The organism is Arcobacter sp. L (assembly GCF_000284235.1).
Lineage (GTDB): Bacteria > Campylobacterota > Campylobacteria > Campylobacterales > Arcobacteraceae > Aliarcobacter > Aliarcobacter defluvii.
This window is the reverse complement of sequence record NC_017192.1, coordinates 807,401-1,268,773: the sequence shown is the minus strand read 5'-3', so window position 1 is coordinate 1,268,773 and position 461,373 is coordinate 807,401. Positions and strand designations below refer to the sequence as shown.

General features: G+C 26.5%; 447 protein-coding genes, 3 tRNA genes, 3 rRNA genes and 3 pseudogenes (2 of these 456 only partly in view). 188 read left to right on the top strand and 268 right to left on the bottom strand.

The window, feature by feature from the left end:
* Together ABLL_RS06340 and ABLL_RS06335 are read left to right on the top strand one after the other, a co-directional pair.
* Positions 1-1,455: the 3' portion of an efflux RND transporter permease subunit gene (locus tag ABLL_RS06340; RefSeq protein ID WP_014473954.1), read on the top strand. 105 nt of this gene lie to the left of the window's left edge; 1,455 of the gene's 1,560 nt are visible here — the last part of the coding sequence; its start codon lies off the left edge, out of view; its stop codon occupies positions 1,453-1,455.
* Between the two features lie 10 nt (positions 1,456-1,465).
* On the top strand, positions 1,466-3,121 hold the full coding sequence (locus tag ABLL_RS06335) for an efflux RND transporter permease subunit (RefSeq protein WP_014473953.1): 1,656 nt from the start codon (positions 1,466-1,468) through the stop codon (positions 3,119-3,121).
* 7 nt (positions 3,122-3,128) lie between these two features.
* Here ABLL_RS06335 and ABLL_RS06330 read toward each other — a convergent pair whose 3' ends face one another.
* Positions 3,129-3,728: a pyridoxamine 5'-phosphate oxidase family protein gene (locus ABLL_RS06330; protein WP_014473952.1), complete on the bottom strand. Its 600-nt coding sequence runs from the start codon at positions 3,726-3,728 to the stop codon at positions 3,129-3,131.
* 11 nt (positions 3,729-3,739) lie between these two features.
* Positions 3,740-4,105 (bottom strand): hypothetical protein, encoded by a 366-nt coding sequence (locus tag ABLL_RS06325; protein ID WP_014473951.1) that lies wholly within the window; start codon positions 4,103-4,105, stop codon positions 3,740-3,742.
* Between the two features lie 89 nt (positions 4,106-4,194).
* Here ABLL_RS06325 and ABLL_RS06320 point away from each other — a divergent pair, with 89 nt between their 5' ends.
* The 3 genes from ABLL_RS06320 (at position 4,195) to argC (ending at position 7,143) form a co-directional block, all read left to right on the top strand.
* A complete protein-coding gene (locus ABLL_RS06320) occupies positions 4,195-5,562 on the top strand; it encodes a PLP-dependent aminotransferase family protein (RefSeq protein ID WP_014473950.1) in 1,368 nt (455 codons plus the stop codon).
* Between the two features lie 28 nt (positions 5,563-5,590).
* Positions 5,591-6,112, top strand: coding sequence for a GrpB family protein (locus ABLL_RS06315; protein ID WP_014473949.1), 522 nt, complete (start codon positions 5,591-5,593; stop codon positions 6,110-6,112).
* Between the two features lie 77 nt (positions 6,113-6,189).
* Positions 6,190-7,143 (top strand): N-acetyl-gamma-glutamyl-phosphate reductase, encoded by a 954-nt coding sequence (argC, locus tag ABLL_RS06310; protein ID WP_014473948.1) that lies wholly within the window; start codon positions 6,190-6,192, stop codon positions 7,141-7,143.
* 27 nt (positions 7,144-7,170) lie between these two features.
* Here the strand turns inward: argC and ABLL_RS06305 are convergent, their stop codons facing one another.
* From ABLL_RS06305 to ABLL_RS06235, 15 genes are all read right to left on the bottom strand, one after another.
* Positions 7,171-8,022, bottom strand: a complete 852-nt coding sequence (locus ABLL_RS06305) for a transglutaminase family protein (protein ID WP_014473947.1) — start codon at positions 8,020-8,022, stop codon at positions 7,171-7,173.
* A gap of 62 nt (positions 8,023-8,084) precedes the next feature.
* Complete coding sequence (locus ABLL_RS06300; protein ID WP_014473946.1) at positions 8,085-8,546, bottom strand: N-acetyltransferase; 462 nt, start codon at positions 8,544-8,546, stop codon at positions 8,085-8,087.
* Positions 8,536-9,138 (bottom strand): ribosome biogenesis GTP-binding protein YihA/YsxC, encoded by a 603-nt coding sequence (gene yihA / locus ABLL_RS06295; protein ID WP_014473945.1) that lies wholly within the window; start codon positions 9,136-9,138, stop codon positions 8,536-8,538. The genes ABLL_RS06300 and yihA overlap by 11 nt, the downstream gene beginning before the upstream one ends.
* The gene (lptA, locus tag ABLL_RS06290; RefSeq protein WP_014473944.1) at positions 9,138-9,629 is read right to left on the bottom strand and encodes a lipopolysaccharide transport periplasmic protein LptA; all 492 of its coding nucleotides are present in this window, start codon (positions 9,627-9,629) and stop codon (positions 9,138-9,140) included. The genes yihA and lptA overlap by 1 nt, the downstream gene beginning before the upstream one ends.
* Before the next feature lie 11 nt (positions 9,630-9,640).
* Positions 9,641-10,171 (bottom strand): hypothetical protein, encoded by a 531-nt coding sequence (locus ABLL_RS06285; protein WP_014473943.1) that lies wholly within the window; start codon positions 10,169-10,171, stop codon positions 9,641-9,643.
* Positions 10,162-10,659 (bottom strand): HAD family hydrolase, encoded by a 498-nt coding sequence (locus tag ABLL_RS06280; RefSeq protein ID WP_014473942.1) that lies wholly within the window; start codon positions 10,657-10,659, stop codon positions 10,162-10,164. Before ABLL_RS06280 ends, ABLL_RS06285 begins: the two co-directional genes overlap by 10 nt.
* Positions 10,656-11,228 (bottom strand): imidazoleglycerol-phosphate dehydratase HisB, encoded by a 573-nt coding sequence (hisB, locus tag ABLL_RS06275; protein ID WP_014473941.1) that lies wholly within the window; start codon positions 11,226-11,228, stop codon positions 10,656-10,658. The genes ABLL_RS06280 and hisB overlap by 4 nt, the downstream gene beginning before the upstream one ends.
* A gap of 9 nt (positions 11,229-11,237) precedes the next feature.
* Positions 11,238-12,209, bottom strand: a complete 972-nt coding sequence (locus ABLL_RS06270) for a septal ring lytic transglycosylase RlpA family protein (protein WP_014473940.1) — start codon at positions 12,207-12,209, stop codon at positions 11,238-11,240.
* A complete protein-coding gene (locus ABLL_RS06265) occupies positions 12,193-13,422 on the bottom strand; it encodes a lytic transglycosylase domain-containing protein (protein ID WP_014473939.1) in 1,230 nt (409 codons plus the stop codon). Before ABLL_RS06265 ends, ABLL_RS06270 begins: the two co-directional genes overlap by 17 nt.
* Positions 13,423-13,457: 35 nt before the next feature.
* Positions 13,458-14,246: a TatD family hydrolase gene (locus ABLL_RS06260; protein ID WP_041654730.1), complete on the bottom strand. Its 789-nt coding sequence runs from the start codon at positions 14,244-14,246 to the stop codon at positions 13,458-13,460.
* A 14-nt stretch (positions 14,247-14,260) separates the two neighbouring features.
* Positions 14,261-14,566 carry a hypothetical protein gene (locus ABLL_RS06255; RefSeq protein ID WP_014473937.1) on the bottom strand — a complete coding sequence of 102 codons (306 nt, stop codon included), beginning with the start codon at positions 14,564-14,566 and terminating at the stop codon, positions 14,261-14,263.
* Positions 14,567-14,629: 63 nt separating this feature from the next.
* Positions 14,630-15,958, bottom strand: coding sequence for an ATP-dependent protease ATPase subunit HslU (gene hslU / locus ABLL_RS06250; RefSeq protein WP_014473936.1), 1,329 nt, complete (start codon positions 15,956-15,958; stop codon positions 14,630-14,632).
* A 6-nt stretch (positions 15,959-15,964) separates the two neighbouring features.
* Positions 15,965-16,501 (bottom strand): ATP-dependent protease subunit HslV, encoded by a 537-nt coding sequence (gene hslV / locus ABLL_RS06245; protein ID WP_014473935.1) that lies wholly within the window; start codon positions 16,499-16,501, stop codon positions 15,965-15,967.
* A gap of 3 nt (positions 16,502-16,504) precedes the next feature.
* Positions 16,505-16,951, bottom strand: a complete 447-nt coding sequence (gene rplI / locus ABLL_RS06240; RefSeq protein WP_014473934.1) for a 50S ribosomal protein L9 — start codon at positions 16,949-16,951, stop codon at positions 16,505-16,507.
* A gap of 70 nt (positions 16,952-17,021) precedes the next feature.
* Complete coding sequence (locus ABLL_RS06235) at positions 17,022-17,657, bottom strand: recombinase family protein (protein ID WP_014473933.1); 636 nt, start codon at positions 17,655-17,657, stop codon at positions 17,022-17,024.
* Between the two features lie 199 nt (positions 17,658-17,856).
* On the opposite strand from ABLL_RS06235, the gene ABLL_RS06230 reads away from it, so the two are divergent.
* Genes ABLL_RS06230 through ABLL_RS06200 form a run of 7 tightly spaced genes read left to right on the top strand, consistent with a single transcriptional unit; the run spans position 17,857 to position 23,997 of the window.
* Entirely contained in the window at positions 17,857-18,411 is a 555-nt protein-coding gene (locus tag ABLL_RS06230; protein ID WP_014473932.1) for a UbiX family flavin prenyltransferase, read from the top strand.
* 27 nt (positions 18,412-18,438) lie between these two features.
* Positions 18,439-18,915 carry a pantetheine-phosphate adenylyltransferase gene (gene coaD, locus ABLL_RS06225; RefSeq protein ID WP_014473931.1) on the top strand — a complete coding sequence of 159 codons (477 nt, stop codon included), beginning with the start codon at positions 18,439-18,441 and terminating at the stop codon, positions 18,913-18,915.
* Entirely contained in the window at positions 18,900-19,469 is a 570-nt protein-coding gene (tmk, locus tag ABLL_RS06220) for a dTMP kinase (RefSeq protein ID WP_014473930.1), read from the top strand. Before coaD ends, tmk begins: the two co-directional genes overlap by 16 nt.
* A complete protein-coding gene (hisS, locus tag ABLL_RS06215) occupies positions 19,459-20,700 on the top strand; it encodes a histidine--tRNA ligase (protein WP_014473929.1) in 1,242 nt (413 codons plus the stop codon). The genes tmk and hisS overlap by 11 nt, the downstream gene beginning before the upstream one ends.
* A gap of 2 nt (positions 20,701-20,702) precedes the next feature.
* Positions 20,703-22,514 carry a biosynthetic arginine decarboxylase gene (speA, locus tag ABLL_RS06210; protein ID WP_014473928.1) on the top strand — a complete coding sequence of 604 codons (1,812 nt, stop codon included), beginning with the start codon at positions 20,703-20,705 and terminating at the stop codon, positions 22,512-22,514.
* Positions 22,504-23,256 carry a serine O-acetyltransferase gene (gene cysE, locus ABLL_RS06205; RefSeq protein ID WP_014473927.1) on the top strand — a complete coding sequence of 251 codons (753 nt, stop codon included), beginning with the start codon at positions 22,504-22,506 and terminating at the stop codon, positions 23,254-23,256. The genes speA and cysE overlap by 11 nt, the downstream gene beginning before the upstream one ends.
* A 57-nt stretch (positions 23,257-23,313) precedes the next feature.
* Complete coding sequence (locus tag ABLL_RS06200) at positions 23,314-23,997, top strand: sulfite exporter TauE/SafE family protein (RefSeq protein ID WP_258239366.1); 684 nt, start codon at positions 23,314-23,316, stop codon at positions 23,995-23,997.
* Positions 23,998-24,026: 29 nt separating this feature from the next.
* Here ABLL_RS06200 and ABLL_RS06195 read toward each other — a convergent pair whose 3' ends face one another.
* The gene (locus tag ABLL_RS06195) at positions 24,027-24,287 is read right to left on the bottom strand and encodes a helix-turn-helix transcriptional regulator (RefSeq protein ID WP_014473925.1); all 261 of its coding nucleotides are present in this window, start codon (positions 24,285-24,287) and stop codon (positions 24,027-24,029) included.
* A 347-nt stretch (positions 24,288-24,634) separates the two neighbouring features.
* On the opposite strand from ABLL_RS06195, the gene ABLL_RS06190 reads away from it, so the two are divergent.
* The 3 genes from ABLL_RS06190 to ABLL_RS06180 are packed head-to-tail and all read left to right on the top strand — an operon-like array spanning position 24,635 to position 28,307.
* Positions 24,635-25,765, top strand: coding sequence for a methyl-accepting chemotaxis protein (locus ABLL_RS06190; protein ID WP_158310005.1), 1,131 nt, complete (start codon positions 24,635-24,637; stop codon positions 25,763-25,765).
* Between the two features lie 9 nt (positions 25,766-25,774).
* The gene (locus ABLL_RS06185; RefSeq protein ID WP_014473922.1) at positions 25,775-26,176 is read left to right on the top strand and encodes a PAS domain-containing protein; all 402 of its coding nucleotides are present in this window, start codon (positions 25,775-25,777) and stop codon (positions 26,174-26,176) included.
* A 46-nt stretch (positions 26,177-26,222) separates the two neighbouring features.
* Positions 26,223-28,307, top strand: a complete 2,085-nt coding sequence (locus tag ABLL_RS06180; RefSeq protein WP_014473921.1) for an EAL domain-containing protein — start codon at positions 26,223-26,225, stop codon at positions 28,305-28,307.
* 5 nt (positions 28,308-28,312) lie between these two features.
* Here the strand turns inward: ABLL_RS06180 and ABLL_RS06175 are convergent, their stop codons facing one another.
* The gene (locus tag ABLL_RS06175) at positions 28,313-29,539 is read right to left on the bottom strand and encodes a DEAD/DEAH box helicase (protein WP_014473920.1); all 1,227 of its coding nucleotides are present in this window, start codon (positions 29,537-29,539) and stop codon (positions 28,313-28,315) included.
* A 260-nt stretch (positions 29,540-29,799) separates the two neighbouring features.
* On the opposite strand from ABLL_RS06175, the gene ABLL_RS06170 reads away from it, so the two are divergent.
* Positions 29,800-30,834 carry a D-alanine--D-alanine ligase gene (locus tag ABLL_RS06170; RefSeq protein WP_014473919.1) on the top strand — a complete coding sequence of 345 codons (1,035 nt, stop codon included), beginning with the start codon at positions 29,800-29,802 and terminating at the stop codon, positions 30,832-30,834.
* A 24-nt stretch (positions 30,835-30,858) separates the two neighbouring features.
* Here the strand turns inward: ABLL_RS06170 and ABLL_RS06165 are convergent, their stop codons facing one another.
* The 5 genes from ABLL_RS06165 to ABLL_RS06145 form a co-directional block, all read right to left on the bottom strand.
* Positions 30,859-31,374 carry a pyridoxamine 5'-phosphate oxidase family protein gene (locus ABLL_RS06165; protein ID WP_014473918.1) on the bottom strand — a complete coding sequence of 172 codons (516 nt, stop codon included), beginning with the start codon at positions 31,372-31,374 and terminating at the stop codon, positions 30,859-30,861.
* Positions 31,375-31,383: 9 nt separating this feature from the next.
* The gene (locus ABLL_RS06160) at positions 31,384-31,893 is read right to left on the bottom strand and encodes an HPP family protein (RefSeq protein WP_014473917.1); all 510 of its coding nucleotides are present in this window, start codon (positions 31,891-31,893) and stop codon (positions 31,384-31,386) included.
* 67 nt (positions 31,894-31,960) lie between these two features.
* Positions 31,961-32,515, bottom strand: a complete 555-nt coding sequence (locus ABLL_RS06155; protein ID WP_014473916.1) for a TetR/AcrR family transcriptional regulator — start codon at positions 32,513-32,515, stop codon at positions 31,961-31,963.
* 68 nt (positions 32,516-32,583) lie between these two features.
* The gene (locus ABLL_RS06150) at positions 32,584-33,264 is read right to left on the bottom strand and encodes a hypothetical protein (RefSeq protein WP_014473915.1); all 681 of its coding nucleotides are present in this window, start codon (positions 33,262-33,264) and stop codon (positions 32,584-32,586) included.
* A 26-nt stretch (positions 33,265-33,290) separates the two neighbouring features.
* Positions 33,291-33,656 (bottom strand): hypothetical protein, encoded by a 366-nt coding sequence (locus ABLL_RS06145; protein ID WP_014473914.1) that lies wholly within the window; start codon positions 33,654-33,656, stop codon positions 33,291-33,293.
* Between the two features lie 297 nt (positions 33,657-33,953).
* Here ABLL_RS06145 and ABLL_RS06140 point away from each other — a divergent pair, with 297 nt between their 5' ends.
* Positions 33,954-34,358: a hypothetical protein gene (locus ABLL_RS06140; RefSeq protein ID WP_014473913.1), complete on the top strand. Its 405-nt coding sequence runs from the start codon at positions 33,954-33,956 to the stop codon at positions 34,356-34,358.
* Between the two features lie 24 nt (positions 34,359-34,382).
* On the opposite strand, the gene ABLL_RS06135 is transcribed toward ABLL_RS06140, so the two are convergent.
* Positions 34,383-34,940 carry an alpha/beta hydrolase gene (locus tag ABLL_RS06135; RefSeq protein ID WP_014473912.1) on the bottom strand — a complete coding sequence of 186 codons (558 nt, stop codon included), beginning with the start codon at positions 34,938-34,940 and terminating at the stop codon, positions 34,383-34,385.
* Positions 34,941-35,105: 165 nt separating this feature from the next.
* On the opposite strand from ABLL_RS06135, the gene uvrA reads away from it, so the two are divergent.
* Both uvrA and ABLL_RS06125 read left to right on the top strand, forming a co-directional pair.
* The gene (uvrA, locus tag ABLL_RS06130; RefSeq protein ID WP_014473911.1) at positions 35,106-37,922 is read left to right on the top strand and encodes an excinuclease ABC subunit UvrA; all 2,817 of its coding nucleotides are present in this window, start codon (positions 35,106-35,108) and stop codon (positions 37,920-37,922) included.
* The gene (locus tag ABLL_RS06125; RefSeq protein ID WP_014473910.1) at positions 37,919-38,263 is read left to right on the top strand and encodes a DUF309 domain-containing protein; all 345 of its coding nucleotides are present in this window, start codon (positions 37,919-37,921) and stop codon (positions 38,261-38,263) included. Before uvrA ends, ABLL_RS06125 begins: the two co-directional genes overlap by 4 nt.
* Positions 38,264-38,283: 20 nt before the next feature.
* Here ABLL_RS06125 and ABLL_RS06120 read toward each other — a convergent pair whose 3' ends face one another.
* Entirely contained in the window at positions 38,284-38,652 is a 369-nt protein-coding gene (locus ABLL_RS06120; protein WP_014473909.1) for a hypothetical protein, read from the bottom strand.
* A gap of 189 nt (positions 38,653-38,841) precedes the next feature.
* Between ABLL_RS06120 and ABLL_RS06115 the strand changes: the two genes are divergently transcribed.
* From ABLL_RS06115 to ABLL_RS06105, 3 genes are all read left to right on the top strand, one after another.
* Entirely contained in the window at positions 38,842-39,909 is a 1,068-nt protein-coding gene (locus ABLL_RS06115) for a CNNM domain-containing protein (RefSeq protein ID WP_014473908.1), read from the top strand.
* A gap of 94 nt (positions 39,910-40,003) precedes the next feature.
* Positions 40,004-42,367 carry an ATP-binding protein gene (locus ABLL_RS06110; RefSeq protein WP_014473907.1) on the top strand — a complete coding sequence of 788 codons (2,364 nt, stop codon included), beginning with the start codon at positions 40,004-40,006 and terminating at the stop codon, positions 42,365-42,367.
* Positions 42,364-42,861: a HugZ family protein gene (locus tag ABLL_RS06105; RefSeq protein ID WP_014473906.1), complete on the top strand. Its 498-nt coding sequence runs from the start codon at positions 42,364-42,366 to the stop codon at positions 42,859-42,861. The genes ABLL_RS06110 and ABLL_RS06105 overlap by 4 nt, the downstream gene beginning before the upstream one ends.
* A 9-nt stretch (positions 42,862-42,870) precedes the next feature.
* Here ABLL_RS06105 and ABLL_RS06100 read toward each other — a convergent pair whose 3' ends face one another.
* The gene (locus ABLL_RS06100; RefSeq protein WP_014473905.1) at positions 42,871-43,932 is read right to left on the bottom strand and encodes an AI-2E family transporter; all 1,062 of its coding nucleotides are present in this window, start codon (positions 43,930-43,932) and stop codon (positions 42,871-42,873) included.
* Between the two features lie 72 nt (positions 43,933-44,004).
* On the opposite strand from ABLL_RS06100, the gene ABLL_RS06095 reads away from it, so the two are divergent.
* Both ABLL_RS06095 and ABLL_RS14665 read left to right on the top strand, forming a co-directional pair.
* The gene (locus ABLL_RS06095; protein WP_014473904.1) at positions 44,005-44,673 is read left to right on the top strand and encodes a tRNA-uridine aminocarboxypropyltransferase; all 669 of its coding nucleotides are present in this window, start codon (positions 44,005-44,007) and stop codon (positions 44,671-44,673) included.
* Positions 44,674-44,786: 113 nt separating this feature from the next.
* Complete coding sequence (locus ABLL_RS14665; protein ID WP_014473903.1) at positions 44,787-46,559, top strand: murein L,D-transpeptidase; 1,773 nt, start codon at positions 44,787-44,789, stop codon at positions 46,557-46,559.
* A gap of 4 nt (positions 46,560-46,563) precedes the next feature.
* Here ABLL_RS14665 and ABLL_RS06085 read toward each other — a convergent pair whose 3' ends face one another.
* The 3 genes from ABLL_RS06085 to ABLL_RS06075 all read right to left on the bottom strand — a co-directional run bounded on the left by ABLL_RS06085 (position 46,564) and on the right by ABLL_RS06075 (position 49,427).
* Positions 46,564-47,652, bottom strand: a complete 1,089-nt coding sequence (locus tag ABLL_RS06085) for a CNNM domain-containing protein (protein ID WP_014473902.1) — start codon at positions 47,650-47,652, stop codon at positions 46,564-46,566.
* Between the two features lie 107 nt (positions 47,653-47,759).
* The gene (locus ABLL_RS06080; protein WP_014473901.1) at positions 47,760-48,890 is read right to left on the bottom strand and encodes a hypothetical protein; all 1,131 of its coding nucleotides are present in this window, start codon (positions 48,888-48,890) and stop codon (positions 47,760-47,762) included.
* A gap of 57 nt (positions 48,891-48,947) precedes the next feature.
* Complete coding sequence (locus ABLL_RS06075; protein ID WP_014473900.1) at positions 48,948-49,427, bottom strand: HD domain-containing protein; 480 nt, start codon at positions 49,425-49,427, stop codon at positions 48,948-48,950.
* Between the two features lie 144 nt (positions 49,428-49,571).
* On the opposite strand from ABLL_RS06075, the gene ABLL_RS06070 reads away from it, so the two are divergent.
* Both ABLL_RS06070 and ABLL_RS06065 read left to right on the top strand, forming a co-directional pair.
* Positions 49,572-50,738 carry a hypothetical protein gene (locus ABLL_RS06070; protein ID WP_014473899.1) on the top strand — a complete coding sequence of 389 codons (1,167 nt, stop codon included), beginning with the start codon at positions 49,572-49,574 and terminating at the stop codon, positions 50,736-50,738.
* A gap of 86 nt (positions 50,739-50,824) precedes the next feature.
* Positions 50,825-51,691: an ORF6N domain-containing protein gene (locus tag ABLL_RS06065; RefSeq protein ID WP_014473898.1), complete on the top strand. Its 867-nt coding sequence runs from the start codon at positions 50,825-50,827 to the stop codon at positions 51,689-51,691.
* A gap of 7 nt (positions 51,692-51,698) precedes the next feature.
* On the opposite strand, the gene ABLL_RS15100 is transcribed toward ABLL_RS06065, so the two are convergent.
* Entirely contained in the window at positions 51,699-51,851 is a 153-nt protein-coding gene (locus tag ABLL_RS15100) for a hypothetical protein (protein WP_014473897.1), read from the bottom strand.
* Positions 51,852-51,883: 32 nt separating this feature from the next.
* On the opposite strand from ABLL_RS15100, the gene ABLL_RS06060 reads away from it, so the two are divergent.
* Positions 51,884-52,705 (top strand): hypothetical protein, encoded by an 822-nt coding sequence (locus ABLL_RS06060; RefSeq protein WP_014473896.1) that lies wholly within the window; start codon positions 51,884-51,886, stop codon positions 52,703-52,705.
* Here the strand turns inward: ABLL_RS06060 and ABLL_RS06055 are convergent.
* Entirely contained in the window at positions 52,700-53,401 is a 702-nt protein-coding gene (locus tag ABLL_RS06055; RefSeq protein ID WP_014473895.1) for a glutamine amidotransferase, read from the bottom strand. The two genes, ABLL_RS06060 and ABLL_RS06055, sit on opposite strands and share 6 nt — an antisense overlap.
* 111 nt (positions 53,402-53,512) lie before the next feature.
* On the opposite strand from ABLL_RS06055, the gene ABLL_RS06050 reads away from it, so the two are divergent.
* From ABLL_RS06050 to ABLL_RS06040, 3 genes are all read left to right on the top strand, one after another.
* On the top strand, positions 53,513-54,211 hold the full coding sequence (locus ABLL_RS06050) for an SDR family NAD(P)-dependent oxidoreductase (RefSeq protein WP_014473894.1): 699 nt from the start codon (positions 53,513-53,515) through the stop codon (positions 54,209-54,211).
* Positions 54,212-54,285: 74 nt separating this feature from the next.
* Positions 54,286-55,932, top strand: a complete 1,647-nt coding sequence (locus ABLL_RS06045; protein WP_158310004.1) for an autotransporter assembly complex family protein — start codon at positions 54,286-54,288, stop codon at positions 55,930-55,932.
* A complete protein-coding gene (locus ABLL_RS06040; protein ID WP_014473892.1) occupies positions 55,929-58,820 on the top strand; it encodes a translocation/assembly module TamB domain-containing protein in 2,892 nt (963 codons plus the stop codon). The genes ABLL_RS06045 and ABLL_RS06040 overlap by 4 nt, the downstream gene beginning before the upstream one ends.
* A 9-nt stretch (positions 58,821-58,829) precedes the next feature.
* Here the strand turns inward: ABLL_RS06040 and ABLL_RS06035 are convergent, their stop codons facing one another.
* The 10 genes from ABLL_RS06035 to ABLL_RS05990 all read right to left on the bottom strand — a co-directional run bounded on the left by ABLL_RS06035 (position 58,830) and on the right by ABLL_RS05990 (position 67,157).
* Positions 58,830-60,014: an MFS transporter gene (locus tag ABLL_RS06035; protein WP_014473891.1), complete on the bottom strand. Its 1,185-nt coding sequence runs from the start codon at positions 60,012-60,014 to the stop codon at positions 58,830-58,832.
* A 12-nt stretch (positions 60,015-60,026) separates the two neighbouring features.
* A complete protein-coding gene (locus tag ABLL_RS06030) occupies positions 60,027-60,683 on the bottom strand; it encodes a FadR/GntR family transcriptional regulator (RefSeq protein ID WP_014473890.1) in 657 nt (218 codons plus the stop codon).
* A gap of 172 nt (positions 60,684-60,855) precedes the next feature.
* On the bottom strand, positions 60,856-62,106 hold the full coding sequence (locus tag ABLL_RS06025) for an OFA family MFS transporter (protein WP_014473889.1): 1,251 nt from the start codon (positions 62,104-62,106) through the stop codon (positions 60,856-60,858).
* 41 nt (positions 62,107-62,147) lie between these two features.
* Positions 62,148-63,062 carry a class I SAM-dependent methyltransferase gene (locus ABLL_RS06020; protein WP_041655110.1) on the bottom strand — a complete coding sequence of 305 codons (915 nt, stop codon included), beginning with the start codon at positions 63,060-63,062 and terminating at the stop codon, positions 62,148-62,150.
* Position 63,063: 1 nt separating this feature from the next.
* Entirely contained in the window at positions 63,064-63,543 is a 480-nt protein-coding gene (locus ABLL_RS06015) for a transcription elongation factor GreA (RefSeq protein ID WP_014473887.1), read from the bottom strand.
* A 12-nt stretch (positions 63,544-63,555) separates the two neighbouring features.
* Entirely contained in the window at positions 63,556-63,855 is a 300-nt protein-coding gene (locus ABLL_RS06010; RefSeq protein WP_041654727.1) for a hypothetical protein, read from the bottom strand.
* Positions 63,840-64,265, bottom strand: coding sequence for an arsenate reductase family protein (locus ABLL_RS06005; RefSeq protein ID WP_014473886.1), 426 nt, complete (start codon positions 64,263-64,265; stop codon positions 63,840-63,842). Before ABLL_RS06005 ends, ABLL_RS06010 begins: the two co-directional genes overlap by 16 nt.
* Positions 64,266-64,308: 43 nt before the next feature.
* On the bottom strand, positions 64,309-65,010 hold the full coding sequence (locus ABLL_RS06000) for a hypothetical protein (RefSeq protein WP_014473885.1): 702 nt from the start codon (positions 65,008-65,010) through the stop codon (positions 64,309-64,311).
* Positions 64,982-66,187, bottom strand: a complete 1,206-nt coding sequence (locus ABLL_RS05995) for a hypothetical protein (protein ID WP_041654726.1) — start codon at positions 66,185-66,187, stop codon at positions 64,982-64,984. Before ABLL_RS05995 ends, ABLL_RS06000 begins: the two co-directional genes overlap by 29 nt.
* Positions 66,150-67,157, bottom strand: a complete 1,008-nt coding sequence (locus ABLL_RS05990) for an ATP-binding protein (RefSeq protein WP_014473884.1) — start codon at positions 67,155-67,157, stop codon at positions 66,150-66,152. Before ABLL_RS05990 ends, ABLL_RS05995 begins: the two co-directional genes overlap by 38 nt.
* A gap of 97 nt (positions 67,158-67,254) precedes the next feature.
* On the opposite strand from ABLL_RS05990, the gene ABLL_RS05985 reads away from it, so the two are divergent.
* From ABLL_RS05985 to ABLL_RS05975, 3 genes are all read left to right on the top strand, one after another.
* On the top strand, positions 67,255-68,133 hold the full coding sequence (locus tag ABLL_RS05985) for an RluA family pseudouridine synthase (protein WP_014473883.1): 879 nt from the start codon (positions 67,255-67,257) through the stop codon (positions 68,131-68,133).
* A 68-nt stretch (positions 68,134-68,201) separates the two neighbouring features.
* Complete coding sequence (locus ABLL_RS05980) at positions 68,202-69,584, top strand: MBOAT family protein (RefSeq protein ID WP_014473882.1); 1,383 nt, start codon at positions 68,202-68,204, stop codon at positions 69,582-69,584.
* 9 nt (positions 69,585-69,593) lie between these two features.
* A complete protein-coding gene (locus ABLL_RS05975; protein WP_041654724.1) occupies positions 69,594-70,592 on the top strand; it encodes a hypothetical protein in 999 nt (332 codons plus the stop codon).
* 28 nt (positions 70,593-70,620) lie between these two features.
* Here ABLL_RS05975 and ABLL_RS05970 read toward each other — a convergent pair whose 3' ends face one another.
* The 3 genes from ABLL_RS05970 to ABLL_RS05960 all read right to left on the bottom strand — a co-directional run bounded on the left by ABLL_RS05970 (position 70,621) and on the right by ABLL_RS05960 (position 73,706).
* A complete protein-coding gene (locus ABLL_RS05970; RefSeq protein WP_014473880.1) occupies positions 70,621-71,766 on the bottom strand; it encodes an acyltransferase in 1,146 nt (381 codons plus the stop codon).
* A 163-nt stretch (positions 71,767-71,929) separates the two neighbouring features.
* On the bottom strand, positions 71,930-72,361 hold the full coding sequence (locus tag ABLL_RS05965) for a bacteriohemerythrin (RefSeq protein ID WP_014473879.1): 432 nt from the start codon (positions 72,359-72,361) through the stop codon (positions 71,930-71,932).
* 49 nt (positions 72,362-72,410) lie between these two features.
* Positions 72,411-73,706, bottom strand: a complete 1,296-nt coding sequence (locus ABLL_RS05960) for an APC family permease (RefSeq protein ID WP_014473878.1) — start codon at positions 73,704-73,706, stop codon at positions 72,411-72,413.
* 81 nt (positions 73,707-73,787) lie between these two features.
* Here ABLL_RS05960 and sfsA point away from each other — a divergent pair, with 81 nt between their 5' ends.
* Together sfsA and ABLL_RS05950 are read left to right on the top strand one after the other, a co-directional pair.
* The gene (sfsA, locus tag ABLL_RS05955; RefSeq protein WP_014473877.1) at positions 73,788-74,483 is read left to right on the top strand and encodes a DNA/RNA nuclease SfsA; all 696 of its coding nucleotides are present in this window, start codon (positions 73,788-73,790) and stop codon (positions 74,481-74,483) included.
* A gap of 30 nt (positions 74,484-74,513) precedes the next feature.
* Positions 74,514-75,197: a lysophospholipid acyltransferase family protein gene (locus ABLL_RS05950; protein WP_014473876.1), complete on the top strand. Its 684-nt coding sequence runs from the start codon at positions 74,514-74,516 to the stop codon at positions 75,195-75,197.
* Here the strand turns inward: ABLL_RS05950 and ABLL_RS05945 are convergent.
* Positions 75,190-75,888: an alpha/beta fold hydrolase gene (locus ABLL_RS05945; RefSeq protein ID WP_014473875.1), complete on the bottom strand. Its 699-nt coding sequence runs from the start codon at positions 75,886-75,888 to the stop codon at positions 75,190-75,192. The two genes, ABLL_RS05950 and ABLL_RS05945, sit on opposite strands and share 8 nt — an antisense overlap.
* Before the next feature lie 166 nt (positions 75,889-76,054).
* Here ABLL_RS05945 and ABLL_RS05940 point away from each other — a divergent pair, with 166 nt between their 5' ends.
* A complete protein-coding gene (locus ABLL_RS05940) occupies positions 76,055-76,249 on the top strand; it encodes a YgaP-like transmembrane domain (protein ID WP_014473874.1) in 195 nt (64 codons plus the stop codon).
* A 50-nt stretch (positions 76,250-76,299) separates the two neighbouring features.
* On the opposite strand, the gene ABLL_RS05935 is transcribed toward ABLL_RS05940, so the two are convergent.
* From ABLL_RS05935 to ABLL_RS05900, 8 genes are all read right to left on the bottom strand, one after another.
* On the bottom strand, positions 76,300-77,604 hold the full coding sequence (locus tag ABLL_RS05935; RefSeq protein ID WP_014473873.1) for a M99 family carboxypeptidase catalytic domain-containing protein: 1,305 nt from the start codon (positions 77,602-77,604) through the stop codon (positions 76,300-76,302).
* 98 nt (positions 77,605-77,702) lie between these two features.
* Complete coding sequence (locus ABLL_RS05930) at positions 77,703-78,269, bottom strand: pentapeptide repeat-containing protein (protein WP_014473872.1); 567 nt, start codon at positions 78,267-78,269, stop codon at positions 77,703-77,705.
* A gap of 18 nt (positions 78,270-78,287) precedes the next feature.
* Complete coding sequence (locus ABLL_RS05925) at positions 78,288-79,163, bottom strand: DMT family transporter (protein ID WP_041654722.1); 876 nt, start codon at positions 79,161-79,163, stop codon at positions 78,288-78,290.
* Positions 79,160-79,813, bottom strand: a complete 654-nt coding sequence (locus ABLL_RS05920) for a 3'-5' exonuclease (protein ID WP_258239370.1) — start codon at positions 79,811-79,813, stop codon at positions 79,160-79,162. Before ABLL_RS05920 ends, ABLL_RS05925 begins: the two co-directional genes overlap by 4 nt.
* Positions 79,814-80,070: 257 nt before the next feature.
* Positions 80,071-80,670: a trans-aconitate 2-methyltransferase gene (locus ABLL_RS05915; RefSeq protein ID WP_014473869.1), complete on the bottom strand. Its 600-nt coding sequence runs from the start codon at positions 80,668-80,670 to the stop codon at positions 80,071-80,073.
* A gap of 1 nt (position 80,671) precedes the next feature.
* Positions 80,672-81,034, bottom strand: coding sequence for a RidA family protein (locus ABLL_RS05910; RefSeq protein WP_014473868.1), 363 nt, complete (start codon positions 81,032-81,034; stop codon positions 80,672-80,674).
* 33 nt (positions 81,035-81,067) lie between these two features.
* Positions 81,068-81,415 carry a hypothetical protein gene (locus ABLL_RS05905; RefSeq protein ID WP_014473867.1) on the bottom strand — a complete coding sequence of 116 codons (348 nt, stop codon included), beginning with the start codon at positions 81,413-81,415 and terminating at the stop codon, positions 81,068-81,070.
* Between the two features lie 9 nt (positions 81,416-81,424).
* Positions 81,425-81,934, bottom strand: a complete 510-nt coding sequence (locus ABLL_RS05900) for a hypothetical protein (protein ID WP_014473866.1) — start codon at positions 81,932-81,934, stop codon at positions 81,425-81,427.
* A gap of 146 nt (positions 81,935-82,080) precedes the next feature.
* On the opposite strand from ABLL_RS05900, the gene ABLL_RS05895 reads away from it, so the two are divergent.
* The 3 genes from ABLL_RS05895 (at position 82,081) to ABLL_RS05885 (ending at position 86,574) form a co-directional block, all read left to right on the top strand.
* Positions 82,081-82,512, top strand: a complete 432-nt coding sequence (locus ABLL_RS05895; RefSeq protein ID WP_014473865.1) for a MarR family winged helix-turn-helix transcriptional regulator — start codon at positions 82,081-82,083, stop codon at positions 82,510-82,512.
* Positions 82,505-84,760 (top strand): excinuclease ABC subunit UvrA, encoded by a 2,256-nt coding sequence (locus ABLL_RS05890; RefSeq protein ID WP_014473864.1) that lies wholly within the window; start codon positions 82,505-82,507, stop codon positions 84,758-84,760. Before ABLL_RS05895 ends, ABLL_RS05890 begins: the two co-directional genes overlap by 8 nt.
* Before the next feature lie 110 nt (positions 84,761-84,870).
* Positions 84,871-86,574 (top strand): YdiU family protein, encoded by a 1,704-nt coding sequence (locus ABLL_RS05885; RefSeq protein WP_014473863.1) that lies wholly within the window; start codon positions 84,871-84,873, stop codon positions 86,572-86,574.
* Between the two features lie 49 nt (positions 86,575-86,623).
* On the opposite strand, the gene ABLL_RS05880 is transcribed toward ABLL_RS05885, so the two are convergent.
* The 4 genes from ABLL_RS05880 to nadB all read right to left on the bottom strand — a co-directional run bounded on the left by ABLL_RS05880 (position 86,624) and on the right by nadB (position 92,143).
* On the bottom strand, positions 86,624-87,466 hold the full coding sequence (locus ABLL_RS05880) for a DUF6602 domain-containing protein (protein ID WP_014473862.1): 843 nt from the start codon (positions 87,464-87,466) through the stop codon (positions 86,624-86,626).
* A gap of 143 nt (positions 87,467-87,609) precedes the next feature.
* On the bottom strand, positions 87,610-89,145 hold the full coding sequence (gene guaA / locus ABLL_RS05875; RefSeq protein ID WP_014473861.1) for a glutamine-hydrolyzing GMP synthase: 1,536 nt from the start codon (positions 89,143-89,145) through the stop codon (positions 87,610-87,612).
* 167 nt (positions 89,146-89,312) lie between these two features.
* Positions 89,313-90,692 (bottom strand): sodium:proton antiporter NhaD, encoded by a 1,380-nt coding sequence (nhaD, locus tag ABLL_RS05870; protein ID WP_014473860.1) that lies wholly within the window; start codon positions 90,690-90,692, stop codon positions 89,313-89,315.
* Positions 90,692-92,143: an L-aspartate oxidase gene (gene nadB / locus ABLL_RS05865; RefSeq protein WP_014473859.1), complete on the bottom strand. Its 1,452-nt coding sequence runs from the start codon at positions 92,141-92,143 to the stop codon at positions 90,692-90,694. The genes nhaD and nadB overlap by 1 nt, the downstream gene beginning before the upstream one ends.
* 113 nt (positions 92,144-92,256) lie before the next feature.
* Between nadB and ABLL_RS05860 the strand changes: the two genes are divergently transcribed.
* The gene (locus ABLL_RS05860) at positions 92,257-92,673 is read left to right on the top strand and encodes a DciA family protein (RefSeq protein WP_014473858.1); all 417 of its coding nucleotides are present in this window, start codon (positions 92,257-92,259) and stop codon (positions 92,671-92,673) included.
* Here ABLL_RS05860 and ABLL_RS05855 read toward each other — a convergent pair.
* Entirely contained in the window at positions 92,657-93,250 is a 594-nt protein-coding gene (locus ABLL_RS05855; RefSeq protein ID WP_014473857.1) for a M48 family metallopeptidase, read from the bottom strand. The genes ABLL_RS05860 and ABLL_RS05855 overlap by 17 nt on opposite strands.
* An 86-nt stretch (positions 93,251-93,336) precedes the next feature.
* Here ABLL_RS05855 and ABLL_RS05850 point away from each other — a divergent pair, with 86 nt between their 5' ends.
* The 5 genes from ABLL_RS05850 to ABLL_RS05830 all read left to right on the top strand — a co-directional run bounded on the left by ABLL_RS05850 (position 93,337) and on the right by ABLL_RS05830 (position 99,108).
* Positions 93,337-94,506, top strand: coding sequence for a pyridoxal phosphate-dependent aminotransferase (locus tag ABLL_RS05850; protein ID WP_014473856.1), 1,170 nt, complete (start codon positions 93,337-93,339; stop codon positions 94,504-94,506).
* Complete coding sequence (locus tag ABLL_RS05845; protein WP_014473855.1) at positions 94,506-95,393, top strand: cation diffusion facilitator family transporter; 888 nt, start codon at positions 94,506-94,508, stop codon at positions 95,391-95,393. Before ABLL_RS05850 ends, ABLL_RS05845 begins: the two co-directional genes overlap by 1 nt.
* 122 nt (positions 95,394-95,515) lie before the next feature.
* Complete coding sequence (abc-f, locus tag ABLL_RS05840) at positions 95,516-97,465, top strand: ribosomal protection-like ABC-F family protein (protein ID WP_014473854.1); 1,950 nt, start codon at positions 95,516-95,518, stop codon at positions 97,463-97,465.
* A gap of 46 nt (positions 97,466-97,511) precedes the next feature.
* Complete coding sequence (locus ABLL_RS05835; RefSeq protein WP_014473853.1) at positions 97,512-97,955, top strand: GatB/YqeY domain-containing protein; 444 nt, start codon at positions 97,512-97,514, stop codon at positions 97,953-97,955.
* A gap of 25 nt (positions 97,956-97,980) precedes the next feature.
* Positions 97,981-99,108: a GGDEF domain-containing protein gene (locus ABLL_RS05830; RefSeq protein ID WP_014473852.1), complete on the top strand. Its 1,128-nt coding sequence runs from the start codon at positions 97,981-97,983 to the stop codon at positions 99,106-99,108.
* A 12-nt stretch (positions 99,109-99,120) separates the two neighbouring features.
* Here ABLL_RS05830 and ABLL_RS05825 read toward each other — a convergent pair whose 3' ends face one another.
* The 7 genes from ABLL_RS05825 to ABLL_RS05795 form a co-directional block, all read right to left on the bottom strand.
* Positions 99,121-99,681: a hypothetical protein gene (locus ABLL_RS05825; RefSeq protein ID WP_014473851.1), complete on the bottom strand. Its 561-nt coding sequence runs from the start codon at positions 99,679-99,681 to the stop codon at positions 99,121-99,123.
* A gap of 76 nt (positions 99,682-99,757) precedes the next feature.
* Positions 99,758-100,897: a cell wall metabolism sensor histidine kinase WalK gene (locus ABLL_RS05820; protein WP_014473850.1), complete on the bottom strand. Its 1,140-nt coding sequence runs from the start codon at positions 100,895-100,897 to the stop codon at positions 99,758-99,760.
* Positions 100,884-101,546, bottom strand: coding sequence for a response regulator transcription factor (locus tag ABLL_RS05815; protein WP_014473849.1), 663 nt, complete (start codon positions 101,544-101,546; stop codon positions 100,884-100,886). The genes ABLL_RS05820 and ABLL_RS05815 overlap by 14 nt, the downstream gene beginning before the upstream one ends.
* Positions 101,543-102,478: a cache domain-containing protein gene (locus ABLL_RS05810; protein ID WP_041654719.1), complete on the bottom strand. Its 936-nt coding sequence runs from the start codon at positions 102,476-102,478 to the stop codon at positions 101,543-101,545. Before ABLL_RS05810 ends, ABLL_RS05815 begins: the two co-directional genes overlap by 4 nt.
* 51 nt (positions 102,479-102,529) lie before the next feature.
* Positions 102,530-103,522, bottom strand: coding sequence for a c-type cytochrome (locus tag ABLL_RS05805; protein ID WP_014473847.1), 993 nt, complete (start codon positions 103,520-103,522; stop codon positions 102,530-102,532).
* Between the two features lie 194 nt (positions 103,523-103,716).
* A complete protein-coding gene (locus tag ABLL_RS05800; RefSeq protein ID WP_041654713.1) occupies positions 103,717-104,580 on the bottom strand; it encodes a hypothetical protein in 864 nt (287 codons plus the stop codon).
* Positions 104,580-105,362, bottom strand: coding sequence for a TIGR02757 family protein (locus tag ABLL_RS05795; protein ID WP_014473845.1), 783 nt, complete (start codon positions 105,360-105,362; stop codon positions 104,580-104,582). The genes ABLL_RS05800 and ABLL_RS05795 overlap by 1 nt, the downstream gene beginning before the upstream one ends.
* 69 nt (positions 105,363-105,431) lie before the next feature.
* Between ABLL_RS05795 and ABLL_RS05790 the strand changes: the two genes are divergently transcribed.
* Complete coding sequence (locus ABLL_RS05790; RefSeq protein WP_014473844.1) at positions 105,432-106,253, top strand: SDR family NAD(P)-dependent oxidoreductase; 822 nt, start codon at positions 105,432-105,434, stop codon at positions 106,251-106,253.
* On the opposite strand, the gene ABLL_RS05785 is transcribed toward ABLL_RS05790, so the two are convergent.
* The 5 genes from ABLL_RS05785 to ABLL_RS05765 are packed head-to-tail and all read right to left on the bottom strand — an operon-like array spanning position 106,250 to position 110,426.
* The gene (locus tag ABLL_RS05785; protein ID WP_014473843.1) at positions 106,250-106,894 is read right to left on the bottom strand and encodes a hypothetical protein; all 645 of its coding nucleotides are present in this window, start codon (positions 106,892-106,894) and stop codon (positions 106,250-106,252) included. The two genes, ABLL_RS05790 and ABLL_RS05785, sit on opposite strands and share 4 nt — an antisense overlap.
* Before the next feature lie 12 nt (positions 106,895-106,906).
* Positions 106,907-107,707: an ABC transporter permease gene (locus ABLL_RS05780; RefSeq protein ID WP_014473842.1), complete on the bottom strand. Its 801-nt coding sequence runs from the start codon at positions 107,705-107,707 to the stop codon at positions 106,907-106,909.
* A gap of 5 nt (positions 107,708-107,712) precedes the next feature.
* The gene (gene rsmD, locus ABLL_RS05775; RefSeq protein WP_014473841.1) at positions 107,713-108,309 is read right to left on the bottom strand and encodes a 16S rRNA (guanine(966)-N(2))-methyltransferase RsmD; all 597 of its coding nucleotides are present in this window, start codon (positions 108,307-108,309) and stop codon (positions 107,713-107,715) included.
* A 21-nt stretch (positions 108,310-108,330) separates the two neighbouring features.
* Positions 108,331-109,875, bottom strand: a complete 1,545-nt coding sequence (gene rny / locus ABLL_RS05770) for a ribonuclease Y (RefSeq protein WP_014473840.1) — start codon at positions 109,873-109,875, stop codon at positions 108,331-108,333.
* 11 nt (positions 109,876-109,886) lie between these two features.
* Positions 109,887-110,426 carry a 5-formyltetrahydrofolate cyclo-ligase gene (locus ABLL_RS05765; protein ID WP_014473839.1) on the bottom strand — a complete coding sequence of 180 codons (540 nt, stop codon included), beginning with the start codon at positions 110,424-110,426 and terminating at the stop codon, positions 109,887-109,889.
* Between the two features lie 61 nt (positions 110,427-110,487).
* Here ABLL_RS05765 and ABLL_RS05760 point away from each other — a divergent pair, with 61 nt between their 5' ends.
* The 3 genes from ABLL_RS05760 to ABLL_RS05750 are packed head-to-tail and all read left to right on the top strand — an operon-like array spanning position 110,488 to position 112,845.
* Complete coding sequence (locus ABLL_RS05760) at positions 110,488-111,045, top strand: TlpA disulfide reductase family protein (RefSeq protein ID WP_014473838.1); 558 nt, start codon at positions 110,488-110,490, stop codon at positions 111,043-111,045.
* Between the two features lie 8 nt (positions 111,046-111,053).
* On the top strand, positions 111,054-112,106 hold the full coding sequence (ftsY, locus tag ABLL_RS05755; RefSeq protein ID WP_014473837.1) for a signal recognition particle-docking protein FtsY: 1,053 nt from the start codon (positions 111,054-111,056) through the stop codon (positions 112,104-112,106).
* A gap of 13 nt (positions 112,107-112,119) precedes the next feature.
* Positions 112,120-112,845, top strand: coding sequence for a hypothetical protein (locus ABLL_RS05750; RefSeq protein WP_014473836.1), 726 nt, complete (start codon positions 112,120-112,122; stop codon positions 112,843-112,845).
* A gap of 19 nt (positions 112,846-112,864) precedes the next feature.
* Here ABLL_RS05750 and ABLL_RS05745 read toward each other — a convergent pair whose 3' ends face one another.
* From ABLL_RS05745 to ABLL_RS05715, 7 genes are all read right to left on the bottom strand, one after another.
* Positions 112,865-115,357: an EAL domain-containing protein gene (locus ABLL_RS05745; RefSeq protein ID WP_014473835.1), complete on the bottom strand. Its 2,493-nt coding sequence runs from the start codon at positions 115,355-115,357 to the stop codon at positions 112,865-112,867.
* Positions 115,350-116,258, bottom strand: coding sequence for a cytochrome-c peroxidase (locus ABLL_RS05740; protein WP_041654710.1), 909 nt, complete (start codon positions 116,256-116,258; stop codon positions 115,350-115,352). Before ABLL_RS05740 ends, ABLL_RS05745 begins: the two co-directional genes overlap by 8 nt.
* Positions 116,259-116,407: 149 nt before the next feature.
* Positions 116,408-117,190, bottom strand: a complete 783-nt coding sequence (locus tag ABLL_RS05735; protein ID WP_014473833.1) for a hypothetical protein — start codon at positions 117,188-117,190, stop codon at positions 116,408-116,410.
* A gap of 70 nt (positions 117,191-117,260) precedes the next feature.
* Positions 117,261-118,082, bottom strand: a complete 822-nt coding sequence (locus tag ABLL_RS05730; protein WP_014473832.1) for an alpha/beta hydrolase — start codon at positions 118,080-118,082, stop codon at positions 117,261-117,263.
* A 3-nt stretch (positions 118,083-118,085) separates the two neighbouring features.
* The gene (locus tag ABLL_RS05725; protein WP_014473831.1) at positions 118,086-118,814 is read right to left on the bottom strand and encodes a peptidylprolyl isomerase; all 729 of its coding nucleotides are present in this window, start codon (positions 118,812-118,814) and stop codon (positions 118,086-118,088) included.
* 24 nt (positions 118,815-118,838) lie between these two features.
* Positions 118,839-125,606 carry an autotransporter domain-containing protein gene (locus ABLL_RS05720; RefSeq protein ID WP_014473830.1) on the bottom strand — a complete coding sequence of 2,256 codons (6,768 nt, stop codon included), beginning with the start codon at positions 125,604-125,606 and terminating at the stop codon, positions 118,839-118,841.
* Between the two features lie 95 nt (positions 125,607-125,701).
* Complete coding sequence (locus tag ABLL_RS05715; RefSeq protein ID WP_014473829.1) at positions 125,702-126,265, bottom strand: YqiA/YcfP family alpha/beta fold hydrolase; 564 nt, start codon at positions 126,263-126,265, stop codon at positions 125,702-125,704.
* A 61-nt stretch (positions 126,266-126,326) separates the two neighbouring features.
* Here ABLL_RS05715 and ABLL_RS05710 point away from each other — a divergent pair, with 61 nt between their 5' ends.
* On the top strand, positions 126,327-127,313 hold the full coding sequence (locus ABLL_RS05710; protein WP_014473828.1) for a lipid A deacylase LpxR family protein: 987 nt from the start codon (positions 126,327-126,329) through the stop codon (positions 127,311-127,313).
* 5 nt (positions 127,314-127,318) lie between these two features.
* Here ABLL_RS05710 and ABLL_RS05705 read toward each other — a convergent pair whose 3' ends face one another.
* The gene (locus tag ABLL_RS05705) at positions 127,319-127,795 is read right to left on the bottom strand and encodes a ribonuclease HI (RefSeq protein WP_014473827.1); all 477 of its coding nucleotides are present in this window, start codon (positions 127,793-127,795) and stop codon (positions 127,319-127,321) included.
* Positions 127,796-127,892: 97 nt separating this feature from the next.
* Here ABLL_RS05705 and radA point away from each other — a divergent pair, with 97 nt between their 5' ends.
* Complete coding sequence (gene radA, locus ABLL_RS05700) at positions 127,893-129,242, top strand: DNA repair protein RadA (protein ID WP_014473826.1); 1,350 nt, start codon at positions 127,893-127,895, stop codon at positions 129,240-129,242.
* Positions 129,243-129,284: 42 nt separating this feature from the next.
* On the top strand, positions 129,285-129,704 hold the full coding sequence (ybeY, locus tag ABLL_RS05695; protein ID WP_014473825.1) for an rRNA maturation RNase YbeY: 420 nt from the start codon (positions 129,285-129,287) through the stop codon (positions 129,702-129,704).
* A 24-nt stretch (positions 129,705-129,728) separates the two neighbouring features.
* On the opposite strand, the gene ABLL_RS05690 is transcribed toward ybeY, so the two are convergent.
* Positions 129,729-130,133, bottom strand: a complete 405-nt coding sequence (locus ABLL_RS05690) for a Fur family transcriptional regulator (RefSeq protein WP_014473824.1) — start codon at positions 130,131-130,133, stop codon at positions 129,729-129,731.
* A gap of 257 nt (positions 130,134-130,390) precedes the next feature.
* On the opposite strand from ABLL_RS05690, the gene ABLL_RS05685 reads away from it, so the two are divergent.
* From ABLL_RS05685 to ABLL_RS05620, 14 genes are all read left to right on the top strand, one after another.
* The gene (locus ABLL_RS05685) at positions 130,391-131,050 is read left to right on the top strand and encodes a ferritin family protein (RefSeq protein ID WP_014473823.1); all 660 of its coding nucleotides are present in this window, start codon (positions 130,391-130,393) and stop codon (positions 131,048-131,050) included.
* Between the two features lie 90 nt (positions 131,051-131,140).
* Positions 131,141-132,715, top strand: coding sequence for an endonuclease/exonuclease/phosphatase family protein (locus ABLL_RS05680; protein WP_014473822.1), 1,575 nt, complete (start codon positions 131,141-131,143; stop codon positions 132,713-132,715).
* Positions 132,715-134,016, top strand: a complete 1,302-nt coding sequence (murJ, locus tag ABLL_RS05675) for a murein biosynthesis integral membrane protein MurJ (protein ID WP_014473821.1) — start codon at positions 132,715-132,717, stop codon at positions 134,014-134,016. The genes ABLL_RS05680 and murJ overlap by 1 nt, the downstream gene beginning before the upstream one ends.
* A gap of 89 nt (positions 134,017-134,105) precedes the next feature.
* Entirely contained in the window at positions 134,106-135,815 is a 1,710-nt protein-coding gene (locus ABLL_RS05670; protein ID WP_014473820.1) for an ABC transporter ATP-binding protein, read from the top strand.
* Positions 135,816-135,859: 44 nt separating this feature from the next.
* Positions 135,860-136,918, top strand: a complete 1,059-nt coding sequence (locus ABLL_RS05665; protein WP_014473819.1) for a quinone-dependent dihydroorotate dehydrogenase — start codon at positions 135,860-135,862, stop codon at positions 136,916-136,918.
* Positions 136,919-136,930: 12 nt separating this feature from the next.
* Complete coding sequence (locus tag ABLL_RS05660) at positions 136,931-138,274, top strand: pitrilysin family protein (RefSeq protein WP_014473818.1); 1,344 nt, start codon at positions 136,931-136,933, stop codon at positions 138,272-138,274.
* Positions 138,274-138,741 (top strand): globin, encoded by a 468-nt coding sequence (locus tag ABLL_RS05655; protein ID WP_014473817.1) that lies wholly within the window; start codon positions 138,274-138,276, stop codon positions 138,739-138,741. The genes ABLL_RS05660 and ABLL_RS05655 overlap by 1 nt, the downstream gene beginning before the upstream one ends.
* Entirely contained in the window at positions 138,738-139,631 is an 894-nt protein-coding gene (dapA, locus tag ABLL_RS05650; RefSeq protein WP_258239369.1) for a 4-hydroxy-tetrahydrodipicolinate synthase, read from the top strand. Before ABLL_RS05655 ends, dapA begins: the two co-directional genes overlap by 4 nt.
* Entirely contained in the window at positions 139,631-140,410 is a 780-nt protein-coding gene (locus ABLL_RS05645) for an enoyl-ACP reductase (protein WP_014473815.1), read from the top strand. The genes dapA and ABLL_RS05645 overlap by 1 nt, the downstream gene beginning before the upstream one ends.
* Positions 140,410-140,952, top strand: coding sequence for a CDP-diacylglycerol--glycerol-3-phosphate 3-phosphatidyltransferase (gene pgsA / locus ABLL_RS05640; protein WP_014473814.1), 543 nt, complete (start codon positions 140,410-140,412; stop codon positions 140,950-140,952). Before ABLL_RS05645 ends, pgsA begins: the two co-directional genes overlap by 1 nt.
* A gap of 9 nt (positions 140,953-140,961) precedes the next feature.
* Positions 140,962-142,020 (top strand): RIP metalloprotease RseP, encoded by a 1,059-nt coding sequence (gene rseP / locus ABLL_RS05635; protein ID WP_014473813.1) that lies wholly within the window; start codon positions 140,962-140,964, stop codon positions 142,018-142,020.
* Between the two features lie 10 nt (positions 142,021-142,030).
* Positions 142,031-142,711, top strand: a complete 681-nt coding sequence (locus ABLL_RS05630; RefSeq protein WP_014473812.1) for a YggS family pyridoxal phosphate-dependent enzyme — start codon at positions 142,031-142,033, stop codon at positions 142,709-142,711.
* A gap of 132 nt (positions 142,712-142,843) precedes the next feature.
* A complete protein-coding gene (locus ABLL_RS05625; RefSeq protein WP_371325616.1) occupies positions 142,844-144,310 on the top strand; it encodes a methyl-accepting chemotaxis protein in 1,467 nt (488 codons plus the stop codon).
* Positions 144,311-144,321: 11 nt separating this feature from the next.
* The gene (locus ABLL_RS05620; protein WP_014473810.1) at positions 144,322-144,717 is read left to right on the top strand and encodes a PAS domain-containing protein; all 396 of its coding nucleotides are present in this window, start codon (positions 144,322-144,324) and stop codon (positions 144,715-144,717) included.
* A 27-nt stretch (positions 144,718-144,744) separates the two neighbouring features.
* Here ABLL_RS05620 and ABLL_RS05615 read toward each other — a convergent pair whose 3' ends face one another.
* Positions 144,745-144,963, bottom strand: a complete 219-nt coding sequence (locus ABLL_RS05615; RefSeq protein ID WP_014473809.1) for a 4-oxalocrotonate tautomerase family protein — start codon at positions 144,961-144,963, stop codon at positions 144,745-144,747.
* A 92-nt stretch (positions 144,964-145,055) separates the two neighbouring features.
* Here ABLL_RS05615 and ABLL_RS05610 point away from each other — a divergent pair, with 92 nt between their 5' ends.
* Positions 145,056-145,883, top strand: coding sequence for a LysR family transcriptional regulator (locus ABLL_RS05610; protein ID WP_014473808.1), 828 nt, complete (start codon positions 145,056-145,058; stop codon positions 145,881-145,883).
* A gap of 12 nt (positions 145,884-145,895) precedes the next feature.
* On the opposite strand, the gene trpC is transcribed toward ABLL_RS05610, so the two are convergent.
* From trpC to ABLL_RS05590, 4 genes are read right to left on the bottom strand one after another with little or no spacing between them, the layout of a single operon-like run.
* On the bottom strand, positions 145,896-146,687 hold the full coding sequence (trpC, locus tag ABLL_RS05605) for an indole-3-glycerol phosphate synthase TrpC (RefSeq protein ID WP_014473807.1): 792 nt from the start codon (positions 146,685-146,687) through the stop codon (positions 145,896-145,898).
* A complete protein-coding gene (locus tag ABLL_RS05600) occupies positions 146,684-148,000 on the bottom strand; it encodes a hypothetical protein (protein ID WP_014473806.1) in 1,317 nt (438 codons plus the stop codon). Before ABLL_RS05600 ends, trpC begins: the two co-directional genes overlap by 4 nt.
* On the bottom strand, positions 147,976-148,359 hold the full coding sequence (locus ABLL_RS05595; RefSeq protein ID WP_014473805.1) for a YkgJ family cysteine cluster protein: 384 nt from the start codon (positions 148,357-148,359) through the stop codon (positions 147,976-147,978). The genes ABLL_RS05600 and ABLL_RS05595 overlap by 25 nt, the downstream gene beginning before the upstream one ends.
* Positions 148,352-149,068, bottom strand: a complete 717-nt coding sequence (locus ABLL_RS05590) for a tRNA1(Val) (adenine(37)-N6)-methyltransferase (RefSeq protein WP_014473804.1) — start codon at positions 149,066-149,068, stop codon at positions 148,352-148,354. Before ABLL_RS05590 ends, ABLL_RS05595 begins: the two co-directional genes overlap by 8 nt.
* 296 nt (positions 149,069-149,364) lie before the next feature.
* Between ABLL_RS05590 and ABLL_RS05585 the strand changes: the two genes are divergently transcribed.
* The 4 genes from ABLL_RS05585 to ABLL_RS05570 are packed head-to-tail and all read left to right on the top strand — an operon-like array spanning position 149,365 to position 152,250.
* Complete coding sequence (locus ABLL_RS05585; protein ID WP_014473803.1) at positions 149,365-149,688, top strand: 4Fe-4S dicluster domain-containing protein; 324 nt, start codon at positions 149,365-149,367, stop codon at positions 149,686-149,688.
* A gap of 9 nt (positions 149,689-149,697) precedes the next feature.
* Positions 149,698-150,828 (top strand): 2-oxoglutarate synthase subunit alpha, encoded by a 1,131-nt coding sequence (locus ABLL_RS05580; RefSeq protein ID WP_014473802.1) that lies wholly within the window; start codon positions 149,698-149,700, stop codon positions 150,826-150,828.
* Between the two features lie 2 nt (positions 150,829-150,830).
* Complete coding sequence (locus tag ABLL_RS05575) at positions 150,831-151,664, top strand: 2-oxoglutarate ferredoxin oxidoreductase subunit beta (protein ID WP_014473801.1); 834 nt, start codon at positions 150,831-150,833, stop codon at positions 151,662-151,664.
* A gap of 13 nt (positions 151,665-151,677) precedes the next feature.
* Positions 151,678-152,250: a 2-oxoacid:acceptor oxidoreductase family protein gene (locus ABLL_RS05570; protein ID WP_014473800.1), complete on the top strand. Its 573-nt coding sequence runs from the start codon at positions 151,678-151,680 to the stop codon at positions 152,248-152,250.
* Between the two features lie 28 nt (positions 152,251-152,278).
* Here the strand turns inward: ABLL_RS05570 and ABLL_RS05565 are convergent, their stop codons facing one another.
* Genes ABLL_RS05565 through rpe form a run of 4 tightly spaced genes read right to left on the bottom strand, consistent with a single transcriptional unit; the run spans position 152,279 to position 154,875 of the window.
* Positions 152,279-152,827, bottom strand: a complete 549-nt coding sequence (locus tag ABLL_RS05565) for an HD domain-containing protein (protein WP_014473799.1) — start codon at positions 152,825-152,827, stop codon at positions 152,279-152,281.
* A 3-nt stretch (positions 152,828-152,830) separates the two neighbouring features.
* The gene (locus ABLL_RS05560) at positions 152,831-153,649 is read right to left on the bottom strand and encodes a 3'-5' exonuclease (RefSeq protein ID WP_014473798.1); all 819 of its coding nucleotides are present in this window, start codon (positions 153,647-153,649) and stop codon (positions 152,831-152,833) included.
* The gene (locus ABLL_RS05555) at positions 153,636-154,232 is read right to left on the bottom strand and encodes a phosphoribosylanthranilate isomerase (protein ID WP_014473797.1); all 597 of its coding nucleotides are present in this window, start codon (positions 154,230-154,232) and stop codon (positions 153,636-153,638) included. Before ABLL_RS05555 ends, ABLL_RS05560 begins: the two co-directional genes overlap by 14 nt.
* A gap of 1 nt (position 154,233) precedes the next feature.
* Positions 154,234-154,875: a ribulose-phosphate 3-epimerase gene (gene rpe / locus ABLL_RS05550; RefSeq protein ID WP_014473796.1), complete on the bottom strand. Its 642-nt coding sequence runs from the start codon at positions 154,873-154,875 to the stop codon at positions 154,234-154,236.
* 122 nt (positions 154,876-154,997) lie between these two features.
* On the opposite strand from rpe, the gene ABLL_RS05545 reads away from it, so the two are divergent.
* On the top strand, positions 154,998-156,011 hold the full coding sequence (locus ABLL_RS05545) for a phospholipase A (protein WP_014473795.1): 1,014 nt from the start codon (positions 154,998-155,000) through the stop codon (positions 156,009-156,011).
* A gap of 1 nt (position 156,012) precedes the next feature.
* Here the strand turns inward: ABLL_RS05545 and ABLL_RS05540 are convergent, their stop codons facing one another.
* The 7 genes from ABLL_RS05540 to ABLL_RS05510 form a co-directional block, all read right to left on the bottom strand.
* Positions 156,013-156,468, bottom strand: a complete 456-nt coding sequence (locus ABLL_RS05540) for a c-type cytochrome (protein ID WP_014473794.1) — start codon at positions 156,466-156,468, stop codon at positions 156,013-156,015.
* Complete coding sequence (locus ABLL_RS05535) at positions 156,469-157,050, bottom strand: NUDIX hydrolase (protein WP_014473793.1); 582 nt, start codon at positions 157,048-157,050, stop codon at positions 156,469-156,471.
* A 50-nt stretch (positions 157,051-157,100) separates the two neighbouring features.
* On the bottom strand, positions 157,101-158,285 hold the full coding sequence (locus ABLL_RS05530; protein ID WP_014473792.1) for a HAMP domain-containing sensor histidine kinase: 1,185 nt from the start codon (positions 158,283-158,285) through the stop codon (positions 157,101-157,103).
* Positions 158,278-158,937: a response regulator transcription factor gene (locus ABLL_RS05525; RefSeq protein ID WP_014473791.1), complete on the bottom strand. Its 660-nt coding sequence runs from the start codon at positions 158,935-158,937 to the stop codon at positions 158,278-158,280. The genes ABLL_RS05530 and ABLL_RS05525 overlap by 8 nt, the downstream gene beginning before the upstream one ends.
* Positions 158,938-158,998: 61 nt before the next feature.
* A complete protein-coding gene (locus ABLL_RS05520) occupies positions 158,999-159,655 on the bottom strand; it encodes a hypothetical protein (RefSeq protein WP_014473790.1) in 657 nt (218 codons plus the stop codon).
* 200 nt (positions 159,656-159,855) lie between these two features.
* On the bottom strand, positions 159,856-160,356 hold the full coding sequence (locus ABLL_RS05515; protein ID WP_014473789.1) for a YajQ family cyclic di-GMP-binding protein: 501 nt from the start codon (positions 160,354-160,356) through the stop codon (positions 159,856-159,858).
* A 41-nt stretch (positions 160,357-160,397) separates the two neighbouring features.
* Positions 160,398-161,633, bottom strand: coding sequence for a uracil-xanthine permease family protein (locus ABLL_RS05510; protein ID WP_371325617.1), 1,236 nt, complete (start codon positions 161,631-161,633; stop codon positions 160,398-160,400).
* A 117-nt stretch (positions 161,634-161,750) separates the two neighbouring features.
* Between ABLL_RS05510 and upp the strand changes: the two genes are divergently transcribed.
* Positions 161,751-162,371 carry a uracil phosphoribosyltransferase gene (gene upp / locus ABLL_RS05505; RefSeq protein WP_014473787.1) on the top strand — a complete coding sequence of 207 codons (621 nt, stop codon included), beginning with the start codon at positions 161,751-161,753 and terminating at the stop codon, positions 162,369-162,371.
* 25 nt (positions 162,372-162,396) lie between these two features.
* Here the strand turns inward: upp and ABLL_RS05500 are convergent, their stop codons facing one another.
* From ABLL_RS05500 to ABLL_RS05450, 11 genes are all read right to left on the bottom strand, one after another.
* Positions 162,397-163,158, bottom strand: coding sequence for a hypothetical protein (locus ABLL_RS05500; protein ID WP_014473786.1), 762 nt, complete (start codon positions 163,156-163,158; stop codon positions 162,397-162,399).
* Positions 163,159-163,545, bottom strand: a complete 387-nt coding sequence (locus ABLL_RS05495) for a DUF423 domain-containing protein (RefSeq protein ID WP_014473785.1) — start codon at positions 163,543-163,545, stop codon at positions 163,159-163,161. It abuts the gene before it with no gap.
* A gap of 15 nt (positions 163,546-163,560) precedes the next feature.
* Positions 163,561-163,839, bottom strand: a complete 279-nt coding sequence (locus ABLL_RS05490; RefSeq protein ID WP_014473784.1) for a hypothetical protein — start codon at positions 163,837-163,839, stop codon at positions 163,561-163,563.
* A gap of 12 nt (positions 163,840-163,851) precedes the next feature.
* Entirely contained in the window at positions 163,852-164,298 is a 447-nt protein-coding gene (locus ABLL_RS05485) for a phosphoribosyltransferase (protein ID WP_014473783.1), read from the bottom strand.
* Between the two features lie 13 nt (positions 164,299-164,311).
* Positions 164,312-165,604, bottom strand: coding sequence for an NCS2 family permease (locus tag ABLL_RS05480; protein ID WP_014473782.1), 1,293 nt, complete (start codon positions 165,602-165,604; stop codon positions 164,312-164,314).
* 63 nt (positions 165,605-165,667) lie between these two features.
* A tRNA-Thr gene (locus ABLL_RS05475) sits at positions 165,668-165,743 on the bottom strand.
* A gap of 157 nt (positions 165,744-165,900) precedes the next feature.
* A 5S ribosomal RNA gene (gene rrf, locus ABLL_RS05470) occupies positions 165,901-166,016 on the bottom strand.
* A 167-nt stretch (positions 166,017-166,183) separates the two neighbouring features.
* A 23S ribosomal RNA gene (locus tag ABLL_RS05465) occupies positions 166,184-169,096 on the bottom strand.
* 312 nt (positions 169,097-169,408) lie between these two features.
* A tRNA-Ala gene (locus tag ABLL_RS05460) sits at positions 169,409-169,484 on the bottom strand.
* A gap of 30 nt (positions 169,485-169,514) precedes the next feature.
* Positions 169,515-169,591: transfer RNA gene (locus ABLL_RS05455), tRNA-Ile, on the bottom strand.
* A gap of 96 nt (positions 169,592-169,687) precedes the next feature.
* Positions 169,688-171,205, bottom strand: a 16S ribosomal RNA gene (locus tag ABLL_RS05450).
* The 16S, 23S and 5S rRNA genes sit together here with 3 tRNA genes alongside, the layout of an rRNA operon.
* 611 nt (positions 171,206-171,816) lie before the next feature.
* On the opposite strand from ABLL_RS05450, the gene ABLL_RS05445 reads away from it, so the two are divergent.
* From ABLL_RS05445 to ABLL_RS05425, 5 genes are read left to right on the top strand one after another with little or no spacing between them, the layout of a single operon-like run.
* Positions 171,817-173,193 (top strand): phosphomannomutase/phosphoglucomutase, encoded by a 1,377-nt coding sequence (locus ABLL_RS05445; protein ID WP_014473781.1) that lies wholly within the window; start codon positions 171,817-171,819, stop codon positions 173,191-173,193.
* Positions 173,194-174,060, top strand: coding sequence for a UTP--glucose-1-phosphate uridylyltransferase GalU (gene galU / locus ABLL_RS05440; protein ID WP_014473780.1), 867 nt, complete (start codon positions 173,194-173,196; stop codon positions 174,058-174,060).
* Positions 174,061-175,293: a glucose-6-phosphate isomerase gene (locus tag ABLL_RS05435; RefSeq protein WP_014473779.1), complete on the top strand. Its 1,233-nt coding sequence runs from the start codon at positions 174,061-174,063 to the stop codon at positions 175,291-175,293. It begins immediately after the preceding gene.
* An 8-nt stretch (positions 175,294-175,301) separates the two neighbouring features.
* A complete protein-coding gene (locus tag ABLL_RS05430; RefSeq protein ID WP_014473778.1) occupies positions 175,302-175,790 on the top strand; it encodes a YhcH/YjgK/YiaL family protein in 489 nt (162 codons plus the stop codon).
* A gap of 2 nt (positions 175,791-175,792) precedes the next feature.
* Positions 175,793-176,704 carry an AEC family transporter gene (locus ABLL_RS05425; RefSeq protein WP_014473777.1) on the top strand — a complete coding sequence of 304 codons (912 nt, stop codon included), beginning with the start codon at positions 175,793-175,795 and terminating at the stop codon, positions 176,702-176,704.
* Here ABLL_RS05425 and ABLL_RS05420 read toward each other — a convergent pair.
* The 3 genes from ABLL_RS05420 to ABLL_RS05410 are packed head-to-tail and all read right to left on the bottom strand — an operon-like array spanning position 176,693 to position 179,038.
* Positions 176,693-177,142 (bottom strand): GNAT family N-acetyltransferase, encoded by a 450-nt coding sequence (locus ABLL_RS05420; protein WP_014473776.1) that lies wholly within the window; start codon positions 177,140-177,142, stop codon positions 176,693-176,695. The two genes, ABLL_RS05425 and ABLL_RS05420, sit on opposite strands and share 12 nt — an antisense overlap.
* Positions 177,132-178,328: an MFS transporter gene (locus tag ABLL_RS05415; RefSeq protein WP_014473775.1), complete on the bottom strand. Its 1,197-nt coding sequence runs from the start codon at positions 178,326-178,328 to the stop codon at positions 177,132-177,134. The genes ABLL_RS05420 and ABLL_RS05415 overlap by 11 nt, the downstream gene beginning before the upstream one ends.
* Positions 178,325-179,038 (bottom strand): TSUP family transporter, encoded by a 714-nt coding sequence (locus tag ABLL_RS05410; RefSeq protein WP_014473774.1) that lies wholly within the window; start codon positions 179,036-179,038, stop codon positions 178,325-178,327. The genes ABLL_RS05415 and ABLL_RS05410 overlap by 4 nt, the downstream gene beginning before the upstream one ends.
* A 96-nt stretch (positions 179,039-179,134) precedes the next feature.
* Here ABLL_RS05410 and ABLL_RS05405 point away from each other — a divergent pair, with 96 nt between their 5' ends.
* Both ABLL_RS05405 and ABLL_RS05400 read left to right on the top strand, forming a co-directional pair.
* Positions 179,135-179,386 (top strand): hypothetical protein, encoded by a 252-nt coding sequence (locus ABLL_RS05405; protein ID WP_014473773.1) that lies wholly within the window; start codon positions 179,135-179,137, stop codon positions 179,384-179,386.
* Positions 179,386-180,171 carry an exodeoxyribonuclease III gene (locus ABLL_RS05400; RefSeq protein WP_014473772.1) on the top strand — a complete coding sequence of 262 codons (786 nt, stop codon included), beginning with the start codon at positions 179,386-179,388 and terminating at the stop codon, positions 180,169-180,171. Before ABLL_RS05405 ends, ABLL_RS05400 begins: the two co-directional genes overlap by 1 nt.
* Here the strand turns inward: ABLL_RS05400 and ABLL_RS05395 are convergent.
* The gene (locus ABLL_RS05395; protein WP_014473771.1) at positions 180,168-181,823 is read right to left on the bottom strand and encodes a GGDEF domain-containing protein; all 1,656 of its coding nucleotides are present in this window, start codon (positions 181,821-181,823) and stop codon (positions 180,168-180,170) included. The two genes, ABLL_RS05400 and ABLL_RS05395, sit on opposite strands and share 4 nt — an antisense overlap.
* Before the next feature lie 116 nt (positions 181,824-181,939).
* Between ABLL_RS05395 and ABLL_RS05390 the strand changes: the two genes are divergently transcribed.
* A complete protein-coding gene (locus ABLL_RS05390) occupies positions 181,940-182,482 on the top strand; it encodes a hypothetical protein (protein ID WP_014473770.1) in 543 nt (180 codons plus the stop codon).
* Here ABLL_RS05390 and ABLL_RS05385 read toward each other — a convergent pair.
* Positions 182,479-182,955, bottom strand: coding sequence for a MarR family winged helix-turn-helix transcriptional regulator (locus ABLL_RS05385; protein WP_014473769.1), 477 nt, complete (start codon positions 182,953-182,955; stop codon positions 182,479-182,481). The genes ABLL_RS05390 and ABLL_RS05385 overlap by 4 nt on opposite strands.
* 102 nt (positions 182,956-183,057) lie before the next feature.
* Here ABLL_RS05385 and ABLL_RS05380 point away from each other — a divergent pair, with 102 nt between their 5' ends.
* From ABLL_RS05380 to ABLL_RS05370, 3 genes are read left to right on the top strand one after another with little or no spacing between them, the layout of a single operon-like run.
* Positions 183,058-184,290 (top strand): TolC family protein, encoded by a 1,233-nt coding sequence (locus tag ABLL_RS05380; protein WP_014473768.1) that lies wholly within the window; start codon positions 183,058-183,060, stop codon positions 184,288-184,290.
* A complete protein-coding gene (locus ABLL_RS05375; protein ID WP_014473767.1) occupies positions 184,287-185,345 on the top strand; it encodes an efflux RND transporter periplasmic adaptor subunit in 1,059 nt (352 codons plus the stop codon). Before ABLL_RS05380 ends, ABLL_RS05375 begins: the two co-directional genes overlap by 4 nt.
* Before the next feature lie 2 nt (positions 185,346-185,347).
* Entirely contained in the window at positions 185,348-188,476 is a 3,129-nt protein-coding gene (locus ABLL_RS05370) for an efflux RND transporter permease subunit (protein WP_014473766.1), read from the top strand.
* A gap of 10 nt (positions 188,477-188,486) precedes the next feature.
* Here the strand turns inward: ABLL_RS05370 and ABLL_RS05365 are convergent, their stop codons facing one another.
* Positions 188,487-189,080 carry a TetR/AcrR family transcriptional regulator gene (locus ABLL_RS05365; protein ID WP_014473765.1) on the bottom strand — a complete coding sequence of 198 codons (594 nt, stop codon included), beginning with the start codon at positions 189,078-189,080 and terminating at the stop codon, positions 188,487-188,489.
* A gap of 112 nt (positions 189,081-189,192) precedes the next feature.
* On the opposite strand from ABLL_RS05365, the gene ABLL_RS05360 reads away from it, so the two are divergent.
* Both ABLL_RS05360 and ABLL_RS05355 read left to right on the top strand, forming a co-directional pair.
* Complete coding sequence (locus tag ABLL_RS05360) at positions 189,193-189,756, top strand: hypothetical protein (RefSeq protein WP_014473764.1); 564 nt, start codon at positions 189,193-189,195, stop codon at positions 189,754-189,756.
* On the top strand, positions 189,753-189,956 hold the full coding sequence (locus tag ABLL_RS05355; RefSeq protein ID WP_041654701.1) for a hypothetical protein: 204 nt from the start codon (positions 189,753-189,755) through the stop codon (positions 189,954-189,956). Before ABLL_RS05360 ends, ABLL_RS05355 begins: the two co-directional genes overlap by 4 nt.
* On the opposite strand, the gene ureG is transcribed toward ABLL_RS05355, so the two are convergent.
* The 23 genes from ureG to ABLL_RS05240 form a co-directional block, all read right to left on the bottom strand.
* Positions 189,953-190,540 carry an urease accessory protein UreG gene (gene ureG, locus ABLL_RS05350; protein WP_014473763.1) on the bottom strand — a complete coding sequence of 196 codons (588 nt, stop codon included), beginning with the start codon at positions 190,538-190,540 and terminating at the stop codon, positions 189,953-189,955. The two genes, ABLL_RS05355 and ureG, sit on opposite strands and share 4 nt — an antisense overlap.
* Positions 190,541-190,549: 9 nt before the next feature.
* Positions 190,550-191,236 carry an urease accessory protein UreF gene (locus ABLL_RS05345; RefSeq protein WP_050989843.1) on the bottom strand — a complete coding sequence of 229 codons (687 nt, stop codon included), beginning with the start codon at positions 191,234-191,236 and terminating at the stop codon, positions 190,550-190,552.
* Position 191,237: 1 nt separating this feature from the next.
* Positions 191,238-191,672 (bottom strand): urease accessory protein UreE, encoded by a 435-nt coding sequence (locus ABLL_RS05340; protein WP_258239365.1) that lies wholly within the window; start codon positions 191,670-191,672, stop codon positions 191,238-191,240.
* A gap of 21 nt (positions 191,673-191,693) precedes the next feature.
* Entirely contained in the window at positions 191,694-193,394 is a 1,701-nt protein-coding gene (gene ureC / locus ABLL_RS05335; protein ID WP_014473760.1) for an urease subunit alpha, read from the bottom strand.
* A 1-nt stretch (position 193,395) separates the two neighbouring features.
* Positions 193,396-194,073 carry an urease subunit beta gene (locus ABLL_RS05330; RefSeq protein ID WP_014473759.1) on the bottom strand — a complete coding sequence of 226 codons (678 nt, stop codon included), beginning with the start codon at positions 194,071-194,073 and terminating at the stop codon, positions 193,396-193,398.
* Positions 194,074-194,158: 85 nt separating this feature from the next.
* Complete coding sequence (locus ABLL_RS05325) at positions 194,159-196,342, bottom strand: malate synthase G (protein ID WP_014473758.1); 2,184 nt, start codon at positions 196,340-196,342, stop codon at positions 194,159-194,161.
* 4 nt (positions 196,343-196,346) lie between these two features.
* Complete coding sequence (locus tag ABLL_RS05320; RefSeq protein ID WP_014473757.1) at positions 196,347-196,862, bottom strand: ureidoglycolate lyase; 516 nt, start codon at positions 196,860-196,862, stop codon at positions 196,347-196,349.
* A gap of 3 nt (positions 196,863-196,865) precedes the next feature.
* A complete protein-coding gene (gene alc, locus ABLL_RS05315) occupies positions 196,866-197,855 on the bottom strand; it encodes an allantoicase (RefSeq protein WP_014473756.1) in 990 nt (329 codons plus the stop codon).
* A complete protein-coding gene (puuE, locus tag ABLL_RS05310; RefSeq protein ID WP_014473755.1) occupies positions 197,855-198,781 on the bottom strand; it encodes an allantoinase PuuE in 927 nt (308 codons plus the stop codon). The genes alc and puuE overlap by 1 nt, the downstream gene beginning before the upstream one ends.
* A gap of 3 nt (positions 198,782-198,784) precedes the next feature.
* Positions 198,785-199,468 (bottom strand): GntR family transcriptional regulator, encoded by a 684-nt coding sequence (locus tag ABLL_RS05305; protein WP_014473754.1) that lies wholly within the window; start codon positions 199,466-199,468, stop codon positions 198,785-198,787.
* Positions 199,469-199,548: 80 nt separating this feature from the next.
* On the bottom strand, positions 199,549-200,247 hold the full coding sequence (locus ABLL_RS05300; protein WP_014473753.1) for an aspartate/glutamate racemase family protein: 699 nt from the start codon (positions 200,245-200,247) through the stop codon (positions 199,549-199,551).
* Entirely contained in the window at positions 200,247-200,966 is a 720-nt protein-coding gene (locus ABLL_RS05295; RefSeq protein WP_014473752.1) for an ABC transporter ATP-binding protein, read from the bottom strand. Before ABLL_RS05295 ends, ABLL_RS05300 begins: the two co-directional genes overlap by 1 nt.
* Before the next feature lies 1 nt (position 200,967).
* The gene (locus tag ABLL_RS05290) at positions 200,968-201,750 is read right to left on the bottom strand and encodes an ABC transporter ATP-binding protein (RefSeq protein ID WP_014473751.1); all 783 of its coding nucleotides are present in this window, start codon (positions 201,748-201,750) and stop codon (positions 200,968-200,970) included.
* Positions 201,747-202,712, bottom strand: coding sequence for a branched-chain amino acid ABC transporter permease (locus tag ABLL_RS05285; RefSeq protein ID WP_014473750.1), 966 nt, complete (start codon positions 202,710-202,712; stop codon positions 201,747-201,749). Before ABLL_RS05285 ends, ABLL_RS05290 begins: the two co-directional genes overlap by 4 nt.
* Positions 202,713-202,714: 2 nt before the next feature.
* Positions 202,715-203,587 (bottom strand): branched-chain amino acid ABC transporter permease, encoded by an 873-nt coding sequence (locus ABLL_RS05280; RefSeq protein WP_014473749.1) that lies wholly within the window; start codon positions 203,585-203,587, stop codon positions 202,715-202,717.
* Between the two features lie 56 nt (positions 203,588-203,643).
* A complete protein-coding gene (locus ABLL_RS05275; RefSeq protein WP_014473748.1) occupies positions 203,644-204,819 on the bottom strand; it encodes an ABC transporter substrate-binding protein in 1,176 nt (391 codons plus the stop codon).
* A gap of 200 nt (positions 204,820-205,019) precedes the next feature.
* Complete coding sequence (locus ABLL_RS05270; protein WP_014473747.1) at positions 205,020-205,766, bottom strand: urease accessory protein UreD; 747 nt, start codon at positions 205,764-205,766, stop codon at positions 205,020-205,022.
* Positions 205,767-205,773: 7 nt separating this feature from the next.
* Complete coding sequence (urtE, locus tag ABLL_RS05265) at positions 205,774-206,469, bottom strand: urea ABC transporter ATP-binding subunit UrtE (protein ID WP_014473746.1); 696 nt, start codon at positions 206,467-206,469, stop codon at positions 205,774-205,776.
* 2 nt (positions 206,470-206,471) lie between these two features.
* Positions 206,472-207,260: an urea ABC transporter ATP-binding protein UrtD gene (urtD, locus tag ABLL_RS05260; RefSeq protein ID WP_014473745.1), complete on the bottom strand. Its 789-nt coding sequence runs from the start codon at positions 207,258-207,260 to the stop codon at positions 206,472-206,474.
* A gap of 1 nt (position 207,261) precedes the next feature.
* Positions 207,262-208,371, bottom strand: coding sequence for an urea ABC transporter permease subunit UrtC (urtC, locus tag ABLL_RS05255; protein WP_014473744.1), 1,110 nt, complete (start codon positions 208,369-208,371; stop codon positions 207,262-207,264).
* 3 nt (positions 208,372-208,374) lie between these two features.
* Positions 208,375-209,979 carry an urea ABC transporter permease subunit UrtB gene (urtB, locus tag ABLL_RS05250; RefSeq protein ID WP_014473743.1) on the bottom strand — a complete coding sequence of 535 codons (1,605 nt, stop codon included), beginning with the start codon at positions 209,977-209,979 and terminating at the stop codon, positions 208,375-208,377.
* Between the two features lie 55 nt (positions 209,980-210,034).
* A complete protein-coding gene (gene urtA / locus ABLL_RS05245; RefSeq protein WP_014473742.1) occupies positions 210,035-211,309 on the bottom strand; it encodes an urea ABC transporter substrate-binding protein in 1,275 nt (424 codons plus the stop codon).
* Between the two features lie 158 nt (positions 211,310-211,467).
* Positions 211,468-211,986, bottom strand: a complete 519-nt coding sequence (locus tag ABLL_RS05240; protein ID WP_014473741.1) for an ureidoglycolate lyase — start codon at positions 211,984-211,986, stop codon at positions 211,468-211,470.
* A 459-nt stretch (positions 211,987-212,445) separates the two neighbouring features.
* Between ABLL_RS05240 and ABLL_RS05235 the strand changes: the two genes are divergently transcribed.
* The 7 genes from ABLL_RS05235 to ABLL_RS05205 all read left to right on the top strand — a co-directional run bounded on the left by ABLL_RS05235 (position 212,446) and on the right by ABLL_RS05205 (position 219,031).
* Positions 212,446-213,543 carry a TRAP transporter substrate-binding protein gene (locus ABLL_RS05235; protein ID WP_014473740.1) on the top strand — a complete coding sequence of 366 codons (1,098 nt, stop codon included), beginning with the start codon at positions 212,446-212,448 and terminating at the stop codon, positions 213,541-213,543.
* Positions 213,540-214,043 (top strand): TRAP transporter small permease subunit, encoded by a 504-nt coding sequence (locus ABLL_RS05230; RefSeq protein ID WP_014473739.1) that lies wholly within the window; start codon positions 213,540-213,542, stop codon positions 214,041-214,043. Before ABLL_RS05235 ends, ABLL_RS05230 begins: the two co-directional genes overlap by 4 nt.
* Before the next feature lie 3 nt (positions 214,044-214,046).
* On the top strand, positions 214,047-215,372 hold the full coding sequence (locus tag ABLL_RS05225) for a TRAP transporter large permease subunit (RefSeq protein ID WP_014473738.1): 1,326 nt from the start codon (positions 214,047-214,049) through the stop codon (positions 215,370-215,372).
* 1 nt (position 215,373) lies between these two features.
* On the top strand, positions 215,374-216,969 hold the full coding sequence (locus tag ABLL_RS05220) for a gamma-glutamyltransferase family protein (RefSeq protein ID WP_014473737.1): 1,596 nt from the start codon (positions 215,374-215,376) through the stop codon (positions 216,967-216,969).
* A 16-nt stretch (positions 216,970-216,985) separates the two neighbouring features.
* Complete coding sequence (locus tag ABLL_RS05215; protein ID WP_014473736.1) at positions 216,986-217,792, top strand: sulfite exporter TauE/SafE family protein; 807 nt, start codon at positions 216,986-216,988, stop codon at positions 217,790-217,792.
* A 134-nt stretch (positions 217,793-217,926) separates the two neighbouring features.
* Complete coding sequence (locus tag ABLL_RS05210; RefSeq protein ID WP_014473735.1) at positions 217,927-218,355, top strand: NUDIX hydrolase; 429 nt, start codon at positions 217,927-217,929, stop codon at positions 218,353-218,355.
* A gap of 1 nt (position 218,356) precedes the next feature.
* Positions 218,357-219,031 carry a hypothetical protein gene (locus ABLL_RS05205; protein WP_014473734.1) on the top strand — a complete coding sequence of 225 codons (675 nt, stop codon included), beginning with the start codon at positions 218,357-218,359 and terminating at the stop codon, positions 219,029-219,031.
* A gap of 20 nt (positions 219,032-219,051) precedes the next feature.
* Here the strand turns inward: ABLL_RS05205 and ABLL_RS05200 are convergent, their stop codons facing one another.
* Positions 219,052-219,450: a DUF2721 domain-containing protein gene (locus tag ABLL_RS05200; RefSeq protein WP_014473733.1), complete on the bottom strand. Its 399-nt coding sequence runs from the start codon at positions 219,448-219,450 to the stop codon at positions 219,052-219,054.
* 55 nt (positions 219,451-219,505) lie between these two features.
* Positions 219,506-221,782 carry a response regulator gene (locus ABLL_RS05195; protein ID WP_014473732.1) on the bottom strand — a complete coding sequence of 759 codons (2,277 nt, stop codon included), beginning with the start codon at positions 221,780-221,782 and terminating at the stop codon, positions 219,506-219,508.
* Positions 221,783-221,847: 65 nt separating this feature from the next.
* Here ABLL_RS05195 and ABLL_RS05190 point away from each other — a divergent pair, with 65 nt between their 5' ends.
* Positions 221,848-222,906 carry a hybrid sensor histidine kinase/response regulator gene (locus tag ABLL_RS05190; protein ID WP_014473731.1) on the top strand — a complete coding sequence of 353 codons (1,059 nt, stop codon included), beginning with the start codon at positions 221,848-221,850 and terminating at the stop codon, positions 222,904-222,906.
* 3 nt (positions 222,907-222,909) lie between these two features.
* Entirely contained in the window at positions 222,910-223,572 is a 663-nt protein-coding gene (locus tag ABLL_RS05185) for a response regulator transcription factor (protein WP_014473730.1), read from the top strand.
* Between the two features lie 12 nt (positions 223,573-223,584).
* Here the strand turns inward: ABLL_RS05185 and ABLL_RS05180 are convergent, their stop codons facing one another.
* The 5 genes from ABLL_RS05180 to ABLL_RS05160 form a co-directional block, all read right to left on the bottom strand.
* Positions 223,585-224,280, bottom strand: a complete 696-nt coding sequence (locus ABLL_RS05180; RefSeq protein ID WP_014473729.1) for a SapC family protein — start codon at positions 224,278-224,280, stop codon at positions 223,585-223,587.
* Between the two features lie 107 nt (positions 224,281-224,387).
* The gene (locus ABLL_RS05175) at positions 224,388-226,844 is read right to left on the bottom strand and encodes a methyl-accepting chemotaxis protein (protein WP_014473728.1); all 2,457 of its coding nucleotides are present in this window, start codon (positions 226,842-226,844) and stop codon (positions 224,388-224,390) included.
* Between the two features lie 211 nt (positions 226,845-227,055).
* Complete coding sequence (locus ABLL_RS05170) at positions 227,056-229,455, bottom strand: methyl-accepting chemotaxis protein (protein WP_014473727.1); 2,400 nt, start codon at positions 229,453-229,455, stop codon at positions 227,056-227,058.
* Between the two features lie 169 nt (positions 229,456-229,624).
* Positions 229,625-231,637: a methyl-accepting chemotaxis protein gene (locus ABLL_RS05165; RefSeq protein ID WP_014473726.1), complete on the bottom strand. Its 2,013-nt coding sequence runs from the start codon at positions 231,635-231,637 to the stop codon at positions 229,625-229,627.
* A 145-nt stretch (positions 231,638-231,782) separates the two neighbouring features.
* The gene (locus ABLL_RS05160) at positions 231,783-233,807 is read right to left on the bottom strand and encodes a methyl-accepting chemotaxis protein (protein WP_014473725.1); all 2,025 of its coding nucleotides are present in this window, start codon (positions 233,805-233,807) and stop codon (positions 231,783-231,785) included.
* Between the two features lie 297 nt (positions 233,808-234,104).
* Here ABLL_RS05160 and ABLL_RS05155 point away from each other — a divergent pair, with 297 nt between their 5' ends.
* The 4 genes from ABLL_RS05155 to ABLL_RS05140 all read left to right on the top strand — a co-directional run bounded on the left by ABLL_RS05155 (position 234,105) and on the right by ABLL_RS05140 (position 237,312).
* Entirely contained in the window at positions 234,105-234,581 is a 477-nt protein-coding gene (locus ABLL_RS05155) for a glutathione peroxidase (protein WP_014473724.1), read from the top strand.
* Between the two features lie 53 nt (positions 234,582-234,634).
* A complete protein-coding gene (pnuC, locus tag ABLL_RS05150; RefSeq protein WP_014473723.1) occupies positions 234,635-235,207 on the top strand; it encodes a nicotinamide riboside transporter PnuC in 573 nt (190 codons plus the stop codon).
* Complete coding sequence (locus ABLL_RS05145) at positions 235,197-235,943, top strand: choline/ethanolamine kinase family protein (protein ID WP_014473722.1); 747 nt, start codon at positions 235,197-235,199, stop codon at positions 235,941-235,943. Before pnuC ends, ABLL_RS05145 begins: the two co-directional genes overlap by 11 nt.
* A 73-nt stretch (positions 235,944-236,016) precedes the next feature.
* On the top strand, positions 236,017-237,312 hold the full coding sequence (locus tag ABLL_RS05140; protein WP_014473721.1) for a diguanylate cyclase: 1,296 nt from the start codon (positions 236,017-236,019) through the stop codon (positions 237,310-237,312).
* On the opposite strand, the gene ABLL_RS05135 is transcribed toward ABLL_RS05140, so the two are convergent.
* Positions 237,296-237,940, bottom strand: coding sequence for an N-acetyltransferase (locus ABLL_RS05135; protein WP_014473720.1), 645 nt, complete (start codon positions 237,938-237,940; stop codon positions 237,296-237,298). The genes ABLL_RS05140 and ABLL_RS05135 overlap by 17 nt on opposite strands.
* A 117-nt stretch (positions 237,941-238,057) precedes the next feature.
* Here ABLL_RS05135 and uvrC point away from each other — a divergent pair, with 117 nt between their 5' ends.
* The 3 genes from uvrC to ABLL_RS05120 are packed head-to-tail and all read left to right on the top strand — an operon-like array spanning position 238,058 to position 241,598.
* Positions 238,058-239,908 carry an excinuclease ABC subunit UvrC gene (uvrC, locus tag ABLL_RS05130; RefSeq protein ID WP_014473719.1) on the top strand — a complete coding sequence of 617 codons (1,851 nt, stop codon included), beginning with the start codon at positions 238,058-238,060 and terminating at the stop codon, positions 239,906-239,908.
* A gap of 2 nt (positions 239,909-239,910) precedes the next feature.
* On the top strand, positions 239,911-240,933 hold the full coding sequence (locus ABLL_RS05125) for an alanine racemase (protein WP_014473718.1): 1,023 nt from the start codon (positions 239,911-239,913) through the stop codon (positions 240,931-240,933).
* Positions 240,930-241,598, top strand: a complete 669-nt coding sequence (locus ABLL_RS05120; RefSeq protein ID WP_014473717.1) for a tetratricopeptide repeat protein — start codon at positions 240,930-240,932, stop codon at positions 241,596-241,598. Before ABLL_RS05125 ends, ABLL_RS05120 begins: the two co-directional genes overlap by 4 nt.
* Position 241,599: 1 nt before the next feature.
* Here ABLL_RS05120 and ABLL_RS05115 read toward each other — a convergent pair whose 3' ends face one another.
* Together ABLL_RS05115 and ABLL_RS05110 are read right to left on the bottom strand one after the other, a co-directional pair.
* Entirely contained in the window at positions 241,600-242,361 is a 762-nt protein-coding gene (locus ABLL_RS05115) for a molybdopterin-binding protein (RefSeq protein WP_014473716.1), read from the bottom strand.
* Positions 242,361-242,930: an adenylate kinase gene (locus tag ABLL_RS05110; protein ID WP_014473715.1), complete on the bottom strand. Its 570-nt coding sequence runs from the start codon at positions 242,928-242,930 to the stop codon at positions 242,361-242,363. The genes ABLL_RS05115 and ABLL_RS05110 overlap by 1 nt, the downstream gene beginning before the upstream one ends.
* Positions 242,931-243,061: 131 nt before the next feature.
* Here ABLL_RS05110 and ABLL_RS05105 point away from each other — a divergent pair, with 131 nt between their 5' ends.
* Positions 243,062-243,703, top strand: coding sequence for an adenylate kinase (locus ABLL_RS05105; RefSeq protein ID WP_014473714.1), 642 nt, complete (start codon positions 243,062-243,064; stop codon positions 243,701-243,703).
* Between the two features lie 74 nt (positions 243,704-243,777).
* On the opposite strand, the gene ABLL_RS05100 is transcribed toward ABLL_RS05105, so the two are convergent.
* The 6 genes from ABLL_RS05100 to ABLL_RS05075 all read right to left on the bottom strand — a co-directional run bounded on the left by ABLL_RS05100 (position 243,778) and on the right by ABLL_RS05075 (position 252,775).
* Entirely contained in the window at positions 243,778-245,544 is a 1,767-nt protein-coding gene (locus ABLL_RS05100) for a YgiQ family radical SAM protein (protein ID WP_014473713.1), read from the bottom strand.
* Between the two features lie 72 nt (positions 245,545-245,616).
* On the bottom strand, positions 245,617-248,205 hold the full coding sequence (locus ABLL_RS05095) for a chemotaxis protein CheW (RefSeq protein WP_014473712.1): 2,589 nt from the start codon (positions 248,203-248,205) through the stop codon (positions 245,617-245,619).
* A 108-nt stretch (positions 248,206-248,313) separates the two neighbouring features.
* Positions 248,314-249,096 (bottom strand): metal ABC transporter solute-binding protein, Zn/Mn family, encoded by a 783-nt coding sequence (locus ABLL_RS05090; protein WP_014473711.1) that lies wholly within the window; start codon positions 249,094-249,096, stop codon positions 248,314-248,316.
* A 19-nt stretch (positions 249,097-249,115) separates the two neighbouring features.
* Positions 249,116-250,885: an aspartate--tRNA ligase gene (gene aspS, locus ABLL_RS05085; RefSeq protein WP_014473710.1), complete on the bottom strand. Its 1,770-nt coding sequence runs from the start codon at positions 250,883-250,885 to the stop codon at positions 249,116-249,118.
* Positions 250,886-250,928: 43 nt separating this feature from the next.
* Positions 250,929-252,110, bottom strand: a complete 1,182-nt coding sequence (locus ABLL_RS05080) for a hypothetical protein (protein ID WP_014473709.1) — start codon at positions 252,108-252,110, stop codon at positions 250,929-250,931.
* Positions 252,107-252,775: a uracil-DNA glycosylase gene (locus ABLL_RS05075; RefSeq protein ID WP_014473708.1), complete on the bottom strand. Its 669-nt coding sequence runs from the start codon at positions 252,773-252,775 to the stop codon at positions 252,107-252,109. The genes ABLL_RS05080 and ABLL_RS05075 overlap by 4 nt, the downstream gene beginning before the upstream one ends.
* A 127-nt stretch (positions 252,776-252,902) precedes the next feature.
* Here ABLL_RS05075 and ABLL_RS05070 point away from each other — a divergent pair, with 127 nt between their 5' ends.
* Entirely contained in the window at positions 252,903-253,115 is a 213-nt protein-coding gene (locus ABLL_RS05070) for a hypothetical protein (protein ID WP_014473707.1), read from the top strand.
* A 166-nt stretch (positions 253,116-253,281) separates the two neighbouring features.
* Here ABLL_RS05070 and infA read toward each other — a convergent pair whose 3' ends face one another.
* Genes infA through rpsJ form a run of 23 tightly spaced genes read right to left on the bottom strand, consistent with a single transcriptional unit; the run spans position 253,282 to position 263,893 of the window.
* Positions 253,282-253,500, bottom strand: coding sequence for a translation initiation factor IF-1 (gene infA, locus ABLL_RS05065; protein ID WP_014473706.1), 219 nt, complete (start codon positions 253,498-253,500; stop codon positions 253,282-253,284).
* A 9-nt stretch (positions 253,501-253,509) separates the two neighbouring features.
* Positions 253,510-254,274, bottom strand: coding sequence for a type I methionyl aminopeptidase (gene map / locus ABLL_RS05060; protein ID WP_014473705.1), 765 nt, complete (start codon positions 254,272-254,274; stop codon positions 253,510-253,512).
* 1 nt (position 254,275) lies between these two features.
* Entirely contained in the window at positions 254,276-255,538 is a 1,263-nt protein-coding gene (secY, locus tag ABLL_RS05055; RefSeq protein ID WP_014473704.1) for a preprotein translocase subunit SecY, read from the bottom strand.
* 2 nt (positions 255,539-255,540) lie between these two features.
* Positions 255,541-255,939 (bottom strand): 50S ribosomal protein L15, encoded by a 399-nt coding sequence (gene rplO / locus ABLL_RS05050; RefSeq protein WP_014473703.1) that lies wholly within the window; start codon positions 255,937-255,939, stop codon positions 255,541-255,543.
* A gap of 4 nt (positions 255,940-255,943) precedes the next feature.
* A complete protein-coding gene (rpsE, locus tag ABLL_RS05045; RefSeq protein WP_014473702.1) occupies positions 255,944-256,384 on the bottom strand; it encodes a 30S ribosomal protein S5 in 441 nt (146 codons plus the stop codon).
* A gap of 9 nt (positions 256,385-256,393) precedes the next feature.
* Positions 256,394-256,753 carry a 50S ribosomal protein L18 gene (gene rplR / locus ABLL_RS05040; RefSeq protein ID WP_014473701.1) on the bottom strand — a complete coding sequence of 120 codons (360 nt, stop codon included), beginning with the start codon at positions 256,751-256,753 and terminating at the stop codon, positions 256,394-256,396.
* A 9-nt stretch (positions 256,754-256,762) separates the two neighbouring features.
* Positions 256,763-257,299 (bottom strand): 50S ribosomal protein L6, encoded by a 537-nt coding sequence (gene rplF, locus ABLL_RS05035; RefSeq protein ID WP_014473700.1) that lies wholly within the window; start codon positions 257,297-257,299, stop codon positions 256,763-256,765.
* 9 nt (positions 257,300-257,308) lie between these two features.
* Positions 257,309-257,707: a 30S ribosomal protein S8 gene (rpsH, locus tag ABLL_RS05030; protein ID WP_014473699.1), complete on the bottom strand. Its 399-nt coding sequence runs from the start codon at positions 257,705-257,707 to the stop codon at positions 257,309-257,311.
* A gap of 12 nt (positions 257,708-257,719) precedes the next feature.
* Complete coding sequence (locus tag ABLL_RS05025) at positions 257,720-257,905, bottom strand: type Z 30S ribosomal protein S14 (protein WP_004510833.1); 186 nt, start codon at positions 257,903-257,905, stop codon at positions 257,720-257,722.
* Entirely contained in the window at positions 257,905-258,453 is a 549-nt protein-coding gene (rplE, locus tag ABLL_RS05020; protein ID WP_014473698.1) for a 50S ribosomal protein L5, read from the bottom strand. The genes ABLL_RS05025 and rplE overlap by 1 nt, the downstream gene beginning before the upstream one ends.
* Position 258,454: 1 nt before the next feature.
* Positions 258,455-258,694 carry a 50S ribosomal protein L24 gene (gene rplX / locus ABLL_RS05015; RefSeq protein ID WP_014473697.1) on the bottom strand — a complete coding sequence of 80 codons (240 nt, stop codon included), beginning with the start codon at positions 258,692-258,694 and terminating at the stop codon, positions 258,455-258,457.
* 1 nt (position 258,695) lies between these two features.
* Positions 258,696-259,064 carry a 50S ribosomal protein L14 gene (gene rplN / locus ABLL_RS05010; RefSeq protein ID WP_014473696.1) on the bottom strand — a complete coding sequence of 123 codons (369 nt, stop codon included), beginning with the start codon at positions 259,062-259,064 and terminating at the stop codon, positions 258,696-258,698.
* Positions 259,064-259,315, bottom strand: coding sequence for a 30S ribosomal protein S17 (gene rpsQ / locus ABLL_RS05005; protein WP_014473695.1), 252 nt, complete (start codon positions 259,313-259,315; stop codon positions 259,064-259,066). The genes rplN and rpsQ overlap by 1 nt, the downstream gene beginning before the upstream one ends.
* Before the next feature lie 10 nt (positions 259,316-259,325).
* On the bottom strand, positions 259,326-259,517 hold the full coding sequence (rpmC, locus tag ABLL_RS05000; RefSeq protein WP_014473694.1) for a 50S ribosomal protein L29: 192 nt from the start codon (positions 259,515-259,517) through the stop codon (positions 259,326-259,328).
* Entirely contained in the window at positions 259,504-259,929 is a 426-nt protein-coding gene (gene rplP / locus ABLL_RS04995; protein ID WP_014473693.1) for a 50S ribosomal protein L16, read from the bottom strand. The genes rpmC and rplP overlap by 14 nt, the downstream gene beginning before the upstream one ends.
* A gap of 2 nt (positions 259,930-259,931) precedes the next feature.
* A complete protein-coding gene (rpsC, locus tag ABLL_RS04990) occupies positions 259,932-260,636 on the bottom strand; it encodes a 30S ribosomal protein S3 (protein ID WP_014473692.1) in 705 nt (234 codons plus the stop codon).
* Positions 260,636-260,968, bottom strand: coding sequence for a 50S ribosomal protein L22 (gene rplV, locus ABLL_RS04985; protein WP_014473691.1), 333 nt, complete (start codon positions 260,966-260,968; stop codon positions 260,636-260,638). The genes rpsC and rplV overlap by 1 nt, the downstream gene beginning before the upstream one ends.
* Positions 260,969-260,970: 2 nt before the next feature.
* Positions 260,971-261,246 (bottom strand): 30S ribosomal protein S19, encoded by a 276-nt coding sequence (gene rpsS / locus ABLL_RS04980; protein ID WP_014473690.1) that lies wholly within the window; start codon positions 261,244-261,246, stop codon positions 260,971-260,973.
* A 9-nt stretch (positions 261,247-261,255) separates the two neighbouring features.
* Positions 261,256-262,083 (bottom strand): 50S ribosomal protein L2, encoded by an 828-nt coding sequence (gene rplB / locus ABLL_RS04975; RefSeq protein ID WP_014473689.1) that lies wholly within the window; start codon positions 262,081-262,083, stop codon positions 261,256-261,258.
* A 10-nt stretch (positions 262,084-262,093) separates the two neighbouring features.
* Positions 262,094-262,375, bottom strand: a complete 282-nt coding sequence (locus tag ABLL_RS04970) for a 50S ribosomal protein L23 (protein WP_014473688.1) — start codon at positions 262,373-262,375, stop codon at positions 262,094-262,096.
* A 1-nt stretch (position 262,376) separates the two neighbouring features.
* The gene (gene rplD / locus ABLL_RS04965; protein ID WP_014473687.1) at positions 262,377-262,988 is read right to left on the bottom strand and encodes a 50S ribosomal protein L4; all 612 of its coding nucleotides are present in this window, start codon (positions 262,986-262,988) and stop codon (positions 262,377-262,379) included.
* Positions 262,985-263,560 carry a 50S ribosomal protein L3 gene (gene rplC, locus ABLL_RS04960; RefSeq protein ID WP_014473686.1) on the bottom strand — a complete coding sequence of 192 codons (576 nt, stop codon included), beginning with the start codon at positions 263,558-263,560 and terminating at the stop codon, positions 262,985-262,987. Before rplC ends, rplD begins: the two co-directional genes overlap by 4 nt.
* Before the next feature lie 18 nt (positions 263,561-263,578).
* Positions 263,579-263,893, bottom strand: a complete 315-nt coding sequence (rpsJ, locus tag ABLL_RS04955; protein ID WP_014473685.1) for a 30S ribosomal protein S10 — start codon at positions 263,891-263,893, stop codon at positions 263,579-263,581.
* Positions 263,894-264,222: 329 nt separating this feature from the next.
* On the opposite strand from rpsJ, the gene ABLL_RS04950 reads away from it, so the two are divergent.
* On the top strand, positions 264,223-265,473 hold the full coding sequence (locus tag ABLL_RS04950; protein WP_014473684.1) for an FAD-binding oxidoreductase: 1,251 nt from the start codon (positions 264,223-264,225) through the stop codon (positions 265,471-265,473).
* Between the two features lie 23 nt (positions 265,474-265,496).
* Here ABLL_RS04950 and ABLL_RS04945 read toward each other — a convergent pair whose 3' ends face one another.
* Together ABLL_RS04945 and ABLL_RS04940 are read right to left on the bottom strand one after the other, a co-directional pair.
* A complete protein-coding gene (locus tag ABLL_RS04945) occupies positions 265,497-266,714 on the bottom strand; it encodes a hypothetical protein (protein ID WP_014473683.1) in 1,218 nt (405 codons plus the stop codon).
* A gap of 169 nt (positions 266,715-266,883) precedes the next feature.
* The gene (locus ABLL_RS04940; protein ID WP_014473682.1) at positions 266,884-267,642 is read right to left on the bottom strand and encodes a nitroreductase family protein; all 759 of its coding nucleotides are present in this window, start codon (positions 267,640-267,642) and stop codon (positions 266,884-266,886) included.
* A 174-nt stretch (positions 267,643-267,816) separates the two neighbouring features.
* On the opposite strand from ABLL_RS04940, the gene ABLL_RS04935 reads away from it, so the two are divergent.
* Positions 267,817-268,161: a helix-turn-helix domain-containing protein gene (locus ABLL_RS04935; RefSeq protein WP_014473681.1), complete on the top strand. Its 345-nt coding sequence runs from the start codon at positions 267,817-267,819 to the stop codon at positions 268,159-268,161.
* Positions 268,162-268,189: 28 nt separating this feature from the next.
* Here the strand turns inward: ABLL_RS04935 and ABLL_RS04930 are convergent, their stop codons facing one another.
* From ABLL_RS04930 to ruvA, 5 genes are read right to left on the bottom strand one after another with little or no spacing between them, the layout of a single operon-like run.
* The gene (locus ABLL_RS04930; RefSeq protein ID WP_014473680.1) at positions 268,190-268,678 is read right to left on the bottom strand and encodes an HIT domain-containing protein; all 489 of its coding nucleotides are present in this window, start codon (positions 268,676-268,678) and stop codon (positions 268,190-268,192) included.
* Positions 268,679-268,696: 18 nt separating this feature from the next.
* On the bottom strand, positions 268,697-270,133 hold the full coding sequence (locus tag ABLL_RS04925) for a UDP-N-acetylmuramoyl-tripeptide--D-alanyl-D-alanine ligase (RefSeq protein ID WP_014473679.1): 1,437 nt from the start codon (positions 270,131-270,133) through the stop codon (positions 268,697-268,699).
* Positions 270,120-270,839: an alpha/beta fold hydrolase gene (locus tag ABLL_RS04920; RefSeq protein ID WP_014473678.1), complete on the bottom strand. Its 720-nt coding sequence runs from the start codon at positions 270,837-270,839 to the stop codon at positions 270,120-270,122. Before ABLL_RS04920 ends, ABLL_RS04925 begins: the two co-directional genes overlap by 14 nt.
* A 3-nt stretch (positions 270,840-270,842) precedes the next feature.
* Positions 270,843-271,883 carry a D-alanine--D-alanine ligase gene (locus tag ABLL_RS04915; protein ID WP_014473677.1) on the bottom strand — a complete coding sequence of 347 codons (1,041 nt, stop codon included), beginning with the start codon at positions 271,881-271,883 and terminating at the stop codon, positions 270,843-270,845.
* 28 nt (positions 271,884-271,911) lie between these two features.
* The gene (gene ruvA / locus ABLL_RS04910) at positions 271,912-272,475 is read right to left on the bottom strand and encodes a Holliday junction branch migration protein RuvA (RefSeq protein WP_014473676.1); all 564 of its coding nucleotides are present in this window, start codon (positions 272,473-272,475) and stop codon (positions 271,912-271,914) included.
* Positions 272,476-272,570: 95 nt separating this feature from the next.
* Here ruvA and ABLL_RS04905 point away from each other — a divergent pair, with 95 nt between their 5' ends.
* Both ABLL_RS04905 and ABLL_RS04900 read left to right on the top strand, forming a co-directional pair.
* Entirely contained in the window at positions 272,571-274,757 is a 2,187-nt protein-coding gene (locus ABLL_RS04905; RefSeq protein WP_014473675.1) for a methyl-accepting chemotaxis protein, read from the top strand.
* A 176-nt stretch (positions 274,758-274,933) separates the two neighbouring features.
* Entirely contained in the window at positions 274,934-277,039 is a 2,106-nt protein-coding gene (locus ABLL_RS04900; RefSeq protein WP_014473674.1) for a TonB-dependent siderophore receptor, read from the top strand.
* Positions 277,040-277,079: 40 nt separating this feature from the next.
* On the opposite strand, the gene ABLL_RS04895 is transcribed toward ABLL_RS04900, so the two are convergent.
* The 3 genes from ABLL_RS04895 to ABLL_RS04885 form a co-directional block, all read right to left on the bottom strand.
* Positions 277,080-277,433 carry a hypothetical protein gene (locus ABLL_RS04895; RefSeq protein ID WP_014473673.1) on the bottom strand — a complete coding sequence of 118 codons (354 nt, stop codon included), beginning with the start codon at positions 277,431-277,433 and terminating at the stop codon, positions 277,080-277,082.
* A gap of 76 nt (positions 277,434-277,509) precedes the next feature.
* Complete coding sequence (gene truD / locus ABLL_RS04890) at positions 277,510-278,574, bottom strand: tRNA pseudouridine(13) synthase TruD (RefSeq protein ID WP_014473672.1); 1,065 nt, start codon at positions 278,572-278,574, stop codon at positions 277,510-277,512.
* A gap of 21 nt (positions 278,575-278,595) precedes the next feature.
* Complete coding sequence (locus ABLL_RS04885; protein WP_014473671.1) at positions 278,596-279,417, bottom strand: thiamine-phosphate kinase; 822 nt, start codon at positions 279,415-279,417, stop codon at positions 278,596-278,598.
* Between the two features lie 145 nt (positions 279,418-279,562).
* On the opposite strand from ABLL_RS04885, the gene ABLL_RS04880 reads away from it, so the two are divergent.
* Positions 279,563-279,949, top strand: a complete 387-nt coding sequence (locus tag ABLL_RS04880) for a class II SORL domain-containing protein (RefSeq protein ID WP_014473670.1) — start codon at positions 279,563-279,565, stop codon at positions 279,947-279,949.
* 84 nt (positions 279,950-280,033) lie between these two features.
* On the opposite strand, the gene ABLL_RS04875 is transcribed toward ABLL_RS04880, so the two are convergent.
* Entirely contained in the window at positions 280,034-280,729 is a 696-nt protein-coding gene (locus tag ABLL_RS04875; RefSeq protein WP_014473669.1) for a hypothetical protein, read from the bottom strand.
* A 225-nt stretch (positions 280,730-280,954) separates the two neighbouring features.
* Here ABLL_RS04875 and ABLL_RS04870 point away from each other — a divergent pair, with 225 nt between their 5' ends.
* From ABLL_RS04870 to ABLL_RS04815, 12 genes are all read left to right on the top strand, one after another.
* A complete protein-coding gene (locus tag ABLL_RS04870; RefSeq protein WP_014473668.1) occupies positions 280,955-281,167 on the top strand; it encodes a helix-turn-helix domain-containing protein in 213 nt (70 codons plus the stop codon).
* Positions 281,157-281,396: a hypothetical protein gene (locus tag ABLL_RS04865; protein ID WP_041654693.1), complete on the top strand. Its 240-nt coding sequence runs from the start codon at positions 281,157-281,159 to the stop codon at positions 281,394-281,396. The genes ABLL_RS04870 and ABLL_RS04865 overlap by 11 nt, the downstream gene beginning before the upstream one ends.
* 139 nt (positions 281,397-281,535) lie before the next feature.
* On the top strand, positions 281,536-281,877 hold the full coding sequence (locus ABLL_RS04860) for a hypothetical protein (protein ID WP_014473666.1): 342 nt from the start codon (positions 281,536-281,538) through the stop codon (positions 281,875-281,877).
* Positions 281,878-281,994: 117 nt separating this feature from the next.
* Positions 281,995-282,348 (top strand): hypothetical protein, encoded by a 354-nt coding sequence (locus tag ABLL_RS04855; RefSeq protein ID WP_014473665.1) that lies wholly within the window; start codon positions 281,995-281,997, stop codon positions 282,346-282,348.
* Positions 282,349-282,477: 129 nt separating this feature from the next.
* Positions 282,478-283,191, top strand: a complete 714-nt coding sequence (locus tag ABLL_RS04850; RefSeq protein ID WP_014473664.1) for a hypothetical protein — start codon at positions 282,478-282,480, stop codon at positions 283,189-283,191.
* A gap of 10 nt (positions 283,192-283,201) precedes the next feature.
* Positions 283,202-284,005, top strand: a complete 804-nt coding sequence (locus ABLL_RS04845; RefSeq protein WP_014473663.1) for a hypothetical protein — start codon at positions 283,202-283,204, stop codon at positions 284,003-284,005.
* A 14-nt stretch (positions 284,006-284,019) separates the two neighbouring features.
* Entirely contained in the window at positions 284,020-284,649 is a 630-nt protein-coding gene (locus ABLL_RS04840) for a hypothetical protein (RefSeq protein WP_014473662.1), read from the top strand.
* A 10-nt stretch (positions 284,650-284,659) separates the two neighbouring features.
* A complete protein-coding gene (locus tag ABLL_RS04835) occupies positions 284,660-284,959 on the top strand; it encodes a hypothetical protein (protein WP_014473661.1) in 300 nt (99 codons plus the stop codon).
* Positions 284,956-285,576 (top strand): hypothetical protein, encoded by a 621-nt coding sequence (locus tag ABLL_RS04830; RefSeq protein ID WP_014473660.1) that lies wholly within the window; start codon positions 284,956-284,958, stop codon positions 285,574-285,576. The genes ABLL_RS04835 and ABLL_RS04830 overlap by 4 nt, the downstream gene beginning before the upstream one ends.
* A complete protein-coding gene (locus ABLL_RS04825; RefSeq protein WP_014473659.1) occupies positions 285,573-288,083 on the top strand; it encodes a hypothetical protein in 2,511 nt (836 codons plus the stop codon). The genes ABLL_RS04830 and ABLL_RS04825 overlap by 4 nt, the downstream gene beginning before the upstream one ends.
* A 172-nt stretch (positions 288,084-288,255) precedes the next feature.
* Positions 288,256-288,606 (top strand): SHOCT domain-containing protein, encoded by a 351-nt coding sequence (locus ABLL_RS04820; protein WP_014473658.1) that lies wholly within the window; start codon positions 288,256-288,258, stop codon positions 288,604-288,606.
* A gap of 11 nt (positions 288,607-288,617) precedes the next feature.
* On the top strand, positions 288,618-289,433 hold the full coding sequence (locus tag ABLL_RS04815; RefSeq protein ID WP_014473657.1) for a hypothetical protein: 816 nt from the start codon (positions 288,618-288,620) through the stop codon (positions 289,431-289,433).
* A gap of 15 nt (positions 289,434-289,448) precedes the next feature.
* Here the strand turns inward: ABLL_RS04815 and ABLL_RS04810 are convergent, their stop codons facing one another.
* The gene (locus tag ABLL_RS04810) at positions 289,449-289,892 is read right to left on the bottom strand and encodes a hypothetical protein (RefSeq protein WP_014473656.1); all 444 of its coding nucleotides are present in this window, start codon (positions 289,890-289,892) and stop codon (positions 289,449-289,451) included.
* An 89-nt stretch (positions 289,893-289,981) separates the two neighbouring features.
* Between ABLL_RS04810 and ABLL_RS04805 the strand changes: the two genes are divergently transcribed.
* Together ABLL_RS04805 and ABLL_RS14660 are read left to right on the top strand one after the other, a co-directional pair.
* On the top strand, positions 289,982-290,359 hold the full coding sequence (locus ABLL_RS04805) for a hypothetical protein (RefSeq protein WP_014473655.1): 378 nt from the start codon (positions 289,982-289,984) through the stop codon (positions 290,357-290,359).
* Positions 290,360-290,446: 87 nt separating this feature from the next.
* On the top strand, positions 290,447-291,400 hold the full coding sequence (locus ABLL_RS14660) for a nuclease-related domain-containing protein (RefSeq protein WP_014473654.1): 954 nt from the start codon (positions 290,447-290,449) through the stop codon (positions 291,398-291,400).
* An 88-nt stretch (positions 291,401-291,488) separates the two neighbouring features.
* Here the strand turns inward: ABLL_RS14660 and ABLL_RS04795 are convergent, their stop codons facing one another.
* From ABLL_RS04795 to ABLL_RS04775, 5 genes are all read right to left on the bottom strand, one after another.
* Positions 291,489-291,773 carry an addiction module antidote protein gene (locus ABLL_RS04795; RefSeq protein WP_014473653.1) on the bottom strand — a complete coding sequence of 95 codons (285 nt, stop codon included), beginning with the start codon at positions 291,771-291,773 and terminating at the stop codon, positions 291,489-291,491.
* Entirely contained in the window at positions 291,766-292,026 is a 261-nt protein-coding gene (locus ABLL_RS04790) for a type II toxin-antitoxin system RelE/ParE family toxin (RefSeq protein WP_083840902.1), read from the bottom strand. The genes ABLL_RS04795 and ABLL_RS04790 overlap by 8 nt, the downstream gene beginning before the upstream one ends.
* 89 nt (positions 292,027-292,115) lie before the next feature.
* On the bottom strand, positions 292,116-292,595 hold the full coding sequence (locus tag ABLL_RS04785) for a hypothetical protein (RefSeq protein WP_014473651.1): 480 nt from the start codon (positions 292,593-292,595) through the stop codon (positions 292,116-292,118).
* Between the two features lies 1 nt (position 292,596).
* Positions 292,597-293,421, bottom strand: a complete 825-nt coding sequence (locus ABLL_RS04780; RefSeq protein WP_014473650.1) for a metallophosphoesterase — start codon at positions 293,419-293,421, stop codon at positions 292,597-292,599.
* An 86-nt stretch (positions 293,422-293,507) separates the two neighbouring features.
* Positions 293,508-293,837 carry a hypothetical protein gene (locus tag ABLL_RS04775; protein ID WP_014473649.1) on the bottom strand — a complete coding sequence of 110 codons (330 nt, stop codon included), beginning with the start codon at positions 293,835-293,837 and terminating at the stop codon, positions 293,508-293,510.
* 653 nt (positions 293,838-294,490) lie between these two features.
* Here ABLL_RS04775 and ABLL_RS04770 point away from each other — a divergent pair.
* The 7 genes from ABLL_RS04770 to ABLL_RS04740 all read left to right on the top strand — a co-directional run bounded on the left by ABLL_RS04770 (position 294,491) and on the right by ABLL_RS04740 (position 305,359).
* Positions 294,491-295,549: a Card1-like endonuclease domain-containing protein gene (locus ABLL_RS04770; RefSeq protein WP_014473648.1), complete on the top strand. Its 1,059-nt coding sequence runs from the start codon at positions 294,491-294,493 to the stop codon at positions 295,547-295,549.
* Positions 295,549-297,621 carry a protein kinase gene (locus ABLL_RS04765; protein ID WP_014473647.1) on the top strand — a complete coding sequence of 691 codons (2,073 nt, stop codon included), beginning with the start codon at positions 295,549-295,551 and terminating at the stop codon, positions 297,619-297,621. Before ABLL_RS04770 ends, ABLL_RS04765 begins: the two co-directional genes overlap by 1 nt.
* Entirely contained in the window at positions 297,618-298,454 is an 837-nt protein-coding gene (locus ABLL_RS04760; RefSeq protein ID WP_041654687.1) for a protein kinase, read from the top strand. The genes ABLL_RS04765 and ABLL_RS04760 overlap by 4 nt, the downstream gene beginning before the upstream one ends.
* A complete protein-coding gene (locus ABLL_RS04755; protein ID WP_014473645.1) occupies positions 298,451-301,882 on the top strand; it encodes an AAA domain-containing protein in 3,432 nt (1,143 codons plus the stop codon). Before ABLL_RS04760 ends, ABLL_RS04755 begins: the two co-directional genes overlap by 4 nt.
* A complete protein-coding gene (locus ABLL_RS04750) occupies positions 301,879-303,141 on the top strand; it encodes a hypothetical protein (protein ID WP_014473644.1) in 1,263 nt (420 codons plus the stop codon). The genes ABLL_RS04755 and ABLL_RS04750 overlap by 4 nt, the downstream gene beginning before the upstream one ends.
* Entirely contained in the window at positions 303,138-304,580 is a 1,443-nt protein-coding gene (locus ABLL_RS04745; RefSeq protein WP_014473643.1) for a hypothetical protein, read from the top strand. Before ABLL_RS04750 ends, ABLL_RS04745 begins: the two co-directional genes overlap by 4 nt.
* 377 nt (positions 304,581-304,957) lie before the next feature.
* Complete coding sequence (locus tag ABLL_RS04740) at positions 304,958-305,359, top strand: hypothetical protein (RefSeq protein WP_014473642.1); 402 nt, start codon at positions 304,958-304,960, stop codon at positions 305,357-305,359.
* A gap of 460 nt (positions 305,360-305,819) precedes the next feature.
* Here the strand turns inward: ABLL_RS04740 and ABLL_RS04730 are convergent, their stop codons facing one another.
* Both ABLL_RS04730 and ABLL_RS04725 read right to left on the bottom strand, forming a co-directional pair.
* Positions 305,820-306,965, bottom strand: a complete 1,146-nt coding sequence (locus ABLL_RS04730) for a site-specific integrase (RefSeq protein ID WP_014473641.1) — start codon at positions 306,963-306,965, stop codon at positions 305,820-305,822.
* A gap of 306 nt (positions 306,966-307,271) precedes the next feature.
* Positions 307,272-311,564 carry an immunoglobulin-like domain-containing protein gene (locus ABLL_RS04725; RefSeq protein WP_014473640.1) on the bottom strand — a complete coding sequence of 1,431 codons (4,293 nt, stop codon included), beginning with the start codon at positions 311,562-311,564 and terminating at the stop codon, positions 307,272-307,274.
* Positions 311,565-311,733: 169 nt separating this feature from the next.
* Here ABLL_RS04725 and ABLL_RS04720 point away from each other — a divergent pair, with 169 nt between their 5' ends.
* Positions 311,734-312,831 carry a nitrous oxide reductase accessory protein NosL gene (locus tag ABLL_RS04720; protein WP_014473639.1) on the top strand — a complete coding sequence of 366 codons (1,098 nt, stop codon included), beginning with the start codon at positions 311,734-311,736 and terminating at the stop codon, positions 312,829-312,831.
* 51 nt (positions 312,832-312,882) lie between these two features.
* On the opposite strand, the gene ABLL_RS04715 is transcribed toward ABLL_RS04720, so the two are convergent.
* Positions 312,883-313,200 carry a pyrimidine/purine nucleoside phosphorylase gene (locus tag ABLL_RS04715; RefSeq protein WP_014473638.1) on the bottom strand — a complete coding sequence of 106 codons (318 nt, stop codon included), beginning with the start codon at positions 313,198-313,200 and terminating at the stop codon, positions 312,883-312,885.
* A gap of 117 nt (positions 313,201-313,317) precedes the next feature.
* Between ABLL_RS04715 and ABLL_RS04710 the strand changes: the two genes are divergently transcribed.
* Together ABLL_RS04710 and recO are read left to right on the top strand one after the other, a co-directional pair.
* A complete protein-coding gene (locus ABLL_RS04710) occupies positions 313,318-313,581 on the top strand; it encodes a hypothetical protein (protein ID WP_014473637.1) in 264 nt (87 codons plus the stop codon).
* Positions 313,582-313,589: 8 nt separating this feature from the next.
* Complete coding sequence (recO, locus tag ABLL_RS04705; protein ID WP_014473636.1) at positions 313,590-314,204, top strand: recombination protein RecO; 615 nt, start codon at positions 313,590-313,592, stop codon at positions 314,202-314,204.
* A 17-nt stretch (positions 314,205-314,221) separates the two neighbouring features.
* Here recO and ABLL_RS04700 read toward each other — a convergent pair whose 3' ends face one another.
* Together ABLL_RS04700 and ychF are read right to left on the bottom strand one after the other, a co-directional pair.
* The gene (locus ABLL_RS04700) at positions 314,222-315,040 is read right to left on the bottom strand and encodes an HDOD domain-containing protein (RefSeq protein ID WP_014473635.1); all 819 of its coding nucleotides are present in this window, start codon (positions 315,038-315,040) and stop codon (positions 314,222-314,224) included.
* Positions 315,041-315,112: 72 nt separating this feature from the next.
* Positions 315,113-316,216: a redox-regulated ATPase YchF gene (gene ychF / locus ABLL_RS04695; RefSeq protein ID WP_014473634.1), complete on the bottom strand. Its 1,104-nt coding sequence runs from the start codon at positions 316,214-316,216 to the stop codon at positions 315,113-315,115.
* A gap of 152 nt (positions 316,217-316,368) precedes the next feature.
* On the opposite strand from ychF, the gene ABLL_RS04690 reads away from it, so the two are divergent.
* From ABLL_RS04690 to ABLL_RS04665, 6 genes are all read left to right on the top strand, one after another.
* Complete coding sequence (locus ABLL_RS04690; protein ID WP_014473633.1) at positions 316,369-317,484, top strand: site-specific integrase; 1,116 nt, start codon at positions 316,369-316,371, stop codon at positions 317,482-317,484.
* Positions 317,481-318,566, top strand: a complete 1,086-nt coding sequence (locus ABLL_RS04685; protein WP_014473632.1) for a hypothetical protein — start codon at positions 317,481-317,483, stop codon at positions 318,564-318,566. Before ABLL_RS04690 ends, ABLL_RS04685 begins: the two co-directional genes overlap by 4 nt.
* 90 nt (positions 318,567-318,656) lie before the next feature.
* Complete coding sequence (locus tag ABLL_RS04680; protein WP_014473631.1) at positions 318,657-318,950, top strand: hypothetical protein; 294 nt, start codon at positions 318,657-318,659, stop codon at positions 318,948-318,950.
* 11 nt (positions 318,951-318,961) lie between these two features.
* Positions 318,962-319,585 (top strand): hypothetical protein, encoded by a 624-nt coding sequence (locus ABLL_RS04675; protein ID WP_014473630.1) that lies wholly within the window; start codon positions 318,962-318,964, stop codon positions 319,583-319,585.
* A gap of 7 nt (positions 319,586-319,592) precedes the next feature.
* Complete coding sequence (locus tag ABLL_RS04670) at positions 319,593-320,096, top strand: hypothetical protein (RefSeq protein ID WP_014473629.1); 504 nt, start codon at positions 319,593-319,595, stop codon at positions 320,094-320,096.
* A gap of 1 nt (position 320,097) precedes the next feature.
* A complete protein-coding gene (locus tag ABLL_RS04665; protein ID WP_014473628.1) occupies positions 320,098-320,490 on the top strand; it encodes a hypothetical protein in 393 nt (130 codons plus the stop codon).
* A 10-nt stretch (positions 320,491-320,500) separates the two neighbouring features.
* Here ABLL_RS04665 and ABLL_RS04660 read toward each other — a convergent pair whose 3' ends face one another.
* Both ABLL_RS04660 and ABLL_RS04655 read right to left on the bottom strand, forming a co-directional pair.
* Positions 320,501-321,715: an ATP-binding protein gene (locus ABLL_RS04660; RefSeq protein WP_014473627.1), complete on the bottom strand. Its 1,215-nt coding sequence runs from the start codon at positions 321,713-321,715 to the stop codon at positions 320,501-320,503.
* Between the two features lie 65 nt (positions 321,716-321,780).
* Positions 321,781-322,713, bottom strand: coding sequence for a hypothetical protein (locus tag ABLL_RS04655; protein WP_014473626.1), 933 nt, complete (start codon positions 322,711-322,713; stop codon positions 321,781-321,783).
* A 647-nt stretch (positions 322,714-323,360) separates the two neighbouring features.
* Between ABLL_RS04655 and ABLL_RS04650 the strand changes: the two genes are divergently transcribed.
* Positions 323,361-323,780, top strand: coding sequence for a hypothetical protein (locus tag ABLL_RS04650; RefSeq protein ID WP_014473625.1), 420 nt, complete (start codon positions 323,361-323,363; stop codon positions 323,778-323,780).
* 9 nt (positions 323,781-323,789) lie between these two features.
* On the opposite strand, the gene ABLL_RS04645 is transcribed toward ABLL_RS04650, so the two are convergent.
* A complete protein-coding gene (locus ABLL_RS04645) occupies positions 323,790-324,044 on the bottom strand; it encodes a helix-turn-helix domain-containing protein (RefSeq protein ID WP_014473624.1) in 255 nt (84 codons plus the stop codon).
* Positions 324,045-324,193: 149 nt separating this feature from the next.
* On the opposite strand from ABLL_RS04645, the gene ABLL_RS04640 reads away from it, so the two are divergent.
* Both ABLL_RS04640 and ABLL_RS04635 read left to right on the top strand, forming a co-directional pair.
* On the top strand, positions 324,194-324,865 hold the full coding sequence (locus tag ABLL_RS04640) for a hypothetical protein (RefSeq protein ID WP_014473623.1): 672 nt from the start codon (positions 324,194-324,196) through the stop codon (positions 324,863-324,865).
* Between the two features lie 61 nt (positions 324,866-324,926).
* Positions 324,927-325,238, top strand: a complete 312-nt coding sequence (locus ABLL_RS04635) for a hypothetical protein (RefSeq protein WP_014473622.1) — start codon at positions 324,927-324,929, stop codon at positions 325,236-325,238.
* A gap of 125 nt (positions 325,239-325,363) precedes the next feature.
* Here the strand turns inward: ABLL_RS04635 and ABLL_RS04630 are convergent, their stop codons facing one another.
* The 5 genes from ABLL_RS04630 to ABLL_RS04605 form a co-directional block, all read right to left on the bottom strand.
* Entirely contained in the window at positions 325,364-325,570 is a 207-nt protein-coding gene (locus tag ABLL_RS04630) for a hypothetical protein (protein WP_014473621.1), read from the bottom strand.
* A gap of 1 nt (position 325,571) precedes the next feature.
* Positions 325,572-325,772 carry a hypothetical protein gene (locus ABLL_RS04625; RefSeq protein ID WP_014473620.1) on the bottom strand — a complete coding sequence of 67 codons (201 nt, stop codon included), beginning with the start codon at positions 325,770-325,772 and terminating at the stop codon, positions 325,572-325,574.
* A 263-nt stretch (positions 325,773-326,035) separates the two neighbouring features.
* A complete protein-coding gene (locus ABLL_RS04615) occupies positions 326,036-326,326 on the bottom strand; it encodes a hypothetical protein (protein WP_014473619.1) in 291 nt (96 codons plus the stop codon).
* On the bottom strand, positions 326,323-326,586 hold the full coding sequence (locus ABLL_RS04610) for a hypothetical protein (protein ID WP_014473618.1): 264 nt from the start codon (positions 326,584-326,586) through the stop codon (positions 326,323-326,325). Before ABLL_RS04610 ends, ABLL_RS04615 begins: the two co-directional genes overlap by 4 nt.
* Before the next feature lie 16 nt (positions 326,587-326,602).
* Positions 326,603-326,893 carry a hypothetical protein gene (locus ABLL_RS04605; protein ID WP_014473617.1) on the bottom strand — a complete coding sequence of 97 codons (291 nt, stop codon included), beginning with the start codon at positions 326,891-326,893 and terminating at the stop codon, positions 326,603-326,605.
* Positions 326,894-327,245: 352 nt separating this feature from the next.
* Here ABLL_RS04605 and ABLL_RS04600 point away from each other — a divergent pair, with 352 nt between their 5' ends.
* A complete protein-coding gene (locus ABLL_RS04600) occupies positions 327,246-327,485 on the top strand; it encodes a helix-turn-helix transcriptional regulator (protein ID WP_014473616.1) in 240 nt (79 codons plus the stop codon).
* 577 nt (positions 327,486-328,062) lie between these two features.
* Here the strand turns inward: ABLL_RS04600 and ABLL_RS04595 are convergent.
* From ABLL_RS04595 to ABLL_RS04585, 3 genes are read right to left on the bottom strand one after another with little or no spacing between them, the layout of a single operon-like run.
* Positions 328,063-328,761 (bottom strand): hypothetical protein, encoded by a 699-nt coding sequence (locus tag ABLL_RS04595; protein WP_014473614.1) that lies wholly within the window; start codon positions 328,759-328,761, stop codon positions 328,063-328,065.
* A gap of 1 nt (position 328,762) precedes the next feature.
* Positions 328,763-329,266, bottom strand: coding sequence for a PIN domain-containing protein (locus ABLL_RS04590; protein ID WP_014473613.1), 504 nt, complete (start codon positions 329,264-329,266; stop codon positions 328,763-328,765).
* 1 nt (position 329,267) lies between these two features.
* Positions 329,268-330,323 (bottom strand): XRE family transcriptional regulator, encoded by a 1,056-nt coding sequence (locus ABLL_RS04585; RefSeq protein ID WP_014473612.1) that lies wholly within the window; start codon positions 330,321-330,323, stop codon positions 329,268-329,270.
* 223 nt (positions 330,324-330,546) lie between these two features.
* Here ABLL_RS04585 and ABLL_RS04580 point away from each other — a divergent pair.
* The 3 genes and pseudogenes from ABLL_RS04580 to ABLL_RS14655 form a co-directional block, all read left to right on the top strand.
* Positions 330,547-330,861: pseudogene (locus ABLL_RS04580) on the top strand (YegP family protein); the annotation flags it as partial.
* A 49-nt stretch (positions 330,862-330,910) separates the two neighbouring features.
* Positions 330,911-332,674 (top strand): ThiF family adenylyltransferase, encoded by a 1,764-nt coding sequence (locus tag ABLL_RS04575; protein ID WP_083840899.1) that lies wholly within the window; start codon positions 330,911-330,913, stop codon positions 332,672-332,674.
* Positions 332,671-333,153, top strand: coding sequence for a Mov34/MPN/PAD-1 family protein (locus ABLL_RS14655; RefSeq protein ID WP_014473609.1), 483 nt, complete (start codon positions 332,671-332,673; stop codon positions 333,151-333,153). Before ABLL_RS04575 ends, ABLL_RS14655 begins: the two co-directional genes overlap by 4 nt.
* Before the next feature lie 12 nt (positions 333,154-333,165).
* On the opposite strand, the gene ABLL_RS04565 is transcribed toward ABLL_RS14655, so the two are convergent.
* Positions 333,166-333,723 carry a recombinase family protein gene (locus tag ABLL_RS04565; RefSeq protein WP_014473608.1) on the bottom strand — a complete coding sequence of 186 codons (558 nt, stop codon included), beginning with the start codon at positions 333,721-333,723 and terminating at the stop codon, positions 333,166-333,168.
* Positions 333,724-333,964: 241 nt separating this feature from the next.
* Here ABLL_RS04565 and ABLL_RS04560 point away from each other — a divergent pair, with 241 nt between their 5' ends.
* From ABLL_RS04560 to ABLL_RS04505, 12 genes are read left to right on the top strand one after another with little or no spacing between them, the layout of a single operon-like run.
* Complete coding sequence (locus ABLL_RS04560; protein ID WP_014473607.1) at positions 333,965-335,158, top strand: exonuclease SbcCD subunit D C-terminal domain-containing protein; 1,194 nt, start codon at positions 333,965-333,967, stop codon at positions 335,156-335,158.
* Complete coding sequence (locus ABLL_RS04555) at positions 335,155-338,736, top strand: AAA family ATPase (protein ID WP_014473606.1); 3,582 nt, start codon at positions 335,155-335,157, stop codon at positions 338,734-338,736. Before ABLL_RS04560 ends, ABLL_RS04555 begins: the two co-directional genes overlap by 4 nt.
* A gap of 12 nt (positions 338,737-338,748) precedes the next feature.
* The gene (locus tag ABLL_RS04550; protein ID WP_014473605.1) at positions 338,749-339,042 is read left to right on the top strand and encodes a hypothetical protein; all 294 of its coding nucleotides are present in this window, start codon (positions 338,749-338,751) and stop codon (positions 339,040-339,042) included.
* A 10-nt stretch (positions 339,043-339,052) separates the two neighbouring features.
* On the top strand, positions 339,053-341,227 hold the full coding sequence (locus tag ABLL_RS04545) for an AAA family ATPase (RefSeq protein ID WP_014473604.1): 2,175 nt from the start codon (positions 339,053-339,055) through the stop codon (positions 341,225-341,227).
* A complete protein-coding gene (locus tag ABLL_RS04540; RefSeq protein WP_014473603.1) occupies positions 341,227-342,069 on the top strand; it encodes a hypothetical protein in 843 nt (280 codons plus the stop codon). The genes ABLL_RS04545 and ABLL_RS04540 overlap by 1 nt, the downstream gene beginning before the upstream one ends.
* Complete coding sequence (locus ABLL_RS04535; protein ID WP_041654678.1) at positions 342,056-343,003, top strand: hypothetical protein; 948 nt, start codon at positions 342,056-342,058, stop codon at positions 343,001-343,003. Before ABLL_RS04540 ends, ABLL_RS04535 begins: the two co-directional genes overlap by 14 nt.
* 41 nt (positions 343,004-343,044) lie before the next feature.
* Positions 343,045-345,279 carry a hypothetical protein gene (locus tag ABLL_RS04530; RefSeq protein ID WP_014473601.1) on the top strand — a complete coding sequence of 745 codons (2,235 nt, stop codon included), beginning with the start codon at positions 343,045-343,047 and terminating at the stop codon, positions 345,277-345,279.
* A complete protein-coding gene (locus ABLL_RS04525) occupies positions 345,266-346,753 on the top strand; it encodes a DUF2779 domain-containing protein (protein ID WP_014473600.1) in 1,488 nt (495 codons plus the stop codon). The genes ABLL_RS04530 and ABLL_RS04525 overlap by 14 nt, the downstream gene beginning before the upstream one ends.
* A gap of 1 nt (position 346,754) precedes the next feature.
* Positions 346,755-349,538, top strand: coding sequence for an AAA domain-containing protein (locus ABLL_RS04520; protein WP_014473599.1), 2,784 nt, complete (start codon positions 346,755-346,757; stop codon positions 349,536-349,538).
* A 1-nt stretch (position 349,539) separates the two neighbouring features.
* Positions 349,540-351,015, top strand: coding sequence for a hypothetical protein (locus tag ABLL_RS04515; protein WP_014473598.1), 1,476 nt, complete (start codon positions 349,540-349,542; stop codon positions 351,013-351,015).
* A gap of 25 nt (positions 351,016-351,040) precedes the next feature.
* Positions 351,041-352,486 carry a dGTPase gene (dgt, locus tag ABLL_RS04510; protein WP_014473597.1) on the top strand — a complete coding sequence of 482 codons (1,446 nt, stop codon included), beginning with the start codon at positions 351,041-351,043 and terminating at the stop codon, positions 352,484-352,486.
* A 7-nt stretch (positions 352,487-352,493) separates the two neighbouring features.
* A complete protein-coding gene (locus ABLL_RS04505; protein WP_014473596.1) occupies positions 352,494-357,302 on the top strand; it encodes a RecQ family ATP-dependent DNA helicase in 4,809 nt (1,602 codons plus the stop codon).
* Here ABLL_RS04505 and ABLL_RS04500 read toward each other — a convergent pair.
* The 6 genes from ABLL_RS04500 to ABLL_RS04480 all read right to left on the bottom strand — a co-directional run bounded on the left by ABLL_RS04500 (position 357,299) and on the right by ABLL_RS04480 (position 378,056).
* Complete coding sequence (locus ABLL_RS04500) at positions 357,299-358,279, bottom strand: nucleotidyl transferase AbiEii/AbiGii toxin family protein (protein WP_014473595.1); 981 nt, start codon at positions 358,277-358,279, stop codon at positions 357,299-357,301. The two genes, ABLL_RS04505 and ABLL_RS04500, sit on opposite strands and share 4 nt — an antisense overlap.
* Entirely contained in the window at positions 358,272-358,886 is a 615-nt protein-coding gene (locus tag ABLL_RS04495) for a DUF6088 family protein (protein ID WP_014473594.1), read from the bottom strand. Before ABLL_RS04495 ends, ABLL_RS04500 begins: the two co-directional genes overlap by 8 nt.
* Before the next feature lie 1,503 nt (positions 358,887-360,389).
* Positions 360,390-362,099, bottom strand: a complete 1,710-nt coding sequence (locus tag ABLL_RS04490) for a ShlB/FhaC/HecB family hemolysin secretion/activation protein (protein WP_014473593.1) — start codon at positions 362,097-362,099, stop codon at positions 360,390-360,392.
* Positions 362,099-363,352, bottom strand: coding sequence for a hypothetical protein (locus ABLL_RS04485; protein ID WP_014473592.1), 1,254 nt, complete (start codon positions 363,350-363,352; stop codon positions 362,099-362,101). Before ABLL_RS04485 ends, ABLL_RS04490 begins: the two co-directional genes overlap by 1 nt.
* Positions 363,339-364,622 carry a beta strand repeat-containing protein gene (locus tag ABLL_RS15245; RefSeq protein WP_371325623.1) on the bottom strand — a complete coding sequence of 428 codons (1,284 nt, stop codon included), beginning with the start codon at positions 364,620-364,622 and terminating at the stop codon, positions 363,339-363,341. Before ABLL_RS15245 ends, ABLL_RS04485 begins: the two co-directional genes overlap by 14 nt.
* Before the next feature lie 3 nt (positions 364,623-364,625).
* Complete coding sequence (locus ABLL_RS04480) at positions 364,626-378,056, bottom strand: filamentous hemagglutinin N-terminal domain-containing protein (protein WP_014473591.1); 13,431 nt, start codon at positions 378,054-378,056, stop codon at positions 364,626-364,628.
* Between the two features lie 143 nt (positions 378,057-378,199).
* Between ABLL_RS04480 and ABLL_RS04475 the strand changes: the two genes are divergently transcribed.
* Both ABLL_RS04475 and ABLL_RS04470 read left to right on the top strand, forming a co-directional pair.
* Positions 378,200-379,765 (top strand): transporter substrate-binding domain-containing protein, encoded by a 1,566-nt coding sequence (locus ABLL_RS04475; protein ID WP_014473590.1) that lies wholly within the window; start codon positions 378,200-378,202, stop codon positions 379,763-379,765.
* Between the two features lie 58 nt (positions 379,766-379,823).
* The gene (locus ABLL_RS04470) at positions 379,824-380,507 is read left to right on the top strand and encodes a response regulator transcription factor (protein WP_014473589.1); all 684 of its coding nucleotides are present in this window, start codon (positions 379,824-379,826) and stop codon (positions 380,505-380,507) included.
* Between the two features lie 123 nt (positions 380,508-380,630).
* On the opposite strand, the pseudogene ABLL_RS04465 reads toward ABLL_RS04470, so the two are convergent.
* From ABLL_RS04465 to ABLL_RS04455, 3 genes and pseudogenes are all read right to left on the bottom strand, one after another.
* Positions 380,631-381,098: pseudogene (locus tag ABLL_RS04465) on the bottom strand (IS3 family transposase); the annotation flags it as partial.
* Positions 381,065-381,352 (bottom strand): transposase, encoded by a 288-nt coding sequence (locus tag ABLL_RS04460; protein WP_258239378.1) that lies wholly within the window; start codon positions 381,350-381,352, stop codon positions 381,065-381,067. The gene ABLL_RS04460 and the pseudogene ABLL_RS04465, both read right to left, overlap by 34 nt.
* 407 nt (positions 381,353-381,759) lie before the next feature.
* Complete coding sequence (locus ABLL_RS04455; RefSeq protein WP_014473588.1) at positions 381,760-382,758, bottom strand: hypothetical protein; 999 nt, start codon at positions 382,756-382,758, stop codon at positions 381,760-381,762.
* 351 nt (positions 382,759-383,109) lie between these two features.
* Between ABLL_RS04455 and ABLL_RS04450 the strand changes: the two genes are divergently transcribed.
* A complete protein-coding gene (locus tag ABLL_RS04450) occupies positions 383,110-383,415 on the top strand; it encodes a transposase (protein ID WP_014473587.1) in 306 nt (101 codons plus the stop codon).
* Positions 383,382-383,849: pseudogene (locus tag ABLL_RS04445) on the top strand (IS3 family transposase); the annotation flags it as partial. The gene ABLL_RS04450 and the pseudogene ABLL_RS04445, both read left to right, overlap by 34 nt.
* Positions 383,850-383,974: 125 nt before the next feature.
* Here the strand turns inward: ABLL_RS04445 and ABLL_RS04440 are convergent.
* The 3 genes from ABLL_RS04440 to ABLL_RS04430 all read right to left on the bottom strand — a co-directional run bounded on the left by ABLL_RS04440 (position 383,975) and on the right by ABLL_RS04430 (position 388,283).
* Positions 383,975-385,225, bottom strand: a complete 1,251-nt coding sequence (locus tag ABLL_RS04440) for a PepSY domain-containing protein (protein WP_014473585.1) — start codon at positions 385,223-385,225, stop codon at positions 383,975-383,977.
* Positions 385,226-385,236: 11 nt separating this feature from the next.
* Positions 385,237-385,902 (bottom strand): hypothetical protein, encoded by a 666-nt coding sequence (locus ABLL_RS04435; RefSeq protein WP_014473584.1) that lies wholly within the window; start codon positions 385,900-385,902, stop codon positions 385,237-385,239.
* 158 nt (positions 385,903-386,060) lie between these two features.
* A complete protein-coding gene (locus tag ABLL_RS04430) occupies positions 386,061-388,283 on the bottom strand; it encodes a TonB-dependent receptor domain-containing protein (protein WP_014473583.1) in 2,223 nt (740 codons plus the stop codon).
* 195 nt (positions 388,284-388,478) lie between these two features.
* On the opposite strand from ABLL_RS04430, the gene ABLL_RS04425 reads away from it, so the two are divergent.
* The gene (locus ABLL_RS04425) at positions 388,479-389,213 is read left to right on the top strand and encodes a response regulator (RefSeq protein ID WP_014473582.1); all 735 of its coding nucleotides are present in this window, start codon (positions 388,479-388,481) and stop codon (positions 389,211-389,213) included.
* A gap of 67 nt (positions 389,214-389,280) precedes the next feature.
* Entirely contained in the window at positions 389,281-390,963 is a 1,683-nt protein-coding gene (locus tag ABLL_RS04420; RefSeq protein WP_014473581.1) for a sensor histidine kinase, read from the top strand.
* A 67-nt stretch (positions 390,964-391,030) separates the two neighbouring features.
* Here ABLL_RS04420 and ABLL_RS04415 read toward each other — a convergent pair whose 3' ends face one another.
* The gene (locus ABLL_RS04415) at positions 391,031-391,897 is read right to left on the bottom strand and encodes an alpha/beta hydrolase (RefSeq protein WP_014473580.1); all 867 of its coding nucleotides are present in this window, start codon (positions 391,895-391,897) and stop codon (positions 391,031-391,033) included.
* Positions 391,898-391,969: 72 nt separating this feature from the next.
* Complete coding sequence (locus ABLL_RS04410) at positions 391,970-394,015, bottom strand: TonB-dependent receptor domain-containing protein (protein WP_014473579.1); 2,046 nt, start codon at positions 394,013-394,015, stop codon at positions 391,970-391,972.
* A 279-nt stretch (positions 394,016-394,294) separates the two neighbouring features.
* On the opposite strand from ABLL_RS04410, the gene ABLL_RS14985 reads away from it, so the two are divergent.
* The 4 genes from ABLL_RS14985 to ABLL_RS04395 all read left to right on the top strand — a co-directional run bounded on the left by ABLL_RS14985 (position 394,295) and on the right by ABLL_RS04395 (position 397,534).
* A complete protein-coding gene (locus ABLL_RS14985; protein WP_102043401.1) occupies positions 394,295-394,414 on the top strand; it encodes a FeoB-associated Cys-rich membrane protein in 120 nt (39 codons plus the stop codon).
* 95 nt (positions 394,415-394,509) lie between these two features.
* Positions 394,510-394,734 (top strand): FeoA family protein, encoded by a 225-nt coding sequence (locus tag ABLL_RS04405; protein ID WP_014473578.1) that lies wholly within the window; start codon positions 394,510-394,512, stop codon positions 394,732-394,734.
* Positions 394,731-397,187, top strand: a complete 2,457-nt coding sequence (gene feoB, locus ABLL_RS04400; RefSeq protein WP_014473577.1) for a ferrous iron transport protein B — start codon at positions 394,731-394,733, stop codon at positions 397,185-397,187. The genes ABLL_RS04405 and feoB overlap by 4 nt, the downstream gene beginning before the upstream one ends.
* Positions 397,188-397,231: 44 nt before the next feature.
* Positions 397,232-397,534 (top strand): hypothetical protein, encoded by a 303-nt coding sequence (locus ABLL_RS04395; RefSeq protein WP_014473576.1) that lies wholly within the window; start codon positions 397,232-397,234, stop codon positions 397,532-397,534.
* 38 nt (positions 397,535-397,572) lie between these two features.
* Here the strand turns inward: ABLL_RS04395 and hemP are convergent, their stop codons facing one another.
* From hemP to ABLL_RS04370, 5 genes are all read right to left on the bottom strand, one after another.
* On the bottom strand, positions 397,573-397,707 hold the full coding sequence (gene hemP, locus ABLL_RS04390; protein WP_014473575.1) for a hemin uptake protein HemP: 135 nt from the start codon (positions 397,705-397,707) through the stop codon (positions 397,573-397,575).
* A 100-nt stretch (positions 397,708-397,807) separates the two neighbouring features.
* Positions 397,808-398,305 (bottom strand): hypothetical protein, encoded by a 498-nt coding sequence (locus tag ABLL_RS04385; protein ID WP_014473574.1) that lies wholly within the window; start codon positions 398,303-398,305, stop codon positions 397,808-397,810.
* Positions 398,306-398,318: 13 nt separating this feature from the next.
* Complete coding sequence (locus ABLL_RS04380; protein ID WP_014473573.1) at positions 398,319-399,899, bottom strand: PepSY domain-containing protein; 1,581 nt, start codon at positions 399,897-399,899, stop codon at positions 398,319-398,321.
* Positions 399,900-399,907: 8 nt separating this feature from the next.
* Entirely contained in the window at positions 399,908-400,213 is a 306-nt protein-coding gene (locus tag ABLL_RS04375) for a hypothetical protein (protein WP_014473572.1), read from the bottom strand.
* 42 nt (positions 400,214-400,255) lie between these two features.
* Positions 400,256-402,394 (bottom strand): TonB-dependent siderophore receptor, encoded by a 2,139-nt coding sequence (locus ABLL_RS04370; RefSeq protein WP_014473571.1) that lies wholly within the window; start codon positions 402,392-402,394, stop codon positions 400,256-400,258.
* A 211-nt stretch (positions 402,395-402,605) separates the two neighbouring features.
* Between ABLL_RS04370 and ABLL_RS04365 the strand changes: the two genes are divergently transcribed.
* From ABLL_RS04365 to ABLL_RS04350, 4 genes are read left to right on the top strand one after another with little or no spacing between them, the layout of a single operon-like run.
* Positions 402,606-403,151: a hypothetical protein gene (locus ABLL_RS04365; protein WP_014473570.1), complete on the top strand. Its 546-nt coding sequence runs from the start codon at positions 402,606-402,608 to the stop codon at positions 403,149-403,151.
* Positions 403,152-403,170: 19 nt separating this feature from the next.
* On the top strand, positions 403,171-406,251 hold the full coding sequence (locus ABLL_RS04360; protein ID WP_014473569.1) for an efflux RND transporter permease subunit: 3,081 nt from the start codon (positions 403,171-403,173) through the stop codon (positions 406,249-406,251).
* Positions 406,252-406,253: 2 nt separating this feature from the next.
* Positions 406,254-406,952 (top strand): hypothetical protein, encoded by a 699-nt coding sequence (locus ABLL_RS04355; RefSeq protein ID WP_014473568.1) that lies wholly within the window; start codon positions 406,254-406,256, stop codon positions 406,950-406,952.
* Positions 406,949-408,109 (top strand): TolC family protein, encoded by a 1,161-nt coding sequence (locus ABLL_RS04350; protein ID WP_014473567.1) that lies wholly within the window; start codon positions 406,949-406,951, stop codon positions 408,107-408,109. The genes ABLL_RS04355 and ABLL_RS04350 overlap by 4 nt, the downstream gene beginning before the upstream one ends.
* Here the strand turns inward: ABLL_RS04350 and ABLL_RS04345 are convergent.
* A complete protein-coding gene (locus tag ABLL_RS04345; RefSeq protein ID WP_014473566.1) occupies positions 408,106-408,792 on the bottom strand; it encodes a response regulator transcription factor in 687 nt (228 codons plus the stop codon). The two genes, ABLL_RS04350 and ABLL_RS04345, sit on opposite strands and share 4 nt — an antisense overlap.
* 77 nt (positions 408,793-408,869) lie before the next feature.
* On the opposite strand from ABLL_RS04345, the gene ABLL_RS04340 reads away from it, so the two are divergent.
* Positions 408,870-410,567 (top strand): sensor histidine kinase, encoded by a 1,698-nt coding sequence (locus ABLL_RS04340; protein ID WP_014473565.1) that lies wholly within the window; start codon positions 408,870-408,872, stop codon positions 410,565-410,567.
* A gap of 27 nt (positions 410,568-410,594) precedes the next feature.
* On the opposite strand, the gene ABLL_RS04335 is transcribed toward ABLL_RS04340, so the two are convergent.
* From ABLL_RS04335 to ABLL_RS04325, 3 genes are all read right to left on the bottom strand, one after another.
* Complete coding sequence (locus tag ABLL_RS04335; protein ID WP_014473564.1) at positions 410,595-410,840, bottom strand: hypothetical protein; 246 nt, start codon at positions 410,838-410,840, stop codon at positions 410,595-410,597.
* Between the two features lie 13 nt (positions 410,841-410,853).
* On the bottom strand, positions 410,854-412,251 hold the full coding sequence (gene fumC / locus ABLL_RS04330; protein WP_014473563.1) for a class II fumarate hydratase: 1,398 nt from the start codon (positions 412,249-412,251) through the stop codon (positions 410,854-410,856).
* Between the two features lie 67 nt (positions 412,252-412,318).
* A complete protein-coding gene (locus ABLL_RS04325) occupies positions 412,319-412,711 on the bottom strand; it encodes a hypothetical protein (RefSeq protein WP_014473562.1) in 393 nt (130 codons plus the stop codon).
* A 268-nt stretch (positions 412,712-412,979) separates the two neighbouring features.
* On the opposite strand from ABLL_RS04325, the gene ABLL_RS04320 reads away from it, so the two are divergent.
* From ABLL_RS04320 to ABLL_RS04280, 9 genes are all read left to right on the top strand, one after another.
* On the top strand, positions 412,980-413,429 hold the full coding sequence (locus ABLL_RS04320) for a Fur family transcriptional regulator (RefSeq protein WP_014473561.1): 450 nt from the start codon (positions 412,980-412,982) through the stop codon (positions 413,427-413,429).
* Between the two features lie 79 nt (positions 413,430-413,508).
* Entirely contained in the window at positions 413,509-413,823 is a 315-nt protein-coding gene (locus ABLL_RS04315; RefSeq protein ID WP_014473560.1) for an HMA2 domain-containing protein, read from the top strand.
* Positions 413,823-414,506, top strand: a complete 684-nt coding sequence (locus ABLL_RS04310) for a DUF2202 domain-containing protein (RefSeq protein WP_014473559.1) — start codon at positions 413,823-413,825, stop codon at positions 414,504-414,506. The genes ABLL_RS04315 and ABLL_RS04310 overlap by 1 nt, the downstream gene beginning before the upstream one ends.
* Positions 414,507-414,509: 3 nt before the next feature.
* Entirely contained in the window at positions 414,510-414,767 is a 258-nt protein-coding gene (locus ABLL_RS04305) for a hypothetical protein (protein ID WP_014473558.1), read from the top strand.
* Positions 414,764-415,126 (top strand): hypothetical protein, encoded by a 363-nt coding sequence (locus ABLL_RS04300; protein ID WP_014473557.1) that lies wholly within the window; start codon positions 414,764-414,766, stop codon positions 415,124-415,126. The genes ABLL_RS04305 and ABLL_RS04300 overlap by 4 nt, the downstream gene beginning before the upstream one ends.
* Entirely contained in the window at positions 415,119-415,481 is a 363-nt protein-coding gene (locus ABLL_RS04295; RefSeq protein WP_014473556.1) for a YtxH domain-containing protein, read from the top strand. The genes ABLL_RS04300 and ABLL_RS04295 overlap by 8 nt, the downstream gene beginning before the upstream one ends.
* 2 nt (positions 415,482-415,483) lie before the next feature.
* Complete coding sequence (locus tag ABLL_RS04290; protein ID WP_014473555.1) at positions 415,484-417,592, top strand: heavy metal translocating P-type ATPase; 2,109 nt, start codon at positions 415,484-415,486, stop codon at positions 417,590-417,592.
* A 185-nt stretch (positions 417,593-417,777) separates the two neighbouring features.
* Positions 417,778-418,008, top strand: a complete 231-nt coding sequence (locus ABLL_RS04285; RefSeq protein WP_014473554.1) for a hypothetical protein — start codon at positions 417,778-417,780, stop codon at positions 418,006-418,008.
* A gap of 66 nt (positions 418,009-418,074) precedes the next feature.
* Positions 418,075-418,590, top strand: a complete 516-nt coding sequence (locus ABLL_RS04280) for an ankyrin repeat domain-containing protein (protein ID WP_014473553.1) — start codon at positions 418,075-418,077, stop codon at positions 418,588-418,590.
* 30 nt (positions 418,591-418,620) lie between these two features.
* Here ABLL_RS04280 and ABLL_RS04275 read toward each other — a convergent pair whose 3' ends face one another.
* Genes ABLL_RS04275 through ABLL_RS04260 form a run of 4 tightly spaced genes read right to left on the bottom strand, consistent with a single transcriptional unit; the run spans position 418,621 to position 422,987 of the window.
* Positions 418,621-419,832 (bottom strand): ABC transporter permease, encoded by a 1,212-nt coding sequence (locus tag ABLL_RS04275; RefSeq protein WP_014473552.1) that lies wholly within the window; start codon positions 419,830-419,832, stop codon positions 418,621-418,623.
* The gene (locus tag ABLL_RS04270; RefSeq protein WP_014473551.1) at positions 419,832-420,536 is read right to left on the bottom strand and encodes an ABC transporter ATP-binding protein; all 705 of its coding nucleotides are present in this window, start codon (positions 420,534-420,536) and stop codon (positions 419,832-419,834) included. Before ABLL_RS04270 ends, ABLL_RS04275 begins: the two co-directional genes overlap by 1 nt.
* Positions 420,526-421,794 carry an efflux RND transporter periplasmic adaptor subunit gene (locus ABLL_RS04265; protein WP_014473550.1) on the bottom strand — a complete coding sequence of 423 codons (1,269 nt, stop codon included), beginning with the start codon at positions 421,792-421,794 and terminating at the stop codon, positions 420,526-420,528. Before ABLL_RS04265 ends, ABLL_RS04270 begins: the two co-directional genes overlap by 11 nt.
* A gap of 5 nt (positions 421,795-421,799) precedes the next feature.
* Positions 421,800-422,987, bottom strand: a complete 1,188-nt coding sequence (locus ABLL_RS04260) for a TolC family protein (RefSeq protein ID WP_014473549.1) — start codon at positions 422,985-422,987, stop codon at positions 421,800-421,802.
* Between the two features lie 125 nt (positions 422,988-423,112).
* Here ABLL_RS04260 and ABLL_RS04255 point away from each other — a divergent pair, with 125 nt between their 5' ends.
* The 3 genes from ABLL_RS04255 to ABLL_RS04245 are packed head-to-tail and all read left to right on the top strand — an operon-like array spanning position 423,113 to position 424,719.
* Positions 423,113-423,823, top strand: coding sequence for an energy transducer TonB (locus ABLL_RS04255; RefSeq protein WP_014473548.1), 711 nt, complete (start codon positions 423,113-423,115; stop codon positions 423,821-423,823).
* Between the two features lie 3 nt (positions 423,824-423,826).
* Positions 423,827-424,336 carry a MotA/TolQ/ExbB proton channel family protein gene (locus tag ABLL_RS04250; protein WP_014473547.1) on the top strand — a complete coding sequence of 170 codons (510 nt, stop codon included), beginning with the start codon at positions 423,827-423,829 and terminating at the stop codon, positions 424,334-424,336.
* Entirely contained in the window at positions 424,333-424,719 is a 387-nt protein-coding gene (locus ABLL_RS04245; protein WP_014473546.1) for a biopolymer transporter ExbD, read from the top strand. Before ABLL_RS04250 ends, ABLL_RS04245 begins: the two co-directional genes overlap by 4 nt.
* Positions 424,720-424,741: 22 nt before the next feature.
* On the opposite strand, the gene ABLL_RS04240 is transcribed toward ABLL_RS04245, so the two are convergent.
* The 4 genes from ABLL_RS04240 to ABLL_RS04225 are packed head-to-tail and all read right to left on the bottom strand — an operon-like array spanning position 424,742 to position 428,648.
* The gene (locus ABLL_RS04240) at positions 424,742-426,163 is read right to left on the bottom strand and encodes a leucyl aminopeptidase (protein WP_014473545.1); all 1,422 of its coding nucleotides are present in this window, start codon (positions 426,161-426,163) and stop codon (positions 424,742-424,744) included.
* Complete coding sequence (locus ABLL_RS04235; protein ID WP_014473544.1) at positions 426,153-426,854, bottom strand: DedA family protein; 702 nt, start codon at positions 426,852-426,854, stop codon at positions 426,153-426,155. Before ABLL_RS04235 ends, ABLL_RS04240 begins: the two co-directional genes overlap by 11 nt.
* A gap of 12 nt (positions 426,855-426,866) precedes the next feature.
* Positions 426,867-428,075 (bottom strand): tryptophan synthase subunit beta, encoded by a 1,209-nt coding sequence (gene trpB, locus ABLL_RS04230; protein WP_014473543.1) that lies wholly within the window; start codon positions 428,073-428,075, stop codon positions 426,867-426,869.
* Positions 428,076-428,090: 15 nt separating this feature from the next.
* A complete protein-coding gene (locus ABLL_RS04225; RefSeq protein WP_014473542.1) occupies positions 428,091-428,648 on the bottom strand; it encodes an adenine phosphoribosyltransferase in 558 nt (185 codons plus the stop codon).
* A gap of 135 nt (positions 428,649-428,783) precedes the next feature.
* Between ABLL_RS04225 and ABLL_RS04220 the strand changes: the two genes are divergently transcribed.
* Positions 428,784-429,587: a DNA ligase gene (locus ABLL_RS04220; RefSeq protein ID WP_014473541.1), complete on the top strand. Its 804-nt coding sequence runs from the start codon at positions 428,784-428,786 to the stop codon at positions 429,585-429,587.
* Between the two features lie 7 nt (positions 429,588-429,594).
* Here ABLL_RS04220 and ABLL_RS04215 read toward each other — a convergent pair whose 3' ends face one another.
* The 28 genes from ABLL_RS04215 to ispG all read right to left on the bottom strand — a co-directional run bounded on the left by ABLL_RS04215 (position 429,595) and on the right by ispG (position 458,452).
* Positions 429,595-429,993, bottom strand: a complete 399-nt coding sequence (locus ABLL_RS04215; RefSeq protein WP_014473540.1) for a type II secretion system protein — start codon at positions 429,991-429,993, stop codon at positions 429,595-429,597.
* A 62-nt stretch (positions 429,994-430,055) separates the two neighbouring features.
* The gene (gene pglF / locus ABLL_RS04210) at positions 430,056-431,798 is read right to left on the bottom strand and encodes a UDP-N-acetylglucosamine 4,6-dehydratase (configuration-retaining) (protein WP_014473539.1); all 1,743 of its coding nucleotides are present in this window, start codon (positions 431,796-431,798) and stop codon (positions 430,056-430,058) included.
* A gap of 9 nt (positions 431,799-431,807) precedes the next feature.
* Positions 431,808-432,380, bottom strand: a complete 573-nt coding sequence (gene rfbC / locus ABLL_RS04205; RefSeq protein WP_014473538.1) for a dTDP-4-dehydrorhamnose 3,5-epimerase — start codon at positions 432,378-432,380, stop codon at positions 431,808-431,810.
* Positions 432,380-433,342, bottom strand: a complete 963-nt coding sequence (locus ABLL_RS04200; RefSeq protein WP_041654670.1) for a glycosyltransferase family 4 protein — start codon at positions 433,340-433,342, stop codon at positions 432,380-432,382. The genes rfbC and ABLL_RS04200 overlap by 1 nt, the downstream gene beginning before the upstream one ends.
* A complete protein-coding gene (locus ABLL_RS04195) occupies positions 433,339-434,085 on the bottom strand; it encodes a glycosyltransferase family 2 protein (RefSeq protein ID WP_014473536.1) in 747 nt (248 codons plus the stop codon). Before ABLL_RS04195 ends, ABLL_RS04200 begins: the two co-directional genes overlap by 4 nt.
* Complete coding sequence (locus ABLL_RS04190; protein WP_014473535.1) at positions 434,078-435,298, bottom strand: O-antigen ligase family protein; 1,221 nt, start codon at positions 435,296-435,298, stop codon at positions 434,078-434,080. The genes ABLL_RS04195 and ABLL_RS04190 overlap by 8 nt, the downstream gene beginning before the upstream one ends.
* The gene (locus tag ABLL_RS14650) at positions 435,299-437,230 is read right to left on the bottom strand and encodes an acyltransferase family protein (RefSeq protein WP_014473534.1); all 1,932 of its coding nucleotides are present in this window, start codon (positions 437,228-437,230) and stop codon (positions 435,299-435,301) included.
* A gap of 21 nt (positions 437,231-437,251) precedes the next feature.
* A complete protein-coding gene (locus tag ABLL_RS04180; RefSeq protein ID WP_014473533.1) occupies positions 437,252-438,043 on the bottom strand; it encodes a phytanoyl-CoA dioxygenase family protein in 792 nt (263 codons plus the stop codon).
* A 10-nt stretch (positions 438,044-438,053) separates the two neighbouring features.
* Entirely contained in the window at positions 438,054-438,530 is a 477-nt protein-coding gene (locus ABLL_RS15240) for a DapH/DapD/GlmU-related protein (RefSeq protein WP_014473532.1), read from the bottom strand.
* Positions 438,527-439,768, bottom strand: coding sequence for an oligosaccharide flippase family protein (locus ABLL_RS04170; protein WP_014473531.1), 1,242 nt, complete (start codon positions 439,766-439,768; stop codon positions 438,527-438,529). Before ABLL_RS04170 ends, ABLL_RS15240 begins: the two co-directional genes overlap by 4 nt.
* Positions 439,765-440,778, bottom strand: coding sequence for a hypothetical protein (locus tag ABLL_RS04165; RefSeq protein WP_014473530.1), 1,014 nt, complete (start codon positions 440,776-440,778; stop codon positions 439,765-439,767). Before ABLL_RS04165 ends, ABLL_RS04170 begins: the two co-directional genes overlap by 4 nt.
* Positions 440,775-441,464, bottom strand: coding sequence for a cytidylyltransferase domain-containing protein (locus ABLL_RS04160; protein ID WP_014473529.1), 690 nt, complete (start codon positions 441,462-441,464; stop codon positions 440,775-440,777). Before ABLL_RS04160 ends, ABLL_RS04165 begins: the two co-directional genes overlap by 4 nt.
* A complete protein-coding gene (locus tag ABLL_RS04155) occupies positions 441,464-442,510 on the bottom strand; it encodes a nucleotidyltransferase family protein (protein ID WP_014473528.1) in 1,047 nt (348 codons plus the stop codon). The genes ABLL_RS04160 and ABLL_RS04155 overlap by 1 nt, the downstream gene beginning before the upstream one ends.
* On the bottom strand, positions 442,510-443,727 hold the full coding sequence (locus ABLL_RS04150; RefSeq protein ID WP_014473527.1) for an N-acetyl sugar amidotransferase: 1,218 nt from the start codon (positions 443,725-443,727) through the stop codon (positions 442,510-442,512). The genes ABLL_RS04155 and ABLL_RS04150 overlap by 1 nt, the downstream gene beginning before the upstream one ends.
* A 9-nt stretch (positions 443,728-443,736) precedes the next feature.
* Positions 443,737-444,339, bottom strand: a complete 603-nt coding sequence (gene hisH / locus ABLL_RS04145) for an imidazole glycerol phosphate synthase subunit HisH (RefSeq protein ID WP_014473526.1) — start codon at positions 444,337-444,339, stop codon at positions 443,737-443,739.
* Positions 444,336-445,091: an imidazole glycerol phosphate synthase subunit HisF gene (gene hisF, locus ABLL_RS04140; protein ID WP_014473525.1), complete on the bottom strand. Its 756-nt coding sequence runs from the start codon at positions 445,089-445,091 to the stop codon at positions 444,336-444,338. The genes hisH and hisF overlap by 4 nt, the downstream gene beginning before the upstream one ends.
* Positions 445,092-445,102: 11 nt before the next feature.
* Positions 445,103-446,260: a UDP-N-acetylglucosamine 2-epimerase gene (neuC, locus tag ABLL_RS04135; RefSeq protein WP_014473524.1), complete on the bottom strand. Its 1,158-nt coding sequence runs from the start codon at positions 446,258-446,260 to the stop codon at positions 445,103-445,105.
* Entirely contained in the window at positions 446,257-447,255 is a 999-nt protein-coding gene (gene neuB, locus ABLL_RS04130) for an N-acetylneuraminate synthase (RefSeq protein WP_014473523.1), read from the bottom strand. The genes neuC and neuB overlap by 4 nt, the downstream gene beginning before the upstream one ends.
* On the bottom strand, positions 447,252-447,827 hold the full coding sequence (locus ABLL_RS04125) for a NeuD/PglB/VioB family sugar acetyltransferase (protein WP_014473522.1): 576 nt from the start codon (positions 447,825-447,827) through the stop codon (positions 447,252-447,254). Before ABLL_RS04125 ends, neuB begins: the two co-directional genes overlap by 4 nt.
* The gene (locus tag ABLL_RS04120) at positions 447,827-448,963 is read right to left on the bottom strand and encodes a LegC family aminotransferase (RefSeq protein WP_014473521.1); all 1,137 of its coding nucleotides are present in this window, start codon (positions 448,961-448,963) and stop codon (positions 447,827-447,829) included. Before ABLL_RS04120 ends, ABLL_RS04125 begins: the two co-directional genes overlap by 1 nt.
* A complete protein-coding gene (locus ABLL_RS04115) occupies positions 448,963-450,153 on the bottom strand; it encodes a UDP-N-acetylglucosamine 4,6-dehydratase (RefSeq protein WP_014473520.1) in 1,191 nt (396 codons plus the stop codon). Before ABLL_RS04115 ends, ABLL_RS04120 begins: the two co-directional genes overlap by 1 nt.
* 10 nt (positions 450,154-450,163) lie before the next feature.
* Complete coding sequence (locus ABLL_RS04110) at positions 450,164-451,333, bottom strand: nucleotide sugar dehydrogenase (RefSeq protein ID WP_014473519.1); 1,170 nt, start codon at positions 451,331-451,333, stop codon at positions 450,164-450,166.
* 20 nt (positions 451,334-451,353) lie between these two features.
* Positions 451,354-452,379, bottom strand: coding sequence for a UDP-glucose 4-epimerase GalE (galE, locus tag ABLL_RS04105; RefSeq protein ID WP_014473518.1), 1,026 nt, complete (start codon positions 452,377-452,379; stop codon positions 451,354-451,356).
* 3 nt (positions 452,380-452,382) lie between these two features.
* Positions 452,383-453,333 carry a Wzz/FepE/Etk N-terminal domain-containing protein gene (locus tag ABLL_RS04100; protein WP_014473517.1) on the bottom strand — a complete coding sequence of 317 codons (951 nt, stop codon included), beginning with the start codon at positions 453,331-453,333 and terminating at the stop codon, positions 452,383-452,385.
* A 71-nt stretch (positions 453,334-453,404) separates the two neighbouring features.
* On the bottom strand, positions 453,405-454,415 hold the full coding sequence (locus ABLL_RS04095; RefSeq protein ID WP_014473516.1) for a Wzz/FepE/Etk N-terminal domain-containing protein: 1,011 nt from the start codon (positions 454,413-454,415) through the stop codon (positions 453,405-453,407).
* Positions 454,416-454,600: 185 nt separating this feature from the next.
* Positions 454,601-456,043, bottom strand: a complete 1,443-nt coding sequence (locus tag ABLL_RS04090) for a replicative DNA helicase (protein ID WP_014473515.1) — start codon at positions 456,041-456,043, stop codon at positions 454,601-454,603.
* A 52-nt stretch (positions 456,044-456,095) separates the two neighbouring features.
* Positions 456,096-457,391 (bottom strand): diguanylate cyclase, encoded by a 1,296-nt coding sequence (locus ABLL_RS04085; protein WP_014473514.1) that lies wholly within the window; start codon positions 457,389-457,391, stop codon positions 456,096-456,098.
* Complete coding sequence (ispG, locus tag ABLL_RS04080; protein ID WP_014473513.1) at positions 457,391-458,452, bottom strand: flavodoxin-dependent (E)-4-hydroxy-3-methylbut-2-enyl-diphosphate synthase; 1,062 nt, start codon at positions 458,450-458,452, stop codon at positions 457,391-457,393. Before ispG ends, ABLL_RS04085 begins: the two co-directional genes overlap by 1 nt.
* Before the next feature lie 115 nt (positions 458,453-458,567).
* On the opposite strand from ispG, the gene ABLL_RS14645 reads away from it, so the two are divergent.
* Positions 458,568-460,643: a sensor histidine kinase gene (locus ABLL_RS14645; RefSeq protein WP_014473512.1), complete on the top strand. Its 2,076-nt coding sequence runs from the start codon at positions 458,568-458,570 to the stop codon at positions 460,641-460,643.
* 56 nt (positions 460,644-460,699) lie between these two features.
* On the top strand, positions 460,700-461,373 hold the 5' portion of the coding sequence (locus ABLL_RS04070) for a CvpA family protein (protein WP_014473511.1). 61 nt of this gene lie beyond the right edge of the window; only the first 674 of its 735 coding nucleotides appear in the window; its start codon is at positions 460,700-460,702; its stop codon lies beyond the right edge, outside the window.

Genomic DNA, 461,373 nt, shown 5'->3' with positions numbered 1-461,373 from the left:
GGATATATTTCACTTCTAATAATGCCAAGAGAAGAAAATCCACAAATAAAAGTAAGTGGTGGAGTTGTTATAGTTGCACTTCCAGGAGCAAAACCTAGTGAAATTCAAAAAGTAGTTATTGAACCACTTGAAAAGAAAATTAGAGAGATTCAAGGTGTTGAAAATATCTACTCTTTTGCAAAAGATTCAGTGGGAATTGTACAAGTTCAATATTATATTGGAGAAAATAAAGAGATTTCAAATCTAAAACTTTATGATCAAGTTATGAGAAATATGGATTTAATGCCACAAAATACAATGCAACCAATAATAAAAACTATGGATATTGATACAGATATTCCAATAGCTACAATTGCATTTTATAGTGCAAAACAAGATGATAAAGATCTAGTTTCAAAAACTGAACTTTATAATGAAGTTAGTCGTATTTCAAAAGAGATAAATAAAATAAAAAATGTTGCTCTTGTTGATTTGAAAGGTGAACATAAAGACCAATTTAATGTTTTAGTTGATTCAAATAAACTTTCAAGCTATAACTTATCTTTAGGACAAGTTATGAAACAAATTCAAGCTTTATCATATCAAACACCAAATATTACAACAAATACAAATGATAAAAACATTGTTGTTTTTGGAATAAAACAAGCAATTGAAAATGTAAAAGATTTAGAAAACCTAATCATCTCTTACAATTTCCAAACACCAATTTATTTAAAAGATATAGCAACAATAGAAAAATCTTATGATATACAAAATAAAAAAGAAGCTTTGATTTATTTAAGAGATGTTATTGAAGATTTTGAAGAATCAAATCAAATTACTCTTAGTGCTTCAAAATTAAAAGGTTCAAATTCTGTTACAATTAATAAAGAAATCTTTTCTTATATGGATTCAATAAAAGATGAATTATTAGCAAAAAATATAAAATACACTATTACAAGAGATGATGGATATACTGCTAATAATGCTGTAAATGAACTTGTTATGAATCTATTAATTTCTATAATAATCATAGCTATATTACTTATTTTTACTTTAGGTTTAAAAGAAGCAATGATTGTTTCATTGATGGTTCCAATGATTTTATCATTAACTCTTTTTACAGGCTTCTTTTTAGGTGAAACTATCAATAGAATTACACTTTTTGCATTGATTGTATCACTGGGAATGTTAGTTGATGCGGCTATTATTGTAATTGAAAATATTCATCGACATAAAAAAGAGTCTCCAAATACAGATATAACTATTTTATCAATAAATGCAACAAATGAGATAGGAAATGCTACAAATATAGCTACGATTGCTATTATAATGACATTTATTCCTATGTTTTTTGTTGGTGGTATGATGGGTCAATTTATGCATCCACTTCCAGTGTTTGTGCCTATTTCTTTAGCTATGTCACTGTTTGTTGCTTATGCTTTTACTCCATATTTTGTAAAAAAATTTTTGTAAGGTATTTAAAATGAAATTAGAAAAATTTATATATAATATTTTACAAAGCAAAACAAAGTCATATTTAGTTTATTTAATAACTTTTATTTTATTTGTTTTAAGTGTTTTAACTTTTCCAACACACATAACAAAAGCAAAAATGCTTCCAAGCAAAGATTCAGATACTTTTTCAATCTATGTTGACTTAAAAGATGGTTCAAGTTTAAGTCAAACAAAAGAAGTAACACAATGTATAGTAAAAAATCTTCAAAAAGATGAAAATATTACAAATATTTCAGCTTTTTTAGGAGAAGGTCAACCTCTTGATTTTGCAGCATTAGTTAAACAAAGTGCTTTAAAAGATAAAGAATCTCAAGCTGAAATAATGGTAAATATTAAAAAAGCAAAAGATAGAGATATTACAAGTTACAATTTAGTAAGTCAATTAAGAAAAAATGTTCAAGAAAAATGTGCTTTATATAATGCAAATATTAAATTCATTGAACTTCCAGCTGGTCCTCCTGTACTTGCTTCCATAGTATCTGAAATTTATGGTGGAAATAGTTTCGAAAGTAGAAGAGATTTTGCGTTAAAAATAGCTCAAATTTTAAAACATCAAACAACTTTAGTTGATATTGATGTATTAGCTGATGATGATTTTATAATGTATGAGCTTGAAGTTGATAATAGCAAAGTTATCATGAGTAAAGTTGATTTAGACCAATTAAAAAATATCTTATATTTAGCATTTGAAGGTATGAATGTTGCTGTTGTAAATAATAAAAATGTGCAAAGTCAGATTCCAGTATTTTTAAGGCTTGATGATTCTAGAACTTTAAAAGATTCTTCAAAAGAGGCATTAATCGCTAAATTAGAAAATCTAAAACTTATGAATAAAGATGGAAATATGATAAATATTTCTGAATTAGTAAAAATAAATGAAATTATAAAAGAGCCAACAATTACATCAAAAAATCTAAATCTAATGATAAATGTTATTGCTGAAACTTCTAAAGATAGCCAAATTTATCCTCTATTAAATGCAAGAGATGAAATGTTAGATACTTTAAATAATGATTATGAAGTAATAAAAACAAATATGTTAAATCTTTCATTTATTGATAAAAAAACAAAAGAGAGATTTGATTTAGTATTTGATGGAGAATTAAAAGTTACAATTGATACATTTATTGATTTAGGTGGAGCTTTTATCATTGCACTTGTTTTAATATTTTTCTTAATGGTTATGTATTATAAAAGTTTTGCAATATCAGGTGGAATTGTATTATCTAGTTTTATTTCAATTATTGGAGTTATCTTTGCTCATGTAATTATGGATTTAATAACACCAGATACATTTTATTTAACAGCAACTTCACTTATAGGATTTATTGGGCTTATTGGAATAAATTCAAGAAATTCAACATTAATTATAGATTTTTCAAAACAACTTGTAATTGAAAAAAATCTTACAATAAATGAAGCAATAGCAAAAGCAACAGCTACAAGATCAAAACCTATTATTTTAACAGTTTTAACGATGGTATTTGCTAGTGCCTTGATTGCAAATGATGCAGTATTTGGAGGGCTTGGAGTTGCACTAATAGGAGGAACACTTATCTCTTATGTTGTTTCTATGTTTTTTGTGCCTGTTATTATAAAAAATCAGTTAAAAAAGATTTTATAAATCTTTTTTAACTATGTATTTTCATCTGTTTTATTGTTTCATCATCTATTTGTAAATTTCTATTTTTTAGTTTTTCCATAACTTTACTTTTTCTCTCTTCATTTAAGTTCTGCCCTACTTTTATCTTACAACTTTGAGTTTCAATTTTTAACTCAATAATTGCAGTTTTATCAAGCATCTTTGTATACATTGCTTTATTATAAGCAATTTCTTCAAAACTATCTTCTTTTTGAAACTTTTTCATCAAAGCATTTAAAACATCAGCTTTTTTATTTCCATCAATTATAAATTCCAACTTTCCTTCAAATAAAACTGAAGCAAAAAATTGTGTTGCTGGACAAGCAGCCATCGTATCACTAAAATATGAAGGTATAAAAGAGTATGGTTTTACTACTAAAAAAGCTGCGTTTGGGTTTGAGTTTATAGCTTCTATTTTTCTTCCTTCTTTTGCACCATGAAAAAAGATAGAATTTTCAAAAAATACAAAATTCAAAGCTACACAATATGGTTTTCCCTGGCTTATTAAACTTAAAGTGCCATATTCACAAATTTTTAATATCTCATTTATACTATTCTCATCTTTTACATCAAACTCTTCTCTTCTCATCTTTTTCCTTCTTATGTTGTTTGATAAGCTTCAAGTATTTCTATTTTCATAACTGCTCTTGCCCACTCAAATTTATTTTTCATCGCTTCATATTCTTCTATATCTTGAAATATTTCTGCTTTTCCTATTATTTTAACTCCGATACCCATTCCATGTAAACCTTCAAGCTCTCTTGTCCCAATAACAACAATTACTCTATCTTCATTTTCTAATATTTCTTCCATTATTTCCATTCCTCCAACTGGAATAAAAAGATTATTATCTTTAAAAATAACAAAAGAATTCCATGTATTTACAATATGAGGAAAATCTTCTCCTTTAGCAACTACACTAAACACACCTTCATGATTCAAAATATTTTCTATTTTTTCATTCATTTTTTTCCTTTTTAAGTAATTATTCGTATAATATCAATATTTTGTACCTAATAAAAGATACACTTTTCAGTTTTCTAATAAGGACAGTTATGTATAAATTTGATAACAATTCACCTCTTTATATTCAACTTTATGAACAGATGAAAAATGAAATAAAAAATGAGCTAAAAGCTGGAGTAAAACTTCCTTCCATAAGAAAAATAGCAAATGATTATAAACTTAGTAAAACGACTGTTCAAACTGCTTATAATCAACTTTGTTGCGAAGGATATATACAAAGTTTTGAAAAGAGTGGTTATTATGTTTGTGAAGAAATTTACCAAAAATTTAACTCTCAAATTGAAAATAAAAAAGATGAAATAAAAGAAGAGAAAAACTATAAAATAAACTTTTTTCCTGCAAGTCTTGATAAAAACTCTTTTCCAAAACAAACGTGGTTAAAACTTTATAATAAAGTTGTAAAAGAAGATGTTCATTATGGAGTATATTCAAATTTTCAAGGTGATTATGAGCTAAGAAAAGAGATAAAAAAATATCTTCTAAACTCAAGAGCAGTTTTGTGTAATACAGAACAAATTATCATCACAAATGGATTTTCTAATTCTATGTTTGTTTTAACAAATATTTTAAAAAAAATTTCAAATAAAGTTGCTATTGAATCTCCTGGATATAAAGTTGCAAGAAAAGTATTTGAGTTATCTTCTTTTGAAATAAATGACATTCCTGTAAATAAAGATGGTTTAGATTTGGATTTTTTAGAAAAAAGTGATTCAAAGATTTTATATACAACTCCTTCACATCAATTTCCAACTGGAATAACAATGCCAATTGCAAATAGAATAAAACTTATAAATTGGGCAAAAAAACATAATGCTTTTATCATTGAAGATGATTATGATAGTGAACTAAGCTATTATAATCGCCCTATTCCTTCTATGCAAAGTTTAGAAAATAGTGATAGAGTTATCTATTTAGGTACTTTTTCAAAAGCTCTTTCTCCTGCGTTAAGAGTATCTTATATTGTTTTGCCAAACTGTTTATTGGATATTTATCATAATGTTTTTGATTTTGTATTTTCACAAGTTTCAATAGATATTCAAAAAACATTGACACTTTTTTTAAAAGAAGGTTATTGGGAAAAACACCTTAGAAAAATCAGAAATTCAAATAGAAAAAAACATAATTTAATGAAAGAGTATTTAAAAAGTTATTTAAAAAATGAGATGAAAATCATAAGAGAAGGAAGTGGCTTGAATTTATTGATAAAACCACTTATTGATATTGATTATGAAAAGCTTGAAAAAACAGCTCAACAAAAAGATGTAAAAATCTATTTTAAAGAGTTTTTTAATCTTGAAAAAGTAATAGCTTTAGGATTTGGTGGTTTTGAAGAGTTTGAAATAGAAAATGCTATAAAAATTTTTAGTGAAATTTGGTTTGAAGTTAAAAAAGTTTAAAATAAATTTTTAGTAAAAAGGATATTTATTGGAAATTTTAAAATATGAAAAAATAGAAGCTTCTTTTAAACCTTGGAATGAGGATTATTTTGATGTTGCAAAAGCTTTAATTGAGTTTATATCTACAAAAGAGTTTGAAGTTATACATATTGGTTCAACTTCATTTATGGTTGGTGGAAAAGGAATAATTGATTTATCAATTTTATATAAAAACAATGATTTAAATAAAGCCATAAATCATATAAAATCTTTAGGTTTTCAAGACCAAATAAGCCAAAATCCTTTTCCAAAAGAACGTCCTAGAAAAGATGGAATAGTTATTTTTAATAATTCAAAATATATTATTCATCTACATGTTATAGAAAACAATTCAATAGAGCATATAAAACAATTAAAATACAAAGAATATATGCTTTCAAATCCAAGTGCAAGAAAAGAGTATGAAAACAAAAAATTAGAGATTTTGAAAAAAGGAATAATTGAACAAGAAGAATATGGAAAAGAGAAATCTCCTTTTGTAAAATCAATTATTACTAAAATCGATATTTAACTACACTTTTAAATCACAAAAAAGAACCTTTTAGATAAACTATCAAAAAATTAATTACTATAAATTTTGAGGAAAAAATGAAATATAAAATATTTGTAGATGGACAACACGGAACAACAGGATTAAAAATCCATGAAATGTTAGATGGACGTGATGAAATAGAACTTTTATCTATAAAAGAAGAAGAGAAAAAAGATTTAAATAAAAGAAAAGAGCTTTTAAATAGTGCTGATTTAGTATTTTTATGTCTTCCTGATGCTGCTTCTATTGAATCAGTTAGTTTAATCACAAATGAAAATGTAAAAGTAATTGATGCAAGCACAGCTTTTAGAACAAATCCTTCTTGGACTTATGGAATACCTGAAATAACTGCTACTCAAAGAGAAAAAATCAAAAATTCTAAAAGAGTTTGTGTTCCAGGATGTCATGCAAGTGGATTAATCATGGCTATGAAACCTTTGATTGTAAATGGGATATTAGCAAATTCTCAAAAATTAATTTGCCATTCAATTACTGGATTTAGTGGTGGTGGAAAAGCTATGATTGATGATTATGAAAAAGCAAAATTTGAAGATATTGGAGGTCAAAGACCTTATGCCCTAACACTTCACCATAAACATCTTCCTGAGATGAAATATGTTTTAGAATTAGATGAAGCTCCACTATTTACTCCAAGCGTTGGAAACTTCAAGCAAGGTATGCTTGTAATGAGTTATTTAGTAAAAAAAGATTTAAAAAAAGCAGTTTCAAGAGAAGAGATTTTAGATTTATATAAAGATTATTATAAAAATGAATTTTTTATAAATATAATAGAAGACAATGATTCATATCTTGATGCAGGTTTATTAAATCCAATGAAATGTAACAATACAAATACTTTAGAGATTTCTGTTTATGAAAATGATACTGATATGGTAGTTATTTCAAGACTTGATAATCTAGGAAAAGGTGCAAGTGGAGCTGCTGTTCAATGTATGAACATTATGTTAGGACTTGAAGAATCTAAAGGTTTAAATTCAAGAAAAAATTAAACAAAAAGTAATTTTCACTTTTTGTTTTTATATTTTTGTAACCCAAACACCAACATTTAAACTTGAACCTGATGAACCAACAAATGAACCTGATATAGGTGAAATATTATCAGGTAATCTTGATACAGCTACAGAAATATGATCTTTTCCTACAATTTCTCCAATTGTTGGGTCAAAACCTATCCATCCACCACCAGGAACATAAACTTCAGCCCATGCATGGGTTGAACCTACTTCGTGAGACATTAAAGGTGCATATAAATATCCACTTACAAATCTCGTAGCCAAGCCTAAACACTTGACAGCTTCCATAAATAAATATGCAAAATCTCTACAAGAACCTGAACCATAATAAAGTGTCTGTTTAGCTGTTTGAACTCCTGTTTCTTCCCTTACTTTATAGATAAAATTATTGAATATATAAGTTGTAAGTTTTTGTAAAAGAGTATATGTTTGAATTGTTTCACCATATTTATAGATATTATATATCCAATTATTTAAAAGAGTTCTTGTATCTTCATCTGGCAAAATCATATATGAAGATAAAATAAAATTGTCATTTGCTAAATATCTAAAAGGATAGTTTATTGCATAATCAGATACGATAAAATCAAGTGGTGTTTCATTATAATGCTGAATAACAACTTCACTTTCAATAAAAAGTTGTTTTGTAGAAATATCAAAAGTTGCTACTGCAACAGAGTTGTCTTCAACATCTCTATGCCAAAATATTTTGGATTTTGGCACGGTTTTTAAATTAAAAGATTCAATCCTTAACTCATGGCTTTCTCTTGGTCTCAAAAGTAAATAATGAGCTTCTAGATTTACATAATTAGAATAATTATAATAAGTTCTATGGATAATTTTGTAATGTTGCATATGTATCCTTAGATTACTTATTTTCTATTTATATCCAATAAAAATTTAAATTTTTTAACCTTTTAAAGGTCAATTACCATTGCTATTTCATCACAAATTGGGAAATGCTTACATCTAATGCAATCTGCCCAGATTTTATGCTCAGGGATCTCTTCTTTTGAAATTTCTCTAAAACCACAACTTTCAAAAAAACCTTTTTCATAAGTTAAAGATAAAAGTTGTTTTATTCCATACTCTTTTGCTTCATTGATACAGGCTTCTACAAGTTTTTTACCAAGTTTTAAACCTCGGAATTCTTTTCCAACAACTAAACTTCTTACTTCTGCTAATCTTGGAGAATGAATATGTGTTGCTGTAAAACCAGCTAATTTTCCATCAACTTCAACAACTGTATAAGAACGAATAGTTGTTGCCATTTCATCTTCTGTTCTAAGTAAGATTTTTCCTTTTTCAACCTCTTCTTTTACTAATGCTTGCATTAGAGGTATATCAGTTACAGTTGGTTTATAAAATCTAATTTCCAAATAAATATCCTGTTATTTTATTTTGAAGGTCAATTATACCTCTTTTTTTAAGATTTGATATAAAAATTCCATCAGGATAAACTCTCTTTAATTGAGCTAGTTCATTTTGTTTCAATTTATCTGTTTTTGTAAAAGCGTGAACTATTATCTGGTCACCTCTTTTTATATCTAATAAAAATTCATCTACATTTTTATCTATTTCAAGCTCAGGATGTCTTGAATCTATTAAATGTACAAATATTTGTAGATTTGGTCTTAATTCTAAATATCCAGTTAAATTTCTATTCCATTCAGCTTTTAAACTTTTTGCAACTTTTGCATAACCAAATCCTGGTAAATCCACAAATCTAGCAAATAAATATGGCATCTCTTCATTTTCAGTTTTAAATTTTATTTCAAAATAATTTATTAGCTGTGTTTTTCCAGGTGTTGAAGATGATTTTGCTAATCCTTTTCTATTAGTCAAAGTATTTAAAAGTGAAGATTTCCCCACATTTGAGCGTCCTAAAAAAGCAACTTCTGCTACATTTGGTGCAGGTGAATCATTTACACTTTGTGCAGATTGCAAAAATTTTGCATCAACTATTTTCATTATTTTGTTCCTTCATTACCACGTTCTACATTTATTATAAATCTAACTGGTTTATTTTCACTACCTTTTACTTTAGCTTCACCACTTAGTTGATTTACATAAATAGTATCTCCATAAATTTTTCTATCATCATTTTTTTCTTGTAAAAATCCATTTCCAATTATTGTATACTCTTGTTTTGCTGGAGTATATATAATTTTGTCACCATTTCCAATATAATGTTTGTCTGTTGTAACTATTTCAAAATCTGCTTTTCCAGTAGCTTCATATTTTAATGGTACTTTATTATTTGTTTTTTTATCTGTAGTAAAATAAACATCAACTCTATTTGCATTTAGTTTATCTTGTCCCATTTTAATTTTTACATTTCCTGTAAAAATAGAGATTCCTTTTTTATCATCTGCTTGAAAGTTTTGTGCATCAATTACCAAAGTTTCAGTTTGTGCAAATAAAATTGTAGAACAGATTAAAGAATAAATTAAATATCTCATTATTTTCCTTTTTAATTTTTTGTAAGATCTATTTCAAAATGTGTATTCTTAGCTGTGATATTATCATTATTAATATCTAAATATAAATTTGTACCTTTAAAGAGATGAGTATTATAAATACTTTCAAAAGGTTTACTATTTTTTGCTATTTTCTTAATATCATCATATATTAATTCATTTGTATTTAATTTTATAAAATCATCTCTTTTATACTTTACATTATTAGTTAAAGTATAAACATCAGCTCTTTTTATAATCAAATCAGCTTTTAGATTTTCATTTTTATAATCTTTTGTAGAATCTTGATTTTTTAATGTAATATTAGCATCAAACATCTCATCTCTTTTTTCATATTTTACTGCATGTTCTGCTATTATTATTCTATGTACACTTTTATCATCTAAAGTATACATAACTGGTTTTTCAAAGACAACTAAAGGTAAATCTTTTCCCATTACATTTTTTTCTAAATTTTTAACAGGAATAAAATAAGAAGCTACTGCAATAAGCAATAAAATAAATATAAAAGATTTTATGCCCATGCGTTTACAAAAGCCTCTTCTAATCCATCTTCTTTAAAAATATATTCAAGCATTTCTCTTACTGCTCCATCTCCACCTTTTCTTTCACATATCACATTTACAAAATCTTTTAAATAGCGTGTGCCATTTGCAGGAGTAAAAGAAAGACCTACTTTTTTTAACATATTATAATCATTTAAGTCATCACCAATTGCAGCAACTTGATTCCAAGACAAGCCTTCTTGCTTTAAAATATTTTCTAAAACCTCTTGTTTATTTTTTACACCTTGATGAAGATGTGTAATATTTAATTCTCTTGCTCTTTTTTCAACTAATGAAGAGTTTCGTCCAGTAATAATAGCAGCTTTTTTCCCAAAATTTTTCGTCCAAACAGCTATTGCTAAACCATCAGCTACATCAAAAGATTTTGTCTCTTCACCAGTCGAAGAATAAGTAATTCTTCCATCAGTTAAAGTACCATCAACATCTAAAACAATTAATTCAATCATAAAACACCTTTTGTACTTGGAATTCCTAACTTCTCATTTTTTACTAAAGCTCGTCTTAATGCAACTGCAAAAGCTTTAAATGAAGCTTCTAAAATATGATGTTTATTTCTTCCTCTATCTTGAATAATATGAACTGTTAATCCTGCATTTCCTGCAACTGCATGAAAAAATTCTTCAACCAATTCAACATCAAACTCACCTACTTTACCACTTACATTTACTTCATAAACCAAATAAGGTCTATTAGATAAATCTAATGCACAAGTTGTTGCTGCTTCATCCATAACAACAGTTGCATTTCCATATCTTTCTACTGCTTGAATTGGAAAAATTGCTTTTTTTAAAGCTTGCCCTAAAACTATTCCACAATCTTCAACTGTATGGTGTGCATCAATATGTAAATCACCTTCGCAAATTAAATCGATATCTATTCCACTATGTTTTGATAAAGCTTCTAACATATGGTCAAAAAAACCAACACCTGTTTTTATGTTGAATTTGCCACAACCATCTAAATTTATTTTACATTTAATATCAGTTTCTTTTGTTTTTCTATTAATTTCTACCATTTTTATATCCTATTTAATAACCATTGCATTAGTTAATCCATTTATATTTTTAAATCTTTGAGCTTCATCATAACTTCCAAAACCTTTTATAAAAACTTTATATAAAGTTTTTCCATTAACAAATACTTTTTCAGATTCAACTTTATTTGAACTAAATTTTCTTTGATAATCACTTTTTGTTTTTTGAGCACCTTCTATTTTACTAAATGCACCAACTTGAATACTATATATTCCATTTGAAACTGGAATTGACTTTGTTTTAGTAGTTACAACTGGTGCTTTGGTAGTGCTTTTTGTAACAACAGGTGTTCCAACTTTTGATGGAATAATAACATTTGTTGTTGTAATCTTATCCTCTTTTATATCCAAAGGTTCAAGAACATCAATATTTTCTGTTTGAACAGTTGGTTTTACCTCATTTTGAGCAAGTTCAGTATAAGGTGCATCTTTATTTTCTATTTCACCATTATATCCAAGAACTGTTATTTTTACATTTGCTGTTCCACGTCTTACCATATCAATTTCATTTGCAGCTTTATTTGATAAATCAATAATTCTTCCTTTTACAAAAGGTCCTCTATCATTAACTCTTACAACTATCGATTTTCCATTATCTAAATTTTCTACTTTTAAAACTGTATTCATAGGTAAAGTTTTATGAGCAGCTGTCATATCGTACATATTATAGACTTCACCATTTGAAGTTTTTTTTGTATGAAAATCTGGTCCATACCAAGATGCTATACCTTCAAATCTATCTCCAATATTAGCAATAAATGGATAGTATTTTATTCCAAATACACTATAAGGTCTCATTGTATATCTATGCATCTCTTTTGAATTATTAATTTTTGAATTTTTTGTATCTTTATAAAATTTCATATAATCATCACTATAATTTTTTTGTGAACAACCAGTAAATAAAAATAAACTCATAATTACTAAAAATAGACTAATCCTCATATTATTTATTAATTTCAATTTTTTCTCCTATTTTTATTAAATTTGATTTTTTATTATTATCAAGTTTTAATTTCTTTAAATTTACTTTATATTTCTTCGCAATTAACTCTAAAGAATCACCTTTTTTTACAATATATATTATTTGTTTTTTCTTGTTTTCTACCACTTTTTTTATAGGTTCTTTTACTTTTATTTCTTGTTTTATTGGTTTCACAAAAAGTATTTTTTGATTGTAAATTTCTACTTTATTATGTGGAATATATATATTATAAAGTTTTGAATCAGTTGGAAGTGTCTCTTTTTTAATATGTTTATTTATACTTTTAAATTCATTGTAATTCATTCCTACAATATTTGCTAAAGATTTTAGTTGTAATCCTTTATGTGCTTTAACTTTTTCTAATTGATATTTACTTTTGTTATTTATACTTTTAAATAAATCTCTATTTGCGATTATTGAAAATGCAACTATTTTTTGAATATAATTTAAACTTGAAGTAGGAAGATATAAATTTTTACTATTATTTTTTACTAAATAAGAAAAATCATAATATCCTTGTCTTTTTCCTATTTGATTATAAATTTCATATAAATTACTTAAACCACTTTTACTTTTTTTATAATCTTCTAAATAACTTTTATAAACTCTTATTGTTCCATCGTTATTTGAATCTGGATTTTCTTCTAAATATTTATCAAGAGAAGCTCTTGCAATACCTTCGATAACTCTTCCTTCTCCACAATTGTAAGCAAGAAGTGCTAAATACCATTTATTGAATTTATTATAATACCGTTTTATATAAGAACTCGCTGCATCTGTAGATTTTACTAAATCTAATCTCTCATCTATAAATTCATCATTTCTTAATTTAAGATTTATAGCTGTTTGAGGCATAATTTGCCATATACCAGCTGGATTTTTCTTGCCCTTTGCATGATTTACAAAACTTGATTCAAGCATTGGAATAAAAAATACTGCTTCTGGAAGATTTTCATTTTCAATTTCTTCTCTTACGATTTGAGCATTTAAAGAAGATTTTTTTAATATATTATTGTAATAATTTATATTTTTATTTGATGAGTATTGTTCAAAGATACTTTGAAAAGAAGATTCATTTACAAAAGAACTATCTAAATCCAAGTCTTTTAATATTTTTAAATCTGATTCATTTGAAATGTTAGCTAAAAGATTATTTACAAAAATAAGTAGTATGAAAAAAAATTTATTCAAAAAGTCCTCTCTTCTTAATATAGCCTAGATTATATCTAAGAAAGACTAGAAAACTCTTTAAATAATTTTTTTGCGTTATTTGTAGTTAGTAGTTGAATATCTTCATCACTAATATTTAATAATTCTGACATTTTTTGAGAAACAAATGTAGTATAAAAAGGTTCATTTCTTTCACCTCTATGAGGATGAGGAGTAAGATAAGGAGCATCTGTTTCAATCAATAATTTATCTTTAGGAATTTTTGGCAAAATCTCAACTAATTTTTTTGCATTTTTAAATGTTATTACTCCACCTATTCCAAAATAAAAATTATGTTCAGCTAAAGGAAGTAAATGTTCACTTGCATTAAAACAGTGTAGAACTCCACCAACCTCTTTTGCATTATTATCAATCAAAATCTGTCTTGAATCATTTGAAGCATCTCTAATATGTACGATTAGAGGTTTTTTAACTTTTTTTGCAAATTCTATTTGAGATATAAATACTTCTTTTTGTTTTTTTATATTTGCAATTTTTTCTTCTTCATTTTCAGGTAACCTAAAATAATCTAATCCACATTCACCAATAGCAATACATTTAGGATGATTTACATATTTTTCCATCATTTCTTCAGTATACATATCTATATCATAAGGATGTATTCCAACAGCAAAAAAAACTTCATCATATTTTTCAGCTAACTTTATAGCTTGTGGTAAATCATTAAAATCAGCTCCAGGGATTAAAAATCCCTTTACACCATGTTGAAGTGCGTTTGATATAACATTATCTATATCTTCATAATATTGTTTGTTGTCTAAATGACAATGGGTATCTATAATTATGATAAATCCTTAACTTATGATAAAAATCTTTTATTTACTAGGTTGATAATATTGTTTATTTGAGAAATATCTGAGGCTTTAATCCAAGCATCTATTCCAAAATTTTTAAAAGCTTCATAATCACTCTCATCATCAATTATAGCAATAGAAACAAATTTATCTTTACATATTTTTGATTTATTTTCTTCAAACTCAAATATTGAATCAATATTTAAAATCACAATATCTGCATCTCCACTTGTTCCTGTATGAAAATACTCAACTGTAAATTCAGGATTAAATAAAGATTCATCTATTTCACAAAATGTCACAATTTTCATAATATTATCTCCCCTTTTTTATTATATTAATTCTATCAAAAAAATTATTAATATCTCTGACTCTTATAAAATGTATCTTGCTGTATCTACATTATCAACAATGTCATCTAATTTATCAGATACAAGTTCTTTTGTAACAACAACTTTTGTACCTTTTTTTTCATCAGCTTCAAAAGATATATCTTCAATAACTTTTTCAATAACTGTATGAAGTCTTCTTGCACCTATATCTTCCGTTTTTTCATTAGCTGTTACAGAATATTTTGCAAATGCTCGAATTGCTTCATCGTCAAATTCTAAATCAACATCTTCAACTGCTAATAACGCTTTATATTGTCTAAGAAGTGAATTTTTTGTATTTGTTAAAATTTTATATAATGCTTCTTCATCCAAAGATTCTAATTCTACTCTTAAGGGAAATCTTCCTTGAAGTTCAGGAATTAAATCACTTGGTTTTGAAACATGAAATGCCCCAGCAGCTATAAATAAAATATGATCAGTTTTTATCTGACCAAATTTTGTTTGAACTGAACTACCTTCAACTATTGGAAGTAAATCTCTTTGAACTCCCTCTTTTGATGGATCTTGTCCATTATTTTTTTTACCTGATGCAATTTTATCAATTTCATCTAAGAAAATAATCCCACCATTTTCACATCTTTTTAATGCTTCAACTTTTATTGCTTCAGAATCAAGTAAACTTTCACTTGCAACACCTCTTAATAAAACTTTAGCATCTTTAATTGTTACTTCTTTTTTAATCGTATCTTTGTTTAATCCACCAAGCATTTTATTTAAGCTTTCTTGCATAGAACTCATATCAAAAGGCATTGATGAATCCAAAATTTCTATATGTGTTTTTTTAGGAATATCTATTTCTATTTTTTTATCGTCTAAAACACCTTCTAGAAGTTTTTTTTCCATAGTATTATATGTTTTAATAAAAGATTCTTTAGCACTCTCACTTGCACTTTCAGGAAGTGGTGGAACTAATTTTTCAATAATTTTTTTATTTACTTCATCATCAATTTTATCTTTTATTTTTTCTTCAAACTCACGTGTAACTAAATTTATTCCTTCATATACTAAATCTCTAATCATAGATTCAACATCTCGACCTACAAATCCAACTTCAGTATATTTACTTGCTTCAACTTTTACAAATGGTAAGCCCATCATTTTAGCTAATCTTCTTGCAATTTCAGTTTTACCAACTCCTGTGCTACCTATCATTAAAATATTTTTAGGCATTATTTCTTCTTGAAGTTTTGGCTCTACTTTCATTCTTCTATATCTATTTCTTAAAGCTAACGCAATTGTTTTTTTTGCATTATTTTGCCCAATAATATAATCATCTAAGTAGGCAACTATTTGCTTTGGCGTCATATCCATACTTTTTTAATCCTCTAACTTTAATATTTTTATATTTTGATTTGTATAAATACACAATTCACCTGCAATCATAAGTGATTCACGTACCAACTCTTCTTCATCTAAAGTTGAATGCTTAGCAAGTGCACGTGCAGCAGAAATAGCAAAATTTCCACCACTTCCTATTGAAGCAATTGATCCATCTTCAGGTTCAACAACATCACCATTTCCACTTAAAATAAAAATCTTTTCTTTATTTAAAACTATCATCATAGCTTCAAGACGTCTAAGAACCTTATCTTTTCTCCACTCTTTTGAAAATGCAATTACTGATTTTAACAAATCACCTTTACAAGCTTCTAAATGTCCTTCAAACATATCAAAAAGATTAAAAGCATCTGCTGTACTTCCTGCAAATCCTGCAAGTATTTGGTCTTTATAAAGTGTTCTTATTTTTGTAGCATTACCTTTTAAAACTGTATTTCCAAAAGTAACTTGACCATCTCCACCAATTACAGCTTTGTTTGCACCTTTATATGCAAGTATCGTTGTAGCATCAAACATTTATTATTCTCCAATTATGTCAACTTTTAAAGTTGCATGAATTGCATGTCCTAATTTACAATCAATCTCATAAATTCCTACAGATTTGATTTTTTTATCTAAAGAGATATTCTTTTTATCTATCATAATTGAAAATTGATTTTCTAATTCTTCACTTATTTCTTTATTTGTTACTGAACCAATTAATTGTCCATTTGCACCAACTTTGTGTTTTACAGTTAATTTTGTTGCATTTAATTTTTCTGCTAACTCTTTAGCATTTGCTATTTCTTGTTCTTCTTTTAAAGCTTGTTTTTTTTGTTCTGCTTTCCATCTATTTAGTACTTCTGTTGTTGCGTGTAGAGCTAAACCTTTTCCTATTAAAAAATTTTTTCCATATCCATCAGCTACTTCTTTAATCTCACCAGCTTTTCCTAAACTTTTTACATCTTTTGTTAATAATACTTTCACAATAACTCCATTCAATTTTAATTAATTTTATTTTACTATATTTTTTTTAAATCATTATAAAAAGCCTATTTTATATCTCTTTTGGCTTATTTAGATTGGCTTTTATTTTTCTTTTTTTAACATAATTATTTAATCCTATATGATTGTTATAACCTAATAATTTTGATATTTTTCTTACACTCAAACCAACAGCTAAAAGTTCTTCTATTTTATCTCGTTGTAAATCAAATTTTGATTTTTGTATAGTTCCTTTTGGTTTTCCTAAAGCCATACCATTTAGTTTTTTTGCTGTTAATGCTTCTTTTGTTCTTAAGCTCATTAACTCTTTTTCTAAACTAACTGTCATTGAAATAACACCTAATATCATTTGTGTCAACATATCTTTATCATCTAATAAATCAAGATTTTGTTCAACAACTAAAATTCTTATTTTATTTGATAATAAGAATTTTACTATTTCTAAAATAGTTTCTATTGTTCTGCCAAAAACATTCAAATTTGATACAATAATAGTAGAATTTTTTTCACAGTTTTGTAATAATTCTAAAATATTTTTTTCTTCATTTGGTGTACTAATATTTATTTCAATATTTTTAAATACTTGAATATTTTGTTTATCTATATATTTTTGTATAGACTCTTTTTGTTCTTGTGTATATTTGTCATTATTTTGATTTTTTCTTATATAAGTAAAAATTTTTGACATATAAAATCCTTTTACATAAAGTAAATTAAAATATTTTTTATTAAACATTATGTTTAATTTTTATATATATTATTTATACAAAATGTTATCACTCATAAGATTAATTTCAACTTAGAAATCATGTTAAAATAATATTAAAATAATTGAAAGTTTTTTTTTGATATTATCAGTTTTCGTATATAAAAATAAAAGGTTTTACTTGAGAATAACAGTAGCAATTTCAGGAGCTAGCGGTACTAATCTTGGTATCAATTTTATAAAAGAGTTACCAAAAGATTTTGAAATATTTGTGGTATTCTCAAAAAGCGCAAAAAAAGCTTTAAAGCTTGAAAATAATCTACAAATAGATGATTTATTTAAAGATTATAAAAATATCACTATTTTTAAAGATTCAAATATAGGTGCAAGTATTGCATCTGGTTCATTTAAAGTTGATAAAATGATTATTCTTCCTTGTTCTCAAAATACTCTTGCAAAATGTAGTGTTGGCATTGCAGATTCTTTAATCACAAGAGCTTTTTCTGTTATGTTAAAAGAAAAAAGAGATATTATAATCGCGCCAAGAGAGATGCCTCTTAATACAATAACTTTGAAAAATATGTTGAAATTATCTAAATTAGGAGTTATAATTGCTCCTCCAATTTTAGGCTATTACAGTAATCAACAAAGTTTGGAAGAGATGGAAAAATTTTTGATTGGTAAATGGTTTGATTTGTTAAAAATAGATAATAATTTATATAAAAGATGGAAATAAATATGTTAAAAAAAATGGGATATTACTATGAATTCATATAAAAAAGCAATATATAGTGGTACATTTGACCCAATTACAAATGGTCATTTGGATATTATAAAAAGAGCAGCAAATATATTTGATGAAGTGATTATTGCTGTTGCAAAAAGTGAACTAAAAAAGCCTATGTTTTCACATGAACAAAGAGTTGAATTTGTAAAAGCATCAACTCAAGAAATAAGTGGTGTTAGTGTTTTAGGATTTGATACTCTACTTGTAGATTTAGCAATAGAATTAGAAGTTCATACAATAATTAGAGGATTAAGGGCTGTTTCTGATTTTGAATTTGAACTACAAATGGGTTATGCTAACTCTTCAATAAATAAAAAAATAGAGACTTTATATCTTATGCCAACTCTACAAAATGCTTTTGTAAGTTCAACAATAGTAAGAGAAATTATAAGATTTAATGGAAAATTTGAACATTTAGTTCCAGCAAGAGTTGTTGAATGTATGCAGTTATAGAAGGAATTGATACAGCTGGAAAATCTACCCAATTAGAACTTCTTAAAAAGAAATTTCCAAAGGCAACTTTTACAAAAGAGCCAGGTGGAACAACTTTAGGTATAAAGTTAAGAACTATGGCTTTAAGTGGTGAAGCTAAATCAAAAATAGCAGAGATGTTTTTATTTTTGGCAGATCGTGCTGAACATATAGAAGAAATTATAAAAAATAGTGAAAATAAAATGATAATTTCTGATAGGTCAATGATTTCAGGGATTGCTTATGCGAGCCAACTTGATATTGATAAATTAATTAATTTGAATTTAATAGCAACAAATAATACTCTACCTAGCCATGTAATTTTATTAAAATTATCACCTGAAGAATTAAAATTTAGATTATCGCAAAAAGAGAATGATTCGATTGAATTAAGAGGAATTGATTATTTAATAAATATTCAAAACAGAATGGAAGAAACTATAAAAAAACTAAATATAAATTATATTTTTATAGATGCTAGTTTAAAAATAGAAGAGATAGAACAAAAGATTGAGGATTTTATAAATGCCAAATAATGAAATAAAAAATATCAAAACTATACAAAGTTTAAGAGGTATGAAAGATATTGTAAATGAAGAGAGTAGTTTATTTACATATTTTGTCGAAAATGCTTCTAGAATTGCAAGAAATTATGGATTTTCGTATATTGAAACACCCCTTTTAGAAGAAACAGCTTTGTTTAAAAGAAGTGTTGGAGAAAGTAGTGATATTGTAAATAAAGAGATGTATCAATTCATAGATAAAGGTGAAAATGACGTATGTTTAAGACCTGAAGGAACTGCTGGTGTGGTAAGACATTTTGTTGAAAAAAAGCTTGACCGTGCAGGTGGTAACTATAAATGGTATTATTATGGTCCAATGTTTAGATACGAAAGACCACAAAAAGGTAGACTTAGAGAGTTTCACCAATTTGGTTGTGAAGTTTTTGGAATTGATTCAGTCTATGAAGATGCAAATATTATTATTATGATAAAAGAAATACTTGAATTTTTTGGAATTGGATTTACTTTAAAACTCAACTCTTTAGGTTGCAAAGAGTGTATGCCTCCGTATAAGGAAAACCTTGTTAAGCATTTAACATCTTTTAAAGATGAACTTTGTGAAGATTGTAATAGAAGGATTTTAACTAATCCAATTAGAGTTTTAGATTGTAAAAATGAAAAATGTCAATTATTATTACACAATGCACCAAAAATCACTACAAGTTTATGTAATTCATGCGACACTGATTTTGAAAAATTAAAAGAAATTTTAGACTTCAATAACATCTCGTATGAAGTAGATTCTAACCTAGTTCGTGGATTAGATTATTACAATAAAACTGCATTTGAATTTGTAAGCAATGAAATTGGAGCTCAAAGTGCAATAGCTGGTGGTGGAAGATATGATAGACTAGTTGAGTTTTTAGGTGGTAAAAGTACAGCTGGAATTGGATTTGCAATAGGAATAGAAAGATTATTAGAGTTAATTAAGATGCCGCAATGTAATCAAGATGTGATATACATAGGAGCACTAGATGAAAATTCTTTAAATACTGTGCTAAAAGTTGCAAATCAAAAGAGAAAAACAACAAAAACTTTAGTAGAATACGCGCCACGAAGTTTTGGAAAACATTTTGGAATAGCTGAAAAATTAGGAGCAAATATTGTTGCTCTAATTGGAGAAAATGAGCTTAAAAATGGAACAATTTACGTAAAAGATTTAAAAACAAAAGAAGAAACAAATTTAAAATTAGAGGAATTTTAGCAGTGAACAACAATTATGGTATAGACATCTGGAGTGATGGTAATTTTATTATTGAAGACGGTGTTGCAAAAGTTAATTTTGATTGCAAACCTTCATTGATATCTATTGTTAAAGATATTAGAAAACAGGATTTTAAAGGTCCTTTATTATTGAGATTTCCACATATCACAGAAAAGCAGATAACTACATTATATACCACTTTTAATTCAAGTATTAAAGAGTACGATTATAAAGGAAAATTCAATGCTGTTTTCCCTTTAAAAGTAAATCAATTACCAAATTTTATTCATCCACTTGTAAGTGTAGGGAAAGAGTATAATTATGGATTAGAAGCTGGAAGTAAAGCTGAATTAATTATTGCTATGACATATAATAATATTGGTTCGCCTATCACTATAAATGGATTTAAAGATAAAGAGATGATTCATTTATGTTTTATTGCAAAAAGTATGGGACATAATATAACAATTATTATTGAAGGTTTAAATGAGCTTGAAATGATTGTTGAAGTATTTAAAGAATCAAAACTAGCTTGTCCAAATATAGGATTAAGAGTAAGACTGCATAGTGGTGGAAGTGGTTTATGGGCAAAAAGTGGAGGAATTAACTCTAAATTTGGATTAACTTCAACAGAAATACTTGAAGCTTATGAATTAATGGAAGAAAATGATTTAGTTAAATATTTAACAATGATTCATTTCCATATTGGTTCTGCTATGAATTCAATTAAACCACTAAAAAAAGCTTTAAGAGAATCAGGACATATATATGCTGAGCTTAAAAATTTAGGAGCAATAAATTTATCTTCTATCAATATTGGTGGTGGCTTAGCTGTTGAATACAGTGCTTATGAAAGAACAAGGTTTTATTCTCTTTCTGAGTTTTCAAATGATGTTGTCTTTACATTAAAAGAAATTGCAAAACAAAAAGGTGTTGATGAACCAAATATTTTTACAGAATCTGGAAGATTTATAAGTGCAGCATCTACAGTTTTAATAACTCCTGTACTTGAACTATTCTCAGCAGAATACGAATTAGATCATCTAAAATTAAAAGAAGAAAATCCTCCATTAATACAAGAATTACATGAATTATTTAATGATATGAGTAAAAAAACTGCATATGAATTTATGCACGATAGTATTGATCATATGGAATCACTTTTAACTTTATTTGATTTAGGATATATTGATTTACAAGATAGATCAAATGCTGAAATTTTAACTCATCAAATTATTAAAAAAGCTATATCTTTACTTCAAATAGATGATTATGAAGAATTAAAGAAACTTGATGAAAATATTCAAGAAAAATATTTATTAAACTTCTCTTTATTCCAATCTTTACCTGATTATTGGGGGATTGATCAAGAGTTCCCAATAATGCCAATAACTCACTTAGATAAAAATCCAACAAGAAGTGCTTGTTTATGGGATATTACTTGTGATAGTGATGGAGAATTGCCATTTGATTTAAAAAAACCTCTTTACTTACATGATGTAAACTTAAATCAAGAAGACTATTTTTTAGGATTTTTTAATGTTGGTGCTTATCAAGATACATTAGGAATGAAACATAATCTATTCTCTCACCCAACTGAAGTAAATATAGTATTTAAAGATGGGAAAGTAATACTTGAAAAAATACTTGAATCTCAAAAAATTATAGATATTCTAGAAGATATTGATTATGATACAAGTGAGATTAGATCTATTTTAGGAAAGCATTTATCTAAAGAAACTTATAATGTTTTAGAAAAATATCTAAATGAAAACAGTTACTTAAAAACTATATGGAGTTATTATGACGAATGATGAAATAAATGAAAATATAGAAAATATCTCTTTATGGCAACAAATAAAAGAAGATTTTTCTGTTCCAAAGTTAAATGACCCAGCACTTGATTCAAGTTTTGAATTATTTTTTAATTATCCAGGTGTTTGGGCTATTATCAATCATAGAATAGCAAATAGGCTTTATAATAATGGTTGGAAAAAATTAGCAAGAGCACTTGTAGGGATCTGCTCTCTTTTTACAAAAACTGATATACATCCAGCTGCAACTATTGGAAGAAGAGTTTTTATTGATCATGCAATTGGAGTTGTAATTGGTGCAACAACTATTGTTGAAGATGATGTTCTAATTTACCAAGGAGTAACTCTTGGAGGAGTTAGTTTAAACAAAGGTAAACGACATCCCACTATAAAATCGAATGTTGTTATAGGAAGTGGAGCAAAAGTTTTAGGAAATATCACTATTGGACAAAACTCAAAAATTGGAGCAAATTCAGTTGTAGTTTGTGATGTACCTGAAAATTCAACAGCTGTTGGAGTTCCTGCAAAAATAATAAAAAAAGATAATAAAAATTGTAAATTAGCTCATGGCGATTTACCTGATATCAATAAAGAGATGTTTAAATACTTACTAGAAAGAATACATGTTCTTGAAGTTGCATTAAAAGAAGAAGATGGTATTGATGTAAGTGAAAAAGATGAAAAACTTGAAACAGATTATAATAATTTTATTGAAGCAATGAATTCAATCAAAAAGGCTTAATTTTGATATTTGAGCTTTTCTCGTTTGGATTGATTGCGGGATTTATGTCTGGTTTTTTTGGAATTGGGGGGAGGAACGATACTTGTTCCTATACTTGTATTAGCTGGTTTTGTTATGAAAGAAGCTGTAGCTATATCTATTATGCAAATGGTTTTTTCTTCAATTTATGGCTCTTTTTTAAATGTAAAAAAAGCTAAAAATGTTTTAAAAGATGGACTTATTATAGGTCTAGGAGGCTTTGTAGGAGGTCTTCAAAGTGGATTTATAGTAAAAAATGTCACTAATGAATTTTTACAATATGTATTTATTGCTGTTTTAATTTTCTCAATAATCAGAATATTTTATTCTCCTGCTGAAAGAACAAATGAAGATACAAAAGAACAACATAGAATTGTTCTTTTTATTATAGGTTTCTTTATTGGTGCAATTGCTATGAGTATTGGTATTGGTGGTTCTATAATTTTAGCTCCAATTTTAGTTGGATTTTTAAGATATGATTTAAAAATAGCAACTTCTTTAGGTCTATTTTTTGTAATTTTTTCTTCAATAGCTGGTTTTATTTCTCAATCAATACAAGGATTAATGCTTTACCATGAAGGAACTATCATAGGTATTGCTTCACTTATTGGAGTATATTTTGGAATAAAAGCAAAACATCTCGTAAAAGCAACTTCATATAAAAAATATGTTTTACTTTTAAGTATTGGTGTTTTAATAATTATGATTTATAAAACAATTTAAATTTATAAAGTAAAACTTTTTTTATATTTTTATTTTATCTCTTTAAAAAACTCTTCAATTGACACTTCAAATAATTTTGATAACTTATATAAATGTACTAAATTAAAATGCTTATTGTGAGCATTATTTTCTGTATTAGCATAAAATCCTGAAGATTTCTGACCTATGGATAATGCAACTTCTAGTTGACTAAACTTTCTTTCTATACGTAATCTTTTTACATTTCTTGATATTTGTTCAAAAAAGATATTTATTTCTTCTTCAGTGGCTATTTCTGGCAAATTCAACATTATTATTCCTATAGAAATTATTTCTATAAGGATATTTTAAAAATAACTTAACTACAATTCTCTACAGAAATCATTCCTATAGGAGAATTATGAATTTAAAAAACAGACTTATAATAAATAATTTTATACTTGTTTTATTTTTTTTATTTAGTGTACTAAGCATATTTTTATCAGATATAGCTAATTTATATTTTGTTTCATTTCTTATCTTTTTATTTATAATAATAGTTTGTTTAGTAAACTTTATTTTTTGGAAAGAATTTTCTAGAAATATAAATTTTATAAATGATAATCTAAATAACTTTATTAATTTTATTTTTTTTAAAGAAAATAAAATCAATATAAAATTGAATACTAACAAAAATGAATTTTCAAAAAGCAACGAAGATCTATATAAGGCTATAAAAGATTTTGATACAAATTTAAAAATGGATATGAAAATTATTGGTGAAATGATTTTAGTATTTGACAAAATAAAAAAAGGTATTTTTAGATGTAGAGTTAAACAAAATACAAAAAATCCAATCATTTATACTTTAAAAAATAGCATTAATAAAACTTTAGATTCTTTAGAAAATACTTTTGCAGATATCCAAGATGTAACAAATGAATATACAAATGATAACTTTACAAAAAAGATTATCTTAAATAAAGATATTGAAGCTAGATTAAAAACTGTCGTAGATGGAATTAATATGTTAGGAACTGTATTAGCAAATAATGCAAAACAAAATTCTGAAAATGGAAAGGAACTAGAAAAAAATTCTGAAATTTTAAAAGAATCTATGAAGAACTTATCTATTAAAACAAATGAACAAGCTACTTCAATTGAGGAAACTTCTAGTTCAATAGAAAGTATTACTCAAATTAGTAAAAACAACGGTTTAGAATATGAAAAGATGACTTTATTAGGAAATGAAGTAAAAAATTCTGTTACAAAAGGTCAAAAACTAGCAAATCAAACTGTTTTATCAATGGACGAAATAAATCAAAAAGTTCATGCAATAAATGAAGCAATTATAGTTATTGACCAAATTGCATTTCAAACAAATATTCTTTCACTTAATGCAGCTGTTGAAGCAGCAACTGCTGGTGAAGCTGGAAAAGGATTTGCTGTTGTTGCTTCAGAAGTAAGAAATTTAGCTTCAAGAAGTGCTCAAGCAGCTAAAGAAATAAAAATACTTGTTGAAGATGCAACAACAAAAGCTAATAATGGGAAAAATATTTCAAATAATATGATAACTGATTATGAAAAGTTATATGAAAAGATTTCAGATACAATTGAGATAATTCATCAGGTTAATAATTCAAACAAAAAACAAATAAATGGTATAGAGCAAATTAATCAAGCAATTATCTCTATGGAAAAATTGACACAAGAAAATGCAAAAGAATCAGAAAATCTCTCAGAAATATCTATAAATGTAAATACATTAGCACAAAATTTAGTAAATCAAGCAAAAATAAAAAAATTTTAAAGGTCAAAAATGATTAATGAAAAAGAGACTATTTTAGATGATTATGCTTTTTTAGTTAGTGAAACTAATGAAAAAGGAATTATTCAATTTGCAAATGATGATTTTTGTAAAATCGCAGAATATGATATAAATGAATTAATAGGTAAACCTCATAATATGGTGAGACATAAAGATATGCCAAAAGTTGCTTTTAAAAATTTATGGGAAACTATAAAAAAAGGAGAAATTTGGACAGGGTATGTAAAAAACTCTACTAAAAAGGGGGGATACTATTGGGTATATGCAACTATTTATCCTTTTGAATCTTGTGATGGAGAAAAAGGTTATCTTTCTTGTAGAAGAAAAGCTACACAAGATGAAATAATAAAAACAATAGAAACATATAAAGAATTAAAAAAAGAAGAAAATTAAATCAATTAATTATATAATTAATACTTATAAAAAAATGGAGAAATTAATGTTTGAGAAGGATTATTTCTATAAAAATATCTTTGAATTTTGTGATGATCCAATAATTATCTTTGATAAAGATTATTTTATAGAATGTAATCAATCTGCTATTGAAACGCTTGGTTTATTATCAAAAAATGATATAAAATCTATGCATCATTCTCAAATTTCTCCTTTATATCAAGCAGATAATCAAGTTTCATCTATTAAATTTCAAAACCTTTTAAATGAGTGCCAAGAAAAAGATTTTATAAAATTTGAATGGTTGCATAAAACAATCAAAAATGAAAATTTTTATGTTGAAACATTTTTAAAAAAAATAATATTTCAAGGAAGGGAAGTTTTTTTTGCAAAATGGAAAAAACTAGATGAAATAAAAAGATTAGAAAAAGAGTTAGAAAAACAAAATATCTTAATATCTCAAAAAAGAGAATATATACATAAAATTAACGAAATTATTGAAAATAGTGATGTTGATAAAGAAAAACTTTTAGATACACTTTTTTTATTAAATGAATACAAAAATGCTATTGATGAGAGTTCTATTGTCTCAAAAGCAAATAATAAGGGAATTATTACTTTTGTAAATGATAGATTTTGTGAGATTTCTGGATATAAAAAAGAAGAACTTATAGGTAAAAGTCACAATATCATTCGTCATCCAAGTATGACAAAAGAGTTTTTCAAAGATATGTGGAATACTTTATTAAATAAAGAGATATTTAGAGGGATAATTACCAATAAAAGAAAAGATGGTGAACCTTATTATGTTGATACAACAATAATTCCAATTATGGATAATAACCATAATATTCTTGAATATATTGCAATTAGACATGATATAACTCAGCTTTTTGAAAAAGAAAAAATCATTCAAGAACAATTTTTAGATGAACTTACATCATTAGACAATAGACAAAAATTATTAAAAGATTTAAAGACCTTAATTAATCCTAAAATAGCAATAATTAACATAGATAGATTTAGAAATATAAATGATTTTTATGGCTTTGAAATAGGTGATTTACTCTTAAAAGAGTTTGCTAACAATTTACTAAAATATAAATCTACAAATTTAAATATTTATAGAATTTCAAATGATATTTTTGTATTTTTAGCTTTTGGAAATTTTTCTTTAAATGAATTAAAAAAAGTTTGTAATACTCTATTAAAGAATATAAATTTTGAACCAATACATGTAAATGAAAATAATTTTTATTTAACTATTTCAATTGGTGTTGCTTGTACATGTAGTAATGAACTTATTAGTGATAATTTATTAACAAGAGCAGAATTTGCACTTCGTGTTGCAAAAGAAAACAATAAAAATATCTTATTTTTAGATGAAAATATGAATATTTACGACAAACTAAAAGAAAATAGGCAACTAATCAAAAATCTAAGAAATGCTCTTTTAAAAGACAATCTTTTAGTATATGGACAAAAAATAGTAAATAACAAAACAAATGAAATAAAGTATGAAACATTGATGAGAATACAACTTGAAGATGGAACTATATTATCACCTTTTAGATTTTTAGAAGCATCGAAAAAAGCAAAACTTTATCTATCAATGACAAGAAAATTAGTAAAAAAAGCTTGTAATTATTTTAAAGATACAAATATTGAATTTACTCTAAACTTAACTTTAGAAGATTTAAAAGATAGTTATACAATGAACTCAATTTTTAATACTATTTCAAAAACAAAAACTGCAAAGCAAATCACCTTTGAAATTGTAGAATCAGAAGGTATTGAAGAGTTTCAAGAAGTAAATAATTTTATAATAAATGCAAGAAAAATAGGTTGTAAAATAGCAATTGATGATTTTGGTACTGGTTACTCAAACTTTGAATATACAATCAAACTTGATATTGATATTATTAAAATTGATGGTTCTTTAATAAAAAATATTCATTTAGATAAAAATTTAGAACTAACAGTTGAAACTATTGTAACTTTTGCAAAAGCTTTAAATATAAAAACAGTAGCTGAATTTGTACATAACAAAGAAGTATATGAATGTGTTAAAAAATTAGATATTAATTATTCACAAGGATATTATTTGCACGAGCCTGAGAAATTAATTTAAAAGAATTAATCTTTTAAATTCTGCTCTCTTAGTTTATCTTTTTTACTTTTTCTTTTCCCTTTTTTAGGTGCGGTAGATTCTATTTTTTGAGGTGTACCAATAAGTTCAAAACCTTCAATTTGTTCTTTTTCTAACTTAATATTACATCTTTTTTCAATTAATGCAAAATGCTCAAAATCTTTTAATCCTATAAAAGATATAGCCTCTCCACTTTTACCAGCACGCCCTGTTCTTCCTATTCTATGTATATAATCAGCTGTTGCTCTTGGTAAATCAAAATTTACAACACAACTTATATCATCTATATGCAGTCCTCGTGCTGCAATATCTGTGGCAAATAAAATCTTTATTTTTTTATTTTTGAAATCTTTTAAAGTTTCATTTCTTTCTTCTTGAGATAAATCACCGTGAAAAGAGAGAGCATCAAAATTATATTTTCTAAATTTAAAAGCAATATTATCGCAAGCTCTTTTATTTGCCATAAAAACTAAAATTTGTTCCCAGTTATTTGTTGATATAAGATACCTTAAAAGAGGACTTCTATTCTCAATATTCACAGCAATTGCTCTTTGATTTATTTTTTGTACAGTTGGCATTTCATCAATAGATACTTCAATAGCTTTTTTTGTAATTTTTGAAATAATATTCTGAATTTTTGTAGGATATGTTGCAGAAAAAAGAAGATTTTGTCTATTTGTTGGTATCATTTCCAAAAGAATTTCCAATTCCTTTTCAAAACCTAAATCAAGCATTTTATCAGCTTCATCTAAAATAAAAAACTCTAATTTTGATAAATCTAATTGTTTTTTATTTATAATATCAACCAATCTTCCAGTAGTTGCAACTACAATATCACAACCCTTTTGAATATCTAAAAGCTGTTGACCAAGATTTTCACCACCAATAACGCTAACAATTTTTGGTTTTTTTGCCAAATATTTTGAAAACATTTCAAAATTAGAAGAAATTTGTAAAGCTAATTCTCTTGTTGGAGCTAAAACCAAAGCTTTTATTTTTGCTTTTCCTTCATAATTTTCATTTGCCCAAAGTTGAAGAAGAGGTAAAACAAAACTTGCTGTTTTTCCACTTCCTGTTTGTGCTTTAGCTATGATGTCTTTTTTTTCTAAAATAAGAGGAATCACTTTTTCTTGAATCAAAGTAGGATTTATATAATCATTTTCAACTAAAGATTTATTTAATTGGGCTAAAAGATTTAGTTTTAAAAATGGCATATAGAAAGTCCTTTGATTATGTTATATTTGAATTGTGCTATTTTATGATTATTTGCCTTTATTCAAGCAATTTAAAAATTATCCAATTTTTTTGTATATATTAAATATTTAAAAGAAAAAAATACAAATATGTAATTAATACTATTTACGCTACCCTAGATAACTTTAGGTAGTTCTTTCAATCAAAAATAAACTACTTAATCATGAAAAACTACCTAACAAGGACAAAATATGCAAAAAAGATATTTTAATATATCGAAATGATAATACAAAATAATACTCTTAGTGATCAAGAAGTTTTTATTATCAAACCTTTTTCTAAAATCAATAAATATATAGAGATTGTAACAACTCCAAATTCTCTAAGAAAAACAGATATGAAAGATGATTTAAATGTAGAATTAATTTTGGAGATATTATCTAAAAACTATGAAAAAGTTTTAGTTACTACTATAAAAAATGAAGATGATTTAAAAACATTAATAACAAAAAAACCTGATTTGGTATTTTCTCGTATTAAATATTTTAATTTTAAAAAAGAAAAAATTTGGTTTTCAGATTATCTAAAAAAACATAATATTGATTATATTTCATCAAATAAAAATGCTTTTGAAAATGAATATGATAAAAATCTTGCAAAACAAATTGTACAAAAAGAGAACATAAACACAGCAAATTTTTTTACAACACAACCAAATGAACATGAAATAGAAAGTTTACTTCCTGTAACTTTTCCTTTGTTTTTAAAACCTGAAAAAAAGAATAATCCAGAAGATATAAATGCCCAATCAGTGGTTTTTGATTTTAAAAAATACCAAGCAAAGGTTTTGGATATTTATAATAATCAAAAATCTCGTACTTTAGTAGAAAATTATTTATCAGGGAAAGAATATAGCGTTTCTATTTTAGAAAATAAATCAAAAAATATTTTAATGATTTTACCTGTTGAAATCATTGCTTGCAAAAATAAAAATGGTCACAAGATTTTAGATTTTGATGCAAGAAAGAGTAATTTAGAAGAAATTATAGCTATAACTGATAAAAAAATCAGAAAAGAAGTATCTTCAATTGCAATAAACTCTTTTAGGGCTTTGGGTGGAAAGAGTATTGGTAAAATTGATATAAAAATGAGTTTCAATGGTATTTTTCATTTTTTAGCAGCTGATTTTATGCCAAGTCTTGAGGAAGGTTATTTTTATAAAGCATTTTTTATAAATGAAAATATGTCTTATGAAGAAATGATTTTAAAAATTGTTGATACAAATTTATCAACACCTAAAGAAATCGAATTTTAAATATCAAAGATATTGACATAAATGTCAATATCTTAAAATTGAATTTCTTACAACACTTAAATTTGCAGAACAATTTGGTATGATATATTCTATTTGCACTTCAATTAATCTTGAAAAATTAAAAGAATCAAAGATATCTAAATAGTTTATAATTTCATTTTTATCATCTATTATTTTAGCTTTACCATTTATTTTTATTCTAATATCATTCAAAAAATCAATTATCAATAATCCAACATGTGGATTTGATTCAATATCACCTACTGAATGTAAGATTCCATTACCATCAAAATCAGGGAAAATTAGCCTATTTTTATCTAAAAATTTTATCAAACTTTTTGATTTTGTACCTTTAAAATTTACATTAACTCTTCCATCTTTACTAGAAGTTGCTAGAAAAAAATAGTTCATATTTTCAATAAATTTTATCATCCTATCATTTGGAGTTCTTGTATCCATATTTTCAAGTATAAGCTCCGCTTGTTTTGTTGTTCCATATTTTTCTCTTGCTATTAGATGTTCTTGTGTAAAAATTTCCATAATAAACCTTTAAAACCAATATTGTGGATAAGCTCTATTTTTATGTAAATTATTATAAAAAAGAGCCACTATAACTAAAATAATAGCACCTATTAAACTAGGAAATACCAAATAATCCCAATTTGCACCCAATAAAAACACTATCAAAGGATTTGAACCTGCTGGTGGATGAACTGTATTTGTTGCAATCATAACTGCAATTGCAGTTGCCAAAGCTAAAGCCATACTCCAATATTCATTTCCTAAAATATGTAAAAAAACTAAACCAATAAATGTAGATAAAAAATGCCCTAAGATTACATTTCTTGGTTGTGAAAATGGACTTTTAGGAAATCCAAATAACAATACACATGAGGCTCCAAAAGAACCCATAACTAAAAGATTATCATAAGATTTTGTAAGATAACCAATAATAAATATAGAGATAAATCCACCAAACCAAGCAAAGGCAATTTCATATATAGATGATTTAGGTGGAAGTTCAACACCCTGCCCTTTAAATTTTTCAAGATAATTCATATTTTTCCTTTTTAATAAATTTAAACAACCAAACGATTGTTTGTCTAAATAAGATAAAAAAAAACCATTAGATTAAACTAATGATTTTTTCGCCTACTTTTAGATAATTTTGTGATGAATCATATAAATTCATCATCATTATGGCACCTTGAGTTAAAGCTACATACTCTTTTGCCAGATTTGAAGCTTCAATTTTTGAGTATTTATTTTCAAAGATTTTTATCAAAGCATTTTCCCAATCTGTAAAATAAAGCTTTATTTCTTCTTTAAAATCAAGATTCAAACTACTTGCTTCCAAAGCTAGATTTCCAAGTAAACAACCACCATCACTATGCAAAAAATAGTCATCAGTTTTTTTGACTATTAGCTCTATTTTTTGCTTATCACTTAAATCACTTCTGTAGGCAATAGAAAAAATAAACTCAGCAAAATAGTTATGAATATATTTCAAAGACTCTAAACCTATCTTTTCTTTACTTTTAAAGTGATGATAAATACTTCCTTTGATAAGCCCACAAGCCTCAGCTATATTTGCCATAGAAGTATTTGAATATCCTCGTATTTTAAAAAGTTTAATAGACTCTTTTAAAATCTCTTCTTTTGATGTTTTTTTGATTGCCATATTTCTATCCAAACGATTGTTTGGTAAAAGTTTAGCTTATGGTTGCTTAAAGAATTATTTATAGAATTTTATTTTAATTTATTTTCTAAATTCATCATTTTGAATATATGAGTATAAATATTAACATCTAAAGCATTTTCTACCATTTTGTATTTATTATCTTCCGACATTTCATTCCAACCTTTTAATTGTTTATAATCAATACCTTTATATGATAATAATTCTTCAAGTGTAATTTCTTGAATTTTTATTTTTAATCTTTTTATATCTTCATCTAAATTAATTGAAATTGGAGTTATAAAATTATTACTAATAATTTTCAACATTAAATTAAATAAAATATCTGAAAAATATTCATAAAATTTTGTACAAGTTGCATCTTCAGTTAAAGGGAATAGAAGTTTAGTATCTTCAAATAAAAATATAATATTGTATTTTGATAAATTTGAATGAGCCAATAAATTTCTTATTCTTCTAATTCCATATTCTTCATTGTTCAAAAAATTATATTCAATTTCACTAATATAATTTTTTTCTTTAAGTTTTTTAATAATATCTACAAAATTAATTTTATCAAATTTTCTTATTTGAGATTTAGCAATATTTTCTAAAATATTAAACAAATATATTAATGAAGCATGTCCACTAAAATTCTCAACTTTAATTATTTCTTCACAAGATATTAACAAATTTCCATAATATCGTGAATATTGCCAAATATAACCTATTACTTCTTGTTTTGTATACATAAAATATAAATTCCCTTATTTCATATTCATAATTTCTTCAACCCATTATGTCCAAACAAAAAAATCGAAGTCTCATTTACATAATATTTTATAGAATCTCTCGTGATTTTATCTAGTTTATATACTTTTTGTCCTCTTATAGTTTTTCCTTTTCCAAAAAGAAAGTTGTATTTATCATTTATATATCGACCTCTAAACCAGCCAATATGAATATAATTTTCTTTTACTTTTATATAACAAAATCCACCCTCTTTTGAATAAAGCGTAGTTATATTTTCATTATGTTTTTCTTTTGTATCATTTCCTATACAGATTTTTATGAAATCTCTTACATTTAGGAAAAGTTCTGCGTATTCCCCATTGCTATCTTTTTCATAAGAAGTTCTTTTCATTTGCTATTTTCCTTTTATTTATTTTATCATTTCTTTATTTCTTAAAATTCTTTTTTAATAAAAAATTATAAATGTCTTTAATTCAGAAATTTATTTTTTAGTCTCTATACTATATAATTCGAAAAAATCTAACCTAAAAAAGGTATTCAAATAAAAAATTCAAAAATAAAAATAAGCCTTATTATTCTTTTTTCACTGATAATAGGTATTATTGCTTTATTCTTTATTCCTCAAACTCATGAATATATAGTTGATTTATTAGCACTAATTTATACTGGTACTATTTGGAGTTATAATATGTTATTAACTTCATACACTCTTCCTATCTGGTTATTGTTAATTATTTCTGTTTTAGCACTTGTTAGTATAATAAAATTTTTATTATTACTTACAAGTAGTAAAAAAGCAGAATATACTAAATATTTAGAAGATTTTATCTATGATGCAAATTGGAGATGGAAATGGGAAAAAGATGAAATAATTGATATTCAATGTTATTGTCCTAAATGTGATTCAATATTAGTATATGATGAAAGTTCTTGTCATACAAGATATACAGAAGTTGTAAAAACTGATTTTATTTGTGAAAAATGTGACTCACAAATAGTAACAAGTATTCCAGGTGGAAATAAAAAATACGCTATTAATGCTGTAAAAAGAGAAATACAAAGACGAATTAGAACACAAGAATATAAAAAATAAAACTTTATTTAATATATTTTTATTCTATTCATTGAATTTTATTTTTTTAAATTCTGATAATAAAAGAGGAAAATTAGTATAACCATCTCTATCTAAAAAGTGTCCTCCTTTTTCAAGACAAATAAAATTTGCACTTAATAAAAAAGCAAGTCTTTGTGTCAATACAACTGGCACAATATAATCATCATTTGAGCCAATAACAATTTTATTATCTGTTATTTTTTCTAATTTTTTATAATCTAATCTTTTTTCTAAAAAATGATCTAATTGTTTTAAACTAGGTAAAGATTCATTAAAACCAGAAACTAGCATATATCCTGCAATTTTTTCTTCAATTTTGCTTTCTGATAAAAACTTGAGTAAACTAATGCAACCTAAACTATGAGCTATAAAAAATGAATTTTTATCAATGAATTTAATTTGTTCTTTTAAAGCGTCATTCCATTCTTTTGGATTTGGATTTTGAGGAGTTGGTAAGTCTATAATTGTAACTTCATTTTCTTCTTCTAATTTCTCTTTTAACCAAGAAAACCAATGTGCTTCAACGGATGCAGAATAGCCATGAATTATATAAATATGCATATTATCTCCTTTGTAATATAGTTATTTATGAAAACATCATATACCTTATATACTTATAATTATATTTTATATAGCATCTTTTTTCTTAATAAACTAAATGCCTTTAATAGACAATTATATATATCTATCCTATAATATCAGCTTCAAAATTTTAAAGGCAAAACTATGACAGATACTATAAAAATATTTAATGCTAAAGAAAATAATCTAAAAAATATAAATTTAGAAATACCAAAAAATAAGCTAATTGTATTTACAGGACTTAGTGGTTCAGGAAAATCAACTTTGGCTTTTGATACATTATATGCAGAAGGTCAAAGAAGATATATTGAGTCTCTTTCTTCATATGCTAGACAATTTTTGGATAAAGTTGGAAAACCTGATGTTGAAAGAATAGAAGGTTTAACTCCTGCGATTGCAATTGACCAAAAAACAACTTCAAAAAATCCTCGTTCAACTGTCGGAACAATTACAGAAGTTTATGATTACTTTAGACTTTTATATGCCAGAGTTGGAAAACAACATTGTCACCAATGTGGGCAACCTATTTCTCAAATGAGTGCAAGTGATGTAATAAATCAAGTTTTATCTCTTCCAAATGAATCAAAAATCGTAATACTTGCTCCTTTAGTAAATAGAAAAAAAGGAACTTTTGCAGATTTACTTGAAAGCCTTAAAAACAAAGGTTATGTAAGAGCTATGGTTGATGGAGTTATGGTAAGACTTGATGAAGATATAGAATTAGCTAAAACTCAAATGCATACTATCAAAGTTGTAATAGATAGACTTACAGTAAAAGAAGAAAATAAAGAAAGAATTGCTCAAGATGTTGAGAAAGGTTTAAAAGAGAGTTTTGGTGAACTTGAAATTGAAATTATGAACCATGAAGAAGTAGGAACTGAAAAGTTTATACATTATTCTGAACATATGGCTTGTTTTAATTGTAAAATCTCTTTTGAACCACTTGAACCTTTATCTTTTTCATTTAACTCACCAAAAGGTGCCTGTCCATCTTGTGATGGTTTAGGAATAAGATACGCATTAGATATGAAAAAAGTAATTGATGAAGATTTAGAAATAGAAAATGGTGCTATTAAAATCATCTATGGATTTAATAAAGGTTTTTATTTTAAAATGCTTTTAGCTTTTTGTGAACAAAACAATATAAATATTAAAATTCCTTTTGCATCTTTAGAAGAGCATCAAAAAAAAGCTATTTTGCATGGAACTGTTGATGAAGTGACTTTTTTTTGGAAAAAACATAAACTGGTACGAAAATGGGATGGGATAGTAAAATTAGCTTATGATATGATAAAAGATGAAAAAGAGATGAGCGAATACATGACAGAAAAAAAATGTGATGCTTGTAATGGAAATAGACTAAAACCTTCATCACAAAGTGTTTTTGTAGCAAATAGAACTATTCCTGATATTTTAAATATTCCTATTGAAGAAGCTCATGCTTTTTTCCAAGATGAAAAAAATTTCTCTTATTTAAATGAACAAAATAAAATGATTGCAGCACCTATTTTAAAAGAGATAAAAGAGAGAATTTATTTTTTATATGATGTTGGACTAGGATATATAACTTTAGGACGAGATGCAAGAACAATTTCAGGTGGAGAAGCTCAAAGAATAAGAGTTGCTTCGCAAATTGGTTCAGGACTTACAGGAGTTATGTATGTACTTGATGAACCATCTATTGGTTTACATGAAAGAGATACAAATAAACTAATCAAAACTTTAAGAGCCTTACAAGAAAAAGGAAATACTGTTATTGTAGTTGAACATGATAAAGAAACTATTCAAGCAGCCGATTATATAGTTGATATTGGACCAAATGCAGGTAAATTTGGTGGAGAAATAGTTTTTGCTGGAACTTTAAAAGAGATGAATAAAGCAAAAACTCTAACTGCAAAATATGTAACAGGAACAAAAAAGATTGATTATGTTCACAATCGTCCCCAAGAAGAGTTTATAGAAATAAAAAATGTAAATATAAATAATATAAAAAATCTTAATGTAAAAATTCCACTAAAAAACTTATGTGCTATTACAGGAGTTAGTGGAAGTGGTAAGTCTTCACTGATACTTCAAACTTTACTTCCTGTTGCAAAAGAACTTTTAAATAGAGCTAAAAAAGTAAAAAAAGTAGATGGTGTAGAAATTGAAGGTCTTGAAAAACTTGATAAAGTTATCTATCTTGACCAAAGTCCAATAGGTAGAACTCCACGAAGTAATCCAGCAACTTATACTGGACTTATGGATGATATAAGAGATTTATTTGCTAAAACAAAAGAAGCAATGCTTAGAGGTTATAAAATAGGAAGATTCTCTTTTAACGTAAAAGGTGGAAGATGTGAAAAATGTCAAGGTGAAGGTGAAATAAAAATAGAAATGCACTTCTTACCTGATATTATGGTGAAATGTGATGCTTGTCATGGGCATAGATATAATGCACAAACTTTAGAGATTATGTACAAAGGTAAAAATATTTCTGATGTTTTAAATATGAGTGTTGATGAAGCATTAGAGTTTTTTGCAAAAGTTCCAAAACTAAAAGCAAAACTTCAAACATTAAGTGATGTTGGACTTGGATATATAACTTTAGGACAAAATGCTGTAACACTTAGTGGTGGAGAAGCACAAAGAATTAAACTAAGTAAAGAATTAAGTAAAAAAGATACTGGAAATACGCTATATGTTTTAGATGAACCAACTACTGGTTTACACTTTGCTGATGTTGATAGATTAACAAAAGTTTTACATCACTTAGTAGAACTTGGAAATTCTGTGCTTGTAATTGAACATAATCTTGATGTTATCAAAAATTCTGATTGGGTTATAGATATTGGACCTGAAGGTGGAAACAAAGGTGGAAAAGTTGTAGATGAGGGAACTCCAGAATTTTTAGCACAAAATCATAAAAACTCAGGTTCTTATACAGGTTACTATCTTGACAAAGAGATAAATGAAAAATGAAAATAGATTATAATATTTTCAATCAAAAAACAGCAATTGATAGATTTATTTTTGCAATAGAAAATGGCTATTTTGTTGAAGCTCATGAATTACTTGAAGATGATTGGAATTTTTATAAAAAACAAGGCGAAATAAATAAATCACTTGTATTAAAAGGTTTAATAAATGGAGCAACTGCACTTGCTCTTTTTTATATCAAAAAAAGACCAGAAAGTCACAAAAAAGTTTGGATTGCTTTTGAAAAATATATTCCACTTTTAGATACAGTAGATTTTGAAGAAAAAGAAAAATACTTTAAAGCAAAAGAGATACTTTTAGAATTAAATAAAAAAATCAGGTAGTAAAACTCTACCTGATTTTTCTAAGCTGTAACAGCTTCCTCACTTAAACTCAGCATATATGCTTTCATCTTCATCATTTCTTCTGTAGGATATTGATTTTCAACACTACCACGAGATACTTTTACATAAAAATCTTTTGAAGAGACATTGTATCCAAAGTTTGTATTAGATAAAACAACTTCATATTTATTTGAAGAAGTTGTTGTTTCATTTTTTGCTTCTTTTACATCTGAAGCTTCTTTTGCTTTTACTATAGTTTCTTGTTGTATTTGCTTTAAATTCTCTTTATCTCTAATTTCAGATGAATTTGAAGAAGGTTGAACTTTTTGCATTTCTAAAGCTTTATTATCACTATACTGATCTATTTTTGGTATTAATCCATATTCCATGATAACCTCCTTATAATAAAAACTTGTTTATTAAGCTTATTATACTATAAAAAATCATTTTTTTTCAAAAAAAAATTTATTTATTAAGTTTATTTTGATATTATTAGTTACAAATTATATCGATTTAAAAAAGGAGTCCTGCTTGGAAGATAATTCCCCGAGGCAAAGTTTAGTTAAAAGTGAGAAAAAATGGAAATTTTAATCTTACTATTTATTGCTGTTATTGGTACATCATTTTTATGTTCTATTTTAGAATCTATTCTTTTATCCACAAATGTTTCTTATATTTCAGTTTTAGAAAAAAACAATCCTACTGCTGGAAAATTATTAAAAAAATTAAAAACAGATATTGATAAATCTATTGCTTCAATTCTTATTTTAAACACTATAGCAAATACTTTAGGAGCAACTGCAATTGGAGTTCAAGCTCAAAATGTTTTTGAAGGAAATAGTAGTTTAGTTATGATTGTCTCAATTGTTTTAACATTTATGATTCTATTTTTTGCTGAAATTATTCCAAAAACAATTGGAGCAGTTTATTGGAAGCAATTAGCTCCTTATGCACCAAGACTTATAAACTTTTTTATTTTTATTACTTATCCAATTATTATAATAACTCAATTTGTTACTAATAAAATTGGAAAAGAATCAAATGATTCTATTTCAAGAGAAGAGTTAATCCACTCTACACTTTTAAGTGAAGAAGAAGGAATTATTGGAGATTTAGAATCTCAAATAATAGAAAATACACTTACTTTAAATAGTATAAAGTTAAAAGATATTTTAACTCCTCGTTCTGTTGTTTATGCAATAGAAAAAAATAGTTTAATAAAAGATATTGTAGAAGATAAAAGAACATTTAAATTTTCAAGAGTTCCCGTATATGAAGGTAATATTGACAATATTGTAGGAATTGTTTTAACTAAAAAAATTTTTAAACAAGCTTTAACAGAAGGTGATAAAAATCTTGAAGATATTATGAAACCTGTTTTTTCACTTCATCAAAATATACATGTTGCAAAAGCTTTGAATATGTTCATTCAAAAAAAAGAGCATATGTTTATTGTTCATGATTCATACAATCAAACAGAAGGAATTGTAACTTTAGAAGATTGTATTGAGACTTTACTTGGTTTAGAAATTATGGATGAATTAGACACAACAGCTGATATGAGAAAGCTTGCACTTAATAAAATGAAAGCAAAGAGAAAAGAAAAAGAGAAAATTCAAGAAAATAGTCAAGAAAATAATAAATAGTATTTTTTATTTCTATTTTTTTAAGTGAATGTCAAATTGGCATTCACTTTTTTTTTGATATAATAAATGAACTTAATTTGAAAAAAGGTCTATTATGGATAGTACAATTGACTATGAAAAGTTAAAACTTTTTTATATAGGAAAACAAAAAGTTGAAAATAGTTTTGTTCCTTTAGTCTATAAAAACAAAGATTTATTAACACATGCTGCAATTATTGGTATGACAGGAAGTGGAAAAACTGGACTTGGTATTTCCTTATTAGAAGAAGCTGCTATTGATAATATTCCTTCAATTATTATTGACCCAAAAGGTGATATGACAAACTTACTTCTTACTTTTCCAAATCTACAAGGAAGTGATTTTGAACCTTGGATTGAAGAACAAGATGCTCAAAATAATGGACAAACGTTAAAAGAATTTGCAATAAACACTGCAAATCTTTGGAAAACTGGACTTGAAAATGATTTTCAAAACTCTTCAAGAATTGAAAAATTAAAAAATTCTGCTGATTTTACTATCTATACTCCAGGAAGCAATGCAGGTGTTCAAATATCAATTTTATCATCATTTAAAGCTCCTTCAAAAGAGGTTTTAGAAGATAATGATTTATTAATTTCACTTGTAAATTCAACTGTTTCATCTATTTTATCTTTAATTGCAGAACAAAATGATTCATCTTCAAAAGAATCAATATTAATTTCTTCAATTTTTATGAACTATTTTACTCAAAGTAAAGATTTAACTTTAGAAGAACTAATCACTTTGATAGTTACTCCACCATTTGCAAAAATTGGAATTTTTGATTTAGAGACATTTTTTGCTCAAAGTGAGAGATTAAAACTTGCACTGAAATTAAACACAATTATTGCAAATCCATCTTTTAAAACTTGGATAGAGGGCGAAACTTTAGATATTTCAAACCTACTTTATGATGAAAATGGAAAAGCTAAAGTTTCTATTTTTTCGATTGCGCATCTAAACGATAGCCAAAGAATGTTTTTTGTAAGTCTTCTTTTAAATCAAATGGTTTCTTGGATGAGAAGACAAGAAGGAACTACTTCACTTAAAGCCCTACTTTATATGGATGAAATTTTTGGATATTTCCCACCAAATGCAAATCCACCATCAAAACAACCAATGCTTACTCTACTAAAACAAGCAAGAAGTTTTGGTATTGGAATTATTTTATCTACTCAAAATCCTGTTGATATTGATTATAAAGGTCTAGCAAATATTGGAACTTGGTTTATAGGACGACTTCAAACAAAACAAGATAAAGAAAAAGTAATAGATGGATTAAGTAGTGCAAATGAAGGAAATTTAGATAAAGATGAGATAATGAATCTTATATCTAGTCTTGAAAAAAGAAATTTTATTCTTAAAAATATAAATGAAGATGGAATAAAAATCTTTCAAACTAGATGGGCTTTATCTTATCTAAAAGGTCCTATTCCAAAAGATGGAATAAAAAAACTAATGAGTAATAAAAGAACTAATTCATCTTCTAAAAAAGAAGAAAAAAATGAAGATACAATTACTCAAATAAATATAGAAAAAGGTATTGCTAAACCTATAATTACATCAAATCTAAATGAAAAATATCTTTATGGTTCTCAAAATAGTGCTTATTATTTACAACCTTATTTAATTTGTTCTTGTGATATTCATTATATAAATAGCACTAAAAATATAGATTTAGAAACAACAGAAACTTGCAAAATATATCTTGATGAAGAGATGAAAAATATAAACTTTGATGAAAAAGAAGAAGTAGAAAACTCTAATTTTGAAACAAAAGAGAGACCAAATTCACACTATTATGAATTACCAACTTTTATTCAAAGTGAAAAAGAGTTAAAAACTATTGAAAAAGATTTTGTTGATTATATATATAGAAATTCTAAACTTACACTTTATAAAAATGATGAGTTAAAACTTACTTCAAAACAAAATGAAAGTTTAGGTGATTTTAAAATTAGATTACAAGATAGATTAAATGAAAAAATTGATTTAGAAGTTGAAAAACTTCAAACAAAATTTCAAAAAGAGAATGATTCAATAGAAAATAAATTATCAAAACTTTATGAGAAACTTGAACGAGAAGAACAACAAGCAACATCAACAACAACTGATACAATAATTTCAATAGGAACTTCAATCTTAGGTGCATTTTTTGGAAAGAGTTCAACAGCAACAACTCTTGGAAAAGTAGCAACCAGTGCAAGAGGAGCTACAAAAATCTTAAAAGAAAAAAATGATGTTAAATATGTACAAAATGAAATAAATCAATTGGAAGAACAAAGAAACAGTTTAAAAACAATGCTCGAAAATGAAATTGAGAAAATCAACTCTACTAATTTAAGTTCAAATTTTCCAATCGAAGAGTTATTTATAAAACCAAAAAGAAGTGATATTTACAATGTTAAGTTAGAACTTTTATGGCAGGAACAATTATGATAAATAGTTTAGATGAATTTTTAGAACCAATAAAAAGTTTGACTATTAGCTCTTTAGATGATAAAGGAAATCCTTTTTCATCTTATGCTCCATTTGTTAAAATAAATCATAAATATTATGTTTATTTATCATTGATGGCAAAACACTCTTCAAACTTAACAAAAAATCCAAACTCTTCAATCTTTTTTTGTGAAGATGAACAAGATTGTAAAAATATCTTTGCAAAAAAAAGAGTATCAATTCAGTGTACAACTAAAAGATTAGAACAAAATACAAATGAAGAAAAAGAGATTTTAGAGCAATTTAGTAAAAAATTTGGAAATGAGATGATAACAATGCTTCATAAAATGGGAGATTTTTATCTTTTTGAATTTACTCCTTTTTATGGAGAAGCTGTTTTTGGTTTTGGAAAAGCTTATAATCTTGGTGGAAAAAACTTTGATGAATTTTTAGATAGAGCAAACTTTGGAAATACAGGTCACGGTAAAAAATAGAGATTAACTCTATTTCTTATCAAAAATTGTACCATCACCTGAAATTAAAATAGCTAAACTTCTTGTACTATCAAATTGAGATAAAATAATCAATAAAATCATCATCAAAGGAACTGATAAAAACATTCCAATAGTTCCCCACATAGCACCCCAAATAACCAAAGATAAAATTACAACAAACTGAGAAATATTTAATTTATTTCCCATAAGTTTTGGATAAATTATATTTCCAATTACAAATTGAACTACAACTAAAGATAAAGCTAAAAATAGAACATCTGATATTAAAGGAAATTGGATTAAAGCAAAAATTGTTGGAATTAAAACTGCAATAATACTTCCAATAGTTGGAATAAAATTTAAAACAAAAGCAATAAATCCCCATAAAACTGCACCTTGTAAAGAGAACATTTCACAAATCAAATAGGTTAAAAAACCTGTAATTAAACTAATAGAAGTTGTTATAAAAATATAAGTCCTTACTCCTTTTGAAATAGAAGTTAAAATATGTTCAACTCTTTCATTATTCTCTTTTTTAGGAAAAAGTGCATCCAATTTTGCCCTAAAAAATTGCTGATCTATCAATAAAAAAAGTACATATAAAAATATCTGTATAAGATTTGAAAAAATTGCACTAAAAGCAGCAATAACTTTATTTATTACACTAGAAAGACTAAATTCTTGGAAAAACTTTTGTAAAGGAGTCGTAAAATCAATAGATGTCATAAGCGTTAATTTTGCAATTAAAGCATTTACTTTTCCATCAAGCTGAGAAATACTTGAACTTAATTCCATCATACTTGAAGTTATAAAACTACCTATTTCTATCATAAAATAAACTATTAAAATCAAAGATAAAGGGATAGCAATAGTATTGGCTATTTTTGGGCTTAAAAAAGGTATCTTTTTGATTTGAGAAGCTAATGCATTAATTAAAAACCAAATCAAAATAGCTATTGCAATTGGTGTTAAAATTGAGCTTAAACTATTTAAAGCATAAACAACTAAAAATATAAATGCAAAAAAATAAAATGCTTTTGCAAAATTGGTATCTCTTTGTATTATTTCCAAAATCAGCCTTTAAAAATTTTAATAATATAATATCAAATTAAATAGAAAAAAGCCCATAAGAAAGTATAAATATTGCAAATTGAGAATCCTAGAGAAATCTGTTATAAATGTTATAGACCAAAATCTTCTTGCATTTGTGAACATCTAATAACTCCAATAAAAACAAATACAAAATTTGTCATTTTGATGCATCCAAAAGAGTTTAGAAAAACAAAAAATGGTACAGGACATATGACAAATAACTCCTTAGAAAATTGTGAGTTACATGTTGGAATTGATTTTACAAATCACAAGAGAGTAAATGAACTTTTAAAAAATGAAGATTATGAAGCTTATGTTTTATATCCTGATACAAATAGTATAAAATTAAATACACAAAAATTGCCAAGTGATAAAAAATCTTTGATATTTATTATTGATTCAACATGGCCTTGTTCAAAAAAGATACTAAGACTTAGCAAGAATCTACAAAATCTAAAAAAGATAAGTTTTGAACATGATAAATCATCACAATTTAAAATAAAAACTCAACCAAATCAATATTGTTTATCTACAATTGAATCGACTCTTTGTGTTTTAGAACAATTAAATAACCAAAAAATGGAAGAAATTTCAAATGATTTTTTAGGAAATTTTTTGAAGCCTTTTGAAGAAATGGTTGAATATCAAGTAAAATGTGCATATGATGAAAATAGAACAAGATATAAAATACCCTATAAAAAGATAGTACATTTGTCATAATTTTAGTATATTCTTAAATTCATAATAAAATATATTTTTTTATTGCAATTTTTAATGATTTTTTAGATATTTTACAAACTTTGAATTTACATATAAGAATTGGAGACTGTTTTATGAATAGGCTAAAGTTTATTATTGTTTCTATATTTTTAATAAATAATTTTATATTTTCAGACACTTTAGAAGAACAAAATAAAGATAAACAAGAAATTTCTTTTGAACAAAATATAAAAAGACTTTTAGATAAAGATTATTCAACTTTCTTAATCAATAAAAAAGTATTGAAAGATTATTACCAAATAAATCAATATAAACCATATTGGATAGATGAAAAAGCAAAGATAAAAGATATTGCATTAAATCTTTTAGAAAAAATCAAAAATGATCCTGTTTTACAAGCTCATATCTCAAAAATTTTTAAATTTAATGAAGTTATTAACAGTTTAAATTCTTTAGATAAATCAAATGAGAATTATATTGATAGTATGTTAAGAATTGAGTTTATGATGACTGAACTTTATGATAAATATGCTTTTTATTTATTAAATGGTTCTATAAATTGGAAGGCTTTTCAAGAAAAACTTACTGAACTTGAAAAAGATGATGAAATTAATGCTCAATGGGATAGATATGAAATCAAAAGAAATCCTAAAGAGTTATTAAAACTTGCCATTGAAAACAATGATTTATCATTGGCATTTAAAGAGTTAGATTTTACATATCCAAATGCACAAAAACTTATAAATGCAATTTCAGATTTAGAAACTATCATTCAAAATGGTGATTATATAAAATTACCAGAATTTAAAACTCTAAGAATTGGTGATCAATCTGAAATAGTAAAGATATTGAGGGAAAGATTAGCACAAAGTAAAGATTTAAATAAAACTTGCGAAAATGTTATAAATACTGAAAATATAGTTACAAATAGTATTGAAGAACAAGCCACAGAACAAATTGAAGAGAAAGAAAGTGTTCCTTGTGAAGAAATTTTTGATGAAGATTTAAAAAATGCTGTTATCTCTTTTCAAAAAACTCATGGGCTTTTCGCGGATGGAATTGTAGGGCTTCAAACTCAAAAATTTTTAAATAAAAGTGCAAAAGAAAAAATTGAACAAATCAGATTAAATTTAGAAAGAATGCGTTGGCTTCCTAGAAATTTTGGAGATAAATATATTCTTATTAATATCCCTGAATATAGATTAAGAATGATTGAAAATAATGATATAAAACTAAATATGGCAGTTGTTGTAGGAGAAAGAAAACATCCCACTCCAATTTTCTCAGATAAAATGTCATATATAGTTTTAAATCCAAATTGGAATATTCCTGAAAGTATTACAAAAAAAGAGATACTTCCAAAACTTCTTAAAGATCCAAATTATTTAGCATCAAAAGGTATTGATATTTATCAAGGTTGGCATAAAGATTCTGAAAAAGTTGAAACAACAGAAGTTTTAGATACTTTAATTTTACAAGATATTGATTCTGTTCCAAATTTTAGATTTACACAAGGACCAAGTGATGAAAATCCACTTGGAAGAATGAAATTTATGTTTCCAAATAAACATGCTGTTTATTTACATGATACACCTGCTAAATCTTTATTTAACAATGCAAGAAGAGCTTATTCTCATGGTTGTATAAGACTTTCTAAACCAGAAGAATTACTTTCAACAATTTTAAATGAAGATAAAACTATAAATTCAGAAAGAGTAAATCAAATATTAAGTGAAGAAACTGAAAAAGAAAAAGCTATAGGATTGAGTAAAAAAATTCCCGTTCACATCATATATTTAACTTCATTTGTAGATGAAAACGGGAAATTACAATTTAGAGAAGATATTTATAACTACGATAAGATTCAAGAGAAACTTATGTTCTAAAAAATTAGGCTTGTTTTTGCAAGTCTAATTTTTTTTCTATTCTTTTTTTGTCTATAAACATTTTATTTTGGATTTTACATCTATTTTTTGCTAAAACTTGCATATCTTCAACTTCATCCATTTCATCAACTATTTCAACTCCTAAAAGTGTTTCAATAGCATCTTCTAAAGTTACAACTCCACTTGTTTGTCCATAATTATCTTCAACAATAAAAAGATGTGTTTTTCTATTTATAAATTGATCAATTAGTGATGAAACAGGTACATTTTCAGATATTTTATGAACTGGAACCATAATATCTCTTAAAATAGTATCATCTCTTTCTTCAACACTCTCTTCCAAAATAGTTTGGTTAAATACTATTCCAACTATATCATCTATTGTTTCATCATAAACTGGTATTCTTGAATGAACATACATCTTATCATCTTCAATTGCATCTTCAACTTTTGTTGTTGATTTAAAAGCAAAAACCACACTTCTTGGAGTCATAATATCTTGTGTTTTTATGTTTTTAAGTTTAAAAAGATTTTCAATTAAAGCACTCTCTTTAGAAAGAATAGAACCCTCTTTTTCACCCATAGTAACTGCTGCCATAATCTCATCTCTTGAGAAATTTGACTCTTTCGTTTTTCCATTTGAAATAAGATGAGTAATAAACATAGAAACCCAAACTAATGGATAAGTTATTTTTATAAAGAAATTAATCAAATATGCTGATGGAATTAAAAGTTTTTTCCAATACACAGCACCTATTGTTTTTGGTATAATTTCTGAAAAATACAAAATTGCTAAAGTTAATAAAACAGCAATAATTGTTTCCATCTCTTGACCAAAAAGTATTTGAGCTTGTGCTCCAACACCAGCTGCTCCCATTGTATGAGCAAAGGTATTTAATATCAAAATAGATGATATTGGTTTATCAATATTTGATTTTAAATCTTTTAATAATTCAACAGCAGATGATGTATTATCTTTTTTTGATAAAGACTCTATATAAGATGAAGTGCTAGAAAGTAAAACAGCTTCTAGTATCGAACATAAAAAAGAAACAAATAATGCAATGATAAGATAGGTAAATAAAAGGGTCATTTTTTAGCCCCTAAAGAAGAAATAAATAAGCCACACCTACGATAGGAGTCGTTTAAGTTCATAAAGTTAATCCTTTTTAAATTTTTAAGGTAAATTATACCATATTTTTATTTTATTAGAGAGATATTATTTTGTATATGTTTTATATCATTTGGATTCAAATGATGTTTTTCTTCTAAAATCTTCATAAAAAATCTAACTTCTGCATTTGTAAAACCATCAAGTTCTTTATCTTTTATAGAAATATTATTTTCTTCAAGTCTTACTCTTTTTAATTTTCCATTTACTTCTTTTACATAATAAACAATATCTAGTTCACTTTGATTTACCTTTTCAATAGTAACTATGATTCTATTTGTTTTTACTTGTAAATTAAATTCTTTATAAAGATCTAAAAATTCTTCTGTTGTAATATATCCAATATAAAGTTTTGTATAAATATCAAAGAAAAGTCCTAATTTTGCAGATGAAAAGAATTTTAAATCAACTTTAAATTTTGGGTTTTGTCTTGAAGTATTTAAAATCCATTCTAAAGTTGGAAAATATTGGAACTTTTTATATTTTATTTTACAAGCTTCAATATATTTTTTATTTGTAGGAGCTTTTAGGGTTTGAACATCATTTTTTACTTTTTTTGCAAAAATTATCTTTTCTATCAAATCTTCATCATCTAAATCTTTTGTTATCCAAATTGTTGCATAAGAAGGAAAATTTTTAAGACCAACAGAACCTTCTGTCACAACTATCAAAGCTTTAATATTTAAAGTTGGAAAAATCATCTTTAAAAGTGCATATTTTTTTACTAATCTTTTATTTAAACTTGCCGTTTTTTTAGATGTACTCATCTCCACAAAATAAAGGCTATCTTTTGTAAAAAAAAGTGCATCAAATTCACTAATATCTTTGTAAGCTGATTTATAAACTATTTGAGAACTACTATCTATTAAAAGTCCACTTTTTATAAAAAGATTCTCTTTATCTTGATATGGACCTTTTAATACAAATCTTGTGATTTCTTCTTGTTCTAAAGTGTATTGAAGTAATAATTCATAGATTATATTTTCATAAATTTCACCTTTGAAACTACTATAAGCTGAAATGTATGAAATATCTTCTTTTGAGGTATTGTTTTTTACTAAAGCCTTTAAACTTTTGTTATCGTATGAATAATGAAAAAGATTCTCTTTTATATCTTCTATTTCTAATTTTTTTATTTTATCTGTTATTGTAAATTGCAAGTTTTCTCTTCTATTTCTATAATGGTTTTGATTATATCTAAAAAAATTTTAAATAGCTTAAATATTATCTTTAGTTTTGAAAAAACTTACTTTGCCCATATCATCAAACTTCATAAAAAGTTTTAAATCTTCAATAAAATTATCATCAAGTTTATCAAAACTTCTTTTCATCCTTTTATAAACGCCTAAAAGATTTCTTTCTTCTGCTTTTTGCATACCTCTTAGTAAATAATGATAACGTACCAGATTTTTTGTATAATCAGAAAGATTCCAGTTTTTAATAATATGATAACTTATCTCTTCGTGATTATGAAAAGAATACTCTTTTGTTTTTTTATCTTTTTCATTTTGATATGCAACATAAGGTTTTCCAATATCATGTAAAAATGCTGCTGGTATCATCTTATATTTTTTAGCTTTAAAAGTATGAATCGCAACAGCTAAAGTATGTAGTAAAACTCCATATTTGTGCCATTTGTTTTGCTTGATAAATAGTGTTATATAAAACTCTTTTTTTAATACTCTTTTTAATTTCATAAAGGGATTTTATCATCAACTTACTTTTTATCTCATTTTGATAGAATGATTATTAATAAGTTTATTTAAAATAATAAAAATGATTTTAAAAAACATTAAATTAAATATGATAAATTAAAAGATTAAAATTTATAAAGGTATTTAATGAACTCAGAAATAGATGAAACTAAAAAATGTAGTCATAGTAATTGTAATTTAGAAGTTTTTAATAATCAAAGTACTTGTATTCTTCATTGTAAAAAAGAAATTTGGGATGAAATAAACGATCCTTTATTTTGGAAAAAAATTCGATTATTAAATATATCAGCAAAAGATTTCTTTATGTTTATAGATATTATATTTCCACCATTTCCTATAAAACACCTTTTTTTTACTAAAGAATTTCAAAATAGTGATTATATACTGGAAGAAAATTATTTGTTTTGGGAAGCTGGTCAAACTAAAAGTTTTGGAGATCTTGCTCAATTTACAAACTGTACCTTTTATAATTTTTATTTTCACTATATTGAATCAAAAACTATTAATTTTAGTAACTGTGTAATAGAAAAGACATTAAATCTAAATTCATTATATATCGAAAATATTTATATTTGGGATAGTAAGAAAATTAATAACTTAGAAATAGCTACAAATCGTCTCAATACTTTAGAATTAAAAAATAGTAATATTGAAAAGCTAGAAATTAAAAATATACAAACTAATTCTATAAGTTTAATTTCATTAAATATACAAACTATAATTTTTAATAATTTTCGTATTAAAGAGGGGATATTTCAAGACTTAGATATTAAAAATATTGAAAATAATGCAACAATTTTTTTAGATGATATTAAAAAGTTTTTTTACCAAAATGTAACTGTAAAAAAAGCTGATAGAGAATATTTTAGATTTTTAAAGAAAATTTTTACTGAAAAAGATGATTTTATCAATATGAATGAAATGTATAAACAAGAAATGGATAGCTACTATAAAGAACTTTTACTAAATCTTAAAAAAAGAAAAAATAGAGTTTCTACTATTCAAAATTTTATAGTTGCTGGATTTGCAAAATTTACATCAAATTTTGGAGAAAGTTGGTTTAGACCACTAATTCTATTAATAATTACATCATTCTTTAATGTATTATGTACAAATGATTATTCATTATCTTATTTATTTTCAGGTGTAGGTGAATTATGGGATAAAATAGCTAAATCTATATACTTTTTTGATAAAGAAACATTCAGCATTGGTAAACTCTTATTTAATATAATGCAAGTTTTGTTAATTTATCAACTAATCTTTTCAATTAAAAGAAAATTAAAATATTGATTAGTACAAAATAACAAATTGTAATATTTTTAGTTATTAATCAAAAAAATATATATAATTCTTTCATAAATTCAAAAGGCTAAAATATGCAAGAACTTATAATAAATGAAAATAATATAAAAAACAAAATCTACAATATAAGAAACCATCAAGTTATGTTAGATAAAGATTTAGCAGAACTTTATGGAGTAAAATCAATAAGACTTAGAGAACAAGTAAAAAGAAATATTGATAGATTTCCTACTGATTTTATGTTTCAGCTTAATGAAAATGAAGTAGATTTTATGGTATCGCAAAATGCGATACCATCTAAACAACATTTAGGTGGAAGTTTGCCTTATGTTTTTACAGAACAAGGGGTATCTATGCTAAGTTCAATTTTAAGAAGTGAAACAGCTATAAATATAAGTATAAAAATTATAAGAACATTTGTTGAAATGAGAAAACTAATATCACAAAATATCTCTATGTTTGAACGATTTGAAAGAATAGAACAAAGATTAAATATCCATGATGAAAACTTTGATAAATTATTTAAAGCTTTAGAAGATAAAACTCTAAAACCAAAACAAGGAATATTTTATGATGGACAAATATTTGATGCTTATGTTTTTATAAATGATTTACTAAAAAGTGCAATTGATGAAGTAATTTTGATTGATAATTATATAGATGAAACTATTTTTACAATATTTTCAAAATATCCAAATATTAAAGTTCAAATTTACACATCAAATATTACAAAACAGCTAAAACTAGATTTTAAAAAATATCAAACTCAATACCAAAATATAGAACTTATACAGTTCAAAAGTTCTCATGATAGATTTTTAATTATTGATAAAAATGAAGTTTATCATTTAGGAGCAAGCATTAAAGATTTAGGTAAGAAATGGTTTGCATTTTCAAAGTTTGACATAAAAAGTTTAGAGATTTTGAAGAGATTAAATTAACAAAAAATCAATCAAACCTCTTAAAATCATCATCTTCACTTCCATCTTTTTTCCTATTTTTAAATTTCCACATAGTTACAAAATACTTCACACTAGCAAAACTCAGAATCAAAGCTAAGATAAAAAGAACAACATATATCAATATCATAATAGTTTGCATAATTTATCCTTTATTTTTGTATAATCCATTTTATGAAAACATTTATTTTAAACAACATAAACAAACTTATTTTACTATTTTTTACTTTGATTGCTTTAGCAGTTGCTACTTCATTTACTATTGATGAAAGTTCAAAAAAACTAATAAATGACTCATTTAAACAAGCTATTATTGTATTTGGAAGTGCAAAAGCGTTAAATGGTGTGATTTCACTAGCTCAAGGAACAGAGCTTGATTTACCTTTTGTCACTGTTGCAATTGGACAAATACTTGACCCAATAAATGATTTGGTTGAGCAATTTTCTTTTGTAATGTTAGCTAGTTTAGTATCACTTGGTATTCAAAAAATTTTACTAAATTTTGTAACAAATGAGATATTTAACTACATATTAATCGCTTTTATTATCATCTTCAATATTTGGTTATTCAAAAGATTTACAAATGATGAAAAAATAAGAAGTATCTTTTTTAGAATTACTTTTATTCTTCTATTTTTAAGATTTTCTATTCCAATGATTGGCTATGTAAATGAAATTTCTTACAACTATTTTGTAAAACCTCAATACAACATAGAAACTTTAAATGAAAATATTTTAAAAGTTACTGATGATGTAAGTAAAATAAATCAAGAAACTATAAAACAAAAACAAGAAGAGAGTTCATTTTTTGACAAAATCACTGAAAAATTCGATATAAATTTTTATGAAAAGAAAGTTGATGATTATAAAAATGCAGTTGATAATTCAAGCAATTATATGATTGATTTGATTATTGTTTTTGTATTTCAAACTATTTTATTGCCAATTATTTTTTTATATATTTTATATGTGTTATTAAGAAAGATTGTCCTATAAAAACAATCTTTCAAACTCTTTTAGTATTAAAGTTGAAGTTTTAGTATTTTCACTTTTTGAAATAAGTTCTTTTACATCTAAATCTTTGTTTTTTGATACTTCACTTATGTATAGATTCATAATATTTTCATCAAATTCAGGATGAAACTGAACTCCCCAAGCACAACTTCCAACTCTAAAACTATGATTTTTATCATGATTATTTGAAGCTAATCTAACTGCATTTTTTGGAAGTTCTAACACTGTTTGAGAGTGAATTGTATGAGCTTTGAAGTTATTTTCTAATTTAGAAAAAAGTTCATCTTCTTTTGCATTTTCATCTAAACTAATCTCAACCGTTCCTATTTCCATCCCAGTTTCATGATATCCTGAAACTCCACCTAAACTCTTTGCTAATAATTGATGACCATAACAAATAGCCAAAAGAGGAACTTCTTCATCTATCAATTTTGGAAGCCAACTTTCAAGTTTCAAACTCCAAGACTCTTCATTTGTCACCATACTATGAGAACCTGTTATTATAACTGCGTCATTTTTACCTAAATTTGGTAAAAAATCATCTTTTTGAACATCAAGTACAAAAATATCTCTATTTTTATCTTCTAATTTTTCTATTATCCAATCTTCAAAATCTCTAAAATCATCTTTTATTGAATCAAAAGTCGAACCACATTTTACAATATATAAATTTTTCATATTTTTCCTCAATTAAAAAATTAATTATATTTATTTTTTTAATTCTTTTGATTTCTAAACTGTCTAAAATCTAAGCTTTACTAAAATAAAAAAAATAAAAAAGGCAGAATTTTGCAAAAAAATATTTTAATCACTGGTTGCAGTTCAGGACTTGGACTTGCACTTACAAACTTCTATTTACAAAAAGGCTTTAAAGTTTTTGGGATAAGTCGAAACAGACCAGATATTGAAGATAAGAATTTCACTCATTTTTCTTTTGATTTATCAAAAATTTCAGAAATTAAGAAAAATTTAACAACAATTTTAAGTGATGTTCATAAGTTTGAAACTGTTTATTTAAATGCCGGAATGTTAGGAAAAATCAAACTATTAAAAGATTTAACTATCGAAGAACTAAATAAAGTTTATAGTTTAAATGTTTATGCAAACAAAGAACTTTTAGATATTTTTATGACTTTAGAAGTTAAAAATATAATCATAATATCTTCTGGTGCTTCAAAAAATGGCTATATTGGTTGGGGTGCTTACTCTTTATCAAAAGCCGGAGTTAATATACTTGTAAATTTATACTCAAATGAAATGAAAAATACAAAGATTTTAGCTGTTGCTCCAGGAGTTATAAAAACACCAATGACTGATTTTATAAGATTTGAACTTGATGAAACAATTTTTCCATCAGTAAAAAAATTAAATAATGGCATAATTCAAACTCCACAAGAAACAGCTGAAAAACTAGATAATTTAATATCAAAAATAGATCTCTTTACAACAGGAAGTTACGTGGATATACGAGAAATTGAGCTTAACTGATTTTAGTTTAGATATGTTAATATGATACGATGTTTATAAAAATTTTAATACTTATTATTTTTCCTATATTTATATTGGCAAATGAGATAAAAACTTTGGATTTTGAAGGTGATGTGGATTTAGTAATAAGCGATTTTTCAAAAAGCAATTTAGAAAAAGTTTGTAATATCTCATATCCTACATTTTATAAATTTTGGCAAAAAAATCCAACTTTTACAAAAGAAGATATTATTATCTGTAATGAATCTATAAATGAATATGCACAAAGTTTAGGTTTTTATAAAGCTGAAACTTCTTATGAAATCAAAGATGACAAAGCAGTAATTACTCTAAAAAAGAATGAACAAATAAAAATATCATCTATTGAAATAGAAAATGAATATAAAAATATTATTGATTTAAAAGTTGGTGATTTTTTCAAAGCTTCAAACTTTACAAACTCAAAAAAAGCTATTAAAAAATATCTTCATGAAAAAAGTTTTGCAAAGGCTTCACTTGATGCAAAAGCTTATGTTGATATGGAAGATTATAAAGTTGATATTATTTATAAAGTTACAAAAAATGCACCTCAATATTTTGGAAAAGTTAGCTTAGAAAACAATGCAAAAGTTGATGAAAATTATATAAAAGAAAAAATAGAGTTTAAAGAAGGAGAGTTATATAACTCTTTACTTGTTGATGAAACCTACGAAAATCTTTATAATTTTGGAATATATAAATATATTTCAATAGAACAAAATATAGATACACAAGATGATACTATTCCTGTAAATATCAAGCTTTTACTTGGTGATTATAGAGAAACTACTTATGGTATAGGTTATGATACAGATACAAAAGCTAGATTTAAAGCCCAATATAAAAATGATAATTTTTGGGGAAATCTAAAAAAGCTTACAATTGGTACAAAAATAAATGAAGATGGTTATGAATTTTATAACAATATAAATAATCCATATTTTTACTTTGATGGTTTATCTTTTAACAATGACATAAACTATGAAAATATGGATTATACAAGTTACGAGCAAGAAAAAATAGAAGAAAAAATTTCTTTATCTAAAGACTTTTTTGGTTTATCACATACAGTTGGATTTTTACTAGAACATAGTAATATAAATTCTCTTTTGGAAGAATACAAAAGTGGGAATTATCTTTTAAACTCTCTTTTTTATGAAGTTATTTTGGATAAAAGAGATGATATTTTAAATCCTAAAAATGGTTATTATCTCTCTTTTTATATTGAAAATGGTACAAAAATGATTTTAAGTGAAGAGGATTATATAAAAACTCTGACTCAATTAAGATATATAAAAACATTTGATAAATTAACAACCTCAATAAAAACAAAAATCGGAACACTTGATAAAGATTTACCGATATTTAAACACTTCTTTGCAGGAGGAGATTATAGTAATAGAGGTTATTCTTATGAAAAGTTAGGATTACTTGATAGTGATGATAATCCTTATGGAGGATTATCTATGATAGATAGCAGTTTAGAGTTTGAATACAATGTTTATAAAGATGTAGGAATTGCTACATTTTTTGATTCTACGATGTTAACTTTAGAACCTAAAAAATTCAATGATAACTTTTATAATTCTTATGGATTTGGATTAAGATATTATACTCCTATTGGTCCATTAAGAGCTGATATTGGATTTCCACTTGAAGATAGTGGATTTGTATTTCATATAGGAATAGGACAAGTATTTTGAAAATCTTAAAATTTTTATTTATTTCTATAATTACACTATTTTTAGTAGCTTTTTTATATTTAATAAACTCATCTTTTGTTGTTCAAAAGATATTTGATTATATTTCAAAAGAAGTTCCTCTAAAATATACAAGTTTGAAAGGAACTTTATATAGTGGTATTTCTATAAAAGATTTAAACTATGAAAATAATCTAGTAATAAAAGATTTTTATATAAAACCAGAACTTTTATCTTTATTAGTTCAAGAAATATATATAAAAGAGTTAAAAATAGATGGAATTACTTTAGATAACAAACTTTTTGAGACAACACAAAATCAAGAAGAAAAAACTACTTTTGATTTACCTTTTAAACTTATCATAAAAAAACTTGAAGCTTCAATATACAACTACTCTTATGAAGATTATAAAATAGAAGAACTATTTTTAAAATCAAAAAATATAACAAGTGATTTAAATAGTTATCTAAGTGGAGATTTTGAGATTAGTGCCAAATCAAATATAGCAAATTTAACAGCTTTTATAAATCTAAATAAAAATAACTACACTTTAAAATCAAATATAGAGTTTATCAAAGAATTTTTAGATAAAAATATCATAGAAAATCTAACAACAAATAATTTTAATCTTGAAGCAAATGGAAATTTAGAGAAAATAAATTTTCAAATAAATAGTGAAAAATTAACTTTAAAAGCAAATAAACCAATAGATTTAAAAAATATCAATACAACCGGAACTTATGACTTTTCAACATTTAATCTTGATATTACAAATCTAAATGCTATTTTAAATTATGATTTTATAAATTCAAATATAGAGGCAACTCTAAGTATAAAAAACAATGATATAAATAGTCTAGTTTTCAACTCAAACTTAAATACTTTAATAAAAAAAGATATTTTAAAAAATCTTCAAAAAGATTTGCTTATCAAAAGCCAAATATCAGGAAATCTAAAAGAGATAAAATTTACAAATAATTTTGAAGCAAATAGTTTAAAAATCAATGATGAAAATATCAAAATAGACTCTTTAAATTTAGAAGGAAATAGTAAATTTAATAATGATAACATTGATATTTTTGCAGATTTAAATCTAAAATCAAATATTTTAAGACAAAAATCAAAAATAGAATTAAAACTAAATAGTTCAAAAATAGAAGATTTCTTAATAAAAGCAAAAACTGTAATTAGTGAGATTTCATACCAAAATATAAAACCAAACTCTATTGGTAATGTAAATATAAATACTACTTACAAAAAAAATTCACTTGATATAAATCTTGAATCTAAACTTGCAGATTTATCAATATCTAGTAAAAATTTGAAAAAATATCTTTTTGATTTAAATATAAAAGAAATAAATCCAAATGACTTTTATAAACTTGATGAAAAGATAAAAATTTCAAATCTAAAAGGAAAAATAAGTGCAGAATATGAAGATGATTTAAATCTAAAAGGAAATCTAGTTTTAAATAATTCATTTGATATTAATACAAATTTATTTAAAAATAAAGAGCAAATAAAAGGAAAAGTTTCTTCAAAATCATTTGAAACAGATTTTTCTATAAAAGACGAAAAAACAACTATAAAAGCCCAAATAAAAGAGTTAAAAGATTTTGAAAAAGAATTAAATACCATCTTAGAAATGCCAAAATTAGACTTACAAGGTTTAGTAGATATAAAAGCTCAAATTGATAATTCTGAAATATCTTTTGAGCTAGATTCTTCTAAAATATCTTTTGAAAAAGAAGCAATCCAAAAAATAGATATAAAAGGAACTTATAAAGATAATTTTATTAGTTTTAATACTCTAAATTTTTATATCTCAAAAATTTATGATATAAATTTTGAAAAAAATTTCTCATTAAAAAATCAAGCAATTTTAAATATTGAATCATTAAGTGGAAATTTTGATTTTGATAATATTTTAATTTCAACATCAAAAGAAAATGAAGATTTTAATATCAAAATAGATACAAAAGATTTAGCTATTTCATATGATAACTATGGAAAAGGTTCCTTATCATCAAATCTTTTAGTTCAAATTAATCCTCTAAATAAAGTTTTAATTACAGGAGAAGTAAGAGCAAATAAACTTTATATAAATTATGAAACACCCTCTGTGAGTATCAATAAAGATAAAGATATAATCATCGTTTATAAAAATAAAAACAAGAAAGAAAAAGATACTTTTTTTGAAGATATTGCTTTGCAATTATCAATTTTTGCAGATAATTTAACTTATAAAGTTAAAAATATCGATTTAAAAGCTTCAAGTATTTTATTTTTGAAAAAAGATTTTTATCAAGATCTTAAGATTTTTGGTTCACTTCAAGATACTTCAGGAACATTTACAGAACTTGGAAAATCTTATACTATAAAAGATTCAAATATCTATTTTAGAGGATTAGAGCCAATTGATCCACTTTTAGATATTCACGCAACTTATAGTGTAAATGATATAGATATTTCAATCATAATAAGTGGAAGTTTAAATGAACCTAGAATAAATCTTACTTCAACACCAGTTATGAGTCAAAAAGATATTTTATCTTATTTGATTTTTGGTACAACTTTTTCTAGTAACGCACAAACAAATACACAAAGTAAACAATCTCAAGCTTCATTATTTTTACTAAATGAATTATCAAAAGATTACGCAAAAGAGTTAGGAATTGATATGTTGTATTTTCAATATGACCCAACAACTCAATATATAGAAACTTATGTAGGTAAAAATATATCTCAAAGAAGTAAAATAGTTTTAAAAAACAAATCAACTGGTGGTGAGCTTATTTTGATGAGAGAACTTACAAAACTTTGGAATATAGAACTAGGCTTTGAAGAAGATACTCAAAGCCTAGATTTAATTTATAGAAAAAGATATTAATTTTTCAAATCAATGGTGAGTAACTTCATCTCTTCCTGCTTTTAAACCAAAGAAAATTAATAATATTATCAATAAAATCAACATAAGAATTGGTATCGTCCATGATTTTGATAAATCATAAATAAAACCTATCAAAATAGGTCCAACTGCTGCAAGTAAATAACCTGCTGATTGTGACATTCCTGAAAGTTCTGCTGCTTTTTTTGCATGGGGAGTTCGTAATGAAATGAATCCAATAGCTAAACTAATAGTTCCTCCCATTCCAAGTCCTAAAAATATCATTGAAATAATTACACTTGATTTAGATATTGCAAATAAAAATATCACCATTCCAACAAGATATATCAATGTAATAATTGTTGCAATTAACTTTTGATGTCTAATTTTATCTGCAATTGCAGGAACTAAAAGAGTAGCTGGCAGACTTATCAATTGAAATAATAAAAGCATCATTCCTGCAAAATGAGCATCAAAATCTTTATATAAAAGAATTGAAGGAATCCAAGCAATTAAAGTATAAAATAACAATGATTGTGTTCCCATATATAAAGTAACCCACCAAGCAAGTGGCGATTTCCAAATAGATTTACTTTTCATTTTTTCTTCTATTTTTAAATCATCACTATTATTATATTCTCCACTTTTTTTAAGTTGTGGCAACCATATCAATAAAGTAAATACAGTTAAAATTGTCCAAATTGCTAAAGAAGTATTCCAACCCCAGATTTCTGTCATTGGGATACTTAATCCTGAACCTAAAGCTGCAAAAATACACATTGAAGTAATATAAATACTTAAAACATTTCCTACATTCTTTTTGAATTTATGTTTTATTACACTTGGGATTAATACATTTCCAATAGCAATACCAATTCCAATAAAAGCTGTTCCAATAAATAATCCATAAATATCTGTATAAGAACGAATTAATTCTCCTAAAATAATCAATAAAAGTCCAAAAAACATAGTTAGACCATGTCCAAACTTGTGATTTAATTTTGCAACAAAAGGAGAAATTATTGCAAAAGCCAATAAAGGAAGAGTTGTTATAAATCCAGCCATACTGCTATTTAAATTATATTTTATTTGTATCAAATCTATAACTGGACCAACAGAAGTTATTGGAGCTCGTAGATTAAAAGAGACAAAAACAATTCCTAGAAAAACTAGAAATAAATGAGAATTTAATTTCATATTTTACCTTTATTAAATTTCTAAAATTTTGTCTATAGTTTCTTGTGCTTTTTCAATATTTTGAGAATAAATCGCTTCATAAAGTTCTATATGTAATTGAGAAATCAGTTTTTCTTCAATAAGTGTTAATTCCAATCTTTTAGCTACAGAAAAACAAATATATTCAGAAATAGATTTATATAAATCATAAAAAATTGAATTATGAGAAGCTTTTGCAATTGCTAAGTGAAATTTTAAATCTACTTCACTATTTTCTTCAAAAGAACCATTTGTTGCATTTATTTCATCTAATGCTTTTTTTATTTCGATTAAATCATCTTTTGTTCTTCTTTGTGCAGCTAGTTTTACTATTTCTTTTTCTAAAGAGACACGAACTTCATGAACTTCTTGAATTTTAGAGTTACTCAAACGAGTAAAAATATTTGCTTCAAATCTATCATTTGTTAGGACATAAGTTCCATCACCTTGTCTTGATTCTAAAACTCCTGCTTGAATCAAAGATTGAATAGCTTCACGAATTGTATTTCTACTAACAGAAAACTCTTTTACTAAATCAGGTTCAGAAGGAATTTTTTCACCTACTTTAAAAATACCATTTTTAATAGCTTTTTCTATTTCTAGTGTTATTTGTTTTGGTAAAGATTGTTTAACTGGTTTTGTTATTTGCATTTATAATTCCTAATATTTTTCAAAATTCATCCAATCATTGGACAAGTTAAAATAATAATAGAAATTTATAAAATTGTCAAATAAATTTATAATGATATTTTTATTCTGTAGTTTTAGTAAAAGATATTAAATAAGCTCTAAACTTTGAATAATTCAAAGTTTAGATTTGTTTTTAATGATTGTGTTTTGCTTTTTTCTTTTGAATAGATTTTATATTTGAAATCATTGCAATAGATACAACTAAAGCTATTACAAAGAAACCTGCAAATACATAAAGTGTTTCAGAATATGAACCTGTTCTATCTTTTACAATAGAAATAATAAGTGGTCCAACAAGCCCAGCTGCTGCCCAAGCTGTTAGAATATATCCATGAATTGCTCCAAGTTCTTTTGTTCCAAAGATATCTCCAATATATGCAGGAATTGAAGCAAATCCTCCTCCATAACAAGTCATAATAAAATATAACACTACTTGAAATACTACAATTTCTGTAATCGAAGGTAACATATAAAAAGCAACTATTTGAGTAGCAAAGAAAATTACATATACAACAGGTCTTGTAATATAATCTGAAATTGAAGCCCACATAAGTCTTCCTGCACCATTAAAAATTCCCATTAAACCAACAGCTGCTGCTGCTGCGATTGCAGAAATTCCTAAAACTTCTTGAAGCAATGGAGATGCAACCCCAATAATAGCAATACCACAAGTGATATTTATAAATAACATTATCCAAAGACCATAAAATCTTGCTGTTTTAACAGCTTGTGCTAAAGTTAAAGTTTCTAAATCCTCTTTTAATTTCTTTTTACCCTCTTTGATTTTTTGTTCAAATTTTTTAGGTAAATATTCATCATGTGGTTTTTCTAAATAAAGAGCAGAAGCAAACATAACAACAAAATATATAGCTCCTAAAATAAAGAATGTTCCAGCAATTCCAACAGCTTCAATTAAAACCTTAATAGCAGGTCCCCAAATAGCTGATGCAAAACCAAATCCCATAATAGCAAGTCCAGTTGCCATACCTCTTTTATCAGGGAACCATTTTACAAGTGTTGATACAGGAGAAATATACCCTATTCCTAAACCACATCCACCTAAAACTCCATAAAAGAAGTATAGTAACATTTTTGATTCCATCATTATTGCAAGTCCAGAACCCATTGTTCCTAAACCAAAAAGTGAAGCTGCAATAATAGCTGAAACTCTTGGACCATTTTTTTCAACAAATTTTCCCATAAGTGCAGCAGATAATCCCAAAAAGAATATCGCAATACTAAAGGCAATTGTTACATCTGTCAAATCCCACTGCATTTGAGCTTGAATTGGTTTTACATAAACACTCCAAGCATATACAGAACCGATACAAATATGAACTCCTACAGCACTAAGTGCCATAAGCCAACGATTTTTTTCTACCATTTCTTTACTCCTAAAATAAAACTTGGGATAATATCTAAAAATCAATTAGAGTTTTGTTTTACAAATATAAGATTTTTTAATGACTTTTCTTCATTATTTGTAATAAACTCTTTTAAATTTTCCAATCTTTTTTCAAATTTGAAACTTGGTGCTAATTCTTTGAATTTTTCTTTTATAAAGTTACTATCAAGTTCTGGGGCATTCAAACAAGATAAAACAATACAATTATCACTTGCTAAATCATCTAATCTTTTTATGATTTTTTCATAATCCTTAGTTGCTGCAAAACTTCCTTTTTGAAAAGATGGTGGATCAATAATGATAATATCATAGGGAGCTTCTTTTTTGATTCTACTCCATGATTTTAAAATATCATAAGGCATAAATTTTACTTTTTTAGCATCAAGATTATTTAGATGATGATTTTCTCTTCCCGTTGTTAAAGCGCCTTTTGCCATATCTACATTTACAACTTGTTTTGCATTTGCATTTATTGCAGCAACAGAAAATGCACAAGTATAAGAAAATAGATTTAAAACATTTTTATCTTTACAAATAGAGCTAATATACTCACGCCCTATTTTCATATCTAAAAAAATTCCAATGTTTTTATTGTAAAAGTTAATTTTATATTTTAAACAATTTTCTATAACTATATAAAATGGTGGAATTTCTCCTTTTATTGCTTCATTATGATTTTCGTTTTTATATTTTCTTTGAACAATAAAAGTATCAATTTTTTTTATATTTGTTACCTCATCAAGAAGTTTGATAATCTCTTTTTCTTTTTCATTTTCTTCAAAAAAAGTAACAAATAAAATCTCATCTAAACTATCAACAGTTAAATAATTAAAATCATCATAAAAGTTTCCTCGTCCATGAAAAACTCTTTTTATCTCTTTTGTTTTATCTTCTAGATTTTTTAAAATAATCTCTTTTAGTTTTTCTAAATCTATTTTATTCAAAGTTATACTCTTTTATTGAGATTATTTTGTATTCATAAATATCACCATTGATTTCAAATTCAAACTCTTGATTTAAACTTTTACCCAATAATGCTCTTCCAAAAGGTGATTTATTTGAGATTTTATTTTCATTTATATTAACTTCAAAAGTTCCAACGATTATAAAAGTTTTCAATTCATCTGTATCTAAATCTTCTATAACTACATGTGAACCAAAATTTACTTTTGTGTGAGGAATTTGTGTGATATCTATTACTTCACTATTATTTATAATTCTATCAAGAAATCTAAGTCTTTTATCGCAGTTTCTTATTTGTTCTTTTGCAGCAATATACTCAGCATTTTCACTTCTATCGCCAAGTTGAGCTGCTATTTCTTTCTCTTTTACCCAAAAAGATTTCTCTTTTAGTAGAGCTTTAAACTCTTCAACTATTTTTTCATAACCATTTTTTGTAATTAAATCTTTATTCATAAAAGAATTATATTAATTTTTTATATATTTCTTCGTTAATCTGGCATAATCATAAAAATCACTTAACATCAAATATCGCATTTGAATATCTTGAAATTTTCTAACAACCATAAAATTACCTTCATTAAAAAGTCTTACATCATCTATAAACTCTTTTGGATAATGAAGCTTTTCTTCTTTTAAAGAACTAAAACACTCCATAAAATCCAAAAACAAGGATTCAATAAACTCCTCTTTTTCTGTTGAAGGCTGTGTTAAAAAATCATGAACCGTTTCAAACTCTTTACAAATTTCTATTAAACATTTGTGCATGAGTCACTACTTGAACAGCTATTTATTTTCTTATCTGTATCTATTTTTAGATTTAAAATTTTATTGATTTTTTCAACATCAAAACCACAAATTTTATTTCCATTTATTTCCATCAAGGGTCTTTTTATCAGAATTGGTGTTTTTATCATAAGATTTATAACTTCATCTTTTGATAGATTTTTTATATCTATTTCATTGTTTTTTATTTGAGGCGCAAAAGGATTTACCATATCTTTAACTTCTAAATTTTCAAAAAATTTACTTAACTCATCATAAGTCCATTTTGTATCAAGTAAACTTTTTACATCAAAAGATATATCATAACTTTTTAATAACTCTTTTTGTCTAGCATTACCACTACATCCTGTTTTTTCATAGAATGTGAATTTATAAAAAGCAAAATTTCCCATAAAATCCCTTTTTATAAGAGTATATGCAATTTTTATACCACTTTTAGATTAGCTTTTCTGCTAACTTTTTTATTGTCATTTTTTGAAGAAGATGTAAATTTGATTTTTCTATCCATTTATCCACCTCATTTTTATAATGTTTTAATATCAAAGTATGGATTTTTTCTTTTTTTTCTATTATTTCTTCTAAATGTTCTTTTAACTCTTCTTGGTCAAGTTCTCTTAAATCTTTTAGTTTGAAAAAAAGTGCTTCTTTAAAACTATCATCTATAAACTCTTCAGCTTTTTGCATAAAAATAGTTGCTTCTATTTCATCTGCAAATATATCATTCCATTTTCTTCCATTTTTAAGTTGGTCAACTGCAACTTCTAAAAAAACTGGAACAATATCCAAAACCTTATTTAACTCTTTGAAATCATCATCAACAAGCGAACGAAATAACATTCTAGTTCTATTTTTTATTTTTACTCGCAAAGATGAATTTTCTATAACTTCTTTATGCAAAAGAGTAAATCTTTTTAAAGCATTTAATTTTGAGTGATTAAAAGCCATTATTGAAACAAGAGGGTCAATATCTTTTATTTGAGCTTCACAAGAACCATTTGGTCTACAAAATGCCCAATAAAGTCTGGCTTCCATATCTGGATGATTTAGATATTTTTCATCACCTAAGGCTTCAAAATCATCTTCATCTTTTAGTATTTCAACCTCATCTTTATATGTTAAATTGAATAACTCTTCCATCTTTTTCAAACTTTCTTAGATTTTTTTTATTACTGATTATAAAAAGTGTATTACATAAAAGAGATTCTGTTAATTCAAATTCTCCATCACTTAAAACAATCAATAAACTATCATTTCTTACTTCACTTGATTTTTTTAAATATCTCAAACACTCATCAAAATTTGTGCCACCATTTGATTTTGGAATTAATAATTCATCACTTGAAAGAGGATTAAAACTATCAAACTTTATGATATATTCACTTCGCACTTTTAAATCAAAAGGTAAAATTTCTACATTATATTCATAAAAACTATCTGCGATTTCTCCTATAATTCCCAAAAACTTTTTATATTCATCAAGGGTTACACTAGAAGAACTATCAAGAGCTATATAGATATTTAGATTGTCGTTTAGCTTTTTTGTTCCAGGCATATATATGCCATTACTTATGAACCTTTTATTTGGTCTTTCATAAGAGAGTTGTTTTTCAAAAAAAGAGCTTATTAAATACTCTTTTAACTCATCACTTAGATTTATTTCTGGTTTTATCAAAGTATCTATTTCAATACTCATTCCCTCATATAAATTTGAAGCTTTTTTTGCAATACTCAAAGCTTGAATAATAATCCCATCAAGTTTTTCTTGATCTATTTTTTCATTTTTCACATACACCTCATCTAAATCTAGTTTTGATTTGTCATATTCATTTGAATCTAAAGTTCCATCTTTATCAGGATTTGTTTTTCCTATCTCTTCTTTTTTCTTTTTATAAAGTATTTCATATACCTCTTCAACACACTTATCTTTTAATGTTAAATCAAAAATCTCATCAGCTGGTCTTGAACCAATATTTGTAAAAGTCGAAAGAATATTGTTTATTACAATATCACAAGCTTTATTCCAAATATAACTGTCTCTTGTTTTTTGTCTATATGGATGTTTTAAAACTATATGAAGTAATGTGTGTGCGTAAAGGTAAGTTATCTCTTCTTTTGTATATTTTTCTAACTTATTTGTATCAATAGTGATTTTAAAACCATTTGTTAAAAAAGCACTATTTTTATTTTCATCATAAGAAGTTTCTATACTCAAAGCTAAAACAGATAAAAAAGGATGATTAAATAAGAAATTAACTCTTATTTTTTCAAATACATCTTTATATGATGTAGTCTGCATATTTTTCAATCCACTCATCAAATTCACCTAATGTTGTAATCTCTTCATCTTTTACAATTAAATCTTTAATAAGCATTACTGCAAACTCAACTGGAAGCTTTTTACTATAAGCAAATATATTTACAGCTTGATTACAATCTTTATATTTTTCAATAACTGCTGAACATAAAGCATATAAAGCACTAGGTTCGTTTGGAACTACGTCACAAGTTCCTTCTAATATCTCATCTATATTTGGTAAAGTCTCATAAACTTTAATAAATGAAATAAACTCAATAGCAGCTGCATATCCAACTGTTCCATAAATAATTGGTGAGATAACTGATACATCACTCTCATTTTTTAAAATAGTTGATAACATACTCCAAGCTCTTGGCGTACAAAAAGCAGGATTTGTTTCAGTTGAGTTTGGAACTTCACTACTTAATAAATCAGGTCTAAATCCTAAAAAACCTAAAATATATGAATGAATGCCATTTAAAATTGCCCAATTTTTAAAATCATCATATTTTGCTTCAAGTAATAAATGAACCATTCTATTTACAAGTGGACTTGGAAGTTTAAAAACAATTCCTTTATCATTTATTTTATTTCCAGCACAAACTATCTTCCAATTTTTTGGAAGAGAATACTCCCCTATTTTTCTATCAAGAACTAATTGATAAATAGCAGCTTGTACAGAAAGAGAAGCTGAGTTTAACTCATCTAAAAATAATATTCCACTAGAGTTTTCATCTTTTGGTAAAAAAATTGGACTCATCCAAACTGTTTGATTATCTAAAATTGCAGGAATTCCTCGTAAATCAACAGCATCTAGTTGAGAAAGCCTAACATCAATCAACTCCAAATTATTCTTTTTTGCAATATCATTTACTATATATGATTTTCCAATTCCTGGACTTCCATGTATAAATACAGGAATATCACTTTTTAATAATATTTGTAATTGTTTGTATAATTCTTGTGTTCCAATTGCAGGAGTTACCATATTTCAACCTATTTTTTCTTTACAAATATGCAATTTTTATACCCTTTCTTTCAAAGTTCAGTTGAGATATACTTTGATTTTAAAACGAGGAGTTAATTTGCCATATATAAAAAAAGAGTTTGAAATAATAAAAGGTAAAAAGATTGAAGATTTTTTGCAAACTTTAAATCTTGATTTAAAACTAACTCTATCTTTACTTGAAAAAGGCAAAATAAGTGACGAAAATAACAATCGTTTACAAAAAAATCAAATCTTAAAATCAAACTATATTTATATAACTATTTTTGAACCTCTCTCATATGGTTTAAAACCAATATTTGAAACTTTTCATTTTGCTATTTTTGATAAACCAAGTGGGGTAACTGTTCATCCTTTAACTCATCAACTAAACCTATATACTCTTTTAGATGAGATTAGATTTTATTTAGGAGAAAAAGCTTCTTTAGTTCATAGAATTGATACAGAAACATCAGGATTAGTATTAGTTGCTAAAAATGCTTTTAGTGATATGTTTTTAAAAGCTATGTTTGAAGAAAAAGAGTACATAAAAAAATATAAAGCTATTGTTTTTGGAAAAATAGATAAACCTATAAAAATAGACACACCAATCACAAATGATACTGGCTTAATAAAACTAAAAATGAAAACTGATATAAACGGCAAAAACTCAACAACTTTGATAACTCCTATATCTTATGATGAAAATAAAAATCAAACTCTAGTTGAAGCTATTCCAATAACTGGAAGACAACATCAAATAAGAGTTCATTTAGACTCTATTGGTCACTCTATAATTGGAGATACACTTTATGGAGTAGATATAGATTTTGCAAATGATTTTTTAAATAAAAAGATTTCAAATGAAAAAAGAGAAGAAGTTACAAAAGCAAAAAGATTGATGTTACAAGCAGATTATTTAGAGTTTAAATTTTTGGATATTATTTATAAATTCTCTTCCAAACAAGTAATTAAATAATTTAGCAATTATTTCACAATTTTCAATTAAATTTCCACAATTTTTTCACATCACTAAAAGGGTATCTTTTGTTATTTAACTCATATGAATTTGTTTTTTTATTTTTACCTATTACATTTTTCATATATTTTTATTTAAACTCCAAAAGACTTGTTACTCTTAGTAAAATCTTTTTAGTTGTTGCTTCTTTAGTTTTTTATTCTTGGTGGAATGCAATATATCTTCCTTTGATTTTAGGAAGTATGGTTTTTAACTTTTTAGTAGGACAAAAATTAGGTAAAAAGAACTCAAAATTTATGCTAACTTTTGGGATAGTTGGAAATGTAGCACTTTTAGGATATTTTAAATATGCTGATTTTTTTATAGAAAATTTTAACTGGGTTTTAAATAAAGATATAAATTTACTACATTTAGCTCTTCCTTTAGCTATTAGTTATTTTACTTTCCAACAAATAGCTTTTTTAGTTGATAGTTATAGAGGTGAAACAAAAGAGTATAACTTTTTAAATTATTCACTATTTATTACTTTTTTCCCACAATTACTAATGGGACCAATTATGCACCATAAAGAGATTATTCCACAATTTCAAACGCACTGGAAGTCTTTTATAAAATGGGAAAATGTCTCTTTAGGATTATTTATCTTTGCTATTGGTTTAGCTAAAAAAACTTTGATTGGTGATCCACTAACTGATTATGCACAATATGCTTTTGATAATGCACAAAAACTATCAATGATTGAAGCTTGGTATGCTTCAACATCTTATGTTTTATCTTACTATTTTGACCTTTCTGGATATGCTGATATGGCTATTGGACTTGGAAAAATGTTTAATATAGATATTCCTAAAAACTTCAATAGCCCATATAAAGCAAGAAATTTTGCTGATTATTGGAAAAGATGGCATATTACACTTTCAAGATTTTTAGGAGATTATATTTACAAAAGTTTAGGTGGAAATAAAACAATAGTTTGGGTTATGTACTTAAATATTATGATTACATTTTTTGTATCTGGTTTTTGGCATGGAGCTGGTTGGACTTTTATAGTTTGGGGATTATTAAATGGTATTTTTGTAGTTATGGCTCATATGATGAAAAGAGCAAATTTACAAATGAACTATTATGTTGCATGGAGTTTGATGTTTTTTGGACTTATATTAACAAGAATTTTATTCGTATCAAATGATTTTGGTGATGCTTGGTATGTAACTACAACTCTATTTGATATTTCAAATCTTAGATTTTCAAATTTATTTTATATAGATGCTTATTTACAAAGTTTTTATATAGTTTTAGCACTATTTTTAGCACTTGCTTGTAAAAATAGTATGGAAATTTCTGAAAATTTCAAACCAAATTTCAAATATCTTTTTTATACAGTAATTCTTTTAACAGCTTCATTGTTTACTTTTTCAAGTTCTAAAGAATTTTTATATTTCCAATTTTAAGGCTAAAAAATGAAAAAACAATATAAAATTTATTTACTATTATCTATCATTTTAACACTTTTTCTTTTTTCACTTGGAATAGCAATAAGATATATAATTGATCCCGTGGGAGTAAATAATAAGTTCAATCTAGGTCTGTACAAAGATGTTGCTCTTGCATATAGAACACAAAAATTTGTTGAACTTAATAAAATAAAACCTAATACTATAATGCTTGGAGGAAGTAGAGTTCACTACTTAAATCCAAAAGATTTAGAAAAATATACTCATGATAAAGTTTATAATTTAGGACTTAGTTATTCAACTTTAGAAGAACAATATTATTTTTTAAAATACTCTTTAGAAAATTTTGACATAAAAAATGTAATTATTGGAATAAATCTTTATACTTTTAGTGAAGTTTTAGAAGACAATTCAAATAGTGATTTTGATAAAGATATTTTTACTAATAAATTCAATTTTTATCAACAAATAAAACACTATTTGGAAGTTCCTCTTTTCAAATATTTAAAATTTGCTTATAACAATACATTTACAGAACCTTTTTATGTAGATGGAGCAATAACAAAATATCATCAAGATATTGTATTAAAAGGAAAATCTTGGGAACAAAGAAAAAACAACTCTTATAATGGATACATTGAAAAATATCGAGATTATTTAGAATGGGGAGAAACTAATCTAGAATATTTCAAAAAAATGATTCAGTTATGCAAAGATTACAACGTTAATCTAAAAGTTTTTACAACAGCTATTCATACTTCACAATTAGATATATTAAAAGATTTAAATAAAATGGATATTTATTATAAATGGAAAGATGAAATTGCAAAAATCACACCTTATTGGGATTTTATGTATGATAATAGTGTTACAAGAAATGATGATAATTTTATTGATACTTCTCATATAAAACAAGAATTTGGGAAATTGTATTTTGCTAAACTTTTTGATGATACATCTGTAGATGTTCCAAAAGATTTTGGAGTTTATGTAGATAAAAAATAATTCCAATCTAAAAAGATTGGAATTATCTCTATTTTGCTATTTTATCAACCCAAGCACTAACAGGAGTTACAAGTTTTTGTAAAACCCAACTAAGAATGATAAATACTACTAACCAAGCTGTTACAGCTGCCCAAGAAGGTAAATAATCAAAGAATATATCATATCTTCCTATTAATGGCCAGTGAATTAAATAAACTTCAAATGAATAAACTCCATAAATTGCCAAAAATTTATTATCAAGTTTTTTAAGAGAAAAGATTACTATAAATGCCAACATTATTACTAAAGAAGTAAATTGTTCAACATAAAAACCTTTTCCTAAAATTGAAGTTAAAATTGGCCAATGATTTGCTGTTGTGTGTAAAGACATATAAACAACAATTGCAAACATCAAAGCAATAACTAAATATCTCATAATCCCTGTTGAGCTATTTCTAAACTCTTTAATATATTTTACAAGTTTATTTTCTTTGTCTTTTGTTTCCATCAATAACCAAGCTGCAACAATTCCCATAGGAAACGCTAAAGTATGTAATCTATGAAGCCAATTGTCTCCTAAGTTAAAAGGATTATATGTACCAATTAAAGTAGCAATAACTGCTAATATTAAAGCACTTAACCAAGGTCTTTTTACACTAAATACTATTGGAAAAAGTGCATAAAACATAATCATCCAAGTAATATACCAAAATGGTGAGTTTACATCTCCAAAACCTAAAGCAGTTGGAAACCATCCTAAAAATGATTGAACCATATAAGGAAGAGGATAATAGATTTTTAAGAAAATAGCATCAGCTGCAAAAATAATAATCAAAGTAATCCAAAATGGAATAAAAACTTTGATTAATCTTCTTTTATAAAAATCTAAAACAGGCATTGGTCTTTTTAACATTCCAACACTTAAACCATAACCTGACATAAAAAGAAATAAATCTACTCCAACTCCTGCAATAATTGAAAGTGGAAAAAGAAATTCTGGATTCGTAACTTTCATATAAGCAAAATGTGCAAATACAACCGTTAAAATTCCTAATCCTTTTAATTCTTGTGTAACAGAAATAGGAAAAACATCCGTATGTTGAGACTTCTTAAATGTAAGAAATAAAACCGTTAATAAAACAGCAATAACTATATTTGTTGATAATGCAACATTATCAGTAAGCGTAATAGGCATTAAACCTCCAGATTTCTAAGATAATTTCTTAAAAAATAACTTAATTTCCTTGTGAGGATAATCAAATTTAATTCTTCAATTGGGCGACATAATACCTTAAAATCCATTATTAAGCACTTATATAAAAGTCATTTATTTAATTATATGCTTGTTTTATCTATTTCTAATTTACTTCTAATTTTTTTTTGTGAAAAGAAGTTTTTGATGTTCTTAAAAAAGCTACTAAATCACTATCCATACTTAATAAATGATAATTAAACCAATAAGGAAGTTTTTCTAAATAGTATGATTTTAAAATATTCATACCAAATATACTTGAAGATTTATCAATAAAAAATTCCAACTCTGCAATAACTTTGTTATGTTCATTTTTATGTTCTGTACTTCTTGGATATTTGTATCTATTCATTAAAGTTTCTTCTTTTCTGAAATGATTTCTTGTATGCACAAGTAATGCAATTGCTTTTGATTTTATACTCTCATTTGAATTAATATCTACACTATTATAAATATCAATAAACTCCATATGTAAAGTATCAATTAACTCATTGTTTAGAAGATGATTCTCTTTTTTTAATAACTTTAATACTCTCATTAGTTCCTCCTACTTTGGAAACTAATAATGCAATTTGTATTCCTTAAAGTTATTTTCTCTTTGAATAAATCCAAGATAAAAAAGTTAAAACTACATAAAGAAACACTATAAAAAACATTTGTTCCATTTCAACTTGAAACTCGTAGAAAATTATTAATATTGTACTTGCCAACAATAAAACAATTGCTAAAATTGTAATAAAAAAAGAAGAATCTGTTTTATCTCTTATTTTGAAATTTGCAATTGCCATAAGCAAAGATACAATCAAAAAGGTAACACTTCCAAACTCTAATATCAATTTTAATGAACCACTTAAAATCAAACAAAAAGCTAAAAAACTCATCATCAAAATAGAGTTTGTTGGAATATTATATATATTTCTTTTTTCTAAAAATTTTGGGAAGAATCCATCTTTTGCAACAATTGACATTTGTCTTGAAGCACCAAAGAGAGTACCACTTATTGCACTACTTGTAGCAAGTAAAGCTCCAATAATTACCAAATCATTTCCCCAATGTCCTAAAACTTTATTAGCTCCTGAAGCTAAAGCATACTCTTTATTTGCAATAATATCATCAAATGATATTGCTAAAATTGCCCCAAAAGAAATAACTACATAAAGTAAAATGGCTAATGCAATTGCACTATAAATAGCAATTGGAATGTTTTTTTGTGGATTATCCATCTCATTTACAGCATTTATAACTAATTGAAAACCTTCATATGCCACAAAAGTAATTGAAGCAACGATTAAAATAGCTGAAAATTCTACATCTTTACTTTCATTTAATAAATTTGGAATAGTTGTATTACTATGGTTAATTAATACAAAAGATATGATAATCAAAATAACCAATTTTGTATAAACCATCAAATCTTCAATTTTTCCCATACCTTTTACACTCCAAAGATTTATAAGTGTAAAAACAAAGATTACAACTCCTGCAACTAATTTTCTAATAATCTCATCATTTGCATAAGAAAAACTACTAAGAGCATAAGAAGAAAAAGTATATGCATATAAAGAAAGTGTACTTATATATCCAAAAATAACCCACCAACCAATCAATGAAGCGGCAAAAGCTGAATTTGGAAAGGTTCTTTTAAAAAAAGAGTATGTTGCTCCTTCATCTTGATAATAAACTCCTAATTTTATATATGAATATGCAGCTAATGCGGCAACTATTCCTCCTAAAATAATAGCAAACGGAGTATATGCTCCAATCATAGAGACAGAAATTCCTAAAATTGTAAAAATTCCTCCACCTACCATTCCACCTAATGCAATTGCAATTAATTCTGGAATTCCTAAGGTTTTATCTCTTTTTCTATGAATGTCATCCATCACTTTTCCTTATAAAAACAAAATCGAAGTTCAGATAGTATAATAATTCTGATTTAAAAGATTATAAAAAAAGGTAATTTAGTGAAATTTGAAAAACTCATACATGGAAAATTAATAAAAAGATACAAAAGATTTTTAGCTGATATTATTTTAGAAAATGGTGAAATGATAACTGCTCATGTACCAAATAGTGGAGCAATGACTAGCTGTATAGAAGATAATTGTGATGTTTGGGTAAGTTTTCACGATGACCCAAAAAGAAAATTAAAATATACATTGGAACTCACAAAAATAAATGAAAATATAATTTGTACAAATACAGGTGTTGCAAATAAAATAGCAATTGAAGCTGTAAAAGAAGGAACAATAAAAGAACTTCAAGGATATAACTCTTTAAAACCTGAACAAAAATATGGTCAAAATAGTAGAATTGATATTTTGCTTGAAAATGAAAAACAAAAATGTTATGTTGAAATCAAAAGTGTAAGTTTAAAAATAGATAACTATTTAGCCTTTCCAGATGCTGTAACTTCAAGAGGAACTAAACATCTAAAAGAACTTGAAGATATGGTAAAACTTGGTCATCGAGCTGTAATGTTATACATCATTCAAAGAGATGATGAATTACCTTTTAGATTAGCTTGCGAAATTGATAAAAAATATTGTGAAACTTTTAAAGAAGTGACCCAAAACGGTGTTGAAGTTTTAGTCTATCAATCAGCAATAAATCTTGATGAAATTTTTGTAAAAAAAGCTTCAAATATATCTTCATTTTGATACAATTGCAAAAATATTATTAGGATTATATTGAACTTAAAACAAATAAGCATTGCAATATATGCAACATACTTAACAAACAAATTTGGTTTTAAATTAAAAAGAGCCAAAACATCACAAGAAAAGAGAAAATTAAGATTAGAATATTCTCAAATACTTCTATCAAAACTAAATATTAATATAAAAGTTTTAAATGAAGAAAATCTTCCTAAAGAAGGTCAATATTTGTTAGTAGCAAATCATAGAAGTATAATTGACCCACTTATTATTGAAATTGCACTAAAAGATTCTCCAATTCATGGTTTTTGGGTTTCTAAAAAAGAGTTATATAACTCTTTTTTCTTTGGCTCTTTTACTAAAAATGCAGATTCAATCCTATTAGATAGAGAATCAGCAAATATGTCATCTTTTTTTAAAGATACAAAAAAAGTTATTCAAGAAGGTAATTCTATATTTATTTTTCCAGAAGGAACAAGAAATAAAACAGATAATCAAATCAGTAGTTTTAAAGAAGGAGCAAAATTAATTGCTTTAAAAAATAAAATTAATATTTTACCAGTTTATATAAAAACTCATGCAAATGAAGTTTTAAAAGAGGCAATAAATAAAAGAAGTAAAAATTTAAATATAGAGATAGAAATTGGAGAAATTATTGATTATAAAGATAAAACTTCATTAGAAGAATCATATAAAAAACAATTTCATATCAATTAATTTCCATCCATTTTTTTATATTTATAGCAAATTCAAAGGGAACTTCTAAAGGTATATTATGACTTGTTCCCTCTCGTGAAATTACAGTTATATTATGTTTTGTTTTCAGAATTTTTTCTATTGCTTGTTTATTTAAAAGCCTATCATTTAGACTATAAAACATCCAAATTGGAATATCTAAATGAGTTAAATCTTCAAATAAATCTTTTCTATAAAAAGTTGAAGTTAATTGAGAAATAAATTTTTCTTTTCCCAAATCATGAAACATATCCATAATAGTTTGAATTAAATCTTTATCATTTTTATTTTGTTCTTCAACTAAAGATAAAGCTTTTTCATAAGTCAAACCAAAACCTTCTTTTTCAATGATTGTAAATTTTTCTTTTCTTCTTTCAATTTCAGCTTCATTTGTAGCACCAGGAGTTGAAGCAACCATAAAAAGTTTTTTTACTCTATTTGGATAAGTTATTGTAAAATATGAAGCAATATATCCACCTAAAGAAAATCCTAAAAGATTTATTTTTTCTTCTACAAAAGTACCATATAAAATATCTATTATTTCATCAAAATCTGAACTCTCAGGTATTGGAATATGTATTATTTCGTACTCTTTTTCTAAAAAAGGAATAACTCTTTTCCATAATCTTTCATCTGTCATAAGCCCTGGAATAAAATATATTTTCTCTTTCATTACTTACCAATATCAATTAAATTTATAAAAATTGTACAAAAAAATCACTTAATCAGAATATGTAACTTATTCTGATTTTTTAATAAAAATAAGTTTTTCTTATTTATAGTAAATTAAGTTTACTTATATAATAATCTCAAATAAAAAATATTATAGGAAATTAATTATGAATAAATTTGATAAAATTAGAGCTTTTTGTAGACCATTTAGAATAGTTTTAGGTATTGTATTAATTGCAATTGGATACTTTACAGGGATTGCTTGGTTCTATTTAGGAATTATTCCTTTAGTTGTAGGAATTATTGACTTTTGTCCTGTTTGTATTATTTCTAAAAAATGTACACCAAAAACAAAATCATAAAAAAAGGGAAGATTTAAAATCTTCCCTTTTTCATTTTAGTTTTAAAATAATTATATATCATCTTTAAGGAAATTCAAAATAATCATTCCATAAAATTTACCATCTTTATAAAATTCAACTCTATATTTTGTTTTCCCATTATCAACTGAATAATTATCTAAAATATCAGATTTTTTAACTAAAATATCATCTTCACTTTCAACACCAGTTTTACTAAATCCAATAATATTAACCCTAAAATCTGTTTTTAAAATTTTAAAATTTTCTTTAATATTTACTTCTTCAGCAAATTTTGTATTTATAATTTTTCCATCAACTTCTATTTTTATATCTTTTTTATACTCTGCAATAGGAAAAATTTGAGGATAAAAATCAGATACTTTTAAATTTCCAATATAGATTTCATATCGATTATCTATAAATTTAGTATCTGCTAAAATATGTTCAAACTTAAAATCATTTTTATCATTTTTTAAAGGTACAAATCTTGTCGTTTTCTTAATATCACTTAAATCAAAAATCATATTATTATTAATTCTTACTTTTCCAAAATCAAAAAGTTTTTTACTTACCTCTTCATAGTTATTTACATCAAAATCTCTTTCAAATTCAATGTTCATTACTTTCATAAATTCTTCAATTGATTTTAATTGATATATAACTTTATGAGCTAAATCTGTAATATTTTTACTTGTTTCTATAGCAAATGCTGGTTTATTGTGAGTAACAGCAAAAAAAGTTAAAGATAATTGCATTTGTTCATCTTTAAACTTTGTTTCTGTATTTTTAACTCCAAAAGAATGAAAATCTTGAAACAATTTATCATTATTTAAAGCATTATTCACTTTTGTGGCAATTTCATCAAGATTTCCAAACTTTTCAAGACCATTTATTTTTTCTTGGTCTATTATAGTTGCTTGTCCCCAAGCATTTGGATTAAAAATTGCATTCTCATAATTTTTTCTAAAAAAACCATGACCATCATGCAAATTTAAAACTAAATCAACTTTTTTATCTAAAATAATTTTTTTTATCTTGTTTACAACTAAATAATCAGGATCATCTTTTTCTATAATACTAAACTTTCTATTCATATCATTGTAAAGACCTCTTTTATTAGCAATGATACTATCTGCATTTATATTTGGAACTATCCAAACATTACCTTTTTTTATTTTGTAATGTTTCTCCAAAAAAGCAGGTGCAAAATATCCTCCTGGTTCATCGCCGTGAATCCCTCCAATAATTAAAAGTGTATTACCTTTTATATTCCCTTCTTTTTTGTATAGAGTAAAATCCTTATTTGCAGCAAAAAGTGGAATAAAAAAAATAACACATATAACAATAAATCTCATGATTCTCCTAATTTTTAATTGATTTTTCTTAAATAAAAGTGGTCGCTAATCATATCATACAGCTATTTAGAATAGCGTTAAAAGTATAAAAACACTTGTTATTTTATTTCAATAGGAAGTAAAGAAAGAAAATTCAAAGCCTCAGGAAGAGAAAATGAAGCTTTTGTCAAATCATTTTGTTTTGGGTCAATTAAATAGTTTTTTGATGTTACAAAATTTGCTTTTTTTAGATTGTTTTTTATAAAAGATGATAATTGTAAATCACAATTATCAAAAAGAGATTTTTCCATATTACACTCTTCAAAACCACTATCTTTTATAAGAGAATCTATAAATTTTATTTGTCTTAAATCCATAAGATGAAATGAGTTTTGAGAAAGATTGCAAGAGCTGAAAGTAACATCAAATGGTTCATCACAACTACTCCATGAAATACCAATTAATTTACAGTTTTCAAATGAAACATCGTTGAAAGTAGAAGCTTTTAAAACAGCAAGTGATAAATCACAATTTACAAATCTACACTCTGTAAATTTGCATTTATAAATAACTGCTTTTGAAAAATTACACTTTACAAAAGTGCAATTATCAAAATATATAGAGTCTAACTCTTTTTCTTCTAAATCTATAAACTCTTCTTCCCAATAATCATTTGTTTTAAACATTTTTCTCTTTTTATATATTTACTTTGATGATTTTTTGCTAACTAAAATGCCACCAATAACTATAAGAACAATACCTAAAAAAGTATATAAATCAGGTAATGAATCTCCAAGAATCACTCCAAATCCAATAGCAAAAGGAATATTAGAATAACTAACAACTCCGATGATACTAGCACGACTAATACTATAAGCTCTTGTTAAAAACCATTGAGAAGCAGTTGAAATAATCGCCATAAAAACTATCAAAGCCCAAATAAAAATATCTGTATGTATTTTAAAATGTACATATGGTGTAAATAAAAACAATCCTAAAGGAATGAGAACTCCAACTGTCATAAATGAAAGCATAATAACTCTTGCATCATAAATATCTTTTATCTTTTTAATAGTGGCATAAGCACAAGCTGCAAAAAAACCACCCAAGACTCCAAAAATATGTTCAATAGATATTTCAACTCCAAACGGTTTCATAATAAAAATAATTCCAATAAACCCAATAATAAGAGCAAAAAATATACGTAGAGTTATACTTTCTTTCATCAAATAGTATGCAAGAATAGTTACAAAAAAAGGTGATGTTTTATTTAATACAACTGCCTCTCCCAATGGAATAGTTGCTATTGTATAAAAAAATAAAACCATAGCAAGTGCGCCAAAAACTCCCCTTAGAAAAAGTAGATGAAGTTTTGATGTATCAATTGAAACAGAAAATTTTTTAAAACTATAAAGTACAATTAAAACACCTATTAAGTTTCTGTAAAAAACTATCTCTATTGCATCCATACTTTGAGATAAATATTTAGCAACAGCACCATTAAGTGCACCAATTAGTGCACTCAAAAGCATAAATAAAACACCTTTATCTATGGTGTTTAGTTTTAATAAATTTTTCATTTTTGCAAATAGTGTAGTTGAAAAAATTCAGGCATCATTTTCATTACAAAAGGGTATTGTTCTAAAATTTTATCCATTACATCATATACCACTGTTGCATCTTCAGAAGCATATTTAATCTGTCCAGAACTTAACTCTTTATTTTCCCAATTTGATCTTGACATATTTTTTGATTTCTGTAATTTTTTATTCAAAATTATTGAAGCAGCTTTTTTAGCCCCGATTTGATTTTTTGATGATAATTTTTTAAATATATCTTCTAAATCAATCATTGATTTTACTCTTAGATTAAATTGTTTAAAAAGTGCTTCATTATCACCTTTTAATCCCGTTCCAATTTTTATTATTTTATCATCTTCCAAAAAATTTATAAGTGGTTTTAGATTTTTGATTTGTTTAATTTGAATAAGAAAACACTTATCTTTTGTAGCTAATTGAATAAGACAAACACCATTATCTGCTTGACCCTTTTTAAAAGTTGGTTTTTGTTCACTGTCAAAACCAATAAAAGGAGTTAATTGGATTGAGTTCATTACATTTTCTAATTGTTCAGAAGTATTAACAACCTCTATTGTTCTATTACCTATTGTATAAGAAACTTGTAAATCACTATCAAGTGAATTATCCATTAAATTAAAAAGTTTTATCATTGATTTCAAAGAAGTAGAACCATTTTCTAAAATATTTTTTAAAACATTTTCTACTTTATTTTCTAAATCATCTTCACAATAATTTCGAATTAGATTTAATCTATTTTCATTAGAGATTACATTTATTATTTTGATTTTAAGCTCCTAATTAATACAAGCATTTTTAAAAAAGTATTGTAACATAAAGAGCTTAGACACTTATATTGCTTCTAACTTTTAATTTAAAACTAACTCGAAGAGTTAAATAAAAGCCAATATCAAGCTTTTTCTACAATTAAGTATGTATGTAATTCTGGATATTGGTCAAATTCTAAATGTCTTATAATACAACCTAAATCTAAAAAACATTTTAGAAAACCATTTATTCCAAGGGAAGAATAATAAACTTCGGGGCCCATATAATCATCTATATGTTCACCAGAATCAATTGTACCACCAAAAGAGAATATAAAAATACCACCAACATTTAAGCTATCAATTATTTTTGCGATTACTTTTTCTTGTTTTGATAAAGGAATATGCCAAATACTATCCCACGCTGTAATAAAATCATACTTCTCAGACAATTCATATTCACAAATATCTCCATAATAAAAATCAATAGAAGGATCACGTTTTTTTGCTAATTCTATCATCTTTGTAGAAATATCTATCCCACTTGGAGTAAAACCTTCATCTATTAGTAAATCTATAAATCTTCCTGTACAACCACAACCAATATCTAGTGCTTTCCCTCGATTTTTGGCAAAATTTATTGCTTTTTTATGTTGTATAATTCCATTTGTTTTATCAAATTTTTCATTTTCCCATATATGGGTAATTTGATTGTAAGAATTACCTATATCCAAAGGCTTCATATTATTGAAACTTCTCACCAGCTGCTGCTGTAAATGTCATCTCAACCAATAAATTTGGATCAACCAATTCAGCTTTTACACAAGCCCTACTTGGCGCACAATTTTCAGGGAACCACTCATCCCAAATCTCATTTAAGCCATCAAAGTTTGCAAAATCTGTGATATAAATTGTAACTGCTAAAATTCTTGATTTATCACTATCTATTAAAGCAAGTGAAGCTTGGGCTTGGTCAAATATTTGTTTTACTTGTCCTTTTATATCTGCACTTGTATCTGTATCTGCAATTTCTGTAAAAGTTGCAATTCCATTAAAAACTGTCACATCTGACCATCTTTTGCATGGATTTATTCTATGAATTTTCATTGTTATACTCCTTAAAATTTGTTTTAAATATATCTAATCACCATTTAAAACTGACATTATAGTTGCCCTACTTGTTTTAAGTTCATCCATAATCTTTGAGATATTTAGTTCACCTTTTTCAGTATAGTACTCTTCATCATCTAACATTTTTAGTATTAAGTCTTTTTTCTCAATTATTTGCTCTGATGTTTGTCTTGTTTGAAATGTGAAATCTTCTTCATCCATAATTTTAATAGCTTCCAAATCCCTTTTTATAGTAGGAACTGTGACTTTTAACTCTTTTGCTAAATCATTAGGATTTTCTATACCTCTTAAAATCAAATCTCTTAGTGCAATTCTTCTCGTTTTTATTTTTCGTCTACGATGATAAGAGATTTTCATTTACTTCCTTTAAAGAATGTTTTTTACATCTTCTTTTAGTTTTTGCGAGCTTTCATCTAAAGTGATATTAGAATTTTTTGATATAAATTCTTCTAAACCTGAAGTTTTAATTGGAAATTGTTTTGAGAACTTTATAATCTCTTCATCAAGTGTAGAAACTCCTGCTTTTGTTTGGACTAAAGAGATAGTAAAAATATCATCTTTTATAATAAATTTCACATGATTAAAATAAACCTTTGCCTCTTTAAAAATCTCATCTAAACTCAAAGTATCTTTTCTAAAAAATGGAAAAGCTTGTTTTGCATCTCCTAAAACTTCAGTTATGAGATAATATCCAAGGATATCAGCTGTAACTTTTTCATCATAAATTCTTTTTTGTTTATTGAAAAATTCATCAAGTAATCTAACAAAAAAATTTGATGACATCACACCAATATCTTTTAATATTTCTTTATTGATATACTCAAATATCAAAGGTGAATTTTCTTTTATATAAGCTTTTAGTTCATTTTCTTGCATTTTATATTTCCTATAAAATAATAACTAAAGCAGATTATAATAAGTTTTGTTAAAATTTTGATAAATAAAAAAATTTAAGTTTTTTTTAGATAATTTCCAATACAATATAATTTCTATATAGAAATTATATTGTATTGGAAATTATAATGGAAAAATTAAAAATTGCTTTAGTAGATTTACAGTGTGAAATGGTTGCCCAAAGGAATATTGTCAATCCAGATAATATCTCTTGGTTACAATATGATATCTTATATCAGCTAAATAAACTAAAAGAGATATTACCATCTGATTTAAGTAATATCCTAGGAACATCTCGTACAAAATTATCAAAGGCGTTAAAAGAACTAAAAACTTTAGAATATATTCAACAATACCCAAATAAACAAGATGGTAGAGAATTATATACTTCGATTAGCAAAAAAGGTAAAAGTTTATTAAATAATATTTCAGAAAAACATAACTCTTTATATGAAACAACACTTCAATCTTTAACACGAGAAGAACAAAATGAGTTTGAAAAAATTGCTATTAAACTTTCAACTGCTTTAAAAGAAAAAAGAGTTAATAACTATGAATAAAAATATAGTTATTAAAAATGCTACAACTAATAATCTTAAAAATATATCTATAAATATTCCTAAAAATCAAATAATAGCTGTCACAGGAGTATCTGGTTCTGGAAAGTCTTCTTTTGTATTTGATACAATTGCAAGCGAATCTCAACGCTTATTAAATGAAACATATTCAAGCTATATTCAAGATTTATTACCAAAATATAAAAAACCTACTTTTGATTCTATTTCTAATCTTTCAGTATCTTTAGTAATAAATCAAAAAAGAATTGAAGGAAATTCTAGATCTACAGTTGGAACAATTACTGATATTTACACAAACCTTAGATTACTTTTTTCTAGAATAGCAGTGCCCTTTATTGGATATTCGATGAATTATTCATTTAATAATACAGAAGGAATGTGTCCATTTTGTAAAGGTTTAGGAGAGATAAAAGAGATAAATATTAAAAGATTGATTGATTTTGATAAGTCATTAAATCAAGGAGCAATATTATTTCCAACCTTTCAAAATAATGGCTGGAGATTATCAAGATATACTGAATCTGGTTTTTTCAACAATGATAAAAAAATATCTCAATATTCAAAAGAAGAACTTGATTTACTTTTATATTCAAAAGAGATAAAACCTGTAAATCCAACTACAAAATGGCATAAAACTGCCACATACCTTGGTGTAGTTCCAAGAATAGAAAATGTATTTATTAACTCTGAGACTACTCAATACAAAAAAGAATTAAATAATATTTTAGATATAAATGTATGTCCTCAATGTAAAGGAACAAGATTAAACAACAAAGCTTTAAGTGCAAAGATTATGAATAAATCTATTGCAGATTGTTCTTCTATGTCTATTAATGAACTATTTGATTTTATAAATAAAATAGATGATGAAAAAGTAATTATTATTACAAATGATTTAAAAAAGAAAATAAAAAGTTTGCAGATTGTGGGACTTGATTACTTATCTTTAGACAGAAATACAAATACCTTATCAGGAGGAGAATCACAACGTATAAAAATGACAAAATATCTTAATAGTTCATTATCAGATCTATTATATATTTTTGATGAACCAACTATAGGTTTACATCCCCATGATATAAAAGGAATTGCCAATATATTTAAAGAGATTAAAAATAGAGGAAATTCTATCTTATTTGTTGATCATGATAAGGATATTATTTCAATTTGTGATAAAGTAATAAATTTTGGAGAAAAAGCTGGAATAAATGGCGGAAATATTACTTTTTATGGTACATATAAAGAGTTACTAAACTCAAATACAATAACAGCTAAAGCTTTTTTAAAAAAGCATAGTATCAATGATAAAGAAAAAGAGTTTTCATCTTTTTATACACTTGATAATGTCTCAAAAAATAATATTAAAAATATTTCAGTAAAGATACCTAAAAATGCACTAACTTTAGTAACAGGAGTTGCTGGTTCTGGTAAAAGTACATTAATTAGGTATCTTTTTAAAAATAAATATCCAAAAGCTACAATTTTAGATCAAAGTTTACCCCACACAAGTAGCCGTTCAAATATAACAACATACTTAAATATATATAATGAGATAAAAAAACTATTTTCAAAAGTAAACTCTGTAAATTCAAGTATGTTTTCTGCTACTGGTGAAGGAGCATGTACTATTTGTAAAGGTAAAGGATTTATAAAACTTGATTTGGCTTATTTGGGAGATTCTACACAAGTATGTGAGAAATGTAAAGGCAAAAGATTTAATGATACAGCTCTTTCGTATTATTATAAAAATAAAAATATAAGTGATATCTTTGATTTAACAGTAGAAGAAGCAATTGAACTATTTTTTGATAATACACTTATCAAAAATAAATTAGAATCTATGGTTAATGCAAATTTAGATTATATTAAATTAGGACAAACCCTTGATACTTTTTCTGGTGGAGAATTACAAAGATTAAAAATAGCCAAAATGTTAAGTGAAAACACAGATGAAATAATAATCTTAGATGAACCAAGCACAGGCTTACATGAAGCAGATATAGAAAACTTGATAAAACTATTTAATGATTTGATAAATCAAGGGCATACTTTAATTGTATTAGAACATAATTTATCAATAATAAGCCAAGCCAATTGGATTATAGATCTTGGACCCAAAGGTGGAAGTCTTGGCGGGGAACTATTATTTCAAGGCTATTTAAAAAACTTTTTAAATATAAAAAATTCATTTACTGCTAAATATTTAAAAGATTTTTCTGATTGTAATTAAAAATTCTATCGATATTCTTATACTTGAATAGAGATGTTTAAATTTATAATATATATTTAACTACAAAGTTAATATACTTAATTTTAATAAAAAAATTTATGGAAAATATTATGATAAATGAAAATAATAAAAATAATATAAAAACTTTTGAAGAACTTATCAATCTAAGTGATTACTCTTTTACAAATAAGCTAAATGCTGACCCAGACGCAAAATATAGTGGAGATAATAAATTTCCAAGAGAGGTTTTTACTGGACATTATGTGCCAGTAAGTCCAACTGCTATCAAAGACCCAATATATATTTCTCATAGTGAAAATTTTTTTAAAGAGTTAGGTTTTAGTGAGAACTTACTAAAATCAAATGATTTTATCAAACTATTTTCAGGTGATATGTCTAATATCTCTAATCTTTCACAAAATAAAGGTTGGGCAACTGGATATGCACTTTCTATTTATGGAACTGAATATTATGCACAATGTCCTTTTCAAACTGGAAATGGGTATGGAGATGGTAGAGCAATCTCTGTTTTAGAAGCAGTGATAAATGATACAAGATGGGAATTTCAACTAAAAGGTGGTGGAAGAACGCCATATTGTAGAGGCGCAGATGGACGTGCAGTTTTACGGTCAAGTGTAAGAGAGTTTTTAGCACAAGAGCATATGCACGCTCTTGGAATTGCTACTTCTAGATCTTTAACTTTATTTACTTCTAAAAAAGAGCAAGTAACTAGACCTTGGTTTAAAGAAAACTCTTATTCAAAAGACCCTGAAGTTATGATAGAAGAAGATGTTGCAATTACTACAAGAGTTGCCTCTTCATTTTTAAGAGTTGGACAAATTGAACTTTTTGGAAGACGAGCTAGAAAAAATGAACATAAAGATGCTTTAAAAGAGTTGGAAATGATTGTTTTACATTTGATAGATAGGGAATATAGTGAAGTAATCAAAGAAGATTTGAGTTTAGAAGAAAAGATAATACAACTAGCAAAAGAGTTTCAAAATCGTCTTACATCGCTAGTAGCCAACTGGATAAGAGTTGGATATTGCCAAGGTAACTTCAACAGTGATAACTGTGCAGCAGGAGGTTTTACACTTGATTATGGACCGTTTGGATTTATAGAGATGTTCGAGCCTAAATATCAATCTTGGACTGGTGGAGGAAATCACTTTTCATTTTTCAATCAACCAACGGCAGCTTTTAAAAACTTCAAATCGTTTTGTAGTGCTTTAAAACCATTGCTTACTTCAAATCCTAAGGCTTTAGAAGAACTTGAAAAAATCGAAAATAACTTTAGCAAAGTTATGCAAGAAAAGATGGAAAATATGTGGGCTAAAAAACTTGGACTTAATAAGTTTGATATTGAGTTGTTCGAAGAACTAATCAATCTTATGATAGATACAAAAGTTGACTATACTATATTTTTTAGAGAATTATCAAATATCCAAAATGATATGAGTAGTATAGAAAAAAGTTTTTATGGAAAAACACAAAATGAAAATATCAAGTTAAGATGGAACAGTTGGCTTGAAAACTGGAAATTACTTCTAAATGTAAATGATGAAGAATCTAAAGAAAAACTATCAAAGCAAATGAAACTTACCAATCCAAAATACACTTTAAGAGAATGGCATTTAGTTTGGGCTTATCAAGAAGCTGAAAATGGAAACTATCAACCAGTTCATGAGTTACAAAAAATCATGACAAATCCATACGAAGAACAAACAAAAGAGATAGAAGAAAAATATTATATTAAAAAACCTTCAGATTTTTTTGGAATAGCTGGAATATCGCATGTTAGTTGTTCGTCGTAGAGAGAAATTAAATATGCATTCCCAAGTTTGGAACTTGGGAATGAAAGAACTACTCTTTATATAAATCATTCCATGAAGCTGTTGACCAAGACATATAATCCATAATATGTCTTCCTATTTGATTAAAAGAATAATTTCTTTCACCTAAAATATAATATGAATTTTGCACCAAAGAATAATAAAAATCTGATAATGGTGTATAGCACGGTCTAGTTCCAAATAAAAAACCATTATTTACTTTTAATTCTTTTAGCTCTTCTTCTGAAAAATCTTTTTCAAATATTGGTTCATAATGTAATTCGCATCCAAATTTTATTTTTTTAAATTCTTTTTCTTCTATACTCAAAATCATTAAATCAAAATGAAATAAATCTGGTTTACAATAATTCTGAAAATGTAATTCAATCGTTTCAAGTTTATTTTTAATACGATATGCAAAAGCACTATTAATAGGAGACATAAAACTTCCAATATCATTAAATTCTTCAACTTCATTTATTAACATTCTAATTTTACTAATATCACTTGATATTTTTTTTATATCGCTAGAAATAAGATTTGTTTTTAATTCTATTGTATGAATAACTGAATGGAGCATAGCTAATACAGAACCATCTAAATTTACAGAAAGAAAAGGGTATCTTGTATCAATAATCATTACATCAATTTGAGGAGAAATATTGCCATTTGGAGTCAGGAAATGACCACTTACTGCTTTTAAAGTAGGAGGTAAATACTTATTTAAAAAATCAATTAAAGGAAGTTCTCCATTTCTACCTATCGTTTGAGAATTTGAAGAAGAAGATAATGCACGGTCAACTGCTAATAATATAGATTTTTCTTCTTGTTCTATAATTTCATTATTAGTTCCATGATTATGTTTAAACTTCATATGTCTACTCCATTTTTATATTACATAAAAAAATTCTGAAATTTTTAACAAGTTTTATGTAGATTTTACAAAAGTTTGGCGAAGGTGTACTACAAGTACATCGAGCCAAACTTTGGTGAAAGATGCGTGAAAATTGTTAGAAATTATTCCCACTCGATAGTTGCTGGTGGTTTTGATGATATATCATACACTACTCTATTAATTCCATCAACTTCGTTAATAATTCTTCTAGAGATTGTTTCAAGTATTTCATGTGGAATATGTGCAAAAGTTGCTGTCATTCCATCTGTTGCTTCTACTATTCTTACACAAACAGTGTTATCATAAGTTCTATTATCACCCATAACACCTACAGATTTTACGTTTAATAATACTGTAAATGCTTGCCAAGTTTTATCATAATAACCAGTTGCATGTAATACATCAAGCATAATAACATCAGCTTTTCTTAATAACTCTAAATCAGGTTTATTTACATCTCCCATGATTCTAATAGCAAGTCCTGGTCCTGGGAATGGATGTCTACCAATCATAGATGCGGGAAGTCCAAGTTCTAATCCTAAAGCTCTAACCTCATCTTTGAAGATTTCTCTTAAAGGCTCAACAAGTTCAAATTTCATCCAATCAGGAAGTCCACCTACATTGTGATGAGATTTGATAGTTTTTGAAGGACCTTTTACAGAAACTGATTCAATAACGTCTGTATATAAAGTCCCTTGTGCTAAGAACTCAATACCTTGGTGTTTTTTTGCTTCTTTATCAAATACTTCGATAAATGTTTCACCAATGATTTTTCTTTTTCTCTCAGGGTCTGTAACACCTGCAAGTTTAGTTAAAAATTCTTCACTTGCATCAACAGTAATAAGTTTTACACCACGTGCTTTGAACATTGATTCAACTTGTTCTCTTTCATTTGCTCTTAATAATCCATTATCAACAAATACTGGAATTACATTTTCACCAATTGCTTCAGCTAAAAGTGTTGCCACAACAGAAGAATCAACTCCTCCTGAAACACCACAAAGAACTTTTTTATTTCCAACTTGTTCTTGAATTCTTTTTATTTGCTCTTTAGCAAATGAACCCATATTCCAAGTAGATTCACAACCACAAATATATTTTGCAAAGTTTTTTAATAATTTACTTCCCTCAACTGAGTGGTAAACTTCTGGATGAAATTGGAAAGCATAGATATTTCTTTCAGTATTTGCAATAGCTGCAAAAGGCGAATTTTCACTTGTTGCGATTTTTTCAAATCCTGATGGAATATTTTCTACTCTATCTCCATGACTCATCCAAACTATTTGACCGTCTTGTGTATCTTTAAAAATTGGATTTTCAACTTCAAATTTAAGTTTAGCTTTTCCATATTCATGATGACTTGCAGGAATTACGCTTCCACCAAAGTGTTGAGAAATTAACTGCATTCCATAACAAATACCTAAAATTGGAAGACCAAGTTCAAATATTGTAGTATCAGGATGATAAGCATCATCAGCATAAACAGAAGCAGGTCCTCCTGAAAGAATAATTCCTTTTGGAGTTCTAGCCATAATATCTTCGATAGATTCACTATAAGGAACTATTTCAGAGTAAACACCTGCCTCTCTTAATTTTCTAGCAATGATTTGAGTATATTGACTACCAAAATCTAATACTACTATTGGTACATGTTTCATATATTGTTTCCTTCGTATTTTACACTTAAGTGCTTGAATATTACAAATTTAAGTCAGATATTTTATCTAAAGAGTTGTAAAAAATTGGTTAAGTAAAAAAATAGCTAAAAAAAAAGGCTATTAGAAAAAATCTTCTAATAGCCTTTCAAATATTTAATAATAATTTATTAGTGACTAATTCCCAAAATGTGATATTGGAAATACCAAATACTAACAGAAACTATATAACCAATAAGAACTGTCCATGCAAATTTCATATGAGAACCAAAAGTATAAATTCCGTGTAATTTACCCATTACTCCAACACCAGCAGCCGATCCAAAAGAGATTAATGAACCACCAACTCCTGCTGTTAATGTAACTAACATCCATTGGTCAAGTCCCATTTCTGGATTTGCTTTTAATATTGCACTCATTACTGGAACATTATCAACAATAGCAGATAAGAATCCAACACCAATATTTGCCCAAGTTGCACCTAATACTGACGGATCATATACTATTGCTGCTAAAGCTAACCATCCAACAAAATATAATGCACCAACAGCAGCTAAAATACCAAAGAAAAACATTAAAGTATTATTTTCAATTTTTGCCATTGAATGAAAAATATTAAAATGTTCTTTCCCATATTTTTTACTTAATCCATAAGAATAAACTTTTAATAAAGCTAAACCAAACATCATACCCCACATTGCAGGTAAATGTAATACTTGATGAGACATAACCGCACAGAAGATTGTAAATATTCCAAGAATCATAACAACTTTAGCACCTTCAACCATTTCAGGTTTTTTCTCTTTTGTTGCATCAAATTCTGGTACTACTTTTGGAACAAATCTTGATAATAAAAATGCTGTAACTCCATAACCTATAATAGCTGATGGGAATAAATATAAAAAGTCTGTAAATACACCTTTTCCAGCAGTCCATGCCATAAGTGTTGTAATATCTCCAAAAGGTGACCATGCACCTCCTGCATTTGCAGCTACAACAATATTTATTGCACCTGGAACTAGGAAATCTTTTCTAGTTTTTTCAATAGTGATTAAAACAGTTGATAAAATAAGTGCTGTTGTTAAATTATCTGCAATTGGAGAGATAAAAAATGCTAAAAATCCAGTTACCCAAAATAGTTTTCTATATGTATAACCTTTTGAGATTAGATTATATTTTAATCTATCAAATACACCCATATGTAATAATGATTCAATATAAGTCATGGCAACAAATAAGAAGAAGAAAATTTCAGCAATTTCTAAAATCAAATGTTGAGCTTGAGTGTGAACTAAATTCATATCTAAGCCATTTAATGAATAATAAATAGCTACTAGAATAAACATAAATGTACCTATAAATAAAGCAGGTTTTGCTTTATCAATTGCATATTTTTCTTCCGCAGCTACAAAATAATAACCAATTACAAATATAATTAAAGTTGCGAACCCAACCCAAGTCATAGTTAAATTAGGAATTTCACTTTCACTTGCTGAACTAGCAAATAAAGATAAAGTTCCTAAGAGCAAAGTCATTATAACTTTTAACATCAATTCTCCTTAATATAGTGTGCACCAAGCGATTCTTTACGCTTTAATGCAGATTTTAGAATAGATTTTGCCGTAAGTAGCCTTAAAAAAAGTAATCTACCTACATCTTTTTTTAGATACTCTTCAATGGTTTCTAGGGATTTTTCCAAACTTTTTGGCTCTCTTACTATTGATGCATAAGTCCACATAATCTCTCTTAAATTATCTTTTATATCTTTATCAATATCTTTATTTCTTACATAATTAATAATTGGTTTATCATAACTTTCTGGATTAATTTTAAAATTTTCTTTTAATGAAGTTTCAACAGCTATTTGGGAAAATACTAAACCTTCAAGCAAAGAATTTGAAGCCAATCTATTTGCTCCATGAACTCCTGTACAAGCTACTTCACCTATTGCATAAAGATTTTTCATTCCTTTTACTTTTCCGTTTAAATTAACTTCTATTCCTCCCATTGAATAATGAAATGCAGGTGAAATAGGAACTCTTTCAAAAGGTAATTCATATCCTAATTCTTTCAAATTAGAATAAATATTTGGAAATCGTTTTTTAAAAGCTTTTTTTTCAAAAGTTTCAAAAGATAAATAAACTCCCAAACCTGTTTTTTTATTGTAATCAAAAATAGAACGACTAACTACATCTCTTGGTGCTAATTCACCATCTTTATGATAATCAAATAAAAATCTATATCCGTTTTCATCAACAATATATGCCCCTTCACCTCTTAAAGCTTCACTTAAAAGAGGTTTTCTAGCAAAGTTTGTACCTCTTACAACTGTTGGGTGAAACTGCATCATCTCCATATCTTTTAATGGAAGATTTTTTTCTGCAATAATTCCTTGCACTTCTCCTGCATTTGCAGTTGAATTTGTATGGTATCTATAGATTGAACCTACTCCCCCACTTGCAATTATTGTATTGTGAGCATAAACTATTTTTTGATTTGTTTCATTAGTAAAATATTGAACTCCATAACAGATATCATTTTCAATAAGTAAATCACAAACAACTGCTTGTGTTACAATCTCATGAGGACAATTTTCTAGTAAAAAGATATGCATCATTCTACCTGTTGCATCACCATCAGCATGTAAAATTCTATTTCTGCTATGAGCTGCTTCTTTTGTATAAGCTAATTCACCCTTGTCATTTAAATCAAATTTCATACCTGCATCAATAAGATTTTTTATTGTTGAAATTGATTTTTTACTTAAAAGTTCAACTGCTTCTTTATCGTTGTAATTAACTCCAGCTGTTAAAGTATCTTTTATATGAGTGGGAATATCACTTTCATCAACAGCACTTGCTATTCCTCCTTGAGCCCAAAAAGTATTACAATTCCAAGTAGACATTTTACATAAGATTAAAACTCTTTTATCTTTTGGGATCAATCTAGCTGCATTTAATCCTGCAACACCTGTACCTATTATTACATAATCATATATCATTGTTGTTCAACTTTATTATTTTGAGCAACTTTTGAATCAGATTGGATATATGTTGGATCATCTTTATATCCACAACCACTTAATGATAATATAAAACTTGCTATAATTAGCACATGAAAAAAATTAATGAAATACTTAGTCATCTTAAAAATAATCCTGAATTTAGAAAGATTAATACTTCTTCTTTAATAAGTAAGTTTATAGAAGCACTTCCGTTAAAACTTAAAAAAGGTGTAAAATTTGGCTATGTTAAGAACCAAACTTTATATTTTGTATTAACTCATCCTGTTTATAAAATGGAATTTGAGTATAACAAAGCAGATATAAAATCATTATTAAAAAATTTCAAGATTGCAAATGTTGAAGATATAGGATTTTTTGTGACCAATGTAATTGAAAAAAAAGAGATAATAGAAGAAGAAAAACCACTTTATAAAGAGCGTTCTTATGGTATTTTTGAAAATAAAGCGAAAGATGAAAAAATCTTCAAGAAATTTGAAAAGATAAGAGAAATTATAAAAAATTCTTAAATCTTTTTTCTATCTCTTTATAGTTTGGACAATAAACAGCTACTAAATTCCAAAAATCTTTAGAATGATTTTTATGTTTTATATGAGCTAATTCATGCACGATTACATATTCCATAACTTCAATGGGGAATTTCATAAGTAAAATATTAAAATTTAATCCATTTTTATAATTGCAAGAACCCCAAGTTCTTTTATTTTTTCTGTAACTTATTGAAGTTGGGAAAAGACTCATTTTTCTTGAATACTCTTCTAATTTTGCTGGTAATATTTTTTGAATTTCTTTTTTGTAAAAAAGATCCAAATTTTTTATTCTAAAATCTTCTATCTTTTTTCTTTCACCTAAATATAAAAATTCATCTTCATTTATTATATTTTTTGATAATTTAGCTATTGAAGTTTCTATCCATTCTCTTTTCTTTTCTACCAAACTTTTGGCATCATAAATAGTAAAATAAAAATTTGCTCGAATATGTATCAAATCATCTTTTATTACTCTCATATAACAATGTTTTATATTTTTTTTATTTTCCAATTTTACAGTTACAATTTTTTTATTTATTTCAATTTGAAAACTCAAACTATTTATTCCTTAAGTATTTATTTGTTAAAATCCCGAACTATTATATCAAAAGTATAATGTTAATTTTATTGAGGAAAATGCTAATGAAAATTGCAAACAGAATGGAGAACTTATCTCCATCAGTTACTATGGCAATAACTGCCCTAGCAAGAGAGCTTAAAGCTCAAGGTAAAGATATACTAAGTTTTAGTGCAGGAGAACCTGACTTTGATACACCTGAATTAATTAAACAAGCTGCAATAAAAGCTATTAATGAAGGACAAACTAAATATACAGCCGTAGAAGGTATTATCAAAACCAAACAAGCAATTATTAACAAACTAAAAAAAGACCACAATTTAGATTATAAGTTAGATGGTATCGTAATTAGCAACGGTGCAAAACACTCATTATTTAACCTATTCCAAGTACTTGTTGAAGATGGTGATGAAGTAATTATTCCAGCACCTTATTGGGTAACTTATCCAGAACAAGTAAAATTTTCAGGTGGTGTTCCTGTATTTATTGATACAGATGATTCAACAGAATTTAAAATTACACCAGCTCAATTAAAAGCTGTTATCACACCAAAAACAAAAATTTTACTTTTAAATACACCTTCAAACCCAACTGGTTCAGTATATTCAAAAGAAGAATTAACTGCACTTGGAGAAGTTTTAAAAGGAACAGATATTATCGTTTTATCAGATGAAATGTATGAAAAAATCATTTACAATGGTAAAAAATTTACTGCTTGTGCTGAAGTATCTGAAGATATGTTTAAAAGAACAGTAACTATCAATGGTTTAAGTAAAGCTGTTGCTATGACTGGATGGAGATTTGGATATATTGCAACTTGCGATACTGCACTTGCAAAAGCTTTAACTAAACTTCAAGGACAAGTAACTTCAAATATCAATACAATGACTCAATATGCTGCTATTCCTGCACTTGAAGGTGATGCTGATAAAGATATTGAGATGATGAGAGTTGAATTTGAAAAAAGAAAAGATTATGCTGTTAAAGCATTCAATGATATCAAAGGTTTATCTTGTATTGAACCTGATGGTGCATTTTATCTTTTTGTAAATATCAAAGAAGTTTCAAATGATTCTATGAAATTCTGCGCAGATTTATTAGAGGAAAAAGGTGTTGCTTTAGTACCTGGACTTGCCTTTGGTACAGAAGGATATATAAGATTCTCTTTTGCTACAGATTTAGATACTATTAAAGAAGGTATCAAAAGAATCAAAGAGTTTGTAGAAAGTAAATAATGACTTCTCAAAAAAAAGCTACCGTTGTTTCATCAAGTGTTGCAGCGGTACTTACTCTTTTAAAACTTATAATTGGATTTGCAAGTGGTTCTGTAGCTGTTTTAGCATCTGCTGTTGATTCTATTTTAGATATGTTTGTATCTATATTTAACTATTTTGCAATTTCAAAATCTGAAAAACCAGCTGATAAAAATTTTAATTATGGTAGAGGAAAGATTGAAGCCTTAGCTTCTGTTATTGAAGGTACTATTATTACCTTATCTGGATTTTTTTTACTTTATCAAGCAATAAAAAAAGCAATTGTTGGTGAAACATCTCAATATCTTGATATTTCTATATATGTTATGATTATTTCTTTAATCATCACTATCTCATTAGTAACTTATTTAAATTTTGTCGCTAAAAAAACAAATTCTATGGTTATTAAAGCTGATGCATTACACTATAAAACTGACGTTTTTAGTAATCTTGCTGTTCTAATTTCACTTTTACTTGTAACTTTCACTGGATATGAAATCATTGATGTTTTTGTTGGTGGAGGAATTGCAATTTATATTATTTATTCTGCTTATGAATTAATTCATGAAGGGATTTTAGTTTTATTAGATAGAGCTGTTGATGAAGAAGTTGTATCAAAAATTGAAGAAATTATAAAAGAAAATAATAAAGTTAATACTTACCATTTATTAAAAACAAGAGAAGCTGCAAATCAAACATTTGTTGAAGTTCATCTTGTATTTGATTGTTTAATTACTTTGATGGATGCACATAGAGCAAGTGATTCAATAGAAAATAAAATAAAAAAATTAGATACCTCTAGAGATTGGATTATAAATATTCATATGGATCCATATGATGATTTCAAAATAAATGATTTACATCATTAAAAAAAGATGATTATTCTTTTTTTAATGAACTTATAACTTCCTTTTTTTTATCTACAAAAAGCAAATATTAACGCTAAAAATGCTACATTACGCAACAAAAAACTAGGAAATACTAAACAAATATGGCACTAATAGACTTACAAAACATTTCAAAACAATACGACACAAAAGTTATTTTAAAAGATGCTAACTTTACATTAAACCAAGGACAAAGAATTGCTGTTATTGGTCAAAATGGACAAGGAAAATCAACACTTTTTAAAATAATTATGAGACAAGTAGAAGCAGATAGCGGAGAAATGGCTATTGATAAATCTTTAAAAATTGAAATGCTTGACCAACAACCAAAGTTTAAAGCAAATCTAAATGTTAGAGATGCAATTGAAAATCAATTAACAGAATTAAAAACTGCAAAAAATGAATATGAAAAAATCACTAATCAATTAATGACAGATTATGAAAATGAAGAGCTTATTAGAAGACAAAGTGAACTTGCTTCTTTTTTAGAGTTTCATAATGCTTGGGATTTAGACAATATGATTGAGCGAGTTTTAGTTGAATTTCAATTAAAACAATATGAATACAAAGATGTAAACCTTTTAAGTGGAGGAGAACAAAGAAGAGTTAGCCTTGCTGGACTAATTTTGAAAAAACCTGATGTTTTACTTTTAGATGAGCCTACAAACCACCTTGATGTTTATATGGTTGAGTTTCTAGAACAACTTTTACTAAAAAACAATTTCACACTACTTTTTATCTCTCACGATAGATATTTTATTGATAATATTGCAACAAGTGTTGTTGAAGTTGATGGTGGAGTTTTAAGAAGATTTAATGGTGGATATTCTTCATATTTAGAACAAAAATCTCAAATATTAGAAAATATGCAAAAAGAGCATGAAAATTTACTTCGAATGGTAAAACGTGAAGCTCACTGGATGCAACATGGAATTACTGCAAGAAGAAAAAGAAATGAAAGAAGAAAATCTGAATATTTTGATTTAAAACAAAAAGCACGTTCAAATCCTGCTGCAATTAGAAAAATGTCTTTAGAGTTACAAAGAGAACAAAAAGCTTTTAATACAGAAGAGAAACAACAAAATAAAAGAAAAATGCTTTATGAATTAGATGATGTTTGTAAAACTCTTGGTGACAAACAACTAATCAAAAACTTTACTACTAGAATTTTACAAAAAGATACAATCGCAATAGTTGGACCAAATGGAAGTGGAAAATCAACACTACTAAAAATCTTTATGGAAAAAATGAAAATAGATAGTGGTAATTTCAAAAAAGGTGATTTTAATATTGGATATTTTGACCAACAAAGAGATAGTTTAGATGATAATAAAAACTTGATGGAAACTTTCTGTCCAAATGGTGGAGATAGAGTTATCTTAGATGATGGAAGAAATATGCATGTTTATGGTTATCTAAAAAACTTTTTATTTCCAAGAGAATATCTTGATAAAAAAGTTGGTGTTTTAAGTGGTGGAGAAAAAAACAGAGTGGCATTAGCTTTACTTTTTACTAGAAAAGTTGATTGTTTAATTCTTGATGAGCCTACAAATGATTTAGATATTCCTACAATTAATATTTTAGAAGAGTATTTACAAAATTTTCAAGGTGCATTAATCTTTGTATCTCATGATAGATATTTTGTAGATAAAATTGCTAAAAAACTTTTCGTATTCCAAGGAAATGGAAATATCATGGAAAGTTTCCAACCTTATACTGAATATCTTGAAATTGAAAAAGAGTTAAAAGATCTTAGTTCACTTGAAAGTGAAATTTCAAAAGAAGATAACACACCAAAAGTTACACAAACTGCAAAAAAGCAAACTAAACTTTCATATAAAGACCAAAGGGAATATGACTTGCTTCCTAAAGAGATTGAAGATTTAGAGCAAAAACTAGAAAGTATAAATGCATGTTTAATGGATCCAAAATGTTACGAACAAAAAGGAATCGTTGCCATGTCAAAAGAGCTTGAAGAGACAAAAGAAATTTATGAACAAAAAGTAGAAAGATTTTTAGAACTTGAAGAGTTAATTGAAAGCTTTAATTCATAAAAAGATATAATATTTAAATATATTAATAACAATTAGAAGGATTCAAATGAGCCTAAAAGAGCAATTAAACGAAGATTTAAAAACTGCAATGAGAAACAAAGAAGTTGTAAAAAGAGATTCAATTAGAGCTATTAATACAATGATTAAACAAATTGAAGTTGATGAAAGAAAAGAGTTAAATGATGAAGATATTATTAAACTAATTCAAAAAGGAATCAAACAAAGAGAAGAAGCTATTTCTCAATATAAAGCTGCTTCAAGAGATGATTTAGTTCAAAAAGAACAAGAGCAAGTTGATGTATTTATGTTATATCTTCCAAAACAACTAAGTGATGAAGAATTAGAAGCTGGAATGAAAGAAATTATTACAGAAACTGGTGCAACATCAGTTAAAGATATGGGTAAAGTTATGGGAGCTGCAACTAAAAAATTTGCAGGTGTTGCAGATGGAAAAAGAATAAATGAAATGGTAAAAAAACTATTAGCTTAAATAAAAAAATCTAGGGAATGTTTATATGAATATAGAATTTGAAAATATTTTAAATCAATTAGATGAAAAAGAAAAGATTGAAGTAGAATCAAATCAAATAGATTCTGCAATAAAATTAATCCCTCTTTTATTAAAAAGAGTTCATCCACAAAATGTACATGTTTTAGCGGCAATTATAAAACAATCTTTATTACCTTCTATTTGCATAGAAACAAATGAAGAAATAGATAAACTTTTTACACAAATTGATAAAGAACCAAATCTCTTATTTGATAGAAATGTTCAACATAAAATTGAAGAATTTACTGCAAAAAGATTTCAAAGAGATAAACAAGTTGTTATAGAAAGAGCTTCTGATATTTCAAAACTTGTTTTACTTATGGAAGAATACTTAAATGAAGCTATTTCAAGTAATGGTTCAGGAACAAAAAATGTTTTTAATATTAGAGAAAGAATTGCAGCTATTGATGTAAATGAGAATGGAATAGAATCTCTAACTAAACTTCAAAATGAACTTGTGAATGCAGCAGCATCTATTGAAAAAGAGATGCATACAGTAACAAGTAAACTAGAAACAGGGAAATCAAAAGTTCAAGAACTTGAAGAAAAAGTAAAAACTTTAGAAGAAGAGTTAAATAGGACAAAATCTGAGAATATGAGAGATCATCTAACAGGTCTTCTTACAAGAAAAGCTTTTAGTGAAGAAATAAAAAGAATAGAGAGTTCATTTAAAAGAATAAATACACAATATGCTGTAGTTTTTTTTGATTTAGATCACTTCAAAAATTTAAATGATTCATATGGTCATGAATGTGGAGATGTTGTACTTTCTACATTTGGAAAAATTTTAAATAAAAGTGTAAGAGATCATGATATCGTAGGAAGATATGGAGGTGAAGAGTTTATTGCTATTATTCACTTCAATTTAAATAGAGAATTATTACAATTTTTAAAAAGAATAAAAACAATAGTAACTGAAAATAGTTTTTTATACAAAGATAAAAAGATAAAAGTTACATTTTCAGCTGGAGTTGCAATAAGAAGTAGTTATCCATCTTATGAAAATACTTTACAAAAAGCTGATATGCTTTTATATCAAGCAAAAGAAGCAGGAAGAAATAAAATAATTTTAGAAAACGGGATGGAAATCTAATCCCGTTAAAATTTATGCCCTGTAAGCTAAATTTGCATAAGAAAAATCTATTTTATTTATATATTTTGTAGTTGATTTTCTAAGAGAGCTTTTTTCTAACTCTTTTCTATTTTTACAAATATATTCTAATACGAAAATATCTTGTTTTTGTATTAAGTTTAGTAAAGCTAATTTCATCGAAGTAATAATCTCAAAATTTTTATTTGAATCACTTTTTTCAAATAACTCTCTATCAGATTTATAAATAGCTTCTGCAATTTTTTCAATAACAACACTATTATTGTTTTGTTCATAACTTCTTTCTAATAAATATAATAAATTTTTTGCAATTTTGAAATTTGTTATATGTCTTGAAGTTTTATAAAATCTAATAGCCAACTCAAAAAGTTGAGCTTGATTTCCTAACTCTTCAATCTTATTTATTTTTCCTGTTTTTATAAACTCTTCTAATTCATTGTTTGTAAATGCATAATTTAACAAATCAAAAATCTTTCTTTTATCTTGTTTTGTCCATTTATAATATGTTGGAGATGAGAACTCAAAAAGTTCAGTCATAATCTTTTCTCGTGTCATTACCTTATTCCTTCAAAAACTTATTTTAAAAATATCATTATATACATAAATATATAACGATAAGCTAAAAAAAAGACTAAAATATATACATAAAAGAACTTCCTTCATTTACTTGAGAATTTACTTCTATTTTTATACCATTTTTATCACAAATATTTTTCACTATACTAAGCCCTATTCCAAAGCCTCCAGTGATTTTATCACCTCTAAAATATCTTTGAAAGATTTTTGAAGTATCTTTTATACCAACTCCTTCATCTTGAAAAATAAGTTTCACTAAATTTTCTTCTTTTTTCAAAGATACAGTAATATTTGAGCTATCTTTTGAATATTTTATTGCATTTGAAAGATTATTATCTATTATTCTATAAAGTTCTATTTCATTAAAATTTATACTAATATTTTTTTCAATATATTTGTAAAAAGTGATATTTTTTGAGATTGCTAAATCATTGAAGAATTCCACTCTTTTTGCCAAAAAAGATGAAAAATCAATATCTCTTTTTTCATCTTTTACAGCGTTTTGTTGCATATAATATTCTAAATCTTCATAAATAACTGTCATATTTTTTAGTGCAGATTTTATTCTTAGAATATTTTTATCATTTTTAAGTCTTAATTGCAACATATCAACATTTATTCTAGCAACACCAATAGGAGTTTTTAGTTCATGCATTGCATCTTTTAAAAAATCATCTAAATATTGATTTAGTTTTCTATATGGTTCAATACTTTGTTTTATAATGAAAAAAGAAGATAAAAAGATGAAAAAACTAATAGTTAAAAGTAAAATAATCGCATTGTAAATAACTAATGAATTATCAATCTCTTTACAAACTATTAGAGTTTTTCCTTGTAAAATATTTTCAAGAAGATACTCTTTATAACAAAGTTGATTTTTAGTTTTTTTAAATTCTTCATCAAAATTAAGGTTTTTAGTTTTTAGCAATGAAAAAATTTCACTATTATTTTTATCAAATACAGCAGAAGTAAAAATATTTGAACGTGGATAATAAAAAATCTCGCTATTTTCTTTTTCAAAATTTTCTATTTTTAAAATAATAGAAGTTGCATAATTTTTCAAATCCATTTTATCTTTTATAGATTGATTTTCAAAAGAGGCATCTAAATAAAAATATATAGGGATAAAAGCAATAAACAAAGTTAAAATAACTTGTATAAGTATATACTTTATTTCATATTTATTGTTTATCAATTTTATATCCTACAAATCTCTTTGTTTTTATAAAATCTTTATCTGTCTTTTCTCTAATTCTTTTTATGCACATTCGAATATCTGAATATGAGATTTCTTTACTTTCCCATATTTTTTCATGTAATGTTTCAATTGATACAAAAAAACCTCTATTTAAAACTAATAGAGCTACTAATTCACTCTCTTTTTGAGTTAAATCAATTATCTTATCATTTTTATATAAAATAGATTTTTTTACATCAAATTTAAAAGAATTTGTTAAAACTATCAAATCTTCATTTGTTTTGAAACAGTTTTTTATAAGTTGTTCAATTCTAAATTTTAACTCTATCATATCAAAGGGTTTTCTTATATAATCATTGCAACCAAGTTCATAACCTTTACTTAAATCAGCTATATCAGTTAAGGAAGTTAAAATAATAATAGGAACATCAAGTTTCTCTTTTCTTACATATTCGACTAATGAAAAGCCATCCATTCCAGGAACTCTAATATCTAATAAAAGTAAATCATAAGAGTTTTCAAAAATAGCATCAAGAGCTTCATCACCATTTTCAAAATCATCAACATAAAAGTCTAACTCTTCTAAAAACTCTTTGATTGAGATTTTATATAAATAATCGTCTTCTAATAATAAAATTTTAATCATTTTATAATAATCTCTTTTCTATCTTTTTCTTCAATATTTTTAAGATTTGATTTTGTATTTATATCACCTAAATATTCATATTTTGGTAGATAGTTAAAGTTTTGCTCATTTTTATCAAAACAAATCACCATAACTCCAACACTTTGATTATCAATATTTCCAAGAGGTATTTGTGTAATTATTCGATTTTTATTCTCATAATAAAAACTTTCATTCGATAAATACTCTTTATGTTGTAATAAAAAATCATATAACTTTTTATCATATTCTTGTTGAATTACAACATAATCTGCCAAAGTTATATTATCTTTATAATATTCTGCTATTTGTAAATATTTTTTTTCTAAAAGAGGAATTATCTCTATTCCCATATATTTTAATCGATTTTTTAAATCACTATAATCCATGATAACTTCAATCGTTCCGATGTATTCATCATTTTTATTAAAAATCGGAGAGATTGCTTTTATATTAAATCTTTTTCCTAATTCATTTGAAACAAAAGGCTCTTTTGTCTCTTTTACTTTTACTAATCCTTTTCTAAAACTCTCTAAATTTAATCCAACATCTTTATCTTCCCAACTTCGTACGAAGACCTTTAAATCTTTTGTATGAATTTGTACCTGTATATTATTTTGATTTGTATATGTTTTTATGTTATTAAGTAGCTTTAAAAGTTCTTTTTTTAATTCTTTTGGATTATTTTGTTCTAAATTATTTATTATATTTTGATTTTTTGAAAATAAAATTGCCAATGACAAGGCTTGATTTTTTTGATTTGTTAGCTCATTTTGTACCATTTCAACTCTATTTGAAACAAGTATATCTATTTGATTTTTATGAATAATATTATTGTATTTATTTAAAAAGTAAAGTAATGTAATAACTACTAAAATGAATAGTAAGATAAAGTTTTTGTATGTTTTACTCATAAGTAATTCTAACTAAATAAAAAAGAGAATATCCTAAGATATTCCTCTTTTTTATTTTATAATTTTTCCAAAAGGACCAACTTGATGTTCTTTTGATTCAATTGATGGTCTATAAACATCTGGTGCTTTTACAACATCATCAGGGAAATCATTTACTCTATTTATTTTTTCAGGTCTATAATGAGAATCCATATTTATATACGCAGCAACATTATAAGCTTCTTCATCAGTTAAAATTGGAGCTTCTTTTGTAGCACCTAAAGGCATATTAGATTTTATAAAATCTGCTGCTTTAAGAACTCTATACATTCCTGCACCTTTGTTATAAGTATCATCTGTACCCCAAAGTGCTGGATACATATATCCATTTGCTTTTCCTTCGTTTTTGATACCTTCACCATTCATACCATGACAGGCTGCACATTGTTGTTCATAAACAATTTTTCCTTTTTCTGGGTCAGCTGCTTGTTTTTTTATCATTTTTCTATCAATTTTTGCTAATCCTCTTCCTTCTAAAGCATTAGCACCACCAACAGGAACTCCTTGACTCAACCAGAACATATAAGCTTCCATAGCTTTCATCTCTTTACTATCAACAGGTAATTTATAACCATTCATACTTCTTTCCATACAACCGTTGATTCTATCAGCTAAAGTACCAATTGTATTCTCTCTTGGTCTATATTGTGGAAATGCAGCAAATACTCCAACAAATGGAGCTGAATATGCTTTTGTTCCTGCATCTAAGTGACAGTTTTGACATTGGTTGTTATTTCCAGCAAATCTCATTTTTGGGTCATCAACTTCTGGACCTATATATTTTGAAGTATGAACTATAAGTTCTCTTCCATATTTTACTAAATCACCAAATTGATTATTTGGTATTGTATTTACATCTGGAACTTTATATTCTAATTTTGCATCAGTTTTATATCCATTATTTGAACGTTCTTTTAATACTTTCGCATCAAATTGAACTTCATTAGCTGATAAAAAACTTGCACATAAAGCAGATAATGTTGCTATAACTATAACTTTTTTCATAAATAATTTCCCCCTACTATTTTGATAGAAGAATTATAACATTTATATATAACTTGAAAGTAACAACTAATCTTTTACTTGTTATTTTTATTCTTTTTTTATATTTCATAAATCACCTTTTAATTAATTTATGAAACTATAAAATAAAAATTGGATTTTTATGTGGTAAAAAAAGGCTTCAAAAATTTACCAATTTAACTATTTTTAACACCTGTTATAAGTTCTTTGTATCCTAAATCATCGATAAAATATCTCATTTTATCTCTAATCTTTCTTATCATATCTTCTTTATAGGGAACATTATTTTCAACTTCTAAAGCTACAAAAATATCTTTATCAGTTTTGCCTTGAGTTTTTTCATACTTCCAATAATCATAAATATAAAACCAATCAGCATAAACACAAGCTTTTGGCTTTTTGGGAGTTTTTTTATTGTCACTTTTTTCTAATGTTTCACCTAATAACTCTAAAGGTGTTTTAATAATAGAATTATCTTTATCAAAATCATCTTTTATTTTTGAGATGTAGGCTATTAGTTCTTCTTTGGATAAATTTAAATTTAAATCTATTAAAAATAAACTTGTTTCATTTATCTTGATTTTAGGTCTTGAATGTTTCATATTCAATTTTGGGGGATTAATTAATTTATTTAAAATTTCTTTTTTACTTTTTTTATTTAATATTTTTAAACATTCAACTTTCCCATATTTATTTAATCTATCTTCAAAATTCATTGTTTCATTCATCATTGATTTTATTTGCTCGTCCATTTGTAAAAATTCTATAAAATTTAACTTATTTGATTTATTATTTGAAAAAATTTTTATATAATCTGATAACTCAATAACATCTAATAAATAATTTTTATCAGAATCAGAAATATTAGTATTATTTAAATCTATCCCACTCATTACATCTGGATTAATTAATTCAAGACTATATGTACAATCCTGACTTCGAATAGCCATCTCATAAGCAATACAATTAGTAAGTTCATAATCTTGAAACTCTTCAATCTCTTTATATATTAAATCATCTCTTTGTGGTAATTTATCCATCAAAATTCCATTTTCTCCTGACCAATTCTATACAAACTAAAGTCATATTTTATTGGGTCAAACTTATCAAACTCTTTTAGTTTGTCCGTTATCATCAAGGCTGATTTTAAATCATAATTTTTTCTATCTAATAACCCAAGTTTTTGACTCACTTTAAAAGTATGTGTATCAAGTGGAAGTATCAAATCTTTTTTATCTATATTTTTCCAAAGTCCTAAATCAAGATTATCATCTCGTACCATCCAACGAAGATACATATTCCATCTTTTATATGGAGCATTTCCATTTTCTTTTATAAGTCCAACTTTGTCTCTTTTAAAAGGGCTAGAAACTAAAAAAGTAAAACCTTGAGAATTGTAGTTTGATAGATTATGAATCTTTTGAATTAAAGCATCAATTCCTTCTAAGATAGAATTCTCTTTTTTATAAGCTTCATAAAATAAGTTTTCTAAACTATTTTCTTGTTTCATTCGTCTAAAAGTTTTAAATATATTTATCACATCTAAACTATTTTGAAATCTATAATAATGATTTTTAAGCTCTTTTTCTATTATTTCTTCACTCTGATTTAACAATGAAAAATCCAAACTATCCAAAAATTTCACTATCAACTTTGCATTTCCATAAGCAAACAATGCACATAAAAGTATGATAAACTCATCATCATATCTTCTTGCAACCATCAAAGGGTCAGGTTTATCGTAACTTATTTCATCATTTTTATTTCTATTTTCTACTTCAATATCTAAAAGTTGTTTAATCTGTTTATCTTTTTTTGTCATTTTTATCCAAAGTGCTTTTATATTTATAAAGTTATAATACCATTTCAAAAATTTATATGGATTAAAAATATGCAAAATATACTAATAACTGGATGTTCAAGTGGAATTGGACTTGAAACTGCACTTATATTGAAAAAAAATGGAATAAAAGTTTATGCAAGTGCAAGAAAAGATAAAGATGTTGAAATGTTAAAAGATTTAGGTTTTGAAACTTTTAAAATAGATGTACGAAATAAAGATGAGATAGATTATGCATTAAAAACTATTTTAAGAAATGATTCAAAACTTGATGCAGTTTTTAACAATGCAGGTTTTGGACAACCAGGAGCTGTTGAAGATTTGAGTGTAGAAGTTTTAAAAGAGCAGTTTGATACAAACTTTTTTGGACTTCATGAAGTAACAATTCAAGCTATGAAAATATTTAGAGCTCAAGGATATGGAAAAATTATCCAACACAGTTCCATTCTTGGAATAATATCTTTAAAATTTAGAGGTGCATATAATGCTAGTAAATATGCAATTGAAGGAATAAATGACACATTAAGACAAGAAGTTCTTGGAAGTCAAATATATATTAGTACCATAAACACAGGACCAGTAACTTCAAAGTTTAGAGAAAATGCCCTAAAAAAATTCAATAAAAATATCACAGTTGAAGGAAGTTTTTGGGAAGAAACTTATAAAAAAGAGTTAAAAGTTAGACTTGAAACAACTGAAGATAAAGCGCCTTTTAATCTTCCAGCTTCGAGTGTTGCAAATGTTGTATTAAAAATCATGAAAAGTAAAAAACCAAAACCTAGATATTATGTCACATTTGCTACACATATCTTAGGCTTTTTCAAAAGAGTTTTATCAACTTCACTTTTAGATAAACTATTAAATAAAATCTAATTCTTTTTCATCTGTAAAATCAATCTTGTAACTACTTGTCTAATTGCAAGATTTGAGGCTTTTAATAAAGCCTCTTTTGAATAAAAAATTTCACTTTCATTAAAAATATAATTATCAGAAAATAAAATATTATCTTTTTTATCTTCATAAATTATCTTATTGTTTTTATCAATAATTTTCAACTCTATTGTGATTTTAACTTGAACTTTTGAGGAAAAAGTTGCTTGTTCTAAACTATATTTTGGAACAAAAAGATAAATCATATAATCACTTCCAAAAGGAGTAAATCGATTTTTAAAAACTTCATCATTTTTCATTTGAAATTCAAACTCATTTTCTATCATTGAAGCTATTGATATATTATTTCTATAAAAAGCATCTTGCATTCTTAAATCTTCATTATTTGAAAATTCAGGAGTAAAAAAAGTATTAACACCAATTCCCACATGTCGAGAAACTAATCCACCAACACCTAAACCTACAGAAACAGGGCTTCTATAAGTCTGAGGAACTCCTGCAACAATAATATTGTTATTTAACGATATTGAATTTATTTCGTTGAGATTTAAATTTTGTTTTGAACTACACGCAGAAAAAAAAGCCATTAAAAAAATCAAAAAAACTTGATTTAAATATTTCATAAAAGACTCCTTTTAGTTTTTTATTATCTCTTTTTTATTTGCCAAACCTTGTAAATAATCACTTATTTGTATTAAACAAAATGTAATTATAAATATCATAAATCCAGGGAAGAAGCTAACCCACCAAGCTATATCAATCACAGCTTTTCCATCACTAAGTAAACTTCCCCAAGACATTTGTGGAGGATTTATACCAAGTCCTAAAAATGATAAACCAGATTCTGCTAAAATAGCTCCACCAACTCCAAAAGTAAAAGAAATTAAAAAAATAGGTGCAAGAAGTGGTGCAAAATATTTAAATATAATTTTAAATGTTGAAACATTTGAAATTTTTAAAATTTTAATATATGGTTTATTACTTATTGCAAAACTTTCACTTCTTATCATTCTTGACATTCCCATCCATCCAGTTATTGATATTACTATAATTAAAATAATTGAAGATGCTTGGATATAAGAAACTAAAGCTAAAAGTAAAAAAAATGTAGGAAAAGTTAAAAATAAATCAATTACAATTGTAATTGTTTTATCAATATTTCCTTTGAAGTAACCAGCAGTTATTCCTATAAATAATCCAACTATAGATGATATAGAAGCTGCCAAAAATCCAATGATTAAAGATGTTTGTCCACCTTCCAAAATTCTAGCTAAAACATCACGTCCTAACCTATCAGTACCAAATAAATGCTGCAAAGATGGAGCTTCTAAAATTCTCAATGGATTTAACTCATATGGCGAAACTGTATAAAAAAAAGGAAGAAAAAAAATAGCTAAAATTACAGCTATCAAAAGATATAATGCAACTTTAAACATCTAACTTATTCTTTTGTATAAGTATAATAAGAAAGTGAACTCTTACCAAATTTTCTAGTCTTATCTAAGGAAAACTTTCCTAAAACTTTTGGCACTTCTAAACTTGAAACATGCTCTATAATAATCATATAAATATTATCAACTTCAATATTTTCAATCATATGAAAAGATTTATTATATATTTCTTCCATTCCTTCTCTATAATCAAAAGGTGGATCTACATACAAAATAATTTCATCTTTTGAATTTCTCATAAAATCTATGATTAAAGGTGTTTGAACAAAAGTATTTCCTTGGATTGTTTGACATTTTTCTATATCAACTAATTTACAGTTTTTTAATAAAATTTGATAAGATTGTTTATCAAGTTCAATAAAATAAGCTCTTTTTGCACCTCTACTTATCGCTTCAAGACCAATAGAACCACTTCCTGCAAAAGATTCAATAAATATTTTATCAATTATGTCAAATTGTAAAACATTAAATAAAGATTCTTTTAAAACAGATTTTGAACTTCTTGTCACATCCAAAGAAGGAAGTTCCAAAACTTTACCTCTATACGCCCCTGCAATTATTTTTGTAGTTGGTTTATCCGTTTTCATATGCTTTGCCTTGTAAAAGATTTATCTTGCGTAACTTTCTGCTCTTAATTCTCTAATAACGTTAACTTTTATTTCACCAGGATATTGTACCTTTTCTTCTATCTCTTTTGCAATCTCTGTTGCTAATAAAACTGCTTCATCATCATTTACAAGTTCAGCTTTTACTATAACTCTAACTTCACGCCCTGCATTTATCGCATAAGCATTTAAAACACCTAGCTTACTTGTTGAAATATTTTCAACTTCTTCTACTCTTTTTAGGAAACTTTCAAGAACTTCTCTTCTAGCACCTGGTCTTGCAGCACTTAAAGCATCAGCTGCACAAACAGAAGCTGATTCAACATTTATTGGTTCTTCATGACCATGATGAGCATAAATTGCATTAATTACTGTATCACATTCATCATATCTTTTACAGATTTCAGCACCTAAGTGTACATGTGAACCTGCTGCTTCATGTGTTAAAGCTTTACCAATATCATGTAATAATCCAGCTCGTCGTGCAAGAATTGCATCTCCACCCATTTGAGCTGCTAATAATCCAGATAAATGTGCAACTTCAAGTGTATGCGCTAATGCATTTTGACCATAACTTGCTCTATATCTTAATCTTCCAACAAGTTTGATAAGTTCAGGATGCATAGATTTTATTCCAAGTTCCATAACTACATCTTCACCCTCTTTTTGAATATTTTTATCAAATTCGGATTTTACTTTTTTATAAATTTCTTCTATTCTAGCTGGTTGGATTCTTCCATCTTCTAATAATTCTTGAATAGTTTTTGTAGCAACTGCTCGTCTATATAAATTGAAAGATGAAATAGTGATAGTATTAGGGGTATCATCAATGATAATATCAACACCTAAAAGCATCTCTAATGCTTTTATATTTCTTCCTTCTTTTCCTATAATCTTACCTTTTGTCTCTTCATCACTTAAAGGAATATTATTGATTAATCTCTCAGCAGCAAACTCACCAGCATATCTTGTAACAGCCATAGAAAACATATTATTTATTTCATTCTTAGAATTTTGTTCTGCAAGTTTATATTTTTTTCTAAAAATTGATGATATTTCAGCTCTTGAATCTTCTTTCACTTTTTTAATCATTAACTCTTTTGCTTCACTTTGAGTTAATCCAGAAGCATTTTCTAAAATTTTAATAGCTTCTAGTGTTTTTTCTTCATATGTTTTTTTCTGTTGTTCTAATCCCTCTTTTAAAGTAGTAATTTGTCTATTTTTTTCTACAATTTGTTCTTTTTCAACTTTTATAGTTTTTAATTCAGATTCTAAATGTTCGTTTAAATCTCTCTCTTTTTTTTCTATCTTTGAAAGCATTATTTCATACTCTCTACGAGCATTTTTAAACTCTCTATCGCATTCCATTTTAGCTTTTAATTGAGCATCTTTTAAAGCAACTTCTGCCTCGTGTTCAATAACCTTGGCTTTGGCCTTTGCTTGTTCTATAAAAATTTGAAATTTTGCTTTATCTAATTTCTTTATCACAAATATACTAATTGCCGAACTTAAAACTCCGACAAAGACTGTTACTATCATATATTCCATATTCAAAAACCTTAACTTGTAATTATATAATCAGCTTGAATATCGTAATTATCGGATAGAATTTCTTTACTTTTACAAAGTATTAATTGGGTGAAAATTATTGTTGGTTTGTAATCTAATCTATCAAAAAATCTATCATACATACCTTTTCCATAACCTATTCTTTTATTTACAGCATCTATTCCAACTACTGGAACTATAGCTATATCTATTTTATTAGGTTTCAAAAAAGAGTTGTTTGGCTCTTTTATAGCAAATTTTTTTTTATACAAAGGCAATCTAAATTTTACAATTTTAAAACTATCCCCTTGCATAAATGGAACATAGACATTTTTGCTTTTCATCTTTCTTAAAGTTACAATCAAAGGTTTTATATCTACTTCTATGCCTAAAGGTATGTATAATAAAATATTTTTTGATTCACTTTTTTTTATAAATTTTTCTAATTTTTTTACAATAATTTTGTTTTTATAATACTTTGAAAAAAGGCTAATAAATTCTAATTTCTTTATACACGATTTTCTAAAATCACTCTTGTGATTATTTTTCATATTTAAGCCTCACTTGGGTAAAATTTCTACCCAACAAATAATTTTACCCAAAGGACTTAAAATGCAGTTTAAAAGTTTAGCATTTTTATCAATTTTATTTATTTTATTCTTTACAGGGTGCGATTCTAAAGATAAAAATGAAAACAATAATGAAACAAAAATTGAAAAAGTTGATAGAAAAACAGATTTTCAACTAAAAACCACGGATAACACGATAATTGATTTAAAACTTGAAAATGATAAAATCATTTTAAAAGATTATCCAAATAAAATAGTATTATTAAACTTTTTTGCTACATGGTGTCCACCTTGTAAAGCAGAGATCCCAAATCTAGTAAAACTACAAGAAAATTACAAGAATGATTTTGTAGTAATTTCTGTATTACTTGAAGAGATGAAAACAAACGAAGAAATTTTAGATTTTATTAAAAGCTTTGATATAAATTATACAGTTGTAAATACTCCTGATAGTTTTGATTTAGCCAAAAGTTTAGGAGGAATAAAATCAATTCCAACTATGTTTCTAGTAGATAAAAATTCAAAAATTTTCCAAAAATATGTAGGTTTAGTTCCAGCTGAAATGATGGAAATAGATATTAAAAAAGTATTAGAAAAATAAGGGTAAAAATGTTTAGTTTTTTTAAAAAGAAAAAAGAAGAAAATGTTGAACAAACAGAAGTAACTAAAGAGATAGAAACTTTAGAAAATTCAACACTAAATGATGAAGCATATGCAAATCCAGTTGAAATAAAAGAAGAAGAAAATCAAAATTTAGAAAAACAAGAAATTCTAGAAGAGAAAAAAAGTTTTTTATCAAGAGCATTAGAAAAAACTTTTGCAAGCATTAAAAATGTAGTTCCTCAAAAAAAGGAAAAAATCTCTTTTGATGATATTGAAGAACTTTTAATTGAAGCAGATATGGAATATGAAATCATAGAAAAAGCTATGAATGGTCTTCCTGATGAAATTACAAGAAAACAATTAAGACATAGACTTGTAATGCTTTTTGAACATGCTCCAAAAGTTGATTTATCAAATCTTCCAAAACCATTTGTAAGATTGATTATTGGAGTAAATGGTGCAGGAAAAACTACGACTATTGCAAAACTTGCAAATAAATGTAAAAAAGAAGGTAAATCTGTAATATTGGGTGCTGGTGATACTTTTAGAGCTGCTGCTATTGAGCAACTTTCTACTTGGGCAAATAAGCTAGATGTTCCTATTATTAAAACTAAACAAGGACATGATTCAAGTGCCGTTGCATTTGATACAATAAGTGCTGCAATTGCTAGAAATATTGATAATGTTATTATTGATACAGCAGGACGGTTACAAACACAAACAAACCTAAATAATGAGCTAAAAAAAATAGTAAAAGTTTGTTCTAAAGCAATGAACGATGCGCCACATCAAAAACTAATGATTTTAGATGGTACACAAGGAAATACAGCAATTGCACAAGCCAAAGCTTTTAATGAAATGATAGGAATTGATGGAATAATTGTTACAAAATTAGATGGAACTGCAAAAGGTGGTGCTTTATTTTCTATCTCAAATCAACTTGAACTTCCAATTTTTTATGTTGGAATTGGTGAAAAACAAGATGATTTAATAGAATTTTCTCCTGAAAATTTTGTTGATAGTTTACTTGATGAAATTTATACGCCTGAAGAAAAATAAAAAGGAATAGACCTTGACAACAAAAACTAAAACTTTTTTTGAAGATTTATTTGTACTTTTAGTACTTGGAATAATCATTTATGCAATTTATAGTTTCATTTTTTCTGATGAAGAAAAAGATGAATTTGTTGAAAATAAACCTGTTATAGAAAAAAGTGTTGAAAATGACAATTTTTCAAAACCAATTGTTGATGAAATAAAAGATGAAGAGTTAGAGAAAAAAGTTGAAGAGACTATTACAGAAACGCAAAAAGAACCTTCTACTACTTTAATTGAACCAACACCTACTGATAATGATAAAACTACAAATGATGTAGAAAGAACAGAAAATAAACCTATTATTGATGAGATAAAAAAAGAAGAACCAATAATAACTACTGAAAAAATAATAGAAAATAAACCTAATGTAGATGAGTTATCAGAAAAACCTTTGCAAAAAGAAGAACAAATACTTGATGAAAAAGCAAAAATTGAAGCCTTTTATCAAACAATAAGAGAAAAAATTTATTCAAATATAGAAAAGAATATTGATAAAACATCTTTGAAAAATAAAGAATCTGTAAATATAAGAGTAACTATTTTAAAAGATGGTAGATATGAACAATTAACTTTTATGGGTGGAAATAAAGAGAATTATGAATTAATTAAAAATTCAATTTATAATTCATTCCCTGTTATCATGGATGAATCAATCAAAAACAATTTCCCAAGATATTTTAGAATGAAAATTGAATTTTAAATTATACTATTTAGCTTTTTTAAGCTAAATAGTTAATGAGTTTTTGTAATGTTTTTGGTTTAGAGAAAAAATATCCTTGACCTAAATCTACTCCTAATTTCAATAAATTCTCTTCTTGCTCTTTTAACTCAATTCCTTTTGCAACAGTCATATAACCAAAACTTTTTGAAATAGCTACTATTGCTTTTATAATTTCTTGATTATTAGAAGATAAATCATCAATAAATGATTTATCAATTTTAATTACATCTATTGGAAGTTTTTGTAAATATTGCATAGAAGAATAACCTGTTCCAAAATCATCTATTATGATTTTAAACCCTATTTTTCTCAATTCATTTAATGTTTCTAAAATTTCTTCCATATTTTTAATTATAAAAGTTTCTGTAACTTCAATTCCAATATTTGAAGCATTTAGTTTTGTTTCAAACAAAATATCTTTAAGATTTTTAATAAATTCAGAATCCATCAATTGCACAGTTGATACATTTATAGAAATCATTTCTAAGTTTGTCTCTTTTTGTAAATATTTAAAATCTTCACAAGCTTTTTTGAATACAAAAAGACCCAATTGATTAATAAATCCTGTTTCTTCTGCAATTGAAATAAAGTTCATTGGTTCTATATTTCCTAAGATAGAACTTTTCCATCTTAATAAAGCTTCAACACTAAATATTTTTCTTGTTTGAAGATTATACTTTGGTTGATAAACAAGATAAAATTCACCATTTTTTAAACCTTTAGACATTGATTGTTCTATATTTAATCTTGTATGTACACTATTTGATAAATCTTCTGTATAAAATTCAAATCTATTTTTTCCATTTTGTTTTGCTTTATACATAGCTGTATCTGAATGTTTTAATAAATTTGTTAGATTTTCTCCATCTTCTGGAAACTTTGCTATTCCTATACTACAACCAACTTGTAAAGAGTTATTTTTAATAACTATATTTTTATTAATATTTTTTATAATATTTTTTGCAATATCTTTGATTATTTCATTACTATTATCATTCGTATATTCAATTATAATTGCAAATTCATCTCCACCTACTCTAAAAACATAATTATCACTATGTAAAGATTCTTGAAATCTTTTTGCAATTTCTTTTAATAATAAATCTCCAATATCATGACCTAAACTATCATTTATGATTTTAAAACCATCTAAATCTAGAAATAAAACTGCTAATTTATCATTTTTAGTAGCTTTAGATATTAGTTCATTTAACTTTTTTTCTAAACTTCTTCTATTTGGCAATAGAGTTAAATTATCATGATAAGCTAAAAATTCAACTTTTTCTTGCTGTCTTACATAATCAGTTATATTTAGTTTTATTGCAAGATAACCAGTAATTTCATCATCACTTATAATTGGAGTAATAGAAGCCGTTTCATAATATATTTCATGATATTTATTTACATTAATAAACTCTCCTGTCCATTTTTCTCCTCGATTAAGTATTTCATTCATATTGTTATAAAATTCACTTGATAATCTACCAGATTTTAATATACTTGGATCTTTTCCTAAAGCTTCCTCTCTTTTATATCCTGTTACTTTTTCAAAAGATTCATTTACATAGATAATTCTTCTATTTTTATCTGTCATTACGATTGAATTATCACTATTTTCAACTGCATATTTAAATGCTATTAACTCTTTTTTTGTTTTTATTGATTTAATATAAATGATAATTAACGTAATTAGAAGAGATAAGGAAATAAAAAATAAAACCCAAGCAGTCTTTTGTTGACTCTTTATATTGCTATTGTATTCTTTTATCAAAGTTGATTCTATAAAATCTATTATTTTTTTCATATCAATAGAAATATATTCTTGTTTTATGTCATTTAATCTAGTTAAATTATCAACTGTTGAATTAACTGTTTTATTTAAAAAATTAAAATCTTGGTTATTATATTTTTTTGCTAAAAAAGAGAGATTTTTTAGGCTTTCTTCTATAGCTTCCTTTTCAAGTTCAATATTATTTACAAATAGTTTGATTAAAGTAATTAAGCTGTTATCAAAAGTTAAAATATCAGCTGAATTATCTACTATGTAAGTTGTTTTGATTTTTTTACTCAACTCTATTATATAACTTAAAGAACCAATTATTGCAGAATTATTAGATTTAAAACGTTCAATATTTTCATATTTTTCATTCCATTTTTCTTCTAAAAGCTCAATACTTGTACTTAATTTACTTCCAAATTTTTTATAAAATTTTTCATTTTTAAATTCATCTATTAAATTATTCATCTCTTGTGTTTTTTTAACTATCTTATCATAATTTATAAAAGTAGCTTTATTATCAAAAAGAGATTCGAATTCATTATGTAATATTTTTATATTACTTAAAGTATTTAAATAATAATTGAAATTTTTAATTTTACTATTAAGTAAAGTAAGATTGTAAATAAAAAGTGTTGATACAATTATGAATAAAAATAAAAATATCAAAACTGGATCAAGATATTTAAAAAGAAATTTCTGAATTTTATTCATGATTATATAATTGTCCTGTTAGAGATTTTAGAAATAGAACTATCTTTTGAACTTCATCTTCATTCAATGATTTGCCCAATTGATAATGAGCCATAAACTTGACAGTATCTTCTAAATTATCTATTCGCCCATCGTGTAAATAAGGTGCTGTTAATTCAATATTTCTTAAAGTTGGAACTTTAAAATAATATTCATCTAACTCATTTTTTGTTACTTCATATCTACCTTTTGATTTACTTTTAAGTTCAGATACAATTCCAAATTTCGCATATAGATTTCCGCCTATATTTATTCCATGATGACAAGCAATACAACCTTGAGTTTTAAATAAAATATATCCTTGTTTTACTTCATCACTAATTGCATTTTTATCTCCTCTTAAATATCTGTCAAAAGGAGCATTTGGTGTAATTAATGTTTTTTCATATTCTGCTATTGCATCTGCAATATTATTTTTTGTAATTCCATCTTTATAAATAGATTCAAATTTATTTTTATAATCAGTTTTATTTAACTTTGTTATTAAATTTTCAAAGTTATTATCCATCTCAACAGGGTTAGTTACTGGACCAAATACTTGTTGATGAAGATTTTTAGCTCTTCCATCCCAAAATTGTACAAAGTTAAAAATAGAGTTTAAAACGGTAGGTGCATTTATATTTCCTAATTTTCCATCAATGCCAACAGAAAACTGTAGATTATCAACTCCACCTTGATTTAATAAATGACAAGTATGGCAAGAAATTGTATTATTTTTAGACAAAATAGTATCAAAAAAAAGTTCTTTTCCTAAATCTGCTTTTTCTATATTTACCTTTATATTTAAAGGAATTGGAGATATTGGTTCTTTAGCAAATAGATAAATTACCAAGGGAAATATATAACAAATTATTTTCAACAAAATAACACCTAAATTAGAATTATTATATTATATAATATTAATAATTAATTTATAAGATTTTGCTATTAAACTATATATGATTAATTAGTATTATTTATATAATTTACAAAATTCTATACATAAAAATAATATTTTTATGTATAGATAAATTATTCTTCTATTTGCTCTATATTTCTCAAACTTTCTTCTTTCAAATATTTATATGTTACAGATAAACAACTAATTACAAAAGCCGTAATAAACATATTCAATAAAGAATAAAGTAATTCAAAATAATTTGAAACAACTACTGTCAAAAAATTTATAATTAAACCATATACAAAAAAAACTAATACAGAAATAATTGTAGGGAAAATTCCTACCATGTAAAAAGATAAAAATTTATAATTTTTTGTAATTGAGAAAGCTTCATAAAAGTCCAGCTCTTCATCTGTTGCAATTGCTGGTAATACAATAGAAATTCTGCTAATTACTATTAGAGTAAATATTAAAGATAAAAGTAAAGAGACTGGAAATGTAAAATTTGCAATAAAGATTTTTAATAAGGCTGTTGAAAAGAAAAAAATCAATAAAAAAGTTAAAGCTCCAAAAAGAAAAATCAAAAAAGATTTAAAGAAAAATTTCCATTCTCTTTTTGTTGTTTTAACACTTTGCCATGGCGAAATATCTTCATTTATTAGAAGTATTCTATGTACAGATACTGCAATTGAGATATTAATCAAGAAAGTTAAAAATAAAAGAAAATATACTAAATATTTTTCTTCTTCATTAGCAAATACTAATCTCCCTTGTACTTCATCATAAATCATAAAATTATCAAAAATCATATTTATCATTGTTAATAAAATAAATGGGATTATTAAAGCTTTAAAAAGTGCAACGCGGTGAATTATTAAATTTTTCAATGATTCGTTCATTAAAAATGAATACATACTTTTCCTTAAAATTTTTTTTAATTATATATTACAAATTACTCTCAAATGACTTTTTTTTATCTAAAATTTATTTTAATTCTTCTAATATTTTTTTATATGGATTTTCCCAACAACAATTATGTTCAGCATCAAAATATTTATACTTTATATTATCTTTTTTTGAAAATTTTGAATAATAAGATAAAAATATATCTTTAGGAATAATTTTATCTTTTGTTCCAATTAAATGATATTGTTTAATATTTTCTAAATTTTTTGAAAAATCTGCTGGATTTAAAGAACCTTCCAATTTAGAAATTTTATGCATTGTAGTCCATTTTTCTATATCTAAATTTCCAGCTATTGTAATAAGTAAATCTACATCATTTCTTTTTGAAGCCAATATAGTTGCAACAGCACCTCCTCCTGAATGACCTATTAAAGTGAAATTTTTATTTTTATATTTTGTTTTTAATATATTTAAGCTTTCATCAAAACTCTTTATTACTTCATCTGAAAATCTTTTATTAGTCCAAAAACTATTATTACATATATTTGAATCTATATATTGACAAGGTCGGGCAAGATAGACTTTACATTCACTATTATCATCAAATATTAGTTTTATAATTGTTGAATCTAGTGGTGTAGGATTTTTTGAAATTATGGTTCTTGATAACCAAGCTAAACCATCACCTTCAATGTAGACTTTTAGATTTTTATTTTGACAGTTGATATTTGGTTTTTGTAAAGAAAATAAAGAAAAAGTTGAAGTAGAAATATCAATTTCATCAAAATTTTTCGTTGTTGCAAGAGATAAAACACTATTTTTTCTTTCAGTTGGTGTTGGAATATCTTTTATACAACCTGTTAAAAGAAAAATTACTAATAAAAAATTTATATATTTCATTTTTTATTTTGATAATAATTCAATCTCTCTCAATAAAGCTTTTTTCTTTGCTAAATTTATTAAAGCATCTTTTGATTCTTCAAATGTTGCAACTTTTTCTGGAATAAATTTTTCTATATATAAAATTTGTGTTCCTAAATCTTTTAAAGTTACTTTTACTATCTCACCCTCTTTTTTCCCTTTTAAAGACTCTTTTATTTGAGGATTTAATTTATTTTCATCAACTAATGCCGTTAAACCATTGTTTTGCTTTGAAGCAACATCATTTGAAACTGATCTTACATATTTGATAAATGAATCTTTTTTTTCTTGTTTGTTTTTTATTTCATTTAGCATTTCAATAATTCTATCGGCATTTTTTTCATAAGAAACCAAAATATTTCTTAATTCATATTTTGCAACTGTTCTTGGTTTTTCTAATTTATAAAGTTCTTCTAACTCTTTTTGAGTTGGCTTATAACTTTGTATAAATTTATTCGACCAAATATCAACAATTGCTAAATTCTTTGCAACTTCTACATCAACATCATTTTTCATAACCGTAGCTTCTAAAGTTTTTGCTAAATTTCTAACTTTTGAATATTCTTTTGCTAAAGATTCTTTCATTTTAGGATTTTGTTTTTCATAATCAGCATGATATTTTATAGCTGAATATGAAGCTATTTCATTTGCATATATATTAATACTAAAAAAAGCTAAAAATATATATAGAGATATTTTCTTTACTATCATCATTTATCCTTAAATTAAATCTTTTTAGAAACTAATACCAAATGTTACTGTTCCTGAATATCCTTGGAATTTACCATCTTTACTTCTATCATAATCCATATCAAAAATTAAACTTGTAGAATCAGAAATTTTTGTTTCAACACCCAATCCAACGTTATACATAGTTTTATTAAGTTCACTTGTAGGAGTAACAAACTCTTTTCCTCCACCAATATATTGTGCTTTTATATCTGCGCTATTATCACCAAATGAGTTATACACACTTGCAGATAACTGAGGAATAATCAAAGTATCTTCTAACTCTATATTCGAAGTAAGTTTTGCTCCAACTTCAACTGTTCCTCTATTTAATTTTAAACTATCAACTTTTAAAGCATCATTTTGATAAGCTGTACCTTTTTCGGTATAACCTTTTTGATTTAATAAACTATACTCTAAAGAGGCAAATGGTGTTACTGAAATCCCATCATTAACAGGAATTGAATATCCTGTTTCTACTTTAGCTGAAATTTGATCAGCATCAACACTTGAAGTTAATTTTCCTGAATTTGCAGTTCTTGTCCCATCGGTTTTATGTTTTGCATAAGATAAATAACTATCAATATAAGCATTTTCAAAAGCTAAAGAAGAATAAAGTGTTGCTTGAATACTTGTTGTATCTGAACTATCAGAAGCAAGATTATCTTGATTTGTTTTTGTTGTAGAATATGCAACTGCTGCACCAAAAATTGTTCCTTCATTTGTAATTTTATCCATTCCGCCAACAAAACCATAAGTAGTTGTATCAAAACCATCGTATTCATTTACTTTATCTTGAGTTGCTTTTCCACCCATTGCTTTTAACCAAAATGATGTATCAAAACTATAATAATCTCCTGATGATAATCCCATTTTATAAATATTAGGAGTGAAATTATTCATTTCTGTTGTTCTAATATCTGATAATCTTCCTCTTATTGTTGTTATTGCTAAATTTGAAGCAGTTATAGAAGTTTGCATATTTGAATTATTTGCTGTTGGAGCAAGTAATCTTTGAGTATTTATCATCTCTTGTTTTTTCTCTGCTGATAATTGTGTTCCACCATCATATTTTTCCATATTTCTAACAATATCTGCTAAAGCTCCTGCTCTATCAGCTTCATTTGCATATCCAGCAAGTGATTGTGAAGCACCATTTGAATAATCTTTTCCTATTTCAGATTTTACAATATATAAATCTTCTGGATTAAATGAGCCTCCACTTGTTCTATCTGCATATAAAGTAAGATTTGTTCCATTTACTGTAACGATTGAATCTATAATACTATTATCCGTAACCAAACCATTATCTTCTGTTCCATAATAGTTTGAAATTAAATAATTTGATGTTGTAATAAGATTATATTGCCCTGCACCTTCCCAACTTCCTTCATAATCAATATTAATTTTTGAACTATTATCTATTGTTAAAGAAGAAGCTGTAATACTTCCAGAAGCACCATTTTCTACAGCTTGTCCCGCACTTAAATCTGTTGTATAAACTTTAAAATTTAAAGTTGAATCCTTACCTATATTTAATTCATCAGCTATTGAAATATCATTATTACTAACATTTAATGTTGAATTATCATTTAAAGTTAAATTTCCACCAAATGCTATATCATCTTTTATATTCACAGTTGTTTTATTTAAATTATTCCCAATTGTTGTATCTAAAGAATAAATATTATATCCAAGGTCTTGTGTATAAGTATCAGCTGATGTCCCATTTGAAGCAAAATAAACGCTATTAAGTTTAGAAGAAGATTCACCTATATCAGTGTATAAAGTCGTTGTTCCTTCAAAATTTACTGTTCCTTTTCCATCATTTTTTGTTCTTATTGATGTTGGTACACTTGAAACAATTATGGATTTTGAATCATCTACATTTACTATTCCATCTGCATCAAAGATTAAATCCCCATATAAATCACCTTCAAAATTTACAACTCCATTACCACTCACATGAAATGTAGTATCATTACTTTCTTCAACATACACATCATTTTTAAAAGTAACTATTTCGTTATTTGCTCCTGCATAAATTCTTTCAAAAGTTGAATTTCCAGTTGTATTTCCACCTAAAACACCATAAACAGTTGAAGTTCCATTAAAAGTTAAAGTTGCATCATTTGCATTTGTAAACTCTATTCCTGAACTTCCTGTTGTAAGATTTACATTATCTGCAATTTCTAAAGTTCCAGCATTTGAATTAAAATCTACATTTCCTATAAAACCTTCATTATTTGTATCATTATTACCTTTTAAGATAACTGTTCCATCAGAAGCATACTTTAAATTACTTGCATAAACCATATTATTAAATGTTACAGTTTCACCACTTGCTCCAGCAACTATACTTTCTAAATTTTTACTACTACTTCCCACAGTTCCAGTTACACTTGAACTTCCTTCAAATACTAAATTTCCAGTATTTGCATTATCCGTTGATATGATTAAACTATTTAATCCTGTATTTGTAATATTTGCATTATCTGCTAATGTTAAAGTTGCATTATTTCTTAAATTTATAATATCTGCAAAAATTTCTTTTCTTGCTAATAATCCATTTGAAGTTACTGTTCCATTACTATCTTTATCTTGTTCATCATTTGTATTAATATTTAACTCATTAATACCATAAAGTGCACTTCCAATAAGATCATCAACAACACCATCTCCACTAAAATTTAAAATTCCTGTATTATTTGCTAATGTTTCAACTGAACCTAAAATTCCTTTTCCATCAGCAATATTTACAACTGCATCATTTCCAGCAAAGTTTATATTTCCATCTAAATATCCATTTAAATTTGCTTTTCCATCTCCTGAAAATACTATATTTGAAGTTGTATTTCCAGAAATTGTATTAAAGTTAGTAATTCCTGAACCAAGATTTATAGTTATTGCATATACATCTTTTTCAAATGTTACAGTTTCCCCATCTGTTGCTGCGTTTATCTCTTTCAATTTATTCGCATCTGTTCCTACTGTTCCACTTACTGTTGAACTTCCTTCTAAAGTTAATGTTCCTATTGGAGTTGTACTATTTGTTACTATTGAAGAGTTTATATTTTTATTATCTGCTAAAACTACTGTTCCATCTGCGTTATATCTTATTGACGTCCCTTTATAATTCCCATCTAAATTTACTGTCCCTGTTCCTTCTACATCTAGGTTTGTTGCGTACACATCATCACTAAATGTTGAGTTTGAACTATTCGCTCCTGCGTTTATCTCTTTCAATTTATTCGCATCTGTTCCTACTGTTCCACTTACTGTTGAACTTCCTTCTAAAGTAAGTATTCCCATATTTGCATCTGCTGTTGTAATTGTCGATATAATATTACTTCCATCAGCTAAAACTAATGTTGAGCTATTTGTTGTTCCATTATTATTTAAAACTGTACTGTTTGCATATATATTTCCAGTTATTGTTGTAGTTGAATAGTTTGTTGAATTTCCACTTTCTCCAATATTTAAAGTTGAAATAAATGATCCAAAACTTCCTATATTTCCAGTAACAATTTGTGATTTTCCACTATTATCACCTATAAAACTTACAACGCCTTCATCACTCATATTTGCAACTATATTACTTGTTAAATCCGATTCAAATTTTATTTCTAAAGAATTAATATTTGTAGTTATTGCATATACATCTTTTTCAAATGTTACAGTTTTTCCAGTAATTCCATTAGCGTTTATCTCTTTCAATTTATTCGCATCTGTTCCTACTGTTCCACTTACTGTTGAACTTCCTTCTAAAGTTAATGTTCCTGTTGGAGTTGTACTACTATTATTTATTATTGACGAATTTATATTTTTATTATCTGCTAAAACTACTGTTCCATCTGCGTTATATCTTATTGATGTCCCTTTGTAATTCCCATCTAAATTTACTGTCCCTGTTCCTTCTACATCTAGGTTTGTTGCGTACACATCATCACTAAATGTTGAATTTGAACCATTCGCTCCTGCGTTTATCTCTTTCAATTTATTCGCATCTGTTCCTACTGTTCCACTTACTGTTGAACTTCCTTCTAAAGTTAATGTTCCTGTTGGAGTTGTACTACTATTATTTATTATTGACGAATTTATATTTTTATTATCTGCTAAAACTACTGTTCCATCTGCGTTATATCTTATTGATGTCCCTTTATAATTCCCATCTAAATTTACTGTCCCTGTTCCTTCTACATCTAGGTTTGTTGCGTACACATCATCACTAAATGTTGAATTTGAACCATTCGCTCCTGCGTTTATCTCTTTCAATTTATTCGCATCTGTTCCTACTGTTCCACTTACTGTTGAACTTCCTTCTAAAGTTAATGTTCCTGTTGGAGTTGTACTACTATTATTTATTATTGACGAATTTATATTTTTATTATCTGCTAAAACTACTGTTCCATCTGCGTTATATCTTATTGACGTCCCTTTATAATTCCCATCTAAATTTACTGTCCCTGTCCCTTCTACATCTAGGTTTGTTGCGTACACATCATCACTAAATGTTGAATTTGAACTATTCGCTCCTGCGTTTATCTCTTTCAATTTATTCGCATCTGTTCCTACTGTTCCACTTACTGTTGAACTTCCTTCTAAAGTTAATGTTCCTGTTGGAGTTGTACTACTATTATTTATTATTGACGAATTTATATTTTTATTATCTGCTAAAACTACTGTTCCATCTGCGTTATATCTTATTGATGTCCCTTTATAATTCCCATCTAAATTTACTGTCCCTGTTCCTTCTACATCTAGGTTTGTTGCGTACACATCATCACTAAATGTTGAGTTTGAACCATTCGCTCCTGCATTTATCTCTTTCAATTTATTTGCATCTGTTCCTACTGTTCCACTTACTGTTGAACTTCCTTCTAAAGTTAATGTTCCTGTTGGAGTTGTACTATTTGTTACTATTGAAGAGTTTATATTTTTATTATCTGCTAAAACTACTGTTCCATCTGCGTTATATCTTATTGATGTCCCTTTATAATTCCCATCTAAATTTACTGTCCCTGTTCCTTCTACATCTAGGTTTGTTGCGTACACATCATCACTAAATGTTGAGTTTGAACCATTCGCTCCTGCATTTATCTCTTTCAATTTATTTGCATCTGTTCCTACTGTTCCACTTACTGTTGAACTTCCTTCTAAAGTTAATGTTCCTGTTGGAGTTGTACTACTATTATTTATTATTGACGAATTTATATTTTTATTATCTGCTAAAACTACTGTTCCATCTGCGTTATATCTTATTGATGTCCCTTTATAATTCCCATCTAAATTTACTGTCCCTGTTCCTTCTACATCTAGGTTTGTTGCGTACACATCATCACTAAATGTTGAGTTTGAACCATTCGCTCCTGCATTTATCTCTTTCAATTTATTTGCATCTGTTCCTACTGTTCCACTTACTGTTGAACTTCCTTCTAAAGTTAATGTTCCTGTTGGAGTTGTACTACTATTATTTATTATTGACGAATTTATATTTTTATTATCTGCTAAAACTACTGTTCCATCTGCGTTATATCTTATTGATGTCCCTTTATAATTCCCATCTAAATTTACTGTCCCTGTTCCTTCTACATCTAGGTTTGTTGCGTACACATCATCACTAAATGTTGAGTTTGAACTATTCGCTCCTGCATTTATCTCTTTCAATTTATTTGCATCTGTTCCTACTTGTCCTGTTACAGTTTGTGTTCCACCAGATAATGTTAAAATACCCTTATTATCATGTGATGTTGTTATTGTTGAAGTTATGTTTTTATCATTTGAAAGTATCAAAGTTGAACTATTTGTTGTTGTATTATTTAAAATTGTACTATTTACAAATATATCTCCATTAACAGTTGTTGTTGAAATTGTAGTTAAATTACCAATACTTAAAGTATTTAAAAAATTTAAATTATTTCCTATATTTCCATTAATATTATTTATTCCTATTGTTGTTATATTTCCATCACCTGAATCAGTATTAGTAATATTTCCAGAAAAATTTGAATTTAAAATAATATCTCCATCTTGACTAAAATTCAAATTTCCTGTTCCTGAAGATAAAGAAACATCTCCAGCAAAAGTTGCTGTATTTGTAGTATCCATATCAATAGAACCTGCTGTAACTGCTCCATTAAAATTTACTGTTCCATTTATTTTTATGTTTCCATCTTCAATATTTGTTGAACCTGAAACGGTATTTGAACCATCAAAAATTAAATTTGCTGTATAACTATTTGATGAGATTGAACTTAAAGTTTGAGTAGGAATACCAGGAACATCAGTTATATAACTAGAAGGTATTATATTTGTACTATAAAAAGTTGTACTATTTTTTGAAATACTTCCTGAAGTAGCTCCAGTTGTAAAAGTTAAATTTAATTCCAAAGGAGAAAAGTCTTCTTTTCCTAAAAGGTATCTAGCGGGATAAGAAGGATTTGTTTCAGCAGCAGCAAATGATGGATCAGTATAAGAACTATTTGCCCAAGAAGTAGGTTTAAAAACTACTGGATTTGTATCATTTTCTGTTCTTGTACTAGATAAAACTCCACTATTTACAGCTTTTTCTACTGTAATTGGATTTGTTCCTCCAGATGGAGTTGTCGTAGAATCAGAAATAGTAGATTGTACATCAGTAAAATAATCAGTTGCATAACCACTTGTATTACCAAAAATCAAAGCACTACCTATTAAAGAAATAGATAGACTTAATCCTATTTTACCACCCTTTAAAATACGAAATCTCGTATCTATAACTCTAAATGATTTCATTTTATTAGAGTTCTCCCTTAAATATATTTATACAGCTTAATAATGGTATATATAATATCTAATTTTTTTAAAATATTTGATAAATATATTATTTCTTAGTTATAAAAAAAACTATTTATTTTTCTAAAATATCTCTCTATTCCATCAAAAGAGTGACTTCCTCCCTCTTCTATTATCAAATCTGTCTCTTCTAGTTTTAAAGCTGCTTCACTAAAATCTAAAACCTCATCCTCTTCTTGTAATAAAGTGATAAAATTTTGAGGATTTTTTATAAATTGTACTTCATAATTTTTTAATGATTTTATATGATTTGATGTGAATTCAAATCGTGAATTATCATAATAATTTGTAACAAATTCCACTCCTTCATATCTATGCAAAGTTCCCCAAGGATTAACTGCTGGATTTATTAAAACAGCTTTCAAATCATACTTATTTGCTAAATAAAGGGCATAAAATCCACCAAGAGAAGAACCTACTAGATAAACTGGCTCTTCTTTATTTAAAGAAAATTCTATTATTTGTTCTAATGTGTCAATTGCTAAATTTGGAATAGTAGGAAGAGAAATTGTTATTATTTCTTCTTCAAAATACTCTTTAAATTTTTGTGGTTTTGAACCAAAGCCCGAACTTGCAAATCCATGAATGTATATTATCATTTTATTTTCTTCCAATTTTTTTATTATATAATTATGCAATTTTACAATAAAAGGCTTGATAATGAAATTATTTTCAAAAATTATTTTCACTTCATCTTTTCTAGTTTTAAATCTGAATGCACAAGTTTTTTCAGTTTTTTTGGAAAATGATGTAATAAATGGAGACGACAAACACTATACAAATGGAACTTATTTGAGTTATTTAACAAACAAAGATACAAATAATTCTTCTAAATATAATAATAGTTTTTTTGACTTAATCTCTAAAATTCCAACTTTCAATAATGATACAAAATATCAAACTTTAGGTATGACTTATTCACATTATGCCTTTACACCAAGTGATATAGATAAAAAAGAAAAAATTATAGGTGATTTACCTTATGCAGGAGTTGCTACTCTTGATTTTATTTTATTCAAATGGGAAGAAGATTTTTTTCATGAATATACTATTACTTTAGGGGCAGTTGGACCTAGTACAAAAACTGACTCTTTTCAAAAATCTTTTCATAATACAATTGGTAGTACTGAACCACAAGGATGGGACAATCAATTAAAAGATGATTTTTTATATAACTTTTCCTACTCTTATGGTTATAGAGCATTAAAACATGAGTTTTCTTATGGAAAAATGGATTTAGTTAATACATTTAGAGCAAATGTTGGAAATTATAATAGATCTTTAATGGCTGGGACAATGATTAGATATGGTAATAACTTTCCAAATAATTTTAATAGTGTAGGAAAATTTATAGGTGTAAATGAAAATAAACTTTTAAATCTTGACTCTAAAACAAATAAAAATTTAGGTTGGTCACTATCTTATGGTTTAGGTTACTCTTATACAGATTATTTTTATGTGAATAATCATGACAAATCTTATGAACTAGATGAATTAAAAGATAGCTTAGTTCAAGTTATTTCATTGGATACTTATCTTGATAAATTTGTTTTATCATTTAGCTTTAAAACTTCAAAAATTAATTTATCAAAAGAGTACAACCAAAATGAAAATTGGGGAGGAATAAATATAGCTTATCTATTTTAGATAAGTTATATTTGATTTCTTAAAGCACTTCTTGATGCTTTATCAACAAGATTAAAAATAGTATCAATTTCATCTTTTAAACTATTTTTTTTATGTCCTTTTACTTTTATAAAAACTAAATCTAACTTATCAGATTTTTCAAAAAATAGTTTATATAATTCGTGATTATTTATTAATTTACCTTGAGATGATTTGTATTCATTTTTTTCTAATTTTTCTCTTCTATCTTTTAAGTTTATGATATTTTGGCAATCAGTATAAATTTCTATTAAAGAGTTTTTATTTTTTATTTCATCTAAAGCCCAAAGTAGAGTTTGTAGTTCAAGTTTTGTGGAACTTGTATTTTCAAATTTTTTTGTTTTGATAGTTTTTTTCAAATTCTCCAAAGATAAATTTTCATCTTCAATAATCAAAAAACTTCCAAAACCAATTTTTTCTTGTGGATTTACACTTGAATCAGTAAATAATTTTATATTTTTCATAAAAGATAATACAATCTTTTATATTACAAAGTGTCATATTTTATAAAGCACATAAAAAATTTGATTATAATTGCGCTTATGTTTAGAAGGATAAAAAATGGCTAAGAAAAAAATAACACTTTTTGAATGTCAACATTGTGGAGAACAATCTACAAAATGGCTTGGAAAATGTCCAAATTGTGGCTCATGGGACAGTTTTATTGAATTAAACCAAGAACAACAAGAAGTTTTAAAACACTCTTCAAAAATTATAAATACAACATCAAAAGCAAAACCAATAACCCAAATAGAACAAGATGATGTTACAAGATTTTCTTCTTTTAACTATGAATTTGACTTAGTTTTAGGAGGAGGAATAGTTCCAGGAAGTTTAACTTTAATTGGTGGAAGCCCAGGAGTTGGAAAATCAACACTATTACTAAAAGTTGCTGGAAGTATCGCAAAATCTGGGAAAAAAGTTCTTTATGTATCAGGAGAAGAGAGTGCTGGTCAAATAAAACTACGAGCAAATAGACTTGAAGCAAATCATGATGAACTCTTTTTATTAAGCGAAATAAAACTTGAAGAGATACAAGATGAACTTTTAAGAGAAAATTATGAAGTTTGTATTATAGATTCTATTCAAACTATCTATTCTTCAAATCTAACAAGCGCACCAGGAAGTGTTTCACAAGTTCGAGAAATAACATTTGAACTAATGAGAAAAGCAAAAGAATCAAATATTGCTATGTTTATTATTGGTCATATTACAAAAGATGGAAGTATTGCAGGTCCTAGAGTTTTAGAACATATGGTTGATACTGTTTTATACTTTGAAGGAGAAGCTAGTAGAGAATTGCGAATGCTTCGAGGTTTTAAAAATCGTTTTGGAAGTACTAGCGAAATTGGTATTTTTGAAATGACAGCAGAAGGACTTATTAGTGCAAAAGATATAGCTTCAAAATTTTTTGATAAGAATAAATCCCAAAGTGGTTCAGCTTTAACTGTAACAATGGAAGGAAGTCGTGCAATTATCCTTGAAGTTCAAGCACTTGTGACAGAAAGTACTTATCCAAATCCAAAAAGAAGTGCAACTGGTTTTGATGCAAATAGACTTACTATGCTTCTTGCACTTTTAGAGAAAAAAATAGATTTACCACTAAATAATTATGATGTATTTATAAACATAAGTGGTGGAATAAAAATCAAAGAGAGTTCAGCTGACTTAGCTGTAATTGCTGCTATTATTTCATCATTTAGGGATAGACCTATTTCAAAAGAGTCTGCTTTTATCGGGGAAGTTTCACTTACAGGTGAAATAAAAGATGTTTATTCTATTGATTTAAGATTAAAAGAAGCACAAGCTCAAGGTATAAAAAAAGCTGTTATTGCTCAAAAAACAAATTTAAAACTTGATATTAAGACTTTTGCAGTTGATGAAGTCTCTAAAATGATAGAATTATTTTAGAATTTATGTCTCAAAAATGATAAAACTATTTTAAGGAATAAAATGATTGATTTAGATAATGGAACAGAATTTGAAATAGATATTTTAAGTTTAGAAAATATCGCAAAAACACTAACAAAAAAAGATATTGAACTTCTTGTTGTAAAAAATGATGAAATTAAAGAATTAAATAAAGAACATAGAAATATAGATAAAGCAACTGATGTTTTAAGTTTTCCTATGGATTTTGAAATGCCAAATATGCCTTTAGGTTCTATTGTAATTTCAACAGATTTTGTAGAAGAAAAATCAAAAGAGTATGGACATAGTTTTAATGAAGAATTATCACTTTTATTTATTCATGGAATATTGCATCTTTTAGGTTATGACCATGAAGTTGATCAAGGTGAACATAGAGCAAAAGAAGAAGAGTTAATAAAAGAGTTTAATTTACCTGACAGTTTAATAGTAAGAAATTCTTAATAAAATAGCCTAGTTACAACTAGACTATTTTGAACAATGAGGACAAAGTCCACTTAAAACAATACTTGTTGAGTCAATTTTGAACGAACTCAATTTATTTGCTTGTTCTTGAATACTTGATGCATCAAGCATAATATCTTCGATATAACCACAAGAAGAACAAACTAAATGTGCATGTTCAGTTTTTACCAATTCATAAACAGATTTTGAATTTGGCAACTTAACTTCTGATAGAAAAACTTTTTCAACCATTGCATTAATATTTTTATAAATAGTTGCTAATGATACTGAAGGGAACTTAGATAATAGTTTTTTGTATAAATCATCAATGTTCATATGACCATTTTTATAAAGTTCTTCAACGATTGCTACTCTTTGAGGAGTAACTTTTAAATCATATTCTTTTAATAAATTCGTATAATTTGTCATAAATTCTTCCTTTCGCGGAATCATACTACTTTAATATTTATTTCCACATAAATTATATAGCTTTTTAGAGATATTTTTTCAAAGATTCTCTATGCTGTTATTATAGCATAAATTTTACTATTGGAAAATAATTTTCTTTTAAGTTTTAATATTTTATAATTCTCAAATAATAAATATTATCCTTTAATAAAATTAATTATTAAAGTTTTATTTATATAATGTTATAATAAAAAGACTAAAAAAATAAAGGGAAAAAAATGAAACAATACGAAACTTATAAATGTAATAAATGTGGCAATGAAGTAGAAGTGCAAAATGTTGGTGGAGGAACTTTACACTGCTGTGGTCAAGAAATGGAAATGATTACAACAAATTTAACAGCTGTTAATTTGATGAAAGCATTTGCAGGTGAATCAATGGCAAGAAATAAATATGATTTATATGGTGATATTGCTTACGAACAAGGGTATCATAGAATTGCAAAGTTTTTCCATGAAGCTGCAGTTAATGAAAAATATCATGCACGTGCAGAATACAAAGCTTACAATAAATTGGTAAACGATTATGAACTTGATTCAACTGCTAAAAATATCATAACAGCAGCAGATGGAGAACAATATGAGCATGAAGAAATGTATCCAAATTTTGAAGCAATAGCAAAAGAAGAAGGATTAAAAGAGATTGCAAGATTATTTAAAGCTATTGGAAAAGTTGAAGTTGAACACGAAAAAGAGTATAGAGAACTTTTACAAGCTTTAGAAGATGAAGGTTTCTTTGAATCAGAAGAGGAAGAAGAGTGGGTTTGTGAAGTATGTGGACATGTTCATAGAGGTAAAAAACCACCAAAAGAGTGTCCTTTATGTAGAGTTGAAAAAGAGTACTTCAAGAAAAAATCTAAAGATGTAACTGTTGGATAAAATCTAAATTAGGTAAAACTTCTTAAAGTTTTACCTCTTAAAAATAATATCTTCGATAAGATTACATACAAAATTATCGGAGTTTGTTTCTTGCTTAAATTTTTTATTTTTTTTATTTTTCTTATCTCTTTAAATGCTGATAATTTAAAAATTGCAACTTACAATGTAGAAAATTTATTTGATTTAAAAAATGATAATGATGAATATACTGAGTTTATCCCCAATGGAAAATCCCAATGGAATCAAAGAAATTTCAATATAAAACTTAATAATCTTATACAAGTGTTAGAAGATTTAGATGCAGATATCATTGCACTTCAAGAAGTTGAAAATAGAGATTTAATGATTCTTTTACAAAAAAAACTTCCAAAATATAAATATTACTCTTTTGTAAAATATTCTAATTCAGCAATAGGATTGGGATTTTTATCAAAAGTCAAAATAGAAAACACAAAACATATTGATGTAAAATTTAGAACAAGAGTTTTTAGACCAATACTTGAAACAACTTTTGTTTATGAAAATATTGAATTTAAAGTTTTTAATAATCATTGGCCTTCAAAAGCTGTTGGAGAAAGTTATAGAGTTAAATATGCTAAAACTTTACAAGATAGAGTAAAAGATATAGAAAAAGATTATGATTACATTTTATTAGGTGATTTTAACTCTGATTATGATGAATTTGAAACTTTTAAAAGAAGTCAAAAATTAAATAATACTTCAGGAATAACAGGAATAAATCAAGTATTAAATACAACCTTAGATGATAAATTTATTACATATTCTAATATTTTAAAAGAAGAGAAAAGAGTTCATTATAATTTATGGTTAGATTTAAATCCAAGTGAAAGATTTTCAACAAAATTTAAAAATCAAAATAACACTCCTGATAGTATACTTGTTCCTCCTGCTTTATTTGATAATAAAAAACTTTCATATATACCAAAATCTTTTTATGTTTTTAAACCAACTTATTTATATGAAAATGGTCAAATAAACAGATGGAAAATGAGTGATGATAGATTTCTAAAAATTCACAAAGGAAAAGGTTATTCAGACCATCTTCCTATTATTGCCCAATTTTCTATAAAAAAAGATGATAGAAATATTATAAAGAAAATAGAAAAGAATAAAGAAGAAATAAAAACCATAGAAGATTTATATAAAGAAGAAAAATTAACTAAGCCAATTTTTTTAGATAATGTTGTTGTTATTTATCAAGATGAAGATAAGGCTATAGTAAAAAGAGAAAATGATAGAGCAATTTATATCTATAAAAACGCTCAAAATCTAAAAGTTGGTTTTTCATACAATATTCAAGTAAATCAAATAAATACATATTTTGGCTTAAAAGAGATAAAAGATTTTATTGTTGAAGAAGAAAAAAATTTCATTGATTATAAATCACTATTTTTAGATACTTCTAATATAAATATTTTTGATTTTAAGTATGAAAATGAAATTATAAAAAATCTAAAAGGTACTGTTAAAAATTCAAGGCTTTATTTAGATGAAAACAAATATATAAAACTTTATGCAAAAAATAGAGATTTACTTCCTAAAAATGGAGATAAAATCACTATTTTAAATGCTCATCTAGCTTCATACAGAGGAAATATGCAAATTATAATTCATAAAAAAACTGATTACAAAGTAGGAAATTAATGTTAATTAAATCAATTTTTACAAATAGTTCAGGTATTTTAGTTTCAAGGATTTTAGGTTTTGTAAGAGATTTACTAACTGCTTCCATTTTAGGAGCAAATATCTATTCTGATATCTTTTTTATTGCTTTTAAATTACCAAATTTATTTAGAAGTATTTTTGCTGACGGAGCTTTTACTCAAGCTTTTATTCCTTCTTATGCAAAATCAAAACATAAAATCAGATTTTCATCAGTTGTTTTTTTACAATTATTTGGATTCTTAATCATATTATCTTTGATTGTAACTATGTTTTCTCATATTGTTGCAAAAGCCTTTGCGATTGGTTTTTCAAAAGAAACAGTTGATTTAGCTGCTCCACTATTTGCAATAAACTTTTACTATTTGCCAATTATTTTCACAGTTACATTTATGGCTGCGCTTTTACAATACAAACACCATTTTGCAACAAGTGCATATTCAACTGCGCTTTTAAATCTTGGAATGATTGCTGCACTATTAATTTCTAAAAATATGGATAAATATGAAATTACTTTTTATTTATCTTATGGGGTTATCATTGGAGGAATTTTACAAATTATTGTTCATTTGATTGCAGTTAAAAGAGCAAACTTATGTAAAATCTTTCACTTTAAAAAGCATAAGAAAAAAGAAGAAACAAAATTTTATAAAAACTTTTTTTCTGCAACATTAGGTTCATCAACTATGCATCTTTCAGCTTTTATTGATACTTGGTTAGCCTCTTTTTTAATAAGTGGTTCTATTTCATACCTTTATTATGCAAATAGAGTTTTCCAGCTTCCTTTAGCTATTTTTGCAATTGCAACTTCAATTGCCCTATTTCCAATGGTAGCACGTGCAATAAAAAATAAAGATGAAAATAGAGCTTTACATCTAATGAAAAAATCATCTATTATTTTATTTGCCGTTTTATTCTTTTCTATGTTAATTGGAATTGTATTTAATGAATTTATTATTAAACTTCTTTTTGAAAGAGGAGCATTTACAGCAAATGACACACAAAATACAGCGTTAATATTAACTATGTATCTTATTGGTCTTTTACCTTTTGGTTTAGCAAAAATTTTCTCACTTTGGTTATATTCAAACGAACAACAATTTTTAAGTGCAAAAATATCAATGAAAAGTTTAGCTTGGAATATTATTTTTTCTTTAATATTAATCAAACCATTTGGAGCTGCTGGTCTTGCCTTTGCAAGTACATTAAGTGGATTTATTTTATTTTTTCTAACTATTAAAGCTTTTGGTTTTGATAAATTTATAAAAATGTTCAAAAAATAGATTACTATTTTTTAACATTCTAAATTTAGTTATATTTAGCAAGATTAAGCTATAATAAAAGCTTTACATACAATTATACTAGGATTTCTATGAAAGACTTTTTCAAACAATATATTCCATATTACAAAAATTATAAATTAGAATTTTTTTATTCATTAATAGGGATAATTTTAGTTGCAAGTTCAACAGCAGGAACTGCTTATGCAATTCAACCTTTATTAGATGAAATTTTTATTAATAAAGATGAAAAAATGCTTTATATGATGCCTTTATTTGTTGTTATATTATACACAGCTAAAGGGTTTGGACGATATATTCAAGCTTATTATATTTCATATATTGGTCAAGATATTACTAGAATTGTAAGAGATAAACTATTTTCACACGTTTTGACTTTAGATATGGATTTTTTTCAAAAAATTCATGGAGGAGAACTTGTAAGTAGAATTACAAATGATATAAATAGAATTCAAAGAGCCGTATCAAATAGTATTGCAGAATTTATCAGAGAAAGTTTAACTGTTGTTGGATTAATTGGACTTGTAATTTATCACTCTCCTGAATTGGCATTTTACGGTTTAGTTGTTTTACCACTTGCCATTTATCCATTATCAATTCTTGCAAAAAAAATGAAAAAACTATCTTTCAAATCTCAAGAAAGTAACTCAGATATTACTACAAGTCTAAACGAATCTTTTAATAATATTGAAATAATTAAAGCAAATTCAACTGAAAAAATAGAGATGACAAAGTTTTCAGTTCATAATATGATATTTTTTAAATACAATATGAAATCAGTTAGAACAAATGAACTAACTTCACCTGTAATGGAAATTATTGGAGCATTTGCATTTGCAGCAGTAATTTTAGTGGGTGGTTCAAAAGTAATTTCAGGAGAATTAACAACTGGAACATTTAGTTCATTTATAGCTGCTTTATTTATGTTATACACTCCCATTAAAAAAATATCAAGTCTTTATAATAGTATGCAAGATGCAATTGCAGCAAATGAAAGAATCAATGATATGTTCTCAAAAAAACCAACAATTATATCAGGAACTATCAAAGCACCAAAAGATATCAATGAGATTAAATTTGAAAATGTAGAACTAAAATATGAAGATTTTACTGCTTTAAAAAATATAAATCTAAATGCAACAAAAGGTGAAATTGTTGCACTTGTAGGAGATAGTGGTGGTGGAAAATCATCACTTATAAATTTAATAATTAGATTTTATGATGTAACTAAAGGAAATTTACTGATAAATGGAATTTCAATTAAAGATTTTGATACCAAATCTTTAAGGGAAAATATTTCAATTGTTACACAAAGAGTATATATTTTTAATGATACAATAGCAGCTAATATCGCTTATGGTCATGAAATTGATGAAGTTAGAGTTATTGAAGTTTTAAAACAAGCTCATGCTTACGATTTTGTTATGGCAATGAAAAAAGGTATTCACACAATTTTAGATGAGTTTGGAACAAATCTAAGTGGAGGACAAAGACAAAGAATTGCAATAGCAAGAGCTTTATATAAAAATCCAAAAATTTTAATTTTGGATGAAGCAACTTCAGCACTTGATAATAAAAGTGAATCAATTATTAGTGAAGTAATTCACGAAGTAAGTCAAAATAAAATAACATTTATAATAGCACATAGATTAAGTACAATAAAAAATGCAAATAAAATTGCTGTATTTAAAAATGGTGAAATTGTTTCTATTGGAACAGAAAATGAACTATTAAATTCTTCTAATGAGTATCAAAGATTGTATAATTCAGCTAATATTTGATGATTTTTGGATAAAATGCCTCAATTTTAAAAAAGGGATTAAATTTGTTTAGCTATGAAACACTAAAAAAAATCTTGTTCAAATTTGAGCCAGAAACTGCCCATCACATTGCAGAATTTGGACTTAAAGCCTTAGGAAAATGTAGAATTGCAAAAGCATATATGGAAAAGAAAAATTATATTTCTAATCCAAAATTAACTCAAGAAGTTTTTGGTGTAACATTTGCTAATCCAGTTGGACTTGCTGCTGGTTTTGACAAAAATGCAACTATGATAAAAGCTATGAAATCTCTAGGTTTTGGTTTTACTGAAATTGGAACAATGACACCTCGTCCACAAGATGGTAATCCAAAACCTAGAATGTTTAGATATCCTGAACAAAAATCAGTTCAAAATGCCATGGGATTTAATAATTTAGGAGCGCATACTGTTTTAAAAAACTTAAAAAAAGTTTATCCTTTTTCTATACCAATTGGTGTAAATATAGGTAAAAATAAAACTACCCCAGAAGAGTTTGCATTAAGTGATTATAAAACTTTAATTAAAAAATTTGAAACAACAAATGATTATTTAGTTATAAATATTTCAAGTCCAAATACGCCAAACTTAAGAGATTTACAAAATGAAAAGTTTATTACTGAACTTTTTGTTATGGCAAAAGAGATGACAAATAAACCTATTTTGTTAAAAATTGCTCCGGATATGGAAGCATCTGTTGCTATTGATTTATGTAAATGTGCAGTAAATGCAGGTGCAGATGGAATCATAGCTACAAATACAACTATTGATTATAGTTTAGTTCCAAATTGTCAAAATTTTGGTGGTTTAAGTGGTGCTTGTTTAACACAAAAATCTGCTAATTTATTTAAAGAATTAGCACGTGAACTATTTGGAAAAACTATTTTAATCTCTGTTGGTGGTATTTCAAATGGTGCTCAAGCTTATGAAAGAATAAAAAATGGAGCAACACTTGTTCAAGCATATTCTGGGTTAATTTTTGAAGGTCCTTCAATGGTTAGAAAGATAAATGAAGAAATTTTAGAACTTCTTGCAAAAGATGGTTTTGAAAATATCAAAGATGCTATTGGAGCAAATTTAAAATAAAAAGGAAAAATAATGAATAGTACAAAAATCAATAACTTATTTAAACTATTTGCTATTCAATTTTCACTATTAATAATGATTTCGGGAGAATCTATGGGAAGTAATTTACCAAAATATTATACAAAAACATTAGAAAATGGATTAGAAATTGTCGCAATTCCTATGAAAAATAGTTCAAATGTAATATCAACAGATATTTTTTACAAAGTTGGAAGTAGAAATGAAAAAATGGGTAAAAGTGGAATTGCTCATATGTTAGAGCATCTAAATTTTAAATCTACAAAAAATTTAAAAGCTGGAGAATTTGATGAAATAGTAAAAGGTTTTGGAGGAGTAAATAATGCCTCTACATCTTTTGATTATACACATTATTTTATCAAATCAAGTTCTAAAAATATGGATAAATCATTAGAACTTTTTTCAGATTTAATGGAAAATCTTACACTTAAAGATGAAGAATTTCAACCAGAACGTGACGTAGTTGCAGAAGAAAGACGTTGGAGAACAGACAATAATCCAATGGGATATTTGCAATTTAGATTGTTTAATAATGCTTATATCTATCATCCATATCATTGGACACCAATTGGATTTATGAGTGATATTCAGAATTGGTCAATCGAAGATATTAGAGATTTTCATAGTACGTATTATCAACCAAAAAATGCAATTGTTGTAGTTGCAGGTGATATAGATGAAAATGAAGTTTTTAAATCAGTTGAAAAACATTTTAAAAATATTAAAAATACAAAAGAGATTCCTTCAAAACTTCATACAGTTGAGCCAAAACAAGATGGAGAAAAAAGAGTAACTGTACATAAAGATTCTGCTGTACAGATGATAGCAATTACTTATCATATTCCAAATTTTGAAGATAAAGATCAAGTTGCATTAAGTGCATTAAGTGAACTTTTAAGTAGTGGAAAAAGTTCTATTTTACAAAAAAGACTAATAGATGAAAAAAGATTAGTAAACACAATTTATGCTTATAATATGGAATTAAAAGACCCTGGATTGTTTATGTTTATAGCAGTTGCAAATGAAGGAATTTCTGCTTTAGAAATTGAAAAAGAAATTTTAGATACAATTGCGCGAATCAAAAAAGGTGAAATTTCTCAAAAAGATATAGATAAAATAAAAATCAATACAAAAGCTGATTTTATTTTTTCATTAGAAAGCTCAAGTGAAGTAGCTTCTTTATATGGTTCTTTTTTAGTTAGAGATAATATTCAACCTCTTTTAGATTATGAAAAGAATGTAGAAAAACTATCAAAAGAAGATTTGATTAATGTTGCAAATAAATATTTAAATAAAAACAATTCTACAACAGTTATTTTAAAGGACGAAAAAAAATAATGGACTATTCTATTAGTAAAACAAATTTTGGAGAAAAACCTGAGTTTGAATATCCTAAACCTCTCTTCTTAGAAGAAATGGGAGAAGATGGATTAAAAAAACTATTTAGTGATTTTTATGATTTAATAATTGATAGTGACATTGGAAATTTTTTTCCTCAAGATGAAAAAGAGTTAGAAAAAGTAAAAGCGCATAATGTTAAATTTTTTATTGAGGCTTGTGGTGGAGAAAAACATTATTCAAATGCTGTAGGACATTTTGATATGTTAAAAACTCATAAACAATTTTCAATAACTGAAAAAGCAAGACGTGAATGGCTTGGTTGTATGGAAGAAGTTTTAAAAAAGATTGATATTTCTGATGAAGCAAAACAAAGTTTTTGGAATTTTTTAGAAACATTCTCAAAACATACTGTAAATGTTGATGAAAGACAAGAATTAGAAGATTTAGTAGTAAAAAAAGGATAAATATGGATATTATTACCGGTGCAATGACCGCACTAATCACACCATTTAAAAATGGAAAAGTAGATTTACAAAAATATGAGTCTTTAATAAAAAGACAAATAGCGCAAGGAATAGATGCAGTTGTTCCAGTAGGAACTACAGGAGAAAGTGCAACTTTATCACATAGTGAACATAAAGAATGTATAGAAGTAGCTGTTGCGGTTTGTAAAGGAAGTGGTGTAAAGGTAATTGCAGGAGCTGGTTCAAATGCTACACATGAAGCATGTGATATAGCAAAACATGCACAAGATGTTGGTGCAGATGGACTTTTATCAGTAACTCCATACTACAATAAACCAACTCAAGAAGGTTTATATAAACATTATAAAGCAATAGCTAACTCAGTTGAAATTCCTGTTATGCTTTATAATGTACCTGGAAGAACAAGTGTTGATTTATCTGCTGATACAGCAATAAGATTATTTGATGATGTAAAAAACATCTATGCCATAAAAGAAGCAACAGGTTCATTAGAAAGAGCAATATCTTTATTATCTCAAAGAAAAGATTTTGTTGTAATTTCTGGTGATGATTCAGTTGATTTTCCTATGCTTGTAACTGGAGCTAAAGGAATCATTTCAGTAACAGCAAATTTATTACCTAACTTAAAATCTCAATTAGTTAAAGATGTATTTGAAGGTAATTTAGATAGTGCAAGAAAATTGAGTGAAGATTTATATGAACTAAATAATGTATTATTTTGTGAAAGTAATCCTATTCCTATTAAAGCTGCAATGTATATAGCAGGATTACTTGATACATTAGAGTATAGACTTCCACTAACAAGTCCAAGTAATGAAACGATGAAAAGATTAGAAAAAACTTTAGTAAAATATGAGGTAATTAAATAATGAGTAACAATATGAAGGGGAAGACTTTAGTAATTTCTGGAGGAACAAAAGGAATTGGTAAAGAGTGTGTTTATAAGTTTGCAAGTAATGGAGTAAATATTGCATTTACATATAATTCAAATGGTGAAATTGCACAAGAAATTTGTAGAGATGTTGAGACTAAATTTGGTGTTAAATGTAGAGCTTATCCTTTTAATATCTTAGAGCCTGAAAAATATAGTGAATTATTTGAAGAGATTGATAAAGATTTTGATAGAATTGATTTCTTTATTTCAAATGCAATGATTTATGGAAGAGCTGTTGTTGGTGGTTATGGTAAATTTATGAAATTAAAACCAAGAGGACTAAACAACATTTATACTGCAACTGTAAATGCATTTGTATGTGGTGCTCAACAAGCTGCAAAAAGAATGCAAAAAATTGGAGGTGGAGCGATTGTTTCTCTATCATCAACAGGAAATCTAGTTTATATTGAAAACTATGCAGGTCATGGTACAAATAAAGCTGCTGTTGAAGCTATGGTTAGATATGCAGCAACTGAACTTGGTGAATTTAATATCAGAGTAAATGCTGTTTCAGGTGGTCCTATTGATACAGATGCACTTAAAGCATTCACAAATTATGAAGAAGTAAAAGCAAAAACTGCTGAATATTCACCATTAAATAGAATTGGTCAACCAGAAGATTTAGCTCAATCTTGTTATTTTTTATGTACAAATGATGCTTCATGGATTACAGGACATACTTTAATTGTTGATGGTGGGACAACATTTAAATAATGTCAAAAGCACTAAATTTACCAAATATATTAGCACTTTTTAGAATAGCATTAGCTCCGCTAATGCTATGGTTTTTTGTGGATAGAAATAATCCAATTTTTTCTTCTTGGCATCCATCTTGGTTTGATTATTTTGCAGGTTTAATTTTTGTAATTGCCTCTGTTACTGATTTCTTTGATGGTTTTATAGCTAGAAACTGGAATCAAATGACAAAATTAGGTGGAATATTAGATCCACTTGCAGATAAAATGTTAGTTTTAGCTGGTTTTCTAGGATTAATGGTAATAGACAGAGCCAGTGCTTGGGCAGTATTTTTAATTCTTTCAAGAGAATTTTTTATAACTGGACTTAGAGTTGTTGCAGTTAGTGAAGGTAAAGACGTAGCCTCAACAATGGCAGGAAAAATAAAAACTGTTGTTCAAATGATTGCTATTGGTTTTTTAACAATGAATTGGCCTTTTGCTACTGAATTTTTATGGCTAGCTGTTATTTTGACAATCTATTCTGGATATGAATATACTAGAGACTATTTTAAATATTAAAGGTTTTTTTTGGGTACTATAACATTTTTACTTGTTTTATCATTTTTAGTTTTTTTTCATGAATTAGGGCATTTTATTGCTGCTCGTTTTTTTGGGGTTAAAGTTCATGTATTTTCAATTGGATTTGGGAAACAACTTTATGCAAAAGAATGGATGGGAACGACTTGGCAATTTGCATTAATTCCTCTTGGTGGATATGTAAAAATGAAAGGTCAAGATGATTCAAATCCAGCATTAAAAGAAGATGGTGATGATTCATATAATACAAAAAAACCTTGGCAGAGAATTATAATTTTATTTGCTGGACCTTTTGCAAATTTTATACTTGCTGCTGTTTTATATTTTATTATTGCATTAATGGGAGCTACAACTTGGGCTGCACAAGTTGGAACAGTTCAAGAAAACTCACCTGCATATCAAGCTGGAATCCTTCCAAATGATGAAATTCTTAGAATTAATGATACTGAAATTACTTCTTGGGATGAAATTGGTAAGACTATTATCAATACAGAGGGAGCTTTAAAATTCTTCATAAAAAGAGATGGTCAAATTATTGCAAAAACTATAAGTCCTCAAATCTCTGATAGTGAAAATATGTTTAAAGAAAAAATTAAAAAAAGAATGATTGGGATATCACCGTCTGGAAAAATCATAACTCTTGAATTAACATTTCCTCAAGCTTTAGTTTATGCTTATGAAAAAACAATTTTTGCATCAACTATGATTTTTCAAGGTGTTCAAAAACTAATTCAAGGTGTAATCCCAAGTAGTGAAGTGGGAGGAGTAATTAGTATTGGAAAAGTGATTTCAGATGCAAGTGAAAGTTCTATTATTGCACTATTTGCAATAACAGCATTAATATCTGTAAATCTTGGTGTTTTAAATCTTCTTCCAATTCCAGCCCTTGATGGTGGACATATTATGTTTAATTTATATGAAATGATAACTAGAAAAAAACCAAGTGATCAAGTATTTTTATTTTTGACTATTTTTGGATGGGTAATTTTAGGAAGTCTAATGCTTCTTGGAATTTATAATGACATAAATAGAATATTTTTAAATAATTAAAAGAGATAAAATGGATAAAAAAACTGCAACAAAAAATTTAGATGATGTTATAACAAAAGTTGAAGGTGCAAGACTGAGAATTTCAGAGCATCATATTGTAAAAATTATTGGTATTTCGAAATACTCATCTATAGAAGATATAAAAATCCTTTATGAGGCAGGTCAACGAGCTTTTGGAGAGAATAAAGTACAAGATTTAAAAACAAAAAGTGAAGAACTAAAAGATTTGCCAATTGAATGGCACTTTGTAGGAACTTTACAAAAAAATAAAATTAATAATTTAATTGATTTAAACCCAACTTTAATTCACTCTTTGGATTCTTTAGATTTAGCTATAGAACTAAATAAAAAGTTAGAGATTAAAAACAAAAAACTTTCTGCCCTACTACAAATTAACTCAGCTTATGAAGAGACAAAATCAGGAGTATCACCTAAAGTAGCTATTGAAACTTATAAACAAATAATTGAACAATGCCCAAATATCATACTAAAAGGTGTGATGAGTATTGGTGCACATACTGAAGATGAAAAAATCATAAAAGAATCTTTTAAAACAACTAAAAAAATCTATGATGAATTAGTTCCTCTTGGAGCAAAATATTGTTCAATGGGAATGAGTAGCGATTTTGAATTAGCAATTGCATGTGGTTCAAATATGATACGTGTTGGTTCAACTTTATTTAAAGATTAATTTCTTTAAATAATCATTCATCTTCTCTCTCCCCTTTTTTATATTATTTGATTGTAAAATAAATTATTTTTTCTTTTTCTATAACTTTATTTTTAATTAATTTAACTAAATATACATAATTATATATGAATTATGACAAAATTATTTTATAATAACACTCAACATTTTATTGTTAAAAAACAAAAAAAGGGAAATTTAATGTTTTTACACTTGCATACGAAAAAAAGAATATTACTTAATATGCTTCTTAGTCAATTAGGATTTGCAATAATTAGTACTGTTGCTATATTAAGTGATTATAAGATTGCTGCAATAATTAGCATAAATATTGTTTTTACAATTATTATTGCATATATCAGCTACAACTCGATGAAAAGAATAGTAGGAGGAATTGAAAGACTTAAAAAATATCTTGATGATTTAATGGATTTTGTTTTTTTTAGAACAAACCATATTAGAAAAGCTCAATATATTAAAAATGATGATATAGGATATATCTTAAAAGAATTAAATCTTTATGTAGATAAATTTGATGAAATGAGAAAAAATGATATGCACGTATTAGGAGAAATTGTAATTGCTCTTAATAAAGTTTCTCAAGGTATATATACATCAAAAATACACTCTGATTCTAGTAATTTTATGATTCATGCTTTAAAAAAAGTAGTCAATGATATGTTATCAAAATCAAATGATAACATGGAAGAATTAGTTTCAATTGTAGAAAAATATACTCAACAAGATTATCGTTCTCAAATGAAAATAAATCCTATTTTAAAAGGAAAAATGCTCATTACAATGCAAAGAATTAATCAATTAGGAAAAGAATTAAATGAAAATGCTAAACAAAATTTACAAAATGGAAATTTATTAGAAAAGAATTCTACAATGATGAATAAGTCTGTTGAAAATCTGGCTTCAAAAGCAAATGAACAAGCTGCATCATTAGAAGAAACTGCTGCATCATTAGAAGAAATAACATCTATTACAAAAAACAATACGCAAAATGCTTCAAAAATGGCAAATCTAAGTAAAGATGTAAAAGATTCTGTAATTTTAGGTGAAAAACTTGCATATAAAACGGCATCATCTATGGATGAAATAAATGAAAAAGTTGAAGCAATAAATGAAGCAATAAATATAATTGATCAAATAGCATTTCAAACAAATATTCTATCACTTAATGCAGCAGTTGAAGCAGCAACAGCAGGAGAAGCTGGAAAAGGATTTGCTGTTGTTGCACAAGAAGTAAGAAACCTTGCAAGTAGAAGTGCAGAAGCAGCACGTGAAATCAAAGATTTAGTTGAAAATGCTACATCAAAAACAAGTGAAGGTAAAAAAATATCTGATGAGATGAGTAAAGGATATGATAATTTAAATCAACTAATCTCACAAACTATTAATATTATTCAAGATGTAAGCACAGCTTCAAATGAACAATTAACAGGAATAGAACAAATTAATCATGCGATTTCTATGTTAGATAAAGTAACACAAGAAAATGCAAATGAAGCTAATATTGTGGCTAATATTGCAAATGAAACACTTGTAATGGCTCAATTATTAGTTAAAGATGCAAAAAGTAAAAAAGTAAGTTAAGAGGAAAAACAATGAATCAAGAAATTATATTAGATGACTTTGCTTTTTTAGTAAGTGAAACAGATGAAAAAGGAAATATTATATTTGCAAATGATGATTTTTGTACTCTTGCTGAATACAGTGTAGATGAGCTTATTGGAAAACCACATAATGTTGTAAGACATAAAGATATGCCAAAAGCAGCATTTAAAGATCTATGGGCAACTATACAAAAAGGTAATGTGTGGACAGGTTATGTAAAAAACTCAACAAAATCAGGAAACTATTATTGGGTTTATGCAACTATTTTTCCAACTATAACATCAGAAGGTACAAAAGGATTCATTTCTTGCAGAAGAAAAGCTACACAAGAAGAGATAAATGAAGCTAGTGAACTTTATGAAAAACTAAATAAAAATGAAAAATAACTATTTAAAATTGTTCCTAAATTTATATTAGGAACAATTTTTCTCACTTCTTATTTTAGTGATAGTTTTTCCACCTATTGCATAATTATCTGCACTAACTTCTTCTATAATTACAACAGCCGTTGAAGCTCCTCTTCCATTAAATACTTTTGCAAAAAGTTCAGTAATACCTTTTGACAATTCTTCTTTTTGCTCTTTTGTTGCGCCACCATCTTCATGTGTCATTTTTATATTTATTACTGGCATTGTAATCCTTTAATTAAATTTTTATATAATATCAATAAAAGTGATGCTAAGTCAAATATAAAATAATGATTACTGATATAAGGAAAAGTGATATGGATTCGAATTTATTAAAAGTTTTTGTTGAAGTTGCAAATGAAAAAAGCATTTCAAAAGCTGCAATTAACTTAGAATTTGCACAATCAAATGTAACTTCAAGAATAAAGCAATTAGAAAAATCTTTAGAAACAACTCTTTTTTATAGAGTTCCCAAAGGAGTAATTTTAAGTAAAGAAGGAGAAAAGCTCTACCCATATGCACTTGAAATTGTAAAAAAAATTGAACTTGCAAATTATGAAATGAAAAATATAAATCAACAAAAACATCTTATAATTGGTTCAACAGAATCAAATGCAAGTACAAGAATAATTCCTTTTTTATTACAACTTCATGAAGATTTTTCAAATATGAGTTTAGAATTAATTACAAATACTACAAAAGAAATCACAAAAAAAGTTTTGGATTATAAAGTTGATATTGCATTTATAAGTGGTTTTCCCAAAAATGACGAATTAATGATATTAAATAAAATTGAAGAAAATATAGTTTTAGTTGAATCAAAAGAAGAAAATACATCAAATACTTTTTTATCATTTAAAAATGGTTGTGCATATAATGACTTTGGACAAGAATATCTAAAAAAGATTTCTGAAAAAGAGTTGAAAAATCTTGAATTTGGAAACTATGAAACTATCTTAGGTTGTATAAAAGCTGGTATGGGAAAAAGTATTTTGCCACTTAGTATAATAAAAAAGCTAAACTATGAAAAAGATTTAAAAATTACAGAACTATCAAAAGATATTGTAAATCTTCCAACTTGTATGGTTTGTAGAAAAGATAATCTTCCTAGAATAAAAAACTATTTAGAAAATTTCAAATTCTAGGATTTTTATCTTTTAATTTAAAGCGTTTTTGAATTTTTTTAATTCTTCTTCAATTGATGGAACTCTCATAAAATGTTCACCAATTAAAAATGCATCAGCTCCAATAGAGTTCAATCTTTTGATAACTTCTACATCTGAAACTCCAGATTCTGCAACAATTATTTTTCCATTTGGAATTAATGGAATTAATTTATCGCATAAACTCATATCCATTTCAAAAGTATCAAGATTTCTATGATTTATTCCAATTATTGTAGCTCCACATTTGATAGCTTTTGTTAAATCTTCTTTATCATGAATTTCAACTAAAACTTCAAGTCCTAAGTGAATTGCATAATCATAAAGCTCTTTTAACTCTTTTGTTTCTAAAGCTTTAGCGATTAATAAAATAAAATCTGCTCCATAAACTAAAGCTTCAACAATTTGATATTTATCAACAATAAAATCTTTTCTTAAAAGTGGAGTTGGTACATATCTTCTAATTTGAGTTAAATACTCTAAATTACCTTTAAAATAATGAGGTTCAGTTAAAACTGAAATTGCATTTGCTCCACTATTACTATAAGCTTGGGCAATAACTAAAGGATCAAAATCCTCTTTTATAATCCCTTTACTTGGACTTGCTTTTTTAACTTCGGCAATTATCCTAATTGGTTCATCTTTTGTTGAAGTTAAAAATGGTTTTACATCTCTTGGAGTATATGGATTTGAAGATAATGTTCTTCCTAATAAATCTAAACTTATCTCTTTTTTTCTAATTTCTAAATCTTGTTTTGTTTTTTCTATAATCTCATCTAAAATCACTCTTTACACTCCTTAATTTTTTCCCAATGTAATTTTATCTCTTCATCATCTAAACCTACTTCATCAACAACTTGTTTCATATATTTATAGGCTTCTTTACAATTTTTTACTTTATATTCACCCCAAGCTAATGTATCAAGATAAGCTACATTTGTAGGATCTTTTTCAAGAGCTTTTTTTACTAATAAAAGCCCTTTTTGTATATCAATATCAAAATCAATAAGAATGTATGCTAAATAGTTTTGATATATATGATTATCTTCTGTTTGTAATACTTTATCAAATTTTGAGATAACATCAAATAATATACTTTTTTTATCTTTTGCCATTTCAAATTCTAAAATTGCTTGTTGAGCTAAAAAATCCATATTATTAGAATTTTTATATAATTTATTTAATAAATTATAAGCTTTTTGTGATTGATTTGTCATTCTATATAAATTTAACAAAATTTCATCTTCTTCACCATTTTGTTCCCAAAAATCAATAATAGTTTTTACATCATTGTTTATTACATATTTTAGAAAAAGTGCTTTTGTTTTATTTACTAATAATTGATTATCATTTTTTTTGTAATAAAAATACATCTCTTTTAGAAATTTAACCAATCTATCTTGAGCTTTTAAATTTTCATAAAAACTCAATAATTGAATGGATAAATTAAAATCATAATCATTTTTATGTGCATAATTTTCAAGCTGTTTTATTGCGTCTTCTTTTTGATTTAAATTAAAAAATTGAATATTAGTTAATGTTAATAATGTACTAATTGAATTATTTAAAAAATAAGCATTTCTTAAAGCATCATAAGCTTTTAAATATTGTTTATCTTCAAGATATATACTTCCTAATAATTCATAATTAATACTGTTTTTATATAAAAAAATTAATTTTTCTGCATTAAAAATAGCTTCTTGCTTTTCTTGTAATTTAAATAAAGAAAAAGCATATAATCTTAAAATTATCTCTTCTTCTTTAATATTATCTTTCATATATTTAGAAGCATTCTCTTTAACTAAATAATACTCTTTTAATTGTGTTGCCAATGTAAGATATTTAACTAAATATTCATAATTATTTGTATTTTCAAATAATTTTAAATAAATATCCCTTGCATTTAAATACATTCTTTGATTTTCTGATTCTAAAGCATAAATAATATAGAAATCTTCTAAATCAAAAGGTTTTGTTTCAACCTTTACAAAATTTGTTTTTTTAACTTCTTTATTCTCTAAATTAATATCTTTTGTACTACATCCACTAAAAATTAATAGTAATGAATAAAAAATTAAAGATTTTTTATAGCTGGACACTCTTTATAAACCTCTTCTTCATTTTCTTTAAAATAATCCCAAAAAGGGAAAGTTCTACATTGCATCGGTCTTACGGGATAAATTGAACACTGTTTTTTTTCTAAATTAAAAAAACAGCAAGCAAAATTATTTGAACCTAATTTTACCTCTTTTATGCTATATTTATAACCTATTTTATTTAAATATCTAATTTTTAATTCTTCAACTGGTAAATTTAGATAAAAAGCTAAAGCTTGAATCTCTTGAGCATTAATCCAAATATATCCACTTTCTCCTATACAACAATTTCCCTTACAAGAGTCACAGCCCTTTGGATCAAATGCAAAATTAAATCCTTCTTTTTTTAATAATTCACTCAAAATCTGCCTTTATGCTATATGTAGAAGATTTTTCATATATTGATTCTACTTCTTTTGTAAAACTATTATTCTCATCAAAAACAACTAAAGGATTCATAATTTTGGTTAATGTTTTTGAATTCTTTTTTGCATAAATCAAAACTAAAGTTGCATCTTTTGAAACTTTTGAATGTACAAATTGTAAAGCTTCAAGATTAAATTTATATTTATTTAATAACAATAATATTTCATTTATTTGTTTAGAATCATAACAAAAAAAGAATTTTCCATCTTCTTTTAAAATCTCATAACTTCTTTTAATTAATTTTTCTAAAGGTAAAGAGTCATTGTATCTTGCAATTTTTAAAGATTTATTTTCACTTTTAATTACATCACAGTGATAAAAAGGTGGGTTTGAAACACAGATTTCAAACTTTTTTTCAAAACTTATCTGATCATATGAACCAATATACATTTTTGTATTAATTTGATTAATCTGTGCATTTTTTGTTGAGAAAAATTGAAACATTTCTTGAATTTCACACTGATTTAAATTCAATTTTCTATATTCATTGGAAACTAATAAACCTAAAATTCCACTACCACTACCAATATCTAAAAGCTCACCTTTTATATTTTTATATTTTTTAAAATTTTCACAAATAAAATAAAACAAAAAATGAGTATCACTGTTATAGCAATAACCATTTTTAGGCTGATATAAAACCAAAAATCTTCCTTTTCTAATTTATTATAATTATATCTAAGTTTTACAAATTTATATTTTAATTATATTATTAATTAACTCTTCCAATATTAAATTAGATTAATTTTTTAAGCTTATTTATATATTGAAGTGGCTTTTTTTCAGATACTTTTTTTTGTTGTAGCAAAATGTAACAAGACTTAAATTCACTTAAGAAAATCATAAATTTTATTTATCTTTGGAATGTTTATTGCTATTATTCAAAGATAATATATTGAGTTTGTTCAAGTATTGATTTTAAAATAATTTAAGGAGAGATTATGTCTAATATGGAAGCTCCTGCAAATACTCCTGTATGGGTAAATGAAGCTAGATGTAAGGCATGTGATAAGTGCGTTTCAGTTTGTCCAGCCGGTGTACTTGCGATGAGACAAGAAGTTCATTCTACTTTAGGTTCAATGATAAAAGTTGTTCATCCAGAATCATGTATTGGTTGTATGGACTGTGAATTAACATGTCCAGATTTTGCAATTTACGTTGCTGATAAAAAAGAGTTCAAATTTGCAAAATTATCAAGTGATGCAAAAGAAAGAAAAGAAAAAATAGTTAAAAATAACTATAGAATATTAGATGAAGATTTGTAAGGAGAATTGATGTCAAGAGAAGTAATTTCAACAGGAAATGAACTTGCAGCAAAAGCTGCAATTGATTCAGGTTGTGAGTTTTTTGGTGGTTATCCAATTACTCCTTCAAGTGAAATAATGCATGTACTTTCTTCTGCGTTACCTGCGCGAGGTGGAGTTTCTATTCAAATGGAAGATGAGATTTCTGGTATTTGTACAGCTTTAGGTGCTGCAATGTCAGGGAAAAGAGCAATGACTGCAACTTCAGGACCTGGTATCTCTTTAAAAGCAGAGAATTTAGGTGTTGGATATATTTCAGAAGTTCCTTTAGTTGTTGTAAACGTTATGAGAGGTGGTCCATCAACTGGTCTTCCTACAAGAGTTGCTCAAGGTGATATTTTACAAGCTAAAAATCCAACTCATGGTGATGTTAAATCTATTACTTTAGTTCCAGGAAATTTAAGTGAATGCTATACAGAAACTGTAAGAGCATTTAATTTAGCTGATAGATTTATGCAACCTGTTTTTGTTTTATTAGATGAAACTATTGGACATATGAGTGGAAAAGCTATAATTCCAGAATTAGAAGAAATTGAAAAAAGTAAAATTGTAAGAAAAAGATTTGATGGTGATAAAAAAGATTATAAACCTTATGGTGTTGAGTCAGATGAACCAGCAGTTTTAAATCCAATGTTTGAAGGTTATAGATATCACTTTACAGGACTTCATCATGGACCTACAGGTCATCCAACTGAAGATGCTGAAGTTTGTGATGCATTAATGAAAAGATTATTCAAAAAAGTTGATGCACATTTAGATGAATTAGAATTAAATGAAGAATATATGTTAGATGATGCTGATATTATGATTATTGCTTATGGTTCAGTTTCATTAGGTGTTACAGAAGCTATTAATAGATTAAGAAAAGAAGGTATCAAAGTTGGTATGTTTAGACCATTAACTATTTGGCCAAGCCCAGCAAAAAGAATCAATGAATTAATGAAAAAATTTGACAAAGTATTAGTTGCTGAGTTAAATATGGGTCAATTTGTAGAAGAAGTACAAAGAGTATCTGGAAGATCTGATTTTGATACTTTATTCAAAGCAAATGGAAGACCTTTATCTCCACTAGAAATTATTGAAAAAGTGAAAGGAATGTAATCATGGCTTTTAATTACGATGAATATTTAAGAACAGACAAAATGCCAACATTATGGTGTTGGGGATGTGGTGATGGAGTTATTTTAAAAGCTGTTATTAGAGCCATTGAAAAACTTGAATGGAATATGGATGATGTTTGTGTTGTTTCAGGAATTGGATGTTCTGGAAGATTTTCTTCATACATTAACTGTAATACTGTTCACACAACTCACGGAAGAACTTTAGCTTATGCAACTGGAATTAAACTAGCAAATCCAGACAAAAAAGTTATTGTTGTTGGTGGAGATGGTGATGGTCTTGCAATTGGTGGAAATCATACAATTCATGCTTCAAGAAGAAATATTGACTTAAATTATATTATTATTAATAACTTTATTTATGGATTAACAAACTCTCAAACAAGTCCAACAACTCCTCAAGGAATGTGGACTGTAACAATGAGTAGAGGAAATATTGATCCAACTTTTGATGCTTGTAAATTAGTTGAGGCAGCAGGTGCTTCATTTGTTGCAAGAGAGACAATGATTGATCCTAAAAAACTTGAAAAAACTTTAGTTAAAGCTTTTGAACACAAAGGATTCTCATTTATTGAAGTATTCTCTAACTGTCACGTTAACTTAGGAAGAAAAAATAAAATGGCAACAGCTATGGCAAACTTAGAATGGATTGATTCTATTTCTATGTCAAAAACTAAATTTGATAAATTAGAGCCAGAAGAGCAAAAAGGAATTTTCCCTACTGGTATTTTAAAACAAGATACAGAAGCTATGGAATATTGTGAAGCTTATGAAAAAGTAAAAGAAGCTCAAAAAAATAAAACTATGGTTCAATTATAAGAAGGAGTTACACATGGCAGCAAATAGAACATTAATGAGATTTACAGGTGTTGGTGGACAAGGTGTACTTCTTGCAGGTGCGATTTTCGCAGCTGCAAAAATCAATAACGGTGGATATGGATTAAAAACTGCTACTTATACTTCTCAAGTAAGAGGTGGTCCAACTGTTGTTGATATTACTTTACAAGATGAAGAGATTTTATATCCTTATGCAAATGATGGAGAAATTGATTTTATGTTATCAGTTGCACAAGTTTCATATAATCAATTTAAAAAAGGTGTAAAAGAAGGTGGAGTTATAGTTGTTGAACCAAATCTAGTAACACCAACTGAAGAAGATAGAAAAAAATGGAAAATCTATGAGATTCCAATTATTACTATTGCAAAAGAAGAAGTTGGAAATGTTATTACTCAATCAGTTTTAGCACTTGCAATGGCTAATTATTTTACTGGTGAAACTGTACCAAATGAAATATTAAGAAAAACTATGCTTTCAAAAGTACCTGAAAAAGTACATGAAATCAATAATAAAGCTTTTGATTTAGGTTTAAAATACGCTAAAGAAGCAGCTGAGAAATCTGCATAAAACAAAGCCAAAAGGCTTTGTTTTAGCATTAATCATTTTTTATATACTTTTTATACTCTTCAATTTTTTTTTCTAATCTTTTTGCTAAATAGATATTTGAATTTCCTAAACATGATAAAATAAAACTTGCTTCTTTTTGATAATCTTTAATTTTTTCATTACTCCAATGTTTTGGAGGAATAGCTAAATTTACTATTCTATCAGCAAGTTTAACCATTTGAATTTCATAAGGTTGAGTAAGTAATCGCTCAATACTATCTCTCATTTGTTCTTGTTTTGACGTTAATGTTTTATTTTTAGTTAATGCTTCAACACCATCTGCAATCAAAGGACCAAACTTCACATATAATTCATCATAAGTAATCTTTGTATCTTCAATAATATCATGCAATAATGCACAACTTATTGCTAAATCTGCTTTTTTCTCATCTAACTTTGATTTTTCACAAGCATTAATAACTTCCATTGCAACACATGTTATATGAAAAAGATAAGGTAATTCTTTTGGCGTTTTTTGTTCACCATGTGCCAAAGCAGCAAACTCTAAAATTTCAGTATAATTATCTTGTGAAAACACTATCTAATCCTTTTTTTGCTGATTATTAATTATATTATCACTTTTTGAAAAATTAATTAACTCTTCTACAATTTTTATTTTATTTTTATCTATATTCTCTAAACTTTTTTGGAAAACAATTGCTGTAGTTAAAGCATCATAATAAGCTCTATGATGATTATCAACATTAATATTTAAAACTTCTTTTAAAGAACTTAATCCATATTTTTCAGATTGAATAGTTCTTTTTGTTAAATCAATAGTACAAAGTTTTCTATTCAATAATTTTCCTAAATTATATTTTTCAAAAGAATCAGAAATAAATGTATAATCAAATTTAATATCATGTGCAACAAAAACATCATCTCCTAAAAAAATCTTAAAATCTTGTAAAACTTTTTCTAATCGTGGAGCATTTTCTAACATATTTGGAGTAATTTTTGTAACTTCTTGAACATAAGGAGGAATCTCTTTTGCATAAACTAAAGAATCAAATTTATCAATAATTTCTCCATTTTTATATTTCACAGCTCCCAATTCAATAATTTGATAACCTTTTTTTGCACTCCCACCATTTGTTTCTATATCAACTATACAAAAAACTTGTTCATTTATAAGAGTTTTTGTTGTTCTTAGAAATACATATTTATCATCAAAATCTAATGGTAAACCATTTGATATAAGTAATTCAAATTCTAATTCAGGATTTTCATATATTGTATCACTAGCTTTTTCTAACAATTCAAAAAACTCAGTATACAAAATAGGTTCTTTTAATAATCTTTGTAAAATATTTTGTAATTTTATTTGAGATTTAGGAATAATCCTTTTATTTGATTTCATTTGCCTCTTTTACAAAATCAATCATTTTTTGTCTATCTTTTATTCCTTTAACTTCTGATTCTACACCAGAACTAACATCAACACCATAAAAACCAAAACCATTTATCTCTTTTAAATTTTTAGTTGTTAATCCACCAGCAAGTATAAACCTAGAACAATCAATATTTTCAAACCAATCAAGGGCTATTCTTTTACCTTCTCCACCAAAACTATCAACAAAAGCATCAACTAAATAATATTCTTTATTTAAATTCAATAAATCTTTTTTCTCTTTAGCTCTGATTACTTTTATATATTTGGGAGCAATTTTTTCATAATTTAAAACATCAAAATCATCAATTATTTGAGCTAATTGCATTTTTGCATCAGTACAAACTTCATTGATAAATTCTTCTGTTTCATTTACAAATAGACCAACTGTTTGAACAAAAGGAGGAAGCTTTTCAGCAATCTCTTTTGCTTTTAATGGTTCAATATATCTTGGTGATTTTTTATAAAATACAAAACCTAATGCACTTGCACCAGCATTTATTGCTTCTAGTGCATCTTGCAGATTTGTTATTCCACAAATTTTTACTCTCATTTTACACCTGCAAACTTTTTATAGCTTTACTATAATCATCATTCCCAAATACATAGGATCCAGCAACAACAACGTCAACTCCGGCTTCTTTTAAATCATAAATATTTTTATCATTAACTCCACCATCAACTTCAATTAGACAGTTTGGATTTCTTTTGTTTATTAACTCTTTTAGTTTTTTTGCTTTTTCAATAACTGAAGGAATAAATTTTTGTCCTCCAAAACCTGGATTTACAGACATTAATAAAACCATATCTAAATCTTCTAACAAATACTCTATTGATTCAGGTGTTGAATGTGGATTTAAAACAATAGCCGGTTTTATTCCATAATCTCTTATTTTTTGTATAAGTCTATGAGGGTGTTTTTCACTCTCAATATGGAAAGATATATATTCTGGTTTGCAAAGTGCAAAAAGTTCTACAAAAAATGTATTATCTTCAACCATTAAATGTATATCCAGTGGTTTTGTCGCTACTTTAGCAACAGGATTTACTACAACTGGACCAATTGTCATATTAGGAACAAAATGTCCATCCATTACATCAACGTGAATTAAATCACATCCACCATCACAAATAGCTTTTATTTCATTTGCTAAATTTCCAAAATCTGCAGATAATATAGAAGGTGCAACAAGCATTGAAAATAACCTTTTTTTCTAATTTTTGCCGATTATATCATTAAAACTCTTTTATAAAGTATAAAAATTTGTATATAATATCTTTTGGTGTACAATAAAATAAAAAAATAAAATGGTAATTTATGAAAAAATTTTTATCCTTATTGATATGTAGTTTTTGTTTAGCAGAAGATATAAATAATATCTATGAAGAAGCAAAAAAGCAAGAAGAGTTAGGAAATTATAAAGAAGCTATGCTTTTATACAAAAAAGCTGCAACATTAAACATTTCAAAAGAAGATACATATCTATTTAATCTAAAAAAAAATCATGAAAATGAAGAAGATAGAACTTATACTACAATGAAAAAAGAGTTTTACCTAAAACAAATAGATAGATTAGATGATGAAGAGACTGAAAAAAGTTTAGAACAACTTATAACTAAAGATTTTAATTTATATCCTTATAAAAAGAACTATTTATTGCCAGTAAATTATAGCTTCAATGATATTGAAGGTAGAAAAAATACAGAAACAACTTTTCAAATAAGTCTTGAGAAACCTATTTCTTACAATTTTTTTGGTTTAGATGAATCAATTAGTGCAGCTTATACACAAAAATCTTTTTGGCAAACAACAAAAGATTCTTCCCCTTTTAGAGAAACTAACTACGAACCAGAGATTTTTGTAACATTACCATATAAAGAAACTTCTATTTTAAAAGCTTATAAATTTTCTTTATTACATGCTTCAAATGGTAAAAATGAAGAAGAATCAAGATCTTGGAATAGATTATATCTTGAAGGATATTTTCAATTTTCTAATTTATTCTTAATTCCAAGAGTTTGGTATAGAATTCCAGAAGAAAAAGGAAGTGATGATAATTCAGATATAGAGGATTATTATGGATATGGAGATTTGACTTTATTATATGCTTATAAAAAACATACATTTGAACTTTTATTAAGAAATAATTTAAAATTAAATGACTCAAATAAAGGTGCTGTTGAGCTAAATTGGACATTCCCTCTTCCTGAATTTTTATCAACAAAAAACACTTATGGTCTTTTACAACTATTTTCAGGTTATGGGAATAATCTAATTGATTATGATAGAGAAATAAATAAAATTGGAATAGGAATAGTTTTTTCTAGATAATTTATTTTTTTAAATTTTTTATATAGTAATAAATTGCTTCTATTTCTTCTTCAACTAAAAAATATGTAGGCATTACATTTGCATAATAAATTAGTTTATCGCAAACTTGTTCTTTATCAAATTTAAAATTTGGATTTTTTTTAGAGTTAACTTTTGTAGAAAAAGTTTCATAATCTATATCTTTTATATCAGGTGCAACTAAACTACAATTATAAACTTTTTTTTCATATTCTGGTTGATGTTTAAATTCTACAATTTTTTTACCTCTTGCATCATCTCCATGACAACTATTACACCCTATTCCTCTAGGATTATTATAAAGCATTTTTCCATATTCATATTTTGTAATAAATGAATTATTAATATCCAAATTTGGTATAGATTCATTTGTTGTTACAGTTTCTTGTGCTATTACATTTAGAATTGATAAAAAAAATAAAAAAACAATTTTTGACATTTAAAATCCTAACTTTTCTTTATTTTTTAAAAACCAGTAAAAACTAAACATCAATCCTGGAGTTTTTGCTTTTTTTTCATCAAAAATAAAATCATCACATTCATTTAAAGGAAGAAAAAACAATTCAATCTCTTCATCATTTATTCCACCACCTTGATGAATTTTCATTGACTCATCAATTGTTGCAAAATATAAATACTGTTTTGCTCCACTAATTCCAACATTCGTATGAAATGATGTAATTTTTGAAATATCATTTATATGAACTTTATATCCACACTCTTCATCTATTTCTTCAATAACTATCTCTTCAATTGATTTTTCTTTATCAATTAATCCTGCACATAATTCATATGTAAAAGTAATCGAATTATCATTTAAATAAACAGGTGCACGAAATTGTTTTACTAATAAAAAAGACTCTTTTTCTTTATGATATAAAAGTATTGATACACTATCATGACTTTTTACAGCTTCCCAAGTTTTTTCTTTTCCATTTTGAGAAAATGTAACTTTTATTGGATTAATATATTTTGTGTTTTTTAATTCTGAAATTTTAAAATTGTCAATAATATTTATCATAAATAATCTTTTATAAATTTTTTCGTATTCTAACAAAAAAAATATTCATTTTACTTTTGTAAAATATCTTTAATGACAATTGATGAAAAATCTATACTAAAAGTGCTTTCTTTATCAACAAAAGATTTTAATTCAAGAGATAAATTATATTCATCACAAACTCTTTTTACTATATCTAATCCTATTCCAAATCCACCTTCTGTGTTATTCCCTCTTTTATATCTTTTAAAAATCTCTTTTTGATCTTCTTTACTAATTCCTATTCCAAAATCTTTTACTTTTAAAATATTTTTTTCTAAAGAAACTTCTATAACAGAATCCTTTTTACTGTATTTTATAGCATTAGAAAGAAGATTATTTACAATTTTTTGAGTTTTTGTTCTATCCATTTTTATAAAACAATCCTCTAAATCTGAATTTATTGTAATATCTTTTGTTATTGAAATATCATTAAAAAACTCTATACTTTCACCAACTAAATCTTTGAGATTGAACTCTTCAAAAACATCTTCATTTAATTCATTAAAAGCTGAAAAATGAATATCATTATAAATTTGAGAAATCTGTTTTGAACTACTTAAAATATATTTCATCATTTTTTGAGGATTCTTTCCATTTTTCAACATAGAAACAGAAGTCATCAAAACTGAAATTGGTGTATTTAACTCATGGGCTGAATCTTTTATAAATTTATCCAATGCTTCAACTCTTTGTCTAACAGGATTTAATAAAATTTTAGATAATAAATAACCAATAAAACCAATAAAAATAGCACTCAAAAATAAAATTACTAAAATAAAAATTTGTAGTTTATTTTTATTTTGAACCTCTTGACAAGTTTCTAAAACAATATATTTTATTGGAATATTTTCTTCATCTAAAGTTGTAATAAAATAGTTATAAAACTCATTTACATAACTATCTTTTGAAAAATCAACTTCAAAATTTTTATCTAAATATGAAAAAATTACTTTTTTATCTTTATTAAAAAGTCCATATTTTATATTTATATTTTCCAATTTATTTGGATTAAACTTTTGATTTTTCATATATTTATTTATAATTTCATTTTTTATGTGCATTGAAGCGTTATGTAATTCCATCGTACAACTCTCTTCAAGCATTTTTGTTTCATTTTTATAATAAATATACAAAATTACACCTATTAATAAAATTGCTGAAACTACATAAATTGTTAAAAAACTAATAAGTGCTTTTTTTTCATTTCTATTCAAATCTATATCCTACTGCTCTTATTGTTGTAATTTTTTCTTTTCCAATAATTTCTCTTAAATTTTTTATATAAACTCTAATTGTTGCATCTGTAGGCATTTCATCATAAACCCAAATATTTTGTAATAACTCTTCATTTGAAATTATTCTATTTTTATGAGTACAAAAATATTTTAATATATCTCTTTCTTTTTGAGCTAAATTGATTGTTTCATTATTTTTAAAAATTTGGCAAGAAAGAGGCTCAAAAAATATATTTTCATCAATCTTTATTTTATTATTTTGCTCTATTAAAAATTGTCTGCAAAGCTTCAAAATACGTTGGTCTAATTCTTCTAAATCAAAAGGTTTTTTTATATAATCATCTACACCATTTTCAAAAGATTCTTTTAAATGTTTTGTATCTTGATAAGCTGTTAAAATAATAATAGGAGTATTATTTTTATACTCATTTCGTACACGTTTTAAAACCTCAATTCCTGAAATTATAGGAGTATTAATATCAAGTAATGCAATATCAAATTTTTTATCAATTAAAGATTCCAAAGCATCTTGTCCATTTGCACACAAAGTTACTTCATAACCTTTATCCACTAAATGTTCATTGAGTAAATCACTTAAGGCAACATCATCTTCTAATAACAAAACTTTCATATAAAATCCTAATATATAATTTTTATTATATTAAACTTTTGTTTATTTAGTGTGTATGCAACTATTTAATTAATTTAAAAAATCTTAAAACTTTTCCTTGAATAACTACATATAAAACTGAACAAATAAGCGCTATTATTGTTCCAAAAACAATACCTATTTTTGCATAAGCAAAATATACAACTAAAGAATAAATAACAACTGAACTTAATCCATAAGGAGTGTTTTTTATTACTGTTCTTGCTTGAAATCTACTGTGTCTAAAATGAATAATTAACATTAAAGGTAAAAGAATAGTAGGAAAAGATGAAAAAATTCCTGCGATATTTGATGGTACATATTTTGGTAAACTAGAAATTATCAAAAATATAGATATAGTTAAAAGTGACCTAAAAAATATATCACTTATTGAAGTTTTTATTTTTTTATCAATAGCAAAATTCTCTTTTTTTGCAAAATATATAGTTGCAATTAACATTAAAGTAATAACAATAACAGGGGTTAAAACCACATGAGGTGGAACATTTGCTAAGATAAATGCAATAATTAAATATGAAATAAAAGAGATGAGTAAAGATAAAAATATCTCTAACTTTCCTTTATAAAAAGTACTTGCGTAATAACCAATAGAAAAGGCTAAAGCCGCAAAAAGTCCATGAATATTATATAAAGCAACATTTGTTACATAATCAACACCATTTTCTATTGCAAAAAACAAAAGTGTAATTGCACTTCCAACAGGAAGCCCAGATAAAATCCCAGAAATTCTAGGACTTACTTTTTCAGCAATAAAACTTAAACTTAAAACAAGTGATACAACTGCGATTGATTTTATTATTAATAGTTCTATAATTCATCCTTTAAAATAAAGAATGAATTATATATCAATTACACATAAATTATATATAAGTAAGATTTTTATCTGAAGTTATCAAATACTAAAGGAGCTTTTAGTTCTAAACTTCTTAGGTGTTTCATGATTGTTTGTAAATCATCAATATTTTTTCCAGTAACTCTTATTTCATCACCTTGATTTACAGCTGTAACTTTTAATTTTAAATTTTTTATTTCTGTTTGAATTTTTTTAGCTTCATCTTTTTCAATACTATCAACTATTTTAAAAGTATATTTTCTATTTCCACCACTAGAATCTTCTTTTTTTATCTCTTCTAAAGAGTTAATAGAAATTTCTCTTTTATTCATTTTTGAGATTAAAATATCCATCATTGCATCGATTTTATTATCACTTGAAGATACTAATATTAAAGTTTTTGCTCCAATATTTAAATCTATTTCTTTACTTATTCCTTTAAAATCATATCTATTATCAATCTCTTTTTGAGCTTGAATTACTGCATTTTTCATCTCTTGCATATCTAATTTTGCTGAAATATCAAATTGATGTTCTTTTGCTGCCATTATTATCCTTTTCAATTATTTCATTAAATTCTAACATTATTTTATAAAGCTTTTGGTAAAACAAGATTCAAGAATATTCCAATCATTGCTCCAAGACCAATTCCAGCAAAAGGAACTCCACCAAAATTAAAAGTCATTCCACCAATAGAAAATACTAAAATCATAGAGACAATTGCCATGTTTCTAGGACATGAAAAATCAATATTAGCTCTTGATAATGTACTAATTCCTAAAGTTGCAATAATTCCAAAAAGTAACAACATAATTCCTCCCATAACTGGAACTGGAATAGTTGCAAGTATTGCTCCTAGTTTTCCAACAAATGCTAATAAAATTGCACAAATAGCTGCCCAAGTCATAATTGCTGGATTATAAGCTTTTGTAACTGTAACAGCTCCTGTTACTTCTGAATATGTAGTATTTGGTGGTCCACCAAAAAGTGAAGCAACTGAAGTTGCTAATCCATCACCTAAAAGTGTGTTTTTTAGACCTGGTTTTTTTAAATAATCTTGTTTTGTTACACTTGAAATTGCTAACATATCTCCAATGTGTTCAATAGCAGGAGCAATTGCAATTGGTAAGATATAAACAATTGCTTGCCAATTAAATTCAGGAGCAACAAAATTTGGCATTGCAAACCAAGCAGCTGTTGAAACTTTTGAAAAATCAATCAATCCAAAATATAAAGAAACAATATATCCTCCAATAATTCCCATTAAAATTGGAATTAATTTAAAAATACCTTTTCCTAATAGTGATACTAAAATAGTAATTGTTAAAGCAATCATTGATATAATAATTGCTTGATCAAATGGTACTAATTGAACTGCTCCATCACCAGTTTTTCCCATAGCCATATTAACTGCAACTGGAGATAAAATAAGACCAATAGAGATAATTACAGGTCCAACTACAACAGAAGGAAGAAGTTTGTGTAAAAACTCATCTCCTTTTAATCTAATCAAAAAACTAAGTACAACATATAAAAATCCAGCAGCAACTAATCCACTTAAAGTAGCAGGAATTCCCCAAGTTGCCACACCATAAGAAATTGGTGCAATAAATGCAAATGAAGAAGCCAAAAATATTGGTGGGACACAACTTCTATTTACAAATTGGAATAATAAAGTTCCAATCCCAGCAGTAAAAAGTGCAACATTTGGGTCAAGCCCAGTTAAAATAGGCACTAAAACAAGTGCACCAAAAGCTACAAATAAAAATTGTAAGCCTAAAATTGAATCTTTAACTCTAAAGTTATAGTCTGTAGGTTTCATTATTACCTCTAATTTTTTTATAAATTTTATAGTATCCAATTTTGCGTATTACAAACTTTAAATTTATGTATAACTTATAAGCAATTTTTTTGTAATATTAATCTTTTAAAAGGACTTAAAATGTATAAAGAAAGTACAAATGTAGTAGTAAAACACTTAGTTAATAGATTAAGAGATGTGAGAACTACTTCAAACGAATTTAGATTAACAATTGAAGAGATTTCAAGAATTTTAGTTTCAGAAGCATTAAATGATTTTCCAACTATTACACAAAATATAAACACTTGGCAAGGCCCTTTAGATGTTGAAGTAATTGAAGTTCAAAAACTTGTTCTTGTTCCAATTTTAAGAGCGGGAGAACCTATGCTTACAGGAGTTTTAAGAACATTACCTTATGCAAAAAGTGGTTTTTTAGCAATGAAAAGAGATGAAGAAACATCTTTAAGTAAACTTTTTTATGAAAATATTCCTAATTTAGAAAATAAAACTGTTATTTTACTTGACCCAATGGTTGCAACTGGTGGTTCATTGATTGATGGTATTGCATATCTAAAAACAAAAAAAGCAAAAAAAATCATCTGTTTAAATATTATTGGTTCACCATTTGGTGTAAAAAAAGTAACAGAAGCTCATCCTGATATTGATATGTTTATAGCTCAAATTGATGAAAGATTAGATGAAAACAACTATATAAGACCCGGGCTTGGAGATGCTGGAGATAGAGCATTTAATACGCACTAAAAGATTAGTTTAAAACTAATCTTTTTTAAAATTCAAAAGGATTATTGTATTTGTATATAAATCCTTCTTTTTCTATTTTTTCCCCACTTATTAATCTGTTTAAAAATTCTTTCGATTCTAAAAATATTGGTTTTTCAAAATTATACTTTTTTGAGTTAAAACTATATATTTCCTCTTTTGTTGGATGAGTTTTTGAACATAAATTAAAAATTCCACAAATATTTTTATCAATTACAAATTTAGTTGCATTTATAACATCATTTCTGTGAACAAAATTTATTGGTGTTTTTGGAAATTCTATAACTTTATTTGCACTTCTTTTTCCAAAATACCTATTTGCACCAACAAGTCCAGCAACTCTAAAAATCACATCACTTTTATCTTTTATCAAATTTTCTGCATCAAATACAATCTTTGAACTAGGTTCTGTTATTTCAAATTCTTCATCAAAATTAGCTTCAATATTTGGATAAATTGATGTTGAACTAATAAATATGATTTTTTCTATATTTTGTATTTTTTCGTGAGAATAAATTTTGTTCAAAAAAGATAGATAATCTTCAAATTTTGAAGGAGGATAATTTATAAATAAATAGTTAGTTTCTAATAATTCATCAAGATTACTAAGATTTTCTTCATTTAAAATATATGAAGAAAGACCTTCATCTTCATACATATTTTGTGTTTCTTTACTTCTAGAACTCACTTTTATTTTAAAATGATTTTTTAAAACAATACCTAGTTCAAATCCTAACCAACCTGCTCCTAAAATAGTTAAAGTTTTCATTTAATCTTTTAAAATTCCATAACAAAGTGTTAACCAAGCAATAATTAGTAAACTTCCACCAATTGGTGTAATTGCCCCAAGTATAGGCATATTTAAAATTGTTAAAAAATATAAAGAAAATGAAAAAATAATCATTCCAATTAAAATAAGCCATAAAGCAACATAAATTTTTTTAGATTCAGGTTTTAATGAATAAATAAATATTCCAGCAAATAATCCTAAAGTATTATAAAATTGATACTCTACTCCTGTATGATAAATATTCATCATATGTTCATCTAAAATTGATTTTAAACCATGAGCACCAAAAGCTCCCAAAGCTATTCCTAAAGCCATTAAAAAAGAAGCTATTGCTAAAAAATTTTTTATTCTATTATTAAGTATCATATTTAATCCATATATTTATTTTTTTATTTTTTCTTTTAGCGATTTCTTTTTTGAAAAACCCGCACCTTTTTTCTCTTTTTTTTCTAATTCTAAATCATTTATCAATGTTTTAAAATCCATCTCTTCTTTATTCATTTTTGCAAAACAAGTTGCAATAACTGCAATTGTATTTGGTACACGTTTTTTCTTTTTATATGCTTGAATATTTTTTTCACTAACTTTAATAAGTTCTGTAAATTTTGGAATACTCATTTCTGCATCTAAAAGTAATTTCTTAAAATCAATAAAAGTCATAATAATTCCTATTTATTTAACATCAACTTCCCAAAAGAAATCAATCCACTCATTTGCTTCTCTAACACAATAATCAGGTTGTAAAACTGCAGTTTTTTTATAAAATAAAGTTGCCAATTTAAACTCAACATTTGGAAACTTTTCTTTTAATACTTTCAAAATCTCTCTCATAGTTTCACCAGAATCAACAATATCATCAACAATTAAAACTCTTTTTGCATGAGAAACATCTGGAATATTAAAAATATTAAAAGAATCTAGTTTTAATTCACCTTCATAATGAATAGAGTTTAATGTATATAAATTTCTCATGTTAAGTGCTTGAGCCATCAAATGTGAAAGTGTTAAACCACCCCTTGCAACAGCAAGTAAAATATCTGGTTCATAATCTCTACATTTATCAACTAAAATTTGTGTGTCTTTTTTAAATAACTCATAACTATAATATAATTTTTTCAAATAAAAATCCTTTTTAAAAAATAAATGCTAATGCACTAATAAATGTAATAACTAAAATACCAATATTTAAATCTTTGTACTCTTTTTTTACAAGCTTAATAATTGTAAAAATCAAGAATCCAGCTGCAATTCCATTTGTAATTGAAAATGTTAAAGGCATTAAGATAACTATTAAAAATGCTGCTGCACTTGTAGCTAAATCTGTCTCTTCAAAATTTATTTTTCCAAGTTCAGTAAACATTAAAACGCCAACTACAACTAATACTGGATAAATTGCATTTGATGGAATTGATTTGAATAAAGGTAACATAAAAAGTGTACTTATAAATAATAAAGCTGTAAAAACTGCTGTTAATCCTGTTCTTCCACCCTCTTCAACTCCACTTGCACTTTCTATAAATGCAGTTGTTGTAGAAACACCAAGTAAACTTCCACTTACTGTTGCAATTGCATCAGCTTCTAGTGTTTTTTGTAATGATTTATCATTTTTATTATTTTCTTGGAATAAATTTGCTCTTGTTCCAACACCTGTTAATGTTCCTAATGTATCAAACATATCAGTAATTAAAAATGTAATAATTACAGGTAATAACGATAATGATAATGCACTTAAAATATCTAATTTAAGAAAAATTGGTGAAATAGATGAAGGAGTTGAGAAAAAGTCTGTTGGAGTACTATTTAAAGAAAAACTCCAAGCAACAATAGATGTAATAGCAATAGATAAAATAAATGCTCCTCTGATTTTATAAGCATAAAAACTAAAAGATAAAATTAAACCTAAAACTCCTAATAATACATTTGAATTTGAAAAATCTCCAAGAGTAACTAACGTTGCATCATTTGAAACAATCATTCCCATTTGTTTTAAACCAATAAACGCTATAAATGAACCAATACCAGCACTAATTGCACGTCTAAGACTCATAGGAATTGAAGTCATAATCCAAACTCTAAAATTAGTTAAAGATAATAATACAAATAAAATACCAGATAAAAAAACAATACCTAAAGCAGTTTCCCAAGGTATTTTCATACCAAGTACAAGTCCATAAGAAAAATAAGCATTTAATCCCATTCCAACACTCATGGCAATTGGTGTATTTGACCATAAAGCTGAAAATAAAGTTGCAAGTATTGTTATCAAAGCTGTTGCAGTTATAACTGCATCAATTGGAAGTCCTGCATCTGATAAAATAAAACCATTAACAGGAACAATATATAACATTGTTAAAAATGTTGTAAATCCTGCATAAAATTCTTTAGAAATAGAAGTATTATGTTCTTTTAATTTAAAAAAATCCATAAAAATCCCTTTAATAAAATTTTTACATAAAAATATTCTGAAATATATTTAGAAAATATGAAATGGTGCTCACAATCGGAGTTGAACCGATAACCTCTTCCTTACCATGGAATTGCTCTACCTTTGGAGCTATGCAAGCAAAAAAGAAAGAATAATATCAAAACAAACCAAATAAAAGGATAAAGGGGAAAAACCAAGAAAGGATGAGAGGATAGAGGGGTAAAAAAAAAGCTTTTGCTAAGAGGAACTGTAAAGAAGTTCAAATTAGTAAAAGCTTGGTAAATAAAAAACTCAAGAGCTGGCAGCGGCCTACGTTTCCACCAGGGGACCCGGCAGTATTATCGGCGATGAAGTGCTTGACTTCCAGGTTCGGAATGGGACTGGGTATTTCCACTTCTCTATAGCCACCAGCAAAGTTGAGTGAAAAAAGTAAGAAGAAACATAAAGAAAGATTCAATATGTAAATACTCTTTACACTCAACTCGTTTAGGAGTTAAGAAAAATAATGTTAAAGTCTTTTCACAATATATATTAAATATAAGAAATATATTTAATAAGATAGTAAACCAAAGAATTGTTTAAAATAAGCCAAACGTTCTATTAGTACTGGTCAGCTAAACGCCTTACAACGCTTACACATCCAGCCTATCAACCAGCTAGTCTTGCTGGGAACTTCAGGGAAAGTTAATCTTAGAGTTGGCTTCGAGCTTAGATGCTTTCAGCTCTTATCACATCCGTACGTAGCTACCCAACGATGCTCTTGGCAGAACAATTGGTACACCAGTGGTACGTTCATCCCGGTCCTCTCGTACTAGGGACAAATCTCTTCAACTTTCCTACGCCCACGGAAGATAGGGACCGAACTGTCTCACGACGTTCTGAACCCAGCTCGCGTACCGCTTTAAATGGCGAACAGCCATACCCTTGGGACCTACTTCAGCCCCAGGATGCGATGAGCCGACATCGAGGTGCCAAACCTCCCCGTCGATGTGAGCTCTTGGGGGAGATCAGCCTGTTATCCCCGGCGTACCTTTTATCCTTTGAGCGATGGCCCTTCCACACAGAACCACCGGATCACTATGACCGACTTTCGTCTCTGTTCGACTTGTATGTCTCACAGTCAAGCTAGTTTATGCCATTATACTCAACTGGCGATTTCCATCCGCCATGAACTAACCTTTGTAAGCCTCCGTTACTTTTTAGGAGGCGACCGCCCCAGTCAAACTACCCACCAGACATTGTCCTGATACAAGATAATTGTACGCAGTTAGTAACTCAAATATTCAAGGGTGGTATCTCAAGGATGGCTCCATATGTACTTGCGTCCATATATCATAGCCTCCCACCTATCCTGCACATGAATATCCAAGCTACAGTGTCAAGCTGTAGTAAAGGTGCACGGGGTCTTTCCGTCTTTCCGCGGGTAGGAGGAATTTTCACCTCCACTACAATTTCACTGGATCCCTGGTTGAGACAGCTCCCATCTCGTTACGCCATTCATGCAGGTCGGTATTTAACCGACAAGGAATTTCGCTACCTTAGGACCGTTATAGTTACGGCCGCCGTTTACTCGGGCTTCAATCAAATGCTTCGCTTGCGCTGACATCATCAGTTAACCTTCGAGCACCGGGCAGGCGTCACACCTTATACATCCACTTACGTGTTAGCAAAGTGCTGTGTTTTTGGTAAACAGTCGGGAGGGACTCTTTGTTGCAACCTCTATCGCTTTTTGGAGCAAGTCCATATACAATAGTAGGCACACCTTATACCGAAGATACGGTGCTAGTTTGCAGAGTTCCTTAACCAGGGTTCTTCCACGCGCCTTAGAATACTCATCCCACCCACCTGTGTCGGTTTACGGTACGGGCAACATATAATATACTTAGTGGCTTTTCTTGGCACGACAGTATCATCGATTCTCCATCTCCTCCGAAGAGTGTCAAGAGCCTGTAAGATCTCGGCCTAACGTTACCCGGATTTGCCTAAGTAACAGCCTACGTCCTTCGAGCCACTATTCCATCAGTGACCTCGATTAACTCTATGCGTCCCCACATCGCGCTTATATGTTGGTATTGAAATATTAATCAATTTGCCATCGTCTACCCCTTTCGGACTCGACTTAGGTCCCGACTAACCCTACGATGACGAGCATCGCGTAGGAAACCTTGGGTTTTCGGCGTTGAGGATTCTCACCTCAATTATCGCTACTCATGCCTGCATGCTCACTTCTATCCGCTCCAACGCTCCTTACCGGTACATCTTCTACGCTGAATAGAACGCTCTCCTACCACTCAATTAAAATTGAATCTAAAGCTTCGGTGTACATCTTAGCCCCGTTATATTTTCCGCGCAGAATCACTAGACCAGTGAGCTGTTACGCTTTCTTTAAAGGATGGCTGCTTCTAAGCCAACCTCCTGGTTGTCACAGTAACTCCACATCGTTTTCCACTTAGATGTAACTTAGGGACCTTAGCTGTTAGTCTGGGTTGTTCCCCTCTCGACGATTGATTTTATCACCCACCGCCTGACTCCTGTGATTCCACATATGGTATTCATAGTTTGATAGGGTTTGGTACCGCGGTAAGCAGCCCTAGCCCATTCAGTGCTCTACCCCCATATGCTACAACACAAGGCTATACCTAAATATATTTCGGAGAGAACCAGCTATCACGAAGTTTGATTGGCCTTTCACCCCTATCCACAAGTCATCCGGAGACTTTTCAACGCCTATCGGTTCGGTCCTCCACTGGCTCTTACACCAGCTTCAACCTGCTCATGGATAGATCACTTCGTTTCGGGTCTGCAGCATCTGACTAATTCGCCCTATTAAGACTCGCTTTCGCTACGGCTTCGTACTTGACTTAACCTTGCCAGATACCACAACTCGCAGGCTCATTATGCAAAAGGCAGTCCATCACCCTGATAAATCATAGGGCTCTGAATGATTGTAAGCTAATGGTTTCAGGTTCTATTTCACTCTCCTCGCTGGAGTACTTTTCACCTTTCCCTCACGGTACTTGTTCACTATCGATCTGTAAGTAGTATTTAGGATTGGAGGGTGGTCCCCCCAGTTTCAGTCAAAATATCACGTGTTCCGACCTACTCAGGATACCATTAGAGCTATTGAGAATTTAAATTACAGGAGTTTCACCTTCTATGCTACACTTTTCCAAGTATTTCATCTATCCTCTTTAGTCTCACATTATGGTCCTACAACCCCCAATGCAAGCATTGGGTTTGTCCTAATCCGCTTTCGCTCGCCGCTACTGACGGAATCTCGTTTGATTTCTCTTCCTCTGGCTACTGAGATGTTTCACTTCACCAGGTTAGCTCCCCGTAGGGTAATATATATCTCTATATACTGGGTTGCCCCATTCAGAAATCCCCGGATCAAAGCTCTTTGGCAGCTCCCCGAGGCTTATCGCAGCCTAATACGTCTTTCATCGCCTCTTACAGTCTAGGCATCCACCATTAGCCCTTAATAGCTTATTAATAAATAGAGTTAAACTCTATCGCTTTTTGATAATATTCTTTGGCTACTATCTTATTAAACATATTATTTAAAATATATCCAATAAAATAATGTTGTGTTCTATCTAATTTCTTAGATATGAAATTTTTTTTGTTTTAAATTATTTAACATTTCTGTTATCTAATTCTTACGAAAAAATTAAAGACTTTAACATTATATTTTTAAATATCATTTTGATTCGAAAATCAAATATAAATTCAATATCCTTTGAACTTATATTTAACTTCTTTATCACTCTATAAATTAATTATTACGCATTTACTCTTAATAGGTGGTGGAGAATAGCGGGATCGAACCGCTGACCTCCTGCGTGCAAAGCAGGCGCTCTCCCAGCTGAGCTAATTCCCCAACCTAAATTAATCTTTCTAGATTATTTAATGGTGGGCCTATCAGGACTTGAACCTGAGACCTCACGATTATCAGTCGAGCGCTCTAGCCAGCTGAGCTATAGGCCCCTTTTACTACCTATTTAAATAATCTTTATAAACCGAATATAAAAACTCTTTCTTTTTAGTTTTAAGTTAAGAATCGAATCTTAACTTAATTCTCTGAAAGGAGGTGATCCAACCGCAGGTTCTCCTACGGTTACCTTGTTACGACTTCACCCCAGTCGCTGAATCCACTGTGGAAGGTAGCTACTTTAGCATCCCCGCTTCGAATGAGTTCAACTCCCATGGTGTGACGGGCGGTGAGTACAAGACCCGGGAACGTATTCACCGTAGCATAGCTGATCTACGATTACTAGCGATTCCAACTTCATGTAGTCGAGTTGCAGACTACAATCCGAACTGGGAGATATTTTTGAGATTTGCTCCACATCACTGTATTGCTGCTCTTTGTATACCCCATTGTAGCACGTGTGTAGCCCTGGACGTAAGGGCCATGATGACTTGACGTCGTCCTCACCTTCCTCCTACTTGCGTAGGCAGTCTCATTAGAGTTCTCAGCCGAACTGTTAGCAACTAATGACGAGGGTTGCGCTCGTTGCGGGACTTAACCCAACATCTCACGACACGAGCTGACGACAGCCGTGCAGCACCTGTATATAAGTTTCTGCAAGCAGACACCAATCTATCTCTAGAAAGTTCTTACTATGTCAAGTCCAGGTAAGGTTCTTCGTGTATCGTCGAATTAAACCACATGCTCCACCGCTTGTGCGGGTCCCCGTCTATTCCTTTGAGTTTTAATCTTGCGACCGTACTCCCCAGGCGGTACACTTAATGTGTTAACTGCATTACTGCAAGGTCGAGCCTCACAACAACTAGTGTACATCGTTTAGGGCGTGGACTACCAGGGTATCTAATCCTGTTTGCTCCCCACGCTTTCGCGTCTCAGCGTCAATAATGTTCCAGTAGATCGCCTTCGCAATCGGTATTCCTTCTGATCTCTACGGATTTTACCCCTACACCAGAAATTCCATCTACCTCTCCCACATTCTAGGTATACAGTTTCAAAAGCAGTTCAATAGTTAAGCTATTGGATTTCACTTCTGACTTATATACCCGCCTACACGCTCTTTACGCCCAGTGATTCCGAGTAACGCTTGCACCCTCCGTATTACCGCGGCTGCTGGCACGGAGTTAGCCGGTGCTTATTCATATAGTACCGTCATTATCTTCCTATATAAAAGGAGTTTACGCACCGAAATGTGTCATCCTCCACGCGGCGTTGCTGCATCAGACTTTCGTCCATTGTGCAATATTCCCCACTGCTGCCTCCCGTAGGAGTCTGGACCGTGTCTCAGTTCCAGTGTGACTGATCATCCTCTCAAACCAGTTAGGCGTCATTGCCTTGGTGAGCCATTACCTCACCAACAAGCTGATACCATACAGACCCATCCTCTAGCACTAAAGCGTTTCCCTTGCATACTTATGTATTAAAGGCATATAGGGCATTAGCAGACGTTTCCATCTGTTATTCCTTTCTAGAGGGCAGGTTATCTATACATTACTCACCCGTGCGCCACTTAGCTGACAATTATAGCAAGCTATAATCCGTTCTCGTTCGACTTGCATGTGTTAAGCACGCCGCCAGCGTTCACTCTGAGCCAGGATCAAACTCTCCATAAATTATAGAGCTTTTGAAACTGACAAATTTTATAACTCTTCAATTACAAAATTATCACTCAAATTTTATAGACAAGTATTTGTTTTACCAAATTCTCTTGTTTTTATATTTTTATTTAACATTTATTCTTATTTTTAATCTAAACAAACATAGATTTTTATAAGAGTCTCATATTCGGTTTATAAAGATTACTTTACAAACGTTTATAATTATTTTTAAAGATCATTCCCTCTCGATTGAAGCGTCTCTCTTCTCACTTTTCGTTTGAAGCGTTCCAGTCAAATTGGACGGGAATTATAATAGATTTTTATTAGCTTGTCAATACCTTAACGCTGAAATGTAGCTTAAATTTTTAAATTTATCCTCTTTTTATCACTTTTTCTTGTTTTTTGTGATTTTTACTTTGTTTTACTTGGGTTTTCATTATTTTATGTTATTTATTTGTTTTAATTACTTTAATAATTGTAAATTTATAATATGCAAGTTTAAAATATACACCTTTATTTAACAATTATTTGATAAAATTTCATTTATGTTTTTATAATACGGGGAAATTAAAAATAACAGTAGAATAATTTCATATAGTTATTTTATTATAGGAGATATACATATAATGAGTGCATCTATTTTTAGAGAATATGACATAAGAGGAATATTCAAAAAAGAATTGAATGAAGATATAGTAAAAAAAATTGGTTTTTATTTAGCAAAAGCTTTACAAAAGAAAGTTCCAACTGCAAAATATATGGCTGTTGGTTATGATGCAAGACTTCATTCTCCTACTTTGAAAAATTGGTTAACTTCAGGAATAAATAAAGCTGGATTAAAAGTTTTAGATATGGGATTAGTACCAACACCTGTAAACTACTTTGCAAACTTCACTGACTTTGATGGTTTAAAATGTGATGGTTCAGTAATGATTACAGGAAGTCATAATCCACCTGAATATAATGGATTCAAGATAACATTAGATAAAGATCCATTCTTTGGTGAAGATATTTATTCACTTGGAAGAGAAATTCTAGCGGACAATACAATAATAGAAGATAATGAAGAAACAATAGTAATTGATTCTAAAAATAGATATATAGCTTATATAGTAAAAAGTTTTTCACACTTAAAACTTGAAAATAAAAAATTTGTTTTTGATTGTGGGAATGGTGTTGCTGGCGTTGTATTAAGAGAAATTCTTGATAAATTAAATATTAAGTATAAAATTTTATTTGAAGAACCAGATGGAAATTTCCCAAATCATCATCCAGATCCAAGTGATGAGCATACTTTAGAAGATATAAAAAAAGAGTTAGCAACTGGTGAATTTGATTTTGGATTTGCTTATGATGGTGATGCAGATAGAATTGCTTTACTTTCACCAAAATATAACTTTAAAGGAGATATTTTAGCAATATTCTTCTCTAAATTTATAAAAAATCCTACTGTTATTGGTGAAGTTAAATGTACACAAGTTATGTATGATACTATTAATTCTTATGGAAAAGCTATCATGTATAAAACAGGTCATTCAAATCTAAAAGTAAAAATTAAAGAGACTAATGCTGATTTTGCAGCAGAAGTTTCAGGTCATTTATTTTTCAATGATAGATATTTTGGATATGACGATGCAATTTATGCTACATTTAGAGCTTTAGAATTAATCGATCAAAATTTTGATTTTGATAAAGAGTATGAAGCTTTACCAAAAGTTTATTCAACTCCAGAAATTAATATCACTGTTACTGAAGAAACAAAATTTAAAATTATTGAAGATTTAAAAAATGCTTTGACAAATCCACCTGAATATTTTCCTAAAATCAAAGATATTATAACTGTAGATGGAATAAGAGTTATCTTTGAAAAGGGTTGGGGATTAGTAAGAGCTAGTAACACTACACCAAAATTAGTAACTAGATTTGAAGCAGATACACAAGAAAATGCTAAAATATATGAAAATGTTTTAATTAAATTATTTGAAGAAATAAAAGGAAAATAAATGAGTAAAGAAAATCCAATCAAAAAATGTCTATTCCCAGCTGCAGGTTATGGAACAAGATTTTTACCTGCAACAAAAGCAACGCCAAAAGAGATGTTACCAGTTTTAACAAAACCACTTATTCAATATGGAGTGGAAGAAGCATTAGCGGCAGGTATGGATACAATGGCAATTGTAACAGGTAGAGGGAAAAGAGCTATTGAAGATCATTTTGATATTTCTTATGAATTAGAGCATCAAATTAAAGGAACAAATAAAGAACATTTATTGACTGAAATTAGATCAGTTATTACAAAATGTACTTTTTCATATACTAGACAAATTGAAATGAAAGGTTTAGGTCATGCTATTTTATGTGGTGAAACTTTAATTGGAGATCAACCATTTGCAGTTTTATTGGCAGATGATTTATGTGACGCTCCAACTCAAGGTGTTTTATCTCAAATGATTGAACTATATAAAAAATATCATTGTTCAATTGTTGCTATTGAAGAAGTTCCAAAAGAAGAAACAAATAAATATGGAGTAATTTCTGGAAATGAAATTGAACCAGGAATTTATATGATTAAAGATATGGTTGAAAAACCTGAACCTGAAGTTGCTCCTTCAAATTTAGCAATTATAGGAAGATATATTTTAACTCCAGATATTTTTGATATTTTAAAAGAAACAAAACCAGGGAAAGGTGGAGAAATTCAAATCACTGATGCTCTTTTAACTCAAGCAAAAAAAGGAATGGTTTTAGCTTATAAATTCAATGGACAAAGATTTGACTGTGGAAGTATCGATGGATTTGTGAAAGCTACAAACTATTTTTATGATAAAGAAACAAAAAAAGAGAAAAAAAAAGAGACTGGAGCAAAATAAGTGAAAAATAACCTATATTATCCGCAAGTATCATTAAGTGATGAAGAAATCTTTGCAGAAATAAAAAAAGAAAGAGAGAATATAGGTTACTACTCTCTTCCTTATGAAGATACAACTTTTTTAAAAGCTAAATTAGATAGTTTAAATTTTACTCAAAAACAAATTGCTATCATTGGAATTGGAGGAAGTACTTTAGGGACTTATGCAATTTACAATTTTATGAAGTATAACAAACAACATAATAAAACTTTAAAAAAAGAACTTTTTTTCTTTGAAAGTACAGATCCAGTTAATTTAAATGGAACATTAAGTCAAATTGATTTGGAAGATACTTTATTTATAGTAATTTCAAAATCTGGAACTACAATAGAGACTATTTCTATTTTTAAATATTTAATGTCAATTACAAAAATTGATAAGTCAAATTTATTAGTAATTACAGAAGATGATAGTAAGTTAAATACTTTTGCAAAAGCAAATGATATTAACTCTTTTGATATTCCTAAAAATGTTGGTGGAAGATTTTCTGTATTATCTAATGTTGGGTTGGTTCCTTTATATCTAGCAGGATTTAATATTGATGAATTATTAAAAGGTGCAAAAAAAATATCAACATCATTTTTTGAGCAAAATGATTTATATGACCATTTAATCAAAAAAGCAAGAACATATTATGAATTCAAAGATGTTTACAATGTAAATGCAATTTTTTCTTATTCTCAATTACTTGAAGGCTTTAATAAATGGTATATCCAACTTTGGGGAGAGAGTCTTGGGAAAATTGATGTAAATCATACAAACCAAGGTTTAACTCCAATTGGACTTTTAGGGCCAGTTGATCAACACTCTTTCTTACAACTTATTGTTGAAGGGAAAAGAGATAAAACTGTAACATTTATAAAAATCAAAGATTTTAAAGATGATACTAAAATAGCTCCAACAACACTTCAAGGTTTAGAAGAATTAGATTACATCAATAATCTTAATTTTAAAGAACTTATCAATCTTCAAGCAGATGCAACAATTGCATCAGTTAAAGAATATAAAAAAGATATTCCAATAGATTTAATTGAAATTGAAGAGATCAGTGAATATGAAATTGGAAAACTTTTATTTTATTATGAATTATTAACTTCAATCGTTGGAAAATTCTTAAGAATAAATACTTATGACCAACCAGGTGTTGAAGGTGGAAAAATCATCTTAAAAGAGATGTTAAAAAATAAAAATTAGGAAAATAAATGGCAATTTTTGGTGATATTGAAACTGTTAAAGGACAATTAAATAATCCTAAATTTGATAAAGCCTTTTTATATTTGGAAAAATTGCAAGATATTAATTCAAATGAATATCAAAGTTTAATAAATATTAAACTTGATAACTGTAACAAAATAGTTCTTGATGAGAACTGTTTTGTTCTTGAACAAGCTTATATTTCAAAAGATAAAAAAGATTGTTTCTTTGAATCTCACAAAAAATATATAGATATTCAATATATTTTTGATGGAACAGAGATAATGGAAGTTGAAAATATAAATAATTTAAAAACAACAAAAGAGTATGATGAAACTTTAGATTATGCAAAATATGCCCAATCTCCTAACTCTTCATCTTTAGTTATTAGAAAAAATGAACTAGCGATTTTTTATCCAAACGATGCCCATATGCCTTGTATTAAAGTGGATAAAAATGAAAAAGTTATAAAAGCTGTTTTTAAAATAGCAGTATAATTATGGAATATTTATTTTCTAGTTTAGTTCCTGTTTTTGGACTGATATTAATAGGATATTTTTTTAAAAGAATTAGTTTTCCATCTCATGAATTTTGGCCAATGGCTGATAAACTTACATACTTTGTTTTAATGCCTGCTCTTTTGATATTTAAACTTTCAAATGCAAAGTTTGAACCTAATAGTATAAATTTTGTTTTAGTTTCACTTATAGCAATATTTTTAACAATGATTGTTTTAATAATCTTTAATAAAATAAGCCCTACAAAAAACAACTCTTTTACTTCAATAATTCAAGGTGGGATAAGATTTAATACTTATGTATTCTTAGCTTTAAGTGGTTCTATTTTTGGAGATGAAGGTTTAGTTTTAAGTGCTATTATTTTAACTTTTGCAATTCCATTTATAAATATTTTATGTGTAACAATTTTTGCTCTTTATTCAGATAATAATAAACTAGATTTTATATATTTAGTAAAATCTATAATAAAAAATCCTTTGATTATTGGTTGTGCAATTGGTGCTTCAATCAATTTTTTATCAATTCCAGTTCCAGTAAGTATTGAAAATTTAATAGAAATTTTAAGTAAAGCAGCTCTTCCTTTAGGACTTTTATCTATTGGCTATGCTTTAGTATTAAAAGAGTTAAATAGTGCGAAAAAAGATTTGATTATTAGCTGTATTGGAAAGTTTATAATCTTGCCTTTATTTATTTATAGTTTTGGAATGATGTTTGGATTAAATGAAATAATGATTTCAATTTTAGTTTTATTTTCTGTTTTACCAACAGCTCCAAGTTCATTTATACTTGCAAGGCAACTTGGTGGAGACATAACACTTATGACAAGTATCATAACAGTGCAAACTTTAGCTTCTGCACTGTTTATAATACTATTTTTAAAACTATTCGTTTAAAAAAGTTCTAAAAACTATCATAGATGATTTTCTAAAGCCATTTTTTTCATAAAAATTATGAGCTTTAAAATTATCATTATCTGTTAAAAGAGTAATTCTTTTTATACCTTGAGACTTTGCAAACTCTTTTGCAAAGTCTAATAGTTTTGAACCTATATTTTTATCTCTACATTTAGATGAAACTATCATATCTTCTAGAATCACAACCCTATTTCCAAGTGCTGTTGAAATTGAATATAAAAGGTTTACCATGGCTACTATTTCATTTTCTATTTCACAAACTATTATATGCCCTACTTTTTCATCTTTTATTATAGTTTCTAACGCTTTTATTTGTAAAGCTTCATTTGGAACAAACTCTTTTTCTAAACTAAAAAGTTCATTTAAAAGTTTTGATAAAGATTTTATATCCTCATCTTTTGCAACTCTAAATCTCATTTTCTCTCTTTTTTAATGTTGTTTCATATCCCATTTGAGGTTCATTTGGAACTAAAAATGATAAACTAAAAGAACAAAATGCAATAACTGCTCCAATAATAAATACTAAAGAATTAGAATATAACCAAACCATACCTAAAAATGCTGGTAAAAAAACTGCTGCAATATGATTTATAGTAAAACTTACAGCACTTGCACTTGAAATATCACTTGGATTTGCTATTTTTTGGAAATATGTTTTTAAAGCAATTGCCATAGAAAATAGTAAATGGTCAATAATATATAAAGCAAAAGCAAAATATACATTATCTACAAAAGCATAAGATGTAAATACTAATATAAGACCAATGTATTCAATTTTTAAAGTAACTTTCTCTCCAAATGCAACTATAAATTTACCAATTTTTGGAGCTAAATACATATTTAAAATTGAGTTCACAAATAACAATAAAATCATATTGTGAATATCAACACCAAATTTTTCTACAAGTAAAAATCCTGCAAATACTACAAATATCTGTCTTCTTGCACCTGAGAGAAAAGTAAGTAAATAAAAAAGCCAATACTCTTTTTTTACTCTAATTTTTTTATCTTGAATAACTGTCTCTTTAAAATGAGTAAATAAATACCAAGAAAAAATACCTAATAAAAAAGTAAAACCACCAAATATTAAATAAACATATTTATACTCCATAGCTAAATAGTTCATAAAAAGATAAATCAAAATAAATACTAAAAGTCCAGTGAAAGATTTTGCTGCACTTAATTTTCCTAAAACAATAGGAGCTTTATTTTTATCTATCCACTGTAAAGATAAAGACTGATTTAAAGTCTCTAAATAGTGAAATCCAACTGACATAATAATTGTTGTGATATAAAGTCCAATTGCTGTTGGGAAATATCCAGTTGATGCTGTTCCTAATCCTAAAAGCATAATAGATAAATAAACTAATCTTTGTTGAGCAATAAAAGCTAAAACTAATAAAACAGTAAATGCAAGAAATCCTGGAATTTCTCTTAAACTTTGTAAAATTCCTATTTGGCTACCATCAAAAGATGCTACTTCTATAGTAAAGTTATTTAATAAACTTGTCCACGCACTAAAAGAGACAACCATTGAAATAGTCATTATATAAAGTAAAGCCTCTTTTGAAGTAAAAATTCTTGTGATAAATGTTTTTTTCAAATAAATACTCCAATGATTACATTGATTGCTAGTGCACTTAAAAGCACTTTTAAAATGATGACAAATTTTTTACCATCAATTTTATCTCTTAATTGTGTTCCTGTCCAGCTTCCAGCAACTGCTCCAATTATCATGGCAACAATAACTCCAATATAATCAAAAAATACAAAACCAAAATACATAAATACAAATACTTTCAAAATATGACTGATACTCATAAGTGCAGCACCTGTTGCTACAACTACATTTTTATCTTTATAATCTTTAAGTAAAAGTGTCATTGTAAGTGGTCCAGTTGCTCCTACAACCATTGAAAGTCCTGTTTGGAAAAAACCTGCTAAATAATAGTTTTCATATCTTTTGATTTTCTCATTAAATTTTGCTGACCATAAAGAAAGAAGTATATAAATACCAATAAATAAAGGCACATATTCTAAAGAGATAAAACTCAAAATTCCCATAAAAAAACCAATTCCTAGTAAAGAACCTAATAAAAATTTTGGGATTACTTCAACTTTTACATCTTTATATCCAAAAATTGCACGGCTTAGATTACTTGAAACTTGTGTTAACCCATGAATTGGAATAAGAGCATTTAAAGGTAAAAATGAAGGTAAAATAACTATAAGCATCATCCCTCCACCAATTCCAACTACTCCAGCAATTGTTGAAGTTAGAAAAGTAATCACTCCAAGAATTAATTCTGTCATATAAAAATCCTATTAAAAAGATTAACGTAAAATACCCAATAAAGCCTTTATTATCAAAAAAGGGTTATAATCAATTTTTAAAAAATAGGAGATTTTATGAAAATATTACTAATAGTTACTATCTTTTTAACAAATATCTTATTTGCAAATTATGCTTTTACTAACCAAAATAGTGGAAAAATCGATATGCACGGTGGTAAAAGTGAAAATCTTTTAAATCAAAAGAATAGTTTGTCAAATACAAATTTTAATGATATTGGAATTACAAAACCAATAGCTCCAAAAGCACCTAATGCTTTAATAAAAGAGAATGAAAAAAAAGAAGAAAAAAAGGAAATTACTAAATAATGGCAAGATATAAATTTATATCATGGAATGTAAATGGTATTAGAGCAGTTGATAAAAAAGATGCTTTAAAATGGGTTGATGAAGCAAATATAGATTTGCTTGGTGTTCAAGAAACAAAATCTATGAAAGAACAAATTCCAAAAACAATTTTTACTAAAGAGTACAAAACACTATTTGCAAGCGCATCAGCAATAAAAGGAAGAAGTGGAACGGCACTTTTTACAGATATAGAAACTTCATTTGAATGTAACTGTCCAAGTGTTGATATTCTTGATGAAGGAAGAATAAACGAAGTTCATTTTTCTTTAGGAGATAAAAATATAGCATTTTTTAATGTATATTTTCCAAATGGACAAAGTAGTAAAGAAAGACTTGATTATAAAATGGAGTTTTATGATAGATTTTTAAATCATTGTGAAAACTTAAAAAAAGATGGGAAATCTATCATTGTTTGTGGTGATGTAAATACAGCACACACTGAAATTGATATTGCTAGACCAAAAGCAAATGAAAATACAAGTGGATTTTTACCAATGGAAAGAGATTGGATAACAAAATTTTTAGATTTTGGATACATTGATACTTTTAGATTGATAAATGGTGATATAAAAGACAAATACTCTTGGTGGAGCTATAGAGCAAATGCAAGAGCAAATAATGTAGGCTGGAGAATAGACTACTTTTATGTAAGTGAAGACTTAAAAGATTTTGTAAAAGATGCTTATATTTTAGATAATATTGAAGGAAGTGATCACTGTCCTATTGGCTTAGAAATGGAGTTTTAAGACTCCATTTCTACTCTATTTTTTCCTTTTGATTTAGCAAGATACATAGCATTATCTGCTCTTAAGATAAAATCTGTGATTGTATCATTTTCTTTAAAACTAGATACGCCAAAACTTGCAGTTTTATATCCTACTTTTTCAAATTTATGTTGTGATATTTTTTCTCTTAAATTTTCTGCTAATTTTGCAGTATCATCTAAGTTTGTTTTTGGACAAATGATTATAAATTCTTCACCACCCCATCTTCCTACTGTATCAGTTTGCCTTGTAAAAGTTGTCAAAATTTCAGAAATTTTTATCAAAACTTTATCTCCAACTAAATGACCAAATTTATCATTTACTTTTTTAAAATCGTCAAGATCTAATAAAATTATTGAAAAATCATCTTTATACCTTTTATAAAAACTTTCATATATTTGTAAAGTTGAATCTATCTCTTTTCTATTTTTTAATTTTGTTAAATAATCAGTTGAAGATAGGATCATTAGTTCTTCTTTTGCCTCTTCAAGCTCTTTTGTATAATTTAATTTATTAACAATTGAATATGATAATAATAACAAACAAATAAAAATTGCAATATCGCTTGGATACTCTTCCCAAGGGACAAGTCCCGCTGCAATTAAAGAAGAATAAAGCCAATAAAGTGAAATTATAAAAAAACTAAATGTAATAATCTTTGTTTCTTTATCACCTTTAAAAAAGAAATAAATCATAAAAATAGTTAAAATTGGTAATGTAACAAAATTATAAACGATATCAAAACACTCATAAGTTGAAGGAAGAGTAAAGATTCCTAAAAGTGAACCAATAATTGCTACTAAAAGATATATTAAATGAAATTGCCATATTCTTTTAATTATATCAAATGGTGTTTTTTGATTTATTACTTTATCCATAAAAAGTGCCATTCCAACTGGAAAAAAGAAAAAAGCAATAGCCAACAAATATTGATTTAATAATGGAAAATATAAATATAATTCAATAATTTTTGCAGAACAAAATACATTTAAACCTTGGGTTAAAAATAATAAACCTAAAATTAAAAGTTCAATTCTTTTAAATTTTGATAAAAATGTCAATAAAAAAAGTATTGATACAAAAAGAGAAATAGAACCTACTATAATCTTTGGTATATCATAATTTAACATTTTTTCTAAAATATCACTTTTTGAAGCGATTATTATTTCGCCCCACAATCCGATATCTTCATAGTTTGAATATATTCTAAAATAAAGATATTTGCCAGCACTATCAACGTAAAGAGGTATTAAATGCCAAGGCCATCCTATATATTCACCTTTTCCTTCTTTATCAAATTCTCCAAAATGATATATTTGTTTATTTTCATAATATACTTGCGTAATTAAATCTATACTTACAATATATAAATGAGGATTTGTTGGTAAATTATCAGGAAGTTTTACCCTAAACCAAACATTTGTTTGATTATTTCTATTTGGTGGATTACTTGGAAATTTGATCTCTTTCCAAGAATTTTGATTATCTTTTTCAATGGTCCACAAAGGTAAATTATTTTCAAAAGGTGAATCTCCAAATCTATATTCCCATTTTACTTTTGATAAATCTATCTCTTTTATCTCATTTGCAGATAAAAAAATTGTTAAAAATAAGAAAATTATAATTTTTTTCATTAAAATACTTTATATAAATTTATTAGATTTTCTATATTAAATCATAATTTCTTATAATACTTGATAAAATAAAAAATAAAATCTTTTACCATAAAATTTATACATAAAGGTTAAATATGAAAAATAATATTATTGATAGATATGATAAAAATCAAGATGGTGAAATTATCATAAAGATATATACTTCAAAGATTGAAGATTTATATGAAAATTATGATAAAAAATCAACTTTCATAAAAAAAGATTTAAAAGATGATTTAGAAAATTATTTAATTGAAAGTGTTGAAGAAATTGGTAATCATCCTTTTACTATTGATTTTTATTTTGATGAAAAAAGTGATTTTACATCAGATGAAAGATTAAAAAATAGTATAAAAGAGTATTTTGAATATTTACAATTTTTAGAACATAAAAATATGAAAGAAGAATTAAAAAATTCTCTAATATTTTTAATAATTGGCTTTGTTTTTGTATCAATTTCATTTAATCTAACAGAACATGAAAACTTTTTTTATAAACTTATTTCTGAAGGTGCTATGGTAGGAGGTTGGGTTTCACTTTGGGAAGCACTAGCTACAATCTTAATAAAATGGCTTCCATTAAGAAAGAACATAAAAATTTTTAAAAAAATTACAAATGCAAAAGTACATTGTTTTTAAATCATAGAATATATAATTTTTGCTAGGATTTTTTTAAAATCTTCTCTCTCTTCTTTACTTAAAACAGAAAAAATCTTTTCTGTTGATTCCGCAACACAAGACATACACTCTTGAATTAATTCTTTTCCATCATCTGTTAAATTAATTAGCATACTTCGCTTATCATTTAATGAAGGAACTTTTTCAATCAATTTTCTATCTTCAAGTTTTTTCAAAACTTTTGTCATTCCTCCTGAAGAAAAAAGTGTCGCATCATATAACTCAGTTGGAGATAAAGCACTTTTATTAAAATAAAGAGATGCTAAAACTGAAATATGTGAATGTAATAAATCATATTTTATTTTAAAAAATTGCTCATTTTCAGCATACATTTGTTTATGCAACATTGTTATTGGTAGAGTGAAAGCAAAAACTTCATACTCTTTTAACTTAACAGTAGAATTATAAAAGTTATCTATATATTTTTTATCCATGAAGTAATTTTAACTAAATTAATATTAAATATATCTTTCTAGCAAGATATATTTAAGCAAAATTTTGTTATCTTTCAAACCTAAATATAAAAAGGAGTTATTTTGAAAAAGATATATTTTATTTTTTTAACACCACTTTTTTTATATAGCCAAAATTTGGAAGAATTAGTTAATTTATCTATACAAAATAGATTGGTTAATGCTTCACAACAAAGTTTGGATTCTATAAAAGATGAATACAAAAGTGTAAAAAGTGGATATTTACCAAAACTAGATGTTGGAGGAAAATATGCAATAACAGATGAAGAAACGGCAAGTTTGGCAAAAAAATCTGGAAATGTATATGGAAGCTTAAATTATTTACTTTATGATGGTGGAAAAAAATCAGATGTTTATGATAGTTATAAATCTACTATCAAAAGTACAGAAGAATCTGTTGAAGCTTTAAAAAATGATATTTCATTAACAGTGATAAACTACTATTTTGATTATTTATCTCTTATCTCTCAAAAAGATGCAAAGTTAAAAGAGATAGAACAGCTTGATTCACAAATGGAAAGATTAAGTAGATTTTTAAAAGCTGGTACAACAACTGAAGATGAAGTACAAAAAATCATCTCAAGAGTTGAAAATGCTAAAGTTAATCTTCAAGAGATTGAACTTCAAATCATCACTATATTACATAATTTAGAATATATAACTGGAACTAAAATTGATATTACAGCTGGTTCTAATATAAAAGAATCAGAAAAAGTTTCACAAAATAGTGAAAGATTTGATATTAAATCTTTGGAATTTGATTTACAAACAAAGTTAAGTAATTCAAGAGCTGAGAAAAGTGGATACTTACCAACAGTAACACTTGATAATACTTATACATATTATGATTCAAATTTTGATGATAAAGCTTATGAAAATAATGCTATTGATCATCAAAATATTTTATCTGCAAATTTAAAATGGAATATTTTTTCATTTGGAGAGACTAAATATAAATATGAATCAAAATACAAAGAGTATTTAGCTTCAAAATTAAAATATGAATATGAAAAAAACAAAGCAAATGTTGACTTACAACTTGCACTTAAAGCTTATGATATTGCAAAAGCAAAAATAAAATCAGCTGAAGCAAATCTAAAAGCTGCGGAAAGTGCATATGAAGTTATAAAATCAAAATATGAAAATGGTTTAATTGATAATGTAGCATATCTAGAAAGTTTAACTGAGAAATTTGATGCCATCAGTCAATTAAAAACATCTATTAATGATTTAGAAATTAAAAAAGCAAATATAATTTACCATAATGGTGAAAAATTAGAGGAGTATATAAAATGATAAAAAAATCATTAGTTGCAATTTCTTTCCTTTTCTTAGGATACAACGGTTTAATTGCAGAAGAAACAAAAGTAGCAACTGAAGCACCTGCTTTACCTGTTCAAACTTTTAAAATTGTAAAAGAAAATAATACTACAAGTAAAACTTATCCAACTATTTTAAAAGCTTATGAACAAGTTGATGTAATTGCAAGAGTTTCAGGAACACTAAAAGAAAAATATTTTAAAGAAGGTGATTTAGTAAAAAAGGGAACTCTTTTATATAAAATCGAACCTGATTTATATCAAGCAAATTTTAATATGAAAAAAGCAAATTTCACAAAAGCAAAAAAAGATTATGAAAGAGCTAAATCATTAGTTGCTTCTAAATCTATTAGTCCACAATCTTTTGATGATTATACTTATCAATATGACAGCACAAAAGCTGCATTAGACGAAGCGCAAATAAATTTAAATTATACAAAAGTAACTGCACCAATAGATGGAATTATTGGTATAAAAAATCATGATATTGGTGATTTAGTTGGTACGAATGAAGATAATTCATTACTTTTAACTATTACTAATACAGATCCTATTCATGCAGAGTTTTCTTTACCTAAAGATGATATGAATAACTTTTTATCTCAAATAAAAAGTAAAAATATAAAAATTAGTCTAATTGCAAATGGCACAACTTATGAAAATGGTCAAATAGATTATATTGCACCAACAATAGATACAAATACTGATACTTTACTTTTAAGAGCAAAATTTGACAATCCTAATCATGAGTTAATTGCAGGGAATTTTACAAAAATAGTTATTTCTAACTTATCTTTAGGAGATGTATTTATTGTTCCTGAAAATGCTGTATTAAAAACTTCACAAGCAACTATTGTTTATGTAATAGATGAAAATAATATAGCAAAAGTTAGACCTGTTACTACAGGGGATTTAGTAAAAAATGGAATGGTTATAAAAGATGGGTTAAAACCTAATGAACAAATTGTAACAAGTAATCTTGCAAAACTTAGACCTGATACAAAAGTTCAAATTATAAGTGAAGAGAAATAGTTATGATTTCCGCATTTTTCATAAAAAAACCAGTTTTTGCTGGTGTTTTATCAATTATAATATTTTTGACAGGAATAATTGCAATGTTCAATTTACCAATTGAACAATATCCAAGAGTTTTACCGCCTCAAATTATTGTAAGTACTTCATATCCAGGAGCTAGTGCAGATACTATTGCAAAAACTGTTGCTGCTCCACTTGAAGAACAAATAAATGGTGCAAAAAATATGCTTTATATGAATTCTGTTGCCGAAGATAGTGGTAGATTAAATATAAATATATTTTTTGAAATTGGAACAGATCCAGATAGTGCAAAAATAGATGTAAATAATAGAGTTCAAGCAGCTTTAGCAAAAATGCCAGAACAAGTACAAAGACAAGGTGTTGTTGTAGGTGAAAGAAGTCCAAGTATTTTAATGTTTGCAATGCTTCAATCTCCAAATAATACTTATGATTCAATATATTTATCAAATTATGCTTTATTAAACTTAGTTGAGTCATTAAAAAGAGTTAAAGGTGTTGGGGATGCGATGATTTTTGGAGCTAAAGATTATTCTATTAGAGTATGGATAGATCCTTTAAAATTATCAAAATATTCTCTTGCTACAACTGATGTTATAAATGCAATTAAAGAGCAAAACAATCAATATGCGGCTGGAAAAATTGCTTCTGAGCCAATTGCACAAAAACAGATGTATACATATACGATTAGAACTCCACAAAGGTTTGAAAATCCAGCACAATTTGGAAATATTGTAATTAGAGCTAATGAAGATGGTAGTACTTTAAAATTAAAAGATATTACAACTATTGAACTTGGAGCTAGTGATTATAGCGTTCAAACAAGATTAAATGGTGCTCCATCTATTCCTATTGGAGTATTTTTACAAAGTGGTGCAAACTCTTTAGAAACTGCTGATGCAATAAAAAAAGCTTTAGAAGATGCGAGTAAAAGCTTCCCTGATGATATAACATATAGTATTCCTTATGATAGTACAGATTTTATTTCAGCTTCTATTCATGATGTTATTAAAACTTTTATTGAAGCATTATTACTTGTAATTTTAATTATTTTCATTTTCCTACAAAGCTGGAGAGCAACTATTATTCCATTTATTGCTGTTCCTGTATCAATTGTGGGAGCATTTGCTGGAATGTATGCTTTAGGATTTAGTATTAACTTACTGACTCTTTTTGGTTTAGTTCTTGCTATTGGTATCGTTGTTGATGATGCTATTATTGTTATTGAAAACATTGAACGACATATGGAAGAAGGAAAAACTCCTAAAGAAGCTGCATTTATTGCTATGAAAGAAGTAACGGGAGCATTAATTGCTATTATTCTAGTTTTAGGTGCGGTATTTATTCCTGTTGCATTTATGGGTGGATTAAGTGGAGAGATGTATAGACAATTTGCTATTACTATTGTTATCTCTGTTATTATTTCTGGATTTGTTGCTTTAACATTAACTCCATCACTTTGTGTAAGAATTTTAAAAAATAAAAAACATGAACCTAAAGGTTTTTTCAAATGGTTTAATAATATGTTTGAAAAAGCAACAAAAGGTTATTCTGTATTAGTTAAAAAAAGTATTAGATTTTCATTAATTTCTATTTTATTATATGGTGGATTATTATTTGTATCTTATGATATGTTTAAATCTATGAAAACTGGACTTCTTCCTGATGAAGACCAAGGAACAATCTTCGTATTTGGATTTAACCCTCCAGGTTACTCTATGTCTAAATCGTTAGAATTAAGTGAAGAGATAAATAAAATCATTGCAAATGATCCTAGTGTAAAAAATATCATTACACTTGCTGGATATGACTTTACAACTTCTGCTCAAAGAAGCCATACTGTTGCAACAATTATTAAATTAAAAGATTGGAGTCAAAGACCAAATCCAGAACAAGAAGCACAAGCACTTTTAGCTAAATTTAGTAAGCAACTTATGGGTACGAGTGAAGGATTCTCATTTGCCGTTGTACCACCTCCTATTATGGGGATGAGTGTTACTGGTGGATTTGATATGTATGTTCAAGATAGAAAAGGTGGAACTATTGAAGATTTAGGAAATATTGTAAATCAAATAATAGAAAAAGCTAAAACTAGACCTGAATTAATGGGAGTTAGAACAGCACTTGCAGCTAATATTCCTCAATTTAAAATTGATGTTGATACTGAAAAAGCAAAAGCAAAAGGTGTAAGTATAAGTGACATTTATAGTACAATAAATGCAACTTTTGGAAGTTTTTATGTAAATGATTTTTCACTTTATGGAAGAACTTATAAAGTTAACTTACAAGCAAAAGATGAATTTAGAAATAATGTAGATGATTTTCAATATGTTTATGTAAGATCAGACAAAGGTGAACTTTTACCAATTAATTCATTTATAACTTACAAAAAAGTAGTTGGAGCTGATATAGTAGAAAGATTTAACCTTTTCCAAGCTGCAAAAGTATCAGGACAACCAGCTCCTGGATATAGTTCAGGAGATTCTTTAAAAGCTATAGAAGAAGTTGCAAATGAAGTTTTACCTGAAGGTTATACGATTAGCTGGACTGGAACTGCTTATCAAGAAAAACAAGTTGGAGGAAGTTCTGCGCAAGCATTTATTTTTGGTATTGTTTTCTTATTCTTAATTCTTTGTGCACTTTATGAAAGATGGTTATTACCAATTTCGGTTGTTTTAGCTGTACCATTTGCAATTTTTGGAGCAATACTTGCTACAAATTTAAGACACTTAGATAACAATATTTATTTCCAAATTGGTTTATTAGTTCTGGCAGGACTTGCGGCTAAAAATGCAATTTTAATTGTAGAATTTGCTTTACAAAAACAAAAAGAAGGATTAAAACTAATTGATGCTGCTATTGAAGCTGCTAAAGTAAGACTTAGACCGATTGTTATGACTTCATTAGCATTTACAGTTGGAGTTATGCCTCTTGCTATTAGTAGTGGAGCTGGAGCTGCTAGTAAACACTCTATTGGAACAGGAGTTGTGGGAGGAATGTTAACTGCTACATTTATAGCAATTTTATTTATTCCACTATTCTTTGTTTTAATCTCAAGACTTAGTGGTCATAAAGATGACGAAGTTCTAACAGATAAAGAAGAGGAATAAATCCTCTTCTTTATTTTAAAAAAGGATTTATATTTATTTTAAATATAACATCCTTTGCCTCTTTAAAAGATTCCTTTGTAATTACCTCATTAATAGAAATAAAATTTTGCCAATAAGTTGAGATAAACCAATTTAATTTAGCAGAAAGTAAAATCTCATCTTCACTCATTTTTCTAAAAATCTCTTTTGAAATAAAATACTCAATTAGCATTTTTATTTGCTCAATTCTAAGATTTTGTCTTTGAATAAAAATCTCTTTAAATTTAGGTAATGTAGAGAGTAAAACAGATGAATCTCTCATAATAAACCTATAATCCCAAAAAATATCTAAATATAAATCATACATTATAGATAACTCTTCTAAAGGATTTTGGCTATTTAATATCTTATCAAAGCTATTTAAACTCTCAAATTCTTCAATCATATCTTCATAAATATCAATAATAATATCTTCTTTATTTTTGTAATGATAATACAAATTTCCTGTAGAAATTTTTGCACTTATTGCAATATGATTTGTAGTAATTGAAAATGTATCATTTTCATTAAACAAATCTAAGGCATGTTTTTTTATCTTTTTTTTACTTACTGACTCTTTTTTCATACTTGATTATACTTATTTTTAACTTTTTAAATAATTATTAGAGTATTTACTCTAATTTTAAGTTGTAATTAATTTATATAAATATAAAATTTTCTATCACAAAGGAGTTAATATGAAACTAGCACCTCCTAGTTCAGGTTTACCAAATCTTGAAAAACTTTTTATAAAAAACGTTTTAGTTCCATCAGTAAGAATTTTAATAACTTGGGATATTGCTCTATTTTTATTACGAAGGGAACTAAAAATTATTGATAAATTATTAAAACCTATTGATAAAACCTTACTAACACAAAAAACACTTATAGATAGAACTTTTGCCATTGAAGATGATACAAGACAATTTTCAATAAATATGGTTTTAGAACATTTAGAAATTGCAGGAAATAAAATCAAAAATGTAATTGAAACACTAAGTTTAGAAAAAGAGTTTATTGAAGATATAAAAATAGAAAATGTAAAACCAAAACAAAATGCTAATAATCAATATGAAAGCTTTAAAAAATTTTATCAAGAATATATTTCATTTATAAAATCTTTAGATAAAAAACAATCAATAAAAAAGAAAAGACACCCTTGGTTTGTAGAATTTAACAACTATGATTGGAGCGTATTTATGTATATGCATACTTTTATACATAGAAGACAAATAGAAGCTATAATAAAGGAGATTAAATGAGTAAAAATTCAATAGGAACAATATTTAGAATTTTCTTAATATTTTTATCATTAGTAAGTTTTTGGCTTGTAACTCTTGCTATATTTTATCTTGTGATTTCATTAATATTTAGTATAGAGTTTAGTTTTAAAACATACTTTATTCTGTTTTCTTGTTTTATAATTTTTAGGATGTTTTATCCTAAAAATGTTTTTATTTAAATTAGTGCTTCAATCCAAGAAATCACTTGATTTAAAGTTTCGGGCTCTTTTTTTGAAATAAACACATAAGGTTTATTTTTTCTGTTTTCTTTTACATCGATTTGCATATCAACTAAATCAATATCAACATATGGAGCTAAATCTATTTTATTTACAATTAAAAGGTCGGAAAACAATAATCCTGCCCCTTTTTTTCTTGGAATATCAGCACCTTGTGCAACATCAATTACATAAACATAATAATCAATTAATTCATAAGAAAAAGTAGCACTAAGATTGTCTCCTCCACTTTCAACAAATACAATATCAGGATTATATTTTTCTTCAAGTTCAACAACTGCTTTTTGATTCATTGAAATATCATCTCTTATTGCAGTATGAGGACAACCACCTGTTTCAACTCCAATAATTCTATCACTATCTAAATCAAGAGTTTTTTTTAGATAATTCGCATCTTCCGTTGTATATATATCATTTGTCACAATTCCTAAAGAGTATTTATCTTTTAGTAAATTTGTTAAAGTTTCAATAAGTGAAGTTTTCCCACTTCCAACTGGTCCTGCTATTCCTATTTTCAATGCCATTTTTTTCCTTTATGTTGTGAACATTTTTGGTTCTAAATTTTTATGACTAAATATAATCTCTTCAAAAAGTGGATTAAAATTTGTGATTTTATTTTCTATATTTTTATAATCAAATTTTTCTAAAATCTCATCTATTTCAAAAAGCATCTTTTGTATTTCACTTGGTTTTATTCTTGAAATCTTTAGAGTTGTAACTGCAATGTTTATAAGATTTTTTTTAGTCCACATTACTATAAAATCTTCCAAACAAATATCCATATCAAAAGCCATAGCACTTAATACAATTATCTCATTTCCAACACAAGATTTATTTCCAATAAATGAAAAATACTCTTTTACTATATTCTTTGTTGCTAAATTTTTTATCTGTACGAAATAATTTTGTCCAATATCACGTGAAGCCTTTGCAAACTCAAAAGTTAAATAAGCTCCAAGTTCATTATCTAATTTATTTAAAATAGTTAATTTCTCTTTTTCTAAAGCTTCATAAACTTTTTTAACATAAACAAACTCTATTTTAGAATATTGGTCAATTATTAGATTTTCTAAATAGATTTTTAAACTATTTATATCTTTTACTTTTTCTTTTAAAACATGAGGTTCAAGTCCAAAAGAGTGCACAAATACACCTGAAGGGAAACTCCCATCAAGTATTTGCATAAATCTACTAAGGCTTTTTAGATTTGTTTTTTGCATATTAATGGCTATGGTGTGCTTTTCCATTTGGTTTGAAATAACCTTTTGTTTTTTCACACTTTATTTTTTCATTTGTATAACAATCTTTGATAATATCACTTAAAGAGATATCATCTAAAACTATGATTTTAAACTCTTCAATCATTACTGGTTGATGACGATTTCCTATTTCATAAGCAATTTTTGCAAAAGTTAATGCATCACTAAACTCTAAAGTAAAAATCTCATCTTCACTTCTACTCACTTTTATTCCAACACCATCTTCACAAACTAAAATATCATTTTCATGAAGATGAGTAAATTTAGCTTTTACTACTAGATTTACTCCTTTTTTAGTAACAGCTGTTAAATTTGGCTTTTGCATATCAAACCAAGATAACTCAACCTCATCACTATAATGTATATCTTTTTTAATCTCAACTACTTTTTTTATCACACTAAATTGCAAAATCTTTTCCTAAAACATAAAATATCGTCTTGCCATTGGCACTTTTTCAACATAATTTGACGCTATTAGTTCTCCATTGATTTTTACATCATATGTTTCACTATCTATTTCAATATCACCTATAAAATCATTTAATTTCATATCTGCTTTTCCAATATTTCTTACATTTTTTACTGGTAATACTTCTTTTGAAATTCCTAATTTATCTTTTAGATTTGAACTAGCTACTTTTGAAGTAAAGATAACACTTGTAGCACTACTTGCCTTTCCAAGACTTCCAAACATAGGTCTATACATATTTGGTTCTGGTGTTGGAATTGAAGCGTTACTATCACCCATCATAGCAAGTGCAATAAATCCACCTTTTATGATAATTTCTGGTTTTACTCCAAAAAATGCCCTATTCCATAAAACTAAATCGGCCATTTTTCCAACTTCAACACTTCCAATATATTCATCTATTCCAGAAGCAATTGCAGGATTTATAGTATATTTTGCGATATATCTTTTGATTCTATTGTTATCAGATTTTTCATCATCACCTTCAAGTGTTCCTCTTTGTTGTTTCATAGAGTCTGCAACTTGCCAAGTTCGTATGATTACTTCTCCCACTCTTCCCATAGCTTGAGAATCGCTACTTGTGATTGAAATAGCTCCTAAATCATGTAACACATCTTCAGCAGCTATTGTTTTTCCTCTAATTCTTGATTCTGCAAAACTAACATCTTCAGGAATTTTTGGACTCAAATGATGACAAACCATAAGCATATCAAGATGCTCTTCAATAGTGTTTTTTGTATAAGGTAAAGTTGGATTTGTACTTGATGGAAGTACGTTTGCAAGTCCAGCCACTTTCATAATATCAGGTGCATGACCTCCGCCTGCACCTTCACTATGAAAAGTATGAATTGTTCTATTTTTAAATGCTCCAACTGTTGCTTCAACAAATCCTGATTCATTTAAAGTATCTGTATGAATTGCAACTTGTACATCAAAATCATCAGCAACACTTAAACAAGTATCAATAGCATTTGGCGTACTTCCCCAATCTTCATGAAGTTTTAATCCCATTGCTCCTGCTTCTATTTGCACTTTTAAAGCTTCATAACTTGAACTATTTCCTTTTCCCATAAATCCAAAGTTTAAAGGTAAATCATCAACACTTTGTATCATCTTACTTATATTCCACTCTCCAGGGGTACAAGTTGTGGCATTTGTTCCAGTATTTGGACCAGTTCCTCCACCAATCATAGTTGTAACTCCACTTGAAAGTGCTTCATCAATTTGACCTGGACTTATAAAGTGAATATGAGTATCTATTCCACCAGCAGTTATAATTTTTCCCTCAGCTGAAAGAATTTCAGTATTTGCTCCAATTTCTAAACCCTCTGTTATTCCATCACAAAGATTTGGATTTCCTGATTTTCCAATAGCACTTATTTTCCCATCTTTGATTCCAATATCTGCTTTATAAATTCCTGTATAATCAATAATTATTGCATTTGTAATAATCAAATCAGCAACATCAACAGCAGTTGGACTTTGAGCCATACCATCACGTACAGTTTTTCCACCACCAAACTTACTTTCTTCACCATAAGTTGTGTAATCTTTTTCTATTTTAGCTATTAATGAAGTATCAGCTAGTCTGAATCTATCACCAACAGTTGGTCCATACATAGAAGCATATTTTTCTTTACTAATCTTCATGTTACTCTCCTAAAAACTTTGAAAGATTTTGCATAGCTTTTGCTTTTACATTCTCATCATCTAAAAAGCCTTCAACTAAACCATTAAATCCACTAACATATCTTTTACCACTAAAATCAATTAAGTTTACACTTTTTTTACTTCCTGGTTCAAATCTTACAGATGTTCCTGCTGGAATATCAAGTCTTTTCCCATAAGCTTTAATTCTTTCAAAACTAAGCTCTTTATTTACTTCAAAGAAGTGATAGTGAGAACCCACTTGAACTGGTCTGTCACCTTTGTTTTCTATCTCTATTGTAATAATTTCTTTTGAAGAGTTTAGTTCTATTTCACCTTCATCTACAAGATATTCTCCAGGGATTAATTTGTTTTTATCATAAGAAATTGGGTTATGAACTGTAACTAATTTTGTTCCATCTTCAAAAGTTGCTTCAACTTGAACCATGTACATCATAGATGCAACACCTTCAAGTACATCATCCTCTTTTAAAACTTTTGTAGCATCAACCATAAGTTGTGCAACACTTTTTCCATCTCTTGCACCCTCAATAATATATGAACTAATTATTGCTACTGCTTCTGGATAGTTTAGTTTTAAACCTCTTTCTTTTCTTTCCATTGCAAGCTTTGAAGCTGTATAAATCAATAATTTCTCTTGCTCACGATTTGTAAGGAACATATATTCTCCTTTTAGATTTTATATTCACTTTAATTTATATAGATTTTATCCAATTAAAACCGATTATTATTTTTTCACTTGTATATTAATTAGTCATTAAAATTCTTCTATTTTTCAATTCTCTTCTATATTTATGCAATAATGGTTCAGTATAACCTGATGGTTGAGAAATCCCTTCAAAAATCAAATCGCAAGCTGCTTTAAAAGCATATCCATCAAAAGATGGAGCCATATTTATATATGACAAATCAGAAGTATTTTGAACATCAACAACTTTTGCCATAGCTTTTAAAGAGTCCATTACATCATCTTTTGTACAAACTTTATGTTCAATCCAATTTGCTAAATGTTGAGAAGAGATTCTTAAAGTTGCTCTATCTTCCATAAGTGCTACATTATTTATATCTAAAACTTTTGAACATCCAATTCCAGAATCAATCCATCTAACAACATAACCTAAAATTGTTTGAGCATTATTATCAAGCTCTTTTTTTATCTCTTCTTTACTTAAAATCGATATATCTTTCATAAGTGGAAGAGTTAAAAGTTCATCTAAAGATGCTCTTTTATCCCCTTTTAAATTATTTTGAACTTCAAATACATCTACTTTATGATAATGAATTGAGTGTAAAACTGCTGCTGTTGGAGAAGGAACCCAAGCTGTGTTTGCTCCTGATTTTGGATGATTGATTTTTTCAACCATCATTTTTGCCATCTCATCAGGCATCGCCCACATACCTTTTCCTATTTGAGCAAATCCTTGTAAACCACACTCTAAACCTATATCAACATTTGAATTTTCATAAGCTTTAATCCAAACTTGCTCTTTCATTTTTGATTTTTGAACAAATGCACCAGCAAACATAGAAGTATGAATCTCATCACCAGTTCTATCTAAAAATCCAGTATTTATAAATACAACTCTACTTTTAGCAGCTCTTATGCACTCTTTTAGATTTAAAGTTGTTCGTCTTTCTTCATCCATTATTCCTATTTTGATTGTATTTCGAGGAAGTTTTAGAGCATCTTCAACCATTTCAAAAGTTTTTACTGTAAATTCTACCTCTTTTGGTCCGTGCATTTTTGGTTTAACTATATAAACACTTTTTTGTCTTGAGTTCGATTTACTATTTGCTCCTTTTATATCTACAATCGAGCATAAAACAGTAATCATACAATCCATAATTCCTTCAAAAACTTCTTCATCATTTTCATCTAAAATTGCAGGATTTGTCATAAGATGACCTACATTTCTAACAAAAAGCAGACTTCTTCCATGTAAAGTTTTACTATTTCCATCTATTGTTTTATAAGTTATATCTTCGTTTAGAGTTCTTGTCATAATTTTTCCATTTTTTGAAAAACTATCTTCTAAATCACCTTTCATAAGCCCAAACCAATTTTTATAAACTTCTGCTTTATCAATTGCATCAACTGCTGCAACTGAATCTTCACAATCCATAATAGTAGTAACTGCTGCTTCTAAAATAACATCTTTTATAAAGGCTTTATCTAAACATCCTATAAAACTATTTTTATCTATTTGTATTTGAATATGTAGATTATTATTTTTAAAAATAAGTGTTTGAGGATTTTCAATTTCTCCAATAAAACCTAAGAATTTTTCCTTATCTTTTAATGTTGTTGTTTCACCATTTTCTAAAGTTATAATAAGTTCATTATTTACTATTTTAAACTCAATTACATCTTTATAAGAGCCTTTTTGCAAAGTAATTGATTCATCTAAAAACTCTTTTGCATAAGTTACAACTGCTTCACCTCTTTTTTTGTTATACTCTTTTGTAATAGCTAAATCACCCTCTTTTGATATAACATCTGTTCCATATAAAGCATCATATAAACTTCCCCATCTTGCATTTGCAGCATTTAGAGCAAATCTTGCATTTTTAACAGGAACAACAAGTTGAGGGCCAGCTTGTAAAGTTATCTCATCATCTATATTTTTTGTATCTATTTTAAAATCTTCTTTTTGTTCAACTAAGTATCCAATTTCTTTTAAAAAATTTTTATATTTATCTAAATTAGTTGAATCATATTTATTTGTTTTATACCAATTATCAATCTTTTTTTGTAAATCATCTCTTGTTTTTAGCAACTCTTTATTTATAGGAGTTAGAGTTTCTATAATATTTTCAAAACTTTTCCAAAACTCATTTTCTGAAATTTCTGTTTTTGGTAATATTTCATTATTTATTAAATCAAAAATTCCTCTTTCTATTTTTAAATTACCTTGTTTTATTCTTTGCATAACCTCAATCCCTTAAAACTTCTATCTCTTCATCTATATCAACTTCGATACAATCAATAACTTTGTTTTCTTTTTTTCCTAAATCATTTCTATCTATTACAATAAATTGTTCTTCATTTTCACAAGCAATCAAAGGAAAATGCCAAATTCCTTTATTGTAATGAACCCCTTGATTTCCATCTGTTTTAAAAACTTTTAGTGTTCTTAAATCAGGTTTTTCATCACCTAATGCAACAACAACTAAAAAAGAATTATTACTTCTTGGAATAAAAGTTTGGGAAAAAAATGGATGTTTTTCCATCATATTTATCTTCAATGGAAACTCTCTTTTTTTCCCAATATATAAATGAACAGTTGCAACTCCACCATTTTCATTTGCATCAATGTTGCAAAGGTTATAGTGTTTTTGTGCAAAACCATTATTTATAACTACTGATTTACTATTTTGTGTACTTAAAACTTCTCCATAAGCTTTGAAAACCTCAATATTTAAATCAATAGGTTTTAAAATTTTTTTCATTTTTTATTTCTCAACTTTTACAAATTTTCCAAATAGTTTTAGTCTTGAAACTCCACCATCAGGGAAAATATTGATTCTAATATGAGTTATTGGTTTATCGTGAAGTAAAAAACTCTTATCAAAATAGTGTTTATTATGCATTGATAATTTTTGTTTAGGAATTAACTCTTCCCAAAAAATACTTTGAGTTATTACTGAACTATCTGTTGTATTTTCTAAATATGCACTACAAATAGAAAAACTATCAGCAAAATTTCCTTTGAAGAAATTTGTATCAATCATAATATTATCTATGATTGCTGGCTTTGCTAGTTCTATAATTCCCCAGTCAAATCCAGGTTCCCTTCTTCGTCTAGTTTCCCAACCATCACCCATATTTAAAGCATCATTTTCTTTTAAAATATTTTTTAAAGGACCAAAAAACTCATTGTTTGTATAAACAGCTCTTGCACCATTTAACATAGAAAGTACATTTATATTATCTTCATCATAAAGTTTTTCATCAAAACAGATTTCACCAAAAGCTTTAAATCTTGCAATTCCACCATCAGGATAAATGTCAACTCTTAAATGTGTTAACTCTTTTACATAACTTGAATCAAAATACTGTTTTTTATCTCCTTCTAAATCACTTTGAGTTAATAATTCAAATGCTTCTAATGTCTCATATTTAGATACAAACTCTTCATCACTCATATCTTTTGCTTTGAAACCTTTGATTGAAATAGCTTTTGGATAATTCCCTCTAAAAAAAGATGTATCAACTAAAAAAGAGTTGATTTTTGATATTTTTCCTAGTTTTATAATACAATGGTCATTTCCACCATTTCTTCTTCGTCTAGTTTCCCAACCATCCATCCAATGTCCATTTTCATCAAATTCATCTTTAAATACTGCCTCTGTTTCTAAAAGCATTCTATTTGCACTTGCAAAAAACTCATCTGTTGTAAAAATAATTTTTGAATTTAATTCACAACTTGTTACATTTATCATTATTTATCCTTATTTTTTTCAAAATTATTTATCCAATGATTCGCTATATCCACTCTTTTACAAAACCAAACATCATCAAATTTTCTTACATATTCTAAAAATCTTCTCATAGCCATAATTCTTCCAGGATGCCCTAATACTCTACAATGCATACCAATTGACATCATTTTAGGTTGAGTTTTCCCTTCTAAATATAAAACATCAAAACTATCTTTTAAGTAGTTAAAAAATTGATCTCCATAAGAAAATCCATGTGGCAAAAATCTCATATCATTGTTATCCATTGTGTATGGAATTACAAGATGTTGTTTTGTAGTTATTTCAGGAGCAAAATATGGTAAATCATCATTATAAGCATCGCTGTCATATAAAAATCCACCCTCTTCTACAACTATTTTTCGTGTATTTTCACTATCGCGACCTGTATACCAGCCAAGTGGACGTTTTCCTATCATTTTTGTTAAAATTTCTATACTTTTATAAAGATGTTCCCTTTCTATTGATTCTTCAATTTTTTGATAATTAATCCATCTATATCCATGAGAGCAGATGTCATAATCATTTAAAGCTAAATATTCTGCTAGTTTTGGATTTCTAGCAACTGCCATTGCAACTGCAAAAATAGTTACAGGAATATCAAACTCTTTAAAAAGTTCTAATACTCTCCAAACACCAACCCTTGAACCATATTCATAAAGTGATTCTATTGATTTATGTCTTTGTCCTATAAAAGCTTCTGGATTTATCATATCAGATAAAAAAGTTTCTGATGCTTTATCTCCATGAAGTATGCAATTTTCTGCACCTTCTTCATAATTTAGAACAAATTGCAAAGCAATTTTTGCTTTATTTGGCCACTTTGGATTAATTGGTTCATTTGCATAACCAATTAAATCTCGTGGATAATCTTCTATTTCAATTTGCATTTTTTAATTTCCAAACATAAATTTATTTTTCTTTGATGGTGTAATTCCAAAATTTAATGCTTCTACACAATGATCTAAATGCTGAGACATAATATTTTTAGCATGTAAAACATCATTACTTTTTATTGCTTCAATTAATACTCTATGTTCATCATATGAACAAAATGAAGTGCTACTATCATCATAAATAAGCCCAGCTAAGATACTTAAAGGAATTAATGGTTTTAAAGCATTGATTAAAAAATCATTCTCACTTATAATTGCTAATTTTAAGTGAAAATCACAAGATGTTTTTACATATTCGCCATTTCTAAATGATATTTTTAAATACTCTTCAGTTTCAACTTTTTCATTTAAAACTGACAAATCAAGCTCTTTTTTCTTATTCATATTTGTAACTATTTCTACAATACCTGCTTCGATTACTTTTCTTGCAGTATAAATATCTTTTGCATTATCTTCAGTTAGCCAAACAACATGGAAACCTTGATTTTTTTTATATGTTAAAATTCCCATTGTCACAAGTTTACTAAAAGCTTTTCTTACTACATCTCTACTTGTATTTAAATCTTTTGCTATTACACTTTCTGATAGTTTTATACCTGGATGTAATTTCTTTGTAAATATTGCATCAAAGATGAAATTTACAATATTATCTTCTAAAGTAAAAATATCATTTTGTTCCATTTTTTGCCTTTTATTTATAATGTTTCATAATTGTATACAATAAGTGTAGACAATTTTTCAAAATTATACACCATAAATTTTTATTTTTCTAAAGGTGCAGCATAAGAATTAACTTTACTCGTTAATAATTTTGCACCAACAAGTGACTCTGCCATTTTAACTGCACATAAAACTCCATCAATTACCGGGATATTACATCTTTGAGATAATTTGATAGTTAAGTCTGCCATTCCTGCACATCCTAAAATAATTGCTTCACAATTATCCTCTTTTATTGCCGTTAAAATTTCTTTTTCTATTTTATCTATCGCTTCGTTTTCACAATCTTCTAAAGAAAGAACTGGAATATTTGCTGCTCTTACTTTTCTACAAAATTTATTCATTCCATATTTATGACTTAACTCTTCAATTATTGGAACTGAACGATTTAACGTAGTTACAACTGAAAAACTTGAAGCTACAACTGTTGTCATATGCATTGCAGCTTCACAAATACCAATAACAGGACCTGATACTAACTCCCTTGCAGCTTCAATTCCTGGGTCATCAAAACAAGCTATTATGTATGCATCAGCACCCCATATTTCAGCTCTTTTTATCTCTTGCATTAAACCCATCAAACTTTGAACTTCATCATAATGCCCTTCAATACTCTTTGGAGAATTTGTTGGATTTGAAGCCCAAATTTCAGTATCACTATTTTTAAATTTTAACGCAACTTCTTTACATTTTAATGTCATTGATTCTGTTGAATTTGGATTAATAATTGCCAATTTCATTAATGACTTCCTCCTAAATATAATTCTATAATTCTTTCATCATGTATCAAATCTTTTGATTTTCCACTCAATAGTACTTCACCTAGTTGCATAGCATAAGCACGTTGTGAAATTTTCAATGCCATTCTTGAATTTTGTTCAACTAAAATTACTGAAATTTTATCTTCTTGATTTATTTGAACAATAGATCTTGCAATATCTTGAACTAATTTTGGAGCAATTCCAAGACTAGGTTCATCCATCAATAAAACTTTTGGTCGTGACATTAAAGCTCGTCCAATTACCATCATTTGTTGTTCACCACCACTCATAGTGCTTGCTTGTTGTTTATATCTCTCTTTTAATCTTGGGAATTTTGTCAAAATTTTTTCTAAGTCTTCTTCTATTCCATCTTTGTCTTTTCTTGTAAAAGCTCCCATTAAAAGATTATCTTTTACACTCATATAAGGAAAAACTCTTCTTCCCTCCGGTGTCATAGCAATTCCTTTTTCAACAATTGTTGAGGGTAATTTACCATCAATTCTTTCTCCATTAAAAATAATTTCACCACTATTTAGACCTTTAAGTCCTGTAATGGCTTTTAATATTGAAGATTTTCCTGCACCATTTGCACCAATTAAAGTGATTGTTTCACCCTCTTCTAAAACTAAAGAAACATCTTTAACTGCTCTTATTTGTTCATAATTAATACTAATATTTTTACACTCTAATAAAGCCATTTTACATTCCTATTTCTTCATCTTCAACACCTAAATAAGCCTCAATTACTTTTGGATTTTTTTGAATATCAGTAGGTTTCCCTTCTGCAATTTTTTCTCCAAAACTAATAACAACTATTCGGTCTGAGATTTCCATAACTGCTGGCATATCATGTTCTACTAAAAGTACTGTAACACCAGAATTTTTAATCTGTTTTACCATTTCCATACATTTTCTAGTTTCATCATGGTTCATACCTGCAAATGGTTCATCAAGCAATAAAACTTTTGGTTTACAAGCTAGTGCATTTGCAATTCCTAAAGCTCTTAATAATCCATGAGGTAAATTACTAGCTATTTCATTTTTTACATGAGATAAACCTAGAAACTCAATAATTTCATCCGCAGATTTTGCAAAATTTTCATTATCAACTTGAGCAATTTTTGTATTAAAGAAAAAATCAATCAATGTTGATTTTGCTTGTAGTTGATGAGCAATGATAATATTATCTCTAACTGACATATCTTTAAAAACTGTTGTCTCTTGAAAAGTTCGAACTACACCTTTTCGTGCAGTAATATGAGGTTTTAAACCTGATATTTTTTCTTTATTAAAAATTACATTTCCAGATGTTGGTTTTAAAAATGAAGAAATCAATTTAAACATTGTTGATTTTCCTGCACCATTTGGACCAATAACTGATAATATTTCATTTTCATAAACTTCAAATGTCACATTGTTTATAGCAACTAATGAACCAAATTTTTTTGTTAAATTATTAATTTCTAAAATAATCTTTTTCATTTTTTTAACCTTAAACTTAATATTCCATTTGGTAAAAACAACATCAATAAAATCATAATACTTGAATATATCAATAATTGATACTCTTTGAAAATAAACAACATATCCCAACTAAAATACAGAACAAAAGCACCTAAAATTGGACCAAATACATAAGCTAATCCACCTAAAAATGTATAAAGCATATAGTTTATTGAATCTGCAACTTGAAAAGTTGTAGGATAAACTGATTGTGTTAAATTGATAAAAATAGCTCCACCAATACCACCTAAAAATGAAGATATTGCATAAGATATAACTCTTAAATAAGCTATATTAACTCCAAATGATGAGGCTAATTCTTCATTTTGTTGTAAAGATTTTAATAATATTCCCATTCTTGAATTTACTAATCTATGAACAACTGCAAAAGATATAATCATAACCACAACTGCTAAATAATAAAAAGCAATTTTACTGTTTTGTAAAGTTGCAAAATCAGGAATTATTGTAATTCCAAACAGACTTAATTCACCAGGAAGAGGAATATTTGTTATACCACTTGGTCCATTTGTTAAAGGAACAAGGGCAATAGCTATTAATCTTACAACTTCTGTTAAAGTTAAAGTAACCATTGAAAAATAAACACCTCTCAGTCTTAAGATTGGCAAACCAATCAAAATACTAAAAAAAGCTGCAACAAAACCAGATACAAATAAAGCTATCCAAAAAGATATATCATATTGGACAACTAAAACAGCTGTTGTATATGCTCCAATTAAAGCATAAGCTCCTTGTCCCATATTTATTCGTCCCATATAAAAAGACAACCAAACTCCTGCACTAATTGTTGCTAAAATTGCAACAGAAGTTATTCCATATAAAAAATCATTTCTTTGTATAACCAATAAAATAACAGGAATAATCACAAGTAGAAAAACTATTGCAATTATCACTCTTAATATAAATTCTCTTTTTTCCATAATCAACCCCAAGGTTTACCCATAAGTCCCTGAGGACGTAAAGTAAGAAATATCATTAAACCTGCAAATATCGTCAAATAAGTTATATCACCTGGTAAATAATAAAGACCGAAAGCCTCAACAAGACCTAAAATAAAACCACCTAAAATAGCTCCTGATATAACTCCTGCTCCACCAATCATAATCATTGTAAAAGCTTGAATTGAAATACTTCCACCAATTCCTGAATTAACTCCTGTTACAGTTACAAGCAAACTTCCAGCAATTCCAGCTAACATAGCTCCTAATGCAAAACCTATTAATCTATATTTATCTAAATTAACACCCATTAATTGTGCTGCTGTTTTATCTTGAGCTAAAGCTCTCATTGCACGACCTGTTTTTGAATATTGCATAAATAATATAAAAAATACAATCATCGTAGCTGCAATTAATCCAATCACTATTTTGTTATATGGAATAATGATATCTAAACCATAATCTTCACCAAAAAATACACCATCAACTAAACTAGGTACACTTCTTTGTTTTTCACCAAAAAGTATCAAGATTAAAGAATCTAAAAAGAATGCCGTTCCAGCTGCTAAAAGCATCGTACTCTCTTCTCTAACGGATCTTTTTAAAACTGTACTAAAAAGATATTTTTCAAAAATTGCCCCTATCACGGCTAAAGTCAATCCCGATAAAAGCATTGCAACAATAAAAGGTAATCCCAATTTTCCATAAATATAATAAGTTATAAATGCACCTAAAACATACATTTGTCCATGTGCAAAATTTAAAATATTCATTAAAGAAAATATCAATGTTAGACCCAATGCAATTAACGCATATTGGGCACCTGTAATTAAACCATTAAGTAATATTTGTTCCATTTTTATGTTCCTCTAAACATATTTTAGAGACATTTAAAAAATGTCTCTTATTTAAATTAGTCAGCTGAACCAACAAATAGTGTTTTAAATTCTCCATTTTCATAAACTTTAGGAGTAAGAGGAACACCTAATTGTCTATTTTGACCGAATGTAGTTTTTCCAACAAATTTAAATTTGCTTGTATCATCTTTTATAAAGATATTTGGTGCAGTCCAGTCTGAATCAACAGTTTTTAAAAACTCATCAGCATCATTTATAGCTTTTGGATTTGATTTAAGAACTTCTAAAATATACTCTAAAGCAAATATTTTTGTATTTGATTCATCATTATATTCACCATATTTTTTTGTATATAAATCAACCCATTTTTTCATAACATCTGATTGTAACTGAGCATCTACTCCACCTTGACAAATAAATCCATTTGCAGCATCTCCAGCACCCTCTTTTAAAATACTTGCATCAAGAGCAGTTCCTGCTGCCATGTAACCTTTGAATCCTAACTCTCTTGCTGTTTTAATAATAAGAGGAGCAGTTGCTGGTGAAACACCTGAAAGAACTAATAAATCTGGTTTTTTCTTAACAATTGGTGTAATAACTGAATAAAAATCTCTTGTATCAGCTTTGTATGTTGCTTTCGCTTCAATAACATCTAAACCCAAATCTTGAGCGATTTTTATACCATTATCTCTTTGATTTAGTGGGTCAGCTGCATTTGCTGCAATAAAAGCAACAGTTTTTACATTTTTATTATCTTTTAGCCATTTGTAAACTGATGGTTCCCATTGATAAGAAGCAATCATTCCAAATACTGCATAATTAGCAGGTTTTATATATAAACTTTTGTCAAATGCATATGGGAAATAAACTATTTTATTTCTTTCTGCTATTGGTTTTACAGCAATTGCTTGTGCATCATCATTTGGACCAACAACATATTTTATTCCTTGTTGAGCCATTTTTTCCATCCCTGCAACTGCAATTTTTGGATCAAAAGCATCATCAAAAGGAACAATTTCTACTTTATATTTTTTCCCATCAATTTCAATACCACCTTGTTGATTATAAATATCAGCTGATGTTTCCATCGAACGAACATTTGAAGTTCCCCAAGCTGCATTCTGCCCTGATAAAGTACCAACAAAACCTATTTTTATGCTATCTTGAGCAAAAGCTAATGTGCAAGTTAATGCACTTAATAATATACCTTTCTTTATTATTCTTTTCATCATCTAACTCCTAATTAAATTCATCTATTTAAAATGTTAAAATAATTCTATCAGATTGTCTACAATTATTGTGTACAATTATTGTCTACAAAATAAACATTTTATAAGATTTTTTTCTTAATTTTTTTAACTAATGAAAATATTAAGTATTTTTGTTTAGTAAATATACAATATATGTACATTTATATGAAGGAGGAAGAGATTTATTGTTTCCCTAAAATAAATCTCTTTTTATTTATATTTTTTCTGTATAATTCCCAGATATTAGATATTTTTTCTTTTAAATCAAACATATTATTTGAACTAAGCACACCTAAAATCAGCTTTTTATTTGAAGAAAAGGCAAAACTTTCAAAACTATCATGTATTTTACTTAGAAATTCTTCACTGTTTTTTACTTTTAAATATATCTTTGCAAAGATAAAATTTGAACTATCTTTTCTATTTATATAATCTTTTAGTTCATCACCTTGAACATCAAATTTTTCTATATATTCTAAATTATTTTCTTGCTTAAATGTATTTTTTATAAGCATATTTGAAAAATCAAAATTTTCAAAACTTCTACCACGACTTAAAATATCTACATAAAAGAATGTTGAACTTTCATCAAAATTTAGTTTAAAAAGTTGAATATACTTTGAGTCTTTAAATAAAATTAATTCATCATTTATAAACTCTAAATTTGAATTTTTTAACTCTATATTTATACTATTTATTCCAAACTCTTTTTTTGATGGATATATTTTTGTGGCTGATTCTGTAGTTATAACTAAAGATGAATTTTCTAAAGAAAAAGTTGTTTTTATTTTATCTTTTGGGAAAATTCCTTCCCCAATATTTAGAAGTTTTATGTAGTTCTCACTCTCATTAAAATGATAGTGACGAGATGGTAAATTGAGTTTGTTTAAACTAAATTTATCATCAATAAAAGCAAAATTTATACTCATATTTTTCCTATACTGATAAATGTTGTTTTATTATATCATCACTTAACTCTTTTATCTCACCACTAGCAACAACACTTCCTCTATCTATTACATAAAAATCATCTCCATGACGTCTAGCAAATGGAAGTTTTTGTTCAACCAACATAACAGTTATTTGCTCTTCTTTTGTAAGATAATCAATAACCTCGCCAATTTGAGCTACGATATTTGGTTGTATTCCTTCACTTGGTTCATCAAGTATTAAAAAATCTGGGTCAATACATAAAGCTCTTGCGATTGCAAGTTGTTGTTGCTGACCTCCACTTAAATCTCCACCTTTTCTTTTTTGCATATCTTTTAAAACTGGGAATAAATCATAGATTTTATCTGGAACTTTTTTTATTTTATGTCTATTTGACATAACTCCTATTTGAAGATTTTCCAAAACTGTTAGTTGAGAAAATATTTCTCTTCCTTGTGGTACATAACCTATTGCAATACTTGCACGTTTATGGTCAGGAAGTTTTGAAATATCAGTATCATTATAGATTAGTCCTCCATCTTTTATTGGAAGTAAACCCATGATAACTTTACTCAAAGTTGTTTTTCCAACTCCATTTCTTCCCATAACACAAGTACATCTACCTTTTTTAAACTCTAAGTTTAAATCCCATAGAGTGTGACTTTGTCCATAAAATTGATTTACATTTTCTATTTTTAACATCACTATTCTCCTAGATATACTTTTCGTACTTTTTCATTGTTTTGTATTGCATCCATACTTCCTTCTGCAAGTACAGCCCCTTCATGTAGAACTGTTACTTTTTTTGCAATACTTCTAATAAACTCCATATCATGTTCTACTACAACTACAGCATTTTCTTTTGATAAACTTGTCAAAATCTCTGCTGTTTTTTCTACTTCTTGAGGTGTCATTCCTGCAACTGGTTCATCTACAAGTAAAAGTTTTGGCTCTTGCATGATTAACATACCGATTTCTAACCACTGTTTTTGACCATGAGATAAGATTCCAGCTTGTTGATTGTATAACTCTTTTAAACCTATTAGTTTCATAGTTTCTTCAATTTTATCTTTTTGTTCGCTACTTAGTCTTGAAAAAAGTGTTTTAAAAAATCTTTTATCATCTTTCATTGCAAGTTCAAGATTTTCAAAAACTGTATGATTTGCAAAAACAGTTGGTTTTTGAAATTTTCTTCCAATTCCTATTTGAGCAATACTTGGTTCATCCATTGAAAGTAAATCAACTGCTTCACCAAAAACAACTTGTCCCGTATGCGGTTTTGTTTTACCTGTAACTACATCCATCATAGTTGATTTTCCAGCTCCGTTTGCACCAATTATACATCTTAGTTCCCCATAATTTATAGAAAAACTAAGATTATTTAAGGCTTTAAAACCATCAAAACTAACACTAACACCATCAACTAATAGGATTCTATCTCCTATTTTTAAATCACCTATTCTTTGTTCATTTTCATGTTTTAATAGTCTCATCTTAAGCCTTTTTTACTTTTGAATTAAACATTGTAAATATTCCAACTACACCTTTTGGAAGATATAGAGTAACTACAACAAAAAGCGCACCTAAAGCATATAACCAAACTTCTGGAAGAGCAGATGTAAAATATGTACTTGCAAAACTTACAACTATTGCACCTATAATTGCTCCATAAAGTGTACCTCGTCCTCCAATTGCAACCCAAATAACAAGCTCAATAGAAAATAAAGGTGAAAAAACTCCAGGATTTATGATTCCTACTTGTGGCACATAAAGTGCTCCTGCAATTGCAGCTAATATTGCAGATACAACAAAAATAAAAAGTTTATATTGTTCTACTTTATATCCTAAAAATCTCACCCTACTTTCAGCATCTCTAATAGAAATAACAACTCGTCCAAGACGTGAATTTATAATAAATCTACAAAGTAAATATCCTAAAGTTAAAGCTATAAAAGTGATAATTAATAGTGATACTCTTGTAGTATCAGCTGATAAATCAAAACCTAAAATATCTTTAAAATCTGTTAGACCATTATTTCCACCAAATCCCATATCATTTCTAAAGAAAGCTAGCATAAGTGCATAAGTTAAAGCTTGTGTTATGATTGAAAGATAAACTCCAGTTACCCTACTTTTAAATGCTAACCATCCAAAAATAAAAGCTAAAAGTGCTGGAACAAACATCACCATCAAAAAGGCAAATAAAGGATTATCAAATCCATACCAAAACCAAGGTAACTCTTTTAGATTCATAAACACCATAAAGTCTGGTAAATCTGGATTTCCATAAACTCCTCTTTCTCCAATTTGACGCATAAGATACATAGCCCAAGCATAACCCCCAAGAGCAAAAAATGCTCCATGACCAAGGCTTAAAACTCCTAAATATCCCCACACTAAATCAAGAGCAAGAGCAAGTAATGCAAATGCTAAATATTTTCCTAAAATCGTAACTGTAAAAGTCGAAATATAAAAAATCGAATCATTTGGAACAAATAAATTACAAAATGAAACTACAAATACTACAACAGCAAGAGATGATAAAACTATTTTTCCACCTTTATCATTTTGCATAATTTTTAAAATTAATGGTTGCTTTTTCATATCTTAATCCTCAACATCTCTTCCCTTTTGTGGGAAAAGCCCTCTTGGTTTTTTCTGAATAAATAGTATTATGAATACTAAAATAATAACTTTTGCTAAAACTGCCCCAGCAACTGGTTCAATAAATTTATTTATTTCTCCAAGTGAAAATGCTGCTATTAAAGTTCCCCATAAATTTCCAACTCCACCAAACACAACAACCATAAAACTATCTACGATATATGCTTGTCCAAGATTTGGTCCAACATTTGTTAGTTGAGATAAAGCAACTCCTGCAACTCCTGCAATTCCTGAACCTATTCCAAATGTTATTGCATCAATGTAACTTGATTTTATTCCCATTGCACGTGCAATTGGTCTGTTTTGAGAAACAGCTCTAACTTTTAATCCTAAACTTGTTTTTTTCATCACATATAAAATTGCTAAAAATACAATGATTGAAAAAATCACAATATAAAGTCTATTATATGTAAGTGATAAGGCACTATTTATTTCTAACGCTCCACTCATCCATGATGGAGTTTTTACCTCTTGGTTAAGTGGTGAGAATATTGTTCTAACAACTTGTTGTAAAATCAAACTAATCCCAAAAGTTGCTAGTAATGTTTCAAGTGGTCTTCCATATAAATGTCTGATAACTAATCTTTCTATTAAAATCCCAACTAAAGCACTCACTATAAAAGCACAAGGAATTGCTATGATAATCGAATATTCGATTAAATTTGGCATTAATTGTTGGATTGTATATGTAGTATATGCTCCAATCATGATTAGTTCACCATGAGCCATATTTATTACTTTCATAACCCCAAAAGTAATAGCAAGTCCAATTGCAGCTAAAAGTAAAACTGAACCTTGAGAAAGTCCAAAAAATGCTGTTTCTATAAACGAATAAAAACTTCTAGAACTCTCTATTGAAGATATTGATTTATTTGCTTCTTCTTTTAATTCAAGTGATGAATCACTTGATTCACTTATAGTTTTCAAAGTTGCTAATGAGTTTGAAGAGATATAATCACCTAAAGTACGAACAGCTTCTAACTGTTTTTCTCCAGTGTAATACTTAGCAAAAATGATATTTTTAGCTTCAAGTAAAAGCTCTTTAACCTCATCATTTTTCTCTTTTTCCAAAGCTTTTAAGATAACTGTTTCATCATCTTTTGTAACATTTTGTAAAATATTTTTAGCTGATGTCTCTCTTTTTTTTACATCTTTAGAGAAAAGATTTATTTGAGCAAGTAAGCTTTTTATAACACTTCTTAATTTATTGTTAGTTTTAACTTTTTCAAATCCTGATTCATCAAGTTTTTCTAAATCATTTCCACTAATCAAAGATTTAGTGTATAAACTATTTTCTTCTTTTTTAACTAATACAACAACATCTTTATCATCATTTTTGATGAATAAATCTCCATCAAGCATTTTAGATAAAACTAAAGTTAATCTATCATCTTCTATATAATTATTTGCAAGTTGAGTTACAATATTTTCTTTTTCATTAAAATTTTTTCCGTCTATTGCTTTTAAATCTTCTTCAAATGTTGAAGAAAAAAGAGATGATAGGATTAATAAATTAAGAAAGATTATTTTAAAAATTGAAAATTTCATTTTTTAGTCCTATGTAGATTTAATAAAGAAGAGAAAACTCTTCTTTATATTTTTATTAGTAGTTTTGTCCTGAACATTTTTTTGTTACAGTGTTATAGTTACCACAATTAATTGGAGCTGTCCAATCAGAGATTACATCTTTTGATGAAGGTAAGAAATCAGACCAAGCATCACCTGCTACTTCTTTTGTAGAGAATACAGTTTCAAATTGACCATCTTCTTGAATTTCACCAATTAATACAGGTTTTGTAATATGGTGATTTTTTAACATAGTTGCTGTTCCACCAGTTAAATTTGGAACAGATAATCCAACGATTGCTTCATTTACTTTATCAACATTAGTTGTACCTGCTTTTTCAACAGCTTTTACCCAAAGGTTAAATCCAATATATGTAGCTTCCATCGGGTCATTTGTAACTCTTTTTTCATCTTTGATGAATTTATGCCAAGTTGAAATGAATTTATCATTTTCAGGAGTTTTTACACTTTCAAAATAATTCCAAGCTGCTAAATGCCCAACAAGTGGTTTTGTATCAATTCCTGAAAGTTCTTCTTCACCAACACTAAATGCAACAACTGGAATATCTTCAGATTTAATACCTTGATTTCCTAACTCTTTATAAAATGGAACATTTGCATCACCATTGATAGTTGAAACAACAGCTGTTTTAACACCAGTTGAACCAAATTTTTTGATATCACTTACAATTGATTGCCAATCAGAGTGACCAAATGGCGTATAATTAATCATAATATCTTCTTTTTTAACACCTTTTGATAATAAATATGCTTCTAAGATTTTATTTGTAGTTCTAGGATAAACATAATCTGTTCCAGCTAAAACAAATCTTTTTACTCCCATTTCATTCATCAAATAATCAACTGCTGGAATTGCTTGTTGGTTTGGCGCAGCACCTGTATAAAATACATTTTTAGAAGACTCTTCACCTTCATATTGAACTGGATAGAATAATAATCCATTTAACTCTTCAACAACAGGAAGAACAGATTTTCTTGAAACTGATGTCCAACAACCAAAAGTTACATCAACTTTATCTTTAGTTAATAAACTTCTCATTTTTTCAGCAAATAAAGGCCAATTTGAAGCTGGGTCAACAACAACTGGTTCAAGTTTTTTTCCTAAAACTCCACCTTTTTTGTTTTGCTCATCAATTAGCATTAAAACTGTGTCTTTAAGTGTTGTTTCACTAATAGCCATAGTTCCTGAAAGAGAGTGTAAAACTCCAACTTTGATAGTATCAGCAGCATGAACTAACATGCCACCTAATAATGCAGAAGTTACAATTGCTTTTGCAAATAATCTTTTCATCTAAGTCTCCTTTTTTATTTCTAAACGAAGTATAAAAAAGAAGTGTTGTTTTAGTGTTGTTTTTGATAGTAATTTAAAAAGTTGTTGTATATATTTTAAACATTAACCATAATAAAATATTTAATAATAACAAGCACTAAACAACAAATAAAATTTATTTAATCTTTTATTAAAAATATCTCTTTATCTTGCATATTATATTCTACACATTCGATTACTTTTTTTTCATCAAGATTAATACCTACACCATCCAAAACGATGAACTCTTGTTTATCTTCTATACAAATTAAAGGGAAATGCCAAGTTCCTCTATTTAAATGAACACCTTGATCTCCATTTGTTTTAAATATTTCTAAAGTTGATAAATCTGGTTCTCTACCACCCAAAGCAACAACACAATAAAAAGGTTCTTTACTTCTTGGCACAAAAGTTTGAGAAAAGTATGGATGTTTTTCTAACATATTTATATGTAGAGGAAATTCTCTACCTTTTCCTATATAAATATGTAAAATCGATTTTACTCCTTTTTCATTTGCATCCATATTACATACTTCATAAAATTTTTCAGCAGATCCTCTATTTATAATCATAGATTCTCTGCCCTCTTTTTCTATAACTTCACCGAATTTTTTAAAAGCTTCTCTTGTTAGAGGTTTTGGTTTTATTTCTATTCTCATATTATATTTTCAACTCATCTTCTCTTATATATTTTATATACTAAACCTTACTATTTTAATAAAATTATTTATACTAAATAATGCAAACTAATTACTCTATATAACGGTTTAATCGTGACATTTTATCATAAATTCAATTACATATATGATATTTTTTTATATTTAAATAGATGTATAAAATTTATTATTCTACTGTATAAAATATATGCATAGTTTATGTACACATATTATTAAAAAATATCTTTACAAAAAATCATGCAAGGTATAGAATAGCAGCAGAAAACATATTAGAGATACAACGTCTTACAAAAATTTAATTTTAATTATTGTGTAGATTTATGAAAGAGATAATTATCTAAAAATATAAGTAACTCTTTAATGTTTTAAATATATTAGCTCTTAAAAGAGTTGTCATTAGGTGGATTCATCATGAATCTAATTTTTGAAAAAAGGAATAACATGACTAATAATAGAAGAGAATTTATTAAAAAAACAGGTCTAGCAGGAATTGGTGCAGCAATTGTAATACCTTCAATTGCAAGTGCGGAATCAACTAAAACTTTTAGATGGAAAATGACAAATTGTTATGGTGCAGGAGCACCTTTTTATTCAACAGGTCCAGGAAGTGCAACTTATTTTTGTCAAAGAGTTGAAGAGTTATCAGGAGGTAGATTAAAAATTAAACATTATCCAGCTGGGGAACTTATTCCTGCTATGGAAGGTTTTGATTCAGTCTCAAAAGGTACTATTCAAATGAACTGGGGTAACTCATTTTTTTGGGCAGGTAAAACATTTGCAGCTCAATACTTTACAGCAGTTCCTTTTGGAATGAACTTCCAAGGAACTAATGCTTGGCTTCAATTTGGTGGAGGTCAAGAATTATGGGATGAAGTTTATAAACCATTCAATGTAATAGGACTTGCTGCTGGTAATACGGGAGTTCAAATGACAGGTTGGTTTAAAAAAGAGATTAACTCGGTAGAAGATTTAAATGGTTTAAGAATGAGAGTTCCTGGACTTGCTGGAAAAGTATTAGAACAACTAGGAGTTAGTGTTAAATTACTTCCTGGTGGAGAGATTTTCCCTGCATTAGAAAGAGGTGTTATTGATGCTGCTGAGTTTGTTGGACCTTATCAAGATAGAAAAATGGGATTTCAAAAAGCAGCTAAATATTACTATACAACTGGTTGGGGAGAACCAAGTAACACAACAGAATGTTTAATCAATAAAGATGCTTGGGATTCATTACCAAAAGATTTACAAGCAATTGTAAAATCAGTTGCAGCTGAATGTAATCTTATGGGATTATCTTGGTCTGAAGCAAATAATTCAGAAGCTTTAGAAGATTTAGTTAAAAATGAAGGGGTACAAGCAAAAACTTTACCTGATTCTGTTATTGAAAAACTAAGAGAAATTACTTTTGCTACATATGATAAATTAACAGCAGAAAATCCTTTGGTAAAAAAAGTTCACGATAGTTACTTTACTTTTAAAGCAATGCATGATGAGTGGCAAAATAAAAGTGAAGAAGTTGTAATGACTAAGTTGTCATCATGATTTTAATTATTTCAAATCGACTTGATGCGTTCATAGAACGCACTGGTCAAATAACTTCTTGGTTGATTTTTATTTTGGTTTTAATGGTTTCAGGTGATGTTCTTTTTAGATATTTTTTTCATATTAGTTCAATTGCTGAACAAGAGTTACAATGGCATATATTAGCTGCAATTGCAATGTTTGGTTCTGCATATACTTTTCAACAAGGAGAACATGTAAGAGTTGACCTTTTTTATAATCATTATAGTAAAAAAGTAAAATTATATATGGATATATTAATTCCAATATTAATCATTATTCCTTTTTCACTATTTATAATATATTTATCAAGTGAATATGTGATGCAATCATACAATACAGGGGAAATTTCTCCAGACCCAGGAGGTTTACCTTATAGATATTTAGTTAAATCTTTAATACCAATTGGATTTATACTTATTTTAATACAAGGGTTAGCAGTTTTATTAAAAGCTGTATCTAAACTAAAAGAGGAAAATTAATCAATGGATCCGCAAATATTAGCAATTATGATGGTTGTATCTCTTTTTGCACTTATTTTATTGGGTGTTCCTGTTGCTTTTGCAATCGCAGGAGCTGGTTTATTTTTTGGAGTTATTGGAGTAGATTCAAATTTATTTAATCTTTTACCTTCAAGAATATTTGGTGTTTTAACAAACTATACTTTATTAGCTGTTCCTCTTTTTGTTTTTATGGGTATTCTATTGGAAAAATCCCGTTTAGCAGAAAAAATGCTTGATGTATTAGGATTGTTGTCTGGGAAAAAACCTGGTGGTATGGCTATAGCTATTATTGTAGTTGGTATTTTAATGGGTGCTTCAACAGGTATTGTAGGAGCTACTGTTGTAACTTTAACTATGATAGCTCTTCCAACATTATTAAAAAGAAATTATAGTCATAGTGTATCTTGTGGTACTATTTGTGCTTCTGGAACATTAGGACAAATTTTACCTCCTAGTTTAGTTTTAATTTTATTAGCTGATATTAGTGGAGAAGCTATTGGTCCTTTATTTGCAGCTGCACTTATGCCTGGATTACTTTTAGCTGCTTGTTATATTGTTTATATTGTTTTATTAAGTAAATTTGCACCACATCATGTACCACCAATTGATGAAGAAGAAAGATCTCAATATTCTAAAAAAGAGTTATGGATAGAGTTTTTTAAATCTGTTGCTCCACCTTTTTTACTAATTTTTGCAGTATTAGGTTCAATCATAGGTGGACTTGCAGCTCCAACAGAAGCTGCATCAATGGGAGCAATTGGTGCTTTAGTAATAGTTTTTATAAGTAAAAGATTAAGTTTAGAAATTTTAAAAGAAACTATATATGAAACTATGAAAGTAACTGGAATGATTATGTTCGTTTTAATTGCTTCTCAAGTTTTTGGATTAAGTTTTAGAGGATTAGATGGAGATTATTTAGTTGAAGATTTATTTGCTTCAATACCTGGTGGTATGTGGGGTGCAATAATATTTATGATGATTGTTTTATTCTTTTTAGGTTTTTTCTTAGAATGGATAGAAATTTCATATATAGTGCTTCCTCTTGTATTACCGATTTTTCACGCATTAAATGTAGATATGATATGGCTTGGAATTTTAGTTGCACTAAATTTACAATCTTCATTTTTAACCCCACCTTTTGGTTGGTCACTATTCTTCTTAAAAGGAGTAGCTCCAAAAGAAATTAAAACAATGGATATATATAAAGGGGTATTACCATTTATTGCAATTCAAATTATTGTAATTGTACTTGTTATGGTATTCCCAGAAATAGCACTTTGGTTACCCAAAGCAATAGGATGGATGTAATATGAATAATTTACCTTTAACACAAATTTCAAACAACGGTATGGTAGTTTCACCACACCATAAAGCATCTGATGCTGGACTTGAAATCTTAAAACAAGGAGGAAATGCAATTGAAGCTACAATTGCAGTTGCCTCATCGTTGGCAGTTCACTACCCACATATGACTGGGATTGGTGGAGATGCCTTTTGGCTAATTTATGACCCTAAAGAGGGCGTAAGTTTTATTGAAGCATCAGGTTATTCAGGTTTTGATGTTAATATGAATCAATATAAAGGTTTAAAAGACATTCCTTTTAGAGGAAGATTAGCTGCAAATAGTGTAGCTGGTGCAGTTTCAGCTTGGAATTTAGCTTATGAAAAAAGTAAAAAAGAGTGGAATGGAAAACTTTCAACGTCAAAACTTGTTGAAGAAGCAGTTGATTCAGCTATAAATGGAATAGTTGTAACACAATCTTTATCTCAAACTTTAGAAGAGAAAAAAGATGAGTTAATAGTAGATTCATATTTTGCAGATATCTATTATCCAAAAGGGGAAGTACCACAAAAAGGCGAAAATCTAATACAAGAAAAACTTGGAAATACTTTAAAAACTCTTGGAATTAATGGATTTGATGATTTTTATAGAGGAACTTTAGCCCAAAATATCTCAAAAGATTTAGAAGATAGAGATTCTTTATTATCAAAAAAAGATTTACAAGAGCACCATGCTTCTTGGAATACACCTTTAGAAATGAAAACGAGTAATGCAAAATTATTTAATGCTTCAGCTCCAACACAAGGAGTTGCATCACTGATGATTTTAGGTTTATTTGATAGATGGCTTGAAAAATTGCCACAAAAGGATTCATCTAACCATGTTCATTTATTGGTTGAAGCAACAAAAATTGCTTTTAAACATAGAGATAAAATGAATACAGCTGCAACTCCCGAAGAACTTCAAGCTTGGCTTGAACCTGAATATTTAGATAAATTAAGTCAAGAAATTGATTTAGAAAAAGCTATGCCTTGGGGTGAGAATGCAGCACCAGGCGATACTACTTGGTTTGCAGTTTCAGATAATGAAGGAAGAGTTGTAAGTGCGATTCAAAGTATTTATCATGAGTTTGGAAGTGGATTAACACTTCCTAAAACTGGTATTGTTTGGCAAAATAGAGGTTGTAGCTTTAAACTTGATTCAACACATATTCAAGCTTTAAAGCCACATAAAAAACCTTTTCATACATTAAATCCTGCGATTGCTCTTTTTGATGATGGAAGAGTTATGGCTTATGGAACAATGGGTGGAGATGGACAACCTCAAACACAAGCAGCAATATTTTCTAGATATGCTTATTACGATGAAGATTTACAAACTTGTATAAATAATCCAAGATGGCTTTTAGGAAGAACATGGGGTAATTCATCTCAAAGTTTAAAACTTGAATCAAGATTTGATAAAAAATTAATTGAAGAATTAAAAGCAAAAGGGCATGATGTTGAAATCTTAGGAGAATTTGATTCAGCTGTTGGACATGCTGGAGCTTTAGTTTATGATAAATCAAAAACAATAAAAGGGGCATTTGACCCAAGAAGTGATGGAAAAGCTTCAGGCTTTTAAATAAGGACAAATTTTTATGAATGAATTATTAATTTTAGTACCAATTTTGTTAGCAAGTGGAGTAGTTGCTGGTTTACTAGCAGGATTACTTGGTGTTGGAGGAGGAATTGTAATTGTTCCTATGCTTTATCATATATTTATCTATATGAATATTGATATCTCAATTGCTATGCCTTTATCAATTGGTACATCTTTATCAACTATTGTTGTAACTTCAATTATATCTGCACGTTCTCACCATAAAAAAGGTGGAATTGATTGGGATTTATCTAAAAGATGGATTCCTTTTGTAATTCTTGGGGTTTTAATAAGTTCTTTCACATCAAAATATATAGATGGAGCGAACTTAAAATTTATGTTTGGTATCTTACTTTTAGTAGTATCAATAAATATGATTATTAGTAGTTTTAAAAATCTAGTAATAGCAGATTCTTTACCAGGAAGATTTTTACAATCTATTTTTGCTGTACTTGTTGGAGGATTTGCTTCATTACTTGGAATTGGAGGAGGAACTATTATGGTTCCTTTACTAACACTATTTTCTTTTCCTATTCATAGAGCAGTTAGTACAGCATCTTTGTTTGGTTTGATTATTAGCGTTCCTGCAACAATTGGTTATATAATTGTTGGATGGAATGTAGAAAATTTACCTTTAGCTTCAACTGGATATGTAAATTGGCTAGCATTTGCAGTACTAGTTCCTATGACAATGTTCTTTGCACCATATGGTGTAAAATTAGCATATAGCTTAAATGTAAAACAACTTAAAGTTGCTTTTGCAGTATTTTTAGCTTGTGTTGGATTGAAAATGGTTTTAGTTTAAATTATTTAACTAATACTATTTATTTTTTATAAAACTTCATCTTCATAGATGAAGTTTTGAAATCTCTCTTAAAAACAAAACTTAGAAAAATATGATAAACTCCTTTCAATAAAACACTTAAATAAGAGATAACTATGATAAAAACACCCTTTTTAGCCGTTGATGGAATAATAAAACTTTATGATGAAAATGAAAATTTTAAAGGAATTGTTTTGATTGAAAGATTAAATAGACCTTTAGGTATTGCCATTCCTGGTGGATTTGTTGATATTGGTGAAACAGTTGAAAATGCAGTTGTACGAGAGATGAAAGAAGAGACTTCTTTGGATGTTACGATTGAAAAACTTCTTGGAGTTTATTCAGATCCCGCAAGAGATGAAAGATTTCATACAGCATCTATTGTTTATATTTGTAAAGCTTATGGAGAACCTATTGCACAAGATGATGCAAAAGAAGTTTATGTCTATAAGTTAGATGAAATACCCCTTGAAAAACTTGTTTTTGACCATAAACAAATTATTTTAGATTTTTTGGAAATAAAAAATTTTACAAGAGGGAACTAAAATGTATGAAATTATTTTTTTACTATTAATAATACTTGTTACTATAAAATATAGCATTCAAATATCAAATAAATATTTACAAAAATTAAATAATGAAAATACTTTTTTTATTTATGTAAAAATATTCATTACACTAGCAATATTTTTAGGTATTTTTCTATTTATTTTATTATTACTAAATATCTTAAATATTGATATTAAAATTAATATTACCAACATATCATCTATCGGGATAATTACTGCTGTATTATTAACTATATCTCATAATTTTTATCTAAAAAATGAAGAAGAAGTTAATAATAAACAAAAATCTAAACTTATTATTTCATATACCATTGAGAAAATGTTTCGTAATTGCCAAAATGAATTAATAAGAATTAGAGAACAAGAGGTTTATTTAAATAAATTATTAACAGAAAAAGATAGTGATTTCAATAACTTTTATCTTGATTCTATAAAAAAATATTTAGAAGATAATTTAAAAATACTATTAGATAATATTAAATATTTGGATAATATTACAATATTAACTGAAATTGAACTCGAATTACTAAAAATTCAACCATCAAAGTTTAAAGAACAAAGAAGACTCATAGAACAATATCATAACAATAATACGGCATTGACTAGTATAAAGAATAAATTAAATCAACTACTTGAAGTAAATAAAGAATAAAAGACTTAAATAAAAGTCTTTTATTTACACTTCTCATATAAATCTTTCAACTCCAAATTCAAAGCATTTGAAGAGATATAAACTTCCCATAAAGAGATAAACAAAGACAAACACATAGTTACTAAACTCAATCCAAATATCGCTTTTCCAAAATTATGAAATTCTAAAAAAAGAGAAAACATTGACATCGTGCATAAAAGAATCGATACTACTCCAAAAAATTGCATCCATTTTGTAAGTTCGAGTCTTTTTTTTAGATTTTCTATTTGTCCAGCCAATTCTTGTCCACCGTGTTCTCTTGCTTGATGAGAGATTGAACGAATAAGTTGTCCTGTTGTTAAAAATCTATTTGTATATGCTAAAAGAAGTAACGAAATAGCTGGGAATAATAAAGCAGGTGTTGAAATTTCTATTTCCATTATAAATAACCTTTTGTATTTTTGTGTATTGTAACAAAAAGATAAAAAAAGGAAATTAAACTAGATTTACTAACTCTTGATACTTAAATTCGTCAACTAAACTTTTGATATAAATTTTTAAATCATTTGATAATTCACACTCTTTTAGTAGTTCAAAAATTCCATCATTATCCATTAGAAGTGCTTTTTCTTTTAATTTTTCTACAAACTCTTTTGGTAAAATCTCTAATTCTTTTTTCACATCAATTCTTTTTTCTTTATTTTCATACTCTAATTCTATATGCAAATATTTTTCTAAAATCAATAAAATCTCTTTTTCTTCCACAGGTTTTGCTAAAAAGTCATTTGCACCATTTTTTATAGCTTCCTTTTTATCTTCTTCAAAAACATTGGCTGAAAGTGCAATGATTGGGATATCCTTACCATTTTTTGAAACTCTGATATTTTGCATAGTTTCTAAACCATCCATTCCTTCCATCAAAATATCCATAAAAATCAAATCAAGTTTTTCATTTTCAAAAACATCTAAAGCTTCTTTCCCACTTGTTGCTTCTAAAGTTTTAAAACCATAAGAGTTTAAAAGTAAAATCATCAAATCTCTATTTTCTTTTATATCATCTACAACTAAAATAGTTTTAGTGAAATTTTCATTTTTAATTCCAATTATATTTTTTGCATTATTCTCTTTTGAAAGTTCTTCTTCATTTGCTTTTTCATAATTGATACTAAAATAAAATTCACTTCCAACTCCAACTTGACTTTTTAAATAGATATTTCCACCCATCAAAGAAACTAACTCTTTTGTAATAGATAACCCTAATCCTGTACCTTGTTGTGTATAATTATCTTGTTTTACTTGTTCAAAAGGTTTAAAAACTTTTTCAAGATTTGATTTATCTATTCCAATTCCACTATCTTTTACTTCAAAAAATAGTTTTTTATTTAATTCATAAATATACAAAAAAATTTCACCTTCATTTGTAAACTTCAAAGAATTTCCTAAAAGATTAATCAAAATTTGTCTTAATCTTTGTTCATCAGCTTTTATATATTTTGGAAGATTCAAAGTCTCTATTTTAAATTTTAAGCCTTTATTTTCACATCTAAAAGCAAAAATATCTTCTATCTCTTTTATTAACTCAAATAAATTAAAATTTTTAAGACTCAACTCCATTTTTCCAGCTTCTATTTTTGATAATTCTAAAATTTCATTTATAATATTTAGAAGATGGTCAGCACTTCTTTTTATGACATTTAAGTTCTCTTTTTCAACTGTAGTTGCATTCATTGATTTTTGTAAAATATTTGTAAAACCTAATATGGCATTTAGTGGAGTTCGTAGTTCATGACTCATTCGAGCAAGAAAGATTGATTTTGCTTTATTTGCAGTTGTTGCTTCTTGCATTGCTTGTTTTATTTGATGTTCACTTGTAAGAAGTTTTTGAGTATTTTCTTTAAAAATCTCAACAGCCCCTATCATATCCCCTACTTCATCATCAAATTTATTTTTATCTATTTCTACACTCATATCATTTTTTGAAAGTTTTAACATCACTCGTCTTAATAAATCAATTGGGTAAACAATTCTAAATAAAATTATAAAAAATGACATCAAAAAGAAAACTATAGAAAATAAAACTATAACATTTACATAAAACTCCAACTCTTTTACTGTTGCTCTTGCTTCATCAACTTTTTGTTTTGTTCTATTTTCAAAAGCTCTGTAAAATCTATCTAAAGGCTCCATAATTCTAATTTTTGCTTCGTGATACTCTTTTGAATGCATAAGTTCTCTTGCAAGTGCAAAATCTGGTTTACCTTTTATAGTGTAATTTCCATCTTTATCTAAAAATATACCTTTAATCGCATTCATAGCTTTATGTTCAAGTTTTGTTAAATCATCTGATTCATTTTGAGAAGTAAAAAGCATATTTAGTTCTGATTCTGGGAAATTTGCATTTTTCATCAACTCTCGAAGAGGTATTTTTTCTCCATCTAGTTTTGGAATACTTCCATCAATTGATAAAAAATCCCAAAAAATTCCATTGTATCTTTTTGGTCTTGGTAACTCTCCATTTCGTATAGCCAAAACTGTTTTATACTGCTCTTCATACATAGAATTTCCAGTTATTACATATGTTCGTGCCATTCTTGTCAAGTCATCACTACTTTGTCGTAACTCATCTGCTAAAATCAAAGATTTGTATTGCATATTATAAGCATCTTCAAGATTTATAGTTGATTTTTGGTATTTATTTATCACAACTGCAACACTTATAAAAGAGACTGTATTTAAAATAAACAGCAACATAAAAAGTTTTTTTAATTTCAAACAAAATCCTAAAGAGTTTTTTCCTATAATCTTAACAAATATGAATTTGTAAAAAGAATAACTAAATGGATAAAAACTATACAATACTGATAATAGATGACAAATCAGAAAACTTACACTACTTAAATACTATTTTAAAAGAAGAAAATTTTTTAATACGAGCAACAACTGACGCTAACTTTGCTATAAATTCTTCAAAGTTAAATCCACCAGATTTAATACTTTTAGATATAAAAATGCCTAATATCAGTGGCTTTGAAGTTTGTAAAATATTAAAAGAAGACGAAGTTTTAAAAGAGATTCCTATTATATTTATAAGTGCTTTAGATGACACACAAAGTAAAGTAAAAGCTCTAAATGAAGGTGGTGTTGATTATATAACTAAACCTTTTGAAAAAGAAGAAGTAATTGCTAGAGTTAAAACTCAACTTAAAATATTTGAAAGTAAAAATACTATTTCAAAACTACTTGAACAACAAGATTTTTTCTTAAAAAAAATAATCCATGAGATGAATACACCTTTGAGTATCATTGGTTTAAATATTGACAATTTAGAATCAACTTTAGGATATAAAGAACAATTTGAAGCTATAAAAGCTTCTTCAAAATCCCTTTCTTCTATTTACAATGATTTATATTACTTAACAAAAAAAGAGAAAAGAACAATTGAAGAAAAAAGTATAAATTTAGTGCGATTTTTATCTTCAAGGGTTGCTTTTTTTGATGAAATGGCAAATATAAAAAATATTGATATAGCTTTGGATATTCATAAAGAGTTTGACGTTTTTATGGATTCTTATGAACTTGAAAGAGTTATTGATAACACAATTTCAAATGCTATTAAATACTCTTTTGAAGACTCAACAATAGAGATAACTTTAGATAAAGAAGATGAAAACTATATCCTTTCAATAAAAGATGAAGGAATAGGAATAGCTGATACAAAAGCTGTATTTCAAGCCTACTATCAACAAAAAGATAAAAATATTGGTTTAGGATTAGGACTTAGTATTGTAAAAGAGATTTGTGACAAAAATGAGATAAAAATAGAACTAAGTTCAGAAAAAAACAACACTGTTTTTAAATATATTTTTCCACAAAATAGAGTTATAAAAGGAGATTAATTTATGAAAATATTTTTACTAGAAGATGATTTTGCTTTAAATAAAATTATAAAACAATCTTTACAAAATCGAGGTTTTTATGTGGATAGTTTTACAGATGGTTATAAAGCAATAGAATTTATCTCAAATAGTAAATATGATTTGTATATCTTAGATTTAAATGTTTTAGGATTTGATGGTCATAAGGTTTTAGAATTTATTAGAAATGATGATTTAAATGTTCCAATTATTATGATAAGTGCAGAAATTGATATAGAAAATATCAAAAAATCTTACACTTTAGGTTGTAATGATTATATAAAAAAACCTTTTGATTTTGAAGAACTATTTTTACGAATACAATATCATTTAAGTCACATAAAAAAAGATGAAAATAGCGATTTTATAATTGATTTAGGATATGACTTTTCATTTAATCTAATGGAGCAAACTTTACATAAATCAAAATTTGAAATAGAACTAACAAACAAAGAAAAACTTCTTTTAACTCTTTTAGTAAAAAATATAAATAACACTGTAACAAATGAAATGATTCACGAATATGTTTGGGATAGTAAAGAAATGGAAACTGTAAGTATGAGAACTATTGTTCATAAACTCAAAAAAAAGCTAAAAAATGGAATGATTTTAAACTTACGAGGAGTTGGCTATAAACTTATAAAATAGCCAACATTTCTTTTATTTAATTGCACCTAATTTTTGAAGATTTGAAAGCGAAATCAAATGAGCTGTGATTAATGAATAGGCATTTTTTGCACAAATATCATCTTTTTTCTTTTTACTTAAATGTTTTAATTTCTCTTCATTCACTACAAAAAAACCATTTAAACTAAATTTTTCACCTTTTGTATTTACAACTGTTGCAATTTTTTCTTCTAAAAGTTCCCAATCTTCAAGTTGTTTTATAAATTGAGTAGTTGAAAGAGAATCAGCATAATATTGATTTAAAAAGTTTAAAGCACTATTTAAAAACTCACTATTATTCCCTTCTTCATCAAATAGTTTTTTGGCATCTTCTTTATCACTTAAATATTCACCTTCAATAGCAATTACTAAATCTTTTTGATTTTCTTTATTTACTAAAATAAATGGATAACTTCTTACAAATGCTGGAATATAGTGTAATTCTTTCCAGTTTCCTTTTTTATCTATAAAAAGATTTTCACCTTGTTTGTAACCAAGTAAAACAGATGCAAACCAATTATTGTCTTTATCTTTAGCAAAAAATATAGGATAATTTTTACAAGCTTCAAAAAATTCTGATATTGCAACAGGAGCATTAATCAGTTCTTTTGAATAAGAAAAATTTGTTACTTCTTCTATTCCTTTATTTTTATGTTGAGTTTTATTTAATACTTCTAACTTCTTAAACACTTTTTTCCCTTTTTTTGTTTTGGTTTTATTCTATCTAATTATTTGAAAAAGTTTCTAAAGAAGATGTATAAAAATATCTAAAATATTTTAAGAAAAGTGAAGAAAGCTTAGAAGCTTTCCCACTCATCTATCTCATTTTTATTAGTTGTTTTATCTATTTTTGAAGTAGATTTTTTTGCTTTGATTATATTATTCTCATTTTTTGAACTATCTAAATTTATCTCTTTAGCTTTTACTTCATTTTTACCTATAAACTCTTTTGCATTTGCATCATTTACTATTAGTTTTGCTATTTCATCTGTTAATGTTGCAACATTTTGAGTTTGAGAAGCTATCATCGCATTTTGTTGTGTTTGTTGGTCTAATTGATTTACTGCATCATTTATTTGTTCTATTCCACTTAATTGTTCTTTACTTGACATTTCTATATCTTGTATTAAGTTTATTGTTTGTGTAATATTTTCATTTAATTGTTTATAACCAACTATCATATTATTTGAAATCTCTTTTCCTTGATTTGCCTTTGAAGTTGCATTTTCAACTATTGTTTTTATTTCACGTGCTGCTTCTGCACTTCTGCTAGCAAGATTTCTTACTTCTGCTGCTACTACTGCAAATCCTTTCCCTGCTTCACCAGCTGTTGCAGCTTCAACGGCTGCATTAAGTGAAAGAATATTTGTTTGAAAAGCAATTTGATCAATTACACTTATTGCTTCATTGATTAGTTTAACTTCATTATTTATTTCATCCATAGCACTTGTTGTTTGGTTTGCAAGTTTTTCACCATCATTTGCTGATTTTGTTACACTATTTGAGTAACTAGCCATTTTTGCTATATTTTGTGTATTATTTCTTATATTTGAAGTTATTTGTTCTAAGGCTGCTGCAGTTTCTTCTAAAGATGCTGCTGCTTCGTTTGAACTCATATTTAACTTATCTACATTTGATAAAAGTATATGTGAACTTTCATTTAATGTTAATCCATTTGTTTTATTCTCTACTAACATATGATTTATTGTTTCAGCTAAAGAGTTTATAGCTTTTGCGACTTCTCCATGAGGATTTTCTATTCTATAAGTAAAATTCATATTTTTATATTTAGCTAAAACATCATCAATGATTTTTAAATCATCATTTATTTTACTTGAAATTAAAACTAACATTTCATTTAAAATATTTTTTAAATCTTCTAAACTTTGATTATCAGTTTGTCCTTCAATTTTATTTTTTAATTTACCCTTATTTATTTCAGAAACAACTGCTTTAACATTTGATATTAATTTTTCATCTTGTTCAATTAATTGATTTGTTTTTTCAATATTTTTATTTACAATTTCAGTCATTAAACCTATTTCATCATTTGATTTAATTGAAATTTTTTCTACTGTTTTTGTCTCTTTATTTAAGTATTTAAAGAAATCTAAAAGACCTATTTGAAATCTATTTAAAGGCACAATTATCTCTTTATTTATAAAGAATGTTACAAATAAAATGATAATTATAGAAACAATAATTGCTATTAAAATTATTCCAAATATTATTGAACTGATTTTATCTTGTGAATTTTGTTTTAATATCTCTATATTTTTTTCTATTTCATCATTATATGAACCTGTTCCAATCATCCATTGCCATTGGTTAAAACCTACAGCATAACCTATTTTTTCATATAGTTTATCATCACCTGGTTTTTCAAAATCAAAATTTACTATTCCACCATCTTTTTTTGCAACTTCAATTAAATCTTTTATATAGTAAACACCTTTTTTACTTTTTAAGTCTATTAAATTTTTTCCTACAAGTTCAGGTTTTATAGGATGCATTAAATTTACACCATTATAATCATAAACATAAAAATAACCATCTTTACCAAATCTAAGTTGAGAAATCTCTTCTAAAGCTTTTTTTTGCAAATCTTCTGTTACATTATCTATATATGTTCCTGTTCCAATTACCCAATCAAATGGTTTAAATAATTTAACAAAAGATACTTTTTTTCTAGGAGCTTTATTTGGAATAACTTGGTCATAAGGAACTAATCCTTCACCTTTATTAAATGCAGTATCAATAAATTCTAAAATATGTTTCCCTGTATTTTTTGTTCCTTCTCTTTGAGGAGTTAATGGTAATTTTAAAATAGTTGAATTTTTATCATAAACAAAGAAGTAATCATTATTTTTACCATATCTTACAGCTCCAATAGTATCTAAAAGCATTTTTTTTAGTTCAGCTTCTGAAACTTTATCTTTTTCTTCATCATATAATTTTGTAAGCATTGTAAATAAAAAATCTGTTTGAGCTTTCAAATCTTCCTTTACATTCTCTTTTACATTTTCTGGAAGTGATTGTTTATAAAGATTCTCAACAATATTTTTTGCAAAACTTGTATAAACTTTCAACTCTTCTTGAGTTGTTGCATAAGTATTTTCTTTATACTCTTCAATATTTTTATTTGTTAGATTATTAATCTCATAAATTGACTTCAATGCAATCATTGTAGCAACAAGAACTATCGTCACAATCACTATTATGAGTAATTTATTCTTTATAGAAAAATTTTTCATACTTTCCCTTTTTTTAATTTTAATATGTATGATAATTAATATATAATTAATAATTTATTAATACATAATTTATACATAATTAAATAATTATAAAAAATCAGGAAAAGTCTTTTAAAAGCAGATATTTATTTGTTTATAAAATCATAAAATAACTAATATTTAAAATTAAATTAGCTTAAAAATAATAATATTTAGGGAAAGTGAGAAAAGCCTAAAAGCTTTCCCACTCGTCGTTGTTTGTTTTGTTAGATACTACTTTTGTATCTTTTTTTGTTTGTGTATCTTTTTGTTTTGAATTTGATTTTATTGGATTTGAATTATCCTTTTTATTTATTTTTATATCTTTTGCTTTTACTTCATTCTTTCCTTCAAACTCTTTTGCATTTGCATCATTTACTATTAATTTTGCTATTTCATCTGTTATTATTGCTACATCATGTGTTTGACTCGCTACTGCTGCATTTTGTTGTGTTTGTTGGTCTAATTGATTCACTGCATCATTTATTTGTTCTATTCCACTTAATTGTTCTTTACTTGACATCTCTATATCTTGTATTAAGTTTATTGTTTGTGATATATTTTGATTTAATTCTTTATATCCACTTATCATATTTGATGCTATCTCTTTTCCATCATTCGCTTTTTTTGTTGCATTTTCTACTATGATTTTTATCTCACGTGCAGCTTCTGCTGAACGAGATGCTAGATTTCTTACTTCTTGTGCTACTACTGCAAATCCTTTCCCTGCTTCACCTGCTGTTGCTGCTTCTACTGCTGCATTAAGTGAAAGTATATTTGTTTGGAATGCTATTTGATCAATTACAGTTATTGCTTCATTGATTAGATTTACTTGATTATTTATTTCATCCATTGACTGAGTTGTTTGATTTGCAAGTTTTTCACCATCACTTGCTGACTTTGTTACACTATTTGAGTAACTAGCCATTTTTGCTATATTTTGTGTATTATTTCTGATATTTGAAGTTATTTGTTCTAAGGCTGCTGCTGTTTCTTCTAAACTTGCTGCTGCTTCATTTGAGCTTATATTTAATTTATCTACATTTGCCAATAATATATCCGAGCTTTCATCCAACGTCAATCCATTTGTTTTATTCTCTTTTAGCATTGTATTAATTATTTGAGCTAAGTTATTTATTCCAACAGAAATATTACCTTTATCATCAATTCTTCCTCTAAAATCAAGTTTTGCAAAATTATCTAAAACTTTTATTACGTTGTTTACATCTTCGCATACAGAATTTTTAGTTGTTTCAAGCATTTCATTAAATGTGTTTTTTAACTCTTCAAGATTTTCATTTTCAGTTGATTTTTCTATTCGTTTATTGAATTTTCCATTTTTTACTTCATTAACAACTCTTTTTACATCTTCTATCAAATCATTATCTTGAATAATTAATTTTTCCGTTTTCTTGATATTTTCATTTATCATTTTTGCCATTTGTCCAAATTCATCTAACGAATCTATTTGTATTGATTTTGCAACTTTACTCTCTTTATTTAAATATGAGAAGAAATCTAATAATCCATTTTTTATTGTTGTTAAATTTTTATTTAAAATTCTCATACTATAAATCAATACAAGAACAATAACTACTAATACTATTAAACCTGAAACTATCGAAAAATTTCTAATAAAATTTGATTGTTTTAAATACTCTTTTTCTGGAACAGTAGCTATAAATGTCCAATAATTTTTTGTTTCACCAAATTCAAATGGATAAGCATAAGAGTAAGAATCTTCACCACTTTTTAGATTTTTTGCAAGATATGAATAATCTTCACCTTTTTTAGACATTTCTAGCGATTTTAAAATATTTTCATTTTTTGTTAAATCTTTTAAACTTTTTCCTAAGTTTTCAGGATTTGCATGACTAATTATTTTTCCATAAGCATCAACAACTGTTCCATATCCTGTATCAAATAATTTAATTTCATTAACTTTTTTATTAAATGAATCTAAAGAAAAATCAACTCCAACTGCACCTATAAATTTACCTTGAAAATACACAGGAGAAGAAACTGTAGTTAAAAGTACTTTTTTCCCATTTATATCATAATCATATGGTTGTGTTATAGAAACTTGTTTATTTTTATAAGGAAGATTTATCCATTCAGAGTTTATGTTAAAATCAGAAGAAGGCTCTATATTGAAAGAACCATCACTATTTCTTACAACATAAGGTTGAAATGCACCTTTTTTTGTATAGTAATTTTCTTTATCTGTACCATCATTTTTTTCATATACTAATGTTCCATCTTCAAAAGTAAACCATACGCCTAAAATAAACTTATTTTGTTCTAAAAGAGATTTAAAATATTTTATTGTTCCCTCTTTTGACAATTTTTCATGATGTTCAATAGCACTTCCGTATTTATTCGATATTGTATTTGAAATAACTATTGCTTTATCAAGAGTATTTCTAATATCTAAAGCATTCTTTTTAGCTAATTCATTTATATAATGTTGAGCATCATTTCTTGAATTTTCATAAGAATATGAAGATACAATATATATCATTAAACTAAGAGAAACTATACTTGTTGAAACTAAAATTAGTAATAATTTTGTCCCAAAATTCAACTTATTCATTCTTACTCCTCGAGTAGTTGGTATAGAATTATTATTTAGAAATATAATTCTTTTTAATAACATTATAATATCATTTTTATTGAAAAATAAAACTTCTAAATATATTATTTTTTAAACAGTTGTAAATATTTTTTTGGGATGAATAGTTTTTTTGAAAAAGTAGAAAAGCCTAAAAGCTTTCCCACTCGTCGTTGTTTGTTTTGTTAGATACTACTTTTGTATCTTTTTTTGTTTGTGTATCTTTTTGTTTTGAATTTGATTTTATTGGATTTGAATTATCCTTTTTATTTATTTTTATATCTTTTGCTTTTACTTCATTCTTTCCTTCAAACTCTTTTGCATTTGCATCATTTACTATTAATTTTGCTATTTCATCTGTTATTATTGCTACATCATGTGTTTGACTCGCTACTGCTGCATTTTGTTGTGTTTGTTGGTCTAATTGATTTACTGCATCATTTATTTGTTCTATTCCACTTAATTGTTCTTTACTTGACATCTCTATATCTTGTATTAAGTTTATTGTTTGTGATATATTTTGATTTAATTCTTTATATCCACTTATCATATTTGATGCTATCTCTTTTCCATCATTCGCTTTTTTTGTTGCATTTTCTACTATGATTTTTATCTCTTTTGCAGCTTCTGCTGAACGAGATGCTAGATTTCTTACTTCTTGTGCTACTACTGCAAATCCTTTCCCTGCTTCACCTGCTGTTGCTGCTTCTACTGCTGCATTAAGTGAAAGTATATTTGTTTGGAATGCTATTTGATCAATTACAGTTATTGCTTCATTGATTAGATTTACTTGATTATTTATTTCATCCATTGACTGAGTTGTTTGATTTGCAAGTTTTTCACCATCACTTGCTGACTTTGTTACACTATTTGAGTAACTAGCCATTTTTGCTATATTTTGTGTATTATTTCTGATATTTGAAGTTATTTGTTCTAAGGCTGCTGCTGTTTCTTCTAAACTTGCTGCTGCTTCATTTGAGCTTATATTTAATTTATCTACATTTGCCAATAATATATCCGAGCTTTCATCCAACGTCAATCCATTTGTTTTATTCTCTTTTAGCATGTGTGTTAATGTTTCTTGTAATGTATTTAAACCATTTACTAAAGTCTCAAACACTCCACCTTTTTCATCATCTTTTTCCATTTTGAACTTAGGTCTGAAATCATTATGAGAATAAGAATTTAAAACTTCATTTACATGCTCGAATCTTGTTCTTGTATTTTCAATCATTTTATTTACGTTATTTTTAAACTCTTCTAATGATGTATTTGAAGTTTTTTTCTCAATAAATTGTGAATACCAACCATTATTAACTCTTGTCATTACTATTTTTGCTTCATCTATTAAGAAATTATCTTCTTGAATTAATTTTTGAGTTTTAATTATATTTTCATTAATTACATCAGCCATTTCACCAAATTCATCTTTTGATTTAATTTCTAAAAGAGTTACATCTGAAGTCTCTTTATTTAAAAAAGAGAAGAAATTTAATAACTCTTTTTTAAAGCTATTTAGTTTTCCTGTAATATCAGTAATAATCGTATATGATAAAAATAAAATTATTAAAAAAGAACCTAAAATCGTCATTATAATCACTGTTATACTTGTGCTATAAATATTTTCTGCAATTTGAGTTTCACTTTTTGCAACATCTAGTTGAAGTGTAATTAATGCTGAAATTTTTTCACCAATTGGATCTATATTTGGATAAAGTTCTTCAATAGTTATTTTTGAGATTAAATCAAGATTTTTATCTTCACAGGCTTGTTTTATTTTATTTACTTCACTATTACCTATATCCATTAAATGATTTACATCTTTTACTAATGTTTCTTCTTCTTTAGTTAAAGATGTTGATAAATATTTATTCCAATTATTTTTTATCTTTTCTTGAGCACTATTGATATTTGATATACATTTTTCAAATTCAAAATTACCATTTCTTGTTTGATGTGTCGTATCAACAATATTTACAGCATATTCATCTGCAATTATTTTTAATTGTTCTAATGGAACAACTCTATCATTATAAACTCTTTCTAAACCATTGTTTACCTCTTTTAGTTGAATTATTCCTAAAGCACCTAAAATGATAATTCCAACCAAAGCAACAAAAGAAAGTATTGATAACTTTAGTTTGGTTTTTAAATTCTGCAACATTAATAAACTCCTGATTATTTTTTAACTATTTGTATAATTTTTCGCAATTATAGCGAAAAATAGTATTACAACAATATCTTTTTAGAAGAATTACAAACAAATAACAAAACAAAAAAAAGATTAATCTTTTAAATAAAAGGAAAGCCTAAAAGCTTTCCCACTCATCGTTATTTATTTTTGTAGATACTATTTTTGTATCTTTTTTTGCTGAAGTTGTTGAAGAAGGTTTTAATGTAGTTTTTTTCACAGGTATTGTATGAGTATCTTTTTTAGAAGTTAAATTCATATCTTTTGCTTTTACTTCGTTTTTACCATTAAACTCTTTTTCATTTGCATTTGCAACAATTAATTTTGCAATTTCATCTGTAACAACAGCTACATCATGAGTTTGATTTGCTACCATAGCATTTTGTTGTGTTTGTTGGTCTAATTGATTCACTGCATCATTTATTTGTTCTATTCCACTTAATTGTTCTTTACTAGACATATCTATATCTTGAATTAAATTAATAGTTTGAGATATATTTTCATTTAGTTGTTTATATCCATCAATCATATTTGAAGCTATTTCTTTTCCTTGATTTGCTTTACTTGTTGCATTTTCAACAATTGCTTTTATCTCTTTTGCTGCTTCAGCACTTCGTGATGCTAGATTTCTTACTTCTTGTGCAACAACTGCAAATCCTCGCCCTGCTTCACCAGCAGTTGCTGCTTCTACTGCTGCATTAAGTGAAAGTATATTTGTTTGAAAAGCAATTTGGTCAATTACACTTATAGCTTCATTGATTAGATTTACTTGATTATTTATTTCATCCATTGCATTTGTTGTTTGATTTGCTAGTTTTTCACCTTGATTTGCTGAAGACGTAACTTCATTAGATAATTTTGCCATTTTTGCTATATTTTGTGTATTATTTCTAATATTTGAAGTTATCTCCTCAAGTGCTGCTGCTGTTTCTTCTAAAGATGCTGCTGCTTCATTTGAACTTAAATTTAATTTATCTACATTTGATAACAATATATCAGAACTTGCGTTTAATGTTAATCCATTTGTTTTATTATCTATTAACATTTGAGTTAAAGTTTGTTGCAAAGAATTTAACCCATTTACTAAGTTTTCAAAAACTCCACCTTTTTCATCATTTTCTTCCATTTGAAGAACTTTTCTAAAATCATTATTTGAATATTGAGTTAAAACTTCATTTACATGAGTAAATCTATTTCTAGTGTCTTGAATCATTTTATTTACATTATTTTTAAACTCTTCTAATGATGTATTTGAAGTTTTTTTCTCAATAAATTGTCCATACCATCCATTATTTACTCTGCTCATTACTACTTTTGCATCTTCAATTAAAGCATTATCTTCTTCAATTACTTTTCTTGTTTTTTCAATGTTTTCATTTACTACAAGAGACATTTCTCCAAATTCATCTTTTGAATCAACTTTAATTAATTCTACTTTTGATGATTCTTTATTCAAATATGCAAAGAAACTAAATAAACCTTCTTGTAAATATTTAAGAGAATTTGTAATTGAATTTGTAATAAAAAATGCAATTGCTATAGATATAAAAATAGCAATAACAATAATACTTATAAGTAATATTTTTGCATTTGAGTATATAACATCACCCTCAGAACTTGAGTCTTGTCCACCTTTGATATTTAAATCAACTAAACTGATTAATATTGAAGAAAACTCATTATATACCTTATTACTTTCTCTAACCAATTTAAGTGCATCTTCAGTTCTATTTTCTCTTGAAGCAGCAATAAGTTTTTCATGTAAGTTTAAATATTCATTGAACTTTTCAGTAAATTTCCCAAATGTAGCTCTTTCTTCATCTGAAGATATTAATTTTTCATATATTTGAAAATCTTTTCTCATAACTGCTAAAATTTCTTTCATCTGAACTTCATTATTTGCCATCTCTTCATCACTTTTTGATAAGATATGGTCATATTCAAATATTCTAAAATCCGATGTTTCTGTATTAATTTTATTTGTTATTACAATACTTGGCATCCAATTTTCTGCCATTTCAGTTGATTGTTCATTAACTATTTCCATTTTTAATATTGAAACTATTCCTAAAACAATAATCAATACTGATACAATTCCAAAACCTAAAATAAGTTTTTTTGCAACTTTTAAATTTTTAAGCATTTTTTTTCCTATTATAAATTTATATTAAAAGCTTAGAAGCTCTTATATATACAAACCTTCCCATTATTTTATGACTCAATTCTAAATTATAATAATACTAAACGATAATACTATAAAAGTATCATTTTTAAATTAATCTTTAATATCAAACAAATATAGCGTAAATATATCCTTATATTAAATAAAGATAAATAGGATAAAATTTCTCTTAGATTAAATTAAGGAATAACAATGATAAAAAAGATATTACTTTTAATTTTACTGATTTTTAGTTCATTATTTTCAAAGGAGAACAATATGAGTATTTATGATTTTAATGTAAAAACAATTGACGGCAAAGAGATTTCAATGTCAAAATATAAAGGAAAAGTTCTTTTGATTGTAAATGTTGCAAGTAAATGTGGATTTACAGGTCAATATGAAGGATTAGAAACTCTTTTTGAGAAATATAAAAATAAAGATTTTATGATTTTAGGATTTCCATCAAATCAATTTGCAAATCAAGAACCTGAATCAAATGAAAAAATCAAAGAGTTTTGTAGTTTAACTTATGATGTAAAATTTGATATGTTTGCCAAAATAGATGTAAATGGAAAAAATGAATCTCCTTTATATACTTTTTTAAAAAATGAACAAAAAGGTATTTTAGGAACAAAAGATATAAAATGGAACTTTACAAAATTTTTAGTTGATAAAGATGGAAATATTGTAAATAGATACGGAAGTTCTACAACTCCAGAATCAATAGAAAAAGATATATTAAATCTTTTATAAAAGTATAAAAAATAGAAAATTTTTTAAATAATATCCAAGAAGCAATTTCATATATGACTTCTTGGGAAATGTTAGCAGTTTTTTTATCAATTACATATCTAATACTTGCTATAAAACAAAATCTTTGGTGTTGGGCTGCTGCATTTTTTAGTACATTAATTTATAGTATTTTGTTTTTTGATGCTTCACTTTTGATGGATAGTTTTTTAAATATTTTTTATCTAATAATGGCTCTTTATGGTTGGTATTCTTGGAAATTTGGAAATATAACCCAAATAGAAAAAGAACTTGAAATAAGTAGTTATAGTTTTTCTAAAAATATAAAAATCATCCTTTCTTTGACTATTATCTCTTTATGTTTGGGATATTATATGGCAAATTATACAAGAGCAGATTATGCATATTTAGATACATTTACAACTGTTTTTGCTGTTTTTGCTACTTATATGCTTACAAAAAAAGTATTAGAAAACTGGCTTTATTGGGTTGTTATAGATGCTGTTTCGATTTATATTTATATACATAAAGGTTTTTATTTAACAGCTGTTTTATTTTCAATATATACTATTCTTGCAATAATTGCATTTAAACAATGGAAAAAAGAGTATTTAAGTTTTGACTATTGAAGAATTAGAAACATATAATATTTTTAAAGAAAAATTATTAAGCCTTGAATTACTAAAAAATCAAGGGTTTAATAATATAAGTTATCTTTTAAAAACATCAATTAACTCTTATGTAATCAGAGTTTTCAAATCAAATAGTAGTGTAAATATTAGTAGAGAATTTGAATTTAAAATCCAAAAACTTGCATACAAAAAAGATATTTGTTCAAAACCTATTTTTTTAAATAATAAATTTATGGTTTATGAATATCAAAAGGGATTTCATAAAACAAAATTGAAAACTCATGAACTTAAAACTCTTGTTTTAAAAATAAAAAAACTACATCAAATAAAAATAAAAACTATATCTTATAATATAAAAAAAGATTTACTTTCATATAAAAAAATTCTAAAAGATGAAAAAAGTCAAAAACTTTTACAAAACTCTTTTAAAAATCTCAATACATTAAAAAAGTACAAAAAAGAGTTAGTTTTAACGCATCATGATCTAAATCCCAAAAATATAATTTTTAGAAATAATAAAATAAAAATAATTGATTGGGAATATGTTGGAACAAATGATAAATTTTTTGATTTAGCTTCTGTTTGTATAGAGTTTTCATTAAATAATATAGAAGAAAAAATATTATTAAAAACATATTTAAAAAAAATTAAAAAAAATGATATTAAAAAATTAGAACTTTATAAAAAAATATATAAAAATCTTTGTACTTTATGGTTTATAAATTATGAATAACAATATTATATTTTACTAGCATAAAAAATTATTTTTATGTTATAATTATTATAAAATAATTAAAAAGATGTCTATGAAAAATAAAAATTTACTTATTTATTTTACAGTTACAATGATATTTTGTTTTACACTTTTTATAATAAAGTATATAAGTGATACAAAAGATGATTATCAAAAGATTTCTGAAAAAATATTATTTCAACAAGCATCAACACTATTTAATAACATAGTAAATACCAGAAAATGGAGTTCTGATCATGGTGCAGTTTATATAAAAGCACATGATGGAATAAAACCAAATCCTTATTTACAAGATAATCATGAATATACTAAAAATGGTGAATTACTTATAAAAATGAATCCTGCTTGGATGACAAGACAAATATCAGAAATGTCTAACAAAAAAGAAAATTATTTTTTTAAAATTACCAGTTTGAACCCTCTGAATCCAATAAATGCTCCTGATGATTTTGAGAAACTTGCATTAAAGAGTTTGAAAAATAGTAATGAAGAATTTTATACAAGTATAGGAAAATATAAATATGATTTTGTTGCACCTTTAAAAGTTGAAGTATCTTGTCTGGAGTGTCATAATACAAATAACTATAAAGTTGGAGATATAATTGGAGGAATAAGAGTTAGTATTCCAACTGAACATTATACAGAAAATATAGAGATTATAAACTCAAAAACCAATTTACTTTATCTTGTTACATTTTTTACTTCGATTATATTCATAATAATTATTACATTTACAATTCATTCTATTTATACAAGAGAATTAAATATCATGAAACTAAATAAGACTCTTGAAAGTAAAGTTAATCAAAGAACAAAAGAGTTAAGAAGAGCAAATAAAAAATTACTAGAAATTTCAACTATTGATTATTTAACAAATTTATCAAATCGACGACATTTTTTTGATATAGGAATAAAAGCTTTTCATTTAGCAAAAAGAGAAAAAAATGATTTATCAATAATTTGTATTGATATTGATTTTTTTAAACAAATAAATGATACTTATGGTCATCATATTGGAGATGAAATTTTAAAACTTATTGCAAATAAAATGTCAAAATGTGTAAGAAAGTCAGATATTCTTGCAAGAACTGGTGGAGAAGAATTTACTATTTTATTAAATAATACTAATGAAAATAGCGCATTTATTCTTGCAGAAAAACTAAGAAATATAGTTGAAACTTCAAGTTATAAAAATGATGAAATTGATGTAAAAATTACTATTAGCTTAGGAATTAGCCAACTAAAAGATGATGATGAAGATTTAGATTCTATTATATTAAGAGCAGATCGAGCGCTTTATATTGCAAAAAAAGATTCAAGAAATAAAACTGTCATATATCATTTTTAACTTTTATAGCTCTTTTTAGAAGTAAATCAAAATGATATTTTCCTTTTAGTTTTTCTTTAGAATCTTCAAATTTTTCTTTCATCTTATCATCCAATGTTGTTCCGTTGTTTTTTAATGATTCAAATATTTGTAAAACTCTTTCATCACTTAATTCACTTAATTTTGAATCTTTTACTATTTGAGGAATTTCACTAATATCTAAATTTGGCATTTTGAAATCACAATAATATTGAGATAAATCATTTATTCCCCAATATTCCAATCCTAATTTATTATAAAAATCTAAAGATGAACTCACACAATTCATCTTAAATCTTTTAATATCTTGATTTGATAAATGATTAAAAAGATATTTTAATAATTTGTAAGCATATCCATTATGTCTATGTATATTTGGTGTTAATAAATTATGAATAGTTAAATATTCATTATCTTTTGAAATAGAATAAAATAAATAACATAAATGTTTGTTTTTATCATTAATTAAACAAATTGGTGGAAATTTTTCCCAACTATAATAATTATCCCACCATTCAAGAGCATTTTTTGAAAATGATAAACTTTTAAAATCAGCAATTTTTTTTACTGAGATAAGATACTCTTCTCTGTTTAATTCAATAACTTTCATTTTTTATCCTTCTTTTCATTCTAGTCTTATTTTATAAAGATTAGAGATATTAATTGTTTATATTATATACATGAATTTTTTTTACATATTTAAAACTCTTTAGGGTATTATTCTAAAATGAATTTACATGAGAAACTAAAACAACTTCCTAATGATTCGGGAGTTTATCAATACTTTGATAAAGATGGTCATTTACTTTATATTGGAAAAGCAAAAGTTCTAAAAAATAGAGTTAAGTCATATTTTAAATTTGTGCCAAAACTACAACCAGCAGATAAATTAAGTCCAAGAATTTATAAAATGATTAGCGAAGTTGAAGCTCTTGAGTGGATTGTTGTACCAAATGAACATGATGCACTTATTTTAGAAAATTCATTAATCAAGCAATTAAAACCAAAATATAATATTTTACTTCGTGATGATAAAACATATCCATATATTTTTATTGATTACAATGAAGATTTTCCAAGACTTGAAATCACAAGAAAAATACATAAAAGCAAAAATATAAAATATTTTGGACCTTATTCAACAGGTGCAAAAGATATGCTTGATAGCATTTATGAGATTGTTCCATTAGTTCAAAAAAAATCTTGTGTAAAAGGTAAAAAAGCTTGTCTATTTCATCAAATACAAAAATGTTATGCTCCGTGCGAAAATAAGATTTCAAAAGATGATTATGCAAAAATAGTAGAAAATGCCTTAGAATTTATCTATAATAAAACAAAACTCATTTCTAAACTAAATGAAAAAATGCTTCAATATTCAAATGATTTTAGATTTGAAGAGGCAATGACTTTAAGAGATAGAATCAAAACTATTGAAAAATCACAAATAAAAACTGGAATTGATTTAGCTACAAATGAAGATATTGATATCTTCGTAATAACTACAAACAATAAAAAAGCAGTAATTGTACGAATGTTTTTAAGAGATGGAAAATTAACTTCATCAAGTCATGACTTTTTAAAAATTGATAATTTTACACAAGAATTTGATTTTGATTATGAAGAGGCCTATAAAAGAGCTATTATAAACTATTATGACAATGAAATTCCTCTTTTACCAAAAGAGATTTTAGTTGGATGTGAATTAGAAGAAACAAAAGAGATTGAAGAATTTTTATATACAAGATTTAATAAAAAGATAAAAATTATAAATCCTAAAAAAGATAAGAAAAAAGATATTGTTCAAATTGCCTTTAATAACTGTGATGAACTTTTAAGACTAGAATCATCAAAAAATCAAACTTCTATTTATGAGGATTTAAAAGAGTTATTTACTCTTCAAACTCTTCCATATATAATTGAAAGTTTCGATAACTCTCATATGATGGGACAAGCAACTGTTGGAGCTATGATAGTTTGGAATGAAACTTTAAATTCTTTTGATAAAAAAGCTTTTAGACACTATAATCTTGAATCAAAAGACGAATACTCTCAAATGAGAGAAATGTTAATAAGAAGAGTTGAAAGTTTTGAAAAAAATCCGGCACCTGATTTATGGATAATAGATGGTGGAGAAACTCTTTTGAAACTGGCATATGACATAGTACAATCTGTTGGAGTTAATCTTGATATTATTGCAATTGCAAAAGAAAAACTTGATGCAAAAGCTCACAGAGCAAAAGGTGCAGCAAAAGATATAATTCATTATAAAAATAAAAATGGTGAATTTAAAAGTTTTAACTTATTAACAAGTGATAAAAGATTACAATTCGTTCAAAGACAAAGGGATGAAGCTCACAGATTTGCTATAACATTCCATAAAAAACAAAAAAGAGCCCAAGATAAACAAATTTCTTTATTACAAATCAAAGGAATTGGTGAAGCAAAAATCAAAAAGCTTCTTTTATATTTTGGAGAATTTGAAAAAATAAAAAATGCATCTTTAGAAGAATTAAAAAATGTATTAAATGAAAAAGATGCAAATACAATTTTAAATTATTTTATAGCCTCAAAGGATTAATTTTGGCAAAAATCTTATTAAGTAAAGAAAATCTATTTTACAATCTAGATATTATTTCAAAAAAAGCTGGCTCAATTGAAAAGGTTGCAGTTGTTTTAAAAGATAATGCTTATGGACATGGACTTATTGAAATAGGAAAACTTGCAAGTGAATATGGAATTAAAAAAGCAGTCGTTAGAACAATAGATGATGCACTTAAAATTGAAAAATTCTTTGATTATATTGTAATACTTGCAGAAAAATCTTTTCACACTTATTCACATACTTTTCACATAGCACTCAACACATGTGAAGACATTGAAAGACTACCCATAAATTCAAATGTCCATATCAAAATTGATACAGGAATGCACAGAAGTGGAATAAAACCTTCTGAGCTAGAAAAGGCTATTTTAGGGCTTTCTAAGAGAAATATACACATTACAGGAGTATTCACACATCATAAAGGTGCTGATGAATTATCAACAAACTTTTTCTGGCAAAAAGCCGTTTTTTCTAGTATTAAAGAGAATGTGAAAAAAATATGTGAACAACTTTCTTTACCTATTCCGGCTTTCCATTCTTGTAACTCAGCAGCACTTTTTAGAACGGCAAATTTTGACGAAGATTTTGCAAGAGTTGGAATAGCAACTTATGGATACATAGATAATGCAGATGTATTTAAATTTCCAAAATTAAAACCTGTTATGTCACTTTGGGCAAATAGAATTTCAACTAGAACTTTAAAAAAAGGTCAAAGTGTAGGTTATGGTGGTAAATTTTCAGCAACTGAAGATATGATTGTTTCAAATTATGATGTTGGTTATGGAGATGGTTTTTTAAGATTAAATGAAAGAAAAACTTATACTACTCCAAAAGGTTATAAAGTTTTAGGTCGAGTATCAATGGATAATTTATCTTTAAATACAGATGATGAAAAAGTTTGTATTTTTGATGATGTAAATACTTTAGCAAAAGTTCATGATACAATTACTTATGAAATCACAACAACACTAAATCCAAATATAGAAAAAGAAATAGTATGAAAAAATTTGTTCTTTCACTTTTTGTTTTAGTAACTCTTTCAAATGCAATGACATTTGAAGAAGTTTATACTATTCATAAAGTGCAAGGAACAATGAAAGCGTTGGGTTATTATAAAGAGTTAGAGAAAGATAATAATCCAAAAGCTATCCATGAATTAGGTATTATTTATCTAACTGGTGATGGAATAGCTAAAAATGTAAATAAAGCATATGAATATTTCACAAAAGCTTCAAATTTAGGATTTTTAGAATCGACTTATGTTCTTGGAAAAATTCATCTATCAAAATCAACTCAATATTATAATTTAATAAAAGCCTATAATTTTTTTGTTGATGCAGCAAATAAAGGTCATGCAAAATCTCAAATGATGATAGGAAGATTTCTTTTGATGGGAGAAATAGTAGATAAAGATTATGAAAAAGCTTTACACTACTTCAAACTAGCTTCAAAACAAAAAGAGTACGAAGCAAACTGCTATATTGCATATATGTATGCAGCAGGAATGGGAGTTTTTCCAAATTTTGGAAGAGCTCATGTTTTTGCAAATGATGAGTACCAAAAAGGAAACAAACTTTGTGTAAAAGTTTGGAATGATTATAATTTAGGAAAATATCCAAAAGATGATGGTTGGAAAATTGGTGATTATAATGAGCCTGTTAAATAAACTATAAACTTATATCTTCTAAGATAAACTCTTTTTCATTTTTTTCACAAAATTCTATAAAATATTGAAAATATTTATCAACTTCATCTTTATCATATCCAGCAAGACTAATCACAACTTTTCTTTTATCTGCTATTATTTTAGGTAATGATGAAAAATCAAGATGTGAAGGAATTTTTTTCATAGTATCAATCAAATCATTTTCACTTGTTTCTATAGTCATTGTATTTCTATATTTTTCAATATTTGATTTTGGATATAATTTATCTAATGCTTCCATTACCATAGCTTGACTCATAGATGGAAAACCTGGAGTGAAAAAAAATCTATCTTCAAGATAAAATCCAGCTACATTATTTACTACATTTGTAAGAAGTTTTGCATTTATTGGCAGATATGCCATATTTATTCTGTGAGGATAAGCTTCTTCTTTAAATTGATTTATAATTCTATTTTTTGCCTCTTCATGAAATTCCATTTTTCCATTTGTAAATGCCTTTGCAGCTACAACTCTAGTATAATCGTCAGGAGTTGCTCCAATTCCACCAAAACAAAACATAACAGAATTTGGATCAGATTTTATAAGATTAAAAATATCAAACATAAGTTTTTGGTCATCTTCTATTACAAAAGAGCCTTTTTGTTCCCAACCTCTTTTTAAAAGTTGTTCATTTAAGAAAGAAAAATGGGCATCTTTACGACGTCCATTTAGTAATTCAGTACCAATAATTACTGAATAAAAATTGATTTTTTGAGTACTCATTAAATTCTCGATTGGATAAATTTTTCCATTTCATCTACAATTTCTTTAATAGTTCCTTCCCCATTTATTACTTTTAATAAATCTTTTTTTGAATAAAATGCTCTAATTTCTTCTAATGGTTCAGCAAAAACTTTCATTCTATTGTTAAATACTTCAACATTGTCATCAGTTCCCCTTGCACGTCCTAAAACTCTATCTCTTGCAACTTGTTCACTAACTTCAACTTCTATACAGTTTACTAACTCTACTTCATCTTCATTTGCTAAATATTTATCTAATTCAACCATTTGTTCTATACTTCTTGGATATCCATCGATAATCACAATATCTGTTGATGCTTTTTTTATAGCTCCAATAATTGTTTCAATAGCTATATCAATTGGTACAATATTTCCTGCACTTATATATTTTTCAATTATTTGACCTCTTTGAGATCCACTTGATACTTCTGTCCTAAACATATCACCAGTTGAATAATGAGTTATATTATTGTGATTTACTGCAATTAATTCTGCATCAGTAGTTTTGCCACTGCCAGGTGCCCCAATAATTAAAAATAATTTTTTCATTTATAACCTTAGTTGAATTTTGAGGGAATAATTGTATCAAAAATCATTTAAATTCTTGATGTAGTATTTAGAGCTTATGTATTATTAAAAGCTTTTTTTATACAATACACGAAAAATTAAGGAAACGAAATATGAATTTAATGCTATTTGGAGCACCTGGTGCTGGTAAAGGGACACAAGCAAAATTTTTAATCGAAAAATATAACATTCCACAAATCTCAACAGGCGATATTTTAAGAGCAGCTATTGCAGATAAAACTGATATGGGAATGGAAGCAAAAAAATTTATGGACGCTGGACAGTTAGTTCCAGATTCTACTATTATTGGTATTATTAAAGATAGATTAGCTGAGTCTGACTGTAAAGATGGTTTTATTCTTGATGGTTTTCCAAGAACTTTAGCTCAAGCTGAGGCTTTAAATGAACTAATGAAAAATATGGGAATCTCTTTAGATAAAGTTATCTCATTAAATGTTCCTGATGAATTAATCGTTGGAAGAATTACAGGAAGAAGAGTATGTTCAAAATGTGGAGCATCTTTCCATGTAGAATTTAATCCATCTAAAAAAGAAAATGATTGTGACTACTGTGGTGGTGAATTAATCATCAGAAAAGATGACAATGCCCAAACTGTTATTAGTAGACTTGATGCATACCACACACAAACTGCACCATTAATTGAATTCTATACAAAAATGGGTGTATTTATGGAACTTGATGGAACAAAAGATGTTTCAGAAGTTACAGCAGATATGTTCAACGCTTTAGCGTAAACTCTTTTTTCAAAAAGTAAAAAGGGGCAACTAATTTTAGTTGCCCCTTTTTTTATCTAAAATTATTAAAAATACTAACCTTGCATTCCAGAAGTAAATGGCTTTTTATTGTTTGTTGCAAATTTATTTTTTGCAACAACAATCTCTTTTTGTTTCTCTTTTCTTCTTTGGTCTTTTTCAACAAATATTTTTTTCTTAGTAAATGGATCCATTTCAGTGTAATACATAACAGCTGAGTAAGTTCCTGGTGTTGGAGTGAATACCTGAGCTTGTTCTGGATTCATTTTTAACTCATGTGTTGTAAACTGCTTTAACTCATGCATATGTTTTTCTTCACAACCTGGATGTGCAGCAATTAAATAATATGTTAAAAACTGTTTTTTACCTGATTCTTTATTTAAATCATCATACATCTTTTTAAAATCAATTAAAGTTTGTTTTCCAGGTTTTCCCATATGATGTAAAACCTCATCATTTGTATGTTCTGGTGCTACTTTCATTTGCCCTGAGATATGATGGTCTATCATCTCTTTTAAATACTCTTTTCCATGTTTTTTATCAGCAGTAATTAAATCATATCGAACGCCTGAAGCCACAAATGCTTTTTTAATTCCAGGAACAGCTCTAATATCTTTTAGTAGTTGTATGTTTCTACTATGGTCAACTTTCATCGTTCGACAAAGTCTGTGAGCATCTACACATCTTTTATTATCAACACAAGTTCCAAGATTTATTTTTTTCTTACACTCATATCCATACATATTAGCAGTTGGTCCTCCAACATCTGAAATAATTCCTTTAAAATCTTTCATTGTTGTAAAGTGTTTTGCTTCAGCTAAAATATTTTTTTCGCTTCTAGTTCGTATAGTTCTTCCTTGATGAGCAGCAATTGCACAGAAGTTACACTCTCCCCAACATCCATGGTGAGTCATAATAGAAAACTTAATAGTTTCAAGACATTTTACTTTTCCCTCTTTTGCATGATATGGATGTAAATCTCTTTGATATGGAAAAGATGCAATATGATCCATTTCTTCTTCTTCCAAATGCCTGCTTGGTGGATTTTGGATTAAATATCGTCCATCAATCTCTTGGCATAAACCTTTTGAATAAACTGGGTCATTATTGTCATAAAAAGTTTTAAAAAGGTCAATATATTTTTCTTTAAAATCTAAACACTCTTGATGTGATGGAATTTGTAGATAATCATTTACTGGTTCTTTTGAGATATAACAAAGTCCTTTTATAGTTCTTGGGTCTTTTCCTTCTTTTAGATAATTACCCAAATCCATTATTGCTTGTTCAGCCATACCATAAACCATATAATCAGCTTTGGTATCAAATAATATTGGTTTTCTAAGTTTATTTGTCCAGTAGTCATAATGAGTAAGTCTTCTAAGACTTGCTTCAATTCCACCAAGAACAATAGGAACAGTATTTTTAAAATATCTTCTGATTAGATTTGTATATACTAAAGTAGCTCTATCTGGTCTTTTATTGTTTTTTCCACCAGGAGTATAGTCATCATCATTTCTAAATTTTTTAGTTGCAGTATAGTTTGAAACCATTGAATCGATGCTTCCACCACTAACTCCCCAAAACAGTTTTGGCTCGCCTAATCTTTTAATATCAATATCACTATTTACATCAGGCTGACCTATAATTCCAACACGAAGTCCTATATCTTCAAGCAGTCTTCCAACAACTGCAATTCCCATAAATGGAGAATCTATATAGGCATCACCTGTGATTAGGATGACATCAAGTTCATCCCAACCACGTTCATTCATCTCTTTTTTTGTAGTAGGTAAAAATTTATTTAATTTTTCTGAATTATTCATTTTTCTTCTTTATAAAATATATTAGTTTTTTCGTATTGTGCCTGAATATATTTTAACCCCTACTATAAAAAATTAAACTCTTTTTGTTAAATTTGTATCAAGTTTTTTAATATCTAACATCATTGCTATTTTTGAATCTTCTAACTCTTTAATCTCAACTAAACTTTCTATTAAAGTTCCTGCTCCTAAGAAATGATTTTGAATATGTTGAATAGTTTTTTCTTCAACAACACAAACTGTTTCTAAAGAAGAAACCATAATTCCAACACAATGTTGAATATTATCTTTATCATATTCAACTAAAATTATATTTGTTAGTTTTTCATTTGTAATTTCTTCATTTACAAAATCTCTTATATCTAAAACTGAAACTAATTTATCTTTATATAAAACCATACCTTTAAAATGGTTCTTTTTGTCCATATCTATTGATTCTTGTAACTCTTCAATTCCAATTGATTCTATTACATTTTTTGCATTTACAGCTAAAAATTTTTTTCCTAAATAAAAAGTTGCTAACTCCATACTTGAAGGAGTAAATTTTGTTTTTACTGAAGATAAAAATTTAGATTTTGTATTTTCAAGAAATGTATAACAATTTATACTTCCAATATAAACAAAAACAAAACATATTACATCATTTTTATAATCATCAACTCTACTTTTATACTCCCTATATCCTGTTGAACATTTTGCACCTACAGCATAATATGAGCCATTAAATTCAATAATTTTACTCATATTTTGTGCATTTTTTAAAGTAAAAAACATATCATCAATATTTAAATAAGAATCAACTTCTAAATCATCATTTGTTGAAGAAATTATCTGTTTATTTTTATCTGTAAATATAGCAAATACACCAGGAACTTTTTCTCCATTTGCATCTTTAGGCATTGTCTCTTCTAACATAGAATAAAACTGTGGAGTAGAATCAAAAACAACAGCAATTCCACCTGTAATTTGTTTTTCATCTTTTAAAGATCTAATTGCACTGCTATAAATGTATGTTGATTCATTGTTATAGAGATTTGTTTTTTCAAATTTTGATACTGTATATTTTGATGTATCTTTCAAATTTAAAGTTTTTTCTACCCATTCTTGAGTTAAAATTTTTCCTACTAAATGGTCTTCTTTTTCATTTGAAACAGCTATTATTTTTCCTGATTTGTCAAAAATAATAAGATTTGTATAAACGGTATATAGTTCATTTATATATTTTAGAATTGATGTAATTTCACTTTTTTTATTATGTAAAATTGAATAATTATCAAATGTTTCTCTAAAATATGAGTTTAATGCCCACCATCTACAATCATTAGCTCTTTCATATAAATTTCTATCCATTATATCAATTGCTAAAGATGATAAAAATTCACTATCTTTTAATATTGCAGATATGATTGTTTGATTTAAATTTTCCAATGAAGAGTTTGCTTTATTTCCAGTAATTCCTATCTCATTTAATAAAGATTTTGAAAATTCTCTATTTACAGAATTTAATTTACTTTGAACAATATTTCCATTCCAGATAACTCTTGTCAAATTATCTTGAATAGTTCTACTTTTATTAAAAACTTCTTTTAACTCTTTTGAAAAATGTTGTTCATTTTCCATCATTGCATTTATGATTTTATTATCAACTTTTATAGAATTTAATTCATCACTTAAAAAAGCATATTCAAGTGGAATCATAATATGTCCGTACCATTTTAAACCATAAAAACCTTGATAACCATTTGTTTCACATGTTTTTGCTATATAATCACGTCCTGCATAAGAGATGATTTTATAGTTTTCATTTAAAATAATTGGAAGTTTTGCGCCTAAACCAATATGTTCTTTATCGCTACTTGCTATTACATATCCATCTTCATCTAATATTACTAAACACTCTTTATTTTTTTCATCAATTAAATTATTGAAAATTCCATTCATTTCATCTGAGAATTTAAAACAAAGTGCTAATACTCCTAAATTTTCTGAATTTGAATCATTTGATTTTGTAACTTTGTATGAATAAACTAAAGACTTTTTATATTGAGGAATAAAATCATGATATTTATATGTTTCAACATAATCTTCATTTGAATTTAAAACTTTTTGAACAAATGAAGTATCAACTTTTTCTACTTTAATATCATCATTTAATCTTACAACTATTTTTCCATGAGTATCTAATAAAACAATATCAAAATATACTGAATATTTTGATACATATTCTTTAAATCTTTTTTGTATATTTTGTCTTAAAACTAAACTTTCATCATTATATTTTGAAACATAATTTTGAATAAATATTCTTATATCATCATCAGTTGCTAAAAATCCAATATCTGCTGTTCTTTCAAAAAGATTTCTAATAAGTACATCTATTGCAACTTGTGCCTTAAATTTCATTTCTTGTGCAACTCTTTTTACTTGTTGTTCACTTAAATGATTTAATAAAGTTGAAGTTAAATTTAAAAAATTTTCTTTTGTTTTACCTATATCAATATTTATATCACCTAATTGTCCTAACAGGGCTAACATATCCCAAGAAGAGCTCAATCTTCCTAATTCATCTTTGTATTTATCAACATCTTCTATATGTTTTATTATTGGATACAAATCAGCTTTTATATTAATTCCTTTGTAATTAATAATATTATTATTTGACATCTGTTATTTCCTATTTTTTTCTATAATAAGATTATATTGCAATTAAAATTTTTTTTAAATATACAGCTGTATATAAAATAACATATTATGAAAAATAATTTTTTTTGCTTATTTTGAAAGTTTATCTGTCAGTTCTAATAAATTTATTTGCCAGTTTGAATTAAATATATCTTCTTGGACAATTTGAATATTTAAATTTGTACCAAGAGAAAGGGCAAGATTGTAATCATAATTATCAAGAAATAATATTTTTTTTACATCTTTTTTTTGAGTAAATTTAATTAATTCTGGTACATCTTGTATACTTATATATTTTTTTTCTCTTCTAATAGCTTTAATTCTAAATCTTCTTGTAAAATATTCCCAATAGTCATCAAAAACATAAATCACATTTGTTTCACTACTTCTAAATTTTTGTTTGATTCTTAAAAATGTATCATCAATTTCATTTAAAAAAATTTCATAATTTTTTTTATAAAAGTCTTTTTTATCTTTGTTTATGATTACTAATGTTTCATATATATTTTTTGCTACTTCACGTAAAAGTAAAGGATCTGTCCAAATATAAGGATTATCATCAATTTTAAAAATATTAGAAGAAAGATCAACAAGAATTATTTCTGGATTTTTTTCTTTTAATATTTTTGCATATTTATTTTCTACATCTAAAGAAAAATGAAAATAAGCTTTTGCATTTGAAAGTTTTGAAATCTCAGAATAAGGTAATTCTTGATATTCAGAAATATATCTATTGGAAATTTCTCTTATTTTTACCTCTTCATGTGCTATTTTTCTAACTAAATAAGATTCTAAAGGGAAATAAGTAATAACTTGGTATTTTGAGAATAAAAAGACTGGAAAGAAGAATAAAATAAATAAAAAATTTTTCATACTCTTCTTTCCAAAAAAATTAAATATCAGCTACTGTTTTTCTTAATCTAATATTTAGTTCTTTCAATTGTTCTTCATCAACAGTTGATGGAGCTTGAGTTAATAAACATTGAGCTTTTTGAGTTTTAGGGAATGCAATTACATCTCTGATTGAATCAGTTCCAGCTAAAAGCATAATCATTCTATCAAGACCCATTGCAAATCCACCATGGCTTGGTGCACCATAAGCTAAAGCATCAAGTAAGAATCCAAATTTATCTTTAGCTTCTTCATCACTAATTCCCATTAATTTGAATACTTTTGATTGAATTTCTTCTTTGTGGATTCTTATACTTCCTCCACCAAGTTCTGTTCCATTTAAAACAATATCATAAGCAATTGATTCAATTTCTTCTAAATCTTCGATATTATCTAAATCATATTTTTCAACATTTGGCATTGTAAATGGATGGTGTAAAGCTTTTGTTCTTCCATCTTCAACTTCAAACATAGGGAAGTCTACAACCCATAAAAATTCATAAGCATCTTCAGGAACTATATTCATCTCTTGAGCTAGGAATAATCTAAATCTTCCCATATAATCCCAAACTACTTTTTTAGCTCCAGCTCCAAAGAATACAACATCACCAACTTCAAGTTCAGTTACTTTTACAATTTCTTCTAAATCAGCATCACTAAAGAATTTAGTTAATGGACCTTTTAATCCATCTTCTTTCATTTGGAAGTAACCTAAACCTTTAGCTCCAAATTTTCTAACATAATCTTCAAAACCTTTCATTTGTCTTTTAGAGAAAATATTATCTCCGTTTTTACATTTTAAAGCTTTGATTCTATTATTCTTTTTATCTTTTGCAATATCAGCAAAAATTTCATTTGTTGAGTTTGCAAAAATATCAATAACATCAACAAGTGGCATGTCAATTCTTAAATCAGGTTTATCAGAACCATATTTTTCCATAGCTTCAGAATATTTCATTCTTCTAAAAGTTGAAGGAACATTTTTACCACATTTTGTGAATACATCGTAAATTAATCTTTCAGCAACTGCGATAACATCTTCTTGTGTACAAAAAGACATTTCTACGTCAATTTGAGTAAATTCAGGTTGTCTATCAGCTCTTAAATCTTCATCTCTAAAACATTTTGCAATTTGGAAATATTTATCAAAACCTGCAACCATTAATAATTGTTTAAATAATTGTGGAGATTGAGGAAGTGCATAAAATTCACCTGGATGAACTCGTGAAGGAACTAAATAATCTCTTGCACCTTCTGGAGTCGATTTAGTAAGAATTGGTGTTTCAACATCTAAGAATCCTAATTCATCAAGTGTATTTCTTACTTGAATAGTTGCTTTAGATCTTAATTGGAAAATTTCAAATGATTTTCTACTTCTTAATTCTAAAAATCTATTTCTTAATTTGATCTCATCATTTACTTTTTCATCATTAATATCAAATGGCATAGGTTTTGATTTATTTTCAATTACTAACTTTTCTAAAATGATTTCAATTTTTCCAGTAACTAAATTTGGATTTTCTAATCCCTCACCTCTTGCTCTTACTTTTCCTGTTGCAATTAATACATATTCATCTCTTACATTTTCAGCAACAGCCAAAGCATCTTTACAATCTTGTGGGTCTGCTACAAGTTGAACTAATCCACTTTTATCTCTTAAATCAATAAATATAATTCCACCATGGTCACGTCTACTGTTTACCCAACCAGCAACAGTTACAGTTTCACCTATAATATTTTCAGTTACATCTGTACAATAATGTGTTCTCAAGTCTAACTCCATTTCTATAAATATTCGCGATTTTATCTAATTTTTACTTAATTTCTAAAAAGCCTACTTCAGTACTTTTAAACAATCTAGGAGTGTAAATAACTTCATTGTCTACTATTTGTGTTGGGATTGAAGATGAATTACCATCATTATACAAATAATTAATTCCAACTAAAGTTGAATAGTCAACCCATTCATAAGTTATATTTCCTCCAAAAGTTGTTATTTCATCTTTAAGTTTTGCATCAACACTATCAATTGAATTTGCAATTACAAGCTTTTCTCTATCTTTATCTTGTGTTAATATCATAAGCATAGGATCATAATTTAATTGAGTTGAAAAAATAATCTTAGGATAAACATCATAAGCTCTTAATTGAGATAAAATTAAAGATGTTTTTACTAAGTCAGTATTTAAAAAAAGTGATGAATTTTTTAACCTATAATCATTTACTATATTTTTAAAATTTGTTTCATTTTTTTTTATCTCTTTTCTAACTGTTGTATTAGTAACAACATTATCGTAACTTCTTTTTAGTTTAGAACCTAAATATGTGTCTTGATAAAACATCGCATTATTTCCAGTTGAATAATAACTTAATTTTTTAAGTTGCTCATCATACGAAATAGAACCAAAAATTAAATTATCATTATTTTCTAAAGAATCTTTTTTTTCAATTAAAGGAAGATACACTTTTAAATCATTTGAAACAACTTTGTTTAGAGTATTTATTGCATTAGGAGTAAATAATGCGATAACCTTAGTAATGCCTTCTTCTTCAATTTTTGAGAAGGCAGAACTAATTTTATCGTAACTTTCATTTTCACAATCTATTACTACTAAATTATAATCAGCTTTTTTATAAGATAAATAACCTGAAATAGTGTTCATAGAATTTTTTGCATATTTTGAAACTAAAGATGATGGATAAATAAATGCAATTTGGATTTTTGCTTTTGTTTCATCGATTTGAATATTTATATTTTCTTCATCTATTGTATTCATACTGCCATTTGGAATAGTTTCTTCTTTAATATCACTTTCTTTTATATCAATAGGAGTAAATTCTTCCACGACTGTAACTGAATCTTCTTCAACTTTTTTTTCTTTTTGAACTTGTTTTTCTATTTTGTTTTTATTTGGTAATTTCAACTCTACAACTTGTTTTTGTGTACACCCAAAGAAAACGAATACAAATAAAATTAATGCTAATATTTGTTTCAATTTAAAGCCTCCATAAAATTTTTTATTTTTAACATATCATAGTATGCATCTTTTTTAAAAGATGGATTTCTCAACAAAAAAGTTGGTGAAAATGTTGGAAGTAAACTAATTCCATTAAAACTAAGCTCTTTACCTCTTATTTGTGAAAAATTATCACTATTTTTGAACAAATAAGTGTATGTTTTTTCACCTAAAGCCACTATTAATTTAGGTTTAATAAGCTCTATTTGTTTTAATAAATAATCATTACAAACATCCATATTAGAGTTTGTAGCACCATTTAAACTTTTGCATTTTACCAAAGTTGTTATATAAATCTCTTCTTTTTTAATATTTAATACATTTTCTATCATTTTAGCCAAAAGTTCACCAGTTTTTCCAACATAATAAGAAGCTAACTCATCTTCTGTTTTAGTTGGTTCATCACTTATGAACATAACTTTTGAATTAAAATTACCATAACCAAAAAGAACATTTTTACGACATTTTGAAAGTTCACATAAATAACAGTGATCAACACTATTTTTTAATTCTATTAAATTATTGGGCAATTTAATATTTTTTAATTCTGTTGAAAAAAAATCTAAAGGTTCGTGATACTCAAAGCCAAATGATTTTAAATTGTATAAATACTTTAATAATTGATTTTTAACTAATTTTGTCATATGGAATTGTACAAAAAAACTTCTTGAACAATTATTTGTTCCAATATATAAAACAAAAATATAATTTTACTTGACTTTTGTTCCAATATTTTATAAAATAATAAATGTTTTAATAATAGGAATAAAAATGAGTATGCCTAGTTTAAGAAAACTAGAATTTGATTTAGAAGTAAATAAGACAACTTTACACAATTGGAAAAGAAATAGACCAAAATTATTTGAATTTATTATGGAATCTTATAAAAATAGAGAAATTCTAAAAAAGCATTTAGAATTATTAATGGAACAAAAAGAAATTATTGAAAAAGAGATTGACATTACAAAGAATAGAATAGTTTAGTATGAAAAGTTATGGAGCTAACATAATAATATAACTTTTTTAAAGTGTGCGAAGTATTATTTATTTTGGCTTCATAGTTTTTTGTATTTAAAATAAATTTTAATAAGAATTTTATATTAGACATAAATAAGGAAAATCTTTCCTTATTTAATATTGTTATAGATATTTATTTATATCTATGAGTGATTCTACCTTTATCTAGTGAATAAGGTGTGATTTCTACTTTTACAGTATCATTAGGTAATATTTTGATATAGTGCATTCTCATTTTTCCTGAGATATGACATAAAACTACATGTCCATTATCTAATTCAACTCTAAACATAGCATTTGGTAGAGCTTCAATTACTTTACCATCAATTACAATTACATCATCTTTTGCCACATTTTCCCCTTAATCTTCCGAATTACTTAAAATAACTGCTTTACCATTAATAACAGCAACTGTATGTTCATAATGACTACCTCTTAATCCATCAGCTGAGACAACATCCCAACCATTTTTTAGAATAACAGGATTTCTATCTTTACAACAAATCATTGGTTCTATACAAAATACCATTCCATTTTTGATCTTTGGTCCAGATTTTGTATTTCCATTTTCTAAATAATTAGGAATCTCTGGTTCTTCATGTGGTCTTTTACCAATTCCATGCCCACAAAATCTCACAAGCGGTTGATAACCTCTTGCAACAATAAAATCTTCGATTAATTTAGATAACTCTTTAAATCTAAGACCTTCTTGCACTTGTTCGATAGCATAATACAAAGAATCTTTTGCACAAGCAATCAAATCTTCATCTTCTTTTGAAATTTTTCCTATTGGCATTGTTATTGCGGAATCACCATACCATCCCTCAATTTCAGTACCAATGTCAAGACCAAGAATATCACCTTCTTTAAGAATAACATCACTAGGAATTCCGTGTATTATAACTTCATTTAACGAAGTACAAATTGCATTTGGGAAACCGTATAAACCTTTAAATGAGGGTCTAGCTCCTAGATTTCTCATGAACTTTTCCCCCATAGCATCAACTTCTTTTAAAGTCATACCAGCTTTTACATTTTCTCTTAAGAAATTTAAAGTTTTTGCAACTGCAATATTTGCAACACGAAGTTTTTCTATTTCATTTGGTTTTCTTAATGGAATTGCCATTTTACAGTCCAACCGCACTTAATGTTTGATATTTATTCATATATTGTTGAGCTTCGATTTTTCTCATTGTATCAATTGCAACCTGAACAACAATTAATACTGCAACTCCTCCAAAATAGAAAGGTACCCCCATAGCTTTTACAATAAGCCAAGGTAAAGTTGATATTAATCCCATATAAATTGCACCCCAAAAAGTCAATCTACTTGCTACTTCATTTAAAAATTCAGCTGTACTTGCTCCTGGTCTAACACCGGGGATAAATCCACCTTGTTTTTTTAAATTTTCTGAAATATCTTTTGCATTAAAAGTAATTGATGCATAAAAAAATGCAAAGAAAACTACAAATAAAAACATAAATAAATTAAAAGTATATGAACTAGGACTTAGATAATCAGCTATTGCAACTAAATATTTATTTTGACTTCCTTGTAACACAGTTGCAGGAAACATTAAAATAGCACTTGCAAAAATTGCTGGAATTACTCCACTTAAATTAACTTTAATTGGAATATAATTCATAACTCTTTTTTTCTGATTTTGCATCATAACTTTTCTAGAATATGATACAGGAACTCTTCTCTCACCTAACTCAACATATATAATTGCACCTACTGTTGCAAGAATTACAATTAAAATTCCAATAACTGTTAGGAAATTCATTTGACCATTATTTACTAACTCAATAGTTCCACCAATTGCACTTGGAATTGCTGAAACGATACCTGCAAAAATAATCAATGAAATACCATTACCAATACCTTTTTGTGTGATTTGTTCACCAATCCACATTAAAAGCATAGTACCAGTTAACATTGAAATTGCAGAAACTGCAATAAATGTATTCATATCAATTGAGATTGCACCTTGTCCACTTTGACCAGTTAATGAATTAAGACCAACTGAAACACCAATTGATTGTATTAATGTAATAACAATAGTTGTATATCTGATGATTTGCATGTATTTTTGCATACCATCTCTTTCTTTTTTCATTTTACCAAGTGCTGGGAAAGTTGCTGCTAGAAGTTCCATAATAATAGAAGCAGTAATGTAAGGCATAATTCCTAGTGAAATAATACTTAGTCTTTCAACTGCATTACCACTAAACATATTAACAAGACCTAATGCATTATTTGCATTTGAGTCGAAAAATTCTTTAACTACGTCTATATTAACTCCAGGTACTGGCACGTATGCCAATAACCTGTAAAGGAAAATAAAGCCTAATGTAATAAGAATCTTATTTATTAGATCTTTACTCATGGCTATTTTCCAGTAGTTGTAACGTTTTCGTCTTTAATCTTAGCTACTAAATCTTTTGCAGTTGAACCAATTAATTTAACTTTTTCAACTGATTTTGATAATTTATACACTGATTTAATAGAATCTAATGTAATTTCATCAAGTTTTGCAATTTGAGATACTTTATCAACATTGATAGAATAAGGTTTAACTACTCTTGAAAAGAAACCAACTTTTGGAAGTCTTTTATAAAGTGGTTGTTGACCACCTTCAAATCCTCTTTTCATTTTATAACCAGATCTTGCTTTTTGACCTTTGTTACCTTTTCCAGCAGTTTTACCTGTACCACTACCTTGACCTCTACCAATTCTTTTTACATTTTTTGTACTACCAGCTGCTGGTTGTAAATTTTCTAATGCCATATTCTTATCCTTTTATCTTAGCTAATGCTTCAACAGTAGCTTGTACAAGGTTGTTTGGATTATTTGAACCTAAAGATTTAGCAATAATATCTTTAACCCCTGAAAGCTCAAGAACAGGTCTTGCAGCTCCCCCAGCGATTAGTCCAGTACCCTCAGATGCTGGTTTTAATAATATTTTACTTGCATTATATTTATGTTCAATATCATGTGCTATTGTAGTTCCTTTAATAGAAACAGTAACTAAGCTTTTGAATGCATCATCTAATGCTTTTTTAATTGCATCAGGAACCTCTTTAGCTTTACCAGTTCCAAATCCTACTGTACCGTTTTTATCACCAACAACAACTAAAGCTGTAAATCTGAATCTTCTACCACCTTTTACAACTTTTGTTACTCTTCCGATTTTAACGATTGCTTCTTGAAAGTCTTCTCTATTTACTGCCATCATTAACCCTTATAATTTGATACCGTTTTCTCTTAATGCGTCAGCAAATGCTGCTACAACACCATGATAAAGATAACCATTTCTATCGTAAACTACTGCTTCGATTCCAGCTGCTTTTAAATTTTCAGCAAGTTGTGCTGCAACTTTAATTGCATTTTCTTTATTCACATTTAAACCCATAGCTTTTGAGCTAACTGCTGCTAAAGTTACACCTTCAACATCATTGATAGCTTGTGCACTAACGTATTTGTTAGATTTAAAAATTGATACTCTTGGCTTTTCAGCTGTACCAAAGATTGAACTTCTAACTCTTTTTTTTCTTTTGATTCTTAAAGCATTTTTTTTAGCTAAATCTTTTTCTCTACTCATAGTTACACCTTACTTCTTAGAAGTTTTTCCGGCTTTTCTGATGATTTTCTCATCAGTATATTTAACACCTTTACCTTTATACGGTTCTGGTTTTCTAAAGCCTCTAATAATTGCAGCAGCTTGACCAACTTGTTGTTTGTCAGCACCTTTTACATTAATAATGTTTTTTTCAACAGTAACTTCTAATCCTTTTGGGATTTCATAGTTAATTGGGTGAGAATAACCTAATAATAGTTCTAATACATTACCTTTTACAGCAGCTCTATAACCAACTCCATTGATTTCTAAAGATTTTGTAAATCCTACATTAAGACCATTGATAGCATTAGCTGTTAAAGCTCTATAAGTTCCCCAAAATGCTGAAGACTCTTTTGATTCACCATTTCTAGTTAATACAACTTGAGAGTTAGCAATTTCAATACCAACTCTTCCATGAGTTTCAACTGTAGAAACATTGTTTCCTTTTTTTACACTAATTACTGTACCACTTACTGTAACTTCAATTCCTGAAGGAATTGCGATAGGTTTTTTACCAATTCTTGACATTACACTCTCCTACCATACAGTACAAAGTACTTCACCACCAACATTAGCTGCATATGCTTCATCATTAGCAATTACACCTTTGTTAGTTGAAACGATAATAGTACCGTACCCATTTTTAAAGTTTTTAATTTCAGAAGCGTTTTTATAAACTCTTCTTCCTGGTTTAGAAACTCTTGTAATTTCATTAATTACTGATTTCTCATTATCATCATATTTCAATTCAACTTGAATTGTTTTTTTGTTGTTTTGTCCATCAATAACTTTGAATCCAGTAATATACTCTTTTTGTAATAAAACGTTTAAAACACCTACTACTGTATTTGAGTGTAATAATGTTGCAACTTCTAATTTTCTCATTGCAGCATTTCTAATTCTAGTTAAAGCATCTGCGATTATATCATTCATCATAGCTTTTTTCTCCTACCAACTAGCTTTTCTAACACCAGGTAATAAACCTTCGTTAGCCATTTTTCTTAAACAAACTCTACATAAACCAAAATCTCTATAAACAGAGTGAGGTCTTCCACAAACAGAACATCTTGTGTATGCTCTTACAGCAAACTTAGGTGTTCTTTGTTGTTTAGCGATCATAGATTTTTTTGCCATTACGCTCTTCCTTTTGTAAATGGAATTCCTACTAATTCTAATAATCTGAATGCTTCAGCATCATTAGAAGAACTTGTAGAAATTGAAATATTCATACCGTGTGTTTTGATAATATTATCATATACAACTTCTGGGAACATTAATTGCTCGTCTAAACCAAAATTGAAATTCCCTCTACCATCAAAACCATTTTTGTTAAGACCTCTAAAGTCTTTTACTCTTGGTAATGCAACGTTACATAATTTATCTAAGAAATGATACATTTGTTCACCTCTTAAAGTAACTTTAACACCAACTGGCATACCTTCTCTAACTTTAAATCCAGCTACTGATTTTTTAGCAATTACTTTAACTGCTCTTTGACCAGCAATTAAAGAGATTGTATCTTCAATATTTTGAATTAATTTAGAATCTTTCATTGCTTCACCAGCACCAACAGAAATAACAACTTTTTCTAATTTAGCTGTTAAACATTTGTTTTTTGGAAATTCAGCTTCTAATGCTGGTTTGATTTCTGATTTATATTTTTCAAATAATCTTGATGCCATATTAGTTACCCTCTACTTTTGCTACATTTGAAATGTCAATTGGCATTTCTTTGTTTACAAATCCACCTTCTGGATTTTTTTCTTGATCAGGTTTAACTGTTTTTTTAGCAACTTTGCAATCTTTTACAATTACTTTTCTTTCTTTTGGTAATACAGCTAAAACTTCACCAGTTTTACCTTTATCATCACCAGCGATGATTTTTACAGTATCACCTTTTTTGATTTTTAATTTAATTGCCATATTATAATACCTCCGGTGCAAGTGAAACGATTTTCATGAAACCTGAATATCTTACTTCCCTAGCAACTGGTCCAAAGATTCTTGTTCCAACTGGCTCTCTTTTTGCATCTAGAATAACCGCTGCATTATCATCAAATCTAATTAATGAACCATTTTCTCTATGAACTTCTTTATGAGTTCTAACAACAACAGCTTTTACAACTTGACCTTTTTTAATTTTTCCAGTTGGTAAAGCTTTTTTAACTGAAGCAACAATAACATCACCAACAGTTGCATATCTTCTTTTAGACCCACCTAAAACTTTGATACACATAATCTCTTTAGCACCTGTGTTGTCAGCTACGTTTAATCTTGTAAAACTTTGAATCATTATTTAACTCCTGTAGCTACTATCGTCTTTAATCTAAAAGATTTAGTCTTTGACAATGGTCTACACTCAACAGCGATAACACTATCACCAACATTTAATTCATTTTTTTCATCGTGAACTAAATATTTTTTAAATCTCTTTACAGTTTTGTGATATTTTGGATGTAAAACTGATCTTGTAACTAAAATAGAAGCAGTTTTATCACCTGATTTTTTTACCACTACACCTTGAATCTCTCTTTTATGTGTCATACTTAGATCCTTAGTTAGCTTTTGCAGCAGTTATAGCTGTTTGAATTTTAGCGATGTCTTTTTTAGCAACTCTTAATTCAGAAGTATTTGTTAACTGCATTGTTTTTAGCTTAGCTTTTAATTCAAAAAGAAGCACCTTTTTCTCTTTTAATAATACTTGAAGTTCATTCAAGTTTTTGTCTTTTAAATCAGTATAGTTCATTTTCGCTATCTCTTGTTACAATTTTAGTTTTAAATGGTAGCTTATGCATTGCTAAAGTTAAAGCTTCTCTCGCTAATTCTTCAGATACTCCAGCCATTTCAAAACAAATTCTTCCAGGCTTAATGTTCATAACCCATTTATCAACAGAACCTTTACCTTTACCCATTCTTGTTTCTAATGGTTTAGCAGTAAGTGGTTTATCAGGGAATACCATAATCCAAACTTTTGCTTGTCTTTTTACTTTTCTTGTCATTGCAATTCTTGACGCTTCAATTTGTCTTGAATCGATTCTACCGTGTTCAACTGCTTTGATACCGATATCTCCGTATGCTAAAGAGTTTCCTCTATGAGCCATACCTCTATTTCGGCCTTTCATCATTTTTCTGAACTTAGTTCTTTTAGGCATTAACATAATTATTTACCTCTTTTCTTAGTTGGTCTTCTTTTAGGTTTAGAAGTTGATTCTTCAGCTTTTTCAGTTGGAATACCTTTAGCTAATACTTCACCTTTGAAAATCCAAACTTTAATACCGATACAACCATAAGTTGTATGAGCTTCAGCAAAACCATAATCGATTCTTGCTCTTAAAGTATGTAATGGAACTCTACCTTCTAAATACCACTCAGTTCTTGCCATTTCAGCTCCACCAAGTCTTCCAGAAACAGATACTTTAATACCTTTTGCTCCACCTTTTAATGCATTTTGCATAACTCTTTTCATAGCTCTTCTGAATGCAACTCTTCTTTCTAATTGTTGAGCAACGTTCTCAGCAGATAATTGAGCAGAGATTTGTGGTTTTCTTTCTTCTTTGATGTTAACAGCAATTTCTTTACCAACTAATTTTGAAAGTGCATTTTTTAGTTTTTCAACATCTGCACCTTTTTTACCAATGATAATACCAGGTCTTGCTGCAACAACTGTAACTCTAACTTTTTTCGCTGTTCTTTCAACAATAGTTTGAGCAATTCCAGCATAGTATAATTCTTTTTTAACATACTTTCTGATTTTGTCATCTTCTGCAACATTTGCTGGCATAGTTTCAAATTTAGGAAACCATCTTGATTCCCAATTTCTATTAATACCTAATCTTAGTCCAATTGGATTAACTTTTTGACCCATTACTTATCTCCTTTAGTTGCAGCAGCTACTTCAATCATAATATGTGCAGTTGGTTTATGCTTTGGTGAAGCTGAACCTCTTGCTCTTGGAGTAAATCTCTTAAGAACTGGACCTTTATCAACTCTAGCTGATGTGATAACTGCATCAACTGGATCTAAACCTGCATTTGCAACAGCAGATGCTATAACTTTAGAAATAATTCCAGCAGCTTTATTTGGAGTAAATTGTAAAGATGCAATTGCATACTCTGCATTCATTCCTTGAACTTCTCTTGCAATTAATCTTGCTTTGATTGGAGAAAGTCTAATAAATTTTAATATTGCTTTAGCCATTCTTATGCCTTTCTTTGAACAGAACCTTTATGGCCCTTAAATGTTCTAGTTGGTGCAAATTCACCTAATTTATATCCAACGTGGTTCTCTGTAATATTTACAGGAACGAAATTTCTTCCATTGTGCACATTGAAAGTTAATCCAATCATATCTGGTAATACAGTTGATCTTCTTGACCAAGTTTTGATTGGTTTTTTATCATTAGCACTATTTGCACTAATAACTTTTTTCATTAGGTGTGCGTCTACGAATGGACCTTTTTTTATCGATCTTGCCATCTTAAACCCTTACTTCTTTCTTTTTGAAATGATTAGTTTGTCACTAGCTTTTTTCTTTCTAGTTTTATAACCTTTAGTTGGCATACCCCATGGAGTAACAGGATGTCTACCAGAGTTAGTTTTACCTTCCCCTCCACCGTGTGGGTGATCAATAGGGTTCATTGCAGATCCTCTAGTTTGAGGTCTAATACCAAGGTATCTACTTCTACCAGCTTTACCAACAACCATATTTGTGAAATCTTCATTTCCAACTACACCAATTGTAGCCATACAAACACCAAGAATTTTTCTCATTTCACCAGATGGTAATCTCATGATTACATATTTATCTTCTCTACCCATAATTTGAGCATATCCACCAGCAGATCTAGCGATTTGACCACCTTTTCCTGGTTTCATTTCGATATTATGAACCATTGTTCCAACAGGAATATTAATTAAATTCATTGCGTTACCTGGTAAAATATCAAGACCTGATTCAGAAGCTTGAACTTTATCACCAACTTTTAATCCAGAAGGTTGAATAATATATCTTTTATCCCCATCCAAATATGTAACTAAACAAATTCTACAGTTTCTATATGGATCGTATTCTATAGTAGATACTGTACCCTCAACACCGAATTTATTTCTTTTGAAATCAATAATTCTATATAATTTTTTAGCACCTGCTTCTTTGTGTCTAGATGTAATTCTACCGTTATTATTTCTACCAGCTGCTGCTTTTACTCTTACAAGTAAAGATTTAACTGTTGGTTTAGAAGTAATATCAGAACTATCCATAACAGACATGAATCTTCTTGCAGGAGTTATTGGTCTAAATTTTTTAATTGCCATTTTCTACTCCTTAAGCTGATAGGTTCGCAATAGCTGCGCCCTCTGGTAATGTTACATAGAATTTTTTGAAATCAGGTCTTTTACCTAATTTTCCTTTAAATCTTTTTACTTTACCATCTTGTCTTAAAGAATTAACTTTTGATGGAGTAACACCAAAATATTCTTTAAATACTTCTTTTAAACCGCTTTTAGTCATTCTTGGACTAGTTTGAACAACGATTACACCATTTTCTTGAAGCTCAATTGTTTTTTCTGTATATAATATTGCTTTAATATCTGTAATATCTGCCATCTTAAGCCTCTTTTGTTAATGCATCAAGCACTGATTTTTCAATTAATACTGAATGGTATGTAGCAATTATATAAGCGTTAACTTCTTGCTTTTCAACCATATAACAGTTTTTAATATTTCTAAATGCTAAATATGTTTTTTCATCAATAACATCGCATACTATTAATGTATCTCTTTTATTTAGTTTATTTAAAACTGCAACTGCCTCTTTTGTTTTACCTGACTCAATTTTTAAAGAATCAACAACAAATAACGAACCATTGTTAGCTTGTGCATTAATAGCATATTTTAATGCTAAAGCTTTTTGTTTTTTATTAACTTTTTGGTTATAGTTTCTTTTAGTAGGTCCAAATGCTTGTCCCCCACCAACGAATAAAGGAGATCTTTTTGAACCCCATCTAGCTGCACCAGAACCTTTTTGAGCTTTAGGTTTTTTACCACCACCGCTTACTTCTGCTCTTGTTTTAGCTCTTGCTGTATTTGATCTTAATGCTGCTAAATATGATTTTACATATAAATATAAGTTGTGAGAGTTAATCTCTTCATAACTTGCTGGTAAAACTACTTCACCATTATTTTCAAATTTTTCGTTTAATACTATAGCTTTGCTCATTTAGCAACCTTTACTTTTCCTAATGAACCATTTGCACCAGATACTGAACCTTTAAGAACTAAAATTCCTGTCTCAGCATCAAATGAAATAACTTCATTTTTTACAGATACATTTGTATTTCCGTATTGCCCTGGCATTTTTTTACCTGGCTGAACTCTACCTGGCCATTCGCAGTTACCGATTGAACCAACTCTTTTACCCATTCTGTGACCATGAGATGCTCTACCACCAGCAAAATTCCATCTTTTAACTGCACCAGAGAAACCTCTACCTTTAGTTTTAAAAGTTGATTTTACTAATTTAGCTTCACCTAATCCAGAAACATCTAAATCACCAGCTTCACCATTTGCTACAGTAATTGTTGCAAATCTGTTAAACTCTTTAGATAAGTTGAACTTTTTTTGTTGACCTTCAATAGCTTTGTTAAATTTTTTACCATTGCTATAAGAAACTAGTGCTACACCTTCAGATACTTCACATACTTTAGTATCAAGAACTTTTAAAAGTGTAACAGCTGTACTAGGAACAGAAACTGTTCTACTCATACCGATTTTTTGAACTATAAATTCCATCTTGTATTACCCTTTCTTTTATTCTTGACCCATAGATCTAACTTCAACATCAACTTCAGGAGCTAAGTCAAGTTTCATTAGCGAATCTACAGTATCAGGAGTTGCAGCAATAATATCAATAATTCTTGAATGAACTCTGATTTCAAATTGCTCTCTTGAATCCTTATTTACGTGAGGACCTTTAATAACTGTATATCTTCTGATTTTTGTAGGAAGAGGGATTGGACCTCTCAAATCAGCACCAGTTCTTTTAACAGCTTCAACAATTGAAGCAACACTTCTGTCTAAAACTCTATGATCATAAGCTTTAAGCTTTAATCTGATTTTTTCCATTAATTTTCCTTTAAAGAACTCGTTAGATGTGTAAAAAAACACCCTAACCACATTTAGTGGACGCGGATTATAACTTAATTGTAGTTAAATGTCAAGTATTACGGGGCTTTATAAATAATTTTACTAATTTTATTTCCTTTTAAAAAGGATAATATTACTATTAATCGTACTATAGTAAGTTTTCTTTAAGAAATTGTTTTTCTACTAATTTTTCTTTTACTTTTATTAACAAATATAGAATACTATTTTTTTTAAACTCAAATACTATTGTTTTTAGGAATAAATATTGTATATTATTTTTTAGTTTTTCTTCAATAAGGAGTTGATAAATGAAACGAGATATTATAATAATTGGTGCAGGGATTATGGGTTTAACAACTGCATACGAACTTCTTAAAGCAGGTAGAAAAGTTACAATTATAGATGAAAGTGATATAACAGATTCAACCTCTTTTGGAAATGCTGGTTTATTATCTGCATTTGATAAAGGACCACTTGCAAATCCAGGGATTGTTTTTAATACATTAAAACTTATGATAAAAGGTGAATCACCTGTAAATATACATCCTACTTTAGATACAAAAATATATAAATGGTTATGGAAATTTGTAAACAGTGCTAATAAAGATAGATTAAAACGAACTTTAGCTTTATTTGAAAAATATGGGCATATATCAAATGATGCTTATGAAAAGATGCAAAATATTGATGGTTTAGATTTAGATTTTCATAGAAAGGGTATGTTATCTGTTTTTACGGAACAAAAAAGTTATGATAAAAAATTACTTGATTATGCAATAAAAAATGATGATGTTTTTGAAATTATTGAAAAAAACAAAATAAAAGAATTTATACCTTGTATTACAAATGATGCGAAAGGTGCTATTCATTTTAAAAGAAATACTCACTTTGACCCAAAAAGAACAATGTTAGAATTAAAAAGATATTTAAAAGAAAACGGTGCTGAATTTATTTTAAATGAAAGAATTTCACATATCAAATATTCTGATTCAAAAATTGAATCTATTAGTTCAGCTCTAAATACTTATGAAGCAGATACATATATAATGTCAATAGGTCATCAGACACATTTAGCAGATAAAGTAAATCAAAATCTTATGATGACGCCTGCAAAAGGATATAGTATCACTTTTAAAATGCCTAAAGAATTGCAACCAGTTACCTCTACACTATTTTCTGATTTATTTATTGTTATGACACCAAGACGTGATGATGTAAGAATTACATCAAAATTAGAGATTGGTTCAACAAATCATCAAATAGTAAAAAAACAAATTGAGAGTATAAAAGAAAATTTCAAAAAATATACTGTTCCTTTTATCATGGAAGATATTATTGAGTGGACTGGATTTAGACCTTTAACACCTAATGATATGCCACTTATTGGAAGAGATGAAAAATATAAAAACTTGATTTATGGTATGGGATTAGGTTGGCTAGGAATGACTTTTGGTCCAGCACTAGCTTCTATATTAAAAGATTTGATTGTAAATGATTTAGAGAATAAAAATAGTGATGATATTCTTTTATTTTCTGGTTTTTATCAAGGAAAATATTAATAAATGTAGGTTATTTCCTACATTTATTCTTCTATATTTGAACCGCAATTAGAGCAATAATCCAAACCTTTTATAGTATTTGTATGACAACTTTTGCACTCTATTTTTAGTTGATTTTGACAACAAGGACAGTAATTCATAATAGTAAAATCTACCCTATTTCCACATTTTATACAAATATTCTTATTATAGGCATCTATTATTGATATATTGTTATTTTTTAATTTTTCATTATCTTCTTTAAATTTTTTTTGTATTTTTATTATTATAAAAATAAATATCAAAACAGCAATTGCAATAGCTAAATAATAAACTATAAAAGGTATTTCTAAACTATAAAAAAACATCAATACTTTTTCAAGAAATATTTTAGGAATAAAAATATTTATCAAACTAAAAAATGAGATAAAAGTTGGTATTAAAGTTACTATTAAAATATTTTTAAAAATAATATACAAAATATATTTATCTTTATGAAGATATCTTTTCATTAAATAAAAGAAAATAGCTACTAAAGGAATTAAAAATAATAATATTACTAATTCATATTTTATAGAATAAAACTTTTGTGCTTTTTCAATATCAATTAAAATTGTATCTTTATTTAAAGCTAAATAACTTATCAAATCTTTTACTAAATTTTCTTCTTTAAATTCATTTGATAATTTTTCTTTTTCTTTATCAATTGATTCTAACTCTTTTGTTAGTAATTCATATTTTTCTTTTATATTTTCTGCTGAGACTTCACCTTTTATGATTGATTTATTGATCTCTTGTTCACTCATTTTTTCAAATAAAATAGTATTGTAGTTATCTTTTAGATATGATATTTGATTATTTAATTCATAAGATTTATTTGATAACTCTTCATTTTTCTTTTTTAAACTTTTAATATCTATATTATTTTTAATTAAACTTATTTTTTCAAATATTAAGCTACATCTACTATCTAATTCCAAATCTTTAATATTTTGATACTTTGAATTATAATTTTGAGCATTGTAAATATAGTTGTTAAAGTCATCTACATTTAAATTGTAAGTAAAAATATCTCTACAATCGTATGGGAATTTTGTCATTGGATTATTTAAAACTCTTGTTTGAAAGTCTATTCCTTTATCAAGAATAAATAAAACTAAAATATTTAAAATAATTAAAGACAAAATAGTGAGCTTAGAGAGTTTTTCTTTTCCTTTATAAACAAAATTGTTTGAAAAGAAATTTTTAATTTGATTTTTCAAAATAGTTCCTTAATTGTTTTTCTTATTTTATCTCTTTTTATTCTAAAAGTAAAACTCTATTAAATGGTCATTCAAGTTCTTTTTTTATCGAAATGTGAACCTTTTCAAAATAATTTTCTTTTAAAAGTTTTATATTGCTCTTTTGGAGTTATTAAATACATTTTACAAATTATATTTCTTTATCTTCAAATCTAAAACCTTGTTTTTCAAAAGATTTTTTTACTTCAGGCATATAATATTTTTCATAAAAAGAACAAACTGTTCCTTTATACGATGTCATATAATCCATTTCATTATTTACTCTAAAATTCTTTAAATCATATTCATATTGTTCAACACCTTCTTTAATTTTTATATCATCATAAAAATCTTCAAATACAAATGAATCTATAGGTACTCTTGGTTTTAGAGGAGAAGCAATTACATTTTGTTTTACTACACCAATTGTAGTTCCAACGATTGGATAAGTTTTTGAAGGTAGTTTTAAAATTTCAATAAATTCATAAGGAGCACATCTTACGTCTCCTATAGCAGTAGTTCCATATCCTAAAGATTCAGCTGCTGTTTGTAAAGAACTTAACATAATACCAGCATCAAGAGTTCCAACTATAATTCCTTCTGCAGATTTCTCAATTACTTGTTTTTTCCCTAAAGATTCAATAGCATAAGATGTTCTATTAAAATCAATAACAATAGTAACAAATACATCGGCTATTTCAACTTGTTTTTGGTTACTACAAAGTTTTGAAATTTGTTTAATTTTATTTTTATCTCTGGTATAAACTAATGAAACTTGTTGTCCATTTATTGAATTGGGGCATCTTTGAGCAGCTTCAAAAATAAATTTTAAATCTTCATTTTTTACATTTTCTCCTGTGAAATTTCGAACTGATTTTCTATTTAACAACTGCTTTAATGTTGCATTCATCTATAAACTCCTATTTATTTATAATTTTATATATTTTGTTATAATTGTAAAACTTTAACATATAACAAGAAGCTTGTAAATAAGGCACTTTATAGTTCTTTGGTTACTTCTAAGTTTCCTATAGCAATTTATAAGTTTTTAATAAAAAAATAAATTTTAGAATTTAGGATTGAAATGTATATATTTAATAAAAAAGAGTATGAATGTTCTCTTGAAGCAGCAATGGATGTTTTAGGAGGTAAGTGGCGTTCAATTATTTTATGGCACTTAATTGAGAAAAAATTAAGATTCTCTGAAATTCAAAAAATTGTTCCAAACATTAGTAAAAAAGTCTTATCAGAACACCTTAGAGTTCTTGAAAAAAACAACCTAATTATTAGAACTGTTTATCCTACCATTCCACCTAGTGTTGAATATGAAATTAGTCCAAAAGGAGAAACCCTTGAATATGTACTAAAGCAATTAGAAGAATGGGCAAGAAATAATCTATCTAAAGATAATAATTTATTTTATTCTTAGAATATTACTATAACTCTTATCTAAAGATTTATACAAAATATTTAGAAACGTTATCTTTTAGTTTTTTAAATATTTCATCAAAAGAAGCAGGATAAACTCTCGTTCCACCAATCGTACTTATAAAATTTGTATCACCAAGCCATCTTGGTAACATATGATAATGAACATGTTGTTCGATTCCAGCACCTGCTGCTTTTCCTAAATTCATCCCAATATTTACACCTTCACATGGCATAATTTCTTTTAAAAGTTTAACACCTTGTCTTACTCTTTTACTCATAGCTTGCCAAGTATTTTCATCTAATTCTTCTATTTTATCAGTATGAAAAAAAGGAATAACCATCATATGCCCTGGACTATATGGAAATTTATTCATTACAACGTAACAATATTCATCACTAAATAAAACTTGTAATTTTTCATCTTCTAAATTTTTTCCTATATGACAAAAAACACAACCTTCAATTTTTTCTTCACTTACATAATCATATCGCCAAGGTGCATATAAATGTTCCATATAATTTCCTATTTTTATCTATATAAAATTTGGTGCATCATTTGCAAATAAAATCAAATCACCAACTCTTGTAGTTTTAGCTAATGTTACTTCCATTTGAGCTTTATCTTTTAAAATATGAACTTTTTCTTTATCAATATTTGCTATAAATAAATGTGTATTTAAACTTCCTGTTAAAATAACAAAATCAAAAGTATCATTTATTGCTTTTGCCAAAAGAATATTTGCTTCATCTGTAGATTCTACAAGTCCTGGAGTTATTATTACTTTTCTTCCTTTATGATTTGAACAAATATTTATGGCTTCAAGCATTCCTTCTAAATTTCCATTAAATGAATCATCTATTATTACTTTTCCATTTGCTTCAATCTTTTGAAGTCTATGCTCAACTTGAGGTAAAGTTGTAAGTGCAACTTTAATTTCTGGAATTGTCATTCCTAAATAATGAGATACCAAAATCACTGCTGTTAAATTTATTGCATTAAAACTTCCTAAAATTGGAGCATGAAAATGTTCAATATTTCCAGCAACTTCAACATCAAACCATATTCCATCTAAATTACTTTTTGTAATATGCAAATTATTTGGGAATTTTGTAATAGTTGGGTAATCTTTTATTGGAACAGATTCATGAACAAATCCTCTTTTCATTTTTGGAGATTTTAAAAGTTCCATTTTTGTATGTATTATATTATCCAAGGTTTTAAAATACTCAATATGCTGTTCTCCAACACTTCCAATAACACAGATTTGAGGTTCTAAAAACATTGTAATTTCTTCAATATCACCTTTTACTCTAGCTCCTGCTTCTGCTATATATATTTGTGTATCAAGTGGAACATCTCTATTTACATCAAGAACTATTCCAGCTATTGTATTTACGCTTCTTGGAGTTTTGTAAACCTTAAATTTATTTTTTAAAATATGGTATAAATAATTTTTAATTGATGTTTTTCCAAATGAAGCTGTTATAGCTATTGTTCGTAAACCCGCTATACTTTGAAGTCTTTGTTTCCCTTTGTGTTTAAATGAAATAAAGAATATTTTTTCCATAATAGTTGAAATTGCATAAGTCAAAATTAGTGGAGTAAAAATAAACATATTTGTACAATTTTCATTTGATAAACAAAGTGCTGTTATTGCAAAAGTTGAAAAAAGTAAAATAGCTAAAAATCTTTTTACACGAGCTGTTAAAACTACTGGTCTATCTAGTTTTTTATTCCACAAAACAAAACTTGTCATGTAAACAATAAAAAAGTAAATTGCAAAATAAGGCTCAGGAATAATATAAAATAAAACTATTGGTGATAAAAAATATGTTATGTGCCATTGCCATTTATGATGTTTAAAAACAACTCTTTCTAACTTATAGTTATACCATTGCAAATTAGTAATTAAATACCAACCTAATGCCATAATCAATATTATGTGTGTAATTATATTAACATATTCCATTTTCGATTCTCGTTGTAATATCTTTTGCATTTTTAGCAAAGAAGAAGTGATCACCATCATATGATATAAATGTTGATTTTTTTATTAAATTTGCTATTTTTTTACCTGATTCCAATGAAGTAGCACTATCTTTTTCACCCCAAAAAATCAAAGCATTATTTGAAAAATTTGAAAAACTTGATGATAAATCTTCGTTTACAACATTTTTAAATGTGGCATACATATTTTCACTCATTGTATTTACATCTTTGCTTCGAAATCTTTTTGTTAAATTTTTTAATCCTAAAAAATTTAACACTTTTGCAAAAAATATTTTAATTTTCACATCAAATGGTTTTTCTTCTAAAATCCCTGCACTACTTAAAAGTACAAGATTCTTTGGATTAAGTAATGTAGCAATTTTCCCACCATAAGAATGACCAACTATCACATCTTTTGATGAGTTTAAAAGTTTTAAAAACTCATTTGTAATATTTGCATAATCATTTGTATTTAAAACATATTCATTTTTACTTTTTCCAAAACCTGGAAAATCTATATAAATATGTCTAAAATTTTTCAAATAAGGAGAAAATACATTTTTCATAATATCTTTATTTGAACCCCAACCGTGTAAAAAAACCATATCTTTAGTTGCAGTTGGATTTACAATTTCATATGAAATTTCAAAAAATTTGTTATTAATAGTTAAACTTTTTGTTGCCAAAGTTTATTTTCCCTTACTTGCGTGTATTTTATTTACATATTCATAAGTTATTGGAATGTGCTTTTTCTGAGGTAAATTATTTGCAACTTCTTCAAATAAATTTGCAAAATCTTCAAATAAATAATTTGCCATAGATCCAGGTATAGAATTTATTTCATTTAAATATACTTTATCATCTACAACAAAAAAATCACATCTGATAATTGAACCTTCAAATAATGTATTATAAAGTCTTTTAAATGATTCTTTTATCTGTGTATTTAATTTTTCACCTAAATTAACCTCTTTTGCTTTTGAAGTTCTTGAAAAATCTAAATATTTCTTATCAAAATCTAAAAACTCAGCTTTTTGTGGTTCTTCAATAATTGAAAATCTAAATTCCCCATTTACTTTTGTTCCAGCTAAGTTATATTCTTTTACACCACTAATAAATGGTTCAATTATAACTGCATTATCAAATTCATAAGCCACATCAAGTGCGTATTCTAACTCTTCTTGCGATTTAACAATAGAAACACCTATTGAACTTCCTAATTTAACTGGCTTTAATATTACAGGAAAAGAATCTACACAAACAATTTCACCTTTTGTATAATATTTGTAATCTAAAGTATTTACTTCTACACTTGAAGCATAACCTTTTGTTAAAAATTTATTTGAACTTATAACACAAGCTTCTGTTCTTGGAGCGATAAAAGGAATATCATAAAAATCTAAAACTGATGATAAAATACCATCTTCACCATCTCCACCGTGAGAAAGGTTTAAAACGACATCAAAATCAACTTCTTTATCTTTTGAAAGAAATCCACCTTTTTTATAAAATCCACCTTTTTGAAAATAAACTTTTTCAAATTTTTTATAATCACCTGAACTAAATAGCTTTGATTTTATAATATTAGTGGGGATATGATACATATTTCTTGAAGGATCTAAAAAAAGATAAATTAATTCTTCTTTTAAAACATCTTTCATTGCAATTGCACTTACAATTGAAATTTCATGTTCGAAACTAACACCACCAAAAACTATAGCTACTTTCATTATATTCCTTTTTTATAAATATATTTTTTTATTTTTGTAATTTTTTTAATGCTTCTTTTACTAAATCACTCGTATTTGAGCTAACACAAGTTTTTAAAATTTTAGTTACAATATCTTTTTTAAATCCTAGAGATTCTAAAGCAAGAGCCGCTTCAAATGATGAAGATAAACTAGAACTGTCATCACTGTCATTAGAATCTACAATAAATCCAGATAATTCTACTAAAATTCGACTAGCACCTTTAGGTCCAATTCCAGGAACTCTTTTCAACATTGAGACATCATTTTCATTTACGATTTGAGCAAATGATGTTGGTGTGAAAGTGGAGCAAATTGCAAGTGCAACTTTTGGACCAACTCCATTTATTTTAATAACTGTATCAAAAAGTTTTTTTTCATTTGAATCTAAAAAACCATATAAAGACTGAGAATCTTCTCTTATTATGTGAGTTATTTCTAATTTCACATCATCTGAAATAATTTTTGAACTACAATTAATTGATACAAATACTTCATAAATAATTCCATTTACATTAATGTTTAATAACGTCGGTTCTTTCTTTGTTATTTTTCCTACAAGCCCTACAATCATTATTTTTACTCTTTGTTTAATAAAATTTTCCATTTAATATTTAATAAATAAATTTCATTATATAATAATTACACTTAAACAAAAAGGCAAGAGAGATGTTAGAAATAATAACAAAAAAGATAAGTAATAAAATTATCGTAGCATTATTTATATTAATGTCTTTAAGTAGCTTAACAATTATATTTGTTACTACCTCAAAAGTAACAGAAGATTCTATAGTAAAAACGAAAGAAAACTTGGAAATGCTAAATGCAGCAATGTTTCAAAGTCTAAGAAATGCTATGAATACAGGAGATCCTGTTCAAATTGCAAAAGCTGAAGAAGATGCAAGACAAATAAAAGGTGTACGAAATTTAACTGTTGCTAAAAGTAAATCTTTAATGGAACTTTATCCTTCAAATGAAGCTTATACAACAGATGAAACAATACTTAGTACTTTTGAATCAAAAAAACCTTTATTATTACAAACGGATGACAAAAATGGACATACATTAAGAATGGTAAAACCAATGATTGCAACAAGTGAATGTTTAATGTGTCATGCAAATCAAAATGAAGGTGATGTAATAGGAGTAATGGATTTAACTTTTTCTTTAGATGAGGCAGATAAAAAAATTAAAAGTTTAGTTACTGGGATAGCATTTATTTCTATTCTTCTTGCAATTATAACAATAGCATTGATATTTTTTATAGTAAAAAAAGCGACAAATCCAATAGGAAAATTAAAAGATGGATTTGAAAATTTATTAAATTCAAACGATACAAACATTACTTTAAATGTAGAATCAAAAGATGAAATAGGTGAAGTTGCTAATTTATTTAATGCTTACATGGATAAAGTGCGAGCTGGCTTAAAACAAGATGAAAAAGTAATTGAAGAAGCGAGTGATGTATTAGAAAAAACGGCAAATGGATTCTTCGTTTATAAAGTTAATGGGAAAGCTTCTAACCCTCATGTTGAAGATTTAAAAAATAAATTAAATTCAATGATTTTAAAAACAAATGAAACAGTTGGTAAAATAAATGAAGCTTTGAGATATTATTCTGAATCAAAATATGATTTTGTAATAAATGATGATGGAATTTATGGTAATTTAGGTTCACTAACTTCTGGGATTAAACTTGTAGGGAATAATACTTCAGAAATTTTAGCAATGGTTATGAATACAGGAAATTCATTAAATGAAAATACAAAAATATTATCTGGTGCATCAAATAATTTATCAACATCTTCAAATCAACAAGCAGCATCTTTGGAAGAAACAGCTGCAGCGTTAGAAGAAATAACAGCAACAATTCAAGCAAATACTCAAGCAACAACAGATATGTCAAAACTTGCACAAAATGTTACACATTCTGCAAAAAATGGTCAAGAATTAGCTAATTTAACAGCAAAATCAATGGATGACATAAATGTAGAAGTAAGTTCAATAAATGAAGCAATAGAAGTAATTGATCAAATTGCATTCCAAACAAATATTCTTTCACTTAATGCAGCAGTTGAAGCAGCAACTGCTGGCGAAGCAGGAAAAGGATTTGCAGTTGTTGCACAAGAAGTACGAAATCTTGCAAATAGAAGTGCAGAAGCCGCTCGTGAAATAAAAAATATAGTAGAACTTGCAAGTAAAAAAGCAAAAGAAGGGAAAGAAATTTCTGATAATATGATAAATGGTTATAAAGAATTAAATGAAAATATTTCAAATACAATTGTAACTATTGATAAAGTAGCAAACGCTTCAAAAGAGCAAGAAAGAGGAATTGTTCAAATAAATGATGCAATAAATATGTTAGATCAAGCAACACAAAAAAATGCACAAGTTGCAGATCAAATATCGACAATGGCATCAAATATAGCATTAATGTCAAATTCTCTTGTTACAGCTGCTGCAAGAGCTAATTTCTTAAAAGATTCATTAGATAAAGTTTGTGATGTAGATCTAGTTTATGATACAGCTTTACTAAAAGTAGATTTACTAAATACAAAAGATAGTGTTTATGGGAAGTTAGGTGATTATAAAGCCTTTAAAATAGAAGAAAATCAAAGCTTAAAAGATTGGTGTGAAAAGCATGTAAATTCAGGAAAAAGAATTGATATGGAAATAATGAAAAATATAGAAGAATTAAATATAAAATTCCATAAAAATCTTCAAGAACTTGTAGATGCAAACTCAAATAAAGAAAAAAATGAAGAACTAAATAAAAAAGCTAAAGATGTTGAAATGGATGCATTGCGAATCTTTGGTAATTTAAATAATGTAAAAAGAGAAGCTTGTAAAAAATAAAAGAAGTTAACTTCTTTTATTTTACCTATATTCCTAACTTAACACTTAATTAACAGTTAAAAAATAATATTTCATCTTACAAAAAAAACTTACAATTGCTTGATTTAATTTTGATTACTATAATTTCTACATTATGTTCACTTATTCATTATTAATTCAATTCATTTAGGAATAATATGAAAAGAAATATAAAAAATCCTCTTTTGCTCTCATTATGCACAATAATGACTTTAAATAACAATCTTCATTCAGAAGAAAAATTAGAACAAATATTTATTTACGAAAATAAATTATTTAATACAACAGAAGAAACAAACTCTTATACAACTGGTTCTATGAATACATCAACAAAACTTGATTTATCAATAAAAGATACTCCACAATCTGTAAGTGTTGTGACAACACAAGAATTAAAAGATAAGAATATTACTACAAATCAAAAATTATTAGAAGAGATTCCTGGAATTACACTTAATAGAGTTGATGAAAGTATTAGTCCAACATCAAGAGGTTTTGCAATAGATTATTTCAAAATTGATGGTATGACTCAATATGGTTTTTCATCTTCAAGTGATTTAGATTTAGCAATGTTTGACCGTATTGAAATAGTAAGAGGTGCAAATGGCTTAACAACTGGTTCTGGTAATCCTGCAATTAGTTTAAACTATATTAGAAAACATGCAAATACTAAAGAATTTAAAGGTGATTTAACTTTAAGTGCAGGTTCTTGGGATAATTATTTATCAATGATTGATGTTTCATCTGCATTAAATGAAAAAGGAAATATAAGAGGAAGAATTATCGTAAAACATCAAGAAGAAGACTCTTTTATGAATAAATATGAAAAAGAAAAAAATTTATTATATGGAATAATTGATGTTGATTTAACAGATACAACATATTTTTCAGTTGGTGGGTCTTTTGAAAAATTAGATAAAAATGGTGTAGCTTGGGGAGGACTTCCTGCATTTGATATAAATAATAATAGAATAGATTTTAATCGTTCTCAATCTGTTACAGAAGATTGGACTTATACAAATACTCAAACTACATCTTTTTTCACAAATGTAGAACAATATATTACAGATAAAATTTCATTAAATGCAAATTATAGTTTTGCTAATAAAGAAAAAGAGTCTAAATTGTTATGGTTTATGGGACAATTAGATACTACTGATGGAAGTGGAATGTCTGCAAAAGCTTATGAAGGAGAATCAAGAGTAAGTGATGAAAGTTTTGATTTAAATTCAAAAATTCCATTTACTATTGCTAATTTGGATCAAGAATTTGTTTTAGGATATTCATACAATAAATATGCAACTTTAAAAAACAAAGTAGCATATTTAAATGATTGGGATGAAATTAGTATTCCAAATTTTTATAATTATTACATTGAAGAAATATACCCAAAAAATTCAGAGATAATATATAGACCACTAAATCATACAACTCAAACAGCCTTTTATATAAATCAGAAAATCTCACTGCTAGAAGATTTAAAGCTGATATTAGGTGCAAGATTATCAAAATATACTCTAATAAATGAAGATCCAAGATATAAATCAAGAACATTTAGAAATGAACTAACTCCATATGCTGGTATTGTTTATAATATAAATGAACAACATTCTATTTATGTAAGTTATACTGATATTTTTCAACCTCAATCCCAAAGAGATATTAATGATAACTATTTAGATCCTATTGTAGGTAAAAACTATGAAACGGGAATTAAAGGAGAATATTTTGATGGAAAATTAAATTCTTCATTTTCTTTATTTAAAATTCTACAAGATAATGTTGCAGAATCAATAGATGGAGTTTATATCCCTGGAACTTCTACCCAAGCTTATAGAGCAGCAAAAGGTGTTGAGAGTAAAGGTTTTGATTTTATTTTAGCAGGGAATATTACTGATAAATTAAATATAAAATATGGTATCTCAAATTTTTCAGCTGAAAATGCACAAGGTGAAAAATATTCTACGAAGTCATCAAGAACTACATCCAATTTATTTACTACTTATAAAATAGGAGATTTTAAAATAGGTGCTGGATTAAATTATAAAAGTAGATTTTACACAGGAGAAGGGAAAAGCCTAATAGAACAAAAAAGTTACATTCTAACAAATGCCTTATTAGCTTATGACGTAGATAAAAATTCAAAAATTCAATTAAATGTAAATAATATATTTGATAAAAAATATTACGAAGGTATTGGAAGTGATGGAATGATTTATGGTGCACCAAGAAATGGATTTTTAACATATAAATACATTTTCTAAACTTAGTATATTGTTTTTGACAATATACTAAAAATTGGGTTTACGCTTGCATTTGTTTTATCAATAGCTCTAATTCTTCTGAAGATAATACATCTTCTGATGCTATGTTTTTAGCACTTGGAGCTAGATTATATTGGCTCTTATCAATATTATTTTTTTCACAAACAAAGTTTACAACTCTTTCTATCTTTTGTCTATGTAAATCTTGATTTTGCAATAAACCGTATATATCTGAAATAAGATCATTTATTTTATTTTTTTTATGTAAAGGAACTTCTACTAAATCATTAACTATATTATCAAGCATTTCAGCATTATCATAAATCAATTGTGCATTATTTTCTGACTCTTTTATTACTTCACATAACTGGGCAATCAACTCTTCATATTTCATAAAATTCCTTTTTAGACTAATTATATATGAAGAGTTTAGCTTATTTTTACTTAATAATTTTTACTAAATTTTATTATTAATGAATTATTTCTGCTATTACTTCTGTTGCATAAGAACCTTTTGGAAGATAAAATTGTAATTCCATCCAATTTTTTTCTTCTTTATAATTACTTTCTAAATCTTCAGGAAAAATCCAAGCAAATCTTCTTGCTCCATCTTCGCCTGTTTTTTCTTCAAACTCTTTTTCAATATCATATGCTAAATCAATTGAATTTTTAACTCTATTACCACTTAAAAGTCCTGTTGGAACTCTATCTCTCTCATAAAATTTTTCAGATTCAGTTTCTAAATCTTCAATTGTAAAGATTTTCCCAAAAGGATAATGAGATAACAAATCACCTGTTATTAATTTAAAAGGATGTTTTTGTTTTTTCATTCTTTTTACAATTTCAAGTGGTAAATTTAATTTTTGGTAAATCTCTTTTGGTTCAAAAGCATCAATCAATTTTGAAATTTCAATTCTTTTTGAAAGCCAATTATTAAAAAGATAACTTTGATAAGCATTGATATACATCTGTTTTAAGTTTCTTCTTTTTTCTTTTAGTTTTCCATCAATTATATCTTTACCTTTTTTATAATTGTCACCTTCTATTCCAAATCTTTGGAATCCAAAATAGTTTGGAATTCCATAAGTTGCAATTTGTCCAAAAGCTTCTTCTATTTTTCTTTTTTCAACAAGACCAACTCTTTTTAATCTTATAAAAAATTTATTACCTTTTAAATGCCCTACTTTTATCTTATTATTATGATAAGTTGTTTCAAGTATTTTTATATTTTCATGTTGAAAAGATTTTAATTGCTCTTCAAATTTTCTATGAATTGAAATAGATTGAATTGTCATCGCATTTTTATCTTTTAATCCTGCATATCCAAACTCTCTAGTGCTACAACCTAAATAATTAGCTAAAATTTCTATTGCATCCCAAGTTGCTAAATCTTTTTTTCTTATTTTTAGAACTAAATGCTCACCCTCACCTGAAAATTCATAAAGTGGTATTTCTGTAACCACAAAATCATCTTTATTTTGTTTAAATACTACATCAATTCTTGAGTGATTTAAGTATCTTTGTAATTGTTCCAATATTTTTTTCCTTCTTATATTTTAAAAATGGTGATTTTTACAATCTGTTCTATATTTGCCTTTTACTGCTTTTGCAAATAAATTTAATTTTATTTTATGTTTTAAGGCAATTTTTTTTATTTTTTCTAAATTTTTTTCATTAAATGAAAAAAGTATTTCATATTCTTCTCCTGAAGTTCCTATCTCATCATCAATATCATAAAAAAATTCAAATCCTATTTTACTTGCTTTTGATAATCTTTCTAATTCAAAAAATAATCCATCAGAAATATCCATTGATGCAGTTATATAAGGAGAAATCTCATAAAAAAAATCTGGATTTAAAACAGGTTTAATAAATTTTGATTTTTTAGAAATCTCTTTATTTTTTAAAAGTTTTTCTAAATCAGCTTTTGATAATCCCAAAGTTCCAGTATAACAAAGTAAATCGCCTTTTTTTACTCCATTTCTATAAATAGGATTTGATGTTTTAGAAATAATAGTCACACTTATATCAAGTTTTTCATTTGATATTGTATCTCCGCCAATTATCTCTATTCCAAACTCTTTTGCAGCTTTTTTAAAACCTTTTGATAAATCTATTAAATCTTTTTCAGAATATGTTTTAGGAATAGCTACACTCAAAAGTGCATAAATTGGTTTTGCATTCATTACTATGGCATCTGAAATATTTACAATCATTGATTTATAAGCGATTTGTTTTAAATTCATCCATTCTTTTTTGAAATGTACATTTTCAAAAAAAGCATCCATTGAATAAACAAATCCATCAATAAAAGCACCATCATCACCAATAATTTTTTTATTTGAAAATTGATTTATAAAATACTCTTCTTTATTCATACGCAATTATATCAAAGATGTGTAAAATATACTTGATAAAAATAAATTTTTATCAAATTTAACAAAGAGGATAAATTCTATCCTCTTTATTTTATAAAATTTATAGTATAATGCCCTTTTTAAAATAATTTTATTAGGAGATACTATGCCAAAAATTAACAAATATGTTGATATTGATACTGTTGAAAGAGAAGCAAAAAAAGATTTAATTGATAGACACAGTCCATTTATTCACTGTGCTTCAACTGCAAAAAAAGGTGAACCATTTGAAGTTACTGTTAAAATGGGTAACGAATACACTCATCCAGATGATTTTGATCACTACATCGAATCTGTTTCTTTATTTAATGGTGAAACATTATTAGCAAAAGCTACTTATGTACCAGGAACATTAGGAAATGTAAAAGCACATAATACAACTACATTTACAATCATCCCAACTGGTTCAAAATTAAATTTAGTTGCTCACGGTTACTGTACAAAACATGGTATATGGGAAGGTACACCTGTAGAAGTAGCTGTAGCTGAATAAGCTATAAACCCTATTCTACAGTAAAGGCAAGAGATTTTTATTTCTTGCCTTTTTTTATATTTGACACCTATTTGACACCTAGATTTATTTTCCTTCTAAATCTTTTATACATTTTAATTTGTATTCTGATATTAAATCTTCTAAGTTTCCTTTTCTATTTAGCTCTTTCTCAAAATAATCTAACATGCGATGTTCAAAGTTTCTAATATATCCATCAGCATTGAGATAATTTATATTTTTAGAATCTAAAAGTGTCTTAAAATTATCATTTATATTCATGTTTAAAAATATTAAATCAGATTCATTAAAATTATCAATAAAATTAATATAATATTTTAAATCATCTAATTCTCCAAATATAATATTTGAATTTAAATTATTCATTACAAATTTTATAAACAAATTTTGAAATAATCTTAATTCTTCATTTTTTTCATATATTTTTAAATTACTATTTTTGAAATAAAAAGAATCTTCACCTTGTCCAATTTTAAGTTTAATATAATAAGCAATAAAAGAAACGAATCTTGAAGTTCCATCAAAATCATTTTTATTTAACAAAAGCTTCAATTTAATTATAAAACCTACAGAAGATGAAAAAGAATATGAATTTAAATTTTCTAGTTTATTTATCTTTTCCGTGCTTAAAAACTCTTCAAGTTCTTCTTTAGAAAAATATTTGTCCAAAAGCTTAATTATAGGACGTTCCTCTTTTTTCCATTTGTAATATGTCCCTTCTGCTGTACTAAATAATGCTGCCATAGTTTCTTTAAATGTCATAATTCTCCTTATTTAGTATTCAAATAATACTTGTATTTGTATAAATTTTATAAAAGTTCATATTAAATACTTATTAAGCTCTACATAAGTATTTAATAGATACTATTTTACTAATAATTACTATATAAGTATCTATTAAATACTAAATTGAGATTATTAAGATATTTAAAAGCTTATTGTTAATTTTAAAACCTATTTATTTAAAAAATTGATAAAGGAGTATATATGTCTGAAATAGACGATAAATTTTATACAAATAAAGAATTAGAAAAAGGTATAGATGGAATTCCACCTATAACAAATACAACATTAAGAAATCTAAGACAACATAAAAAAATAAGATATTCAAAAATTGGTCGAGATTGTGTATATAAAAGAAGTTGGATTTTAGATTACTTAAAAAAAAATGAAGTAGGAGCAGGAACAAATGATGAATGAATATGAAGTTTTATCAAAACTATTGTTTGAAAAATTCGGGAAAATTACTCTTGATGAAAAGGAAACAGCTCAAGTCGTTGGATGTAGCGAAAAAGTTTTACAAAAAGACAGAGCTGAAGCAAGAGGAATATCATACTCAAGAAGAAATGGAAAATCGCGAGGACAAATTATGTACTCAATTACTGCCATTGCAAAACATTTAATTGAGAATCAAATTAAAACAATATAACACTCTCTCTTAAAAGACTTTGGCGAGTATAAAGAGAGAGCTGTTAAAACGAATTATGGCTTTAACTAAATGAATACTACAACATAGTAACTTAGTTTTTTACAATTACACACATGTAAGGATATGTAAGGATAAATATATGAGTGAAAAAGATAAGAAAACAGGATTAGCAGACTACACAACAATAAAACATCATCCAAGAGTTAAATATGAGCTTTCAAACAATGATTATTGCATTGCAAATGCAATATATCATCTATCAAATAATCCTGATTCAATTTTTAAAGGTTGGTATCACGGTAAAGTTGAAACTTTAGGAAAAATGTTTGATTTAAGTCGAGCATCTGCTTATAACAGCATCACAAAACTTATTGATAAAAAATTAGTAGAAAAAAATGCAGAAAGTGGATTTTTAAAGACAACCAAATTATGGTGGGATGAATTCGTAAATTTTGAAATTGGACATCCGTCTAAAATTTAGACGAGAATCTAAAAGATAGATTGTAAGCGTCTAAAAATTAGACAAAAGCCGTCTAAAATTTAGACACATATAATTATATATATAACAATATCCATAAAGAAGAAGAGGAAGAAGAAAATGATTGATGAAAATCAAAAAATTGAACTTTTTGATAAATTTTATGATTGGTTAAAAGCAGATGGATTGAAGCCTAAAACAAGTGAAAGATTACATCGCAAAACAATATTCAGTTCACTACTAAATAATAATCAAATGACATTAGATAATTTTAAAGACTTTTTAGAAGATATAAAAATACAAAATATCAAAAACTTACAAAGTCAAACAATCAATTATCAAAATCAATTATTTACCATTGATGAAGTAGTAGTAAATAAAACTTTTGAAGAATTCACACTTAAAGCTTTAAATGCCAACATCAAATGTAAATTTAATCAATTAGCTCAAATACAAAGTTTAGTTCATAAGTAAGATAGTTAGCCAATATTTCTGAGTTTAGGGAATGGTTAATTTTGTTAAGCCTACCCTCTATCTCCCTACGGCTTAATCAAAGACAAGCAAAATTAACACGATAAAAACGACAACAAAAGAAGGTAAAAAATGTCACAAAAACAAAACAGTAATACGTATGTGGTTTGCAGTCTAAAGGGTGGCGTTGGAACTACAACATTATCTAAAATATTAGCCACATTATTGTACAGAGAAGACAGAACAATAACTCTTTATCATCCAGATAATTTCAATGTTATTGGTGATGATGAGCCTAAAAATTTTAAGTTGATTAATACAAGTACAAAGCCGATTCAACTCCAAAATATCGGCAAAAGAATTAATGCAGATTGTACTGATTTTCTTTTCAAAAAATCAAAAAATATAAACATTATTGATTTAAGTAAAGACGGTTTTGAGTTACTCCAGGAACTAGGTATGGGAGTTATCTACTATATTCCAATAACTAGTAATCCAATTGAAGTAGATCTTGCAATCAAAATGATAGAAATAATTCAAGAATTTAGTATTAATCCAAAAATACATTTAGTCTTAAATAAATGCAATTCATTGGATAAAAATGAAATAGAAAAACAATTTATAGGCTTATTTGGAGACAAAAAGATAGGAATAAAATCAAGAATTGATGAATTAACTGTTGATAATATCTACTATATCCCCTATTCCAAAATATTTGGTGAATTCTCACTAACAAAAACAAATTTACTTGATTATTTGAGTTTAAATAATCAAAAAAATGAAGTATTTAATCAAGAGGTTGAACATTTTGTTCAAAAAATACAAGATTTAAAAAAATCGTTTTAAAGGAAAATAAATGAAAAAAACAAATGAAACTAAAATACCAGTTTACGTTATTGCTTCAGATAAAGGTGGTACTGGAAAATCTACTATTGGAGGACACGCCCTTCCTGTAATTTTAAATTTAAAATACCCCGATAAAAAAATAAATGTGTATGAATTAGATAACAACAACACTACTAATTATATTAATTCAACATTGGTTAACTTTAAAAGTTTAAAAAATAAAAATGAAGAATCAAAACAAGCTATTTACAACATTGATTTTGATGCTTTTTCTAGTCCTGATACTATATCTATTGTTGATATTGCTGGAGGAGATGAAACTTACGAAGTTCTTCAAAAATTACAAGCTGTTGGATTAAGCCAATTAACATATTTTGTTGTTATGTGCAAAGATTATGAACACATATTTAATACAATCAATACAATTAAAGGCATTAAAAAATATGATCCAACTGCTAATATTAATTTGATTCTAAATAAATGTACATCTTTGGATCAAAATACAATTAAAAAAGACTTTATATCTATTTTTGGGGATGAAAGTATTGGTATTCCTCCTGCTAATGATTTGGAATATGACAATTTATTTTTTATTAAAGATTGTAATGACTATTCAATCCTAAAATCATTTCATCAGTTAACTTTATTAGATGCATACGTTTATGGTAAAGATTTACTTGATAATTTAGTTAAATATAAAGCCGAGTGGCAAAAAGACAGAGATTTATACATTAAAAATCTTCAAAAAGTTGAATTTGCAAGAAGGATTGTTGCAACAGTGGAGGAATTAAAACCCTTAAGTAAAGTTTTATAGTTTGAGGATTAAAAATGGAAAATTTTCAAATTGTAGAAAGAAAAACTATTGAACAATTGGTAAATGAGCTTGATTTTTTAAATTCTCAAGTTCTGGCAAAAATTAAAAATCCTAATGATGGTAGTGGTTTAATTAACGAACTTTTAGACATAAATAAAAAAATAGCAAATCTTACTAATTTAACCAATGTACTTAATTACTTAAGTTCTAAAACAGAAGTAGCATTAAAGAATTTTACAAATTTTGAAAAAACTAATGAAAAAATACTTCAAGAACAAACTCAAAAAGTGGAAAATTTTAGAAACGCTTTAGAATTAACAGTATCAATTTTAGGAAATCATTTTAAAGATGATATTTCTAATGATATTAATAACTTTAAAAATTCATTTAAAGATTCACTTATTGCAGATATTGAAACTAAAGTTGATGAAATAAAAAACGAAATCAATAAAAAATTAAAAAACATTGATTTAAAAAGATTTGAAGATGCAAATCAAAATGTAACTACTGCAATAGAAAACCTTAATAATTTTCATTCAAAAGTAGAAAAAATTTATTTCAAAAACAATTTATTAACAGGTTTTTTAAGCTTTTTAGGTGGTGGTACTGTAATTGGTTCACTTGTTTATTTCTTTTTAAGATAAAGGATAAAAAATGGTAATGTGTCAAAAATCAAAAATAGATATAGCTGCACAACTTGCTATATCTGATGAAATCGAAACAATAAATGAAAATATTGAAATTGTCGCATCTTTATTAAAAGATGTGAATATTCCTTTTCTTGCAGGTAAAAATGGTCAAGAATTACTTGCCATGTTTATCCAAATTAAAAATATTTTCAAAAATAAAAACGAAAAAATAGAAAAAAAGATGATAATTCTTCAAAAATTACCACTTTTATATTTACAAATTAGTTTCATAAAACAACAAATAAAATCAGGAGTAAGTGCATGAAAAATATAGGTACAACTCTTGGTTTATGGTGGCTTTCAACTTTTGATAAGTCTCAATTTTTATTTAAAAGTTTGAGAACTCTTCCTGTTTATTTGCGATATTTGTTTTATGTATCTTTAATTACAGCTCTATATTTTACTATCGTAAAACTAGGAACAATGATTGATATAAGATCATATACATCTATTCCTGTATTTATTCAAAGCCTTTTAATCTTAATTGGCTTTGGTATAAAAATACTCTCTATTCTTTTTACAATTGGGATTGTAAATTATGAGAGCTTATATGGTAGCAATTTTGATGTTGATAAACACCTGGAACAACAAAAACAAAAGAAACAATATATCAAAGAAATGAAACTCCAGAAATGGAGATTAAGAAATATACATGGATTTATTAGGATTTTATTATATATTGGAATTTACTGCTTTCTATATCTTCTCTTGGAAGATATTTTGGTTAGTGCATTTTTTAACGTTTATCCTAATCCATCAAAAGAGATTTACATTAAATTTCTTTACGACTATGATTTTGTTATCAAATGTTTTACAGGTATATATTTCATCTTCACTTTGGTTTTAGACTATTTCGTAAGAAAAAATAGGAGCTTAAAATGAAAACATTTTTAATCTTCCTATTTAGTTTTATATTTGCTCTCAAATCTTTTGCATATACAGAAATTAGCACATCAAATGTAATGGAAGATTACAGAAAAGGAGATATGTCTAAATATAAAAATGATGATTTATTGCCAATTTCTAAAGAAGCACTTATAAGTAGAGGAATTATCTCTAATGAGAGCCAATTAACTAGAGATATATCAACTCCAAGTAATAGTGCTAATATAAGATCAAGTATAACTTGTTCTTTTGTAGGTAATGATTGGACTGCAACTGTTTATTCTATTAATGCTCAAAGTGGAATAGTTACTTGTATGGTTGCAAAAAAAGGAGATTTATATAATCCAATAGGATTATTTGATACAAGTTATCCAAATTTAAAAGAAGCCTTTGCGTTAGATTTAAAAAAAGCAGAAGAAAAAAATAAAAATTTAATTGATAATGCAGATAATCAATTTAAACCTTTACAAGATTCAGTAAGTTCTATTCAAAGTTCAATATTAAATCAAACAGGAAACTATTTAACTATTCCTAGACTATTAACTGCTGCAATTTTAAGTGATACTGATATTGTTGATGTTGATGCAACTAAAACAGCGGGAAAACTACAATTAAAAGATAATTTTGTATCTAGTTACTTTGATTCAGGTTCTAATGAATTTGTTGACAATAAAGAGTACATCTTAACAGATGCAGAAACTATTTTTAGTGTTTATACAGGACTTTCTGATGTTGGTATGATTTATCTTATTTTACTAATAGCATTTTTTGGAATCTGGGGATTAGGTAGTAAAACTTTATCTCATCTTTCTTCAAAAGTAGAAGAAAAACAAAATCATGAAAAAGTATCTCCATATGTTACAGGTATTGTATTAGGTATCTTGCTATTTTTTCCAACTGGATTTAAGGAACAAGTTTCAAACAATGGCCAAGTAGTTGCAGAATATGACATTATGAAAACAAAATACCAGGACTTTGAAAAATCTGGATATTACTTATTTAGTGATTGGGCTGATGCAGCTGCTAAAGTAATTATTGATGCTGAAATAAATGCAATCATTAAAAAAAGTGGAGTTGGGACAAAAGAACAAATTATTCAAACAAGTGCAAGTAAAACTCAAGCAGAAGAATTAAAAAACTTTACAAGAATAGTGACAGAAATTTGTGAAAATAATATCTATAACTATGATGGATTAATTGATAGTGATGGTAATCATCAATATTCAATAGATCCAAATGTTGCATATCCTACAAGTGAAAAATGGGCTTATGCAAACAGTAAAATTAGAAGTAATACTTCAAACTTATACTATTCAGTTGTTGATGGAGAAGTAAAAAGTAGTGGTGCTTATAATCAAAATGTTTTAAACAAAGTAAATGGAAATAATCCTTTAGATAACTATTATCCTGAATATAGTTTAAGTTCATGTGGCAAAAACTATTATGCTAATAAAGAAAATGATACTAAATATAGAAACAGTAGTGATTCTTTAGATAGTTTAGCAAATTCAGGAAATAAAATCCCAATGTTGCAAGGTCTTATAAAATTTCAATATGAGTTATATAGAGACTTTGGATATTTAGCTGTTCTTGGATTACCCGTTACAAAACTTCAAACAGAGTATATTGGTGGATTATATAAAACAAAAAGAAGTGAAGTTTTAGAAAAACTAAATGCTGAAGTAAAAGAAGATTCAATGGGAACTCACATGATTATGAGTTCAATTCCATATATGTTTGTTCCAGGAGCAGGAACAATTTTTAATATTGTTACTGAAAACTCTGGAAAGATTGGTGGAGCAATTGGAGGAGCTGGAGGTGCAGCTGCTGGTGGTGGAATATTAAGTTGGTTAAGTGGAACAGTTGGTACTGTTGCAGGTGCAGCAATAGGATCACTTGGTGGAGGTATGCTAGGAATGTGGTTTGCTTATGAGACAGCAAAAACAGTTTTAGAATTAACCCCAATAGTTGGATTAGTTGTAATTGGATTACTTAGATTCATAGTTATTATAATTAAAATCTTTACCTTTCACTTTGCTAGTTTATTCATGATGCCTATTATGTTTGCAAGACAAAATATAGAAGCGATATCAAGATTTACAATGAAAATATTTGCAACTATGTTAGAACTTCCAATATTTGTTTTAGCTGTTTGGTTAGCAATGACTGCAAGTTCATTAATTCATTCAATTGGTGATATTTTTGGTAAAAAAATCATTATTGGAATGTTAGAAAACAACTCTTTACAATATAAAGGAGTTGATGGTACTCCATGGTCCTTTGGAACTGTTAATGGAGAGTGGATAAGTAAATTAAAAATTTATGTATTTGATGGATTTATAGAAATTGCAATTGCTGTGTTTAGTATTGTGATTATTTATAAAATAATTGTTTCTCTACACAGTACTTTATTTGAAGTAATTGAAGTTCAGGGAAGTAAAGAACTTGATAATGCAATTGAATCAATGAAAAATGAAGCAACTGGTTGGGGAAATAGAATATAAGGAAAGAGTAATATTAAATCATATTACTCTTTTTAGAAATAAATATAAAAATAAAATTTAAAGGTTTAACATGAACACACATTACAATCGCAATGGATTATTTGCAGCACATTTTTTTATAAGAATGATATTTTACTTTTTTAGTTTTTCATTCTTTTACATAGTTATCATTATGGCTTTAACAGTAAACCCAAAAACAAAACCACCTTTTACAAGTGGTAATGTAATTATTGATGGAACTCTTTTTTTACTTGCTGTTGCAAGTCCATTTATTTTTACTGAATATAGAATCAGAAAAAATAGAAGAAAACTTGGTTTACCAATTTATAAAAATATTTCATTAGAACTTCTACAAATGGAAGCTAATAAAAATGCTCAAATGGAATATGAAGCAAATCAACATATTAAAAATATATATGGCTTTGAAGAAACAAAAGATTTGAGCTATTGGTTTGAATTAAAAGAAAAAGGTGCTATTACTCAAGAAGAGTATGAAGCAAAAAAGAAAGAATTTTTAAAATAAAGGAAAATAAAATGAATACAAATTTAATAGCTAAAATATCAAAAAGACTTAGTGAAATTATAAAAAACATCAAAGATTGTAACAAAAACTATGAAGAAACAAAAGATCAGTCATGGAGAGATGTAAAAAGAAAATATATGCTTGAACTTGCATTAAATTTTGCTAATTTAGAGCATGAATTTGACCATAGAATTCTTTATCGTTTTAAAAAAGAAAATTTACAAGTATTGAATAATATATGTCATAAATGTATGACTTTACATAAAATTGAAAGTACAGAAGAAAGTAATATAAAAGCTTTCGATATAAAAAATGAGAATCTAACTTTAGATATGATTAATAATGTTGATAATTCTTTACCCGATTTAGAAAATGGTATTAATAAAGTTTTAGAAGATTATCCTATAACAACCGATAAAGTAAAATCTGTACTTGATAAAGATAAAAAAGAGACAAAAAATCCACCTGTAGGAAATTTGGTAAAACAGATTTATGATATTACAAACCGAATTGAGTATTATGAAAATAAATATGCACAAACACAAGATGAATTTTTCAAAGAGATGGAAAAAAATTCTGTATATGAATTAGCATTAGAATTAAAAAAATTTGAAGATATAAGAAATTCAGATGTTGCAAAAACTCTTAGTAAGGAAAATTTAGAAAAACTTGATGAATATATTCATTTTTCAAATAAGTTAATTAATCTAAGAAATGAAATTGACCAAACAAAAACAGATGAAGATTTTAATCAAAAAGATGCTGCAAATAATTTAAGAAGTATGATTGAAACGGAAACTAAAAATCAAAGTTTAGAACTAGAATAAATCTATTAAGAGAGATTATGAAATCTCTCTTAGGGTTTCAATAGTATCTCTTAAAACTTTAATTTGAAGAGCTTTATCTGTAGTTGATAAATTTGAGTTTTCAACTTCAGCTATTTTTTCATTTACAAATTTTAAATCATCTTCAACTGATGAAAAGAAAGCAAATTCTTTTAGCATAGTTGAAACTCTTTGAATATCAAGTTTATATTTTTCAAGATCATCATTTTTAAATTGTTCAGAATCTAATGACATTTCAAAACCTCTATCACTTTGAAATTCACCTAAATATTCAACTACAAAATCATAATTATTAGTTGGATATTGATTTTCAAAATGTTTGATACCTTGAGATAATGCAGTAGATTTATCATCACTATAAGTGTAATAACTATCTATAAAATGATGATTATTTTTTTCAAAAACTTGGATTTCATAATTAGGTTCTAATTCTTCATACATAATAAAGCCTTTATTTTTTTAAAATTATACAATGTTATTTTTGTTTAATTTTAAAATATTACATATTGAAATAAAAAAAGGAGTACAAATTGAGTAGAAAAAGAAAAACAAAAAATGATATCTTACTTTCGAATATTGAAGTAATAAAAACTCTTTTAATAAATCTATATACTATTCCTAAACAACTAGCTTATATTAGTCAAAATAATAAAAGCAATTTTAGTGTATCAGATACTACATATATGAAATTTTTAAATGACTATTTACAAAAAGAGTATGAGCAGTATAAAAAGAATCTATATTTTAAAACAAGAATTTCAAAAATAAAAGAAGTAGCCAAAATATATACAATTATAGAGTTCCAATTTCAAGAATTAAATTTTACTGGTTATATAAATGGAAATACTAAATTAGATTTAACAATAGAAGATTATAAGCATTTTATGATTAGATATTTTAAAAATTAAATTATTTCTATAAAAATAATCATTGTATTATTTATTTATAACTATAATTAATACGTAATAAATTTTTTTGAATAAAAGGTATATTGAATGATATTAAAGAATATTGATGAACATAAAGAAAAACAAATAACTATTTTAAAGAATTTATTAAATCTCTCTCAAAATGAAAATCAAAAAATTTTAATAAAAAAAGAACTTTCAAAACTAGAAACTGGTTTAAAGGGAGAAAAAGATACAGCTTATTTTATAGATTTTAAATTGAATGATAGTGATAACTATGTAGTACTTCATGATTTAAGATTTGAAACTGAAAAATTTTCAGCTCAAATAGATCATTTATTAATTAATAAAGCAATTGGTATCATCTTAGTTGAAACAAAACATACAAAAGCAAAAGTTACAATAAATGATGATGGAACAATGCTTTATGATTATGGTAAGGGAAAATCATACAATCAAGCTAATCCATTAGAACAGTCAAAAAGACATGAACAAATTTTACATGAGATTTTAGAAAAATATAATATGAAAATGCATATTGAATCTTATGTTGTATTTCTTCCTGATGTTGTTATAACAAATAAAGAGTTGCCAAAATATTTTCATAGAGCAGATTCATTTTATGATTCAATAGTTACTAATTTTCAAAGAAGTCCTATGAAAATTTTAGGAGCAATTTCTAAACTTATAACAAATAAAATTCCTACAACTAGAGAAATGGAAAATATAGGAAATATTTTAATCAAAGAACATAAACCAGTAAATATTGATTATGAAAAAAAATATCCTATTTCAAACTCTAAAAATGATTTAGAAAACGAAAAGATCATTGCTATTCAAAATGAAGAACTTAATGATATAGAAATATTATGTAAGAAAAATAATATTGATATTTCAACTTTTAAAGAGATAAAACATGCAGATAAATATATGGGTAAACCAATGGTAAGTTTTATTTGTAAAAAATGTGAAACTACTCAAAAAAAAGGTTTTAAAACATTTACTCAAACAAAAGTTTTATGTAAAGTTTGTGAGTGTTAATTAAAAGAATTAGTAAGTTTTAGAACCTTGTCAATCTGATAAAATAATATCAAGAATTGACAAGAAGAATAATCATACTCTTTAAAATTTAAGCAGTAACTTGAACTTTAACACCAAGTGAACCAAGTATTTTCATAATAGTGTCAAATTTAGGTTTTGTACCTTTATGAAAAGTTTTATATAAACTTTCTCTACCTAATCCTGTTTCACTTGCTATTTGGCTCATACCTTTTGCTTTTGCAATATTTCCAAGAGCTTCTAGTAATTCATCCATATCCCCATCTGCTAAGATTTGAGATAGGTATTCTGCTATTACTTCTTTATTATCAAGATATTGTGCTATATCAAAGTTTGTAAGTTCTACATTACTCATTTTCAAGCTCCTTTAAAATCTCATTTGCTTTTTTAATATCATCACTTTGTGATGATTTATCACCACCAACTAATAAAACAATAATTTCATCATCTTTTTGAGTATAGTAAACTCTATATCCTGGACCCGTTGGAATTCTAAGTTCACTTATATTATTACCAACTGATTTATGGTCTCCAAAGTTTCCTAATTTCATTATCTCAACTCTTCGTAATACTGCAACTTTACCTTGAGTATCTTTGAGCTTTAACAACTATTTTGAAAAAATATTTGTTTTATTAAATACATAAGTTATTGTATCTTAGAAGATACATAATGTCAAGAAGATAAAAATTTTATTCACTAAAAACTTCCTGTATTTTTAAACTGGTTAAATCTCATATTATCCAAACCATTTTTTAATCCAAACATTCTTGCATAACCATCACCATCTTCAGATTTATTTCCATGATAAAAAGAAAACTGATTTCTAAATTCTTCAATATCAAAATTTAATTTTAGAGGATTTTTTGATAAATAAACATATAAATATGCACTTCTAAGTCTTGCTTGGTTTGAAAGAGTTTTATCATTTGCTAATTTTTTCCAAATAGCAGTATCTCTATCTAATAAAAGAGGATAAAGTTCATTTTCAAAATCTAATTGAGAAGTAAAATATTTTTCATTTTCTAATATTCTTAAAAAAGTTTGTTTATTAGCTTTTTGAATTAAATATTTTGCTCTGTCTGGGCATAGATTATCAAGTAAGTTTTTTAGATTTTTATTAGTTTTTAAAAACTCTAAATCTTCTCCAAAAAGTTCTATCATATCTTTTTTAGTCATTTTAAATCTCTATTTGTTTAATTTTAACCCAAGAGCCATTACCACTCTCATTTGAGTATCCTAAGGGATTGCAGATACATTTAACATTATATTCTTCATATTCTAGTTCTTCATGAGTATGACCGAATATCCAATATTTCATATTTCCATTTTTTAAATATTTTTCACCATCAAAAGTAAAAAAAGTATTTGATGGACTATTTTGAAATCTAACATTTACATTTTCATTTTTAGCAGATGGATTTACATGAGTAATCATTACATCACAATCTTTATAGATTGATTCTATTTTTGGTTTTTCAATTTCAAAGATATCATTAAAATTTTCAATACCTACAATAAATTTAGAATCAGGAGTACAGTTAAACCACATTTGATTAGTTGATTTGATAGAAAACTCCTCATTTGGATAATTTACTTTTAAATATCCATCATCATACCAAGAATCAGCTCCACCAAACTTAAGACCATCTATTTCAATAATATTTCCATTTAAGCAATACATACTATCTTTAGAGTTAATTAAATTTCTCATATTTTCAACTCTTTCAAAAGAGTTTGAAAATAGTTTTTTATTTGTTTTTCCCATTAAATAATAATCATGATTTCCAAGAACACAGATTATATTTTTATAATACTCTTTTAGAATCTTTAATATTTTTATATTTTGTTCATTATCATGACCTAAATCACCTGCAATTAGTAAAACATCACCATAGTTATTAAAATCAATAATTTGGCTATAAAATTTGATTACATCATCACTTTTATATTTATTGTAAAAGTAGTTATCAAAGTGAACATCACTTAATATATCTATTTTCATTTTATTAATCCTCTAGTGCAAATTAGTGTAAAATTGAAGCTATTTAAGTTTTGGTTAAACTAAACAAATATTTATAAATATATTTACTATTGTTTTAAATTAGCAAATATATCATGAACTTTTTTTTCTTTATTAATTTTATTCTCAATAACTATATCTTCATTAGTAGTATTTTCTTTTTTGATATTATTCGATACATCTTTATTTGAAAATCTTCTTTTACAAAAACCTTGTAAATTAGAATAAGAAACTTTACAATTACAATCTTCTTCTAAAAAACTTTGTACTTGTTTTAAACTAAAATTTGCTTCATATAACAAATATTCAATTGCTTTTAAATGATCATCTAATTTTGATTTTCGTCCTAAGCCTTGCTCTTTTTGAGCTCTTTTTTTTGCCAATGATAAAGAATCCATATTATCGCCTTATATTTAATAAATTATCTATTAATATCTTATTAAATAGTATTATAATAAAAATATCTTACATCTTACCTTATAATATCGTATTAAAACTTCTAAATAATATTTATACCTAATTTAATATCTTATATTTGCAATTTAAAATAATCAAAAAAGAAACTAAGCGAGTATGCCAAATGTGGTCACAAATTTCTAACGCAATTTATTCCCAATTTGACCTCTCGTTGTTCACCAAAGGTGACAATTTAAATTAACATCTGCTTTTGAGATTGTTAATACACTTCTTAGTCTTGCTCCAGTTGATATACTTAGTGCTAAAAATACTTTTATATTTTCAGTTACTTCATCTTTAATTTGATTATCAAAATATTCTTGTCTATGTAGAAATATCTTATAAAAAATGTACTAATTCATGAAATAATATTCTGTCAATATTTTTTTCTTTATTAATTTTAACTAAAAAGAATGAAGGAAAATAAATTCTTTCATTACAATTATGAAGCTTATAGATCACGCAGATATAAGTCAAACTATTAGATATGCAAAATTAAGTCCGGATAATAGATTTAGAAATATTGCAACTTTACCATTTAGAAAGATATAAGCAAAAAAATAATAATATAATTTAAAATAATTAGGATTAATATTTGGTACTTATTTCTATTCTTGGGGATTTTCATTCATCTATACTCCCAATTTTTTATGAATTTAAAGAAGAAATAACTAAGCATATTTTGATATATGATGATAGTGAACATGATACTAAGCAATTAAAAAAGATTTTAAAAGGTCAAGAATTTTTTCTTTCAAATTACGAAACTCAAGATGAAAAAAAACTTGACTTTAAACTTATTCCTATTAAAGTAAAAGAAGATAGTTTTGAAAGTATTCAGCAATGCTATAAAGAAATTATTAAACATTCACAAAATCCAAAAGAGATTTTTTTAAATAGTACAGATGGATTAACTTCAATTACACTAGTTTTAACAAATCAACTTCTTGAATTAGGCTCAAATATAATAGTCTATGATAGATATTCAAACACTTACAATCTACATTCAAAAAACAGTATGACAAAACATAAAGTGGAAAAAATAATAGATATTAAAAATCATCTAAGACTAAAAGGATATGACTTAGTTGGTTTTACAAACAGATTTACTTTAGAGAGAAGAAAGCCTTGCATAAAAGAGATTACTCAAAATCTTTCACAATTCAAGAATTTTGCAAATACATACACTAGAACAGATTCATCAAAAGATTTTTACAAAGGTTTAATTCAACAAATGGGTGAAAACAAAGAACAATTTGTAAAAGGTGGAATTTTTGAGGAATATATTTATTGGCTTATTAAAGATAATTTTGATGTTGATGATATTATGACAGGTGTTACTGTTCAGTTTGATAAAGATGTCAATAATGAAATTGATATTTTGATTATGAAAGATAATCATCTTCACACTATTGAGTGCAAATTTACTGATAATTTTAAAACATCTGAGTATCTCTATAAAACAGATTCAATTATAGACTACATTGATGATGACGGTAAGGGAATGATTTTAACTGTAGGAAATAAAAATATAGGTCATCAAGATTTAGCTCGTGCAAAAAATGACAATATAAATTTTTATGCGGTTAAAAAATTTGATGAGCACCATTTTCTTGATGAATGTAGAAGATGGTTTTGCATAAAGGGTAAATAGTGTTTTTTAAAAGCTTTGTTTCAAAAAATCAAATTAAAAATGGAGATGCAATTTGGATTAGTATGTGCGGAAATATTTGCATAATTATTGATGCTGTATCAATTTCTAAAAATCCTGAATATACAAAAAAATCCATTGAAGAGTTTTTAAATGAAGAGGAAAATGAATTATTGACTTATTCAAATCAAAAGATAATTGAAAAGACAAATGATTATTTAATAGAAAAAAATGATGATATGCTTGCAAGTGTATGCATTTTAAAAAAATTAGACAATACAATCTACTACAGCTCTGTAGGTAATACTCAAATATTAAAAGTAACTGCCACCCAAACAACTCCTCTAATAGCTTTTTCAAATCAACCAGAAAGTGTTTTAGGCATGATTAATATTGAAATCATTTCAGGTAGTTTTTCTATTGATAATGCTGCAACATATATTGCAGCTACTGATGGACTTGATTTTAAAGAATTTAAGCTTAGTGACTTAGATAATCTAAAAAATAACAATGATTGGTACTCTTTTGCAAATAAAATTAAAAAAGAAAACGATTGGTCATTTTGTCTTTTCCCTTTTGAAAAAACTCTTAGTTATGAAAACTATGAATGGCCATATTTTCCTTTCATTGGTCCACAAGAAGAGTATGAGCATGAAAAAGACGGCTTAGCAAAAATAGCAAATACACTTTTTAGTGATCTAGATTTTAACGGATTTAAAATACTTGGTGGTGCTGAAATAGCAGTAAAAAATAGTTTTAGAAAATTAGATGGAATACTTATTTCGCCTTTTGGTGTAGTTTTGTTAGAGTTAAAAGATTGGTATGGTGATATAGAAGTACCTATTGAAGGTAGAGGTCGTCCAATGAAAGCAAATTTTGAGGGAAGTATTCACACTGATACTTCACCGATAGTTAAAATTAATGAAGCTATGGATGACTTTACATCATGGAGTATTTTTAAAGATATAGAACTTCAAGAAAAACGAATTGGTGCAATAATTTTTACACACAATAACTCTAAGATACAATGTATAGATGGGATAGGAAATCCGCTTGATGGTATTTATAAAAGTGGCAATATTCTTATTTCTAATGTAGCAAGTTTTCCTAAAATTTTAAAGCAATATTGGAAAAATGATATATCTAAAGGAAAAAAATACAGACTCTCGCTTGAGCAAATAGAATCAATTTGCAATAGCTATTTATCGAATGAATCAAGCCAAAGTATAGATAAATCCAGTATATCTATTAAAAATGGGAAATATTCTTTCAATCTAAACGATAAAGATGAAAACTTATTCACAGAATACTATACGCTATACCAAGGAATTGATACCAGAAAAAATAAGCTTGTTTGGATTAAAGAGTATGAGCTAACAACTATTTCAAAAGGCTCTCTTGAAGAGGAAGCTAATCGCATAAAACGAGAAGCAGATGCTCTTCAAGATTTGAATAAATCACATAATGTACAAGATTTTAAAGATGAAGATCAAATAGGGACAAAACTTTATATAGTGTTGGAGTATATTGATGGTCTTACTCTGCAAGAATTTCTCACTAGTAATAATGCCTCTCACCTTCAAAAACTTCAAATTATCTACAAAATGGCATTAACACTGAAAGAGTTAGAAGATGAATCAGTTATCCATAGAGCATTGAACCCTAAGAACATTATTATTACACCTGATAACAAACCTATACTTATAAACTTTGAACTTTGTAAGCTAGATTTTTTACCTACTTTACCTCCAAGGGGGCGAAGATTATTTGATAGTGCTTATGAGGCACGAGAGGTTAATGCAAATGCGAGTAGTGATATTTCAATTGCTGCGGATATTTATAGTCTAGGGCAAATTATTTGTGAAATGTTAAGAGGTAGTTTGCTTTTTTCAAATCAAAAAGAGAGAATGTTAGTAGCTAAAAAAGACAAAAATTGGCATATCACACTTTGCAATGAGTGTAATTTACCTAATATTGCAGCAAATCATTTAAAAAGTATTTTAAGTAATGATCCATCTTCAAGACCAACTGTTGATGAATTGATAGAATACATAAAATCTTGGATTGGAGAATGAAATTGATAGCTAAAAATGAAAGGTTAAATATTGATTTACAGATAAGTTTTCATGTTTTAGAGGAACTTTACTACTCAAATATCACCAAAAGAGGTCTTTATAAAATCTATAATCAAGAGATAGGTTCTTATTATGCTTTAAAAGTCTATGATGTAAAAATGAATGACATTCAAGACATAGAAAAAGAGATAATTTCTTATAATAAAAATGCCAATAAAATCAATTTCCCAAAAATACATCATAAATTTCAAAAAGATAATTTGGTTTGTGTTGTGATGGACTGGATTGATGGCAAAACCGCTACCAATACTTTTAAAACGCCACCTCGAGATGGTTTTGAAATCAAACAAAGAATAAATTACTGTATTGAGATTTGCACTATTATGCAAAAAGTTCATCAAAATCGTATTATACATAGAGATTTAAAGCCTGATAATATTCTTATAACTAACCCTAAAGGTGCTAGAGGTGGAGTAAGTATTATTGACTTTGGATTATCCGCATTAAAACGAAATCTACAAGGAGAAGGTACACCTATTTTTCAATCACCAGAGCAAGAACTAGGTATTGGAACTATTGGAACTTGGAGTGATATTTATGCATTAGGACATGTATTTTATTATATCTTACATTCAAGTAATCTATCACTTATACCTAATGATGATTTTAATGAATGGTTTGATTTTCAATTAGATGAACTAAGTTGTCAATGTGATACAACAATTTACCAAAAAACTTTTAAAGGGATGTTGGAGTTTAACAGTAAGAATAGAACAAACAATTTAAGTGCAATTATAAATGATTTAAAAACTCTACAAAGAAGCATTAGATGAGCATATGGAATAATAAAACAATACCGTTTTGGCAAGAGACATTAGTTTTTGCAAATAGCTTTTCAATTTTAATATCAGAGGGTAAAGACTATAGAGCTGGATGGCCAGAATCATTTCAACCCTCGATGAGTGAAATACTTAATGAACTAACAAAAAGTAGAACCTCATATATAAGGCTTGATAATAAAGGCGATAGAGTCTTTATTAATATATTATCAGGGAAAATAATTGTTTCTTGTACACTCAATTTAGAAAAAAACAAAGTTTTTTTAAATGGTAATAATGGACTTACATTTGCTACAAATATTAAAAAAACTGACTTTATAAAATACGGTATCAGAATTAATCATAGTGGAATTTTTATATTATCCGGAAGAGACTATAATCAAAAATATACAGAGAGTGATGATGTAAGACTAGCTAATGATATAAAAAATTTAGCTACTAAAATAGATACTATTAATACAAAAATTATCAAATCAAATGAACAGCAAGTTAATGATGAAGATGAATTTAGTGAGAGTGAATCATCAAAAATTGAAGAGATTTTAGAAACACTTGAAGCTTATGTAAACAAAGAGTATGAAATTGAAGATGCTAAAGCAAGAGCAGAAAAGCCTTTTGTATATACTGATTTTAAAGCTGAAAATATTGCAAGTACCTATAAATACTATTTCAGAATAACACTTTTAAAAGAGGATATAAAAAGATTAAGAGAACTTAGTCCATCGATGATTCAGATTAAAAAAACAGATGAAACATTTATGGATTTAGAGGTTTTCAACATCAAACCTGATAATTCTCCTCATGATATTATAGTTACTACATCTCGTCAAAATGATATAAGTACAATAGATAGCACAAATGAAATTTATTTAGCAGCTATTCCGACACTTCAAAAAGTAAGACAACGAGTTATTGATGATTTAAGAGGAAAAGTTAGTCCAAATAAGTGGTTAGTTCCACTTGCTGCTGGGGTATATAAGTTTAAAAAAACTATTAAGCAGAGTGTTCCTGAGTATAACAAAGAAAGACCGCTCCTTCCTGCACAAAAAGATGGTGTTGATAAGGGAGCTGGGAGTGAAGATATAACTTTAGTTCTTGGACCTCCAGGAACAGGTAAAACAACAGTAATCTTGAGTTGGGTGAAATATTTTGTGGCTCAAGGCAAAAAAGTACTTGTTACTTCTCAAAGCAATATGGCTGTTGATAATGTTCTTATAAGACTTGATGAAGAGAAAGAGTTTGAGTGCTTACGAGTTGGAAACGAATCAAAAGTTATGAGAGAAGCACATGGACTTTTACTTGAAAACTATGCTCTTAATGCTCAATCAAAATTAGTTGTGAGTTTATATGATGTAATGAAGTCACTACATAGCAGTAAAACTTATTTAAGTACACTAAATTCTATACTAAGAGAGCTACTGCAATACAATATAAAAAATACAGAATTCAATACTGAGATTAATGGTTACAAAAGAAATATAAATGACCAAAATAATAAATTAAAGACTATTACATCCAATATAAGTAATTTAAAGACAGATAATAACTTCTTAGAAGAGTTGATTAATGCTTTGCAATATCATCAATCTATAACAACTATTCAAAACAAGTTATCTTTAAAAAAAGAGGAACTAGACTCAAATGAAAAAAGAGAAAATTCACTCAAAGAACAATTAAATAAAGATTCATCAAAGTTTGATACTTTAAAAAAAGAGCTTGTTGAAGTTAAACAAAAAGTGGATAGTTATCCATCTCGTTCAGCTATTGCAAAAGTTTTTATGTATCTTCCAAACAAAAAAAACATTTATAAAATTGAGAGTTTAACTCATGATATAGCATCACTTGAAAAATCAATAATTACATCAAAACAAGAGATAGAAAATATCATCACTTTAAAACTAACTATAACTGAAGCTATAGAAGAGATAAGTGCCAAATTTGATTCAGCAAAATCAAATGTACCGACATTTGGACATAATCTATCAATGCAAAATTGTGAAGCCAAATATGAAGAGTTTTTCAAAAAGCAGACAATTTTTAATAAGATAGGTTTAGTTGCGGGAGAAAATCTTGAATTAAAAATAGAACATAGTCAAAAAATACTAGTAGAGAACACGAATACAATAAGTGAACTAAATGAACTATTAAATAAGGATTATGAACAACTAAATAAATTCAACACTGAACTTGAAGATATTAATAAAAGATACCTAGATTTTACAAAGTCAAAACCTCAAATTCCAGAGTTTGTATCATGTCAGTACATTGACGACAAAATTTACAAAAGCTTTTATCCAAGTGATGATATGTGTAATAGACTCATTTCTCAAACATCTACTGATTTAAACTTTTATACTTCTCTTATTGAAATAGTCTCAGTTTGGGAAAGAAGTATGCACAGCGAGAGACAAAGTTCATTATATGAAACGATTTTAGAGTATGTGGATGTTGTTGGAGCTACATGTATAGGAATTAACTCTAACAAGCTTTTTGCAAATATCCCTTTTGATGTGGTTATTGTAGATGAGAGTGGTCAAATTCAGCTTCATAATCTTATGGTGCCTCTATCTCGTGCATCTAAAGCAATTTTAGTTGGAGATCATAAACAACTACCTCCTGTAGTAGATGATGAACTAGCAGCTGAACTTGAAGAACAAGGGTTTGACCCAATCTTTTTACAAAAAAGTTGGTTTGAAATTTTATGGGATCCAATGCCAGAAGATCATAAAACTATGCTTGATACTCAATTTAGATGTCCTGCTATTATTAGTGATTTTGTATCGAAAGCATTTTATGAAAGTAAATATTTTGCAGGAAGTGGTATGGAGAAAAAACAACCTATTCTGCCTTATTTTAACTCTACAATGACATTTATAGATACATCAAAAGTATTTCCAAGTTTTGAGCAATCAAGAATAACTGATGGAAGAACGGAAGTTTTAGGGAATGAAGTTGAAACAACAATAATTATAAAGACATTAATGAATTTTATAAAAGAGCTTCCTTATTTAGCTGAGAAAAATGAGATTGGAATTATTGTTCCATACAAAAACCATGTACTTGAAGTAAAAAGAACGATAAAGAAATTAAAACTTGATATTGGTAATTTGAATGTCGAGGATTTAGTAGCATCTGTTGATAGTTATCAAGGACAAGAGAGAGATGTAATAATATTTGCCTTTAGTAGGTCAAATAAAGGTGGAAATGTTGGTTTCTTAGCTGATTGGCGAAGATTAAATGTTGCAATGACTAGAACTAAAAAACAGTTGATTATGGTTGGAAGTCTAAAAACTCTAACAATGGACAATCAAAAAAAGCATGAAGCAGAGTTTAAACAAGCAATGAGAATATTAGAATCTGAGCTAAGAGCAAAAGACTCAATTATAGATGGTAGAAAATTTGTAAATGGAGCCAAAAAATGAAACAAAAAAGAAAATTCATAGATTATTTCGACTCCGTTTTCGAAAAAAATAAAAATAATGAACTGATAGTTTATAAAAAAAGCTCATTTTATCCTTGTGTTCAAATTGAAGTTATTACTGTTGAAAAATCAAGAGAAGATATGGGCATTTTGGAGATGACTATATTAAAGCTTATCAAATTAGGTATATCTGATATTGAACAAATTGCAAAACTTACTGGATTTAATAAGCCTGATAAACTCCATGCACTTATTGATGAGATGATTGGGTATGGGATGATAGAACTTAAAAATAATAAGCTTTTTATCTCCGAAATAGGAAAAGAGAGTATCTCTTGTGGTCATCAGATGATAGCCACTCGTACTTCTTTACTTCTGTGTGGTATTACAGGAAAACTTCTTCAAAAAGCTATGTATGGTGCTAAAAGAGTTGAAGTAGATGAGCTTTCATCTTGTATAGGCTTTAAATATCTAATTGATGAAAAGCCAACCATTTCATTAGAGAGCTTGAATTTAAAAGGTATTGACAAAAGAAAATACAATATTAAAGATGAAGTTGATTATATCTCTGAGTACTTAGACTATACTCAAGTGTTTTTAGAAGCTGATATTACAATCTATAAAACAACAGCAAAGAATTATCTACCTGAAATTTCAATCAACAAAGAAAAAGTTGATTGGGCTATAGATTCTAAACAATTACTGAGTGAAATTAGTATAGATACTACAAAACTTAGCGATTTAGCATTTAATTTTAAAACCTATTTTAGTGAATTTGGATTTAACGATATACAAGTAAAAGACAAAGAATTTAATTGCGTAGAGATAGAGTGTTCATCAATATTATCAAAAACTATCAAATCTGATTTTAATGGGCATCCATTACTAGCTTATATTGGTTCATTTTCTAATTCATCTAATCAGTTTGAATATATGCCTATTCCAATTAACAAACTTCCTTTTCCCCAAAAAAAAGATACAAGAGATAAAAAACTTGCATTTTTAATTCAAGGACAAATGATGTATCTTACCACTACATCAAAAGAGATTCTTACTAAGGCATTAATCTACAGAAAACTATATGAAATAAGATATGACTTTTTCAAAATACCTTACGATGAACGAGATAAAAAATTCAATGAATATTTTAATGAAAAAGTGTCATTTCTTGAGTTTGATGAGCAAATAATCCAAGATATAATCGATAACTATTTATCTCAAAGGTATAAAAAGATGATCCATAAAGGAGATGATGAATGATAGAAAAAATAGAACAATACGAAAAACTTAGATCATCTTGGGATGACGCTACTAAACAGCTTGGGAATATGAGAGTATCTAATGGTGGGCATACATCGGTATTTATGTATCCATACAATTATAAATTTCACAATAACTCTAAATCGACGATAAAGTCTTTAAAAAAAAGTGGATGGACACACCATAAAAATAATTCAGAAGATTTTCGTAAAGTTTCCAAGCTTACTGATTATGTTGGTGAAGCACTTTTTAGCAAAAACTATATTTTTTCAAAAGAACTAAATAAAGAGTATGAGCTTTGGGTTGATGGTATAAAAAAGTCATCATGTTTTATCTCAAAAATTGAAGTAGTTTTTTTTGAAAAAGATATAGCAATAATATCTATTTTTACATCATCAACTGATACGATTCAAAATATTTCATCGGTATTAAATAGGGAACTTAGGAATCCAAGTTGTTTGTATTTAGATGAGAAAAATTCAAGAATAATGAGCTTTGATAACTATTTACCAAATGTTGAAGAGTTAAAAAAAATATATATTGATGAAGGTAATGCAATAAGAGGATTTAATGAGTTCCTCTTTTCACTAATCGGTAGTGATGAAGCAATTAAGTTAGAAGAACTTAAATCTGGAAAGTCTAAATATGCGAAATATATAACTGCCATTCATACATATATTGAAAAGGATTTGGAGACAAATCTTTTATTTGCTTATCCAGAACTACAACACGAAACAGATGTAGCTATGAATCTATTGCAAATATGTTCTAATCATCTTTCAACAGCTAATGATTTCATCGTGAATAGTAGAAAATTTGAACAAGATTTAGATTATGTAAGAAGCAATATAAAAAGCTATGGAATAAGATTATGGAGCCTGTGGTCAGGGATAGCAAGTCTTAATTCTTTAGCATTTATATCTATAAATGATGGTGGAAGATCTATAGTGCATCAAAGTAATAATGAAATATATCTCATATTTTTAATAGATTTTTATATAAAACTACGGTTACAGCATTTAGATAAATTGATAATTGATGATAGTTTTATGCAACAAAACAAATCAAGAGAAAATTTAGAAAATCTCTTTATTTTAAAAGCCAAATATTTTTCAGAAGAAGTCGCAGATTCATTTCAACCTGTTGTAATAGATAAAAAAATTAAAGCTGCACTTGGAATTGATTCTTTGATGAAAACAATAGAAGAGAATATAGTTAAAACAAATGAGATTATTAAAGATAATAATTCGGCTGTAATAGCAATTATAGCTGCAATATATGTGGCACTTAATGAACTTGTACCATATTTTACAGATTCTATTATTGTTAAGATTGCAGTTATAGGTATTACAAGTATTATTGCATTTTTATTATGGAAAAAACGAAATATGATCGGGCAAAAAATAGATTATATATTGAGAAAAATTGGTGTGATATGAGATTAATAACAATTTATGATTTCTTTAGATCTTTTATAACCATTTTCATTTAACATTTCTTCTATTGCATCTACTACAGTAATATCTTCGGATGCTTGTGTTACATAAGCATTCATTGCTTATCTTTATCATTAACTTTATTAAATGGATTAGAAATTAAATTGTAACATTGTTCAATTCTATTAGAAGATATAAACTGACTTAAATATATTTTAAATAAATGGCATTCATTGAAATCCTATTTAGTGAGAAACATAATAAAATTAAAATATAGGTCTTTAAGGGCTTTTCTATTCCTTTTGAATAACTAATTTAAAGAGGCTCAAAAACATTTTTTCGATATACTTTCAAAAATTAAATTATTAGGAAATTTTTTATTGACATTAGAAGAACAAATAAAATTACTTGTAGAGAAATCACTGGATAATAAACATTATGTTGATAGCATTTTTTTTGATTTACCTATGAGAGCTCAACAAGAATTAAAAAAAATATTATTTAAAGATTTTTCTGGATATATTTGCGAAATAAATAGTCATGACATTAGACATACAAATAAAAATCACGCAAAAGATATACCCTACATTTCAAAAATTCCAGATATTATTGAAAACTTTACTAAAGTTAAAAAAAGTTTTGTAGAAGATGAAATTACAGGAAAAACTATTCATGCTGTTGAATTTTATAAAAAATATGAAAACAATACAATTAAAGTTATAAAAATCCATCTACGAAAAGATAAAAAATTGAGATTAAAAACTATATTTATTCCAACTTGAGTGAAAGACCACCTACTTTCACTCTAATTTTACGGTTGTTTGCCAAATGCCTAATATTTTAAAATTATCCCTGGCTTAACGTCCAAAACGAAGTCCGTTGGCTTTGTAGAGATTGGGATCTCAATCAAACTAAATAAATTTAACTTTTTTCAAACCCTTCTCTATTGAAAGTATCGCATTAATTTAATTAAATTAAAATTAAACATAATTATAAACTAATTTCCAAGCAGGAAAATTTACTATTCTTCAATATCAGGATAATCACACTTTAACTTTTAAAGAGTTTCTCTATATAAATTTAGTGTTGTCATAAGCTTTTCTATAGCAATTCCAAGAGCTACTTGATCATTCATGATTTGAATAATAACTTCAAAAGTTCTGTGTTTCAAACAAAATATAAATTTATCAAAAATACAATATTTTGAAACTTTATGAAAAATTAGATATTTAAATTCACAGATCAAAGTTTTAATTCAAACACAGCATCTTTTCCATTATTAGAATTTAATTTTGCATATCTAATAGTTTGACTAATATCAGCATGATCCATTAATCTCATTATTGTATATATTGGTATCCCTTGTATTGCGAGAAGTGAAGCGAAAGTATGTCTAAGAGTATGTATTACTACTCTTCTTTTACTATCTTCAACTTTTAATCCCTGGTTAAATAATTTATCAAAGATTGGTTGCAAAACTTTATTTATTGAAACTCTATTTAATTCATGGGGAGAACTATTTACAAGATAATCAATTGGACTAAGTTTTTCCATTCTTTTAGCAATTAATTCTTTATATGCAGGATGAATATATCCGTTATATGTTCTATTTGATTTATGGTTTTTAATGATTACTGTATTTGTATTTAAATTAACATCTGCTTTTGAAATTGTTAATACACTTCTTAACCTTGCTCCAGTTGATATACTTAATGCTAAAAATACTTTTATATTTTCAGTTACTTCATCTTTAATTTGATTATCAAAGTATTCTTGTCTATTATCTAATGCATCCCAAATCTTTTTAATTTCATCTAATTCTAAATATCTTTCTCTATCATTATCAACTTTTTCTCTTTCTACTTTAGTTGCAATTGCTGGATTTTTTATATTCATATCTTTTTTTGAAATCATATAATTAAAAACTGTTCCAATTATATTAATCCAATCATTAATAGTTTTAGGAGCATATTCTCTTCCAGTTTTAAGACTTCTTAACTTCTTAGCTTTTAATTTAAAATCATCTACCATTTGAGTTGTAATATCATCTATTTTTAAATGTCCAAAAGTTGATTTTACATGTAGTTCATATCTTCTTTTGGTATTTAGACTGTCACTTTTATTTTCTATTGAGTTATAGTATAAATTAAAACATTCATCAAAAGTTGGTAATTTTTGATTTAAAAGCATAGGTGCATCTTCTTTTAATCTATCTATTGATGTTCTTTTAGCTCTTATTTTATTTGCATAAGCTGCATTTATACCCTCTTTTTCACTTCCAACTTTTTCTCTAATTGGTTTACCATTTAACTTATATCTTATATAAAATACTTTACCATTATTTATTGTTTCGTTATAAAAAACACCTGTAAATTTTGTTTTTTTCAATGGATTTTCCTATTGATATTTTTGACACCTATTTGACACCTAATAATAGAATTTAATAGGTTAAGATAGGATAAAAGAGTTATTTTATATTTTAAAATAGTTTTTATAATGCCTATAAATAGGATATTGTAGTATTGATTAGTATAATATAGGATAAAATCAGGTATAATACAATTAGAGAAGGTACACCTGTAACTGTTGAAGTTACTGAGTAATTAGAATAATGTTTTTATTAAAAAGGTAAGAGATTTCTATCTTTTACCTTTTTTTCTTTATAAGAAAGTAGAAAATCTACTTTTCTTATTTTTATGAATTTGTAATTGTATCTTGAACGTTTTGTTGAATCAAAACTTTATAACTTGAATCTTCATTATTTGAAAATACATCATATACTATACTATCTACATCTGTATATGTAGAAGATGCTTTTGTCCAACTCTCTGTTGTATTCAATAAACTTACACTATCTTCTCCATCTCCTGTAATTTTTAATAAGTGGTCACTTGATGAAATATTTGTAGCTGTATCTGTAATACCTGATATATTAGGAACTAAATCTACTACATCTGATAATGTCAATTTACTAACTGATTGTGCTCCATCTGCTGTTAAATCAATATGTTCTATACTTACAATTGAATTATCTGGGATTGAAGAAAAATCAATTGATTCATTACCGCTTAGAACAAGAGTATCTATTCCATCTCCTCCATCAATTGATGTTACATCTGTATAATCAATAACTTCACTTTCAGATGTACCAACTATTGCTCCATCTCCATCAAATGTAATTTGCATTACACCACTAGAATGTTCTGTACCATTAATATATGTGTCTATACCTACATTTATTACTTGATTTTCAGGAGGAATACTTTCAGTATTTGATGCACTCATAGAAGATAAACTATAATCCCCAGATCCAGCTGTAAACTGAATTTCATTAAATGCATTAAAATTAAAACTTTCACCTGCATCTAATGTAATAGTCGTACTTAATGACGTCGTTCCTTCATTAATCGTATAACTTACATCAGCTGTTTGTGCACTGCCACTATCATTAGTTAATACATTGTCATACATACTCCAAGTAATTCCACTTGTTGTGATATTTATATTAGAAACTTCTGATGAAACAGCCAATGTTGAATCATTTGCTACATAATCTTTTGTTCCTTCTGCAATTAATACTGTACCATTAAATGCTTGCCATATAGCTTGATCTCCACTTTGCCATTTTTGTAATGAAAAAATAGCATTTGTCAAATATTGTTCATTATTTTGAGCATAAGTTCTATTATCTACAGAATCTGTTATTGTATTATCATTACCATCTGTATCATTACCATTTCCACCCAATAATAGATTACTACTCATTGTACTATTCGTAAAATTTAAATATAATTTTTCATCTGTACCTATTGTTCCAGCATCATCAACACCTAATCCATTACCTGTAGAATAATTTACTTGATACGCATTATTTCCACTTCCAGCAACACCTGTATCACTTGTAGCAGATGCTAAAACATACAAATCATTAACATTAAATAATAAACTTAATTCATTTCCTCCATTATATGAAGTTGATGATGATTCAAAAATATTTTGCATTGTATACGCTGCACCATCTAAAGGATATGTACCTAAAGTTATTGAATAGTTTTCATTTGTTGTATCAGAAGAAATTGTAAATACAACTTGAGAAGTATATTCTGTACCTGAGGAACTAACTCTATATGCAGTTATATTATCTGGATTTGAATTATCATATTTTATATAATATGTTGTTTCTTGTGATGTACCAATATTATCTGTTGATGTTATTCTATCTCCATTAATATTTATTGCATATCCATTTACATCCACTTGTGGCGTTAATTTTATAGAAGAAAGTGCAATTTCAGTATTTATAGTATCTGAATCAAAATATGAAGTATTTGTATCAACATCATCTAATGAATTATTTGCAGCAATTTTCATGATTATATCTTGACCGAATCCATAGACAACTTTTAAATCTTCATAATTTCCACCTGTTACTGAAGTTACTGATAAAGCCTGAGTATCACTATTTACACTTGCTGTAATAACAGAACTATCCAAAATTATTGTTTTACCATTATCTAAAGTTATAACTAAATTATTTCCTGTATCAGGAGCATTTGAAACTACAGCTGTATATGTATAAGAACCATCACTGTTTAATGATTCATTTACTTTTAATATTGTTGTATCCTCACTATCTACTACTGTATGACTACTTGTTCCTGCTGTTACTAAGTTTTCATATCCACTATTATTTGTTGATGTTATTGTTCCATTCAAGCTAACTGTTGTTGTATCACTAAATACATCTGCATTTGCTAATGCTGTAAAGTCTGAAGCACTTGCTGACCAGTTTAACGTAGTTGATCCTGTTGTTCCATTTTGTGGTACTACTACACTTACTTCTGTTCCATCATTTAATGTAAAGCTAAATGTCTCTCCTGCTACTGCTGTTGGAGCTACTGGTAATCCATCTACATTTGTTAACGTTATTGTATATGTGATTGATCCTGCATCTTCATTACTTCCTGTTGCTAAAGAAGATGTTAATGTTGCTGTTACTGTATCATTTGTATCTACTACTGTATGACTACTTGTTCCTGCTGTTACTAAGTTTTCATATCCACTATTATTTGTTGATGTTATTGTTCCATTCAAGCTAACTGTTGTTGTATCACTAAATACATCTGCATTTGCTAATGCTGTAAAGTCTGAAGCACTTGCTGACCAGTTTAACGTAGTTGATCCTGTTGTTCCATTTTGTGGTACTACTACACTTACTTCTGTTCCATCATTTAATGTAAAGCTAAATGTCTCTCCTGCTACTGCTGTTGGAGCTACTGGTAATCCATCTGCATTTGTTAACGTTATTGTATATGTGATTGATCCTGCATCTTCATTACTTCCTGTTGCTAAAGAAGATGTTAATGTTGCTGTTACTGTATCATTTGTATCTACTACTGTATGACTACTTGTTCCTGCTGTTACTAAGTTTTCATATCCACTATTATTTGTTGATGTTATTGTTCCATTCAAGCTAACTGTTGTTGTATCACTAAATACATCTGCATTTGCTAATGCTGTAAAGTCTGAAGCACTTGCTGACCAGTTTAACGTAGTTGATCCTGTTGTTCCATTTTGTGGTACTACTACACTTACTTCTGTTCCATCATTTAATGTAAAGCTAAATGTCTCTCCTGCTACTGCTGTTGGAGCTACTGGTAATCCATCTACATTTGTTAACGTTATTGTATATGTGATTGATCCTGCATCTTCATTACTTCCTGTTGCTAAAGAAGATGTTAATGTTGCTGTTACTGTATCATTTGTATCTACTACTGTATGACTACTTGTTCCTGCTGTTACTAAGTTTTCATATCCACTATTATTTGTTGATGTTATTGTTCCATTCAAGCTAACTGTTGTTGTATCACTAAATACATCTGCATTTGCTAATGCTGTAAAGTCTGAAGCACTTGCTGACCAGTTTAACGTAGTTGATCCTGTTGTTCCATTTTGTGGTACTACTACACTTACTTCTGTTCCATCATTTAATGTAAAGCTAAATGTCTCTCCTGCTACTGCTGTTGGAGCTACTGGTAATCCATCTGCATTTGTTAACGTTATTGTATATGTGATTGATCCTGCATCTTCATTACTTCCTGTTGCTAAAGAAGATGTTAATGTTGCTGTTACTGTATCATTTGTATCACTAATAGTTACTGTTGATGGATATCCTACAATACTATTAAATCCACCTCCAACATAAGATGTTCCACTCACAGTATATGCCTCAGCATCAATATATACATCATCACCTTGAATTGGAAATGAAGTTGATTCTACTAATGTTCCAGGGACATAATCTGTTCCAAATGTAATTGTTGCACCATTTGATAATGTTACTATTAAAGTAGTTCTTGGTGTTTGATCTAAACTAGCAGATACTGTTGCATTTTCATTTCCTTCAAGAATAGTTGTATCTGTTAACGTTAATGTTGCATCTACTAAAATTGTATTATTTGTAGCAACTGTATCATCTACTATAGTTGTAGTAGATACAGCATCTCTTAAATCTGTTGTAATATTTGTTTCACCAGCTGTTCTATCTTCCAATCTTAGAGGGATAATTCCTACAGGATCAGTAGTTGTCTGATCTTCTCCAGCTGCTGCTGCATCTAATTTCTCAATTTGATCTAAAGTAAGGGTTGCTTGCTCATCAGTTTGTGTAGGATTTTCTTGAATATTTTTTGTTGATTGCTCCAATAAATCACTAACTTCATTATTTTGAACTACAGTATCTTCAGGTAATTCTCCTGATAATAAAGTTACATCAAAAAGTTGTTCATTATTTCCAACAACTTGTATATCACCAGAATTATCAGAAAGTAAAACTTTAAGCATATTTGAATTAGTATTTGAAGAACTACCAATTATAATATCGCCATCATTTAAGATATCATTTACTTTTGCAGTACTTACACTTCCATTTGGATGTTTTATAAAAAAAGATCCATTTAAAGATATGATTTTTCCAATTTCTCCAGCCATAATATACTCCTTACAAATTATTTATCCTAGTATATAATTTTTTTTAAACTATGTATATTGTACTTTGGTGCAAATAAATTAAGATTTTTTTAACTTTAATGTTTATTGATTTAACAAAAAATTAACTACTATTAACTATAATTTCATATATTTATTATAAGGAAAAATTATGAAAAAGAGTCTAAGTTTACTTATGTTTTTATTTGCATTAATCTTTACAAACTTAAATGCAAATGAAATGTTTCAAACAGTTGAACCCAAAGATGCAACTTTAGTTAAAAGTGATTCATCAAAAGAGTTTTGTAATGTTTGTGGTATGCATTTATCAAAATACTATAAAACAAATCATGTAACAGAATTTAAAAATGGTCATAAAGAGCAATATTGTTCTATTCATTGTCAAGCAGAAATCTATAGAGATTACAAAGATAAAATAAAAAGTATCCAAGTGGTAGATACAAATTCTTTAAAATTAATTGATGCAACAAAAGCATTTTATGTTGTTGGTAGTTCAAAAGAAGGGACAATGAGTCCAGTGAGTAAATATGCATTTATATCAAAAGATGATGCTTTAAAATTTCAAAAAGAGTTTGGTGGTGAAATTCATAATTTTGATGAAACGATGAAAATAGCTTTAGAAGATTTACCAAATGATAATAAAATCTTAGATGAAAAAAGAGTTCCTATTGCTAAAAAAGGAAAAAAAATTTTTGAATCAATGTGTGACATCAATAAAATAAAAGACTTTAATTCGATTGGAGAAGCTAAACAATATCTAATTGATAATAAAGTTTGTAAAAATTTAGATAAACAAATGCTTCAAGCTGTTTCTGTTTATTTAAGTAATCCTCTTTTAGCAAGTGAAAAATCTAAAATGATTGATACACCAAAAGATGAAAAATGCCCAGTTTGTGGTATGTTTGTATCAAAATATCCAAAATGGGCTGCCCAAATTACTACAAAAGATGGTCACTCTCATTATTTTGATGGAGTAAAAGATATGATGAAGTTCTATTTTGAACCTTCAAAATATGGTCATACTCACAATAAAGATGAATTAAAAGATATAAATGTAACTGATTATTATACTTTAGAAATTACAAATGCAAAAAATGCTTACTTTGTAATAGGTTCAAATGTTTATGGTCCAATGGGAGAAGAGTTAATTCCGTTTAAAAATGAGAATCAAGCAAAAAAATTTATGGAAGATCATTTTGGGAAAAAAGTTTTAAAATTTGAAGAAATAAAAAAAGAAATGTTATTTTAACTTACATTACAATGCGATTCTATCGCATTGTTTGTAAGAAACAAATAACAATTAATGATTTTTTATAAAAGAACAACAATAATCAACTAAAGAATGAACTCTTAATTTGAATTTTGAATTAGCTTGTATTTCAAATGATGCTGGTCCTTCATATTTTACCCATTCTTGAGCTGGTAATAAAACTTCTAAAACACCTCTTTGAATATCCATAATTTCTTTATGAACTGTGTTTAACTCATATTCACCTGGAAGCATTATTCCTAAAGTTTTTCTAGAACCATCTTCAAATGTGATAGATCTACTTGTAATATTACCTTCAAAAAGAATATTTGCTGCTTTTGCAATAGAAACACCTTTAAACTCTGCCATTTACTTTCCTTACGTTATTATTTATTATATTTTAACACAACAATTATATGATTATATTGAAGCAAAAGAGTAGTTCTTTTTTGTTATAATTTCCAAATTTTTAAAAAAGGTGTAAAAATGACTATTCAAGAAGAGTTAGAGAATTTAATAAAAAATGAAGTTCTTATTGAGATTGAAGATTATATTGATGAATTATTTGAAATTATTGCAGCAAAAAAAGATGATGATAATATAAAAGAAGAATTAAAACAAATACAAGAAATGAAAAAAGATTTTGAAGAAATGTTAGTTGATTTAACTCATGGAGACATTGATGATGAAGAGTGTAAAGAAATCATTGATGAAATAAATGAAATGAGAAAAGAAGATTTAGAGGACTAATAACTTTTATGCAAGGTTACATTATAGATATAAAACCTGTTAAAGATGATGATTTAATTGTAACTATAATAACTGAAAATGAACTTCTTACAACTTATAGATTTTATGGAGCTAGACATTCAAATATAAATATAGGCTATAAAATTGATTTTGAACTAGAAAATACAAGGGCTAATATTCCAAGGTTAAAAGATGTAATTCAACTTGGTTTCCCTTGGATACTTGATAATGAAAAAATGTATTGTTGGCAACGATATATTAAACTATTTTATCCACATTTAAAAGAGCTTGAAGAGTTAGATTCTTTTTATTTTTACTCCTTAGAAAACTTAGTTCATATTATGTCTAAACAAAATGTTTTAAGAGCAATTTGTGAATCATATATCTCTTTACTTGAATTTGAAGGAAGACTTCATTCTGACTTTGAATGTTTATTGTGCGAAACAAAAATTTATGAAGATGTATCGTTAGTTAGAGGATTTTTACCCCTTCATACTGAATGTACAAGAGGAAAAATTTTTAAGTTAAATAAAATTTCAGAACTCTTTGAAAAGAAAAAAACTATAAACCTAACTGATGAAGAAGTTGAATATTTATGGAATATAATTCTTTTAGGTTTATAATTTACTTGACAAAAATTCTATTCGTCAAGTAATCTATCTTGTAGAGTTTCTATTGCATTTTTTAGATTTTTTATATCAAATCCATATAAAGTTGCTTTTTTTATAGCTCTTTCTACATTTTCATCACTTAATGGTTCTTTTATATATGCTGCTGTTTTAATAACATCTAAAATCTGAGTTTTTTTCTTATATTCAGGTGTAGCTTTTGAAACATCATCTACATTTTCAATCATATTTATAAGATTTTCACTTAATTTCCAATATCTAAATATTTGAGCAGTAACTTGTGAAGTAGTTACATCTAATAACTCTTTTTCTACTGATTCAATAGATGCACCAGCTGATATTTTTGATTTAAATAAATCTGCTTTTCCTTCACTAGATATAATATCAGCTAAAATAAATTTTCCTGTTTCTTGTAAAAGCGCAGGTAAAATAATATCTTCTTTTAATTCTGCATCAATTTTTGAAAGCCATATATTGGCTAAAGTTGAAGAAATATTTGAAGCTCTCATAAAATCATCACTATTAATAGCATATGGTTCTAAATTTGTCATTAAAAGATTTTGTACTGTTCCACCAATAGCAATAGAAATAGTAAAATTGATTCCAAGTAGATTAATAGCTCGACTTGGTGTTTCAACTTTTGACCTAAAACCAAACATTGCAGAATTCGAGATTTTTAACAATGTTGATATTATTAAGGCATCTTTTTCAATTATTTTTAGTAAATCAATGGCTTCTTTATTTGGTTTTTTTCTAAACTCTTCAATCTCTATTATTGTTTTTGGCAAGGGAGGAAGAGATTCTATCTTTTCTAGGATATTATTAGACAACAAATTTAAACTCCTAATTCAATTATTATGTTCATTCTAACTAAAAAATTATCAATTACGTATAAATTTATTTTAAACATTAAATCTAAAATGCATTATATCACCATCTTGAACAACATAATCTTTACCTTCAAGTCTTAACTTACCTGATTCTTTACATTTTGATTCGCCACCTAAAGCTACAAAATCTGCATAAGAGATTACTTCTGCTTTAATAAAACCTTTTTCAAAATCATTATGAATTACTGCTGCTGCTTGAGGTGCTTTTGTATTTTTTCTAATAGTCCATGCTCTAACTTCCACTTTTCCAGCTGTAAAATAACTCATTAAACCTAATTTATCAAATGCTTTATGAATAATTTGCTCTAATCCTGATTCTTGAACACCTAAATCAGATAAAAACTCTGTTGCTTCTTCATCTGAAAGACCAACTAATTCTTCTTCGATTTTTGCACAAAGCATAATAACATCAGCATTTACATTTGATGCATGTTCTCTTACCATATCAACAAATTTATTTCCACCATCAGCTAATGAATCTTCATCAACATTTGCACCATAAATCACATCTTTATTTGATAAAAATCTTAACTCTTTATCTAAAGCTTTAAATGATTCATCTTCTAGTTTTTCAAAAGTTTTTACAGGTTGTAATTCACCAATATGAGCATATAACTCTTCTGCGATTACTAATTGAGAAGCAGCTTCTTTTGATGCTTTTGCTTGTTTTTTAAGTCTATCTATTTTTTTCTCTAATTGAGAAATATCAGCATAAATAAGTTCTGTTTCAATAATTTCAATATCTCTTAGAGGATTAACATCTCCTTCAACGTGAGTGATATTTCCATCTTCAAAACATCTTACCATGTGTAAAATAACTTCAACTTCTCTGATATTTGATAAAAATTGATTCCCTAATCCTTCACCTTTACTTGCACCTCTTACAAGCCCTGCAATATCAACAAAATCGATAGTAGAATGTTGAATTTTATTTGGATTTACAATTTTTGCTAACTCATCAAGTCTTTTATCAGGTACGGGAACAATCGCTTTATTTGGTTCAATTGTACAAAACGGATAATTTTGTGCTTCTGCATTTTGAGCTTTTGTTAAAGCATTAAAAGTTGTTGATTTACCTACGTTTGGAAGTCCTACTATTCCTACACCTAATCCCATTATATTCCTTTTATCATTTTCTATAAATAACCTACAATATCCATCAATTCGGCGTTTTTAAGGGATTCTTATGATTTAAACATGTAAAATTAAATCTCAATATTTAGCAATATTTTTCAAATCTCAAGGATTTTATAAGGACTTTTTTTACAATGAATTTAAAAACTCTATCAAAAAGAATTCCAACCAATGAGGAAGGTATTTTTTATAAACGGATTATAAACGAAAATGGCAAAGAAGTAGATAAAACGTATCTAATTAGATATCGTGAAAATGATTCAGATAGACTAAAAACGATAGGTAAACACTCTCAAGGTATCAGAATAAATTATTGTAAACAAATAAGAAATGAAATTCTTATGAAGCTAAGATTGGGAGAAGAACCACCTGCAGTTGCAAAGAAGAAAAAGAAAAATATTACAAAACTTGATAATTTTGCAGAAATCTATTTTAAAGAAAAAGAGATGGAAGTTAAAGATATTGAAAAAATCAAAAAAAGCTACATCAATCATATTAAACCTTTCCTAGGGCATAAAAGTGTTGATGAAATTACTTCTGATGACATAAAAGAAATTCAAAAAATAAAAAGAAAAGTCCTTGCAGAACGGACTGTAAATGCTCTAATTCAAATTATTGGTGCAATTTATAATGTTGCAATTCAAAAAGAAATTTTTAAAGGGAATAATCCTGTAAATAAAAGTGTAAAAAGAGTTAATGTTGATAATAAAAGAGAAAGATATTTAACACATGAAGAGATAAATATACTTTTAGATGAAGTAAAACATGAAGAATATTTATATATTTTTGTTCAATTAGCTCTACAAACAGGTGGTAGATTAGGCACAATACTAAGTATTACAAAAAAAGATATAAAACTTGAATCAAATACAGTTCAATTAAAAGATCATAAAAATAACTCTACTTATTTGGGGTTTTTTAATGATGAGCTAAAGTATCTTCTAAAAAAAAGAATTGAAAAGTTAAATGCCAATGATTTTATTATAGATAGAGGAGAGCAAGTTATCAAGGATAGACTTACAAAAATTTATAATAGATATTTCAATGTTGGGTTAGCAAATGACGATAGAAAAAATCGAGTTGTTACACATACGTTAAGACATACTTTTGCAAGTCATCTTGCAATTAAAGGTACACCAATATACACTATACAAAAATTAATGAATCACAAAGATATCACAATGACTTTAAGATATGCAAAATTGGCTCCTGATAGTGGAAAAGATATGGTTTTAGGATTATACCAATGACTAATGAATATTTACTTGATAGAAATTATCATCAATATACTGATGTCGAAGAATTTAAAAATTATGAATTAATAAATTGTGTGGCTTATGAAATGGCTGTAAGAAATTCAGATGTTTTAATTTTATCTTTAATATGGAATATATTGTCAAAGAATATATCTTTGACTAAGAAATTAGAGAAATTTATTTTAAAGAGAAAAAAGAATTTTAATTTTTTAAACAACAAAGAAAATATTTTTGAAGATATTAATTTAAAATCTGTAGTTCAAGAAAAATTAAAAGATACATATTTTTTTAATATTGAATCTAATGAAAAATGGATAAATTACTATAATTTTTCACCTGTTCAGAATTTAAAATTTAATTCATTTAATGAATCTAATAACAATTTAGAAAAAAATTCTCACTCTTATAACTATATAGAATGTCATTCTCAAAGAAATATTCATACTGGATTTCAAGTCGAAACTAGTTTAAGTTTTATTCATACAATTGAAGCTGATAAAAAAGATTTTTCTTTCCATGAAGTTAAACGTTCAATTAAAACAAATTTTTCTAGACCAGTTATTAAAGCTTCAATGAATTTTTCTAAGCTATCATCATTGGAGGATATAAATTTTGCACTCCCAGAAAAAGAATTAGTTTCTTATATCTTACATTTGAAAAAAGAATTTGATAAAAATAATTCACTTCTACCTACTCTAAGTGAAATAACTTTAGAAAAGCATTATGAAATAGAAGATATAAATAATTTTAATTCTATAGATTGGGCTGATTGTTTTTTTATTTATGATTATTATCAAAAAAGCACTTTTTCAATTAATGAAACAGCTAAATATTTACAAGAAATATTTAACAAATATCATGGAATAAAAATTAACAAATTAAAATTTGAAATAAAAAAAGGAGAATCTAAAACAAAATATATTCCATTTGATTTTTACATTGAAAATAAAGATAGATTTTTAAAACAAAATAGAATAATAAACGATTATTATTCTATTTCTACAATAAAATCAAGATATAAATTAATGCAAATATTTATAGAAAATCTCGGTTATAAGACTCTTATTGGTGGTTAAAAATCAGAAGCTGATTTTTAACCACTAGAATTTTATAAATAAATTACAATTTCATTCATAGGTACCTAATATTTAACAAAAAGGAACAATATGGATGAAAAAAAACTTAATGAAAATGATTTAGAATTAGCTTTATCACTTTCAATGGCTCCAACAAAATTTGACAAATATGTAGTTTTACTAAAAAAAGATTTTGGTTACAGTATTACAAAAGCCCAACTCGCGATAATTCTAGATAAATCTGAACAAACTATAGATAGACGAATAAAAGAATCTTGTAATATTCCTAATTTTATTCGAAGTGGAGAGGGGAAAAAAGCATCATATATTTTTCCTATAATAGAAGTCGCACAATTTTTATCAAACACGATAAAAACGGCCTAAAAGGCTTAAAAATGTTGATAAATTGTCCGACCAATATCAAAACAATATTTGATTTAGATTACATATTCAATGATAATGAAATTTTAAAAGACTTCATCATCGAAATAATTGAAGTTTGCGAAAAAATAAATGAAGAAACACAAAGTAAACATAGTGTAATTTTTTGGAAAAAAGTAAAATATGAGTATCTATATGTTGACTATAAGATTCTAATAATTTCACTTTTAAATTTTCTACAAAAAATAGATATCTCAGTTGAGAATTTTGAAAATATAAAAAGAGAGTTTGCATATAACGATTATGAAAAGTTAAATAATGCAATGTGTAATTTACTATTTATTCTTGGCAAAAAAGAGATAGTTTATTTTTCAAATATAAAAAAGTATTATATAGCATATGAAATATGTATAAATCATGGTAATATTAACTATATAACAAAAATGAATTCTATTTCATTAAAATACTCAAAAATATTACAATTATTTTCAAATAATAAAAAGATGATTGCAGAATTTGAAAAGTATATAAAAAGAGATTTTGAATTTGTAAATAAAAAAACAAAATTAAGAAACAAATCTTACTATAGAATTGAACAATTCTCACAATTTCGTGATTATTTTATGTCTGAATTTTGAGATAAAAATGTCAAATGATAACATCTTACGATATGCAAATATTTCAGTTTTGATACTAAAAAAATTAGATAATTTCTTTAGAAATCAAAATCTAGAAGTAAAAATTGATATATTTAGTGAAAAACGAAATGAGTTTTTCAAGCTTAAAAATGAACATCCAAGTGCTGACTTTTCAGCACTTGAGTTGGCTGCATTTTATAATGCGATTCAGATTTTTTATAATTTGCGTGAAAGAGCCACAAAAAAAAATAAAACAATGTCTTTAAAAGAAATTGAAAAATACGAAGATTACTTATTAAAATCATCATCTTATTTGAAAAAAATCTCTAAAAAAGAAGATTTTTTACTCGATAAGTCATCAATAATTAATTCTTTAATTAGTGAAAATAAAAGTTATCGAGAAATGTCATTTTTTATTAGCAAGCATTATAAAATAAATATTTCTCATACCTATATCAGACAAGTAGTAGAAAAATATCCTTTGATTTTTAAAAGAAATGAGGAGAAATAAAATGATTAATACAGTTAATTACACAGATTTAATCGAGATTTTCATAGCTTTATTAATTTTATTAGTCTTTAGCTTTTTTTTTATTTGTTACTACTTTTTTAAGAAATTTGATAAAAAAAACTCTTTAAAAAGTGAAGAAGAAATTCTAAAAAATCTTAAAAATTTAGAAACAAAAATAGCTGAAATTGAAAATATAAGTCATAATTTAACATTACGATATATTGATACTCAAGAATTTTTAGTAAGAAATGAGTCAAACTATAAAAAGATTTTTGATTATCTATTATCAGAGATTTCTAAAATTAAAGATTTAGAAAATGAAAGTAACAAACTATTAAATATTGTTAATCGAAAAACTGCAAAATATACCAAACAGAATAAAGATGAAGACTAATGCTTCATCTTTATTTTAAAAACCCAACAGGTACAGCATACATATTCTCATCAATTTCTAAAAATGTATCTCCCCTATATAAAACAATTCCTTTGTCAAACTCTTTGTTTATCTCTTCTTTTAATTTGTATATATGTTTAAAATCATCTTTTTTAACTGTTTTAGAAGCTTTTATTTCAAGAGCAATAATTTTATTTGAATACTCTAAAATAAAATCAATCTCTTTTTTATCAGTTGTTCTGTAATAATACATATTAGCTCTACTGCTTGCATAAGAGTTTGCTTTTATTAATTCACTAAAGATAAATGTTTCAAGAATTTCGCCTTTTAGTGGTGATTTATTAAATTCATCTTCAGTACTAATTTGTAAAAGATGACAAAGAACTCCTGTATCAATAGAAAAGATTTTAGGAGTTTTTGCTAATCTTTTTAATTGATTATTAAAATATGGTTGCAGTTTTTGGATTTGGTAAGTATGCTCTAAAACACTAAAGTAACTATCAAATGTTTTTCCATCAAGTCCTACTTGTGTTTGAATATCATTTTTATTAAAAATACTTCCACTTCTAAACATACAATGTTTATACATATTTATAAATTTATCCATATTTCTAATATTTGCTAACTCTTTAGCATCTGATTCTATATAAGTTCTAATGTATGAGCTAAACCAAAGGTACTTACCTTTTTGACTATCTATTTTACTAATTTCTGGATAACCACCATCTATAATATCTTTTTCAATACTTATATCTTCATATTTTTTTAAAAGATATTTATTTAAATCTTTAGAAAAAATATCAATTATATTATCACTGCTTTGATTTTTTTCTTTTAGTGAAAATGGATAAAGTTCAACTATTCCAATTCTTCCTGCAAGGGAATCTGATATTTCTTTAAAACCTTGAAGTGAAGCAGAACCAGTTAAAATGAACTCTCCATTAATTCTGTCTTTATCTACATACTCTTTTATAGATATAAGAAGTTCAGGTAATCTTTGAATTTCATCAATAACAACTGGCTTATTCAATGATTCAATAAAGCCTTTAGGATTATTTTTAGCCATTTCATACATATTTATGTCATCAAGAGTAATATAATTGTCGATATTTAGATGCAATGCTAAAGTTGATTTTCCAACTTGTCTAGCACCACTAATTAGTAAAACTGGAAAAAACTTTTGATACTCTTTTATATCTTCTAAAATTAATCTTTGAATATACATATATAATCCTTTAAATTTATGGATTATGATACTATAATTTATATACTTTTAAACTTATATTAATACTATGAAAGATAATGTTCAGTAATAGAAGCTCTAAAATGTTTCATCTCCCAACTGACTTTTTGAATAGCTTCATAGTAAGAGTAATTAGCTTTTTGTTGATAATCTCTTACTCTATTTTGAGCAAAGGTCCATCTTAAACCATGACTTGAGTGATATTTTTGATTTGACAGTTTTGAAGCTTGTTTTAAATCATTTAGATAGTGTTGATAGATAATTTTAAATTTATCATTTTCAATTAGGTAGTTTTCAAGTTTTTTATAAATATATAAAGGAACTAATACATCTCCAACTTTTCCACCTTTTTCTTTTGTTTCAATGATTCCAACTTCTTCATTTATTACTGAATCTATTTTAGTACCTTTTAGTTGTTCATATTTAATTAAAGTTACTGCTTCAACTCTTGATCCTCCAAAAAGTTGTATTAATGCTGCAATTTTATGATTTTCATTTTGAAGATTTTTTATTAACTCTTTGGGATAAAAGTATGTTCTATTATGGTAGTTATCTGCAATTAGATTAAAATTTCTAGCATTAGACAAAATATTTTGTCTAATTTTAAAATCATATTTTATTGGTTCTTTGTTTGTATATTTATATTTTTCAATTGAGTATTTATTTAATGCAAATTCTAATTTACCTAAAGCTGAAGAGATTTTTTCAGCATATTGTTTTGAAGCGTAATATTCTATTTTATATTCAAAGTAAGATTTAACATGTTCATCAGTTATAAGTTCACAGTTTTTTAATTTGAAATGTTCTTTTAAATAGTTAAAAAAGTTATTCCAAACATTTCTATATGCTTTCATTGTATTAAAAGAAGCAACACAGTTATAGTGTTCATGGTTTGGATTTATTCTATCCTCTTTTTTTGCACCCTCTTTAAATACAACTTTTGAAAGTTCTGCACTTTGATAATAAACACTTCCTCTCATATTTATCCTATTAAATTTTTAAATTATAAATCTATCCTGTCTCTAAATTACAGGTATGTGTTGAGTCTATCTTCTTTTTTAATTTCATTGAAAGAGCAAACAAATATTATTAGAGTAAAGGACTAATAACCCCTAGTAATTAAAGTATTAACTAAACTTTTCAGTTTTTACAAAGTTCTGATAACTTGACTGCATTTAAGCATCACTTAGATTTTTAGAATTACTATAAAAATTAGAATCTAGATAACTAAAATTTAAAGCCACTTTTATGAAATTGAGTGAAAACAATTTTGAAGTAAAACTTCTAATAAATAAAAAAGAAATTGTAACCTTTAAATTGTAAACTAACTACTTTACTAAAAGAAGATTTTAAAGACTCTACCGTTTCCTTTTTTTACTAAACTATATGGAATCAATTGGTATTAAATGCTCTTAGCCTAATTAGTTTACAAAAAATAAATTTCATAATTTACACAAAAGTTTACAGTTGTTTACACTTCAGTTTACAGAAGAAGTTATGATTTTTTCTGATTTTTGATTTTTCTTCTAAAACACTCAACATAAACTGTTTTATTTATTGACATACTTTCTATATTAATATATAATTATTCATATATTATCTATATTAGCTATTTAAGGAAGTAAATATGACTGTATTAATGTTTATTGGAGTTTTTCTTTTTATGTGGTTAATCTATTTTTTTATTAGAAAAATAAATTCATTTAGTTTTAGAAAATACAATTATGGGTTCTTTTCAAGTGAGTTATTCTTTTTATATTGCATTATTTATGCTCTTTTATTTTTTGGATATGATTTATACGTGGATGCTGTAAAAGAAAATGGTGATATATTAAATGGAATTTTAATATTTGTATTTGGAGTTATATTATTAGCAATAAGATTAGTTTTAAATATAAAAATAGCTAAATTCTTTTTAGGATTGTTTTTTACAATAGTTCAATTTTTTATATTTATACCAATAGCTTTTGGTGGATTAGTTATTTTAATGATTATATTATTGATTGCAAGTCAGATTAAGCCTGTTTTTAATGTGAATTCAAAATAAAAGAGATAGTTAATATTTAACTATTTCATTTATATCTACATTTAGATATTTTGCAATTCTTACTACATGTAATAAATTAAAATGTTTTCCATTTTTATTATTTTCACATTCACAATAAAAACTAACAGAGTTAAAACCAATATTTGCAGAAAAATCTAATTGTGTAAATTTATGCTTTTTTCTTAGCTTTTTAACATTTTTAGATACAGCTTTATAAAACTCTTCTACATCTTCTACTACTTGAACTAAATCATTATTTTTCAAATTAGTTTCACCTATTGGTTAATTTTGATGTAAAGTTTATTATTATATGATTCTTTAATCATTCAGCTATAAGTGAATAAATTAGCAAGTATCTCTTTAATTTAAAAGAAATATGAACTTCAAAAAAATAAATAACTAGGATCATTAGTATGAAGAAAAAGTATAATTTACTATTACTATGTGTAATAATTTTAGGATTAACAGGATGTAGTACAACAAATAGTGTTCTACTTAAGGAGTTTAAGAACAATAATTCATTAGATAATATGTTCTCTTTGTCAGATGTTTTATTATCAATTGATAAAAAAAGTGAAAATTATGAAAAATTTAAAAAACAATTTATACTTATGGATACTGCTCCAATTGAGCTAATTGATAAATGTGATGGACACTTAAAAGAAGGAATTTTTTATTTGGGTCCTAATGGTTTAGAAAGATATTCAAATTGTATGAAAAAATCAGGATATGAAGTTTCTAAAATACCTTCTTTAGTGGGATTATCTCAATTATATGGAAATTCATTTATTGGTGAAAATTATTCTGCTACATTCAGTTTTGCAGATATAGGTTCTTATCTTGCAGAAACTACTAAAGGAAAGTTTATTACAAGAAACTATCTTTATCAATATATTGGATTAATTGAGAGTGAAGATAAAGCAGAGCTTTTATGGTATGGAAGCTTTACAAATATAGGATCCAATACAAATTACATGGAAAATGTAAAATATAAAACTATTATTGATTTAATCAATTTGTATAAAAAAGAATTAGATCAATATAAAATACCTTATCAAGATATATATAACAATTCGAAAAAATAGAATATTTTACCATTAAATTAAATGAACTATTTTCATTTAACTTTAATATATTTGGAGAAAAATGCTAAAAAAATCAATTTCAATAATAACAGCAATCACTTTTTTTAGTGGTTGTGCTGTAAAACAAGAAGATTCAACTGCTACAAAAGCTTTAAAACATACTGCTAATGCACCAGCTTATGTAATAGTTGGTGTTGGAATGGCTGCAACATTAGCTGTTCAAGGAACATTAATAGGTGCTGGTAAACTTGTTGGAGCTGGGAAAAAAGATGAAAATGCTGAAACTACTGAAAATAATACCAACGAAAATGAAGTTAAAAAAGAGCAAATGAAAGAAACAGTATCAATTGAAACTTCTGATTCTTCAAACTAATAAATAGTGCATGTTACATAGATTGTAAATTTACATTCCTGTTAACATTTTTGTATTTACTTATACTACTTAAACTCTTTACAAAAATTTAACTACAAATGGAAAAGGAAAAAAAGAAAGAGTATTCAATTACTCTCCCTTTCCAGCTCTTTTTGAATCTCATCAAACACACTTTGAGCGAAATAACTCTGCTTTGCATAATCTTCTGCTTTATAGACTTTTATTTCATGGTCATAGATATTAAAATATTTATCAAGGAATTTTTTTAGTTCATCTATTTGGTCATTATCAAACTGATAATCTAGTTCTATTATTGTTTTTGGGTTTAGCATTTTATTCTCCTTTAGTTACTGTTTTAAATTTTTCATATTGAGTTTTTAATCTTTCATATTCATCAACAGGTAAGATTACAACATCATCTTTATTTGGTGTTTTTATTAGCAATTTATCTAGTTTTTTTTGAGCTAATTTATCCACATACAAATCTATATTTTTTTGAAAAGTTTCTTGGGTTAATATTTCAGTTTTTTCCACGGTATCTCCTTATTCTTTTTAATCTTAGGTATTTTTTATATCTTTTAAACTCTTTACTTAATGTTTTATTTACATCAAATGATCTAATAATTAAAATTGCGTACATTAATACAAATATCATAATTATATCTCCTTGATTTATTGAAAAATAAAATAGTAAAAAAATATATAGTATTAATATAAAGAACAAACTTTTAGATTTATTAGTAAAATCATATAAAAACACAAACATACATTTATGTATAAAATCTTTTGGTATCATCTTAATTATCCTTTTTTACTTTACATTTTGAGACAGGAAGTTTAGTTTTACCTTTTAAGAAATAATAGCCATCAAGGATATAATTATCTTCTTTTGAAATTTCAAGTATTAATTCTCTTGTTGTACAAGTTAAAATTTTATTGTTATTAAAATCATTTATTATTTCATCTCTTGAATTTAGATGAAAGTATAAAAGAGCAATTGGAACAAGAGCTATTATAATTACAATAAAAAACTCTATTTCAACTTTACTATTTACAATAAAATATTTGGTTCTTCTTTTTTCATTCATATTGCATCTTTTTCTACAATATCATCTGATAGAATTTTATTAATAATACTTATTGAAGTAACAAATGGAATAATGGTATACATTAAAAAATTCAATACATCACTAAACTCAATAGTACTTGAAGCTTTTATATTAAATAAACCTAACTGTAAAAAAACAACATATAATATTGCTCCTATAAATATAACAACTATACCCATAGCTACAAGTATTGCTAGTTTTACAAAGAAAACATTCATATTTTTATAAAAGTTACACATTTTTAAATCTCCTTATTTATTTTAAAACACATCTTTTTAGATTAAATATATTTACACTATTAGTAACAAAGAATTCTCTATTTTTTTCAAATTCATATCCATTTTTAATAGATACAATTGAAGAATTACAAATTACTTCATTTCCATTCTTAAATGCATTTATTACTTCATTTTTACTTTTTTGTTCATATATATTTAAAATAAAAAATAGTAACAATACACAAGAAGCTAAGATAATTCTTCTTAATATAAAAAAGAAAGCTTCTTTTTGTTTTTTACATTCATTTAAAGAGTTTACATTTTCCATCTGATTCCTTTTTATTGATTTAATATCCATATTAGATATTTATGAAGATATTATAATCTAAATATGAATGCTTTGTCAAGATTTAATTATCTAATATAGTTTATTTAATATCTTTATTAGTCTAATATGGATTATAATTAAGGATTTTTAGGGTTTTATTTGTTTTTATAATTATTTTTATATAAATCTATTTTTTATAAAATATATTCATAATATAACTAGAATATATCTATTATAGATAACTATTTATATAAATTAAACTAATAAGGATTATTTTAATAAGATTTATATTATCTAGTATAGAAATTAATATGATATAATTCATCTAATATAGAAGTAAAGAGAGTTTTTTATGACAAAAGAAGAGTTTAATGCAAGATTAAAAGAGTTAGGAATAACACAAAGAGATTTTTCAAGTATTGCAGATATACCATATTCAACAATTAACAATTGGGGATTTAAAGTAAATGAAAAAGTAATACCAGTTCCAAGATGGGTAGCTCCATTTTTAGACTATTTTGAGAAGTCAAGAAAATATGATTATTTATTAAAAGAGATTTTAAAAGCTGCTCAAAATTTAGAGAAAAAGTAAAAACTTTATATGTTTGATAAATACAAAAAAATTACATATACCTTTTTATTTTTACTTTATGTAATTACACCACTATATATAATAATTTATTCAAATAGTTTAGTTGATTATGCAATAGCTTTATTTATATTAAGTCTTGGTTTCATACTACAATTTATAATTGAGAATGGGCATAATAGTAGAGTTAGGGAGTTTTTACTTAGGTGGTTTTAAATATTTCCTAATAGAAATAGAATATTTATAATTTATTAAAGCTTATTTTTCTGCTTTAATTTTTAAGTTTCATTATTTTTTATCATTAATAATCTACTAACCTTCTACTTTTGAGATATGTTTAAAAAATTTTTTAAACCTTAATTCAAATTGATATCTTTTAGAAGCTTGTACAAAAAAAAATCGTTAAAAATTCTTTATTATTTAAATTAAAATAATAGGTTGAAGAAAAATTTAATTGTTTTATAAAATAAAAAACTTGATGATATACCTATAATTGAAAATCTTTTAGTAACATCCAATCCCACAATGAGAAGAAAGTTATTTACTAAAGTATTTATCATTTTTCTCTTTCAAAATGAATTTAGATTACTTGATTACACCAATCTTTTTGCCTTACGGATAAGGTTTTAGTTGGTAAAATAAGATAATTGTCATTAATATCAATTTCTGTTACTTTTTTAGTAGTTGAACCATCATAAGATATTCTATATAATTTGGAAGAAACTCCGTTATCTATCCATAAATCACTAAAATTTATGATATTACTTTCATAAAAAAACATAAATTTATAAAGACGTTTTTGTTTAAAACTTTTATTAGGTAAAAAGTTAATGAGAGTTACATAAACGTAAGGAATGTATTCTTGTATTAAATTAGCATATTGATATATATTAAGTCTTTTTGCTTCTTCTAAAATTTTAATAAATTCTTTAAAATCAAGGAAAGGTACAATTTCAATTAAACGTGTAAATATAGCATCTAGATTATTTTTGATAAAATCTTTATTAGCTCTTACAATTGCTGGATCTATTGGTGTATGATGTAAAACAAGATATGGTCTAGCAGCAGGTGTTTTTGTTGGGCAAGGTTGATCTTCTTTATGCGCAAAATGACCATCATCTTTTGTTTGTCCTGCTCTTGCAATCATATTTCCTAAACATATTGGACATTTCGTACTAGGAGCATCTTTTAAAGTTTGATATCCGTTTTTTATAGCAAATTCTTTGTATTCTTTATAATCAATTAGTTGTCTAGTATATGGATGTAATGTTTTTAGCATATTAATAATCCTTTTTATAGCTTTTTTCAATTTCATCTAAATGTGCGTTTACAATTATCCAAGGCAATCGGCGCTTTTTTTCTTTCATTTCTAAATAGAATCTTCTTGCATCATCTACTGCAATAAAATTATGTACAATTAATTGTTCTATAACCCATATTGTTCCATATAAAACTACTGCTTCTTTTTCTGCAGCATTTCTCAAATCTTGATCTCCTGTTATAAGAGGAGATGATTCTTGTTTTGCTAAAGCAAGAGCAAATAAATCATTTCTTCCTGGCTTATCATACTTTTCCATTAATTCCATTGAATATATGATAGTTTCAGATGATAATTCTTTTATTTTCAATCCTTTTTCTAATAAATCAGAATGATCATTTTTTAATTCTTGATCATATAAGATATCGGGAACAGTGAAAGAATATGGAAGCTTAAACATATTATCTATTTGATTAATTACAATTAAGTCTATTAAAACATTACTATCACTAATTAATAATTGCAACTTAATTTTCCATCATTCTAATTTTGTAGAATTCACTAATACTCATATCTAATAATTCAGCAGCTTTTGATTCTCCAATAAAATTTTCTGCTAATGCATGAAATACTAATTGATTAAACATATGTGATTTTTCTGCAGGAAGTTGTTTTCCTGGTTCTTTTTCTAACCAACCTTTACTTTTGAACATGCGCCATAATATACTATATTGTTTTTGTTCTATAATATTAGTTTGATATGCCCGAATAAAAGCTCCCTGCATACTAATCCCATATTCTTGTTTTAAGAGACTTAGTTCTTGTATCTCAATAAAATTTCTTGATTCTCCTAATTCTTCTTTAATTGCATATTTAGGTAATAAAAATGCACCTGCAAAACGATTTGCTGCTTTTTCATCATCCATTTCAATTGACTTATTCAATCTGTTTGCCAAAACTATATGTCCAAGTTCATGAGCTAGAGTAAAACGTTGTCTATCTCCTGGCCAACCTTTACTAATAACAATAATATGTTTACCTTCAATAGATGTTGCTAATCCATCAAAATTATTATCTATATTTTCATCAATATCAAACACTCTAATACCGTTTGATTCAAATACATCTATCACATCAGGAATTGGATTTAATCCAAGTTTCCAAAAACTTCTTACTTCATCTGCAATTGCATCAATTTCTTCATATGTATAAATTATTTTTGGTAATTCAGATGGAAGTTTAAATGTATCATTTGGCAATTTAGGAAAAAAAGATTCTAATTCAAATCTTTTTTCTATTTTATCAAGAATTTTTGCATTTATTAAATCAAGATTTTTTTGAGTTATTTCTCTTTTTCTATATTCAACATTTTCTAATGAAAAAGTAAATTTTTTAGGACGAAAAAAATACTCAATTTTCACATTTAATGCATCTGATAGTTTAATTATCATTTTAGAATCAGGTGTGATAATATCCTTTTCATATTTTGAAATTGCTGTTTGACTAACTCCTACTAAATCACCTAATGCTCTTAATGATAATCCAGCAGCTTTACGTGCGCGTTCTAATCGTTCTCCAAACATAATTACTCCTAATTTGCAGTTTACAAAATTTATTTATTTATTTAAAATTGTAAACTTTTTAAACTTTAATTAAGCTTATAATGTTTACAATTATACTTAATATTATATAAAATGTAAACTGTATAATATTTAGGTGCTAACTACCTATTCTAAAAAGATAAATAGTTAAATTAATTTACAAGGAGTTGCTGTGAGCAATTATTCTGAAGGTTACTATGTCCTTATAAAACATAGTGGTATCAAAGAGCCTTACCATTGGGTATTAAAGGCATCAAATCATGAGGTGATTTTAAAATCAGAAAATTATGCAAGTAAGCATGGTGCATTAAACGGTATAGAATCAACACAGAAGAATTGTTCTTTTGATGAGAACTATCAAAGATTAGAGGCTAGTGATGGTACTCATTATTTTAATCTTAGAGCAAAAAATCATGAGATTATAGGAACAAGTGAAACTTACACAACAAAAGCTATGAGAGATCATGGAATTGAAGCTGTTAAAAAATATGGTGTTACATCTTATATAAAAGATGAAACGGGTTCAGATAATGGAGATATTGGTCTTGCTGCAACTTTAGTATTAGGTAATGAATCACATGCAGAAGAAAAACCTACTCCAACAAAAAAGCCAGAGAAAAGTGGTTTGGCAAATAGATATGCATAAAAATCAACAATTAACTTCAGAACAAATCCTGGCAGAAACGTATTTGAAGGAAATTGGATTTTTAAACATACCAAGCAAAAATAAAGTATTGACAATGACAAAAAAGTATATTGTCAATACAAAACCTACAGATATTATAATCAGAATTTTGGATACTTTCCCCCTATCGTATCCAAAATTTTATATAAAAGATAGTTCATTGTTTCTTGTTTACCCACATATTGAACAAATAAATGAAGAAATAAATGCTCATGATATTTGTTTGTTTGAAGAAAAAGACAAATTTTATTATGAAAATATAGAATTTTTATTATTTGATAATATTAAAAGACTTGAACAATTTATAGATGATATTAATAGTAGTAAACTGAATTCTAAAGAAATATTTGAAGAATTTGATAGTTATTGGGATTATACTAGATTAGTTCTAAACTACAACAAAGAGTTAATTAAAAGTCATGAAAGTGACTTTAAACTTTTTGATTTATATATTTCAAAGTCTACTCAAAATCTTATGATAATTGATAAACCAACCCAGGTTGAAAACTTTTTTAATAACAGTAAGATCTCTTTTGATAAAAAGAAAATTCTTTATATAAATTTTAAAAATAGTTTTCCATCAAAGATACCTGCTAACTATAAAGAATTTTTAGATGTAATAAAAGATACTTTGTATTTTGATGAATTTAAGAAATTAAAATCTGATAAAAATTTATTCAATGGAATTTTGTTTTCTTTTATTTTACCAAATGGTGATGAGCATTTTTCATTTTTATTTATGAAAATTGCTAAACATACAATGGGTAAAAAAATAAAAATCTTAAATCCTATCGTAGACTTTTTAATGCCATTAAGATTAAATAGAAAGCTTGAAGGTGGTGTTGCAAAAGATATAAGTATGAAAAGAATTTTCTCTAGAGGTGGTAGTGAAATGAATGTATCTGTTAATCAAAAAGACAAAAAAATTGCAATTGTTGGATGTGGTTCAATTGGTGCATCTTTAGCTTATAAACTTTTAAAAATTGGGTGTACAAATTTAGTACTTATTGATCCAGATAAACTTAATGTTGATAATATTTCAAGACATCTTTTAGGTATGGAATATGTAAACGTAAACAAAGCTCTAGCTTTAGAGAATTTTTTATTAAAACAATTTATAGGTGTAAATATAGATTCACATGCAGATAATGTTGTAAATTGTTATAAAGAATTAAAATCTTGTGATTTAATTGTAAGTGCAGTAGGTAGTGATGCAAGTATTGTTGAAACAAAAATGATAAAAGATGCAATTATAGGTGAACTACCAAGTGTAATTTCATGTTGGGTTGAGGCAAATGCAATTGCTGGACATGGAATCTTATTTGAAAAAGATTCTATTAATTTAAAAGCAAATATTACTGATATTGTAGATGAAATTTTTGGAAAACTTATTATTTTAAAAGATGAATATGGAAGAGATTTAACTAAGGATGATGTTGGATGTAATTCAAGTTATATGCCTTATTCTTTTTTAAATGCAGAAATGCATGTTAATCATTTTGCAAATATGATTGTTCAATATATTTTAGACAAAGAAACAAAACCAATAGTTTCTTCAATAGGTGATTTAACTGATGTAAAAGAGCATTTAAAAGAAGATTATAAGAATCTTGATTCATTTACACTTTATATAAAAGAGTTATTTTGAGAAAAATAAAATTTAATCCAAAATCTTTATTAGTTGTTCTAGATAAAAAGCTATTAACTGAACTTTTATCATATAAACAAATAAGAGATTGTGATAAAGAAACAGGTGGAGTTCTTATGGGAGAACTCTATCCCAATTCAAATAGAATTAAAATTACTCATATTTTAGTATGCAAGCATACAAATAATAGTAGATATAGCTTAGAATTAAATATAGAATGTTTACAAAAACAAATGAATAAAATTTGGAAAGACAGTAATGGAACAATTACTTATTTAGGCGATTGGCATACTCATCCAGAGTTTAATCCCAAGTCTTCTTATATAGATTACAAAACTTTTGTTAAAAATTATTATACGAGTAAATTTGAACAAAATATTTTACTTTATATAATTTTAGGATTAGATAAGAAAATATGGTTTAAATCATTTAATGGTTTTAAATTTCAGCAATCAATAAATGAGATAATTTTTTATTAAATATTTAAAATTCTACACGCTTCTATTCAAACTATCAATTAAAGTACTTCGTTTAACTCCAAATGTTCTACAAACTGCAGCTTTACTCATTCCATCTTCAAGTGCTTTTTTAATTGCAACCATTTTTTCATCATCAATAGCTCTTGGTCGTCCACCTCTAATTCCTCTTAATTTTGCAGATTCAAGTCCAGCTTTTACTCTTTCTTGAATTAGACTCCTTTCAAACTGAGCTAATGCTCCAAAAATATGAAAAAACAACTCACCAGATGCGGTTGTTGTATCCATACCTTCAGTAATAGATACAAAAGAAACATTTCTATTTTTTAGATTTGTAATAACATCTATTAAATGAGCTAAACTTCTTCCAAGTCTATCTAGTTTCCAAACAACTAAAGTATCACCATCTTTTAAAAACTCTATTGCTTTATCAAGCCCTACTCTTTTATCTTTTGAACCAGATGTTTTATCTGAAAATATATTTCTTTCATCAACACCATATTTAATTAACGCATCTTTTTGCAAATTAAGATTTTGATCATCAGTTGAAACTCTAATATAACCTATTAACATACGAAAAACCTCTTTGATATAGTTTTCGTATTATATCACAATCCGATAGTATTTATCGTACATTATTTAGCTTCTTTTTAGAAGTTTTTTTAGTTTAGATATAAGGTGTCGGAAAACAGATGTTAACAATATATTAGTTTTTATATAAAAATAAATAATTTATAAAAAAAATCAAATCTGTGACGCGATATGTGACGCGTTTCAGATATGATATTACTTATTTATTTAAAAAGAGTGATATTTGAGAATTTTACATACATCTGATTGGCATCTTGGTCAAAATTTTATGGGGAAAAGTAGAGCTGAAGAGCATGAAGCTTTTCTTTTTTGGCTTTTAGAAATTATAAAAGAAAAGCAAGTTGAAGTTTTAATTATATCAGGAGATATTTTTGATACGGGAACTCCACCAAATTATGCTTTAGAGCTTTACTATAATTTTTTAAGAAAACTATCCAATATAAAAACATTAATCACTACTATTATAACAGCTGGAAATCATGACTCTGTATCAACTCTAAAAGCTCCAAAACAACTTTTAGAAGTATTTAATATTCATGTAATAACAACTGGTGATGAAGATGAAGATATCATCATACCTATATATAAGAATGAAGATTTAAAATCTATTATTTGTGCTGTTCCATTTTTAAGAGATAGTGTTATCAGAGAATCTTTAAGTGGAATAACAATAAGTGAAAAAGAAAAATTAGCAAATAGTGGTATTAAAGCTTATTATGAAAATTGCTACAAAAAAGCGCTTGAACTAAAAGAAGATAAAAATATACCAATAATTGCAATGGGACACTTAACTACAGTTGGAAGTAGAAGTTCTCAGAGTGAAAGAGATATTTATATTGGTGGTACTATTGATATTGGTGGGGATTATTTAGCTTCAATGTTTGATTATGTTGCTTTAGGGCATCTTCATATAAATCAAATAGTTGGAAATAATAAACATGTTAGATATTCAGGTTCTCCAATACCTCTTAGTTTTTCTGAATCTAAAAATACTCAAAAAGTAAATCTTGTATCTTTTACTCAAAATGAAATGAGTATAGAAGAAATAGAAGTTCCTCTTTCTAGAAAACTAATCGTTATCAAAGGCAATTATGAAACTATAAAAAATGAACTTACTAAAATAGAAGATAAAAACTCTTGGATAGAAGTTCATATATCTGATGATAATGCAATGTATGCAAATAATGAAATCAGACAACTTGCTTCAAAACTTGAACTAACACTACTTGCAGTAAAAATAGATAAAAGTGAAAAGCAATTAAAAGCTAATGAATTAAAAGTTATAAGTTTAGATGAATTATCAGTTGAACAAGTATTTGAAAAGAGATTAGAACTTGAAAAGTTAGATGATAAAGAGTTTGAAAAAGAACTACTTTTAAACTTTAAAGAAGTAGTTTCTAAGGTGCAAAGCTTATGAAAATACTAAAAATAAAATCACTAAATATCAATTCTTTAAAAGGTGAATTTGAAGTAGACTTTGAAAAGTTTTTAAAAGATGAATCATTATTTGCTATTACTGGACCAACTGGTGCTGGGAAAAGTACTATTTTAGATGTAATTACTTGTGCTTTATATGGAAGAACTGCAAGACTTACAAACCCAAATGAACTTATGAGTAGACATACAGGGGAATGTTTATGTGAAGTTGAATTTGAAGTAAAAGGGAAAGTTTATAGAAGTTCTTGGAGTCAAAAAAGAGCTAGAAAAAGTCCTGATGGAGCTTTTCAAAGTGCTAAAATGGAAGTTAGTGAAGTTGAATCAGGAAAAGTTTTAGAATCATATCTTTCTAAAGTTCCAAAATATATAGAAGAGTTATCTGGACTTGATTTTGATAGGTTTATTCAATCTATGATGTTGGCTCAGGGAAGTTTCGATGCTTTTTTAAAGGCACGTGAAAATGAGCGTTCAAGTTTACTTGAAAAAATTACTGGAACACAAATCTATAAACAAATTTCACAAGAGATATTTAAAACTTATACTAGTAAAAATGATGAGATTAAATTAGATGAAAATTTATTAGGAAATATTGAATTATTGTCAAATGAAATTGTTAATGAAAAGACTTTAGTTTTAAATAATTCAAAAGTCAAAAAACTTGAACTTGATACTAAAGGAAATGAGCTAAAAAAAGTAATTAATTGGCTTGAAAACTTACAAAAATTAGAAGCTGATAATACTAAGTATATACAAGAGTTTGAGAAAATTACTCTTGAAAAAGAGAATAAAAAAGAAGACTTTGTTAAATTAGATTTAGCAAATAAAGCTTTAAATATTCAGCCAATATATCAAGAAAAAAATTCTTTAACTCAAATAATAAATCAAGATAAAGAAAAGCTAGAAAAACTTCAAAAAGAGCTAGAAGATTTAAAACAACTCTTACAATCAAAAACAAATGAATCATTAAAAACAAAAGATGAATTAGATAAAGAAAAAGTTTCATTTGATACGAACTCTAGAAAGCTTCAAGAAGTAAGAACACTACAAACTAGAATAGAATCAAAACTTCAAAATATAAAAGATTTAGAAAATAAAATAAGCTCTCAAAATGAACAAAAAACAAAACTAAATGAAGAGTTGAAAGTACTAAAAATAAATCAAGAGAAGATTGAAAATGATTTAAAAACTATAAATGATTATCTAATAAAAAATAAAGATGATGAATCATTAAAAGAAGAAATATCTTTAATCTCTAAAAATGTAAATGATTTTAAAGATATAGTAAAACTTTTAAAACAAATAGAAGAGAAACTTCAAAAAAATAGTTTAGATGAAAAGACTTTGCAAGATAGTTTTACTAAGGCAAAAAAAGAGTTTGATGAGATAAAAGTACTGTTTGATTCTAAAGATAAAGAGTATAAAGATTTAGAAATCCAAACTTTAAATTTCAATCAAAAAGAAATAAATAATAGAGATAGATTAAAAAGTATTGAAAAACTAATTACTTCTATAGATGAGTATAAAAGATTGTTGGAATCTATTTTAAAAGAAGAAAATATCATATCTTCTTCAAAAGATGAATCAAAAACTATAAAAACAAATATAGAAGAAAAAACAAAACTAATAAATGAAATACAAACCCATATACAAACTCTAAATGATAAAAGAGAAGCAGAACTATTAATAGCAAAATACGAAAGTGATAGAGTAAATCTAAAAGAGGGTGAAGAGTGTTTCTTATGTGGTTCGAAAGAACATCCATTTGTAGATCATAAAATAAATATAAATGCTGATGAAACAACTTCAATAATCGCTCAAAAGAAGCAAATATTTGATGAGGAAAACAGAGCTTTACGTACTATTGAATTAAACTTATCAAAACTAGAAACTAAAGTAGAGAGTTCTACTTTAGAACTAAATAAATTATCAAAAAATAAAGAAGATATAGAACAAGTATTTAGTTCATTGAATTTCATTCTAACAGATGATTCAAAAATAAACTTAGAAGAAGAAAAGCAAATTTTAGAAGAAGAGTTAAAGAATATAGTAAAAATTAGAGATGAAAAAGAAAAAGTTTTAGCTCAAAGGGATAATTTTCAAAAAGAGTTAAATACAAAACAAACTTTAGTTTCTCAAAATGAACAAGAACTTTATAAACTAAAAAGTTTAATAGAACAGTTACAAAATGAACAAACTCTAAACATATCTAAAAAGCAAAATTTAGAGGAAGAACTTTCAAAAGTTTATATCAAATATGAACTAATATTTGAAGAAAACTTTGAAGAAAACTTCAGAATTTTAGTTGCAAAAAAAGATAGTTTTATTAAACATGAAACATCAAAGAAAGAGCTTGATATAAAACTTCAAGGCTTAACAATACAACGAAAAGAGCTTGATACAAAAATCATATCAATAGAGTCAAGTCTAAAAATAGATGCTGAACAACTGGCTAAAATCTCTACGGAAACAATAGAATTACAAACTCAAAGTAAAGCTATTTTAGATGTATCTGATTTAGATATTTTTGAAAAAGAGATAACAAGTAAATTTAACACTATCAATGAAAAATATAACTCTTTATCAAAAGAGTTAGTAAATCTAAATTCAAAAAATGAATCGCTAAATACTCAAATAATAGAGTTAAATCAAAAACAAATTAATGATAATACAAAACTAGAAGAGACAAAACAAAATTTCAATAATGCCTTAACAGAAAATAGTTTTACTTCAAAAGAAGAGTTTGAAAAAGCACTTTTAAATAAAGAACGAAGAGAAGAATTATCTTTAATGTGTAAGGCAATAGAAGAAAAATATACTCAAATCCAAACTCTAAAAATAGATACAGCAAAAAAACTATCTGAACAAAAAGAGTTAAACCTAACAGATAAAGAACTTCAAAATTTAAATGATGAATCAAAAGAGTTGCAAACAGCTATCGATGAACTTCAAAAATCAATAGGAAGTTTAGAAAAAGAACTTGAAATAAATGCTTCAAATATGAAAAAACATGAAGATAAAATCAAAGAGTTAGAGAAGAAAAAAGAAGCCTTTAAAGTATGGATAAAACTAAATGAAATGGTAGGTTCAGCAAGTGGTGATAAATTTGCTAAATTTGCTCAAGGGATTACACTAGATCAACTAATTTATCTAGCAAATAAACATCTACAAATACTAAGTCCACGATATGAACTTCAAAGAAGTAGTGATTCAAGTAAACTTTTAGAAATAGAGATAATAGATGGTTTCCAAGGTGATGTAGTAAGACCTGTAAGTACGCTTTCAGGTGGTGAAAGTTTTATCGTAAGTCTTTCACTAGCACTTGGACTTTCAGCCCTTGCTAGTCAAAAGATAAGTATAGATTCACTTTTTTTAGATGAGGGATTTGGAACACTTGACAGTGATAGTTTAGAATTAGCACTAAATGCTCTAAATCAACTTCAAAGTTCAGGAAAAATGGTAGGTGTGATTTCCCATGTGGAAGCACTAAAAGAGCGAATTCCATTGCAGATTAGGGTTATGCCTAAGGGTGATGGAACAAGTTTGTTAAGTTTAAATTAAAAGGAGTTAAGAATGGAAAATATAATTAGAGAGGCTATTGCAAATAAGCAATTATTGGAATTTGTTTACAATGATAAAAAAAGAGTAGTAGAGCCATATACTTTCGGATGTTCACATAAAGGTGATGATACATTAAGTGCATTTCAAATTGAAGGTGGAAGTAATTCATCTAAGGACTTAGGATGGAGACAGTTTATTATTGAAAATATTGATAATTTAGTTTTGTTAGATTCTAAATTTGACAGTATTAGAGATGGGTATAATCCCAATGATTCAAGAATGAGTGAAATTTATATTACTATATAATGAGAATAAAATGAAAAAATTAACTGTAGAATTTAAACATTGTTATGGAATTTCTTATTTAAAACATGATTTTGAATTTGAGAAACATCAAACTATTGCATTATATGCACCAAATGGTATGATGAAAACTTCATTTTCAAAAACATTACTCGATATAAGTAAGGGAATACAACCTCAAGAAAAAATATTCGGAAATACTTCTAGTTTCGAAGTATTAGCTGATACTATGACTCTTTCAAAAGATAAAATCCTTGTAATTGAAAGTATTAATGAAAAGTTTAACTCAGATAACATGACAACTTTATTAGTAGATTCGGATGCTAGAAAAAAATATGAAGAACTTACAAAAGAGCTATTACTATCTCAAGATAAATTTATTAATAAACTTAATAAATTATCTGGTATTGTTAAAACTAAAATAGAGCAGACTCTTGAATCAGATTTTAATGGAATATCTTTTTTTAAGCATATAGAATCGATAAATTTAGATGATGTTGTAGATGATTTTTCTCATATACCGTATAAAATTATTATGGATGAAAAAGTTCTTCAAATGCTCAATGAAAAGAATTTTGCAGAAAAAATTCAAGATTATACTGATAAATATAATCTGCTACTTGAAAAGTCTCAATATTATAAAAAAGGTATTTTTAACCCAACAAAAGCAAATAATATCTTAAATGCAACGAAAAAAGAAAACTTTTTTCAAGCTGAACACTCAATTTTACTTCATGGTAATCCTACTGCATTTACGACATATGAGGATTTAGATAAAACACTTGAAAAAGAAAAGGCAGATTTTTTTGCAGATGTAGATTTACAAGCAATCCAAAAACAAATTAGTAATGGAGTAAAATCAATTAGTGAATTTGAAAGTTTACTTGAACAGTATCCAGAAATTATTACAGAATTAAAAATAACAAATATAGAGAAGTTAAAACAAAAATTATGGCTTAGTTATTTCAAAAAAGAAGAAGTATATTTAAATACTTTAAAGGAATTATATCAATCAACAAAATCTGAAATTGAAGAAATAGAAAAAAAAGCACAGGAACAATTTACAAAATGGGAACAAGTTGTTGATGAATTCAAAAAAAGATTTTCTCTACCATTCGAAATATTAATTACTAATAAAAAAAGTGCAATTTTAGGTAGAGAAACTCCAAATATTGATTTTGAATTTACTAATCCAACTACGGGTGCTAAAAAAACTTTTTCAAAAGATTCTTTAGGAAATTTACAAGTTTTAAGTCAAGGTGAAAAAAGAGCACTATATTTATTATATGTGATTTTTGAAATCAAGGGAAGGATTGAAGATAAAACAAATACTCTTATTATTATTGATGATATAGCAGATTCTTTTGATTATAAAAATAAATATGCAATTGTTGAATATTTAAATGAAATTTCTAATTACCCCTTTTTCAATCAAATTATCTTAACGCATAATTTTGACTTCTTTAGAACAGTTCAAGAGAGAATTTTATTAGATGCAAAATGGTATAACTCTTTGATGGTTGATAAAGATATGGATGAATCTTTAAAAATTGTTGATGCAGGTAAAAAGAATATTACAAGTCCATTTGAGTTGTGGAAAAAAGAATATCCAAAAGATTTAAAAAAATTTATTTCTCTTATTCCTTTTATTAGAAATATAATTGAATATGCACATGGTTCAGGTGGAGACGAATATAAATTGTTGACTAACTGTTTACACATTAAAAAAGATATAACAAAGAATATAAAGAAAAAAGACATTCAGGCTGTATTTGAAACAGTAGGTAATCTCTATAAAGGTAAAGTAATAGATAATGATGAACATTTCATTCTAAATTCAATTTATGATTGTGCAGAATCTATAATTGCTTCAGGTAAACATGATGGTATCTTACTTGATGATAAAATAGTTTTGTCAATAGCTATAAGACTTAAGGCAGAAAAATATATGTGGGATAATGTAACTAATCAGTCACCTATCAATGGAACTCAAACAGGTAAATTATTTCAACGTTTTAAAGACGAATATCAAGATAATCAGGATTTTATTGATAGCATTAACATATTAACTAGAATGAGTATTATGACTCCAGAAAATATTCATTTAAATTCATTTATGTATGAACCATTACTTGATATGTCTTATGGACATTTAGTTGAATTATATAATGATATAAAAGGTTTATAATGCGCGATTTAAATGGAATAAAAATTTCTCCAATTAAAGATTCTAAATTATTCGAACGATTATGTCGTGATTTATGGAAAAATGACAGTTCAAATATAAATGTTGATTTCTATGGTTCTTTTGGACAAGAACAAGATGGAGTTGATGTATTTGGACGAAAAAAAAATACAAATAAGTGGTTTGGCATACAATGTAAAGTTAGAGAAAGTAAATTAACAAAACTTGATATTACAAACGAGATTCTAAAAGCTGAAAAATTTAATCCTAAATTAGAAGAATATATTATTTGTACAACAATAAAAAAAGATAAAAAATTGCAAGATACTATTAATGAATTTAATAATGATGGGTATAAATTTAATATTAAATTATTATTTTGGGATGACATTGAAGAATTGTTAAAAGAAGAAAATAATTTTAATATTTTTTATAGATATTATGAAGAATTCATTGTAGATAATCAAACATTAGGGCATGCGATAGGGAAATTAATTAATTTAGAATTAGGAGTTGATAAGTTTTTAGATACACATTATGACATAATGATTGGCAAAATTCCAAAATTTAAAAAAGAAAAAAAGAGTAGTATTGATTATTATCAAAATACGTATTTTATTATCAATTTTCATGAAAAAAAAATGGAAACCTTTCCTTTACCATGTTTTTCAAGTGATATTGAACAGGCATTTTCTTTTCCTTTTGATAGAGATAGAATTGCTATATGGATAAATAGTATTAATGATTTAGATAAATTTATTTATTCAAAAGAAGATAGAGTAGAAACATATATAACAAGAGAAGAATATACTAAAAAATTTGGAGTGAGAAATGAAGAAATATGAGTTAATGAAGAGTTATGACAAGTCTAAACATATAGAAAGTATAAAAGTTAAAAACTTTAAATTTGAGTATCTATTTTCAAAAAATTGGAAAAAAGAAGAAGATATACCTTATGTATTAAGAACACATTTATTAGATTCTTATTATTGTTTACCTGAACGACCCGATATGGCTTTCACTTTTTTATGGAAATGTATTAATAATGCATATAGTACTTATCAAAGAAGATCTTCAAAAGTAGTTCAAATTGGAGATTCTGTATTACTTCAAAATATGAGTGATACAATAGCAAGTAGAGTAAGTGATAAGATTATTACAACAAAAACAGTAGGAATGTTAATAGAAAAATATATTGATAAGATTCCTAATAAAATTTTACGTTTTATTTCTAATTATATTCTAAAATCTTACGTGATTAAACAAAAAATAACAGATGAACGTTATGTTTATTCATCATATAATACATTTAAAAGTAAATTCCCAAATATACATGATTCAATTATATCAGCTTATGGACAGGAGTATTTAGGTATTTGTAATCCAATCATCTCAAATGGAGAAGTAGATTTGAGAATTAATGATAAAGATAAAAGTTTAAAAATTATACATAGTTTAAGTGAAAAACTAAAAGAACTTATAAAAACTCGACAAACTTTTTTAAGTCATAATAATCAAACATATACGCTAAAACTAAATTCTGAAGAAGAATATATACAATTTATATTGTTTAATATTTTATATGCAATAAGAAATAATACAGTACATGGAAAAATTGCTTCAAGATTAAATAGTGATTATGTTAATCCAAATAGTTTTCAATCAAGTAAATATATATATTTGTTAGGATATATGTTTTTATCTCTAATGTTATATATATCTGATGATATAAAGTTAGATGATTTAGAATTTAATTTTAAGAATATTAAATGTTTATAATCTCTTATTTAAATATGAAATAAAATAAGGAATGATATAGATTGAATAATATAAATTGGACTAGTATAATAAGTTGGAATTCTTCTCAGTATAATGCTTTTGAGCAATTAGTATGTATGTTATTTGAAAATGAAATAAAGGCTGAAAAGGATTCTTTTTACAAAAAAGGAACACCGGATGGTGGTCTTGAAGCTTATATACGTTTAGAAGATAATTCTTTAATAGGTATTCAAGCTAAGTGGTTTTTAAATGCCCCTCAAAATAATCAATGGCAACAAATTGATAAATCTATGTGTAATGCTATATCAAATCATTCTAATTTAATAAAATGTTATTTAGCTATGCCAATTGATATGCCAGATGGAAGTATAGTTGAAAAAAAATCTTGTAAACAAAAATGGGATGATTATATAATTAAATGGAAAGAATATTCAAAAGAAAAAAATAATAGAGATATAGAATTTATTTATTGGGGAAATTATGAAATTAATAAATATCTTTTTCAAGAAAAAAATAGACATTTATATAATGCATTTTTTAATAAACCATGTATCTCTTTAATAGACCATAATAACGACTTAATTGAAAGAAACTATTCAAATATTTTTTTTAAAATAATTTGGATTTTGGATTTTGGATTTTTTTATAATAATAAAAAGAATATTCTATATAGATTTGACAATGATTTTTTTTTAAATAAACTTACAGGAAATCAATATTATTTAGATTTTGTTGATTTATTACATGAAAAATTAAAAAGTATTAATATAGAAATTGCACAATTATTTTTTAAATATAAGAAAGAAACCTTTAATATAGATTTGAAAGATTTTTTATTCTATTTGGAAATAAATAATGAAAAAATAGATATTAAGTTACATAAAGAAATAAAAAAAATATTTTACAATACTAATTTACGTAGTTTAGATCATTCTCCAAATTTTCAATACAATGTAATTATTGTTGGAAACGCACAGACAACAAAATCTAATTTTATTAATTCAATTATTAAAATTAGAGAAAAAGCGAGTCTTGATACTATTTTATTAAAAAGTAATATTTTATTCAAAGAAAAAAGTTTAAGTAAAATGATTACAAGTAATTTATTTATTGATAATTATACAGATAGAGAGTATTTAAGTATATTGGATGTTTATGCTAAGAATAGGGAAATAAATACTTTAATTATAATAGAAATAGAAGAAAGAAAAATTGAATGGACTAGATTGAAATTATTAATTAGACAGATAACTAGCTTTAACTATATAAATTTAATTATAACAATGAGACCATATAGTCATAAAGAATTCGAAAATTTCTATATTAACAATAACCTAAATTTAAAGCTTTTTCCTAAGGAGTTGGGAAAAAATCAGGATATAGGTTTACTTGCTCTTAATTTAAATTATTACAATAATAATATTTATAGAAAAATTTTAATAACAGAACGAAACTATTTAGATAGAGACATTCTTAAAAATTTAGAAATTTATAATAATAAAATAGGTGTTTTATCTAAACTTAATTTTGAAAAAGATTTTAGTAGAAATTATATTCTAGATGAAATAATTAATATTCTAATAAAACAAGTTGAAGATAATATAAATTCACTTTATATTGGACTTAAGGAAACAAAAGTTTTATGTAAGATTATTAAAGAAATTGTTTTTATAAAAATGAAACTTTCATATGATGATTTATTGAAAATTATACAAAGTTTATTTGATAAAAACTATATAAGAGACAACATACATGAATTTATTAAAGATTTAGAATTTGAAGAATTACTTATTAAAAAAGGTAAATACTATTATATATTTAATAAAAGAATTCATTACTATTCAGTTGCAAAGGAGGTATATAAAGAAAAAAATAGTACAGATTATATTGAAAAATTTAATGATGTTATATTTTTTGAAGAATATATTAAGTTCATTATTGAGGATAACGATAATAGTTTATATAGTGAGTTTATTAGTTTTTTTAATGAAAAAATAAACAATATTCAATTAAATGAATTGAATAATTATTTAATAAATTATAAATCATTTAATATAAATGATAGACTAATAGGAGTTTTTGAAATTATATTGATGTTAATAAAGATTGAATTATATAAGAAAGAAAGATTGGATATTAAATTATATAGAAAATTATTGCAATATTTAAGAAATATAGATACTAGAAATGAACAAATTTTAAAAAATAAAAGTTTTTTAGAATTATTAACTTTTTTAAAAAAGACTATAGAGAATAAGCTACATGAACCTCTCTAAATCCCTCTACACAAAAGGCATCCAATGCCCCAAAGCACTTTGGCTTAAAAAATATAAGCCAAGTGTACTAACACCACCTGATGAATCTGCTCTTGCAGTATTTGATACTGGAAATATAGTAGGAGATTTTGCTTGTCAGCTTTTCCCTCATGGAAAAGAAGTGCCTTATTCAAAAAACTATGATGAGATGATAGCTATTACAAAACAATGGCTTGATGAGAAAGTTGAAAATATATATGAAGCTACATTTAACTTTTCAGGTATTTTAATTATGGTAGATATTTTAACTATTTCTAATGGTGAAGTATCTATTTATGAAGTTAAAAGTTCAACAGAAGTAAAAGATATATATTTACATGATGTTTCTATTCAGTATTATGTACTTAAAAACTTAGATTTTAAAATAAAAAGTGCAAATGTAATTCATATAAACAATGAATATATAAGAGGTGATGAGCTAGATATAAATCAACTTTTTAAAATAGTTGATGTTACAAATGAAGTTATATCAATGCAATCAAATATTCCTAATATTTTAAAAGAGTTTGAAACATATTTAGAAGACAGAGAAAATGAACCAATTATAGATATAGGTAAACATTGTAATGCTCCTTATGAATGTGATGCAAAAGAGTATTGTTGGAAAATTCAAAGACAAATACCTGATTATTCTATATTTAATATTTTCAATCTTGGAAGTAAAAAACAAATAGAACTTTATAGTAGAGGTATTATAAATATAGATGATGTACCACATGACTTTGATATGACTTCTATTCAAGCTCAAGCAGTTGAAAACTATAAATCAAAAATTACATATATAGATATAGAAAACATTAAATCATTTTTACAAAATCTGACTTATCCAATTTACCACTTAGACTTTGAAACATATCAACAAGCAATTCCTCAATATAAAGGTTTAAAACCATTTGAACAAATACCATTTCAATACTCACTTCATATTGAATATGAAGATGGAAGATTAGAACATAAAGAGTTTTTAGCTCAAGATAGTGTTGATAGTAGATATGAACTTGCTCTTAGACTTTGTGAAGATATACCAAATGATGTAACTGTATTAGCTTATAACATGAGTTTTGAAAAGGGTGTTATAAAAAAATTAGCAACTTTGTTTGAAGAGTTTAGTGAACATCTATTATCTATAAATGAAAATATGCAAGATTTAATGATACCTTTTCAAAAGAAGTGGTATGTAACACCTAGTATGCAAGGAAGCTACTCTATCAAATATGTATTGCCAGCACTTGTATCAGAGTTTGAAAAAGCCTATAAAGAATTAGATGGTGTTCAAAATGGAAGCCAAGCTATGAATGCTTTTGCAAATATGAGTAAGTTAAATGATATAGAAAAACAAAAACTTAGAATTTCACTTTTAGAGTATTGTAAACTTGATACTTTAGCTATAGTGAGAATTTTAGAAAAATTGAAAAAGGAAGTAAATAACATTTAATATGGAATATTTAGAACAAAATAAAATTATTACTATTTCACTAGGAAATAAAGTAAAAGAAAAAATAAAAAATAAATTTAATAGTGATATTGAGGAATTTATTGAAAAAGAGTTTCCTCAAGATGAAGAATTAAAAATATTTATATTTAAACATAAAAGTAAAGATAAAAATAAAATTGGAATAAAAATCAATGATAGTGACTATATTCTTTTTGTAGAAAGAAGCATAGACAATCTTAGGAATAAAATAGATAATTATATGTTTTGTTTTGATATTCAAAAAAAACCTGAAATTATAATTGATGAAAATAATGATTTTTTAGATATTGAATGTGAAGTAAAGATACCAACAAAGTTTAATCGAGAATACTATAATAATTCAACAAAGAGCCTACTAGATGCCATAGAAAAAAAATTTGAAGAATTAAAACCTTATAAAACTCAGTCATTAGAAGAAAATGAAGAATATAAAAAATGGTTTGTTTATTTGACTCTTTTAGAAAAATTAATTGATGCAAAAGATTTTTATATTGAAACTGAAATTTCATATAGTAAAAACAAGGCGACTATCTTTGTAAATGATAACAATATATTTGAAAAATTAAAAAAAGCTAGAGGTGAAGATTTTATTTTTTATTATCCTGAGAATGTTAATAAAAATAAAAAACTACATGAATGGGATGAGGATAGAAGAAATTCAAAAGATAATTTTTTTGGTAAGTTAGATAGACAATTTGATGCTAATAAAAAAGAATTTACCTTTACACTTAGTGATGAATTTAAAAAAGAATTTACAAATAATGAAAATAGTGAAATTATCTCATCTGCATTAGATGATTTAAATTTTGCCATGAAAGCTAGACAATTTATCGAAGAAAAAGTAAATAGTACAACTCAAGTAAAAAATCATATTTTAAAATTAAATATAAAAGATGAAGAAAAAAATCTTTTAGTTAAATTATTTTCTAAACTAAGTAATGAATATGCGCATTACTCTGAAAATGAATATACATTAAGTAATGAAGAAAAAGACAATATCAACAATGTATTAAGTTTATTAGGAAATAATAGCTCAAAGAAATTCAACCCAAGAGAAAAATTAATATTAAGAGTATCTTATTTTAGAGATCAATTCCAATTAAAAACACTTAAACAAGGTTTAGAAAGAATCCAAAATCATCCATTAAAACCTTTTTTATTTGGAGATAAAAAGCTACCAGTTATAAGTCAAAATCAAATAGATAATTTTGAAATCAAATATCTTTCAAAAGTTTTAAATGATAAACAAAAAGAAGCCATAAAAAAAGCTTTGATTTCTCAAGAACTTTTTATGATTCAAGGACCTCCAGGAACTGGAAAAACTGAAGTAATATCTGAAATAGCTTATCAAGAAGCAATACGTGGCAAAAAAGTTTTAATAGTATCTCAAGCAAATATGGCTGTAGATAATGCTATACAGAGATTAAATCATCCATCTTTATATCCAATTAGAATTATACGAAAAGATTATGAGCCTGAAGATGGAGAAAGTTTACCAATAGAACAAAACTTAGGTACTTTTTATCAAAATAGAATTGTAAAAAATTTAAAAGATGAGTTAGATAGAAATGAAAAAGAATTTATAGATTTAAAAAATTTAATAGAGACTAATAATGAAAATATTGATTTAATTCATGACAGATTTGATGAATTAAATGAACTAAAATATTTTGAAGAAATACGTAGAAACTTTTTAAATGATTTACAAATTGAAGAAGATGAAAATATCTATGATGAAGAATTAGGTTATTTATCTTCTAACTATATGCATAAATTAAATATTTGGGGTGCAACGTTATTTGAAACAGGAAAAAATAGTTTTAAAAATAAAAGCTTTGATGTTGTTATCGTAGACGAGGTATCAAAAGCAACACCTCCAGAACTTGTACTTCCAATATTAAAAGGTCAAAAACTTATACTTGTAGGAGATCATAAACAATTACCTCCAATTATAAAAGATGTTAGTTTGGAAGATATTGCTGAAGAGTGTAATATAAGTCTAGATTCTTTAGATTTTGATACTACAGTTTTTGAAAAACTTATTCAAAATAATCCAGATAACTATGTTATGTTAAATACTCAATATAGAATGCATCCTGATATTCAAAAAGCAATAAATCAATTTTATAGAGATGAAAAGAATAATGAAGGGTTGAAGTGTGGATTAAAAAACCCAGATTTAGAAAAATGTCATCAAATACAAGATAAAACATTTCATAAGAAACATTTAGTTTGGCTAAAAACAAAAAAAAGTGATGAAGAAAGTCAACATAAAGGAAGTAGTTCTTTTTTTAATGAATCTGAAATTAAAAGAATAAAAACAACACTTGATTTTTTAAATAAATCATATGAAAAAATAGAAAAAAAACCTTCCGTTGGAGTGATTACTTTTTATGGAAGTCAATTATCAGAATTAACAAGTTTAGAAAAAAAAGGATTTTGGAGACTTCCAAGGGAAGATAGAAATTATCCCCATTTAGATATTAGATTCGGTACTGTTGATAGATTTCAAGGACAAGAGAAAGATATCATAATTGTGTCTTTGGTAAGAAATAATAAAAAACATGAAGTTGGTTTTGCAAAAAAACCTCATAGGATTAATGTAGCTTTTTCAAGAGCAAGAAATCTTTTAATTATCGTAGGAAATCCTGATAATTTTAGATTTGGTAATAATGAGAAATCGGCACAACAATATGATGAAATATTTAATATTGCAAAAAAATTTGGTAGTGTAAAAGGAGAATAAAATGTTATATGGTTATGACTTAACCCTTGAGCAAATGAGTCAAATAAGAAATTTCAAAAAGAAAAATAAGTTTGATAGCAAATTATGTTCAATAAAAGATATAGAATTATCAACTTTTGAAGCTTATGTAAACATACTTTTTAAACAGACTGTTCCATTAAACTTATTTGAAAAATATTCATTGAAAATAATTCAAAAAGCAGATGAAATATATTCAACAATAAATATTAAAAAGATCGCTGATTTATTACATCTTGATGAAAATATAATACGAGAGAATTTAAAAAATTTAGCTCAGATTGATATGATAAATGGATTAGATAGTGATAATCTTATTATTAACTTTGATGAAAATGCTGAATATTTACAATATGAAAATAAATTTAAAAAAGAAAAAATTCAAGAAAAATTTTATTTAACTAAAGATGAATTTAAAGATATTCATAATTTTTTAAAAAATGAATTTGAAAAAAACATAAGAGAAAATGATAAAAAAATTTTAAATTTTGAATTAATAAATAGTAAAGAATCAACAAAAAAAGTTAAATTATTGACTTATTCTGATAATAAATTTTTAATTTATAGTAATCAAGGTATTAATAATCACAATGATTTAAAATTTTTAGATAATCAAATTTATGAAAATCTAAATAATCAAACTTTCATACAAAATGAAAACTTTTTTTGCCATAAAGAAGAATTTCTTCCTATTCTAAGAGACAAAATTTCTTTAAATAAAGATAATTTAATTGTTGTTATTTTTTCAACAAAAATTGAAGATATTACCCATGAAGTAATTAAATTAAATAAAAATCAAAAAAATTTATATATTTTTACTAATTATACTAATGATAAAGAAAAAAGAATATTTTTTACAGATATTAATTTAGATGATATTTTTATATTTGGGAATGAATATTATATAAGAAAAATTGATTCCATTTATGAGATAAATGATTTAGAAGATAAAAAAAATATTAAAGAAATTCTATCAAATTATTTTTTAGAAAAAATTATAATGCTTGAACCTAACTATGATAAAAATACACTTGATGAAATAAATATTCAAATTGAAGAAATTGCGAAATCAATGAATAATTTAACTTTTAATGATAAAAAAGATTTTGATAAAGAAATGCAGAAAATTAAAGAGGCTAAAAATAAACTTTATGGAATAGATTTAAATGACTCTAAAAAACGTGTATCAGTAAGAAAAAGAATTGATGAATTTGAAAAAATAAATAATGAAGAACAATTAGAGAAATATCCTATTTATTTAGAAAATAGAACTAAAATATTTGAATTGGCAAAAGAACTTGAGAATTATGAAAAACAAAAAGAAAATCTAGAAACTTTACAAAGAGAATTAAATATTCTAAATCAAAAAAAATCAAGTTTAATTTCAAAAGAAAATAAAGAAGAAATTATTCAATTTGAAAATGAATTAAAAAATATAAATCGTATGAAAATATATTAATTTTAGGAAAATTGGAAGGAATATGATGATTAATTATAAAGAAAGATTAACAGTAGATAGAGAACTTTATCCATCAAAAGATATAGAAACAACAGTTGAGAGTGATAGAGGAAGAATCTTTTCATCAGCTGCTTTTAGAAGATTGCAAAAAAGAACTCAAGTTTTTGCTTTGGAATTAAATGCTTCAATTCGTTCACGACTTACTCATTCTTTGGAGGTTGCACAAAATGCTAGATATATTGCTAGAACTATTTTAGATGAATTGAAAAAAAATGATTTAAAAACTTACGGTTTAGAAGATATGGAAAATGCTTTTATTTCTACCTCTGAAATGACAAGTTTAATTCATGATATAGGGAATCCTCCTTTTGGGCATTTTGCAGAAGAAACGATAAATAAATGGCTTAAAATAAATGTATTACCAAAATTAAATAGTTTTGAATCTAATACAAAAGAAAGCAACGATTTAAAAAATATTTTAGCAAAAGATATTTGTAATTACGATGGAAATGCACAAGCCATCAGAATCATCACAAAACTTCAAAGATTAAATCTTTCATATTTTCAAATAATTGCAGTTTTAAAATATACAAGAGGAGCATTTGAAGATAAACCATCAAGTGATAATCCATTAAACTATCTCAAAAAGAAACCAGGGTTTTATTATAGTGAAAAAGATTTAGTAAAAAAAATACAAACAACATTAAATATAAAAGCAGGACATAGATTTCCAATAACTTATATTATGGAAGCAGCTGATGATATTTCATATTTAACAGCTGATTTGGAAGATTCTGTTGAAAAAAGAATTTTATCTTTAGATGAAGTTTATAATATTATTAAAACTGAATGCCAAAAACAAGATGAAGAGTTTTTATTAGAAATTATTGATAAACAGTATGAAAAAGCAAAGAGAAATGAAGAACCATATCAATTTAATATGTTCTTTACATTTTTAAGGGTGACTCTTGTTACAAATTTTGTAAAACATGTTTCTAATATATTTATACAAAATCATGAAGCAATATTTGAGGGAAGTTTCAATCATGCACTTTTAGAATATGATAAACAAAGTAAATATTATAAAGCTCTAAAAGTCTTAAAACATATCTCAAATAAATATATTTATCAAAATAAAGAAGTTCAAACTTTAGAACTTCAAGCTTATACAATTGTAAACTCTTTATTTAATATTTATAAACCTCTTTTAGAATTAGAAACTGATGATTTTGCAAAACTTTTAAAGGGTGAAGAAATTAAATGTTTTATTTCAGAAAGACTTATAAAAAGGGTTTCATCTAAACAAATAGTAGCTTATAAAAATGATATTGAGAAATTGGATAAAGAGAATATTGAGCAGTTTAACATATTAGAATTTTATTTTAGAGTTAGATTAATAATTGATTATATAAGCGGGATGACTGATGATTTTGCATTAGAAGAATATAAAATATTGTCTGCAATTAAATAGGAATTCTTTGAAAAACATAATTTATTGCGATATAGAAGCTAATATAAAAACTAAAAAAATCAATGAAATTGGTTTGGTTTATAAAGATTTGGAACTAAAAACAACTTCAGTAGAAGAAAGTTGTGCTTTCATTTTATCTTGTAATACAAACTTTATTTCAGGACATAATTTTATTGATTTTGATTTGAAGATTCTCAATGAAACCAGTTTAAATCAATATATTAAAGATTTTGAGATTATTGATACTTTGCCATTATCTTTACTACTTTTTAGTGAAAAAACCATCCATAGTTTACCTAAAAACTATAAAAGTGAGGATGATTTTGATAATAATCCAGTTGAAGATTCTAAAATCACTTCTATATTATTTGACAAATTAATAGAACGATTTTCAGATTTACCACAAGATACTCAAAATATTTTTTATTCGCTTTTATATGACAATATTTATTTTAGTGGATTTTTTGAGTATATAAGTTCTAATATAAAATTAGAAAAATTAGATTTTGATGATTTATATAATTTGATAAAAAGTAAACATAATAAAACTATTGTAAATTTTGAATATTTAAAAGAAGTATTAGTTACTCATAAAGTTCAGTTATCTTATATTTTGGCACTTTTAACTCCATATATTGAGATAAAATCCCATCCTCCTAAGATTTTATTTTCTTATCCTGATATAGTAGAAATTCAAAAAAAACTTTGTTTTGATATAAAAAATGCAAATAATGTTTTAAGTGATTTTTCAAAAGAAGTTTTTGGATTTGGAACATTTAGAGAGTTTCCTAGATTAAATGCAAATCTACTTGATAATCCATCTATTTCTCAAAGAGAGATGGTTGAAGCTTCATTGAGAGATGAATCATTTCTTACAATTCTTCCAACAGGTGGAGGAAAAACTTTTACTTTTTGGTTACCTGCAATTTTCAAAGCTCATTCTTATAAAGCTTTGACAGTTGTTATTTCACCTCTTCAAGCCTTGATTGAAGACCATATAAAAAGTTTTAATTCAAAGGTTGCGAACTTTAAAGCTGTGGCAATTAGTGGATTTATGAGTCCACTTGAAAGAAGTGAAGCAGTTGAACAAGTAATAAGTGGTGAAGCTGATATTTTATATATTGCTCCTGAATCATTGCGTTCTAATACGATTTTTAATATCTTAAAAAATAGACTTATTGAAAGATTTGTTATTGATGAAGCTCACTGTTTATCTACTTGGGGAAATGATTTTAGGCAAGATTATTATTATATTTGTGAGTTTATAAAAGATTTATTAGAGAAAAAACCATTTCAAAATCATATTCCAATTTCATGTTTCACTGCAACTGGAAAACCAAGTGTTATAAAAGATATTGAAGAGTATTTTTTAGATGGTTTAAATATAAAACTTGATAAATATTTGGCAGTTCCTGAGCGAAAAAATCTACAATACAAATCAATTCCCTCAAACACCAAAGATAAATATGTGGAACTTTTAAAACTAATAAATGAACATGATGGTGCAACATTAGTTTATATTCCAACTTCTACAAAAAATTGTGATGAGATTGCTCAAAAAATAGCTATGGATACAAATAAAATAGCAAAGTCATTTCATTCAAAAATCGAATCACAAGAAAAAATGCAAATATTAAAAGATTATATTGAAAACAATATTGATATTATTGTAGCAACAACTGCATTTGGTATGGGAGTTGATAAATCAAATATTACAAATGTAATACACTATGAAATATCTGATTCATTAGAAAACTATTCACAAGAAGCTGGACGTGGAGCAAGGGATGAAAAGCTTGAAGCTTTTTGCCCAATTTTGTTTGATGAAGATGATTTAGACAAACATTTTGTTTCACTAAATAGGTCAAAATTAACAGCAAGTGAAATAAACTCTATATATTTAGTAATCAAAAAATCAAAAGGTGATGTGATAAATAAAACAGCATTTGAACTGGCAAAAGAAGCTGGTTGGGATGTTGAAGATAGTTCGACAGATTATAGTACAAAAGTAAAAACTGCGTTATTAGAACTTGAAAGAGAAGAGTATATCAGCAGAAAAAGAAATAAAACTAATTTTTTTGCAGATTCAATAGCTTCAAAATCTATGGAAAAACTACATCAAAAACTAGAAGAATCAACTTTTAGTCAAGAAGAACAACAAAGATTAATCCTTGTATTACAAAATATCATCGGAAGAGGAAAACCTGATGCTGTACAAATTGATGAGTTAGCTTATATTTTGGGATACTCAAAAAATGAAATTTCTTTGGCTATAAATCAATTAAAACAGTTGGAACTTTTGGGTGACAGTAAAGATTTGAGTTTAGAAATTAGCTTTTCTAGTCTAAAGAAATTTAAAAAAACAAAAGAAATAGAATTGATTTTATTAAATTATTTAGAGTCTTTAAATAGCTCAAAAGTAAGAATCAGAGAATTAAATGAACAACTTAATAGCCAAGAAATAAGTTCTAAGAATGAATCTGAATTAATCAAATCAATAATAAAAAATTGGAGAAGTAAATCAAATTTTATTTTTAATAGACAAAATAGAGAACAAGATTTGTGGTATTTCAAATTTGAAAATCTTCAAAATATAAAAGATAAAATCAAAAAGAATCATGAAATTAGCGAAAATGTTTTACTTATCTTAACAAAAGATTTAGATAACAAACAAAAAGAAGAAGTTGTATTTTCCCTAAAAAGATTACATGAATCTATGGATAAAAAATATGATATTGAAGATATTGATAAATCTTTGTTGTATATGCATCACTTAAATATTTTAGAGTTACTCAAAGGGCGATTTATCAACTATACTCCGATGATTATACAAAAAGAAGAAAAAGTTCAAATAAAAAGAAAATATACAAATGGTGAATATAAAAATAGGCTAGAACAACACTATCAAACAAAAATAGAATCTATTCATATTATGGGTGAATACGCAAAAAGATTAAAAGATGATGATTATAAAGCTATTTTATTTTTAAGGGATTATTTTACTCTTTCTTATGAAGGATTTAAAGAAAAATACAAACTTCTAAAAGAGAAAATTTCAAAACCAATCACTCAAAAAAGATACAATAAAATATTTGAAAAAATGTCTGATGAACAAAAAGAAATTATCAAAGACACAAATACAAAAGCTATGATGATTTTAGCAGGTCCCGGAAGTGGAAAAACAAAAGTTTTAGTTCATAAAATTGCCTCTTTAATTTTAACAGAAGATATAAAACCAGAACAATTTATGATGTTGACTTTTTCAAAAAGTGCAAAAATGGAATTTAAAACAAGACTAAATGATTTGATGGGTGCTTTATCTTATGATGTGGAAATACAAACTTTCCACGCATATGCTTTAAAATTAATTGCTAGAATTTCAAATAAAGAAGATAGAAAAGTTCTTGACAATGCTATTGAAGAAGCAACTAGACAAATAAATGCAGGAGAAATAAAATTACCCTATATAACAGTTTTAATACTAGATGAGTTTCAAGATATTAATGAAAAAAGTTTTGAACTTGTAAGAGCAATTTATAAAGCAAATAATGAAGATATTAAAATAATTGCTGTTGGTGATGATGACCAATGTATTATGGATTTTAACGGGGCGCAAATTAATTTTATTGATAAATTCAGAAATGAGTTTGGAAAAGATGAAGATGAAAAAGATTTATGCAAACAGTATGAGTTACTTTGCAATTTTAGAAGTAAAAAAAACATTGTGGAATACTCAAATGATTTTGTTACAAAAGTTTCAAAAAGATATAAAACAAATCCTTTGTATGCGAATAGTTCAGAAAATGGATTTGTAAATATTCATTCAATAAGCTCTTCAAATCTAATACCTCCTCTTATTGAACTAATCAAACAAGAAGAGAAACAAGAAAATATAGCTATTTTAGCTAAAACAAATGAGATGGTTTTAGATATTTATTCAATACTTCAAGACAATAATATTGAAGCAAAATACTTAATTGATAGAGAAAAATTTGATTTAAAAAATATAGTTGAATTAGTAGAATTTGACAAAATTCTAAATAGTTATTTAGAAGATAATATAGCTTACAAAAGAAGCTATTTTGAAAATGCTTTAGAGGTAATAGAGAATAGGTTTAAAAACTCTACAAATTTGCCTCTAATTCGTAAAATTATTGATAAATTTGAAGATGAAAGCGATAACTACTATATTTCACAATGGATTACTTATTTAGATGAAATTAAACTCGAAGATTTTGAAAGTTATAAAAAGAATATTGTAATTTCAACAATTCATAAATCAAAAGGTTTGGAATTTGATAAGGTTTATTTGTTAGTAGATAAAAATCCAAAAGAAGATGAAGATAAAAGACTGTTTTATGTTGGAATGACAAGAGCAAAAAATGAACTAAATATATTAAGACATGATAATAAAGATATACCAAATAAAAAAGAGTATGTTAAATACTTTTGGGATGAAAAAGAGTATTTATTTGAGGGGAAAACTTTTACTCATGTGATGTCACTTGGGGATATAAGATTAGGATTTGATTTAGAAAAGTTTGGGACGAATTATTTCCTTATATCAGGCATAAAATTAAATATAGAAAAAAGAAATGCTTTTAATAATTATTGTTTGTGTTTTGGTAATAAAATGGTTGGAGTTTTTTCTACTAAATTCAATGAATTAATAGTTGAAAAAATAAATAATGGTTTTAGCTTTTATAGCTGTGTAGTTGAATATATAATTTTATGGGAAGATAAAGAACGTAAAAAGAGTTTAAAACATCCTCTTTGTAAAATTATTATGAAAAAAGATATTCAACTAGAAAATTAAACTTTATTAATTTCTTTTTCTAAATTTTCTAAAACATCAATTATCTCATCAAAAGAGATATATTTATCAAAAATCATATTTTGCATAGCTTTATAATCTTTTTCCAAAGAATCAAGTCTAAATTCTGGTGGTAAAAGTTTTAATGTTCCAGGAACTGCTTCTTCGTATTTTGCCCAAGTTCTAGGATAAAACTTTTGTTTAAAATCAACTACATTTTTTAATAAATCAATATCAGCTAATGCTTCATTTTTAACTTCATTTAAAGCCATCATAGCTAAATCATAATAGTGTCTTGAATATCTAGTTGGCATAGATGATTCTTCCGGTCTATTTGCTTCATGATGCAAGATAGTAGCTTTTTCCCAGAATGTTCTTTTTGAAACGATTGTATTTACAATACATATTGGTTGTTCAAAAACTTCAGGAAACTTTTGAGCAGCAAAAGAAGATATTTCAAAACTATCAGATGGTAGCCAAGAAGCTAATGGTCCAATTTCTAATAAAATTTCAGGTCTTAAGTAGTTGTCATCAAAAGCATTTGGGTATCTAACATTTATAGAAAATCCATCTTCAGCCATACTACAAGTACATAAAGGAGATAAATTTTGTGAAATTATAGGTAATAGTTCATTTTCAATATATTCTTTTGCATTTTCATTTATTTGTTCATTAAATTTCACTTGTTTATTTTTTGATTCTTGCTGATTTAATGGATTTTCATTAGATACTAATCTCCAATCTAAAATTAGATCTATATCTTCTGAAAATCTTCCAATTAGATTAAATACTTTTGAAAGACTCGTTCCACCTTTGAACATAAGTATTTTATTTAATCTATCATCACTAAAAATTTTATCTAAAGTCCAAACAACCCAAAAATCTTTTTCAACAATTGAGTTTGTTGTATTCATAAGTGTTGCTGTTTCAGAAAATAGTTCACTTCTTTGTTGTTTAGGTAAATTTGCTATTTTATTCATTGTTATTATCTTTACATATTTGTTTTATTATTTCATATACCCATACAGTTGTAGTTTGAGTATCTTTTAAAATCTTTTCATACATCTTAGGTTCTATTTGTTCTTTTATTTTATTTATTACTTCATTTGTAATATGCTCTTTTCCCAAAGATTTTAAAGCTTGAACTATTAAAGAGCTTTCTTTATATTTGAATCCTATATCTTTTAAAACAGATTTTTTAAATTCTATTTCCACATCATTGAATAATTTATAACTTTTATTTGGTCCATCACTAAGATAGATATATTTTGCTTGTATTTGTGTAGATAGATTTAAAATATTTAAAGCACTATCTCCTGATACTTCTATTCTCCAATTAAACTTTCTAGCATATGCTCGTGATACTTGTTCTATATCTGGGCTTAATTCTTTTTTTAGGAAATCACTATATTTAGGATAATCATAAATTCCTCTTGATACTCGTCTAATTTTTTTATCTTTTACTAAATCAGATAATACATTATCTATTTGCTGTCGCTCGAACTTTTTAATCAAATCAGTAGATGAGAATGCCCACCCCCTACTATGACCAGAAATAAAATAAAATACTATATCATAGAGTTTCAATTGATTATTCCTTATTTGTATTTTCTAGAAAAAAGTATATCTATTTCTAGATTTTATTTAAATTAAATAAATCTCTTCCACCTTTTTTGTCTCAGTTGTCCCTGCTCTTTTAAGTTAATCTTTCCGTTTGCCTTTGGCTAAGCTCAAATGATTTGGTAGGGAATGGCTCCGAAGCGGAGACAACTTGCCCTTGGACTATTTTGAATTTAACAAAATAGGTCAGGACAAGTTAGTCTAAAATGTGCAAATGACACGGCTTTTGCAGGACACTACTCTACGACTATTAGTAGATTATTGTTCAGCACTTAATCTACAACACAATTACACTAGACGGTTCCCCTTATCTAGTAACCTATATCTTTAATTAATTCCAGTATTAGTATTCATACTAATTTAAAAACCTCTGTTTTATATCTTAACTGGTAAATCTATAGGAGTATTCTTGCTACTGCTTTCGCAGATGAACGGGCATCTCCAAGGTGAATCGTACCACATACACTTCCTCACACCTTGCTGATTTGGTCTCTTATTTGGCTATGATTGTTTTCGGTGAGTTCATTCTCACCTTATGCAAGTATTTAATTTTATCGCAAGGTTTTCGCCTTACAGTGCAGTCCTTACACTCTACCGCTTAAATAGTTTTTAGACAATACTTTATCCTCAACACTTAAGTTGATTTTTTTTATAAAAATTTTGGATTAAAAGCTTGAAATTTATTTAGATATTTGTTAAGATGCTATCACTTTTTTAGCAATTCTTGTAGTCGCCAAACTAACAGTGAAGGATTGCTGAAATACTCCTTTTTTTAGACATAAAAATATTCTCCAACAATTAAGTGGCTTTCATACTTTTATATTTAACATTTGAATTTATTTTGAGATTTGTATTTAAAATTAGAATGTAAATTTGGCAAGATACATATCTAATTAAAATACTTAGAGCTTAGCAAATTTATCGAGCGATAAATCTACTAAGCAGATATGTAGCTTGCCAAGCTCTAAATATTTATAGAGCTAGTATATAAGGTTTTGTGAACAATTACAATAAAGAATTTTTTGATTGATATTGCAGAATAATGAATACTATTTATAAAAAATGTTTAATAATGTATTGATAAAAAGAAATTTATAAAATTTTTAACTTAAAAATATAAATTAATTAAAAAAAATTAATTTTTTTTATATTTATTAATAAAAAATATCCAAGGACTTTTCAAGGACTGAAGAATTTAAATATGAATTCAAACAGTACAATAAGTGCTATTTTTAGGGGCTCAGGAGAGGATATAAAAGAGACTATACGGGACACCTAATCCCATTATATTCCTTTTATCATTATTTTCAATAGCAAAATAAAATATTTATATTTAACAATTAACTATATTATAGTTGAAAATGCCAAAGAAATAGATAAAATGTATATTATTTCTAAAGGCTTAATTAATTTTAATTTACGTATAAAATATTGATAAAATTCTACAAATCATTCCTTATTTAAAATATTTTAAAACACTATTCCTATTTGAAAGAGAACTCTAGAAATATTTCCAACACTTTCAACTTCAATATCTTGACCACCAACTACTCTTGCTAATTGTAATCTAGTAAATGAATTTTTATAATTTGTATAATATCCAATACCTATATCTTGTAAAGTTCTTTTTTCAAATTCTGTATCTTTTGAGCTATTACTCATATCTCCTGTACCTAAATCATAAAAAAAACCTATTTTATGATTAAGTTCAGATATATTTGGTAATTTTGTAAAAAATTCTACATTAAATACCAATGCATTTTCAACGCTTTGTTCACTATCTGAAAATACTTTTACTCCATCACTTCCACCTAATGTAAAATCTTCACTTCCATCTAAATTTTTATTTTTTAAAGCATATTGTGTTTTTATATTCGTATTTAATGAATACACTGGAGTGAAAATCATTTCTGATTCTAAATTTAAATTTACTTTAGAATAACTTCCTTGAGTATTTACACCATTTTTATCTAGTTCTTTTGAGTCTGCATCCTTTATATTTAACTTTCCTAAAGTGTAAAAAGACTCTAATTTTGTATATGTATCAAAACCTAATAAACTATAATTTTTTGTATAATCTAATCCTATTTTTATATTATTTATTTCCCTATTTTTTGATATAGAATCATCATAATAATCTTTTAACTTTTTATTAGAATAATAAGTTGAAATATTTAAATTCTCTATTCTTGACCTAATGATAGGATAAATTATTCCTGCTTCAATATTTGAAGTATATCCATCATAAATTCCATCTGGCGTTGTTTGATCTAATTTGACTAAATCATATTTTGTTTTTGAATAGCTTGTCTCAGCTTTTAATCCGTTTGCCATAAGAGGGAAACTATATCCCATTTTATAATTTTTTATATTTTCTCCATTACTTATCAAACCATTGAAAGATAATTTATCTCCAAGCTGTAATGGAGAATTTAGATTTAATCCTGCAATAATTCTATTCTTACCAGTAAATTTACTCCCATAATTATCACCCACTAAATATCCATCATAAAATGAAGTCTTTTGAGTTTCTATCTCAAAATCACTAGTTCCTACATCTACTCCTGGTTTTACATTTGCTTTTGATACAATTACTCCTGGTAAATCATTTATAATTAACATACTTCTTTCTAAAGTATTTGTACCAATTACATCATCTCTACTTTTTGCATCATCCAATATTGCTTGTATAAAAAAATCTTTTACATAAGAATTATTTGTTAATTTAAATTGCCCATAATTTCCTTCTATTATTGCTATTTTCAAAACATTATCGTTTTCTTGAATATTTTGTTTCGGTATATAAGCTCGTGCAACAAAATATCCTCTATCTCTATACTCTTTTGTAATTAAAGAAGCTATATTTTGAAGTTCAGAGAAACTTAATTCTTTATCTTTAAAACTATTTGTTAATTTTTCTAAATCTATAGATAAAATATGTTCATTTCCTTCAAAAGTATAGTTTTTTATATATAACTTTTTACCACTTTTATCATCAATCATTATAGGAGCATATTTTTTTTTACCATCTATTTCTATTAAATTATTTTTATTTTCTAAATTTTTTTCTTCAACAGTTTTTGGTAGATTTATAGAGTTTTGTATTGCATCAACATTTGGAAAATTAGCTCCAAATAAAATATTTGAAGCTAAAAAAGAAACTATTATTACTTTTTTCATTAATTTATACCTTTGTTATCTTTATCTTGTTTAATTACATAAAATTCTTGTTCAACACCTTCAGGAAGATTTACACCACTATTTATAAGTTTGATAGCTGAATTTTCTGCTAAAGCTATAATTATGTCACTATTAACATCTTTATTTTGGCTTTTTTCATTCATTAAAACTAATTCACTAAAAGTTATTTTTTCAACTTCTATTTTTTCAGGAGGAATTGAAACTAATGAAATATTATTTGTGTTAGGAAAATTCAATCTTTCTATAATTGATGCTGTTAAATTATTATTTTCTAATTTATTTGAAAATAAATTTTTTAAATTATCAGTAACTATTTTTATATTTTTTTCAACATTTGAAAAATCTTTCGTAATGATATTAGATATATCTGATGCATTCAAAGTATCATTAGGGGCACCTGTTCCTTGAAGTTTTGTATTAAGTTTTATATCACCTAAATTAAGCTTTGATGTCGCATTTATTTTTGCATTTTTTGCATTTAGATTTATTTTGCCCTTAAACTGATTAGTTCTCCCATCTAGTGTTACATCTCCAGTTGTTGAAGATAATGTTGTCTCACCATTTGAAGTAATTACTGAACTTGGGCTTTGTGTTATATCATCTGTTGCACTTACACCTAAAGATTCACTTGCGCTTATTGTTCCTAATTCTATTCCATTTACATCATTTAATGCTACATTTGCTCCACTTGCGTTTACTGTTCCTTGGAAGTCATTTTCTCCATCTAGTGTTACATCTCCAGTTGTTGAAGATAATGTTGTCTCACCATTTGAAGTAATTACTGAACTTGGGCTTTGTGTTATATCATCTGTTGCACTTACACCTAAAGATTCACTTGCAGTGATTGTTCCTAATTCTATTCCATTTACATCATTTAATGCTACATTTGCTCCACTTGCGTTTACTGTTCCTTGGAAGTCATTTTCTCCATCTAGTGTTACATCTCCAGTTGTTGAAGATAATGTTGTCTCACCATTTGAAGTAATTACTGAACTTGGGCTTTGTGTTATATCATCTGTTGCACTTACACCTAAAGATTCACTTGCGCTTATTGTTCCTAATTCTATTCCATTTACATCATTTAATGCTACATTTGCTCCACTTGCGTTTACTGTTCCTTGGAAGTCATTTTCTCCATCTAGTGTTACATCTCCAGTTGTTGAAGATAATGTTGTCTCACCATTTGAAGTAATTACTGAACTTGGGCTTTGTGTTATATCATGCTGTTGCACTTACACCTAAAGATTCACTTGCAGTGATTGTTCCTAATTCTATTCCATTTACATCATTTAATGCTACATTTGCTCCACTTGCGTTTACTGTTCCTTGGAAGTCATTTTCTCCATCTAGTGTTACATCTCCAGTTGTTGAAGATAATGTTGTCTCACCATTTGAAGTAATTACTGAACTTGGGCTTTGTGTTATATCATCTGTTGCACTTACACCTAGAGATTCACTTGCAGTGATTGTTCCTAATTCTATTCCATTTACATCATTTAATGCTACATTTGCTCCACTTGCGTTTACTGTTCCTTGGAAGTCATTTTCTCCATCTAGTGTTACATCTCCAGTTGTTGAAGATAATGTTGTCTCACCATTTGAAGTAATTACTGAACTTGGGCTTTGTGTTATATCATCTGTTGCACTTACACCTAAAGATTCACTTGCAGTGATTGTTCCTAATTCTATTCCATTTACATCATTTAATGCTACATTTGCTCCACTTGCGTTTACTGTTCCTTGGAAGTCATTTTCTCCATCTAGTGTTACATCTCCAGTTGTTGAAGATAATGTTGTCTCACCATTTGAAGTAATTACTGAACTTGGGCTTTGTGTTATATCATCTGTTGCACTTACACCTAAAGATTCACTTGCGCTGATTGTTCCTAATTCTATTCCATTTACATCATTTAATGCTACATTTGCTCCACTTGCGTTTACTGTTCCTTGGAAGTCATTTTCTCCATCTAGTGTTACATCTCCAGTTGTTGAAGATAATGTTGTCTCACCATTTGAAGTAATTACTGAACTTGGGCTTTGTGTTATATCATCTGTTGCACTTACACCTAGAGATTCACTTGCAGTGATTGTTCCTAATTCTATTCCATTTACATCATTTAATGCTACATTTGCTCCACTTGCGTTTACTGTTCCTTGGAAGTCATTTTCTCCATCTAGTGTTACATCTCCAGTTGTTGAAGATAATGTTGTCTCACCATTTGAAGTAATTACTGAACTTGGGCTTTGTGTTATATCATCTGTTGCACTTACACCTAGAGATTCACTTGCAGTGATTGTTCCTAATTCTATTCCATTTACATCATTTAATGCTACATTTGCTCCACTTGCGTTTACTGTTCCTTGGAAGTCATTTTCTCCATCTAGTGTTACATCTCCAGTTGTTGAAGATAATGTTGTCTCACCATTTGAAGTAATTACTGAACTTGGGCTTTGTGTTATATCATCTGTTGCACTTACACCTAAAGATTCACTTGCAGTGATTGTTCATAATTCTATTCCATTTACATCATTTAATGCTACATTTGCTCCACTTGCGTTTACTGTTCCTTGGAAGTCATTTTCTCCATCTAGTGTTACATCTCCAGTTGTTGAAGATAATGTTGTCTCACCATTTGAAGTAATTACTGAACTTGGGCTTTGTGTTATATCATCTGTTGCACTTACACCTAAAGATTCACTTGCAGTGATTGTTCCTAATTCTATTCCATTTACATCATTTAATGCTACATTTGCTCCACTTGCGTTTACTGTTCCTTGGAAGTCATTTTCTCCATCTAGTGTTACATCTCCAGTTGTTGAAGATAATGTTGTCTCACCATTTGAAGTAATTACTGAACTTGGGCTTTGTGTTATATCATCTGTTGCACTTACACCTAAAGATTCACTTGCGCTTATTGTTCCTAATTCTATTCCATTTACATCATTTAATGCTACATTTGCTCCACTTGCGTTTACTGTTCCTTGGAAGTCATTTTCTCCATCTAGTGTTACATCTCCATTTGTTGAAGATAATGTTGTCTCACCATTTGAAGTAATTACTGAACTTGGGCTTTGTGTTATATCATCTGTTGCACTTACACCTAGAGATTCACTTGCAGTGATTGTTCCTAATTCTATTCCATTTACATCATTTAATGCTACATTTGCTCCACTTGCGTTTACTGTTCCTTGGAAGTCATTTTCTCCATCTAGTGTTACATCTCCAGTTGTTGAAGATAATGTTGTCTCACCATTTGAAGTAATTACTGAACTTGGGCTTTGTGTTATATCATCTGTTGCACTTACACCTAAAGATTCACTTGCAGTGATTGTTCCTAATTCTATTCCATTTACATCATTTAATGCTACATTTGCTCCACTTGCGTTTACTGTTCCTTGGAAGTCATTTTCTCCATCTAGTGTTACATCTCCAGTTGTTGAAGATAATGTTGTCTCACCATTTGAAGTAATTACTGAACTTGGGCTTTGTGTTATATCATCTGTTGCACTTACACCTAAAGATTCACTTGCGCTTATTGTTCCTAATTCTATTCCATTTACATCATTTAATGCTACATTTGCTCCACTTGCGTTTACTGTTCCTTGGAAGTCATTTTCTCCATCTAGTGTTACATCTCCAGTTGTTGAAGATAATGTTGTCTCACCATTTGAAGTAATTACTGAACTTGGGCTTTGTGTTATATCATCTGTTGCACTTACACCTAAAGATTCACTTGCGCTTATTGTTCCTAATTCTATTCCATTTACATCATTTAATGCTACATTTGCTCCACTTGCGTTTACTGTTCCTTGGAAGTCATTTTCTCCATCTAGTGTTACATCTCCAGTTGTTGAAGATAATGTTGTCTCACCATTTGAAGTAATTACTGAACTTGGGCTTTGTGTTATATCATCTGTTGCACTTACACCTAAAGATTCACTTGCGCTTATTGTTCCTAATTCTATTCCATTTACATCATTTAATGCTACATTTGCTCCACTTGCGTTTACTGTTCCTTGGAAGTCATTTTCTCCATCTAGTGTTACATCTCCATTTGTTGAAGATAATGTTGTCTCACCATTTGAAGTAATTACTGAACTTGGGCTTTGTGTTATATCATCTGTTGCACTTACACCTAGAGATTCACTTGCAGTGATTGTTCCTAATTCTATTCCATTTACATCATTTAATGCTACATTTGCTCCACTTGCGTTTACTGTTCCTTGGAAGTCATTTTCTCCATCTAGTGTTACATCTCCAGTTGTTGAAGATAATGTTGTCTCACCATTTGAAGTAATTACTGAACTTGGGCTTTGTGTTATATCATCTGTTGCACTTACACCTAGAGATTCACTTGCAGTGATTGTTCCTAATTCTATTCCATTTACATCATTTAATGCTACATTTGCTCCACTTGCGTTTACTGTTCCTTGGAAGTCATTTTCTCCATCTAGTGTTACATCTCCAGTTGTTGAAGATAATGTTGTCTCACCATTTGAAGTAATTACTGAACTTGGGCTTTGTGTTATATCATCTGTTGCACTTACACCTAAAGATTCACTTGCAGTGATTGTTCCTAATTCTATTCCATTTACATCATTTAATGCTACATTTGCTCCACTTGCGTTTACTGTTCCTTGGAAGTCATTTTCTCCATCTAGTGTTACATCTCCAGTTGTTGAAGATAATGTTGTCTCACCATTTGAAGTAATTACTGAACTTGGGCTTTGTGTTATATCATCTGTTGCACTTACACCTAGAGATTCACTTGCAGTGATTGTTCCTAATTCTATTCCATTTACATCATTTAATGCTACATTTGCTCCACTTGCGTTTACTGTTCCTTGGAAGTCATTTTCTCCATCTAGTGTTACATCTCCAGTTGTTGAAGACAATGTTGTCTCATTTAATACAACGATAGATGTTCCACTCGCTTGAGTTATATCTCCAGTAGTTGAAGTAATATCAAGATTTGTTGAAGATACATTTCCAACAGTAAAATCCCCTCCTGCATAATCTATTTGTATATCTTGTGCAGTCATATTTACTTGACCAGTAAATGAATTTCCAGCTTCAGTAAGAATTAAATCTCCTCCTACTGCTTCAAAAGTTGAATCACCAGTAATAACCAAACTTGAACCACTTTTTTGTGTTATATCACCTGTTGTAGAGATTGACATATCTCCACCAGCTGTTATATTACCTGATTCAAAATCACCTTGTACATTTATATCAATATTTGAAGTTGATGTTAAATCATTAAATAAAAACTCATTTGATGTAACACTAAAATTACCTAAAGGTGATCTTCCCCCAATAGCTTCATCAAATTTAACTACTCCATCTAAAGCATTAATTGTAAGTCCATTTGCAGGTGTACTACCATCACTATTAACTTCTTTTGCAAATGTCACATCTCCTGGACCAGTTCCTGTACTTATAGTAATATCATCAGTTAAAGTTACATTTCCAGCAAAACTAATATTATTTCCATCGGTTGTTATATCTCCAGCTAAACTATTATCTCCTGTTCCATTTTGAACAAAACCATCTTTAGCTAAAATATCACCGTTTGAACTTGTTGTAAATAATCCTGAATTTGTAATTTCAGCACTTCCATCTATATTCATAGGAGCATTTACAGTTAAATTTGTTCCTGTAAAATCAAAATTTCCTGTTAAATCTGTTGTTCCATTAAAAGTACTTGTTCCAGTACCTGATAACTGTGTAAAATTATCTGCTGTAATTCCATTTGTTGTTACATCTTTTGCTGATACTATTTCAATATCACCTAAAGCTGAATTTGAACCAATTGCACCTGAAACTGAAATATCACCATTTCCAGCTGTAAAAGATAGATTTGGAGCAGGTGTAACTCCAGCTTTTGCATCGATAGAACTGCCAAAAGTTATATCTGAATTATTTGTAACAAATGAAGTGTCATTTCCTAATGTAACTGCACCTGTATATGTTTGAGTTCCATTAGTTTTTACAACTCCTCCATTTATTTCAGAATCACCTGATACACTTAATGTTCCTAATTCATAATTAGAACCCACTGCTCCATTAAATACAACATCTCCAACAATGTCTAAAAATCTATAATTTGATATTGGTGTTGCTCCACCTGTATTATCACTATCCACAGTATTTTCAAAAGTAATTTTACTTCCTGTTAATGTTGTATTTGCATTTAAAACAACTGCACCGTTATAATTTTGTGTTCCAGAAGTCTGAATATCAGCATTACTTCCTAAAGTAATTAAATCACTATTTGCTTTAAGTTTAGAAGATTTAATAGATTGATTTAAATTTAAAGTATTAGATGAATTTATTATTAATTCATCTAAAGCAGCTGTATTTCCAACTGCACCACCAAAACTATTAGTTCCTGTTCCTGTTGATAATGTTAAATCTCTAGGTGTAGATACATCATCACTGTTTACAGTATCTGCAAAAGAGATATTACCAACACCACTTCCTGTACTCATTACAACATCATCTGTTAATACTACTGCTTTTGCAAAGCTTATATTATTATTTACTGTTGTGATATCTCCTGCTAAGCTATTTGTTCCTACACCATTTTGTGTAAATCCTCCACTTGCATTTATATCACCTTCACTACTTGTTGTAAACAATCCTGAGTTTGTTACACTCATTGCTCCACTATTAAATGCTTTATTTATTGTTACATTATTACCTGTTATTCCTACTGTTCCTAAGGCTAACGTATTTCCTGTAGTTCCATCAAATATTACATTCCCATTTCCATTATTAATAGTTAAATTTCTTACGCTTGTTGTACTATCTAAATTATCTTTAAACCAGATTGTTCCATTATTTATTGTACTTAATGTTGTATTTGCTCCTAGAGTTGTCACACCATTATATGTTTGATTATCTTTTGTTCTTATTGAAGCGCTATTTATTGCAGTTGTTCCACTTACATCTAAACTTCCTAAAGCGGATGTTGCTCCTACTATTCCATTAAATATTCCATTCCCATTTATACTTAATGTTCTATAATCACTTGTTCCTGAGGTATTACTTGAGTTTAATGTTCCTCCAAATGTTACATCACTTCCTGTTAGAGTTGTGTTTTGTCCTAAGACTACGGCTCCGTTATAACTTTGAGAACCAGTTGTTACATAATTAGCTCTATTTAAATTAATATTTGTTGCTGTCCAATCTATAGAGTTTACTTGGTGGTCTTTATCTAAAGTTACACTATTTGCTGAAGTTATTTTTAACTCATCAAGTTTACCTGTAAGCGCATCAACACCTAACGTTTTATTGAATATAACATTTCCTGTTCCTGCTGCTAAAGTCAAACTATGTGGACTACCTAAAGCTGTTGCATCATTTTCAACTTCTTGTAAACTAATATTTCCAGCACCAGTATTTGTATCTAAAGTTAAATCACCAACTAAATAAAACTTACTGTTAAATGTAATATCACTATTGTTAGTTCTAATTTTTCCAGCTAATTTAGTATCTCCATCAGCTAAAATAGAGAAACCTCCTTTTGCAAAAATATCAGCTTCTCCAAGCATTGAAAAATCACCATGTGTTTTAAATGTTACTAATCCATCAGCTGTTATATTATCATTTAAAACTATACCTTCTGAACCAGTTGCCGTTAAATTATCTAAAGTAATAGCTCCTTTTGTTACAACTTCACCAGCAGTAGTAATTGTTCCTGTTGCAGTTACAACAATATCTCCTGAAGTTGTAGTTCCAGTTACTCCACCATCAGCACTTCCAAAGGCAACATCACCATAACTATTTACATATATTCCACCAGTATTTGCATTAAGACTTAATTCTTTTACTTGTGTTTGAATATATTTATTACTAGCACCTACTCCTGTTTTGCCATTTAAAGCTGCAACTCTACCTATGATATTTGGATTACTAGAAGCTGTATTATCTGTAATATTTCCATTTGTTGCAGTAACTCTTATTAAACTATCTCCATCAACAGTATTTCCACCAACAACTTTTTGTGCTTTTATTTCACCTAATAAAATGTTATTTGCAGCTAATAATGTAACATCACCATCATCAACTTCATATACTGTTCCATCTGCCATTGTGATATTTCCAGTTGTAGCTGTAACACTTATTTCTCCATTTTCAGTAGTTCTAAGTCCACCTGAAGATCCAGTATGTGTAACACCTGTTCCACCAATCAATGTAATATTTCCTGTTCCTGTTGAAACTAATGCTCCAATAGTAAGTAATCCACCAGCTTCAAGATTAACATTTCCTGAACCATCTGCTGTTGCAGTTTGAGTTAGAGATAAGTTATTATTTGCTTTTAGTCTTAAATTACCATTATTAACAGTTTGAATTGCTCCTGTAAATGAGATTGTAGAAGTAGTTATATCAATCCCTTTTGTAGCACTTGTATAAAGAGATTGTTGTCCAACATCACTAAATGTCCCCAAATTAACTGTTGTAGTTCCAGTTCCAGCTTTTTGTTCAAAACTTGCAGCTTTAATACCATTTGTAGTTACATTTGTTGCTGAGTTTATTATAATATCACCTAACTGTGTTGTGTTACCAACTAAGCCTGTAAATACTACATTTCCAGTTCCTGCTGTTAAAGTTAAAGTTTCAGTTGATGGTGTTGTTCCATCTATAGTTTGAGCAAAAGAGATATTACCAGCACCACTTCCTGTACTCATTACAACATCGTCTGTTAATACTACTGCTTTCGCAAAGCTTATATTATTATTTACTGTTGTGATATCTCCTGCTAAGCTATTTGTTCCTACACCATTTTGTGTAAATCCTCCACTTGCGTTTATATCTCCTTCACTACTTGTTGTAAACAATCCTGAGTTTGTTACACTCATTGCTCCACTATTAAATGCTTTATTTATTGTTACATTATTACCTGTTATTCCTACTGTTCCTAAGGCTAATGTATTTCCTGTAGTTCCATCAAATATTACATTCCCATTTCCATTATTAATAGTTAAATTTCTTACGCTTGTTGTACTATCTAAATTATTTTTAAACCAGATTGTTCCATTATTTGTTGTGCTTAATGTTGTATTTGCTCCTAGAGTTGTCACACCATTATATGTTTGATTATCTTTTGTTCTTATTGAAGCGCTATTTATTGCTGTTGTTCCACTTACATCTAAACTTCCTAAAGCGTATGTTGCTCCTACTATTCCATTAAATATTCCATTCCCATTTATACTTAATGTTCTATAATCACTTGTTCCTGCTGTATTACTTGAGTTTAATGTTCCTCCAAATGTTACATCACTTCCTGTTAGAGTTGTGTTTTGTCCTAAGATTACGGCTCCTGTATAAAGCTGTGTTGATGTAGTATCAACAGAATCGGCTCCACTATTAATATTAATCGTACCACTAGTAATTGAAGTTGATGCAGCTTTAATATCACTTGCTATATTTGTAGTAGTTGCAGAGGCAATTGTAAGTGCTCCTAAACGAGTTGTATCTCCAATAGTATTATTTATATTAACAGTTCCTATTCCAGCTGTTAAAGTGATATTATTTGCACCATTTAATCTACCATTTAAATTTATGTTTCCATTATTTGTAGTTAATTTAGAAGTACCTAATAATTCACTATTACCTAGTGTAATTGTAGCTGCTGATGTAGTCGATTTTGTTTCACCAAATAAATTTATACTATTTTGAGAAGTTGCAGTTAAACCATTTGTAAAAGTTGTCGTATCAGTAGAAGAATCACCTAATGTTAAATTTCCTGTATTACTCAAAGTTGTATTTCCAGCTATTGAGTTTGAACTCCCTAATAATGCTATATTATAATTTGAGCTACCAGCTAATGCAGACATAGCTGTATTTACAGTTAAATTACCATCGAAAGCTATTGTTTTATTTTCTGTACCGTTTAAAATAGTCAGGTTATTAGTATTAACAGTTCCTGTAAATGTTGTATCTGCACTTTTTGTAATAGTGATAGTTCCTATATCTGTTCCAATATTTCCAATTGAAACATTTCCTATAGAGTTAATTCCTAAATTTGAAACTGCTCCACTTGCCGTTCCTGTAATTGAATCAACTGCAATATCATTATTTATTCCTGTTCCTAAAGTTAATGTTGCTCCATCACTTAAAGTTACTGCTGAAATATCAATATTTCCAGTTGAAGTTCCTCCAATAATTGAATTACCTAAAATTTTTACAGCTGTGTTACTATCACCTAATGAAATAACTGAAGTACCCTCTGATTGAATAGTTCCATTGATATTTACTAAACTTGGATTATCAGTATTTAATCCATTTACAAAATTTATTGTGTCTGAACCATTTCCTAAATTTAAATTTCCAGTATTATTAAAAGTAATAGCATTTTGTATAGTTGTATTTGTTCCATATAAACTTATATCATAATTACTTGCTTGTGTACTTAGAGTATTTACAGATAAATTTCCATTAAATACAACACTTCCTGGAGTTGTAGTAATTCCCTCTTGAATACTTAAAGTATCAATTCCACTTATACTTCCGCTTGAAGTTATGCTTCCTTGCCCTGAAATTAATTTTAGATTTTTATTATTTCCAGTTGCTGAATTTAAACTAATATTTCCAACTCCTGTTCCTGTTGATAAAGTAACAGTATTAGCAAGTAAATCAAGATTTCCACCAATTGTAAGATTATTATTTGTTGTAGTAATATTTGAATTTAAACTAATATCTCCTGTTGCACTAAATGTTGTTCCTGTTGTAATATCTGAATTTTGATTAACAGTTATTAATCCACTATTTGTAAATGTTGTTGAAGTTGTAGAGTCCCAAGTATTATTTAGATTAAAAATTCCACCTGTAAGTGATGCACTTGCAACTTTTACAGAATCATTAAAATCTGTTTTTGTTGCAGAATTTATAACTAAATTTGCTAATCTATTAGTCTCTCCAACTTTATCTTCAAAAGTAACATTTCCAGTTCCAGCACTTAAAGTTAAATCATAAGTTCCATCTACTGTTCCTTTGAAATCTATATTTCCAATTCCACTATTTGTACTTATTATTGTATTTCCATTTAAAGTCACATCATCTGTAACTATGTCACTATTTGTTGTATTGATTGTAGAGAAAAGTTGAACTTTTTTATTTGTATCTGTTGAAGCTGCAACTGTATTTAAACCATTTGTAAAATTAAATGTATCAGCTGTTGCATTTCCTAAAACTAAGTTACCTTTATTTAAAAAAGTTGTTTGATTTGTAAATGTATTTGAAGAACCTAATAAAGAGACATCATAACTTCTTGCATAAGTTTCAAAATCAACTACTCCAACATTTCCACTTAGAGTAACACTTCCTGTTGATGTTTCAGCATCTTCTTGTAAAATTAATTTATTTAATCCAGTTGCATTATTTGTAACTGTAATATTTCCTGAACCTGAAATCAATTCTAAGTTTTGATTTGCACCAGTTATAGAATTAATAGTAATATTACTTGCTCTATCATTTGCAAGTATAGTTACTATCCCATTTGCACCATCTGTTGGTACACTTAATGTCAAGGCTCCTCCCACAGAAATACTACCTGTTGCAGTTGTTAAATCACTACCTAAAGTTAATGCACCACTTGTACTAAATGCTCCTGTTGATGTAATATTTCCTACATTAGATTTTGTAACTAAGCCACTATTTGTGATAGTTGTAGTTGAATCTGAATTTAAATTATTATTAAAATTAAAAGCTGTTCCAGTTAAAGTAAGAGTTCCTACATCAACCTCATCATTAAATGTTGTAGCTACACTTCCAGCAATTTGTGAAAATATTCCTTTTAAATCAACTTTTTTATCAAAAGTTGCTGTTGCAACTGAGTTTATTGTTAAAGTAGTTAAATCAAAATCCTCTTTTCTCCCAACTAAATCAGAAAAAGTAATATTTCCCGCACCAGTAGTTAAAGCTAAAGCTTCATTTGTTCCACCACTTGTTCCTTGTGTTTGCCCACTAACAGTAATATTTCCTGCACCCGTTGATGTACTTAAAAGAACAGATTTTCCTTCAGCAATAGTTAAATTCCCACCTATTGATAAGTTTGTATTTGTTGTACTAATATTAGAAGCAAGATTAATATCTCCAGATGTACTAAAACCACCATTTGCAGTTATATCTCCTGTTTGTGATTTAGTAATTAATCCTGAATTTACAAATGAAGTTGCTCCTGTACTATTCCAACTATTGTTTATATTAAAAACAGTACCTCTTAAAGTTGCTGCTCCACCAACATTTACTGTATTTGCAAAGGTTGTAGTATTAGTTGCTGCATTTGTTTGAGTAAGATTTGTACCAATATTTACTGTACTATTAAAATTCGTTAAAGCAGAATTTGTGATTGTTAAATTTGCAAAAGTTGTATTATTTCCAATAGCTCCATTAAAGTCGATATTTCCAGTACCAGCATTTAATGTTAAGTTTCCAGAATTTGTAGTATTTCCATTTATAGTATCATTAAATACTATATTTCCACTTCCACTTCCTGTACTAATTGTACTATCTTGACCTCCTAAAACTCTAACTGCACCATTGAAAGTGATATTATTATCATTACTTGTTAAAGTTCCTGTATATAAATCTATATAAGTTCCAGATTTTGTAATGAAATTTAAATTATCAGTTGATGTAACAGTTGATGAAATTGAAATAGGATTCGATAAATCAGCACTTCCTATATTTATTACACTAAAACCATCTTTTGCAATACCTGAAGTTCCATTCCAAAAAAAGTTTGATGATAAATTAAGTGTTCCATAACTTCCAATACCTATACTTGTACCATCAGTTTTTGCTTTAATATTTAATATCCCACCAAGAGATTTTATAGTTGTGCTTGTATTTAAAGAAATTGCATCCGCTATAAGATTAATATTCCCTGTATATGTTCCACCTGAAGAATTTGTATCTCCTATTACAGCAGCTCCATTTGTATAAATACCTGCATATACATAACCACTACCCCAAGAAGAGCCACTACTTCCTGAACTTCCATTGTTCCAACCAGTACCTCCAGTACCTCCATATCCAGTATTTCCTCCATATCCTGCAGCACCTCTTGTAGTATCAAAAGTAATATTTTCATCTGCATGAATTGAAGTAGCTGATTCTAAAGATATTGCATATCCAGAGTTTCCACCAGCTCCACCAGTTCCACCTGTTCCTCCTGTTCCACCATCTCCCATATGTGCTGAACCACTTGAACCATAAGTATAACCGCCATAATTAGCGCCACTAATAGTGTTGTGTCCAAGCTCTACATTACCTCCTTGTCCAGCTGTAGCATAAGTACCTCCAGTACCCCCAGTACCTCCGGTTCCACCAGAGCCTCCTGTACCTCCTGCTCCTCCAGTTGCTTCAAGTTTTAAGTCTCTTCGGGCTTCTAAAGTAGCACTAGTTACTTTTATACCAATACCACCACTTGCACCTGCACTTCCATTTCCACCAGTACCTCCTGTTCCTCCTGTTCCTCCAATAGAGTTACCTCCTGTACCTCCATAAGCATATCCGCCTGAGTAATAAGCTGTTATATAATTAGCTTGTTGATAATATCCACTTCCAGGTTGACCATAACCAACCCATTGACCAGATGAATTATAAGGTCCTGCCCCATCATAGTGATAAGAATAATGGTCAAATTGTTGGTATGTTCCAGAAGTATCTCCCCCTTTAGCATTACCTCCACCTTCTCCATTGTAAGCAGTTCCTCCAGTATCTCCCATTCCACCGTTTCCACCATTTCCACCATTTCCACCTTTTCCACCAATACCTGTTACAGTTAGGTCTCTTCTAGCTTCAATAGTTGTACTTGATGAGATTGATACTCCATTTCCACCTGCAGCTGCTGTAGCAAAAGCACTATCTCCATTTGAACCAGATAATCCTTGTCCCCCATAAGAAGATGCTCCTGTATATCCATGACTATCAGTACCTGCACCTGATGAAACTGCACTTGGTTGAGTATATACATAATTACTTGCTGCTCCTGCGTTATAAGTATAATTAGCACCTGTTGAACCTGAAATAACTACATTATTTTCAGCATTCGCAGCATCACTTGCATTTGAACCAGCTCCACCTTGTCCTTTAAGATTTATATCTGTAAGTGATAAAATATTAGTATTTGAACCAACTAATATTCCTTCTCCTCCAACTTTAGAAGCTCCATTATAATAACTAATATTATAGTCATATCCTTTACCTCTAATATTTATATTATCCGCTGTGAACTTATTATAGTTACCTATATAAACACCATTTTTATATGTATCACCATAAGAATAAGCATTTCCTACAGAATACCCATTTGAAGCAGCCCCTATATCTAAATCTCCATGTATATTTATAGTTTGATTAGAACTACCATTGTTTTCAAAATAAACTGGACCTGCTGTTTCAATAGTAAAATTCAATATACTTGAAGCTGTATCACTAATTTGTACGCCTGAACCTATATAAATATAACCTGAACCTGTTGATTGTAGTTTTAATGTAACTTCATTTCCTGATGTTTTGGAGATAATTACACCATTTGAAATTGTCATAGAACCTGAGACTATATTTTCTACACTTGTTCCACCATTTAAAGTACTAACATAACTATTTGCTACAGATTGCGTTATTGTTGTATCAGTTGGATCTAATAACCATAAACCACCTTTTCCTTTTGGTGCAGCTGCTGTTACACTTATATTTTCAGTATCAAGTGTATATCCAGACGTTTCAATTTTTCCACCATTTCCACCATTATTTCCAGCTTTTGCTTCAAGAGTAGCAGCTACTTTTGTAAGAGAATTTGATTTTGTTACATCAGACCAAATAGCAATAGTTCCTCCATCACCATTATCTGTTGCATTTGCTGTGATTTTTGCATTTTTTTCAACAATTGTTTTTGTAGCTTGAGAAACTGATTTATCACTATTTTGCCAACTTCCTCCAACATAAATAGTTCCACCACCTGTTTTTCCATCTGCTTTTATTGAAGCTGTTTGAGTTATAGTTGTGTTTTCACCTGTTACAATAATTTTTCCTGCTTTTCCAGTATTAGAGCTAACATCTATAGTTCCTGAATTTATAACTTCTCCATTATTTGCTACAAGTTCTACTTTACCTGAAATATCATCTAAACTATTAGCTTCTATAACTCCTGTATTATTTACAACTCCTTTTAACAGTTCATTTACTGCATTTGTTGTTAAATATATCTCTCCACCATTTGCTACGATAGTTCCTGAGTTCTCAACCATTGCATCAAGAACTCCTTTTGACACTACTAAATCTACAATAGAATTCCCATTTAGGTTTACTGTATATTCACTTGCTCCACTTAAATATACTTTCCCTTTTATTGCTTTTATTGTTCCAGAATTTTTTACTTCATTTGAAGCTAACACTACATATGAATTATTTGTTACTTCTATTGTTCCTAGGTTTATTACGCTATTTGTACTATCACCTTTAAAGTTATAATTCCCTGCTTGAAAATCCTTATCTGAAAGTTCTTTTGTTGTTGCTACTAATCCTGCTGTATTTACTTTTGCATTTTTATTAAACAATATTCCATTTGAGTTTAATATCCAAACTTGTCCATTTGCGTTCAATGCTCCATCTATTACTGATTTCTCATTACCTACTACTCTATTTAGAGTGATTGAATTTTGATTTGGTTGATTAAAATTTACTACTTCATTTGATTTTATTGAAAAGTCTTTCCAATTTATTGAGGCTTTTTGTGTACTTTGATTTATATTTGTTGTATTCCCACTTTGAGAAATTATTGCAGTTCCACTTGTTACAACTCCTTGTGTTGGACTTGCACTTGCTATTATTGCACTTCCTAGCATTGCTGATACAACTAGACTTATTTTCCCACCTTTTAAGATTCTAAATCGTGAGCTAAAATCATGATTAAATTTTATCATTTCATTTTCCTAATTAGAGAAATTTATCACTAAAGTATATAGTTCTAATATCATTTCTATATCACTTATTTATTTACTTGATTATTTTGCATTTAGAATCATATTTATGTAAAATATGCAAAATTTAAATGATTTGAGTAACTATGAAAAAAATCTTTTTAATCTTTTTATTTTTAATTTCTTCACTTTTTTCAAAAAACATAAATTTAAATGAAAAAGAGATTAATTATTTAAAAGAAAAAAAAACTATAACTATGTGTGTTGACCCAGATTGGGAACCCTTTGAAAAAATAAATAAAGAGGGATTTCATGAAGGTATAGCAGCAGATTTAATAAAATTAATTTCAGAAAAATTAAAAATAAAAATTAAGTTAATTTATACAACTAATTGGGATGAAAGTATTCTTTTTTCAAAAGAGAAAAAATGTGATATTTTAAGTTTTTTAAATGATACTCAAAAGAGAAGAGAATGGCTAACATTTACAGATGTTTTATTTGAAGATCCAAATGTCCTTGTTGGAAGAGTTGAAAGAAAATATATTGAAGATATTTCAAAAGAAAATTTATCAATAGCACTTCCAAAAGAGACAGCAATGGCTGAACGTTTTGCAAAAGATTTTCCAAATCTTACAATCATACCAACAGATAGTGAAGATGAGGCATTTAAACTTGTAGAAGAACAAAAAGCAGATTTAACGCTTCGATCTATGATAGTTACGGCTTACACTATCAAAAAAAATGGAATATTTAATCTTAAAATAATTGGTGAACCTAAAGGATATGAGAATAATCTAAGAATTGGTGTAAGAAAAGATGAACCAATTTTAAGAGATATATTAAATAAAGCTATAAATAAAATCACAAAAAAAGATATAGATAACATTATAAATAAATATGTAACTATAGTAATTGAAAAAACTACCACTTTTACGGTTGCTCTTTGGATTTTAGCTACTTTATTAATTGCTGTTTTTATAATTCTTTTGTGGAATTATATGCTGAATAAAAAAGTAAAAAACGAAATTAAGAAAAATCAAAAACAACAACAGCAATTAATAGAACAAAAAAGAAAAGCAGAAATTGGAGAACTACTAGGCAATATTTCTCATCAATGGAAAAATGGTTTAACACAAATATCTTCATTGAATTTAGAGATGATTTTAATGTATGAACTAAAAGAAAATTTTATTAATAATGAAGCCTTTTATGATAGATTAAAAGATACAGAAAATTCTATAAAATTTATGATTGATACTATGAATACATTTTTAAATTATTATAAAGAAGAGAATCATTTTTCAGAATTTAATATCAAAAACAATATAAATGAGGTTTTAAAATTAGTTGATATTGAAATAAAAAATTCTAAAATTGATATTAAAATAATTGAAAATTTTCCTTTAAAAATAAGTGCTAATAAAAATGAATGGATGCATATTTGGTTAAATTTATTCACAAATTGTATTAAAATTTCTAAAATTAGAAATATTGAAATTCCGAAAATTGAAATACTTATAAATGAAAAAAATATAATTTTTAGAGACAATTGTGAAGGTTTCAAAAAAGATATATTAAAAACAATCCTAAATAATGAACAAAAAGGATTAGGATTAAAAATGAGTTCTAAAATATTAGAAAAAAATGATTGGGGAATAATCATAGAAAATTCTAAAACAGGTGCAAAAATCACTTTATTTGATAAAAAATAATAATCGTGATATAAAAATGATATTTGTTTTTTATAATTATTAAAAAAAGGTTATAACTTTGATTAAAAATATAAATATATTAAAATCATTATCAATTCTTTATGCAGAAGATGACATAGTAATTAGAGAAACTATAACAAGAATTTTAAAAATGTTCTTTAAAGAAGTTTTTATTGCATCTGATGGAAATGAAGCATTAAAAATCTATGAAAATAAAAAACCTAATGTTCTTATGTTAGACTACGTTATGCCTAATTTAGATGGATTCCAAACAGCTAAAATTATAAGAGAAATAAATAAAAAGATTCCTATTATTCTTGTGAGTGCATATACTGATAAAGAAAAGTTACTAAATGCAATTGAAATTAATTTAATAAAATATTTAGAAAAACCTATTTTATATGATGACTTAATAAATGCATTTGATAGTGTAATACATTTTTTAGAAACTAATAATTTAATTCTTACAAAACTTGATGAAAATACTTGTTATTCATTCATTACAAAAAATATTATAAAAAATGAACAAGAAATATCACTAAGTAAAAATGAAATACTATTCTTAGAGCTTTTATTGGATAAATCAAATCAATTAGTTACAAAAGAGATTATCGAAAATATTGTTTTTAAAGAAAATGTTGATGAAAATACATTGAGAAATATGGTTTATAGATTAAGAAAAAAATTAGATACAGAAGTAATAATAACTATTAAAGATTTAGGATATTTAATTAGAATCTAAAGAAGTAGTAAAAACTACTTCTTTAGTTACAAAAAATTAAATTAAATCATTTTATCTCTTTTTTTACCTTCTTTTACTATAACTGATCTGTCAACCCTAAAACATACTCAGAAATAAATATCCCTAAGCATCAATTTCTTTTTGTAACAATTTTTGTCTTTCTTCAAACTCTACAGGTGATAAATTATTATTTGCACTATGACTTCTTTCTCTATTATAAAATACTTCTATATATTCAAATATTGATCTTTTTGCTTGTTCTTTTGTATGATAAATCTCATGATGAATTAATTCTGTTTTTAGTGTATGGAAAAAACTTTCTGCAACTGCATTATCATGACAATTTCCTTTTCTGCTCATACTTTGAATGATTTCATGTCTTTTTAATAAATCTTTATGTTCATAAGATGCATACTGACTTCCTCTATCTGTATGCCAAATTAATCCTTTATCAGGATTTCTTAAAATAAGAACCATCTTTAAAGCATCATTTACAAGTGAAACCTTCATCGTTTCATCCATACTCCAACCAACAATTTTTCTTGAATATAAATCAATTACCGTTGCAAGATACAAACATCCTTCACTTGTTTGAGTAATTTATTCTCTGCTCGTAGTTGTTTTAGCTCTGCAAGTAATTCTTGTTGTGAGGATTTAGATTGATTTTTAGTTTCATCAATAGGAGTTGTTATATTATTCTTTTTTTTATAAACTTTAATCCAATTATAAATTGTTTTATCATTTATACCAAGATCTTTTGCAATTTGCATTGCTGACTTTTCGCTATTCAAAATCAATTGAACAGTTTCATCCCTAAACTCTTTAGTATATTTACTATTTCTCATTTTTTCTACTTCTTTCATACTTATTATTTTAACTTAGAAGTTTTTAAATCTCTAAGTATGATTTAGTGTAGCCGGATCAGATATTCTTGGAATGGATGGAACTTTTGTAGGTGGCTGATTTAGGTATTTTTTGTAAACGGATTCTTACTAATAATTTAAAATCATTATAGCAAAAATCTAAGATATTAGAAATATAAAAGAACAGTATATTAATTTATTGTTCTCTCATAGCTTCATCTTTATATCTAATCATTGGAGAGATAATGTATTCAATTAATCTTCATCAAATGCTGCTAATTCTTTTTCAGACAAACCTTTTATTATCTCTTCAAATTCTGTATCAGTTGCCATTTTTTACTCCTAAAATAAGTCTAAAGTTTTAAAATATTTATTCATTTATAATTCTTCTAATTTTCAAAATATGGAAGTATTTCATTTATTTCTTCTTTTAAATTAGAACAATTAGTTAATGTTTTCAATAAATTATTTAACCAAAAAGATTTTTCAAATATATATTTTATTTTAGAATTATCTTGAACTTTTAAATCAAGATGAAGTTTTTTCATATCTTTTATATTTTTAAATAATTCTTGATATTTTGGGTTTTCGCAATTTATTCTATGAGTTTGATTTCCATCTATAATTGATATATATGTTAAAAATATTATCTTAAAATATTTATTTTCAATTAACTGTTTTTTATTAGATAAATTGGTATTTTTTTTTATATATTCATTGTAATTTAAATAAATACTATTTATATCTTCTAAATATTTTTTATCTAATATTAATTTAGATTGTTTTTTTTCTAAATAATTATCTATAAAGCTATTTACTAGACTCAAATATTCTGTAAGTAAATTATTCATAATCTGTAACTTATTATCTGTTATTAGTGAAGTATCATATTTGAATTCAAGTGTTCCTAATCTTGTGATTTTATATAGTATATCTTCATAATATTTTTTATATTCTTCTTCTGTTTTTAATTTTTTTTCATAATCCAATGATATATCATTATTTGATGTCTTAACACCTATTCCATATATTTTTCTATAAAGTAACATATACCAAAATACATCTTCTGCTGAATTTTCAGGAAGTAAAGATTTTCCTTTTTCATAATCTGTATTCATTTTATTTAATAATGGTTTCATCAAAAAACTATCATAATTTACAAAGTTATGTAATCTTTCAATATATGCTGCTACTCCCATAGCATTTATAAAATATTCTGTTGCTTCTGGATTTGAAGATAATTGTGGTTGAAACATATCTTTTATTGTTTTTGTTTGGATTTCATATTGAAAAATAGCTAATGAACCTATAAAAAGAGTTACTAATATAAAAATTCTTAGTTTTAAACTTTTTATTTGAAATATTTTTTTAACTAATTGTTTAACCATTTTTATTTTTTATCCTTCAAATTTTTAAAAACAAACTATAACTTTTCCTTATTATAAACTTCTATTTATATTATAATAACAATTATCATTTACAATAATACATAATTTTTTCTTAAACTTCATTATTTTATAATACTTTTTTTAAATATTTTATTATTTTATGATTTATTTTTTAGAGTATAAAGGATTTTTTTTTAGTATTCTAATTCATTATTTCATTTACTAAGGTACTTTCTATATTCACTGTAAAATCAGCCACCTACAAAAGTTCCATCCATTCCAAGAATATCTGATCCGGCTACACTAAATCATACTTAGAGATTTAAAAACTTCTAAGTTAAAATAATAAGTATGAAAGAAGTAGAAAAAATGAGAAATAGTAAATATACTAAAGAGTTTAGGGATGAAACTGTTCAATTGATTTTGAATAGCGAAAAGTCAGCAATGCAAATTGCAAAAGATCTTGGTATAAATGATAAAACAATTTATAATTGGATTAAAGTTTATAAAAAAAAGAATAATATAACAACTCCTATTGATGAAACTAAAAATCAATCTAAATCCTCACAACAAGAATTACTTGCAGAGCTAAAACAACTACGAGCAGAGAATAAATTACTCAAACAAGTGAAGGATGTTTGTATCTTGCAACGGTAATTGATTTATATTCAAGAAAAATTGTTGGTTGGAGTATGGATGAAACGATGAAGGTTTCACTTGTAAATGATGCTTTAAAGATGGTTCTTATTTTAAGAAATCCTGATAAAGGATTAATTTGGCATACAGATAGAGGAAGTCAGTATGCATCTTATGAACATAAAGATTTATTAAAAAGACATGAAATCATTCAAAGTATGAGCAGAAAAGGAAATTGTCATGATAATGCAGTTGCAGAAAGTTTTTTCCATACACTAAAAACAGAATTAATTCATCATGAGATTTATCATACAAAAGAACAAGCAAAAAGATCAATATTTGAATATATAGAAGTATTTTATAATAGAGAAAGAAGTCATAGTGCAAATAATAATTTATCACCTGTAGAGTTTGAAGAAAGACAAAAATTGTTACAAAAAGAAATTGATGCTTAGGGATATTTATTTCTGAGTATGTTTTAGGGTTGACAGATCAGTTATAGTAAAAGAAGGTAAAAAAAGAGATAAAATGATTTAATTTAATTTTTTGTAACTAAAGAAGTAGTTTTACTACTTCTTTACTATTTTTTTGCTTTTTTCTTTTTATGTCTATTTATAAATAACATAAATCCAGTTATTACAAAAAGTGCCATTAAAGATGAAGCTAAAAACATACCAATTTGACCAATAATCCCAAAATACTCACCTGTGTGTAAAGGCAAAATACTTCTCATTAATTGTTCATTTAAAGGTTTTTCTTTAAATCTATCATCTTTTAATAATTGCCAAGAATTAATATCTAATTCTAAAGTATTTGAATGTCTAAAATAGTCTGATTTATCATCTAAATAAGTAAAACTATAAATCGTTCCTTTTTGAGGTAATCTAACTATAAATGAATAATAATCTTTTTGAATAAAAATATTAAACATATCTATAGCTTTTTGAACATCAGCAAATTTGGATTGAGAATTTTCTTCTCTCCTTTGAACTTGTATTTTTGAATTTTCTCCCATTTGAGAAATATCTCTTTTTGGTTTTTCTCCTCTAGGTGCTTGTGCTATTGGCTTTTGTTCTACTTTTTGCCCCTCAACTTTTTGCTGTTCTTTTGGAGGCATCATTCTTTGAGGTTTTTCAACACCTGCGATTTTATATAACATTGTATTATACCAACCATAAGACCAGTAAAGTCCAGTTAATGCAGCAAGCAAATAAAATGGTATAACCCACATTCCTATTGCACTATGCATTGTTGATAAAAATGCTCTACCTTTATGTTTAAATTTAAAAGTAAAACTTTTGAAAAAAGAGTGTTTAATTCTTCCCCAATAAACAATAATACCACTAATCACAAGAACAATTAATGCCACAGTTGAAATAGCAACAGTTTGTTTCCCAACTTCTCTTGCATCACCTTCTAAGGCTAACCATCTATGCAATCTTAACATCAATGAAAAAAACTCTTTACCTTTTAAATCAGGTAAAATTTCTGCTGTATAAGGATTTAAATAATAATTTACTCCTCTTCTAGCCTCTTTTCCTTCTCCTATTCCTGCTACATTTATTACTACAGACGAACTTGGTTCATTAGTAATAGAAACACTATTTATTTTTGCTTTAGGATTTATTGCTTGAAATTTTTCTAATAACTCTTTTGTTGATAATTTAGTTTTATTTTCTGGAACACTTACAATAAAACTATCTTGATTTATAAATCTTGTTATCTCTTTTTCAAAAGATAATACCGCCCCTGTTACTCCAACAACAAAAAGAACTATCCCTGCTGTTATTCCTAAAATCCAATGTATCTTAAACCATATTTTTTTATGCATATTTTACTTCTTTATCTTTTTATATTCCAAGGTATACCTTGTTCTGCATTTATAGTATATGTGATTGAGTGAATTGTTTTATCATATTCCTTTCCATCAATTTCACCTTTTGTTTCATCTTCAAAATTTGCTTGAATTAAATATTTTCCTATCCAAGGTGTATGAATTGTAAATTCACCTTTATCATCTGTATCAAATGTTTTTTCCCAACCAGTTGGAGAAATAACTCTAATTTTAGATTTTTTTATTGGTTCATTTTTGAAAACTATTTTAAAAGTATTACTATTTTCTTCGATTGGAATAATGTCAAAATCAGTAACAACCTCAGTATTTGTTCTTCCTGATTTTGAGTAAGCAATTTTATTTTCTACAACTTCCGAGTTTCTAGCTTTTCTAGGTTCAGAAGTTCTAACAACAGTTATATCACTTCTTCTATTTAATGTATAAGTAATATTGTTATTATTTCTTTTAATTTCTTTTAGTAATTCAGTAGGATAAACCACACCTTCTTTTATCCTAGAAAATTTTTCACCACTTTCTAATTGTTTTCCATCAAAATGTCCAAAAAACAACTTTGCCTCATCTTTTTTATCATCTAGTTCTAACCAAATTTCATGGGCATTTAAACTAATTGTGGCAAAAAGTGATAAGAATATCAAATAAACTAATTTTTTCAAAGTAACTCCTCTTTTTTTAATGTGCAAATTTTAACTTATGATTTTTAACGGTTTTTTAACAAAAATGATAATTGTTATTGAAATTAAATTATAAAATAAAAAAAGATAAGTAGAAAATTACCTATCTTTTTTAAAATTTTATATTTTATTTAACTATTCTAAAAAGTATAATTTGCACTTATCCAAAAGTTTCTACCAGCAGTGATATTACTATATTGTTCATAGTAATAAGGTGTTCTTCCTGAACCTTCTGCAACTGCATTATATTCCATAAAATCTTTATCAAATAGATTATTAACTCTACCATTAAAAGTTAAATTTTTATTAACTTTATATGAAGAACCTAAATTCCAAATAGAATAATCTTTATAATACAAATCTTTATACTCATTTCCTACTTTATATCTTGAATTAAATCTGTTAACTTCTCCTGAATATTGTAAATAAGTATTAAATTTCGTTGTTGCTTGCCAATCTAAAGTGGCATTATACATTTGTTCTGGACTACTTCTTAAAGGTTTTCCATTTGTACTTGAATCATCTGATTCTATTTCAGAATCCATATATGTCCAATTTGCTTTAATAGATAAATTATCTAAAATAAAATATTTTCCTGCAACTTCTAAACCTTTAATCGTTGCTTTTCCAACATTTTGTTTCATCGTAGGGTCATACCCTAAAGCTCGCCATTCATCACCTATAGAACCTATAACATCACCACTCTCGATTTTATCTTTAAAATCATTTTGAAATAATGTTACATTAAAATTATGTTTATTTTCATGTTCATAATAAGCTGCTAATTCATAACTTACAGACTCTTCAGGTTTTAAATCTGGATTTCCAATCATAGGAGATGTACCTTGCCCACCAAATCCTGTAATACCTTCTTGTAAATCGGTAGTTTTAGGAGTTTTATATCCAGTTGCAACTCCTCCTTTTAATGTCCAATTATTAGTTACATTATAAGTTAAATATGCTCTAGGACTTACATGACTTCCAAAATCTTCATGCTTATCATATCTTGCACCAAGAGTAAGAGTTAAAGGTTCTATAATATTCCAATTATCTTCTGCAAAAAATCCATATTGATAATATTCTTTTGTAAGATTTGACTTTCCTTCACTCATTCCAAATACACCATCTTGTAATTCTGCTTTTAGATATTCAGTACCAACAACAACAAAATGGTTATTTAATGGCATCTCATATTTTGCATTAAATGTTGTATTTTTAGACTCTAAAGTTCTAGTTGGTCTTGGCATAAGTGCAACAAAATAAGGATCTTGCATAGCTGCATCTAAATTTGCCCAATTAGATTTATTATCTTTAATATATTGTCTTTGCTCTGCATTTAAAGGTAAACTTCTTCCTAAATTTGAAGATTCTATATGATGAACGCCTATTGTACTCTTACCAAAATCCCAGTTTGCTTCCCAATTTAAAGCATATTGTTCTCTTTCCATTCTTTGAATTGGAGCATATCCAACTCTTTGAGTACTAAATATAGTATCATAGCTATCAACTGTTCCTACACTACCATTTGTATTATCATATTTTTGTTTAGCTATATCGAAATCAGCTTTGATTGTATGATTTTCATTTGGAGTGAAAGTTAAACCTGCACCAAATGTCCAATTTTGGTTATCCATTGTTTTACCATTTGCACCAAAACTACTATTTGATTTACTTGAATCTTTTCCATTAAAACTATCTTTAGCCCATTCTGGATTTGATTCTTCATTATCATAATAACTTCCTCTTAAACTTAAGCCCAATTTATCTTTTATAAGAGGTCCCATAATAGAGAAATCTGTTGTATCTCTATCTCCCCAATAACTTTCTGTTTGAAAAGTTCTACTATGATTTATAGAACCTGTCCATTCATTTGATATCTTTTTAGTAATAATATTTATTACACCACCCATTGCATCTGCACCATAAAGTGTAGACATTGGTCCTCTTACAACTTCTATTCTTTCTACCATAGACACCGGTGGAATATTTGCAAATTGTAAACCACCAAAGTCATTTGGATAAATATCTCCATTATTATTTTGCTTTTTACCATCAATTAAAACAAGTGTATAATCAGCCCCCATACCTCTTATACTTACCGTACCTTGTCCAGATTTATCTGTACTTTCACCAATATCAACACCTTCTATATCTTTTACAGCATCTAATAGATTTGTGTAGGTTTTTTTTTGTAAATCTTCTTGAGTTATAACTGAAATACTTGCAGGGGCATCTGTTATTTTTTGCTCATATCCTGAAGCAGAAGATACTACTTGAACTTCATCTAGTGTTGTAGTTTCATTTGCTAATAATGTTTGAGTAACCAACAATACTGCAACTGAACTTGCAATTTTAATTTTCATAATAATCCTTGTTAAGTTTTGATTTTTAGCTGGCTACTTGTAGAAAATGTACTTTTGCTTGCGATTTAAATTCATTAGAATGAAATTATATTTAGGAATAATGATTAAAAAATGATTTTTTGATAATAACTATTATAATTAAAATATTTTTAATAAGAATTAGACTATTATTCTTAAAAAATATGGAAGTCAAGATTGTCTAATACTTTTTTCTCAAAAAAAAATTTTGATATATTAATTGTTGAAGATGAGCCTATTTTAGCTATGGCTATGGAAGTTAAGTTAAAAAAGCTTGGATTTGGAATAAGTGGCATAGCTACAACTCCTGATAATGCTATTTTACATATGCAAAATAGACATCCTGATTTGGCAATCGTAGATATAAATTTAAATTCAACAAAATCAGGTATAGATGTAGCAACATATATTTGGAAAAATTTTCATATTCCAATTATTTTTTTGACCTCTTACTACAATGACAAAATCTTAAATCAAGCAATGGAAGCTGAACCTTATGCATATTTAATAAAACCTTGTAGAAATGAAGAATTAAAAGTAGCAATTAATACATCCATGCACAAACATCAATTCTTTTTTAAAAACAAAAATATTCTTAAACCCTTAGAAAACAAATTTATTTACTTAACTAAAAATATAAAATTTGATTTAATTCAGCAAGAATTATATGTTGATGAAAAAATTTTCAATTTAACAAAAACAGAAAAAAAGCTTTTTGATATTCTTACTTCACAAGAAGGAAAAGTTGTAAGTTTTGACACAATTTTCAATTTTATTTATAGAGAAGATGTTTATGATTTATCAAAATTACGTTCATTAATATATAGATTAAAAACTAAACTTGGTTTTAATCCATTTGAAAACTTATATGAAGAAGGATACAGGATAAAAACTTTTGAAAAAAATATTTAATTTTAATTATTACTCTTTTTCCACAAAAATAATACTTTCTCTTTTATTATTTATAATAATTTTTAAATTGATAAAAATTACTTTAACTACACCAAAAATACAGAGCAATGCAATAAATAGAGAAATTGAATATATCACAAGAGCTTTACTTATTACAAAAGAAGAGATAAAAATTATTGGTAAGTCTCTTAAGATGCAAACTGATTTAGAAATAAACTTATCAAAAAATATTATTGAAAATGAAATAAAGAGTTTAGATTTAAGAATCAATAATTTATTAGAAAAAAAAGATCTGTTTAGTTTGTTGAAAAAAAGTTCAATTTCACAATTTTGTACTTACAATTTATCTTTAAATAACAATAATATTTTAAATAAATGGGAAAAAAAAGAACAAAATTTTTTATTTAACCACAAATTAAAGAACTCAAATTTTATACTTGAACTCATATGCTCTCAAAATTCTTTAAATCCTAATCATATGACTTTTGAACTGGATTTAAAAAAACATTTAAAAACTAAATTATTAATTGATTCTGAACTTGAAGATACAAAAATGGCTGTTTTTTGGATTAATCCAAATGCTTTAAAAACAAAAAATAATATTTTGAGAGAAAAGAACAAAGAACTTAGAAAAGAGAAATATCATATCAGTATGTTATCAAATGTAAAAAATATTCCTACAGGAAATTTGACTCTTGAACAAATATTAGATTCAAAAAATAGTGGAAAACCTATCACACATAAAATAGATAATAAAGAAGTTTTAACTTGGATTTTAGATTTAAATTTAAATCCTTCGAAAAATGTATTTTTAGCTTATTCAATAAATAAAAGCCAATTAGAAAATAAAAATAACCTTTCAGAAATATTTTTATTTGAAACTCTTATTGCAATTGGAATAAGTTTTATTTTAATTTTATTTATTTTTAAAAGATTATTAAAAAATATAAATACTTTAACAAAAACTGCTATGAGAGTAAATCAAGGAGAAAAAAATATTAGAAGTCATGTAAAAGGTGAAGATGATGTGGGGATTTTAGGTCAATCTTTTGACTCAATGTTAGATTTTTTTGAAAAAAGTATAAAAACATTGGATAAAAAAGTAGAAGAAAAAACAAAAGAGATTTCAAAATCACTTGAAGAAAAAGAGATATTGTTAAAAGAAATTCACCATAGAGTTAAAAATAATCTTGCTTTAACAATAAGTTTAATTGAACTTCAAGAAGAGGAAATTGAAGATGAAAAAACAAGAAAAGTATTGATTGATATACAAGAAAGAATTTACACAATGGAGCTTTTACATAGAAAACTTTATGAATCTACAAATTTAAATAAAATTCCTTTTAAAATTTATGTTGTTGACTTAATAAATGCTATTTCAAACACATATGATAAAAATAAAAATGTAGAAATAAATTTCTTTATAGAAGATATGGATTTAAATATTGAAACAGCTATGCCGTATGGATTGATTTTAAATGAAATAATAACTAACTCTTTTAAATATGCATTTATTGACATAATTAATCCAAAACTTGATATAAAAATTTCTAATCAAAATAATAAAAAAATATTAGTTGAAATAAAAGATAATGGTAAAGGTTTAAAAAATGATTTTAATATAATTTCAAATGAAACATTAGGTTTAAGACTTATAGATATGATTGTAAGACATCAATTAATGGGAAGTATTTCATATACTTTTGACAATGGTGCAAAATTTACAATTTTAGGTGAAATAAAAGAATAAAATCAAGTAAAATTTTACTTAAAATATAGACGAAGAAAAATCTAAAATACAAGCATCTTTAATTTTATTATTCTAATTTAAAAATTTGATTCAAAGCGGGAAATAATGCTTCAATATGAGAAGCATTAGATATATTTAAAATCTTTATTTCTAAATTTTGAGTATTTTTTAAATATGAAGCAAAAGTTTCAATATCACTGGGATTTTTTCCTTTATTTTCTATCTCGCCAACACTTAAATATAATTTCTTAGGATTTTTTATTTTAAATTTTTTATTTTTTAATTCTTTTAAGATATTAAAATCATTCCACCAAATAGATGGGCTTGCTGCTATAAAATTTTGAAAATCTTCACTATGATTTAGAAAAGCATATAGAGTAAAAAGTCCACCATAAGAGTGTCCAAACAAAGTCTGTTTTTTTGTGTTTATTGGATAATTTCCTTCAATTATTGGCTTTAACTCATTTTGTAAAAAGTTATAAAACTTCTCAGCTCCTCCTTGCAAATATTCAGAACTTCCACGATTTGCTAAAATCTTTAACTCACCTTTATATGGTGGTGTATAATCATAACTTCTAGCTTTTATATCAAAAAGATCTTTAGAGGCATAGCCAATAGCTACTATAATAGGTGGAGTTTTTTTTGTACGATAAGACATATTATCAATAACTTGAGCCATAATAGAAGCATAAGGGAAAGTTGCATTTCCATCTAAAATATATACAACATCATAACCATTTTTTGGCTCTTTAGTTTTAGGTTTATAAACTTGTATTAAATATTTTTGTTCATGAAATTTTGAAGATATGACAAATTCTTGATTTTGTTCAGCACCAACTAAAGAAATATTTTTTTGTACGTTTATTTCAGAGTTTGCAAACAAATAAAGATTTAAAAAAGATATGATAAATAATAGCTTTGTTAAATTTTTCATTTTTATCCTTATAATTTTTTTAAAATAATTACTTTAGAAATCATAAGCAAGGAGAAAAATCCTTGCTTTTAATTAAAATTTAACATTCATTGCTAGGCTAAATCTTCTTCCATCTAAAATATAATCAAATCCATCTTCACTTGTAACCTCTTTATTTGCTACATTATAAACACCAGCAGTGAAACTTATTTTTTTATCATAATTATATACTGAACCCAAATCTACATATGTATAAGCAGGATTTTTATCACTTGCATTACTACTTGAACCTGCTGTTTTACCTCTATAATTTACTTGTGTCCATAATAAAGTTTTAGATGTTACGTCCCAATCAAGTCCAGCATTAAACATATGTTTTGAGATATCATTTAAAGGATTACCTTGATTTGCTCCTGATTTTTGCTCACTATGTGTATATGTATAAGAGTGTCTATATTTTAAATTATCTAAAATATAATAATCAGTTGTAAGTTCTATACCTTTGATTTCTGCTTCATCTACATTTTCATAAGCTGTATATCCATATTGATGAGCATCATAAATTGTTCCTTTATAAGTACAAGCTGTATTAGGTTGACAAATTCTTCCTGTTCTTGTAATTTTATCTTTAAAATCTGTTTTAAATACAACTAAACTTCCATCTAAACCAATATCTGGATTATCATAAGAAACTCCAGCCTCATAATTTACACTTGTTTCAGGAGTTAAATCTGGATTTCCAATCATAACTCCACCTCTTGAAACTCCTGCAAAATCAGGTGCTGCTTGTCTTAATGATGGTGCTTTATATCCACTTGTTACACCACCTTTTAAATTTAAATTATCTGTTAAACTATAAACAGCATAAATTTTTGGACTAAATTCACTTCCAAAAATTTCATTATAATCATATCTTCCACTTAAAGTTAACGCTAAATCATCAGTTACATTCCAAGTATCTTCTGCAAAAAGTGCCCATTGGTATCTTTGCATCTCTACAATACTATTATTTAAAGAACTTGTTGCTCCATCTTCAAGCTTTTCTTTTTTGTAGTTCGCTCCAACTGTTAAAGAATTTGTATCAAAAAAATATGTTCCTTGCGAATTTGCAGTGATTGTATCAAATTTTATACCATTACCTGTCGATGAATTTACTCTTGAAGGGTTATTCGCATTATCATAATTCAAATATGAATCAAGCAAAAATTTATCTTTTTTAAATTGATGAGTCAAATTATAGTTATATTTTATTAATTTAGTTGCTTCACCTGTAGAAGTTGTTGAAATACTTTTTCCAGGAGTTGTTGTTCTTTCTTGCGTACTATAATTATACTCAGCTGTAATTGTATTATCTTCATTTGGAGTTAAGATTGCTTTTGTACCAAAATTTTCTCTTTTAAAATCAGGATCACTCCCTGCACTTTTTGTTGAACCACCTGCATTAAAATCACTCTCATCTGTATCTAGAAGTCCTGCTGTTAATTGAACTGATAATAAATCTTTTACAACAGGTACATTTACAAATATACTTGTATTTCTTGAATCATTATTTACTTTATTTGAAGAATCCGCTTTAATATATTCTGTTTTTATACTTGCAGTTACTTTATTTTGATGTTTTTTTGTTATTATATTTATAACTCCACCCATTGCATCTGAACCATATAAAGAAGAAGCAGGACCCCTAACTACTTCAATTCTTTCAATTGCTTCTAATGGCGGTAAAAAATTGATTTGAGCTCCACCAAAACTTCCATTTGGATTGAAAGCATCATTTCCTTGCATAGGTTTACCATCAATTAAGAATAAAGTATAATCAGCACCCATACCTCTTATAGAAATTGATTGATTACTTCCTCCACCATTTACAAATACACCTGGTACATTTTTAAGAACATCTGTAACATCAGTATAAGATTTTTTTTCTATTTCTTCTGCTGTAATAACTGAAATAGTTGCAGCAGCATCTTGAATATTTTGCTCATATCCAGAAGCAGTACTTACAACATCAACTTTATCCAATAAAGTTGCTTCTGCATTTAACATAATTGGTGCAGTTAATAACACTGTTGCTGATACAACAGATGCACCTAAATAATTTGTAGTTTTGTGTTTTTTACTTACGATGTAATTTCTCAATCTATTTTCCTCCAAGAAAATTAAATATTTTTTATGTTTGATTTTGATTTTTGGCTGGCTACTTTTTAGGAGAACATAATTAGAAATTTTGCTAGCTAGTAAATATTATAAATGTTTTTGTCAGTTTAGTTTGTTCGCTTTATTTAACTAATCATTAACAAAAAATCAATGGAATATTAACAGAGTTAATCTTAATTTTAAATAAAATTGATAATTAGTATCATTAATATTTAAGTTTCAATTTGATAATATCTTATTTATTTAAAATTAGGAAAAATAATGGAAAATCTCTTTTTATTAATTATTACACTAGCAGCACTTTTTTATCTTTATAAAAAAGTTTTTAGAAACAATAGTTGTAACTGTGGAAAAGACTCTTGCAAATCAAATGAGAAATAAAATATTGTAATTAATATTCTACTTATATAACATAAAAACAACTATATAACTATAAAAATCAAAGAAATTCATTTTAAAAATTAGGAGAATATTTTATGAGATTAGATGAAGTAAAAAAAGGAAATAAAGTAAAAGTTTTAAGATTAAACGCTAAAGGAAAACTACTTTATAAATTACTTGATATGGGATTTGTAAAGGGAGCATTTATTGAAATAATAAGAGAAGCACCGTTATATGATCCAATGGAGTTAAAAATACATAATTACAATTTAACTCTTAGAAAAAGTGAAGCAAAATTAATAGAGATAGAGATAATATGAAAAATATAAAAACAGTATTAGCAGGACAACCAAACTGTGGAAAATCTACAATATTTAATCTAGTAAGTGGAATAGAACAACATATTGCAAATTATCCTGGCGTTACAGTTGATAAAAAAACAGGTTTTTTTAAATATGAAGAGTACAAAGTACAAATGGTTGATTTACCAGGAACTTACTCTTTTAGTTCTTATTCATTAGAAGAAAGAGTTGCAAAAGAGTTTATTTTAAATGAAAATCCAGACATCATAATAAATGTTGTTGATGCTTCAAATTTAAAAAGAAATCTATATCTAACTTTTCAACTTTTAGAAATGGGACTTCCTGTTGTTATAGTTTTAAATATGATAGATGTTGCTTCAAGAAGAGGAATAAAAATAGATAGCAAAAAAATCTCTTTAATGCTTGGATGTCCAGTTGTTGAAGCAAGTGGAGCAAAAGGTATTGGTAGTGAAGAGATTATGAAAACTATTATAAATCTACATGAAAATAAAACAAATTTTGAAGAGTTTAAAATAAATTATGAAGAGTTAGAAAGTTTTATTTTAGATATAGAAAATGAAATCAAAAATTCCACTTCATATTTATCAAAAAGATGGCTTGCAATAAAAGCTTTAGAAGGTGATTCAACAGTTATTGAATACCTAAAAAAAGATTTTTTAAAGATTGAAGAAAAACTTGAAAAGGATAATCAACTTTTTGAAACAAAATATAATAAAAACATCATTACTTTTCTCGCAACATTTAGATATGACAGTGCAGAAATAATTTATCAAAAAAATGTTATTGAAGAGAACAAAAATAAAGAAACACTAACAGATAAAGCAGACAAAATCATTTTAAATAGATTTTTAGCTTTACCTATTTTATTTGCTTTGATGTTTTTGGTTTATGAAATATCTATTGTCTATGGCTATAAACTCACAGATTATACTTGGCCTATTTTAGCAAGTATTAAAAATTTTGTGATTGATATTATGCCTAATGCAAATTTTACAGATGTTCCAATGATAACTGATTTTGCTATTTGGATGGTAAATAGTGCAAATGCTTTACTAAATTATATTCCAATATTTTTTATTTTATTTGCCTTAATTGCCATCATGGAAGATGTTGGATATATGCCAAGAATGGCATTTATTCTTGATAGAGTATTTAGAAAATTTGGTCTTCATGGACAATCTACTCTTCCTCTTGTACTTGGTGGTGCGATGGTTGGAGGTTGTGCAGTTCCTGCTGTTATGTCAACAAAAGGAATTGCAGATGAAAGAGCTAGAATGGCTACAATTTTAACAGTTCCTTATATGAATTGTTTAGCAAAAGTTCCATTTTACACCCTACTTTTAGGAGCATTTTTTAAACCTGATATGGCTTTGATGATGTTTTATATTTCTACAATAACAATTTTTTCAGCATTAATAGTTGCAAAAATTTTAACTAGCACTGTTTTAAGAAATAGAGAAACAGCTCCTTTTGTTATGGAATTACCACCTTATCATTTACCAACTCTAAAAGGTGTTATTATTCGTTCTTCTCAAAGAGTTTGGTTATATATCAAAAAAGTTGTAACGATTGTTTTAGCTGTCGCAATTGTACTTTTTGCCCTACTTCAATTTCCAGGATTAACAGAAGAATCTAAAACTAAATTTGAAAAAATGTCAAATGATGCTTTAGTAAATTTTGATTCAAAAATAAAAGACTCAATTTATTATGAACATATAAATTCAAAAGAAAAAGTATCTGAGCTTTTAAATTATTATGATAATTATAGAACTAAAAAAATGGCAAATTCATCAAGTAGTGTTGATGAAAAATTCAAAAAAGAAAATGCCTTATATTATAAATTAATAAGACCTTTAAAAGATGTTGAAGCAAAAAAAATCAACATTGCTTTAAGAGAGTTATCAAATGATAGAAAATCTATTTTAAGAGAAATAAAAAATGAAAAAGTTGAAAATTCACTTCTTGGAATGGCTGGACGTTCTATAGAACCTCTCACTCAATTTGCAGGATTTGATTGGAAAATCAATGTTGCATTTTTAAGTTCATTTGCAGCAAGAGAAAGTGCTGTTGCAACGCTGGGTTCTTTATATGAAAACAATAAAGCAGATAATCTAAGAGCTGAAGAAGCGATGGCACTTAACAGTGGATATACTCCACTTCATGCTACTGCAATTATAATTTTTATGCTTTTAACTCCTCCTTGCATAGCAACAATGATAGTTGTAAAAATGCAAACAAATAGTTTCAAATGGATGTTATTTGCAATATTTTTCCCTGTAACTTTAGGAATATTGATAGCTTCAATTGTGTTTACTTTAGGAAATATTTATACGTTGAGTGGCTTTGAAGCCATGAGTTATTACTACTTTATAGTTTTAGCAATTACCCTAGTATTAGGACTGTATCCCAATAAATCAATCAATTGGAAAGGAGGATTAAACAACTCTTAACAATATGAAAAATAAAAAAATCAATTTAATAAAAAGGATAAAAAATGATTAAAAAAACTATATTTTTACTTTCAATCTTAGCAAGTTCAGCATTTGCTCATTCTGCAATAATGAACTGCTTTGATAATGCAGATGAAACTATCACTTGTGAAGGTGGCTTTAGTGATGGCAGTAGTGCAAATGGTGTGTATTTTATAATAGAACAAGATGGTAAAGAGATATATGAAACTAAAATGAATGAAAATAGTGAAGTAACTTTTAAAAAACCAAAAGGTGAATTTACGGCTATTTTAGATGCAGGTGAAGGACATGAAGTTTATATAAAAAGCAAAGATATAACTCAATAAATAAACAGATTTCTCTTAAAAAATTTAAGAGAAATCTATCATTTTGTTAAAATCAACTTATTTGCTTTTGTAATTCTAAGTTGATATTCTTGTCCTTCATGAACAATAGTGATTGTAGTTTTATGTTCAAAGATATCTTTACTATCAATCTTTTTTTCTTTTTCTTCTTGCATTTTTTTCCTAAATAACTTATTTAACAAATTATAAATAGGATATTAACGCAAGAAATCTTAAGAATTAATAAAATTGATAATTGATATCAATATTATAGCTTTAAACTTCTTTTATTTTCTCTAATATTTTATTTGTATTTTTGTTACTAAAATATATTGAAAGTGCAAATAAAATCAAACATAAAGTAAAAAAGAAAATTGTTAGAAAATCCCATTCATTATTTAAATTTTCTGGTTTTGATAGTTTTGTATTAACATCAGTTACTTTCTCTTTTAACTCTTCTGCAAATCCTTCAAGTGGCGCTATTCCATCTTTTATTATTGTATGACCAGGACCTCCATCAAGAACTATTTGATATGGTTCTTTTGGGATATTTACAATTAGTTCACTTTCAGCAGGAAGCCTTTGTTTAAATAAAATATCACCACTTACAAGTGATTCTAATCTTATCATTGCTCCTGCTGCATCTTCACCTGTACTAAATTCACCTCTTACTGTAATAGTATTGTCTGAATTATCCATAACATTTATAATTAAATTATGAGCATTTAAACTAACTGATAAACAAATTGTTAAAAATATAAATATTTTTTTCATCTAAACTCCTATTTTATTGATTTTCTTTAATCCAAAACTTTTGAATTTTTTCTCTTTTAGTAGGAAGTTTATATCCTACAAAAACCAGAATTATCCCTAATATAAATAAGCCAATATCTACACTTAAAATCACTTTCATATCTTCATTCCATAAAGTTATTGGAGTAAAACCACTATTAATAAAATGAATAAAAGGACTTAAAACAAATAAAGCACCTCCAAGATATAAAAACTCTTTTGCTGTTTGATATGAGTTTAATCTATAAAAAGCCCAAGTTAAAGTTCCTACCCAAAGAATTGCAAATAAACCTTTTTGAATTAAAACTCTATTTTCCATATCAAAAGGAAGTAACCATTGAAGAGTAAATAATAATCCAGTTGCTGGAATAACTCCTATCATAACTGCAAGTGATAATTTCCCAAAACCTTGATAAACAGGGATTGTATCAGGAAACTTTCTTGCTCTTTTTTCAAGCCATAATAAAACCCCAAAACCTAAAGCAAATGTTGATATAAGCATAATAGAAGCTATAAATAATCTTGTAAAAGTATCAACTCCAAATAAAAAGTGTAAGAAGAAAATACTATCATAAAATAGACCTGACCAGTGCTTATCCATCACTTTTTGTTGTGATATTAAAGTTCCATCAACTCCACTTAGAGTTACGCTAGGATTATTTGAAATACCATTTAAAAATGGCATATATGGATTATAACCTTCAAATTTTGCTATTGCACTTGAATCTTGCCAATTTATGATTTTTACTTTTTGAAAATCTATATTTGGATTAATCTCTTTTGCTTTTTTTAGTAGCTCATTTATTGAAAGCATTTGAACATTATCATTTTTCTTTTCAATTCTAGGTTCATCAGGATATAAAATTGGTCCAGTTAGATTCCATACATCGTGAGTTTTTCCTTTTGAAGCTAAATATGTCATAGGAGCTGAACCATCATATCCTATGTTCATAAATGCACCTGTTAATGTGATTATTATAAAAGGAGGAAAAATCCAAGTAAATATTTTTCTATGCCATTTTGAGAAAAATCCTGTTTTTGTAGTTGTACTATTTTTATATTTTATTTTTATTACTAAAATCACTCCACCAATAACTAAAAACATTCCAGCAACTGCTGTAAAACCAAAAACAATATAACCAAAATCTTTAAATGGTCTTCCATAATGCATATGATTTAAAAACCTAGCCAATTGAGATAATTCATCTTCATTTTCAACTTCTAAATTTGTATTTGGATTAAAAACTTTTGTTTTTGTAAACTCAGTTGAAATTCTAAGAGCTGGATCTTCCATAGTTCCAGGGAAAATTATAGATATTGGATTTATTTTTGGATATTCAGAATCAGCTAAAACAGGATCTATCATCGCACTATAATTTATAGTTGTTGGTTCAGCTGTTTTAAAGTGTCGTGAAGGTTTTTCCCAGACTTGAATATATGGAAGTAAAATTGCAAATATCCCAAAAAATACAGCTACATACATAAGTAAAGAAAAACTTATCCCTGTTGCCACATGCACTCTTTGAAGTCTTTGTTTTAATAGTTTATTTGATTCTTTTTCTAAATTATTACTCATTTTTTTCCTTAAATATTATATAAAATAGCTATTAGAATTAAAAATATAAAAGTTGGAATAATAACTCTTAATAAAGCACTTAATTTTGTAGGTGCTACACTTATCCATAAAGCAATCATTGCCCAAGCCATAGTATTAAAAAGTAAAGGAACAATTATAGATTCGCCAGGCTTTCCAGGGATTATATATATAAATAAAGTCATACCCAGATAAGCTACAACTAATCCTCCCAAAATAGCACAGATTGTTCTAAATACTCCTATTTTTTTACCACTTTTTTCAGGAATTGATAAAGTTTTTATTAATTCTTTCATTTTTTTTCCTTTAAAATAAAGAGATTAAAATCCCTTTATTTTTTAAAATTTATATTTTAAAGATACTGTCGTATTTCTTGGATCACCATAGATATATTGCATATCATAAACAATATTTGAATAATAATCTTTATCAAATAGATTATTTATATTTAGTTGAGCTGATAAATTTTTTGTAAGTTCATATTTTGCCATCAGATTTACAACAACTACATCATCTTGAGTTAATCTTTCTGAATCTCCAAGAGGATTAGTCACATCTGAATAAAACTTATCTTGCCAATTTACACTACCACCAAAGCTATATTTCCCAAGTTTATATTTACTTGAAAGTACAACTTGATTTCTTGGTGCAGTTGTTGAAACATCTTTATCTTCTGAATCTTTTGCTTCAAAGCTCACAAGACTTAAAGCGGCATTCCAATTATCTGTAATTTCTCCTCTTATATCAATTTCAATACCTTTGCTTGTAGTTCCATCTACACCTTTATAATAATCTTCTAAAGTTGTACTATTTACACCTGCTTTTTCTGCAACATTATCTTGTTCCATTCTAAATAGAGATAATGAAGCATTTAATCTATTGTCAAAATACTCACCTTTTATTCCAACTTCATAGCTTTTCCCTTCTTTTGGGTCTAAATATTTCCCACTTTCATCTTTATTTTCTTGAGGTTTAAAAATACTTGTATAACTCGTATAAATTGAATGATTATCATCTAAATCATAAACTAATCCAGCATAAGGTGTGATTTCATTTTTATGTTCATATCCATAATTTGAAAGAATATTATTATATTCATACTTCGTTACTCTTGCACCTAATATCATATTTAACGAATCAGTTAATGATAATCTACTTACTAAATATGCTGCTGTTTGTTCTGTTTTACTATCAGCAGTTCTACTACTATCACCCCAAATTGGTTCACTAATATTTGAATTCCAGTTATAAACACTGTTATTTAATACATCTGCATCAAATGCAGTTTCTGAAATTACTGAAGCTGTATTTGAAATTGATTTGATTTGATTATAAGATAGTCCCAAAATAATTTCATGATTTTTATTTGCTAATTCAAAAGGAATTGATGAATAAATATCAATATTATGTTCTTTATCTTTTGATTCACCTTTCCAAAGATAATTACTTGATATTCCTTTACCTGTAGTTTTATCAGGGAATACTCCATAACCTAAAATTGTTAATTTACTATTTGAATCAAATTCAAGATATGAATAATTTGCATTAAGTTTTATATCATTTCTAAAATAGTGTTCAATTCCTGAAAATACTGATTTTGTTTCAGTATTCCAAGATGTCCAATCAGGAGTAATAGAAGTACTTCTACTAAAATTCGTATCACTTCCATCACTAAACCAAGCAGGAACTCCACCCCATGTACTTCCTGTTGCATCATTTTTTTGTTGACTTGCACCTAAAAATATTCTTGTATCATCTGAAATATCAGCATCAACAATTCCATATAAAACTTTTGTTTCTTTATTATAATAATTTAAAAAAGAGTCTTCATCTCCATATTTTGCAACAACTCTAGCTCTTACACTTCCATCTTCATTTAATGGAGTTGTTACATCAATTGTACCTTTGTATGTATCCCAAGATCCAGCACTAACACTTACATTTCCAGTAAATTCTTTTGAATTTGCGTGTTTTCTTACCATATTTATACTAGCAGCTGGACTTCCAGCTCCTGTCATTAGACCATTTGCACCTTTTACTATTTCAACTCTATCGTACATAGATAAGTCTTGTTGCACATCCCCTGAATAATTACTAGGTATTCCATCTATTTGATAATAATCTACTTCAAATCCTCTTGAAGTAATATAAACTCTTTCTGTATCCCAAGTAGGCGAATTAAAACCTGCAACATTACTTGTAATATCTGCAATTGATTCTAAATTCTCATCTTCTATTTGTTCCTTTGTAATTACAACCACAGATTGTGGTGTTTCTTTTATTGATAGATTTAATTTAGTTGCAGTATTCATTTGCTTTACAGTATAAGAATTAGTATCTTCTGAATATTGAGAATTTACTTCTTCTGAAACTTTAATCTCTTCAAGTTGTGTACTTTCAACAGCAAATACTTGATTTCCTAAGATTAATGATACATAAAATGATAAAGGTATCATTTTTCTTTTAAAATTCGACATTTATATTTCCTTGTGTTTATTATAATTATGATAATTAATCTCATTAAAATTTGAATTATTTCAACATTTTACTTAATCTATACTGAGCAAAAATAGCTACAAGACAAATAATAAATAATAAAAATAGATATTAAATAAAAGCCATTTTTTAGACATTTTATTAATTTAAAATACTTTAATTTTTATTATAAATGAGATTAAGAAAATAAATATGTCACTAAAAATACAGAAAATTTGCCACTATTTTTGCCAAGATTTAACAGCAGTACAAACTGCATATAAACTCAAACTAAGTAGACAAACAATTAATTACTATTTTAAAATGATTAGAGATTATTTAAATTATGAACCATTTTTATTAAGTGAAAAAATATTTTGTATTGAATATATAAAAATTCAAAATAGATATTTTTTTTACATTTGTTCAAACAATAAAATTTATTTAATTGAAGAAAATTCAAAGGATTTAACAAAACTAAATATTTTTATAAAAGATTATGTTAAAAAAAATCTTCTCAATAATTCAAAAAGAGATGGTGTTCGTATTATTTACAATAAAAATACACAAAATTTTACAATTTTAGGTTATTACATTTCTTCTAGTAATTTACAAAATTTTGTAATCAATCGTTTAAAAAAATTTAGAGGAATAAAAAAAGAAAATCTACAAAATCATATAAAAGAGTCTTTTTTTAGATTCAATCACTCAATTGACGAAATAAATCAAAAAATATCAACTCATTTTTCTATTTTATAGATTAAAAACAAGGTTAGTTATGAACAAAATTATAGATTATTTTTTGAAAAATTCTCAGTTTAATCATACTATTTTAATATTTATTTTAATTTTAGGAATATTTTCTTATTTTAAAATTCCAAAAGAAGTTTTTCCCACAACTCAACTTGAAGTTATTGATATAGAGGGAAGTTATACAGGAGCAAGTGCTGAAAATCTGAATAATTTTGCAGTTAGTGAAATAGAAAATCAACTCAATTCTATTTCTGGTTTAGGGAAAATCACTTCATATATCTATTCAGGTTTTTTTTCAATTAATATTGAAATTCAAGATGGCGTTGATAAAACTCAAAAACTAAGTGAGATAAAAGATGCTGTTAGTCTTGCAAAACGATATTTACCTTCTGATATGGATGAACCAAATATAAGAATAATGGACAGTGAATGGTCATTATTAACAATTTCATTATCTTCATCAAAATATGAACAAAAAGATTTATTAAATATTGCAGACAATTTAAAAAACTCTCTTATGCAAATAAAACATATAAATAAAGTTAGAAATTTTGGGGATGCAGATTTACAAATTGAACTTATTTTAGATACTAAAAAAATAAATATGTATAAACTAAATGGTTCAAACATTGTAGATGCAATTAGCCAATTATCATATATTTATCCTGTGGGAAATATAGAGCAAGTTGGTAATCGTATCTATTTGAGTGCAAATAATAATAAATTTGATACAAAATTTTGGGAAAGCAGTATTTTAAAAATTGATGGTAAAAAAATCTATTTAAATGATATTGCAAATATTACAGTTGGTTATCCAAAAGAAGAGACTATTGCTAGGCTTAATGGAGAAAATACTTTAACACTTCGTGTTTACAAAGATAAAAATGGTGATAGTTTAGAAATTGCAAAAAACATCAAAGAATTACTTAAAAAAACTGAAAAAGAAAATAAAGATATTTCTTTAATTATCTCACGGGATAATTCAAAACCTATACAAGATAGATTAAACACTATTTTGGCAAATATCACTTTAGGCTTAATTTTAGTGGGATTAGCGATGTATATTCTAATTAGTCCTAGATTATCATTTGTTATTATTTTAGGGATTCCTTTCTCTTTTATTATTGGATTATTGTTTATTGAAATAATGGGTTATAGCTTAAATATGGTTTCAATGATGGCTATGTTGATTGCATTAGGAATTGTAGTTGATGATGCAATAATTGTAAGTGAAAATATTCAAAGACATCTTGATGAAGGATATAAAATAAATGAAGCTGTTTTAAAAGGAACAAAACAGATGATAGCTCCTGTTATAATAGCAGGAATGACAACTGTTTTTGCTTTTTTACCTATGCTTTTTATCACAGGAGAAATGGGACTTTTTACTAAATTAATTCCTATTGTTATATCTTGTTTGATTTTGTCTTCTATTATTGAATCTTTTTTATTTTTACCACTTCATTCAAAACATATTTTAAAAGCAAATGAAAAGCAACTGGATTGGAGTAAACTTTATAATTTTTATGAAAAAATTTTACATAAAATAATAGATTATAAAAAAAGTTTTTTAATCACATTTTTTATAACTATTCCAATTTTATCAGCTCTTTTAATACAAAGTAGTAGATTTCAACTTTTTCCTGATATTGACTCAAACAATATAAAATTATCCATTAAACTTGAAGATTCTATTCCTTTGAATATTACCAATGATATTGCAAAGAAATATGAAAAAGCCTTATTATCAAATAAAAAAGAGATTTATATAAAGAATATAAATACAACTGTTGGTTTTTATGAAGACTTAACAAACAATGCTCAAGATATAGAAAATGGATTTACATTATTGATTGAGTTAGAAGATTTTAGAGAAGAAAATTTTGTAGAGAATTACATAAATCCTATTTTAAATTTTAGTTTTGATTTCCAAAGAGTTGATAAAGTAAGAATGATAAATTCAACTCAAGCTATGAATAAAATAAGAGATTTAATAACTCCTTTATTAAAAGAAGATAAAGCTGTTGAACATAATGTAACTTCTCACAGAATTGGTGTTGCTTCAAGTGATATTGAAATTCTTTTAAATTCAAATAATACAGCATTATTAATAGAAAGTATCAAAAAGTTAAAAGAAAAATTATCAACAATTGATGGTGTAAAAGATATAAGTGATAATACTCTTCTTGGTCAAAGTGAATATAAATATATACTAAATTCTTATGGAAGACAATTAGGACTTACTGATACACATATTGCAAAAGCAGTAAGCAGTTTTTTTATGGAAAAAGAACAAGCTACTACATTTAATGAAGATGGAATTATAAAGATTACAACAAAATCACTATACAAAGACAGTTTAAATGAACTTCAAAACTTTTATATACCACTAGAAGATGGATTATTTGTACAGTTAAAAGAAGTAGTTGATTTTAAAATAGAAAAAAATTTCAATGAAATAGAAAAGATAAATAGACAAATTTACAAAAAAGTTCTCGCAAATGTACAAAATGACATCATAAATTCAAATGAAGTTTTAAAAAAATTAGAACAAATAATAAATGAAATAAAAGAAAAAGGTGTAAATGTAAATTTTGGAGGTGAAAAAGAAAAAAGTGAACAATTAGCTTTTGATTTAATCAAAGCTTTTTTAATCTCTTTGTTTTTAATATTTATTACATTACTTATAATTTTTCCTTCTTTTAAAAGTACATTTGTGATTTTATCTGTTATACCTTTTACTATTTTAGGTCCAATTCTTGGTCATTTTATAATGGGAATAAATCTAAACTCACAATCAATGATAGGGATGTTAGGACTTGCAGGAGTTGTAATAAATGATGGAATTATAATGTTAAATTTTTTACATAAAACAAGAACAAAAAAAGAGTTTTTTGAACGCTCAAGACAAAGAGTTCGTCCTATATTAATAACTTCAATTACGACAATGCTTGGATTATTTACTCTAATATTTTTCCCAATAGGAGAATCTATAATGCTTCAACCTATAGCTGTTTCTTTAGGTTTTGGAATTTTATGGGGAACAATTTTAAATCTTATTTATGTTCCTGCACTTTTTGCAACTTTATATAAAATCAAGGATTAACAATGATACGATATATTTTTTTATTACTACCAATTTTTTTGTTTGCAAATAATTATATAGCAAAAATAGAACCCAAAGAAGAGTTTAGTATTTACGCAAGTACCAGTGGAGAAATTATTTATCTAGATAAAAATAAAGAGATGAATTTTGTAAATGGTGTAATTATAAAAATTGATAATACTTTAGAAAAAGAGAATTTAAATCTTTATCAAATCCAATTAAAACTTTACAATGAAAAACTCACTATTTTGCAAAATTATTACAATAAATTCAAAAATATTACTGGAAAAAGTGATTATGAAAAAGATGAAAAATATATGGAAATTATTGAATTAAAAAATAGTATCAAAAATTTAGAATTATCAATAGCAAATACAAAAGATATTTTAAGTAAAAAAGAGATTTCTTTAAGTAATTTGTATTTAAAAGAGTTTCTTGTAAATAAATTTGATTATGTCAATGCAGGAACAAAAATCGCAACAGCTTATGATATTAGTTGTGCAAAACTTGTAATTTATTTAAACAGTGAAGATTATAAAAATATACATTCAAAAGAGATTTTTTTAGATGGAAAAAAATCAAATGCTAGATTAAAAAAACTTGATATTACTCCTGATAAAATCTTTATTTCTGCATATAAAGCTGAAATAGAAATAGACTCAAAAAATTTTGGACAAAGTATAAATGTGGAGTTTAAATGATGAAAAAAATTTTAATACCATTTTTTTTAAGTTTATTTCTCTTTGCAAATGAAAAAGATGATTCTATTTTATTGCCTTTAAAAAATGAAATAAAAGATTTGCAAATAAAAAGTATAAAAGAAAAAAATGAATTAAACAAATATGAATGGCTAGAAAATTTAAATATAAACATTTCTCAAAGCAAAAATAATAAAAACCTAACAACAAAAGATTATTCATTAAGTTTAAGTCAAAAAGTGCTTGATTTTGGTGGAATTATATCTCAAATTGATTATTCAAATTATTTATTCAAACAAGAAGCACTAAAAATTCAAATGCAAGATTTAGAAGATTTGAATTTTTTATATGAAAATTTAATAGATTCAAAAATAAATGATATAAATGTAAAACAAAATATTCTAAATATAAATAATAGTGAAATTGAAGTAAATATAAAAAAATCTTTATACAAAAATGGACAAAGTAATATCAGTGATTTAAATGATGCAATTATGAAAAAAAACAGTTTTGAAGATTCAAAAATGCAGTTACAACTTGAAAAAGTAAAGTATGAAAATGAGATAAAAAAATTAAGTTCTTATAAAATCTCAAATATAAATTTACCAAAAATTCCTATGATTTCCAAAGAACTTTTTTTAGAAAATGCAACAAAAAATCTTTATGCAAAACTTGAATCAAAAATAAGTCAAAGTAATTATAAAAAAACAAAAAGTGATTATTTACCAGCTTTAAAAATAAATGCAACAATAGGAATTGAAGATTCAAACGAAATAAAAAATGAAGATTATTATAGTTATGGAGCTTCTATTTTTATGCCTTTAAGTTATACCTTTTCAAATGATATAGAGTATTCAAAACTAATATATTTACAAAATAAAAAAGAAGAAAAATTAATAAAAATAGAGTTAGAACAAATCTATGAAAGTGCCTTTGAAACTATTAAACAATTCGAAAATAGAATAAATCTAGCAACAAAAGATATAAATCTTTTTGAAGAACTTTTAATATCAAATGAAGAAGAATTTCAAGCTGGTTTTAAAGCAATAGAAGATGTACAAACTTTAAAAAATTCAAAAGAGATTAGAAATTTGGATATACAAAAATATAAACTAAATATTCAAAAAGAGATTTTAAAGTTATATTTTCAAATTATTTAACTATTTAAAACTATTTTATAACCTACTTTAGAAAAATTTTGTAGGCTATTTTCAGGAAGTTTTTTTCTAACTTTTCTTGCAACTGAACGAATTGCATCTTCACTCATAAAAGTATCATTCCAAACAATAGCTGCAATAGTGTCATAAGTTACTAAGTTATTACTATTTTCACATAAAAGTGCTAAAAAATCAGATTCTTTATTTGTAAGTTTTATGATTTCATCATTTTTATACAATGATTTATTCAAAACATCAAAATAACAATCTTCTGATAAAAGTTTTATATTTTTATCTCTTTTTTTTATTTTTGTAACACAATTATTTAAAATAGGAAATATTGTCTCATGGCGAATTGGTTTTACTAAATATTTTTCTAATCCCAACTCAACAGCATCTAAAAGATAGTCTGTTTTTGTGTAAGCACTTAATACTATTATTTTTGTATTTAAATCTTTTTGTCTTATTTTTCTTACCATCTCTAAACCATTTATTTTTGGCATATTTATATCTGTTATTATGATATGTGGTTTTTTATATTCAATTATTTCAAAGGCTTCATCTGCATCTTTTGCTTCATAAACCTCATCAAATAATCTTTTTAAATAAGATATTGCATTAAGTCTAATATTCTCTTCATCTTCAACAAATAAAATCTTAATATTTTTAAATTCATTTCTACTCATAAAAGAATTATACTAAAACATAACTAAATTATGATAATTACTATTAATATTAATAAATTTATTTGTATAATAGAAAAATGAAATATTTACTTTTTTTTCTTTTATTATTTTCAAATCTTTATGGTCACTATTATGTACAAAATTATATATCAGAAGATCATATCAATTTTAAAGAGGCTTTATATGATGAATATAAAGATAAACAGTTAAAAGAGTTTACAATAAAATTTAAAATTGATTTAAATGAGCTCAGAAATCAAATAGATTATTTAACTATTATTTCAGATAAAAACTCACTTGTTTTTTCAGATATAAAATATGAAATAATCAATGAATTAATAGTTGTGAAATTAGATAAAAATCAAAAAAATGAATTTCTTTTTAAATACATTTATGACAAACCTAAAAGAGCAGAATTTAGATGGAATATTATTTCTAGTTTTGAATATAATTATTTACTAAAATATGAAGGTGTTTTATATGGTGTATCTTATGGAATAATATTTTGTGCATTTTTATACTATTTAATCATATTTTTTTCAACAAAAATGAGATGTTTTTTATATTATTCTTTAATGCAGTTTTTTGTTTTATTATCTTTAATAGGTTTTGTTTATTTTAGTTTTCAAGCTTATCCAAATTCTACTGCTCAAGCAATAGTTGATATTTGTGAAACACTTAGTTTTTTATTTACTCTTTTATTTGCACAAAGTATTTTAAATACAAAAGAAAAAATGCCAAAAATTCACAAATTTATCAATTTTTTTATTTTTTTAAATATCTTAGATGTAATTGCAATATTTTTCTATAAATACTCAATTTTATATGAATATTTACCGTTTTATGTAGGATTTTTAGTTCCTGCATTTGCTGGATTTATAGCTATTTTAAAAGGTGATAAATATGCAATTATTTATACTATTGGTTGGTTAGTAGTATCTATATTTATTTATATTGCAGAAGATTGGCAAATTACTCCAATAAGTGGAATATATGTTATTCATATAGGTGCTCCTTTAGAATCACTTATTTTTAGTTTTGCATTGGGTTATATGCTAAAAGTATTAGTAAAAGAAAAAAATGAAAAAGAAAAGCTTTTGATTCATCAAAGTAAATTAGCTTCCATGGGAGAAATGATAAACAATATCGCTCATCAATGGAGACAACCTTTAACTCATCTTGGTTTTATAAATATGAATTTACAACTAGCATATGAAGATAATCCTATTGATAAAAAATATCTAAATGAAAAAATAGAAGAATCAAATGCTCAACTTGATTTTATGTCTAAAACTATAGATAATTTTCGAGATTTTTATAAAACGAATAAACAAAAAGAGTTCTTTTACATAAGTAATGCTGTAAAAAAAGCTTTAGATATAATGGAACCAATTTTTGAAAATAATAAAATTGATTTTGAATTTAAAGTAGTCAAAGATAAACAGATAAACGCCTATGAAAATGAGTATTCACAAGTTATTTTAAATATTTTAACAAATGCAAAAGATGCAATTATTTCAAGAAATATAAAAAATCCAAAAATAAAAATAGAAATTAATATAAAAAATAATCTTTCAATTACAAGCATTTTTGATAATGCTGGTGGAATTGAAGAAAAATATTTAAATTTTATATTTGAACCATATTTTACTACAAAACAAACAGGAAGTGGAATAGGACTTTATATGTCTAAAATGATTATTGAAAGCCATTTTAAAGGTAATATTTTAGTTACAAATAAACAAAATGGTGTTGCTTTTTCTATTGAAGTGTAAAATAGCAGAAATTCTGCTATTTTACATTTAGTTATCTTTAGAATTTTTTATAAGATTGACATACCAATCTTCTGATATATCTTCAACATCTAAATCTTTTAAAAAAATTTCTAACTCACCATCAATCATATTTAACTCTTCAATTTTTTCATCAGGAATAAATAAAGCTTCAACACAATAATCAAATAATTGTTCCTCACAAATAAACTCATCTTCCATACCCCAACCATCTTCAAAATCTTCTATTAAAAAATACTTTTCTAAATCTTTCAATCATTTCTCCAAATTATAAAGTAGGATGAATCATGTTTTCTGGTTTTACATAAGAATCAAACTCTGATTCAGTCAAAATCCCAAGATTTAATGCTTCTTGTTTTAATGTTGTTCCATTCTTATGAGCTGTTTTTGCAATTAGTGCAGCTTTTTCATAACCAATATATGGATTAAGTGCAGTTACAAGCATAAGTGAATCATTTAGATATTTATTGATATTTGATAGATTTGGCTCTATTCCAACTGCGCAATTATCATTAAAAGCAAGCATCGTATCACTTAAAAGTCTTATTGATTGAATAATGTTTAATGCAATTACAGGTTTAAATACATTTAATTCAAAATTACCCTGAGATGCAGCGACACTAACAGTTGTATGATTTCCCATAACTTGAACAGCAACCATTGTCATAGCTTCACTTTGAGTTGGATTTACTTTTCCTGGCATTATTGAACTTCCTGGCTCATTTTCAGGAATTGTAATCTCCCCTATTCCGCATCTAGGACCTGATGAAAGCCATCTTATATCATTTGCTATTTTCATAAGATTTGAAGCAAGGGCATTTAAAGCTCCACTTAAAAAAACTTCTCCATCATGAGATGTTAAAGCATGAAATTTATTTGGATGAGATTTAAACTCATATTTTGTATTTGTTAAGATATTTAAAACTTCACAAACCATAGGTGAAAAATTTGGATGAGAATTTAGTCCCGTTCCAACAGCAGTTCCACCAATAGCAAGTTCAACAATATATTTCATAGAATCATCAATTTGATTTAAAGCTTTATCTAACATATCAACATAAGCTGAAATTTCTTGTCCTAAAGTTAAAGGTGTTGCATCTTGAAGGTGAGTTCTTCCTATTTTTACAATATTTTCAAACTTTTTTGATTTATTTTCTAAAGTTGATTTTAAAACATTAATAGATGGAATCAATCTTTTTTGAAGTTCAAGAACAAATGCTATTCTCATAGCTGTTGGATAAGTATCGTTTGAACTTTGTCCTTTATTTACATCATCATTTGGATGAATAAGTTTTTCAACTCTAAAATCTTTTCCCAAGTTTTCAGTTGCTCTTGAAGCGACTACTTCATTTACATTCATATTAGATTGTGTTCCTGAACCTGTTTGCCAAACAACCAAAGGAAATTCATTTGCTAATTTACCTTGAATTATTTCATCACAACTTACACAAATTGCATCTGTTTTTATTTTATCTAATCTATTTAATTTATTATTTACAATAGCGCAAGCTTTTTTTAAATAAGCAAATCCTTCAATTATCTCTTTAGGCATTTTCTCACCACCGATTGGAAAGTTTTCTAAACTTCTTTGAGTTTGTGCACCCCAATATTGATTATTTGGAACTTTAATTTCACCCATTGTATCTTTTTCAATTCTAAAATCCATTGTTTTTCCTATTAATTGATATAGAGTATCATTATTATATATAATATCTTAATAATTATTTAATTTTTTATAAACGTATATTTTTCTGTAAAAAAGAGATCATATCTTTATTTAGCAAAGATAAAGCATTTCTTTCAATCTTTTCATTTTGAGAAAATCTATTTAATCTAGTTATATAATCTTCTATTTTATCTTCCAATTTTCTATCATTAACTAAAAGAATTATTTTTGCTGATATTCTTTTTATATCTTTTAATTGTGTTTTAAAATTTTCATTATCTATTAGCATTATCTCTTCTGTTAGTTTTGAAAACAGATCTAACTTTGTGTTTCTAAGCCATTTTGTTTGTTCAATTTTATTATTTATTTTTGAAGAAACTAAAGTATCAACTATTTTTGTAGCTACTGCTCCAACTAAAGCACTTTTTGCAACAGATGTTAAAAGTGTAACATTCAACATAAAAATCCTTTTTTGTTTTTTTGATTATATTTATGAAATACTTAAAATTTGATTTAAAATGATAATTACAATCAATATTCTTTTAAGAATTTTATGATATCCTTTTGATTATAAAAGGAGTTAATGTGGAAAATCTAAATAATCAAAATGAAATAACAAATTCACCTTTGTACAAAAGAAATATTAAAATCCATAAGAACTTGTGGAAACTTTATGGTTTAACTCTTAGTTTTAGCATAATTTTTATATTAATAAAAGGGATAAATTAATGGAAAATAATCAAGATATAGCATTTAATATTTTTCTAAAAAACTTTAAAAAACAAGTTTCTAAAATTGGTTTAAAAAATTCTATCCAAAAAGATTATATTTTAAAAGTATTATATTTTTCTAAAAAACATCTAACAGCTGAAGAAATATCAAATGAAATAAAATCTATTTATAATGTATCAATAGGAATTGCCACTGTTTATAGAGCAATGAAATTTTTTCATGATATGAAATTAGTAAATCAGTTAGATATAGGAGATGGTATTTTAAGATATGAACTTAATCTTACAGAACATCATGACCATTTAATCTGCACGAACTGTGGGAAAATTATTGAATTTAACGATGATTTAATTGAATTAAATCAAATTAAAATTGCAACAAAAAATAATTTTATATTAAAAGAACATGTTATGACAATTTATGGTTTATGTGAAGATTGTCAATAAATCATGATAATAATTATTAGTTTATAATAAGTTCCATTTAATATTAAAAAAGAAAAAATACATCTTAGAAAGGATTATTTTGATTAGTACAGATGATATTATAAAAATTGCTAGTTTTTTTTCTATTATTGCACATACTCCAGGAAGATTAAGAGTAAGAGTAAATCCAAAAATAACACAAAATGCTGGAAATATCTCTTTAAGTGACATAGAAGATTTACCAAAAAAGATTGATGGAATAAATCATATTAAAATAAATAAGATTATTGCCTCAGTAACAATTACTTATGACCCAAATATTTTCAAACCAAAACTTTGGGAAGATTTAGTAAAAAATGAAAATATAGATGAGATATCTATATTAATAAACGAACTTGCAAAGGAGGTAATTTAATGGAAGAAAATATTGATGAACAGTTATTAATAAACGCAAGAATTGATACTAATAGCGATATTGATATCAGAACACAAATTCTAAGAATTGCTGTTTATGATGAATTTAAAGCTTATGAAACTTATACAAAAATAATTGAAAAATTTGGTTTAGTTCAACCTTTTGTAAATATAAAAGAAGCAGAAGCTATTCATTACGCAGCGCTTATTCAACTTATGCAAAGATATAATATTGAAGTTCCTATAAATAATTGGGCTTCAAAAATAGAAATTCCAAACACTTTGATTGAATGTTGTGAAATGGGAGTTGCTGCAGAAATAAATAACATTGCAATGTATAACAATTTATTGAGTTATACAATAGATGCAGATATAAAAGATACACTTTTTAAACTTCAAGCAGCTTCATTTAATAATCATTTACCTGCTTTTAGAAATTGTGTAATAAATCACTACAATATTGGAAATACATCAAATATATCTCAAGAAAATATCATGGAGAAACTTGGAGAATATCAAGTTATTTTAGATGATATTATGTCTGGAAATATTGATGAAAATTCTATATCTCAAATCTTTTCAAAATTAAACTTATCTATGGTTAGTGGTGCTGTTTTAGGTGGTGCTGTTATTGCACTTTTAAATAACTATATCTCTAAAAAAGATAAAAAAGAAGAGGAGTAAAAAATGGCTTTACCATTTATATTAGGATTGGCTGTTGGTGCTGGTGCTGTTGTTGCTTTTAGCAATAAAGATAAACTAAAAAAGAAAACTTCTGAATTATTTGAAAAAACAAAAGATGGTGTTGAAGAGATAAAAGATAAATTATGTGCAACAAAAGAGTGTATTGAAGAAAAAATAGAAAAAAAAAGTGAAGAAAAAACTACGGAAAAACCAAAAACAAGAAAATATCAAAGAAAACCTAAAGTTAAGGAAGCAGAATGAAAGAGATAACTATTGATACAGGAACACCAAGAAATGTACTAGGACACGTTATAAGTGGTGCAGTTGCTAGTGCTGTTATAAGTGGTGCAATCAATTATAAAAAAGCTCAAGCAAGACAAATTACAAAAAAAGAAGCTATAAAAGATACTATTAAAAGAACATCTCAAGGAGCAATTGCAACAGGAAGTGCAATTGCAACTGCTAATTATTTAGGTCAAAAAGGTGGATTTTTCAAAGCAATAACTGCTGCTTCTATTGGAATGATGGGAATATATGCAATTGAAGTAATTGAAGAAAAACTTGACCAAAAATATTTGACAAATGAAAATTTTACAGTTGAGGAAGAAGATTATGAATAAACAAAATATACCAAATAATCAATATGATTTAAATATTGAAAATAGCAGAGCTCAAAATATTCAATCAGGAGCAAATATAAATCAAAATCCATATATAAATCAAAATTTAAATCCTTTACAAACACCTATTCAAAATCCATCAACAACACAAAATAATGGATTTACTAATGGTGATTTTATAAAAGGTGCTCTTTTAGGTGCAGCTGTAACTTATCTTCTTACTAATAAAAATGCACAAGAAACTATTTTAAAAGCTTTTGGAAAAGGAAGTGAATTATTTAGTGCAGGAATTGAAGAATTAAAAGAAAAATATGAAGATGCAAAAGCTCAAATGCAAGCTCAGCAAGAACAATAAAAATGAAAAAAAATTTTCTAAAAGTACATCAAACAGCTTCTAGAGTTCGATATAAACTCTTTTTATTAAAAGAAAAATTTATTGATGAAGAAGTTTTAAAAAATTACTTTAAAAAAATAAAAGAGATAGAAAATATAAGAATAAATAAAAAAGCTTACAGTATTATCTTTGAACTTAAATGTGATATTACAAATAAAATAGAAAAAATTTTGGATACTCTAACAGTTGAAGAATTACTAAAATCTTGTGAAGAAGAAATTGCAGCTGTTTGTGTATCTTGCGTAAGTAATGAAGAACCTTCTTTAAAAGGAATAATAAGAGCTAGTTCTGCTTTAATTGTTGAAAGATTTATTACAAATAATACTTTAAAAGCTGGTATTACAACTGCTGCTTCTATTCCTTTATTGATTGAAGGTTCAAAAGAACTATTAAATGATGGTTTAACATCTAAAGTTTTAGAAAGTGCTGCAGTTGCAATTTCAATATACAGAAAAGATTATTTAGCTGCAAACTCAACAAATGCAATGCTTGAATTAGGTGAATATATAGAAGAAACAACTGTTCATAAAAGTGATGATTTATTGAAAGAGCTTTCAAAACCAAATGTAGAAGAAGCTTGGGTTGAAAGAAAGATTGATGGAAAAATTACAGAAATTTTAATAAAAAGTTCTGATGTAGAAGTAGGAGATATTGTTGTTGTTGGGATTGGAAATACCATCCCTGTTGATGGACATATAGTAGAAGGAACTGGAAGTGTAAATCAAGTTTCTATGACAGGAGAAGCTGAACCTGTAATAAAATATAGAGGCGATAGAGTAATTTCTGGAACAATTGTTGAAGAAGGAAGATTTAGAATTTGGGCTGAACATGTAGGAGCTAATACAGCAACCCAAAGAATAAAACACTATATAGAAAACTCATTAAATGAAAAATCATCTGTTCAACTAAAAGCAAATAAATTAGCAAATAAATTAGTTCCTGTTACTCTTGGACTTGCAGGTGTTTCTTATATATTTGCAAAAGATTTTGAAAGAGTTGCTTCTATTTTACAAGCTGATTACTCATGTGCACTAAAACTAGCAACTCCTGTTGCATTTAAATCAACTATTTCAAAAGCTGGACATAATGGAATTATGATAAAAGGTGCAAAATCAATAGAAGCATTGAGCAATGCAGATACTTTTGTATTTGATAAAACAGGAACTTTAACAGCAGGTGAACTTGAAGTTATAAGTGTGGAATCTTACAGTGATAAATGGAGTGAAGAAGAATTACTAAATCTTACAGCTTCAACAGAAGAACACTACTTTCATCCAGTAGCAGAAGCTGTTGTAAAAGCTGCAAAACAAAGAGGTTTTGTACATATGCACCATGAAGAAGTTGAATTTATAGTTGCACATGGAGTAAAAACCGAAGTAAATGGAAAATCAGTTGTTATAGGAAGTCGTCATTTTGTTGAGGATGATGAAAAAATTGATTTTAGTGAACATATAGATAAAATAGAAAATTCATTAAAAAATGGGAAAACTCTGCTTTATATTGGATATGATGGAAAACTTTTAGGAACTATTGGTTTAGCTGATGAATTAAGATTTAATGCAAAAGAATCGATAAAAAAACTAAAAAAACTTGGTGTAAAAAATATAATTATGCTAACAGGTGATACGAAACAAAAAGCTCAAATGCTAGCTGATGAACTAGGTATTGATGAAGTAAGAGCAGAACTTTTACCTCAAGATAAAGCTAATATTGTAAAAGAGCTTATGAGTGAAGGTAAAAAAGTAGCATTTGTAGGTGATGGAATAAATGATGCGCCTGCACTAATCTCTGCTCATGTAGGAATTTCTATGAGTAGAGGTGCAGATATAGCAAAAGCAACTGCTGATATAAGTCTATTAAAAGATGATATTGCAGCAGTTATTGAAGCTAAAGAGTATGCAAATAAAACTATGAATTTAATAAACAATAATTTCAATGCGACAGTTGGTATAAACTCTTGTATTTTAGCAGGTGCAACTTTTGGAGTATTTTCTCCAATTGTAACAGCAGTTTTACACAATGGTACAACTATTGGATTATTGTTTAACTCAATAAAAGGTGTAAAAATCTAACAACTATGATAATAGTTATCAGTTTTATTTAAGTATAAATAGATAGAATTGTGATAATTATTATCAAAAGGATTTTTTTATGCCTATATTATTATTTGCAACAGCATTAACAGCAATTTTAACAGTTAAAACAGTAAATAAAACAGTAAAAACTATGGAAAAAAGAAAAAAAAGGAAACTAAGAGATGAAATTTGATTTAGAACTTCAAAAAGAAGCTGCAAAAATTGGAATGACTGCGACACTTGGTGCAACAGTTGTTACGTCAATGTTTATGAAAAATTCTATTGCTAAAAAAACTCATGTTGTTGCAGGTGTTGCTTTCTGTGGTTTTGCACTTTGGCATCATATGCTTTATCAACCTAAAAAATCTAAACAAATAAAAAATTCAAAAGAACAAAAAACTCAACTTAATTAATATCTTCAACTCCACTTAAGATTCTTTATATTATGATAACAATTATCATTTTTATAAAGGATTAATATGTCTAATAATCATCTTCTTGAAAAGAATTTAAATGAAAAAATTGTTGCAAATATATTTTCATCACTTATTAATAGTGAAAAATGGGAAATGTTAATCGAGATGTTTAGACTACGTGTCTTAAATATTAATGCAAGAGATTATAGGGGAAGAAATGCTCTATATTGGGCAATTTCCAAAAACAAAACAGATATAATAAAAAAGTTACTTGAACTAAATATAAGTACAGAAGTTTCTCCAAATTTATCTGCTATTAATTATGCTGTTTATAAAGATAATATAAAAATTATCAAATGCCTAAAAAATTGTGGTTTAGATATAAATGAAATAGATGATATAAACTCTACTCCTTTGATTTATGCAATTTTATACAATAAACAAAATAGTATAAGTTATCTTATTGAAAATGGTGCAAATATAGAACACGAAGATTTTTTAGGTAATAGTGCAATAAATCTTGCAAACAATCTAAAAATTGATTTTCTAATAGAAAAATTCAAAGAGTTAAATAATTAAGTAGAAATCTTTAGAATTTCTACTTAAAATTTATTCATATCGCAAAGCATCAATTGGATTTAATCTTGCAGCTTTTCTAGCTGGGAAATATCCAAATACAACACCAATTAAAGTTGAAAAGAAAAATGAAATCATAATTATTTGATTATTTATAATAAATGCTAAGCTCATTGAATGAACAACAATATATCCAATTGCAAGTCCAAATAATATTCCAATCATTCCACCTAAAGTTGATAAAACAACTGCCTCAACTAAAAATTGAAGTAAAACTTCACTTTCCATTGCTCCAATTGCAAGTCTAACACCTATCTCTCTTGTTCTTTCTGTTACAGAAACTAACATAATATTCATAATACCAATACCACCAACAAGTAAACTAATTGCAGCTATTGAACCCAAAAGATAAGTTAACATTTGTGTAGTTGATGTCATTGTTGAAAGTATTTCTTCCATATCTCTTATATAAAAATTATCAGTTTCTCCTATTTTTATATTTCTTCTTTCTTGCATAAGTGATGTAATTTCAGTTTTTGCATTTTCTATATATTTGCCCTCAGTTATGGAAATAAGAATTGAAGATATATCTTTATCTCCTTTTATTTTTCTTTGAAACATTTTAAGAGGAACGATAACTATTTCATCTTGATCTCTACCAAAAGCTGCTGCTCCTTTTGATTTTAAAACCCCAATTACATTACAAGAGAAATTTTTTAATCTAATATTTGCACCAACTGCATTTTCATTTTCAAACAGTTGCTTTACTATTGTTGTACCAATTATACAAGAAGATTTTCCACTATTTAACTCAGCATCATCAAATGTTCTTCCATCAGTTACTTCCCAATCTTTTATAATAAAATAATCATTACTTGTACCAATTACAGAAGAACTATTACTTTTATTTCCATATACCACATTAACTGTTGCAGAATTTTCAGCTGCAACTGCTTTTATATTTTGAACTTCATTTTTTATTGCTGTTATATCTTCATTTGTAAAAGGTTTAGAACTATTATCTTCTCGTGGTGGTCCTCGTCTTTCTTGTCCCACTCTTAAAGTTAACATATTTGTTCCTAATTTCGAAATACTCTCTTTTACATTTTCTGTTGTTCCATCACCTATCATAACCATAGCAATAACTGATGCCACTCCAATTACAATTCCTAATATTGTAAGAAAAGATCTTAATATATTTCTTCGTATCTCTTTTAAAGCAATTAAAAAGGCATTTACTAACATTATTTAAATCCTTTTTTCAAACTATCTTCAATATGACCATCTCTAAAATAGATAACTCTATTTGCAAATTTTGCCATCTCTTCCTCATGTGTTACCATAATTATAGTAATTCCTGATTCTTCATTTAACTGTTTTAATAAATTCATAATTTCTAAACTTTTTATACTATCAAGATTTCCTGTTGGTTCATCAGCTAATAAAACTAAAGGATTTGTTACAATTGCCCTTGCAATTGCAACACGTTGCTGCTGTCCACCACTTAATTCAGCAGGAGTATGATGAGCAACACTTTCAAGACCAACTTTTTTTAAAGCTTCAAATGCTAAAGTTTTTCTTTCTTTTGCTGGAACTTTTCTATAAATCAAAGGTAATTCAACATTTTCTAATGCTGATGTTCTTCCTAATAAATTAAAGCCTTGAAAAACAAATCCTAAATAATTTCTTCGTAAAAGTGCCATTTGATTTCTATTTAATTTTTCAACATTAATTCCATTAAAAAGATATTCGCCACTACTTGGTTTATCCAAACATCCTATCATATTCATAGAAGTTGATTTTCCACTACCACTTGCTCCCATGATAGCGATGAATTCACCTTCATTTATTGTAAAACTTACTCCATTTAAAGCAAAAGTTTGAGCTTCACCTACACCATAAGTTTTTACAATATTTTTAAATTCAATGATAGTTTTTTTAGTTTCCATTATCACTCTTTTGAGAGATTATTACCTCATCATCAATTTTTAAATCTTTTGATTCAATTGTTGTTGATTTCCCATCTGTATCTAAAACTTTAATCATCATTTTTTTCGGCTGATTATTTTCTAAAACATATATTGTAGAAAACTCTTTTTTTGCTATATTTTTAGCTCCATTATCACCTGATGGACGTTTTGGAGGTCCTACAAAGCTCATTGTTGTTTGTTTTTCTAAGGTTTGATTTTTTAATTTAAATCGTAAAGCACCATTTGGAATAATTAACTTATCTTTGCTTTGTTTAGTAATAATCTTAGCAGTTGCTGTCATACCTGGTCTTAAAAGTAATTCTTCATTATTCACTGAAACTACTGTTTCATAAGTAATTACTCCATTTACATCAACTGGATTTAATCTTACTTGTTTTATTTTCCCTTGAAATATTCTATTTGGATATGCATCAACTGAAAAACTAACTGGTAAATCTTTTTTAATATCTGCAACATCCGCTTCATCTATACTTACAATCAAATCCATATTTGTCAAATCTTTTGCCAAAGTAAATAAAGTTGGAGTTGACATTGAAGCAGCAACAGTTTGTCCAACTTCAACTTCTCTATTTAAAACAATACCTTTAATAGAAGATTTTACTACAGCTTTTTCAAGATTTTGTTGAGCTGTTTTTAGATTATAAACTGCTTGCTCAACCTTAGCTTTTGAAGCTTCCAAAGATGATATTGCAGCTTCATAAGTGAATTTTGTATCATCTAATTCATTTTGTGATGGATATTTTCCACCTGAACTTTTAAACATTTTTAAAGTTCTATCATAAACAGACTTTTTATTTCTAAGATTTACTTCACTCTCTTTTTGGTTTGCTTTTGCAATAGTTAATGATGCTGTTAAACTATCAACTTCTGATTGTAATTTTGTTGTATCAAGTTTTGCTAAAACTTGCCCTACTTCAACTTCATCATTAAAATCTACATAAATTTCTTTTATCGTTCCTGATACCTCAATACCAATATCAACGCTATTTGTAGGATTTAAATTTCCCGTTGCATTTACAACAACAGATAAATCTCCTCTAGTAACTTTTTTTGTTAAGTATTCAACTGTTTGAACATTTTGATTCTTTTTATATATAAAATAATAATACGCTCCAACTAATACTAATAAGCCAATCAAAATCGTCCAAAAATATACTTTTTTTGATTTCTTATTTCCATAATTATCTAATTCTTTAATCAATTTTGTATCTTGCATTTACTTTAGCCTTTAATCTTAAAATATAGTTTTGAGTATTCTAATTTGATATTTATATCATTTATCAACATATCATACTCGTTTATTTTTTTTGTATTTTTTAATATATCTAAATCATATACAGAAGTCATTCCAGCTTCATTTGAACTTATATTTGCACTTATTAATTCATTATATAATTTAATATTATCATCTATAGTTTTATTATATTTTTCATATGTATCTATTTGATTTAATATCTGTTCATATTCATATGCAATTTCATTTTTCAAATCATTTACTTGGCTTCTTTGTTTTAAATATTCCAATTTTGAATCTTGTAATTTATTTGATTTATTATAATCATATAAAGGAACAGAAAGCGTTAGAGATGCTGAGGCAGAAGTTTCATCTTCATTTGCATTTTTTATCAAATCATCTATATTAGAATAAGAACCTGTTGCACCTAAAGAGACTTTTGGAAGATAGTTTGTTTTTGTTTTTTTATAACTTGTATTTAACATTTCAACTTTTGAATCTTCTTGTAAAAAATCTAAATTATAATTAATAAAATCCTCTTTCGAAACATTTTTAAAATCTAAGATTTCTATTTCATCATATTTTAAATCTGTATATTTTGATAACTCATACTCTTTATCTTTTAAAGAATTTTCTAAAGAAATGTTATCTTTAAATTGAGTGTTTTTTGCCATAATTGCATTATTTAACTCTACAATATCAGTTCTACCTGCTTCATATTGAATCTTTTTTATAATTAATTCTATATCTTTATTTTCAAGTTTATAACGACTTTGTTCAATTTGCAATTTTAATTTTGATATTTCAAGTAATGTATCGTAAATTGATTCTAGAAGTTGAGAATTTTGGTTTTCCCAAGATAATAAATCATACTTTAGTTTATCCTTTGCATACTGAATAGTAAATTCTATACCACCTGATTCATAAATACTTTGTGTAAATCCAATGGATACACTTTTTGAAAATTTATCATTATCACTAGATATTGAATGACTTCTATTTAAACTTGAATTTAAATTTATAGGAGAAATCCAATCATTTTTATTACTCTCATAATTTGATTCAATGTATTTCTTTTCGAGTTCTCTTGATTCTTTTTTATCTTTTTGCAAAATATCTAGGTTATTTGCAAAGGCTAAACTACAAAATAGTGAGCATACTATTATTTTACGCAAATGACAATCCTTCTTTTTTATTCAGTTGAATTATATATATTTTCTTTTAATGATTTTTTAACAACTTTTTAATATTTAATTTCAATTAAGATAATTATTATCAATATTGTATTAAAATTGCACTTATGGAAAACAAAAAAAGTCTATTAGTTATATTAACACTAACAATATCAGCACATTTGTTACTATTTGCAAATTTAAAAGTCACTGAAGAGGTGGAATTACCTGCTGAACCTCCTGCTCAAGTTACAAAGATAAATTTACAAAATGTAGTATTAAAAAAGCCTGAACCTGTGGTAGAACCAGTTATTGAGAAACCTGTTGAAATTAAACCTTTACCTAAAACTGAAAGTAAAAATAAAATCAAACAAGTGAAGAAAAAAGAACATCATAAAAAAGAGAAAAAAGTTGAAAAAAAGGTTGAAAAAAAAATAGAGGAGATAAAAGAAGTTAAACAGGAAATAAAAGAAGTTGTTCCACTTGAGAGTTCTTCTGATATTAAAAGTGTAGAAAAAGATATTGATCCATCTTTAAAAGATGCTTTGGAAAATGAATATTTAGCCAAAATTAGAATGTTGATAGAAAAAAATAAAATCTATCCTAAATCTGCTAAAAGATTAAACCAAATGGGAAAAGTTCATGTTTGTTTTGTTGTTTCAAAAAATGGACAAATCAAAAACGTAAGAATAGTTAAAAAATCAAGTTTTGAAAAGTTAGATGAAGCAGCAATTGAGATTTTAACCAAAATTAGTAATTTTGAACCAATACCAGATAAATTAAATAAAAACTCTTGGGAAATTACTGTACCAATTGTTTATCAAATCACAAGGAGCTAATGAATGGGAATTGATTTAATCAATTATATTGATAGGGGTGGAATAATAGTTTATATACTTATTTTTCTAAATATTATAGGTTTTACAATTATGTTTTGGAAACTTGTTGTTATTGCGTTATCTGGAAATAAAAGAGAACTTCTGATATCTGAAATCATTAATTTTGCGAAGTCAAATAGTCAAGAATTTAAAAAAGATTCTATTGAAAATTATATAAATAGAAAAATTAGAAAATTAGAATTTGGATTAAATACTGTTAAAATAATCGCATCTGTTGCACCTTTACTTGGTCTTTTAGGTACAGTTATTGGTGTTTTAGATTCATTTGATTCTATTACAAAAAGTGGTTTAGGTGATCCATCTATATTTTCAAATGGAATTTCTGTTGCGTTAATCACAACTATAGCTGGTTTAATTGTAGCGATTCCTCATTATATTGGATACAACTATATTGTGGGAATTTTAGATGATATTGAACTAAAAATTCAAAAAGAGGTTCTTAAAAAGATATGAAAAAAAGAGAAATATTAACTCCAGATATTACGCCACTTATTGATGTTGTTTTTATCTTACTTATATTTTTCATTGTATCTTCTGTATTCAAAAAAGATGAACTTGCTTTAGTTTTAAATCTTCCAAGCTCAACAGCGCAAGAAATAGAATTAAAAGAAAAAGAGTTGGTTATTGAACTTGATGGTGAAAAGCTTGCACTTTTTGGTAAAGAGACAACCTTAGAAGAACTAGAAAAAGAGATAGAATTAATAGATAATAAACAAAAAAATATAATCTTTAGAATTGACAAAGATGTAAAATATGAAAAGATAGTTGAGATTTTAGAAATATTACAAAAAAATGAATTTTTTAATATCTCACTTGTTACAGAACCTAAAAAATAATAATGGGGGTTTCCCCATTATTTTAATTTTCTAATAAATCTTGTAAAAATCCAATTGTAGTTCTTACCCCTGCTCCACTTGCTCCAATAGAGTTATATCCCCAATTTTTTTCTACATATGCAGGACCTGCTATATCAAAATGTACCCATTTACTTTTATTTTCATCATAAATAAAATTGTCTAAGAACATTCCAGCAGTTATTGCTCCACCATATCTTGTATTTGCAACATTACAAATATCTGCAATTTCAGATTTAATAGTTTTTTTCAAATATCTGTTAAAATCTAATGATGTTGCATATTCTCCAGCTTTTAAAGCACTGGCAACTGTATTTCTTTTTAATACTTCATTATTCCCCATAATTCCTGTTGTATACTCACCAACACCAACTACACAAGCACCTGTTAATGTAGCATAATCAAAAATATAATCAATATCTTTGATTTCATCTTGAGCATAACATAAACAATCTGCAAGAACCAATCTTCCTTCTGCATCTGTATTTCTTACTTCTATTGTTTTCCCATTTCTTGCTGTTAAAATGTCATCAGGTTTATATGCATTTCCACCTATCATATTTTCAACCGCACCAACTATTCCATGAACTTCAAATGGAAGTTCTAATTTTGCAATTGCCCAAAGTGTTGATAAAACTGCACAACCACCTGATTTATCAGCTTTCATTGTAACCATAAAATCACTTGGTTTTAAAGATAAACCACCTGAATCATATGTCAAACCTTTTCCAACTAAAACAATTTTAAACTTAGGATTTTTAGGTTTATATGTTAGATGAATAAGTTTTGATTCATGAACAGAGGCACGTCCAACACTGTGCATTGCCATCATATTGTGTTTTTCTAAATATTTTTCACCATGTATTTCACATTTTATTTCTACATCTTTTGCAATTTCTTCAGCCACAGAAGCCATAATTTCAGGATAAAAATCAGCAGGAGCTGTATTTACCATATTTCTTGCTTTATTTACAGCTTTTGATATAATTTTTGATTCTTTTAAAATTGTTTCTAGTTTAGATGATTTTTCTTCAACTACTATGTCTAACTCTAATTTTATTTTTTCATCTTTTTCTGATTTATAATCAGTAAATTTATATTCACCTAACACTGCACCTTCAACTAAAGCTTTAAAATGTTCTTCTAATTCAGGTGTTAATTCAATTTTTGCACTTTTAAATTTTGTTGTTTGGATTTTTTTAATTGCTGTTGCTACTGCTATTGCTATGCAATCATAACTATTTTCTTCATATCCTACATAAACTTTTTTAGATTCAGCTAATAAAACACAAGTTTCATCTTTTGCTTTAAAATCAAGAATTTCTAAAAGTTCTTTGTCATTATCAATACTATCAATTTCTTTTACAAAAATTATTTCAATTTCTGAACTAACTTTTTCACTTTTTTTTACTAAATTAATCTTCATTTTGACCTCTTTTTTCTACTTTTTTTGTAGTTTGATTTATATAGTATAAAATACTTCCACCAAATATAGCAGCAATTGGAATAGCTAAATACCAATGCTCTTTTATCCACTCTAATACAACTAATATTTCGTTTCCAAAATACCAAACTGGTACTATTGTAAGGGCAGCCCAACACCAAGCTGATATTAGATTTATAAACGCAAACATTTTAGCACTATATCTTGTAAGACCAATTGAAATGGGAATAACTGTTCTCATTCCATACATATATCTTTGTATAAAAATTATAGGCCAACCATGCTTTTTAAGTAATAAATGAGCAAGGGCAAATTTTCTTCTTTGATTTTTAAATTTTTTGTGAACATAAGATTTATTAAATCTTCCAATATAAAAATAGACTTGATCACCAGCAAAGCCACCAAGTCCAGCTACAAAAATAGCTATATATAAATTCATATCACCAGTATGAGACAATAATCCAGCCATAATCAGACCAGCTTCACCTTCAAGCATTCCCCAGGCAAAAAGAATTATATAACCATATTTTTTAAGTAGGTATATAAACTTTTCTTCAATTCCTTCAACAGGAGCCTGATATAAATTGTAAATAAGAAAAGAGAAAAACACTATTAAAATAATAGTTAATATCTTCCCTGAATAAGGCTGGATCTTTCTAAAAAGTTCTTTCACATTTTATCCCTACTACTTAAAATCTAACAAACTTTTTGCTTGTATCATATCTTTATCTCCACGTCCAGATAGACTTATGATAACTATTTTTCCTTTTAATTTTTCTTTTGCTTTTTTTAAGTATGCAATTGCATGAGATGATTCAAAAGCTGGAATAATTCCCTCTGCTCTACTCAACCATACAAAAGCATCTAAAGCTTCTTTATCAGTTATAGAATCGTAACTTACTGTTTTATTATCTTTGTGAAAAGCGTGTTCAGGTCCAATTCCTGGATAATCAAGCCCTGCACTTATGCTGTGAGCTTCTAAAATTTGTCCATCTTCATCTTGAAGTAAATATGAACATTGTCCATGTAATACTCCAGGACTTCCTTTTTCCAAACTACATCCATGTTTATCAGTATCTAACCCTAAACCACCAGCTTCAATACCAACGCAACTTACTTCTTTATCTTCTAAAAAATGTGAAAACATACCTATTGCATTTGATCCACCACCAATACATGCAACAACATAATCAGGAAGTTTTCCCTCTTTTTCTAAAATCTGTTTTCTTGCTTCATAACCTATAACTGCTTGAAAATCTCGCACCATCATAGGATATGGATGAGGACCTGCAACTGTTCCAATTATATAAAATGTATCACGTGCGTTTGTAACCCAATATCTAATAGCATCATTCATTGCATCTTTTAAAGTTTTACTTCCACTTTCAACTGCTATTACTTTAGCACCTAAAAGTTTCATTCTAAATACATTTAATTCTTGTCTTTCTACATCTTTTGCACCCATAAACACTGTACATTCTAATCCCATAAGTGCTGCAATTGTAGCAGTTGCAACTCCATGTTGTCCAGCTCCTGTTTCTGCAATTACTTTCGTTTTACCCATTCTTTTAGCGAGTAATCCCTGAGCTATAACATTATTTACTTTATGAGCGCCCGTATGATTTAAATCTTCTCTTTTTAAATAAACTTTTGCACTTATTTCTTCACTTATATTTTTTGCAAAATAAAGTGGATTTTCTCGTCCTACATAATCTTTTAATAAAGCATTTACTTCTGCCCAAAACTCTTCATCAAATCTATATTTTTTATATGTTGCTTCTAATTCTTTTAAAATTGGCATTAAAGTTTCAGGTACATATTGACCTCCAAAAATACCAAATTGTCCTTTATCATCAGGATCAAAAATACTAGGTTTTGGAATATAATTACTCATTTATTTCTCTTTTTATTAAATTTCTAATACAGAATATACAGGTGCAACTTCACTTAATTTTTTTGCACCATTTAAAATATGAATATTCATTAAAAAACACATTTCAACTAAATTTACATCAAGTTTTTTGATTAAATTTGCTGCTGCGTATGCAGTTCCACCACTTACAATAATATCATCAATTAATAAAACATTTACATTTTTTTGATTATTGAAAGCATCAAGATGTAGTTCAACCTCATCAAAACCATACTCTAACTCATATTTTTCACAAACAGTTGTGTTTGGTAATTTTCCTTTTTTTCTAACAGGAACAAAACCAACACCTAATCTATCTGCTAAAGCTGAACCAAATATAAAACCTCTTGAATCAATTCCAGCAATATAATCTAAATTATAAGATTTATATCTATCTTCTAAGTGATTCATCAAAAGTTTAAATGCATCTTTGTTATTTAATAAAGTCGTAATATCTTTAAATACAATGCCCGCTTTTGGAAAATCTTTTACACTTCTAATTGAATCTAATAATATCTTTTTGCTATTTTCATCTAATATCTTATTCTCACCCAATTTGAGTCCTTTTATATCTATTTCTTCTGAAAAGTGGATTATTTTAGCTAAATATTTATTATGGTTTTATGATGTTTTTCAAATATTTAAGAATATTATAAATATAATAAATTATATTATTTAATGGATTTAAAAATGAAACTTATACTTATCTTTTTACTAAATATCTCAATGTATGCACTAGATTTACAAAAAGCAAATATTTATGATGAAACTAAACATCAAATAAACGGATGGTATATGAGTGAAAAATTAGATGGAATTAGAGCTTATTGGAATGGTAAAGAACTACTTAGTAAAAATGGAAATAAAATCTATGCACCAATTTGGTTTACAAAAAATTTTCCACCATTTGAACTAGATGGGGAACTTTATACAAAAAGAGATGATTTCGAGAATATTCAAAATATAGTTCTTGATACAAATCCATCAAAAGATTGGCAACAAATAACGTATAATATCTTTGAAGTCCCCAATGTAAAAGGAAATTTTGATAAAAGATTAGAAAAAATAAGAATCTGGTTAAATAAAAATCCAAATAATTACATAAAAATTATTCCTCAAATAATTTGTAAAGATAAAAAACATTTAAATAAATACTTAGAAGAATTAGTAAATAAAAAAGCAGAAGGAATAATTTTAAAAAATCCATATTTAGACTATGAAAATGGAAGAACAAATAATATTTTAAAAGTAAAAACATTTTTCGATGATGAGGGAGTTGTAATAGGTCATAATTATAATAAAGAGAAAAACTTTAAAAGTTTAGTTATAAAACTAAAAAACGGTATAGTTTTCAATCTTGGCGGTGGTTTTTCAAATAAAGAAAGACTAAATCCACCAAAAATTGGTGAAATTATAACTTTTAAATATTATGGATTTACAAAAAACAACAAACCAAAATTTGCCTCTTTTTTAAGAATTAGAAAAAAAGAGTAAAACTCTTTTAATACAATTCATAAGTTTTACTTACTAAACCTGAATTTTGAATCTTTTTACAAATAGTTGTATCTTTTGTATCATCAATAGTTAATTCTAAAGTTTTTGTACTATTTGAATCTGTTTTTACTTCTAAACTTAAACAAGAATTTTTATCAGTCATTTTTAAATCAGCAATTGTCCAGTTTGTATCATTTACATTCATAGTATCACTTATTTTTTCTATCTTTTGATTTAATAAATAATAACTTTGAATAGAATTTATAGCTGTATTTATATCTCTTTTTATAGTTGATACCAAAGCACTATCTTTTGTATCCATATATTTTGGAACAGCAAAAGATGCAATAATCCCCAAAATAACTATCGCAAAAATCAATTCTAGTAAAGAAAAGGCAGATTTCATAACTAAATCCTTTAAATAATAATTTAAAAGATTATAAGTTATAGTTTCTTAAGATAATATTATTAATTATTAAGCTGATGATTAAATTCAGGAACAATTTCTTTTAATTTTGCTATTTTATCATCACAAACAAGTAAATCATCAATTTTTTGATTTAGTTTATTTATATCAAAATTCGTTGGGCTTGCAACTGTGATTGATTCATACTTTGTTTTTTGATCGCTATCATTTATCAATAATTCTTCATATAGTTTTTCACCAGGTCTTAAGCCACAGAACTCAATATTTATCTCATTTCTTCCACTTAGTTCTATCATTTTTTTAGCTAAATCAACTATCTTTATAGGTTCACCCATATCAAGTATAAAGATTTCTCCACCTTTTCCAATACTTGCTGCTTGAAGTACAAGTTCACAAGCTTCAGGAATAAGCATAAAATACCTTGTAATATCTGGATGAGTTACAGTTATATTTTTACCTTGTTCTATTTGAGATTTGAATTTTGGAATAACACTTCCACTACTTCCTAAAACATTACCAAATCTAACTGCTACTATTTCTGTATTTTCTGCATTTACATTTTGAGCATATAATTCACAAATTCTTTTTGTTGTTCCCATTACGTTTGTTGGACGAACAGCTTTATCAGTTGAGATTAATACAAATTTCTCAACTCCATATTTTATAGATAAATCTATACAATTTTTAGTTCCAATTATATTGTTTGAAATACCTTCTAAAATATTATGTTCAACTAAAGGAACGTGTTTGTAAGCAGCTGCGTGAATAACAATCTGTGGTTTATATTTTTCAAAAGTATTTTCTATAAAACCAAAATTTCTAACTGTTTGCATAACTGGAATAACATTTTCATCTTTTAATTCTTCCATAATAGAATAAAGATTAAACTCACTATGATCTAAAAGTATTAATTGTTTTGCTCCATAAGCTTTACATTGTCTACTTATCTCACTTCCAATACTTCCACCAGCACCCGTTATTAGAACTACTTTATCTTTAATAAAATTTTCTATTTGTTTCTTATCTAAATCTTTTGGATGACGAGCAAGTAAATCTTCAACTGAAATATCTTTTAGTTGTTTTGTAAACTCTTCTTTTTTCAAGATATTTTGAATACTTGGTAAAATTTTGATTCTATCAAAGTTTCCTTGCATAGTTCCATAAATATTTTTTATTCTATCTTTTGAGACAGATGGCATAGCTATAACCATCATATCGAATTTTTCTTCTTGAAATAAACTACAATATTTTTCTTGAGAATAAATAGAAATACCATCTATACTTCTATGATGTAAGATTTCATCATCATCAATAAAACAAACTAAATGATACTCACTATTTAAAAATTCTCTTTGAAGTTGCAAACCAGCTTTTCCTGCACCATATATCACAAGTTTTTTTGTTTTTTGATTTCTTCCAACTGTATGATAATACTTGTAAACATATACTAAAATATTTACTATAAAAGTATAAAATATCAAATCAATAAACATAAGATTAAAAGGTATTTTAAACCAATAATACAAGATAGGCATATAAACAACAAAACTTATAATAGCTAGTATAACTTTCATAAGTCCAGTTTTTGTAGAGGCTTTTGACCAAGATAATTTATAATCATCAAAAAATAAAAATGATGCAATCACTCTAAAAATAAGAATAATGCTTAAAGCTTCTAAAAAAACACCTTTTCCTAACAAAAATGTCACCAAAAAAAATGAAAAAATTGATATAACAATCGTTGCTATAATCCCTAAAAATCTTTTATCTCTTAGATAATTCATAAAAGCCTTCTAATAATAATTTTCACCATAAACAAATGGTGATTTTATGTCTTTAAAATTTGATAATTTTTTATCAGCTTCAGATAAAATAACAAATTTTTCATCTATTTTCCAATCAATTGATAAATCTTTGTCATCATATCTGATACCTATACTTTCACCACTTGCAAAATATCTATCAATTTTTATCATAACAAGTGCATCTTCACTTAAAACTGAAAAACCATGTAAAAATCCTCTTGGTATGAAAAGTTGTTTATTTTCTTCACTATTTAACTCTACACTTACTACTTTTCCAAAACTTGGACTTCCTACTCTAAAATCAACTGCTACATCAAGGATTTTGCCTTGTAAAACACTTACAAGTTTTGATTGGGAAAAATCTAAAGTATTTGTATGAAGTCCTCTTATAACTCCATACGTGCTATAAGAAATATTATCTTGACAAAAATCTACTTCAAATCCTAAAAAATTATTAAAAGACTCTTTTTTAAATGATTCATAAACAAATCCACGATTATCTTTATGAAAAGTTGGTTCACAAAGTACTAAATCTCGAATTTCTAATCTTTTATAATTCATTATTCAAAAGCTTTTTTACTATCTATAAATTTCATAACTAAAACTAAAACTACAAAAGCAAGTAAAAAAGCTACAAAAATATTTGATATAAAAAATACAATTGTAAATAACAGTATATTTAACCCTATAGAATAGTTTGTAACTTTGTAGTGACTCCATCCTGCTTGTGTAAGTCTCTGATATGCATGTTTTTTATGTGCTTGTGAAAGTCTTTCTTTATTCAGTTTTCTTCGTATTAAAGTCAAAGTTGCATCAAACCAATAAACACTAAATAATATAATCCATATCCAAAAGTTTGTTGGTTCTTGATTTGCATAATATATTGTAAAAATTGCTATATTATATCCTAAGAGAGTACTTCCTACATCTCCCATAAATATCTTAGCTTTGTTCCAATTCCAATATAAAAATCCTAAAACAGCAATAGCTAAAACTAAAAAATGATTCCCACCAAATAGAATAAATCCAGTAACTGCTAAAAACACCGCTTCACTTCCTGCGTAACCATTAATACCATCTAAAAAGTTATAAAGGTTTATAAACCAAATTATCATAAAAAAAGCAAAAATATTTGTAAAAATAGGATTTAAAATATCAAAAATACCAAAAGTAAGAGTTTCAAATCCACCTAAAAAATATAATCCACCAATAGCAACAATAGCTTGAATTATAAGTCTTATTTTTGGGCTCAATTCATAAATATCATCAAAAAAACTAACTATTGAAATAAGAACTCCAAAAAGCAAAGCATAAAAAAGATTATTTTCTATTTGTCCAATAAAATAAAGATAAAATAAACCTATAAACCAAGTAATAGCAATAGCTATTCCTCCACCATGAGGTGTTGGAGTTGTATGAGAACTTCTTTCATTCACACTGGCAACGAGCGATTTTTTTATCATATAATTTTTAATGAAGGATGTAAGAGAAAAAGAGATTAGTAGTAAAATTATGTAAATCATTTATATTTTTTTACTCCATAATATACATAAAAACAAAAATAATAAAAGCTTTTGAATATATTCAATCTTTCAACCTCTCTAAATAACTTCCACACATATTTTGCAGCAACTAATTTATTACTTGAAACGGAATTCTTCATTATTCTATATTTAGCTAGTGGTTCAAGGATTCCTTCTCCATAATCAACTTTTTTTAATATTTTTAACCAAAGTCCATAATCTTGTCTTTTAATAATGTTTGGCATAAAAACTTTTCCTATCTTTTCTGTATCATAAATCGCTGTTAAACAGCCTATGCTATTGGTTTTAAGTAAATCATTATAAGTAATCTTATCTTTTGTCATAAAACTTCCTAATCCATTTTCTTCTTCATCCATTAAATCATAAGAACTATATGTTAATGCTAAACTTCTTTCATTCATAAATTTAATTTGTTTCTCAAGTTTATTTTTATACCAAATATCATCAGCATCTAAAAATGCTATATATCTTCCTTTTGCTTCTTCAATAGCTCTATTTCTTGCAATTGCAGGTCCACTATTCTTTTCTAATTTTATAACTTTTATTCGACTATCTTTTTTACAATATTCTTCTATAATTTCATTTGAATTATCAGGGGAAACATCATCAACTATAATCATTTCCCAATTTTGATAAGTTTGAGCCAATACAGATTCTATTGTTTGAGATATAAATCTTTCTGATTTATATGATGGGGTAATTATTGATACTAACTCATTCATAATATGATTCCTTTGAATTTAATAAAATAATAAAAAATAAGCAACAAATAAAAAAATAATTAGAAAAAATTCCTATTGAAGATCCCATTGAACCTATAAAAATACTAGGAATAGTTATAAATTTAAGTAATTCTATTTTTGTCAAATTTTGTTTATATATCAATCTAATAAAATAAATAAACAATAAAGTAAATAAAACAAAAATAAATATTCCATGCTCTACGATTAATTGAAAAGGAAGATTATGCATACTTTTTGCACTTTTTAATATGTATTCTGATTTTTCTAACAAGAGAAGGCTATTCCCAGAACCAATTCCTAGAAAATAACTATTTTTCAATTCAATTATAGAAAAAATAATTGCATTTGCTCTAGATGCAATTGAACCTGCTGAATCTTGAAATGGTTGTAAATTTGAAATTTGTTTTAATGGCTCAAATAATAATTCACCCAAAGATATATCATAATCTCTAAAAGGAATTATAATTCCATCATAGGGCAAGAGTAATAATACTAAAAAAATTAAAGGAATTAATACAATTATAGATAATTTTAAATATTTATTAAATTCTAAAATATTTTTTTTAAAAAAATAAAAGAATAACGCAATGAATAATCCAATCAAACTTAACTTACTATCATTGATATAAAAAATTAAAATTAAAAAAGAAAGAAATATGTATTTGAATATGTTATTTCTTTCAAAAACCAATAATAATGGAGTAAATCCTAACAATGCTGTTCCTAATTCATTTTGATTCCAATTAAATGCACTAACTGAACCATCAAAATATTCTGCTGTGTTAGGCAATCTAAAATTAAATATGATTTGAAATATAGCAGTAATAATAGAAGATAAGGCAAAAAATCTCAAAAATTTATAGATACTATAATATTCTGCATTTTTAACTAAATAATAAATAATTAATAATATATTTAAAATAGAAATATGATGAAAAGTTTGAATAATATAAAAATTTAAATTATCTGAATAAATTAAAGCTATTAAAAAATTATAAAATATAAATATAAAGAAAAAGAAAAAAATCTTAGAATATTTTTGTAGATGTACGAAAAAGAATAACAAACTAAAAGGTATTAAAATTCTGTATAAACTAAATGAACTTTCAGGAGACATTCTTAATACAGAATGAATAAAAGAAGAAAATAATACAAAATAAAAAAATAAGTTTATAATTTTATATTTTAGCATTTAATCTCCTTTCTTATTTACTAAATTTGAAATACAGTTATTATAAAAATCTTGAGCAAAGAATTTAGCTCCATATATACTAAAATGAAAAGAATCTCTATATAAAAGATTATCTTCTTTATCAAACATATAGCATATCTGCTTTTTATCATTACAAAGGAAATTGGTTACATCAATAAATTCTAATTCCAGATTTTGAGCATATTCCTTAATCAAATTATTCACGGAATCCATAGTTTTATTTTTATATATATAATATTCAAAATTTTGAATGTTATTATATTCAACTAAAGAATGACTAATATATTCAGACCTACTTTTAGTAAAATAAGGGCGTTTACCTAAAACGATTAGTTTAGCTTTGGTTTTTTCATTTATTTCTTTTATTATATTTTCAAATCCCTCTTTTGGTATGAAACTCCAATCAAATGTGATAATTAAAAAATCTGCATCTTTTAATAATTGTGAATTTAATATAAAATCCGTTCTTTTATTACAATTATTTATCAATTTCTCATCATTTTTAAAAGAATCTAATTTTTTTCTATCATATTTCATAAATTGACATGAATTACTAATCCATAATGTTCTTAATTGATAATTTCTTTTAAATTCTTTCGTGTAAGAAAGAAGAGAATTTATATCATTACTCATACTATCACCTATAACTAATAATTTTTTTAAATTATTAGCTTCAAAATTTTTTGTATTAATACTTGATACTATAAGTTTTTGATTAGTTTTTATATCTAATTGTTTATATATTATTTCATTTATTCTAGTATTACTACCAGTATTTATCAGCTTATTCAAAGCTATAAAAATTATTGTTAATATAATAATTAATATAATAAATTTTAAGCCATAGTGTTTATTTGATTTATTATTTGTTCTAAATTTTTGTTCGATATTTTTATACATCAATATAGAAATAACAATAGAAATAACAACTATAATAAATCTATCTATATCTGTAATCTTATCATCTAAATAAAACCAAAAAACTATTAATGGCCAATGTACTAAATATAAAGAATAACTAATTTTTCCAATAAAAACTGTAGGTTTATTTTCTAAAAAAAATTTTATAAAAAAAGCGTCTTTTGAAAGCATTATCAAAGCTGTTCCTAATACAACTATTAATGCATTATAATACGGGAATACTTTATCTGAAGAAAAATTTATAAAATAATATAGTAATATAAAAAGACCAATAAAAGCAGTAATATCTTGTATTCTTTTATTTCTAATAGAAAAGAATACTAATATTCCTCCTATTGCAAACTCAAAAATTCTAAAAGGCATCATAAAAAACACAGTCGACTTAATTTTATCAAAAGAAAAGAATTCTAAATCACTTTGTACAAAATTATTTATAAAATATTCTGATAAAAATATTGCATTAAATCCAAAACTTATTAATATAAAAAATATAATTGTGTGAAACAATTTATCTTTTGCAAATCTATATACAGTTAAAATGGAAATTACCCAAAAAATATAAAACTGTTCTTCTACTCCTAAAGACCATGTATGTAACATTGGTTTTAATAATTTATCACCATCAAAATAACCAGATTGAAACCAAAAATTCATATTGGAAATTCCATATAATGCATAAATATTTTGAACTATTATTTCACTTCTAACATAAGTTGAAAATATAAAAAATGTTGCTACTGATGTAATAATAAAGACAAATATTAAAGCAGGAAATAATCTTTTAATTCTTCTTATAAAAAAATCTCTTACAGAAAAACTATTATTATCTAATTGTTCTTTTATAATTTTTGTCATTAAAAAACCACTAATAACAAAAAAAACATCTACTCCTACAAATCCTCCCTTTATAAATGAAAATCCAACATGATACAATAATACACTCATTACAGCATATGCTCTTAATCCATCAATATCTGCCCTATATGTCAAACTTTATTCCTCAAGTAAAAATTAAAATTTAGTTAGTTTTTCTATGTTATTGTTCTTTTGATGAAAAGATTTTGCAATATAATAATTAAAAACTGCATATCTATGTCCTTCTTTTATAGGCATACCAGTATGTAATCCTCTAATATCAGCTAATACTAAAGTTCCTTTAGGTGCGGTAAAATAAGTAACTTCTTCATTTAGTATTTTACAACATTCTATAATCTCTTCATTTGTATATCTAAAATTTGAAGCTGGTTTATGATTTTTTAATTCAAATAAAATCTTTTTTATATTTTTTAAAGTGTGAGAACCTTTTATATACATAAAAGGACCATTATCCATGTTCACATTATCTAAATATGCTATTGCTTTAAACTGTCGCGAAAAACTATCCCTATGCCATTCTCCACCAGAACCATATTTTTGATTCTTTTGAGGAACAATTTTTGCAGCCATTGTTGTTTGAAGTATTAACTCATCTCCCAAATAAGATTCTCCAATTTTTTTAAAAAGTTCTTCATCATAAAAAAGTTTTTTATGAATTTCACTTAATTTTTCTATTCCAAAAATTCTTTTATCATTCTCATAAAATTTTGCATATTTTTCATCAATATTTTCAAAAGAATCTATCATTTGATTACATTGTTCTTCCGTAAAAAAATTAGGAATAACAACCACCCCATCACTAAATAATACTTCTAAGTATTCTTTTTCTTTACCCTCAAAATTGTTTTTTGGCTTAAGTTTACCTTCTTTATAGCTTAAAGCTAAAGAAAATAAATACCTATTATTTTTTACCAAATTTTTAAGCATCACTAAACTCCTAATAATTTTTAATTACTTTTGCTGGGACTCCACCTGCAATACAATTTGATGGAATATTTTTTGTCACAACACTGTTTGCACCAATTATAACATTATCTCCTATATTAACTCCTGGATTAATATATACATTTGTACCAACTAATACATTACTTCCAATAACTACATCTTTTAAAATTTCTTCTTTTTTTTGTTCTTTAATAAATTTTTCACTATCAAGCATAGTTGTATATATTCTAACATTATGCGCAATGGAAACACCATCTCCTATTATAACTTTTGTTCCTTTTCCCATTGTTATATGAGAAAAAAAACTAATATAAGAATTTTTTCCAACTATTATTTCACCATCACCATAAAATTTAATAAAGTAGCCATTAAATTTAAAATCTTTAGGTAATTTATATTTTTTTCTATAATGTCTATACCTAAAAATATGGAAAATCCCATTTAAAAACTTCTCAAATAGATAGTTCATTTTAACCTCCAATTTAATTTATAATATTTATTGACAAAAAATATTGTAAATATACTCAAAATAAACATTGATATTAAAGTTCCATAAGATGCACCAATTAATCCAACTTTTTGAACTAAATAATAACTAATTGATATATTAATTAGTAATGCAAAAATTGTTAAAAATGAAATAAGTTTTGTTTTCTTCTGAAAGTGAAGAAATCCAATGAAGATTTTATAAATTCCCATCATTGAATATCCAAAATTTATTATCAATACATAATTTATTGCTTCTTTATAATTATTATTAAAAAACATATTTAATATTATCATTTGAATATAATACAGAAATAAAGGCATTATCAAAAATATAGCTATAAATATATATATTTTTTTCATAAAAGAAAAGTCTATGATATTTTTTGTTTCTTTCATTGTTTTAAAAAGATAAGGTCCCCAAGCAGAAGTAAAAGAATTTACTAAAATCAACATTATCATGCTTAATTGTAAAGATATTGAATATAAACCTACACTTTCATTTCCTAAAATATTTGATATTACAAAACGGTCAGACATAAATAACAAAGTAGTCCCTGTAGAATGTATAATCAAAGGTAAACCATAATCCAAAATGCTTTTAAAAATAGAAAGATTAAATCTGATTGATAATAAACTATTTTTATTCAAAATATATAAAGAATAACAAGAAAAAATAACTGCATTAATCAACATAAACAAAAAAATAAAATATATTTCATTATAAATAAGAAATGAAATAATTGAAAATATAAAATTTGATGAAAGATATAAAAAACTTAATTTGAAATATAAATCTACTTTTTGAATAGTTTGATAATATGTCAGCAAGATTTGCGGTAGAATTTGACTAAAAGTTAGTAAAATCAGTAGTAATAATGTATTAGTATTTAATTGAAATATTTCTGCAACTAAACTAGAAAATATAAAATATAAAAAAATTCCAAGCACAAAACTAATAGGTAATATAAAAAATACAATTTGACTAATGTATAGTCTAAACTTGTTTAAATTAACTTTGTAATAAAAAACACTCAAAGCACCTGTAGTACCTAAAAGTATAAGATTAAAAAGAAATGGTATTATTGCTAGGTATAAATTATATGAACCAAAAGTATTTATATTCATAATATAAGAAAAAAATGACATCAATAAAAAAGTTATTAAAGCTTGATATAAAGAAGTTAAAGTATAAACTGATAATAATTTTTTTAAATTCATTTTAACTCTACAACCTTTACACTTTTTTTATAATTCTTTTTCATCTCTTCCCATTCTTCTAAATATCGATTTGGTAGAATTGAGCTAGTTGGAAAAAATGAATAGACATTTTTTATCTCTGGAAAAATCTTTGGTAAACTAATCAAAACAGAAGAGCCAAAAGAAGCAATACATTCAGGAATAAATCCATCAACCAAAAGTTGTATTTCTGCTGGAAATTCATTTTTAACTATTTTTAAATTCAACTTATCTTTTATTAAATTTAATTTATCTTCACTTTCTAATCTATGTGGTAAATATATTATTTCTAAATCTAATTTTTTAAAGACTCCCATAGCTTGTTCAAGGAATTCTATTTGTTTTTCTTTTGAAATACCTATTATTTCAAGATATGAACCATAAAAATAAACTATATTTTTTGAATTTGATACTTTATATTCCTTTTTTATATTAGAAAAATCATGAATTATATGCTTATTTTCTTTTGGAATATCAAAACATGTAAAAAGTTTTATATTTCGTTTTATTTCTAAATTATTTAATCCAAATAAAATTGGCTGCATTTTATAAACAATTTCTTTTATTAATCCTTTTATACCATTGTTAAAATAATATTCATCTTTTTTTTCTTTTATTAATTGAAATATCTGATAAGTTATATTTCCATCATCAAGACAATATGACTCTGCTTTAGAAAAATAATCAAAAAACTTTCTCATATGAAAAGAACGATATTCTCCTATAAATATTCTATTGAAATTTTTCTTTTCTTTATCAAACTTTTTTAATAGCAAAAGAAGTTGAAGATTTGAATCAAAATTTGATAGTAAAGGTTTTATTTCTATTACATTATTTAGTTTGAATAAATCTTTTATTTTTTTTAATTGTATTACATTACTTTCTTTTTTATTATATTTAATTACAAATAAACTTTTTTCATTATTAAAATATTTACTTGCTTCAACAGCTGATAATAATTGAAAAGGACTTTCTACTATATATAAATTCATATTTTATTATCCAAAAATATTTCTGCAAGCTTAAAATCAATCTCTTCATCAATATCTATAGAAAATTCTCTACTCATTTTATAAGCATAAATTTTATTTTTCAACATAAATGTTTTTTCTTCCAATAGTTTATCAGTTTTACAAATATATATAGCACCGTTCAATCTATAATATTTTTCTAAATCTTGACTTCTTTTGTTTAAGATTTCATCTTTTAAAAATCCTTTCATACTTCCATCATCTAGTAAAGTATTACTCCAAAATGGACTATGTTCCATTTCACAAACACTTATGATAGCATTTGCTTTTTTCTCTTCTAATAATTCAATAGCTTCATCTATATGCTTTTCATTTCTAAGTGGGCTCGTAGGTTGAAGTAAAACTATATAGTCATATCTTTCAAAATTTTCTATTGTATGTTTTATAGCATCAAAAGTTGTAGCCGTGTCACTTGCTAGTTCATCAGGTCGTTTGATAATTTCAGCACCGAATTTTTTTGAGATTTCAAGTATTTCTTCATCATCACTACTTACAACAACTTTATCAATATAATTACTTTTTAATCCAGCTTCAATAGTTTGTGCAATAAGTGGTTTACCACATAAATCTAGCACATTTTTTCTAGGAAGCCTTTTACTTCCTCCACGAGCTGGAATAAACGCTAAAAAAGTTTTATTTTTATACACTAAAATACCTCATCATATTCTTCATTAGCTTTTTTATACTCTTCTATTCTTCCAATATCCAACCAATATTCTCTAAGAGGGAAGGATATTGCATTTTTATTTTCACTTATTATTTTTTCAAATAGTGTTGGCATATCATAAAACTGGTTTTCAGGAATATAATCTAAAACTTCAGAACTTAGCATATATATTCCTGCACTTACAAAAAATTTATGAGTAGGTTTTTCTTCTATAGAAGTAATTTTACTATTCGAAATATTTACAACTCCATATGGAACTTGAAAATCATACTCTCTCACACACATAGTTCCCAAAGAATTATTTGATAAATGATAATTATGTAGGTGCTCAAAATTTACATTTGTAAGTAGATCTCCATTCATAACAAAAAAAGGTTCTGTTGGTTTTTCTCTTAATAAACTTAAAGCTCCTGCTGTTCCCATCCTTTGATTTTCTAAAACATACTCAATATTTACACCAAACTCTTTCCCATCACCAAAATAATCTTGTATCATATGCGATTTATAATTAACGCACATGATAATATTTGTATATCCATATTCCGCAAATTTTTCTACTATAGTTTGAAGGATTGGTTTATTTCCAACTTTTAGCATAGGTTTTGGAGTGTTTTCAGTAAGAGGTCTAAGTCTTGTACCTAAACCTCCTACCATAAGAATAACTTTATTTATTTTATTTTCTTTTGAAATAAGTTCATCAAGTATTTCCAAACCAATCAAATTACCATAATTATCAACTATAGGTATCTGATGAATTTTTTTCATTCTACAAATATTTATAATTTCTTCTTTTGAATGGTTAATAGTTGCAATTGTTGGAGTTTTGAAATAGATATCTTTTACAGATTCATTCAGAGATATATTATTTAAAAGAGCTCTTCTAATATCTCCATCACTTATAGTTCCAAGAAGTCTTTTGTTATCATCAACTACAATAGCCAACTGCTTAGAACTTTTGTCTATAATCTGAAGAACTTCTAAAATAGAAGTGGATTCTTTTACTATGATATCTTCTATATTTTTCATTATCTATTTTCTTTCCATATTGGATGTTTTAATTCCCACTTTCCATAATTTTTTTCCCATAAATGAGGACTTCTAAACTTTTCAATAGCATCATGATAATTTTGTAAAGATATGTCCATATAGTTGCAACAATCTTTTATGTATTGTTCTGGAAATTCTCCATCAAATCTTTTTATAAGTGCTATACCTTCATCTCTAGTAATATCACCATTCCTTATTTCTTGTGCTGAATCATAAGTAGCTCTACCTATTCCAAATTTAATAGTTGTTGTATGATAATGAAGCCAATCAATTTTATCATCTAAAGAACTATATTTACTAAAACTACCTTCTGTTCTATAGTCATTTGGCATAAAATCACTATTTTCTATAGAATAATAATATGTTTCTTGTGGATGCCATTTTACATAATATCCAAGATAATGAACTTCTGTTCCTGTTTTTTGTATTTCATATGGATTTGTAGGAAAATATGCTTCCAAATCAGATAATTTAAATCCATGTTTATAGATTAACTCTTCTGCAGGAACTCCTCCTAAAACCAAATCTTTTATGCTAAGTTCTGCACTATAATACTTTGGATCCCTTGTTGGTTTTTCATTATCTTCTATTGCATTTCCATATTCTGCTTCATTTTCTCCAAATATTACTAAAGGAATATCGAGTAACACAGATAATCTAGGAGCAAGATTTTTCTGTCCCAAAATAAAAGGTTGAAAAGGATGTCCAAGATTTAAAAAAGCACTTTTTGTCAAAAATCTATGTAACTTTTTATTTTGATTATAAGTGTAGTTTGCAAAACCTGCATTTAACCATGAATCAAAATTTCTTCTTCCAATGCCAGTATATAAAGCTGGTGGCCATGTTATTAGAATCGGATTCATATTATATTTATATTTTAAAATATGTGCAGCTTGAACGCTATCTTTTCCTCCACTCCCAGGAACTACAACATCATATCTCCCATCATTTCTTCTAAATTTATTGCATAATTCTTCTAATTGTTTATGTCTTTCTTCCCAGTTAATTGATTTTTTCTTTTCTGCATATTTACATGCTTCACAAATACCATCATCATCAAAAGCTAATGTTCTTTTTTTCTCACCTTCTTTTTGCTTAAATTCAACAGTAGAAGAAGGTCGTTGATTATTCATTGTACATTTTTTACAAAATTTTACTTCTAAAGGTAATCCATATTTTCCTAATAATTCACTCATTCCATTCTCCTACAATTCTACAAAATTTTTAAATAATTTAATACCAGCTTCCCTACTTTTTTCCGGGTGAAACTGAACTCCATATATATTATCTCTTTGAATAGAAGAAACAAAGTTATGTCCTACATAATCCGTCAAACTAACAATATTAGTATAATTAACAACTTCATAAGAATGCATAAAATAAAATTCTTCATTTTCTAAACCACTTAAAAGTTTATTAGTTTTTATTACATTTATTTTATTAAACCCCATGTGTGGAACTTTTGCATCAACTAAAATTGGTTTAACTTCAGCATCAATTTTACTTAATCCTTTAGTTTTTCCATATTCAAATCCTAAAGTTGATAAAATCTGCATTCCTAAACAAATACCTAGTGTTGGTTTTTCTTCAATTTCTTCAATTAATGTTTCCATCAAATCATCTTTTTTTAACTCATTCATAGCATCATTAAAACTACCAACTCCAGGAATAACTATTTTATCAACTTTTTTCAAATCTTCTTTTTTGTCTATAATCAATACTTTTCCACCAGCTTTTTCAATAGCTTTTTTTATACTATGGATATTTCCTGCGATTCCATAGTTTACAATTCCAATTAAATTACTCATTTAGATACCTCGATTCCATTATCTGATAAATATTTTTTAAGCTCTTTTATATTAGTTAAATCATAATGCAACATACTTGCAATGGCTACTCCACTTGGTTTAGCATATTCTATTAATTCTTTTATATCTTCTAATTTACCAGCTCCACTTGCTATAACAACAGGAATATTTACACTCTCAACAACTTTTTTTGCAAGTTCTAAATCAAATCCTCTTTTTCTACCATCTTTATCTACACTTTGAAGAAGAATTTCTCCTGCTCCTCTTTGTTCAACTTCCTTTACCCAATCTAAAACATTTTTGTTTGATTGAACTCGTCCACAATCAGTATAGCATTCGTACCAGTTATCCCATTCTTTTGCTTCAATATTTACTACGACAGCTTGACTACCAAAAATCTCAGCTGCTTGATTTATAATATTTGGATTTTCTTGTACAGCATAAGTATTTATTAAAACTTTATCTGCTCCATAGTGAAATAGTTTTGAAAAATCTTCAATACTTCTTACTGCACCACCTACTCCAAATGGTATAAATAACTCATTTGCAGTTTTTTCTATTTCTTCAAATATTATTCCTCTTTGATATAAAGAAGATACTATATCTATATACATAACTTCATCAGCACCTTGTTCATAATACTTTTTTGCTAATTCTTGAGGTGTTCCGATTTTTCTTAAACCCTCAAAATGTACTGGCTTTACTACATACGGTGGTTTAACATCTAATTTTGCAATTATTCTAGTTCTCACATTTTCTCCTATTAAAATTTAATATCATAAAAAGATTTTTTTAGTATATTCTTTAAATCTACATTTTTTAAAACCTCTATAATTTTTTTACTTGCACATCCATTACCATATTGATTTTCAACATTTTGCAAACTATCTTGAAATTCTTTTGAGTATAATCTTTCAAAAGCTTTTTTTATATCAAATTTATTTGCAAAACAATCTATAATACTATCAGCTTTTATTCTACCTTTTTGTCTATCACCTATATTTATAGTTCCTATTTTAAAGCTTGGAGCTTCTAAAAGTCCACTTGAACTATTTCCTACGACAGCATCAACAAATTGTAAAGCACTTAAATATCTCAATTGTCCTAAAGAATTAAATCCTACAGATTTCTGAAAGTTTTTAGCGACATATTCATCAATCATTTGATTTATTATTCTTCCATCTGTATCACTGTTTGCTTTTGTAAATATTATATTTGTATCTTTTAATTCATCAATTACTTCTAAAAGTTCTTGAAATTGTTCTTGTGCAGTAGAATTTTCTAAGGTTACAGGATGAAAAGTAACTAATATATTTTTTTTATTTAGTTTAAAATCTATAGAATTTTCAAACTCTTCTTTTGTTAAAAATTTTAATCTTTTGATATTTTCTATTCCCATACCACCAACATTAAAAACCCTAGAAGGATGTTCTCCTAATTGAATTACTCTATTTCTATACTCTTCTGTTGCAGTAAAATGAAGATGACTCATTTTTGTAATACTATGGCGAATTGATTCATCAAATGCACCTTCAGTTGTTTCTCCGCCATGAAGATGAACAATTGGGATACGAGCTATCATAGCAGTGCTAACAATACTAAATATTTCATATCTATCTCCAAGAACTATCAAAATATCTGGTTTTAGTTCTTCAAAAGCTTCACAAGAAGACATTTGAGCTAAACCCATAGATTTTGAAATACCAATTGAAGTATCAGAAGATAAAAGCATCTCTATTTTTTTATCAATTTTAAACTCTTTTTCTATCTCTTTATAAGTTAATCCAAATTCACTACTTAGGTGCATACCTGTAACTATAAGTTGAAGTTGAAATTCTTTATCAGCTTCTATTTCTTTGAGAAGCCAATAAAGAAGTCCATATTCAGCCCTTGTACCAGTGACAACACATATTTTTTTCATATTAGCTCATCTTCTTTATAATCTTTAGTTGCTATACTTCCTACTATTTCATCCCATCGCATAGGATTTATTCCATTACCTGGTCTTTTTATTGCAAGATTATTTTCAGATAAAAGTTCACCCTTTTTAATATCCATTTTTGCAACAATTGATTTTCTAGCTATTTGCATATTTGGGATTTCACTTTTTGAAGGTTTTTTAACACAACTTCCCAAAGCCAACTCTATATTTCTTATAGCTTTAACCATCGCTTTTAATTCATCTGGTTCTAAACTTGCCTTATGGTCTGGTCCTTCCATAGTTTTATCTAAAGTAAAATGTTTTTCTATACAATAAGCGCCCATAGCAACAGCTGCAATATCCACTTCAATACCTAAAGTATGGTCACTATATCCAAAAGCTATATCAAATGTGTTTCCAATAGTCACCATAGCTTTTAAATTCACATCTTCCATAGGTGTTGGATACATAGTATTTGCATGTAAAACTATTATATTTTCTTTTTTAGTCCCAGCTGCTATCAAAACATCTAAGGCATCTTCTATTTCACCAATATCTGTCATTCCAGTTGAAAGTATTACTTTTTTATTTAATTTTCCTATATGTCTTAAATATGGTAAATTTGTGATTTCTCCACTAGGAATTTTAAATATTTCAAGTCCTAAATCATTTAAAAGTTCTATACTATCATGGTCAAAAGGAGTGGATAAAAACATAATATTTTTAATTTTACAATAAAACATAAGCTCTTTATGTGTATCATAATCTAGTTCAAGTTTTTTTATCATTTCAAATTGAGATTCATTTTTATCAGTTGTTTCTTTTTGATAATCAGCTTTTTGAGCATGTTTTGATACAAGTTTTTCAGCCTTAAATGTTTGAAATTTAACAGCATCAGCTCCACTATCACTTGCTGCATCAATCAATTTTTTAGCAAGTTCAATTGAACCATTATGATTTACTCCTGCTTCTGCTATTATAAATACTTTTTTCATTTCACTAAACTCCCAGCTTTTATAAATCCCTCTATTTCTATACTTTGTTTAGAAGTCGCATTACTTCCAAAAAAACTATTTTCTTTTACAGTAACACCACCGTTTATTACACTAGCTGTTGAAATATGACAATTATTTCCTATTACACAATCATGTTCAATAAGAGCTTTTGTATTTATTATACAATTTTTTCCTATTTTTACATTTGCATTTATCAATGCTTGATGCATTATAATTGTACCTTCATCTATAAATGAATGCTTTGACACATATGATAAAGGTGAAATTATTATAGGTAAATTAAAACCTATTTGTTTTAAATTATTATAAATTTTAACTCTTATTTTATTTGATTCAATTTGACCTACTGTTGTGAGTGCATTTTTACAAGTTTTAAAAATAGTTTTTAAATCATCATCACATGCAATTACTTCATAATCTAAAACTTTTTTACCGATATTCTCTTTAGTATCAACTATACCTATAATTTCATATTTATTTTCTTGCTCTATCACATCAATAACACTATGACAGTGTCCACCACCACCAATAAGAACTATTTTTTCTTTCATTATAAAATCACCGAACTTGGAATATTTACAACTCTTTCTTCAAGATATTTTGCATTTTTTAAATCATCTTTTTGGCAATCTTTAAACATTTCAAGTTCATTCATAAGTCTCCAAATAGGTCTTGTCATTACACCATTTTTATTTGTAAAATCTAAAAATTCATTTCTTTGATTTACATCATTTAATAAAACTGCTTGAAGCCAATAGTTTGATTTTGAATCTTTTGGTTCAGCTATAAAATTTATATTATTTGTTGTAAAAAACTCTTTATATTTTATTGCTAAATCTCTTTTTGAAGCTAAGAATTTTTCTAATTGTTCAAGTTGAGCTACTAGAAGAGCTGCGTTAATATTAGGAAGTCGATAGTTATATCCTATCTCATCGTGTACATATTCATACGGATGAGGGATTTTTGCTGTTGTTGTTATATGTTTTGCTCTTTTAGCTAATGCTTCATCATCTGTAACAATAACTCCACCACCACCCGATGTTATGATTTTATTACCATTAAAAGAAAATGCACCAATTTTTCCAAAAGTTCCTGTATGTTTGTTTTTATAAAATGAACCTAAACTTTCAGCTGCATCTTCTACTAAAGTAATATTCCAAATATCACAAATCTCTTTTATCTCTTCAATTTTACATGGATGCCCAAAAGTGTGCATAGGAACACATGCTTTTATGATTTTTCCTGTAGTTTTATTTATACAATTATTCTTTTTTACTTCACAATTTGTTTCTAAAAAGCTTTTAAGTGATTTAGGACTTAAACCCATCGTATCTAAATCAACATCTATAAATATAGGTTTTGCTCCTATATAACTAATAGCATTACAAGTAGCTATAAAAGTAAGTGGTTGAGTTATAACTTCATCATCTCTTTTTAGATCTGCTAAAAGTAGTGAAATATGAAGAGCAGCTGTACCATTTACAGTTGCTATTGCAAATTTGCTTCCTACAGTTTTTGCAAATTCTTTTTCAAAAGTATCAACATATTTTCCAACACTTGATACAAATGTTGAATCAATACAATCATTTAAATACTTTTTTTCATTTCCAATAAATCTTGGTTCATGTAAAGGTATAAATTCATTTCTATTAAATGTTTGTTTTATAAAATCAATTATTTTTTGCATTACATTTTCCCATCAAGATATTTACCAGTCTCTTTATGTCCAAAGTCTGGAATCATTGTAAAAAATTCTTTTACAATATCCTCTTTTTCCCAAGATAAATTTGCTTTAAAATTTTTAATAGTTTTTTCAAAATGATTTAACTTATTTTCATCAAATAAAGCTTCATTTTTAATAACTCCTAGATTTTCAAATCTATTCATATCTAAAACTTCTTTGTCTGTAAAAAACTCTTCAAAATCTTTTTCGCCTGTTGTATCACTTGAGGTAAATAAACAAGGCCATTTTCCAAGTGCGGGTAAAGTTTTTGCTAATTTTCTAGCTTCATCTTCATCTTTACATAAATATGGTTCAATCCCGAGATTTTTTAAATATTTAACTGCAATATCAGCAAAAGTAATAAGATGTAAATTTTCACTAAGTTTTGGGAAAAAAATATCTCTATTTTCACCAAATATGCATGACATTAAACAAAGTTCTCCACTTTCTTGAGGTGTAACAAAATATCTTTTTATATCATTTGGAGCAACAATTGGTTGATTTTTTTCAATTCTTTGATTAAAACCATGTAATAAACTTCCATCACTAAAAGCAACATTTGCAAATCTTGCCATTGAAACATCTATTTGTTTTGATTTTCGCATTACAAACATTTCCATGATTCTTTTACTTGCACCCATCATATTTACTGGATTTGCAGCTTTATCTGTACTTACACAAAAATATTTTTTAGTTCCGTTTTCTATTGATTGTTGAAGAGTTTTATCTGTATTAAAAACATTTGTTTCAATCATACGCATAAGAGTAAAAGGGTCTTTTTCACTTCTTACATGTTTTAAAGCTGATAGATTTAAAACATAATCATATTTACCATCAGCTTTTATAAAAGCATCATATTCAAAGCTTCCTATATCAAGAGCAAATGTAGCAAAATCTCCATCGATATATCCAAATGAACTTCTTATATCTCGAACTAATTCAACCATATTATTTTCTGAAATATCAACAACATGAAGCTTTTTAGGATTTCTTTTAAATATCTCTTTTGTTACAGCTTGACCAATAGAACCAGCCCCTCCAATAACTAAAAACGTAGAACTTGAAACAATTTCTTTTAATTCTTTATCATTTTTATTTATATCTTCTAAAAAAAGCTCTTTAGTTCGTCCTATTAAATTTAAAATTTTATTCACTTAACGCTCCTCAACTATCACAATTAAATATATCACGTGTATATACTTTTTCAACTACATCATTTAATTTTTCTGATTTTCTATTTGCAACTATTACATCTGAAATTTTTTTAAATTCTTCTAAATTTTTTATTACTTTTGAATTGTAAAAATTACTTTCTTCTAGCACAGGTTCATAAATAACTACTTCTATACCTTTTGCTTTAATTCTCTTCATTATTCCCTGTATTGCACTACTTCTAAAATTATCACTTCCAGATTTCATCACAAGTCTAAAAATTCCAACAGTTTTTGGATTTCTTTCTATAATACTATCTGCAATAAAATCTTTTCTTGTTGAATTTGATTTAACAATCGCTTCAATCAAATTACTTGGAACATCTGTATAATTAGCTAATAATTGTTTTGTATCTTTTGGAAGACAATATCCTCCATATCCAAAGCTCGGATTATTATAATGTGTTCCTATACGGGGATCCAATCCAACCCCATCTATTATTTGTTTTGTATCAAGATTATGAGTTTGTGCGTAAGAGTCAAGTTCATTAAAGTATGCAACTCTCATAGCAAGATAAGTATTTGCAAAAAGTTTAATAGCTTCTGCTTCAGTTGAATCAGTAAATAATATTGGAATATCTTTTTTAATAGCACCCTGTGCTAAAAGTGATGCAAAAATTTCTGCCCTCTGTGATTTTTCTCCTACAATTATTCTACTTGGATATAAATTATCAAATAAAGCTTTACCCTCTCTTAAAAATTCAGGAGAAAAAATAATATTTTCAGTATTAAATTTTTTTCTTAAATTTTTTGTATAACCAACAGGAATAGTTGATTTTATTACCATAAGAGCTTTTGGATTTATACATAAAACATCTTGTACAACACATTCAATACTTTTAGTATTAAAATAATTTGTTTCCGTATCATAATCTGTTGGAGTAGCAATTATTACAAAATCTGCATCTTTATAAGCATACTCTTTATCTAGTGTTGCTGTAAAATTTAAATCATCTTTCAATAAATATTCTTCAATTTCTCTATCTTCTATAGGCGATTTTCCATCATTAAGCATTTGAATTTTTTGAGGTATAATGTCTAAGGCAACTACTTTATTATGTTGAGCTAAAAGTAATCCATTACTTAAACCAACATATCCTGTCCCAGCTATTGCAATTTTCATTTAATTATTTTTCCCTTCAATCATTTTTTATATCCTTTTGGATTACAACTTTGCCAATTCCAACTATCAGCACACATATCTTCTATACTTTTTTTTGCTTCCCAGCCTAAAATCTCTTTTGCTTTTGTTGGATTTGCAAAACATGTTGCTATATCTCCAGCTCTTCTTGAAACTATTTCATATGGTATGCTTTTATTTGATACTTTTTCAAAAGCTTTCACTATATCAAGTACACTATATCCGATACCTGTTCCTATATTTACTATTAGAGGTTTAGTATTGTTATTCAATGAATTTAAATAATCAATAGCTTTTACATGAGCATTTGCTAAATCAACAACATGGATATAATCTCTCACTCCTGTACCATCAAAAGTATCATAATCATTTCCAAATACATTCAAATACTCTCTTTTTCCAACTGCTACTTGAGAAATATATGGCATAAGGTTATTTGGTATCCCATTTGGGTCTTCTCCTATCATACCACTTTCATGTGCTCCAACAGGGTTAAAGTATCTTAAAATTGCTATTTTAAAAGTGTTATTTGAAGTATAAACATCTTCTAAAATCCTCTCACAAATATATTTACTTGTACCATAAGGGTTTGTTGTAGCTCCAACAGGAAAAGTCTCATCTATTGGATTTGAACTAGGATTTCCATATACAGTTGCAGAACTAGAAAATACTATTTTTTTGCAATTATACTTTTCCATCACTTTTAATAAAACTAAGATTCCATTTACATTATTATCATAATATTTTAGTGGTTTTTCTACACTTTCACCTACTGCTTTAAGTCCTGCAAAATGTATAACCGAATCAATTTTATATTTTTTAAATACTTTTTCTAAACTATTTTTATCTCTTATATCACCTTTTACAAAATCCACTTTTTTACCAGTTATCTTTTTTACTCTTTTTAAACTCTCTTTTGAAGAGTTTGATAAATTATCATAAACTATGAAATCATAACCTACTTTATTCAACTCGACTAAAGTATGTGAACCTATATATCCAGCTCCACCAGTTATTAAAATTTTCATATTTTATTTTTCTTCTTTTCTCATATTATTGATAAATTGCATAAAAAATACAGCAAATATTGCAAGTATAAATCCAGTTATAAAAGTAACTACAACGATAAGTATTTTTTTAGGTTTTATTGGTTTGTCATCTACTAAAATCTTTCCAACAATTTCACTATTTTTTAAATTATAAGGCAACGATAAAGCCTCAAATAATTTTTTTCTTTCTAATAATTTATTTATTTGTACATTCAATAAATTTTCTTTTTGCTCAGTTAAATCAAATAAAGTTGATTTATTTTCTATTATTGCATTTGATATGTCTCTTTTTTCCATAAGTTTAAGAGCAGATATAGAAGGGTCCAGTTTTGTTATATTTTGTAATACTTCAGTTACATATTTCATTTGTTCTTCAAGATTTAATATATTTTGAGTATATAACTCTATCTTTTTATCTATATTAACAATTTTATCTTCTTTTATATTTTTGATAGTTAATTCTAAATTTTTCAATTCTGCTTCATTTTTTTCTTTAATATCATTTAAAATTAATAAATGATCTTTTTTTATATACTCAATAACTTCGTTTAATCCATTGATTGCATCTGTATTTGATTTTGCTTCACTTGAAATTTCAATAAAATTTTTCATTCCTTTTAAAGGAATTGTTTTTGTAATTTCAAACTCTTTATCATTTATATTTTTTCTTAAATCTATAAATATTGTAGACAGTTTTTTTGCAAGAATATCCGCATCATCTATTGATATATTTTGATTTGTTTCAGTCTTATAAGTACCTATTTCAATTAAAGCTTTAACTTCATATATTGGCGTTTTAATATTTACATAAACTATTGCTAACAATGTAATAACTGATGTAACGATCAAAATAAACACTCTTTTATTCCAAATTGTTTTAAACAACTCTTTCAAATCTATTTCATCTTCCAAAATATCTGCTTTATTATCCAAACTTGTTCCTATCAAATAAAATGCGGGATTATACCCACATCTTCCTAACATCATTGTTAAATAATATTGAATTAATCATTTTTAATATTATTTATAAATTGCATAAAAAATACAGCAAATATAGCAAGTATAAATCCTGTTACAAAGGCAACAACTATAATCAATAATTTTTTAGGTTTTATTGGTTTGTCATCTACTAAAACATCTCCAACAACTTCACTATTTTTTGCTATATTGTTTGTAAGTTTTAGTTTTTCTAGTGAGATATTGTCTTTTATTTTTTCTATTCTATTTTTTATATCAAATTCCAAATCTCTTTTTAGATTTGGTATTTTTTCATTTAAAATATTTTGTTTTTCTTTATTTAAATTCTCGATTTGATTTTGAAGATTTAATATCAAATTTTGATAATTCAATATTTCCATCGCTGATAACATATTTTGTGTATTATCAGAACTTCTTCTTTTTGTTATTTGATTTATATTTTCTTGATATTGTGATAGTTTTTCTTTATTGAAATTTAGTTTATTTTCTATTGTTGTTAATTCAATACTATTTAAAAAATTTATCTGTTCTTCTTTTTCAACTTTTGTTACATTTTCTATATATTTTATCTGTTCTTCAAGATTTTTTATATTCAAATTTGTATTTAAGATATATTCATCTATCTTATATTTATATTCATTTTTTAAGAAATCTAAAATTTCTTTATTTTTTGCTAAGGCTTGATCATTTGAATATCCTAAAGTAGCGATTTCCAAAAAATTTTCTACTTTTTTAACTGCTGCGATATTTGATACTATAGCTTCATCTTTTGTTATTTGTTGAGGAATATCAACATTAAAAATAAGCCTTAATTTTTTTTCTAAAACATTACTATTTTCAACTAAAGCTCCACCAATATAACCTATTCGTACTACTGATTTTACCTCATAAATTGGTGTTTTTATATTTACATAAATTATTGCTAATAGTGTAATAATTGCTGTAATAATTAAAATAAATACTCTTTTATTCCAAAGTACTTTAAATAACTCTTTCAAATCTATTTCATCTTCAACTATATATTCTTTTTCTTGCAAAACTCTATCTTCCCTATTCTAAAATTAGTTGTTATTATAACTTGAAAATGACTCTTTTTGGACTCTTTTTTTAAATATTGAAAATTTAATATTAAAATCTCAAACAAATCTCATTTTATGTGTCATTTAGTAACTAATCATAAGTAATATTTATATTATTTTTTAAAAATTATTGTTATTCTAAATTACAAAATATCAGGTATATCAATATTTGTCTCTTTTTCTGTATCAGCAATATTTTCAAATATCACTTCTATTGGAGCTGCACTATTTTCATTTTCTTTATCAACAAATCTTGTAAGCGCTTTTTGGAAATCAAGTTTAACTGTTCCAATTGGACCATTTCTTTGCTTACCTATAATAACTTCTGCTTCTTCAACTGGTTTATTTATAAATTTAGATTTATAATCTTCACCTTTATCTTTTGCTTCTTTTTCTTTTTTAGCTTCTTCTCTCTCTTTATAAACATCATCTCTATAAACAAACATGATGATATCAGCATCTTGCTCAATAGCTCCAGATTCTCTTAAATCACTTAACATTGGTCTTTTATCTGGTCTATTTTCAAGTCCCCTATTTAGCTGAGAAAGTGCAATAATAGGTATTTTCATCTCCCTTGCAAGCATTTTTAAACCTCTTGAAATATCAGAAACTTCTTGGTGTCTATCTTTATTTCCAGTTCCTTGCATTAGTTGAAGATAATCAATAATCACAAGTTTTATATTGTTTGCTTCATTTTGAGCTAACTTTCTCACTCTTGCTCTAAGTTGGTTGATATTAATACTTCCACCATCATCAACAAAAAGTTTCTTTTTATTTAAATCATCAAAAGCTGCACTAAGATTTGACCATTGAGAATCATCCATATCACCTTTTCTAAGATTTTGTAAAGGAATAGAAGTTTTTGCAGCCAACATCCTAAGCATTAGTTGTTCTGCTGGCATCTCTAGTGAGAAAAATATTACTCCTTTTCCTCTTTCCACATTTTTAAGTGCCATATTAAGTACAAGGGCAGTTTTCCCCATAGCTGGCCGTGCTGCTATGATTATCAAGTCCCCTTCATTAAAACCTGTTGTTCTTCTATCAAGTGCATCAAAACCTGTTGTTTCACCAATAAGATGTTTATTTCCAAGTTTTTTCATCTTTTCAATATAAGATAAAGTATCATGAGTGATAGTATGCATATCTTTTAATTCGCTAGTTGCACTATCTGTTGATATTTTATAAAGTTCACCTTGAATAGTATCAAGTGCTTCATTTGCACTTACTTCTTCTTCAATAGCCACTTTTTTTATAGTTGTTGCTAGTGAGGCTAATTCTCTTTTTACCGCACCATCTTTGATTTCTCTTACATAAGCTAAAGTATTTGTTATTGGATTTGCAGAAAGAATTTCAAGTAAGATAGAGTCATCAACATCTTTTGAATCAAGTCTTTTTCGTATAAATTCTTCATCTATTGGCATATCATCATTATGAAGTTTTACCATCACTTCAAAAATTTTTTTATGAGCTGGAAGATAAAAATCTTTTGGTTTTAATACACCTAAAACATCTTCTAACTCTTCTGGGTTAAATAAAATAGAACTTAATACAGCTCTTTCAATATTTATACTATAAACACTATCCATTCCGTCTCCAATTTTTTAAGGAAATGATTGTATCTAAAAGCAAATTAAAGTATCAACAAACCCTATTTCTACCGCTATTTTTTGCTTCATATAATTTTTTATCGACTATTGAGATTGCATTATTTGAATCTCTAAAAAAACTTCTATCACAATTTTCAGGATTAATTTCATACATCCCTATACTTAAAGTCGTAGATATTTTATGATTTTCATAATCTAATACAAATTTTGCAAAATTTTCTTTTACTTCATTCAATAATTCTCTTGCTTTTTTCTCTTTTATTGCAGGTAAAATAAATATAAATTCTTCACCACCATATCTAATAATCATATCCGAAGTTCTAAGAGTTTGTTTCACTAATGGGACAAAATTTTCAAGCATTTTATCTCCTGCTATATGACCATAATTATCATTTATTTTTTTAAAAAAATCAAAATCACACATAGCAAGAACAAAAGGCTCGCTTGTGGCAAAAGATATTTCCAGTTGATTTGTATAAAGTTTATTTAATCTTTGTCTATTTAAAGCACCTGTTAAAGGGTCTTTTGAAGCTTGAGAATTTATCAAAGTATTATCAATCAAAGCCAATTCAGTTCCCAAAGATAAAGACAACATTTCACATTTTTCTAAATATGTCAATATTATATGATTATTTGGTTTTTCTTCTAAAATATAATTTTGAATCTGCTTTGCAATAAAATGTAAATTTTCATGTAACTTTGAAATATTTTTATATTTTGAATTATTTTGTATTATATTTTTCCCTGAATCTAATAACCATTTACCAAAAACACATAAATTATGATTTGTTTCAGGGAAAAATCTATTTTCTCTTAGAGAAACTGCTGTTGATAAATCTGTTAGCCATTCTAAATGAGATTTATAATACAAAATAATATTTTGTTCATATATATCACTAAGTCCTGATATTCTCAAAGAATTTTTCTTTTGTAAATCTTTTACATATTTATCTAAATAGATTTTTGCGATAGTATCTTCAAAAACTGCTTGTAACTGATACAATTCATAAAGTTCATTTTTTGCATTTTTATAAAGTAACTTTTTCATAATCAAGCCTATTAGATTGATTAATTCATGAGTCAACATAACATATGGAATGCCCAATTCAATGTTGTTATGTATCAATTCTTTACAAATTATAACTGCTTTATCTATCTGGCTTGTACAAATGTATTTTATTATCAAAGAAAAAAAGTTTTTTATTTCTTCAAACTCTTCATCTTCAATATCTCGCACATTTATAATATACTTCTTCAAAAATTCATCAGTGATAGATTCAACTTCAGTTGCCAAAAAAAATTGAAAATTTGCTTTTGCAGTTTGCATTATTTTCTTTTTTCTGCCTCTATTTCTACTTCCTCAATAAATTTGTTTATTAATTCACTACCTGAAAGTTTGGCTATGATTTCACCTTTTTTCATTACAAGCCCACTTCCTTTTCCAAAGGCAATTGCAACATCTGCACTTTTTGCTTCACCTATTGCATTTACAACACATCCCATAACTGAAACATCTAGTGGTGTTTTAATATGTTTTGTTCTATTTTCTATTTCTGTAACTGCACTTACTAAATCTGCTTCTATTCTTCCACAAGTAGGACAAGAAACAATATTTAATCCCTCTTTTGCTATTCCAACATCTTTTAGTATTGCACGTCCAACTTTTATCTCTTCTTCAAGTTCTCCTGTCATAGATACTCTTAAAGTATCTCCTATTCCATCAAGTAAAAGTGAACCTAAAGCTATTGATGATTTAATAGTTGAGTGAAATTGAGTTCCAGCTTCTGTAACACCTAAATGAAATGGATAATTATTCATAGGTCTTAACATTCTATAAGCTTCTACTGTTCTTTGAACATCACTTGCTTTTAGTGAAACTTTTAAGTTTGTAAATCCTAAATCTTCAAGATATTTGATATTGTAATCAGCACTAGCTACCATACCTTGTGGTGTTTGTCCATATTTGTCTTCAAATTGCTTTTCAAGCGACCCAGAATTTACTCCAATTCTAATAGGTATATTTCGCTCTGTACAAGCCTTAACAACTTCTTGAACTCTATTTTTATCACCAATATTTCCTGGATTGATTCTAATACAATCCACAACTTCAGCAGCAACCAAAGCTAATTTATAATGAAAATGAATATCTGCTACAAGTGGCAATTCTACTTGTGATTTAATCTCTTTTAATGCCAAGGCTGCTTCCATATTTGGAACAGCAACTCTTACTATATCAGCACCAGCAAAATGTAATTTTGTGATTTGTTCTACTGTTGCTTTAACATCTGATGTTTTTGAAAAAGTCATTGATTGTACTGGAATTGGTGCATCTCCACCAATAGGAACATTTCCTACGAATATCTGTTTTGTTGGGTATCTTTTTATCATAAACGAGATTTTATCACAAAAATATTAATTTAATATGAAACATTTTAATAAAAAAAAAAGAAGTTATTTTATATAATCAAAGCTAATAAATTTAGCAATAAGTTACTGTAATCATATGAAATCAAAAAAGAATATCTACATCATAATTTTATTATTTTTAACTCTTACAACTTTCATAATTTTAGGAACCTACTATTATATTTCAAGTAAACAAGAAAATCTTTTAAATTCTATTTATAATACAACACATATAAATATTGTAAAAATGACTCAAAATCTTATAAAAGACAAACAAAATACTACTTTAGCAATAGCTCTTGCACTTGCAAAAAATGATAGTTTATATAAATTTATGCAAACTCAAGACTATGAAAAACTTGATTATAAAAAAATATCTGCTGAAATAAAAGAACATACGAAATATAAAGATGTTTGGATTCAAATAGTTGATAAAAATGGAAAAAGTATTTATCGTTCTTGGACTGATTTAAAAGGTGATAATTTACTTTTTAGAAAAGATTTAAAAAACACTTTAACAAATCAAAATGTTTCTACTTCAATAAGTGTAGCTTTATTTAATCTTACATTAAAAGCAAGAACACCTATTTTTGATTATAACAACAATTTTTTAGGAGCACTAGAAGTTATCACTCACTTCAATTCTATCTCCAAAGATTTAAAAGAAAATAATATTGATTGTTTAGTAATCACTGATAAAAAATATAGAAAAATATTAAAATATCCATATACAAATATTTTTATAGATGATTATTATATTGCAAATAAAAATGCAAATCTAGATTTAGTTAATTATGTAAAAAATAACAATGTAGAAAAATATATCAATATTCCTAACTTTATAGTTGAAAATGGTTATCTAATTTCAAATTTTATTTTATATGACAAAAATAATGAAAAATTAGCTTACATTATAAATTTTATGGATTTAAATAATATTGATTTACAAATTGTAAAATCATTTAAAGTTCAAATTATCATGGTTTCTGTAATTGCACTAATCATAATATTTTTCTCATTTCTAATCTATTTATATTCATCTCATCTAAAAGAGATAAAATCCCAAGAAAATAAAAAACAATCAATCTTAGATTCTCAATCAAATATAATCGTAATTACAAATGGTGAAGAGATAATTGATGCAAATAAAAAATTATATGATTTTTTTAAAGATGCAAATAATCTAGAAGAATTTAGAAAGAATTATGTTTGTATTTGTAATACATTTATTGATATGGACAATGAATTTTATATAATAAAAAAAGATTATGGTGGTAAAAATTGGGCGGAATATGTTTTAAGTAATGAAGATAAAAATTTTAAAGTTGCTATAAAAAACTCAAATGATGAAATTACTCATTTTTCATTAAAAGCTTCAATGATAAATAATGAAAATTACATAATAGCTACATTTACAGATATAACAAAAGAAGTTGAACAAATAGAAAAAGATAAAGAAAAAGATAGATTACTTTATCAACAATCAAAAATAGCTGCAATTGCAGATACTTTAAAAAATATTGCTCATCAATGGAGACAACCTTTAAGTGTAATAAGTACAATAGCAAGTGGAATGAAAATCCAAAAAGAGTTAAATTCTTTAAATAATGAAGATTTTAATAACTCTTGCAATATCATAATAGATAACACTCAAAGACTTTCAAATACAATAGAAAACTTTACAAATTTTTTTAATAAAGATGATAGCATAGTAAGATTTTCCTTTGTAGAATCAATAAACAACACCATTAATTTTTTTGACTCAATATTTGAAAAAAATTCAATAAAATGCATATTTACTTATGACAATGATATGATTTTGGATTGTAATAAAAATGACTTTTCTCAAGCAATTTTAAATATTCTTGATAACTCAGTTTATGCTTTGATAGAAAATAAACAAGAAGATGAGAGATATATTTTTATTGATTTTACAAATAAAATATTGCAAATAAAAGATACAGGAAATGGAATAGATGAGAAATTACTCTCAAAAATACTAGAACCATATTTTACTACAAAACACCAAGCTTTTGGCGTTGGATTAGGTCTTTATGTAGTTCAAGAATTTTTTGTAAAAAATTTAGCTTATAAAATTGATATTAAAAATGTAACCTTTGACTATGAGAATAAAAAATATTCTGGAACTAATTTTATTATTGATTTTAATTAAACTTCTATTTTGAAAAGATTAGATACAATACCCGCATTAATAAGAAAAGGATTTTTATGCAAGGTTTTGCTATTTTTGATTTAATAATAATATCTATTACTCTTATTTTAGGATTAAAAGGTCTATTTAGAGGGCTTATCAAAGAAGTTTTTGGAATTATTGGAATCATTGGTGCAATTTTTGTAGCTTCAAGAATTTCAAAAGAAACAGGTGATTTATTAGCTCCAATATTAGTATTAGAAAATGAAGCAACTATCAAATTAATTGGATTTGTAGTTGCTTTAGTTGGTGTTTGGCTTGTTGTTTATAGTGCTGGACTTGTAGTTAGTAAAATATTTTCTGCAAGTGGATTAGGAATAATTGATAGAATTTTAGGATTTGTATTTGGTGCAGCTAAAATATTTTTAATTTTTTCAGTTATTGCCTATGCGCTTTATCAAGTTCATTCTTTCAGAAAAGTTATTGATGAGAAATTTGCAACTTCTGTTGTAATGCCACATCTAATTAGCGTTGGATCATATATCATAAAATTAGATACCGATTCTATTGCTAATAGTTTTGATAAAGCTGTAAAAACGGTAAAAGATGCTCCAATTATTAAAGATGCTACTTCAAATATCAAAGAAGAAGTTAATTCAACTGTAAATGATGTTCAAGAAGCTGTGAAAGAAGAAGTTATACAACAAGTAGAAGAAAAAATAGAAGATTCTACAAATAAAACTTCGGAACA

Bases quoted from the DNA above. Each gene is read 5' to 3' on its own strand.
- ABLL_RS06335 (WP_014473953.1), top strand. From the start codon at position 1,466: ATGAAATTAGAAAAATTTATATATAATATTTTACAAAGCAAAACAAAG.
- ABLL_RS06330 (WP_014473952.1), bottom strand. From the start codon at position 3,728: ATGAGAAGAGAAGAGTTTGATGTAAAAGATGAGAATAGTATAAATGAG.
- ABLL_RS06325 (WP_014473951.1), bottom strand. From the start codon at position 4,105: ATGAATGAAAAAATAGAAAATATTTTGAATCATGAAGGTGTGTTTAGT.
- ABLL_RS06320 (WP_014473950.1), top strand. From the start codon at position 4,195: ATGTATAAATTTGATAACAATTCACCTCTTTATATTCAACTTTATGAA.
- argC (WP_014473948.1), top strand. From the start codon at position 6,190: ATGAAATATAAAATATTTGTAGATGGACAACACGGAACAACAGGATTA.
- ABLL_RS06305 (WP_014473947.1), bottom strand. From the start codon at position 8,022: ATGCAACATTACAAAATTATCCATAGAACTTATTATAATTATTCTAAT.
- yihA (WP_014473945.1), bottom strand. From the start codon at position 9,138: ATGAAAATAGTTGATGCAAAATTTTTGCAATCTGCACAAAGTGTAAAT.
- lptA (WP_014473944.1), bottom strand. From the start codon at position 9,629: ATGAGATATTTAATTTATTCTTTAATCTGTTCTACAATTTTATTTGCA.
- ABLL_RS06285 (WP_014473943.1), bottom strand. From the start codon at position 10,171: ATGGGCATAAAATCTTTTATATTTATTTTATTGCTTATTGCAGTAGCT.
- ABLL_RS06280 (WP_014473942.1), bottom strand. From the start codon at position 10,659: ATGATTGAATTAATTGTTTTAGATGTTGATGGTACTTTAACTGATGGA.
- hisB (WP_014473941.1), bottom strand. From the start codon at position 11,228: ATGGTAGAAATTAATAGAAAAACAAAAGAAACTGATATTAAATGTAAA.
- ABLL_RS06255 (WP_014473937.1), bottom strand. From the start codon at position 14,566: ATGAAAATTGTGACATTTTGTGAAATAGATGAATCTTTATTTAATCCT.
- hslU (WP_014473936.1), bottom strand. From the start codon at position 15,958: ATGGATATGACGCCAAAGCAAATAGTTGCCTACTTAGATGATTATATT.
- hslV (WP_014473935.1), bottom strand. From the start codon at position 16,501: ATGTTTGATGCTACAACGATACTTGCATATAAAGGTGCAAACAAAGCT.
- ABLL_RS06235 (WP_014473933.1), bottom strand. From the start codon at position 17,657: ATGTCAAAAATTTTTACTTATATAAGAAAAAATCAAAATAATGACAAA.
- coaD (WP_014473931.1), top strand. From the start codon at position 18,439: ATGAATTCATATAAAAAAGCAATATATAGTGGTACATTTGACCCAATT.
- tmk (WP_014473930.1), top strand. From the start codon at position 18,900: ATGTATGCAGTTATAGAAGGAATTGATACAGCTGGAAAATCTACCCAA.
- hisS (WP_014473929.1), top strand. From the start codon at position 19,459: ATGCCAAATAATGAAATAAAAAATATCAAAACTATACAAAGTTTAAGA.
- cysE (WP_014473927.1), top strand. From the start codon at position 22,504: ATGACGAATGATGAAATAAATGAAAATATAGAAAATATCTCTTTATGG.
- ABLL_RS06195 (WP_014473925.1), bottom strand. From the start codon at position 24,287: ATGTTGAATTTGCCAGAAATAGCCACTGAAGAAGAAATAAATATCTTT.
- ABLL_RS06185 (WP_014473922.1), top strand. From the start codon at position 25,775: ATGATTAATGAAAAAGAGACTATTTTAGATGATTATGCTTTTTTAGTT.
- ABLL_RS06180 (WP_014473921.1), top strand. From the start codon at position 26,223: ATGTTTGAGAAGGATTATTTCTATAAAAATATCTTTGAATTTTGTGAT.
- ABLL_RS06175 (WP_014473920.1), bottom strand. From the start codon at position 29,539: ATGCCATTTTTAAAACTAAATCTTTTAGCCCAATTAAATAAATCTTTA.
- ABLL_RS06170 (WP_014473919.1), top strand. From the start codon at position 29,800: ATGATAATACAAAATAATACTCTTAGTGATCAAGAAGTTTTTATTATC.
- ABLL_RS06165 (WP_014473918.1), bottom strand. From the start codon at position 31,374: ATGGAAATTTTTACACAAGAACATCTAATAGCAAGAGAAAAATATGGA.
- ABLL_RS06160 (WP_014473917.1), bottom strand. From the start codon at position 31,893: ATGAATTATCTTGAAAAATTTAAAGGGCAGGGTGTTGAACTTCCACCT.
- ABLL_RS06155 (WP_014473916.1), bottom strand. From the start codon at position 32,515: ATGGCAATCAAAAAAACATCAAAAGAAGAGATTTTAAAAGAGTCTATT.
- ABLL_RS06150 (WP_014473915.1), bottom strand. From the start codon at position 33,264: ATGTATACAAAACAAGAAGTAATAGGTTATATTTGGCAATATTCACGA.
- ABLL_RS06145 (WP_014473914.1), bottom strand. From the start codon at position 33,656: ATGAAAAGAACTTCTTATGAAAAAGATAGCAATGGGGAATACGCAGAA.
- ABLL_RS06140 (WP_014473913.1), top strand. From the start codon at position 33,954: ATGTTATTAACTTCATACACTCTTCCTATCTGGTTATTGTTAATTATT.
- ABLL_RS06135 (WP_014473912.1), bottom strand. From the start codon at position 34,940: ATGCATATTTATATAATTCATGGCTATTCTGCATCCGTTGAAGCACAT.
- uvrA (WP_014473911.1), top strand. From the start codon at position 35,106: ATGACAGATACTATAAAAATATTTAATGCTAAAGAAAATAATCTAAAA.
- ABLL_RS06125 (WP_014473910.1), top strand. From the start codon at position 37,919: ATGAAAATAGATTATAATATTTTCAATCAAAAAACAGCAATTGATAGA.
- ABLL_RS06120 (WP_014473909.1), bottom strand. From the start codon at position 38,652: ATGGAATATGGATTAATACCAAAAATAGATCAGTATAGTGATAATAAA.
- ABLL_RS06115 (WP_014473908.1), top strand. From the start codon at position 38,842: ATGGAAATTTTAATCTTACTATTTATTGCTGTTATTGGTACATCATTT.
- ABLL_RS06110 (WP_014473907.1), top strand. From the start codon at position 40,004: ATGGATAGTACAATTGACTATGAAAAGTTAAAACTTTTTTATATAGGA.
- ABLL_RS06105 (WP_014473906.1), top strand. From the start codon at position 42,364: ATGATAAATAGTTTAGATGAATTTTTAGAACCAATAAAAAGTTTGACT.
- ABLL_RS14665 (WP_014473903.1), top strand. From the start codon at position 44,787: ATGAATAGGCTAAAGTTTATTATTGTTTCTATATTTTTAATAAATAAT.
- ABLL_RS06085 (WP_014473902.1), bottom strand. From the start codon at position 47,652: ATGACCCTTTTATTTACCTATCTTATCATTGCATTATTTGTTTCTTTT.
- ABLL_RS06075 (WP_014473900.1), bottom strand. From the start codon at position 49,427: ATGAAATTAAAAAGAGTATTAAAAAAAGAGTTTTATATAACACTATTT.
- ABLL_RS06070 (WP_014473899.1), top strand. From the start codon at position 49,572: ATGAACTCAGAAATAGATGAAACTAAAAAATGTAGTCATAGTAATTGT.
- ABLL_RS06065 (WP_014473898.1), top strand. From the start codon at position 50,825: ATGCAAGAACTTATAATAAATGAAAATAATATAAAAAACAAAATCTAC.
- ABLL_RS15100 (WP_014473897.1), bottom strand. From the start codon at position 51,851: ATGCAAACTATTATGATATTGATATATGTTGTTCTTTTTATCTTAGCT.
- ABLL_RS06060 (WP_014473896.1), top strand. From the start codon at position 51,884: ATGAAAACATTTATTTTAAACAACATAAACAAACTTATTTTACTATTT.
- ABLL_RS06055 (WP_014473895.1), bottom strand. From the start codon at position 53,401: ATGAAAAATTTATATATTGTAAAATGTGGTTCGACTTTTGATTCAATA.
- ABLL_RS06035 (WP_014473891.1), bottom strand. From the start codon at position 60,014: ATGAAATTAAATTCTCATTTATTTCTAGTTTTTCTAGGAATTGTTTTT.
- ABLL_RS06030 (WP_014473890.1), bottom strand. From the start codon at position 60,683: ATGCAAATAACAAAACCAGTTAAACAATCTTTACCAAAACAAATAACA.
- ABLL_RS06025 (WP_014473889.1), bottom strand. From the start codon at position 62,106: ATGGTAGAAAAAAATCGTTGGCTTATGGCACTTAGTGCTGTAGGAGTT.
- ABLL_RS06015 (WP_014473887.1), bottom strand. From the start codon at position 63,543: ATGAATAAAGATTTAATTACAAAAAATGGTTATGAAAAAATAGTTGAA.
- ABLL_RS06010 (WP_041654727.1), bottom strand. From the start codon at position 63,855: ATGCACAAATGTTTAATAGAAATTTGTAAAGAGTTTGAAACGGTTCAT.
- ABLL_RS06005 (WP_014473886.1), bottom strand. From the start codon at position 64,265: ATGGGAAATTTTGCTTTTTATAAATTCACATTCTATGAAAAAACAGGA.
- ABLL_RS06000 (WP_014473885.1), bottom strand. From the start codon at position 65,010: ATGGAAGAGTTATTCAATTTAACATATAAAGATGAGGTTGAAATACTA.
- ABLL_RS05995 (WP_041654726.1), bottom strand. From the start codon at position 66,187: ATGAGTGGATTGAAAAATATGCAGACTACATCATATAAAGATGTATTT.
- ABLL_RS05990 (WP_014473884.1), bottom strand. From the start codon at position 67,157: ATGGTAACTCCTGCAATTGGAACACAAGAATTATACAAACAATTACAA.
- ABLL_RS05975 (WP_041654724.1), top strand. From the start codon at position 69,594: ATGAAAAAACAATATAAAATTTATTTACTATTATCTATCATTTTAACA.
- ABLL_RS05970 (WP_014473880.1), bottom strand. From the start codon at position 71,766: ATGCCTATTACGCTTACTGATAATGTTGCATTATCAACAAATATAGTT.
- ABLL_RS05965 (WP_014473879.1), bottom strand. From the start codon at position 72,361: ATGAGAGTATTAAAGTTATTAAAAAAAGAGAATCATCTTCTAAACAAT.
- ABLL_RS05960 (WP_014473878.1), bottom strand. From the start codon at position 73,706: ATGGATGACATTCATAGAAAAAGAGATAAAACCTTAGGAATTCCAGAA.
- ABLL_RS05945 (WP_014473875.1), bottom strand. From the start codon at position 75,888: ATGAAAGAGAAAATATATTTTATTCCAGGGCTTATGACAGATGAAAGA.
- ABLL_RS05940 (WP_014473874.1), top strand. From the start codon at position 76,055: ATGAATAAATTTGATAAAATTAGAGCTTTTTGTAGACCATTTAGAATA.
- ABLL_RS05935 (WP_014473873.1), bottom strand. From the start codon at position 77,604: ATGAGATTTATTGTTATATGTGTTATTTTTTTTATTCCACTTTTTGCT.
- ABLL_RS05930 (WP_014473872.1), bottom strand. From the start codon at position 78,269: ATGTTTAAAACAAATGATTATTGGGAAGAAGAGTTTATAGATTTAGAA.
- ABLL_RS05925 (WP_041654722.1), bottom strand. From the start codon at position 79,163: ATGAAAAATTTATTAAAACTAAACACCATAGATAAAGGTGTTTTATTT.
- ABLL_RS05920 (WP_258239370.1), bottom strand. From the start codon at position 79,813: ATGATAAAACTTTTTAATTTAATGGATAATTCACTTGATAGTGATTTA.
- ABLL_RS05915 (WP_014473869.1), bottom strand. From the start codon at position 80,670: ATGAAGCCTTTGGATATAGGTAATTCTTACAATCAAATTACCCATATA.
- ABLL_RS05910 (WP_014473868.1), bottom strand. From the start codon at position 81,034: ATGAAAATTCATAGAATAAATCCATGCAAAAGATGGTCAGATGTGACA.
- ABLL_RS05905 (WP_014473867.1), bottom strand. From the start codon at position 81,415: ATGAAAATCTCTTATCATCGTAGACGAAAAATAAAAACGAGAAGAATT.
- ABLL_RS05900 (WP_014473866.1), bottom strand. From the start codon at position 81,934: ATGCAAGAAAATGAACTAAAAGCTTATATAAAAGAAAATTCACCTTTG.
- ABLL_RS05895 (WP_014473865.1), top strand. From the start codon at position 82,081: ATGGAAAAATTAAAAATTGCTTTAGTAGATTTACAGTGTGAAATGGTT.
- ABLL_RS05890 (WP_014473864.1), top strand. From the start codon at position 82,505: ATGAATAAAAATATAGTTATTAAAAATGCTACAACTAATAATCTTAAA.
- ABLL_RS05885 (WP_014473863.1), top strand. From the start codon at position 84,871: ATGATAAATGAAAATAATAAAAATAATATAAAAACTTTTGAAGAACTT.
- ABLL_RS05880 (WP_014473862.1), bottom strand. From the start codon at position 87,466: ATGAAGTTTAAACATAATCATGGAACTAATAATGAAATTATAGAACAA.
- guaA (WP_014473861.1), bottom strand. From the start codon at position 89,145: ATGAAACATGTACCAATAGTAGTATTAGATTTTGGTAGTCAATATACT.
- nhaD (WP_014473860.1), bottom strand. From the start codon at position 90,692: ATGTTAAAAGTTATAATGACTTTGCTCTTAGGAACTTTATCTTTATTT.
- nadB (WP_014473859.1), bottom strand. From the start codon at position 92,143: ATGATATATGATTATGTAATAATAGGTACAGGTGTTGCAGGATTAAAT.
- ABLL_RS05860 (WP_014473858.1), top strand. From the start codon at position 92,257: ATGAAAAAAATTAATGAAATACTTAGTCATCTTAAAAATAATCCTGAA.
- ABLL_RS05850 (WP_014473856.1), top strand. From the start codon at position 93,337: ATGAAAATTGCAAACAGAATGGAGAACTTATCTCCATCAGTTACTATG.
- ABLL_RS05845 (WP_014473855.1), top strand. From the start codon at position 94,506: ATGACTTCTCAAAAAAAAGCTACCGTTGTTTCATCAAGTGTTGCAGCG.
- abc-f (WP_014473854.1), top strand. From the start codon at position 95,516: ATGGCACTAATAGACTTACAAAACATTTCAAAACAATACGACACAAAA.
- ABLL_RS05835 (WP_014473853.1), top strand. From the start codon at position 97,512: ATGAGCCTAAAAGAGCAATTAAACGAAGATTTAAAAACTGCAATGAGA.
- ABLL_RS05830 (WP_014473852.1), top strand. From the start codon at position 97,981: ATGAATATAGAATTTGAAAATATTTTAAATCAATTAGATGAAAAAGAA.
- ABLL_RS05825 (WP_014473851.1), bottom strand. From the start codon at position 99,681: ATGACACGAGAAAAGATTATGACTGAACTTTTTGAGTTCTCATCTCCA.
- ABLL_RS05815 (WP_014473849.1), bottom strand. From the start codon at position 101,546: ATGATTAAAATTTTATTATTAGAAGACGATTATTTATATAAAATCTCA.
- ABLL_RS05810 (WP_041654719.1), bottom strand. From the start codon at position 102,478: ATGAGTAAAACATACAAAAACTTTATCTTACTATTCATTTTAGTAGTT.
- ABLL_RS05805 (WP_014473847.1), bottom strand. From the start codon at position 103,522: ATGAAAAAAGTTATAGTTATAGCAACATTATCTGCTTTATGTGCAAGT.
- ABLL_RS05800 (WP_041654713.1), bottom strand. From the start codon at position 104,580: ATGGATAAATTACCACAAAGAGATGATTTAATATATAAAGAGATTGAA.
- ABLL_RS05795 (WP_014473845.1), bottom strand. From the start codon at position 105,362: ATGACAAAAAAAGATAAACAGATTAAACAACTTTTAGATATTGAAGTA.
- ABLL_RS05790 (WP_014473844.1), top strand. From the start codon at position 105,432: ATGCAAAATATACTAATAACTGGATGTTCAAGTGGAATTGGACTTGAA.
- ABLL_RS05785 (WP_014473843.1), bottom strand. From the start codon at position 106,894: ATGAAATATTTAAATCAAGTTTTTTTGATTTTTTTAATGGCTTTTTTT.
- ABLL_RS05780 (WP_014473842.1), bottom strand. From the start codon at position 107,707: ATGTTTAAAGTTGCATTATATCTTTTGATAGCTGTAATTTTAGCTATT.
- rsmD (WP_014473841.1), bottom strand. From the start codon at position 108,309: ATGAAAACGGATAAACCAACTACAAAAATAATTGCAGGGGCGTATAGA.
- rny (WP_014473840.1), bottom strand. From the start codon at position 109,875: ATGGAATATATGATAGTAACAGTCTTTGTCGGAGTTTTAAGTTCGGCA.
- ABLL_RS05765 (WP_014473839.1), bottom strand. From the start codon at position 110,426: ATGAAAAATAATCACAAGAGTGATTTTAGAAAATCGTGTATAAAGAAA.
- ABLL_RS05760 (WP_014473838.1), top strand. From the start codon at position 110,488: ATGCAGTTTAAAAGTTTAGCATTTTTATCAATTTTATTTATTTTATTC.
- ftsY (WP_014473837.1), top strand. From the start codon at position 111,054: ATGTTTAGTTTTTTTAAAAAGAAAAAAGAAGAAAATGTTGAACAAACA.
- ABLL_RS05745 (WP_014473835.1), bottom strand. From the start codon at position 115,357: ATGAATAAAATTCAGAAATTTCTTTTTAAATATCTTGATCCAGTTTTG.
- ABLL_RS05735 (WP_014473833.1), bottom strand. From the start codon at position 117,190: ATGTATTCATTTTTAATGAACGAATCATTGAAAAATTTAATAATTCAC.
- ABLL_RS05730 (WP_014473832.1), bottom strand. From the start codon at position 118,082: ATGAAATATATAAATTTTTTATTAGTAATTTTTCTTTTAACAGGTTGT.
- ABLL_RS05725 (WP_014473831.1), bottom strand. From the start codon at position 118,814: ATGATAGTAAAGAAAATATCTCTATATATATTTTTAGCTTTTTTTAGT.
- ABLL_RS05720 (WP_014473830.1), bottom strand. From the start codon at position 125,606: ATGAAATCATTTAGAGTTATAGATACGAGATTTCGTATTTTAAAGGGT.
- ABLL_RS05715 (WP_014473829.1), bottom strand. From the start codon at position 126,265: ATGATAATATACATTCATGGATTTGCAAGTTCGGGCTTTGGTTCAAAA.
- ABLL_RS05710 (WP_014473828.1), top strand. From the start codon at position 126,327: ATGAAATTATTTTCAAAAATTATTTTCACTTCATCTTTTCTAGTTTTA.
- ABLL_RS05705 (WP_014473827.1), bottom strand. From the start codon at position 127,795: ATGAAAAATATAAAATTATTTACTGATTCAAGTGTAAATCCACAAGAA.
- radA (WP_014473826.1), top strand. From the start codon at position 127,893: ATGGCTAAGAAAAAAATAACACTTTTTGAATGTCAACATTGTGGAGAA.
- ybeY (WP_014473825.1), top strand. From the start codon at position 129,285: ATGATTGATTTAGATAATGGAACAGAATTTGAAATAGATATTTTAAGT.
- ABLL_RS05690 (WP_014473824.1), bottom strand. From the start codon at position 130,133: ATGACAAATTATACGAATTTATTAAAAGAATATGATTTAAAAGTTACT.
- ABLL_RS05685 (WP_014473823.1), top strand. From the start codon at position 130,391: ATGAAACAATACGAAACTTATAAATGTAATAAATGTGGCAATGAAGTA.
- murJ (WP_014473821.1), top strand. From the start codon at position 132,715: ATGTTAATTAAATCAATTTTTACAAATAGTTCAGGTATTTTAGTTTCA.
- ABLL_RS05670 (WP_014473820.1), top strand. From the start codon at position 134,106: ATGAAAGACTTTTTCAAACAATATATTCCATATTACAAAAATTATAAA.
- ABLL_RS05660 (WP_014473818.1), top strand. From the start codon at position 136,931: ATGAATAGTACAAAAATCAATAACTTATTTAAACTATTTGCTATTCAA.
- ABLL_RS05655 (WP_014473817.1), top strand. From the start codon at position 138,274: ATGGACTATTCTATTAGTAAAACAAATTTTGGAGAAAAACCTGAGTTT.
- ABLL_RS05645 (WP_014473815.1), top strand. From the start codon at position 139,631: ATGAGTAACAATATGAAGGGGAAGACTTTAGTAATTTCTGGAGGAACA.
- pgsA (WP_014473814.1), top strand. From the start codon at position 140,410: ATGTCAAAAGCACTAAATTTACCAAATATATTAGCACTTTTTAGAATA.
- ABLL_RS05630 (WP_014473812.1), top strand. From the start codon at position 142,031: ATGGATAAAAAAACTGCAACAAAAAATTTAGATGATGTTATAACAAAA.
- ABLL_RS05625 (WP_371325616.1), top strand. From the start codon at position 142,844: ATGACAAAATTATTTTATAATAACACTCAACATTTTATTGTTAAAAAA.
- ABLL_RS05620 (WP_014473810.1), top strand. From the start codon at position 144,322: ATGAATCAAGAAATTATATTAGATGACTTTGCTTTTTTAGTAAGTGAA.
- ABLL_RS05615 (WP_014473809.1), bottom strand. From the start codon at position 144,963: ATGCCAGTAATAAATATAAAAATGACACATGAAGATGGTGGCGCAACA.
- ABLL_RS05610 (WP_014473808.1), top strand. From the start codon at position 145,056: ATGGATTCGAATTTATTAAAAGTTTTTGTTGAAGTTGCAAATGAAAAA.
- ABLL_RS05585 (WP_014473803.1), top strand. From the start codon at position 149,365: ATGTCTAATATGGAAGCTCCTGCAAATACTCCTGTATGGGTAAATGAA.
- ABLL_RS05580 (WP_014473802.1), top strand. From the start codon at position 149,698: ATGTCAAGAGAAGTAATTTCAACAGGAAATGAACTTGCAGCAAAAGCT.
- ABLL_RS05575 (WP_014473801.1), top strand. From the start codon at position 150,831: ATGGCTTTTAATTACGATGAATATTTAAGAACAGACAAAATGCCAACA.
- ABLL_RS05570 (WP_014473800.1), top strand. From the start codon at position 151,678: ATGGCAGCAAATAGAACATTAATGAGATTTACAGGTGTTGGTGGACAA.
- ABLL_RS05560 (WP_014473798.1), bottom strand. From the start codon at position 153,649: ATGAAATCAAATAAAAGGATTATTCCTAAATCTCAAATAAAATTACAA.
- ABLL_RS05555 (WP_014473797.1), bottom strand. From the start codon at position 154,232: ATGAGAGTAAAAATTTGTGGAATAACAAATCTGCAAGATGCACTAGAA.
- rpe (WP_014473796.1), bottom strand. From the start codon at position 154,875: ATGCTTGTTGCACCTTCTATATTATCTGCAGATTTTGGAAATTTAGCA.
- ABLL_RS05545 (WP_014473795.1), top strand. From the start codon at position 154,998: ATGAAAAAATTTTTATCCTTATTGATATGTAGTTTTTGTTTAGCAGAA.
- ABLL_RS05540 (WP_014473794.1), bottom strand. From the start codon at position 156,468: ATGTCAAAAATTGTTTTTTTATTTTTTTTATCAATTCTAAATGTAATA.
- ABLL_RS05535 (WP_014473793.1), bottom strand. From the start codon at position 157,050: ATGATAAATATTATTGACAATTTTAAAATTTCAGAATTAAAAAACACA.
- ABLL_RS05525 (WP_014473791.1), bottom strand. From the start codon at position 158,937: ATGAAAGTTTTGTTATTAGAAGATGATGTTGCCTTAAGTGATTTACTC.
- ABLL_RS05515 (WP_014473789.1), bottom strand. From the start codon at position 160,356: ATGGCAGCAAAAGAACATCAATTTGATATTTCAGCAAAATTAGATATG.
- upp (WP_014473787.1), top strand. From the start codon at position 161,751: ATGTATAAAGAAAGTACAAATGTAGTAGTAAAACACTTAGTTAATAGA.
- ABLL_RS05500 (WP_014473786.1), bottom strand. From the start codon at position 163,158: ATGAAAACTTTAACTATTTTAGGAGCAGGTTGGTTAGGATTTGAACTA.
- ABLL_RS05495 (WP_014473785.1), bottom strand. From the start codon at position 163,545: ATGATACTTAATAATAGAATAAAAAATTTTTTAGCAATAGCTTCTTTT.
- ABLL_RS05490 (WP_014473784.1), bottom strand. From the start codon at position 163,839: ATGACTTTTATTGATTTTAAGAAATTACTTTTAGATGCAGAAATGAGT.
- ABLL_RS05480 (WP_014473782.1), bottom strand. From the start codon at position 165,604: ATGGATTTTTTTAAATTAAAAGAACATAATACTTCTATTTCTAAAGAA.
- ABLL_RS05445 (WP_014473781.1), top strand. From the start codon at position 171,817: ATGAGTGCATCTATTTTTAGAGAATATGACATAAGAGGAATATTCAAA.
- galU (WP_014473780.1), top strand. From the start codon at position 173,194: ATGAGTAAAGAAAATCCAATCAAAAAATGTCTATTCCCAGCTGCAGGT.
- ABLL_RS05430 (WP_014473778.1), top strand. From the start codon at position 175,302: ATGGCAATTTTTGGTGATATTGAAACTGTTAAAGGACAATTAAATAAT.
- ABLL_RS05425 (WP_014473777.1), top strand. From the start codon at position 175,793: ATGGAATATTTATTTTCTAGTTTAGTTCCTGTTTTTGGACTGATATTA.
- ABLL_RS05420 (WP_014473776.1), bottom strand. From the start codon at position 177,142: ATGAGATTTAGAGTTGCAAAAGATGAGGATATAAAATCTTTATCAAAA.
- ABLL_RS05410 (WP_014473774.1), bottom strand. From the start codon at position 179,038: ATGACAGAATTAATTCTTGGAGTGATTACTTTTCTAACTTCAACAATT.
- ABLL_RS05405 (WP_014473773.1), top strand. From the start codon at position 179,135: ATGAAAATATTACTAATAGTTACTATCTTTTTAACAAATATCTTATTT.
- ABLL_RS05400 (WP_014473772.1), top strand. From the start codon at position 179,386: ATGGCAAGATATAAATTTATATCATGGAATGTAAATGGTATTAGAGCA.
- ABLL_RS05395 (WP_014473771.1), bottom strand. From the start codon at position 181,823: ATGAAAAAAATTATAATTTTCTTATTTTTAACAATTTTTTTATCTGCA.
- ABLL_RS05390 (WP_014473770.1), top strand. From the start codon at position 181,940: ATGAAAAATAATATTATTGATAGATATGATAAAAATCAAGATGGTGAA.
- ABLL_RS05385 (WP_014473769.1), bottom strand. From the start codon at position 182,955: ATGGATAAAAAATATATAGATAACTTTTATAATTCTACTGTTAAGTTA.
- ABLL_RS05375 (WP_014473767.1), top strand. From the start codon at position 184,287: ATGATAAAAAAATCATTAGTTGCAATTTCTTTCCTTTTCTTAGGATAC.
- ABLL_RS05370 (WP_014473766.1), top strand. From the start codon at position 185,348: ATGATTTCCGCATTTTTCATAAAAAAACCAGTTTTTGCTGGTGTTTTA.
- ABLL_RS05365 (WP_014473765.1), bottom strand. From the start codon at position 189,080: ATGAAAAAAGAGTCAGTAAGTAAAAAAAAGATAAAAAAACATGCCTTA.
- ABLL_RS05360 (WP_014473764.1), top strand. From the start codon at position 189,193: ATGAAACTAGCACCTCCTAGTTCAGGTTTACCAAATCTTGAAAAACTT.
- ABLL_RS05355 (WP_041654701.1), top strand. From the start codon at position 189,753: ATGAGTAAAAATTCAATAGGAACAATATTTAGAATTTTCTTAATATTT.
- ureG (WP_014473763.1), bottom strand. From the start codon at position 190,540: ATGGCATTGAAAATAGGAATAGCAGGACCAGTTGGAAGTGGGAAAACT.
- ABLL_RS05345 (WP_050989843.1), bottom strand. From the start codon at position 191,236: ATGCAAAAAACAAATCTAAAAAGCCTTAGTAGATTTATGCAAATACTT.
- ureC (WP_014473760.1), bottom strand. From the start codon at position 193,394: ATGAAGATTAGTAAAGAAAAATATGCTTCTATGTATGGACCAACTGTT.
- ABLL_RS05330 (WP_014473759.1), bottom strand. From the start codon at position 194,073: ATGTTCCTTACAAATCGTGAGCAAGAGAAATTATTGATTTATACAGCT.
- ABLL_RS05325 (WP_014473758.1), bottom strand. From the start codon at position 196,342: ATGCAAAGAATAAAACAAGGTAATTTAAAAATAGAAAGAGGAATTTTT.
- ABLL_RS05320 (WP_014473757.1), bottom strand. From the start codon at position 196,862: ATGAAAAAAATTTTAAAACCTATTGATTTAAATATTGAGGTTTTCAAA.
- alc (WP_014473756.1), bottom strand. From the start codon at position 197,855: ATGATAAATGTAACAAGTTGTGAATTAAATTCAAAAATTATTTTTACA.
- puuE (WP_014473755.1), bottom strand. From the start codon at position 198,781: ATGCAAATTGAAATAGAAGATTATCCACGAGATTTAATTGGTTATGCA.
- ABLL_RS05305 (WP_014473754.1), bottom strand. From the start codon at position 199,468: ATGGAACAAAATGATATTTTTACTTTAGAAGATAATATTGTAAATTTC.
- ABLL_RS05300 (WP_014473753.1), bottom strand. From the start codon at position 200,247: ATGAAATTGGCAATTATTAATCCAAATTCAACAGAATCAATGACATTA.
- ABLL_RS05295 (WP_014473752.1), bottom strand. From the start codon at position 200,966: ATGGCTTTATTAGAGTGTAAAAATATTAGTATTAATTATGAACAAATA.
- ABLL_RS05290 (WP_014473751.1), bottom strand. From the start codon at position 201,750: ATGAAAAAGATTATTTTAGAAATTAATAATTTAACAAAAAAATTTGGT.
- ABLL_RS05285 (WP_014473750.1), bottom strand. From the start codon at position 202,712: ATGGAAAAAAGAGAATTTATATTAAGAGTGATAATTGCAATAGTTTTT.
- ABLL_RS05280 (WP_014473749.1), bottom strand. From the start codon at position 203,587: ATGGAACAAATATTACTTAATGGTTTAATTACAGGTGCCCAATATGCG.
- ABLL_RS05275 (WP_014473748.1), bottom strand. From the start codon at position 204,819: ATGATGAAAAGAATAATAAAGAAAGGTATATTATTAAGTGCATTAACT.
- ABLL_RS05270 (WP_014473747.1), bottom strand. From the start codon at position 205,766: ATGAGTATAAATTTTGCTTTTATTGATGATAAATTTAGTTTAAACAAA.
- urtE (WP_014473746.1), bottom strand. From the start codon at position 206,469: ATGTTAAAAATAGAAAATGTAAATCAATTTTATGGACAAAGTCACACT.
- urtD (WP_014473745.1), bottom strand. From the start codon at position 207,260: ATGAGACTATTAAAACATGAAAATGAACAAAGAATAGGTGATTTAAAA.
- urtC (WP_014473744.1), bottom strand. From the start codon at position 208,371: ATGAAAAAGCAACCATTAATTTTAAAAATTATGCAAAATGATAAAGGT.
- urtB (WP_014473743.1), bottom strand. From the start codon at position 209,979: ATGAAATTTTCAATTTTTAAAATAATCTTTCTTAATTTATTAATCCTA.
- urtA (WP_014473742.1), bottom strand. From the start codon at position 211,309: ATGAAAAGATTATTTGCAAAAGCAATTGTAACTTCTGCATTATTAGGT.
- ABLL_RS05240 (WP_014473741.1), bottom strand. From the start codon at position 211,986: ATGAGAATAGAAATAAAACCAAAACCTCTAACAAGAGAAGCTTTTAAA.
- ABLL_RS05235 (WP_014473740.1), top strand. From the start codon at position 212,446: ATGACTAATAATAGAAGAGAATTTATTAAAAAAACAGGTCTAGCAGGA.
- ABLL_RS05230 (WP_014473739.1), top strand. From the start codon at position 213,540: ATGATTTTAATTATTTCAAATCGACTTGATGCGTTCATAGAACGCACT.
- ABLL_RS05225 (WP_014473738.1), top strand. From the start codon at position 214,047: ATGGATCCGCAAATATTAGCAATTATGATGGTTGTATCTCTTTTTGCA.
- ABLL_RS05220 (WP_014473737.1), top strand. From the start codon at position 215,374: ATGAATAATTTACCTTTAACACAAATTTCAAACAACGGTATGGTAGTT.
- ABLL_RS05215 (WP_014473736.1), top strand. From the start codon at position 216,986: ATGAATGAATTATTAATTTTAGTACCAATTTTGTTAGCAAGTGGAGTA.
- ABLL_RS05210 (WP_014473735.1), top strand. From the start codon at position 217,927: ATGATAAAAACACCCTTTTTAGCCGTTGATGGAATAATAAAACTTTAT.
- ABLL_RS05205 (WP_014473734.1), top strand. From the start codon at position 218,357: ATGTATGAAATTATTTTTTTACTATTAATAATACTTGTTACTATAAAA.
- ABLL_RS05200 (WP_014473733.1), bottom strand. From the start codon at position 219,450: ATGGAAATAGAAATTTCAACACCTGCTTTATTATTCCCAGCTATTTCG.
- ABLL_RS05190 (WP_014473731.1), top strand. From the start codon at position 221,848: ATGGATAAAAACTATACAATACTGATAATAGATGACAAATCAGAAAAC.
- ABLL_RS05185 (WP_014473730.1), top strand. From the start codon at position 222,910: ATGAAAATATTTTTACTAGAAGATGATTTTGCTTTAAATAAAATTATA.
- ABLL_RS05175 (WP_014473728.1), bottom strand. From the start codon at position 226,844: ATGAAAAATTTTTCTATAAAGAATAAATTACTCATAATAGTGATTGTG.
- ABLL_RS05170 (WP_014473727.1), bottom strand. From the start codon at position 229,455: ATGAATAAGTTGAATTTTGGGACAAAATTATTACTAATTTTAGTTTCA.
- ABLL_RS05165 (WP_014473726.1), bottom strand. From the start codon at position 231,637: ATGTTGCAGAATTTAAAAACCAAACTAAAGTTATCAATACTTTCTTTT.
- ABLL_RS05160 (WP_014473725.1), bottom strand. From the start codon at position 233,807: ATGCTTAAAAATTTAAAAGTTGCAAAAAAACTTATTTTAGGTTTTGGA.
- ABLL_RS05155 (WP_014473724.1), top strand. From the start codon at position 234,105: ATGAGTATTTATGATTTTAATGTAAAAACAATTGACGGCAAAGAGATT.
- pnuC (WP_014473723.1), top strand. From the start codon at position 234,635: ATGACTTCTTGGGAAATGTTAGCAGTTTTTTTATCAATTACATATCTA.
- ABLL_RS05140 (WP_014473721.1), top strand. From the start codon at position 236,017: ATGAAAAATAAAAATTTACTTATTTATTTTACAGTTACAATGATATTT.
- ABLL_RS05135 (WP_014473720.1), bottom strand. From the start codon at position 237,940: ATGAAAGTTATTGAATTAAACAGAGAAGAGTATCTTATCTCAGTAAAA.
- uvrC (WP_014473719.1), top strand. From the start codon at position 238,058: ATGAATTTACATGAGAAACTAAAACAACTTCCTAATGATTCGGGAGTT.
- ABLL_RS05120 (WP_014473717.1), top strand. From the start codon at position 240,930: ATGAAAAAATTTGTTCTTTCACTTTTTGTTTTAGTAACTCTTTCAAAT.
- ABLL_RS05115 (WP_014473716.1), bottom strand. From the start codon at position 242,361: ATGAGTACTCAAAAAATCAATTTTTATTCAGTAATTATTGGTACTGAA.
- ABLL_RS05110 (WP_014473715.1), bottom strand. From the start codon at position 242,930: ATGAAAAAATTATTTTTAATTATTGGGGCACCTGGCAGTGGCAAAACT.
- ABLL_RS05105 (WP_014473714.1), top strand. From the start codon at position 243,062: ATGAATTTAATGCTATTTGGAGCACCTGGTGCTGGTAAAGGGACACAA.
- ABLL_RS05100 (WP_014473713.1), bottom strand. From the start codon at position 245,544: ATGAATAATTCAGAAAAATTAAATAAATTTTTACCTACTACAAAAAAA.
- ABLL_RS05095 (WP_014473712.1), bottom strand. From the start codon at position 248,205: ATGTCAAATAATAATATTATTAATTACAAAGGAATTAATATAAAAGCT.
- ABLL_RS05090 (WP_014473711.1), bottom strand. From the start codon at position 249,096: ATGAAAAATTTTTTATTTATTTTATTCTTCTTTCCAGTCTTTTTATTC.
- ABLL_RS05075 (WP_014473708.1), bottom strand. From the start codon at position 252,775: ATGACAAAATTAGTTAAAAATCAATTATTAAAGTATTTATACAATTTA.
- ABLL_RS05070 (WP_014473707.1), top strand. From the start codon at position 252,903: ATGAGTATGCCTAGTTTAAGAAAACTAGAATTTGATTTAGAAGTAAAT.
- map (WP_014473705.1), bottom strand. From the start codon at position 254,274: ATGGCAATTCCATTAAGAAAACCAAATGAAATAGAAAAACTTCGTGTT.
- secY (WP_014473704.1), bottom strand. From the start codon at position 255,538: ATGAGTAAAGATCTAATAAATAAGATTCTTATTACATTAGGCTTTATT.
- rplO (WP_014473703.1), bottom strand. From the start codon at position 255,939: ATGGCATTAGAAAATTTACAACCAGCAGCTGGTAGTACAAAAAATGTA.
- rpsE (WP_014473702.1), bottom strand. From the start codon at position 256,384: ATGGCAGTAAATAGAGAAGACTTTCAAGAAGCAATCGTTAAAATCGGA.
- rplR (WP_014473701.1), bottom strand. From the start codon at position 256,753: ATGAGTAGAGAAAAAGATTTAGCTAAAAAAAATGCTTTAAGAATCAAA.
- rplF (WP_014473700.1), bottom strand. From the start codon at position 257,299: ATGTCAAGAATTGGTAAAAAACCTATCGCAATTCCTTCAGGAATTGAA.
- rpsH (WP_014473699.1), bottom strand. From the start codon at position 257,707: ATGATGAATGATATAATCGCAGATGCTTTAACTAGAATTAGAAATGCT.
- ABLL_RS05025 (WP_004510833.1), bottom strand. From the start codon at position 257,905: ATGGCAAAAAAATCTATGATCGCTAAACAACAAAGAACACCTAAGTTT.
- rplE (WP_014473698.1), bottom strand. From the start codon at position 258,453: ATGGCATCAAGATTATTTGAAAAATATAAATCAGAAATCAAACCAGCA.
- rplX (WP_014473697.1), bottom strand. From the start codon at position 258,694: ATGGCAATTAAATTAAAAATCAAAAAAGGTGATACTGTAAAAATCATC.
- rplN (WP_014473696.1), bottom strand. From the start codon at position 259,064: ATGATTCAAAGTTTTACAAGATTAAACGTAGCTGACAACACAGGTGCT.
- rpsQ (WP_014473695.1), bottom strand. From the start codon at position 259,315: ATGACACATAAAAGAGAGATTCAAGGTGTAGTGGTAAAAAAATCAGGT.
- rpmC (WP_014473694.1), bottom strand. From the start codon at position 259,517: ATGAACTATACTGATTTAAAAGACAAAAACTTGAATGAACTTCAAGTA.
- rplP (WP_014473693.1), bottom strand. From the start codon at position 259,929: ATGTTAATGCCTAAAAGAACTAAGTTCAGAAAAATGATGAAAGGCCGA.
- rpsC (WP_014473692.1), bottom strand. From the start codon at position 260,636: ATGGGTCAAAAAGTTAATCCAATTGGACTAAGATTAGGTATTAATAGA.
- rplV (WP_014473691.1), bottom strand. From the start codon at position 260,968: ATGGCTAAAGCAATATTAAAATTTATTAGACTTTCTCCAATCAAAGCA.
- rpsS (WP_014473690.1), bottom strand. From the start codon at position 261,246: ATGGCAAGATCGATAAAAAAAGGTCCATTCGTAGACGCACACCTAATG.
- rplB (WP_014473689.1), bottom strand. From the start codon at position 262,083: ATGGCAATTAAAAAATTTAGACCAATAACTCCTGCAAGAAGATTCATG.
- ABLL_RS04970 (WP_014473688.1), bottom strand. From the start codon at position 262,375: ATGGCAGATATTACAGATATTAAAGCAATATTATATACAGAAAAAACA.
- rplD (WP_014473687.1), bottom strand. From the start codon at position 262,988: ATGAGCAAAGCTATAGTATTAAACGAAAAATTTGAAAATAATGGTGAA.
- rplC (WP_014473686.1), bottom strand. From the start codon at position 263,560: ATGGAATTTATAGTTCAAAAAATCGGTATGAGTAGAACAGTTTCTGTT.
- rpsJ (WP_014473685.1), bottom strand. From the start codon at position 263,893: ATGGAAAAAATCAGATTAAAGCTTAAAGCTTATGATCATAGAGTTTTA.
- ABLL_RS04950 (WP_014473684.1), top strand. From the start codon at position 264,223: ATGAAACGAGATATTATAATAATTGGTGCAGGGATTATGGGTTTAACA.
- ABLL_RS04940 (WP_014473682.1), bottom strand. From the start codon at position 267,642: ATGAATGCAACATTAAAGCAGTTGTTAAATAGAAAATCAGTTCGAAAT.
- ABLL_RS04935 (WP_014473681.1), top strand. From the start codon at position 267,817: ATGTATATATTTAATAAAAAAGAGTATGAATGTTCTCTTGAAGCAGCA.
- ABLL_RS04930 (WP_014473680.1), bottom strand. From the start codon at position 268,678: ATGGAACATTTATATGCACCTTGGCGATATGATTATGTAAGTGAAGAA.
- ABLL_RS04925 (WP_014473679.1), bottom strand. From the start codon at position 270,133: ATGGAATATGTTAATATAATTACACACATAATATTGATTATGGCATTA.
- ABLL_RS04915 (WP_014473677.1), bottom strand. From the start codon at position 271,883: ATGAAAGTAGCTATAGTTTTTGGTGGTGTTAGTTTCGAACATGAAATT.
- ruvA (WP_014473676.1), bottom strand. From the start codon at position 272,475: ATGATTGTAGGGCTTGTAGGAAAAATAACAAAGAAAGAACCGACGTTA.
- ABLL_RS04905 (WP_014473675.1), top strand. From the start codon at position 272,571: ATGTTAGAAATAATAACAAAAAAGATAAGTAATAAAATTATCGTAGCA.
- ABLL_RS04900 (WP_014473674.1), top strand. From the start codon at position 274,934: ATGAAAAGAAATATAAAAAATCCTCTTTTGCTCTCATTATGCACAATA.
- ABLL_RS04895 (WP_014473673.1), bottom strand. From the start codon at position 277,433: ATGAAATATGAAGAGTTGATTGCCCAGTTATGTGAAGTAATAAAAGAG.
- ABLL_RS04885 (WP_014473671.1), bottom strand. From the start codon at position 279,417: ATGAATAAAGAAGAGTATTTTATAAATCAATTTTCAAATAAAAAAATT.
- ABLL_RS04880 (WP_014473670.1), top strand. From the start codon at position 279,563: ATGCCAAAAATTAACAAATATGTTGATATTGATACTGTTGAAAGAGAA.
- ABLL_RS04875 (WP_014473669.1), bottom strand. From the start codon at position 280,729: ATGACATTTAAAGAAACTATGGCAGCATTATTTAGTACAGCAGAAGGG.
- ABLL_RS04870 (WP_014473668.1), top strand. From the start codon at position 280,955: ATGTCTGAAATAGACGATAAATTTTATACAAATAAAGAATTAGAAAAA.
- ABLL_RS04865 (WP_041654693.1), top strand. From the start codon at position 281,157: ATGATGAATGAATATGAAGTTTTATCAAAACTATTGTTTGAAAAATTC.
- ABLL_RS04860 (WP_014473666.1), top strand. From the start codon at position 281,536: ATGAGTGAAAAAGATAAGAAAACAGGATTAGCAGACTACACAACAATA.
- ABLL_RS04855 (WP_014473665.1), top strand. From the start codon at position 281,995: ATGATTGATGAAAATCAAAAAATTGAACTTTTTGATAAATTTTATGAT.
- ABLL_RS04850 (WP_014473664.1), top strand. From the start codon at position 282,478: ATGTCACAAAAACAAAACAGTAATACGTATGTGGTTTGCAGTCTAAAG.
- ABLL_RS04845 (WP_014473663.1), top strand. From the start codon at position 283,202: ATGAAAAAAACAAATGAAACTAAAATACCAGTTTACGTTATTGCTTCA.
- ABLL_RS04840 (WP_014473662.1), top strand. From the start codon at position 284,020: ATGGAAAATTTTCAAATTGTAGAAAGAAAAACTATTGAACAATTGGTA.
- ABLL_RS04835 (WP_014473661.1), top strand. From the start codon at position 284,660: ATGGTAATGTGTCAAAAATCAAAAATAGATATAGCTGCACAACTTGCT.
- ABLL_RS04830 (WP_014473660.1), top strand. From the start codon at position 284,956: ATGAAAAATATAGGTACAACTCTTGGTTTATGGTGGCTTTCAACTTTT.
- ABLL_RS04825 (WP_014473659.1), top strand. From the start codon at position 285,573: ATGAAAACATTTTTAATCTTCCTATTTAGTTTTATATTTGCTCTCAAA.
- ABLL_RS04820 (WP_014473658.1), top strand. From the start codon at position 288,256: ATGGCTTTAACAGTAAACCCAAAAACAAAACCACCTTTTACAAGTGGT.
- ABLL_RS04815 (WP_014473657.1), top strand. From the start codon at position 288,618: ATGAATACAAATTTAATAGCTAAAATATCAAAAAGACTTAGTGAAATT.
- ABLL_RS04810 (WP_014473656.1), bottom strand. From the start codon at position 289,892: ATGTATGAAGAATTAGAACCTAATTATGAAATCCAAGTTTTTGAAAAA.
- ABLL_RS14660 (WP_014473654.1), top strand. From the start codon at position 290,447: ATGATATTAAAGAATATTGATGAACATAAAGAAAAACAAATAACTATT.
- ABLL_RS04795 (WP_014473653.1), bottom strand. From the start codon at position 291,773: ATGAGTAATGTAGAACTTACAAACTTTGATATAGCACAATATCTTGAT.
- ABLL_RS04785 (WP_014473651.1), bottom strand. From the start codon at position 292,595: ATGACTAAAAAAGATATGATAGAACTTTTTGGAGAAGATTTAGAGTTT.
- ABLL_RS04780 (WP_014473650.1), bottom strand. From the start codon at position 293,421: ATGAAAATAGATATATTAAGTGATGTTCACTTTGATAACTACTTTTAC.
- ABLL_RS04775 (WP_014473649.1), bottom strand. From the start codon at position 293,837: ATGGATTCTTTATCATTGGCAAAAAAAAGAGCTCAAAAAGAGCAAGGC.
- ABLL_RS04760 (WP_041654687.1), top strand. From the start codon at position 297,618: ATGAAATTGATAGCTAAAAATGAAAGGTTAAATATTGATTTACAGATA.
- ABLL_RS04755 (WP_014473645.1), top strand. From the start codon at position 298,451: ATGAGCATATGGAATAATAAAACAATACCGTTTTGGCAAGAGACATTA.
- ABLL_RS04750 (WP_014473644.1), top strand. From the start codon at position 301,879: ATGAAACAAAAAAGAAAATTCATAGATTATTTCGACTCCGTTTTCGAA.
- ABLL_RS04745 (WP_014473643.1), top strand. From the start codon at position 303,138: ATGATAGAAAAAATAGAACAATACGAAAAACTTAGATCATCTTGGGAT.
- ABLL_RS04725 (WP_014473640.1), bottom strand. From the start codon at position 311,564: ATGGCTGGAGAAATTGGAAAAATCATATCTTTAAATGGATCTTTTTTT.
- ABLL_RS04720 (WP_014473639.1), top strand. From the start codon at position 311,734: ATGAAAAAGAGTCTAAGTTTACTTATGTTTTTATTTGCATTAATCTTT.
- ABLL_RS04715 (WP_014473638.1), bottom strand. From the start codon at position 313,200: ATGGCAGAGTTTAAAGGTGTTTCTATTGCAAAAGCAGCAAATATTCTT.
- ABLL_RS04710 (WP_014473637.1), top strand. From the start codon at position 313,318: ATGACTATTCAAGAAGAGTTAGAGAATTTAATAAAAAATGAAGTTCTT.
- recO (WP_014473636.1), top strand. From the start codon at position 313,590: ATGCAAGGTTACATTATAGATATAAAACCTGTTAAAGATGATGATTTA.
- ychF (WP_014473634.1), bottom strand. From the start codon at position 316,216: ATGGGATTAGGTGTAGGAATAGTAGGACTTCCAAACGTAGGTAAATCA.
- ABLL_RS04690 (WP_014473633.1), top strand. From the start codon at position 316,369: ATGAATTTAAAAACTCTATCAAAAAGAATTCCAACCAATGAGGAAGGT.
- ABLL_RS04685 (WP_014473632.1), top strand. From the start codon at position 317,481: ATGACTAATGAATATTTACTTGATAGAAATTATCATCAATATACTGAT.
- ABLL_RS04680 (WP_014473631.1), top strand. From the start codon at position 318,657: ATGGATGAAAAAAAACTTAATGAAAATGATTTAGAATTAGCTTTATCA.
- ABLL_RS04675 (WP_014473630.1), top strand. From the start codon at position 318,962: ATGTTGATAAATTGTCCGACCAATATCAAAACAATATTTGATTTAGAT.
- ABLL_RS04670 (WP_014473629.1), top strand. From the start codon at position 319,593: ATGTCAAATGATAACATCTTACGATATGCAAATATTTCAGTTTTGATA.
- ABLL_RS04665 (WP_014473628.1), top strand. From the start codon at position 320,098: ATGATTAATACAGTTAATTACACAGATTTAATCGAGATTTTCATAGCT.
- ABLL_RS04660 (WP_014473627.1), bottom strand. From the start codon at position 321,715: ATGTATATTCAAAGATTAATTTTAGAAGATATAAAAGAGTATCAAAAG.
- ABLL_RS04655 (WP_014473626.1), bottom strand. From the start codon at position 322,713: ATGAGAGGAAGTGTTTATTATCAAAGTGCAGAACTTTCAAAAGTTGTA.
- ABLL_RS04650 (WP_014473625.1), top strand. From the start codon at position 323,361: ATGACTGTATTAATGTTTATTGGAGTTTTTCTTTTTATGTGGTTAATC.
- ABLL_RS04640 (WP_014473623.1), top strand. From the start codon at position 324,194: ATGAAGAAAAAGTATAATTTACTATTACTATGTGTAATAATTTTAGGA.
- ABLL_RS04635 (WP_014473622.1), top strand. From the start codon at position 324,927: ATGCTAAAAAAATCAATTTCAATAATAACAGCAATCACTTTTTTTAGT.
- ABLL_RS04630 (WP_014473621.1), bottom strand. From the start codon at position 325,570: ATGCTAAACCCAAAAACAATAATAGAACTAGATTATCAGTTTGATAAT.
- ABLL_RS04615 (WP_014473619.1), bottom strand. From the start codon at position 326,326: ATGAATGAAAAAAGAAGAACCAAATATTTTATTGTAAATAGTAAAGTT.
- ABLL_RS04610 (WP_014473618.1), bottom strand. From the start codon at position 326,586: ATGTGTAACTTTTATAAAAATATGAATGTTTTCTTTGTAAAACTAGCA.
- ABLL_RS04605 (WP_014473617.1), bottom strand. From the start codon at position 326,893: ATGGAAAATGTAAACTCTTTAAATGAATGTAAAAAACAAAAAGAAGCT.
- ABLL_RS04600 (WP_014473616.1), top strand. From the start codon at position 327,246: ATGACAAAAGAAGAGTTTAATGCAAGATTAAAAGAGTTAGGAATAACA.
- ABLL_RS04595 (WP_014473614.1), bottom strand. From the start codon at position 328,761: ATGCTAAAAACATTACATCCATATACTAGACAACTAATTGATTATAAA.
- ABLL_RS04585 (WP_014473612.1), bottom strand. From the start codon at position 330,323: ATGTTTGGAGAACGATTAGAACGCGCACGTAAAGCTGCTGGATTATCA.
- ABLL_RS04575 (WP_083840899.1), top strand. From the start codon at position 330,911: ATGAATCACATGCAGAAGAAAAACCTACTCCAACAAAAAAGCCAGAGA.
- ABLL_RS04565 (WP_014473608.1), bottom strand. From the start codon at position 333,723: ATGTTAATAGGTTATATTAGAGTTTCAACTGATGATCAAAATCTTAAT.
- ABLL_RS04555 (WP_014473606.1), top strand. From the start codon at position 335,155: ATGAAAATACTAAAAATAAAATCACTAAATATCAATTCTTTAAAAGGT.
- ABLL_RS04550 (WP_014473605.1), top strand. From the start codon at position 338,749: ATGGAAAATATAATTAGAGAGGCTATTGCAAATAAGCAATTATTGGAA.
- ABLL_RS04545 (WP_014473604.1), top strand. From the start codon at position 339,053: ATGAAAAAATTAACTGTAGAATTTAAACATTGTTATGGAATTTCTTAT.
- ABLL_RS04540 (WP_014473603.1), top strand. From the start codon at position 341,227: ATGCGCGATTTAAATGGAATAAAAATTTCTCCAATTAAAGATTCTAAA.
- ABLL_RS04535 (WP_041654678.1), top strand. From the start codon at position 342,056: ATGAAGAAATATGAGTTAATGAAGAGTTATGACAAGTCTAAACATATA.
- ABLL_RS04525 (WP_014473600.1), top strand. From the start codon at position 345,266: ATGAACCTCTCTAAATCCCTCTACACAAAAGGCATCCAATGCCCCAAA.
- ABLL_RS04520 (WP_014473599.1), top strand. From the start codon at position 346,755: ATGGAATATTTAGAACAAAATAAAATTATTACTATTTCACTAGGAAAT.
- ABLL_RS04515 (WP_014473598.1), top strand. From the start codon at position 349,540: ATGTTATATGGTTATGACTTAACCCTTGAGCAAATGAGTCAAATAAGA.
- dgt (WP_014473597.1), top strand. From the start codon at position 351,041: ATGATTAATTATAAAGAAAGATTAACAGTAGATAGAGAACTTTATCCA.
- ABLL_RS04500 (WP_014473595.1), bottom strand. From the start codon at position 358,279: ATGAATAAAATAGCAAATTTACCTAAACAACAAAGAAGTGAACTATTT.
- ABLL_RS04490 (WP_014473593.1), bottom strand. From the start codon at position 362,099: ATGAAAAAAGTAATAATAGTTTCTTTTTTAGCTTCAAATATTTTATTT.
- ABLL_RS04480 (WP_014473591.1), bottom strand. From the start codon at position 378,056: ATGATAAAATTTAATCATGATTTTAGCTCACGATTTAGAATCTTAAAA.
- ABLL_RS04475 (WP_014473590.1), top strand. From the start codon at position 378,200: ATGAAAAAAATCTTTTTAATCTTTTTATTTTTAATTTCTTCACTTTTT.
- ABLL_RS04460 (WP_258239378.1), bottom strand. From the start codon at position 381,352: ATGAGAAATAGTAAATATACTAAAGAGTTTAGGGATGAAACTGTTCAA.
- ABLL_RS04455 (WP_014473588.1), bottom strand. From the start codon at position 382,758: ATGGTTAAACAATTAGTTAAAAAAATATTTCAAATAAAAAGTTTAAAA.
- ABLL_RS04450 (WP_014473587.1), top strand. From the start codon at position 383,110: ATGAAAGAAGTAGAAAAAATGAGAAATAGTAAATATACTAAAGAGTTT.
- ABLL_RS04440 (WP_014473585.1), bottom strand. From the start codon at position 385,225: ATGCATAAAAAAATATGGTTTAAGATACATTGGATTTTAGGAATAACA.
- ABLL_RS04430 (WP_014473583.1), bottom strand. From the start codon at position 388,283: ATGAAAATTAAAATTGCAAGTTCAGTTGCAGTATTGTTGGTTACTCAA.
- ABLL_RS04415 (WP_014473580.1), bottom strand. From the start codon at position 391,897: ATGAAAAATTTAACAAAGCTATTATTTATCATATCTTTTTTAAATCTT.
- ABLL_RS14985 (WP_102043401.1), top strand. From the start codon at position 394,295: ATGGAAAATCTCTTTTTATTAATTATTACACTAGCAGCACTTTTTTAT.
- ABLL_RS04405 (WP_014473578.1), top strand. From the start codon at position 394,510: ATGAGATTAGATGAAGTAAAAAAAGGAAATAAAGTAAAAGTTTTAAGA.
- feoB (WP_014473577.1), top strand. From the start codon at position 394,731: ATGAAAAATATAAAAACAGTATTAGCAGGACAACCAAACTGTGGAAAA.
- ABLL_RS04395 (WP_014473576.1), top strand. From the start codon at position 397,232: ATGATTAAAAAAACTATATTTTTACTTTCAATCTTAGCAAGTTCAGCA.
- hemP (WP_014473575.1), bottom strand. From the start codon at position 397,707: ATGCAAGAAGAAAAAGAAAAAAAGATTGATAGTAAAGATATCTTTGAA.
- ABLL_RS04385 (WP_014473574.1), bottom strand. From the start codon at position 398,305: ATGAAAAAAATATTTATATTTTTAACAATTTGTTTATCAGTTAGTTTA.
- ABLL_RS04380 (WP_014473573.1), bottom strand. From the start codon at position 399,899: ATGAGTAATAATTTAGAAAAAGAATCAAATAAACTATTAAAACAAAGA.
- ABLL_RS04375 (WP_014473572.1), bottom strand. From the start codon at position 400,213: ATGAAAGAATTAATAAAAACTTTATCAATTCCTGAAAAAAGTGGTAAA.
- ABLL_RS04370 (WP_014473571.1), bottom strand. From the start codon at position 402,394: ATGTCGAATTTTAAAAGAAAAATGATACCTTTATCATTTTATGTATCA.
- ABLL_RS04365 (WP_014473570.1), top strand. From the start codon at position 402,606: ATGTCACTAAAAATACAGAAAATTTGCCACTATTTTTGCCAAGATTTA.
- ABLL_RS04360 (WP_014473569.1), top strand. From the start codon at position 403,171: ATGAACAAAATTATAGATTATTTTTTGAAAAATTCTCAGTTTAATCAT.
- ABLL_RS04355 (WP_014473568.1), top strand. From the start codon at position 406,254: ATGATACGATATATTTTTTTATTACTACCAATTTTTTTGTTTGCAAAT.
- ABLL_RS04350 (WP_014473567.1), top strand. From the start codon at position 406,949: ATGATGAAAAAAATTTTAATACCATTTTTTTTAAGTTTATTTCTCTTT.
- ABLL_RS04345 (WP_014473566.1), bottom strand. From the start codon at position 408,792: ATGAGTAGAAATGAATTTAAAAATATTAAGATTTTATTTGTTGAAGAT.
- ABLL_RS04340 (WP_014473565.1), top strand. From the start codon at position 408,870: ATGAAATATTTACTTTTTTTTCTTTTATTATTTTCAAATCTTTATGGT.
- fumC (WP_014473563.1), bottom strand. From the start codon at position 412,251: ATGGATTTTAGAATTGAAAAAGATACAATGGGTGAAATTAAAGTTCCA.
- ABLL_RS04325 (WP_014473562.1), bottom strand. From the start codon at position 412,711: ATGTTGAATGTTACACTTTTAACATCTGTTGCAAAAAGTGCTTTAGTT.
- ABLL_RS04320 (WP_014473561.1), top strand. From the start codon at position 412,980: ATGGAAAATAATCAAGATATAGCATTTAATATTTTTCTAAAAAACTTT.
- ABLL_RS04310 (WP_014473559.1), top strand. From the start codon at position 413,823: ATGGAAGAAAATATTGATGAACAGTTATTAATAAACGCAAGAATTGAT.
- ABLL_RS04305 (WP_014473558.1), top strand. From the start codon at position 414,510: ATGGCTTTACCATTTATATTAGGATTGGCTGTTGGTGCTGGTGCTGTT.
- ABLL_RS04300 (WP_014473557.1), top strand. From the start codon at position 414,764: ATGAAAGAGATAACTATTGATACAGGAACACCAAGAAATGTACTAGGA.
- ABLL_RS04295 (WP_014473556.1), top strand. From the start codon at position 415,119: ATGAATAAACAAAATATACCAAATAATCAATATGATTTAAATATTGAA.
- ABLL_RS04290 (WP_014473555.1), top strand. From the start codon at position 415,484: ATGAAAAAAAATTTTCTAAAAGTACATCAAACAGCTTCTAGAGTTCGA.
- ABLL_RS04285 (WP_014473554.1), top strand. From the start codon at position 417,778: ATGAAATTTGATTTAGAACTTCAAAAAGAAGCTGCAAAAATTGGAATG.
- ABLL_RS04280 (WP_014473553.1), top strand. From the start codon at position 418,075: ATGTCTAATAATCATCTTCTTGAAAAGAATTTAAATGAAAAAATTGTT.
- ABLL_RS04275 (WP_014473552.1), bottom strand. From the start codon at position 419,832: ATGTTAGTAAATGCCTTTTTAATTGCTTTAAAAGAGATACGAAGAAAT.
- ABLL_RS04270 (WP_014473551.1), bottom strand. From the start codon at position 420,536: ATGGAAACTAAAAAAACTATCATTGAATTTAAAAATATTGTAAAAACT.
- ABLL_RS04265 (WP_014473550.1), bottom strand. From the start codon at position 421,794: ATGCAAGATACAAAATTGATTAAAGAATTAGATAATTATGGAAATAAG.
- ABLL_RS04255 (WP_014473548.1), top strand. From the start codon at position 423,113: ATGGAAAACAAAAAAAGTCTATTAGTTATATTAACACTAACAATATCA.
- ABLL_RS04250 (WP_014473547.1), top strand. From the start codon at position 423,827: ATGGGAATTGATTTAATCAATTATATTGATAGGGGTGGAATAATAGTT.
- ABLL_RS04245 (WP_014473546.1), top strand. From the start codon at position 424,333: ATGAAAAAAAGAGAAATATTAACTCCAGATATTACGCCACTTATTGAT.
- ABLL_RS04240 (WP_014473545.1), bottom strand. From the start codon at position 426,163: ATGAAGATTAATTTAGTAAAAAAAAGTGAAAAAGTTAGTTCAGAAATT.
- trpB (WP_014473543.1), bottom strand. From the start codon at position 428,075: ATGAGTAATTATATTCCAAAACCTAGTATTTTTGATCCTGATGATAAA.
- ABLL_RS04220 (WP_014473541.1), top strand. From the start codon at position 428,784: ATGAAACTTATACTTATCTTTTTACTAAATATCTCAATGTATGCACTA.
- ABLL_RS04215 (WP_014473540.1), bottom strand. From the start codon at position 429,993: ATGAAATCTGCCTTTTCTTTACTAGAATTGATTTTTGCGATAGTTATT.
- pglF (WP_014473539.1), bottom strand. From the start codon at position 431,798: ATGAATTATCTAAGAGATAAAAGATTTTTAGGGATTATAGCAACGATT.
- rfbC (WP_014473538.1), bottom strand. From the start codon at position 432,380: ATGAATTATAAAAGATTAGAAATTCGAGATTTAGTACTTTGTGAACCA.
- ABLL_RS04200 (WP_041654670.1), bottom strand. From the start codon at position 433,342: ATGATTTACATAATTTTACTACTAATCTCTTTTTCTCTTACATCCTTC.
- ABLL_RS04195 (WP_014473536.1), bottom strand. From the start codon at position 434,085: ATGAATGAGTTAGTATCAATAATTACCCCATCATATAAATCAGAAAGA.
- ABLL_RS04190 (WP_014473535.1), bottom strand. From the start codon at position 435,298: ATGCTAAAATATAAAATTATAAACTTATTTTTTTATTTTGTATTATTT.
- ABLL_RS04180 (WP_014473533.1), bottom strand. From the start codon at position 438,043: ATGCTTAAAAATTTGGTAAAAAATAATAGGTATTTATTTTCTTTAGCT.
- ABLL_RS15240 (WP_014473532.1), bottom strand. From the start codon at position 438,530: ATGAACTATCTATTTGAGAAGTTTTTAAATGGGATTTTCCATATTTTT.
- ABLL_RS04170 (WP_014473531.1), bottom strand. From the start codon at position 439,768: ATGAATTTAAAAAAATTATTATCAGTTTATACTTTAACTTCTTTATAT.
- ABLL_RS04165 (WP_014473530.1), bottom strand. From the start codon at position 440,778: ATGAATTTATATATAGTAGAAAGTCCTTTTCAATTATTATCAGCTGTT.
- ABLL_RS04155 (WP_014473528.1), bottom strand. From the start codon at position 442,510: ATGAAAAATATAGAAGATATCATAGTAAAAGAATCCACTTCTATTTTA.
- ABLL_RS04150 (WP_014473527.1), bottom strand. From the start codon at position 443,727: ATGAGTGAATTATTAGGAAAATATGGATTACCTTTAGAAGTAAAATTT.
- hisH (WP_014473526.1), bottom strand. From the start codon at position 444,339: ATGAGTAATTTAATTGGAATTGTAAACTATGGAATCGCAGGAAATATC.
- neuC (WP_014473524.1), bottom strand. From the start codon at position 446,260: ATGAAAAAAATATGTGTTGTCACTGGTACAAGGGCTGAATATGGACTT.
- neuB (WP_014473523.1), bottom strand. From the start codon at position 447,255: ATGAAAAAAGTATTTATAATAGCAGAAGCAGGAGTAAATCATAATGGT.
- ABLL_RS04125 (WP_014473522.1), bottom strand. From the start codon at position 447,827: ATGAAAGAAAAAATAGTTCTTATTGGTGGTGGTGGACACTGTCATAGT.
- ABLL_RS04120 (WP_014473521.1), bottom strand. From the start codon at position 448,963: ATGCAAAAAATAATTGATTTTATAAAACAAACATTTAATAGAAATGAA.
- ABLL_RS04110 (WP_014473519.1), bottom strand. From the start codon at position 451,333: ATGAAAATTGCAATAGCTGGGACAGGATATGTTGGTTTAAGTAATGGA.
- galE (WP_014473518.1), bottom strand. From the start codon at position 452,379: ATGAAAATTTTAATAACTGGTGGAGCTGGATATATAGGTTCACATACT.
- ABLL_RS04090 (WP_014473515.1), bottom strand. From the start codon at position 456,043: ATGGATAGTGTTTATAGTATAAATATTGAAAGAGCTGTATTAAGTTCT.
- ABLL_RS04085 (WP_014473514.1), bottom strand. From the start codon at position 457,391: ATGCAAACTGCAAAAGCAAATTTTCAATTTTTTTTGGCAACTGAAGTT.
- ispG (WP_014473513.1), bottom strand. From the start codon at position 458,452: ATGATAAAAAGATACCCAACAAAACAGATATTCGTAGGAAATGTTCCT.
- ABLL_RS14645 (WP_014473512.1), top strand. From the start codon at position 458,568: ATGAAATCAAAAAAGAATATCTACATCATAATTTTATTATTTTTAACT.